This is a genomic window from Bdellovibrio sp. KM01 (assembly GCF_013752535.1).
Taxonomy (GTDB): Bacteria; Bdellovibrionota; Bdellovibrionia; order Bdellovibrionales; family Bdellovibrionaceae; genus Bdellovibrio.
In genome coordinates, this window is record NZ_CP058348.1 from 2,988,600 (window position 1) to 3,449,972 (window position 461,373).

Below are 461,373 nucleotides of genomic sequence, written 5' to 3' on the forward strand. Positions count from 1 at the left end.
GAAAGGACCTGGAAGAACCACATCGGCATCAACACCGCGGTGCTGAGTCGATTTACCAGATGGAACAAAGAACATACCGACTGTTACTTTGATTGCGCCCAAGTTGTTCGGGATCGGCAATACAGATTGAACAGAACCTTTACCGTAAGTGTGGTCACCACCAACGATCACGGCACGTTTATAATCCTGCAAAGTACCAGAAACGATCTCAGAAGCGGATGCAGAGATACGGCTTGTCAGAACAACCAATGGTCCCGCCCAGTCAACTGTCGCATCTGTATCACGAAGAGCGGCTTCGGCACGGCCTTCATTTTTAGAAGATTGTTTCACCACGTTACCTGTTTGGAAGAACAAACCGGCAATTTTAACGGCGTCTTCAAGCGAACCACCACCGTTATTAGAAAGATCCAGCACCAAGCCGTCAGCTTTCTTTTCAACTGCTTCTTTGATCAATTTCTTCATGTCAGCTGCAGAAGATCTGCCACCGCGACGAGAATCCGCATAGAAGCTTGGGAAATTCAGGATACCGATTTTTTTCTTTTTACCTTCAACTTCTTTTTCGATGAAAGTCAAAGAAGCTGCTTCGTCTTCAAGATTTACTTTTTCACGAGTCAAAGTAACATCGAAACGTTTTTTGCCTTCACCTGCTTTACGCAAGATCGTCAAACGAACTTTAGTGCCTTTGTCACCGCGGATTTTCTTAACAACATCTTTCAAATCTTGATCGATGACGTTTTCCATTTGGCCTTTTTCCTGACCAACAGCGATAATTTTATCCTGCGGTTCGATCAAGCCAGATTTTGCAGCAGCACCACCTGGAACCAGGGCTTCAACTACAGTGAAACCGTCTTGGGAAGAAAGAGTCGCCCCGATACCTTCCAAAGAAAGACGCATTTGGATTTCGAAATCCTCAAGAACGTCTTTAGAGAAAAAGCTAGAGTGTGGGTCCAAACCTCTTGCGAAAGAATCCAAGTAACCTGACAACAGGTCATCTTGAGAAGTTTCTTGCGTACGTTTCACCGCGCGCTCGTAGTTTTTCTCGACATTCTTTTTCGCTTCTTCCAACTTCATATCCGTTGCAAGATAGTTGCCGATTTGGAATTGGATGTATTTTTTCAAATACTCATTGGCTTCATCAGAATTTTTAGGCCATGGTTTTTTATCCGGATCGAAAGCGAACTCTGTCTTTTCGTCGAATTTAAAATCTTTACCCAAATATTTCTTGGCAAAGTTCGCGCGGTCTTGAACTCTTTCAAGAACCAACTTTTGGGCTTTGTCCAAAAATGTACAATCTCTGTTTTTGGTTTTTTCAAAAACATTCGCCATGTCTTTTTTGATGCTATCAACATCGGCTTGAGTCAGATAAATTTTGGAAGGATCCAAACGTTTCAAATATTGTTCAGTCACGCGGGTTGCAAGATCTGCATTGCGATCAGAATATTTCACGTGATTTGCCAGGAACCCCTGCTCGATGACGGAGATATAACGACACTCCAAACCGTCTTTTAATTGTGCAGTGGCAACTGACGTGATAGCGAGAGACCCCGCAACAACTAAACCCTTTAATCCCTTTGAGATTGAACTCATGATGGTCCTTCCTTGGCTCTCGGGCGAGAGCGTCCTAATCACTTAAGATTAGCAGGATTTTTTTCCAGAGCATTCAATTTGTGTGAGAGTTCAAAAATTTAGGACTGTAAGATTGTTTAAGACTTACGTCGGTCTTCTTCAAAAAAGGACAGTTGGGAGAGATCCTCCACTTTTTGACCTTGGAGTCCGCCCACTTTGACTTCATGTTTGATGAAACTGCCATGCTGAGTTTCGATCATAAAGAACGACATCTCCGGGAACCTCGCCTTAAGTCGAGTCATCTCCTCGACGATGAGTTCGATGTTCTTAGGATCATCATCAGACATCCCAAATCGGTGATGAGCGTTATACCCATAAATCTCGATGGCTTTTTCAACACTGGCTCTGATAGCACGCTGTTTTAGCTCAGCCGTGCCCTCAGTGAAGTTAATGTCACCCAGCAAAGTACGAGTCGGTTTATGACTGACCGGATACAAGCTTAAGTAATTCGGCTCCAGAGGCAAAACTTTGTTTTTGACGAAAACCTTAATCCCCTCTTTTAGAGTATCAGGGTGATGGCCGCGAGCCGTTATCACAGATAGAGGCCGCTGATTGAACGTCGCGTGATAAAAACATTCCCAGGAAGGACCCTTCCATTGAAAGTCAGGGAAACCCAAAGCCGCGGCAACGTCTTGAACAAAGACCTGGCTTTTACCGGCAAGTTTTTCCACGTCAGAAATACTATGATCACGGAAATTGCGGAAGGTACCTGTCACATCACAGAAGTCGATTTCAAATTCACCATACACACCGCTTCTGCCAATGGTCGCATTGTGCTGGGCAAAATCTCCACTGGAGATATGCTGTTCAGCGCGGGTTTCCTTATGGAATAAAATCAATGGCGTGGTTAAGAAAGCGATGTTGTCATCAAAGTCGAAGAAGTAAAAACTGCGGCCGCCCAGATGAAAGTTTCTATCTTTCTCTGGAGTACGATTTATTCCTAAATCGAGTTGGCCTTTTCGTTTTTGATCTTCACTCATGGAACACATTCCTCTTACGGGCTTCAAAATTTACCAAATAAATCGAAGCGACGAAAGAGCCCTGCACAATTTTCTTTTTTACCAGGACTGTGACTACTTGTTAGACAGAGCAAAGGGCCCTGTCCAGTCAGAGTTTGGTTAGGAGGCCAAGCTTACATCTCCTCAAAAGCCCCATCGGCTTTTTTAGAGTCCTTTGGGGAAGGATCTTGGACACTTGCAGGTTCTTTGGTCGTAGCGGCGGCTGGCTTAACGGGCTCCTTAGGAGTTACATCTTTGCCGGTCGTTCCCCACTCGCCACGGCACTTTTTCAACGCATCGTCCATCGACGACAAAGAGGTCTGCTTGGCAGTGACTGCGCAGTTCACCACTTCAGGATAATCCCCAGAGCAGAGCTTTTCAGCATCCGCCGAGGAAATCGAAAGGGAGCGGGCCCGGATCGTCGTCACGCACTGCTGCTGAGACTGCACTTGAGCCCAAGAAAATTCGGCTGCCGTCAATAAAAGGACCATAACCAGTATTTTCATATTTCCCTCTACAGATGACTTTAACATGGGCTTTATTTAGGTTCCACTGTCGTTAGCGCAATGATCTTGTCGATTTCTTCTTTGGGCTGAGCTCCGTGCAAAGCAACCCCATTTACCAGAATAACCGGCGTTCCAGTAAAACCCATCTTCTCAAATTCAGACATATCATTTTTGACGATCATTTGAACTTCTGTGGAAGTGATGTCTTTCGCCACTTTCGCCATATCAGCACCGGCTTTTTTAGCCATCTGACGGATAAAATCTACGTTCTTAAGACTTTTTTGGTTTTCAAAAAGCAGGTCATAGAACTTCAAAGCTTTCGCACGGTCTTGTTTAAAGATCGCTTCAAAGTAATAAGCTGCTGGTTCTGCCATGGGATGGAAACTTAAAGGCATGTGTTTATAGTACAACTGAACATTGCCTGCATTTTCTTTCATCACTTCTTTGATAACGGGATGAGACATCGCACAAGCAGGACATTGAAAGTCAGCGTATTCGACAATCGTGATTTTCGCTTTGGCCGTTCCGGCCAGGCGACGTGAATCTGACAACGCAGGCTTCAACGGATTTAGAATCTGTTGCTCCTGTTGCTTTTTCATTTCAGACATTTGTTTTTGCTGTTGATTTTGTTGGGCTTTGCGAGCCGCTTTATTCACAACTTCAATGAACTGCTCTGGGTTGTCTTCAATCACATCAAAAACCGCTTTGGGATTTTTCTTTAAATAGTCAGCAATCTGCTTATCGCTCGTAGCACAGGCTCCCAATACTGACATCATCCCCAAAAGTATCATTTTTTTCATACCGCAACTCCCCTACTTTTTTATTCGCACTTATTTGATTCAGGTTGAACTTGTAATAACTTTTCAATAACCAACTCGTGTTGGATTTGCATGCACACCATTTCCGAGGGATCCAAAGGCTTTTGAATCTGCAGAGAGGCCCAGGATTGATTCACTCCCAAAAGCCACAAAAGCAACATCGAAAAGCTTAACGCCCATTTTCTTTTCGCTGGAGGGACGCTGACAGTTTCTCCAATATTTTTCAAGCGCGCCTGCATTTGCAAAAACTCTGCAGAGGCACCCGAAACAAATCCGGGCAAGACAAATGACGGTTCCCGCATCAACACCAACAAACACTCCGCATAGGCCTTGGGATTTAATTGATATCTTTCAATCGCAAGTTCATCCGTCGCCATTTCCGTATACAACTGGTACTGACGATGAAAGACCTGCATTAAAGGATTAAACCAACACAAACGCAGGCAGATGGTCTCTAGCAAGTTCCAAAATCCATCGCGGCCCTGCACATGAGTGAATTCATGGGCAAGGACGTGCTTTAAATGCTCTGGGTTCTGGGCGACATACACCGGAACAGAAACCCGGCCCCTGGTAAGGCCATAACTTAACGGCGCCATCTGATTGGACGTTAGAATGAAACCACCACGATCCTCTAAAATTTCATTTTTTAAAACACTTATAAACTGACGGTGACGATATAGATCATGTCCAAACCATACGCCAAAACCCGCGCCCCACAGCAGTCCTAAAATTCGGGTGACACCCATCGAACCCTGGGATTTTACAAACTGGCTAAAACAGCCCAACTCCAACCCCTGATCGAAAGACATTAAGATCACCGCAAATGAAACCATCGACAGCAAAAACGCCGCTATCGTGATTCGCGACCACTGTCTTAAAAACTTTCCGCGCAATCCCTTAAAGGCAATAGTGCCCAAGGAAAAGGAACCGAAAAAGAAGATCGAACTTAAGCTTAAAACCACCAAAAGTTTCCACAGAAAATCCAACGTGCTCATGATCTACTGCCTTTGTTGGATTTATCAAAATCTGCGACGATCGCACGCAGCTTATCGATTTCCTCGGCACTAAGTTTTTTCTGACCGGCAAAGTAGTTAATCAAAGGAGAAACAGATCCACCCAGGGTACGCTCGACGAACTCTGTCACTTTCCCCTTCATGACTGTTTGCGCTTCGATTTTCTCTGAATATTTAAAAATCCCATCGACTTTAGTGCGAGTCAGAAAGCCCTTCGTACGCAGACGCTCCATCACTGTCAGGATGGTCGTTCGCGCCAGACCCTTTTGCTTTTCAAAATGATCGGCCACCTCACGTACCGAAAGATCTCCGTGTGTGGAAATGTAACGAAGAATTTCAATTTCTTGCTCACCTAAGCTGGGCAGTTTCTTCATGGAGACCTCGCTGACTACAATCGTAGTCTAGCGAAACTACAGCTGTAGTCAACTAGCTTAAAAGTCCAGTTTCATCTTGATACAAAAGACATAAAAAAAGCCGCTGTTTTGGCAGCGGCTTTAAATCAATTACTTTTTAGCTTTTCGAGTGACGACCTTTTTAACTCCCAGAGCTTGGGCCTTGTCTTTCGCGGACTCAGCACTCTTCAAGGATTTCTTAGGTGCGGCTGGCGCTTCCTTGGCGGCTTTCGTCGCAGCCTTAGGAGCCTTCGCTGCTTTCGGAGCAGACTTGGCCTTACCTTTACCTTTAGAGCCCTTCGCAGGACCCTTCTCGTTGATCAAGCCCACTGCTTGTTCCAATGTGACTGTTTCAACAGTCGTACCCTCTGGCAACGAAGCGTTGACCTTACCACTCTTAATGTAAGGACCATAAGGACCATTGAAAACTTGAATCGCATCACCCGTCTCTGGATGAGCACCTAAATCACGAAGTGCCGCCGCTTTACCGCGACCTTTCTTAGGCTGAGCCAACATTTCCATCGCGCGTTCGAAGGTAATAGTCAAAACGCTTTCACCCTTAGGGATAGAACGATAATCGCCATCATGAACAATGAATGGACCAAAACGACCCAAGCCTGCCTTGATGTCTTTTCCTGTGCCCGGGTGATCACCCAGGCTGCGCGGCAAGGACAACAGATCCAAGGCCGTTTGCAAATCAACCTGCTCCGGCTGCATATTCGGTGGAAGTGACGCACGTTTTGGTTTGTCGTTTTCAGGTGATACATCACCCAATTGAACATACGGACCATAACGACCGCTCAAAACATAAATCGGCTCGCCTGTTTTAGGATCTTTACCCAAAGCATCGGCACCATTGATTTTTTGATCGATCAATTTTTCTGCGATTTCAGGCGTGATATCCGCTGGTGATTCATTATCTGGAACCGATGCGCTGACGTCTTCGCCATCACGTTGGGTTGTCAGGTACGCACCATAACGGCCGACGTGGAATTTATATTTATCCATGCCTTCCAAGGACATTGTACGTGCTTCATCGGGATTGATTTTTTCTTCTTGGCTATCAACCATGGCACGCAAACCTTTAGGGCCTTTGTAAACGGAGGCAAGATAGCTTTCCCAATCCAATTCACCGTCTGCAATATTATCCAGGCTTTGTTCCATTTCAGAAGTAAAGCCCAAGTCCACATACTGAGTCAGATAGCTGCTCAACAGTTTCGATACGATCATCGCCGTGAATGTCGGAATCAATGCCGTGCCACCCTTACGAACATATCCGCGATCGATGATAGTACCGATAACAGATGCATACGTTGACGGACGACCGATGCCTTCTTTCTCCATCGTTTGTACAAGGCTTGCCTCGGTATAACGAGCTGGAGGTTTTGTTTCATGAGAAGTTGGGTCAAGTTTAGTGCACTTCACAGAGTCTTTGACTTTAAGTGCCGGCAAACGCACTTCGCGTTCTGCCAAATCTGCTTCTGGATCGTCAGAGCCTTCAACATACGCACGCAAGAAACCTGGGAATTCGATCGTCATACCAGAAGCACCAAAGATCGCATCACCTACAGTGATTTTTGCGCTGACTTGTTTTTGACGAGCATCAACCATTTGCGATGCAATCGTACGTTTCCAAATCAAATCGTAAAGTTTGAACTGATGACCTGTCAGACCCGTTTCGTCTGGATCTTGGAACTGTGTGCCCGCGGGACGAATCGCTTCATGGGCCTCTTGGGCACCTTTTACTTTTTTAGCAGCGTAAGTGCGCGGCTGAGGCGTTAAGTACTCTTTGCCATATTTTGAAGTGATACAATCGCGGGACGCACTGATCGCCTCATTAGACAAGAACGTCGAGTCCGTACGCATATAGGTGATGAAACCTTGCTCGTACAGCTTTTGCGCAACCTGCATCGTTTCACGAGCAGACAAGCCCAACTTACGATTCGATTCCTGTTGCAAACTTGAAGTGATGAACGGCGCTGCCGGTTTTCTAAACGTTGGTTTTTCCTCAACATCAGAAACTGTCCATGGACCTGATTTCAAATCAGCTGAAAGTTTTGAAGCTTCTTTCTCGCCCAGAACCAAAACATCTTTACCAGCCGTCAGCTGACCCGTCAGACCATCAAAGTCTTTACCCGTCGCCACACGTTGCTGTTTGAATTGCTGCAAACGAGATTCGAAGTTCACGCCATCTTTCGACAGCTCCGCCAACACACCCCAGTAAGCAGACTTTTTAAAGCGGATGCGTTCTTGCTCACGTTCAACGATCAAACGCACCGCCACAGACTGCACGCGACCCGCTGACAAACCGTAAGCCACTTTCTTCCAAAGAAGTGGAGAGATCGTGTAACCCACCAGTCGGTCGAGCACACGGCGCGCCTCTTGGGCACGGACCAGGTTGAAGTCAATCTCACGCGTGTCTTTCAACGCTTTTTGAATCGCATCTTTAGTGATCTCGTGGAACACCATTCGTTTTGTCGGAACTTTTGGTTTTAGAACTTCAAGCAAATGCCAGCTGATAGACTCCCCCTCGCGGTCTTCATCGGTCGCGAGATAGAGCTCTGAGGCTTCGTCGAGTTTGTCTTTAAGGTTTTTAACGACTTTCGTTTTGTCCTTAGGGATGCAATAAAGAGGTTCAAAGTTTTTATCAACGTTGACCCCAAGCTGCGCCCACTTTTCTTTTTTTACTTTTTCAGGAATGTCTTTTGCGGATTGAGGCAAATCGCGGATGTGTCCCATGCATGACTCAACAACGTAGTCTCTTCCCAGAAACTTACGAATAGTTTTTGCCTTTGTCGGTGACTCCACGATGACGAGTTTGATTCCGTCGGATGCCGCGTCAGTTTTTTTGGCCATGTACCCAGCCCTTCATCCGGCTTGTAACCGGGATATAATATATAGACAAAACATGAATGCTGAACCCTCATTAGGCAAGTCTGAATTTTGACAACCAGTACCAAAAGCAGATACCTTGTGAGGATGAAACCAATTTCAGCATTCACCTCATCCCTCAAATATTTGCTCACGGATATCGACGACACTCTGACAGATGAGGGTCTTTTAGGAGCAGAAGCCTATGAAGCGATGTGGGCATTGCACGATGCTGGAATAAAAGTCATCCCTGTCACAGGTCGCCCTGCCGGCTGGTGTGAAATGATCGCCCGCGTGTGGCCTGTCAGTGGCATCATCGGTGAAAACGGCGGTTTTTATTTCCGTTATCATGGCAAAAAAATGCACCGCCATTTTTTCTTTGACGAGGAAACACAGAAAAGCAACCGCGCAAAACTGAATTTGCTTGAAAAAGAAATCCTTCAAAAAGTACCAGGCAGCGATTTGGCCAGCGATCAATTCTGTCGCATGATGGATCTGGCCATTGATTTTTGTGAAGACGTTCCGGCACTGCCAAAAAGCGAAGTGCAAAAAATCGTGGATATTTTTAAGGCCCACGGCGCACAAGCCAAAGTCAGTTCCATCCACGTCAACGGGTGGTTTGGTTCTTACGACAAGCTTTCCATGTCTCTTAAATTTCTGCAGCAAGAGTTCGGTGTCTCGGCCGAAGATTCCAAAAAATTCTGCGGCTTTAGCGGCGACTCCCCTAATGACGAACCCATGTTTCAATATTTTCCAAATAGTTTTGCCGTGGCAAACATTCAAAACTTTGTTGATCAAATCAAATTTCATCCCACATATGTGGCTCAGAAACGTGGTGGTTTGGGTTTCACAGAAATTGCCAGTGCCATTCTGAAATACAAATGATTATTGCGCCTAACTAACCCTCCTTCGCCAAAGCTTCGGCGGGCCGGACGGTGATTGAAATCTGAACATCCATCGAGTCCTAGCCTTTGGTCTAAAGCTCCGGAATTCTTGAACCGATAGGACTTCTATTGGAGAAAGGAGTTTTCCATGGTCAGCGCACAGGCACGTCAGTACATCGCTAACAAATTGGAAGAACAAGCCAAACAAAACTGGCTTTTTAATCATCTCAAATTCGAAGGGGAAGTTTCGAAGCAGGGACCCAACCGTGTGTACGGTTTCGCCGATGTCCATATCACACTGAACTCTAAGGGTGAGTTGTGGGTGGAAAGTCCGAAGTATCGCAACTTCATTTCAGCGGACAGCTACAACACCGCCAAGGAGGCTGTGGATCTACTGTACAATCAGCTGCGATACATTGATGACAATTACGATCGCCTGCAAAGCAATCCCGAGATCTGGGTCAAGAAAGGCCTCTTCTCCCGCATCAAGAATCGCTTTGCCTCGTAAACGGTTGCTGGCGCTAGCCGCCAGCAAAGCTCATGGATTTAATCAATACATCTGGAGCGATCAAACTGCGACCTGGGCGATCATAAGCATCGCCCAGCTCTACGATATCACGCAGAACATCAAGCACATTTCCAGAAACCACGAATTGATCGATGGGCCCCATGCACTTGCCGTTCTCATACAAGAACCCTTCCGCTGGCATCGACAGATCCCCAGTTGAATCCTTAAAGCCCGCGTGCAAGCCACCGGTGAATTTCGTGATGTGAACAGTCTGACCCGGATTCAATGAAAGCAACTGCTCTTGAGTCTTAGTGCCTTTCGCAACCACCAGATTCGTAGGCCCAATATCCATGGGTGAACTCGGTCCACGAGATGCATTCGCCGTGTGAGGCAAATTCATGCGTTTTGAGTATTCCAGATTGGTCAGATAGTTTTTTAATACACCGTTTTCAAAAAGAACTGTTTTCTGCGAAGGAGCCCCTTCGGAGTCAAAAGGTCTTACCGCAGTTCCATTCATTTCAAACGGATCATCCACCAGATTGAATTTTTCGCCAGCCACTTTTTGACCAATACGGCCTTTCAATAAGGATTTGTTCTCATGAACTTCTTTCGCCGAGAGATATGACAGCAACATCGCCAGCACGGTTGGGAAAACCTTGCGATCCAAGACGACCGGATAATTTCCTGTTTTAAGCTTGGTAGCACCTAAATACTTAACCGCATTGTTCACACTCGTGCGTGCCACTTCATCCGTGTTGATTTTATCAAATGAACGAACAAAGAATCCATCACCACCCATTTTAGACGTCTCGCCCTCTTTCGCCAAGGGTGCGGTTCTGCCAACGTAATAGTTCTGTTTGAATTCTTGATCCACGCCTTCGCTATTCAGAATACGCATAAAGCTTAAACCTTGAGAAAATCCTGAATAGGGAACGGCCTGCACACGAGAATCCAAAGTCAGACACTTTTCTTCCAGAGCTTTCGCCACTTCCATTTTCTTTTCCATCTCAATTTCTTCGGGATTGAAAAGATTCAGGGCGTGATAAGCCGCAGGCTTCATCATAGGAATTTCAAACTGATCATCGCTTTGCACGGTCTTGGCATTGTTCAACGCTTCTTTATAAGTGCGCATCAGGGCGTCTGCCGATAGATTTTCCGTGTAGGCATACCCTTGGCTGGCACCCAGCAAAACACGAAGACCCGCCGTCTGAGTTTGTGTGGATTCAAAAGTGTTCAATTTCTTTTTTTGAAAACCCAAATCAAGACTTTCGCCACCGGAAATCAGCATTTCAACTTTGACGCCGTCTTGTTTTGCTTGCGCCGCAATTGTTTGGAAGCTTTGTTTAATAGTGTCCATTAGCCTGCTCTCCCACCAACCATAAGACTTGAAACCAAGATCTGCGGTTGACCCACAGCTGCCGGGATCGAGCCACTCACAGAGCCGCACATACCCGTCGCCAATTTCAATTCATTAGAAACTTTTGTGATTTTACCCAAAGTATCGATACCACGCCCGATCAGGCAGGCCCCTTTTACCATTTCTTCGATGCGACCTTTTCTGATGATATAGGCTTCACGAACTTGGAAATTGTAATCGCCCGTTCCTGGATTGACCGAGCCTCCGCCCATGTTTTTCGCGTAAAGACCATAATCCACGTCGCGGATCATTTCTTCAAAAGAATCCTTACCCGCATCAATAAATGTGTTTCTCATACGAGAAGCCGGCGCGTACTTGTAAGACTGGCGACGACCACTGCCTGTCACGTCATAACCTGTTTGGCGTGAACCCATCTCATCGACGATGTAAGATTTCAAAACACCGTTTTCAATCAAAGTTGTGCGTTTCGTTTTGTTGCCTTCGTCATCGATATTCAGTGAACCCCAACCATTTTTGATCGTTCCATCATCGATAGCGGTGACACACTCATTGGCAATCTTCTGGCCCATCTTACCGCAAAACACAGAGGATTCTTTAGCAACAGCCGTGGTTTCAAGACCGTGCCCACAAGCTTCGTGGAAGAGGACTCCCCCGAATGAGTTATCAATCAAAACCGGCATCTCGCCCGCTGGTGCAAATTTAGCTGTCGTAAGTCCCATGGCGCGATCTACGTTTTCATGGGCAAAGTTTTGCATATTTAAACCATCATACAATTCAGAAGTTCCCATGTGCCCATAACGTTCACTGGAACTTTCCTTGACACCCATGTGCTCAACGAAAACTTCCATATTCAAACGGCTATAGGCGCGTTCATCATAAGCCATCAAACCGCGAGAATTTGCGATTTGGACTTTTTGAAACTTTTCATTCAAAGCGGCTTCCACCTGAGTGACAGCGGAATTACGATTGCGCGCGTGCTGATCAACGGAATTCAACCATTTGAATTTACGTTCGCGGTTCATCTCCCAAGGCTTTTCACCATAGGTATGAACCGTATCAAATGGCACCTGCATCAACGGCATTGATTTCTTACCTTCGCCAGTGCCACGGCTTTTCGCTGCATTCAGTGCCGCTTTAACCAAGCCCTGCTCAGTCAGATCATTCGTGGTCACATACACAATTTCATGACCAAAGAACAAACGAATCCCAGCACCGTAAAGCTGGCCCACAATGGCTTGGTCTGCTTTGGAACTCAAAATAGAAAGGTTGGAAGAGTAAGTGTCTTCGACAAAGATATCCGCGAAATCCGCTCCTGTGGAAAGTGCGGCATCCAGAGCTTTGGTCAGAATCTGAGGTTGAACGATCATGAAATCCCCCTATGAGAAAAAAGCATATCCCAGAGAGAAAACAGTCCCAACTGAAAAACCTGCGGCACTCTGCAATAGGTCCGAAGGTACTGCATCACGGTGCTTGTCTCTTTTTGAGACACTGGAAGTGACCTGACCAGATTATCAACAGCTCGTTGCGTGGAATGTCACGAAAGCTACGCCCACCCCTGTAATCCAATTAAACGGCACCTTGACTCATTTTTAATGGCCCACCCCTTGCTCATATAGAACTTAGAGATGGGTTCTAACTTCTGAAACCCGTGGTGGAGACTATTGTGAGCAACTTTAAAGTCTTTAAATATATGAGAAACGCGATCCCAGGGTTAACAATCCTGGCAGCGCTTTCTTTTGCTGCTCCAACGTTTGCCGCTCAGTCTCCTGCGACTTCTAACACAATCAAGGTGAAGCGCCCCGTGACGACTCCAGAAGAAAAATCCTGGTCCGTAGACTTAGGCTTAGAAACATATAGTAATCTAATGAAAGAAGACGCTTACGAACGCGATTCTGCAACTTCCTTGGAAGTTTCCGCTGGATACCGTTTCAATAAGATCACTTCTATGCGCCTTACTGGAACTCTGGTTAAAGAGAACTCTGGTGCTCAAAACACATATTTTGATAATACAATCGCTTCGTTAAGCTTTAAAACTCCGCTAACTACAGATACGGCATGGATTAATACACTTGCTGGTGTTCTTCCAACAAACCGTCAATTGCAAGATGAAACATCTTATCAGGGTGCTGTTCGTATCGGAACTAAGCTAGCTTTCAACAACCTATTTTGGAGCAGCTCTGCAACAACAGCTTTGCAGGCAACTCGCAATTTCCATGAATACAATGTGACGGCAGATGGTGGTTTCAATATCCGCAACAACCTTCAAGGCGTGCTGACTTACAACCTTCCATTGTTCTCCAAACTGTCTTTGCAAACTCTTTTCGTTTACACGACAGGCTGGACTTACCTTGAAGACACCCGCCAAAAATTCAGCGTCGGCGCTGACCTGGCTTGGCAATTTACTCCAGCGTTTTCTGGTTATATCGGGACTTCAAACGAAGGAAATGCCCTTAAAGCAAACGGAATTGATTCAAACATCGAATTCTTTAACGACACGAGTTCGATCGTTAAAGCGGGTTTGAGCTATAGCATTTAATTTTAAGTTTTTGTTTTTTGAGATTTTTGAAGAGGAGAGAGTATGAACAGCAACATTAAACGCAAAATTCCCCTAACAGGTGCTTTGCTGCTGGCCATTTCAACAGTCATGATTTCTTGTACGAAAGAAGTTCCGTACAAGGAGGTCTTTAAAGAAAACGTTGAAACGAAATCAACTCTGTCACCAGATGACGAATACCTTTTCGTGGCGTCTTCGGACTTATCAAACAACGACGACGCGGGGGTCTCTTCTGCTCTGCCTTTCTGGCAAGGAACTGAGAAAATCGTAAAATTCCGCTTTACTGAAAACACTTTGCAAGTTGTTGAAGCTGGCGACGACGCCCGCATCACTAAAGACAACACATTGAACAACCGCGTTTTGTTGGAAATCCCAATCAAACATGTTCAATACCGTTGTGCCGAAGACCGCTACGGCAAATGTACAAACAAAGAAGAAGAAAACAGCGAAATCAACTGGACTAAAAAGGCCAATTTCATCCCAGACTTTAACGGCATGAAAACGACAGGCATGTCGGTGTTACCAGTGGAAATGCAACAACTTTACGGCTTCTCTTGTTTTAACGAGACATCCTCTCGCTTTTTGAACTATGAACTCAAAGATGGCTCTTTGAACATTCAAATTGAAAAAGTATTCCGTGGGACGCCGGCTTGCCTGGGTACACAAATGTACTCCATCAGCAGCGTTGATGAATTGCAAAGCCAAATCATCTATCACTACTCGTTCAATAAATTGAGCAAAGTAACGTCCCCGAACTATAAAAAAATCGACTACCCAAAAGCTGATAAAGATACTTTCGGTTTCTTCACCAGCGAAAACCGCAAGTACGACGTTGATTTGAGCCGCACTCAAGCGAATCAAAAAGAGTGGATGAATCGTTGGAATCCAGACAGAAAAGAAATCGTTTATTACATGTCTGACAATTTCAATAAACCTCAATATCAGTCTATTAAAGAGGCAACTCGCACAGCTTTTGACCGTGTAAACGCCGGTCTTAAAGCGGCGGGCCTTGAAATGCGCTTGGTTCTTAAAGATCCAGACCACAAACAACCAGGTGACACACGCAATAGTATGATCGTGATGGTTGAGGACCCTGTTTCCGGTGGTCCATTGGGATACGGTCCAACTGTGGCAAATCCTCGCACGGGGGAAATCATCAGCGGTCGCGTGGCGATGTACTATGGTAACTTCGTTCAAGGTGTTCGTTACACTTACGATGAAGTTGTTAAAGAACTTCAAAACTCTGGCGACATCGAATTGACAAAATCTTATGCGAAAGCAAAACCTGGTGCCGCTACCGAAGCAGCCCAAGCAGCCATTTCTGAGGCGATGAAAGCCAAATTGACGGCCGATACTTACGCTAAATACGTACACGCAGATACAGTTGGTTACAAAGTTGGCAATTCCTATACTGCTTTAAAAAAAGGTTCCACGGACACAATTCAAACAGGTTCTTTGGTGTCTAAAGCCAACATGAAGCAAAACTCTGCGGCTCTTCGCCAGCAGGTTCACGCTCAGCTTAAAAACATGACGAAAGTTTCTGCACGCTACAATGCACGCACAAGCCTGAAAGCTGCTGCTGATGCTGACGAAGGCATCCAGCAAAACGCCGCAGCACAGACGATCGACACGTTGTCAGCACAATCTAAATACTGCAACTACCCGTCTGAACTTTTCCCATTCAGCGAATACATCAAGAAAGCTTTGATCGGTAAACTTGGTAAGAACATGAAGTTGTGGAATGACTTAAGCGACTCTGAAAAAGAACAAGTGATCGCGATCATCATGCCTGAAGTTTGGGTTCCAACTTTGGTTCATGAATTGGGTCATAACTTGGGTCTACGTCATAACTTCCAAGGTTCTGAAGACAGAATGAATTTTTACACAGAGGGCGAGCTTGCTAAAATGGGCGTGAAACACGAAATCCCATACAGCTCTGTGATGGACTATGGTTACAGCGAATTGAACCTGCTTCCAACTTTGGGAAAATACGACATCGCAGCTTTGCGCTTCGGTTACAGCCGTAAGGTCATGACTGAAACAGGTGCAACAGTTGATGTTCCAGAAACATTGACGAAACTCCAAGCAGAAAAGAAAGACTTGGTTCTTCGTGACTTTAAGTATTGCTCTGATGAAAGTGTTGAACTGTCTGCGAATTGCAAACGTTTCGACAAAGGGACGACATTTGTTGAAATCGTCAATCACCTGATTGAAAGCTATCAGCAACGTTACTTGGTAAGAAATTTCCGTAACGGCCGCGAAAGCTTCTCGAAAGTTCAAGAAGGCGGTTACTACAGCGGTCGTTTGGATAACTTCCAATACATCCGTAACTTTATGGAGATCTACTCTTCCATCAAGAACCAATTCGCCCTTGACGATGACTCTTTGGATTGGACTTTTGATCCAGACATGAAAGATCTAAAACAAGCGGCTTTGATTTCCGGCCGCTTCTTCCTGGATGTGATGAAAACACCAGAGGTTCTGTGTGCAGTTGCTAAGAAAGACAACCTGAAATTGGTTACAGACATCGGTGCCCTTAAGTCAATCGATCCAAGCGCCAACAGCTGCTGGGAACTTGAATTGGCTGATCCGAATCTAGTGATCGTAGCTCAAGGTGGTAAAAACTTTAACGACGTTCGCTTCCGTTCGAACCCTTCGTCTTATGCTGATCAGATCGATATCCGTGGTATCGGTCCGGATAAGTTGGCAGCGGCTGAAGCTTTGTTCGTACGTATGACAAGCGAAGTACGCCAGCACGAAGATAACTACATGGATATCAAAGATTTGGCTCCAGAGATCTCAGCTACCGTGGCTTCCTTGTTGTTTGACCAAGTCAATACAAACGTAGAATTCCGCGACCAAGCTGGAAATCTCTACCTGAATACAAAATGGAAGTTCGATGTGTTCTCAGCCCCAGGCAGCGTGAACAAAGGAAAAGACACTCACTGGTTTGATGTTCCGATGGTTGAATCGGCTCAACGCCGCATGGGTCTGCCTAACCACAAAGTCAGCTTCCAGGAAAAGCTATTGAATGTGATTTCAAAACGCATGGGCAGCTCTCAATCGCACTATGCAGAAGACAAAGCTTTCTTGGATCAGTTCCGAGTGAACCGCATCGCAAAAACATCCGTGATGAACTCGGAAAATGCCGTCAGCTCCCGCGATGTGGGCTCTTTCAAAGCGGTGGCATTGGCTAACAACGCGATCGCCTTGGATGCAATGTCTTCGATCACTAAAATGGATCTATTGACGAGCATGAAAGATAAAGAACTGGAAGACCTGCGTATCGCAAGAACAGCCGTACGCCGCGCTTCAACACCAGTTCCAGCGACGGATGCGAAATACAAAGATGTCACTGTAAACGACATCAATATGTTCAAAGCCGGCGCTTTGCCAGCAAAAGACAAACTTGAGTATCTTTTAACAATCCTGCCTGGTGCAGAAGAAGCTAAGTAATTTTCCGAAGAGAGAGGAAACGATTATGAAAAAACTAATTCTAGCGAGCGCTCTTCTGATGATCACTGCGGGCTGTACTCAAGGTACTAAGTCCCGCAATTCCTCGCAAGCAACGGGAGCTCAGGAACAAACACAAACAGGTCCTACGCAAGACATGAGTGCAGCGGACGCGGCTAAGCAGGCGCAGGCCACTGCTGATGATGGCATCATCGACTCGACTTCCCGTCAAGACGCTTTAAAAAACCTAACTTTGAAACTTTACGAATCCACGTTCCGTCTGCAAATGGATGTAATGTCTGAAAAGTTACAAGACGACAATTCAAAATTGTTACGTGAGTTCATCACGAAAAAATTCTCTCCTAAAGGGGAATCTCTTTTGCAAGCGTTAAGCTCTGGCGACATCAAATCCACGATCACTTTGAAAGACCTGCAAATCGCAGCGTCTGATAAAGACATGCAGTTCCAAGCGTTGCTCATGGGCTTTAAAAAGATCGCAGCCGATGGTGGGTTCACTAAGGAACAACAAACTGGCATTGAGAAAGCATTAATCGAACGTCAAAGCCTGATCACACCATCTCCACAAGAGCAAAACAGAATTATCGCGGTTTCTGAGCACATCTCAAAGAAGGCGAAAACCTTGATCCAAGTTATGCATAGTGGTGCTCAAGACGAGACAGTTTGCCAAGGTTACGGTTATTTCTTGGCGAACTTCAATGCTCTTCTAACAGACAGCAAAACGTTCCGCTTGCCTCAGACGATCGCAGATCTTTCTGAACCATTGCAGCCTCTTTTACCAACGTTGGATGCCTGCCCTGCGGATATTCCAGGCACTCGCAAGCTTCTGGGTAAAGAATTGCTGGGTTTAATCGCAAGAATGGATAAAATGCAGGCGCAAATCGCAACTTTCTTGAATCCATCGATCAAAGACACGGATCCTTTGTTCTTGGATATCGCAGACAGATGGGCACTTGTGGAAACCAAAGAGATTTTGGAAAACTACAAATTGCCAACAATGGGTGATGTAGATGCGGACGCAGTGGTTTGTAATGTTGACGGCACTGATTACGATGCTGTTGTTACGTCACAAACTAATACTGAAACAGCAGCTCAAATTAAATACGAAAGAGATGGCGAAAAACCATTCACAATTCGTAAAGTGACTGGTCAACGTGGCGTAACGATCGCTTACATTTCTTCCAAGCATTCGATCGCATCCAGCGAAAACTCCAACTCCGTTAATGCGGGTGACGGTTTCGTAGGTGCGGTGTTCAGCATCGTTCCTGGCGATTCCGAGGCCATGAAACTGAAAATCCGTAAAGACGAAGGCAAAGACGAGACCATCACTGTCACTTGCCATGCTAAATAAGAGATTCGCTGTTATTAGACACGATCATCTTCTGTAAATTGCTTCCTCCTTGGTCAGGCTTAATCATTAAAGCTCATTCAAGGAGGAAGAATCATGAGTAAAGAGCTAGAAGGCAAGAACGTTGCTATCCTCGCTGCTGACGGTTTCGAACAATCCGAACTACTACTACCTAAAAAGGCCCTGGAAGACGCCGGCGCCAAAGTCGAAATCGTTTCTATCAATTCTGGTGAAATCAAAGGATGGGAAAAAGGAAACTGGGCCAAATCCTTGAAAGTGGACACGGCCATCAATGTCGCAGGGGCTGACGACTATGACGCTTTGATGCTTCCGGGCGGAGTGATCAACCCCGATAAACTTCGCGAAGAAGAAGGCGTTGTTCAATTTGTTCAAGGCTTTGTCGACACCGGGAAACCCATCGCAGCCATCTGTCACGGTCCACAAACACTGATTGAAACAGGAATATTAAGAGGCAAAAAAGTGACAAGCTACCCTTCGATCCGCACGGATATTATCAATGCCGGCGGAGAGTGGGAAGACAATGAAGTTGTCGTCGATAATGGCCTGGTTACGAGCCGCAAACCCGCTGACATCCCGGCTTTCTGTCGCAAGATGATCGAAGAATTTGCGAAAGGCCCACAAGATATGTCCGTTTTAGGATTAGGCGAACAACGCCGCGAGCATCCAAAACACGCTCACTAAACGGTACGGCCTTACTTGGAAATGCACTTACTTACCTAAACATAAAAAAGGCAGGAGATGATCCTGCCTTTTTTATTTTTACTAAATCCATTCCTTAATCTTTTTTAGGAACGTCTTTAATAGAAATGGTGTTGTCCAATTTTTTGGCCAAGGCTTCGATAAATCCATTACGCAAGGAGCCCCAAAATGCATCCCACGTCTTAACATCCGGCCCCTTGGCAGCGCCTTCAAAATCCACTCGCGTTGCGACGGTTTTGGTCTGTGAATTCCTAAGGATCAAGTTACTCATGGCGATACCCACCTCAAAAAAGAAGCGCTTAGGAGAATCGAACTTTTCTTTGGAGCTGATCACGTCCAGATTCTCAAAGAACGGTTTCACGTACCCCTTGATGCGCCCGTCCCGCGTGCTCACTTCTCCGTAAAGACTAAAGCTCCCCGACGTAAATGTGAAAGGCCCATAGCCTTTAAAAAAGTCATTCAACTTCGTCACATCAAGCTTATCAATCGCCATCTTAGATTCGAATGCAGGAACCTTTGAAAGTAAATTAACTTTAGCCCCCGCCGTCACGTGCCCACTTTTTTGCAATCGCGCTGAAGCCTCCATCGTGCTTGGCAGCAGTTCTTTTGATTTGTCGGTGTTCTTGATATTGGTGGCCGAAATCATAATACGATCCACCACCACATCGACCGGTACTTTGAAATCATTGTTGTACAAATGGACTTCGCTGTTACTCAGACGGAAGGATTCCAGCTCTATGGGAATCAATTTCCCCACAACCGTTTTCCAATCCTGATCGGCCCCCATCTGCTTTTTCTTTTTATCGGCACTATCGACCAAGTCCAATTTCATACCGTCGACTTTAAGATCTCCCAATAATTTTCCAGCGAAAATCCCTCGCCACGCCAAAGACAGATCAATTTCGTGGATGCTCACTAAGGGATCTTTGGGACTTTTCACCTTTTCCCAGATTTTCAAATCCTGAATCTGGTAGGCGCCACGATACAAAGCCAAATCAAAGTCTTCAATGTGGCCCTTATAGTTTTCCATTTTATTACCCATGTACCAATTGATCCCGTACTTGATACCAACAGGCAAAAATATGCGCACGACCACCAAAAATACGGCAACGGCGATCAGGGTTATTTGAACTTTACTGAGGGACCTGAACAGTTTCTTCATACTTTTCCTCCTTATTAATTTCATTGGCAACTTCCGCACTGAGAAAAATCACGGCGGAGGAATAATAGACCCATAACAACAAAACAATAAACGATCCGGCAGCTCCATACAGGGAGGCCACAGCACTTTGCCCCATGTACAAACCAATCAAGCCCTTACCGATCGAAAACATAAAGGCGGTGATAAAGCCCGATGTAAAGGCGACTTTGGGCCGCACCTGCACTTGGGGCAGAAAATAGTAAATCGCACTGAACAACAGACCGAAAATTAAAAGAGAAATAGCAAAATTAATGAATTGCCCCAGGAGCGCTTCTGCACCTTTTAAATACATCGACAAAATCGATGACACCACCAACGAAACGATCGAAATAAATACAAAAGTTAAAACCATTCCCATATTGAAAAGTTTAGTTTTCATGAAAGTCCAAATAGATTGAATGAATGTTTCCGATTCCAATTTTTTATAATCTATCTTTACTTCAAATATTTTATTCAAAGACATACGCATTTCGCCAAATATCGCACCGGCGGAAAAAATCAATGTGATCAAACCCAAAATCCCTGCCGTATCCCGCACCTCGGGCTGCTTTTCCACGTTCTTTACGATCTCTCGTAAAATGTCAGACGACTGTGTTCCAAATAGGTATTGAATCTGCCTTAGTATTTCTTCGCGAAAGCTATCGTTGATTAAAGCAACGAAGGTCAGCATCAACACCAATAATGGCGCCAGTGACAGCGCTGTGTAAAAGGACAAGGAGGCTGACATCTCGAAAATATCGTCCCGTCCCATCTTGTTGAAGAAGTTTTTCCCCGTGATTTTTTTTAACGCCTTTATCAACTTCATCGCAAAAAGATAACATGCATGCCGCTATCGCCCTCGCCTCACCCTATGGTCTTTGACAAGAAACATATCGAAAAGACTCCACCCTTCCAAATGGGTCGATGCACGTTAGGTCCACGCCCAAGGCTTAAACATCGCCCTGCTGAAAATGTCACATACGCAATAATAGGGGCTTAAAACGAATTAAAGAGGGTTTTACGTCCGAAATCCGGGCCACGGATTTGCACATCCAGAGGGGATGCTAAAGATCGGTATTTTGTTGACCTTACTATCAACACTGGTGGGACACCTAGCTCTTGCTGGCTCCTCTGATATTCAATATCAGAGTGCTTTCCTATCTCCTGCGATGGCCCTCTCCAGCCCCTATAAAAAGATCGATTTAACTAAGCTCATCAACAAGGCCTCCTCACTGCCCGCTGATCCCGAACTGCGCATTCAAACAGTTTTGGTCGCACAGGCACGCTTTCAAGTTCCACGCAGCATTGCTGAGCTTAAAGCAAGCGCACTTAATAACATCCGCACACTGCCAAATATTTCTAGCTCCCTGAAGCTTTGGGCCTGTATAGAAAATACCTGCCAAGGCGAAATGGATATGGCCTTGGCCTCGGTACAGTTTGTTATGAGTTACGCCATGCTGGATCTACAACAATCACAAAACGCCACGTGGGCAACTGCAAAACTTCCCGCGGAGTTGTTGCAGGGAACTCAGCTGATCACAGTTCAAGAAGTCAGTGACTGGTCTCACCTATTTACGGATTCATTCAGTATTAATATTTTCCAGGCCGTTGATTCGGGTAGCACTGTGATCACCAATTTCCAGATTCACCTGGTAAAAGCCTCGGCATATCAAAAAGCCAAATACATTCCCTTTTTTAATTTGGAAAAAAATCTGAACTCCCATATTCAAAAACAGCTGCAGGAAATTCAGCAGGCGTTGAGCACGGGTAAGCGCTCCCCCTCTTCAGCAAACAACGAACCAAATCTTTATCAACAAAGCAGCTATAAACTGATCGATCCCGAGGGCGACAGAGCCTTGATCGAACGTGCGAACAGCGTTCCGAAACACATTCTTGAAAGCCTGATCAACAAAGAAGGCCCGCAAGATAAAAACTGGCTTCCAGATCCGCGCGAGTGGGAAGATCCCTTGGCTGATCTCATACCTCAGCCAGAACCCACGCAAGGCATCTCCATTCAGGGCCGAGAAAATCCGCTTTACCTCGAGAGTTTCAAAAAAACTCTGACACAGGTTATTCAAGAAGAATCCCGCAGAGGTCTTCCACCCCTGTTCGGAATCGCTCACGAATGGAGTGCCGCTTACAAAAACAAACACGTGATGTCTCAGGGATCGAAATTGCTGGTCGCCCTGGCTTTAGGTTTCACGGATCGTTTCATGATCACTGGCAAAGAAGAAAACCTTCGCCAATGGATCTTAACGGAAAACTATGAATCCATCACTTTGCCGGAATTGTTTCGCGCCAGTTATCGCATCAATCACGGTGATGTCTATCTGACGTTACTGACTATTGAAAATGTTCTGGCGAACAATTGGCGCTTTGTGGGTCGCGAATCCCTTCCCATTACAAAACGTCTCAGACCTATTTCAAGCGGCCACAACTACAAGGGCGATCGCTATGGTACCTGGTACCATTTCTTTGGAATGATTTTGTATGGCTATGTTCACGGTGGCACACAAGCCAAAGCCATCGGCAAGATTGAAGCCCTGGGCAGCAATATGCTCTCTCCGAACTTGAATCAAACTCAAAAACAGTGGTTCAATATTTTGGGTGGTTACGTGGGAGCTCACTTAAAGAACGTCATCCGCGAAAAAAGCTACAAAACTTTCGTGGGCAGTAAAACGTTTTTGCAGGAAAGCTATTATCTGAATCGCCGCGAAGATTTCCGTGATCGTCTGCCGCAAGAACTTTCAGCCGATATTCAAGCGGGTCTATTCAGACCCCGTGATAACAGCGGTCTATTAACTTCAATTCAGATTGTAAATCACTCCCCGCGTTCGTGTCAGGTCGATTTGATTTTTGATAAGGGCAAGGGCTTTGACAGCCGTTACAAAGCTGTTCAAATGGAAGTCGACTTTTCAAGTCTGCGTCCCACATTTATCAGAGCTTCAGCGCCGTTCGCGCGCGCGGTTCGTGGCTTCATCCACAATTGCGAGAACACCGCAAAAGAGTGGATTTTCGAAGCGTCTCTTTAAAACAGACACTCCAGAAAATAAAAAACCCCGAGAATTCCCGGGGTTTTCGTTTCAGAACTTGATCCGATTACTTACGGATTTTTGCTCTGTACATACGCTTTTTAGTCAAAATGCGTTTTTTTCTGTGACGGATACCTTTTTTAGATTTGCCTTTTGCTGCCATGTTAATCCCCTTTGTTATTTTTTATTCGGAGTGTTCATCAATGCCGCAAACGGATTGTTGAACGGATTGCCCGGTTTTGCCGGAGTGCTGTTCATTGGACGAGAAGCACCCTGACCTACTTGCGATTTACCAGAACCTTTCGTCGCCGAAGCGCCACGTTGTTGTGGAGGTCTTTCACCACGAGGAGCGGAAGAAGCTTCAACAGCATCGTCCATTTTCATCGTCAATGAAATCTGGTTTTTCACAGTATCGACTTTCAGAACTTTCACAGACACATGGTCACCCGGATTTACCACTTTACGAGGATCATCCACGAACTTGTGTGACAAAGCCGAAATATGAACCAAACCGTCTTGGTGAACACCGATATCCACGAATGCACCGAAATTCGTTACGTTCGTTACGATACCTGGGCAGATCATACCTTCTTTAAGGTCTTTCACTTCCATGATGTCATCGCGGTATTGGAAAACTTTGAACGGATCACGAGGGTCACGTCCTGGTTTTTCCAGCTCTTTTACGATGTCGTCGAAAGTGAACTCACCCACAAGCTGAGCCCATTTAGTTCTTTGCGCCAAAAGTTTTTTAGCGCCTTCACCGATAACTTCAGTCAAGGAAACGCCCATGTCTTTCGCCATATCAGTCACAGCTTGGTAACGCTCTGGATGGATCCCTGTAGAATCCAAAACCTGTTTACCACCTGGAATACGCAAGAAACCAGCCGCTTGCTCGTAAACTTTTGCTGAGAACTTAGGAACTTTCAATAGCTCAGTACGATCCGAGAACAAAGTTTTCTTACGAGCTTCAACGATACCCTTCGCAAGTGCCGGACCGATCCCCGCCACGTGAGAAAGTAACGCTGCAGAGGCTGTATTAACGTCAACACCCACGTTATTCACGCAAGACTCAACCACAGCTTCCAATGATTTTTTCAATTGAGATTGATTTACGTCATGTTGGTACTGACCAACACCGATAGATTTTGGATCGACCTTCACAAGCTCCGCCAAAGGATCTTGCAAACGACGTGCGATAGAGATCGCACCTTTTACAGTTAAATCCAGATCCGGGAACTCTTCACGAGCGATGTCAGAAGCCGAGTACACAGAGGCACCAGATTCAGAAACCATGACCACTGGAATGTTCTTACCAAGATCTTTCAAAACTTTGCGCAAGAAAGACTCGGTCTCACGACCAGCAGTACCATTACCGACAGCAATCGCTTCGATTTGAACTTGCTTCATCACTTCGCCGAACAAAGTTTTAGCTTTGCGTTCAGCATCGTCGCCCAAAGTGTAAAGAACCGTGTGAGAGATGAAAGCGCCTGATTTATCAATCAAAGCCACTTTACAACCTGTACGCAAACCAGGGTCGACACCCAATACGCATTTTGAACCGTATGGAGAAGCCAACAAAAGTTTACGAACGTTTTCAGCAAATACTGTGATTGCGTCTTGATCCGCTTTTTCTTTCAACAGACGGTGAACTTCGTTCACGACGGAAGGAAGAACGTAAACGTTCAATGCCAAACGAGCCGACTGCTTCAAGTACTCACCGATCGCATTGTCAGGAGTCGATGTCGCGAAGTTCTCGTAAGATTTTAAGATCGCTTCGTCATCACCTTTAACGTCAAGAGTAAGCTCTTCTTCCTGCCAACCACGTCTCATCGCCAAGTAGCGGTGATTGTTTTTAGCATCCATCAAAGGTTTAACTGGCTCTTCAAACTCTTTGTACATTTCGTATTTAGAGTTCGCTTTATAGCCTTTGGCCGCTTTAGAAACGATGCGACCATTTTCGTTATAGTTTTTAGCAACCATCGCACGAAGTTCAGCATCATTGGCGATTTTATCGACGATGATGTCTTGAGCACCTTTAAGAGCTTCTTCGTAAGTCACGATTTTGGCAGTTGGGTTCAAGAAAGCTTTCGCTTTCATTTCCATAGTCTCGGAGTCTTTAAGCTTCCCGTGACCCATGTCCCAAATCCAATTCGCCAAAGGTTCCAAGCCAGCTTCGCGAGCGATCGTAGCTTTGGTTTTCTTTTTCTTTTTGAATGGTTTGTAGATTTCTTCCAACTCGCCCAAGTCCCAAGAAAGCTCGATACGCTTTTGGACTTCGGCCGTGAGATTGTTCTGCTCCCCGATCTCTTTGATCAAGAACGCTTTACGTTTCACGATTTCGTTGTAAGTTTCGTGACCTTCGATAACACCGCGAATTTGAACTTCGTCCAAATTGCCGGTTTTCTCTTTACGGTAACGCGCGATAAATGGGACTGTAGCCCCTTCCGCAGCAAGTTCAATCACAGCTTGTGCTGATTTTGCTGGGACAGTTGGGACAATACGAGCCAAATAACTCTGAAGAGCCTGATCCATAGAACCTCTAGATTTATTGGAATGAGTTTGAGCTTAAATCTATATTATTTATGACGGAATTGGATCAGACCGTGGCTAGGATCGTATGGAGATACGCCTACGCTCACGCGGTCACCAACAACCACACGAATATTAAAGCGTCTCATCTTTCCGCAAAGCTTTGCGTTGATGATAACTTTATTTTCAAGTTCGATCTTGTAAAGACCACCCGCAAGGGCGTCGATCACTTTTCCGTCAATTTGTACTAAATCGTCTTTTGCCATGTAGGTAAATTTCTAGGTCAGAATGCGGGGCCTTGCAATAGATTTCTGCCCAATTATATCAATATGCAACACGCAAAAGGCCCCATTTAGGGGCCTTTTTAGGGTTTCGTTAAGATAACTTTCTGTTGCTGATTAGCATTCGCTTTCCATCTTCAAAAAGAACCTCAAGACGGTCATATTCATTGGACATGATATAACCCCATCCGAAAATCTTGTGCTCAATAGGAGTTTTAGCCTCGTATTGGTTGCCGATATTGTAGGACTGAGCTTTTGTGCCTTTGTACTTCTCGTGAAGTTCGTGCCACTTGACCTGATCTTCGCTCATACCGGTTTTGTCGATTTTGATTTTCTTTTCTTTCTTTGGAGCCTCAACGACTTCCGCCTCCGGAGCTACAGCTGCCTTAACCGGCTTTTTCTCAGGTTTGGCAACCGGAGGAGCCTTTGCTGCTTTTGCCGGGGCTGGAGCCGGCGCCGGAGCAGCCTTGACTGCCTTTACCGGAGCGGCTTTAGCAGCTGCTGGCTTGGCAGCTTTCGCTGGTGCCGGTTTCGCTGCTGGTTTAGCCGCAGGCTTTGCGGCCTTCGGAGCTGGCTTTGCCGCTTTAGCGGCAGGCTTTGCTGCAGGCTTCACAGGCTTTTTTGCCTTTGCTGCAGGAGCTTCCTTTTTAACTGCCTTTTTGGCCATCTCAATTCCTCTCTAAATTTTAAAGGTGAGAAATGATCGAAACGTGTTTATATGAGACTTATACTATCACCCAGTGACTTGACATCAAAAATATATTGGGAAAATGTTAGCGCGAGGCATCACTATATGATTACAGCAGACGTTATTAATACTCTTCAGTCTCCGGATGTAATTTACGTATCCGGCCCCAAAGACTCCATCGCTAAAAAAGTCCTTCCTCCTGATCAGGCTGACTCCGAAAGTTTAATTTTCGCATCCAAGCCAGATTTCCTCGAGAAAGCTTTGAAGGCACAGTCTCCCATTATCGTAGCGCACAAGTCCCTGACTTTGCCGACCGATACCAAGACGACTTTTTTTACGACTCCTAATATTCAACTGGCCATGGCGGCCATTCTTCCGTTGTTTGACGGAAAAATGAACCGCTTCAACCAGGAAACGAAAATCCATCCCAGCGCATGGATTCACCCCCAGGCTCACCTGGGTCAGAATGTTTCCGTAGGGCCCTTTGCGGTCATTGGTGAACATGTCCGCATCGGTGACGGCGCCACGATCGGTGCCCATGTGGTGATCGAATCCTATGCCCAAATCGGTGCTCTTACGATCCTGCATCCCCAAGTTTTTATCGGAGCTTACAGCGAAATCGGGGCTCACTGCGAATTCCATCCGCACACCACGATCGGAGCTGATGGCTTTTCTTTTGCGATGGCTAAAGACGGCACCCACAAAAAAATCCCGCAAATCGGCAAAGTGGTCATCGAAGACCATGTTGAGCTGGGAGCCAACTGCGCCATAGACCGCGCCGCCTTAACGGAAACTCGTATCGGTCGCGGAACCAAAATGGATAACTTCTGCCACGTAGCTCACAATGTGATCATTGGTGAAAACAACGTGATGGCTGCCGGATTTAAAATCGCTGGTTCGTCTCGTATTGGCAGCAATTGCATGTTCGGTGGAGACGCCGCGGTTTCAGATCACATTACCATTTGTGACAAAGTGATTATCGCAGGTAAATCCGGAGTGACGAGCGACGTGCAACAAAGTGGTGCATATGGTGGATATCCTCTTGAACCTTTGCGCGAATCGTTGAAAACTCTGGCCAATCTGTCGCACATTACTCGCATCAGAAAAGAACTTGCCCGCGTAGTAAAACACCTGGGCCTTAAAGAGGAATAGAAATGACTTACGAATTTTATAAAATCTTGCACATGTTGGGCTTAATCACATTGTTCTTTGGCTTCGGTGGTCTGTTGGTGACTTCCTATGCTGGTATCGCCCTGAATGCAAAAGCCCGCATGATGAGTTTTGCAACTCACGGTATGGGACTTTTATTTTTGCTTATCGGTGGCTTCGGTATGCTGGCTAAAATGGGAATCATGAAACAGCTTCCAGGTTGGGCTTTGGCCAAACTGGGCATCTGGGTCATCATGGGAGCAGCCATCTCCATCGTAAAACGTAAAGGCCACATCGGCTGGCCCATCGCCATCCTTCTATTCGGCCTGGGCACCACAGCCGCATTGCTAGCGATCACAAAACCGTTCTAATAAACTTTAATACGGGGAGGGAGTATTTAGACTCCCCCATCCGTTTCCGTTCTTCCACTGACTTCGACTTCGAGTACACCGATAATTGTATTTAACAAGCCAGCCTGTTCCAAGATTGAGGAAGATGCTTCCGCGACGGCATCAATGTTTTTCTGATTTGTTAAAGATGTCGTTTCAAATTCCCCCATGGCTTTTGAAATTTGAGTTAAGCCCTGCGCCTGTTCTTCGGTTGCCTGAGCAATTTCATTATTAAGCACAGAAACATTCTTTATCGATTCCACGATACCTTTAAGAATCTGGGAGGCTTCATCCGCACGTGCCTGACTGGAAACAACCAATTCGACATTCGCACCGAGTTGCGTGTTAATTTCCTTGGCCGCGTTCGCACTTTTTTGTGCCAGCGCGCGCACGGCATCTGCAACCACAGCGAACCCCCGCCCCTGCTCTCCGGCACGTGCCGCTTCCACGGAGGCATTTAAGGCCAACAAATTTGTCTGAAAAGCAATATCATCAATAACTGAAATTGCCTCCACCATTTTCTGTGTACCACTCGCGATATCACGCATCGAATTCAATACCAACATAATCTGTCGCTCACCAACACCAGCTGAATCATTGGCCTGGCTCGCGAGTTGAGAGGCTTGTTTTGAATTATCCGCACTCATCTTTAACATGCTGTTCATTTCCTCGAGCGACGCTGCCGTTTCTTCAACCGAAGCAGTTTGCACCGTTATTCCTTGATGAACTTCGGTGGTAACTTTATTTAGGTGACCACTTATGTCTGAAGCAACCGCGGCACTCTCTTTTAAATGGAAGACGGATTTTAAGATAGACTTGATACTGTGGTGAATGCTTACGCCAATGACAATTGATAGTATGATGGCCAAACAAAGCGCCAGACTAGAATACATTAAATCTTGGGTGCGCTCATGAACCAGGGCAGCAATACGCTTATCTATTAAAGAATCGAGCTCTTGATTCAAAATGTTCCAAGTAAGAAAACTTTCATCGTATGCTTTTTTGGCGTCAGCAGTGAATTCTTCCCCGGCCACAGCATTCCCTTCAGCGATTTTCTGAAGATTGGCAATGACCTTAAGCGTGGAGGTCTTTAACCGCACGGCAACGTCTGGCAAATTCTTTTGCAGTGATTCCGATTCTCCATAGAAGTTTTTATCCTCATTCAACACCGTTTGAATATCGTTCAATATACGATCGACATCCGATTCTTTTAAAATGGCGGCATAAAGGGCCGCTTTTATCCTGATTGATTCGCGATCGGCGGGCCCTTGAGACAGAGTTCTGAAATTCTCCAGGATCTGCTTCAATCGATCTTGCATCTGTGGGAGCGCCAATAAAGTTATATCCATCAAATAATAGCTATCAAGATCAGGATCAAGAATCAGATTGGACGTGTCTCCTAAGTGAGTCACCGAACTTTTAATTGACCTAATGGCTTCGGCCCAATTTTTTTTGTTCACCTGTTCTTCAAGGTAAGAAAAAGCCGCTGTCTCGCGTGTTCTTTGTGCTAATTGATATTGATCGAATTGAAGAAGCTTCTGAGATTCACTATAAACTGCCTGCAGCGCCTTCATTTCTGCAGAAAGATCAGAATAGTCTGCGATCGAAATCTTTTTCAACAACTCCTGATACTTTTGCTGAAGTCGAAGTCCAACTTTTTCCTTCTCGGCAAAATGAATATCTGCTGAATGAGAATTGAACATCAGGTAACTCAGCACAATGATCGGGATAGCGAAGATAACGATATTTAATAAAAGTTTAAACTGCAGTGGAATTTTTCTCATTCTTTGGGCCTCTTAAACGTACTACAAATGAACTTGTTAAAGTTCGGTTAAAATTACTGACTTTTTAAGGAAATCTTCTAAAATTGATTAATATCAATTTTGAGTTTGGACTTAGGTCGGGTGAGGAACAGTTGAAACCAAAGTCGTTCGCGAGACGTGTGATTATCGAATCCGATTTCTACTCATTTAATCCTCTATACTCTTCATTTATTCAAAGCGGGGTGGCGAGTGACGAGTATGAGACCTTGTGTATTAAAAAAGGCGAGGTGCTTTACTTTGAACGGTTTAATAGACACGGCTTCTATTTTATAATTGAGGGTCTCGCCAAAATGGAACTCTCTCACCCTGCCCCCCAAGTGATTCGTCTTTGCAGACGCGGCGATATGGTAGGTTATGGAAGTTGGTTAGTTCCTAAAACAGAAAGCTACAGACTGATCGCTCTTCAGGATACAACGGTTCAGTTTTGGACGAAGGAGGCCAGCGACTCCCTCCAAAGAAAATCAACTCTGGTCAATAAACTTCTTATAGAACACCTCACTCAAGTCATACTTCTTAAAGACGAACGGATTGCATCTCTGCAAGGTGAGACGGTGGAAAACAGGGTGGCACACTTGCTGTTATGGTTGGCAAAAAATTTTGGCCGACAGACGGTACAAGGTCTATTGATAGACATCTCGTTAGATCGAGAATGCATGGCCCAATTGGCGGGAACCATACCTGTAACTTTGGCGCGAGTTTTAACCTATTTCGAACAAGAAAAAATTATTCTCCGAGAAAAACGAAAGGTGCTCGTTCTCCATATCCAGGAGTTGGAAAAGAAAACTTTTTAAATCCACCGAAAATTTAGAACTTCGCTGAGCGCATCCTTCCTCATTTACAGGCCGTACCGACGACCTAATAGCGATAGTCGGTGTTCAAAATTTCATTCAAGGCCTCCTTGCGAAGAGGCTTTTGCAGATAGCCGTCAAAACCCGCTTCCAGGCATTTTTCTCGGTCGCCTTTCATGGCATGAGCTGTAAGGGCGATGACGGGACATTCATATCCCTGGTCTCTTAATTTTTTCAAAGCCTGAAAACCATCCATGTGGGGCATCTGAATGTCCATCAAGATCATCCGATAGTTCTTGGAGCTCGCTTTACGAACGGCCTCTTCCCCATTGGCTGCGATTTCGATCTGCGTATCGTCCAAACCCGCTTTTTTTAAGTAGTGGCGCAACAACTCGCGATTGTCAGCGGCATCGTCCACCACCAAAATGACTCCCGCCTGAAGGTAGGTTCCTGCAGCATTAACCACGTGTTCTTTTTTCGGAGGCTCGTCCTGAGCTTTGACGGCCGGAGCATGGGCAACAACCGAGATTAAAAAACGACTTCCTTTGCCGACGACACTGGTAAAAGTGATATCCCCACCCAGAAGGCGTGCAAGCTTACGAGACAGAAACAAGCCAAGCCCTGTGCCGCCAAATCGCCTTGTCGTAGAACTATCAGCTTGAGAGAAGGGTTGAAACAGGTGCGCCCGTTGCTCTTGAGAAATTCCGATACCGGTATCGCTGACGATGAATTGCAGAATATAACGATCCGGAATTCTAGTCGGTATTGCTTCGGCCCGCAATTCCACATACCCCCGTTCAGTGAATTTAATGGCGTTCCCTACCATATTAATCAGAATCTGACGAATACGGCCGGGATCAGAAATAAGGTTGTCTCGCACCGTCCCCATTCTTAAACGCAGCTCAATACCTTTTTCCTCTGCCTTCACTCGTAAAAGATAAATCACATCCTCCAAAAGCTCACGCACACCGAATACGATATTTTCAACCTGGATTTTCTCCGATTCAATTTTTGAAATATCCAGGATTTCATTTACGATTCTTAAAAGCTGCTGCCCGTTTCGCAACACAGTCTCCACGGCGTGCATCTGCTCCCGAGTCAAAGTTTTATCGTCACTTAAAATTTCCGCAAACCCCAACATCGCTCCCAACGGAGTGCGGATTTCATGACTTACATTTGCCAAGAAGTCTGATTTGGCACGACTGGCTTCCTGGGCCCTGTCGTACAAACGAGTGTTTTCAATCAACACCGCCAAACGAGAACAGACTTCTTCTGCAAGAGATTGATCACGTTCGTTAAACATTCTCTTTGATTTAGTTGAAACCAGACTGACCAAACCTAGAGGAGCTTTATCACGCGCCATTAAAGGTATGATCATCAGTGACTCGGAAAACAATTTTGCGTCTTGTTTCGGTTCCTTAACTTGAATTTCTATATCGTAGTGTTCCCGAACATGGGGACCGATCTGCTCCAGACCTCTTAACAAAATCGTCTTACCGGAACGTATGATTGTCGGCCCACCAAACTCTGGGTCCCATTTGGGAGGATTCTCCGCTCGCCATCTTCGGACAAACTCCTCCTCTTCGGAACTCGTGGCATAAATTTCGGTGGCGATATAGTCCATCCCCTCTTCATCAATAATTTCGATGATGCAAATATCCGCAAGAGCCGGCACAACCTTCACGCAAAAAGTACGCAACATGTGACTGAGCTCCACCGAACTGGAAAGTTCAAACGTCAGCGCAGACACGAAGCGTTCTTGCCTTGCTCGAGCCTCTGCAGCCTCTTTTTCTGCTTGAGCACGAACTAATTCTTCGCGCTGGTGTGCGGCTTCAATTCGATCCGTAATGTCTTCGATTACGCCCAATAAAAAACGCGGGCGGCCATCTTTGTCACGAACTGGAATTTTAATTGTACGTATCTGACGAATTCCGCTACGAGTGGAAAGTTCATCTTCTGTAATGGCGTGCGGAATTTCTCCATTAAGAACTTGGCGGTCGATACGGCGAAACTGCTCTGCCAACTCCTTTGAAAAAAAATCGTAATCCGTTTTACCGATAAACTCCTCGCGAGAAATTCCTAACAGTTTCTCACCAGCGCTATTCAATCGAACGAACGTCAGATTCTCGGCGTCCTTAACAAACACCATCGAAGGCATGGTTTCGATAATCCCTGACAAAAAAGCTTCGGATTCCGCCAACTGCCGCGTTCGCATTTCCACACGGCTTTCTAACAACTCGTTAGCGTCAGCGAGCTCCTTTTCAATTTTCTTTTGTTGGGAAATATCCTGAACCAAGGTGACATTGGTACCATCTTCAAAGCTCGTAACCCCCAGCCGCACAGGCACCCGGTGGCCATCTTTGTGATAGTATTCTTTTTCCATAGAAAGAGAACTACCAGGCTTGATTAGCAACTGCTCTTGAATATCCAGACTCTTTTGAAGATAGTCTGGAGGAGTCAAAACCTTCCAGTTCAATTTTCCGGCGTTCAAGTCCTCCCGCGTGTATCCCAAGAGATCGATAAAATAGTCATTTGCATCTAATATTTCACCACGCGAGTTCGAGGAGATTATGCCGATAATCCTTGATTTAAATATCGTCAGATAACGCCGTTGCAGTTCACGATTATCGTCCATAAAATGATGCTATCGACTCGAGATTTCAGGGTCTTTCTCACAGTACATTCCCTGTGAACAATCAAACCGCGTCCAATGACGACAGAGCACTCCTGACAGTTCTTGGGGAACATCATTTCGAAAATTAAATTATACTCAACAGTATTTGATCGAACCCACCCCAAAGACGAGCTGGGCCGTGATTACGACAATGATCTAAGAAATAAAAAAAGGCGCCTTCACAGCGCCTTTTTTATTATTTGGAAATCACACAGGATGCGGCAAAGTCACCGTTTTGGGTCGAAGTCTTCGCAATGGACTTCACAACTTTTTCAACGGAAGTTTCCTCATCGTCAACTTTTAAGTTCTGAAGCAAAATCACTGAACCATCAGACTTTCTTGTCTCTTCAATCAGAATTTGCAGTTGAACTTGAGATCCATCTAACTCAAAACGCTCCTGGAAAAACTGTCCGATATGCTCATCGATGGCGATGGTCATAAAGTGACCTTTTACAAAGTGAGCAGCTCCCATACCGCCAGTAATCTGACAGTCATAAGTTTGAAATTCTCTAACATCTTGAACTGCTGCGGATGCAACAAATGGAAGAAACAATGCCAAAATCAATACAAAAAGTTTCATCAGAGCCCCCTTCAAAAACAAATGGCGGTATATTCAATACCGCCATTTTTCGTAAATAAGCATCTAAAAAAACTAGAACATGCTGTATTTCAGGAAACGACACTCAATGTTACCGTTAAATACAAAGTGCTTGCGCGTCGATTTTAATTTTAGGTCCGCGATCAAGTCTTTGTTCCCTGAAAGGATCCAAGCATCCCAACCTTTGAAACGATGTTTTAAAGTGAAGCTAAGATCACGATACACGTCACGAAGATTGTCTTCATCACCGATACGTGCACCATACGGTGGATTCACGATGATCAAACCTTTTTCAACCGGTGGTTCAACTGTCGCAACTGATTCTTTTTTGAATTCAATCACGTCATCAACGCCAGCGGCTTTCGCATTTTCTTTAGCAGATTTCAAAACTTTGTTATCGATATCGTAAGCATAGAACTTAGTTTCAATTTCTTCTTTTTCAGCAGCGATAGCTTCATCTACGACTTTATCCCAGACTTCGCTTTCAAAGTTCAAAAGATTCATGAAACCAAAGCGTTTACGGTTGATACCCGGCGCGATATTTTTCGCCATCATCGCAGCTTCAATCATAAATGTTCCGGATCCACACATGAAGTCCACAAGAGGTGTTTTACCATCCCAATCAGAAAGCTTGATCAGACCCGCTGCCAAGTTTTCTTTCAATGGAGCTTCACCCACGTCTTTGCGATAACCACGTTTGAAGAGTGAATCACCTGATGTGTCTATAGAAACATTAAATTGATTCTTAACGGAACGAACAACCACGCGCAAAGCCGGATTGTAATTATCAACGTCTGGACGAATACCAAATTTATCGCGGAACTGATCCACTATAGCGTCTTTGATTTTCATCGCGATGAAACGTTGATCGCGCATCATGGAATCACCAACGGAAACGTCGATGCTCAATGTTTGGTTAGGTTTGATGTATTTCGTGTAGTCGTGGCGCATGATTTGCGCGTACAACTCTTCAGGTTGGTAAGCAAAAAAATCTTGAGTTGGCTTCAAAATACGGCTTGCCATACGGGAGTGAAGGTTCGCTTTGTAACAACCTTCCCAGTTGCTCTCAAAGTAAACGCCACCAGCAGTTTTGCCGGTGATTTTAAGATCTAAATCTTTAAGTTCTTGTTCTAGAGGATCTACGAGACCCTTTGCTGTTGACGCGAAAAATTCTGCCATGGGGATGGTCCTTTCAGTTGGTTAAAGAAGCCAGATCCCTCGTCTGACTTCTTATACCGCCCAGGTCCCACCCCTATTTGCTGGTTAGACCTCGCGATATTGTGGTCCGCCGCCACCTTCTGGCACCGTCCACTCAATGTTTTCGAATGGGCACTTAATATCACAAGTCTTACAGTGAATACAGTTTGTATAATTGATTTGTAGGTCTTTCTTGCCTGCTTCTTTTGTAGACGGAACCATCTCGTATACAGAGGCTGGGCAGAAATGATTACATGGTGATTTGTACTGAGGCTCACATACAGAGCGACAGATATCCCCGTCCTTCAAAATAAGGTGGTTTGGAGAGTCCTCATCATGCATCGTACCCGTCAAATAGACGCTGGAAAGCTTATCAAAGAACAGCTGACCATCTGGTTTCGGTAGCTCGCCCAATTGCTCCTCAAAGCCATTAGGACCCCATACCTCAACCACTTTATTCGTCGTCGTGGCATCCACGTGATCTAAAGGCATTGGATCCTGAAGCCCACGGCCCCCTGTGATCTCTTGCAATGCGATCAAAGGCATACCCTCAAGCATCCCCTTAGAAAGCGCCTGGTGGAAGTTTCTGACGGCATAAAGGTCTTTTTTAACGAAACTGTTTTCGATGCGGCCTTCGTAAGCCTTCGTCACAGATTCATTGAACTCAGCACCTGCAACCAAACCATCAATGATCGTTTCAGCAGCTGACATACCCGCTTTCATTGCCAAGTGAAGACCTTTAAGTTTCTTCACATCAACCATACTTGCAGAGTCCCCGATAACCATCCAACCGTCACCGTAAAGTTTCGGCATTGAATACCAGCCACCTGCCGGAAGCGTTTTACCCCCGTAAGCGATAACTTTACCACCCTTAAGCATGTTCTGCATAAACGGGTGAGTTTTCAATTTTTGAAGTTCACGGTGTGGATCAAGCAATGGATCGTTTGTATCCAGGTACGCCACCAAGCCCACAATGATTTTATCTTCAGGCAAAGTGTAAATGAATGTACCACCGATAGATTTGCTCAAAGGGAAACCCATAGTGTGGATCACTTGACCCGCCTCCACGGTTCCTTTTGGCATTTGGATGATTTCTTTTACGCCTTCTTCAAAGACTTCCGGATGTTTGCCTTCGCGAAGATTTAATTTTTCAGTTACTTTTTTGAACAAAGAACCACGTGTGCCTTCAGCAAACACAGTCACTTTGGATTTCAAGATCAAGCCCGGTTCAAAGTTCCCTTTCGGGTTGCCGTTCTTATCACGTCCTTTGTCGCCCGTGCGCACACCAACGATTTTGTTACCTTCGTACAAAGCTTCAACCGCGGCGAAACCTGGGAAGATGTTGATACCTTTTTCTTCACACTTCGTTGCCAACCAACGATTCAATTTGCTGGCAGAAACGATGTAGTTGCCTTCGTTATGGAATGGCGGAGGCGTGATCGGCATTTTGAAAGAATAGTCAGTACCCAAATAGTAAACGGCGTCTTTTTTGACTTCCGAATCAAAAGGGCAACCTTCATCTTTAAAGTTTGGAACAAGTTGACGAAGAGCAATAGGGTTAAGAACTGCACCCGAGAAACTGTGGGCACCGATCTCAGAAGCTTTTTCGATCACCACGATCATTTGATCTGGAATCGGCTGCCCCTGTTTTGCACCAGAGGCCACATCTTCATTATGTTTGTTGATTGAGTTTTGTAAATGAAGTGCGCAAGACAAACCTGCTGAACCACCACCCACGATCAGAACATCACAGTCCATCGTTTCGCGAGTTACGCCTTCTGGCAAATGATCGTAAACCATTAATACTCCCCGTAGCATGCCGCCACGAGGACGGCTTTATTCTTCGGCAGGCTCTTCGTTTTGAATTTCCGCTTGAGGAGCCAGTTTGCGTGGAGGATTTGTTACTTGAGCTTGAACCTTCAAGTCACCTTCATCGCGGCCGCCTGGGTAGAGGCGTTTTTTAGCTTTTTGCGCGAGTTCAGCTTCTTTGCTTTCATCACGTACAGCACCGGCTAAAACTTCCTGAGCAAAGACGGAGTGTCCCAACAAGGAAGTCATCAAAACAGAAACCAAGAAAAGACGGATCATAACTACCCCGTTTCCTGCGCTTGTGTTCACCGCGCATTTAAAAACTAATTGAGAAAGATGTCACCAGAAATGATGCAGAATTTTATCGCTTTAGGCAACTGGAAGCCGTCGATGAAACTTCATTGGGATTTGACGACGAACTCCGTCAATTCTTTCTTTGGAAAGAGTCACCACCGAAAAGCCGATCGCGCGCTTTTCCACCTGCCCAATTACCGCTCCCCAAGGGTCGATCATCAAACTGTGGCCGTAAGTTTCACGAACTCCGCCATTAACACCCATGTGAGTTCCCCCCTGAGCGCTGGCCATTAAATAAGACTGACTCTCAATCGCACGAGCTCTTAGCAAAATCTCCCAGTGCGCTTCTCCGGTTTTCACCAAAAAGGCCGCAGGGACCATGATCAAATCCACTTCCTTGCGCGCGTATTGAGAAAATAATTCGGCAAAGCGGATGTCATAACAAATCGTCTCGCCAATTCTCCAACCATCGACTTCGATGATGCTCGGGCGTTGTCCATGACGGAAAACGTCTGATTCCTTGATGGGCTTTTGACCTTCCAAGTGAATGTCGAACAAGTGAAGTTTTTGATAAGTTGGTTTCACTTCCCCTTTTGGAGAAATCAAAACGGAAGAATTGTAGAGGTGACCATCGAGCTGCAAGGGAACAGATCCTAGATGCAGATAGGTATCATATTTTTTTGCAAGTTCTGCGACTCGTTGAAAAGCGGGATCCGATACGGCAAAGCCCACGATCTTTTCGCCTTCTTTGGTTCGCATATACAGACAGTTTTCAGGGAATCCCACCAAGCGAGGTTTGTGGGATTTAAAGATATCTTCCAAGAGAGCTTCGATTTGCATCAGGTTCGCATCAACATCATCGATAGAGGTCATTTGCGCGACCGCAACTATCAATTCCGAACTCATACCTTCTCCTTAAGCTCTCTGAAAATTCAAAAAGAGCTGACTATTCTACTGAAATAACCGTCGAGGAACGCGCTTCTTTTACGTCGCGACAATTCCATTTGGCTTCTTCCAAAGTTTTTCTGACGCCTGCGATAATCTCTGAGCAGGAATTTTCATCGCCAGATGAACCAATAGTCTGATCGACTCCTTGTTTCGTGTAAATAGCTTTACACTTTTGATCGGAGCCCATCTCAACACGAAGAGTACGAACTGTTTTGTTGTGCTTGCAGAGAACCATAGCATCGCCGATATCAGCGTAAGCTAGGGACGAAAAAAAAAGCACTGGCATCGCCATCGCGACCAGTGCTTTCTTGTATTTTTCCACTGTTTTTTGGTCTCGTTTAATCAAGCTGCTCTCCTGTCTTACAAGTTGGGATCCAGTAACTGGTGTTTCCTGAATCCAACTTAATTTTACGCAGCTATATAGGAGACTAAAACGAAGAGATCACCTTTGAGACCAAAATTAGGCTTTATCCCGGGAAGGATTTGCCTATGTGGACTTTTGTTTAGCTGATTTCTTAGCTGGCTTTTTAGCCGCAGCTGCTTCAACCAATTTAACGTTAGAGTAATCGATGAAGCCTTCTTTTTTCAAAAGACCATCTTTTTTATCGTAGTGTGTTTGTACTTTCACACCTTGAACGCTGATTTTCATTGCATTAGCGTCTACAGCCAAAACTGTGCCCTTCTTACCTTTGTCAGAGCCAGAGATAACTTGTACAGTCGCGCCTTTTTTGATTTTCAATTTCATTTGTCAGCCTCAATTATTTCTTAGAAGAGATTTTCTTTTTGATTCTCATCTTAACAGCCATCGCTCTTTTAGAAAGAGTCGCGTCGTTTGTGCCCAAGATGTATGCGTCAAAACCGCCAACGTGTTCCATGTCACGAAGTGCAGAAGTCGCGATGTTCAAACGAACCATTGCGTTCAAAGAACGGCTAAAGATGCGTTTTTTCTGAACATTTGGTTGCGCAGTTGTTTTAGTTTTGATGTTGGAGTGAGATACCAAGTTTTTTACAACTGGGCCTTTTCCAGTGATTTCACATTTGCTCATTACGTGCTCCTACTAGCTACAAGTCGAGGTCAGCGCCGCCCGACCCCAGGATTCTTTCCTGAAATTCAATAGGGACGCCGCAAACAAGAAACAAGGATATAAAGTAAAAAGACACTTGATGGCAACTCTTTTTTCTTGTACACCCATTAACTCGCAAACCAAAAGGAACTCAAAAAGAGGGTACTCATGAAAAAGACAACTCGTAGCAAATATAGACAAGAATTCTCTGGCGACCACGTATTCGATTACAAAGATCCAGCATCTTTGACTCGTTTTATCGGCGATGGTGGCAAAATCACTCCTTCTCGCATCTCTAAATTGTCCGTAGCTCAACAAAAACGTGTAGCTGCAGCAGTTAAAAAAGCTCGTAACTTGGCTCTTTTGCCTTCAGGCACTGACGCTTACGACACTTTCCACAGAGCTGAAGCAATCTCTCCAGTTCCTTTCGAGATCTAATTAGATCTTAAAATTGAATAGAGCTTCCTTTTGGAATTAAAAAAGCCGGCCCCAAGCCGGTTTTTTTATTTGGAATTGATGAAAAAGTGCCGTTATGCAGCTTTTTTATTCAGTTTGAACCAGCGAATGGCGGTGATCACGACCATTACGATGTAAGATTTACTCGACCAGCTGTGTAATAACGGGCCCGGGATTCCCCAGAAGGCCAATTGATCAAAGGGCACTCCCCAGTTCATGAGGCGAATCCCCAAAATAGGCAGCGCAAAGATCACCCAAAACTGCAAAACGCCGGCGAACCAGGTTTTTTCTGTGAACTGAGCACGTTGATACTCCCACGCCATCAGCCCCAAAGGCATCGCGACGAACAATATTCCCGCCAATGTCGCTGCGATTTGCTTATCCGAAAAAATCGCAAAGATCGCGATCACGGCTACAATCACCAACACCTGAATCACTATATATTCTAAAAATCTGTTTCGTCTCATATCCAAGAAGTTAGTCCACCCGCCAAGACAACTCAAGACTTTGCACCGGCGAGCTGTGTTTTAATTTGATTTGGAGTACGACCAAGCTGGCGCCCCGGTTGCAATAGTGCCTCTTCGTTAAATTAATCATTCATTTAAGCGAAGGAAATGAACCATGACTCACCAACAAAACACTCTTTTGAAACTGCAAACAGATCTTAGCAAATTCGGCTTAAACCCGACGGAATGGACCCTTGAAAAAGTCCAAAACGTCACCTTCTTGATTCGAAATAAAATCGACAAGAGCTTTGCCCTTTACGGAAAGCTTGAGTTGAAAAAGAACGCTCCCACCTGGAAGAGCATTGACCTAGTGGCTCTTTAAAAAACTTCGCAGCGAACGGAAAACAAGCTGCGATTCCAGATATCCACCTCAGTTAGGACCGCGGAAGCTTTACGAGGCGTGACAGTTGCGATTGTCCCCTCGGGAGTCTGCGGGACCTCCTCCCCCGGAAGCTTGGCAGAAACGGCATTACGTAATTCTGTCCAGGCTTCTTCTCCGTTAGCTCTGATGAAAGTACTTTTCAGACGGCAGAACGTCGCAATCTCGGCATCGGTCAGCCAGCCGAATCTTTCCATACTGCCCGGCTCTGGAGGCTTCACTCCCCACGCCAAACGCGCCATCAGTTCGATTCCATTGTTAAGGGCGACAGTCACTTCCTTCACGTCGTAAAGCTGCTTGGCGCACTTACTGGAACTCTTTGACACGGCATCGGCAATGGCTTTTAAAGTCGAAAAGTATTCATAGCAGGAACCCGCACTGTTTCCGAGCTGACATGCCTCTTTTTCGCGCAGAATCGAAGGTGGCGTGGTGATTTTCTTAACTTGGGTTGCGAACAGCTTCCCTTTAAGAACGTCGTGCAAAGCCTCTTCCTCGGTATCACAAACGGTATGGGGAGGTTGAAACCCAATAACGACGGCGATGCCAATAATGAGGGCACCCAGGACCAGGACAGGCTTTGGTAACGAGTTCAGAAACTTTTCCATGGAAAAAATGATACTTATATTACGCGTTAGAATCTAGCAGTTTGACAAGTGGGACTGTTTTTAGTTAGTTTCCTGTCTCTGTCGGGGAGTAGCGCAGTCTGGTAGCGCATCTGGTTTGGGACCAGAGGGTCGTAGGTTCGAATCCTATCTCCCCGACCATTTTTCTTACTTTAAGCGAACCTAGGACCTTCAAGTCCCTAGAGCTCCCTAAAGATCCTTTTTCACAGAATCCAGACGCAAGCTCAATGACATTTACATTTTTTAAATCAGCCCAGCTGGAATCCCCTGATTTCTTTTTTCATCTATCCCATCGTCTTTTTTTGGGGACCAACCTATTCGAGTCGTCGGAAATAACCTGCAATGCTTGGGTTAACCTACCTCTCGACTGAGTTTGCCAAGCCTGTGAAATTCTCTTTTCTGGATCGTAGAGTTCATCTCGGGCTCGCTTCTCATTTATCCTCGAGAACCCAACCCAAGAAACTTCTGAAAAAGAGTCATAGCAAATTTGAGCCTCCTCTTCTTTGACTTTTAAAATACCCGGATCATCAGGATTGTGATCTAAGCCTAGGATCGCCTTTCCTCCATTTACAAAGACTCGCATCGCCCTCGCATGGCAATTCAAAGCGACACGCTTTGAAGTTTGCTCTCGTTCAAACTGGCCAAGGTTGATCATGTTGAAGATCATCATCTTTCAAGCTGGGTTGTATCGACAAATATTCTAAAATAAAGAATATAACGAGAGGGTATGTTTCTCATCAGTCTTCTGAAAGCAGGTGATCACTATGAAATGGATTATTTTTCTAAGTCTTCTAAAGTTTGGCCCGACTGCTCAGGCTCATATACCTGTTTTGGTCCGGGAAAGTGCTAACTTTCCAGTGAACTCTACGTTTTTAGGGAAAGGTGATATTTCCCGAGCTGTTTTTACGGAACTCACTAAAATCGGTGACATAGGGATTTTTACTTTTTCATTTACCAAGGCTCAAACCGCGACCTTGGAAGTTCTCACTCCATACTGTACAAACATTCCTTCCTATGAAAGCTATCAACCCCTTGCAATTCTTATTAGAGGGGAAATGCCCATTCCTATTAACCCTGTTGACCAAAACTTTTTGAATCGCCTTAAATCAAAGGCATTGTTGGTTTCAAAATCGAATTACTCGTCGGGTCAGCGTCCAACGGGTTCTGAAGCCGGTTTGAAGTGGTGGCGTGGAAAGGAAGTAAAAAGAATTTTGAATCCTGGTCTGTACACGGTGATCGTATGGAGCCCTGACGGTCAGGTCGGAAATTATATCTTGGGACTGCAGCAGAATGAGTATTTCCCCCCATCTGTTCAAGACTATTTGAAAAAGATTTTGCCACAAATAATTAAAGGGTATTGTGATCCTGAAGGATACAGCGGAAATCTGAAGCCAATTCAGAGTCAGTGATCTCCCTGCTATCTTTTGACCGTTACCTTGGGAATTGAACTCGGTCATTGTAAATCCCGTGGAGCCAAACTACTTACCGCGTTCCAAAATGCGTAAACATCGAAAAGTCATTTTCGCGTCCTCCTTAACACGTAAACTATTCGGTTAATGTATAAAATATTGGAATTGCGACGACCAAATTAAGCTGTCAAACTTAAGCTCTCAATTTTTAGGGGTTACAAAATTCACAATCCGAGGCGGGAACTGTTCGAAGTCCGTCTGGTCTTTCTTTTTGTTCTGTATAGCTACATTTCACACAGCTCCAGATCACTTCTTTTGTTATACGAGTGGGCTCGCCGCATTTTTCACAAGGAAGCCCCCGAATACCTTTGCTGATCGCAAATCCAGGTATGTGGCAATCAGGACAAAGGGAAATAATTGCCTCAACTAATTTTGCACCCGCTTTTTCAATAATCTTCATTCTTGTTGGATTATAGCTAGCGCGCATATCAGTGCTCAAAATTACTTTTTCTTTTGAAGAAGCATGAAAAGAATCATTAATCGCATTCCTTACCGCATCAGTGGTTTGGAGATTTTTAAAAACAACGGAAGCATTTCCTTTAGGCTTGACTATGAGGCCATGCTCAGGAAATCCAACCTGCTTAAGAAAAGCGTGGAGGTTATCGCCGGGGCCAAACTCAATCTCGGCATGATTTGTTTCGGTGCTGACCTCTTCAACATAGATTTCGATCTCTAATTTCTTATCGACAAACAAAAGTGCTTCGTGATCACTCTGAGCAAGCCCAATTAGGGGATGCGGCCCAAAGCTTCCTTCGCTCGCAAGAAAAAAACGTCCTTCTGGATTTATTTCAACCGCGGCAGAGGTTTTCAGGCGAAGTGTTTCTCGAACGGTCCCAACTCGATCGACCTCACCACTGAATGTTCCAAACTGATCGGTATCCACATCAGCCCGAACACACACCAAACCTATCCTTGAAAGAAGGGGCTTGAGGACAGTCTCTTTTGAATGTTTAGTGGCGAAAAAAACCTTTTCGCCACTAAAAGGATGATTACTGTCCTTGCCCAAGCGAATAGCCTTTTTGTCCGTCGAAGAGATACAAATTTTCAGTTTTAATAACGTCGATATTTGTTTGACTGAGCTCCCTCATCAGCATCCACAAAACACCGTGGTTACTGACACCCCCCTCTTTGCTGACCAGTCGGCACCGCCAATGATCGGTTTTGAAGGTCTCTTTCATTCCTTGGGGATATACTTTCACGCCGCGGTTCGTGATCATCTGAAGGCTCAGCGGCAGGTTCTGAATGGCTGACTTTAGTCGCTCTGCTAGGTGTTCGGGGTCGCGATTGTCTTCTTGAACAAATACATCGACACCGATCAGTTCTTTCTTAGCTAAAGGCAAATCTCTTTTTTCGTATTTCAAATGCAGTGGAGATTCGTCAGAGTAGCAGGCTCTCTGAAGTTTTTCAGGTTCGTCTCCCAGTCGGCTGGCTACCGCCAAAGCAAATTCTTTTGTGCCGACTTTTTGCTTACTCACACCAGCTCGGTACAAATCGTAAGTGTGAATCCCGTCTTCCATAGTTTTTAACCAAGCATTATGGATCTTTTGTGCAACCTTTCCTTGGCCCATGTGAACCAACATTTGAACAGAGGCCAACATCAGGCCACTTGGATTTGCCATATTTTGGCCGGCTCTTCTTGGGGCTGAGCCGTGAATCGCTTCGAACATAGCGCAGTTTTCTCCAATATTTGAAGAGCCTGCAAGCCCAACAGAGCCTGCAATTTGCGCGGAAACATCACTTAGTATGTCTCCATACAAATTGGGCATGACGATCACGTCGAAGACCTCTGGCGTATCAGCCATTTTTGCGGCGCCAATATCGACAATCCAATGCTCTTTCTCAAGCGTTGGATATTCAGCACCAATCTCGTCAAAAACTTTATGGAAAAGGCCATCCGTCATTTTCATAATATTGTCTTTGGTAAAACAGGTGACTTTCTTACGGCCAGCGCGTTTTGCATACTCAAAGGCGTAACGGACGATCTTCTCGCAACCCGGTCTGGTGATGAGCTTAAGACATTGGTAAACCTCATCGGTTTGTCGATGCTCGATCCCGGCATAAAGATCTTCCTCATTTTCTCTAATAATTACCAGATCCATATTCGGATGCTTGGTTTTCACAAAAGGAGCATAAGAGCGACAAGGACGAACATTGGCGTAAAGACCCAAGGATTTCCGAACGGTTACATTTAAACTTTTAAATCCACCACCTTGAGGAGTGGTTATCGGTGCTTTTAGAAAAATCTTATTCTCGGCCAACTTGTCCCAGGAAGAGTCTTCGATACCTGCGTTTAAACCTCGGCGATAGATCTTTTCACCTATGTCTATTGTATCGATAGCAAAGCTTGCTCCGGCAGCCTCCAATACGTTTAAAGTTGCCGCCATTATTTCCGGTCCGATTCCGTCGCCGTGGGCCACTGTAATTCTTGGTGTCTTCATTTTGAATCCTCCTGTTTAGCCCATCTTCGAGTTTTTTAAATAAAAAATGAAACATATAAAATATTTGAATTTAATCTATTAATTAGATAAGTATAGACATATGAATTGGCTCAACTATCACCATCTTTATTATTTTTGGACGGTGGCAAAAAAACAAAGCTTCACCAAAGCCGCTGAAGAACTTCGAGTTGCTCAGTCTGCCGTGAGCCTTCAGTTGGCGCAGCTGGAAGATTTTCTAGGTAAAAAACTAATCATTCGCTCTACATCAAAAAAGCTCGTGCTGACAGAGGAAGGGCAAATTGTCTTTCGGCAAGCTGAAGAAATTTTTCGCCAAGGAAAAGAATTAGTCGATGGCTTAAAAGAAGGAGGGCTGAACTCTTCTATAAGATTCGGAGCTCTTGGCAGCCTTTCCAAGAATCTCCAAATCCGCCTCCTTCGACCAGTCCTCGAAAGCAATGATTTTCAACTTAGCGTTGATGTCGGTGATGCCAGCACACTTTTAACGAGACTAAAGGGATTTCATTTGGACGCAATACTTTGTGATGTGCCATACCCGCATTCTGAAGACGAGCCTTTGATTCAGCGACAAATTGCTAAAGAACATTTTTGTTTTATAGCCCGGGAAAAAAGAGCTGCGCATTCCCTATCTGAAAGCCTTGAAACAAAAGGAATTTATCTCCCTGCGAAAAGCAATCCTGCCACATCAGAAATTGAAGGCTTTCTAAATAGTTTGAAATCTAAGGTTAAGATCAAGGGCTATATTGATGATATTGCCTTATTGCGATTGCTCGCACTCGAAACGGAGGCCCTCGTCGCGATTCCAAAAATTGGAGCTGAGCGAGAGCTTAAAGAAAAAAGACTCATCGTAGTGCATGAGTTCCGCTCCCTTTTTCAGAAGTTCTACTTGGTTTTGAGACAAAATGGACAACGCTCAGAAAAGATTTTAAAATTGCTAAAGCAAATCTAGCTGTCCTCACGGACAAAATCGATATGCCAATTCTCACACTAAGATGACTCCGAGGAGGCGGTGTTAAGTTTAATCCTTTGAATATGTTTACGAGTTAAGAGTGTTAGGCTAAAAGACTCCATACTAGATATTAATTCGAGAGAGACAGTTGAAAATCCTAGCGGTCATTATTTTTTTATTCTCAGGGGTTGTTATGGCGATTGAAGAACCAGAATACAAAATCGAATCAAAAGGTACTCGGTATGAAATTAGAAAATATGGTCCGATTGTCGTAGCCGAAACAAAGATTGAATCTGACTTTGAAAGCGCAGGCAACCAGGCATTTCGCATTCTTGCCGCCTATATCTTTGGTGCCAACAAATCTAAAACTAAAATCGCAATGACAGCTCCGGTGACTCAATCCAAAGACACAGCCGATTACTTGGTGCAGTTCACAATGCCGAAAAAGCATTTCCTAGAGACCTTGCCGACACCCGATGACTCCAGAGTCCAGCTGAGGCAGCTACCTGCTCGCAAAGTGGCAGTCTACAACTACTCCGGATCGTGGTCAGAGTCTCGCTACAAAGAGAAACTCGCGGGTTTTAGAGAGGACTTGAAAAAAGATGGTCTGGAGACGATTGGAGAGCCTGTCCTTGCTCGATATAATTCTCCGTTTCAACTTTGGTTTTTACGCCGAAATGAAATTTGGATCGAAGTTAAGTAATAGCGGCATTAGTTTCGGAAACCAGAAGATTTTTTGCACCAGATGCTAATTATTTTGGGCTTTCCGCCCGACCGGCGGGTCGTTAATCTGCAGGAGCTTGTGATTAATAAAAAATGTCAGAAAAGTCTCCGCGGGAAAGCCCTCCATCTTCGCTTCTGGAGTTGACCTGAACAGATTTTTTCGTCGCCCGAAAACTGAGTCTAAGTTTGCACCTGCCCGTTATCGATAACAGCAGTGGAAGCACACCCACCCAAAATCGGTGCCACTTCAAAAAAAGAACTTCGTATTTTCGACTTAAAATCCACTCAGCCCGAAGTCCACTTATTTCTGCGCCATCAAATGCAACTCTCTATTTCAGATCAAGAAACATAGAACTCAAATACCTTCTCTGTATTTACAGAATTCAAAATCATGCAGCTCTCTGAAGCGCGCGCCAGAATTCTTTTGGCATTTTCAATTTGCTGACACCCTTCAAGATGAACTTTAAAAGTACAACGTGCCATCCACGGGCGTCCGCCCTCATCTCTGTCTACTGCAAGTTTTGATTCGACTCTAAGGCTTCCATAAGTAAGCTTTGATTTTTCAGCGAAGACTTTAAAGGTCGCCACAAAACAACTTTGCAAGGCCATGACATAGAGATCCTCAGGACTGAATCCATCACCTGGTCCATCAAATTCAACAGGAATAGACATGCGAATCCCTTGAGCTTGAGATAGCGCCTTGGTTTCCCACGAGGTCTGAATCCCCACTGGGCTTTCTGAGCTCGCCTTGAAAAACATAGGATATTTATTCATGTGAAAATCTCCTGATTTCCATATTGATTTCCATTTTTTGTTCATGGTAGTGTGAACTAAATGAAAAATCAAACTCCGAAAAAAGCAGACAAAAAAAAGACTCTCCAAACAACGACAACTGAGATCAATAAACTCCGGGCCCTTTCAGAGTCTGTCGGTGATTTTATCCGTTACTGGGGATTCCGAAGAATTCACGGGCAAATTTGGACGCAAGTATTTTTATCAAAAACCAGTCTTAGCGGTGCCGAGCTCACTGAACGGCTTGGCGTATCTAAGGCTCTTATTAGCCCTGCCCTTTCCGAGCTGGAATCATATGGTCTTATTTTAATGAGTGAGGATGGAAAAAAAACAAAGCGGTACTCCGCCGCCCCTAATGTCATCCCCGTGATTAAAGAAATTCTTAAAGAGCGAGAGGCAAAGATCATCGCCAATGCAAAAGAGCAATTCAATGCACTTAGTAAGGTTCACCAAAAAAGAGGCGATCAAGATTCAATTCTTGAAAAAGATCGCCTCGAAGAGCTGGGACAAATGATCTCCCTCGCTCAATTTGCTCTCAACTTCATCATTGGCCAAAGCGATGAAGAATCTATCGCTTGCTGGACCGAGGAAGCATTGAAAGGGCTTGTCGAATAGTAAGGAGTGCACCGTGCTTGCCCTTTACGAAGAAATATTTGAGCAAGACGATATAGTCATCCTCTTCAAATTGCTAAATCACCATTTCAGATCCCTCATATCCAGATCCTTTAATAAGAATTTTTAAATCCGACACAACCCTTGAAAGCTCTTCTGCATTTTTTGATAGATCCTGAGAGGCTTGAGCTGCCTCCTCGGCTGCGGATGCATTATTCTGAGTTGTCTGATCAAACTGGTTCATTGCTATGCTGATCTGCTTAAGACCTAAACTCTGCTCGTCACTTGCTTTCGCGATTTCACCAACGATAACATTCAACTCTTTAATGGCCTGGGTGATTTCACCAAATGATTTTGCATTGCTTTCAGCAATTCTATTTCCATCAGATATTTTTTTAACAATTTCACTAATGATTTTACTTATATTCCCAGCAGACTCAGCACTTTTATGAGCCAAACTGCGGACGGCATCAGCTACGACCGCAAAGCCTTTACCATGCTCTCCAGCTCGAGCTGCTTCCACAGAAGCATTTAACGACAAAAGATTGGTTTGAAATGCGATGTCATCAATCACGCTAATAATTTCTGACATTTTTTTAGATGACTGCTCAATTTCAACCATGGCGGCCATCAGCCCACCTATCTGCCCACTTCCTTTTGATGTCAACGCACTAGCCTCCGCTGTCAATTTATTAGCACTTTGGGCGCTTTGAGCGTTCCGACTAACCATGCTGACTAACTCTTCCAAAGATGCCACGGACTCTTCGATAGAAGCTGCTGCTTGGATAGCGCCCTCTGATAAATGTGTCCCCGTAGAAGTCATCTGACCAGCAGTCGTCGTCACCGTAACCCCAACTCTTTCCGCATCTGCGGCGACAGCGCTCAAAGTACGCTCCAATTTCCTAGCAAACACTACTGAAATCAACAAAAGTGCGAGTATCACAAACGCCAAGGAGCCGGAGGCAGTCAAAGTGCTTGAAATGACTTTCGCAGTTACATCCGGCTCATAAATAGCAGAAACAAGTATATATCCGTCAGTTTCCTCAGACTTCCTATAATTCCAGCTTTCTAAGTTTAATTCCGAAATATTGTTGTTCTGAAGCCAGCCCAAATAAATCTCGCTATTCAATTCCTTATCATCTCTCTTTGAAATCATCCGAATGGCACCATCTTCATTTTTATACAAAACAAAAAAGCCTTTTTGCAAAATTTGTGAGTGCTCCACAAAGTCGACAGTAGCAACCAACGACTTCAAAATGTAACCCGAATACCAGGCTCCAATAACCTCTTTATCCTGTGAAAAAATAGGCTTATAACCAGTAAAATAGGGCTTGTTGAGAATTTGACTCTGCCCAAAGTACGACTGACCTTTAATCAATGCACTGTAAGCTGGCCCTTGGATAGAAAGCTTAGTGCCCACGGCCCGACTGCCGTCCTCCTGAACTACGTTAGTAGAAATTCTAATAAAGTCAGCCCCTCTCCTGACAAAGATGGTCGCGGTACTACCAAATTCCTCTTTGACCTTGTCTGTCGCCACAAAGTTCTTACTAAGCTCATTCCCGTTGACCTCAAGACTAGGTACTTTCTCACCGTTGATGATTTCAATATTTTTTACCGTATTGATACTGATGGGACCTTTGGATACAACAAGTGTTTGCAGCCGCTCAAGAGCTCCCTGCACGACCGCTGCATAGACTGGGGCAGAGTCGCGCATTTGTGCCAGTTGACCCCGAACACCCTTTGAGATGAGCTCACGCTGATAACCGAGCTCTGCGCGAACAGATCTATTTATAGAGAAGCCCGTGTATGCAAGTGACATAAGCACAATGACCAGCATCACCAAAGAACCCAGCAATATTTTTTTATTTAAAGACCAATTTTTCACGTTTTTCTCTCCAGAAAATTTGCCTTTCAAGCAACTGATTTGCAATTAGGCGCCTCGAAGAATTAAAGATTTTGGATTGGACTGCCTTTTTGGCGAATTGCCAGCCACGACTCTATTTAGGACCAACACATTTCCCATCAAAGATTCTGATTGCGACGAAAGTTGATTAGCTGAAGCCGCAGCCTCTTCCGACGCTGCAACATTTTGTTGAGTAATTTGATCTAATTGATTCATCGCCTTACCAATTTGTGCGATGCCATTGGCCTGCTCCTCACTGGCTGTAGCAATCTCAACATTGATATCCGCGACTTTTTTTACGGCACTTACGATTTCAGCCAAGACCTCGCCACCTTGGTTGGCCTGCTTGCTTCCAATCTCTATCTTTTGCACGCTATCATCAATTAAAGACGCGATATTTTTTGCCGACTCTGCACTTCGATGTGCCAAGTTGCGCACAGCTTCTGCAACAACTGCAAATCCTTTTCCTTGTTCGCCAGCACGAGCAGCTTCGACCGCGGCATTCAGGGCCAAAAGATTCGTTTGAAATGCAATGTCATCAATGACAGAAGTGATTTCCGCGATCTTTTTAGAATCAGATGAGATGCTCTGGATAGATTGAATTAAAGTTAGAATTTCTTTTTCGCCCTTAATCGCAGTCTCTCTAGTTGAAGAAGCCAAAGAAGCTGCTTGCTTCGCATTGTCAGTATTCACGCGAACCATAGCCGTCAACTGCTCCATTGTAGCGACTGTCTCTTCAAGAGACGAAGTCTGCAGCAAAGCGGACTGAGATAGAGACTGGGATGATTGAGCAATCTGCTCTGCGACGTCTGTCACGTGATTTGTGCCATCCGCGAGATCTGAAGAAACCGCGGCGATAGATTTTGATAGATAAAATGCAAAAAGAGTACTGGTGGTAAGTCCCGCCAATACTCCAATAGCTATAATAACTACCATCGCCACATCAGTGCGCCCTGTGGTAGCTTGTGCCTCTTTAACATACTGAAGGCCACTGCTTCTTTGAAACGCCACCAAGTTAGTCATTGCTTCATCGTAGACTTTCGCCAACTCGGGGCAGTCATGAAGAAAGATCTGAACCATTTTAGAATGATCGTCGGGCGAACCTGAACGATAATATTGAATAGCTTTTCTTCCGAGAGATTTGAAAGACCCCCATGCGGCATCGACCTTCTCGTAAAGTTGCTTTTCACCGGGTTTGAAATTTCCGTTGAGGTACTCTTGCTTATGCTTTTCGTAATCGGCAATATTTATCTCGACGTCCTTAATGAATTCATCAGCTTGCTCTTTGCTTAATCCCGATAACCCGAGACTGCGCAAATTGATTCGGACACCTCGAAAATTCAAGTACATCTGATCTGCTGATTCGATATTTGGAAGGACACCATCTGTAACTTTCTCATAGCTATTGGCGACCTCCTTCATTCCATAAAATGTAAAACCACCAACGACGACTGGAATAACAGACATAAACGCGCCCAGAAACAAAAGTCTTGCTTTTAAACTAAAATTTGATTCCATTGAACGCTCCTTAAAGAGTAGAAATTCGTAACTTAATTAAGATTTTACATTTAGGTTTTAAACTGTTGTATCAGCAGGTCCATCTGAGAAACCGCCGAATGAAGACTTCCATCTACAAAGAAAATATTTTTTGAATGAGGAAGTTCCTGTGATCTCAATTGCGCAAGACACGGCCCCCCCACTGCAACGGCCTTGATCTTTTCAAGATCAGTCCAATTTTTTTGAATATTCGTAGAATCAATAGCGGATAAACAGACAATATCTGGTTCAATGTTGACATAAGCATGAAGCAAATCTTCTATAGGCAAATTCACGCCAAGATAGTAGACACTCCATCCCTTCAACATCAGATAGGCAGCAAGAACAATCAAACCTCCCTCATGCAACTCTCCAGATGGTGTTGCCAACAAAACTTTTGGTTGCCCTGTACCACTTCGGTTAGTTTTAAAGTAGTTCAGCAGACGAGTCCTAAGAAAATTCCAACTAAAATGCTCCTGAGCAATATTGATCCGCGAATTTTCCCAATCATCACCGACTTGCATAAGAAGTTTTGGGTAAACCATTTCCAGCAAGTCTGTCTCACTCAGGCGCATACCAAGACGAGAGAGCTGTTGTTCTGCAAAATCCATATCGTATCTATAAAGAGCCTTTAAAACTTGAGCCAGTCCCTCATTCAAAGTTTCCAACAAAACAGAAGATGTGGGAAATGATGCTGGCTCTGAGTTGCCACGAACTGTTGCTATGCCATTGAGAACTTGTTCAATGGCATCCACTATTTTAATTCCATTTTTATAGAGGCTCGCCACTTCACGTATTCTTTTTACCTCACCAACATCATAAAGCCGATGCCCCCCCTGAGAACGTTGAGGTCTGGGAAAGCCATAACGTCTTTCCCAATTGCGAAGAGTCGCCTGAGAAAGCCCCGTGAGTTGATTGACTTGATCGATATCTAAAAGCGCATCGGGAGTTACCATACTAATCACCTTATCGGATGGTTTGATTAACTCATGATACCTTTGACGATTTTTTTTTTAATCAAACATTGTGATTATTAGTCGTTTCTAGATGAACTAGTATCAAAACTAGACGAAAGGCCGACTCACATTTTATCTGGTTTTAGAAAGGCCTCAAAATCACGAATCATTTTTGCCGCTTGCGCGCCATCAAAGAAGCGGTGATCGAAGGTAACTCCAAGGTGCATAATTTCCCGAATTTCGATTTTATCTTTCACCACGATGGGTTCTTTGCAGACTTGTCCGATTGAAATCAACAGACCTGCCCGAGTCAAAGGAACCAAAGGAACTAAAGCTTTCTTAATTCCCAAAGAACCCACATTAGTTACGATCACTGAACCAAAAGGATCTTTCGGCAACCGAGCAAAAGATAAATCCAAATTAAGGTCATGAACTAAAAAGCCGAAGACACGCAAAAAGCTTTTCGTGAAAAAATGAGGCAACTTATGAATCAGTCTTAACGCAAAACCCAAATGAGGATCTTCTCTGCGACGAATTTGCCCAGCATTCTTCGATAATTGTTCTTCGATCTCGGTTACACTCATCCGATCAACATCCCGAAGAGTCGCGAAAGAAAGATCGTGTCTTCCTTCCTCAGGAATATTCACCATAACAGAAATATTTATGCTCTTGCGATGATATAACCTTCCGAATCGCATCACAAAATTAAGTTCTTTGTGGTTTTTCATAACCTCACTCAAACCCTTAATCACCAATGAGGTGGGAGAGGATAAGAGTTTGAGATGCGTGACATCTACCTCCAGAAATCCATACACAGAGGGATCTCCGCCACCTCCCCAAAGAGAAAGTGCTACTTTCCTGAAAATCGAGATGTCGTTGACCTTAATAAATTTCACCAAGACCTCCCCGTTTACTTCCAGCCCTTGGTGACTCCATCAATGGATTGTCGTGAACACTTAAAACGAGTAACTTTGAAGCCTCTTGTTTTTTCGTTCTTAAGATGTCCCTGTTGATATACTCTTCGTCGCCAACGATTAAAAACATCTTTCGCCAAGGCTGACCTCATGAATTGAACAAATTCATTTGGAGAAAGACCGAACTGAGCTTCAATCACATCAAAAGTTGTTCGATCTTCCCAACCCATTCTTACAAGTCTGGAGCGATCGTCTTCAGAGAAACCAGAAAATTTTTCTTTGAGTGCTTTTGATATTCCCATATCTCAAGCCTTTATCTTTTTTGATCAAACTGCACTTCACAGTAAGGACTGTCGGAACATTCTTTACGTGGAAGCAAAGGACGAACTTTTGCAAACAAGAAATACCCCGCCTCTAGGGTCTTTTTGACGGGTCCAAAGGAAGCTAAAGGAACAATTTTTTTCAAAATATTTAACTGAGACCAAATCATTATAAATGCGTCAACGCCGATATGGATCTGCCCGTTGGTATCTCTAACATGAAGACTTTGGTGGATCTTATGGGGATCTAAGCCTTCCGCCGTGGCATCAAATCCTGGGGAGGTGATGTCGACAAACGAGATATTGCTAGCCCCGTCCATCTTTTTATAGTGCTCAATTTCCCGTGAACACAATTGACAGAGACCATCGTAATAGACCGTGATTCCAGAATGAGACATATCTTTTGTCTTTTGCATCTTGATCTCCCATTTGGTTCATAGTAGTATGAACCAAATTGAATGTCAATGCTTACTAGCCTCAACCTGACGGGAGCTTACAATGGGATCCATCTTTAGCAGCCGTATTAAACGGACGCTTGAGCTTACCAAAATGGCAACGAAGATTGGCTTTAAAGAACTCACGTCAGGTGACATTCAATCCAGAATAGAACAGGCCAAGATTCTTACCGAAAGCCTTGGGAATCTACGTGGAGCCGCGATGAAGGCGGGGCAGCTTTTAAGCCTCGACCTTGATGACTATTTTCCACCGGAAGCGATCCAAATTCTGTCGCAACTGCAACATCAAGTGTGGGAAAGCCCCGAACTCGACTTAGCGCAAACACTCAAAGCAGAACTCACAGAAGCGCAACTTTTGGAGCTGCGTGAAATTCAGTACAAACCCTTTGCAGCAGCCAGCATGGGGCAGGTTTATAAAGCGAAAGTTGCAAACAATCCGATCGTTATCAAAGCTCAATATCCTTATTTAGAACAATCCATCGAAAACGACATCAGAACTTTAAAAAAAATAATTTCTGCTCTTTGCTTAATGACAGGCAGAAATATGAATCTCGATTATTTGTTTGCTGAAATCGAAGAGGTGCTGCTTCAAGAAGTAAACTACCTCAATGAAGCCCGAGCACTTGCCAATTTCAATAAACTCTTCGCATCTCATGATTGGAAGTACGCCGAAGTAAATGCCCCGACACCACTGACTCATCTCAGTACTAAAAAAATTCTATGTCTTAGTTACGAGTCAGGCCTCACGCTAAAAGAATGGATTGATACGGCTCCCCCCAAGGAAAAACGTGAGCTTATCGCCAAATCGATGCTCGAACTTTATATCATGGAATTCTTTGTATGGGGTTTTGTGCAAACCGATCCTAATCCAGGAAACTTTCTAATCCGCGAAAATCCAAAACTTGAAATTGTTGCACTGGATTTCGGAGCCTCTAAGGAATATCCACCTGAATTTAGAAAAAGCTATATTGAACTTCTGAAGTCGATTCAAAATTCGTCGGCAGAGACGATCGTTCAAAAGGCCATTGATTTTGAATTATTGGATCCTCGAGAAACACAAGATGCAAAACTTGTGTTTGTTGAACTGATGAAGCTTGGCATGAGTCCCTTTTTTCACAACCAAAAAGGTGGCAAATTTAGTTTTAAAGATGATGACTTCTTAAAAAACAACTCTCGGCTTTCGCGACAACTGATGCAAAGTCTCAAATTTTCCCCACCTCCTCATAAATTAATATTCTTGCACAGAAAGCTAGGGGGAATATTTGCTGCTTTAAGAAAGCTCGAAGTCGAGCTGGATCTGCATGAATACTGGGAACAAATCATAATGAGGCGCGTATGAATGTCATTTTATGGTGGCACCTTGATGACTGATCGAGTTCGATATAGACTACCATTTGGGTATTTTGGTTGGTTGATCGCTAACTACTTTGTTAAAAAAGAAATTACGCAGATTTTCGAATACCGCCGGGAATACGTCTCTAAGTTTAATGTTTGAAAATAGCTTCTAAAAAGTTTTTTCTCAAAAACTGAAAGGTGTTAGATGAAAGTATCATCGGTCATTTTTTCGAGTGTTTTGATTTTTTGTTTTAATGCAAAGGCAAGCTCATCTTCCACCGACAAGGAACTATCGAAAACTGCAAAAGCCCTTTTTGGCATCATTCCTGCCAAAAAAGCAGCACCAGATAAGATTTCGGGCGAGCAAATTGAGCTCGGCAGAAAAATCTTTTTTGACTATCGCCTGTCTAAAGATGGCAGCACGTCTTGTGTGCGCTGTCACCAGCCGCAGTACTACAGCACAGACCGACTTGCTCAATCTGCCGGCTTTAATAACAACAAAGGAGCACGCAACGCTCAGTCTATATTAAATCTCAAGTATCAGGAAATTGTTCATTGGCGCAATGATCGCACGAGCATAGAAGATCAAGCTTTGCGTTCTTTCACCACTCCCTTGAGCTTCGGCAATTCCTCTACCGCTGAGGCTTTAAAAAGATTTGAACTGGCTGGCTACTTACCTCTTTTTAAAAAAGCGTTTCCTAATTCAGAAAATCCCCTGACCCTCGAAAATGCAGCTGTGGCGCTAGGAAGTTATCAAAGGTCACTGACCACAAGAGCCCCCTTTGATCAATTTTTGGAAGGCGATATTAAGGCCATCTCGACACAAGCTCGAAAAGGTTTGAAAGAATTTATCACTGTGGGTTGCGCCTCTTGCCACAATGGCACAGCTGTTGGAGGCCGAAGTATGCAAAAGTTTGGTGTTTACCAAGACTATTGGAACCTCACCAAGTCTAAGGATCCCGACAAGGGACGCCAAGATGTGAGCAAGAAAGATGAAGATCTTTATGTTTTCAAAGTACCTTCGCTTCGCAATATCACTGAATCAGCGCCCTACTTCCACGATGCTTCTGCAAAAGACCTAGAGACCGCGATTCGCTGGATGGGAAAGTTGCAACTGAACAAAGATCTTACTGATGATCAGGTAAGCTCGATAAAAGCATTCTTGGAAAGTCTTAAGGGAGAACTTCCAAAAAACTTCCGCGAAGCTCCGACTTTGTCTTCAGAGCCCCATGCGGGACAGGAGGTCCCCTAGAGGGAGAACTTAATTAAAAAGCGGGAGACCAACGGATTTGATCCATTGCAGATTTTCTTCGGTGATGGGAACAAAGTAGGTTGCTCCCACTCCGCAAACGAAGCCTGAAATTGAATTTTCGACCCCGATGAATTTTAAAATACCATCTTCATCGCGCATATAAGCACTGCCGCCGGAATCACCGTGACAAGCGCCCGGCCCGCGATTTTTGAACTCGCCCACTTCCATTCCGTTGTAAGGATTGAAACCTCGCATCGGCAAAGAGAAGAATGACTTGGTTCCTTTGGGTCCATTGTTTTCAATCATGCCATAGCCGACGTGAATTAGATCTCGACCAATCATGGATGATTTCACCACGGCTAAAGGTGCGGGAGTGATTTGAAACTTTTGAAGATCCACGTCTTCGTTTAACACCAGCATCACAATGTCACTGTATATAGAATCACTGGGCGGATAGAAAATGGCAGATGCCACGCGGAACTGAGCTTTTAGGAATGGGATCTCTGAAGTTGCGGGAGAATCTCCCACATAAATCCAGGTTTTATAAATAAACTGCTCAGGCGCAATATTGAAACCTTTAGCACCTAAAGAGATACAGTGCGCAGCCGTTATCACCACACGCGGACCAATCAATGTTCCACTGCAATAACTTTTAGAAACGGAATCGCTGTCCTGCGCCTTGTATGCCAAAGCAACCGTTTGACGATAAGAACCGTCATTAATCACTGTGCCACCGATAATGGCCAAAGCCATCGCGGGAATTTGAAATATAAGCACCAATAAAAGCTTCATGCAGTTCTTCTAGCAGCAGACGATTCCAGATACAAAGAAGAACAGACAGGACAGCAGAACTTTCAATTCGGCAAGGCTACGGAAACCCCGACCACGAACCTCCTGAAATCCCCCAACAAACGTCCCAAAGTCCAGTTCCCGAACGTTTAGTAGTCCTCAAAAAATGACGAAAAGACTGCTATGCAGATCCTTATTGTAGATGACGAAGTTCATCTTCGAAATTCATTAGCGGCGGTCCTTTCAGGGACTTATCAGGTGCAAACTTGCGAAAGCGGTACTGCAGCGTTGGAGCTATTGAAGAAAAGCAGTTTTGATCTGGTCATCACCGACCATCAAATGCCCGGTATGACCGGACTTGAATTCATCAAAAAAGGCAAAGATGTTTCCCCCGAAACTTCGTTCATGATGATGACGGCTTTCGGTGATGTGAACCAAGCGGTGCAAGCTATTCAATTGGGTGCCGAAGACTATTTCCTAAAACCCATTGAGATCCCTGAGTTTGAACATCGTGTGCAACGTGTTTTAGATATGCGCAAATGGCGCGCGCGTTTATCCGTTGAAAAAGACAATCAGAAAAATCACACGCGTCTTTTGGGAAATTCCCAAAGCGTGCACAATGCGAAAGCCTTCATTGATAAGGTTGCTGATGCTCCAGCTCCAGTGCTGTTGTTAGGACCAAGTGGTACGGGTAAGGAAGTGATGGCGAAATCCATTCACGAATTGAGTTCGCGTGCAGATATGCCATTTGTGGGTATCAACTGTGCAAGCTTAAATGAAAACCTGATCGAATCAGAACTCTTTGGTCATGAAAAGGGAGCCTTCACGGGCGCCGTTTCGTCAAAATCTGGGAAATTCGAATTAGCCCGTGGTGGTACTTTGTTCTTAGACGAAATTGGCGAGTTGCCTTTGTCATTGCAGGCAAAACTGTTACGTGTGCTTCAGGAAAAAGAGTTCACCCGCCTGGGTGGTGTGAAGACTATTAAATCTGAAGTTCGCGTGATCGCCGCTACTCACCGTGATTTAAAAGCGATGACTCACGATGGTCGCTTCCGCGAAGATTTGTTTTTCCGTTTGAATGTTTTGAATTTTAATCTGTCGACATTGGCAGAGCGCAAAGAAGATCTTCCAGAGATGATTGAGTTCTTCTGGCAAAAGGCCCGCATGAACTCGAATTCGAAGGCTCAGCTGCCTGACGATTTAGTGGCCGTTCTTTGTGCTTATTCATTCCCGGGGAACATCCGTGAACTGCAAAACATCCTGGAGCGCCTGGCAGTCCTTGGACCTCGTCAAGGATTCGTACCCACCTCTTTGTTGCCGCCAGAAATTTCCGGCTCCATGCCAGCTAACGTGATTACTTTACCCGCTGTTACTGACGACTCTCGTGGTCTTGATGAAAGCTTGGAACATTTGGAAAGAAAGCTTATCGAAAACGCGATGGCGAAGGCCCATGGCAATCAAACTCAAGCAGCCGCGATTTTGAAAATCTCCCGCGGTACTCTGCAATACAAGCTTAAAAAATTTGCGGCTTAAGACTTACCATTCGTAAATGGCCATCAGAGTGTTCACATCATTCGGAATCGAGTCAGCGGCTCTGGGGCCCGTTTGAATTGTGAAACCAAATTGAATACCTTTGAAAACTAACGGAATCGTATGCACAAAGAATATGGGTTCGGCTGCATGCATGGTCTGAGGATCTGGGCTCCCCATGACTCCCTCTTTCCAGGTGATGTATTGATATCCCACACCTGCCTCGAACCATACGGGTGATTTAGCCGCATTTGATTTTCTGAAAAATTGATAGCCCAGTCGTACTTGCAAAATGTAGCCGTTGTCGGGGACATAGAATCCACTCTTTGGCCAAGGCAGGGCGACTCGGCCTCCGATTAAGAAATGATTTTTGAAAATGCGATCATAGAAAAATCCTGTTCCCACCCCGAGCCCAATGGCCGAAATCGGTGAACCCGAAAAATCAAAACCGAACCTTTGCAATCCTTGAGAAGGAATATCGTAGCTAACCTCCGCCAGATAGACCCGCTCCACTTTACTTAAGGGATCGATCACCGTCAGGGCGTGGTCATCAGAAAACCAGGGGCTTTTCTCGTCGCTGACAGTGGAGATTACCCGATCCTTGCCGTCTGCGTCGATAACTTCGTCATCCACTTTTAATATAGCTTGTTCTGGAAAGACCGTGGCGGTGAATTTATTGTCTTTGCTTTTCAGTTTCTTTAACGACGGCAAATTCATTTCGATCAGGATTTTTTTCTGTGAACTTCTAATTTCCAAGTGGTCTTCGGTGGTTTTATAAAAAATTGAAAGATGTGCATCGCGCTTTTCAGAAATCACTTCCTGGCCATTGATGTAAATCAAAATGTCTTCTTGATCGGAAGTCAGAACCTTTTGGCCGTTTACTGCCAATGTCAGAGGCTTCAAGGTTCCAGAAATCAAAACAGGACCTGGATAAAGGTTTTTAACCCCTGCCCAAGCTTGCGTCGCAATGACCGTCGCAAAAATAGCACTAAGCCAGTGGCAAACGAATTTCAAATTCCGCACCCTCTCCGAGATTCGAATTAACAGAAATCTGTCCGTGGTGTTGTTGAATAATACCGTGAACCATTGAAAGGCCCAAGCCCGTGCCTTTGCCCGTCGCTTTGGTTGAAAAGAAGGGCTCGAATATTTTCCCAAGGTTTTCTGGTGAAATTCCAGGGCCGGTGTCAGCGACTTTTATCACCAACTCGCTGCCCTCTTGTGTAAGACTGACTGTGATATTTTTTCTATCAGCAGGTTGCTCTTCCATAGCTTGGGAGGCATTCATGACCAAATTACTCATGACCTGACGGATCTGATCGGCATCCACCGCAGCATTGATTGTACTTTGCGCATCATAGTTACGATGCAGCTTCACACCTGCAGTTTCCAGTTGGGGAGAAAGCAACGCCAAAGTATTTTCCGTCAAAGCGATTACATTTTGAGAAGTTAAAGTCGGAGCCTTTTGACGAGCAAAAGTCAAAAGCTCTGTCACGATGCGATTCGCGCGCAAAGTTTCTTCGACAATATACTTTGCAAACTGACCAGGAGAGTTCGGGTTTTCCTTTTCCACACCAAGTTTTCTCTCGATCAATTGGGCGTATGTTAAAATTGAAGTTAAAGGATTTTTGATTTCATGGGCGACACCGGCACTGAATTGACCGAGGGATGCAAGCTTCTCAGAGCGTAGCAGATTGTTATGGGCTTTTCTGAGGTCCTCTTCACGAACTTTCAGTTCTTTACCCATTTTTCTAAAAGCTTTTCCCAGTTGGCCCACTTCGTCCCGTGAACGATAGCTAAATTGCACATCCCAATTACCCCCAGAAATAAGCGACGTCGCCTTGGTCAGAGCCTCCAGGGAACGAGTTAAACGCAACGAAAACAGCAAAGCCAAAACTCCCACCACAATCAAAATCCCCACCACAAATGGCAAAGAGTTTCGGGTGATTTGCGAAGCCAGATGGGCTGATTCTGCATCTGGCACAGCAACCATAACACCCACTTGGTTAAGTCCTTCCAAAGGGCTCATTGCGACCAGTACGCGGGGGCCTTGTTGCAAACTTAGAATTTGCGCCCAGACCTGTTGATTTCTGTGCGTCGTAAAAAATTCCGCGGCAAAAGATTTAATGGCTGAATCTGCCCAAACCGGAGTTTCCTTGTTTTCGACTAAAACTTCTCCGTCACTGTTCATCAAAGATGCATTCAAGGCGCTCGCCAGATTGAACCCCGAAAGCAAACTGCCATTAGCAAAGGTTGCCGCATAAATATGATCGTCAATTTGACTAACGAACAGGAAGGACTTGTCGGAAGGTGTTTTGAAAAGGGATTTTTGCTTTACCTTAAATACTTCGACGTCTTTTTCGATCCAACTTACGTCATCGGTTTTACTTGCGCGGCCCGCACTTAATAGCAAGGAACCTCTCAGATCATAGATGCGGATTTGTTCAAGTCCTTGTATTTGATCCAAACGCTCCGTAATAGCGCGGTCACCACGAGGAAGAAGGTCATTTAAATGCTCAAACTCTTTGCGGTAGTTTTGTAAAATCTGACTTAAAAGCTTTGCCGCATGAGCGGAAGCAACGGAGTTTACGTCCGTGATATAGTTTCTTTTATCTTCCAGGAAATTCATGGTCGTAAAAAAGACTGTTCCCGCCACTGAAAGCAAAACCGCAAAAAGAACCAAAGCGATAATTTTACTACGTAGATGAAGCAACATTATCTTGCTGTCCTTGTTAGCATCCATTTTTGGAAAATGGATTTTCCATTTGGAGTTGTCATCTGAACGATGAAGAAGTTAAAGCCTATTGATAGAGGAACTTCACAAGTAAATCGCAAGTCTTCACCCACAGGGCATGTGTGACCATTAAAAATCACTGTCGATCCCGCCGGACTGACTGTACCCGTTAATTTCACGATCTCATCCGTCACGCGGGATTTATTTGCAGGAGATTCGATATTAAGCGCTGGCTCACCTTCAGCCACCGGTGTCGGTGTGGGAGTAACGGTTGCTGCCACTGTCGGAGCTGGAGTCGGAGTTTCTTTTGCAATTGGTGCGATTGATGGCGAAGGAGTTGCTTTAATAGCTTCTTTGATGACCTTCACTGTTTCCAGCCAGTCTGTTGACTCTGCCTTATAGCCAAAATCATCAGATGCTGTTTGCTTGATTGGAATAGAAACATTTTTATTGGCTTGCAGTTCCACGGCGCGCGCGGCGACGGGGGTTTTACTGTCATGGCCTTTATCAGCTTGGGCCACCAAGATCTCCCCAGTACCGGATTTCAACTCCACGTCCAAAGACTTCTTCTCTTGAATTTGAATTTTGACTTTTGCTTTTTGTGTCTTCTTGGCCGCACGAACTTTAATCAAAGCCGACGACGTCAAAATCCACATTTCTCCGGAAGTTTCACCTTCGACTTTACCCGCACGCATGACGGCACGGTCTATGCTGGGACTGTCTTGAGATGCTTCATCGATGATCAGATAAGTATTTTCTTTCATTGCCACTTCACTGCCCGACACGTAACGAATCAAGGCCTGAGAATCACCCAAGGTGTGAACTGCGTCCTGGCGATAAAACGGCAATTCCTTTTGAATGTCATTCCAACCGAGCTCTTGAGCACGGCGATAGCTGACCTGATTTTTGTAGGTCACAAGATTGGCCAAAGCTGGCAGAGGTTCTGGTGTGACAGATGCCGTTGCACTGGGAGTTGCTGAGGACAAAGGAATCGCGGCTGTCATAGGAGCGACGTCGGCAGTTGTTGGGGATTTCTTTTCACAAGAGGATAAAAAGCTGGCTAAAAAAATGGCCGAAAAAATCTCCAGACCTACAAAGAGGAAGGAAACGAGTTTGCGCATAAATTATGTACTCCGATGTTTTTCATTATGCTAGATTTTAACAATGAGCACAATCTCCGGAAATGTAACAGGCGAAAGTCGAGAGTTGATTTTGATCGTGGATGATGAACTTCGCATCCGCGACAGTTTAAGTTTGGCGCTACATAGTTTTGGTTACAGGACTATTGTGGCTTCGAATGTTGCACAAGCCATCGACGCTGTTCGCAGATCCAATGTCGATTTAATTCTGACGGATCTAAATATGCCTGGCGATACCGGTCTTGATCTTCTTCATCAGGTAAAAAAAGAAGATCCTACTGTTTCGGTGGTGATGATGACCGCCTTTGGTAGTATTGAAACGGCAGTAAGTGCCATGAAAGAAGGTGCCGAAGATTACCTGTTGAAACCAGTTGAATTAGGCACCCTGGAAATCCTGGTTAATAAGATTTTAGAAAAGCGTCACCTGCGCAAAGAAAACCAAAGACTGTCTGCCGAAAACCGAGCTTTAAAAGAAAACCTCGACGTTCGCTATCATTTAGCGAGTATGTTGGGTACAAGTCCTCAGGTTCAGGAACTACAAAAAAGTATTAAACTTTATTTAAAAGTTCGCACTCCGGTTCTCATATTAGGTGAACCGGGAAGCCAATTAAGTGAGATTGCTCAGATTCTCCATTATAACAGTCCATGGAGTTCGAACAGTTTAATCCAATTCAATTGCTCGATGGTTCCCGGTGAGTTTCATGAGCCGCAACTTTTTGGCATTGAAGAACGGGTCCAAGATGGTGTACGCCTTCGCGGGGCACCCGGCCTGGTCGAGAAAGCTCATTTCGGAAGCATGATTTTATCGGATATCGATCATATCGAAAAACGTTGCCAGGGAATGCTCTCCCGTGTTTTCAATCAAAAAAAAACCCAACGCTCCGGCGGCACTCATTTTTACGAAGCTGACGTGCGTATCATTGGTACGGCTCACGAAAAAGAAATCGAGATGCGCGTTCGTAAGAATAAATTCCGCTGGGATCTGTGGGAGTTTATGAGTGACAACGTGATTGTCGTTCCTCCCCTACGCACTCGCAAAGAAGACTTGCCGATCCTGGTGCTGGCGGAAGCCAAACGCCTGGGTCATTTCTATGGCAAGCAAATACAAAGTGTTCATCCACAAGTGATTGAAGAGCTTTCCAAACGATCCTTTCCAGGGAATTATCGTGAGCTTGAGGCTTTGATTGAGACTGCTGTTTTAAGCAGCCAACAATCGGTTCTTGCATGGAGTGATTTTAAATCCGTTACCGAAAACTAAAAGAGGGAGTCTTCTGACTCCCTCTTTTTCTCTCCTGCTTATTAGAAAGTAGGAGTGTCTGTAATTTCTGCCATCGGCCAAGGGCTTCCTGCAGCCACGAAGGATACTGGAGCATCATTCGCAGAGTATGGAGTAATACCGTTGAAGTTATCGATCGCATCGTTTTGACAAACAGCTCCCGACACATCTTCCGTACCATCAGCGTACAGACACATTGGATCTTGTGTCGGCACAACGGTACTGTTATTCGCTCCTTGCACACCTTGCAGATAGACGTTACCTGTGATCGAGTTCGCATGAAGGATCGCTGCGTACCCTGTCGTGCGGGAATTTGGTCCCAAGGAACAGATCGAGTCACCAATCGCATTCGCGTCACACACATTCTTACCAGAGATCGCAATCTTCATCTGACCAGTTAGTGGCGAGTACACAGAATCCACTTGAATACCTGAATCAACATTCGAGTTTTCAATGTGCGTGTCATACATCGTCGAGCGTAGATGATAGAATACTCCCGTACCATCCCATTCGATTTTTGAGTGACCCACCGTCGAGCAACCACTACAAGAGATCACAGTCAGGTTCGCTTTACCAGCTGTACCAAGTACAGGCGTATAGTGACCAAGCAAAAATCTCTCGAAACCATTACCCGTATTCGACCACACGATAATGTCATAACTGAAGGCATTCACTGAACCGAACAAAGTAGAATCGCCCTGATGAGTACTGTTTCGGATCAAAATCTTCAATTCCTGACAATCCTGAGCGGCTTGAAAACAACCTGCCATTGGTGACGCTTCCGTCAGGAAGATATGATGCTCACCTGGGCCTGTGATTTTCAAGGCATTGAAGACCGACAAAAATTTCTCAACGATCATCACTGCACCCGGATCCGGCTGCCCTTGCGGGTTCAAGCTCGAATAGTCACGGTCAAACTTTGCCAATACTGCGCGAACCACGCCGCGATAGTTTTCTACGGACGGAGCTGCTGAGTAAGCGGCGTTACTAATTACTGATGCGATACCAAGAACTGCTAGTTTTTTAATTAAGTCTTTCATGACTATTGTACTCCTGCTGGTGTTACAAATTTAAGGCTGTTCGGAAACACTTGATCTGTTGTTGTGCTTCCATCATCTTCTGCTACCGGTGCGCATGCTGCGCAGGCCATGGCAATCGTGATTGCCAATATGCTAAGTACCTTCTTCATAAATCCTCCTTGGATAATTGATGAGCGATTCAAACTCGCTTCATGCTTAAGGAGTATTGCGAACAGAAGGCCAAGATTTTTCATTCGTAAGTATGCGATGGGAGGTAAAGAATGCGCTGAATTTCCAGCAACTGCTGAATTCTAAGCGGTTGAAAACTTAGCACCGTCTCAAGTTGATACGACATTTGTGGAGTCCAGGCTGTTGGGATACAAGCGGCCGCGTTTCACTTTGTTAGCAACGGTGTCGACCTAAAAAAGACTTCTAAATGTCATGTGCCTCAAGTAGAACTGAATCGTGGCATTTGAAAAACAGGTCAATCCATTCGGGAAGCTCGCTTCGACCAGTCAAATGGTTCAGGCCACTTTGAATTTCAATTGGTCACAAACTGAATTAGGCCCCATCGAAAACTGGGATTTCGGTTTAATCAACTCTTTAAGAATCGTTTTTAATTGTCCCGTTGGCATGTATTGCACCTGGGGCCCCGAACGCCGCGTATTTTACAACGATGCTTACACTCCCATTTTAAAACATCGTCATCCCTGGGCCCTGGGCTCACCTCTCCGTAGCGTATGGCCTGAAGTTTGGGATCAAGTTGATGCCATCGCCAGCAAAGTTGAAGCTGGCGGAGTTGTCCTCGAATCCGATGTCCAGTTCGACATCGTGGTCGATGGTCGCCCCCAAGAGAACTATTATACCTATGGAAATTCTCCGCTGTTTAATGCCGATGGGAAAATTTCGGGCATGTTATGCACAATTCTGGATACCACAACTTCGGTATTAAGAACTCACGCCGCTCTTCGTTCGGCGAAAGAGGCCGCCGAGCATGCCAGCCGTGCAAAGTCAGCATTCTTGGCAAACATGTCCCATGAAATTCGCACTCCCCTGGGCGTGATTCTTGGTTTTTCAGAAATTCTGGGAAGTCAGGATGATATGGAACCAGCAGAACGAGAAAAGTACCTGGATGTCATTCTTCGTAATGGTTCAACACTCACCCGTATTATCGATGACATCCTGGATCTTTCAAAAATCGAGGCTGGTAAATTCGCGACTGAAATGTCGTCGGTGAATTTGAAAAATCTGGCCCAAGAAGTTCGAGCCATGTTTACTGATCAAGCCTCGTCAAAAAGTATCGATTTGAATTTTGATTTAGCTGGGATCGACGATTTGATCGTATTGACCGACGCCATTCGTGTTCGTCAGGTTCTGGTCAACCTTATCGGAAACGCAGTTAAATTTACGACAGAGGGATTTGTCAAAGTTTCTGCTCGGGCCGAGCAAGAAAACGGAACAGAGCAAAAAATCACATTCACTATAGAAGACACTGGCATCGGCATGACTCCGGAGCAGGCCGAGCGTTTGTTTCAACCTTTCACACAGGCGGATGTCACTTCGACCCGTCGCTTCGGTGGAACAGGACTGGGTTTAGCTCTTTCCAAAAATCTTGCCTCCGCCTTAGGAGGCGATGTCAGAATTGCAAACTGCGAAGAGAATAAAGGCAGCACCTTTGAATTTACATTCCGGGCCGATATTGCGAGTCAAACTTCTCAAGTAGCTACAGCAGAAACAGACTGTTTAAATGTTCCCGTCGATCTAAAAGGTTTCCGGGTACTCGCAGTCGATGATTCTCCTGACAATCGCGAACTTATCAGCACTGTTTTACATGGAGCCAATCTTGAAGTGAACGTGGTTCCAAGTGGCGAGGAAGCTCTAAATGAGACCGCAAACCATCATTACGATCTGATCTTGATGGACATTCAAATGCCAGGACTTGATGGCTTCAGCACACTGACAGAACTCCGCAAACATGGCTTCCAAGGTCCCGTGGTGGCACTCACTGCGCATGCAATGAAAGAAGACCGTGATCGCACACTGGCTGCGGGGTTTGCGGAGCATCTGACAAAACCAATTAATTCAAAAATGCTTCTGAAGACTCTGCAGTCGTTTCTAAATCACGGTCGTTAAATGTGCGATCCGATGACTAGTGAACAAGTTTAAGTCCACTACTGCTGCCTGTTTTGCAACAACACGACTGGCACAGACCTTCGTGCCTATTTTTGATTAAGAATAAAACTAAGTACATCTCAGGCAAATCAACTGCTAACCAGCAACCTGTTTGTTTGCAATCACTACGCCCGACAATAACCAGCCGAAAAATTCTGCATTAACCTTACATTCATTCAAGACATTACTAAATACTGGGGGCCTCATGAATTGGTTATTCACTCAGCTCAAAGTGCATCCTGAGTTGGCATTCTTCCTAACATTAGGTTTGGGTTATCTCTTTGGGAAACTTAAAATTGGATATTTTCAATTGGGTTCAGTTACCGGGACTTTGATTGCGGGTGTGATCATTGGTCAATTGGGAATTCAAATCGGGCCAGATACCAAAGCGATCTTTTTCATGTTGTTCCTTTTCGCTGTGGGATACAAAGTCGGCCCTCAATTTGTACAAGGCCTTAAAACGGATGGACTGCCCCAGGCCATCTTTGCATCTATTGTTTGCGTGGGCGGTTTATTGATTGCCTTCGGTGTGGCAAAATTTATGGGCTTCGATCTGGGATATTCAGCCGGGCTTCTGGCCGGAGCTTTAACCCAGTCAGCTGTCATCGGTGTCGCTCAAGACACCATCAATGGTCTCCCCAATCTTGCCGCCGAGGCGAAAGCTCAATACAACAACTCGATTCCTATTGCGTACGCAGTCAGCTATATCTTCGGTACCATCGGTTTTGCGTGGGTTTATTCAAGTCTTGGTCCGAAACTGTTGAAAGTGGACTTAGTAAAAGTATGCAAAGACTATGAACAAAAGATGGGGCAGAAAGTCGACGAGCCCGGTGTTTTGTCAGCGCGCCTTAACAATGTCGTGCGCACTTATAAAGTTACTGGAAAGGCCTTCGCAAACAAAAAGGTCTCCGAACTCGAAGCATCATTCGGAGGTCAGAAAACTCCGGTCTTTGTCACGCGCATTCGTCATGAAGGAACCATCCTGGATCCCAACGGCAATGTCATTATCGTTCCTGGAGACGTCGTCGCCGTTTCGGGAAATCGCAAACATCTGGTTGAGCATGAGAATGAAATCGGTGAAGAAATCGATGACCAGGAACTTTTGGATTTCAAACTTGAGATGCTGGATGTCGTTATAACGAACAAGGCCTATTTTGGTAAAACCGCGGCCGACATCATTCGCGATAAAGGCCAAGACTTTAGAAAGAATGTTTTCGTCAGAAAAATTACTCGTATCGAGCACGAATTACCTCTGCACGAGAGTCTGGCGCTGAATGCCGGTGACGTCGTGACTTTGGTTGGAAAACTGGAAGATGTCGAAAGGGTCGCAAAAGAAATCGGCACTCCACAGCGCCCAACAGTGATGTCAGATATGGTTTTCATCGGGTTGGGTGTTTTGCTTGGGGGATTGATCGGTCTGCTTTCCTTTAACGTAGGAAAAATTCCTATCAGCCTTAGCACCAGTGGAGGTGCTTTGATTGCTGGTCTTTTGATGTCATACTGGCGCGCCACTCGCCCTACCTTTGGACAAATTCCTGCGGCGGGGCTTTGGGTTTTTGACTCTGTTGGTTTGGGAGCATTCGTGGCGATCGTAGGATTGGTCTCTGGACCAGGCTTCATCGCAGGTATCAAAGCCGTGGGTATTAGTCTGTTCCTTGCTGGTATCGCCGTCACAATACTTACCGCCCTATTCTCAGTTTACGTCGGTAAATATATTTTCAAATTCGATCCAGCGATTCTTTTTGGTGCCTGCGCTGGAAGTATGACAACCACTGCCGCGATTGGTGCAATTCAAGAAGCCGGAAAAAGCAAAGTTCCAATTCTTGGTTACACGGTCACATATGCCGTCGCGAACACTCTGAAAACCATCTGGGGTGCAGTCATTGTTTTCATGTTGCTTTAATTAAATTAACTGAAGGAGAGTCCACATGTCCGTAAAGTCCGTTAAAATGAAGGTATCTAGAGCAATGCAAAAAAAGCTACAACAACTCAGTCCCTTTGAGTTGAAAGATGCTTTGATCGAACTTGCATCAGAAAATTCAAAAACCAGCACGATGGCGATGCTAAACGCAGGTCGTGGTAATCCAAATTGGATTGCGACCGATCCCCGCGAGGCCTTTTTCTTGTTAGGTCAATTTGCTTTAACTGAAAGCAAACGTGTCTGGAATGAACAAGGCTTGGGTGGTATGCCCCACAAAGTTGGAATCGCAAAACGACTGGAAACGTTTCTCGCTCGCAACAACAAAGCGTTGGGAGCGGATTTTCTAAGTAAAGCCGTCGACTTTGTCGTCGACAATTACAAATTCAATGCTGATGCCTTTGTGCACGAACTTGTCGATGGCATCATTGGAGACAACTATCCGGTTCCTGACCGTATTCTTAAGCACAATGAAAGAATCGTTCAAGCCTATTTAGACCAGGAAATGTGTGGCAATCATCCTCCCCGGGGAAGCTTTGACATCTTCGCCGTCGAGGGTGGTACTGCGGCGATGTGCTATATCTTTGATTCACTGGTCACCAACGGGCTCTTAAAAAAAGGTGATCATATTGCCTTGGGCACCCCAACCTTCACTCCCTATATCGAAATGCCGACTTTGGATCGATATAAATTTAAAGTCACGCGTATCGAGGCCGATGAAATGGATAAGGTATCGGGATTGCATACATGGCAGTACAGCGAAAATCAGATTAAAAAATTATTAGATCCCAAAATCAAAGCGTTTTTTTTAGTGAATCCAAGCAATCCTCCCTCCACCGCGGTTTCATCTAAAATCATGAAGATGATCGTCAAGATCGTTAAAACCAAACGACCTGATCTCATCATCATCACTGATGACGTTTACGGAACCTTCGTTCCTGGATTCCGCTCTATCATGGCAGATCTTCCACAGAACACGATCGGGGTATATTCCTATTCGAAATACTTTGGTTGCACGGGATGGCGTCTGGGCGTGATTGCGATTCATGAAAACAATATTTTCGACACGATGATCGGTAAACTGCCAGCCACACAAAGAAAAAACCTGAACCATCGCTATGGTACGATCACGTTGAAACCTGATAATTTGAAATTCATTGACCGTATGGTGGCAGACAGCAGACAGGTGGCTTTAAATCATACCGCCGGTTTGTCATTACCCCAGCAAATCCAAATGACGTTATTTTCACTATCCTCTCTGATGGATACGGAAAATAAATATAAGACTCTGACCCAAGACATTGTCCAACGCCGCATCCATTCGCTGTTTGAAGGTTTGGGAATTCCACTTCCAGAAAATCCAATGCGCTCTGGATATTACTGTGAATTGGATCTGATGGTCTGGGCCGATCTGAAATATGGAAAAGAATTTACCAAGTTCTTGGTCGAAAACTATGAACCCGTGGATATTCTATTCAGATTGGCACAACAGACTTCCATTGTTCTTATGCCTGGTGGCGGATTCGGGGGCCCCGAGTGGTCGTTGCGTGTGTCACTTGCGAATCTGGATGATTCTGCTTACGGCCGTATCGGCAAACAACTTGCCGAAGTGGCAGAGGCTTACGTGGACGAATGGCAACATACGAAACACCTTCGTCCCACGAGAAAAAAGAAAAGTACTTAGAAATGTTATAAAGGGGTAGTTATGCGCTTAAAAGTAATGACAGGATGTTTATTGCTTTCAATAGCAGCGTGTTCCAAAAAAGAGACACCAAAAGCTCAGCAGCTGGTGCCTGAAGTAACGGCTGTTAAAACCTCAGTAAGAGATATTCCTATTACCAAAGAGTTCGTAGGACAGATTTCTGGTATCAGAGACATTCAAGTGCGAGCCCGAGTGGGTGGAATTTTGCTGAAACGATATTATACAGAGGGTGATAAAGTAAAAGCCGGGAGCCTGCTCTTTAAGATAGATCCTGCCCCCTACACGGCGGCACTGAATCAGGCCAAGGGTGAAGTTGCCATTCAAAAGGCCCGCTTGACCAATGCCCGTCAAAGCATGAATCGAATTATTCCTTTGTATAAAGAAAATGCCGTCAGTCAAAAAGATCGTGATGACGCCGTCGCAGTTTACAATGCCGCGAAATCCGCCTTGGATGCTGCCACAGCCAACATGGAACAAGCCCAGATCAATCTGGGCTATACCACCGTCACGGCACCCATCGACGGATACACCAGTAAAGAAACCGTGGCCGAGGGAAGTCTGATCGTCGCCAACTCTGAAAACTCCTTGCTAACGACTATTTCCCAAACCGATCCAGCTTATGTGAATTTCAGTTACACTGATAACGAGCTTTTGGAACTGCGCCGACTTGCGGCTAAAGGCAAACTTATCAGACCGGACAGTCTGGATAAAATCGAAGTCCAAGTGCGCATGGGCGACGGGGAACTTTATCCCCAAATTGGCTTTATGAATTTCAACGATCAAATCGTGGACACCTCAACCGGCACCGTTAAAGCCCGCGCCAGCATAGCCAACAAAGACGCCGTTCTTCGGCCCGGACAATTTGTCAGCGTTTACGTCAAAGGCTTTATGCTTCGTAAGGTGATCACCGTTCCCTTGAAATCAATAGTCCAAACTCAAAATGGGCCGATCATTTTTTCCATCACAGAAAACAGTGTGGCACGCCAAATTTCCGTGGAACTTGGCGAAGAAATCATCAATGACGTGGTCGTGAACCGGGGACTGCGCGGTGGCGAACTGATTGTTGTCGAGGGCGCATCCAAAATTCGCAACGGTCAAACTGTAAAGGTCGTCAGCGGCACTTCTATCGCCAAAAAATAAAAGGATGAAATCATGTTTTCGAAGTTTTTCATCAATAGACCCGTTTTCTCCTGTGTTATTTCTTTGATCATTATGATTGCGGGGTATGCGTCTATTAAGGCGCTCCCCATCTCGCAGTATCCAGATATAGTTCCACCACAAGTATCAGTGACGACCAAATATCCAGGCGCCTCTGCCGAAACAATTTCCTCGACAGTCGCGGCTCCCATTGAACAACAAGTCAATGGGGTCGAAAACATGCTTTACATGCAGTCAACAAACTCATCGAACGGCGACATGATTTTGACCGTAACTTTTGCGATTGGAACAGATCCCGATCAAAATACCATCAATGTTAACAACAAGGTACAAACTGCACTACCGACCCTGCCCGAAGAAGTTCGTCGTCAAGGTGTCACAGTTAAAAAGAAATCTTCGGCAATTTTACAGATGATTGGTCTACGCGCGCCCGATCAACGCTATGATTCCGTTTATATCAGCAACTATGCACTGATCAATGTTCTGGACGAAATCAAACGTATCCCTGGCGTGGGAGATGCCAGTATTTTCGGTGCCCAAGATTATTCTATACGCCTCTGGCTACAACCCGATCGCATGGCGCAAATGAAAGTCACTGCTACCGACGTGATCAATGCGGTAAAAGAACAGAATGCACAGTTCGCTGCTGGTAAAGTCGGAGCTGAGCCTTTAAATAATCAAGTGGACTTCACTTTTACCGTCACTACTCAAGGGCGTATGGAAAATCCCAAACAATTTGAGGACATTATTGTTCGCTCCAACCCCGACGGTTCCAAACTTCGCGTCCGCGACATTGCCCGGGTGGAATTAGGCGCGCTTAGTTATGACGTACAAACAAAGTGGAATGGCAAAACCGCCATTGGTATCGGCGTTTATCTGGCACCAGGCGCTAATCAGGTGCAAACCGCTGACATGGTTAAAGAGACCATGCACAATCTGTCGCAAAAGTTTCCTCCGGGTCTGGCGTACGACATCCCCTTCGACACGACAAAATTTATCGAAGTTTCCATCGAAGAAGTTATTCACACCTTGATGGAAGCGATGATCCTGGTTTTCATCGTGGTTTATTTATTCTTACAAAGCTGGCGCGCAACTCTTATTCCCTGCCTGGCAGTTCCAGTTTCCATCATTGGTACCTTTGCCGGAATGTATGCCCTGGGATTTTCGATTAATACGTTAACACTTTTTGGTCTGGTGTTGGCAATCGGTCTGGTTGTCGACGATGCGATCGTCGTTCTGGAAAACGTCGAAAGGATTATGCGAACCGAAAAACTCCCCGTAAAAGAAGCAACCATCAAAGCAATGGAAGAAGTTACCAGTCCCGTTATTGCCATCGTTCTGGTTCTGTCAGCAGTATTTATCCCAGTTGCCTTTGTCGGCGGTCTTGCCGGTCAAATGTATAAACAGTTCGCCATCACAATCGCCGTTTCAGTCGCCATATCGGGTTTAGTCGCGCTAACCCTGACACCGGCTCTTTGTGCGATGCTTTTAAAGGAAGAACATCACGAACCGAATCGTTTCTTCCGCGGTTTTAACAATATTTTTGACAAACTTACGAATGGCTACGTCGCTGGCGTAAAGTTTTTCAATAAGCGCCTCTTCATCAGTGCCGCCTTGTTTCTTATGTGTGGCGCCGGCATCATTGGCATGTTTAAACTGGTACCCGGAGGCCTCGTGCCTGATGAAGACCAAGGCTATGTTTTTGGTATTCCAAATCTCCAAGACGGTGCTTCACTTTCCCGAACCGTCGCAGTATCCGATCAAATGGACAACTACATCACCAATAATCCCAATGTAAAAGACGTGGTTTCACTGTCGGGATTTGATTTGATTTCAGGTTCAAATCGAACCAACACGGGCACCAGCTTTATCACTCTTAAAGACTGGAAAGAGCGTAAAAAAGAGGATCAATCTGCCACGGCGGTTGTCAGAAATATTATAGGACTAAATCAAGTCATCCGCGACGGCGCCATAATGGCTTTAAGCCCACCCGCTATCGTAGGTATGAGTACCACTGGTGGTCTTGAATTCTATCTTCAGAATCGAGGCGGCTCCGATAGCAAAACTCTGGCGACAAAGACCAAGCAGTTTATGGATTCACTACGAAACAATCCTGCCATCGGAAGCATTGGTTCCAATTTCAGCGCGAACATTCCGCAGATTTATCTGAATCTGGATCGTGAAAAAGCCAAAGCCTATCAGGTCCCAATCAATACCGTCTTTGATGCTATGTCGGCTACTTTCGGCAGTTATTATATCAATGACTTCAACAAGTTTGGACGTACGTTTAAGGTGCAGCTGCAGTCAGAGGGTGATTATCGCGCTCGGCCCGACGATATCCGTAACATCTATGTTCGATCTGATAATGGCAGCATGATTCCCATCACTGCTTTGGTAAATGTTAAAAAGGTGACCGGGCCAGAAATGGTGGAGCGCCTGAATATCTTTCCTGCAGCTCGTATCCTCGCCAACCCAGCTCCGGGATACAGCTCAGGTCAGGTTATCAAAGTGGTTGAAGATACACTTGCGACCTCAAGTCTGGCTGGCGATTACAGTATTGCGTGGACGGGGACAGCCTATCAGGAAAAGCTTACGGGCGGTGCTTCCGCCCAGGTATTTATCTATGCTTTAATCTTCGTGTTTTTAATCTTGGCAGCTCAGTACGAAAAGTGGGGGTTGCCATTTTCGGTTTTGTTATCAGTACCCTATTCGATCCTGGGCGCCTTAGCGGCCAATTACCTGCGTGGTCTGGCAAACGACGTCTACTTCCAGATCGCCCTGGTAACTTTGATTGGCCTCTCGGCAAAGAATGCCATTTTGATTGTCGAGTTTGCCGTCGAGAAAATGCACGAAGGACTTAGCATCGCTGATGCCGCCTATGAAGCTGCAAAACTGCGTTTCCGTCCTATCGTGATGACGTCCCTTGCCTTTATCTTGGGTGCGGTGCCTTTGGCAATTTCCAGCGGTGCGGGCTCTGCCAGTCGTCACTCGATAGGTACAGGCATCATCGGGGGAATGCTCGTGAGTACTTTCGTGGCGACATTCTTTATCCCGATGTTCTTTGTCGTGATCACTGGAATAAAAATGAAGAAATCCGCTAAGAAAGAAAAACCAACTCCGCAAACTCCACCACCAATGCCAGCAGGAGAACCTTTATGAAGAAACGATGGCTCATTGCAGGTCTGAGCACTTACGGCTTTTTATGCGCTTGCGCGGTGGGACCGGACTACAAGCGACCGACATCAAATCTGCCGTCGGCTCTGTTCGCAAACTCCAATGAACAAAATCTTGAACTGGGTTGGTGGAAACAGTTTGGCGACGGAACTTTAGACAAGCTGATTCAATTGGCTTTTGAACACAATCTGGATCTGGAATTAGCGTTGGCCAGAGTCGATGAAGCCCGCGCTCGATTGGGAATTTCAAAATCCCAATACTTTCCCAGTTTGGATTTAAGTGGCTCTGCTATCAGGGAAAAAGTGACTGAAACAGGTATGACGCCGATTCCGCAGGGAACCGACAGCGTAGGCAACAGCTTCTTGTTGGGATTAAGTCTAAGTTATGAAATTGATTTGTGGGGTAAAATCCGTCGTAGCAACGAATCCGCCAAGGCTCAGTTGCTGAGCGCAGACTACAACCGCGCCAATGTGCAGTTGACGCTTCTTAGCCAAGTGGTCAGCGGATACTTTGCTTTACGCTCTCTAGATCTGCAGCACGCGATTGCCCAGGATACTTTAAAGTCGCGGATTTCGTCTTATGAGCTGATGTTTAGACGTTTCAAGGGCGGTATCGGATCAGAACTCGATGCCCGTCAATCCGAATCGGAAATGCGTGCTGCCGAAGCGACAGTTTCAAAACTTGACGATCAAATTTCCCGAGCAGAAAGTTTCTTGTCAGTCCTGATCGGAAAAAGTCCCAAGGAGATTATCGAAACTCCCTTGGTCCGAGGTCGTAAGCTTGACGAGATCATAATGCCTCCCCAACTGCCATCATCCCTTCCATCATCGCTTCTGGAACGACGACCTGACATTCTAGCCGCTGAACAAAATTTGGTCTCTTCAAATGCTTTAATTGGGGTCGCCAAAGCTTACTATTTTCCCAGTATTTCATTGGGTGGAATCTTCGGTTACGAAAGTTCCGATTTAAAAAACCTTTTTAATAATGGATCACAAAATTGGGGCTACGGAGCAAGCATCTCGATGCCAATCTTCAATGGGGGAAGAACCGGCTACTTGGTTGAAGCCGCTACGGCTCAACAAAAAGCTGCTGAAATCCAATATCGCCAAGCTATTCAAAATGCCTTTGTCGAAGTCAGAAATGCTTTGAAAACCTATCAGTCCTATGGGGATGTGGTTGAGGCACAGCGAAAACAGGTGGTCGCTATCGAACGAAATCTTTATCTGGCACAACTACGCTATAAGAATGGCCAGTCACCGTATTTGGAAGTGCTTGATGCCGAAAGGCAATTGTTCTCTGTGCAATTGGATTTGGTAAAATCTCAACAATCTCGCCTGGTGTCCGTCGTAGATTTGTACAAATCTTTAGGTGGAGGCTGGAAAGCTGATATGAAGACGTCCTCTCAATAAGGACGTCTCTTTTAAATTTCTCTCTCAATACTTCTCGAACATTTCTTGGACTTTCTTAGGATCGCTTGTTTTCGTCAGAGCCAACTGAGCTAATACACGAGACTTAGCTGGATTGAACTCTCCTGAAGCCACAAAACCTGCTTTGTCATCGTCGACTTCATTGTTGCGAAGAACTAAGCCTGTCGGCAATCGAGTGCTTCGAACAACCAGCAAACCATTTTTCTTTTGCAGTCTTTCCAAAATCGTCAATGATGCTTGATTCATGTTGCCATCACCTACGCCGGCAATCACGATACCTTTTGCACCTGATTTCACTGCAGATTCAATCAGGTCCGGCGACATATTAGAATGAGCATAGATAATATCCACTCTTGGCAGACTCTTAGGTGAAACACCTGCGAATTCAGAGCCCGCTGTATGCTTTTTGTTGGAGGATTCAAACCAGGCAATTTTACCGGTGTTAATGTAGCCCTCTGGCCCACGCTCAGGGCTGTGGAATGTTTCCACATTCGTCGTATTCATTTTTTCCACGGCACGTGCTTGATGAATTTCATCATTCATCACAACCAGAACACCACGTTTTTTAGCTCCAGGGCTTGCCGCCACGGCGACCGCATTATACAGATTGCCGGGGCCGTCTGCGCTGATCGCTGTTGCGGGTCTCATAGAACCAACCAGCACCACGGGTTTATCGCTTTTAACCACAAGATTTAGAAAGAAAGCGGTTTCTTCCATCGTGTCTGTCCCGTGAGTAATGACCACACCGTCAGCATCGGATTTCAATACTTCATTCACACGTTTCGCAAGCTTTAGCCAAACTTCGTCACTCATGTCCTGGCTTCCGATATTAGCCACTTGCTCTCCCGTTAGAGTCGCAAGATCGCCCATATTCGGAACCGCTGCGATAAGGTCTTCGACCTTAAAAGTTCCCGACTTATACCCGTACTCGCCGGCTTTCATTTGCGCCCCAGCAATTGTACCGCCCGTCGCCAGAATGTGGACCTTCATTTTCTTATCAGCAGCAAAACTGCTGCTGGTGAAAATAACGATCGACATAAAAACATATCCTATCGTTTGTTTCATATCCTCTCCTTGGATTTATCATTTCCTATTTAAAATCTAAGCTGGAAAAGCTGTATTTCATGGTAATTTGAATACGCTGATCATGTGTTGTCGTATCATCTTTGCTCATGCGACTGCCCCACAAGAATTCCCCACCGTACATGAAGTTTTTAACGGGTGTTGAAACCAGATTGATGGAAGCGTATTGCCCACGTTTGAAAGCATCGTCATTTTGCAAATCTGTGTTCTTTACTTCACTTTGCGCAAATCCGATCGTCGACATCAACTTTTCATTCCAATTGTGATCGTAGTAAAGAAGGAAAGCTGTCAATGGAACGACCTTTACGGAAAGATTCCCCAACGATCCTTCAGGTCCCATATCCGTACCACCGTCATTCATATAACTTGCGATACCTTCACCCGTAACAACTCCGGCCATAATTTTTCCAGAACCGGTCTTAACACTTCCGGTAACATCCACGCCCCAACCTGTTTTACTGTCACTTGGTTCGTGATTACCAGTTTTAGTCTCAAAACCAACTTGTCTGACGATACCGGCAATTTGAAAATGTCCCCAATCACCCGCAGACTTCCACTGCGCAGTGAGGTCTGGATACTTCTCATCTTTTTGAGCGTTGGTGACAACATCCGGGTCAATAGTTCTAACTTGTCCTGGATCAATATCATCGCCGGGTCTTTCAATCGCGATCGCCAATGATTGATTGCCACGCATCGGTGTCCAACGAATTTGTGGGTTACGATAAAAGGCCATACCGATCGGCCCCCAGTAATCGAGCATGTTTGGAAAGATGTCTCCGTCCATGAACAGCGAGTTCGTTTGACCGGCAAGCCAACTACCCCATTGACCATAGGCATGACGCAAACGAGGTGTCGTCTGACCTTCATCAGATCCCACTCCGAAAAAATCGAATTCTAATTTCGTGAAAAGATCCTCGCCGCTTAATGGAAGCCAGGTCTGAATACCCAAGCGGCTTTGTTTGGCACTGAGCGAAGCTTGTCCGTCACTTCCGTAGGCACCATCCGTCGAAGCGATTTTGGAAGGGCGTAAAGTGTCCTGCCAATTTGGATCAACGCGGTTGAAATCTTGAATATAATCAAGCTGCGTAAAACCATAGATTTCAAGTTTCGCCTCGGCCTGCGCATAGGACGCAAATCCCATCGCAATCAGACCTATTCCTAATGCCCTTCTCTTGAACGCATTCATGCTCAGCTCCTAAAAGGTGAGGTTGTTATAATTCTGAATTTTGCCGTAAAATATTTTTAGCACTTAAACTTTCCACCAGCATGGCAATCCGTCGTACCTGTATAAAAACATCTAGAACTGTTTGCCCAACATGAAATAACAACTCCACGTTTTATTATCCCCATAGGCTGCCGCCAGATACATCGGCCCCAGAATACTGTCGTACGCTAGGTATCCCGTTCCCGACATATGCCACTCATCCGCAATTTTTTTGTCAAAGTAGTTAAAGACACGCCCGGTTTCCAGCGCCGCCCCCCAATAACTTCCCGACAAAAAAGGCATGCGCCGATAGTACTGAACGGATCCATAGGCAAATTGATCCCCTATCAACTCTTGATAACGATAACTGGAAAGATTCAAAAAACCTCCCAGCCAACTGACATCTGCGAGCACACCATTATCGCCAGTGGAAGTTTGTCCTTTCAGTGTGAATTGAAAAACCCCTTTGCCCGCGGTCATAGCGCCGCGGAAGTTCAAGCCATACAATCCATAATTGTCGATGTCCTCAGAGGCGCCGATTGAATAGTATCCATAAAGATCCAAATAAGCCCCGGTTGAAGGAAAGAAATAATTATCAAGCTGATCATAAAAAAAGTTGAAGCGAAGGCCATAGTCATTGGTACGTGAATTGGGAAGAATAGACGAACCAATATTTCTTGAAGCACTGTACTCATTGAAAGCTGGACCAAATCGGAACTCTCCAATTTCAGATCCGACACCCACGTCAGCCCCGAATGAGATTTTAGAATACTTGTACTTTGCAACTTCGTCGCCTTCTTGCCACAAAGCCAAAGGAATTCGGTAATATCGGAAATAGGGAGCGACAAAGCCATTCCCACCCGCCGTTGTGGGTTGATAGAACTCGGTATAGAACATCGAGGAATTACCCATTTGCAGAATGCTCTTCCATTCGGCTCCTAGGCTATTCACCCACGTTCTGCGGTACATAGCTGATAAATTCCATGGATAAGAACTTTCGAAATCAGTTCCCAGACTTAAACCGAAGTTCAAATAATTAGGTCCCCAGTTTTTTTGCACCGGTAAAACCAACAAATCCTGGCCCGCGCCGCTGTCAAACAGTTCGTAATCAAGCTGACTGAAATCCCCGGTCGCATAAAGCTGAGTCAACTGATCATGAAATTTGTCAATGTTGAGATTTACACCCGTGGGAACTTTAAGCTCGTCCTTCAGAGTAGCAGCATTGACCCAACCACTGTCGGCAACAGTGACTTTTTGAATAGGCTTGGGTTTTAACTTTTTGCTGATGCGATTTGTGGCCCAAGCAGAGTATTCTTTCTCTGATACCGAGTATCGACGCAAAGAGGGCAACGCTTTCATTGCAGCCACTCTTCCAACTTCGATTAATTTATCACTGTGTTCAAAGTCCATGGAACCCAAGGAGTCGAACTGAGGAGCGATAAAAACATCTTTGTCTTTTAATCCCGCCACCTGAGGTCGCACATTTTGAATCATCATCAAACGCGTGTATTGATCCATCACCGAGAAAATTCCCGTGATTTCCCCTTGCGATAAGGGGGCAGCCCCAACATCAATTGCGATGACAACATCGGCGCACATGTTCCTTACGACATCCACAGGAAGATTTCGAACCAGTCCCCCATCGGCCAAAATATGTCCTTTAGAAGGCACAGACGGAAATATTCCTGGTACGGCCATACTGGCGCGAAGGGCGGTGACCAAATCTCCATCCTTCATGATCACCATTTCCCCTGTCGCCAGATCCGTTGCGATGGCGCGATAGGGAATGGGTAGACTATCAAAGTTCGCGACAGTTCCACCGTAAGTAAGATTGCGAAGGAAGTATTCGATCTCTTGTGTACTGATGGCCGCAAGAGGAAGTTTTAATTGGCCACCATCAGCAAGTCCGACTTCAACACCCAACATTGAAAGTTTATCGTCTTGTTTACGACGGAATGGATAGGCCTGCCTTGGTGCTTTTGCCAAAAACATATTTCCCCAATTGGCTTCGCTGATTTGTTTGCGCATTTCCTCGGGAGTTGCGCCCACAGCATAGGAAGCACCAACAAGGGAACCAATGCTGGTCCCTGCGATGCAATCTACAGGAATTCTGTTTTCCTCCAGAACTTTGATGATACCGACGTGTGCAATACCACGAGCCCCGCCACCACCAAGAACCAAGCCAATCTTAGGTCTTCGACTTTCGGCAGACCATGAGTTAACGGCAAAGATCAAAGTCATCAGGCCTAGCACATAGAATTTTCTCATGTTACAAAGGTTGACACCAGAAAACGGTTTTCTCTGCAGAATTCTAATTCGTCTGCGAACATACAGACGCCATTGAATTGAGAGGTCTCATGTTTCTTCGTCTTAAATTTTGCCTCGGCGTGCTCTTAATTTTTATTCTTTCACAAAAAGTTTTCGCAGCTCCCTCTACTGACAAAGCCAATGAGAAAACAACCTTTTCAATGGTGATATCCGGCATAGACCAGGTGCTGCAAGATTTGGGTAACGACAAAGTCTTTAATCCACAAACTTGTCCCACGTATATTAACAAAATAACGGACTGGCTTTTCTATCTTCCCGCAGATCAGCTTGTACCCCACAATCCACAAGAAATTGCATTTTTGAAAACTAACGGCGACTCCGTCATCCGAAAGATATTTCTTTTGCGTCTGAAGTTGCATGAACGACTTAAAGATTTTGACAAAGCTAACAACCTTACCGAAGCATGCGTATTAAAAATTCGCGAGGGTCTGCAATACGCCCGCTTCACCAATGAATACATTACCGAGTGGATTGTGCATAACAAGGTCGTTGCCTTTGAAGAAGCCCCGATCCTTGCTGGATCATTTCCTTTTGTTCTGAAAGATCCCTCGCTGGACAAAATCAATCTGATACCCGGAGATGTGCTTTTAATTCGCGGCAAAAGTTTTGTTTCTGCGATGATCGCACGAATCGGCGACGAAGAAGGTAATTTCTCTCATCTGGCAATTGTCGGTCAGGATGATAAGGGCGGGCTTCAAGTCGTCGAATCCCTGATTCAAGAGGGCGTTGTTGTAACACCCCTAGAAAAATGGCGAAACGCGCAGGATGCCCGCGTGGCCCTTTTCAGATTGCCGGATCAGAATCTGGCCGAAAAAGCGGCCCGTCTGGTTTATGAATGGGGTCTAACTCATGCTGAATATGATTTCGCAATGGATGACAGCCGCTATGATCGAGCCTTTTGCTCGGAAGTTGTTCGCTATGCTTTTGACAAAGCTTCGGATGGAAAACTGATCGTTCCCAAATATCGCAGCCATGTCAGCAAATTCAAAGACGGACCTTATCCAAAATCCCTGGGAGTCACTCAAGCAACGTTGTTTGCACCCTATGACATCGAAGTCGATCCTCGCTTTCAGTATTTGGCTGAGGGAACTTTTTACCCGCTGCTGCGACAAGTACGAATTCAAGATTCAATTTTGCAAAGCATCTATGAATGGATGATCAAAAAGGACTACACGTTCTATGAGCCGTGGTGGCTAGGTACGGAAGCGACTTTAGGAAAAGGGCTTCGCTTCCTGGGTTTTATGAAAGACCAGATGCCAACCTATATGCCTAAGGATACCATAAAAACAATTCTCCTCTTTGAAGGCGTTTCTGATTCTTTGGAAAAAAATCTTTTTGATAAAGAGAAGGCGTTTTACGAAAAACGAGGCTACCCGCCGTCCTTTCAAGACATGATGCTCGCGAATGAACAAAAAAGAAAAGAGGACTGCGCCCTTTATGAAAAGGGCAAAAAGTCGGAATTTCATTCTTTTTTTAGAGGCAAGGGCTGCAATTAATGCCAGCAGAGTTTACGCCCCATGCTAAATGGATTCATTTTAATCCAAGACCATTTGACCCTAGGCCCCCTATTTGAAAGAACTCTGCCTACAAGGAGCACCCATGAAATTCATCGCTTTTCTAACTGCATTCTTTTCTTTAATGACAGTATCCCACGCCGCAATCGTAACTATTGAAGGTTTCAGAAATACTAAAGGCTTTGCCGCTGTCAGCGTTTTTCACGAAAGGGAACAACGTGCATTCCCTGGTGATGCCGAAAAAGCAATCAAAACACTTTATGTTCCTGTTCCGAAAAATTCAAAATTGGAATTCACTCTGGACAACATGCCCGCTGGAAAGTACGCCGTGGCAATTCTTCATGACGAAGATGGCAATAAGAAATTGAACACCGTTTTGGGTTACCCACGCGAAGGTTTTGGATTCTCTAACAACCCAACAATCTTGGTCGGTGCACCGGCATTTTCAAAATGTGCGGTCGAGCTTACTGAAGATGCCGCTATTAAAATCAAAATGAAGTATTTCTACTAATTCTTATTGCGTTCTCTGGGGATCAAATTTGCCATGCGATCCCCAGCGACTTAGTCCTGCACACGTAAATTTCCATTGTCCAATCTCAAGAATAAAGTTTCAATCTACGGATGTCGTATGAAACTAAGATCATCAAATTAAAAGGCCAGCGCACACTTCTGGCCTGCTATTCCCTTGCTTCCCGCACCTCCCATAAATGGGTGGTATTTTTACCAGAGTCGGGATCTGAATTTCGTCACGGCGATCGTCAAGAGCTTGTCAGTCTTATTGGCGCTCACATGTCCAAAAAGTATAATTTCTTGGTGATCAACAAACCCGGTGTTGAAGCTGATCATGTCGATAAGAAAGTTTTTGAAAAATCCTTTCGTCAGGAAAAACGCATTCAAGACGCTCTTCAAACCCTCAGGGAAGTTATTCCACCTAAAGATAAGATTCATTTAATTGGATACTCCGAAGGGGCCTACAACACTCCCGTCGTTGCCAGTAAAGACAAACGAATCGTTTCCATCGCAATGATCGGTGGAGGCACCCGAGGCTGGCTTAAGGAGGAACTTAGCAATGCGAGTCCTAAAGAAAAACCTGCCTATGAGCGCGCCATTAAAACAATCTATAAAAAACCAAAATCCAAAAACAAATGGAATGGATTTTCTTATGCCACTTGGTATTCATATCGGAGTGACAACACCTTAAGAGCACTTAAAGGTTTAAGTATTCCCGCCGTCGCCATTCTGGGAGCCCGTGATAAAGTCATCGATTTAAAATCTGCCATCGTGGACCTGGTTTTGGTCAGTGAGCGAAAACCTATTCAGGTGCATATCTTTGGAGATTGCGGACATCACTTCACCAAACATTGGAAACCTGTGAGTCGCGTCCTGAGTCGATTCCTGTCTGAAATAGAGAAAAAATAAAAAAACCCACAATCTTTCGGATCGTGGGTTTCCAACTTATCTTCTATCGAAACCGATTATTTTTTCGGTTCAACACCGACATTTCTAAGATGTTGAGGATGTTCGTAATACATCATGAAATCTTCCGCATCACGTGGAGCTGTGAATGCAAGCTCCGTCACCAGATGGCTTCCCGCCTCTGGAGCCGAACCATCAAATACATCCAGGAACAAACCAATACGGTTCGTCATCTCTGCATCACTCGCCGTTGGAGCTCTTCCATTTGCGGGAACCAAGATGTAAATTTTCGGAACAGGTTCAACGACAACGTAATCGCCTTCGATGTTTCCAGATTTAGGATTAGTAAAGTATTTGGCTTTCGTCGTATTCGTCTTAATGAACTTAGCTTTCTTTTGACCTTTTTGAGTCGAAAGCTCCAGCACGCCATCTTTAAAGCGGCCGTACTCTGATAAATAGGAACCTTCAAGATCATTCCAGTTTCCGCGCCAGCTGGAAGCCAAGTGCCCTTTTTTATAAACCAACGTTGCGAGTTCCAACTGACTGAAACTTAAAGCGTCGTTAATGCTTGAAAAAACGCCGCCTTTTCCGGTATCCACAACATCAGGAAATACGATTTGCCCATCAGGATCTCCAGCGATCGTGGCACCCGCCAAAGGATTGCTGATGCCATTTTTCAGATTTAGCATCAATGCCACTTTCGGATCAACCACCAGGTTTCCATCGCGCGCTTCCACGTTGTGCATTTCATAAGTTCCAGCGTTCACGCCAGGAACGAATTTATAGACAGAAATTCTGGTCGCGATCTTATCCAGATAACCCACCACTTTATTCAAGATCGGAGCTTTTTGGCTGGCCATATAAGGTAGGCCCATGTTCATCAACTGATCGTATTCCAAAAGAACGCCATAATAAGTGTCGCCTTCAGTCTGAGAGCGCTCCATATAAAGGCGCATCGCCGGACGTCTGATTCCCGTCGTACGTTTGGAAAATAGTCCTTCACCAAGATAAGTTCCCGTCAGATCCGCAGCCGAAGGCGTACGGGCTGCCGTCACTTCCGATTGAGGCTCCCGTGGCGTGCTTGCACACGACGCCATAACAACTGTCAAAGCGAGTAGTAAAATCCTTTTCAATCGAAACTCCTCTCCGTAGAGCAAAATATATAAACGTTTTAAAATCTTATCTATGTTTCAGCTGATGTCTGAAAAAGATCCCCTCATCCCCGAAAGATGAAGAGATAAACTCAGAAGTAGTCACGATATCCGCGACCAATTCAGAATCCTGCAGCAGGACTTTCACATTTTCGGCCGAATAGTCTGCATACTTAAAGTCTTTATACTTTTCCGACACCGCACGAATCTGATAGATCACCGTGTTCACCGGGATCGTTACAAAATCTTTTCTGACGTCATGAGGGTCAGAAGAAAACGCTAATTTTTCTGAAGGAACAAAGAAAACCTGGCGAGGCGAAGTCGCTACAGCAACACTACGCCCCTTCTGGTCCAGTTCAGCGAATTCACGGATCGCCAACTCCTCTGGATAAGGAGAGGCATCAAGAAAGATTTTATGAACCAGTTTTTGGCCAATGGAAGTTCCGATAGGTACAATATTGGACATCGAATACTTAAAGAAGTTAAAGTCCTGGCCCTGGCCATCTAAAGAAACCAATGCTGATACATTTGTACTGAAAGTTCCATCACGTAATAGCTTAAGAGCCAGCCCCGGAGCCACCGGTCTTCCCGATTTCACCGCCGAAGTGAGCGAAAGTCTCAGCAGACCACAATCCGCTCCTTGAAAAAGTCCTGAATACTTATTTTGATGAGGAACGATCTTAACTTTTGTGATGCTCGCGCGGGCATGAAGAAATTTTGTCCAGCCTTTTGGAGCAAAATCATCAAAGCGCGATCCCTTAATTGTAACTTCCTGTCGTCCCATTCCTATAATTTGAGTCAGCCCGAGAGCTTTATATTCCGGAAGTTGCTTATAAGCGCTCTCCTGAATCAATTTCCACAAAACGTCCTGCTTTTCACAGGCACTGAGAGCTTTGTAGTTCGCTGGCGTCGAGGCTGGGAATCGCGGAGACGATTTAGAATCTGAATCGTAGATGAAGTAGGCGAATGAAGCGACAACCGCAAGCGCACAGACCGCTCCATAAATAACTTTTTTCTTCATCACGCCTCCAGCTGATACTGTAGCAGACATCAATTTCTGTTTGCACAGACTATCTGAAAATCACGGACCCTTTTTTTGAGCACTAATAGTAACCGCTGATCCTATGTCTGGACCTCGCAGAATCTTGTGCAGCACTAATATTTTCGCTTATCCTTAAACGGTCTGCGTTTTAAACAAGTTAAAAGTTAATGAAGGAGTTTGCGTGAATCAAAAAGGTATTCTGTCCGTTCTGATAAGTTCAAGTATGGTTTTATCGTCTTGCACCCACGGTCCCGTTAATCCCGGTGCAAAATATATTCACGACACTTCTGTTCCCGCAATGACCGATGAAGAACGTCGCGCACCAAGCTCATCTCTCGCCGACACTCCTTGGACAACGTGGTCCGAGAAAAATGAAATCTCTGGCTTGCTGGTTCTAAAGAAAGTCCGTGACAGCCTCTTGGCTGGCAATCTTCATGACCCGCATGTAGGTTACTTTGGTTACGCTCCAATAGATTGTTCTAAAACGAACACGAACTTCAGATCTGCTGATGGCTCATGTACGGATCTTAAAGACGGTCACATTGGTGCCGCAGGTGTCGCCTTCGGTCGCAACGTTTCTCCAGACTTTATCGACAAAGATGCTCCCAATAAAATCATGGTTCCAAATCCGGCCTTGGTTTCTAAGGAGTTCTTCACACGTGACGAATTCAAACCCGTTCCTTTCTTGAATATGATCGCTGGTGTTTGGATCCAGTTCATGAATCACGACTGGCTGACACATGGTCCGAACAAGGTAGAAAATCCATATCGCGTGAAAGGTCCAGATGGCGTTGAGCACATTGTCGACAGAACGAAAGACAATTCAAGCACTCACGCTCAATACAAAGATGGCTTTGATAAAGTTTCCGCGAATGACGTCTCTCACTGGTGGGATGCCTCTCAAATTTACGGCAGCAACAAAGAAGATCAACTTAAACTGCGCACAGGTTATTTCGGTAAAATGAAAACAGAAACGGTTAACGGCCGCGAACTTTTGCCAAGAGATAACTCTTTGAATCCTGCAAACAATCGCCAGAACAATGGTTACGAAGCGACAGGGTTCCGTGACAACTGGTGGGTGGGTTTGAGCATGCTCCACACTCTTTTCGTCAAAGAGCACAATGCTATCGCCAACAGATTGATGGCCAAACATGTGACTTACGATGCAAAAACAAAAATGTACACTTGGAAAAACGGTTCAGATGTTCGCCAAATGAATCAACAGCAAATGGACGAGCAGGTTTTCCAAACGGCACGTTTGATCAACTCCGCAGTTCTTGCAAAAATTCATACAGTAGAGTGGACTCCAGCTATCCTGCCAAATCCGGTTTTGCGCAGAGCTATGTATTCGAATTGGTACGGCCTTGCAAATCCGGAAACTTGGTCACGCGTTGTTAAACTTATTCCGGGTATGAATAAAGCAGACATCTTTAAAGGTGTTAAAGAAAGCTATGTTGTTGGCGGCATCGTTGGTGGTAAAGCGAATAACTACGGCGTTCCATTCAGCATCACGGAAGAGTTCACTTCAGTTTATCGTCTGCACTCTTTGTTGCCAGAAAACTTGGAATTCAGAACTTTAGCGCAACCTAAAAAAGTTGAAGCTGTGCCATTCCCAAATACTCGTAACCATAACAGCTATGGCATCATGGCTTCCCATGACTTGAAAGATTTGTATTACTCATTCGGCGTACAGCACCCAGGTCAATTGGTTCTAAACAACTTCCCGAAATTCATGCAAGAACTGGAAATTCCAGGCCACCAAAAAATGGACTTGGCTCTTGTCGATGTGATGCGTGACCGCGAGCGTGGCGTTCCACGTTACAACCAGTTCCGAAGAGGCATTGGTTTGAAACCAATCAAAAAGTACACAGACTTCTTCCCTGCTGGCAAACCATTGGATGCAAGACAACTGGCGATTCGCGACAAGTTCTATAGCGTCTACGGTCGCGATGCGAATGGTAACGACAACGTTGAGTTGATTGACCTTCTTGTCGGAACTTGCGCTGAGGAAGTTCGTCCAGCCCAATTTGGCTTCGGTGAGACGATGTTCCAAATCTTTATCTTGATGGCTTCACGTCGTTTGATGGCCGATAGATTCTTTACGGATGATTACAATGCTGCTCACTATACGACGACTGGTATGGAATGGATTGATGACGAAGGCACGCTTGCAAAAGTCATTGGTCGCCACATGCCAGAGCTAAAAGGTAAAATGAAAGGTTTGACATCAGCTTTCGAACCTTGGCACAACTAAAAACCTGACGCCTTAAAAACCAAAAAGGAGAAGATGAAAGTCTTCTCCTTTTTTTATGCTCATTTGAATCCAATGTTAGAGCTGAGCGCTGCTAAATAGAGGCATTTCCAGAACTTCGCCTTTAAATTCAACATGCTTCAATTTATCGCGGAAAATTTCCACCGATACATTCTGAGTCAACGGCGGATAAAAATCATCCCAGTGATGAGGAATGACGACCTTCGGGCGAATAATTGACGTCTGCTTGGCAGCGATTTCCTGAATGCGGCTGTGGCCTTGCAATGGCGCCAGCAAGTAATCAATTTCCAATCCCCGGTACATTTCCAGCTCACGCTTATCCGCACCCGCAGAGCTCATGAACAAGAACTTCTTGCCACCACTTTCAAAATAATAGGTCTGTACCAAACCTTTAGGATACCCTAAGCCCAGACCACAAATATGCATGCAATCTTTTACACTGCACTGTTTGATGGTCGATAACACCAGCGGAATATCAAATTTCACATGCGCACTTTTAAAAGCTCTCATGTTGAAGGATTTAAATAGTGTTTCTTTGTTGTCAGCACTGGTCAGACGGCCACTTGGAACTCCACGCATTTTCAAAATCTGCCCTGTCAATCCCGGTGCATAAACTTGGGCGTCAGAGTTCTTAACTATTTCAGGAATATCAAAAGTGTGATCAAAGTGACCGTGACCCACAAAAATAGCCTGCGTATTGGCAAAGGACTTAGCTGCCGTGAAGGGAGCAGGCTCTCCTTTTCCACGGGAAAGGAAGGGATCGAAAGCAATTTCACCCTGTTTGTCTTTCACAATAAAACCTGCCGTACCCAGCCAAGTAAATTCCATAAAGCGACCTTAACAAACTAACCCTCGAAGCACAAGAACGACCGAGTTCGAGGCGCAACGTAAACAAAAAGATCCCCGCTTGTGGCAGGGATCTTCTTAAGAGTAAAAGCTCAATCAATTTAGTTCGCAGTTACGCGATTTGGTTCTTTAAGGAAATTATCCAAAGCTTCGATCGTGGCTTTGGGACTTTCTTCCATCAACCAGTGACCCACATTTTTCAAAGTCACGCCTTGGGCATGAGGAGCAACGATTTTCATTGTTGCAGCCAGTGGCATTCCCATTGCTTTTTCACCACCGATCGAAAGAACTGGCATAGTCAGTTGAGTTTTAGAAAGTTCTTTATTGTCTTTCGCATCTTGCGGAAACGCTTTAAACCACTCCATCGCTGCTCTCATGTGACCTGGAGCTGCATATTGTTTTGCGAAATAGTTCTTTTTAGCATCCGGGAAAGTTTTAGGGTCTGCAGAGAACGTTGTCCAAAGATGATCCAGGTATGCTTTCTCACGTCCTTTGACCAAGGCTTCAGCATCTTTACCATAAAAACGGAAGTGCCAGATGTCGGGACTGTTATAAATGTCGTCGCCGGGTCCCACACCGGGCAAGAACGCATCCATCACCACCAATTTAGTCGTCATTTGCGGGTACTTTGCAGCGAAGGCATAAGCCACCATCAATCCAATATCATGACCTACGATATCTGCCTTCGCGATACCATAGTGATCCAATAGAACCTTCACATCATCCGCCATCGCGGCTTTGGTGTAGCCAGATTCTGGTGCTTCACTTAAACCGCCCCCGCGCAGATCCGGAACAATGAAAGTGTATTTCGAAGAAAGAGATTTCATCACCGGCTCCCACATCAATGCGGACTCACCCATACCGTGGAGCAAAACCACTGGAGAACCTGCCCCGCCTTTATAAACATTCATTTTAAAACCGTTGATTTCAATTTTCTCCTGTTTGAATCCTTTCGGGATATCGATTGCATGGGCTGCCAAACCGGAAAGAAGAAGAGCTGTGATCAATAATAACTTTTTCATTCGAGATTCCTTTTTTGTATCTGAAACCGTTTGTACGCTTCAGAAGTTAATTGCTTCGTTGAATATCAATCTACCAACTATTTTCCATTTGAGTATCCCACAAGATTGGTACAGACTGTCCGCTATGACGGACAATAAGGATATCATTGACCTGACAAATGAAGGGCTTGTTTTTTATCACGTAGCCCTCCTACATGGCTTCCGAGCAGCAGCAACACACCTGGGGCTTTCCAAATCGGTGGTCAGCAGTAAGGTGTCTTCGTTGGAAAAGCGCGTGGGGCGTAAACTTCTGTTCCGCTCCACCCGTGACGTCAGCCTGACTCCCGAGGGAGAAGTCTATTTTGAATCCTGCCAGGCTCTTTTTGCGGCTTCACAAAAGCTTCAGCTTAAAGAGACCTCCCTTAAAGACGCCTTGACCGGATCCTTTACTATTTCTGCGCCGTCGGATTTTATGCAAATCTGTCTGATTCCCGCACTTCAACGCCTGCAAGCATTGCATCCCAAACTGCGTTTAAACCTGATTTCTTCTGATCAATTGATGAACCTGGAAAAAGAACGCATCAATCTGGCAATCCGCGTGGGCGCAGACGGTGCCGGCCATTTATATCGCAGTCCCTTTTTCAATGCGGAATTCGGTTTCTACTGCAAAAGCAGCTTAGCTCCCCCCAAAAAATCCGAAAAAGAAATTATAGAGTGGCTTCAACAAGAGGGTGTCTTTGTCTTCAGACCTTCCCGGGAAAAATCGTTTCAGCTGAACAAGCAAAGCTTCGAAGTCCGCGTTCAAAACAAATTCCAGGTTCACGACGTGCTCTCCCTGAAAAGCCTGGTTGCATCCGGCGTGGGAGTGGGAATCCTTCCCCATTTTGCCGTCAAAGCCGAACTCGCCACTGGCGAATTGGCGCAACTACTGCCTGCGGCACAATTTAAGGCGGTCAGTTTTACATTTCTATCCGGAGCCAAACGACAGGAAGACAATCGCCTCAACACGATTATTGAATTCCTCCAACAGGAAGCACGTCAGTTTTAAAATTATAGAATTTCTTGTGGAAGGCGCGTCGGCAGTGGCAACGCGGGTTCCTCAATTTGGCGGCAATCCAGCTCACGTTGAAGCATTTTAGGCAGTGAAGCAAAGTCATTGTCCGTCTGGTTCGCTGCTGCACTCATAATAATTTCCGCCATGGGCATTACTTTCGGAACAGGCTTCCCACCCCATTTTTGACATTCAATGACCGGCGACACGACAGAATGTTTGCGACAGACCGAAGGACGATTTTCATAATTTCGACAGGCATTATCGGGCCCCAAGAAAACACAGCGATTGCTTACGACCCATCCCTGCGCCCAAGCGGAATCCAAACGTTCGCGCAAAGAAAGTTCACGTAGGCGAGCGACATCCAGCTCCAATCCATCCTTTAAAGAATTCGCCAAAATAATAGCGTCATCACGAGTGATCTCCACTTCCAGATGGCAGCAAGCTCCGCAACCTTTTTGGCACGTCGTTTTGATATGCGAACTTTGCTGTTCTTGTTCATTAATCAGAGCATGCACTTTGCGACCGCGCTCTTCACCCGGGGCAAGATCCGACAGCATCTCCCCATAATGCACCAGCAGACGCTCCACTTCCTCTTCGAAACTGGCGAATTCATCGGCAGCCAAAAGGTCTTTATAATTGGAAAGGAGCGAGCGGAGTTGGGCCGTTTTGATCATGATCTAAGGGTATCACGCCCCCTCAGAAGCGAAATTCACATTTGGTAATTAGGACTAAAGTGAGGATACCTGCACTCAACTGGGCAAAACGCACCGCGGCATTCCGATGAATTCCAACTGAAGACTCATAAATTTCGGTCCCATTCGCATACCGTTAAGTAATTACGCGGCTGACGATCTTGCTTACAGATTGTCAGCTTATCTGTTATACCTGGACGGCGGCGCCGGGGACCTCCCCGCACCGAAGGACAGCGAGTCGTTGACTCGCCCCGATATTGTTTTACCAGATAACGTATTGATGTACCCGGGAAGAAAGAAAAATGAACAATAACAATGTCATTGAAGTTAAAAACCTTGCTGTCGAATTCAAAACTGACGACGGTATCGTTCAAGCTGTAAAAACCATCTCCTTCAATATTCCAAAAGGCAAAACTGTGGGCCTGGTTGGGGAATCTGGTTCTGGTAAAAGTATCACGTCTTTGGCGATCATGCGTTTGATCGGCCACCCTGGTAAAGTCACTAACGGCGAAATTTTCTATAACGGCGAAGACCTTCTGAAGCTTTCTGAAGAAAAAATGCGCGAGATCCGTGGCGCAAAAATCTCCATGATTTTCCAAGAACCGATGACTTCTTTGAATCCGGTTCTAACAGTTGCAGACCAAATCACTGAAACTTTGATGCTTCACCAAGGATTGACGAAAGAACAAGCTTTGGTACGTGGTTTGGAATTGTTGAAACTTGTGGGTATCCCTTCTCCTGAAGAGCGCCTGCACTTCTACCCTCACAAATTCTCTGGCGGTCAACGTCAACGTATCATGATCGCAATGGCGATCGCTTGTAACCCAGATGTTTTGATCTGTGACGAGCCAACAACGGCTTTGGACGTAACTATTCAAAAACAAATCTTGGATCTATTGGCAGACATCCAACAACGCACTCACATGAGCATGCTTTTCATTACGCATGACTTGGGCGTGGTAGCTGATATCGCTGACGAAGTGATCGTTATGAACAAGGGTGAAGTTGTTGAAACTAACAACTCTAAAAAAATCTTCACGCACCCTCAGCATCCTTACACGAAAGGTTTGCTGGCTTGCCGCCCTTCTTTGTCCAGTCACTTGGCGCGTTTGCCAGTTCTGAGCGATTTCATGGGACCAAACGGCGAAGAGCTTCCAGGACCAAATCTTGAAACTTTGCCTCAAGTGAAAGAAACTCTGGCTGACACAAACTCCCCGATCATCCTGCAAGTAAACGACTTGCAAACGCACTTTGCACACACGGGTGGCCTCTTGGGTCGCGTGCAAGGTTATACAAAAGCGGTTGATGGTGTGAGCTTTGCCGTTAAAAAAGGTCGCACACTGGGCCTTGTGGGTGAATCAGGGTGCGGTAAAACAACTTTGGGTCGTACGTTGATGCGTCTGGTGGATTCCACTGCAGGACAAATCTTGTTCGAAGGACAAGACATCACGAAATTGACTGCAAGACAGATGCTTCCGATTCGCAAAAGAATGCAGATCGTATTCCAAGATCCGTTTGCCTCCTTGAATCCTCGTATGACGATTGGCGCGATCTTGATGGAACCAATGCAAATCCATCAGTTGGGTGATAACGACAACCAACGCAAAGAGATGGCTGCTGTCATGATGAAAAAAGTAGGCTTGACCCCAGGAGTGATGAACCGCTACCCGCATGAGTTCTCTGGCGGTCAAAGACAACGTATCAGCATCGCCCGTGCGTTGATGGTTAAACCTGAATTCATCGTATGCGACGAATCCGTTTCTGCTTTGGACGTATCTATTCAAGCTCAAATCTTGAACTTGCTATTGGATCTTCAAGACGAAATGAATTTAACGTACATCTTTATCTCCCATGACCTGTCAGTTGTGAAATTCATCTCTGACGACGTGGCAGTAATGTACGGTGGTAAGATCGTGGAGATGAACACGGCTGAAAACATCTACTCGAATCCACAACACGCCTACACTCAAAAACTTTTGAGTGCGATTCCCAAAGGCGTTCCTAAAGAGCTTATGTAATCAAATAAAAAAAGGGGACCTCAAGTCCCCTTTTTTATGCCTTTTTATCTCTGACTCACGGGCTTATCCGGCGTCATCTTCTGAAATTCAAATGCCTTCATCGGCTTAAAATATCCCGAGATATCTCCTACTAAATCATAGTTCTTAACCAGTGTGATTTTTTGTACCGGCGAATTTTTTTTAAACTCCAGGCGATCCATTTGAACCCAAACCAGGTTCGGACTTAGTGTGTTTTCGTAAAAATAAACTCCTCGGGTCATATCTGCGACCGTTCTCCACCGAGTTGTCGAAATATACGGGCGGGCCGGATCTGGCGTTCCAAAGGGCTGCGAGACGTTTCTTAAGACGCTGAGTACTCCCGCCACGGATTCACGGTATTCAGTGGGCTGAGGCAGCTGTTGAGCGTAATAGGCAGCCCTGACAAAGCGATCCGCAGCGGCTGTAGTTCCCGGCAGGTCCTGGCGGCCACCGAAACCTTTATACTGCTTCAGCGCCGTTAGTTGCTCCTCATAAGGTGGAGAATTGGTCATGACCTTAAAATTTTTGTCGTGATAAATTTTAGGCTTCCCATTGATGTATTCAATAATCGCAGAATCCCCGGTTTTGTCAGAGATCGCGAGATGCACGGATCCTGATTTTTCCCCGGACGATGTCTTTATTGAAAAGGACTGCACTTGATAGGGATCCGTCTTGAACGCGGCCATAGCGTCCGCAACCGTTTCGAAATTATCCAGATAATACTGCGCCCACAAAGTGACTGACAGACCCGGAAGCTTTTCATCACGCTCACCAAAATCACTTTCAGTTAAATACAATAGATTTGCGGTCAGACCTTTTTCATTTAAACCATCGGCCGTCCCGATATCATAGGCAGTCACAATGACGCTGCCGTATTTGGATGTCCACCTTAGCGAATTTTCGTCAATGCCGCCGTCACGGACGATACCACGAGGTAAAAGCCACATATTGGAGCCAATATCCTCGAACCAATCCATGTTTCTACCTACAATGACATCTTGCTTTTTAGTGTCCCACAGAAAGCGCGTGCAGGGATAAGCTGTTTGCCAAAACATAAGGCAACTTAACAAGCACAGCATTGAACGCCTATTCATCAATCACCCCCATTTTTCTTTCCTGATCAGTTTAAAAAGCCGAACTCCCAGATGCAACACGACCCGGTGAATTCACATAGGTCTTTCCCAAAACATGGCGCTTTAGATAAATTTGGACTAGATTATGGGTACAGATGAAACACGTTTTTCCTTTATTCTTTTTGATCTTTGCCAGTGTTGCAGTCAAGGCGGCATCCACTGACAAGAATGAAATTCGCACTGCGATTCCTGCGGGCCTGGCGCCGCCACTTTTAATCGAGAAAAAGGGGAAAATTGAAGGCCTGGTCGTGGACTACGTCAGGGCCTTGGCTGAGGTGATGAAACGAAGAACCACCTTCAGCGTGGTTACACGATATCGTCTGGATAGCTACCTTTTAAAAGGCCAAACAGATGTCCTTTGCTATACCAGCACTCTGTGGGCCAGCAATCAGTCAAACCTCGACTTTTCAAAAACTCTTTTCTTAAAACGTGAAATCGTGGTTGGGCCCAGCCCCATGCCTAAAACGGTTGAGGGACTGAAGGGAAAAACCATCGGCACTATGCTTCAGTACGTCTACCCGCGATTGGACCCATATTTCGCTTCCAAGAAAATCATCAGGGATGACAATACCAGCGAAGAAGCCAATTTAAAAAAACTGCTGCATAATCGTATCAGCTATGTCGTGACTGATCAGCTGTTTTTAGACTATTTTCGAATGGAAAATCCTGACATCGTTAAAAACCGTCAGGCGATGTTTTTAAAAGACTATCCCATCTCCTGCTCAATCAGTCGCCAGGGCAAGGTCAGTAAAAAAGATCTGGATCATGCAATCGACGAAGTAAAACGGTCCGGAAAAATGGAGCAGTTGTTTGAGAAATACGGCAGTACGTATTTTGACTAAGCTGAAATAAAAAAAGGACTCGTTCTGAGTCCTTTTTAAGTTCTGGATATTATCTGAACTACTGAACGTTCACGTTGTCACAGTCAGGAACTGTATAAGACTTTGTGAAAAGGTGAGTCTCGCGACCCTTGTTCAATTTGCGACCCACTTTGATTTCCACAGTCATTGGGTATGTTCCTGTGTATTCAACAGGGTAGCAAAGAGTTCTGGATTCAGTACTATCGCAGAAATCTTCTTTTTGAACAAAGTTGATCGGTGTGGAAAGAACTTCTGAACGAACAGTTTCAAAAGTTGCTTTGCGGTTACCATCCATATGAGTAACTACGATATCAACGGGTGCTTTAGTGCGCAGAGTATCACCGTCGCGGCATACGAAGGTATAAGCAATAGCACGGCCCATATAAACTGCTGGTGCGTGAACTACGTAGGGTGCTTTCGCAGCCAGGATCTCTTCCCAAGAAGAGTTTTGAGTGATGGCTGCTGAAGCTGTTTGGCCTACCAAAAGGGCCACGATAGACAATACGATTTTTTTCATTAGAATCTCCATTTGATTGATCTGAATGCGGGCAAAATGCCCAACTTCAGGGAAATTCTCAATGCAATGTTTTATAAATCAGATTTGTAATATTCCGATTGAAAAAGATACCGAAGGGGGCTGAATTTTCGACAGCACAAAAGTTAAAAAAGCCTGATTCACATCAGGCTTTTTTATGATTCTATTTGTAAACTACCACAGGATTGGATTCGCGGCGGCTCCGATAAAGACCAGTCCGGTCGCCTTCACCAGGGTGGTTTTTCCTGTATTTACATCCACTCGGACCAGATTCCCCTGCTCACTGAATCCATACAGAGCCTTTGAGGCAAAGCCCAAGCCAAAGATGTTTTTCTTGTCCATACAAGCTACTTCTTTAGTCGCTTTGGAAACCGGGTCAATTCTTAGAATACCTTGGTTGCCACCCGCTCCTGCATTCTTACACAACGTGGATGTGGCATTTGTGATTGTCCAATACAAGTATCCGTCTGGAAGGAGTTTTACGTCACCACCATACATTGTATAACCGGCGCTCGCTGGAATCACCGTCGTCTTAACACCATCAGCGGCAATAGCGATCAGACTGTTGGTTTGCGACGACGTACCTGGATTGTGCTCTTCCGATGTAATTAGTTTTCCATCAGCTAAAAGAGTCAAACCTACCGCGCGATCGCCACGGGTCACCAGGTTTCGTTGATACAATGTCGCGACACCAGTCGTAGCATCTACTTTATAAGCATTGCTACCCACAGATTCCTCATTGTCTTTGGCATACAACTCACCCGAGCTGCTGATAACCATGTCGGTACACTCAAGCTTAGCTCCGTTGTAAGTCATCTTAACTGTTTTTAAAACAGTGCCGGTTTGTGGATCTAAACTATATAGATTTCCATCCGTGTTACAGCCATAGAAAGGAGCGGTCGCAATGGAGCTATCAACAACCTTGATAGTGATCTTAGCGCTGGCCACATTATTCTGACCGTCGACAATCGTATAAGACATGGTTGCCGTGCCCGTCACACTTGAAACGTAGTCATAGCTGGTCGCTTTCGCTGTCAACGTACCTAGGCTTGGTGTGCCCACACTTTGTACTTTTAAAGAGCTGCCTGAATTGGCCGCCAGAATGCTCGCTGTGGAAATATTCAGTGTCACCCCCACATTGGTTGCTAATGTGATGTCGTTGGCCTTTAAGCCATCGTACGTCGCACTGTCAGGGGTATTTGAACCGTCAGAGGTCGATGAAGCCGCATTCACAGGAGCCTGAGAGAAGTTTGCCTGTGAACAGTTCTGAAATGAGACAACTGAAACCGCAGATACAATGATGATTCCGAATAATTGATATTTAGGCATTTTCACCCCATCCCCCTTACTTAACAGCAACACATGGGCCAACTACTCCTCGGTTTATTTTGAAGTCACCGTAGAGAAAACTGACTCTGTACAAAAGTTATTTGACGTTTCCCATTCCAGAAAGTTCCCTAAGCAACTCGACTTTCCAAGTATGAGACGTAACCTCTATGTGCTCCCACACAGTGGTCTGCATCTGCATCTATGGAACAATTCTCCCCACTCGCGAGGCAATACTCCACGGTAGTATTTCGAATGAGGTTTTATCTTTAAAATAACCGCTACTCGTTCTTGGATTCAAATTTGCTCTACCTAAAAGTCTGAGTATTTCTGGAATTTCAACAAAGGAGCCACGACATGAAAACACTCATCGCAATTCTTGCTACTCTGACTTTCTGCACACTGGCAAATGCTCAAAGCAAACAAGATCTGAAAGAAGGATCCAATACTATCCGCCTTCTGGGAGGATCTGCACAAGCAGCTGCTTCATTTGGTTTAGACTATGAACGTCGCACCGGCACATTCGGCCTCGGCGCCAAAATCTTGCACTCTACAAAAAATGAAGATGCCGGCAAATCCGAAAGCACAACTTTCGATATCCATGCGGTATCGCATCTTTTTGATCACAACGACATGGATATCTACGTTGCAGGTGGTATTGGTGTGTCGAATATGGATGATGTTGCCAACCCTGCAGATCCCACAGCTAATACCAGTGATGAAACTCTGATTGGTCCGACCCTTGGAATCGGTTTGGCTTACACTTTGAGCCCACAATGGTCCGTAGGTTTTGAATACTATACGTTGTACAACTGGTCCAGTGATAAAGTTGCAGATAACTACAACTACGCGAACGTAGCGGTCGGCTTTAACTTTTAATTGAAAATCGAGTACGGCAGGAAAAGGATGAAATGGATTTTACCTTTCTCCTGCCGACAACTTCTCCCCCGCCTTAGGGAGCCGCTTCGTGAGGCCGTTCGCGATTTTCTTCCGGCGCCGTGAAGGTGTACCCTTGTTTAAATATCGATCTTAAATTCGCGCCTGGCGGCCCCAACTTTTTACGCAAAGAAGAGATATGGGTATCCACCGTATGCCTTGAAACATAAAGGCTATCACTCCAAAACAAATCCAAAAGCTTTTGCCGAGAAAAAATTTTTCCTTCATTCTTCATGAAATGACTCAATAATTTAAATTCAATGGGTGTTAAAGACAGTGGTGTTTCCGTGCCATCGGGATTCATCACAAAGATTTTTTGCAAAGACAAATCCACTCTGAATCCTGCCATGACAAAAGATGCTCCCGAACTTTTGTTACGGCGAAGTTTGCCACTCACCCGAGCCTTGAGTTCTTCTGGCTCAAAGGGTTTTGTGACATAGTCGTCGCCCCCCACCTCGAAGCCTTGAACTTTACTGGTTAGCTCAGTCTTACCCGTTAGGAAAATCACCGGCAAGTCAGCGAATCTTCGTTCCGCTCGCAAGTTCTTGCAGAATTCAAAACCATCCTCATCAGGCAAATGCACATCCAAAAGCAAAAGAGAGTAAATTCCTTTCTCAAGCTCGCGACGGCCGTCCTCTGCTGATGCTACACTCTGCAGATTGCAAATATCCGCGACAGCATGACGAACGATCGCTTGCATTTCACGAGAGTCTTCTATCAATAAAACGCGTTTTTTTTGTGTTTCCATACAATGATTTTCCAAAGCGATCAGCTTCATGGCCAGAAAAATTAGTGTGTATTTTGTTTATTCGTGGGTACACGGACTTGGATACAGTCACTATTTACAGTTTAATCTTATTATGAATACGACATCCATGCGAAATCATCATATTAAACTTCCCAAGATTCTCGCTTTCAGCGGGCTTATTACTTTAGCCGCATTGGCTCTGATTATATTCTATAGCACGCAAAATCTTTTGGACTCCTCAGCGTGGCGTCGACACACATACGTAGTAATATCTGAGATTCGTGGATTGAAAACTGCGATGGAGGAAGCGAAAGTCTCATTGACGTCTGTCTATATAAATCCCTACATGTCATTTGATGCGTTTACGAAGGCCGAACAAAATCTGCAAAGAAATCTTGTTACTGTGTCAGAACTCGTTGCGGATAATAAGTATCAAAGCCGACGTATTCAAAAAATCACGACTCTATTAAATGCCAAATTGGCAACCTGGAAGAATTTCGCAACAAATCTGCACAACCACAGTAAGACTATATCTACAGAAGAGTTCCGCTCAATGTTAGCTTCAACAAATACAGATGAGGTCAATCGTACTTTCGCGGAAATGGAATCCGAAGAACAAAATCTCCTGATCCGTAGAGACGCACGCTTTGAGAAGGACTTTCAAAAAACTTCTGCCGTCGTCGTCTTTGGAGTCGCACTGGCATTTCTATTATTCTTTTTTTCGACCAGCCTTTTACAACGGCAGATTGTTCTTCGCAAAAAAATAGAACTGGCACTTGAAGAAGCTCGCACCAAAGCACAGGAAGCTTCAACACTGAAAACCAGCTTCCTGGCGAACATGAGCCACGAAATTCGCACTCCTTTAAACGGTATTATTGGCATGACCAAATTACTGGAGCAAACGCCAATGAATGCCCGACAAATTGATTATCTGGACACGATTAAAATATCCTCTACCTCTCTTCTGGCACTAATTAATGACATTCTGGACCTCTCCAAAATTGAATCTGGCAAATTTCAACTGGAAGAAACTAACTTTGAACTTTCATCTTTGATTAAAAGCGCTGTTTCCATCGTCAATTACTCGGCCAAACTAAAGAATTTAGAAATTAAGACGGAAATCGATTCCACCGTGCCCGAATTCCTGACGGGAGATCCACTGCGCTTGCGCCAGGTACTTTTAAATCTGATTAACAACGCGATCAAATTCTCCGAACACGGACTAATAAAGGTGCGCGTAACTCACAAGGGTCCCGATATCCACGGCTCCCCTCATCTACTTTTCGAGATTATCGATCAAGGCGTGGGCTTTGACACCGAGACCCGCTCAAAATTATTCCAGAACTTTTCCCAAGGTGATAGTTCCATGACACGCAAATATGGTGGGACGGGACTGGGGTTAGCTATTTCCAAGCAAATTGTAGAGATGATGAAGGGATCGATAGACGTTGATAGCGTTAAAGGCATTGGATCACGTTTTTATTTCGACGTGAATTTGGGACTTCCTCAAACGGATGCAGCCATTCAGAAGATTTCAAATTTGAAACCGGTCGCTCCCCTTCAAGGGCATATTCTGATTGCTGAAGATAACTTGGTAAACCAAAAAGTCGTCTCTGAAATGCTTTCAACCATGGGCTGCACCAGTCGGGTGGTGGAAAATGGAAATGCAGCGATCGCAGCGTTACTCAGCGAAAAATTCGATATGGTTTTGATGGACGCGCAAATGCCGATCATGGATGGGTACGAAGCCACTCGTCAGATCCGCAAGGGGCAAGCTGGTGAAGATAACAAAAATATTCCCATTCTCGCGACAACGGCCAATGCTATTAAAGGCGACATAGAACTTTGCCTGGAAGCTGGCATGAACGATTATATCAGCAAGCCCATCTCCTATAACGACCTGGCGTTCAAGATCAGCAAATGGATAGGACGGGGGTTCAACGTCATTGATCCCGCCAGCATGGATTCACTAAGACAAGACGAAACTAAAAATGGACATTCTTTGCTGAAAGAAGTTGTCGACATTTTTAACGAGGACAGTCCAACATTGGTGGCAAAAATGCGCGAAGCTATTCGCGATAAACACTATGAAAAAGCACCCGCCCTTGCCCACAATCTGAAATCCTCAGCGGCGGTACTCGGGGCCATACGATTAAAAGACTTGGCTGAAAGAATAGAGACTCTGGATTTAAAATCCACCAACGAACAACAACTCACGCTGTTGGTGGACTCTTTAGAAAAGGAACTCCGACTGGTTCAGGAATATCTGGGCAAAAACATTCGCCACGAATATCCCCCACCACCTCTTTAGAGCAACGGCCCTACGCCATTTTTAAGGCAAAAGACGAAAGCTTCGGATAAGACAAAGCAGAGACTTCACCAAAGTACTTTTCTGGTTCCGCAAAACACTTTTCAAATATCTTTTGCAAAGCCGCCGCATGCGTTCCATCCATAAAGCGATGATCAAAGGTTACACCGATACGAGCCACTGGACGGGCTTCTACCGATCCCGTTTCGGTAACCCAAGCACGTTGCTTGATTTGACCGACAGTCAAAAGAATTGGAACTTTGGAGTAAGAAACCAGTGGTGCCCACGCCGTGTCAGCGCCCATACCACCGATGTTTGTGATCATGATGGAACCAAATGCATCCCTTGGCATTCCTGCCCACGTCAGATTGATCCCCAAATCATAGTTCAAAAATGATGTCAGATTCAAAAGTGTGCGCATGAATCCCCACGGAACCCATTTCATAGCATCAAGTGATTTCGTCAACTCACTTTGCTCGCCACCTTTAATGGCTTTAGACTTAGCAGCAAGTTCCTGTGCGATCTGTGAAACAGAGAGCTTTTCTGCTTCTCGCACCACCACTCCTGTCAGAGTGGCTTTTCCCACTGGATCTTCAGGATTACCCGGAATATTCACTTGATAAAAAATGTCGACGGTTTCGCGCAGATAGATGCGATTATTGCGAATCATCCCATTAATTTCAGGACGCTCTTTCATCGCCGTGGCTGCGGCTTTGCCTACCAAATGAGAAATGGAAAGTTTCAAACCAGTCGCCGCTTCCTGAGCTTTCATATACTCAAGAGCTTTGGTCATATCAATTTCCAACAGTCCGTAAACTGTCGGGTCCCCAGCTTTATGCCAGGAGCCCATAGCGATTTTACGGAACGCGGATCCACCTTTAGAGAGTGTCATTTTTGTTTTCATATCTTCATGCTATGTTTGCGGGACAACACAAGTAAAATATGAAAGGGATTAGTAATTGCTAATTGCGACCATTGAACAGTCGAGGTCTAGCGTTTTCCCAGGTAGCAAGTCTCCTTAATCAAAGTATTGAATCCGAGATAGCCTTCTTCTTCGACTAAAAGTTGGACTGCCTTAAGCTGACCTTTCTCTCTATATAGTTTCAGCGTGGCCTTCTGATCCCTTTCCTCTTCGTTTACATGAGGATGAAGGCTCTGAAAGTTCAAGATGCCCGCTGACGTGCTTTCGCCAATAAAGTCATATCCATCGCCTAATTGGAAACGAGCCGTGCGCATCGGATCAGGCTGTCCTATCCCATAGTAAACGGTCACAGCAGCACTAAAGCGTTTTTTGGCAGAGAAAACATCCAAGGAACAATCCTTCCTGTCGAATGTCGTTCCACGGAAACTGACTTCATCTCGCCCGACTGGCAGCAGGTTTTTAAGGTTTACAGGAATCTCCGCCGCCACAGCTGCAGACGTTACACTGATCAAAGAAACTAATACGATCCAAGATTTCATACCGAACTCCAATTCGTCGGAGATAATACGCCTTTGCCAGATCGTTTTCCATGCACAAATTAATCAGAGTAAAGACTCGGGATGCATTCCAATTAACCGCTACCAAATTTGTCACAGGTGCGTGAATTCTTCAGGGAGTATGGCCAAGATGACAAATAACAACTATGCCGCCCCTAACACTAGTGGAAATATAAAAGGGACACTCAGGAAAGCTAAAGCCTCAGCTCCCGAAAACCCATTGAATTTTCGGGAGCCAAAATCTAAAACTTAAACGCGGCGGTTGGAGCTTTTTTTGTCATTCAGGTGTTCGATTTTATCGCCCAGATCATGAATGGCTTTTCCAGTTTTTGGAGCTTTTTCAGAAACCTTTGCACCAACATCTTCGATTTTGTCTCCCATTTTGCGGGAGAAGCTTTCTTTAGAATTATTAACTGAAGCCATAATTGCCTCCTTGTTGACGACAGTATAACGCGGGAAGGTGGCGACGGAGCATGTATGAACACAAGAATTGGGATCTCGGGATGGGTTTATCCTCCATGGCGCGGCGTTTTTTACCCCAAGGGCCTGCCGATTGAAAAAGAACTCGCTTATGCCAGTCGACAAGTTTCGACGATTGAAATCAATGGTTCCTTTTATGCCAATCAAAGGCCCGAGACCTACCTTCGCTGGTATAAGGAAACTCCGCGAACTTTTGCTTTTCAGTGAAAGGTTCACGCTTCATCACGCACATACTGCGCTTAAAGAACTGCGAAAAGGCTTTGGTTAACTTCTTTGGCTCTGGGGTTCTTAATCTTGATGACAAACTCGGTGCGTTCCTGTGGCAGCTTCCACCCAATTTTGTATTTGATCCCGAGCGCCTCGAAGCCTTCTTTAAATTGCTTCCAAGTACTTTTGCGGAAGGAGCGGCCCTAGCCGATCTATCAGAAAGATTCCCTTCCCACTATTTAGACTCCGTTCGAAAAAGCAACCGCCGCCTGCAACACAGTTTGGAAGTTCGCCATCACAGTTTTGAAAATCCAGAATTCATCGAGCTGCTTCGGAAATACAAAATCGCCCTGGTCTTTGCCGACACGGCTGGAAAATGGCCTTACATGGAAGATGTGACTGCTGACTTCGTCTATGTGCGACTGCATGGTGACGAAGAATTCTATGTCAGTGGCTACTCACCAGGCGCCCTTCGGTGGTGGAGTGAACGAATCAAACGATGGCAAAGTGGCCGGGAACCCAAAGATGCTTTGACGATTACCGACGATCCCATGCCCGTGAAGGAGCGTGATGTTTACATCTATTTTGATAACGACTTAAAAGTAAAAGCACCCCACGATGCGCGAAGCCTTACTAAAATCCTTCAGCCCCGCAGCAATCGTTTATTGGATACAGAACTATGAATCACTAGTGAGCGACCGGCGCATAATTGTGAGATGCCATTGCGTCAATCTTTGCGGCGCAAATGAAATCGTTTTCCGAAACACCGCCGACGGAATGGGTATTGAACATCACCACGCAGCGATTGAATGAGACCAAAAGATCTGGATGATGGTTCTCAGCATTCACAACAAAAGCCAACGCATTCACAAACGCCAAAGTCTCGTGATAGTTTTTGAAAGAGTAGGCTTTTACAATGTGGTTGTCCTCATAGGACCACCCCTTCATCGCAGCCAAGTATTCATCGATCTCAGTTCCCGAAAGGCCTTTTTTTACGTTACGAGATTTCTTTTTTAGAAGCTCTGCTGAATCAATCATCACTACCCCCTACAACTCATAATAGATTAAGAAAGAGTAATAAATAAAGAATTCCCTCAGCACTTTGTCTTGACACATACTTTTTGCGTACTAAATTTTTAGATCTACATTTTTCGAGGAAGAAGCAATGTCAACGAACGTACAAATTATCTTTCCAATGTGTGCCATGTTTTTATTGGTCTTGTTAGTTTTGGGAAAAATGTTTTTGGGAAGAGTGACGGCAGTTCGCTCTGGCTCAGTAAAACTAAGTTTTTACCGCACACTTCAGGGACAGGAACCAGAGCAATCTATTCAGGCCGTGCGCCATTTTGCGAATCTTTTCGAAGCCCCGGTGCTTTTCTATGTTGCTTGCATTCTCGGCTTAATTTTACCGGTGCAAAGTATCATCTTTGTGATTTTAGCGTGGCTGTATGTCATGGCACGCGCGGTTCATGCATTTATTCACTTAGGAAAAAACGACGTTATCAAACGCATGCGTGCTTATGGCTTCGGATGGTTGGCTCTAATAGGGATGTGGCTCATGATCACAGCAAAGGCGATCCATATTGCCACTTTGACTTAGCCGATAAGTTTCAAGGCCAATTGAGATGACTGATTGGCCTGACTTAAAACAGAAGTCCCCGCCTGAAGTAAAATACTATTTCGAGTCATTTCACTCGAAGCTGCAGCAATATCAGTATCACGGATACGACTGTTCGCCGCAGACAGATTCTCTTGCATCACGCCTAAGTTATCCGCAGCCGACGTCAGTCTATTTTGTAACGCACCCATATAGGCACGAGTTCCGTTCACCGCCAACTGAGCATCGTCCAGGCGGCTGAGCGCATTTTGTGCGCCCTCTTTGGTGTCATAGGAAAGGCCGTCTAATCCCAAGGCATCTAAAGTCGCAGCACCACGACCCGCTTCAAAAGTGATGCGATCGTTTTTAGGATCATTATTAATACCTACTTGAAAATCAAAGGCTGGCGCAGATCCATCTAAAAGTTTCGTCGTACCCCAATTCGTCGTTTTAGCAATACGCTGGATCTCATCTCGAAGCTGCACGACTTCCTTATTCAACATCCCGCGCTCCTTTTCACCAATGGTGTCGGAGCCAGCTTGGATACCAAGTTCACGCAAACGGATAATGATATTGCTAATTTCATTCAAACCACCTTCAGCGGTCTGAATCATGGATATACCATCATTCGCATTTCTTTGAGCCATCGCTGCGGAGCGAATTTGACCTTTCATCGTTTCGGAAATCGCCAAACCTGCGGCATCATCCGCGGCTTTGTTAATACGACTTCCCGAAGCAAGTTTTGCCATCGAATCGTTCATGATTCTTTGTGAACCAACCAGATTCCGCTGTGCATTGATTGCTGCAATGTTTGTTTGAATTCTCATACCCATATCATGTCTCCGCTGGCAAATTTATCGGGAAACATTGATGAGACTTCACGAGACCATCGTTATAGTTTTTTTGTTCTACGAAGTTCTAATCAGAAGGCCTGTAACAGCATGAAACGACCACCTATCTTTCCTGTGTCACTCCGAGATAAGCGGCTTTAACCTGAGGATTTTTTAGTAATTCCTTCGCATTCCCTTCGACACGAACCACACCTTGTTCAAGAACGTACCCGCGATCCGCAACTTGCAACGCACGAAAAGCCAATTGCTCAACCAAAAGAATACTGGTTGTTCCTGTCGCTTTAATTTTGTTAATCACTGAAAACATTTCGTCGATGATTACCGGAGCAAGTCCCATAGAAGGCTCATCCAACATAAGGATTTTGGGTTTCAACATCAGCGCCCTGCCGATAGCAAGCATTTGCTGCTCTCCCCCCGAAAGTGTGCCCGCCAGCTGAGCATTGCGCTCTTTCAAACGGGGAAAAATACCATATACTTCATCAATGGTTTTCTCAATCTCCGCTTTCTTTTCATTCTTTGTTCTTAGAAACGCACCCAAAAGCAAATTATCATGGACACTTTGCTGCGCAAAAATGCGGCGTGCTTCAGGACAATGAGCCAGACCAAAGGCGACACGCTTGTGAGCGGGAATTTTATTAGCGAGTTTACCGTCAATATAGACCTCCCCTGCAGCAGGTTGCACCAGTCCCGAGATGGTACGAAGCAAGGACGTTTTCCCCGCACCATTCGCTCCAATCATCGCAACCAGCTCTCCTTGTTGAACTTGGATACTGACGCCCTTCAAAGCTTGGATGCCTCCATAGTGAACGGATAGATTCTTCACCTCAAGCATGCTGTGCCCCTTCCGCGCCCAAATAGGCTTCAATCACTTGAGGATTGCTTTGCACTTCTTTAGGAGAACCCTCGGCAATTTTTTTACCGAAATCCAAAACAGTGATTTCATCTGATATCTGCATCATCATTTCCATATGATGTTCGATCAAAAGAATCGCAAGGCCCGCTTCTTTGACTTTACGAATGATTTTGTTGAATTCCTGAATCTCTCCGGAAGTCAGTCCAGCAGCTGGTTCATCCAGCAATAAAATCTTAGGCTGCAAAGCCAGAGCCCGTGCAATTTCCAATCGTCTTGCCTGTCCATAGGCTAAGTTCTTGGCTTTTTCCAATGCCAAATGTTCAAGTCCTACAAACTCCAACCACCTATAAGCTTCCACCACAAACTTATCCTCTTCCCGTCTTACTTGGGGCATTCCCACCAGCACAGCGGGCAAAGACGAACGATAATGTTTGTGTAAACCCACCAAAACATTTTCCAGCACCGTAAGATCAGAAAAGAGCTGCAGATTCTGAAAAGTGCGTGCCACTCCCAGATACGCCCGACGATGCGGCTTTACACTGTTTGAAGGTTTATCAAAGATGTATACTTGCCCCGCAGTGGGCTGATAAAGCCCTGTGATCAAATTCACAGTTGTAGATTTTCCCGAACCGTTAGGGCCCATTAATCCGCGAATCGTGCCCGGTGCAATTTTCATTTCTAATCGATTTACCGCGATCAATCCGCCGAAGCGCATTTCCAATCCTTCAAGACGTAAAGGAATCGGACCGCCATCGGAAACTGTGTGAAACTGAAGATTTTGAGCAGCGGCCTTCTCTTTGATCTTGTCCAGATCATAATCGTTTCGCAAAGCCGGAAACCATTTTTCAAAGTACCCACGTATCCAACCCGCCAACCCATTTGGCAGATAAAATAAAGCCAGCAAAAGCAGAATACCAAACACCATCAATCGCCAGTCTTTGAACCACGTAAAGACGTCCGGCAGGATCACCACCAGTGCCATCCCGATAAAGTTTCCCAAAACAGATCGAACACCACCAAAGATCAAAGCCATCAGCGCCAGAATTGAAAAATCCAACGTAAAGGTATTCGGCGCCACGTAATTATCCAGATGAGTAAATAGAGCTCCCGCCAAGCCCGCAATAGCTGCGGACAAAACGAAAGCAGAAATTTTAAAGCGCGAGCGAGAAATCCCACAACTTTCAGCGGCGATACTGGAATACTTAATCGCTTCAAAAGCCCGGCCCCAGAAGCTTTTCGCCAAATTTCTTTTCAGAAACATCACCAGAAGTAAACAGGGATAAATCAGATAAATAAAATTATTTCCAGCCAGTGAAAAGCCCGCAAGCTTTAACGGCACCATCTGAATTCCTTTAGTACCGTTAGTAAGAGCTTCTTGTTCATTTATAATAGTATAGATGATACTTCCGTAGGCAATCGTGGTAACAGCCAAATAAGGACCCGATGCTTTTAAAGATGGAAAGCCTAAGGCAAACCCAAAGGCCGCCGTCACCACAATGGCTGTCACCAAGGACAACCAATAAGGCCATTCATAAAAAACCTGAATCGTACTTCCCTGATTTGCGGCGGCTGTAGAGTTCAGAATGGCCATGGTATAAGCACCCACAGCAAAAAGCCCCGCATGCCCAATTGAGATATCACCGATATAACCTGTGACTAGATCCAAAGCGGCCACCAGAATAGTATAAACAATAATGCGTCCTAAAATTCCGTGAACGTAGTATTCGTTTTCCACTAACGAGGGTAATAACAAGGGAAGCAAACACAAAATGTATGTGGCCCATTTCCACGATTGCTTCTTCACCGCGCCCCCTTAAACCTTCTTGATCGATTTTTTCCCAAACAGACCGCTGGGCTTTATCAGGATGACTAAAATCAAAATTATAAAACCAGGAAGTTCCTTATATCCCGAGGAAATATATCGAGCCGTGAAGAACTCTGAGATTCCTAAGATCAATCCTCCCCAGATTAAACCGAAACCTGATTCCAATCCTGCGATAATGGCCACGACATAGGCTTTTGTACCAAGCGATGATCCCATCGTGGCAGATACAAATGTCCAGGGTGCCACCATCAGGCCCCCGATCGTGGCGATACAAGCACTCATCATAAAGGAAACCTTCACGACTTGTTCTTGAGGAATCCCCATCAGGCTGGCGGTATCTTTATCTTCACTGACAGCTTGAATGGCTTTTCCATAAATAGTTTTTCTGCGGAAAAGTTCGATAGAAAAAACAATCACAGTGGCAACAATAACTGCCATGATCTCCTGTGGGTAAACACCCGCTCCTAAAATACGGATGGGATCATCCCCCAAGGGAGAAGGAAAACGATAGTCGCCCGTGGACCAGATTTGTTCGACTGCATTTTTAAAGATAATACCCATCGCCAATGTTGCCAGCACCCAGGTATATTCAGATTTCATTTTTAAGGCTGGCGCTACGGCAAAGCGATGCACCATCCACCCGGCAATAACGCCCGTGACTAAAACTCCGACGATGGGAAATAGATAGGGATAACCCAACAGTTGTCCTGTGGCTCTATCGACATAAAGGGAAAAACCCACCACTCCCCCGAGCATAATGACATTGCCAAGGGAGAAGTTGATGGTTTTCGAAGTTGAGAACGTCAGATTATAACCATAGGCAATCAGCGCATAAATCACGCCCTGAATAATACCCGAAATCAGAATCTGCATGATCTCTGACACTGGGACCTACTTTTTCTGAGTTGTTGAATCCACCACGATGCCGTCTTTTACCATGCCAAGCATAACATTCGCTTCTTTCACAGCTTCATGATCAGTGCTAGAAAAAGGCTTGGTATAAGATCCGGTAATTCCTTCATAAGGAACAGCCAGGTCTTCTAAAGCGGTGCGGATTTTTGATCCTTCAAGTGACTGTGCCTGTTCAATTGCAAGTTTCAGCAAGTACATAGAATCATACCCTTGCGCTGCAGATACAGCAGAGGCAATTGGAGACTCTTTGAATTTGATGTTGTAATCCGAGATAAATTTCTTTTGCTTGTCAGATTTTGCTGAAGCTTCGATAAATGTTTGCGGCATCTTTGTGCCGTTTCCGTTTTTACCCGCGTTGGTAATGTAGTTCGACATTGAAAGGGTCCAACTGCCGATCATGTCCACTTTCCATCCCAGACGAGCCATCGAATTTGAAACGGCAGCTAACTCCGGACCAATACCATAAACTAAAAGGACGTCGGCTTTCGCAGCCCGCGCCTCTTGCAGTTGCGCACTCATATCGCTGTCTTTAATTTTGAACTTCCCAATGTAAACTGGTTTCACGCCTTTCTCTTTTAGGACCGCTTCCATCTTTTCGCGACCATTCTGGCCATAGTTGGTATCATCACACAAAAGTGCCGGTTTTTTAAATCCAAGTTTCAAAGCCTCGTTCACGATGACCCGCGATTGGATGTCATCATTTGCGGCAATTCTAAATACAAAATTTTCAGGATTGGCTTTAAAGAGCTCATTCACTTTTGCGCCGGCGCTAACATTAATAATCAACGGAACTTTCTTCGTATTTGCATACTGTGTACTGGCATCAGCAACGCCAGTGTTAATGGGCCCCAATACCGCCACGACCTTTTCTTTGTCCAACAGTTCCAACATGATTTGTCCACCACGTTCATTCTTGGCTTCGTCGTCACGATCCACCATTGATATCTTTTTGCCTAGAACGCCGCCAGCCGCATTGATTTCATCAATGGCCACCTGAACCCCGTTACGCATGGAAACACCCATCGGAGCACTCCCACCAGTGAAAGGACCATAGACACCGACCTTGATTGTGTCCTCCGACTTTTTTGTACAGCTGGCTAATACAACTGCCAGAATCATCAACGCAAGCTTTGGAAATCTCATAAGTATCCTCCCACAATTACAAAAAATTCTTTGATCACCATACTTTAAAGTCAAGACACCCTCGAATTTGCGAAAGATTGTTTGTGTCTTTACATCTCAATTCACAACTGTGATTCGGATACCGAGGAATCCCGGTGAAAGTCGAGTCCGTCGATGAAGGTATGATGCTCGGTAATATTCATTGCGATTCAACAAAGTTTAGACAAAAATTTGTAAGGTCTAAAAACACATTAAGGAGTTCAACAATGATGAAGACATTTGTAACGGCAATGATTTTGGTTTTTGCGGTATCTGGCGCTCAAGCGAAATCTAAAGGTAAAGCAGCGAAGGCAGACGCAACTAAAACAGAAGCTTACAAAATCGATACTAAAGAGAGCACAGTTGCATGGAAAGGCACTAAAAAAGCTGGTTCTTCTCACAACGGTCATATCTCTGTAAAAGATGGTGAAGTTCAAGTTGATAGCAAAGGCCAAATCACAACTGGTCAAGTGAACATCGACATGACGACAATCACAAATGAAGATTTGAAAGATGCTGAATACAACAAGAAACTTGTTGGTCACTTGGCAAGCAACGACTTCTTTGACACAGCAAAATTCCCAGTAACGACATTCAAAGTTCTTAGCGTAACACCTGTCTCCAAAGACCAAGTGACTGTCAAAGGTGAACTGACGATGATTGGTAAAACAAATCCGATCGAATTCCCCGCAAAAGTAACTGTTGATAAAGGTGTTGTAACTGGCGAAGCGACTGTAAAAGTTGACCGCACTAAATGGGGTCTTAAATATGGCTCTGGCAACTTCTTCAAAGAGTTGACTGCAGACAAAATCATCAGTGACGAATTCGAAATGAATTTGAAACTTGTCGCTAAAAAATAGTTCAATTCTTACAAACTATAAATCAAAGGCTCGGGAAACCGGGCCTTTATTATATCCAACTCTTAATACTTCTAAGATCGCACTCTCCAAAATACTTTGCTAGGTTCGTGCGATGAAAAAGATCAGTCTATTTACCCTTTTTGCCGTTGTTGCGATAAATCTACCCGCTTTTGCTAAAAAGACGGTATCAGACTCTTTGGTAAAGGATCTTTCTTGTAGCAAAATCACCGCGAATGAAATCTACCGTCGCATGTCTCAACAACAGTTCTCCAGCGAGTTCCACATACCAATTACGAACTGGGGTGTCGAAGCACGCGGTGGACTTTATGAGTTAGGTGTTTGCTGGTCCTTGTCTCGAGCACAACGACTTTTCTTTTACCTCAATCGCTGGAACTCTCCATCCACTGTTCAAGGTCCTCAAACTCTTCAAGTTCTCAACATGCTTCGCGGCGATTCTATATATCCTATATTGCTAAACCAAGAATCTTACTTGCGCACTGATCTTGGCTTGCTGGGAAACCTGATGGATGGAGTTAGCATCCGTAAGGGTGACAACAACACTCATCGGAACTTTAGATCTGAAATCGAAAAGTATGAATTAGAGCGCTTTCATAAACTGGGAAAAAATCTCAAGTATCTTATTGGCAGTGGCAGCCGCAGCAAAAAGAACAACCGCGAATCCAAGGATCAGCTGATCGGCAATCTTCAGATCAACAAACTAACTATGCTCATCGTTCGCGCCAATCGCATGGCGCAACATGTGGTCTTAGTAAAACGTTTTGAGCGATTGAACAATGGCGATATCAATTTTATCGTCTATGATTCGAATCATCCTTCCCAAGACAACATTCTGACATTCCGACAGAGTGACTCCAAGTTTTACTCTCCCGGAATTGTTTATGGTGTTGTACCTGCCAAAGACATCAACGATCCCCTTGGAGTCTATGTTGTGGATGAAAAAGAACGTGATCCGATCGAGGCAACTTTGGTTCGTTACTACAGTACTTTGTGCAGTTCTCTAAAGGAGCGGTAATGAGACGTCCAGAGTCCTGTGTATGGGGGCAAATCAAAAATTGATTCATCACAAAGTTCATATAATTTACCATGCAAGAATTTGACGATCTTCTTTGGAAGTTCATACTGGAACTGCCATAAAAAAGGAGACTTCGTCATGAAAAAAATTATCATTGCAGCTATTCTGTTAGCAGGAGCCTGGGCCCAAGCTCAGGATCAATCAGCAACTTCAAGTACTCTTCAATTCGGAAAAGAAGCAACTGAAGCGCCACCACGCGGACTCTTACCATTTATCGGTCTTGGTGGTGGTTATACAGGTTATGATCAAGGTGCCCTTCAAGACGTTGAAGGTACACCAACAACTATCAAACTGTTGGGTTCTTGGTATCTAGAAAGCCCATGGGTAATGGACCTAGGGTACGGTTACAACAACCAACAATTCACTCACTCAACAGCCCTAGACACAGCTAGTACTGATGGAGCTGCAGAGTTCGCGTTCCGTTATCGCACTGACAACCGTTGGCAAATGGGTGTGGTCGGAAATCAATTTTTCAGCCAAGGTCCTAACTATGCTTCTTCCCAAGGGGATGCGATCTTTGCCGGTCTGCAGGTTCTAAAAGAGTTCAACATGTCGCAAGCATGGCTTGCCCGTTTGGGTGCCCGTGCAATGAGCTTAACAAGTAATCAAGGTGATCTTGTTATGATGTACTTAGTGGACTTCCAATTTGGTTGGAATCCGAATGCCTACAAAACATCCGTAAGATCTACTGCGGCCGATGAAACCATGGTTCAAGAGGAAGAATTCGTTGCTGAAACAGAAGAACCAGCACGTCCAGTGGCCGCTGCGCAACCTGAACCAATTTTGAATGACGTCGCAATGTCGAGCCTTATTGCCGGCAACTCAACGATCAAATTCAATACCTCTCAGGTAGCGATGTCCAATGCTGATCAAAGAAAAGTGGAACGCCTGGCAAAAGCTTTGGATGAACATTCAGACTTGTACGAACGCGTGGAAGTTCGTGGTTTCACAGACTCCACAGGTTCTGCACAAATCAACGAAAAGATCTCTCAACGCCGTGCTGAAACGGTAGCAAGTGCTCTTGAAAAATACGGCTTGGACTCCTCTAAAGTATCTGCTGTAGGCAGAGGCTCAGAAGAATCTTTGGGCAGCCGTTCAGCAGACCGCAGAGCTGAACTGGTATTCATCGGTGTTAAAGATGAAGCCGCTCTTCGTGAAGCACTTTCGACGGTAAAATAAGATTGAAGATATAGCGAAATTCAAAATGCAGCTTTCTCACTGGGAAAGCTGCATTTTTTTATTCAAAAAGAGGACGCCAGCTCAAAACAAAGCTCGAGCTGCTGGTACCGTTTAATGGTTTTCCATCGGTCAAGAACTCAACCTTGGAATTGAATTCACGAGTCAGAGCCTGGGCTTCGACTTCATTTGCCGGAACTCTGGCGCCCATGGCCTTGATCTCCGAAATAGGAATATCCATTTCACGTGTCGTCACACAACCGGCGACTTCATCACCAAATGGATTCCTGAAATAACAATTTTTATTCGCGACAAAATTAAACATTCTAAAAGTTACTGTCGCCGTGTTGGATTTTTCTTCAAACTTCCAGGACTGACCCACGTGCTGATAGACATTAGAAATCTTTTTGAAACCAAACTTCCAAGGCATTTCGGTACGTTTATAGTGATCAACAAATTCCGGGCTGTGGGCCATCACAAAGCTGCGCAGAACCAAGGCGGCTGTCTGATATCCATACGCCGCCGAGAAAGCACAATGGCTGCCATAGTTGACATTAACTACTCCCGCGTTAGGGGCTGACTCATAATAGTCGTCATGCTCAAAGACCTGAGCATTTAATTTATTACTCACGACATTATCATCTTTAGAAGCCCACACCATCAGCGGAGTTTGAACTTTACCAGGAAGATTCCAAAAATTATTACTCTTAAAAAAATCTGGGGACGTACTGGCAACGCCACGTCTTTGTAAAGACGTAGACGCCATATCACCCAAGTATCCTGGCATTTGTTTCCTTGGTGGCAACTGATCTGCCGCAACCATCTCTGGAATGTCCGTCAAATAGCTCCGTGCTTTCGCAAATTGGCTGCGAGTCATGATATTAAATACAGGACCGATCACATCGTCGCTATAAAGATGTTCTAAGGTAGGACGAAGTGAGATCACCGGGCAGATCGCTACCGCCGAGCTATAAACTTTCTGACCATTGGGCATAGGATACATGTCATTGAAAGCTGCTCCGAACACCGCTGCATTTCCGCCCAGGCTCATACCCATCAAGTGCATGCTCGAAATGCGATCACGATATTCCCATTTTTCACGCAGCCATTTACCGACCATCAAAGATTCAAATCCCTCACTCCAACCACCCAATGAAAAATGAGAGTTCGCGATCAGATAATCCAAACCTGTCTGATTAGCCAGTAGCACCACATTATAAGGAGTCAAATCGAACAGTTGAATCAGGAAGGTCTTCATGAAAGCATTTTGATCGGCTCCACAGAAAACTCCGCATTTCATCACCACCAGAGGACGGGGACGACTGTCTTGCTTTAACCCCACAATCGCCGGCACCAGCACTCCATTAGATAATGGAATCACAATGCTTTTAACTTGGGGATGCTTAAAGAACTTGTAGTCATCAAGTGCCATCTTCGCAAGGCTCAAGATCCCTCGTGGAGAGTTGTACGCCAGTTCAGATTGGCAATTCGCCATAAACTGTTTGACGACTTTAAAGTATTCTTCTGTGGTTCTTTTTTTAGAGAACAATTGATCTTCGAAAAACTTAGGATCACATTCAGGTGCGACGTCCTTATTATTTTCCGCTCTCGGAATCTGGTTAAAAATTCCAAGGACCGAGGTCGCGGTGGGATCCACAGCCTTAGTCAGCTCCAACAAGAAATCAGATTCATTCTGTTCCTGGTTGATTATCGAGACTTGCGCCAGGGCATCAGTGCCCAACACGACGAAAGATAATGCGATAATTGCGGTTCTAAAGAAAACCATTTGTTACACCTCACGTGCTTCAAATGGCTTATCGGACCTAAGTTTCTGGTATTAACGACAGTTCCCCGTTTGTCAAAATGGTTGACGAAAACGGGAAACCTGTGGAGTTAAAACTCAATTTGATACCCGACGATCGTCGGGTTAAGCGATCTTTTTGATCTGCGCGAGTTTGTCCTTTAAGACGGTGTTTTCATGTTTGAGTGCATTCACTTCCGATGAAAGCTGATTAACTTTTCTTCTAAGAAAATCGGCTTCCTGACTTGCGGGAGTTGACGGAGCCGCATCGGAGTCACCTACGATATTGGGCTTCACATCTTTTTTCGCCACGTTCGCATCAGTTAATGGTGCGTGGTTCACATTGAAAGCTGTCGTGTTCAGAATCTCTTCAATGTTTTCAGGAATATGTAATTCCGGATCCACTTTTTCCAGGCGAATGATGCCTTGACCAACGAATCCGCGCACTTCAGTGAGCATTTTAGAAATACTAGTTCCTTTTTCCGCTGGAGTCGGACTGGCTTCCGCCATAAGGTCCGTGATTTTCCTTTTGGAAATCGGCGGCAGACAACTCAACAAAGTATCAATCTGCTCTTGCGGATTGCCATGAAGAGCGTAAGCCAAAGTCATTGGCTGCACACGCGAAAATATCTCGACCAAATACTGGCCTTCCCAACTATACACACGTGTGATTGTCAGAATTCTTTTGCGAAGCGCTTCCTCCCAAACTGGATTTTCGCCTGCAATAAGTGTTAGAAATTGCTCTCTCTTAGTTGTTGGTGATGTTTCCAACAATTGAAGCAATTGAAAAAAGCCGCCCTTTTTTTTGTATCTATCTAGCATTCCCATGTTTGTTATATCGGAAGCCAATTTCAAGACTAAAGGATTAAGACCAGGTAATTCCGTCTCATCCTGAGAATTTGCCCACAGAAAGCTTCCTCACCTTCCTTGACCGATCTATTGTCCAAAACATCTCCGATAATTTAAAGATTAATCATAGAAAGTCTCATCTCTATCCACCCCTCGCCCCATTCCGACCCACTATTGTCAAAACTTCTGAACAATATTTCCAACATTTATCACATCACATCTCTCAATCCTTATCTTCTTTGCTTTCATCTTTCCACTCACCTCTCCTCTTCGTTCTCGAACTTTGCATTCCGCATGGATTAAAAGTAAAAAAGGCGAAGCTATTAACTTCGCCTTCGTTCAATTTTAATTTCAATCCCTGTAGTTTTAGAAGAGATGCAATCGCTGCAAGATGTACTTAATCACTCGTACAAAAACTCCCGACTTGCGAGAGTTTCGTCCATTGTATTCAATGCTTTCAGAGAAGGTACTCACTAAAGACCGCACTTATATGACAAGTTCACAGTCGTCCCTGGAGAAAGCGTCTGAGAGAATGTCAGAACATTTCCTGAAACAGAGTGAGCGATATTTGTACCCGATACAGAAACTTGCAAATCACTCGGAGATGAACAGTTCAACAAGATGTCTTTGATCTTAGCTTGGATCGAAGTTTGGATCGTGCCCAATTGGCCTGTATAATCCGAAGAACAGATATCCGCAGACACACCCCATGCTGGGCTGACGTTTGTGAATGACAAGTACACTGAACCAATCGAACCAGTTACTAAACCTTTAGTGTCTTGATTTGGATTGTCTCCAAGCACCTGGCTGTTTTGTTGCGCCAGACAGCTTGTGTCGCGCACAACAATCGCATGGATAGATAAAGAAGCATATTTTGCTTCTCCCAAAGAAGACTTCACAGATCTAGGCAAAGAAGCCGGTTGATCCAAAGCCGCCAATGTATAGTTACCCGAAGAATACAAACCACTTCTCTCATCTTCATCTGACAAGAAGATAATCGACAAGTGAGCATCCGCACGGATGAAGCTTCCTGGATTGTTTTGAACAACCAAGTTAGCAGAGTAAACACCGCGCTCATCGCCAGAAGGACAATTCGAAGCATAACCACTTTGATAGCCCGAAGAATTGATCGAGCTCGCACCATTCGCTCTTAAATAGTTAGCGATAAAGTTTTCACAAGTTGTCGTTTCAGGACGTTGAATAGCCGCATTGAAAAGTGCCAATCTATTGGCTTGCGACGGAGTGATATATTTTGAACCATCGCCCATTGTGATCAGTTGACCACCTTGAGGAAATTTACCACCACTAATATCCGTCGTCGTGATGGCGATACGATAGTCTACTTTGGCAGCATCAAGATTTTGAATAAAATTAGCAAAGCGAGGCGCCAGACGTTTTTGTTCAAACGACATGGATGCTGAGTTGTCATTCACAATAAGAATGTCGACCTTACCTGAGCCGGCAGTCACAGAGTATGAGTAGCTCTTTTTATTGTTCTGAACCACACAGTTTGTGCTGGCATTACAGTCCTTGCTGCTGACGCCAAAGTTCACAGGGGAACAACCCACGTAAAACCCGACGGCAAAAGCCAATGCTGTTAATCTAGTAAGTGTATTCATAGACACCTCTCTCACCCGGATATATCCAATCTCAGTGCCAGAATCCTACAGAACAGCTAAATACCGGTAATTACGTACGGTTTTCAGTTTCATCAGATTCCATCACCACCACCCGCAACGTCGAAATCTTAGACAATGGCTCCTAAAAGGCGTCCTTTCCTGTGCAATTTCAGTATTTTAGCCACCCAAATGGTCCTAGCCCGAAGGAGCGATTTTGGGCTCACCACCGAAAGCCTTTGAGGAGCCCCCAAATTTTCCCAATAATAAGGACGTCAGGTTGTATCAGCAGGCTTTCGACAAGAGGACACCAGGATGGTTTACAAGATTATTGGTTCATTAGTAATTCTAACAGCGGGTGTCCTTGCATTCTTGATCGTACAAGATGGTCCAGCAGGTAACTTTATCCGCAATAGATCAGAATCCTGCGTGCAACTAACTCCAGCCCAACAACTCATTAAAATGATAAACGACGATATCGATGAGCTTCATCATCAAGGCAGTCTCCCAAAGGAATGGAATGGTATCGCCACGATTGAATACAAAGTTAGATCCGAATTAGCTCGAACTCTTTTAGGCAGCGAAAAACTCGCACTTCAAAGAGTCAAAGAAGGTAACTACTATTTAGAAGTGGAAGTACTGGATATGCCGGATGAACAAGATCCCGGAATCATCCTTCAAATGAGCCTGAAAGAAATCAAAAGCAAAAACAAAATCTTCGAAATCGGCCGTACCTATTTGATGAGCATGCTCAACAAACAAACTCCACCATCCCAACAAAAATCCGCTGCCGCTGCCACTCCCACAGCCCAACAACCATCAAGTTCACCGACACTAAAACAAGTTCCTGTACAAACCGCTCAACCGGCCGCTCAGCAAGCTACACCAGTTCAGAAATCCTCAACTAAGTAGGCAATACTTTGTTGCGAATATAGTAGACTGAGGGGAAGCAACTCCTCTGCCAACATCAAGTGATTCATATAAACTAATTATTGTTTTTAATTTGACATAAAAAAACCCGATCTGTTTCCAGACCGGGTTCGAGTAAAAAAGAGCTGGCGTCGTGCTACTCTCCCACATGGTCGCCCATGCAATACCATCGCCGCAAGAGGACTTAACTTCTGAGTTCGGAATGGGATCAGGTGTGGCCCCTCTGCTATAAACACCAGCAAAGCGTTTATTAAAACAAAGATGAAGTACGTTTATACTTCGTCGTTCTTCTTTGCAACTTACTTCCAATACAAATGGAGAAGTTACTTTCTATTTCAGACAACTGAATGATTGATTTAATTGATTTTTAGCGAGTCGTTGTTAGTTCCAAGTTTTAACTCTCTTACTTATTCAGAGAGCTAGTCTCTCGTTCTCATTTAAGAGAAGTCACTGAGACGAAATCTTCGTAACTTAAGTTAGAAGAATATTTTTTAAAAAAGCCTCACGACCTATTAGTACGGATCAGCTGAATACATTACTGTACTTACACCTTCCGCCTATCAACCTCGTAGTCTCCGAGGAGTCTTTAGGGGGCCGAAGCCCCAGTGAAATCTAATCTTGTAGTCTGCTTCCCGCTTAGATGCTTTCAGCGGTTATCAGTTCCGAACATAGCTACCCTGCATTGCTCTTGGCAGAACAACAGGAACACCAGAGGTTCGTCCATCCCGGTCCTCTCGTACTAAGGACAGGTCTACTCAAATTTCATGCGCCCACAGAAGATAAGGACCAAACTGTCTCACGACGTTCTGAACCCAGCTCGCGTACCACTTTAATTAGCGAACAGCTAAACCCTTGGGACCTGCTCCAGCCCCAGGATGTGATGAGCCGACATCGAGGTGCCAAACTCCATCGTCGATATGGACTCTTGGATGGAATAAGCCTGTTATCCCCGGAGTACCTTTTATCCGTTGAGCGATGGCCCTTCCACGCGGGACCACCGGATCACTTTGGCCTGCTTTCGCACCTGCTCGACTTGTAGGTCTCGCAGTCAAGCCCCCTTATGCCAATGCACTCGACGCCTGGTTTCCAATCAGGCTGAGGGGACCATCGCGCGCCTCCGTTACTTTTTGGGAGGCGACCGCCCCAGTCAAACTGCCCACCAGACAGTGTCCCTCTGCTCGTAAAGAGCAGCAGGTTAGATTTCAAAGGTGCCAAGGGTGGTATTTCAAGGTTGACTCCACAAGGGCTAGCGCCCCTGCTTCAAAGTCTCCCACCTATCCTACACATGCCAACTCTAAAATCACTGCCAAGCTACAGTAAAGGTTCACGGGGTCTTTCCGTCTTTCTGCGGGTACTCGGCATTTTCACCGAGAATTCAATTTCGCGAGGCATTTGGTCGAGACACCGGAGAAGTCGTTACGCCATTCGTGCAGGTCGGAACTTACCCGACAAGGAATTTCGCTACCTTAGGACCGTTATAGTTACGGCCGCCGTTTACTGGGGCTTCGATTCTCAGCTTCGCTTACGCTAACTAATCCTCTTAACCTTCCAGCACCGGGCAGGCGTCAGTATGTATACTTCGTCTTGAGACTTTGCACATACCTGTGTTTTTGATAAACAGTCGCTACTCCCATTTCTCTGCGACCCGAAAAAGCTTGGGGAGTAAATCCTTACACTCTCGCGGGCACACCTTTTCCCGAAGTTACGGTGTTAAGTTGCCGAGTTCCTTGACCAAAATTCACCCCATCGCCTTAGGATATTCACCCCACTCACCTGAGTCGGTTTACGGTACGAGCTAACAAATCTAAATTTACGAAACTTTTCTTGGATACATGGCTTTTCTCACTTCCGGATCAAAGATCCTCGCATTCACGCCTCAGTGTTATGTGCCGCGGATTTGCCTACGACACCACCTACACGCTTACACCTCAATCCAATAAGAGGCTGAGATAGCCTATACCGTCATTCCTTAAACACAATTTGCTAGGTAACGGAATATTAACCGTTTTGCCATCGATTACGCCACTTGGCCTCATCTTAGGACTCGACTAACCCTGGGAAGATTATCTTTACCCAGGAATCCTTGAGTTTTCGGCGCCCGGGTTTTTCACCCGAGTTCAACGCTACTTATGTCAGCATGATCACTTCTAGTTCGTCCAGCTGTCCTACCGGTCAACCTTCATCCTACGCTAGAACGCTCCCCTACCACTAAAATATAAAATATCTTAATCCAAAGCTTCGGTAACACGCTTAGCCCCGTTGTATCTTCCGCGCAGAGTCACTAGACTAGTGAGCTATTACGCTTTCTTTAAAGGATTGCTGCTTCTAAGCCAACCTCCTAGTTGTCAAAGTAACTCCACAACGTTCTCCACTGAGCGTGCATTTAGGGACCTTAGCTGTTGGTCTGGGCTCTTTCCCTCTCGACGCATGACCTTATCACCCTGCGTCTGCCTGCTGAGGAACATATCTGTGGCATTCGGAGTTTATTTGGGTTTGGTAATCCGGTAAAGACCCCTAGCCCATTCAGTGCTCTACCTCCACGATACTTTTTACTCAACGCTATACCTAAATATATTTCGGGGAGAACCAGCTATCACCCAGTTTGATTGGCCTTTCACCCCTAATCACAGATCATCAAAAGAGTTTTCAACCTCAACTTGTTCGGTCCTCCACGAGGTGTTACCCTCGCTTCAACCTGTCCATGATTAGATCACCGGGTTTCGGGTCTATGCCTGCAAACTAAACGCCCTATTCAGACTCGCTTTCGCTACGACTACACCTTCAACGGCTTAATCTCGCTTGCAAACATAACTCGCTGACTCATTATGCAAAAGGTACGCTATCACCCACGTAAGGGGCTCTAACTGCTTGTAAGCTTACGGTTTCAGTTTCTATTTCACTCCCCTCTCGGGGTTCTTTTCACCTTTCCCTCACGGTACTTGTTCACTATCGGTCACTAAGGAATATTTAGCCTTATGAGGTGGTCCTCACAGATTCCCACAAAATTTCACGTGTTTTGTGGTACTCGGGATGCCGCTAGAGCCTTTGAGCATTTCGAACACGGGGCTATCACCCTATCTTGCCAGACTTTCCAGACTGTTGTTCTATACTCTCCGGTCCCATATCGCGGTCCCACGACCCCTCAATCAAATAAATGATTAAGGTTTAGGCTGTTACCCGTTCGCTCGCCACTACTAGGGTAATCTCGGAATTGATTTCTTTTCCTGAGGGTACTGAGATGTTTCACTTCCCCTCGTTCGCTTCAGACACCTATGTATTCAGTGAATGATATCATAAAATGATGAGTTTCCTCATTCGGAGATCTCCGGGTCAAAGTGTGTGTGCCACTACCCGAAGCTTATCGCAGCTTACCACGTCCTTCATCGCTTCTTAGTGCCAAGGCATCCACCGTAAGCCCTTTGTAGCTTTAAAAAATGGAACTAACCTCGCTAAAAATCAACTAAATCAATCTATTCAATTGTCAAAGAACGAAAACCTTCAAGCGCAAAAAATCTCTTATTCACCTCTAACAGACCAACTCAATTTGTTGAAAGTTGGTGGGCCAGGGAAGACTCGAACTTCCGACCCCACGCTTATCAAGCGTGTGCTCTAACCAACTGAGCTACTGGCCCATGTTAGATGCGTATAAGAGTTTTCACTCTTTCAAAACTAAACAGCTAGAATAGATTTTTGGGACTCACCCACTCGGGAAGAGTGAGTTGACCTAAGATTGTGATTGCTTTTTTCAAGTTAAACTTGAAACGCCGATCACCATAATCCTTAGAAAGGAGGTGATCCAGCCGCAGGTTCCCCTACGGCTACCTTGTTACGACTTCACCCCAATCATCGACCATACCTTGGGCGCCTGCCTCCTTGCGGTTAGCGCAGCGACTTCTGGTACAACCAACTTTCATGGTGTGACGGGCGGTGTGTACAAGGCCCGGGAACGTATTCACCGCGGCATTCTGATCCGCGATTACTAGCGATTCCAACTTCATGGTCTCGAGTTGCAGAGACCAATCTGAACTTAGATAGCTTTTCTCCGATTAGCTCCATCTCGCGACTTCGCTTCAGTTTGTGACTACCATTGTAGCACGTGTGTAGCCCTAGGCATAAGGGCCATGAGGACTTGACGTCATCCCCACCTTCCTCCGGTTTAACACCGGCAGTCCATCTAGAGTGCCCAACTGAATGCTGGCAACTAAATGTAGGGGTTGCGCTCGTTGCGGGACTTAACCCAACATCTCACGACACGAGCTGACGACAGCCATGCAGCACCTGTGTACCGACTCTTGCGAGCTACGGCGTTTCCGCCAATATTCCAGTACATGTCAAGCCTAGGTAAGGTTCTTCGCGTTGCATCGAATTAAACCACATGCTCCACCGCTTGTGCGGGCCCCCGTCAATTTCTTTGAGTTTTAATCTTGCGACCGTACTCCCCAGGCGGGATACTTAACGCGTTAGCTTCGTCACTGAAGGGGTCAATACCTCCAACAACAAGTATCCATCGTTTATGGCGTGGACTACCAGGGTATCTAATCCTGTTTGATCCCCACGCTTTCGGGTCTGAGTGTCAGTGTCTAGCCAGATAGCCGCCTTCGCCACCGGTATTCCTCTTGATATCTACGTATTTCACCACTACACCAAGAATTCTACTATCCTCTCTAGCACTCAAGCTACGCAGTATCAGATGCACTTCTGGGGTTGAGCCCCAGGCTTTCACACCTGACTTACATAGCCACCTACACCCGCTTTACGCCCAATAATTCCGAACAACGCTAGGATCCCTCGTCTTACCGCGGCTGCTGGCACGAAGTTAGCCGATCCTTTCTTACAGGGTACATTCATTGTGTTATTCCCCTGCGACAGAGCTTTACGACCCGAAGGCCTTCATCACTCACGCGGCGTCGCTGCATCAGAGTTTCCTCCATTGTGCAATATTCCCTACTGCTGCCTCCCGTAGGAGTCTGGACCGTGTCTCAGTTCCAGTGTGACTGATCATCCTCTCAGACCAGTTAAAGATCGTTGCCTTGGTGAGCCATTACCTCACCAACTAGCTAATCTTACGCGGACTCATCTTAGAGCGAAAAACCTTTGACCCCTTGAACCGCAGTTCTTGTGGTCTTATGCGGTATTAGCGAATCTTTCGATTCGTTATCCCCCACTCTAAGGCAGATTATCCACGCGTTACTCACCCGTGCGCCACTAGTACTCACCCGAAAGCTTTCCCCGTTCGACTTGCATGTATTAGGCACGCCGCCAGCGTTTGTTCTGAGCCAGAATCAAACTCTCCAGTTTAAATTCTGTATCAATCAAACTACTAGCTTTTACGCTGTTGTTTGTTCGAATATATTTAATTTTGAAATTGTGAATACTGATTACTCAGTATTCAAAGAGCCCAAAAATCTATTTCTTCTAGCTATTCAGTTTTCAAAGAGCGAAACAAAAATTCGCTGCCTTTCAGCAGCGCGAGGAACAGATATTACTCTGTATTTTGTCCTCGTCAATCACTTTTTTAATTTTTCATCGTTTTGACGAAAGTCCTAAAAAAGGAAATTTGGTGGAGGTAACAGGGATCGAACCTGCGACCTTCTGAATGCAAATCAGACGCTCTCCCAGCTGAGCTATACCCCCGCAAAGTGGGACTGGTTTTCGCTCAGACCCCGAAAAAGGTCAATAGCTTTTTTTCGAAAACTTAATGCAGGCTGAAATCTGCCTAATAAATAAACGAGGTTTGCACCTCGTTTATTTCGAAAAAACTATTTAAATATATGTAATTACTGAAATTTAGGCAGAAGCCTTGAATTTAGACGCAAGAAGTCGGTTTAACCACTTACGTTCTGCAGCTAGATCGAAACCAACCTTTTCGCCGCCACTAATAATTGCAAGGTAGACCTTTTTTAAGATCTCAACCTCAGTATCGTTGCCGTTATCAGCACCCAAGGACTCTTCAATCGCTTCATAAACACTCACTAGATCCGGAGTGGTTACTACTTTCGGAATGCGGGTCATATCTAAACCAAGAGTTTCAATGGGTTTAAAACCAATCAAAGTCTCAGTTAAAAGAATCTTTGCGCCATTCTTAAAGTTCACTTGAAGAAACGCCTTACCCTCAGAGTCAGCTCTGTGAAGAACTTCGTTTACGTCTTGAGAACTGAAAGTAAAAAGTTTTCCATCGAGATCCTGGCGTAATTGCACTCTGCCGGTCTCGTTCATTTTCGCACGAAGCCCTTTTGAGGAATCGACAAAATTCAGGATGTGATCAAGTTCAGCGTGTGTCGACTTTGATTTAGAATTGCTCAAAATACCCTCCCCGTAACCGGGCCTTTCCTTAACAATAAAGGTATCGACATCCCAGTGAGGGACTTAACGCCATTTTTTACTTTATGAAAGATCAGGTCTCTTATCCTGTAGCAATTTGATTTTTAGCTAGGGAAGGTGTTTCAAGGCGAGTCAATCGCGCCGTGACTTGTAACTCATGTTCCGATTTGAGATAAAGAAAGAACCGGGAATCAAGCAACCTTGATAACTTTCTGACCGGCACGAGATGCGGAATGCGCTCTCTAAGCCCCAAGGTTGAATTGATTTCTGGCCCGACGAAAGAGGTTTATTTTATGATTATCACTCGCTGGCAAGCACCGTTGGTGCCTAGCAAACAACAGGTTCATATGATTCTCGAGGCTGAAGGATTGGAACCCTATGATGAGACTTATGCTCCTCAAACAAAGATCCCCGATCATCGCCATCCATTTGCTGAAGTTCGCATCGTTGTTGCGGGTGAAATGTTATTTAATATCTCTGGGAACCAGTTTGTTTTGCGTCCTGGCGATCGCGTTGAAATTCCGGCCAACACCAAACACACTCACACGTCGCAAGGATCTACGGAGTGTATTTGTGTTTGCGCACAAAGGGCCATTTAATAGAATTTCCACCGCGAATTTTGAAATAAAAAAGGACCTTATGGGTCCTTTTTTTTATTCTAGCTGTCTTTATTTTCTGAGCGTTTTTGCTTCATCCACGCTAAATAATCCCGGATATTCTTTTCGAAACCGTGAGTCGTTGGCTCATAGATTTTTTCATCCTGAAGCTCTGAAGGCAGATACGACTGCTCGGTCCAGCCCGTCGGATAATCGTGGGGATATTTGTAGTCACGGCCATATCCCATGTCTTTTGCTAAGGCTGTTTTTGCCGAGCGCAAATGCAAAGGCACTGGCAACGTTTTCGTCTGCTCCACCAGAGCTCGGGCTTTGTGAAGGGCCATATACGAGGCATTGGATTTTGGACAAGATGCCAGATATGTCGTCACTTGAGACAGAGTGATAGCACCCTCTGGAAGACCAATTGCCTCCACCGCTTGAAGCCCCGCAATCGCTACTGAAATCGCACGGGGATCTGCATTGCTGATGTCTTCGGACGCTAAAATAATCAGGCGCCGAGCGATGAATATGGGGTCTTCTCCGCCATCCAGCATTCGAGCTAGATAGTACATCGCTGCATCAGGATCGCTCCCCCGCACGCTTTTAATGAATGCGGAAATCAAATCGTAATGCATTTCGGAGTTCTTGTCGTAGCCGATGGGGTTCTGCTGAAGAAGTTCGCGCATATCATTAGTTGATAGCGGGGATTCTTCGCCGTCTTTCATGAAGCTATACAGAATTTCGAGACTGTTAATTAAACGACGGGCATCGCCATCCGAGAATTGTAGAAGATTTTCTATCGCCTCGGGCTGCAGGACTTCAGTGAGAGGTTTTTTGTATTGTGCCTCGGCACGGGCGACAATCTGGCGCAGGTTTGCTTCACTTAACCGTTCAAAAACGACAACTCGACAGCGGCTGAGTAAGGCGCGATTGAGCTCGTAGCTTGGGTTTTCGGTTGTAGCTCCCACAAGAACCAGGTCACCTTTTTCGACAAATGGCAAAAGAACGTCTTGTTGTCCTTTGTTGAAACGATGAATTTCGTCCACGAAAAGAATGGTTTTTTGCTGGTATTGCAGGCGACGGTCATGGCCGGCCTCGCCGATTTCACGCAAAACTTTTGTTCCCGCCTCGGTCGCATTGATGTTTTCAAAATGGGCTTTGAAATGTTGAGAAAGGGCCAATGCAAACGTTGTTTTCCCCGTTCCTGGAGGGCCCCAGATAATGAGACTTGGCAGGTAGCCTTTGCGAAGCATCTGCCCCAGTTTAGACTGGGATCCAATGGTCTTTTCTTGACCGATAATTTCGTCCAGATTCTTTGGACGAAGGATCTCGGAAAGAGGAGATGTGGCTAACGCTGCGGCTGATGAGGAAAACAAATCCATGGTGGATCTATAGTTCATCTGGGCAGTGAAATCCATCGTTTATTAAAAACCAAAGGAGTACGTATGAAAAAACAAACTGTGTTGGTTGTTATTGGCGGGGCTTTGATTGTGGCGGGGGCGGCTTATGCTTCGGAAGCGGCGCGAGTAAAGCCGCTGGGCGGCCCGATTGATACTTTTACTTTTGCTGATGGAGCCGTGGTTCAGTCTGCATTTATTAGCAGTGCCAATTCCGGCTCCATGAATGTCGTGCAAATTAAAAATAGTAATGGGCAAACTTGTTATGCTGTGACTGGTTCTAGCGGGCAGTATGCGGCTATTAGCTGTCTTCCGCAGTAGAATCGTTAGATCGAAACAAAAAAGGCCACCTTAAGGCGGCCTTTCGTTTCGTCCGAACCATATTTTCTAGTACTGGCTTCCATAGTTGAAGAACGTTGTTGCTGTGAATCCCTGAGTGTCATCATCGTTGTCAGGATCTTGAGTATATCCGTAAACTTTGATTGTTCCAGAAGCCGTAAAGTTTTTGGCGTCAACGCTGATTCCACCACATTGGATCGAGCAGTCTGTTACTTTGTCGGCATCAGCTGCACCTGCCGGAATAAGAGCGTACTTATTAGCGCTACTCCACCAAGTTGCTTTAAGGGCCGCCAATTGATCTCCACCAAAGGCGCAAGTCTGCTCAGTTCCACCAGGTGGGGTATAATAGATTTTGATGGCTGATATATACGTATCCCTAGCAGGGTCTGAAACTTTGAAGGTGACTTTTGGAATAACGAAATAGGCCTCATCCACATCCGGTGTCGCAACCGTGCCCCCTGCCAATGCAGATTTAGTGGCATAGCAGGAAGTGCCTTTGGCCGGGATTGCCAATCTCATGGAACTTGTCACAGAAATTTCAACGACCCCCGTCTCAGCGCTGGTACACGAAGTGAGGCCTGCAACAGAAATGAGTGATAAGGCTACGATCAATTTTTTCACATTGCCTCCTTATTGCATCTGCCCCTGAGAATCATGGTTGTTCTTAGCAGCGGAACCTTGTTGACCTGTCACACGCGGAGTCAGGAATACCAAAAGCTCAGATTTATCCTTTGTCACCGTGCTGACTTTAAACAGGTTTCCAAGGAATGGGATTTCTCTTAACCAAGGAACACCGCTTTCGTTTTCAGTCGCATCGCTCGTGTAGATACCACCGATAACTGCTGTCTGACCGTTTTTAACCAGTACGCGCGTATCTGCTTCACGGCTATTCGTAGAGAATGAACCGTCGGTTTCTTTCGCACCAGCGATTTGACGAGCAACCTTCACCTTCATCATAACAGATCCGTCGGCAGTTACCTGAGGAGTAACATCTAAACGCAGGGCCAATGGCTTAAATTGATACGTCTCTTGGCTAGAATTCCCCGTAATTGTAACCTGCTTAACTGGAACTTCTGTCGTCTGACTAATGTATGCCGGCTCATTAGACATCGTCATGATTCTAGGAGAGGAAAGAGTCTTAACCTTTGCCTCAGTCTCGGACAACGAAAGTGCCGCGGAAATACTTCCGAAAACATCCAGAGTTCCGACGTCTACGTTAAAGTTAAAGTTGCCTGATTGAGCCATCGTTGGATTGATGTTGAAACGAGGACTCATGTTAACAGGTCCACGATTGGTATTACCCAAGCTGATTGCCTGACCAGATACGTTCCAGTTCACACCCACGCTGCGCAAGAAACGCTCGGAAGCTTCGACAATTTTTCCTTCGATCAAAACTTGCGGTGGTTGCGTATCTAAAGAGGCGATCAGTTTAGCCGCACGATCCAGGTTTTCCGCGATATCAGTTACCACCACAGAATTCGTACGCAAATCACCTACAACTCTTCCACGCTCGCCCAAGAAATCTTTCAATTTTTTCTCGAGCTCATCAACCTTGGCATAGCTAATATTGAACATGCGAACTTTCAATGGCTCGGTGTTTTTACGAGCCAAAGCCAGTTTCGCTGCATCGTCTTCCTCTGTGCGTAAGTCACCCAATGGAGCAATTCTTAGAACGTTGCCTTGACGAGTGTAACCCAGCTTACGTGCTCTCATCAGAACGACCAATGCTTGGTCCCATGGCACCTGGCGCAGTTTCAGACTGACGTTGCCTTTAACTTCGTCGGAAATAACCATGTTCACGCCGCTCTCTTCAGTAATGAAGTTAAGGGCGTCACGGATATCCATATTGCTTGTCTCGATGGAAATCTTTTTACCGTAGAATTGTGTGTTGCCAGTCAAGAATTCAGTCAAATTTTGGTTAGGCAGGATTTTTCCATCTCCACCCACAGCATGCTCATCCAACGATGCGCCGGAAGCGGCGTCACCTGCTGCAACCTGTGATGATGCGGCCGTCCCCGCAGCAACGATCAAAAGGGAATTACCTTCGTTTTGAACCGCAGGCTCTGCGACACCGTCACGTAATTGAATCACGAAGCGAGCCGTTGTCGAACCAGGGTTTTGATACGCATCGATTGCACCCACGGCACCGCGGATGTCTTTCGTATTCAAAGAGCGCTTCAAGCGATCTGGAAGAATTGCATTTTCAACTTCAACGATATATTGGTGCAAATCCGAATTCGTACGGGTCGTGTACGTTAAAGGACGATTTCCAGAAACTACAACAGTTCCACCATTTTCATTCGATTTGAACTGCAAATCTGTGATCGTTGCAGGACGCCCCTGGTTTGTAGCCACCGGAGCTGGCTCCGGTGCTTGCGGAATTTCCGGAGCAGGAGCTTCTTCCATGGCCGGTTGTTCTGGAATATCAGCAACCTGCGGAGCCGCTGGAGGCTCTGTATCCACGATAGGTGGCATTTCTACGGGTCCGGCATCAACTGGTGCTGGTGCATCCTGTTGCGCTTGCTGAGGAGCTGCGCCATCAGCCTGATTAAATTCATCTTCGAGGTTTCCACCTTGGGGCTCGCTTTGACCAGCCTGATGCGCCTGGTCTTCTGGAGAATTGTCGAAGTCTGCGAACTCGTCTTTTCCACCCGCATCGGCTGGAGCTGCCGCCGTATCGTCAACAGGAGCGGAATCAGCTTCCGCCACTACGTCGGAGCTGCCTGTGTCGTCAAGACTGAGCTCAGCTCCTGCAGAGGAATCCAAACCATCATCTAAAGATAGATCGTCCTGCGCTGGACGGCTGGCACAGGAAGTGAGAGATGCAATCATTGCTGCTACGATCATTAGTCTAATGAATCCGTTCATTAGTACCTCCCCTTAAGAGATTATTTTTTAAATTCCATGATGCGAGATTCTCTAATAGGTTTGTCTTCATCGTATCTTGTCTCGATGACAACAATCTCACCCTCACGAATTGCCGAAATATATCCATCATTTCGGCCCATTTTTGAACTTTTAACTACTGTGTAAACACCACCATCCGGATCTCTGATCATCGCACGAGGTGTTTTTACATCCCAAAGGATACCAACAATTTGCAAACGTTCCAAATCCCATCGCTGCAAAGGCTCTAGCTGATCAGCAGGAGTTTCCTTTTTCGTAGCCTTGATGATTCGAAACGGCTTAAACGGGTCACGTTTGCCATTGGGATCGTAAGCGTAATTGTCTTTAGACAGCATATCAGAAATCGACGGCGCATTCGGAGCAGTAACCGCATCCCCCATTGCCGGCGGCTCCATAGGAGCACCTTGGGGTGGAGCAGGAATTGCTGGCGGCGCCGTTTGCGCATTCGCATCTGGTGGAGGGTTCGCTGGCGGCGGTGGAGCTCCGGAAGGTTGCGCCTGATTTACTTCATTCATAAATTCAGGGGGCAGATCTCCGTTGTTAGGACCACCAGACGCCGGCGCTGGAGGTGCCACTGGTGGTTGCTCTTGAGAATGCGCAGGTGCCATGAACTTCGCGCTGACGGCAAACGCCAGCCAAAGCCCTAATGCGGCAACTATAATGTAAGACATCATCCATCTTACGGACTTCACTGCGGTGTCTCCACTTTTTCTTTTTCTTTTTCTGGTGCAAGTTTGTAACCTACAACCAAACCTTCGAACTTTAATTTTTTTGTCGGATCAGAACTATCTTGATCTGAAATAGTAATATTTCTGACTCGCGCCATTCTTTCAGAAGAGGATACCAAAGCTACGAACTGAGCAAGTTGAGCATAACTCCCTTCCAGGGTCACCTCGACAGGCACTTCTTCCACGACTTCGCGTTTGATATTCTCCCCTGGCTTTTTGATCTTTACACTGACACCAGCTCCGCGGGCAAATCCATCGATCGCTTTATTGATATCGATAGAAAATAAAACCGTCGGAAGTCGACGAGAAATTTCCTGGTACTGTTGGCTCAGTCTTCCGAGTTTTTCACGCATCTCGTTGACCTGCTTCAAAGTTGCATCCGTGTCTTTCTTTTTGGCTTCCTGCTCTTGCACTTGTTGCTGAACGGCCGCAATTTGGGCCTCGACCTGAGAGCCATCATCATAAAGAGTGAAATAAAATATCGCACCCAAGACAATTCCTAGGCCGAAAGTCTTTCCATAAGTGAAGCCAGCAAGAGTATCGAAGAACTTATTCATGGCGTTCTCTCCAATACTGCGCTGATTTCAAACTTTTTGAGGATCATTCCGTCCAAAGTAACTTCCGTTGAACTTACAAGGTTTACGTCCATTAAGAATACACTCTTAGTGAGAGCTTCCAGGAACTGAGAAACCTCAAAGTCACTTAAGCCCAAGCCTTGAACATTCATTCGATCGGGATTCAATGTGATCTTAGTTAACCAAGCTTTTTCCGGAATCACTTGTTGCATAAGATCGATGACGCGAATTTCGCGGGAACGATCTCGGGAAATCTTATCAAGTGCTGAAATACGCGCTTCGATAATAGCTTCGTCTTCTTTAAACTTTTTAATTTCAGCCACAGATGCAGCTTGCTTGGAGTTGTAATTTTCAAGCTCACTTAAAGTGGTCTGCAAAGAACCGAGACGTGCCTGTAATTCAGGGACGTGTTGCTCTTGGTAACCATAAAGACCCAGCGCCGGTATCAACAAGATCACCAAGCGCTTCAGGGCCTCCTTACGGGCCTCATCACTTCCACCGCCATCCTCAAGGATGACGTCGCCAAACTGGGCGCCAAGGGCTGCATTTGTACCAACTTGATTGGAGGCGAGATTAATTTTAATCATGCGCCATCCCCTTCCTGGCGAAGTGCCAGGCCGGTTACTACTCCTGCGAAGTTTTTAATTTGAGCAAGGTATTCTGGCGAGAATTTCTTTGGATTCGCTTTGATTTTCGCAAACGGATTAAACGGCTCCATCGGAATGCCCGTCACGCGGGAGATTGTTTCAATCAAACCCGATGTTTGTGAGCTGCCACCAGTGAAGAAACAACGATTCAAAGTCAGTCCGTTCGTGGTCGCACTCAAGAAATCAAGGCTGCTGCGAATTTCTTCAGTCACAGCCTCGTTAGTCGCACTGATAACACTGTGAACTTCGTCAGGTACATCACGACGAGAGACTGCACTTAATTTCAAAGCTTCAGCTTCACCAACGGTGACACCCATAGCTTTGTGAATTTCATTTGTATAATTCGCGCCACCCACTGGAATATCACGGCAGAAGATGACCTCACCATACTGAAGAACCACGAAATTAGTAATCGAAGCGCCGAAGTTTAGAATTCCGACAACTTCACCTGGGAATTTGCCGTAATTAACTTCGAAAGAATTCGCCAAAGCAAAGCCACTCACATCAAGAACGGAACACTTCAGACCGCTGAACTCAATGACTTGTGTATATTGCGTTACCAGTTCATTTTGTGCCGCAATCAATAAGATATCCATGGTGTCCGGGCTGGCACTTGTCGAAAGAATGTGATGCGCAAGACTGATATTGTTAATATCAAAAGGAATATATTGTTCAGCCTCGAAGCGGATCTGATCACGAACAAGTTTTTTGTCCATCTTTGGAATCGTGATTTTCTTAACGATAACCGCGGTTCCCCACATGGCCGTTGCTAGATTTTTACGCTTGGATTTTACCTCGGCGATAAGATTCTGAATGGAAATACCGACAGCTGCGATATCCACGATCTCACCACCAGAAACGGAATTGGGAGGCGTTGGCGCAAAACCAAAGGAGAGTAACTGGGCTCCTTTACCACTAATATCCATTTCGGCTAATTTAATTGAACTCGTACCGATGTCGAGTCCGATTACTTTTTTAGATTTAAAAAACATCCCTAGCTGCTTCCCCAGTTGAACCACTTCAATGTCTTTTTAAAGACTTACGTCTTTAGACCCAGGTCTAACATAGTAAATTATTTCTGGTCGTAAGGTGAATGTCAAACCAGGGGTCCAGTAGACTTTAGCTTAATCCAGGCAGAAAAAGGTCTAGGTACCACTCCGCAATCGTCTGCCCACCAAACAAGTAAAGAACAGCGCCGAGCGCAAGGTAAGGACCGAAAGGAATTACGGTCTTTAGTCCTGCTTTTTGTTTTCTTGCGGCAGCAAGTCCGATGATACTTCCGATGATGGCCGATGACATAATCACGAAAGGAATCGCTTTCCATCCAAGCAAAGCACCAATCCAGGCGAGGAGTTTAATGTCTCCCCCACCCATGCCTTCTTGTTTGGTAAATATCCAATAAAGGTAAGCCATTCCCCAAAGGAACCCGCCCCCCATCAATACACCCAACAAGGAATCCAGAAATTCACGATGGGGGTTGAGCCAAGCGCCAACCAAACCAATCACAATCCCCGACAGAGTGAACTCATCTGGCAAGATCATGTGGTCCAAATCGATGAAGGTGCAAATTACTAGACCGAAAACAAACAGAAGGTATTCGATCAAGTCCCAGGAAAGGCCAGCGTAGTGATAGCAAAGAGCGAACATGACGCCCATGATGATTTCCACCATTGGGTAGCGAAACGAGAACTTAGCACCACAATTGCGACATTTTCCACGAAGAATAAACCAGCTAAAGATCGGAATATTGTCATACCAGGCGATTTGTTTTTTACAGCCGTAGCAATAACTGCGCGGCTTAACGATGCTTTCTTCGCGAGGCAAACGGTAGATAACCACGTTGCCGAAGCTGCCAAATAGAGCTCCAAATATAAAGAAAACGACGTAATAAAATAAATCGGCGTTAGACAATGTCTTTTCTCCTGAAGCTGAAATTCGTTAGCAGGACATAAATAATAAACCAACCGGTCATGTGTGCAACCATCCACACCACGTCCTTACCCGGCAAGCCTTCTTGAAGGAAATACGCTGATTTCCAGTTAAGACGATATAAGTTAGGAACGATCCAATGAAGTCCTTTGACGATGGTAACGAACATCGGCTCTTGGCTCTTAGAGGCGAAAAATGCCAAATCACCAAGCCAATGCCCCAAAAGAAATAAAACAATACCCGCACTTAAAGCCAAAACAGGTCTGACCACCAGACTGGCCCACATTGCAAATGCCAGAATGACCGAACTTTCGAACCACAGGCTCAGGCAAATCTCGGTAAAAGCAAGCCACTGCTTAGGTTCATTCCACACACCCAATAAAAATGAGAGGATGATTCCCAATAAAACCATCAAAAGAGTATTGAGCGCCAACACTCCAAATACCTTACCTAAAATAAACTGATCACGGGTGACCGGTCGGGATAAAATTAACAGGCAAGTCTGCTTTTCAACTTCTTTAGCAATCAAGTAAGAGCCCGAGAACAGAGAAATCCCGAGCAATGCGATTTGCACCGCCAAAAAACCGAAATCTGCCAAAATCTTTTTTTGTTCTGCAAAGGACAATGCACCCAATAAAAAGCTCATACTAATCATGATCGCAGCAATAACGATCACCACGAAAAAAATCTTTTCACGCAGCATTTCACGCAAAGTGGTTTTTGCTAAAGTCCATACCTTAGACATTTTTTGCCTCGCGATTTTTTAGAACTTGGAATGCTTTTTCCAGACTTTGGAATTCGGACATAAACTGCGGCAAAGCTCCTTCATAGAGAATTTTACCTTTATTTACGACAACTAAGCGCGAACACAACTCTTCCATATCCTGCAAAAGATGGCTGCTAAAGAAAAGGGTCACTCCCCTTTTTTGCTCTTCACGCAAAATATCTTTCACCATCGCACGTCCATCGGGATCTAGGCCCGACATTGGCTCGTCCAAAATAATTAAATCAGGACGAGTAAGAATCGCTTGAGCGATCCCCGCCCGTTGCAACATACCCTTTGAATAGGTGCGAAGCCTGCGGTCTTTAGCATCAAACAGGTCCACTTTTTTTAGCGCCTCATGAGCTCGCTCAATAAAATCTTTCTGAGTGAGACCGAAACAAAGATTCCAATGCAGTTTTAAAAATTCCATTCCCGTCAGAAATTCATACAAATAAGGACGTTCGGGAAGGTAACCGATACGGGTTTTAGATTTGCTGTTTAAAGGTTCTCCAAAGAAATGGATCTTGCCATTGTCGGGTCGAATGAAGTCGAAAATGCACTTAATTGTCGTGGTTTTTCCGGCACCATTGCTTCCGACGAACCCTGTTGTTTCCCCTTGAGGAAGATGAAAGGAAATATCCTGAAGAACATGGCGATCTTTTTCAAAGAGACCACCTTTGAACGTCTTATTTAACTTTTCAACCTGAAGTACTTCCATTGATGCATTATGGTTTTAGCTCAATATTCAAAGCTTTCACCATCTCCCTAACAGGATCATACTGTTTGGAAGTGGCTGGCATCAAGTCACGAGATCCTAAAATTTCAGAATAAGTGTTTTTATCCGCCGATTGTTCCAAAATATCGATCAAAGCAAACATCATATCGTGGGTTACCTTGGGATATTCATCATAGAAATCCTGACGAACACAGAAGGGATCATTAGGGATAGGAGAGCTCATCCAAAGAATTCGTACCTTGGTTTTGGGGTCACCGAACTTAATCCACGCCCCTTGCTTTCCTTTTTCGTCGTCACTGAATACTGCGGCCGCATCAACTTCTTTGGACTCAAGTGCCTTGATAGAGGCTTGATGATTACCCGTGAACTGGACCTTGATGTCCTTGTCTTCGATTTTTTTATTACGCAAAGCCATCTTTGGATACAAATACCCTGAGGAAGACTGCTCGTCGACGAAAGCTATTTTCTTACCCTTCAAATCTTCCAATTTTTTGATCTTAGAAGATGCTGGGACAATAATCGCTGAGTAATAGTAGGGCTCATGCCATACTTTTTTAAGAAGGACCTTGGCTTGAGCCTGTTTTTCCGCAAACACATAAGTGGAAGAGGAGAAAAACGCGAAGTCGACCTTTTTGTTCTTCATCGCCTCAACCAAACCTGCATAATTTTTGGAAATATACATGTTCACTGGAATTCCCAAACGAGTTTGCAAAGCTTGAGCTAAAGTGACTCCTTGCTCAGACTCTTTCTTGGGATCTCCACCGGGAATCATCCCGATTGTCATGTGGGACGGAGTTTTATCAGCCGCCATTGTAACGGACGCACTCAAAGCGACGATCGCAAGAACGCCGCTGATGACTTTTATGAACGTACGCGAAAATGAAATCAAAAGACCTCCATCGAAGGCAGTGCCTCGACAGATGATGACTCATTTCTGTTGTTTTTCAAAGCAAGAACAAAGGCCTCGGCAGCATCACTTTCCGTCAAGCATGGGATATTATAGTCTGTACATGCCCGACGAATGTCGAAACTTGCCTCAATCGCACGACGACCCGACGTTGTATTGATAACAAAGGCCACCTCTCCCGAGCGAATTTTATCCACACAGTGCGGACGTCCCTCATCGACTTTTTTCAAAGACAAACAGTTAACGCCCTTATCATTAAAGAAGGCCGCGGTTCCCGTCGTTGCAGAAACACCGTAACCCATACGCTGAAGCTCTTTAACTAAAGGCAACATGGCTTCTTTATCTTTATCACGGAGTGAAAAGAAAACTTGGCCGGTTTTTGGAAGTCTTATGTTACTTGAAAGGAAGGCCTTACAAAGAGCTTCAGAATAGTCTTTTCCGCGCCCCATGCTTTCCCCGGTCGATTTCATTTCAGGGCCCAGGATCGAGTCTGATTCTGGGAACTTTTTGAACGGGAATACAACACCTTTAACAGACACGGTATTGGTTTTTCTCCATTTCAAATTGTCCAGATCAAGGTCTTTGGCTTTCTTGCCGAGCATTGCGGCCACACCCAAATCAATCAAGGGAATACCCGTCGCTTTTGCAACGAATGGAACCGAGCGAGAACTGCGCGGATTTGCTTCAAGCATGTAAACGATATCGTTTTTCACAGCCAGCTGCAAATTCAAATGCCCAATCACTCCGATACGATTTGCGAGCTGAATACTTAATTGTTCAATGCGCTCACAAGTTTCATCTTTCAGACGATGTGGCGGAAGCACCCCCATGGAGTCTCCCGAATGCACACCCGCAGCTTCGATATGTTCAACCACGCCACCGACAAGTGTCCAATCAACCCCGCGAACCAAATCGACATCCACTTCCAAGGCACCCGCCAAGAATTGATCCATCATGCAAGGTTTATCCGTCGAGATATAATCGCCGTGACGTTGGAAGTAAGAAATCAATTCATCGCGATTTTCGATTACTTCCATACGACGACCGCCCAAAACATAGCTTGGTCGGCAGATCATCGGATAACCTACTTGTTTCTCGCTGGCTAAGGCTGCCTCCAGAGATCCCGCCATCGCCGAGTTTGGAATTTCAAAATTCAACTCCCGGCAGATTTTTGTGAACAAACCACGGTCTTCTGCCAAATCAATTGTTTGCAATGAAGAACCTAGTAACTCATATCCCGCGGCTACCAATTCGGGAGCAACGTTAATTGGAGTTTGACCTCCTAATTGTGCCACAAAACCACGAGGCCTCATAAAGCGCATGATTTCGATCAAGCTTTCCGAAGTTAAAGGCTCAAAGAACAGCACGTCGGAAGTGTCGTAGTCAGTCGAAACCGTTTCTGGGTTCGAATTCACCATGATAACTTTGGTGCCACTTTTTCTAAATGCCTTTACGCCACGGACACAGCTGTAATCGAACTCGATCCCCTGCCCAATGCGATTAGGACCACTGCCGATGATAACCACGGCATTTTTAGCATTCACTTCCGCAGATTCTTGCGCCCAATATGTCGAGTAGAAGTATGGTGTAGATGATTCGAATTCACCTGCACAAGTGTCCACTTGGGAATACTTAGGGAAAAGCTGATGTTTTTCACGCAAAGTCTGAACGTATTTTGCGTTTTGACCTAGCAAGGCCCCCAAACGAGCATCTGTGAAGCCCTTGCGTTTCGCTGCAGTCAAAAGCTCGACATTGCCTTCGTTAAATTCACGTTTAAATTTACCTTCAAATTTAATCAGGCCTTCAATTTGCTCCAGGAAGTAAGGGATAATGCCTGTCAGCTCTTGGATTTCAGCAACTGTTTTACCATCACGGAAGGCTTGAAATAGTTGATAAATGCGAAGGCTGTTTGGATAGGAAATTTTACCAATTTCAAGTTCGACTTCTGGAATTGCCTGTGGGCTTGCCTCTAGACTTGCCAAAGCTTTCATCATTGATTCCTGCAAAGTGCGACCAATCCCCATGACTTCGCCCACGCTTTTCATTTGTGTCGTCAGGGAGTCTTTAGATCCTTGGAACTTTTCAAATGCAAAACGAGGAATTTTGGTAACGACATAATCCAGTGCCGGCTCATAGCAAGAAGGAGTTACCTGTGTGATGTCGTTTTTAATTTCTTCCAGGCTGTAGCCAATTGAAAGGAGTGCCGCAATTTTAGCAATCGGGAATCCGGTAGCCTTACTTGCCAATGCCGAAGAGCGACTTACGCGTGGATTCATTTCGATCACCACACGCTCGTGAGTTGTCGGGTGAACTGCAAATTGAATATTCGCTCCGCCCGTTTGAATTCCCACTTCATTGATGATCTTGCAGGCTTCGTCGCGCATAGCCTGGTATTGACGATCGCTCAATGTTTGTTGAGGAGCAATCGTGATACTGTCACCGGTATGCACGCCACACGGATCCAGGTTTTCAATGCTACAAACCACAACGAAAGAACCTTTATAGTCGCGCATGACTTCAAGTTCGTATTCTTTCCACCCCAGAATACTTTCTTCCACCAATACTTCGGAGGTCGGACTTTCATGAAGAGCGCCTACCAACATTTTTTTATATTCTTCTGGAGAGTACGCAATACCTCCACCACCCCCACCCAATGTGTAGTTCGGGCGAAGAATCATAGGATAACCAAGATCATCTGCGATCTGCATGCCGTGCTCGAAGGTACGAACTAAGTGGCTTTTCGGATAGCGCGCGCCGATTTTATCAAGAAGTCCTCTGAAGATCTCGCGATCCTCGCCAGCTTTAATAACCTGTGGAGTGGCACCAAGAAGCTGCACTTTATATTTTTGCAAAATACCTTTGCCATGGAGATCCAGGGCAAGGTTCAAAGCGGTCTGCCCACCCAGTGTCGGGATCACAGCATCGGGACGCTCTTTGTCGATGATTTTCTCAAGATATTCGACTTTCAAAGGCTCCACATAAACGCGGGTTGCGATTTCCGGGTCCGTCATGATCGTCGCGGGATTAGAATTCACCAAAATAACTTCAAGGCCTTCCGCCATTAAAGCCTTACATGCCTGAGTCCCGGAGTAATCAAACTCGCAGGCCTGTCCAATTACGATCGGTCCCGAACCAATGATCAAAACCTTTTTTATATCGGACTTACGTGGCACTCTTCCCCCTTAGCAAAAAACATTAAAACTTCGAACTGCGCTCAAAAAAAACTCCGGATGTACCGGAGTTTAAAAAACAAAAAATTAAATACCGAGTTTTCCCTCGTTGGAATAGATCATCTCGGGCTTCACGTGCTTGTACTGCTCAAACTTGTATCTCATTTTGATCAAACGAAGCATCATAAGATCAGGATCCAAATCCGGATCTTTGCGATGACGTTTTACTTCGCTCAAGATAAACTTTTTCGCACTTTCCGGATGGAAGCAGAAGCCGCGAGTAAAAATGTAAGATTCCCCATGAGGAATCAAACGCACTTCAAACAACTCGTCTGGATCAAATCCGAAAACATACGGAGACTGCTTAACGACCAACTTTTTGTTCGCCATCAAGTCTTTGATATAAACGTCGCCGTTTTTAATTTTATTAAATTCAAATATAGAATGACGGTGCTTTTTCAAAACCTCGATCAACTGCACTTCTTCTGGAGTAAAGCGAAGTTCACGAACCAGGTGGCAAGCATCCAATGGAGTTTGACCAAAACCTTTTAGTTCGCGAGTGAAGAAATACCAGTCATAAAACTGCGCCATACGGGATTCAAAATGCTCGGAGTTTTCATCAAGAGTCCCGGCATTTTCAAAGAATTCCTTTTTGGCCATCGCCAACTCGTCCTTGAAGGCTTCGCTAACAAAATGATTTAAAATCTTTTCGATTAACTTTTCGTATTCGTTCATATCATCCGCTCTACAAAATAACTAAACAGGCCACTCGCTTCATGCGGGCCTGGGCAACTTTCAGGATGATATTGTATTCCCAAACACTTTCTTTTTTCACTATAAAAACCTGCCACAGTGCCATCATTTAGATTGGTGTGCGTCACTTTGACATCCTCAGGCAATGTCGCCTGATCGACGGCATAACCGTGATTCTGACTGGTCATATAGATTTGATTTAAAATAGTATCCTGGATTGGGTGATTGCTGCCACGGTGCCCGAATTTTAGCTTATAGGTTTTACCCCCCAAAGCGAGTCCCAGGATCTGATGCCCCATGCAAATACCAAAGATCGGTTTTACACCCAGAAGCTCTTTGACCGTGCCGATCGCCACCTTCACGTCCGCTGGATCCCCGGGACCGTTAGTCAGCATAATGCCGTCGGGATTGTAATTCATGATTTCCTGCACGGAACTGCGGCTGTTGAAAATTTTGATTTCAGAACAACGATTTTGCAATTCACGAAGAATGTTTTCTTTGCTTCCAAAATCCAAGACTGCCACGCGTGGGCCGACCATATTGTCGCCACGGCGGACTTCCGGCTGCTGTCTGGATGCCAGATAAACCCAGTCTTTATCCAAAGTCTTCTTTTTATCAATCAAAGCTTGAGCTAAAGATTTTGCCTGGGTTTCATCATTAGCCTGAACCAAAGCGCCCCAAGGAGTTCCGCCTTTGCGCAGACGCATCACCAAGTGACGAGTGTCGAGCTCCGTTAGCATAGGAATTTTATTATCGGTCAGACGTTTTTTCCAGGCTTGGTCGCGTTCCGTGTCCTGGATTTCAAGACAAATAAAACCTTCGATCCAAAGCTGGCGAGATTCCCAAGCTTCGTCTTCAACTCCGTAGTTGCCCTGCATGGGCGCTGTCATCACCACGATTTGAGAAAAGTAAGAAGGATCTGTAGCAATTTCTTCGTAACCAGAATGAGAAGTGTTGAAGACCACCTCACCAGCACGGTTTTCACCGCCCTGCCAAGCGCCTTGATAAACTTCGCCCGTTTCTAAAACAAGCCAACCCTTCATAATCCCCCCAAAACTTCGAGCAAAATCGCCTGACGAACCAAAACACCATTACCGACTTGATCTAAAACGCGACATCGAGAATCTTTCTGCAAAACCTCGGCATCCATTTCCGTTCCTTGATTAATAGGACCGGGATGCATGATAAGAGCGTTTGCCGAAAGAGCTTTTAAATTCTCAACCGTAAAACCAAAGTCTTTACGGTAATCTTCCAATGAATACTTCACTTGATGACGTTCCAATTGCACACGCAAGGCCATTGCAACCGTCGCCCACTTCAAACCCTCTGACAGAGAATTGAATATTTTAATTCCTGCAGATTCAGGCAAGAAACTCACTGGCCCGCAAAAAGCGACTTCATAGTTCAGCTTTTTTGCAAGCTCAAGATGAGAGGCTGCAACACGGCTGTGACGGGCGTCACCGACGATCAAAACTTTCTGACCCTCGATTTTCCCCAGATGCTTGCGAATAGTGTAAGCATCCAGAAGGGCCTGAGTCGGATGGCCTTTTTTACCCCACCCTGCATTGATGATTGGCACTTCCAATTTTACAGCGAGAGCTTTGAAATCCAACTCATCGCCGGAACGAATCACCACAAAAGCTGGTTTCATCGCCGCGACGTTTAGGACCGTGTCCTCAAGAGTTTCACCCTTTTCCAAACTGCTGCCGGATTTTCCGTCCAGCAACATGGGATGAACTCCCAATTGGGCACATGCCGTTTCGAAACTCATTCTGGTACGAGTACTGGCTTCAAAAAACAAAAGGGCTCCGGTTTTGCCGAAGCCCTTCGATGGTAAAAATGGATTCAATGCCAACTGATCTGCCGTTGAAAATAGACGACCGATTTTTTCTTTTTCAAGACTAACTAAATCAAGAATGGAGTGCTGAGTTCTAGATGACATCTAGAAGAACAGCCTAGAAGGCAGAGGGTTTTATGTCAATGAACGGTGGAAAAAACTCTGTTCCAACGCACTGTAGGATAGCGATCACCACCCCATTTTTCCTGCCAATCCAAAGAGAGCCAGATCAAAACGACTTTGCCCACAATCTGTGAGGTCGGAACGGAACCCCAATAGCGCGAGTCGTCACTCGCATCACGATTGTCTCCCAGAATAAAGGCTTCATCCGGAGGCACTATGATAGGTCCAAAATCCTTACCTTCCATCTGCTTTTGAAAGATCACTCTCCAAGATGAATCCTGATATTTCTCTTCGAAGACTTCAAACAACCCCGGGTTCGGGTTGTCGACTGTGTTATCTACGGCCTTCACATATTCAAGGGGCTGATCATTTAAAATCACTCGGCCATCTTTGATTTCAATCTTATCGCCAGGCAAACCGATCACGCGCTTCACATAGGAAATGCCCGGCTGATTGCTGTATGTAAAGACGATCAAATCACCTCTCTCGGGAGGGGTGATGTCCCAAATTTTATCGGTGAATGGAAGGCGAATTCCGTAGGAAACGCGGGAAGAAAAAATAAAATCACCGGGTTTCAACGTCGGCTGCATGGAGCCCGTTGGCACTTTATAAGCCGTGACCAGATAGCTGCGCACAAATAGCGCAAAAAAAACCGCGATCACTAGAGTTGTTAAGTATTCTCGCCAACGAGTCATAAAAAAATCTTAACTAACTTTTGCGATCGCGGATAGCTTTTTTGGAAATGCGAAAAAACTAGTAATCGTATCCTTCGTTGATTGGAGAAGGATTTGATTCTTTATTCTCCATATAGATCACGGCGCGAGTATTATTCAAAGATGGGTGAGTGATATGTACCAAGCATCCGCTGTTTTCGTTACCTGGAGTCCAGATAACTTTAGTCTCGTAAGCTTGAGTGAATGTTTTTGAAGAAGCGTCGAATGAACTTTCCAACAACAAAGTTTTGATCACTTTACATTGAAAGCCACCGGTTTGATCAGCAACGATTGCTGTAGGAACAACTGATTGACCAACACTTTGTACAACTACGCGCAAAGAAATAACGCCGTCTTGGTTCGAAGCAGAAACCGCTTCGATGTAGTTAGCTTTGTCATCAAGGTTTGTGTAGTTTGAGCTAGCTGCCAAGGCGCTTACAGAAGTCAAAAGAGCTGCAATAAAAGAAACCAATTTCATGATATCTCCAGGATTGATTTTGTTAATAGATTGCGGGTAGATACCACAAATCGCCCCGGGAAACACTGCGGCGCGTAACCAATGAAATTTACACCCACTGTTTTATCAAATGTTAACAACCCTAAATGGCTTTAATTACTTAAGAACTTGAAACAGACGCGACCAGCGCATCTGAGCTGGATCACACATGAAAGTCATGGTCGGCAAAGTACTTTCGCAGGAAAGCCAAATGGCCCAGGCGCGACCCACGATGTAGTCTTTTTTAACAAACCCCCACACTCGAGAATCGCTGGATTGATCGCGGTTATCCCCCATGAAGAAATAATTGCCTTCAGGAACTTTGAAAACTTGCGGAGTCGCATCGTCGTCAAATTTGAAATCCATGAAACGAATGATATGCTTGGCAGGCTCCATGGTTTCAGTAAAGTAGGTAAAACCACTTTCATTTTGAGCAGATTCGAATTTTTCCAAAGGAAGCTCTTGTCCGTTGATAGCGATCTTACCCGCTCTAACAACGACTTCATCCCCCGGCAACCCTACCAGGCGCTTGATGTAATACACGTCTGGATTTTCAGGATATTTAAAGACGATGATCTGACCTCGTTGAGGTTGCGACCACTGAACCATCCATTTATCACTAAAGGGCAAATGCAGACCGTAAGCGAATTTTTTCACCAGGATATGATCATGCACTAACAAGTTGGGGATCATACTTCCCGACGGAATTACGAAGGGCTCAAACAAGGCCCAACGAACACCCATCACCAGCACAATAGGAAAAAGGAACGTTAGAATCGCCTGATTCCACGTTCCTTTTAAATTTTTCTCTGCTGGGTTTTCTTGATTCATTTATTAATTAACTGGGTGGAAGAAGCGTGTCCAACGGATCGTCAATGGATTACAGATCATTGGCAAAGCTGGAATAGTTTCCTCACAAGAAAGCCAAACAAACATCGCGCGGCCCAGGATGTTTTGCTTCGGCAAGAAGCTCCATACACGGCTATCCATCGAGTTCATACGGTTATCACCCATGACAAATAAGTGATCAGCCGGAACTACAACAGGGCCGAATGTTTCGTAGAAATCACCTTTACGAAGAAGGATCGAATGGTCTTTTCCTTCGCCGCCCTCTTTACCCGGAGGCAAAGCTTCGGTGAATTCAACGTAATTAGACTTTGCGTCGTTCACATTGCCGTCACGAGTAAAGTCAGCATCACGCAACCAATTGAAATCGTCCTGATTCGCAGGAACTTTCTTTTCAACAGGTTTGTCGTTTACGTACAAAGTTCCATTTTCATAATAGATCTTGTCGCCCGGCTCGCCCACGATACGTTTAATGAAGAACGTGCTCATATCACGAGGATATTTAAAGACGATCACTTCACCACGCTTTGGTTCGTTGAATTTAACCATCCAGTTTTCACTGAAGGGAACTCGCAAACCGTAAGTCAGTTTGTTCACAAAAATATGGTCGTGAATCAACAAAGACGGAAGCATGGAACCCGACGGAATAACGTAGGCTTCAACAAAACCCCAACGAATGAACAGGGCAATAAAAACAGCCAGGAATAGGGAACCCCAACCTTCTGTCCAAAAATGCTTCGTTCTCCAGTCCCATGGAGGTGGTTTTGTCTGCTGTTGATCTTTTGCCATGATGCTAGTCCTCTACTTTCAAGATCGCTAAGAAGGCTTCTTGAGGCACGTCGACAGAACCGACTGCCTTCATACGCTTCTTACCCTCTTTTTGTTTCTCTAGGAGCTTACGTTTACGAGAGATGTCACCACCATAACATTTGGCAGTAACGTCTTTTCTGATCGCCCCTTGAGTTTCACGAGCAATAATTTTCGAACCAATAGCCGCTTGGATATTGATTTGGAACTGCTGACGAGGGATCAATTCTTTCATCTTTTCTGTCAGCTTACGACCACGAGTCACTGCTTTTGATCTGTGAACGATCAATGACAACGCATCGATCGGTTCAGAGTTGATCAAAATATCCAACTTAACCAGGTCCGATTCTTCAAAACCAATGAATTCATATTCCAAAGATGCATAACCTTTGGAGATAGATTTCAAACGGTCATAGAAATCCATAACCATTTCATTCATTGGAAGTTTGTACTCGATGATCACTTTCTTTTCGTTCACATATTCCATTTTAAGCTGAGCGCCGCGCTTGTCTTCGCAAAGCTTCAAAATACCACCGATATATTCGGTTGGAGTATGCAACGTCACCTTTACGTAAGGTTCTTCAAACTTAGCAATCTTGGATTCATCAGGCATGCCCGATGGATTTTCCAACATCATTACGGAACCATCAGTTTGCGTGATTTGGTAAACAACCGTAGGAGCTGTCGTGATCAAATCAAGATTGAACTCACGCTCCAAACGTTCTTGTACGATCTCCATATGTAGAAGACCCAAGAAACCGCAACGGTAACCGAAACCAAGGGCCGCCGACTTCTCAACTTCGTATGACAAAGAGGAGTCATTTAAGCACAGCTTGTCCAAGGCATCTTTCAAACTTTCATATTCAGAGGCAACAACCGGGAAGATACCTGCGAAAACCATCGGCTTGATTCTTTGGAAACCTGCCAACGGCTCTGCTGCCGGATGTTTTGCACCCGTCACCGTATCACCGACTTTTACGTCACGGATATCTTTGATACCACAGATGATAAAGCCCACTTCACCGGCCTCGAGAGTGTCTTGAGGAGCTGGGAATGGTTTGTATTTACCCATGCGCAAAACTTCATAGTCACGATCCGTGGCCATGAATTTGATTTTGTCGCCTTTCTTAATGACTCCATCAACCATACGAACCAAGACAACTACGCCTTGGTAAGCATCAAACCAAGAGTCAAAGATCAACCCACGCGGAGTGAGTGAACGATCTGCTTTTGGTGGCGGAACTTTTTCAACGATTGCTTCAAGAATATCAGTGATACCGATTTTCTCTTTTGCCGAGGCGTGAATAATTCCTGTTGTATCCAAGCCCACTGTATCTTCGATCTGTCTCGCGACACCTTCTGGGTCAGCAGATGGCAAATCGATTTTGTTCAATACGGGAATGATCTCAAGATTATTTTCCATCGCAAGATAAACATTCGCGAGAGTTTGAGCTTCCACACCTTGTGCAGCATCAACAACCAAGATCGCGCCTTCACAGGCAGCCAAAGAACGGGATACTTCGTAAGAGAAGTCCACGTGCCCCGGTGTATCGATCAAATTGATCTGATAGTCGTTACCGTCTTTGGATTTGAAATCCAGGCAAACTGTTTGAGCTTTGATTGTGATCCCACGCTCACGCTCAAGTTCCATGTTGTCCAAAAACTGTTCTTTCTTTTCACGATCAGAAAGAGAGCCAGTTACGGAAAGAAGACCATCTGCCAAAGTTGATTTGCCGTGGTCGATATGAGCGATAATTGCGAAGTTACGTATAAACTTAGGATCCATTGGCGCCATTATTATAAAAGAAGCGCCGAGTTGCTAGAGACAACTCGGCGCAATGATTAATAAATTTCAAATCTTAGAAGGACTAAGCCAGGCCTTTTACGGCTGCTTTGAGTTCTTCCACTTTGTTAAGTTTTTCCCACGTGAAGCCTTCTTCGTTACGACCGAAGTGGCCATACGCTGCTGTATTCGAATAGATTGGTCTCAAAAGGTCCAAATCCTTCGTAATACGTGCTGGGCGCAAGTCAAAGACCTGGCGAACCGCTTTTTCAAGCACTTCAGAGCCCACTTTGCTTGTACCGAAATCATTCACAGTGATGGAAACTGGTTCAGCAACACCGATCGCATACGCCACTTGAAGCAAGCAACGATCTGCCAAGCCTGCACCCACGATGTTCTTCGCGATGTGACGAGCTGCGTAAGCCGCAGAACGATCCACCTTAGAAGGATCTTTACCAGAGAATGCACCACCGCCGTGTGCACCGTGACCACCGTAAGTGTCCACGATGATTTTACGACCCGTCAAACCAGCATCACCCATTGGACCACCTGTTACAAAACGGCCCGTTGGATTTATGAAGAATTTTGTTTTCGCGTCGATCCACTGAGCGGGGATTGATTTTTTGATCAACTCTTCAGTGATGAATTCTTTGATAGTTGCATTGGAAACAGAGTCCGCATGTTGAGTAGAGATCACAACCGCGTCGATACGTTTCGCGATACCATTTTCATATTGAACAGTTACTTGGGATTTAGCATCCGGGCGCAACCAGTCCACTTTGTTAGCTTTACGGATCGTGGCCAAGTCTTTCACAAGTTTGTGAGACATAGCGATTGAAAGAGGCATCAATTCCGGAGTTTCATTCACTGCATAACCGAACATCAAACCTTGATCGCCGGCACCTTGATCGTCAGACAAAGTCTCTTTAACACCTACTGCGATGTCAGGAGATTGTTGGCCAACTGCAACCGTCACTGCGCAAGTTTTGTAGTCAAAACCCTTATCAGAGTGGTCGTAACCAATACGTTTAACAACATCACGAGCGATTTCTGAAAAGTTAACTTTTGCAGAAGTCGTGATTTCACCAGCAACAACGATCAAACCTGTTGTTAGCAAAGTCTCACAGGCAACGCGACCCTTAGGGTCTTGAGCCAAGATAGCGTCCAGAACGCCATCTGAGATTTGATCGGCCATTTTATCCGGATGACCTTCAGAAACAGATTCACTCGTAAAAAGATAGTTTTTCACTTCTTATTTTCCTTATCGAGAGGATTGCCACACCCTAACCGGGGCAGAGTGCAACTAGGTTTGTTTGACAACATTTTAAGTCAGATTCGCAACCTATCAAACTCGTATTTGGGGGTCAACTGATTGCCGGAGCCTTCTTAAGGAAAAGGCTAATACGCGTCCCTTTGTTCTTAGGATCGATATGACTGCAGACGCTGTGAACTTGAAGACGCCCGTGTGCCTTATCGAGATAGTGCTTCATGAGTAAAAGTCCAAATCCTGTGCCCTTTTCACCCCATGTACCTAATGTGGACGCCAAGCCCCCAACACTCTCCCATTGCAGAATCCGTTCAGGCGGAATTCCCACCCCGTGATCACGAATGATAAGTTCAAACTCACTGCCATGGGAAACACCGCTGACTTCGATCTTGGCGCCTGGCGGACTAAACTTGATCGCGTTAGAAATGGCGTTATTCACGACCTGTGTTCTTAAACTGATTTCATCACCCAACACATGAACATTGCGAATCTCAGGATCCACTTCAAGGATCAGATTTTTTTCCCGCAAACGCTCGTCGAACAAGGCCCCCACCGAATCTAAAAGATTTCCAACTGAAACCGGAAGAATATTTAAAACCACACGGCCCGAATCCGCCGCATCAAAATAGCGCGCATTTTCCACGGTCTGACGAATATTCGCGATCACTTTTCTTGAGTGATTCAACTCGGCTTCCAAATCCGGATACCGCTTGATCACGCGACTTTGGGTAAAGTCGACGGAAGCCAAAGGATTCAAAATATCGTGAGTGATCGCGCGAAACAACTGACGAATCTGCATGTTTTTAGCCGAGATTTTATTGTGATAAAAATAACCGAGTTCAATGAAGAACAAAGTAAAACCACCAACCAAACCGATCAACCCCAGGCCCACCATGAACTGAGCGACAACTCGGCCGTCGGCCGTTAGCTGACTTGCTGGAACCAGACGACTCGTCTGCAAAAAGAACATCATCATGAAATCCACGACACAAATAAAGATCCACGCCAGAGCATGGGTTTTATTGGTCAAAATGCCCACGATCATTGGCAACACCGCAAACCAAATCAAGGTCGGCGAATAAAATCCACCCGTGTAAAAAGAGAAAGCAAATTGGAAGACCATTCCCGCCGTGACCATGGTGTAAACAGAAAAAACCATCGAACGTGTGGTCTTATAAAGGACAGGACACAATGCATGTATGGCGGAGCAGACAAAGCCGATGATAGCGAGGTCTTTGCTTGTAACCAGGAAGATAGCTAAGAAGCTATACATCCACATTAGCATTCCCGTAAGAACCGTGATGATAACCAAAAGACGATACTTGTAAGATCTCGTCAGAGCATCATCCTCAACCACCGAGGAAAACAACCAGTTACCAATTAAAGGACTCACCTCAGGCATTTTCATGAGGTCATTAAACAACAAAAGGTGGTTTCAAACCACCTTTTGTTGAAGTTATTCATGTAAAGAAAATGACTTAAGCGGCTTTACGCACGCGCAGCATCTGATTCAGACGGCCTTCCTTGGAAAGCTCAGGTTTTTTATGGTCCTTGAACATCTTAGCGGTTTTCAGGAATTGCTTTTCAAGCTTTTCCACGCACGAGTCCACGGCGGCATATACGTCCACACTAAATGACGACGCTTTAAAATATTTTTCTCGGGTGTTTACCGAGATCTCCACACAGAATTCGTTCTTGGTTTTACTAAAATAAACGGCCCCGTACCCATCCCTAAGCAGAAACTGTCCGATTTCTTCCATACGCTGTTCCGTATACTCAACAAGTGAATCGGAGTGATCAAGATGCTTAAAGGTTGTGTTCAATTTCATTATTCTCTCCTCCAGCCCCTTTCAAGGCCTTAGTTTCTGTGGGTCCCCAGCACTCGTGCTGCATTAAGCTTATCGGGTCGGCTGGACCAAAGATGAGCTCTATAATGAGAACCGGAGAGAATAATTTGCGGTTAATTTAAATTCTCATTTTGAGAAAACAAATTTTCACGGATTAAGCTGGAGCATTGTCGTCAGAAGCGACCATTCTCTTATAAAAAAGCAATAATTTCTTCGCACCCGGGAGGAGATTGGCGGCCCAATCATTGTGCGCATTATGATCCGCCCCATCGGTGACGTATTTAAGCGAGATCAATTGCACGCCCATTTTGCGACAGACTTTAGCGATCGCATATCCTTCCATGTCCACAAGATCACAAGGAAGCTTGGGCGTGCCTGTTTCAAAGTTATCGCCCGTGCTGCAAACCCCATGAGGGAGCTCACTGAAATAAGGAATCAAATCAATAGAGCCCGGAATCGGATCAAAGGGAGTCTCCCCCACTTTGAAGCCCAACGGCGTGATATCCATATCTCTTTGAACGAACGAGGACACTTCAATCAGTTCGTGAGTTTTAAATTTAGAACTCCCCGCCGTGCCCAGATTGATGATCACTTTACATTTGGTTTTGTGAATCACATCCATGGCCGTCAGAGCGGCATTTACTTTACCTATACCGGTATAGTGAACGGAAATATTTTCGCTTTCGAAAACATTCTGAGATTCATGGGGAAGAGCCATCAATACTGCAACGTCTTTAATATTGAACAAGGGAGTAGACCTCTTTACCGTTAAATTTCATTTGATTCAGGAAGGTTAAATTCACCAAAACCGCCACGGCCTGCACTGTATATCCAGCCAGTGAGCTTAAATCAATAGCCGCCTGCAATGTCCCGCCCGTCGCCAAAACATCGTCCACAATCATGATATTTCCACCACCAACCGGTAGCTCGATTTCCGCCGTACCATATTCAAGTGCATACGAAATTCTTTTCGTAGGAGGAGGCAGTTTGCCAGCTTTACGAATCGGCAAAAAGCCTTTTCCGTGAACAGCCGCCATATGCGACGCCAAAATAAACCCACGCGACTCAATCCCAGCAAAATATTGAACCTTAGAAAGATCCACACCAGAAACCAAATTCTTAGAAACAAAGCTCAAAGCATCCGGATTCTGCAAAAGCGGAGACATATCCCGAAAAAGAATACCTTCTTTAGGAAAATCAGGAACATCTCGAATCAGCTTTTTTAAATCCATCACTTCTCCCTCTAAACCGGAGCCAAATTAAACAACCCAGGTCTAAATCTCAACGAAAAATTCTTCCTTCAAACAAAGAAAATACACTGCCCACCAGGCACAGCCGTATAATACAGCACCAAAACCGAGTTCCACAGTAAATTCTGAAAAGCTTAACCAAGGCAAATAAACATCGACCCACCCCAAAAACACGAAGTCCCCGCACAATAAAGAGCGAGGACCTGTCTAAGAGTTTTGGTGCTGTATTATACGGCTGTGCCGGGTCGCTAGAAGTACTTCTTCCTTTGCGAAGACGGAAGAATTTTGAGTACGTCGCGATATTTTGCGACCGTTCTTCGTGCGATTTGGATTCCGTCGACCTTTAACATATCCACGATCTTTTGGTCGGACAGCGGGTTCTTAGGATCTTCTTTGGAAACCAAGTCTTTGATTTTCACTTTGACTGATTCACTTGCCAAAGAGTCACCGTCGCTTGAACTGATCCCTGAATTGAAGAAGTATTTCAACTCATAGATACCTTGCGGAGTGTGAACGTACTTGGACGTCGTCACACGGCTGACCGTGGATTCATGCATGCCGATGTCATTTGCGATATCGCGCAAAACCATCGGTTTCAAATGCTCAGAACCTTTTTCAAAGAAGTCTCGTTGATGCTTTACGATCGACTCCGCCACTTTATAGATTGTTCTTTGTCTTTGGTGAATAGACTTGATCAACCAAACAGCAGAGCGCAATTTTTCCTGGATATAATCCTGAGTTTTGTCGCCTGTTGTTTTGCCCGTTTTCAGCATGTTTTTATAAAAGTTTGAAATCTTCAAACGTGGCAAACCGTCTTCATTCAAAGACACCACGTAATCATCGCCGACTTTGTAAACGTAAACGTCTGGAGTGACGTAATGAGTGTCACTGGCAACGAAAGCGCGACCTGGTTTAGGATCCATCGCATAGATGATCTTACACATGTCGACAACATCTTCGATATCACGACCCAAAGCTTTCGCAATGGCCTCGTAATTTTTCTTTTCCAGATCTTTTAAGTGATTATTGATCAGGTTGACCAAATCGTGAGTGTCTTCTTCCAAGTGTTTGGCTTGGATCAACAGGCACTCTTTCAAATCACGCGCACCCACACCTGGGGGATCGAATTCGTGAATCAAAGTCAGAGTGTCTTCCAAAAGATCCTTATCGATCTTTTCTTCTTCTGCGATTTGCTCAATAGGAACTTTGAAATAACCATCATCATCGATCGCGCCGATAATCGCATCTGCTGCGCGCTCTTCCTCTTCAGAAAAGCCGTTCATCTTAACTTGCCAGTAGAGATGATCGTGCAACGTCTGAGACGCGGTGATGACGTTTTCATAGTTCATGATCTCTTCAGAACCAGACATGCCGGACTGAGGAGGTTTTTGGTTTTGCTCTATATAAGATTCCCACTCAAACTCATCTTGTTTTTGTGGGTCTTGAGAAATTTGATCGTTGGTGGACTCCACAGAGCCTTCACCGGCAACTTCGTCCGCGGCTTCTTTAGTGCGCTGTAGATCTTCCTCTTTAAGCTGTTCTGCTTCTTCTAGAATCGGGTTTTCTTCCAGCTCTGAACGAACCGCCGACTCCAGTTCCATACGCGACATCTGCAACAGTTTAATAGCTTGTTGCAGTTGTGGAGTAATGACCAGAGATTGACTCAGGTTCATGGTCTGTCGAAGAGCCATTGTTTACCTTTCTAAAAACGCACTAGCGTTACAACCTAAAATTTTCACCGAGATAGAATTTACGAGCCAATTCAGAATTCGTGATTTCGTCAGCACTTCCGCTAACCTGAATCGCCCCGTCCTTCAGTATATAAGCATAATCGCAAATGCCCAAAGTCTCACGAACGTTATGATCCGTAATGAGAACTCCTATACCTTTGGCCTTAAGTTCGCGGATGATATTCTGGATGTCACCGACCGCAATCGGGTCAATCCCTGCAAAGGGTTCGTCCAGCAGAAGAAACTTGGGTTCACCCGCTAGTGCACGGGCAATTTCCACACGGCGGCGCTCACCACCTGATAAAGCGTAACCATAACTGTCGCGGATATGACCCACGCGAAGTTCAGAAATCAACAATTCCAGGCGCTCAGCTCTTTGGGCGCCGCTGAAGCCGTGCGCCTCCAAGGCCACGGTGATGTTCTCGGCCACTGTGAGTTTACGAAATATACTGGGTTCCTGAGCCAAATAGCTTAGTCCCACGCGAGCACGCTTATACATCGGCTCTTTAGTGATATCATCTTCATCCAAATGGATGGTGCCTTTATCAGGCTGAACGATTCCCACCACCATATAGAATGATGTCGTTTTACCCGCACCATTGGGTCCTAATAGTCCCACGACTTGGCCGGATTCGACGGAGAATGAAGCACCATCAACGACTTTACGCTTTTTGAAACTCTTGGAAATTTCTTTGATGGTCAGGATGCTCATTTTTCTTTGTTCTCCATCTTGGCACGTACTCTTTCAACCTTAACCTTTTTTCCGCCTTCAAGAAAGATGATTTCCTCACCACTCAGCTCGTCATTGTTTTGAATGACCTTCGGTTTCCCTTTGAAAACATACTTATTGGCAAGAAGGTCCAGGTTGACCACATCTGCCGTCGCAAATTTATCTGCGTCACTGACTTTCACACCACCCAGAACACTGATGGAACTTAACAGGTTGGCGCCTTTATCATATAGGAAACTTGCCTCGGGACCCTCGAGGCGCATGCCATCATAATTCATACGTACAGAGCCCAAAAATCTTGCCAAATTACTCTTACCGCTAAATTCAGCACCATCAGCAACCACTTCAAAACGCTTGCCGTCATTCATTGGTTTGGTCGCCGTCACTTTTTCTTTAATCAACATTTTAGACTGATCCACGAGAACTTGCATCGAACGTCCCTTAAGGACCATTCCCGCCCCCGTTTTATCGCGGGGACCTTCCATGTAGACATCTTCAGGGCTTTCAATCAGTCGTTTCACTGCGGAATAGGAAATGCCGGGTGTCTTGAAGACATAACCGTTTTCAGAGCGGGTCACGACATTACCTTTGATATTGAGGTCTTTCGAATTTGAATCGATCGTGCCCTCGTCACCTGTCGCTGTGAACTCAACTTTTTCTTTGTTATAGAAAAATACGCGGACTTTCTTAAGTTTCCAGTTGCCGCTGCCCTGACTGCCTTCAGCAGACTCAGAGAATAATTCCCAGTCACGTTGCCCCTTTTGGCTTTCCACCAAATGAACACCGCCCATCTTTTGCTCAGCAGTGGACTGTTTCTCTTTAGGGTCTTTACCCTGTTCTTCGAGCTCTTTTTTTCTTTTTTCTTGGAGTTCTATGCGAGCTTGAACTTTAGCGTCATCGTCATGTTCAAGTTTTTTGGGAAAGACAATAAGAACCTCAACGAACAATAAAACTAGAAGTACTGCAAAGATGAGGTTCTTGAACTTAGACATGGACCGATTCTACCCAAACTATTGGGTAGAAGTCGACTGGTTAGAGTTTTTGGTCACCGCGAAATTGATTTCGCCGGCACCTGCTTCCGTCACAGTGAACATAACCTTCTTCACGGTAAGGAAATCGATACCTTTATCGGCCTGAATCGTTACTTTGCTCCACGCATTAGCATCATCAGTTGTTTGACCTTTTGTTTGATCAACAGCATTTTTGATTCTGTTTTGCAGTTTTGCTTCGTAATCCGATTTGCTTTTTGCCAAAGCCAAAGTCAGCTGCTCTTTCAGTTTTGGAATATTCCAATCATCCGGACCGGCCGCCTGGATTTCCTCAAAAGTAGCCACAGTATCTTTATCAAGAACGATTTCTTTATTGGAAATCGTCACAACGTGGGCTGGCTTCAGCTCTTTAACACTGGATGCCTTTGGAAGAGTTACTTCTTTTGGCATATACAGGATGTCCCCTGTTGTATTGTAGTTTTGAAGAAGGAAGATAACCAGAACCGTAAACATGTCGACCATCGCTGTCAAAGACAGAACTGCCGTCACGCCACGTTTCCCTTTTTTCTTACTCAAAATATTATGATAGCGATGTCTCTCGCCCGGTCTAAAGATTGCCATTATTGAGGCGCTCCTGTTGCGACTGAAATCGCGCTAAATCCTGAGATCAGGCAATTATCCATCGCCTTGATCAATTGGTCGTATGGCAATTCATCAGCCATCGTCAGGATTGCATCCACTTTTTCGGGATAGATTTGTTTAACTCTTTGAAGTTGTGCAATGAGGCCCGCATCGTCAAATTGTCCGCCTTGCATTGGAAGACTGATGACTTGTTTCCCAACAGTTAAAACATAACCAACAGGCTTCACATCCACCTTCAACACCACATCCGCATTCGGAGGAGGAGTCGGACTTGGCTGAGTGTCGGATTTCTTACCGTACAAGGAACTTCCAATTTGAATCATAGAGATCTGAGTCCAAACGGCACTGATCAGGAGGAACGTAATAAGTACGCTCATCAAGTCGATGACAGGAACGAGATTCAACTCGATATTCTTCGCCCTGCCGCCTTTGCCACTCTCTTCTATGTGAGCCATGCTAAACCTCTAACTTTACCGTAAGTAATTAATCTCTGATCTTTTCTCTGTTAGCTACAACCAGATTCAAAAGACTCATGCTTGTCTCAACAACTTCGTTCTCTGTTTTTTGGATACGATGTTGGAACAAACCGTAAGCCACGATACAAACGATAGAAACCAAAAGACCGAACGCCGTACAATTCAAGGCATGCGAGATACCTTTTGAAAGTTCGATAGATTTAGTCGCTGGATCCGCCACCGCAACTGCACGGAAGGAACCGATCATACCGATGATCGTACCAAGTAGACCCGCAAGTACCGCGATGTTACCGAAAACTGCAAGGAAGGAAACCCAACCTTCAACTTTTGGCATCTCTCTCATAACTGCCGCATCCATCGCCACTTGAATTTCTTCATCCGGGCGTTTGTTCATTGCTTGCACAAGACCGGCTTTAACTGTGTTCGTCAAAGCTGCTGGGCGAGCATCGCAATAAGAAATAGCTTGGCGAAGATCACCAGCTACAACCATGCGGAAGATTTGATCTGTGAATTCCTTTTTGTCCACATTCAAATTTTTAAGTTTCATGATTCTGTCTACGATCACGATAATCGACATGATTGCGATCGCCGCGATGATGTACATCACGATACCGCCCTCAGAGAATGCGCGTTGTAGGAAATTCATGTTATCTGTCGTTGCAACTTGCACTGCTGCTTGAGTTGCTGCCTGGGTTGCTGCTGCTGCTGCGTCTGTTGGGTTCACGGAAACTCCTCCTGTAGAGTAACTTTATTAATTTTTTTAAACTTTAAAATCTATTGTTGGTTCAGAACGAATGGATAAGCTTCGATCACTGCCACGAGACCTGCTGGAGGTTCCGGGAATGTCCAACTTGCCAAACGATCTCTGATACAGTTTTCAACACCTTTATCTCCAAGTGTCGAACTCTTCACTTTCACATTGCGAGCCTGACCTTGCGCCACGATTTCCCACCCGAGGATAACTTTACCCTCTAGACGAGTGCCTTTGGCTTTCGTGTTCAAAGCTCTTTCGTAACAGCTCTTAACCTCATGAAGTTTCGCACGGATCACACGACGAATAGCTTCTTTGTCGATAGTCCCGTCGAAAGATTCTTCCATACCACCACCTTCGATTGCGACCTGAGATTTCGAACCGAAACCTTCAGAAGCACCGTAAGCGGATTGGCCTGACCCACGACCTTTGGTTCCGATACCCGCGATACCTTGTGTCGCTGTACCTTTACCGCCCGCACCTGAGTCTTTGAATTTTGAACCTAAATCATCACCGGCTCTGTTTTCATTGAAACCAGAAGTTCCCGTCGCTTTGTCGGCCATACCCAAAACTTCGCCCTGACCAGAATATGCCTGGTCAAGATTCTTTCTATTACCGCCACCACCGAAAGCACCAAACAATCCGACTTTAGAAAGGTCTTTGTTTTTTGACTGCGCGTTCGCACTGGCAGTCTCACCCATCTTAACTGCGCCACCTTGACGAGTTGATGTGAAAGTCTTTCTCTTGTCTTTGGTTTCCTTAGGAGCCACTTCACTTGCTTTAGCGGCAGTGGAAGCTTTTTGAGAAAGCTGAGGTTTGTTCTCAGGTTTTTTCTCTTGAGCTGCTTTGTCCTTATCGTTCACGACAACTTTCTTAGGAGTTGGTGTCGGAGTAGGCTGCTGTACCGGAGTGGGAGATGGCTCTGGTGGTTTCGGCGTTGGAGCTGGCGGAGGTGTTGGTTTCTTATCAAAGATAACCTGCGCAATACGCTGAACCTCTTCCTGCTTGTTTTCCTGCCAGTCTGGAGTTGTTGCAGAGATGTACAATGCAAGCAAACCCACGATCACCAAAGACATCACCAAGCCCGTCAATTCAGAACCTGAAAGCATCACAGAAGTAATTGGTACAACTGGAGCTTGCGGAACGAAACGAACGTACAAATGAATGTTGCCACCAGGTAAAGCCAGGCAAAGCATTTCATTTTGATCAACACGTACAGAATAACCGCCACCCGCTCTTTGCGCGCGACCGTTTTTCTCAAGATCTTCGATAGACACCAAACCTGTGGCGCCGACCATTTCAATCTTCATGTCAGCAGCAGTGTTTACTTTCAAGCCGCCAGCCATATCCAGAATTTGGAAGCCTCTTGGCATGATTCCTTCTGGAAGAGCGATGCTGTTTGGCTTGTCTTCACCCAGGTTCACATGAACGGATTGATTGCCTTTGAAATTGTACGTGTTCAGGATGCGTTCTTTCCACGCAACGATCACTTGAACAGTCGGACCTTTTCCAGGCTTCAGATATGTTTTCAAATCTTGAATTTCACTTGCAGGAGCGAAAGTCTTAACTTTCTTTTCCTTTTTAAATGAAACTTTGCCAGCACGAATCTCTGGACGAGTCGGCGCTGCCGCAGGTGTCGTCGCAGCAGGTGTCGCTGCCACTGGAGCCGCTACGACAGGAGTCACAACCGCAGCAACCGGAGGAGCTTTTTCATCGATCTTAGGGACTTCCGTTGGAATCGATACTTTTACTTCCTCTTTCTTGTCTGCTGCTGGCGGTGGCGGAGCAACCGGCTCTGCTTTTTGCACAACAGGTTCCGCAGGAGGAGGCGTTGGCGCCGCTGCTGCTGGAATCGAAGTCAAAGTTACGTCCTGAACTGGCGGCGGTGGCGCAACTGGTGCTGCTGCTGGAGGAGCTACCGGAGGCACAGCAACTGCTGCATCTTCCAATTTCTCTTCACCCGGAGGAGGACCTTTAGGTTTCGGCACGCCCAAGAAAAACACGATTTTAAATGGACCTACAGTCACTTCATCACCAGAAGCGATGCTTTCATCCAGAACAGCCTGGCCGTTTTTGAATGTGCCTGTTGAAGAACCCAAGTCACAGATGTAATAGCCAGCGTCCCGTCTTTCTAAAAGACAGTGAATTGGCGATACTCCATCACCATCAAGGTCGACGTGAACTTCTTCAGAGTGACCAATTACGATCTGATCTTGATCGAACTGTTTCACTCCAACAAGTTGGTTATCTTTAAAGATTCTGAATATTAACGGCGATCTCAATTACTACCTCGAACTCGCTGGATGTCTTCTGCTGATTTTCTCATCTCAGGGATGAAATTCTCTCTAAGTTTGATCAATCGTTTATAATTGAAATTCTTCTTTTGGAAGAGATACGACAACTCAGGCTTCTGAGTGCCCCCTTCAACCAATTCATCTTCGAAGTTAAGCGTTGCTTTACGCTCTTTTTTGGCAGCTTCTTGCGCATTTGCAAAACTACAAGCCAAGGAAATAAGTCCGAGCAATGATATGTATTTTAAAACTTGCAACATGATGCTACTCCCTCGAGGATTCACTTATTTTAAACCTGCTTTGGCCTTGTTCTCCAAAGCATTTATTCGATTACTCGACCCTGTTGGCCCACCTACAAACTTTAGTCTGCTTATAACTTCGAGCCCGTCTTTATATTTTTCCATTTTATCAACCAGAAGAATAGCATAGTTCAGCATTGCCTCGCGGTTGTTGCTGTCGTCTTTGACGACTTTCTTGTATAGGTCGGCGGCTTTGTCGTAACTTCCCGTAGCAGTTAAGGCGACTGCATAATTGTTCAACACGCGCGGATCACGCACGCCTTTGCTATAAGCAACCTCAAGCGCCAACAAACCTTTTTTATAGTCTTTTTCCTGAACATAAATCGAGCCAACGTTTGCGGATGCAACTGGATCAAGACCATTGACTGACAATGCCTTCTTGAATGATTTGATCGCTTCACGTCTCTCATTTTGGGCCAATTGAACGACTCCAAGATTTGAATAGAGTTCGGACATGTTCGCATTTGCTCCAATTGCCTTGCTTAAAAGGTAACGGGACAAATCAAAACGGCCTTTTTTGAAGTGGTACATCGCCAGCGCATTCAAGGCCCTTGCATCACTTCCATTTTGCGCCAGGATATCCGTCGCCGCACGATAGATACCTTCGTCATTTTGTGTCTTAATGGCATTATTCAGGTTCGAATATTGAGACGATGCCACTGGAGCCGGTTTAACTTCCGGCTCGTCATGTTTCGCGGCCTTTGGTGCTTCATCTTCGTGAGCCGGAGTTGGAGCATCAGAAACGCCCTCCATCCCCATAGAATCTTCAGAGCTTTGATTCGCTGTCGGAGCAGAAGAACAAGCAGCAATAAAAAGGACTGTTAACAATAGATACTTTTTCATTATTGACCCATCCAATTCACCAGACGAAGTTCAGAGCCAACTTCACCACCGTTATAGTAGTTCACTGGATCTACTTTGCTCATATAATCCAAAGCCGCGCGGTAGGCGTCGTTGTAGGCTTCAAGTTCCCACGCACGATCCACGCAGGCTTTATAACTGTCTTTGGCTTTGCCGTTAAACGGAGCCGCAAACTGTTCAACACCCGCTTTGTACTGTTTTGTCTCTTCTGCATTCAGACCTGCTGGAAGTGGAGCATTGATGATCGTTTGAGCCATATTCGAATTCGCATCGCCCAACAACGCCAGAGAACTTACTACTTCTTCAGCACTGTCGTACTTGATCACGTCAACCAATTCACCAGAAAGCTTTGTCAACAAGCCGATCTTTTTATCAGCCGCCGCTTTTTGTCTTGCCGGATTGTTCGGGAACGTAACTGCGCGCATTTCTTTGAAAGTCATCAAAGCATCCGCAAATTTTAGCTTAGCAGCGTAAGAAGCACCTGGGCCCTTTTTGTTTGGCGCAAATCTTCTTTGAATCGCCAATGTTTTGCCAGCCCATTCTTTGGAGCGTGTGATCGCGCCCACTTCTTTGGACAATTCATAAACCCAGTAAGCACTTTCCACGACTTTTTCCTGATCACGACCACCCGTTTCTACATATTCCATGTAGTTACGGATTGCCGCACCCTTTTGATCTGCCTTACGGTGGATCGTCGCGATGCTATACAGAACTTCCACGTTCTCGCTGCGTTTCTTGTTCATTTTTGTAAATTCAGTGTAAGCACGAATCGCTTCATCCCCACGTCCTAAAGCTTCATAAAGAACTGCGGCATTAAACATCAAGTTCGGAGAAAGAGGATCTTTGGGAGCTTCCTGTGCAAGTTGCTTGTACAGTCTTGCTGCTTCCTCAAACTGCGCGGAATCTTGATACTGTTTTGCCAAGAAGCGACGAACCTTAGGTCTCAACTTTTCAGCTTCTGGATCTTTCGATGCCAATACACCTTTATAAGCCGCGATGGCCAAACCATTTTGTCCGGCGCGCTCATAGTTGATACCCGCGTTGTACATCGCTGTCGTCGCCAAGTTGGAAGTCGGATTTGCCTTCGCGAAAGCCTCGTAAGCTTGAGCGGATTCGGCAAAACGCTTTTGACCTTCCAGATCCTGACCTTTTTTGAACGAAGCCTTTTCCATGATACCGCGGATGTCCTTACCCACCGGAGAAGCTGCGATTGAAGGTACGGATAACATTTCTGCTCCGACTTTCTCCAGACCCGCATAGTCTTTCTTCAAGTTGTAAATATCCAGGATCAAGTTCGCTGAGTACTCAGAGTACTTGGATTTAGGATTGTTCTTAACGATATCGCGGAACACTTTAACTGCTTCATCGAAATGATTCGATTGGTAATACAAGCGACCGATACGGAATTTAATTTCCGGAGTCTTTTCAGATTGCGGGAATTTGCTGACGTACCAAGTGCCTGCTTTGATAAAGCGATCCACTTTTGGATCCAATGGGATCGGATCCAAAGAGTTTCCGACACGTTTTTGCATCTCTGCGTCTGTCGGAATCGTTTTCTCAACTGCCAAGATCAAGTTCTGTGCTGCTTTTGGATAAAACTTGCTTGTCGGAGCTTTCTCAGCAACCCATTGGTATTGCACGAACGCTTCATCGTAGCGTTGCATATCGTATAGCAACTCCCCGTAGTAGAAGTGCATATCGCCAATAACCGGAGAATCACCGAACTCAGCCAAATAAAGTTTATAACCTTCGTTGGCTTGGGTTTGAGAGAACTGCGCACGAGAGTTTTGAGCCGTCTGATGCTGTTGCAAGATATAGTTACGCAAAGTTGTTTCGCGCAATTTATATGAACTGTCCATCAGCTCTTTGTTTTTATTATTAGCCGCAAACCAGTCGCTGCCTTTACCGTAGTCTTTCACCCAGCCATAAAGTTCGTCTTTAAAGCGAGATGTGTTCTTCGCATAAAAGAAGTTCTGTACGATTTGGTACTGGAACTCGAACGATTTAGGCGATGTCGGGTTACGTGCGATCAGGAGTTTAAAGATCTCACGAGATGCATCCTTATTACCACGAGCTTGATACTGATAAGCCAGCTTTTCAAGATACTGATCGCTGCCTTGGCCAATCAAACCATCGAAATAGTTTGCAGCGTTAGCAGGGTCACCACCCTCAGCATAAAACACAACCAAGTCACGCATTGCTTCGCCTTCTAGACGAGTGCGGTTAACCGCTTTACCGGCAACTTGTTCGGCTTCTTCCTGACGGCTGCTTTTAATGATGTATTCAAGATAGGCAAGGCCTTGTTGGACTTTGCCCAAACGGAACAAACACCAACCGCCTTTGTACATGGCGAATGTATGCAAACGGTGTTTCTTTTGCTTAATTAAGAATGTGTATTCTCTGTAAGCATCAGCCCATTTTTCATTTTCAAAGTAATATTCGCCCAAAGCGAAATGCGCTTCACCCACATACGTGGAATTTGGATAGCGTTTCGTTAGGTCTTCATAGAACTGGGCACCTTTTTTAACGTCGCCCAACTCAAAATAGTTATACCCTAGGAAGAACAATGCCTGAGGCATTTTTTGATCTTTAGGGAAGTCACGTTGGAACCATTCATATAATTGTACGGCTTTACGATTGTAATCGCGGGCTTCTTCCAACTCCAAAACCGGCTTACGGTTGGTTTTCTTTTCCTGGAAGGCGCGAAGTTTCGCATCGTACTCATCCTGTTTGCGGGAGTCTACGATGCTGGATTTTTCAACGTACAGCTCTGCCAAACGCAGCCACAATTCACCGCGGTTAGGGCTGGTTTTGAATCGTTGAGTCAGTTTGTAAAGCTCTTGAATCTGTTGGTCCAAAAGTTTTTCATACTGAGCTTTTTGATCACCACTTTTCGCGCGAGACTGCATGATTTCGGACGAACGTGGCGGCTTTACAGCCGAAAGATTAACTTGATTGCCCTGGGTTGCGAATCCCATGTTGGCAGTCGGAAGTGCCGTGGAATCTTTTTTAACCTTGGCATTTTCACGGTCAGCTTGAGCTAACAACTCACCGACAGTTCTTGCACGAGAAGGCGCAGCCGCCGGAGCCGCCGCAGGTTTCGCTTTTCCCTTTTTAGGAGGAGCTGCATACACTGGCGCGACAGAACCTGTAACCAGTGTCGTGACTAAACTTGTAACAAGAAGCTTGTGCCTATTAAATTTCATAGTTCCTACTCGCAACTTTGTTTGCCCAGATAGTGATAGTTACCGATTTCATCCAACCAGAACTCACCTTGGAACGGATAGTATTGGAAGCCATTTTCGATATAGAACTTACGGTTCACGTTATCGTCAATTTGCTCGCCAAGATCTTTACCAGCGATTTTCTTTTTAACAGTTTCTTTTCTTCCGTTGATCATTTCGTAACGGATGAAACCCGCTTGTTCGTATAGATCATGAAGCTCTGTGCGCATGTTCAACAAATGCACTTTCATCATGTCGCCGATTGCCAGCTTGGTATTTTTCGAACGATTTGCCAGGATCTTTAAAGAGTACTGACCCAAAGCAGATGCACGGAATGTCGGACTGCCTTCCACGCGAGATTTTTCCTGGTTCAAACGAGCCAGATAGTTCATCGCACGTTTCACGTCACCCTGATCCATGATATTACGAAGAACAATGTACGGAAGGTGAAGATTCGCAGACTTATCAGTCGTCTTGATGATTTTAGCTTTCTCAAGCTCCTGATAGTAGTACGTGTTGTCGTTCGTGCTCTTGATGAAGTTACCAATTTTCGCACGCACCGGACCATAAGTCGTCTCGAACAAGTTCAAGACCTTTTCCATCTCGTCGTACTTACAGATATAGAGGTATACGATCGAGCGCAAAAGTAAACTCTCCGGCATATAAAAGTCTTCATAATATGCCGAGTGGAGAGTTTGGAAGTTACTCATAGCTGAACGGAAACGAGCCGCACGAAGCATTGCCCATGACTGTTCAAAGATTGCATCATGCCATGCCAAAGTATCACGAGGGACCTGAGAATATGCTTCGATAGCTGCATCCCAGTCTTTCTTTTGATAGTAAGCACGGGCCAAAGCCAATTGCGCTTGAACTTTATTCGTATCAGTCACCGGAGCTGCCGCACGCGCATCAATCATGTTTTGGAAAACAGTGATGGCCGCCGGCACTTCATTGGATTCAAGTTCTGACAAACCACGATTGTACAACGCCTGGAAGTAGTAAGAGCTGTTCGCACCCACACGACTGAACATATCGATCGCTTTTGGATACTCTCTATTACGACGTTGGATTTCACCTAGGCGGTAGTAAACCATGTCTTTCTGACTTGCCGGGATAGAATTCAAGTCCACGCGAGAGATCGCGTAGTTCATAATCGTATCATCGCCCAATCCATCGGCCACGATCGCCAGTTTTTCGATTGCTGGTTTAGAGTAGCGTGGATTACCGGAACGAATGACATCCACGAATTGGAAAGCTGCAGTTTGATAAAGTTTCAACTGCATCAACATTGTACCCAGGATGTATTTAATCTGCGGACGTTCCGCTGCCAACTCCGGCTTTCTTGCCAAAGTGAACAGATTGTTGGCTGCTGCTGCATACTGACCGTTTTGAGCCATTTGCAAAGCTTTAGACAATTGCTGTTTAGCATTCGGTGGCGCCACCGCTCTACGCTGTTGCGTTGGAGCTTGAGCCGCACGTTTTGCAGGAGCAGCTTTTTTCGTCTGCGCCTCTGATACGGCTGGCGTAACCATACTTGTTGCGATCAAGAGTAATAGTAGTTTTCTCATCGGTATGTTGCCTCCGGAAAGAACCAGCTCACGCCTACAGTTAAGAACAAGTTGTTAAAGCTGTTATTAGACTTGTGGGATCCAATAACATTGCCACTTCCATCTTTTTCTTTGATGGTTACGTTGGCATTATAGAAATTCCAGCTGAAGTCCCAACGGAATGCCACGGACTTCGTCAAAGAAAAGATTTGTCCAGCAGCCACGTGGATCGTTCCAGAACTTTCACCTGTGGATGTTTCAGTCATCCCGTAACCACCCGAGAAATACAGGTCGAAAGGAATGATACGATTATTGAACCAAGTCATTTTACCGTAAATAGGCGACCACATAAGATCGGCACCGATATAAGATTTCGGATATGCCAAGCTTTCAGTCGAAACACCATTGTTGGATTCTAGTTCACGAGTCGATTCACGTTGTGCTGTCGTCAAACCAAAATAGTTCAACTCGACACCCCAAGATTCAGTCAGGAAGTAGCCAGCCTTAAGAACTCCACCCATTGTATTAAAGAATGGGTCATTCGTTACGATGGTACCGCCACCAAACAATTCGAAACGGCCTGTTTTAGGCATGAATCTTTTTTGAATGATCGAGATCTCTTGAAATGGCGCAAGATTCGCAAGGCCTTTAAAGTCAGTGACATTCTTTTCATCATCACCAGCATAGTTTTTTGCTGCTGCTGAATTTTCGATTGTCTGCCTTTTGGGAGCCGAGCGGTTTACTTCTGTTTCAATGCTGTCAACATCATCACCGCTACCCATATCCTGAGCTTTTGACAAACCCGGAGTCAGCATTGCGGAGATCAGTAAGAATGCGAAAAGTTTTTTGTTCAACATCTTTCAACCTCGCTTAAAACAAGTAAGACAAACCAACATCGAGGTTTGTAGTGTAAGTGAGTCTGTCTTCAAATGAATCTTTTGAAGGTTTTGTAGGAACGCTTGGCTTCAAAGCCGGATTGAATGGAATCGGCGCTTGATTCATATAAAGTCTCAAATCGAATCTCAATGCCCACTGAGAAGTGAAATAGAATTTTTGTCCCAGGCCAAGTGCCAACGCCGGATAAGCTTTGTTTTCAAACTTAACCATTCCCAACGCCGCCGTTCCGAACAATTGGGTATTGATCACAGTGGCTTTGGTTAAACTCATCTTTCCATAGAATACTTTTAGATTGTAATCCGCCATCAAAGTCATTTCCGGCTTTGGTGCGTAGTTATAGTCCAAACCGTATTCCGTGTATAACTGCTTGGCATATGTGGATAAGCCCGATGAGTTTTTCGCGAACAAGAAACCTATGGCGTGGTCTTCATTCCAGTTGTAATACGCGGACAATCCGAATTTACTGACGTCGTAAATCGGTTCTGTCAGCGCCATACCATAGAACAAGTTCGCATCGATGCGACCCGCGGTAACAACACGACGGTTTTTAACGCTCACCGATTTATCAAAGATCGGGAGTACAGATTCTTTTGCCAGTTCTTCTACTGGCAACTCGACCAACTCAGCTGCGAAAGCTGTTTTATGCAGAAGCAAAGCTGCACCAATGATGATCAAGGCTTTCAAACCATTCTTTAGCATGAATTACCTACCTGAGGAAAAGGCCCCATATTTATAAATGTAATCACAAACTTCACGTACTGCTCCGCAACCACCGGGCCGCTTCGTCACGTAATCTGCAATCTCAATCACTTCATCAACTGCTTCAGGAACTGTGGCTCCGAAGGACACTGCTTGCAAAAGTGGGATATCGAAAATGTCGTCCCCCACATACGCCATCTCATTTGGTGAGATGCCGGATTCTTTTTGCAGCTGTAAGAAAGAAGGCTCTTTGTCGAGAGCACCTTCGTAGAAATAATGAATACCCAGGGACTTTGCGCGAGCTCGCACATCCTCTGCCTTTGTGCCAGTGATGACGGCGATCTTATAACCCGCTTCTGTCAAACGTTTGATGCCAACGCCATCGCGGATGGAATAAAAACGGCGCCACTCGCCGTTTTCAAACCAGATCCTTGTGTCGGTCATGACACCGTCGACATCGAGCACCAACATCTTGATATTTTTAAGTTTTGATATTTCTACTGCCACGAAATCATTGTGGGAAATTATTACAAGAGGAGCAAGTGTCGCACCCCGATACAAGACCTTTGTCCCACTGGATGAAGGTCTGGAATGATCTCTTTACCGACAGAATTTTGTTAAAGGTAACAACAAACCTGCGCTAAAGTATGTTCCCTTTGCGCGAACTGGACCAATGCAAATGTGAATGTTAATGGACAGTGATGAGCAGATTTACTGCAAAGAATATTCGATGGGAATTTCAAGTTTTGCTGAAGTCTGAGCAAATTCACTCGGCAATGGTTTGTACTTTCCAATGCCAGCAATCAAACTTTTCGCAGCCTCATTCAAACGATCGAAAGCCGTGCCCTGCTTGATTTCTACAGCAGTGATAGTGCCATCATTTTGAACCGTAAACTCAACCAATACTCGGCCGCTTTCACGCAGGCGTTTCGAAGTAACCGGATAAACTTTGCGCCCTTCAATAAGAACTCGCAGTTCATACAAATAGCGCTCTTTAACCGAAGCCAGACGATTTCCATTGGCTTCACCCAGTGGGCCTGAAGTCAGATTTCCATCTGCATGACCCAAAGTTTTCGCTCCGCCAGTTTCAGCAGCTTGTTGCGGTTGCACTTCGACCTTTTTCTTCTTTTGAGTGACAGCGATATCGCCAGCATCGTGCAAAACCGGAGCGGCTATTCTTGGAACTGACTGAACAGGCGAAGAAAAAGAATCGAACTCCACAACAACGGCGCCACCCTTTTTATAAGATCCAAATGGCGCTAAAATTTGAGGCTTCATTGCAACGATAGACATCCCCGCAAACACCGCTAGGTGCAGGAAAAGAGAGATAGCAAATGGGGGTAATTCTCTAATTTTTAAGTTCAAGAAAAGCCTCTTAAGATAACTATAGCAGAGGTGTATTGGACGCCTCTTAAAAAGTCACCTCACATGGACCTAAATGAAAACCAAAGGAAAAATGGGAGCGGGGCTTCGGCCTGAAACCCCGTTTAATTAGCGTACACGCGCTTTCAACAAATCCTGTACGTGGATGATACCGACCGGCTTCAATGGCTGAGGGGATTCTTTATCCATTACAAACAACATATTGATCTGGAATTGCTCCATCACAAACAAGGCTTTTTCAGCGAGTTCATTCTTATCAATCGTACGAGGATTCGTGGTCATCAAATCTTTTGCCTGCCCCGTGAAAGGATCATTCGATTTATCCAGACGACGACGAATCTGCCCATCCGTAATAACTCCGACCAAATCACCTTTATCATCGACAATGCCAGCGGCACCGCGCACGTCTTTGTGAGTCATGATAGCAAAGACTTCTTTCAGCGGAGCATTCAGTCCCACTGTCGGCAAAGCCTCCCCAGCATGCATTACATCTTTCACCCGAGTCAAAAGACGATACCCCAGGCTGCCGCCCGGATGGAATTCGGCAAAGTCAGCAGAGCTGAATCCTTTTTCCGCCATCACACACATCGCAACCGCATCACCCATCGCTAATGTCGCCGTACTGCTGGCTGTTGGAGCCAACCCCAATGGGCAGGCTTCTTCAGAAACCGCAACATCCAAAGTGAACTTGGCAGCTTTAGACAATGAAGAGGACGGTTTACCCGTCAAGGCGATCAAAGGAATACCTTTGCGGGCAACGAAACTCAATACACCTGAAAACTCTGGGGACTCGCCACCGTAGGACAACGCCATAATCACGTCGTCATTTGTGACCATGCCCAGATCTCCGTGATTACCTTCAGCAGGATGTAAAAACACAGCCGGCGTTCCCGTTGAGGAAAACGTACTCGCCAATTTGCGGGCGATTTGACCGGATTTACCCATACCCGTCACGACCAGTTTGCCTTTACAGCCCACAATCAATTTTACGACTTGTTCGAAATCAGCACCGATACGCGGTTTAAGAGCCAATACGGCTTGCGCCTCGACTTCTAAAACCTTCAATGCTTGCTCAGTCAATTTTGACATATTTGGTCCTATTTATTCTTCAAACTAGCTTTAACAAAATGAACAAACAACGGATGCGGTGCCAGTGGCTTGGATTTGAATTCAGGATGGTACTGAACCGCCACAAACCAAGGATGATCCGGAAGTTCAACAATTTCAACCAGATCGCGCTCTTTACAAATACCCGAAGCGACCATGCCGTTCTTTTCAAATAAAGCTTTAAACTTATTATTAAACTCAAAGCGATGACGGTGACGTTCCGTGATGTGCGTAGCTTTGTACACTTGGGATGCCTTGGTATTAGGTGTGATAGCACATGGGTAAGCACCCAAGCGCATAGTACCGCCTTTATTAACCAAACCACGTTGTTCAACCATAGAATCGATCACGAAGTTGCCGTTGCGTTTATTTTCCGCATGGAACTCGCGGCTGGTAGCATCTTTGATACCGCACACATTACGAGCAAATTCGATCGCCGCGAGCTGCATTCCAAAGCAAATACCAAAGAATGGTTTTTGTTTTTCACGCGCATATTTAATCGCTGTGATTTTTCCTTCCACTCCGCGAGTACCAAATCCGCCTGGCACCAGGATGCCGTCGACTTTACCCAAAAGAGAATGAACGGTCTTATCTGTCACTTTTTCAGAATCGACATAGATAATTTCCACGCGAGCCTTGTTAGCAACCCCGCCATGCACCAAAGACTCATGCAGGGATTTATAAGCTTCTTTAAGCTCAACGTACTTACCAACGACGCCAATTTTAACAGTTACATCTGGATTCGCCAAAACGTTGACCAGATTCTGCCAGCCTTTAAGATTCAAACGCTGCGGTTTTAATCCCAAGCGCTCAACAATCAATTCATCCAGTTGCTCTTTGTGCAAAGCCAACGGAACTTCGTAAATGAACTTGCTGTCTTGAGCGGCCACGACATGATTTGGTTGCACGGAACAGAACAAGGCAATCTTGCCTTTAAGGTTATCGTCGATATGTTTTTCACTGCGACAAACCAGGAAATCCGGCTGCAAACCGATCATGCGCAACTCTTTCACCGAGTGCTGAGTCGGTTTTGATTTCAATTCGCCGGCGGCCGCGATGTACGGAACGTAAGTCACGTGAACCAAAACAGAATTTTCCATTCCGACATCGATACGCATCTGACGGATGGCTTCCAGGAACGGTTGAGATTCAATGTCCCCGACAGTTCCGCCGATTTCAACCAGGATTAATTCACTGCCTTGAGCCGCTTCATAAATACGTGCTTTGATTTCTTCCGTGATATGCGGAATCACTTGCACAGTGCCACCCAGATAATCACCGCGACGTTCGCGTGCGATCACCGTGTCGTAAATCTGCCCTGTGGAAACTGAGTTTGAGCGATTCATCACAGCAGATGTAAATCGCTCATAGTGCCCCAAATCCAAATCTGTTTCCGCACCATCTTCAGTTACAAATACTTCCCCATGTTGAAACGGAGACATTGTACCCGGGTCGACATTCAGGTACGGGTCGAATTTCATGATTGTGACTTTGTGCCCGCGAGCTTCTAACAGAGCTCCCAGACTTGCCGCCGTCAGACCTTTACCGATGGATGAAACCACCCCGCCCGTTACAAAAATAAATTTTTGCTTCAGGGATTTTTTCGTGGATTTTGCTGTCGAAACTTTTGTGGTCGCAACAGTCTTCTTAGTTGCTTTCACAGATGTAGATTTTGCTTTTTTTGCCATTATTTCCTCTGACTTAAAACTTTATCCAATTTTTCAAGATCTTCGGGAGTATCCACCCCGATACTTGCTTCTTTCACACGCACGACTTTGATCTTTGCTCCAAGATACAAAGCGCGCAATTGCTCCAGACTTTCTGCTTTTTCAATCAGCGCCTGAGGAGCTTCGCAGAACTGCTGCAAAAACTTTTTCGAATATGCATACATGCCGATGTGTTTTAGGCAGCCAGAATAATCTTCAAGCTCGCTGGCCTTGATACGAGAATACGGCATGGGGAAGCGGCTAAAATACAAAGCCTCATCCTTGATATTCATCACGACTTTTACAGAATTAGGATTTTGCAGCTCTTCTTCAGAAATAGGATGAGCGAGAGTCGCCATATCCATTTTAGAATCATCAACGAAAACTTGAGCCAGACGGTCAATCAACTCACCCGTCACCAACGGTTCATCACCCTGGATATTCACCACCACATCACAATCAATATTTTTGATCGCGGCGTGAATACGGTCACTGCCTGAGGGCAGACTGCTGTCGGTCATCACGACCTTCGCACCCACAGCTTCTGCTGCAGCTTTGATAAGATCATCATCTGTCGCGACAATCAGGTCTGTTAAAAGTTTTGATTTCTTGGCGCCTTCAATGGTCCATTGGATCATCGGACGGCCTTGAAGAAGTGCGAGCGGCTTTCCAGGAAAGCGCGTGGAAGCGAATCGAGCTGGGATTACACCAACTATCTTCATGCTTTAATCCAATTGGCGTAAATATAGTCTTCCACTTCTTCTTGACCGGTTTTCTTGATAGCCGACGTTGCAAAGACGGCGCTCAAACCTGTTTCTTTTTTAATTTTATTAACTGCTTGAAGCATTTGTGAGCGAGACATTTTATCTGCCTTCGTCAACACCACCGCCAAGGGGAAGCCCTGAGTTTCAGAGAAACGACGAAGAAGTTCTTCATCCTCGCTCCAGGAACGACGGATATCCATGACCAGAATCAAACCCGCCAGGGATTCGCGTGAGTTCAAATAGACTTCGATCATTTTATGCCAGTCGCGAATCTCATCTCCCGAACGAGCCGCAAATCCATAACCCGGCATATCGACAAGAACGAAAGAATCCATATCAAAGAAATTCAACAGGCGAGTTTTACCTGGCGTCGAACTGACCTTGGCGATTTTATTTGTCGCTAAACCATTAATAAATGAACTTTTGCCAGCATTGGATCTACCTGCGATCGCCACTTCAGCTTTTTTGTGGACGGGGTAGTCTTTCTCTAGAACGGCGCTTTTAATGAATCTGATCTGTTTTGGCATAACGTAGGCTACCAATAAATAAGCCGATGCTCAATTCTCAATTCTTGGAAAGCTATCTTAGGCCCAATACATCATGGCCCCAAAACAGCCCCGGCGATCACTTATATTCGAATTGAGCCCTGGCGAGGCCCTTGCTCTAGAAATCCTCGCGAAGGAGAAAATCATGAACCAAGCTTTACTAAAACACATGGGTGAAAACCCGAAAACCTATCAAGTCAGTGACTTTCTGACAGTCGGCAAAGACGCCCAATGTCAGATTCAAATCTTCGGAGAAGAACTCGCCGAGCGCCACTTTAGAATCGAGCGCCGCGAGCAAACCTACTACATCCGAGACCTTAGAAGCCCCCAGGGAACCTATCTAAATAATGCCCGTATTATGGAAGCGATCCTACAAGAAGGCGATATTATCCGCGCCGGCAGTCAGGAACTTTTATTTACCTATAAAACCGGCGAGGAATCTTCGGAATTTCCTTTAAAAAGTAAAAACGAAGTTTGGAATGAAGAATTGCAAAGTCTTCGTCACGTCGCCGTCACTGAATTCCCTGTCCTTATTCTTGGTCCTTCCGGGACCGGCAAAGATGTTATTGCTCAAGCCCTGCACAACGAAAGCTTGCGCAAGAACGCAAACTTTATGAGTGTGAATTGCAGCGCTTTAAGTGAAACGTTGATCGAGTCCGAACTCTTTGGTCACGTGAAAGGCAGCTTTACTGGTGCTATTTCTGATCGTAAGGGGGCTTTTGAAGCCGCCCGTGGCGGAACTTTGTTCCTGGATGAAATCGGTGATCTTTCCTATGCTCTGCAAGCGAAACTCTTGCGAGCACTGGAAAATGGCGAAATTCGTCCGGTGGGAGCAGACCGCAACATCAAAACTGATGTGCGAATCATCGCTGCCACTCATCAAAGCTTGCCTGAAAAAATTCGTGAAGGTGCTTTCCGTGCCGACTTGTATTTCCGTTTGAATGTCGTGACAGTGACCCCGCCCGCACTGGTTCACCGCATGGAAGACTTTGAAGACCTGCTTTACATGTTTGCTAAAAAAATGCGCGTGCGTTTTTCATTTGGCGCCATTGCCCGTCTGAAAAAGCATCCATGGCCAGGTAATATCCGTGAATTGAAAAATCTGGTCACACGCACGGCGGCCCTTTATCCTCGGGAGCATATCGAAGAGAAACATATCGAAAAGCTTCTGGATAAAACGTTGCTGACTCCGACTGAAGCCGAGTCCACCAACGATATTCCTGTAATTAAAGAGATTGAAAAACAAATGATCATCAAACGTTTGACGGCCAATCGTGGCAATCAACGTCGCACAGCTGCTGATTTAGGAATGCCCAAATCCACTCTGCACGATCGCTTGAAATACTATAATATCAAGGTGGAAAACTTTAAGGTTTAATGACGGCGGTTTTATAAAAGATCCTGCGCACTTTACCCTTGGTCAGGATCTTATTGATTTCTTTGCGAAGGCGTTCGCACAACATCTGCTTGCCTTCGGCCGAAGACAATTGATCGTAATTCATATCCTCAACGACTCTTAAAAACAAATCTTTCACTTCAGGCTCGCGGTCTTTAATTTCAACGACCACGTCGGCGTCCGTGCCCTCGACATAAAACTCCAGGGCGGCCATCGGGTTCGGGCCTGACTGTGAAGACTTACGAATGTTCGCAAAAATTCTTTGGGTACTAAAAATATTCTGAGCCACGCGAGTGGAGTCATAAAAAGGCTCCACTTGAGTTGCTTCGAAGAATTCCTTTTTATCGGCCCAATCTTCCAACGTTGGCAAAAACAATTCTTCTTGGTGAGGGATCAGTTTGTTGTTGGCGATTTTATATAGAACGACTCCGCCGATACCTGTTGCGATCAACAAAACCACCACTCCCAGCTTTTGCATCAGAGAGAATGTTTTGAAAGTCGCACCCAGCTCGCCAAGCCAGCTTTTAATGCTTCCTAAAACTTCAATGAGCCCATGTTTTAAGTTAGGCCCCAGATTCTTTAAGAAATGAATCGTTTGTTCTTTGGTTTTACGCCACGTCAGACGCAAAGCCATGTGTTGCAGGCGAACGTAGTACGAAATACGCGGCAAGAACGGCAGAAATTTTACTAATTTCTTGCGCCAGCCTTCTTGGCGATTCCAGTACTTTACTTCATCTTCAATTTTATATTCGAGATCTGATTCTTCAATAACGATGGGATTTGAAGGATCATCCGGACCGATATTTTTAAGAGATTTGGCGAACTCGGGATCCTCTTTTTCCAAAATAGAATCCAAAGATTCCAGCGACAAAAGATCTTCCGAACTTTCCTCTTCTGGTGAATCCTCAGGTTTTTGCGACTCTACTTTGGTCGGGTTTTCGTTTTCAGCCAATGATTGCTCCCAAGACGATTGTAAGAAAAGAACCAAATACCCCGCAAGAACAATTTATAAACAAGCCCTCATCCAGTAGAATAAAACCTTAGGAGTTCATTCATGAGAGTATTGTTTGTCGTATCTGTTTTGGGCTTATCATTGTCTGCTTGTACAGGTTTTCAAAGATCCGCGAATAGCGGCTACGGATCCTCATCCGATTATACTTCTCGAGACTCCCGCGATATCATCCGCGACCGCTCGGTTCGTCAAACCGCCTATGAGTTGGGTAAAGACCCCGGCAATCTTAGTGCCAGCGACATTCAAGAAATCCAAGATCGCAATACTGTCCGCCAAATGGAGCGAACTCTGCGTTCAAACAAGGAAAAAGAGCAGTATTCACGCATCTTGCCTTGGTTGCAGTCCGATGCCGAAAAGGTAGAGTTCCTATCGATTCCGTCGATTGAGGGACGTCAGGTTTGGATCAATAAAAATAAAATTTGGAGCCGCTCCACAGCTCCAAGCCAAATGAAAGATCTGGTAGAAAACCAGGATATCGCCGTTGGCATGCCACAGGAATACGTGAAAAAATCCTGGGGTGAGCCGACATCAGTCGATGTCTCAGGAAATCCAATCTATAAAAACGAACGCTGGCGCTATGAACGCCAAAGCTCGACCTCTTCGGGCTACCGCAAAGAAACCCGCTTCGTCTACTTCGAAGGCGGCCGCGTCGTCGGCTGGGAAACTCAATAATTAGTGCGCTTCGTCCCAGTTGTCACCGATTGCATAGTTCACTTTAAGAGGAACGCGTAGCTGAGCGATGTTTTCCATTATGCTCACAAGTTGTGGTGTCATTTTTTCCAGATTTTCGGTGAAATCCTCAAAGATCAATTCGTCGTGCACTTGCAATAGCATGCGCACGGGAACCGTTTTATTCACTTCGATCATGGCCTTTTTCACCAAGTCGCTGGCTGTTCCTTGTATCGGAGAATTGATAGCTGCGCGCTCGCCGAATTTCTTAAGCATGGCATTACCCGATTGAAGTTCGTCGATGTAGCGGCGGCGGCCGAACAGTGTTTCGACGTAACCTTTTTCATGGGCGAGCTTGATCGTGTTATCGATGTACTCACGGACGTTTTTAAAGCGCGTGAAATAGCGATCGATAATATCTTTACCCTCGGTGCGGGAAATACCCAAAGTTTCTGCCAATCCGAACGCACCCTGGCCGTAAGCGATACCAAAGTTCACAGCTTTGGCTGTGCGACGATGTTCTGCATTCACGTCCTTCAATGGAATATTGAAAATTTCTGCCGCAGTCGCCGCATGGATGTCCAAGTCATCCGCGAAGGCTTTGCAAAGATTTGGATCTTCGGAAATATGGGCCAGAATTCTTAACTCAATTTGCGAGTAGTCCACTGACAATAGTTTCATACGAGGATTTGCAATGAACGCTTTACGCACCAACTGCCCCCGAGGCGTGCGGATCGGAATGTTCTGCAAGTTAGGTGAGGTACTGGAAAGACGACCCGTCGTCGTCAATGCCTGATTAAAGCTGGTATGAACACGGCCGTCTTTGGCATGTACCATCGCTGGTAAGGCATCGACGTATGTTGATTTAAGCTTGGAAAGCTCACGCCACTGCAGAACCAACTTCGCAATGGGGTGCTCAAGGGCTTCTAGAACATCTTCACCTGTGGAATAACCCGTTTTCGTTTTCTTACCAGCAGGCAGTCCCAGTTTTTCAAACAGGATCACGCCCAGCTGTTTTGGACTGCCGACATTAAAGGTTTCACCAGCTTGCTCATGAATCTGCTTTTCCAAAACTTCGATTTCTTTTTCAAGTTCTTTACTTAAGTTGTGCAAAAGATCCGTGTCGATGCGAACGCCCAGGTTTTCCATGCTCAAAAGAACTTTGACCAAAGGAAGTTCCAGATCACGGAAAACTTTTTCACCATGGATCTCGTGAAGCTTTTTATCCAATGTTTTAGCAAGGTGCAGGTGTGCATTGTATGTCTGACTTGGAGAAGCCATTTCTGGCAAAGCCTCCCCCATGTGTTTTTCATAGACCTTGCCAAAGTCCGAAGTGTCAGAGGCTTTCAAAACATAAGCTGCAAGCATGGAATCCCAATCAGCCACGGGATTCTTGGAGCCGATTTTATGCCATAGATCTTTTAAATCGAAGCCCTTCCAATTAACTTTGAAAGTGTCCGTTAACTTACCCAGGAACTCAGCGTCGGAGACATTGATGATATCAGAATCAGTTCCAATGAAAACGCCTCTGGCATCAGTGAAGCCCCACAAAGGTTGATTCGCGGCAAACATTCCTGCGAGGTCCTTTGTGGAAAGAGTTTTTTCATTAAATTCTTTCGTCTGATGTTCGGCCAACATTGGTGTCGCCATCGCATCAGGAGCGGCCGCCGGCGTTGCAGCTTCAGCATAATAAGCCTTACCGGCTTCAGCAGGCGTCATCGGTGCAGATCCGGCCTCACCGAAAAGATTTTTTTCGAATGTTTTAAAATTGAATTCACGCAAGTAAGCGCGAAGCTCGTCGTCTTTGCGCGGACGCAGGCGATAGCTTTCGATATTGTGGTCTACAGGAATTTCTGTCGCAATGGTCACCAATTTTTTAGAAAGGAAGGCCATTTCTTTGGCATCGATCAATTTCTGCTTAATGCTTTTGCCTTCGACCTTGTCGATGTTTTCGTAAATGTCTTCAAGATGCTTAAACTGCTCTAAAAGTTTAATCGCACCTTTTTCACCGATACCTTTGACCCCCGGAATGTTGTCCGAGGTATCACCGACGATCGCAAGGTAATCAATAAACTGGTCAGGACGCACGCCCCACTTTTCAAAGACTCCCGCAGAATCATAACGATGATCTTTCATGGTGTCGTAAAGGATCACACCGTCTTCGATCAACTGGCCAAAGTCTTTATCGCCACTGACAATCACGACTTCAACGCCGTTCTTTTTACCAACTTTCGCTAACGTCCCAATAATGTCATCGGCTTCATAACTTGGAATTTCCAAGGCAGGAATTCCCAGAATATCGGCAAGTTGTTTGATGTAAGGAATTTGTACCGCAAGATCTTCGGGCATTTCTGAACGATGGGCTTTATATTCCACGTACATATCATGACGGAAGGAAGGCTCTTTACGGTCATAACAGAAAACCATGTACTCTGGTTTTTCTTCCTTCATGAGTTTGGTAACCATGGAGATAAAACCGTAGATGGCATTAACGGGCATGCCCTTAGGAGATGTCAGCTGTCTAATCGCAAAGAATGCGCGAAAGAACATCGAGCTGACATCAATAAGATAGATTTTTTTCATAAGACTCTCCCGTAATTTGCAGTTCAAAAAACTACAACGGGAGAGTGCGAATGTCGATTATTCTAAGTCTGCTTTGACGCGTGAAAAATCAACTTGATCAAGTGCTTGCTTATCACACTCGTTTTCACAAGCTGGAGTAAAGCGAACTTGGTCAGAGCACTCATCTGCTTGACGATGAATCAGAGCTAATTCGCCCTTGATGTGTGAGTTGAACAGCAATTCGCCTTGACCTTCTTCCCACGATTCGATTTCTGTTAACTCACACTTTAATCTGCGAGCCATATCAGAACGGCTCCAGCCAAGACGAAGGCGAAGCGCGCGAAGAGTGTCTTTATTCCATTCATTTGAGTTTTCGAACATAACCGTAAACCCCCGGTATCACTTCAAAATAGATTTGAAATAGAGTTGAGATACTATTGCTAGTATACCCGAGAGACATCAAATAACGATTCGCGTTAGGCTATTGTTCAGGGAAAACGAAAACTAAATCGTGTTCGCCAGCCAGGTCTAATTTATCGCGAGCCTGGCGTTCGATAAACGCTGGATCTTTGGCCTGCTTGAGCTGGACTTCGAGGTCAAGTGTGGCTTTTTTGCTATCATTGATCTCAGTTGAGATTCTGTCGAAATCTCTATGCAGTCCCCATAGGCGCCACAAGTTACCGTTTAGAACGATAGATACCCCGAAGATGAGCATGCAAATGAATGCGACTCTTCCTGGGTGATTTAATAGTCTTCTTAGGCCCACGGCAAAACGAGAATACGACATACAAAAAGTCTAATTTCGCTCTTTGCTGCTGGGTAGTCCAGATCGTTCTTCTTCGAACGTTCTGATCTTTGCCTGACGGCCTTGGGGGTATGTGCTTCTTGGGCACACCGTCCGTGGTTCATCGCCGCCCGCTTCGCGGGTTCGCGCATCGTGCGCCGGCGAAGGCCCGGCGAATCACATACCCCCAAGTCCGCCAGTCAAAGCTCAGAGTGCTCGGAGAAATTCGATGGACCACCCCTGAGTTCATCGCTCGTTTTTGCGGAGAAAAGAAAATAAAAAAGCCACCCGTCGAGGGTGGCTTTTTTAGAGAGCGAGCGCGGAACGCGCCAGCCAGAATTTTTACCGTGAAACAAGCACGCTTCAAAAGTGGTCGAATCCAAGGCGGACCGACCGAATGAGCGCGCAGGCGTACTGCAGGTACGTCGGAGCGATCAGGCGATCGGTCCAACGCAGGAGGCGGCCGCTTTTCAAGCGTGCCTTATCTAAAGGCGGCTTTGTCCCAGTAGATGCCCATCCCACCCAAGTCTTCTTCGATACGAAGAAGTTGGTTGTACTTGGCGATACGTTCAGAACGGCACAAGCTGCCGGTTTTGATTTGGTGACAGTTCAAAGCAACCGCTAGGTCGGCGATGAATGTGTCTTCTGTTTCGCCTGAGCGGTGAGACATGACTGTTTTATATTTGTTTCTTTGAGCCAAATTTACGGCTTCGAATGTTTCTGTCAAAGTTCCGATTTGATTTACTTTAACTAGCAAGGCATTCGCGGCTTTTTTCTCTAGGCCCATGCGCAGGCGTTTTGGGTTTGTTACGAACAAGTCGTCGCCAACCAGTTGCATCGTATTGCCCATTTCGGATGTGCATTTTACCCATGAATCCCAGTCGTCTTCAGAGAAGCCGTCTTCGATAGTGATCAATGGATATTTTTCTGCCCATTTTTTGTAAACGCCCAATAGATCAGTTGGAGAGATCAACTCGCCGTCGAATTGGTATTTGCCGTCTTTGTACATTTCAGTTGCAGCAACGTCCAAGCCCAAGAATACGTTTTGACCTGGATCATAGCCCGCATCAACGATTGCGTTCATGATCAAATCCAAAGCTTCTTGGTTGCCAGACAATTTAGGAGCGAAGCCACCTTCGTCACCCACTGCTGTCGTCAAACCTTTTTTGCCCAAGATTTTTTTAAGCGCGTGGAAGATCTCTGCACCAGCGCGAAGAGATTCGGCGTATGAGTTGTTCACAGTTGGAACGATCATGAATTCCTGAATATCAAGACCGTTGTTCGCGTGCGCACCACCGTTCAATACGTTCATCAATGGAACTGGCAAGCGGCAAGCTTGAGAACCACCGATGTAACGGTATAAAGGAAGATTTACGTCAGCTGCTGCGGCTTTCGCTGCTGCCAAAGAAACACCCAGGATCGCATTTGCGCCCAAGTTTGTTTTGTTTTCAGTTCCGTCGATTTCGCGAAGAACTTTGTCCAAGTAAACTTGTTCAGTTACTTGCAGACCCAAGATTTCAGGAGCGATTTTTTCGCGGATGTTATCAACCGCTTTGAACACGCCTTTACCACCGTAACGATTTTTATCACCATCACGAAGCTCACAAGCTTCATGGGCACCTGTAGAGGCACCTGATGGAACTGCTGCGCGACCGATGTTACCTTCAGCTGTTGTTACTTCAACTTCAACTGTTGGGTTACCACGGCTATCAAGAATTTCACGAGCTACGACACTGATGATTTCAGACATGATGAGTACCTTCCTTCTCGGATTGCTTAGAGTTTATTTTTTTAACCAGTTCCATGCTGTTGAAAACGGTGCGCGGGTATTCCGTTTTTACGAACTCCCAGTCAACACGTCTCATGGCTTCTTTCACTGCAGGATTTGTTTTACCCTGGGAAGCCAGCATAGTGATCAATTGCTGAGCGCGCACCATGTAGTCATGCATACGTGCCAGATTTTGATTTAAAGAATACGCAGGAGATTCCACATCGAAACTCAAATGCGACAAAGAACCCTCGTGAGGAATCAATGAAGCTTTGCCTTCGATAGTATCTGCCGCTTCGATTTGGGCGGCCTGCTGCTGTCTTTGTTTTTCAAACGTACGAATTTTGTCTTCAAGATCGCCCACGTATTTTTGCAAGTCTTCGCGCTCACGCTGAGTGCGTTGCAAATCGTTGAGCAAGCTTTGGAACAAATCAGGGCTGACCTGATGACCGACGTTTTCATTTTCACTGAAGATCGTTTGCTGTTGTGTTGCCCAGCTCAATTTCAGAGTAATGCCGGACCATTCACAACGCGCCAAGGGTTGGCCGACGTAAACCGGCAAAGACTCGAATGCTGCCATCAGGTATGTCGTCACCAATGGATATTGTTCTGCAGGAAGTGGCAAATCGAAAGAGATGCTGACTTCGTCTTTGCGAAGATTATCGATCGGTGGTTTGGGAGAAATGAAATACGACAAGAACTGTTCAGGCTGATTAAAAATTTCCTGCGGACGAGGCATCATGCGCAACACACTGTCGAGCACTCCCCACGCACGCAATTCAGGTCCGTTATGTCCCGCACGAGTCAAAACATCGCCATCTTTTTTGAGCGGAAGTCGCAAACACATTTCCAGGAATTGCTCCATGTCAGGAGCGCTGATCCAGTAAGAAGAATCTCGCAACAACTCAACCGATAGATGAGTTTGTTCATAGAGGGGCGTAAGGTCTTCACCTTGCTCCTCAAGAACCGTCAAAACTGAGTTGGAGATCTTACAACTAAAGTGCACGCAAAAGTGATAGCCCAAATGCGAAGCCATTGAAATAACTATATTATGCTTAAACCAGTTGACGCGGATGGGTCAGAAAATCAACCAATCCTCTGCATTTTAGGGCCTCGCCATTATTTCGAAGAGCAAAGCACGATTCAGTGAGTCACGACATCGCGGGGAACACACCTTATGCGCGACGCGTCCGTAAACAGGACCTGGCACCTTTTAGGCGGCTTTATTGAATTTGGCTTTGGGGAAGGGAAGTTTGTTATCGATGATTTCTTCCATGAAGGTTGGAACATTTCCAGTCGCTTCCAACTTACCTTCAAGGGTTCCGTCGGGGCGACGTACTAAACGTCCCAGTTCAAATATTGGAACCACATCATAAGAACCATCGGGCAAGAAGCCACGAACTTCACTGATCGCACCGATGCGACGTGAACCGTCTCCGTAACGAGAGATTTGTACGATCAAATCAATTGCGGATGCCACTTGTTGACGAAGAGCACGCTCGCTGATTTTGCCGTCTCCACCTTGAGCCAAAGCTTCCAGACGCACGATCGCATCTTCAGGCGAGTTCGCATGCACAGTGCCCATGCAACCCTTGTGACCTGTATTCATCGCATTCAAAAGTTCAAGAGCTTCGCCAGAACGAACCTCCCCCACGATGATACGATCAGGACGCAAACGGAGAGCACTTTTCACCAGATCTTTGATCGTCACTTCACCTTTGCCTTGCGCATCGGCCATGCGAGTTTCAAACATCACCAAGTGTTCATAATCGACCTGCAACTCTGACGAGTCCTCGATGATCAACACTCGCTGACCTTTGGGAATACGCGAACACAACAGCGACAACAAAGTCGTCTTACCGGAACCGGTACCACCGCTCACGATAATGTTTTTTCCCAAAAACATCGCGATATCCAAAAAGCGCGCGCCGTCTTCGGAGATTGTGCCCATTTTGATGTAGTCATTGAAAGTAATTTTAGTGCTCGTAAATTTACGAATCGACAGAGTCGTACCCTTACGGGACATCGGTGGAATCACCGCCGCGATACGCGAACCATCCGGCAAACGCGCATCCAGACGAGGATTCTCGTCATTGATACGACGACCGACGGATTGTGCGATGGAGTTCACTGCGGCACGCAAGTCGTCTTCGGAAGGGAACTTTTCAGAAACCTTTTCGAGCTTACCTTTGCGTTCGACGAAAATTTCACTGGGACCATTCACCAGAATCTCGGACACACCCGGGTCATCAAGATACTTCACAACAGGACCGAGGTTCTGTTGAATAGTCTGCTTGAAAACGTTCGACTGGTCCGACATGGTTACACCCAATGTACTTGGTTTGCGTTTTTAGTTAGAAGCGGGTTTTCTGCCACCTGGGACAGAATTCGCATCCGAATAAATAATGAATTTACCTTGCACTGCTGTTTCAGGGCATTGGTAAGAGAAAATACCATCTGTTTTCGGCATCACATTGAAAGTCTTCTCTTCTCCAAACACAGTGTTATGGTGTTCAGAAAAGGCATCCAACACAAAGCTGACGTTTTTCTCTTTACCGTTCACGTTCACAACATGAATACGATAGTTGTTACCCTTTTTCAGGCGCACAGTCTCTGGTACAAAACCTTTTTCTGTGTTCATGATCACGATATCTTGAGTCGGCTCGACCGAGTCGAACACGTTGCTCAATATACTTACGGATTGATCTTCTTTGATGCTGGCAGGCAATCGATCTTCGTTCGTCACCTTGTTGAAATCAACCTGACGACGAGAAAAATCAACTTCCCAGGCATTTGCCACGCTGGTGATAAGCAGAGCTGTTACAAGACTAGTGCAAATCTTTACGGTCTTGGAATTCACAAAACTCACGAGCGACCTCCATAGCGATATAACTTACGGATCTTTGATCCATCATGTGTAGCTTCTGGATAAGTAGATCTTTGTCTCCACGGCAACCGTTGATGCTTTGGAAAGCTTCACTTAAAAGTGCTGGATTTGCCATCATCTCTTTTGTGACTTCCTGCCAATCCAATTTAAGCACAGGATCAATTGCGCCCACGCTGTAAAGTGCATCGAACATTACTTGTAAATCGCCTTGAAGAAACATTGAATCCTCCATCTGCTGCACTCTGATTTTTTAAATCAAAGTGGAGAGCGTCCTGCTCCCCGTTACCTATTGTTTCTATCGGTAGGAGTTCATTAGAACTTGAGTCAATTTGAGGCGATTTTCAGAGAGTTGAGGAGGTCTTTGTTTTGACGCTGGTCTCTGGTCAGAAAGTACCAGAGACCAGTCGGGTCGAGGGAAAATTTTGCCGGATTTAGAGTGGATCCGGCGAACTTATTTACTTCTTTTTCTTCTTTTCGTCTTTAGATGCAGCTGGCTTCTCTACCGGATTCTGCTCAAGCACACGCTTCGCCAAATCCGATGGTGAATCCCCTACTTTCATGCCACGAAGGCTACGCTCATTTTTTGCCTCTCGGGTCATTTCAATTTTTGCGTCGCGGATTTTTTCTAAAAGTTTGCGCTCAAAACCATTGGATTTTGCGTAAGGTTTAGATTCAGCAACGAAGTTTTCCAAAAAGACAGCGTACGTGTTTTGAATGACAGGTTTGACACCTTTAGGATGCTTAAGTGCATCAACGGCTTCATCAACCAGGATCGTCAACGCGTTCTCCCATTGATCCAATTCATCCAACTTCGTGCGCAATGGACCGACAACTTTATCAATCATGTCATCGGTGCCGTCAGGGCGCGAGAAAACCGCCTGAAGAGCTTCCTTCAACGGGACGTATTTCTCGTCATGAAGCTGTTCTGATTCCTGGATCTTTTCATTCACGAGCTCGTTCATCTGATCGAGATCTTTTGTCGCCAGGGTTGCGTAGTTTGCGATAAGACCGGCTTGTGCGTGAAGGCAAAAAGCGGTCACGAGTGTTGCTAAAATAAAATTTGGTTTTTTCATAGTTTCCAGTCTAAACACACAGAAACTTCACGCAAGTCCAATCACTTCATGCAGCACGGCAAGAATAGGGTACAGGACTTAGGTTCGGGTTTTTTTCCTTCCCTCGTGGAAAATACATGGCACAATGGGAGGGCTTTTGAGTTTTAACAAATTAAATTCCTTTATGGAGGCGACATTGAAAGCATTTAAATTAGCAGCAGTTTCAGCGTTGGCACTTTCCCTTGTGAACTGTGCTCCATCCGCAAAACAACTTAAAGAAGTGGTAGAAAAAGATCCAAGCATCGTTTTCGCAGCTATCGAAAAAGACCCTGAGCAATTCATCGAAGTGGTGAATAAAGCGGCTCAAGGTGCACAAAAGAAAGCTCAAGAAAAAGCTATGGCTGAAGAAGGCAAAAAGCGTGACGAAGAGTTCGCAAATCCTTTGAAACCAGCTATCGACGACAGCCGTGTATTCTTCGGTCCTAAAGACGCGAAAATCACAATTGTTGAATACTCTGATTTCGAATGCCCATACTGCTCTAAAGGTCACGCGACTGTTGATGAAGTTATGAAAGCGTACCCTAAAGACGTTCGCGTAATTTACAAGCACTTGCCTTTGGATTTCCATCCTATGGCGATGCCTGCAGCACGCTACTTCGAAGCAATCGCGATGCAAGACCATGCGAAAGCTGAAAAGTTCTATAACATCGTTTTCGAAAACCAAGGCGAACTTCGCACTAAAAAAGAAGCATTCTTGAAAGATGCTGCGAAAAAAGCTGGCGCGGACATCAAACGTGTTGAAAAAGATCTTAAAGACGAAAAAATCACTAAAATCATCGAAGCTGACATGGAAGAAGCTAAAAAATTCAACTTCTCCGGGACTCCAGGCTTCTTGATCAACGGCGTTTCCCTTCGTGGTGCGTATCCGTTCTCTGAGTTCAAAGACATTATCGACCGTCATTTGAAAACTGCGGCTAAATAGTCTCTTTGCACAAGGTGCACTGAAGAACCCACGGCTCACAAGGCTGTGGGTTTTTTTATTTGCAAAAGCGCAATGATCTTTCATGATTAATTTGCGTTTGCTCAATGACGAGCCCGCAGAGGAATCTGCAATGTCTTTAAAAGTAAAATTTCTGCTGATTGTTTCGGTTCTTTTAATCGCTTCTTCCGCGACTATCTTTTTCTTAAATCGCGAGACTTTTCTCTCTGACAAGCGCTCTTATGTCTATGCCAATGCCCTCGAGAGAATCGATGGAATCAGTCAAAACTTTAATCAGGATTTCAATACCAGTTTCGAAAGAATTCGCTCCGCACTTCAGCTTTTCGATGCCTCCACTCAACAGTTCCCTCCCCAGGTCAAAGCCCTCGCCAACAACCAAAAATGGGGTGATATTTCGATTTTTATCGCTCAAGACGGTTTCCCACTGCGTCTTATGGACGTTCTCGGAACACAAATTTCCACCTCGGAAGCGATCACCAACCGACTGACTTCCATGAAGGAAAATGAGCTCATCGTCGAAAACGACATTCAATTTCCTGACAAGCTCACGGTCCTGTTTCGTCAGGGTCCTTACCGAGTTTACGCAAACTTGCAATTCCCCTTTTTTAAGAATATTCAAAGCCGCAATGAAGTCGCCCTTTACCTGGCTAAAACCAATCAATGGTGGTTTCCCGCTTCTTCCAATGATGGTTTCAACTCCATCACTCCCCGCCTGAAAGAATTTTTTCAACAAAGCTCCAGTGGCGTGAAGGACATCGACTTAAATAATCGACGTTATCTGATGTCTTTCAAAAAACTGTCACAGCTGGATGTTTATGTTTTTGAAGTCTTCGATAAGAAAAGTATTTTCTCAGTTGTCGATTCCATCATGAACAAAACCTTGGCTGCGAGCTTGATCATACTGGTGATCGGCTTGGTTGCCGTCTTCCTTTCCATCGATAGTCTCACACAAAACTTGCTTCGCCTGGCAAATGCCATGAGTGAATTTTCAAAACATGGGACTGCGAAGCCTTTGAAAATTGCCAATAAAGATGAAATTGGGCAAATGGCGGGAGTTTTTAATTCCATGCAGAGCAAGATCGAAGGACTGCTGCAACAGACTCAGGAGAAAGTGCGAATGCAGGCGGAACTTGAGACAGCCAAAGAGGTTCAGACGACTCTGCTTCCGAAAATGAAGGTGGAAACAGAGGCCTATTCCCTGAAAGGATATTATCACCCCGCTTCGGAATGTGGTGGCGATTTGTGGTTTCATAACTGCGCCGAAGATAAAATTTTTGTATTTATCGGCGATGCAACCGGACACGGAGTTCCGGCTGCTTTGATCACGGCAGCGACTCGTTCCATCTTGTCCTTGACGGTAGATGAAAAAATCTGGAGCCCGGGAAGAACTTTGGGTCGAATCAATCAAGTTCTGTGTGACGTCGCCAAGGGAGAGAAAATGATGACCGCTTTTGCCGCCACAATCGATTTGAAAGCGGAGAAAATCACTTACGCCAATGCCAGCCATGAACAACCGCTTTTACTTCCTTTAAGTGAAGAAGGACGCAAGTTCAAAAAATCAGATATCACCTTGCTGGGCGAAGTAAACGGCAAGCGACTGGGACACGAGAAAGACACCGTGTACGAGGAGATTTCAACTGACTTCAAATTAGGCCAAACTCTTTTTGCCTATACCGATGGTTTGACTGATGCCGAGAACACCAAGAAAGAACAATTCGGCGAGCGCACCGTATTTAAGTTGGCAGCGGATGCTTGCACAAAAGGATCTCAGCGAAGCCTTCACGATCAAATAGCCAAACGGATTGTTGAGTTCACGCAGGAAATCGAACAACCCGATGACATCACTTTCCTTAGCCTTCATTTGCGCGAATCTTAGTCACTTTGATGGCTCCATCAATCAGATCAGTCATGGTGATGGAGCGATACTCCAAGATCGTTTCAATTTGCAGGCAAATTTTTCTGCGGGTCTCGGCCGTGATTTTTTGTGAAGGAATCATGGCCATATCACTTAGCTCTCTCTCTAAAATCATCGCTTTTTTCTCTGGCAATGCCGACAAAGCGGCGTTGATAACAGGGCGTTGGCAACGGAAAAATGCTCCGTAAAGCATTTCCACTTCAAACAGCCCCAATACCTCAGACAGAATGTCTCCTGGTACCAATGCAACGTCTTCAAAAATCAAAATCGAACGACGAACACGCTCCAACTCCGCAGGATTTTCCACCGCAAACAGTGTCAGAATATTCATTTCTTCCTCTGGTGACATACCACGGATGACCTTTGACAAGACTGTGGCGCCATCCACCCTCGGCTCTGGCTTCAGACGGATTTCGCTGACACGTTGTTTGAATGCTTGAATCACAGACTGCAAAACGTCATGAGGAATCTTTTCAATGCGAGAGAGCTCACCCATCACGCGGATTTTCTTATCTCCTTCCAGAGTTGCCAATATACCCGCTGTGACTTCTGACGGCGCATGCAAACACAGTATTGCAATATTTTTGGCACTTTCTTTCTCCAGGATTTGGGTTCGTTGATCATCACGCAATTTTAAAACGAAATTAAACGGACCGGCTTCGTCTTCAGCCATTTCGTGTTCGATGTAAGAAGCAAGCAAGGCACGATAAGTTTCTCGCACGCCTTTTTCAATTTGCGCTGGCAACGGATCACCAGAGCGCTCTTTAACCGAACGCCCCATCCGAGCCCAAGCCATGGCTGGAATTTCTGTAAAAAGATGCTTCGCTGTATCCCAACCGATAAAGTCCATCAGGTAAGTTGTATTTTCTTCGGCTCCTTGCAAGCAATACTCGGCAATGGCCCGAGATGCCATTTGAGGATATTGAGTTCCAATTTGAATGACGTGCTGGCGCACACTTTCCAAATCCATATCCCAAACCATTTCTTCTGATTTGGCAGCGACCACTGGATCTGCGGGTGCACTTACCACAGGCGGAACAACTTCCGGTTTTGAATCTGGTTTGTCATCAGGTTCATGGATGTATTCATGGTTTTCTTTGATGTCTTTCTTCGCATCTGCATTTTTACTGCGTCTCCAAACTGCAAACATCAATCCGGCAACCGCTAACAGAGACAGAATTACCACCAGCACCCACGTTTTCCACGTCAACTCTGGCAACTGTTTCGGTGGCTCTTGAACTTTGGGATCCATGGGCAATTCGATGCGACGGATATTTACGGCGTCACCGGCTGTGGAATCCAAATGGAGTTTAGAGACCAATAGATCACGGATCACCTTTTCCACTTCCGGAGAAACATTGCGCGACAAAACCACGCTGATGTCGGTCTTGGCTTTCATTTCGTGAAGCTTATTTGCAGCCATAGGAGCCACCGGCACATCACCCATCATCGGCATACCTGGAAGATATTGAAGCTCTGCTTCCTCATGAAACTCTTTCAGCTTCTTTTCATCTCGATCCAATTCCACTGAAACAACCAGAGTATACTCCGTGGGACGAAGAATTGTATTCAACACCGAGCGGGCTCTGACCTCGTACAGACTTTCCAAGGAGCCAATTTCTTCGATATACTGGGCTTTCACAACCAGGGACGAAAGCACAAGTGCCAGAACTAAAAAAACGTGCTTCATTTAGCGCCTCCTGAAATGGTCAATAAAGAAAGGGCCATGCTTTTGGTCTCGGGATAACGCGACTGATTGGCAATGCGCTGGACATCGGAGCGATACTTATCGACAACGTTCAACTCGCGAACCCCCACTAAGAAAGCATCTTCCGCATTTTCACTATCGTACGAATTTTTTGCCAAGGATTCCAAATGGCTGCTCAGATCTTCCTTAATCAGTTGATGACGAATTACCAACTGTTTAAAAATCATCGCGCGATATTGTTGCGGATAAGATTTAAAGTTCTTAGCCACTTCATTCCATAACTCGGCCGCTGCTTTTGCATCCCGCATTTGAGCAATCAGCACAACGCCCTGATAGGGATCTTGTTTGGACGTGATTTTGTCGCGAACGATCTTTCGACCTTTTTCAGGCAAGGGATTCAGACGCAACAACGTTTCCCCCACGATGTCTCTTTGATTTCTTTGACCTTCGGCTGTCGCTACGCCATAGAAATGTGACAGCGCATTTATCGTCTCCTCGGGTAAGGAACTAAACTTCAATAAAACTTTAGACGCATAACTAAGAGCCTGAGCCTCCGGGCCCAATACCGGCTTTTCACGCTTGCCCATCATGTATTCTGCAATGGCAACTTGTAGCCCCTGTAAAGACTGTTTGTCCTCGGGTTTCCACTCAGGTTTGGTCACATCAAGAATATAAATACTCGCCTGAAAAAATGAGATATTGTCCTGGACATTCTTATTCAGCCCAAACATCGAACGCAGTTGTACAAAGTCTTTTGCTTTCCAGGCTTTTCCAACAGGAGAATCCAAATGGGTTTTTAAAGCCATTCCCGCGTTGAGCTGTGCCGCTTTTAGGACCTCAATGCCACCTTCATGAGTTACTCCTGTCGTTTTCACAACCGCCCGATCCTTACGAAGCAAATATCCAGCGGCAACGGCAAGTCCAATCAAAACAATTCCCGATACTAAAACATTTGTCTTTTTCATAATCACTCAAAGCCCACAAAGCGCAGGCCAGCAAAAAGAGTCATAAATTGATAACTGACACTGTCTTCTTCACTCGAGGCGGTCAAACTGCTTCCCAAAGCCACCTGTCCCACCAATAGCATGTTGGACATTACCGGGATCTCGACCCCGCCCCGCACACTCAAATCCAGTAACGACGCATTTAATTTATCCACGGCCAAATTACTTAAACCTAAATTCATCGCGATAAATGGAGTCGAACGCCACACCTTCGCCTGTGTGCGACTGTCCAACACCGTACGCATTCCGTTCACACCCATTAAATAGTAACGAGCACCAACTGCAATTCGCGTAAAGGGCAATTGCAATCCCCCGGCGTCAGTGATTTCCATAAATGACAATGTCATGGCCGTATTAATGGAGGGATTATTGATGCTGTAATTTACTTCCACCGTCGTAGAAGATTCCAATGACTTAGAAGCCTCTAAGCGAGAAAAGTCGTACTGCAGGCTCGTGATCCCCAGACTGGCATCCCAATCTGATGTCATATACGCCCACGCTGGACTTGAAACAAAAAGTACAACAAGAATCCCCCAGAGTTTATACATCATCGGACCTGTGTATCTCGGCGACGCTTTTCTATCTCAACATTAGAAGCAGGATATCTCATCTCTGCACCTGTTTGCGGAAGCGGTGCCATTCCTAAACGTTTATAAACATCAGACAAATATTGATACGCTACTTTATTATAGGGATCGATCTTCAGGCAGCGCTCCCAAGCGATCTTGGCACCTTCAAAGTCCTTCTGCAGATATTTGATGGAACCTTTCAACAGCCACGCATTGTTGGAGTACTCATCCATCGTGAGGGCTTTGTCTACTTCTGCCAGGGCCTGTTTATAATCACCCTTCATGATAGATTTCTGACCTTGAAAAATAAGTCCAACCACCCGTTCACTGCGATCACGATCTTGAGTGGGCATGCCGCCGGATAAACGCGGCGAGAACAATGCATCTTTATAAAATGACGATGTATTTTCCAACAAGGCCACACGTAATTTCAGCTCGGCGAGGTCTGCTAACAAATCTTCCATCTTTTTGTCTTCAGGTTTTTTCTTGTCATCCGGTTTTGGCGGCTGTTGATCCTGTTTTTTATCGTCGTTTTTAGCTAGCTCTTCGGCCTTCTTTTCCTCATCAGACAAGGGATCCAGACGGGCTTGCACGGCAATACTTTCACCTTCATTGACCTTCACCATGACTTCTTTGGTACGATAGTTTTGCTTTTCAAAGATCAGGAAGAAGACATCACCCAGTTTTGATTCCTCCTGAATATTCAGCGGAGAAATTCCCAGTAGTTTTTTTTCATTCGTCTGCATATCCTTAACGTAAACCTTTGAACCTTGAGGATAAGATTTAATGGAATACTTTCCCGCGCAGGCCGAAACCAACACTGACGAAAGAACAAGGAACAACATTTTCAGTTGTTGTCTTAGAAACATTTCCATATCCTCCATGACATGTGAAACTGATTGAAGCGGCTCGCTGATTTCATTCTCCTAACCAGAGAGGAAAAAAACATATTCTATGAAACCATTCTTCACTTTGGTCCTAATCTTACTGTTCGGTGATGTTTCGGGTGCTAGTATTCAGGCGCCGATGCTGAAAGCAAAGCTCTCCATGTACAATACAACCGTATCTGCCGGAGAGTTGGTGCATGATGAAACTTTGGGCAGCATGATGACAATTCAACCAACGCTGTTGTGGGATATACCCTCCATGAATTCGCGTGTGGGCGTTCACTATATTCTTGATATCAATAGTAAATACGGAGCCACTCCGATCTCAGGAATCGGACTCAGTGGCTACTACTATTTTAAAGGATTGTCTTCGGCTTATGAAATCAGCCCAGACGAAGTATTACTGCAGAAATCTCGTCCAGGAATATTTACCTTCGCAAGCTTTACTCCGGTGAACTTCAATCTGAATAAACTGGATAAAAGTGATCCAAATCAATCGTTTTCTTTCAGTGCCCTGGTGTATGAATTTATTCTGGGCGCCGGTTTTGAATACCCTTTAAAACCAAACTCCTTGCTTTCATTCGAGCTTTCAATGAGAGAAGGCTCCTCAGCCTCGAATGACCTTTCGGTCAAGTATTCGGGATTTGGAGCCTCCTTGGTATTCTCGACTTCGTATTACTGAGCTTTTTGCTCGTAACTCTTAGTTTTTGTTTCGAGAGCCTCGATTTGCTTCTCGAGCTTTTGTAACTGTTGTTCTTTACGCTTCTGCTCAGCCTGTTCACGGTATTTGCGCTGAGCTTCTTCGAACCGAACCTTGGCGAGTTTCATCTTATCCTGAAGCTCGTTTTCTTTCTTCTGGCGTTCCACTTCTTCTTTAGTCAGCTGCTTCTTAAACTGTTGCTGCTGCAGGCGATAAGCCTCTTCCGGATCCATCAATTTCACTTGAACGACCACCCGACGATTGGCAGCCTTGTTGATTTCAAGCGGATTTCCCTGAGCATCTTTTTCAGGAGCCACAGGATGAGACGAACCAAAACCAACAGCCGCCAAGACATTCGAACTCAGACCACTTTCTTCAAAGTATCTGACCACAGAGCTAGCTCGCATGGATGAAAGCTCCCAGTTTGATTTAATCACGGAGCTTTGCATAGGATCGCCATCGGTATGACCTTCGACGCTGATTTTCTCAACACTTGGAACCGTTCGCAACGCCGCCACAACTTGGCGCAAAGCTGGTTTAGCAGCGTCTTTCAACTCGGTCGCACCCGATTCAAAAAGAACATTGCCTTCGAATTTGAGTTGCAGAGTATTGTCAGAGCCTTTCGAGATCTCGACACCTTTCATTTCTCCTGAACCCAGCAAAGCCGTTTTTAGCTTTTGCTCTGCCTCGAGAACCGTGCTGATTTCCTTGATGTTACCGCCAAAGTATTTAGCGACTTCTTTACGAACCAAATCGAAGCGCGTGTTATCAAAACGAGAGAGCGAATACATCAAAACGAAGAAACCAAACAACAAAGTCATCATATCGGCGTAACTGACCAGCCAGTTGGATTCGTCGTGAGCACTGCTGTGCTCCTGACCATGTTCATCATCATGGTGACGACGATAATTGCGTTTATGCGCGCCCATCTAAGCCACCTTTTTCAACGAACCAACATCACCGCCGTCTTGTCTTTGTTGCGGAGGCAAGAAAGACTTCAAATATTCTCGGATAAACATCGGGTGCTTCTTTTCATGAATCAGCAAGACACCTTCTTTAATAATCTCACGCAACGTCAAGTCCGCTTGAGAAACGCTGGAAAGTTTTTCCGCAATCGGAAGCAACACTAAGTTGGCTGTTAACAGACCATAGAAAGTTGCAACCAGAGCTGTGGCCATAGCTGGACCGATGCGATCCTGAGCTCCGGGCTCACCCAGTGTTTGCAAAAGAGAGATCATCCCCAACGTCGCACCCAACAAACCGAATGCTGGCGGGAATCTGGAGATCGTCTGCCATACTTTGATTTCATCAGCATCACGTTTCTTTTTACCACGAACGGCATTATGCAAGATTTCATCTAGCTCTTCATGATTGAAACCGTAATCTAACAAAAGATGGACACCGTCTTTGAGGAAAGGATGGTCCGTAGGCTTCATCATAGTTTGAAGAGACTTAGGATCCTTGCGATATGACTCTGATAGCGTCACGATTCTTTCAATCGACTCATTATAGTTGATGGCACGTTCGCGACCGAAGTACTTGCGAGCGATAATTTTCAGCGCGCTCCAAAGACTTTTAAAGTTGAAACTCATCAAAGCCACTGTAATCGTACCACCGATGACCAGGGCGATCCCGTGTGGATCCGCAAAAACTTTTGGGTTTTTTGCACTGTCCATGATCGCAAAAGCTGAAATACCTACCGCAGCAATTAATCCCAGTAATCCTGCAAAGTTCATAGCGCCTCCAAATAGAGCTCGAAATATTTACATACTAAATCGTAAGAAGATTTGATTCGCTGAACTGTACCTAGGCTTAGATTTCCAAATTACCTCACGATTGCTTTTTCGAAAACGTACTTCGCATTTATACTAAGAGCATTAGCAAGGATGAAATTCATGACCGTAGCTATCACAATCGTTTTTATCGCTGTTTGCCTCGTAGAAATCGTTCTTATAACCAAAGAAGTTCACCGAACATCAACGAACACTTTGTCGAAAACTGAGTCTCCAAAGCTTGTCAGTGAGACTCAAGTCCTCGCTGAAAAACTGGCAGTTACCACTCAGAAATTGGAAGAGGCGCAAAGAGAAATTCAAGGTATCAATGTGCTTTGGAATAGAAGCTTACAGGTAGAACAGCGCCTACGGGCTGATCTCGAAATTGCAAAAGTACAACTGACATATCTGGCTCAAACGCTTTTAAAAGTTAAAGCCGGTAAAACACAAACGGCTTACTGGACTGAAAATGAAAAAGCATCCGAGCTCGTCCAAAAGGATTTCATGTAAATCAATCATTTGCATTCGATGACCGAATATCCCGCTCCGTCTTTGGTGTTCGCTGCTAACAGATGACGCTGTCCCGGTAATACCACCCACATCTGCTGATGCGCCAAAGAGTTTCTTAAAAATGGATCGTCAATCTCGTAACTCTGCTTGGTACCTTCTGCCGTCACGTGTGTTAGGAGAAATTTATCAAAGAAATAGTAGCTCTTATAGCGCTCCGCCACCCAATAGCCATTTACTTTTTTTGATTCCTCTAACGAATAATCACCACGAAAGGCTAAAGGCTCCGCTGTCATGATGAAGGGAGCATCCGCCCGATTGTTAGCCAAATCAGAGAGCTTATAGAGCTTCCATTGTTCGGTGCGATCCAACCAGCCACTGACTTTAACGCCGAATACGTTTTCTTTGCTTACTACGAAATCAGCAAGACCGTCTTTTAGTGGCGATAATGGCAAGGGATCCAATTTGAATTTATCGACCGCCACACTATAGAGACTCAGCGTGCCTGAAATTCCAGAAGAAAAGCCCATCAGGCCGTCGTCCACGCGTAAACGTGCATGGCGATTTTCCGCAAGTTGATTACACTGCCCCACACTCAAACTGCTATCCGGGTCCACTACCATCAAAGTGTCAGGAGAACGACCCACTCCTTTGGGAACATAGTCCGACAGACGTCGTAAATCATAAAAACCAATTTGGCCCTTGGCGTTTGCAAAGACGACATTATCGCGATTCACTCGTTGAATGCGAACATCCTCTGACCAGTTGCCCGTGCAAAGCCCCAAATTGGATTTTTCCAAAGCTTTGCTCTTATTTAAGTTTACGGCAACGATTTGTCCAAGGTTGCTGCGAATAAAGGCCCAGTCTTTGTTTGTTCCCGCCAACTGAAACTCTCCCGCACCTGAATTCTTTAACGAACTGGCATGACGGGCATTAAGATCCCAATAAGGCTGTGCATCTTCGGCAAACCCCATTTTTCCAATAAGCCATCCGTCTTTATTTTCAGTCAGACCCGCAATCATATACTGACCATCCGGATTGATATACAGATGGGTCAATAAACCCATTTTTTGATCTCCCACCTTGATTGGCCCGGAGTATTTAACCTGGCACTGTAGAGGCACACCTGCACTCTTAGGCAAGTTCTCAAACAAGGTCACAAACAGCAGGACCAACGACAAAAATATCGCTGAGAACACCGGAACTTTAATCGACAAAGGAATCTTTTTTACTTTATTCATAGCAGTCACTTCTTAACCTTCGAGCACTGAAGCTTCACAACTTCCTTGTTTGAGCCCATAATGATGTCTTTAAAAATACATTTATCATCGACACGAATTTCATAAACGCCCTTACCCAGAACCAGCGGGAAGTTCGTCACGTGATTTCCCATCATGATGCCCCGGTTACCGAAGACATAGATTCCCTTAACCTGAGGATCCTCGACATAAGCGACACCGGCTTCCTCGATGGTATATTCGTATTCCGCATTCGGCACCACGAGGTAGTTATTCACGACTTTTTCATAAAAAGGATCTCGGTAAAATCGGAAGTTCCATTTTCCTGGTGGCAATGACACAACGGCGTCACTATTAAAGCGTTTGACCACCTTACGGTTTTTATTCAGAAGTTCCACCTTCATCAAGCCGTCAATAAAGTTCGCTTTAAACTTGGCTTCGCCCTTCACTTTCAAGGTCACCTTTTTATTTGGTGGAACTATAAATTCCTTAAAGCGATATTTCGGTTTCAGATTCACGACCGCATAATACCTGCCCGGAGGAACCTGAATCCCATAAGACGCCTGGAATCGACGGTAGATCTCATTGGGAGTTTCAGCACGGAACAACATCACGGTTGCTTGCGGCTCCGGGCTGTCGACAAATAGATTCTTATTGGGATTCAAATCTTTATCTAGGTCTTCAAACATTTTATCCAATTGTTCCTCATCATCAGCCTGATGAAGATCGCCGATACATTTTAGCTTTTGCAAAGTTTCTTGTTGCCCTTGCAGCCCAAATGCCACGACAAAGAACTTCAAATCCACATTCTTATTTTTGAACTCTTCAGAAAGCTTGCAGGGATCTTTGCCACAGGTTTCCTCTCCGTCCGTAAAGATTACCACACGCTTAGGACCATCGTACTTTTCCAAATCCTTATAAGCCTCTTTCATTGAATCATAAAGAGGTGTCATGCCCACCGGATCCATTGACTTCACCATGCCCTCGATAAGACCCAACTTGGCATTACCAGGAGGGATTGCCAGATAGTTGTCCTTACAATCTTTTTTGCGACGTGAGCCAATGACTCGCATGCCACTGGAAGTTTTTTCCGTCCACTGAGAAACCAAATAACGGGATAAGAGCTTCTTCATGACAAAGATTTTGGTTTTCTTGCCTGTGAGAATTTGTCCCATCGATCCGGAACTGTCGATAATGTATTCCACCAAAGGTGTCGGTACACCCTGCAGCTCGCCCAGATCCGCAGTTCCCTGTTCACTGACGGGAATCTTCGATGGATCATAGTCAAACTTGTCCAAGTCTTCGGCACCAAATGCCGAAGTGACAGAAAATCCCAATAAAAGAGTCAAACAAAGGGCTTTAATCATCATCTTGTCTTCATAAGTTTGCTGACGAAATCATCTAAACGGAGACCTAACATCACTTTGAAATACGACTGACTTTCGCTGTAGGATTGCCCCGCGGGAATGACATAAGCTCCATCGGGTGCGCTCTTGGTATCTCCAGAGAAACTCATTTCTGCCTGGGATAAACCATAACTGACGTCCAGCGAATAACGTTTCAACCATGGAATAAATGGAACATAGAACAAGGCCGTTGCACCCACCTTGATTTCCATCATGGTGCCCGACGAGGCGCCGCCGCGACTTACGGAACCATCGGTTACGTTATAACTCAGGAAATAGTTCATATCGCAATAGACACGGTTTAACTTCCAACCCAGCCCTTTTTCCGTCTTATATAAATTGTCCGAGAAGAGATAATGAAAGTTCACTCCCAATCCCAACCCGGAAGACTGCGAGGATAAAACATACTCATCCTCGTTCGTCGTAATAAATTTATTCCCGAGGGAGATCAGCTTTAATGTGGGACGTAGTTCTTTCCAAATCGGCAGCATGCGATAGTGCAACGACATGCGTGTTTCTTCTGACGTCGTGGGACGATCTTCGCGATAGTAGGATTTCACCGGAATCCCCGCACTAGAAGATTGATACTCGATACCGTATCTCCACAGCATGTCGATATACCAAAGAAAATGCATCTCAGTGAATTTGAAGTCATAGACTTTGTATTGATTCGCCTGATTGGGAGACTGACTTTCAAAATGCCCCTGATAAGTTCCCATTTCAAAAATCATATACCCTGGCTCATAGGGATCTGCTTGCTCAATAATAGGAACATCCGGTGGCTGAGGGAAAAGAGGATCATCTGGCGGAGGTTTCAGTTTCGACAAACTGACAACCCAGTCCCGAGCTTTAGGAATTTTAGAAATAGAAGGGCCTTCCATAACAACCAATAGCTCATTGTTCTGAACGGTTTCAGCGGCTCCACGGGCAATCACCTCGACGTCATCGCCCTGAACACGCAGGACGACCACCAAGTCACCCACGGCAACGCGATTGCTGCGAGCCAAAAAGACCACGTCGTCCATCACGCGACGAACGGGAACTGCATTCTTTTTGATGAAGTCGATGTTGATCCAGCTACTGGCCAAGGCCAGTTCGCTAAGGCAAAAAGACATCCATGTTGCCATCATTAAGATGATAAAAATCCTTTTCATCTATTTTGCTCTGAAAACCTTTCCTTTGCTTCGGCTGATCAATAAGATCTGCCCGGAATCGTAACTCGCAATACTTGAGATCGGCGCCGGTGCGGCACTCACGTAAACGTGATTGTCGTTAAGATCAATTGTGAAAACTTGGTTGGCGCCTTCCATCGTTCCGATCAACAGACGATCTGCCGCCCTTAAAACCAAACGTCGACCGGCACCAGGGACGTCAAATGCCGAAGCGTTCAATTCGTTTACCCCGATATACTGCATACTACCCGTGGTCGGTGTTGAGGAACTGCCATCAGGGAATGTCACGACTCCACCTGTACCGCTTAACAGTGCATAGACGCGGTTGGTGACGGAATCATATACAACATCCGTCGGCTTACAGTCTTCATGTCCTGTCACGCCATCAAATACCGGCAACGTGGCGACCAATGAAGGAGTTCCTCCACTGCGGGCTGCCGTCACACTGAAAACATAAATTTTGTGAGAAACAGACGGAGTCGTCTGTTGCGTGGTCACATACAAGCGATCAATGGCCCGATTCAACGTCATACCTGTGATCTTTGAAGTTCCAAAACTGTACACCATCTTAGGGTTGTCTGGCGTCAGATAGTCGTAATACAAAACGTTCTGTGAATCAGAGGCATAGAACGTATAGGCCGAGTCCATCGAAGCCGTGATACGCGAATCTGAATAAAAAGGACTGGTATAAAGCTGAGTTGGACAGTCACCGGAACATTTATTGCTGCCGCTAAGTGTGAGTGCGGTTAGATCTCCGTTGAGGATATGCAAAGCTTCGGTCGTCAGTCCGAAAGGACCACCGCGCGCGACCTGCGACGTCATCAACATATCATAACCAGTTCCCACAGGGTTGATCGCCACGCGACGAGTGGAGGCACCTGTCAACCATGGCAATGACTCCGTAAAGTTCCATGGTGGGATTGTCACGGTACCATTCGGTTTAGCGACCACTCCATTCACGCTCAACAAATCCCACAGGAAGTGCTTGGTAAATGAACCCGACAAATAACTTCCGTAAATGATCAAATGATCCTGATAGCTTGTCCCTTGAGAGATACCATAAGGAATTTCGCCACTCCAAGTGACATTCAAAGGAGTCGTGGCCGGCAAACTTTCCGTTCGAGCCGCCGTTAAATCAAAGATCGATTCTCCCAGGAGATAAGTATTTTTAACTTTCACATTCCAAGTTCGTGAAACGGTATAGTTACCATCCGTCACGTCCACTCGAACCGAGAATTCCCCGGCAGTTTTAGGCCCACTGCCGTCCACGTCAACTGAACCATCCGTATCCAATGGTTTGAAAATGTAAGAAGGCCCTTCGTCATATTTCAATACGTCATTCACATACCAGCGATAGAACAAAGTATCATTAGTATTTGGATCCGTCGCATTTACCAAAAAGTTCAATGAAGCTTTTTCGGAAATCAAAACTGAATCTGAGGATGGAATGACTGAACTAATCACTGGCGGCTCTTCCAGAGGAGAAATCGCACTTTGAACTTTCAGATAAAAGTGAGCGGCATCCGTTTCTCCCGTGACGGCGTCACGAACCTGAACACGGACCAGGCTGCCAGCGCCATTGGTCGACGTCAAATCGGTCGTATAGTTTGGAACCCAAGAAATCACTCCCGTTGTGGGATCAATACACATGCCATTTATTTCGCCACAGGCGCGAGGAGAATTTAAAAGCGAATACTCCAGTGGATTCTTCTGCGAGTTGTTCACCAGCACTTCATATCTGAATGGATAGGAACCCATACTCGCTGCGGTTTGGGGCATAAAATGAATTGGAATATTACTGATATCCACACGAGGACTGACCAAGAATACCGGCGCGACAACTGTGATTTGCAATGGGGCCGAACTGATGGCACGACTTGAAGTAATTCCGTCACGGTCCACATCCCCATTATCACTCACATCCAATTCGGCAGAGTAAACACCGATGTGACCACGTTGCGGACACCATTCCATTTGATACTTCTGACGAAGGACACCCGATACCAGCTCCGGTGAACCCACTGGACTGAATTTAGGCACCGCAAGATCGGTATTCAGAACACCACTGCTGTAGCATGGACTCACCGTACGATTTTTATCGTAGGAGCTATCAAATGCCACTAATTCAGAAGCAAATGTTGTCGTCGTCGCATGACAAATATAGGGATCAGAAGAACCCGAATCCAAAACAGCATTTTGCAAAGGATTCCCATTGCTATCACGGCAAATGGATAGCAACGTCGAAAACGTGCCTCCCTGAGGAATATAAGCATCATTATCGTAAAGATAGAATTCCTTTTTTACATACGTATCGGCAAAGACTCGAACCTGATTGTCCGTCGCCATTTGCCCAATAGAAGGAATCTGATTTTTATTGATCACACGAATTTTGTAATAACCATAAATCGTTTGCGTTAAATCCGGTGAGGACTTGGCATCATAGATCTTCATCTTGACAACAAATCCCGCCGCACCAGAAAACTTTTTAGATTCCTGATCCGTTGGTGTCCAAGAAATTCGCGCCGTCGTTTTACTTCCTGCCGTTGCTGTGAGGTCTTCGACCTTATCCACGCTCACACTCAGACCCGCAGGTCGCGTAACCCAGGTATTGGTTTTCAAATCATAAACTTGAGGATCCAATTCAAAATTAGTCGTCTTAAGTTCAATCCCTTTGTTGGTATCTTTAGTATACAGATTGTAATATCCGGCGACGCCTTCTTCGTAGTCTCCCAGGTAAACTGGATTCGAAGTCGATGCACCCAGGCCAGCACTAAAGGTCGTAAAAGAACTGTCTGTCAAAATAGACGGATGATTGATCTCATTGACCACCAAAGTAATATTCGTCGTCCACGATGCCGCCGACGTCCATGTATCAGGATTTCCTTTATTCATGATCTCATTGACCGTTAATTTGAATGAGAATGTTCCTGACAAATCCGCTGTCACCGGGTGATAGCGTAAATAGCATTTATTGGTGTTAAAATACTTACGCCCCGAAGATGGATGCGTCGACAATAAATTCGATCCGGAAACTGGCACACACTTGTTCGTACAAGTCGTTCCGGCATTTCCAGGATCTCGGCAAAGATCCCACGTCCCCGTCGGAGCCGTTCCTGATGCGGCAATACTATAGGAATAGGTATCGCGGCGATCATATGGATACCAATAGTTCGTAATTCCATAAAGAGGATTCGGCACTTCAGAGTAGTTATCTGATACCTCAATCGCTCCGTTGGTCAGCTCTACACCCTCGTAAGCTTGAATCACAGGATCGGTGACCAATTTTGAAGCCACATTCAAGTGAGTGTAATTATAGGTCACGGTCTTATAAGCTGGATAACCGATATTATTGGTTCGGCGAACCCAAACACCTGTAACAGAAGCTGTGCCCGCATTCATCGTCACTGCACTCATTGTTTCATAAAGAGTGCGATTGGCTGTCATAATTTTTGTACCAACGGGCAAAGTAAAAGACGTCGTGGTACTTGTCCGAGTAAAGTTCACCAGGCCTTCCATATCAAAGGACGTCGGATTCGTGACCTTTAATGTCGCCGCTGCAGCAGGCAAGGTATCATAGAAAACATTAATCGTATTAACCGCAGGCTTTTCACCATCCAAAGCACGAACTGTAAATTTACGTGCCGTCGGCGTAACAAAGTTCGGTTCCACAAACAAGGACGTCATGTCATAGTTTGCCAGTTTCGAGACTGTTTTTGCCGTAAAGGTAAATCCCGTCGGCTGACTTGGCGCCGGAGAAGCATAAGCTATTGTCAGAGGCGTATTTGCAGGGATTTCTGTATAAAGACGCCACACCGGCACCGTAACAGACAGGGTGCCAATCGGCATCACGACCGCGGCCGGCACTTCGAACCTGGCGCTATTCACAAACGGAGATCCCGAAGATTCGGCTGTCTTCACAACCGTACCCGCAGGAATTGTTAAGGCCACCGTCGCCGTAGCGCGAGTGAAAGTGACGGTTCCTTTTAAATCGATTGCGGCAGAGTTCGTAACACTCAGACCCGCGATTGCACTTTCGAATACCGTGATTTTGCCGGCAGGAACATCCGTCGTATCTGGAACCACCGGCACATAAAGCAGCCAGTCCTGCGGTTGCACCACAACGTCATAATAAGTTTTAAACTTTTGAATATATCCTGCAGCAGTCGAAGTCAGAACTGTGCCTTTTTTTATCGTTGTCGCGGCAGTCGGTCTGCCCGTCAGTGTGTTGGAGCGCTCAAAGGTCACGTACCCAGCTCCACCCCACCATTCCGTGTCCCAACGTCCACGCACACACAGTGTTCCGGAGTTCTTACGATAGGTCGGCTCAGTTTGAGTGACATTTTGTTTTAACAACAGAGGTTGCGAGGTTCCGCAATCGGTAAGAAGTTTCAAAAAGTCATAACTTGAATTAGCCGCAAAGCCAAAAGCCTCAACCCATAAAGATCCACCGTCTTTATCTGAGCTTGTGAAATTCGTGTTCGTGCCGGCAGAAACATAAGTCAACGCAGCCGAGACATCCGATCCGCCCAAGCACGGTTTGGTATTTCGATCCTGGGACGTAAAGTTCAGTGTGATTGCGGAAGCAGTTCCGCCGTGATTGTCTTTTGCTACGACAATGAACGTACCGGTTTTCACTGCATGAGTCGGTTTCCAATCATAGGTATAGCGGATGCCACCCGCAATCGCTGTTTCTGAAACTTTTGTCATATAAGAAGTCAACGTCCCAGATGTCGCGATTGAAACGACATCCGCTGGTGTAGGGGGCGGCGTCACTAAATTATCTGGATCGACAATATCGAAATAAAAACGATAAGGCGGAACTCCATCGGGAACCTCCAGCGCACAGTAATCATATTCATAGGGATCATTGTAGACGACTTTAGCACCTGCTGTTCCATCCACCAGATAAGGTGCCCGGTTGCTGTCGCCAACATTCAAATTCAAAGTCGCAATCGTAATCCCGGATGATTCATCGGTGAAAGCCAAGGCTACTGTGGCTGATTTTTTCAATGCGTCACTATTAGTTGGCGTCCAACGCAATTCAACTTCGTTCAAACCATCGATTTGAGCTGGCGCCGCGACACCGTTGATGGTGATCGGTCCGGAATCAACGATCGGCTCCAAGGAAACAGATACTTTTTCTTTATCTGGATCCTTATAGGTAATTTTACAGATCCATTCCTTATCTTCCAAGGCATCCAAGGAACAAGTATGAGAATATTCAGGACGACGATTTACATTCGTCACAAACACATTCCAATTAATGCGCGTAACCTTACCCCCATCGGAGAAAATCACCGACATTTGGTAAGGATCAACACGGCCTTGTTCAAAATCAGGAATCCACTTCACAACGCCATCTTCGCTGGCGAGGGGTTTGTTTTCAAAAGCCCAGGCATAGAAAACTTCATCGCCATCTGGATCGCGAGCCGCAGCTCTCATGAGTAGCGTCGCCATTTCATTGACACTTTGGTCTACCTGTTTTGTCGTCGCTTTATCGTCGACTATTGGAGGACGGTTATCGAAGTTAAAAGGATATGGTTCCGCCGCAATATCCCCGTTGCTGTCAAAGTCGAACTTGATGTTGAAAGTTTTAAGAAACGTTAAAAACTGCGGATCGCTCGACAAACCATTGCGCACGAATCGGTATAGCAGGTCCGGGCTGAAATCGCTGGCAATTCCAAATAGCGCCATACGCTCTTTGCGGAATGCAATCACGGCTTCAGTAATTTGTTGAACTTCTGCATACGTATAGGAACTTAATGCGCGATCTGGGTATGAGGACAACAGCGAGAATACCAAAGTCGAATCCATATCGACCTTATTCACGACATCGGGGAAGACAATCGCATACCAAGGCGTAGAACGATACTCCATGACCACTTTGGCGACCGCTGAAGACGTTAAGATCAAATTTTTCGGTAAGATCTGACGGATCAAATCAGGTTTTACATCCGTCGTCATGTCCATCAGATTGCGGGTTTTTTTATCTGCAGGCAGATACTCGGCTAAATACAAAGAATAGTGATTTTCACCGACGATATTCACCGTACTCATATCCAATTGAATCAATCCACCCGGCGGAATGACAATAGCCGAAGACGAGCTTGTCTCTTCAAGACAGCCCCCCAATGAAAGCACGGCAAGGAATATCAGCAAGTAACGTCCTATCACAAAACCCTTCCCCATAAATACTCTTTAGAACAACAAGAAATACGTACCGATCCGAACACCCTGAACACTGCCCGCACCGTTATAAAACTCGGTCGGTACCATCAAATCCATCGTGCCATCTCCATTCACATCCCCCGTTGATGTATTTGAATAGAAATAGCGTGGAGATTGCGTGCTTGTATCTGCACGTTGAACGATATAAGGCTTCAAGTGCCCCGAACTATCGGCAACAACAGAAGTATCTGGATAATCCGCAGTGTGCAGACCCGTAGCCGAACCAAAGAAAACCACTCCGCGACCGAAGTTTGAGATTGAGTTCACTTGGTCATCCCAGAACGGCGCACCCAATACAACGTCGTCATAACCATCGCCATTGAAGTCGCCTTTTTTCTTTCTGCCAGACATAATCTCATAACCACTAAGGTCGCCCGAGTTCGAATCCAAAATATAGAATGGCATTGGCGCAGGCTTCATATTTCCCGATGCCTGAGCACACTCGGCCATCGGACTCACACCGCTGGCCACAATCAAACTATCGGTAAATTTATATTGAGTATTTAAATTTGATCCCAATGTAGTCCACATATCAGTCGCATTGTCGTTACCACAAAGGGGACCATAGAATATATACCCCATGCCTGCGGAATCCAGACCACTCTTTGGCGATTCCGCCGATGAAACGATCAAATCCTCATAACCATCATTATTGACGTCCCCCGCAGAGGAGACCATCCAACCAAATCTACGATTGGTACGATTCGAACCTAAATCACCATTCATTATTGGCGGCATCAACGAGCGAACTTTGCCAGCGCCATTCAAGTTCAGGCTGGTCACATTCAGACTTTGGAAAAGATCATCACTTTGACAGGCGCCACTGGTCGCCGTGCTGTCGTAATACGATCGTTGATCGGCTGCCAAGATACCGCTCGCACTGCCGCGAAATAAGAAAATGCGACCTATTGTACTGCGCGGATTAGAATCATAATAACAGGAAGCTTCTTCCCAATCCGGAGCCGACACCACAAGATCGTCTATTCCGTCATGGTCAAAGTCCATCACTGCAACACTTTTACCAAAGTGATGTAGCAATCGATCATATCCATGCGGCACGTTATCGATGAACGGATCATACATAAACTGCATTTTGCAGTTTTTCGTGGTCGTACCCGTGCAGGCTTTATTAGTGCCGGACTCCGAACCATAAGCATCCACCATGTACGAAGTATTGGCCGACGCAAGATTATTTCCAACAGCAGGTTCCAGATCAGAAGCAGAATAGCCTTTCACTTTTGGTGTTTGCACACCGCTTGTCGATCCATAATAGATCCACATGCGACCACTTTCATATGTCGGAGCTCCCCCCGTACATCCCGAGTCTGTCGCATCTGAACACTGCCAACCAGTTCCTGAAGACCAGCCACCACTGGCATTTCCGTCGGGCGGTTGAACACCAATATTATATCCGCCCGATTTATTCTGAATAAAGAAACCGCTCGCGTAAGGACTGCTGATCACCAAATCCGACAATCCGTCTCCGTTGAAGTCACCGTGGTAAATCAACTCACGACGGCTGACAGCCCCGTTCGTTCCGCTCGCCGTGTTGGTTGGACTTTCTTGGTAAGCCCAGCGCTTCGTTACAATCTGAGGATCGCCGTATGCGGGCACCCACTGAGGATTGTTAACCGCTTGCAAACCAGAACGCGATCCAAAATATACAACAACCTGACCGCCGCTTTGGATTGTCGCATCCACGAAAACAACGTCAGCGAATCCGTCACCATTTACATCGCCCGCATCAAAGGCACGATGAGCCCAAGTGCTACTTAAATTCGTAGGCTGAGAAATCAGCTGTGGTAAAGCGATATCCTCGAGGGTGATCCCTTGTGCCGGCGTTGTCGCCGGATAACAAGAATCATCATTCGCACTTGAATCTTTGAAAACCTTGGCTTTATTAGCCAAACAATAGTCAGTGGTCACCAAGCCAATCTTGGATCCAAAGAAAACGACAGCTTCAGTCGTATAAGCTGCGGTGTTTTTTGAAGGACGAGTGATTTTCGCGACTGCATCAGCATAACCATCACGATTGATGTCACCGACAATACGAATACTGTCGTAACCAAACAATTGGGGACTCCCGAGGGTATCGTAAATGGCAAACGAAGGTACAGAGTTCACGGATGGCAACGCTTGACCATTACTATTGAACCCGTAAATTCCTCCGCCGCCATTCTTGGACGTTTTATCCAAATATGTTCCCGCAGCGACGTCATTCAAAGGACGAACACCTGTGAAATCGCCGTCGAAATTGCCAACGGCCACCGAGCGGCCCATGTAGTCATAAGCTTGGGCTCCGGAATTATAGAACTTCAAGAAGTTGGTCGTAAGGCCGGCACCGGCCAAACTGGTGAAAGCATAAACGGCACCAGAGTTCGTACCTTTCGTGCTATCACCCACTGCACCCACGACAATGTCTTTCAGACCATCACCTGTCACATCTCCGACCGCAATCCCTTCAGGATGCAGCGCCAGATTATAATATGCTCCGATGGAGTTACTGCGAATCAACGTCGGAGCACATTGCTCACGAACCACAGCATTGTCCGTCGTAAATGCCGCACACTGAGCCAGGCCATCATTCCAGTCCAAATCCTTATTGGTTGGAGTGACCGGATCGATTTGATAGAAGTCATTGTACTCGTAGCGTCTGTATGGATTTCCATAAAAAACCCACAAGGCGCCGGTACTCGTATTTGCGTAGTTCGAAAAATATCCTGTGCCCACTACGGCTTCGGCGTACCCATCACCATTCGTATCTGACGGGCTAGTGATCGCCGCATTATTACTGTCGTAGTGCGACGGATCTCCAACCAAGGCGACTGAAGTTCCGAAACCTAAGTTCTTTAATTTATTCGTGCCACTCGTTTTATAACCACTTCGTGGGAACAAAACTCTGACACTCGCTGAATTTACCAGACAAGAATAGTGCTCGCCCGGGTTGCTCATTTTTCTGCCACTGCACCCCCAGAATGCATTACGCGAGGGACTTTCTTGCACACCGGAAGCCGGAGGAGTATCAGCACCACGACCGAAATACAAAAAGGCAGCTCCTACGCCATCGCCGACGTTAACGGAGGTTGCAGCATTCGTCGGCAATCCATAGTAATGAGCGGATCCATCCGAATTGCTGGTAAATCCACCCCAGCCACCATTTGTGAAACCGAAAGAAGCACATTCACCACTGCCGGGGTTACAAGCTCCTAGCAATTTCAATTTAGAAAGGCTGGTGATTTGCGGATAGCGATCTCCCGGTGCCCCAACAATCATATCTGAACCACCCACAAGCTTATCTTGGGTGTTACGGATTTTATATTTACCATCGACGTCTGCACCGCCGGCGACAGAATAGCCAAATAACTGACCTTCATGCGGAGTTGGAGAGAAAATCTTTAAAAAACGGAACTTTACAGAAGAATCGGAAGTTGGAGTCTCATACCCCAAACCACTCTTAGATCCAAAGAACATCGCTACGTAACCGGTTTTGATAACCATCTTTGCCGTACCAGAAGCATTCGAATCAGCGACACCATCCCAAGGAGCGGTCGGTGCACCCACGGCGATGTCGTCATATCCATCGGCATTGAAGTCCCCGACAAAGGAAACTGCGAAACCAAACTGAGGATCATCAGCATTCATCATGGAACTCGGATTCACATAGGCACTTGGCAAGATTGCCATATTCGGCCATAGCATCACGGCGGAACAAGTCGCATTCTCGACCAACCCATTACATGTCTCGACGTTTTGCTGCATGTCTTTAATACGCGAAGGAGCCGTCAAACCTTTGGAACTTCCAAAAAATACAAAGGCAGCGCCATCGTAAGTTTTATCCGCGGAAGACGTGTTGGGAGTGTTGTAACCAGGAGCTCCCACTAACAAGTCTTGGCAGGCATTCCCCAGCAAAGTATCGCCATTCAGGTTTCCATTTCCAGAAAGAGATTTACCAAAGCGTGAATAATCCGTCAGATCTTCGAATGTCAAAAGTTGAGGATCTGAACCAGGATTCGCGGGGTTGCGACTCGGAGTCCCCGCTGTATTTAATTTATATACCCCTGTCGCAGGATTCTTAACCGAATAGTAAACATAAACGGCGCCCGCTCTTGGTGTCGTCACACCTGCCGAAGTCACAGACACGCTTGGCAATCCGATTGCTAAATCTGGATAGCCGTCACAGTTGAAGTCGCCGGTCGACATGGCTTCACCCATAAACGCCACGCCTGAATCAACTGATTTAATCGGAGGGATCGCATTCAACCCCAAAATACCTTTGATATAAGTGCTTAGCTTATCAAAAATCAGCGTCTCTGTTTTACCAGCGGCGGTATAGCTGACTTGCAAAGAAAGGTTTTCAACTTTTCCGTTCGTCACACCCGTACCCGGGGAAAACACAATCGTTCCCGCCCCGGTCATGGGGTCTGAAATCGGCGATGATCCCAAATACATTCGGGAAACATAGTTTTCATTCTTATAAGTCGAATTCACAACGGGTGTCACTTTTACGAAGGGAAGTGAGCCAATCGAAATCGGACTTAAATCATACGTAGGTGTCGGGAATGAGGAGTTCGTACTGATATTCACAGCTTTTGTGGGATGTTCATAAGTCTCATCCAAGTACTTCACCTGTACTACAAAGTGATAGCGTGTAGACCCTTCCAAACCACGGAAAGTATATTTGGTATCGTAAGCGGTGTAATCAACCGAAGTCCAATTGCTGGTATTGCTTGCGGTTGGGTCTTCATATTTTTTCATATAGATCTGATAGGAAGAAACCTTAGGAGAATAAGTCCAAGACAAAAGCAAATTTCCATCAGAGTCTTTGATAACTTTATCAACACCACTAAATGGCTTGAGAGTCGTTACGGCGATTTCTTTATTTCCACCAATACTTAAAGTTCCGTCCGTCGCGACAACTTTGAAAGTATAGGCAGTGTTTGGATTCAAATTACGAATGATTGCTTCAGAACGAGGAGTTTCCGCAACCGCCGTACTGGAAGTGTTGTTATAGACTTGGTAGTTCTGGTAACGATCATGCAAATTCCAGTACACGCGCACTGCTGTCGGAGACAACGGCTCAACACCAGCAATACCGAAGAAATCTTTTAACACGCTGCCCGTTTCAACTTTTTCCGTGCAGGATAGTGTCGTGAATAAAACGGATCCCAACAGGGCCCATTTGATCAACTTAGTAAAGGACATACACGACTCCCGTTGCAAAGGCTTTTCCAGAAGGATGACTGCGCCCCGGAGCTCCCAACAAAACATCAGGAATTCCATCGCCGTTGATATCACCTGCTGGTGAACTCGAAATATAAGTAAATTCAGACGCTTCACGGTTTGGCAGATATAACAGCGTCGGCTCGCAGACTGGTGTCGTACCACCGTAACAACGAGGTGTTGTCGTTGGAGCTGAATCAATTTTCAGACCATATTCGCCGCCATAGAAAATGACGAAGGCTCCCGTGTTCGCTAAGACAGTATCCAAGTCATAGTTTCGTCCGGGAACATTGACGATGATGTCAGCATAACCATCGGCATTTATATCGCCGACAGCCGCAATCCCGGCTCCAAAGTGATCTGTTGTAGAACCTTGGAATAACGTCGGAGAAGAGCGTTGCGGTTTTAAATCCATATTTCCCGCATTGACCGTATTGATCGCCAAAGCCCCCGCACCGAAATACGTTGTTGAGTTGATATCGGTCGCCCCCTTAAAGGCCATGACCGTGCCGACAGCGCCACCAAAGAATGTATAAACTGTGGCATTCACCGACACCGAAGGTGTACGGGGAGCAGAAACCACTAAATCACTCACGCCATCTTTGTTAATGTCACCCGGAGCGATAACACTGTAGCCAAAGCCCTCACCGGTCGTGGAACCTTGAAGCTTTTGAACAGGAGTGTAGGCAAGTCCACGATTTGTGCCCTTGTATAAATACGCGCGACCTGTGTATGTCGAATAACCTGGATCACTAACAACCAGCTCGTCATAAATTTCACCTGACTGCGTTTCCAAAGATTTAATGGTTGCCGCACTCCAACCAAAGCGAACTCCACCGGCAGCTTCGTTTGATAGCAACATCTGAACCTTGCAAACGGCCGGGACCGTCACTGTACAAGGATTCTCGACCACGATGTCAGCCGCATATCCGTTAGAATCACTCAACAGAGTTTTACCGTTCGTTCGATTTGTTTGAGGACCATCTTTTGACCCATAGAAAACAAAGACGCGACCATAATTCGCAGTCGTATAAAGCAAGGACCCCACACGAACATCTGTGGATGGCAGATCGGCAGAATCTGTGGCAACGGTAAAATCACCGAAGCCATCGCCGTTGAAATCACCGTAAGTGACCGCCCGATTTTTAGGGGTGAAATCCGAGAAGCCCAACTCGCTTGGAACTATGTTTGCTGCCGTGCGCTTTGTAGCGCCAGAGTAATGGAAGTAAACGGAGTTGGTATCTGCCAGGGCAAAACTCATTGGATTTTGGCCTACTGGCGAAACCGATGGTGTGGAATTTGCGACCAATCCGCTCGAAGAACCATAGTAAATATAAGAAGCCTTGTTTCCAATCACCATCAAGTCATCGTATGCGTCACCATTTACGCTGCCGATACGATAGAACTCACCACCTAAACCAGGATCTAAATCCACCACCAATTTCAATGGCGCTAAGTCTGTTGCTGGATTTCTGGATGGGTCAGGTGTTAAAACCAATCCCGAAGCACTGCCGTAATAAATAACAACTTCAACCGTATTTCCGACCGAGATTTGGGTCACGACGTCCATATAGCCGTCGCCATTAAAGTCTCCGGCAACTTTCGCGCGTTCATAATGATAGTTCAGCTCTTTACTGAAGTTCACATCGATCGTTTGATCTGCTTTTGTCACTGAAGATGCAAAGTTACCTGTGGAGTTGAATATGAAGGCGCCGCCATTATAATAGACCGGCGAAGAAAGATATGGAGCCCCCACAATCAGGTCACCTGAACCATCACCGTTAAAGTCAGCCCCCGCAGCTCCGCCCAAACCGAAATTTGAGTTGGCGGTAAGATCACGCGGATAAATAACAGAAGCTCCAAATGGATTCACTCCCCCGCTGTACCATGTACAGTTGCTGGCGCAAGCCGTATTGTCATTATCCGACAAGCGAGGAGTATCGATACGTGTGGCACCTTCATAGCCCAGTGTGGAAACGTCAGGTTTGTACAAATAGATGACGCCACTTGCTGCAATCGTCGTATTTCCCGTCGACGATGTCGTGGAACGATAAGGCGCCGAGATCGCCAATGATGGCATCGCGCGAGAAATGGTTTCGATATCGGCCACCGTTCCCATTGAATAACCAAATTGAACGTAAGATTCAGGTGGGTTCGTATGGATCACCTGATTTTCACAATGCTTTAAAGAACCTGTCGTCACGTTTGTATTGCGTGAATCACAGGCGACACGATTGATCGCGGTGATGCTTTGCAAGGGGTCCAAGATCCCCATGATACCACCTGTGGCATAATCGTTTGAACGTGGAGTCACATAGTAACCAAACACCACACCAGCATTGGTCATTCCACTCACCGTGGAAGTCGGAGCACCGACAAAGACAGCACCATTCAAATTAGGAACATTGTTGGTGGTCCCGATAATGTTCGTCAGGGGATAACCATTCTGATTCGGGACACCTAAAATGCTCGAGCCATAGCCTTGGACGGTAATATAATTAGCTTCCGAGTTTGAACTAAGATCAGGATATGACTCCTGGCATGTCCACGAAGAGATCTTCTGTAAATCGGCCGCACCACTTGCGATCGTTGGCATCACACCTTTACAAGCCAAAATGGATCCTCTGCCAGAAGAGCGCCCTGGCACACCGATCACCAAGTCATCACACTTGGTGAAATCATAACCTTTATTCTTAGGAGCTGGAGACGTCTCGCCGGCATAATTCGTTTGTCTGAATGTATAAGTGGCATTGTTTTCACAGACGCGAGAGTTGTATGCGGTTCCCAAGGCTTTGGCGAAGTCTTCAGTATAACTTTTACCAGCGAAAGTTCCATCCGCTGCGATTAAAGAAGACAAACCGATACTTTCAGCATCGATAACCGGGAATGATTTGGTCGAAGTAACGGGAAAAAGTCCCATGCGATCGCCGCGAAGAACCGCCACCTGACGTTTATAATTTGGAGCCACATAAGTCGTTACCCCAATCGCCAAATCATCAAATCCGTCGTTATTAAAATCACCAAATGATATAGATGTCGTCGCCACGGTTGTGTCGTCATAAATTTTGACCGGCCGACATTTAAAAGATGTTGGATCACAAGTCGTTTCATTCACACCATATGAAATACCGCCAGAACCTGTAACTAAACCTCGAGTTGGATCACCAAAGGCGACAAACACTTGGCCTTGGCTGGTCATCATCGCCAAGTCATCACAGCGATAGATCTTTTTTACTTTGGAGATATCCGAAATACCTGAAGCCGGAGTAAATAAGTTGTCGCAAAGTCCGACTTTGTTGGCCTTCGAATCACTTAAATCAGTATAGCGACTGAAACAGTCACCATTGATATTCCCCACTGCCAGGGCTTGCCCTAAGCGAGTTCCCGTTGGCAACCCAGGATAAAAGACAAGTTGTGGATCAGGATACGCGGCATCAGCACTGGGAGTCGGTGATGTTTTTAACGTCGGACCAGGATCTATCAGATTTCCCTGAGCATCATAGTAAGGAGGAGCATCATATCCATAATATACAACAACGGCACCAGTGGAATCCTCGTGCTTGTCACCAACATAGGCCGTGGCTTTGGGAGCACTCACCGCTACGTCCATCAAGCCATCGCAGTTGAAATCCCCCACCGCCACTTGAGAGCCCAACTCCTGCATGCCCAAACCGCCATTCACCAGACGCGGATATAACGGCACCGGGGCAGATACACCCTCGAGTGAACGAATCAATGGCTTTTTAATCTTTCCAGAACCTTCAATTAAGACACTAACGATCGTACTGGCACCCGTTGCAGAAGTCACTTTCGCATACATGTCTTTTTGCCCAGGAGAGATCGGAACGATCGAACGGAAATAATCATTCCCATTAACGATGGCCCAACGAATATCCGTCGCGCGCTCAAAAATTTCGGTCGTATACGTGGAGTCGCCCCCCTCAGTCCAAAACCAGGGGAAATTTCCGACAGTTGCCATTTGCATTTTCACTGTGGGCAGATTAGCCAATTGCGACTGCACCAGAACACAAGGCGCCTTTGAATTGATGTAGGCTTCGGACATATTGGCTGGCTCAAATGTGCCGTCTTGATAGTAAGCCATCACCCAGAAACAATATTTGTTTCCACTTGGCAAATTTGTCACGGAACCAACACTTTTATTGATGATCGTCGCCGCTGGATTCGTCAGATCCCAGGTTTCACTCTCTTTTTTGGTATAGATTTTATAAGTAACTCCGTCGCCGTTTTTTACCCAGCTGACTTCCACAGAACCATTGGTTTGCGCCGTCAAACCCGACGCGGGAACGCCGCCGAACGTACTCATGGTTTTCACGGATAGCGATTTATCGTAACCGATCTCAGCTCCGTCAGTGGCACTTACACCCGTCACAGAGAAATCATAAAACGTATCAACAGCCAAAGGAGAAATTGTCGTTGTCGCAAATGTTTCAACTTTATCCGGAGCACTGAAGCCTTTGCGATAGACACGATATTCCTTGAAACGCGCTTGGAGAGACCATGACAGCTTCACTGCTGTTGGTGAAATCGCGACAGCTTCCTGCACGCCTTCAAACTTTGAAGGTATGGATGTTCCTTGCAATCCTGCGTTGTTACAAGATGCCAAGATGAAGCCAAATATGATTAGCGACGAACAAGAAAGGAAATGTCTCATAACATTAAGCTTATAATTGCGAGAAAATTATTGGAAATCTTGAGACTTGAGAGCCCTCTATTGGTACAGGTGCCTTGATTCGAACATAAATTCTGCAAAAAATGGTGCGAGCTTGAACGTATTGAATATCAGCCCTCACTTCGCTCATTGAGCGGGCAAAAATTAATGCATTCGCTGAACTCCACCGAACAACCCCGAACACTTTCAAATGTTGCCTCACCTCGAGGAGGTCATAACGTTGTCGCAATGAAGTGAAATCAACGCAACAAAATGAAATTATAGATGCATGAAGAAAAACATGCTCTTGGCTATTGCATCACTTGTGGTATTGGGAATCGCTGGAGTCTTTCTGACTCAATCAACTGACACCGCCGAAGAAAATTTGGGCCGCCCTTTGGGAGTTTTGCGCGAATTAAAAAAAGAAATTCGCTATAAGTACACTCGTACTTTCTTTTGGAAAGACGCCCAGGAGGGACGCAAAGTTTACGATGGATCACAAATCTTTGTCGGCCCCAAATCCTCAGCCCTTTTGGTTTTCGCCGAAAATCGTAAAATCCGCTTGAACGAGGAAACTCTGCTGCGCCTTTCTCAGGTCGAACAAAATCCCGCACTGATTGCTTTGCAAATCAATGATGGAGGATTCAACTTGAAAAGCGGCAAAGGTCCGATGGACCCCTTGGTTCTAAATTTGGATGATGGCCAATTCAAAATCATTTCTAAAGATGCCTACGATATCTATGTAAAGAAATCAGACAAAAAGTTGTCTCTTTCAGTCGCTCTGGGAAATCTGACTTTACAAAATGTCAGCGGAAAAACCGAGGTCGCAACTGGCACATCTATCACTCTTGAAACAGGGACTGTCACTGAAAACGGTACTTCCAGCAAACAGATCGTCGCTAAAGAAGTTTCACCGATCTCGTTCAATTTATTAGCACCCTATGATGGCGAAATCGTCCGCGAACAGGTGCAACCCGTTTTCTTTAAATGGGAAGCAGAGGGAGCAAGCGCTCTTCATCTTCAATATTGCTCACAGCCCGATTTCGCAGAAAACATAGTCGATCTCGATGTGACCTCTCAACAATTCTTTCCCATCCCCTTAAATACTCTCAAGGGAGATGTTTTCTGGCGCTTGGTTGCTCATAAAGATGGCGTGCCGATCTATTCTCGATCCTCGTTCTTTAAAGTCGGCCAAGTCGAAGCGATTCACCTGCAGGTTTCAGCACCCAATTATGTTCGCAAAGGTGTTTGGAAGGTTCAGGCCACAATAGCTGATGACAACAAATCAAATTTCGATTTCCAGGTTAGTAAGACGGAAAACTATGCGACTTTGCAGGATGCTTATCTAGGTAAGGCACCCTTTACTTCCCTGTTGGATTCTCCAGGTGAATATTTTATTCGCGCGCGCAAAAATTTTGGCAATGGACTCTTTTCTCCCTGGTCTGCCTCTCAAAAAGTAACTATTCGCGAATCTTTGAAGTCTCCCGTAATTGAATTTTCAGACAGAACCGAGGACCGGGTCGGAAATGTGATTTCTGAAATCAAATGGTCAGAAGTTCCTGCGGCGAAACAGTATATCGTCCAGGCTTCAAATGCAGCCTCTTTCAACCCCGTCATTTCACAAAAGACAGTGACCACTGTTGAATCCGCTGTTCAACACAGCAGCCCTCGCAAAGTATATTACCGTGTGATCGCGGTTTCCGAAGAAGGCGAAAATTCCGCTCCGTCCAATCTGCTGGTTTCCGAAGGTTCCTCTCGCCTGCAGGAAGAAGAACAAAAACGCCTGGCTTTGGAGCAATCTGAAAGTGACAAAAGCAAACAAGCCGCGAAGCCAGTCACAAAATCACCTGATGAATTCAATTCGATGCTTTTACTGCCATTGGATGGTTCGGTCTTTTATACGAACGACAGCATCCGCTTTGAATGGGAACCCTTCTTTAAAAAGCCCACCGTCGAAATATCTTATGTTTCAGATTTTTCTCAAGACGTGATCAGAATTGTCGCCGAAAAAGAAAACTCCACCAAAATCAAACCGATGGAGCGTGTCGGAAAGTACTATTGGCGCCTCTCCTTCGAACAGGCCTTGGGGCAAATTGAGTACAGCAAAACTCAATCCTTCACCGTCAGTGCCGCCCTTTCCACGCAGATCGAAAAGCTCACGCTGAAATTCGTGGAAAGAAACAAATGGAATCTAAGCCTGCAAATCAAAGATGCAAAACCAGAAGAACAATTCATCATGCAAGCAAGCCTTGATTCGACGTTCGCCAAAGTTGAACACGAACAATCCGGCCGTACAAAAGACGTTATCGCCCTATCAAAGCCAGGAAGGTATTATGTGCGAGCCCGTCGCGCCAAAGGAGCTTCTGAAATCCAAGGTTGGTCGAACATCATGACACAAGTTTTGCGCCCACCATTGACCGCTCCCATGCTTAAAGATCCCCAAGAAGCCTTGGCCGGTCCCGATCTTGCCAAAGTTCATTTGGGTTGGAGTGATGTTAAGTACGCCGCTCAATATATTGTGGAGTTGAACAACACCAACACGTTCGGCTCTGTTTTAAGAAGCTACCGCGTGCCTGAAAATACTTATGACCTTCTTCATTCCCAGCGAGATGCCTCCTACATTCGCATCTTGGCACAATCTGCGGAAGGCGAGCTTTCTCCGCCGTCAAATATCGTCAAAGTGAAAGGCCTCCTCCCGGGTCCTAACATCGACAAGTACGAAATCGTCTATGCAAATTTGGATTCCAAAGACAGCATCGATCAGTTGCATATTTTGTGGGCTCACCGAAAGAATGCCCTGAAATATATAATCGAAGTCTCCCGATCAGAAAAGTTTGAGCAAGTTCAAAGATTCGAAACGAAAAACATCGAATTCTTCACGCCGGTCAAAGATATCGGTTGGTATTACTTCAAGGTGACTCCTATTTCTGCCATGACGGATTACTTTTTTGCTCCGACAACGGTCTTTGCTGTCGAATACAAAAAAGTTGAAAGCCTGCAATTGGCAACCGTGGAAGAGCCCGCAAATGGAGCAAAGTTCCCTTACAATAACGGAAAATACTCTGTGATCTTTAAGTGGGGACAAACTCTGGGAGCAGGTTGGTACGACTTTGAGATCTCACAGAATTCTGATTTCAAAGAAAGTAAACTATTTAAGGTCGAAGCCCGACAATATAGATTGCCTCCACAGCTAAAAGATGGCACTTGGTATTATAGGCTTCGTGGAAGAAACCCTAATCAAGCATCTCCATGGAGTCCGATAAAGACTTTTACTTTGCTAAAATAATAAGCAGAGAATGGAGCCAGCATGAGCGTATCAACAGCGAAGTCTATGATTCTAAAAGCACAGGACAACATCGATATCGCACAAAAAAACATGGGTGACGAAAGCCAACACGACATTGTCGGCTACAACTTGGCGCAAGCTTGCGAATTGTACTTAAAAGCCATGATGTCTTTGCGTGAACTTGATTTCCCAGAAGGCGATGACAGCCACGACCTGGATTTCTTGATGACGACTTTAGAAGAAGAAGGTTTCGCTGAGATTTCATCTCACGCTGACGTAATTGAATTAACTCAATACAACGACCCAAGCGCCCACGTCCGTAAAGACGAACGCTTGGATCTAGATGAATATTTGGGCTACGTTAATGACCTGAAGAAACTTGTGGGCGAGCAGTTGAAGCTTTATTAGCAAACGGATTGCCAATTGGTTTTACAACGGGCTTTTCAATAACCGTGCTGGTGTAAGGCAAACGCTCCAATGTCCCCAGGAAAGGCATCTTAGGATCGATGCCTACACGTTCGATTTTTTCTTTTACCTTCCAGTGAACGGCGGCAACGTCAAAAGCCTCATTTGATCTTCTGAAGAAAACTCTCGCGATATATTTCCGTTTTAGATTTTTAAAGTCAAAAATACTGCAAATTCCATATAAGCCGCCGCTTTCATAGGCGGACGCCGCATCCCCAGTTACCTCACTACATGTTCTAAGTTGAATTGTTTTTTCCCTTTTGAGATCTGCTAAGAACTCCAAAGCCGGAAGGCAACTTTCCTCGGACTCCCCACCCTGCATGAAACACTCTTTATCAGCGAACGCAAAGAAGCTCTCTCTGAAAAAAGAATCACGTAGCGAACCATTTGTAAGCACTGACTTAAGCAAGTCAGCATGCATTGCCTCGGTGGATGTGGTCGCCGTCTCGCCAGGTCTATTAACGACATTGGCGGAAACTTGGTTGTCCAATCCTCGCTCTGAAAATTCCAGATCTGAAGCTTGAGTTATCTTTCTATAGACATCGGAATAAGTGTCGCAATCCAAACCATAATCAAGCTTGTTGTCATCCACTGAAAGACTGAATTGAACTAATTTGCGAACTTTATTGTTAATTTTTTTATAGGCTTCCGAACTCATCACGCGAACCACTTCACTTTCTGAATATGTCCCCTGCTTGATACGATACAGGACGACCGGTAGTTCAGCAGACAAATCAGTGTGTCTAGCAACCGAGAAAGACGCGACCACTCCCGTAGCCGATGCACGCATATGTTTTTCGATCTTGATCAGCTCTGCCTGCCATCGCGGAAAACCATTTGGAAAAATTCCCGTTTTAAGTGCATCATCGATTTCCGCATTCAAAGCAGCGATGGCTCCAAGCACTTCCTCTTTTGAAGCCCCGACCAGTCCCACGGCTTTTAAAAGCCGCTCTTCAATTTCATAGTTCATCTGTAAAGCCAGCTCCGCAGAGGATTTGAGTTCGTCCTTACCTCGGGCAACTTCATCTGCCATCGGGTTTAAAATCGCCAACTTCACAGTTCTATTCTTGGTGGGAATATTCAAAGCAATAATTTCACGAGAAAGATTTTCCAGCCCACGGTGAGTGGCATCCGTTCTTCCTGTAATAGAGTTTTGATTAAAATCCATAGGAACGGGATCCAGGTTGTCCACAATAAACTGATCCGTAATTAAGCCCAAAATATCCGTCGGTCCCGGCGTAAAAGATGTCGTGACACTTTGGAACGGAGGCAATGAATAGTTAGAGGATTTCAAAGAAGGAATAACAATTCGCTGAATTCCCTTATCATCTTTATATTGATAAAGTTTTATAAACGAACCACGTTCACCAGCAGAACCACTGCAAGACTTATAACCCTTCGGCGAATCTGGCAGCGCATAGGCCAACTGGGGATCTTTCGACGGAACCCAGCCTGGAAACAAAGGTGGCATACCCTCAACTGAAAGCAATTGGCCCACTTTATAACGAGCATAATCTGAATTGGTAAAGCCAGCTTCACGGGCTCTTTTAAAAAAATATTCGTGAGCTAACAAGGCCGCTTTATTGAATTGATCAAGTTTCAGCCAAAGAGTTTTATCCACATACAAAGTTCCATCTTCGACCACGCCCGCTGATTCGTCCCAATAGGCGATTTGCACGATACTGCAACCCTTTGGCAACGCCAGTGGCGAATTGGCATCTTTACTTGGATAGAGTGACGCTTGATCCGGCACAAATGAAATTTTTTGGGAAAAATCTGTCCAATATTTGGCGTAACCAATATCCGTGTCACGTAAAGCGGGCCCATAGTATCGCTTCAATGCTGCAAGGATAAAGTTTACTGTCGCCTCATCTACTTTTTCAGTACCTGCAGGACCAAGCCCTTGAGTTACCATCGTACGACGGTAATTGTATTGTGCTTCATACACATCACGAACCATCAATTTGCCACGAAGAGTAGTATCTTTCATCTCATCACTGCAAAGGACACCCTGTCCACCACCACCGTCACCGGTACCACCGCCGCCCCAACCGTCTGGATCGGAGGTACGAGTGTTGCCGCTGGCTTGAGAAGTCGCCGGAGGATTATTTTGAATAGTTTTGTTTTCAGTACATGCCAGTGAACTAAACAGCATTAAAGAAAATAAAAGATGAACAACACATTTATGCTTTATTTCCATAAAATCATCTCTCTATTTCTGTGAAGCGGGTTTTGCCGCATCCTTAGCCACAATACTTTGGTAAACCTGATCATAAGAAAAGCAGTTCAAATAGAAATTGGTCCGCTTCTCATCAATTTCCACGCTGACTTCTCCGTCATCTCGTTTATTTAATTTAACAAAGCCATCAACACCTAAAACAGCATCGACGTCATCATAGGTGTATTGTCCAAATCTAAAATGATAAATACCGGTTGGAATCAGTTGATAAGCGTACTTACGCTCCCACTCAGTCAACTTAACTCCGGCTTTCTCGAACTTTTGAACTTCTGCAGTCCACTTAGGAAACCCTCTTGGATAAATTCCTTGTTTAATTCCCTCATCAATTTCGTTATTCAAAATTGAAAGAGCCTGAAGAACTTGAGTTTTGTCCGTGACTTTTGCTTTATCCGGATTATCGGTAAATACTTCGATAGCGCCGGCATAAACTAGATTAAGCAGTTTTTCACGAGGAAGAATTTCACGCTTTTCATATGATGTGTAGCCAAACAGCGGATTATTAATTGAGATATAGCCTTCACTGGAAAAAGTTTGAAACGAAGGACCCGGAATTTTATCTCCGAAATCAAGCGCGTCCTGTCCAGCGGCCGTCAAACCACTCCCGCTAATAGCCAATGGCACACCCAATTTATCCGCGTCAGCGGCTTTCACACCCTTCATTTTATCGTAAAATCTATCCGAGACTCCCGCTAATACATCGTACATTCCGTCATCTTTTTTGAACGTCTGATAGGCCGCTTCAAAAGGACGCATTTGTTTGTTTCCAGCGCGGATACCCGTCCACAGAATCGTTTGTCTGTCGAATTTGTCCTGATATTGGTAGTACACCAATTGGCCTCGCAAACTTTGATCAACTCCCTGACAAATTTTAAAACCTTTTGATGACTCAGGCAGAAGACCGTTCAATTTTGGATCACTTGCAGGCGCCCAATCAAGAAACAGGGCTGGCAAACCTTCCGTAGAAAAAAGTTGTCCCAGTTTTTTGCGAATATAGTCTGAATCTTTGGTACCAGCCATGCGCGCAATTTTAAAATAGTGTTCGTGAGCCAACAGCGCCACTTTATTGAATTGATCGAGTTTCTTCCAGCTCACGGGATCGACAAACAAAACACCCTGATCATTACTTCCAGCGGACTCCGACCAATAGGCGATCTGCACCAACTGACAACCCTTAGGTAGATCCAACGGCGAATTTGCATCCTGACTTGGGCGCAACTTAACTCCACTCGGAACAAAAGAAATCGCGCCCACAAAATCCTGCCAATACTTCAGCTTTGCAACTTTCTCATAGAACATCGCCGGACCGTAAAAACGGGACAGCGTTTTTAAAAGATAACTGTAAGACTCCTGAGCAACTTCAGAAGTTCCCGCGGGCCCTAAATTTTCGCCCGTCATCTTCAATTGATAGTTGAATTCCGCTTCATATACGTCGCGCACAATAAGTCTGTCTTTAAGACGGGCCTCAGAAACCTCAGGAGAGCAATATACTCCCTGTCCACCACCACCGTCGCCGGTACCGCCACCTCCCCAACCATCTGGGTCTGAAGTGCGTGTATTGCCACTAGCTTGAGACGAAGGAGGTGGGGCTTGGTTGATCGTAGTGCTTTCTGTGCAGGCCGCCTGAATCAAAAGCATTGCTGCGATGAAAAGGCGCAAAATGTCGCCCAAGTGTTTAGGGATTAACACTAAATAAGAATTAATACGACTTGGGAAACTTTTTGTATCCATACCCAGAGGTATTACAAAGTCCGTTCCAGCAAAAACGAAAAAAAGGCCGTCTCACTATGAGACAGCCTTTAAATGTAATCAGATATTTAATTAGTTTGTTGCAGATGCGTAGATGATAGAGCCACCTTTAATTGTGTCGATCACCTTAGTTCTGATGCTCATTGAGACCGCTGGGCAACCCCAGCTACGGCCTTGGGTTACGTTGGCTTCAGACACATAGTCCGCGCCATGCACCACCACGGCTCTTGACCGGGCATTGCTGTTTGTTGAAGACAAACCATCCAAGCGCAAAGAGTATCCGTGAGAGCCCGAGTAAGTTTCAGCTGTTTTATAGATTCCGACCGAACTGGCGTTAGATCCAGAAACATTGCTGAAGGAATTCGCGTAACCGTCATGATCAGGGTCAGAACCTTTACCATGAGCCACTCGCACACTCCATACCTCACCTGTTTTCATATTGATAATATGGAAACGTTGTTTTCCAGAGTATTTGCTGAAATCCAATACAGACAAAACGTCGGTATTTTTAATTTTAGCCAAATTTTTATGGTAATAAAGGATCGCATTTTTCAACATCGTTTGATTGATCGTTTTACCCGTATCAACATATGAGTACTTTGCGATGATTTGTGCGTCTGTCAACGTGCCGCTAGAAGTGCCGCCCGATGATGAATCCGTGCCTGAGCCTGTGCTTGGTGTTTCCACCTCTGCTGGCGGAACGGCTTGAGCTGTGTCGCCGGCTGATTGTTCTGTGTCTGGATCGTCAGGTAAAACTGTAGAAGAGCTTTCGAAACCGCCTTTTGCACAGGCTGCCATTAAGAAAGTGACGGATAGTAATGCCAGAACATTCTTTGTTTTTTTGAATGTCATATAAACCTCCGTGTTGGTTACACAGAGGTCTTCGGTGCGCTCATATTAGGACTTTAAAGATTTTTTTTGTGTCGCTATTTTCTACACGAGACTTTAGGGAAGTGTCAGAGTGATTTTCATTTAATCACAAACTGCAGTACTACCGGAAGGCGTGCATCCGAGTGCTTTTTGCATCTCGGGCTGCGCGAATAAAATCTTGTCAACACGACGAGAAATCTTAGGGTGTGGAACTTTCGTGGGGTCTGCATAGCCATCGGGATGCAACAGTTGTTCTTTATAATCTGCGAACTGAGGGCAATCATTTTTTAACGCTGCTTCAATGCGGTTGATGGCTGCTAATTTCACGCTTTCACATTCAGAAGCTGCCGATGTGAGCTGTGCTTCAAACGCATAGGTCTTGGCTGCCGCAGGATCTTTAATTTCAGAAACTTTCTGAGCTAAAACTTTGGCAGAGACCCAGTCTGCAAATCCCTCTTGCATATCTGCGTTTCGGGAGAAATTTCTGCAGTAGCGATATCTATCGAAATTCTGATCAACGATTTCTCGACGTTTCTCATATTCTGCTTTCACCTCTGCCGACAAAGGGCCCAGGGATTTAGCATAATCTTTTTCTTCTGCGGTAATTGCATCTTTAATTTGTTTCTTAGAAAAATCCTTAGCTCCCATTGAGTTGGGTTTACTTAAACAGCTTACAACCTCACGAAAGGGATTTTTGCCGACAGCAACAGATTCGCCTGCGATTTGCGAGTACACATTGCAGGGATCCACCGCATGTCCAATTTCGTGCGACAGTGCCGACAATATAGAGGCGTCGGGCATTCCCAGCATCTGCGGGCACACGACCACGATATTGCTATTCGAATCATAGCTTGCACCTGGATAGGCGCAGTCTCTTTCCAGTTCTCGCTTATCCGTAAACACAGGACTTGCCATCTTGATCCCTTGAATGCGTTTGATCTCTTGATCAATTTCTTTAGAGTTACCGGCGTTCTTTCTTGATTCCAAAAGCTTCACGACTCGTGCCTGCGCATCCTCAAAAACCTTTTGAGCGCGTACGAGTTCCGATTTATATCGGGGATCCGATTTTTTAAGCTTAAGGGGATTTGCAAAAATATCCTGCGTGTCCACTTCGGGTAACGGTTGATCCAGACAAGCCCGCACCTGATCCACCAGACGGATAAAAAATGAGTTTGGAACTGTTTTGCCATCGCTATTTTTATAAAGATAAAAATTCTGACTTTGATTGCGAAGACTTTGGCAGTAGTCACTGTACTTGCAACTTTTCACTTGCGAGGCCTCGCAGGCCACCGCCGACTTTTCACTTTGTTTTAAATCTTGTTGCAACTTTTGCAGATTTTTAAAAAGCGCCTGATAGTCCGGTTCTGACTGAGCAAACAAAGCTAAGGGTGTGAAAAACGTGACTACAATAAGAGCGATAGACTTCATATTAAAAGCTTACCGTCATCTGGTTATGGGGTCTCGGGTAATCCCAAAATAAAGGTCTTAGGTCGAATCCAACTTCCGATTTTTTAGAATAATTCTCCTCAGATTTCCCAGAATCCGGAATCCGGCCACCCACGGACGCCCGTAACTGTCTGTTTTTACTTATTTTTGAGTTTTCCCCTATCTGGTACGGAGATTGGAATATCCCACCAGCATTAGGAGAAATCATGAACAATCTAAAACTTATTACTATTACTTCAGCCTTTTTATTTTCAGTAAATAGCCTTGCCTTTACGATCCAACTTCCAACTCTTCCAAGCATTCCAGGCGTTTCGGGACCGTGCTTTCCCCCTGGAAAACCTATTCCATTTCCAAAGTTTGAATTTCCGAAACTGAAACAAGATCAGTGCATCGGACTTTTATGCTCGCCCTTATTGGAACAAATTGTTGCTCCAAACAGAGACCAATCCATCGAAGAGGTCACAACTCAAATCCAATTGATCGAAAAAAACATCGTCGCGATCGAGATGCTGGAACAGGCCATGTCATACAGTGCGATGTTCGACTCTATTCAGGATTTACGCCTGCAAATTTCACATCCGCCAGAAGATCAAGCCATGCAGGTGGCTATACCACGGTTCAAACAAACTTATGCTGGAGACTACGAGAAAGCCTTCACAGATCTAAACCTGGAGATCAAAGAAATCAGCTCGGATTTTGGAATCTCGCGCGATGTTCTTTTCCGCAAGTTCATCCGAATGCTGACTCAAGAAGGAGTTTCCGCAAGGAAAACGGTCAATGAATACAAACACGAAAACGTACAACTACTCATCACATATCAAGAAATTCTAAACACACTTTCAAAATAAAAAAGGAAACCTTTTATGAAAAAAAATATTATGACTCTTTCAATTGCCACACTTCTTTCAACTCAAGCCTTTGCATTTGACATTAGTATTGGACCTATCCGTATCAAAGGTGATGATCCCCAAATCATCAAAGACGTCACTGAAGGAGCGAAGCATCTTGGCGGTCAAATTTCCAATGGCGTTCGCGATACGATTGCAGCAGTGGGTAATGCGACAGGCATCACGAATATTATTGATAGCAATCGCGATACATTCGCTACTATCGGCTCGGGCTATGCGTGCATCGCCACTTTATGCTACAGCGAAAAACTAAAGAAAGAACAATTAGAAGAAGCTGAAAGAGAAGCCAAAGCGAACTGTGACGCCAAAGTTGCCGAATCCAGAAAAAACTATGCAAAGTTAGATAGCGAAGCACGCATTCAGGAACTTAAGGAAGAAATGGAGATGTATAAAAAACAAATCTCTATTCTCAATCAACAAAAGTCCCTGGTCTCTAATAGATTGGTTGTATTGAACGCAACGACGTCGGCAATCGCAACTCAGATGAAATGGCGTCAATCAATGGCGGAACACGGTGTTAGCACACCACCGCCATTGCAAGACCAGCAGATGAGAAATCCTACTGATAAGTTTGAGATCGCTTTTGCGCAAAACCAACAACAGGCTCTGGAACAGATCAATGCGGATATCGATGCGATTTCTAACGCTTCAAAGCGCGCCCGTGCCGACTTGATGGCTGACTTTCTTTACATGTTAAGAACGGAAACATTGGTAAAATTGACGGAGATCATCGCGACCGAAAAAGCCAACACCAACCAGGAGCTTGCAACTCTTGATCTTAAACACACTGAAGCACAAATGGGCCTTGCAAGTGCAAGCGCATACTACGCACAGGAAACTCAAAACAAATGAAAAAACTAATATTTTCACTGACACTTTTGATCTCGTCTCGTTCTTTGGCCATGAGTGATATCGATCGGGCCATCCTATTCGGTGCCAATGCGGCATCGATGGGAACGTTCATCGCGCAAATGGAAGGCGAAATCGCCATGATCAAACTCAATTACGAAAAAAAGTTTGCACAATTCCAATTGGACATGGAAACAAATCGCCGGGATCTTTTAAAACAAACTTGGCAGAGAGAAATCGACCTGTGCCGCAAGCAACAAGTAACGTACGCAGAGCTTCTACAGACAGCGCAGCTACGATCAAAATCTTACGATGAAGTCGTAAAAATTGTTGAAGACCTTTACAAAGGCCTTCTTAAAAAAGAATTGATTGTCTCTGAAATTGCCAAGCTTAACGAGGAGTTCCCGGTCGCCGGAAAAGACCTGGAAGAAATTTTGAACTCATATCAAGGCACAGATATCGCAAGCCTGAGCTCTGGGCAATATGAACAAGTGCTGCTTTTGGCTTTGAATATTCGTGCTCGGTCCTCTGGGGCCGAACAAGATCTTCAGAATGAGATCGAATCACTTAATACAAAAATTAAAACTTTGGAAAATGGATTAGCGGAACTAAAATGAAAACTCTTTTAACCTTCCTTATTTCCTGCATTTACTCAGTGAATACTTTTGCGGCCTATTGGAATCCAGCTGTGACTTTGCCGGTGACGATCGTCGACATTAGCGCGAATCAATACCAATTCTATTTGGACGCTCCAAAAACGACACAGTTCCAAGTAGGCCAGATGTATTACTTCTTCGACGCTGCTCAAGGAAAATGGATCAGCGCCGTCTACACTGGAACTATCGATGGTGTCACTCGGTGGTCCAATCTAAGTGATATTTCCAGTGATGCGCCCCCGGTAGGGACTTCAGCCTCTCCATTGCCACCTCCAGGCTATTTCGATAGCGAAACCCATGAACACGCCATGGGTGCCGCAGTAACCACTGGGATGGCTCATGCTATTTACCGTGAATTGCTTTGGAATGATGCCGTCACAGATCAAATGAATGGGTACAATAAAAGAATCGAAGAGGGCAACAAAGCCATACAAGAAAATTACAAGAAGATTACGGATGGAATTGAAAACAATGCCAATGCCGCCGTTCGCGCTTTAGCAACAGCCACAAGTTCCTTAAAAATGGCGATCGCACAAGGCGGCAGCAATGAAGGAACAGAGTTCATCAGCAAAGATGAAGACTTTGTTCGCGACCTTCAGGAGATTGACACGATTTTGCGCACTCAGCGCTCGACGATTCCAAAACGTGACGATGCCAGACGCTGGGGCCACAGAATGGTTCAAGCCGCCGATACGATGCATGCCGCTGGTGATATTCAATCTGCAAATGGTTTTAAAAAGTACGCGGAAGCATTTGCCGACATTGCCGTGGGGTTAGATCCGGTCACGGGGCCTATTCGCGATACCTATGAAGCCTTCACGGGGAAAAATCTGGTGACTGGCGAACAGCTCACCGACTGGGAGCGAGGCTTTGCGATACTAGGTGCAGTGACATTTGGATTTGGTTCAAAAATCGCTCGCGGCATCAGCGCCATAAGAAAAATCGAAAAAATTGGTCACATTGAGCTCGCTATCAAGCGCGCCGTTAGCATCGATTCGCACATCGCTTCTAAAGTGGGCCATGAGCTGTCACCCAAAAACCGCGCTCTTTACGAAAAGTATCTAGCAGATCTTCGCAAGACGATGGAAAAGCCCCAAAATATTATCGATCCTAACGTACGTAAAAATATCAACGAATACTGGAGAGCGGAATCCGAATATGGCAACGGAAGTACCGCCGCTGCATTTCGCTGGGAAAGACTGACAGGAGAACCTGTAAAAGGAACATTCCATGAAATAAAAATGCGACAACGCCTGAATAATTTTATGGATATTTTAAAAAATCGCAAAGACCTACCGTCCAGTGATAGAATTGCACTTGAACATATCGTGAAAGATATTCTTGAAGCATTAAAAGGAAACTAACATGAATCAGAACTTAAAAACCACCCAAGATCTGTTGCAAGAACTGGCACAGGGCCAGTTCTGTTTAAAAAACGAGATTTCCAAAATCCTTGATAAAGGCGCCTCTTTTTCAATCGACGGGATGGCTATTTTCTATTTTGGTATGGAACTGGCAGAGCATATCGAACAAATCGACTGGGCTCTTTTCTTTCAAACGATCGAAAAAGTCCTCTCCGACAATAGCTACCAACAATTTCGCGATGAAATCCGCACGAATATTTTAGAAAGCTTATCCAACCTGGCTTCAAACGGGAGTATGTCCCCGGCTTTACTGGTTGCGCACGTAGGTCCGATTGCCCGTGAATACCTACGGGCGTACGAGCTTCAGCAATCTGGAAAAACGATCTTCTAGTGGAGCGGTCCGGATTCTAGGAATCCGGATCGATTTCGAACGCGAACTCAAATATATCGCATCTGACATCCGTTTCCGTTGGCTCAGGGACTGCAATCCTCCCAGACATAAACAATAGAAACGGAGATAAGAAATGAACTTCCTAAAAGCACTTCCCCTTGTATTCCTTTTGGCAGCCTGCCAAGAACCTTCAAAAAAAATAAATCTAGATATTACCCCCTCGCCTCCCCAAGAACGCAAGTCACAAACTATTGAGGGCGCTTCTGGTTCAGTATGGATCGAGATGATCACTTCCCAAGAAGAAGCTCAATTGCCATCCCAAATCAATGTCACTTTCGAGAAACCGAATGCAACGAACAGCAACCTCACTGTTCGAAATCTGTCTCCCCTTTATGTCGATCTTATTTATTCTAAAAACAAGGACGTAGTCTCTTATGGTTGTCCAGATAGTGAAATCAAAGAGCTTCCTGCAAATATCGATGCTGGAAAAGTAATTCTTTGCGGCGATCTGCAAATCCCCGATGGACAATTCTCTTTGCGTGCGAGCGAAATTGAAATGTATGAGGTTTCGCTTCACACTGGCGGCGACTACAATGGTGAGACCGAAATTTCCGGCGTAACACTTTATGCAGGTCGCTTAACTCTTCATGGTCAAAACTTGATCGAGCTTTCTGGCAAGTCCAACGACCACCGCAGATTCTATGCTCCACCGTTGTTCTTTTATCTGAATCACACTTCCGGTGAGGGCACCCTTGATATTTTATCCAGAAAACAGTTCGAAGTAATGAGTCTGTAATATGAAACGCCTCAGTCTGATTTTACTTGTCGCTATCTTCAGTTTTACCTCCCTGGGCCGAGCTGAAGAACCTAAATCCAGCCTAGAAATCATTATCGAGGAAATGGCAAAGCAATATGCCCTCACCGCAGCCCAAGACTATGCAACCAAAAAAACTTTCGAGTTGGTGGCGCAGAAGTTCGGAGAAAAAATCGCCGAGCAAGCATCGAAATACTTGTCCAACACGCTGGCCGTCATTGGGTTGATTGAAAATGTGCGTTCTTACGATTCGGCCACTTCTGAAAGCCAGCGATATTCGGCCGCCTCGCATGCGGCCGCGAATGTTGTTTCGATGGCGTTTCCACCAGCAGGACTGGTTGCTCAGTTCGGAGTCTTGGCTCAAGACCTCAGTGCGGCGTTCGTGTCCCAAACTTATCAACTGAAAATGGCGGCAACACTTGCGGAAATCGTAGAGATCAATAAAAAGTCATCGGATCTGCAGTTAGCAGAATTCAATGCCGAGTCGAAAGAGCTACAGGCCTTGGCTATGCGAGCAGAGGCTATCAATGACCTGCTTAAGGATAACTCAGAAAGATATGAACGGGACTGCGCACGCGAGAATGACGACGTCAAAAATCCGCAGGCTTGTCTGCCAAAGCTCCTGGTCTTCACTCAGCTTTTGGTAAAACAAGCACAGACAGTCAAAAGTTTGATCGAATACCAAGGGCGTTTTTTGAACTTAAGCAATGTCATGAAACCGGAGGAGATCAACAAACTTAAAGATTTGTTCGTGGAGGCCAATAAAAAATTAAGAAAGATGATGCTCTTTACAGAAGAAGTCTTGGCTCAATATGCATTTGATCAGGTGTCTGCGATTCGCAGTCAGGCGGAGTTAGATAAGATCACCGTTCAATGCAAAACATCGATTGTGATTGAATTGAAAGATATCCTAAATTTAAAAAAAGATATTTTAACTGCGCAAAGAAAAGAGTGGTGGAAGGACTCTATGCTTGAAGAGAGAAAAACAGACCTCAAAAATCTGACTCAAGGCCTTTGCCAAAACTATTATGCCTCTTCAGTACCCGATGACCTGAAAATAATCATTACCCGAGCCCTAAAATAAGGCTCAAAAAGCTCTGGCACCGCAAATGCAGTTAGTTTGCGTGACCAATACTAATAGCGGTCACTTTCTATGAATTGGGGTTGGAAAATGGCATTAAAAAAACGAGTGGAACCTTTGAGATACAAGGTTTCTTTGAAAACGAAAGACCGATTTGCGATTCCCGAAAAGCTGATTCCAGCAGATTTCGCGAGTGCCCTGAAAAGCTTTTTTAGTGATGAATTAGTCGTTCGTAAAGCCGCCTACGTATTAGTCGAACGAAATCATGAATTTAGTTATCTGATTGCTATTGATTTTAAAGTCTATCCAGACGAAGCCGAAGAACAGTTGCAAAATCTTAAAAAACGCTTGGGACAATTTGTAAAAATTCAATATCAAGGCAAATGGCCCTTGGATTTTGGAGTCTGGTCTGACGGAGTCTTTGATTTTGCCGTCAGCCAGAAACCAGAACTGCTTTTGTACTCTAAAAAATAACAATTCACGGCCCGTTTCTGGAATTTAGTTCAAGAAGAGCCGCCGCAGTCCTTAGAGGACAACCTCAAGTTTGTTTTCGGATAAAACTGCTTCTGTCGGTGTCAGATCAATAATGTGCGGGGAAATTTTAAGACCTTTTGTTGAAGCCTCACGCAATAAGCGGCCATACTCGGGATCAATATCATCAGCCGGCGAGAAAGTTGCACAGTCATGGCGTTGCACTGTGAATACCAACTCGGCTGTGTGTCCTTGTTCCATCAAGGCCATCAACTCACGCAAGTGTTTTTGCCCACGTTCAGTCACGGCATCTGGAAACTTCGCAACACCGTCTTCACCCAACGTCACGTTTTTCACTTCAATAAAATGCATTTTGTCGGTGTCTTTTTTCTTAAGCGCGAAATCCAAACGTGTTTCGGCAGAAATTTTGTATTCTGGTTTCGCTTCATCAAAGGCAGCCCAGTGAGCAAACCCTGGCACTTCGTGATGAGGCCTACCGATGGTGTTGAGGACGGCCTCTTTAACCACTGTATTTGGAGTCGCTGTATTAACCCCTACCCATGAACCTGTCGGAGACTTAATCATCTCCAGAGTGAATTTCAATTTACGTTCTGGGTTGTCGGATTCTGAAAAGAGGCACAATTGACCGGGGTTATTGACGCTTTTCATGCTCCCCGTGTTGGGAACGTGCGCCACAATGGTCTGACCCTCAAACTCGATATCGGCAAAGAAGCGTTTATAGCGTTTTAGGAAGGTGCCTTCCTTGAGTTTACGAGAATATTTCATGGGACCCCCAAAATGATTTGTAAAATAACAACGCCAGAGCCCGAAATTCAACCCTCAAACCGCTATGTTGCAGAGGGAAAAACAATTTATTTATGCACAGCATTAATCGGTGCAAATGAGCCCCCATCGCAATAGAAGGGAGTGTTTGATTTTAAAGGCTAATATTGAAAGGAACTCCCTGTATGGCAACTGATGTAAAACTGCCTGAACTTGGCGAAGGCGTCACTGAAGGTGAATTGGTTAAATGGTTGGTTCAACCTGGTGATTCTGTAAAAGCAGATCAACCTATCGCTGAAGTATTGACTGACAAAGCAACTGTAGAGGTTCCATCTCCAGTCGCTGGCACTGTAAAAGATTTGAAATTCAAACCGGGCCAAGTTGTTAAAGTTGGTTCGACGATGATCGCTCTTGATGCTGGTGGCGCAGCTAAAGCGGCAGCTCCGGCTCCTGCGGCAGCGGCTCCTGCTCCAAAAGCAGCAGCTCCTCAAGCATCCGCTCCAGCTCCTGCAGCTGGTGGTAAAGCACAAGACGTAAAACTTCCTGAACTTGGTGAAGGTGTTACTGAAGGCGAACTAGTAAAATGGTTGGTTAAATCTGGTGACTCTGTAAAAGCGGATCAAGCGATCGCTGAAGTTCTAACTGACAAAGCCACTGTTGAAGTTCCGACTCCAGTTGCAGGCGTTGTTGGCGAATTGAAATTCAAAGCCGGCGACGTTGTTAAAGTTGGTTCAGTAATGATCACTTTGACTGGGGCAGGTGGCGCGGTAGCGGCTCCGGCGGCTCCAGCTCCTCAAGCTTCTGCTCCGGCAGCGGCAAAAGCGGCAGCTCCAGTTGCTACTTCTTCTGCTTCTGCAGCTAACGGCATCTTCCCGCCGGTTGCTGATTCTAAAGTTCTTGCGACTCCGGCGACTCGCCGTCTTGCTCGCGAAACGGGTGTTGATATCAATGGTCTTTCTGGTTCTGGTCTTGCTGGCCGTGTCACTCGTGAAGACGTTTTGGCAGCAGGTGGTTCCGCGGCAGCGGGCAGTGCCGCAGCGACGGCAGGCGCGAAGGCTGGAGCAACTATGACTATTCCAAGACCAGCTTACCAAGGCCAAGCTGGTGCAGCTGAAGAGCGCGTAGCTCTTATCGGTATCCGCAAACGCATCGCTGAAAACATGCAGCGTTCAAAACAAATCATCCCTCACTTCACTATCATGGATGAAGCTAAGGTTGATTCATTGGTTGCGCTTCGTGAGTCTTTGAAAGACTTCGCTGAGAAAAACGGAACTAAGATCACTTATCTTCCAATCGTGATGAAAGCGATGGTAGCAACGATCCGTGAATTCCCAATGTTCAACGCTTCTATCGATGATGCTGCTGGTGAAATCGTTTACAAAAAATACTTCAACATCGGTTTCGCAGCTGACACTCCGACAGGCTTGGTAGTTCCAGTTATCAAAAACGCGGATCAAAAAACGATTCTGGAGATCTCTAAAGAAATCATCGACCTTTCTAAACGTGCTCGTGATGGCAAGTTGAAACCAGATGAAATGAAGGGCGCTTGCATCACTGTGACGAACATCGGTTCAATCGGTGGTACTTACGCCACTCCAGTGATCAACCACCCTGAAGTGGCGATCCTTGGTATGTACAAAATCGACGAAAAACCGGTTATCAAAGATGGCCAGTTGAAAGCGATCAAAACAATGAACTACACAATGACTGCCGATCACCGTTTGATCGATGGCGCATTGGCTGCAAGATTCTTGGCTGCCTTCATCGGCCGTATCGAGAACCCAGGTAAACTTTTGGTGGAGATGCTATAAGGTGAAAAACCTTGTTCTTGTCCTTGTATCCCTGCTGCTAACGTCTTGTGCTGCTCTTGAGCAGAACTACAAAAACACATGTGCTTCCTATGACTGGGAAGCCATGGGTTCACGAGACGCTCTTGCCGGCGAAAGCATGCAATCCAGCGTCCTTTCCCAATGCATGCAGCATGGAATTCCTGCGACAAGAACGGCCTACGATCAAGGTTACGCTCGTGGCCTTATGCAGTTCTGCACTTATGAGTACGGAATCTATTGGGGCCGCGAAGGTAAGGATTACGAGAACACTTGCACTCCTTCCGTTGCGAATAACTTCCTAGCAGGATATTCCAAAGGAAAAATGGAGTATCAGCGTCTTCAAGTCGCAAAAGCTCAAGTTGTTGCGATTCAAAGAGCCAGCGGACAATCCTGCACTTTCGATAGTGATTGTGAAATCAAAATCGAATGCAAAATGTCCAGCAGTGCTCCTTATAGCAGACAGTGTGCAGGTAACGGGAAAACCTGCAACTTCGACTCTGATTGCACACTTCCCGGCAGTTGTTCTTTTAACACCTGCACGAATAGATAAATTTAAAAGGAATTCATATGCAAAATTTTGACGTAGTAGTAATTGGTGCGGGTCCCGGTGGTTATGTTGCCGCTATCCGCTCTGCGCAACTTGGTTTTAAAACAGCAGTTATCGAACGTGAGTTCTTGGGTGGCGTGTGCTTGAACGTGGGTTGTATCCCATCTAAAGCCATGATCACGGCGACTCACCTTTTGCACAAAGCTCAGCATAACTTCAAAGATATGGGCTTGATGATCAAAGGCGATATCAATGTTGATATGAAACAACTTGTGAAGTGGAAACAATCCGTTTCAGACAAAATGTCGAGCGGTGTTGGTCAACTTCTTAAAGGTTACGGCGTAACTCACATTAAAGGCGACGCTGAATTCAAATCTTCTAAAGAAATCTCTGTTAAGTCATCTGCAGGCACTGAAGCTATCCAAGCTAAGTACTTCATCGTGGCTACAGGTTCTCGTCCAATTGAAATCCCTGGTTTCAAATTCGACGAAAAAGACATCTGTTCTTCAACGGGCGCTTTGGCATTCGACGAAATTCCAAAACGCGTGGCAGTTATCGGTGGTGGCTACATCGGTCTTGAGATCTCTTCATACCTACGCAAACTAGGAACTGAAGTGACTGTGATCGAAGCAATGCCATCATTGCTTGCTGGTGTTGTTGATCCAGACTGTGCGAACATCGTTGTACGTAAGCTTGATAAAGCGGGCGTAAAAATCATGTACGGTGCAAAAGCTAAATCTCAGAAAAAAGCTAAAGACGGTTACGAAGTGACTGTTGAAATCAACGGTAAAGAAGAAGTTGTTAAATGCGATAAGATCCTAGTCACTGTTGGACGTCGTCCGAACGGTGACCAAGCGAACTTGAAAGCTGCGGGTATCGCAGTTGACGAGCGTGGCTTTGTTAAAGTGGATGCTCAACGCAGAACAAACGTTCAAAACATCTTTGCTATCGGTGATATCTGTGGTCAGCCAATGCTGGCTCACAAAGCTTCACACGAAGGTGTGTTGGTTGCTGAAGTGATCTCTGGCGCGAACCGCGTTTACGACGCGAAAACAGTTCCAGCAGTTGTCTTTACAGATCCAGAAATCGCATCTGCAGGTATGACTGAAGCTGAAGCAAAAGCCAAAGGTCACACGGAGCTTAAAATCGGCAAATTCCCATTTGGTGCCAACGGCCGCGCTGTCAGCATGATGGAAACCGAAGGCTTCGTAAAAATGATCGCTGATGCAAAAACGCATGTACTTCTAGGTGTTCACATCGTGGGCCCTGAAGCTTCGAACTTGATCTCTGAAGCAGTTCTTGCGATCGAGATGGGCGCACGCATTGAAGACTTGGCTCTTTCAATCCACCCTCACCCAACATTGGGCGAGACGATCATGGAATGTGCTGAGGCAACATTGGGTCACGCAATCCACATCATCCAAAAGCCTCTGAAGAAATAGGTACGGACACACTTTTGGTAGCAATAGCGCATCAAAAACTAAAAAGGGAGTTCACATGAACTCCCTTTTTTTATTTTTAGACCATCTACATATCTAGTGGATTGTCGGATTTTGGCTTCGCGGTTTTTTCTTTACCGAACAGGATGTCTAGACTCAGATTGACCGTTGTTGTTGGTGCAAATCCGTCGTCATACTTCCAGGCGCAAAGTGGAGAGATCTCCACAAAGATCCAATTCAATTTTCTGAATCCCGTACGATAAGTAAAGCCTGCTGTATAAGCGTCCGTGTACATCTCAAGTTTGATTGAACGCATGTTGAATCTTAAATCAAAAGAGAACAGGCTTTTATCCTGAAAGCTGTAAATCCAAGAAGGCCCTTGAGTCGTACCAAACACCGATGGCTCACTCATGTACCAATTCGCTTCATTCACGAAACGTAAAAGGAAATAACGGCTGTAAGCATAGTCCGATGCCAAAGAGACTTTACTTGCCCAGTAAGTTTGTGAATCCCAACCAATCTCGTCGAGTAAGTGATGGACCACGTTTCCAGTCAGATAATTTCGACTGGCGCGAAGCTTTCCATAATACCCCACAGGCCAGCTCCAACGAATCCCCGTCTCTGTAGCGAAATCCCAGGGATTTTGCTCTTTAAATTCTTCGGGAGTGATGAAGTCCTCGTCAAACATGGGAGCTGGTGCCTCGCCAGGCTTACGATTCCAATAGTCATTGAACGCGCGCTCTTTCGCTTTTAAGTTTGGCAAACTTAAGATGAGAGATGTCGACACCGTGTTTTCGTGTTCGCCCGTGGTCGCATTATATAAAACTCCCGTCGAGAGTTTTAAGCTGCTGGAGTAATACTCATCCAAGGCACGCGAATTTCCGAACAAACCGTCGACTTTATTTGCCAGCAAGATCACACGATCTGAAACCACTTTACGTGAATCAGTCATGAATCCACGACTTTGATTATCGGATTTTCGTTTTTTTCGAGTTTTCTTAGGGGGAACAGAGGCAGCTGGCGCCAATTGGTTTTGTGCAACCTGCGTACTCGGAACATCAGAGACCGCTTTAGAATCAGGGGCTATCGTCGCCATTTGCGAATACGCTGGAGAAGATAGCAATAATAAAGCAACGACAAACCTAAGCGACAAATAAACCTCTGACACTGATCATATAAGATCAGTGTCAGTTGTCACTCATTCATGTTTATCTTTCAACGATTGCTGTTACACCCATACCGCCAGCAGTACAGATCGAAATCAATCCACGACCACTGCCTTTTTGGGAAAGCATTTTCGCAAGCGAAATCAGGATACGGCCACCCGTCGCAGCGAATGGATGTCCAAGCGCCAAGGATCCACCATTCACGTTCAGTTTACTGCGATCAATGGAGCCCAGTGCTTTGGTCAGACCCAATTTCGTGCGGCAATACTCTTCGGATTCCCACGCTTTCAACGTACAAAGAACCTGACCTGCGAAAGCCTCGTGAATTTCATAAAAATCAAAATCCTGCAAAGTCAGACCGTTACGCTCAAGCATACGAGCCACAGCATAAGTAGGAGCCATTAACAGACCTTCACCGCCTACGTAATCAACGGCCGCAACTTCAGCGTCAGTCAGATACGCGAGCACTGGCAAATAATGTTTCTGAGCGAAGTCTTCACTGCCCAACAAAACTGCGGAAGCGCCATCTGTCAAAGCGGTACTGTTCCCTGCCGTCAAAGTACCTGTTCCCGTTTTATCAAAAGCAGGTTTCAGTTTTGCCAGTTTTTCCAATGTCGTATCACCGCGAACCAAAGTATCTTTTTTCAAACCTTTGAAATCAAATACCAGGTCTTTAAAAAATCCAGCATCCCAAGCTTTTGCGGCATTCTGATGGCTGGCCAAAGCAAGCTTATCCTGCTCCTCTTGAGAGATGTGCCATTCTTTCACCATAAGCTCTGTATGTTGCCCCATGGAAAGACCCGTGCGCGGCTCAACCACCACAGGAAATTTTGGCTTAATGTCATTGATCGAAAGTTTGGCGAATTTGCCCAAGCGACCCATTAATGTTTTTTCTTTTTGCGCATCCATCAACTTCCAAGTGAATTCGTGCGGCAGTACGCCTTGAATATCACTATTTGTATCCGTCCCGCCGGCAATACCAGATTCAATTTGGCCGGCAGCGATTTTCAAACCGATGTGCCAAGCTGTTTCCAATCCTGTACCGCAAGCTCTTTGCACATCGTATCCTGGCGTATGAGGATCAAGACCAGAGCTCAAAACGCTTTCACGAGTCATGTTCCAGTCTGCAGCATTTTTCATAACTGCCCCAGTGGAAACATCACCCACACGAACGCCTCTAATGTTGGTTTTATTAACAAGGTCTTGCAGCACAGCCGTCATCAACTCTTGGTTGGATGTACGTACATAGTTTGTCTGAGACTTTGTAAATGGAGTTCTGGAACCTGCTAGAATCGCAATCGGACGCATCTGTTTCGTTTTCATACAATGTCCTTTATGTAGGCTTGATTATCTACCTATCGGTAGGTAGAATATACCCAAAGCCCCTCACGCGCAACCCCTATCCGGAGGCATAAAATGGAGACCAAGACCCAAGCCATTGAAATAGCTAAAAACTACCTCCAATTGCGCGGCTATAATGGTTTTAGCTTTCAGGACATCGCCGACAAGCTGGGGATTCGCAAAGCGAGCCTGCATTACTATTTCGCCTCCAAGGAAGACCTGGGCCTGGCCCTGCTCGAAGACTATACCCAGTCTTTTCAACAATGGGTCGAAAAGCACGAACAACGTGGTCCTTTGGAGAAAATCAAAAAATTCATCGACATGTACCACTCTTTCTCCCAAGACAGCTTAAAAGTCTGCCCCGGCGGAGTGCTATGCATCGACTACAATACGCTTCCAACAAAATTACAGAAAGCCGTGGTTCATTTCCAAGAACAAAACCAAGCTTGGCTTGAAACCCAAATCAAAAAAGCTCAAAAGCTTTCTGAAATCAAAAAAGACCTAAACCCCAAAGATACAGCCATACTATTAATAAGCACCTGCCAAGGCAGCCTTCAATTAGCCAGAATGCAAAACAACCCCAAGCTAATGAAGGCAACTGGACTTAATCTAATTTCCCTCATCGAGAAGTAACTTTTCGAACTCCCGCCGTTAGCGGTGCGAAAAGAAACTAGACGAATCAAAAGTCCTGAACATATGTGAAGCAACGTGAGTGTGGTTCCAAAGTGGTGCTACCCTAGAGTCCTGGGTATTTTTCATGGAGGAAAAATTTGAACCACTTATCGCGCGTTCTTATCGTGTGTGCACTCTTGCTTGCATCAACTTTCGCTTCCGCAGCTCAACAAGTAAAAGAATGGAACATGTTGGTATTTCTGAACGGAAACAACAATCTTGATTCGTTCGGTCCAATGAATATCAATCAAATGGAACAAGTTGGCTCCAATGAAAACTTGAACATCCTGGTTCAGTGGGCCTCAGCTAAAAAAAGCAGCGTTTCCCGTCTTTTAATTCAAAAAGACAATGACACAAACAAAGTCACTTCCCCTGTTGTTCAAAACATGGGTGCGGTTGATATGGGTGACTGGAAAGAATTGGTTAAATTTGTAGAATGGGCTAACCAAAACTACCCTGCAAAAAAATACTTCGTGGTTGTATGGGATCACGGCGGTGGCTGGCACTTGGCTTCTATACCTGGTATGAAACCAATGGATATTTCTTGGGATGATAATACTGGCAACAACATCACGACTGAACAATTGGGTCAGGCGATGGCTGAATCTGCAAAAATCCTGGGTCACAAAGTAGACATTTACTCCTCTGATGCGTGCTTGATGGGTATGGTTGAAGTGGCATCTGAAATGTCTGAATCCGTTCAGTACTACTTGGGTTCTCAAGATGTCGAGCCAGGTGCTGGCTGGCCATATGCGACTTTCTTGACGAAATGGGCGCAAGACCCAATGATGAGCGCCGCCGACCTTGTTAAAGTTCACGCTGCAGACTATTTGGCTGCATACAATGGCGGAGTTTACGGCAATCGCAAAGTGACGATGTCGGCTTACGATCTATCTCACATCGATTCTTACGAACAATCTTTGAAGCAACTTAGCACAGAGCTAGCAGGATTGGACAACGCTGCTTTAGCGAAGGTGGCTCGCTCTGCCAAAAACGCCAAGCTTTTCACATACTGGGACTACCGTGACGTGATTGATTTCATCGATCTTGCGACAAGAAACGGAATCACAACTCCAGCGATGCAATCCGTCCGCGACGCTCAAAACCAGTTCGTGATCGCCAACAGCCAAAACCAAGATTCAAAAACTTGGGGAGTTTCTATCTGGCTTCCGTCCAACAGCTCGGACTATTCCGGATATATCGAACGCTATCATGGCTTAAAATTCAACCAGAGAACAAACTGGGCTGATTTAGTCACTAAGATCCAAGGTAAATAAAAAAAGGGGCCAACAGGGCCCCTTTTCTCTTTTCATGCATAAAAGTTCCCATGAAAAACAAAGGCCACAGGGAATCTCTGTGGCCTCCCCTCTTACGGACACTTTCTGTGCCCTTTATCAAAGGCTCCTTGGTACATCCCTTGTACTCTTCTAAATCAACTCCCTAGCCCTTACAAAACGGGGCCTTAAGAGGAATATAGAAGGAGATGGCCTGTGCTACTGTCGAAATCCTTTACAGCTGATAAACGCTTTGCGATCCCGTGTGGATTGATCATCGCCTTTGTCTTAAGCTTGGGGTCGATAGCCAACGCCGCAGAATCCTGCACTTCCATATTTTCTGAAGGAAACGCTTGGCCACCGGCCAATTGGAAACAGCACCTTCAAGAGGTCAAAGTTCACGCAAAATCTCAACCCATGGGAAATGTTCAGCGAAAATATGTTGAGACCCCCGCTGATGATCCCCGTCTTTATTATAACAAGTATGGTGAACACCATGTCGACTCGACGAAAACAAACTGGGAGTTCAGTTCTTTTTTAGAAGCTGATATTCAGGCGGAAGTCCAATCCGTCAGTCAGAAGTATCAATACGTCGAATCGCACAATTCAACGGGCGGCCCGTATCTTTTTAAAAACACCCAATCTCAGCGCGAATTCATCGTTTATGATATCCCTCGCCTGAGCGAATTTCCTTCATCTAAAAAATATTCCGCGGCCCTAGAAAAATACCTGGGCCGTATTGAAAAAATCGTTGAAGAAGGAATTTGGAATAAGGACCTCGATAATTTCTTCCACGGAACAAATCCCCTTCAAAATGGAAAAATGCGAGAAAAGATTGCTCAAGGTAAAACCCTCAAAGCAGCTCGCTCGACATTTCTGTCTGCCCCAACACACGTCACGGCGTTTCCTGTCGAATTAATTCCAGGAACCAAGATGGGACGAATTGCTTTTCGCGAAGAGTGGGACCAAGGCGACATGGTTACAACCGTTATCCGCACCCAGATCGTAGGATCTACAAAAGCTACCGAAGCCTTGATGCTAAAGGGGAAAGAAGAACAAAAGAAATGGGTGATCGATTTAATTTCAGAAATTTATCCAGATTACGTCGACCGTCGTCACTGGACAGAGTCTTTTATTAAAGCAGACTTTAACGAGGTCTTAGAGACATTGAACTCAACAACGTATGTCATGGTCCGAGCAAAAGGCGCCTCTGGCAAACCTGGTGAACTGTTGGCCGCTTTAGGAATCAACAGAGCCCCCTATGGAAAAGCACAAATGCGTGACCCACAAAGTGGACGATGGATGGAGTTCACAGGATCGTTTGGTTCAACGGTTTACGATTTAAATCCGACAGCACAATCCACAATTCCCGCTGATATGGGCCTTATCCGCGAAGGCAAGGTGCCTTTGCTAAAGATGGAAGCGTATCTTGGTGAAGGATTCAGAATGCCACGTCCCTCCGTAATTGAAGCCGTCAAGTTCGATAACAACTCTCCTCGCTTTGTTAATGGCGAGTTCGTCGGCAAGCAACCGGTCTATATGAGCTCCGGAGAAATTTTTGAACCTGTTAAATTCTATTTATCAAGAACGAATCAAATGCGTGGCGAGGCTTTGACGAGTGTGTTCTCTCACATCGCTGATCTTTTAATTCAGCCGGATCGTGATCACCGCCCCGCAGAGCTTGGCCAAGCGATGTACACGTTTAATCCAAAAACAGAGGGCTCCCGTCTGTATACAAAACGCGGAATGAACTTGATGAAAGAATATGGCAGCGCTGAAAAAGACGGAACAGAATGGCATATCTTCGGTTCCAGCATCGAAAGCTATTTGAACAACTTCCACCATCCCGATTTAACAGAACGAGAGAATAAAGAAGCCGCGCAGTCTTTGTACCGCCTGCGACGTTACTTCAAAGTATATACTGAAGAGAACACAATCACAACTATGACTGAAGAGCAATTTCAAGCCTGGCAAAAAGAGCAAGACGAATAAAAAGGGACCACCAAGGCCCTTTGTACTCCTGACGTTAAAGAAAAGCCCAGCTTAAACTGGGCTTTTCAATTTTTTGAGATCAAAGTTCTCTGATAATTATTTTACGCAAGAATAGTAAACTTGGTATTGGCCTTGTGGAAGATCTGCGCTGAATACCATGTTCACACCTGACACTGTGTAAGCACCAGCGTATGGCTGACCGTCTTTAAGAACAGAGATCGATCTTACTGAGTCAACCACTGGAGCACATGACAGAGTGAAAGTTTTCAATGTTTTGCGAACACCGTCAGCGATACCAGACACTTGAGCTGCGTAATCAGAGGCACACACGTCACCGATCACACCACCCGTTAATTTAGAGATCTGTTCGTAACGGTAACCGTAAGCATAACCATTCGTAGACTTACAAGCTGTATCACCAGGGCGAGTGATGATGGAGTGGAAGCTGAACGCTTTTTGACCACCATAAGTTTGACCGATGAAGTTCAACAAGGATTGTGGATCATTTTTAGTACCGTTTTTAGATTCATCTTCGTCAGAGATCGTAAGGACTGCCAATTGAGCGTCAGGGCGTACGAAGTTCACGTTACCACCGCTTTGAGACAATGATCTTTCGATCGCACGGTAAGTTACATAGATCGCTTGCTCGTCACCGCTACCAACCTCAGATCTTTGCAAAGTTGCACCCAACAATGTTTGCGCTTCAGCGTCAGCCATTGCAGAAGTCAGGATGTACTGACCTTTTTTACCAGTCAATTGCACCAAGCGACCGTCACCCAAAGTGATATCACGAGGATCTGTTGTCGTAACCGCAATCTGCCAGTCCAAACCTTTCATAACACTGAGAAGGTTTTTCACACGGCTCGCCATATTTTTTTGTTCGTATTCCATAGAACCGGAGTTGTCGATCACGATCAACAAGTCCACTTTTTTGTTCGGAGTAACTTGGACATTTTGAACAAGTGATTTGTATTTTGAAGACACATCAAAAGTAATGGATTTTGCAGATGAATGAGCCAATTTATCTGTTGCTGTAACTGCAAGGGTGTATGTACCAGAAACCATACTGGGAACCTTGATCGTATTTGTACCTGCTGCACAAGTTTTGGAAACTCCTGCGAACGAGCAAGTCACTTTATCAACACCAGAACCCGCATCGGATACTGTGAATACGATTTCTACGTCAGAACCTTCTTCAACAGTTGAAGTTGGGTATTTGGCGAAAACGATTTCAGGACCCGCTTCGTCAATCAGGATGCTGGCATTCAAACACTCAGAAGTACGACCGTCGTAGTCTTTATACATAACGCTCAAAGTAACATTCTGATTAGTCGATGCACTTTGATACATTTTAGAATCAACGAATGGCTCGTAAGAACCATTAGAACAATCAGCACCAGTGGAAAGCTTTAAGTAAGCTGCACTGAAAACAGAGATGAAGTTAAGCTCAAGCTTTGCTGAATCTGTTAGTTTTGCGCCGTTATTGATTTGGAATACCGCTGCTTCACCAGATGGTGGAGCTGGCGTTGCCGAAGGGCTTGGTTCAACTGTAGGAGTTGGAGAAGGTTCAGTCACTACACTGAAATCACTGTTTGTATTGCTGCCGGAGCCAGCACTACCGAATTCGACGCTACCTTGGTTTTCTAAACATGCCGTCAGGTTGAAAGTCATTGCTAGTAGTAAGGCCCATCCTAGATTCTTCATCTTCCGCTCCTCATGTGCGAGTACACATACATTGTTGCGATATCTTCAGATGATTTTCAAAGCAATCTCACTCTGGGAATGTTTCGTAAACTCCTTAGACAAAGGCGCGAATTTGGCCGTCAAAAAGTTCGCCACTCCCGATAAAACTCAGTCAGAGCGCGGGTTTGCGGGCACACCAATGTTAGAATGTCTTATTATTGGAATGACGGCGCGGAAGCCCGGAACTTGCGAACCAGGGGCATAATCAGAGTTTTGTGATTGATGCCGCTATCCAGGCACACATCGAAAAAATCCAGCAAATCTTTTGTGGTATTCGCTTCGATATCGCCATCAAGGAAGGCCATCGACCAATCACCGAACAGACGTTTATCACTGCGCTCTTCGATCAAAATTTTCAACGTGTGATTGCGATTGTCACGACGGATGATGTTCAACAAAGCTTGAATCTTAGCTTCGTCACCCTCAAGAACCTGCAGGAAATAACCTTCGCGCAAAATAAGAACGCCCGAGATATCATCTCGAGCGTTGTTTTTACGTGAAGAATTAAGAATATTACGGATATCCGTATAACTGAGACTCTCGGCCGCGTAACTGACGTAAACGAGATGAAATACTGAGCTCATTACTTAGGAATCGCGAAATCTTTTGCCATCATGATAACAGCTTCACCTTTAACAACCATGTCGCCGTTTTCTTTAGTCACATTCGTTTCAACTGTCGCGATGCCTTTTTCTTTGCGCATAGCTGTAATTCTGATTGTGATTTTGATGGTGTCATCGATGAAAACCGGATTAACAAATTTCATCGATTGACCAAGATAGATACCGCCCTCACCGATGCACTCTACAAGAGCTCTGGAAATCAGAGCTCCGCAGATCATTCCGTGAGCGATACGACGGCCAAAACGAGTTTGAGCCGCGTAAGCATCGTCCAAATGAATAGGATTATGATCTCCAGACAATTCAGCAAATTGACGAACCATTTTATCCGTCACTTTAACTGTCGCTGAGTTCGTGAAACCTACATCAATATTTGGAACCTGCATCTCTTACTCCTACAAAATATTCGCTGCCAATTCTGCAAGTGGCGAACGTTCACCTTTAGTCAGTGTTACGTGTGCCGCAATTGCATGGCCTTTAAATCTTTCAACCGCATACGTTAGACCGCTGTTCGCTGAATCCACGTAAGGGTTATCAATCTGATAAACGTCACCAGTTAGGACTACTTTTGTCCCCTGACCGGCACGCGTAACAATTGTCTTGATCTCGTGCGGAGTCAAGTTTTGAGCTTCATCCACGATCAGGTATTGTTTTGGAATGCTGCGACCGCGAATATAAGTCAGCGGCTCAATGTTTAGCATCCCCTGATTGATTAATTCCTGAGCACGACCAGCTGCTTTTTTGTCCGCACCCATCAGAAACTCTACGTTATCGAAAATTGGTTGCATCCAAGGATTCAGTTTCTGCTCGATGTCACCAGGAAGGTAACCGATGTCGCGACCCATGGGGAAGATCGGACGAGATACCAGAAGTCTTTGGAATTGCCCTTGATCCAGAGTTTTATGAAGACCTGCGGCGATCGCCATCAAAGTTTTACCCGTACCGGCTTTACCCACCAAAGATACGAACATGATTTCATCGTTCAACAGGCAATCCAAAGCGAAAGCCTGCTCCACATTGCGAGCATGAATACCCCAGATAGAGTCAGCCGCTTGCATCAAGGGAACAACTGCTTTTTCAGCCAGGCTGTAACGACCTATCGCTGAATGATTTGGATTCGATGAATCCTTCATGATCACGTATTGATTCGCCAAAAGCTTTACGTCTGTTTCGAAACGTTTTTCTTTATAGAAAGCATCGATTTGCGCCGGAGTGATAGCGATCTCTTGATAACCTTCGTACAAGTCATCACGGTTGATATCGTTTGCGTCGTAGTCAGTTGCGATCACACCATAAACGTCAGCTTTGATACGAAGATTGATATCTTTCGTAATCAATTCAACTTTATAGCGAGGATGTTGTTTTTGAAGTGCCAGAGCCGTATTCAAGATACGGTTGTCAGCTTTTTGAGCATCCATCTCTGCCGGCATACCTGCAAGCATGTAGTCCGTGTTGATGTAAACCATGGTTTCAGAGTTATCGATCTGAACACCACTTGCCAAAGAGCCCTTACCACGAAGTACGTCGATAAAGCGGCTGAATTGACGGGCATTTCGACCGTTCTCACCTTGGTCTCTTTTAAATCTGTCTACTTCTTCGATAACGGAGATAGGAATGTGAACGTCTGCTTCTCCAAAGCGCATGATGGCCTGGGCGTCGAACAGGATTACATTGGTATCGACAACAACTTTTCTGCGTTTAGCTTTGCTCAAACAACCCTCCGTAGTTAGAGCCCCGCGTGGGACTCTTAAAAAGACAAATGGGACTTGCGGCATCCTAGCCGGTGGTGAATCCCACATAAGCGCTCAGCAAGAGCGCTTACAATCCCACAGCTAAATTGCAACAAATCCCACGACCAAAGTCTACGGAAAAGGTTTCCTAATCGAAATTAATAGAACTAAGAAATATTTGAAACTTGAACGTCACCAGAGTCTGTTTTCAAAGACGCGCTGACGTTTTCGATGAACTTCACAAAATGATGAAGCGCAACATCATTCAAAGTGCCTTTCACGAAGTTAGCACCATGACGAACAGTGCCTTCATCTTCGATCACGCGCACATTTGAAACGTTGATAGTGAACGGGAAATATGTGGAGTGGTTAAGATAAACACGCATCGCCACTTCTTCATCCATTTGGAATGAACCTTCTTGAAGATCCATATCGAAGGCCAAACCATTTTCAGAGATGTCGTACAAAGCCACTTTCATCAGGCCTTGTTCAGGGAGCACTACGAACGCACCCACGAACTCAGTCAAAATGGTGCGCTTCACATCACGACGCTCACGACTTAGCATTTCTTGGCGAGCTTCGGTCATATCTAGGACCTCACCCTTGCTGCCTTTGTGGCCAATTTCCAAAGAATTCTGAGTTCTTAGGCGTTCTGTAATGTCTAAAACTTTCCCCATTTATCCCCCTGTATCGATAAAGACTTATCGGCAGAAAACGTTTCAACTTTAGCCACCTTGCACTTTAGTCCAGTTCCGGCTTAAAATGAGACAATGAAGAGGATCCACGCCTTTATATTCGTAACCATGGCGATCAGCTTACTGCTGCATCTGGGACTGATCACGGGAGTGATTGTCTGGGGCCCTCTATTCTCGCCTCCGAAACCAGAGACGATCGAGATCTCTTTGGATACGCCTCCTCCAACGGCTCCTTCAAAACAATCGAAAAACAATCAGCAGATTGTGCGTAAATCATTGGTACCCGATCAACTAAAGGCTCCGGATGACGACACTTTAGCGAGATTTCTTTCCGAGCAACGCCAACGCGTGAAGAAAGAAATGCAGGCCTCTGATAACGGTATGACAGAGAACCGCACCAACACCTCGACGCTTCCGAAAAAGTCAGTGACTCCACCGAAGCAGGCGCAAAAAGCCCAAGAGAAAACTCAGGTCGATAAAAACGACACCGACAAAAATGGTTATCGCACAGTGGACATCACCAAAGAACTGGCCGAGATGAATGCTCTTAATCAAGGGCAATCCACTGTGGGAGAGTCTTTGCCGACGGATGTGAAAATTGGTTCTTTCACGGCTTTGAATACGGATCGCTATTTATTTTATTCTTTTTATGCGCGCATCGAAGAGCTGGTTCGCTATCGCTGGGAAACCCGCGTGATGACGACGATCAACGGCATGGATCCCGCTTTGGCGATGAATTTAAGTCGTCGCAACTGGAATACTCAGGTTGAGTTCTTGTTAGACAAACGAGGCTTTTTGCAAAAAGCAATGGTCATGAAAGAGTCTGGAGTTAAAGGATTCGATGCTGCTGCCGTGAATGCCTTTAAGGAAGCCCGTGTCTTCCCAAATCCTCCCCAAGAAATGATCGAAGAGGATGGCTACATTCACTTGCGCTATACATTCACAGTCAACTACGCACCACCCACATTGGTGAACAGCCGCTAGCCGTGTTTTCTTGGAACAAATTTTAAAGCTGCAGAGTTAATGCAGTAACGAATTCCCAATGGTGGCGGACCGTCATCAAAGACATGTCCCAAATGCCCGTTGGAATCTTTCGCACGCACCTCAGTTCGAATCATGCCGTGAGAAAAATCGGGTTTTTCCACCACCACGTCAGGTGAAATAGGTTTGGTAAAACTGGGCCAGCCACACTCTGAATCAAATTTATCATCGCTGGAAAAAAGCGGCACACCGGAAACCGCATCCACGTATACACCGGGTTCTGTGTGATTCCAAAATTCATTTCCAAAAGGTGCTTCGGTGCCGTTCTCGACCATGATCCGATATTGTTCAGGGGTCAGGAGTTTTTTCAATTCAGCTTCGTCTTCGGGCAATCCGCACTTCAATACTTTTTCATTCATAGGACCATAGTAGGACTTCTGCTTCCTTTAGTCCAGAGAGTGGCAGATTTCATGTCACTCACCACTAAGCCTTGGTAATATCAAAGGAATATGAATAGATTTTTATTCGCTTCACTATGTGCTTTGTTATCTGTGACTGCTTTTTCTTTTTCCGCTCACGCCATCGCTATCGAGTTGGGTGCGCAGTACGGCCACAAGACACAAACTTATGACACGAACAACTACAATGAAATGGAATCTATGACGGGCTCCATGTCGTTCTATTTGTGGGAACGTATTGCTCTGGAGCTTAGTTACACCGATGCGCAATCTGTCGTTGTGTCGAAAGCCTATGCCTCTGATCCAAAGCGTACGACGATTCAAAGATCGCAAATTTTGGGTTCTGATTTGATCCTGATTTTGGCAGACAAAAAAGCCTTGTTCCAACCCTACATCAAGGGTGGCTTGGCACAGATCAATCGTAAGCAAACGATCAAAATCGAAAACCAAGATACTTACGAAAATGAACCTGACAGTGCCGTGGCTCCATCTTATGGTGTGGGTTTAAAAATTTCGCTCACGGAAACTTTCGGTATCAAACTGAGTTACGACGCTTGGGAAACTCCGATCGGCGGGGGCTCTAAAACCAACGACTCTGCAATCCGCGCCGGCGTCACATGGATGCTGTAAAATATCTGCTTGTGCTATTACCCTTGCTTGCAGGCTGCCAGATTAATTACCTGGCAAGCTCGGGCTACAATCAGATGAAACTCCTTAATGCCCGCGTCCCTATCGACGCAGCCCTGAAAGATCCAAAAATCAGCGATCAAGAAAAACGCAAACTGGAACTCGCCCAAAAAGCACGCGCCTTCGCAGAAAATGATTTACACCTAAAGCCCACAAAAAATTATACCAGCTACGTAAAACTTGATCGCCCTTACGTCACCTATGTTGTGAGTGCTGCGTATAAATGGGAATTAAAGCATTATCAGTGGTCTTATCCCTTCGTAGGCAAAATGCCTTACAAAGGTTACTTCAACGAAGAAGACGCAAAAATCCAAGAACAAGAACTGCAAATCGAAGGCCTCGACACTTACATGCGCGGAGTTTCGGCCTATAGCACTCTGGGGTGGTTCAACGATCCGCTGCTAAGCTCTATGTTAAGATATAAAGATTATGATCTGGTAAACACCATCATTCACGAAACCGTGCACGCCACGTTGTACATTAAGGGCAACGCCGACTTCAACGAAAGCTTAGCCATGTTCCTGGGCAACAAGGGTGCAGAACAATATTATCTAAAAACCGAGGGCGACAACTCCCCCACACTCGCTCAAATCAAAAAAGACAACGAAGACGACAAGATCTTTTCCAAGTTCATCAGCGAAGAACTAAAAGACCTGGCGACTTGGTATAAAGATCTGCCACCCGCAGAACACATCGAAGAAAAAAGAATGGCCAGAATCCAAGCCATCCAAGAAAAATTCAAAAAAGAAGTGCTACCAACCATGCACACTAAAAACTACGAAAAGTTCACCACAGCAAAACTAAATAATGCCCGCTTATTAGTCTACAAAACCTATATGCAAGACCTGGCCGACTTCGAAACCCTGTACCAACAAAGCGGCAAAAGCATGCAAGTATTCATAGAAAAATGCAAAGCTCTCGAAGGCGAAAAAGACCCCGCAAAAAAACTAAAAGAATTAATTGGCACAAAATCTGAATCCGAGCTCAACGCCAATATTCCATCAGCAGAAATCCAACAGGACCAAAAGAAAAAAGAATCCAAAATCCCCACGCACTAGCGTGCGCGAAAATCGAACAATCGAAAATCGAAAATAGAGTTGAACATCGACTCCACTGGAGAAAGTAAGTCCGTACCTTTTGGGCTCCACCCGAGAAGGACAATTCGACACCGAATATTTAGTCTAGCTTTCCAAAACCGCACCACGCGCCCCGATGCGGAATCTTTATGGCGACATATATATGATGCAATTCTGTCTGCAGGAATCTGGATGAGCAGTATAATCGATCTAATGATGAACGAGGCTTCCCGTGTTGACTGAGGAGCGCCTCCGTCGAGTTCCGCAGTCCTTTGTAGTCAACACGAAGCCATCCATATAATCGAGCGAGGACTGTCCGAGTAAGGAGGCGCTCCTCAGTCAATACGGGAAGCCGCCGCGCACCCATAAGATTTCCTTATATGCCCCATAACAAATTCCGAAAAACATAAATTAAATCATATATTTAGAGTCATTTTGGCTCTGCGGAAGTGGCACCGAGATTGCTATAAAGAAAGGCGTAGGCACGTTGGTTTGGGGGAACGAATTTACGATGTGCCGGGGGGAGTTACAAAGCTCTTCTGGGAAAAAAATTCAGGAAGTTAACCGAATTTATACAGAAGCGAGTCTTATATGCAGAAAGATCTAATAGGGTTATCGGATCTTGAACTGGTTGAAAAAGTGAAGTCTGGAGACAGAAGATCTTTTTCCGAACTCGTGAAACGACATCAGAGAAGTGTACTGCGACTGAGTTTGAGATTCATGAAGGATACGGATGCCGCTGAGGACGTGACTCAGGAAGCTTTCATCAAAGCTTACGAAAAACTAAATTCCTTTGAGGGTCGTGCTTCTTTCAAGAGCTGGTTATTTCAGATCGCGGTAAATACTGCACGCAACAAATTGCGCGAATTCAAAAGAGACACTGTTGATTTTGAAGATGCTAATTTGGCAGTAGATGCGGAGGCTGAAAACACTCTCGTTCACACGGCGGTTGCTGACATCCTTCAGAAAGAAGTAGAAAAGCTGCCGATGAAACAGAAAACAGCTTTGGTTCTGCGCGTGTATGAGGATCTTAGCTTTAATGAAATTGCTGATATTATGGAATGTCCATATGACACAGCTAAGGCGAACTACCGCCATGCCTTACTAAAACTACGTCAGACTTTTGAGGAACAAAATGACCTTAAAAGCTGGAGTGAAGAAGTTGGTGGCTTCTTCCAAACATACGCAGAAGCGGAAGGATAAAAAGCGAATGGATCAAAGAGAGACCATGAATCGTTTAGATAAAGTCCGCAAAGGTCTTAAGGCAAATGACGACCTTGAGATGACTATGAGTGATGATTTTTTTGATCGGCTCCATGATAAAATTATGATGGAAGTCGAACAAAAGGTGATCGAGCCAACACCGATGTTGATGCGACCGCGAAATATGTTGCGCGCACATTGGCGTGGTTGGCTTTATCCTACCGGGGGACTTATGTCTGTCGTTTTAGCAGCGACACTCTTGGTTCCTCATATGGCAAAAGTAAATCAGGGTATGCAGCGTGCCGGCTTACTAAGCGATGGCCGCGAAAGAATTGTCACGGAAGCGATTTTATCACCTGAAGACTTGTCCCAGACTTTAATCTCCAGTCAGACGGAATCTGACTTTTTTGTGGACGTAGCCAGCGAATCATCTCAAACTTTAACGATAGCTAAACTCAATAAAATTGTGGGTGGTCGAGCAACACGCTGACCCTCCCAAGGGTGAAGATCGTGCGCTGGATTTATTCTGCTTTCATTTTAACAACATTCTTGATGCAGCCTCTGGCTGTTTTCGCCCAAAGCGCACCGTCAGGGGCCAAGCGAAACCAGCTTGAGGAGCTCATGATTTGGAAAATGAGTGACGAGCTGAAACTTTCAGCGAACGAAGAAAAAAAATTCTCTGAGATCATCAAGGATCTCAACAAACGAAAATCAGAACTAAGTAAAACTCTTCAGTCATCCTTAGCATCACTAGGAAACATCAAAGATGCCAAGAAACTTGAAGCAGAGTTCTCCTCTTACAAAAAAAGCTTACAGGCATTTAACAAAATCAGCGAAGAAGAGCTGGATAAACTAAAACCACTCCTGGGGACTGAACGCACTGTTCAGTATCTGCAAATTAAGCAAGATATCGCGACCAGAATCAAAGCGACCTTGACCAACCCAGATGCTCCATTGAAAGATGAGAAGAAGCCACTGCCGGCTCCTAAATTAATCATCGAGTAGAATCCCTATGTCCCTGCAATTGTCATTTTCTATCGCCGACAAAACGACGACGATTTCGCTCAAAGGACCTTTGAACGAATACTCATCCGCATTGGATGGTGTGGAAGTGAATCCGCAGTTTGATTTGAATTTAGATTTAAAAGATCTCACTTCGATCAATTCATTAGGAATCAGAAATTTTCATTCGTGGATTTACAGCATTGAATGCCAGCGTTTGCGACTGCTTCACTGTCCGCGTGTTTTCGTTCATCAACTCAATCTTGTGAACGGCTTCTTACCGCCGAAAGCAGAAATTGAAAGCTTCTTTGTTCCCTATTTTTCAGAAGCTTCTGGAGAAGAAACCTCGGTGCTATTCACCAAGTTCTTGGAATACAAATCGGTGGATGGAAAAACCAAAATCAGCTTCCCAAAGGTAACAGATTCGCAAGGAAACCCCATGGAATTAGACGTTCTTGAGGAAGTTTACTTTCGTTTCCTGGATTTCTACAGCTAACTAAACAACTCCTGGAGCACTAGAGCCGCGCGGAATTCACGGCTCAGCGCAATAATTAATGCAAAATTCTGATTTGTGTGGCGACATGTTCCCTATTCAAGGCGGTAACATGTCCATGACATTTAAAATCCTTATTTCGACTCTTCTTTTGAGCTTTTCATTTTCTGCGTTCGCAGGTGATGAGCTGCAAAATGGTGGCGACATTATCGCTTGCCCTGGTCTTGAAATTCCAGCTTACAGATCTTTGGACCTTTACGAAGGCAAGATGGTTTACAATCTGGAACCTGCATTGATCGACCAAAACGATTACCGCGTGATTGTCAGCAAACTGATTGATCGTATTGAAAAATTTGATATCAACCGCGCTAAGCTTTACCGCGTGTTCTTAAAAAACTTTGCATCTGAAGTGCAAATGATTCCTGGCAGTGAATTCGGCAACGTTAAAGACGAAGGATTTATCACCCTTCCTCAAGGTTGCGAGCTTCAACAAGCTGCCGCACAATTTCGCAGACCAACACCAGAAGGCATCAAATATATTTTCAACAGCAACATTTGGTCTAACATGAGCACAATGACTCGTGCTGCTTTGGTATTGCACGAGATTGTGTACCGTGAAGCCTTGATGCCTAAAACAGGTCCTGCGACTTCTGCAAAAGTTCGCTATTTCACAGCCTATATTCATTCGTCGAAAATGGTGAATGGATCGAGTGCAGATTATGCCAAAGCTAAGGCCTTTGCTGGGTTCAAGTAATCAGTAGCCCCGGAAAAACCAAGGGGTGCTGCTGCATTTAACCAATGTCGAGCCGGCAGACCCAGCGTTTTTTCCAGTACCCCCTGCGACACTTAGTGTTCCGCTGTAGCTGCCCGTACAATAAATCGCAATACGTCCGCCGCCGCCACCGCCCCCACGCACCAAACCATTTCCGCCTTTAGAAATAATTCCGTTTGAAACAGAGTTGATGTTTTTTGCCGTGATCCAAATACTTCCGCCAGAACCACCACCACAATAATAATCGTTGATTTGATCTCCGCCAGACGCCGAAAGAACTGCTCCAGCGTTGATCGTAAGATTATTGGTAATCACAAACTTAATCGCACCGCCACCCGTACCACCTAAGCCATCAGCGACCGTTCCGCAACCACCACCGCCCGAGCCTAAATCCACAGGAGCTGTCGAGGATCCATATGCCGCGCCCCCGGCGCCACCTTGCCCCGCACCACCGGCTCCGCCATAACCACCACCACCGCCACCGTTCGCATTCGCAATACCTTTTCCGGTACCGGTATTAGCAGCATTACCTTCATTCGCGGCAACAATGGCGTTACTTGCAAGTGTAATGTTGTTATAGGTGTAAGTTCCATTTTGAATCGAGCTGGTCGTTGGCAACAGCAAATCGTTTGTCGTAGTATTTATAACCACGGCCGAACCTGGCGTGGCACCGTCTGGCCAACCAGCACTTCCAATTGCCGCAGTAATCGTCAAGGATGTGCTATAAGAAGTTGTGTAGTAAATTGCAATGCGACCCCCACCACCGACTCCGCCGTAGGCATACGATGCATCCCACGCACCATCGCCGCCATTCGCAGCAATTGTTCCAGAACCAGCAACAGAATCAGCGACAATCCAGATACTTCCACCCGATCCGCCACCTGGATAATAGTCGTCGTACCACCACGGATCAGTACCGTTTGAAGTCAAATTCCCATCGACGGTTAATGTGCCCGTAAGAACCAACTTGATAGCTCCCCCACCTCGGCCCCCTAGTCCATTGCTACTTCCGGTGTTTGCTCCACCCGATCCCTGATCGGTCGGCTCCAACATGTTGCCATAGGTTGCACCACCTAAAACACCAACATAGGCTCCACGACCGCCATAACCTGCTCCACTCCCATAATAAGTTCCATTTGTGGTGCCCTTGCCGGTACCAACGCCCGCCTTCGAGCCATGGGCATTATTCCAAAGAGTCACACCACTTGAAATGGTCATGTTACGGAAGTTATAGGTTCCATTTGAAATCGAGGAGCTTCTGTAAATGAAAAGATCATTGTTCACGTAGTCTATCCAAAAAACTGATCCTTCACTCGCTGTCCAAAATGCCGAACTCGTGCCTGGATTGGCCGTCGCATTTCCCGAAAACGTAGTGGTCGCATAATTGATGGAGACTCGGCCGCCACCGCCAGCGCCCTTGGCGTTTGCACTATTTGAACCGTTCGCTCGAACCGTCCCCGCCCCAGCAAACACAGCCGCTTTGATCCAAATACTACCACCGGCACCTCCGCCACCTTTGACACCGGCTGCGACGGAATCAGTTCCGTTCATCGTGATTGTACCAGCGACCGTCATTGTTCCCGACACATCGAACTTAATAGCTCCTCCGCCGGGCCCCGAGCTTGATTGCATACCACCAGGAGACCCTAAAGTTATTGGGGAAACCGGATCACCATATGTCGTACAAAAATCGTAAGTATTATCCAACCCGCCAAAGCCGCCATGACATCCACCAGAAGATGCAGTGCCACTGATGGTTCCAGCCCCCGGGCCAGACGTACCGGAGTATCCTTTTCCATCACCAGTAACAGTTCCATTGATAGTCACCGTGTTAGCAATAATGGTGACGCCTGTGCCAGCCGTCGTATCAGAGAGAACCGTTAAAGTTCGCGAACTGTTCACAATCAGAGTTGAGAATGTATAAGTACCGGGATTTAAAGTCACCGCGCCTGTGATCGTCACAATGCCCGAGGAGGTATAGTCGCCGGGTGATTGAGTCACACCTGTCCAGCTGACATCGGCACGTGCGTTTACAACGGCAAAGAGCATGGATACGAAAAGCCATGCCTTGAAAGAATATGTATTTGAATAAAACTGCTTTATACTTTCCATACACATTACGTCCCAATAAGTTCAAACAATGATTTCGATTTCAATTAGTTCGCGTAACCGCTGCTCCAATTCACATAAACTTTTGTGCCCACACGCATGAACGAGTAAACCGCATTCGCGCCAGAAGCCGTGGCATTAGCTGGTAAGAAATAAAAGTTTCCAGAACCCGCTGTACCTGACAAAGTATCTGGCGACGTTTGACCAAAGGTACATGATGCCGAGAATGTCGTCGAAGCCGTGATCGCCAATGTATATACACCACCATCACGCATATTCGAGAACGTCAGTTGCGAACCACAGTTTGTCGTCACGCTTTGAGTATTACCACGGCTCCAGTCGATTGTTGTCGTTGTGCCGTTATCGTAAGAAGCACCACGAATCGAACCATTGACTTCAAGCTTGTCATTGGCTGCGGCACCCGTACCGATACTTACGTTACCATTTGCTGACGCCACTTGAATGCGGTCACTATTACCCGCTCTGATTTTAAAATCGAAAGCATCATTTGTACCGACACTTGCAGCAGAACCGAACGAGTTACCACCGTTCACCAGAATGCCTGCACCCGTTAGCGTTGTCGCACCTGTACCACCTTTAGCAACTGGAACCACAGATCCAAAGTTCGCAGGGTCCACACTGATTGTACCCGAGCTTACCGCAAGTCCCGTTCCGACAGTCACCACACCAGCCGTTGAAGTTGTTGCTGCATTTACAGAAACCGTTGGAGTTGTTGTTCCAGTGATAACGATCGGCAAAGTTCCAGAAACACTGGTCACTCCACCAGTTGCCGCCGCCCATTTCACACCGCCTGCTGCTGAGGTATCGACAGTCAGTACCTGACCGTTCGTAGAACTTGCAGGAAGGCGAACGTTGTTAGTGCCGTCAAACACGATCAAATCACCTTTAGCTGACATTGGAGAAAGTGCATCGAATGCGCCCAGTTTCGTCGAAGCTCCCGTACCGCCGCTTGCGATTGGCAAGACACCCGACAAGGAAGAAGCCACGATATTAGTCAGTAATGAACCATCGATCGCTGGAAGTTTATTACTTGCTCCCACCGCCACGATTTTGCCTGTTGTTGTTCCCGTATCGACAACCAATGACCCAGAGCTCAATGTTAAACCCGCACCATATGATAGACCCAAATCAGAGCCCGTTACATTCAGTGGAGCCGCGGTTCCCAGAGCAGCATATGTCCCCGCACCTGTTCTTTGTACGATACCGGTTCCGGTGATCGTGGTGATATCTGTCGCTGTTGGAGAAGCCCACTTGATACCATTTGCCGCTGCCGCATCCACGACCAATACTTGGCCATCGGATGAACCCACCGCCAAAGACACACTGTTCGTACCGTTATGTGTAACGATCGAACCTTTTGCCGCCAATGGAGAAAGCGCATCAAAGCCGGCAGTCTTAGTAGACTGACCCGTACCACCCTTAGTGATCGGTACGACGGCAGTGAAATTTGTAGGATTCACAGCTAAGTTCGCGGCATCGACACTTACTAAACCAGCGGTCACAGACAAGCCGGAACCCACTTGCATAATACCTTTTGCAGATGTGGATGCATCACCAGGAGCCGTGCCGGTAGCGTCATCCGCCATCACCCAGCTTCCAGATTGGTATTTCAAAATTTTTCCATCAGCGATACCGGTCGTATCGACTGCAGCACCTTTGATTTTATCAACCGACGTAGCACCCTGTGTGCCGCTGACGTCACCGGCCAACGAACCAGAGAAGTTCGTTACCGAAGTGGGAGAATTAATCCACTGCAAACCACCGGCTGTCGAAGAAAGAATTTGTCCCGCTGTACCCCGTGCAATGCGCACATTGTTTGTACCATCGGAAGTCACCAGATCTCCCGCGGTCGTCAGTGGTGAAAGGGCATCGAAAGCGGCGGTTTTAGAAGACTGACCCGTACCACCCTTTGAAATTGGAACCACTGCAGAAAAGTTTGCGGGATTCACCGCCAGATTGGCAGCATCAACGCTCACCAAACCAGCAGTCACGGATAAGCCGGATCCAACCTGCATGATACCTTTCGCAGACGTGGAAGCATCACCAGGAGCAGAACCCGTCGCATCGTCAGCCATTGTCCACTTGGTACCATCGTATTTAAGAATTTTTCCTGTTGCGATACCAGTTGTATCAACAGTTGCGCCTTTGATTCTATCAACAGAGGTCGCACCTTGTGTGCCGCTTACGTCACCCACCAAAGATCCGCTGAAATTTGTCGCCGTCGCAGCGCTTGCAGCAACCACACCCGTCAACTGAGAACCATCAACAGCAGGCAATTTTGCAGAGCTATCCAATTGCACGATTTGGTTTGCAGCGGTACCCATATTCACTTTGGCCACACCAGACGTGATCGAAATACCTGAAAGTGCCGCACTCGTATCGAATTGCACGATACCTTTGACTGAGTAAGAAGAATCCACAGGCGAGCCGCCTGTCGCGTCGTCAGCCATCACCCAGTTACCCGATTGATATTTCAAAATTTTACCGTCAGCAATACCCGTAGTTACGACTGGAGAGCCTTTGATTTTATCTACTGAAGTCGCCCCCTGAGTGCCGCTGACGTCACCAACCAAGGAACCCGTAAAGTTCGTAGCTGAACCTGCAGTTGTTGCAGAAGAAGCGACAACGCCAGTCAGTTGTGAACCATCCACAGCCGGAAGTTTGTTTCCCGTATCCATCGCCACGATTTTACCCGTCGTCACACCCGTGTCGACAACCAAAGAACCCGCACTTGTCGTTAAGCCCGTACCATATGCCAAACCAATACTTGAACCCGTCACATTAATTGGAGCCGTTGTCCCAAGAGTTGCATAGGTCCCCGCACCCGTTCTTTGCACGATACCTGTACCAGTGACAGTGGTAAGATCCGTTGCAGTGGGCGCAGCCCATTTGATTCCATTAGCAGCTGCAGAATCCACCATCAACACATGACCGTCCGTGGAGCCTACTGCCAACGCCACGTTGTTAGAGCCGTCATGAGTGATAATGCTGCCTTTCGCCGCCAACGGAGAAAGAGCATCAAAGCCTGCTTGTTTCGTCGACTGACCGGTACCGCCCTTATTAATTGGTAAGATACCTGAAAGTGATGCAGCCACGATATTTGTCAGAGCCGAACCATCCACCGCTGGCAATTTAGCAGTGCCGTCCAATTGAACGATTTGATTTGCTGCTGTACCCGTATTTACTTTCGCCACACCCGCGGCAACCGTCATACCCGAAACAGCGGCGCTCGTATCGAACTGCACGACACCTTTTGCTGAATAAGATGAATCAGATGGCGAGCCGCCTGTGGCGTCGTCAGCCATAGTCCATTTCGTACCATCGTATTTAAGAATTTTTCCAGTCGCGATGCCTGTTGTATCCACAGCTGCGCCCTTGATTTTATCAACGGACGTCGCTCCCTGCGTACCACTGACGTCACCAACCAACGAACCAGAAAAGTTCGTCGCCGAACCCGCTGTTGTTGCAGACGAAGCAACAACTCCAGTTAATTGCGAACCGTCCACTGCTGGGAGTTTCCCTGTGCCATCCAATTTAACAATTTGATTTGCACCTGTACCAGTATTGACTGTCGCAACACCTGCCACGACCGTCATTCCCGATGTCGCCGCATTCGTATTGAATTGCACAATACCTTTTGCAGAATAAGAGGAGTCCACAACAGTGGAGCCCGTATCGTCATCAGCAAACACCAAAGTACCTGAAGAGTATTTCAAAACTTTTCCGTTCGCGGCTCCGGTAGTAACAACAGACATACCTTTAACTTTATCAACCGACGTTGCAGATTGAGTTCCGGACACATCACCAGTCAAAGAACCCGTGAAGTTTGTAGCCGAGCCCGCCGTCGTAGCCGAAGTCGCTGTCGTCGCGGAAGAGGCCACGATACCCGTTAATTGCGAACCATCGATCGCTGGAAGTTTTCCCGTGCCATCCAATTTCACAATTTGATTCGCGCCCGTACCCGTATTTACTTGCGCCACACCGTTTGTAACGACGATACCTGATGTCGCTGCATTCGTCAGGAACTGCACCAAGCCTTTGATAGTATAAGAAGCATCCAACGAAGAACCACCACCTGCTGGTGTATCACAAGCAAAGGCAGCACCATTGTAAGTCAGAAACTGTCCTGTCGAGCATGTCGATAGATCTGTTTTTCTAACGTAATCAGTTGCTACCAAGCCCCCCAGCTTTTCCGCTGAGACTGCGTTAGTTGCATAAGGCACAGAACGAATTTCAGAAGCGGGAACAATGTGGTTCCAACCTGCGGTGCCGTTCGGATTGAATTGCACGTCCAGAAATCTTTTGTCCGAAGCAGATAACAAAAATGTTCCACCCTCAGCACAAGACACTGTGCCGGAGTTATTCATAAACTCATAAACCTTAGACGATGAATTGGGAAAGTTGGCAGTTCCATTTCCGATAGCGACGTCAAACAACCCGTCCGATGAAATAGGAATCAAATCCGCTTGTTCACGCCACAGTGTACAGTTCGGATTATTGCCATGAGATTTATCAACCATGATAGAGAAACTAAAAGAAGCCATCGTGAAGCCTGGACCGCCGCCCGTAGCATTTGTAATACGGCCTTGATAGGAAAAGGTCGTTGGAGCCGCATGAGCGACTCCAAACGTAAACAGAGACGTGAACAGAATCACGATTCGTATTTTACAGAATCTTGAATTTGTGTAATCTCCCATAAACGTCCTCCACGAACATACCGGAATCGACGATGACTCCGAACTCTTCGGTGAGATTGGTAATTTACTAGAGATTACTCGCAGATAAGTGTTCACAAGAAGAAAAGGAAACACCTTATGAACCACTCAATATGACCTAGGTCTTGTAGCAGAATGGACCGCCCGGGCTGTTCCATTGTGAAGTTTTAACTAATACAAAGTGAACAAAGAATCTTATTAAACCAAAAAAAGTGGGAGAATTCTGAATAAAAACATGAGGATTCACGTTCTGATACCGCGTCCCCTATGGAGTCATTCCTAAATAATTTTTAGTGGATATTTACTCAAAAATCCTAATTATTTAAACCCGAGGTGGATTTAATTTTGAGACGAATTTGCTTCAAGAATTGCGGGCACGGTATAGACCTAAACAAAGATTTGCGGTCTGCTGTTTCCATTGGCCGGTTTTACTGTCAGGGTGACAGAAAATATTCATGCACGACTCTAAAAGATATTCTCCGTTGGGATCCATTTTTAAGGCCGATGGCTCGCAGGCCTTCATCGCATCCGCCAAAAGTGTTTTGGAATTTCCCATGGGATCAACGGAAGGCAACTTAGGTTTTTGCGCAGCCGTATCTTGTGGTGCCGGAGTGGAAGCTTCTTCAGCAGCATCTGCAGATGATTGAGTGGAAGCGATCTCTGTAGAACCACTGGAAACAAAGCCTGAACTTCCTCCAATTAAATTGTCAGTCCCAAGCTTTGCACAATTCTGATATCCCAGAAGTAACACAGGTGTTCCAATCAATAACGCCAACTTGCTGATAGAAAGCTTCATTCCCCCTCCAAGCAATTTGGGTAAATGCAATTTCAAGGCTCAACCGTTTTTAACGGCCATTAAGGTGTAGATTGATTTGCAGCTGTTGATATTTTTAAATTCGCCCAGATCCTAGACATGCCTACTCCCCTGTTTCCAGGCTGTATGGATGGGATAACAGGGCTTCTGAGGCAAGCCAGCGCGTTTTAAAAGGCAAACGAGCACACGCAGGCAAACACGTTTGTTTAAGTTGTGGACGAATCAATTTGAGATGCATTCAACGAAGTCGACTCGAAGTCACGCTCGTTCACATCAGTCAGAGGATAAAGATACATGGATAAATTATAAACTTCTGTCTTAGGGCCATCTTCTAAAAGCAAACACATCTTACGTCTAAACTGCGTCAGCATTTGTTTTGCTTCTTCGATCTTTGCGACATTGATCGGCATTGTGATGGTTCCGAAATGACGTTTCTCCATCGGCACCGTACGCAAAGCCTCTTCAGACTTTCGCAAATTGGCCATGTGACCTTCCACGATGGCGGAACTTGGAATTTCTGATGTCGTCGTCAGCTGCGAAGGAATGCGCAACCAGCGGCCGTTCTTCATTTTGATCACGCCTTGCACTTCCAAAAGATTCAGACATTCTTCGGTTTTTTCCACTGACAGCGCCAGGCGTTTAGCAATCCATTCTGTGGAGCTTTCAAAATCATCAGTCTTCATCAGATTCAAAATCGCATAAGGTTCCCAGCTGGTGATCAAACGCAATTCCTGATTTTCCAAAACTTTTTGGAAGTTCATACGTTTTGCACGAACTGTGACGAAACTTGAAAGAGTGACTTGCTCTTCCTGAGTTAAACTTAAACCGTAGGAAATTCTGTTGGAGTAGTGATCACTGAGTGGACGGCGTTCGTGAAAGATTTCATTCAAACGACCAGGAGAGATTCCCGCTTTTTGCGCCAGCGCACGCATCGAGAAACGCGGATTTTTTTTCTGCATCTCTTCTAGTTTAGCGCTTAAAAAACGGTTCAACGTCATGGGTGTCTCCTGGGGAGACACCATAACTTAGTGTCTTAAACTTTATCAAGCTCAACGCATGGCGACTCCGGCAGATTCGCTCCAGCAGCGGTCTTAGAGAGATGCTCCGGCACTGATAGAGGGAACATTTGGATATTCAGAGAGTAGACTTCACTTTGTGTACCCTGCTGCAATAAACGAAGGATACGCCCACGGAAGCGCTCAATCATGCGCTCAGCCACTGGGATCTGCTGCGGATTCACCGTCAACGTGACACCTGTGTAACTCGAGTTCATCTCAAGCTCCATCGCCTGGCTGGCCTTTTCCAAGTGCTTCTTATAATAGTTACGACTTTCTTGATTTGCACATTCGTAAGAAGTGATCAAACGGCGGTGAACGATTTCGATGCCGCGTTCTTCATTGCGAATCAATTCCATACGCTCCAGATTTTCCAAACCTTTTTCCACTTGCTCAGGGGTCAAAGCCAAACGTTCTGCAATCCAGTTTACGTCGTCATTGCCATTGGCAATTCTTAGTAAATTCAAAATCGCATACTCTTCCCAACCACCCATCAGATTGCCACTCTTCACACCCAACACGCGATCTGAATTGAAGCGACGTGATGTTACAGAGATATAAGATCTCAATTGTTGACGCTCATCTTGATTAAGTCCCAAGCCCGTGGAGATCTTTTCAAAATAAAATTCGCTGAGGGGGCGTTTGCCACGGATCAATTCGCTTAAACGACCTGGCGTGATGCCGATTTTGTAAGCAACCATACGTAGTGAAATACGACGATTAGATTTACGAAGCTCTTCGAATTTGTTCATCATGAATTCTGTAATAGTCTGGTTTTGCATGAACACAGTATTTAACCAAGAAGTCATATTAAGCTATAAATCTCGCGGGGTTACGGTCAGTAACTGTTCCCTCAATTAAGACACGGGAACGGCTATTCCAATTATGGAACACTTTCTAAAACCACCGAAGTTATGAGAATGACATAAAAAACCGAAAAGTTCTCAGACATGAAGACACCAAAAAGAATCGGACAGTTTCAGATAATCAAGCGCATCGCCGCAGGCGGGATGGCAGAAGTTTATTTGGGTAAATCTGATTCAAGATTCGGTATCAGCAAACTTGTCGCGATCAAAACAACTCTGCCGGAAGATCAAAATTCTGAAATTTTTAAAGACATGTTTTTTAAAGAAATTCGTGTCAGCGCAAATCTGAATCATCAAAACATTGTGAAGATTTATGATTTCGGAGAGCACAACAATCGCGCCTTCATGGTGATGGAATACATTCACGGCGTGACCTTGCGTGACCTGATGTCATATCACCGCGACAAAGAAGATCCTCTGCCGACACCGTTCATTCTTTATATCGTACACCAGGTGGCCTTGGCCCTGGCCTATGCTTATCAGTCAGTGGATCCGCAAACAGGATCCTCCTTGAAACTGATTCATCGGGATATCAGTCCTCACAACATTCTGATCTCATTCGAAGGTGAAGTAAAAATCATCGATTTCGGGATTGCCAAAGCGACCATGGATGTCGAGCAGACTCAACATGGGCAGGTTAAAGGCAAAGTCGCCTACATGAGTCCCGAGCAAATCAATCGTGAAACTTTGGACCATCGCACCGACATTTTCTCATTGGGAATCGTGTTCTGGGAGCTGCTCGCGAACACGCGTTTCTTTGCCGGAAACACGGTCGGTGAAGTCAAAGAATCCATTCGCCTTTACGATGTTGCAAATCTCCCAACTGCTGTGATCAAAGACCGCTCGGAGGAGCTTTTGAATGTTTTGCCGCGCATGCTTCATCACATTGCTCAGTTCCGCGCCGAGGATGCGAACGACCTTGCAAGGCATATAGGAACATTGCTGTCGACAAAGCATCCGGATTTTTCGGCACTGTCATTGGCCGACTATCTAAAAGAAGTCTTCGCCATGACCTATAAAGATACCATGGAACAGATCCGTCAGTTCGTTGTCGAAGACGATAAAACCATGACGATCAGTACAACCGCGACTGCTGAAGAAGTGATGTCGATGCTAACCAATAAATCCATCACAGCACCGATTCTGAAAAACATCAAAGTACCGGCGCCACCCGTTTACGTGCCACCCGAAATGATTCCGCCACGTCCTAAGTGGACCAATCCCTCTCCGAATATTTTAAATATTCCAAATAGGCCCCTGGGCCAAAATGGAAAATTCAGCAACCTACTAAAAGGCGCAGTGGCCATAGCGTTGCTATTAACAGTGGGCCTGCTGTTGGGAAAAGAAAATCTAGAAACAAAAAAACCAGCCCCACAGGTCTACTCGTCAGTCCCAACACTGACCCCTATCCAACCCAGAAGAGCGGCCCCACAACCCGCACTCCCAGTACCACCAAGCCCTTTTAAAAAGCCACCAACATACACGCACAAAAAAGTGCTGAAAAAAAACCGCCTCCCCGCTTCTCCAAAGCCCGCGAAGCGCACATCGCCATACCAAAAAAACATAAAAAACTAATCTCTCAGAAGTTAAAGAGCGACGAAAAACAAAACTCGTTCAGCCGGGATTGAATGAGACGTCGTGACTCGACAAGGCCACCAGACTTGGGCACAGCGGCCAGCCGCCTGCCGTGCAGCGACCTCCGTGGGCGCCTGGATGGCGCGCACCCGCCGCAGGCGGGCCACGGCTGAGCCACGACGGCGTGTCGCGGAATCGGCAGGCGCAGGCCGATGGGACCAAGGCTGGTGGCCTTGTCGAGTGACCGAGAATAAAAAAACCCGGCTGTTAACCGGGTTTGTGTTTTAAGGAGCGACAGTGACTTTGTTTCTGCCACCTTGTTTTGATTGGTAAAGCGCTTTGTCCGCTCTTTCATAAAGCTGTGTCCACTCTGTTTCTGCCGCGTATTTTGTAGCGACACCCACGGAGATTGTGACTGGAATCTTTTTACCTTCGAAGACGAACTCGCTGGTTTCAATTGTGTGACGAATACGCTCGCCGACTTCTGCAGCCACTTTTGGATTTGAACCGGAAAGCAGCAAAACGAATTCCTCACCACCGTATCGGGCAAAGAAGTCATTCGCACGGATCAATTTCATGATCACGATACGGCAAAGTTCTTTAAGCACATAGTCACCACCTGGGTGACCATAGCCATCGTTGATTTTTTTGAAATGGTCGATATCGAACGTCACCAAACTAAGGGGCTCGTTCAAAACTTCAGAGCGCTTCATCGCCTCCGGGCCTTTTTCGATCAAAGCACCTTTGGAGTGAGCACCTGTCAGAGCATCTTTTTGCGCCCGCTCATACAATGCTGAAGTACTCATGGCTTCAAGGCTTCCTTTTTCAAGGAATTTGAAAATCACGTTACCGGTTTTGATTTGGTCATTGTTCTTAAGCAAGCAAGAGGCCAATGGCGGAATCGTTTGACCATTCACCACTGTCTTATTTGTCGAACCCAAATCGATCACGGAAACTTCGCTGCCATTCACTGCGAATTTCGCATGCGAACGACTTAAACTTTTATCATCAATATAGACTTGGCTTTCAACAGAGCGGCCGATCGTAATGTCATTCGCTGTAATGGGATATTGCTTACCCACGTATCCTGGAGGCCCAATCAAAACCAAAACTGCAGGAGGCACATCATCTGCCTCACGCAATTTACCTTTAAAAGTATCACTCGCAACTATACTGGTTTTTTCTAAATTATCAGAATCGTCATTGTTAGCCATAACGACAATTATAGGGAAGGGAGTGAAGGGTGACAATCAACCATAAGAACCCCCGACTTTAGATCGGGGGTTTTTTAGACTAGAACCAAACTTCGTACTGGTAGCCCACGTTGAAACCGCTAGATTTGTCCGCAAATGTCGGAGCGCTGTTCCCGATGTAGCTCGCACCTTGGTTCGCTGTATTCCAGAATGAATAAGAAGCATAAGCACGCATAACTGGACGTCCCCAGATGCTTTTCTTAAATGAAAGTTGTGGAGCAATGGCCACACGACCCATATCACGTGGACCTACGTAGCCACCACCGGCGTCTTTTTCATTTTGATCTTCGTAACGAGTGTAGCCAACTTCTGTTGCCAATTGGAATCGGTCCGTGAAGTAGTATACCGGACGAACACCGACACCTTGCCACTGGACCACATTGTCTTGATCCAAACCGTTGCTGCCATAGCTTGCAGCGAAGCCAGCCATAAATGCCCAGCGATCCACAACATCCATGGACCAGTCTTCAACCAAGCGAACATTCCAAGCTTTGTTTTGGGCGCGTTGAGAAGCTTGAGAAGAATCAACAGCACTGTTGCCGTAAACGTTGAAGTCTTTCATCGCGCCTTGACCAAATTCAAGCACGGCTTTGTTGTAACCACCCAAGCCTTTGCCTTCAAGTTTTGTCGCTAGCACATAACCATTTGTTGCCTCGAAAGTTTTCGTGCCTTGAGTGCTTTCTTTCGCCCAGGCATAAACTCCCCAGAAGCTGATGTTTTGTTCTGCGAACACTGGAATCGTTGAGTATCTGAAGTCCCAGATATTCAAAACCGGACGACCGATAGATGTCGTCGCAAAATCTTCATTGGCTTGAATCAAGTTCGCGATTGCCAATTTACCTGGGCCTACTGGAATGGCTTCAACACCGGCACCCACACCTGCCATCTCGCCGTAGTAGTACCAGTCGAAGATGAACAAATCGACGTCACGATAGAATCTTTTACCAATCCAATACTCAATCGGATTGCCTTCAAAACCACCGGCTTTTACGTAAGCTTCGATTTCAGATTTAGGAATAGTCGTGGTTACAGTCGCGTTTGCGCCTGAAGTATCGATAGTTTGGGTCGATTTGCTTGATTCCCATTGACGTAAACCGTCAGAACTATACGCGTAGCGTAGTTGCGTTCTGAAAAATGAGGGATCGGCCTCATCTGCCTTTTTGTGATGGAATACGAATCCTAATTCAGTATAGAAGTCGCATTCATTTCCTAAACGTAGGAAATTACCCGGCAAATTCTTATTGCGGAAGCATTCCATTTTGCCGCCTTCTTGGCTGATCCCTGTGCCACCACGAAGATACGTAGTGAAGTCAGCCTCGAGAGCGTGTGCGTTATTAACGGCAAACAATATCGTAAGAACCCAAAAGATTTTTTTCATACCCTATTCCTTGAAAAACACGAGGCTTACCCATAAAGTCCCGCCCTGACCAGACCTGATGCATGGAATTAGCAAAAAAAGTAAGGGGATTGCTTTGCTAGATCGACGCTTGAATCTATTGCTGACATTCATTTTCACAGCACTTTCATTTCTATTATTAGATAATGCGTCCGCAGCGTCGCCTGCACGCGCGCAATGGTTGAGCTCGCAAAAGATGTTGGTCAAACTTCCTCAAGGTCTTCGTGTTGCCGACAACATGAGTTTTCAACTGGCCAACAGCGATATCAATTTCAGAGATGTTCCGCGCACTTATCCTCTTCCAGTCCTGCAACGTCAGGACAACTATGCGGTGGTCAGCACGGCGGGTTTAAACCGCCAGATGATCGAGGATTTGATCCATCGTCCTCTTAAAGTTTTTGTCACCAATGATCAAAACCAGCTTCTTGATTCGACGGCGATTCAGTACGCGGGTCTGCTGGATGAACTTTATGCTTATCGCGGTAATGATCTGGGTGTAACGAATCAAGGTTCGCAATTTCAATTGAAACTGTGGGCTCCGACGGCTTTCTCTGTGCGAGTGGCATTGTTTGCTTCGCCGACAGCGATGCAATCAGATGCTGTACTAATTCCGACTTATCAAAATGGCGTTTGGACGACATCAGTTCCCCGTCAGTACCAAAATTATTACTACCTCTATGAAGTGACGGTTTATCAACCGCTCACGGACCGTATGGAAACGTCTTTGGTTACCGATCCCTACAGCATCAGTCTTGCGATGAATGGAGCAAAATCTCAACTGGTAGATTTGGATAGCGGCGAGTCTAAACCATATGGATGGGATAACCTGACAAAACCCTATCTGAACTCTTTCAAAGACATAACAATCTATGAACTTCACATCCGCGACTTCAGCGCCAACGACGAAAGCATCCCTTTCGTGTATCGCGGAACTTACGATGCTTTTGCTCAAGGATCCGGCCGTGGAGTGCAGTACCTGAAATCCCTGGCTGATGCAGGTTTAACCCACGTTCATCTTTTGCCATTCAATGATTTTGGATCTGTGAATGAAGACCGCGCGACTTGGGAAACGATCAATGCGAACTCCTCGAACCTTCAGGATGCTCAAGGCGCGCTTTCGCAAATTCGCGCCCGTGATGCTTTCAATTGGGGTTACGATCCGGTTCACTTCTTTGTTTCCGATGGTTCCTATGCGATGGATCCGCAAGGGTTGTCTCGCGTGCGCGAAACTCGCACCATGGTTCAGTCCTTAAACACGCTGGGCTTGCGCGTGGTTCAAGACGTGGTGTTCAACCACACATATGAAAATGGACTAACGGCTTTCTCGGTTTTCGATAAAATCGTACCTCTGTATTACTACCGCCTGAACGACGAGGGTTACACTTACAACTCTTCTTGTTGTGCCGATACGGCCAGCGAACACTTCATGATGGAAAAACTCATCGTGGACTCAGTGGTTCATTGGGCAAAGAACTATAAAATTGACGGATTCCGTTTTGATTTGATGTCTTTTCACTCGCGCTCGACTTTGATGAAAGTGAAAGAGGCTTTGCGCTCTTTGACTTTGCAACGTGACGGCGTGGATGGTTCTCGCATCTATATATATGGAGAGGCTTGGCCGTTTGGTTCTTTCTATAATCAGAATCCCCAGGAATCCATGAGCCAGTTGAATGCTTATGGAACCGGTATCGGTTTCTTTAATGATCGTCTGCGCGATGCGGTTCGCGGTGGCACAACAAGTTCGTCTGAAAAATCAGATCAGGGTTTTGCCACAGGATTGTATTTTGATTTCAATCAGGAACCAGCAAATCAAAACACGCCGACGGATATCAATCAGCAAATGGATAAAATTCGCCATTTGGGTGATGTGATCAAAGTGGGTTTGGCTGGAAATCTTCGTGATTTCTCATTCCGCGAACACTATGGAAATGTGATCTTGGGTGGAAACCTGCTTTACCGCAACAGCCCTGTCGCAACTTCTGCAGAACCGATTGAAACCATCAACTATGTTTCTGCTCACGATGGTTATACGTTGTGGGATGCGATTCAGGCGAAAGCGCCTTTCTATACTCGTGGCCGCATTCCCGAAACAGCCACAGCTTCAGAACGTCAACGCATGCACCAATTGGCAATGGCGATTCCTATGCTGAGCCAGGGCATTCCATTTATGGAATCTGGCGTGGAGCTTTTGCGTTCCAAAAATGGGGACCAGGACTCTTATGATTCGGGAGATTATTTCAACCGTATCAACTGGACAGGCAACGACAACTATTGGGGTCAGGGTCTGCCACCCGCTTGGAAGAACTATAATGACTGGGCTTTCTGGCAACCCCGCCTGCAAAATCAAGATTTGAAAGTAACACCGCAGTTGATCGCGCAAACTGCGAATTACTACAAGGGCCTTCTGCGTCTGCGTAAAGGCAGTTCACTGTTTAAAATGAACTCTTTGGAAGAGATCATGAACGGATTGGTCTTCCTGGATAATGAAGGCACGATTGAACCGGGCTTGATCGCCATGGTTCTGCACAATCCGAAAGAAGCCCTTTTGATTATGTTCAACAGCTCGAGAAACCCTCGAGTCTTTTCTCACAAAGTATTGAGCTACAACTGGGGTTACGACCCTGCGTTTGGACCGAATGTGGATCCTTTGCTTGCGCAAGTGATTCTCAATCGTGCTCAGTCTCAGATTCAAATTCCAGGTATGACAACAGTGGTGTTGCGACTGGCAAAGGGATCTTATTTTACGGGTGTTAAGTAATGCGCTATTATTTGTTTTTATTGATCACGTTTTGTTCGATGGCTGCTCAAGCGGAGAAACTTCGTATTCACGTATGGCACCAAATGATCTATGGCCACCGTCAAGTCTTGGCCGAAGTTCTTAAAGAATTTGAAAAGCAAAATCCCGATATCACGGTTCAGGCAACTTATCGTGAAACTGAAGAACTGCGCAGCGGATATCAATCTGCTGCTATGGGTGGATCAGGTCCGGAGCTGGTTTACGGTCCTTCGGATCAAATCGGTCCCTTTGCCACCATGGGCATCATCCGTCCTTTGGATGATGTTCTGGGCGCAGACTATTTCAAACAATTCGATCCGTTGGCGGCTCCGACTTACAACGGTAAGCACTTTGCTATCGGCGATGCTGTCGGCAATCACTTGATGCTGATTTATAACAAAAAACTTCTTTCAACTCCCCCGAAAAACTCGGACGAGTTGATCGAGATGGGTAAAAAAGCAACCATTGATAAAAATGGCGACGGCCGTGTGGATCAATGGGGCTTGGTGTTCAACTACACAGAGCCATTCTTTTTCGCGCCCTTTATTCCTGCGTTCGGTGAAGACTTTATTAAAAACGACGTTCAGCCGAATTTGAATACACCAGCCCTGGCAAATACTTTCCAGTTCATTCTAGATTTGCGCGATAAATATAAAATCATCCCCAAAGAATGCGATTACGAAACGGCCAATGCTTTGTTCAAAGACGGCAAAGCCGCGATGTTGATTAACGGTGACTGGTCCTGGGGCGATTACAAAGAGGCGAAAGTTGATTTCGGTATTGCCCGTATCCCGATGATTTCTGGAACTGGCAAATGGCCGGCTTCTTTGGTCGGCACCAAAGGTTATTCCCTGAACGTAAACATGAAATCACCAAAGCATCAGGAAGCGGCTGTAAAGCTGTTGATGTATTTGACTTCCACACCGGTTCAGCTTCAATTCGCTGAAAAAGTGGGTATCTTGCCATCCAATCTGGATGCGCGTGATTCTGACATTGTTAAAAATAATCCGCTTTTGAAAATCTCTGCAGACATCATGGAAGTCGGCCATCCTTTGCCGATCGTGCCTGAAGTGCGTGCGATTTGGGACAGCTTGCGTATTCAATACCAAAAAGTATTGGCTGGCAGTCTGACTCCACAAGCAGGTGCTCAAGGCGCTCAAGTTCTGGCTGAAAAACAAATCGCCGAAATGAATGAAGTTCTTAAGCCTGATGCCGGTGCTTATGTGCTGAAAGCGATTTTCGCTTTGGTGATTCTGGGTGGTTTGTGGATGTCGCGCAAATCTTTGGTGGCCTTCATCAAAGGTTTCCAAGGTCCTAACCGCTTTGCTTACTATATGATGCTGCCGGCATTCATCGGTATCTTTGCGGTGATCGTATATCCATTCTTCTATAATATCGCGATCTCGTTTTCGAACTTTAGCTTACGCACGTTCCAAGATTGGTCGCTGGTAGGCTTTACTCATTACGTGAATGCGTTTTCGGATCCGAAATTCTATTCGTTGTTCTTGAAAACCGTGATTTGGACTGTCGTAAACGTTTTCTTCCACGTGACGTTGGGTGTGTTCTTGGCTGTTATCATTAATCAAGTGATGCCATTCCAAGGATTCTGGAGAGCTCTGTTGATCATCCCTTGGGCTGTTCCTCAGTACATCACAGCTTTAACCTGGAGAGCGATGTTCAATCAGGAATACGGACCGATTAATATCGTTCTGCAAAAGTTTTTGCACTTGTCTCCCATTCAATGGCTCAGCCAACCGACGACGGCCTTTGCGGCCTGTATTATCACCAACGTATGGTTGGGTTTCCCATTCATGATGATTGTAGCCTTGGGCGGATTGCAGTCCATTTCTCATTCGTTGTATGAAGCTGCCCGTCTGGATGGCGCGACTTCATGGCAGCGCTTCCGCCACATCACGTGGCCGTTGTTGATGCCTGTGATGGTTCCAGCAGCGCTTTTGGGTTCTATCTGGACATTTAATAACTTGAATGTGATCTGGCTGGTTTCAAATTCCGGCGAACCGGGAGATCAAACGCACATCCTGGTATCTTATGTTTATAAAGCGGCCTTCAACCTATATCGCTACGGTTATGCAGCGGCTGTTTCTGTGATCATCTTCCTGATCCTGGTCATCTGGGGCTTGGGAATGCTTAAGTCACAATACCAAAAGGAGACCAAGTAATGGTAAAACGTCTTCTCGCTTGGGTTTCGATCCTTTTGTTTGCAGTGTTTTCTCTGTACCCGATCGTTTATGTGATTTCAGTTTCTCTTCGTGGCGACAATGCTTTCCAAACGCAGTCTTTGGAAATCGTGGGTCCTAACTCCACACTTAAAAACTTTGTTTCTTTATTCACAGAAACAGACTTTTTGTTGTGGTTGAAAAACTCATTGATCATCAGCGGAGTCACAACATTTGCAGGCGTGGCGCTGGCTTCTTGCAGTGCTTATGCTTTGTCTCGTTACCGTTTCCGTGGTCGTAACATGATGTTGTTCTCACTTCTTACGACACAGATGTTCCCAGCTACAATGTTGATGCTTCCGTTCTTTATTATCTTGTCACAACTGCATCTGATCGACAGCTTCTGGGGGTTGTTCATTATCTATTCCTCGACAGCGCTGCCGTTCTGCATCTGGCAGATGAAGGCGTACTATGACACAATTCCGCGCGAGCTTGAGGAAGCAGCGCTATTGGATGGTTGTTCGCGCTGGATGATCTTTACAAAAATTATTCTGCCGGTGTCTTCACCAGCACTTGTGATCACGGCTTTGTTCAGCTTTATGTCAAGCTGGTCTGAATACGTGATTGCCGCCGTGGTTCTGCAAGATCCACAGCTTTATACTTTGCCATTGGGACTTCGTTCCTTCCAGGCAAGTCTTGCGACTCAATGGGGCCTGTATGCAGCGGGTGCCTTGATCGTAAGTATTCCAGTTTTGATTTTGTTCATCAGTATTTCCCGTTATTTGGTTTCTGGTCTGACAATGGGAAGCGTGAAGGGTTAATTTATGGCGAATATTGAATTTTCTAATCTGGCAAAAAGTTTCGGCTCCGCCAAAATTCTTAAAGACATCAATTTGGAAATCGCTTCGGGCGAGTTCCTGGTGTTGGTAGGTCCTTCTGGTTGCGGGAAATCCACTTTGCTTCGCACACTTGCGGGTCTTGAAACTTTGGATTCAGGAACGATCAAAGTTGGCGGCAAGGTTATCAACAATGTTGAGCCTCAGGATCGTGACCTGGCGATGGTTTTCCAAAGCTATGCTCTTTACCCGCACATGACTGTCGAAGAAAACATGGGCTTTGGATTGAAGTTGCAAAAAGTTTCTGCACCGGAAATCGCAAAGCGCGTGAAAGAGATCGCGGATCTTTTGCAGATCTCTCACCTGCTTGAACGTCGTCCGAAAGAACTTTCGGGTGGGCAACGTCAGCGCGTGGCTTTGGGCCGTGCCTTGGCTCGTAAAACTCCGGTGATTTTGTTCGACGAACCCCTTTCGAATTTGGATGCGCATCTGCGTACGCAAATGCGAGTGGAAATCAAACGTCTTCATGAAAATTCCAAATCCACGATGATCTATGTGACCCATGATCAAATGGAAGCGACAACGATGGGTGACCGTATCGCTGTTCTTAAAGATGGCGTGATCGAACAAGTTGGGACTCCAACGGATATTTACCACCGCCCCAAAAACATGTTCATCGCAAGTTTCATCGGTTCCCCAGAGATGAATTTCATTGAAGGCAACACCGTTCGCCGCCTGCCATGGCCGGAAGCTCAAAAAGCCGACCAAGTTTTGGGGATTCGCCCAGAAAGCTTTAAATTCAATACAGGCGATCTGAGCTCCCATGACATTGCTCTGGGCGATTACACAGTGGAACTGTCAGAAAACCTTGGGGGCCAACAAATGCTCCATGGATTATTAGATGGCCAAAGTGTGAGAATTATTACGGATTCCATGGATAAATTTTCCAAGGGGCAAAAGGTTCCAGTAAAAATAGATCTGACAAAGGCTCACCTGTTTGATAAGAAAACAGGACAGAATCAGCGTCTATAGGAGACCACATGTTCTCAAAACTGCAACGATCCATTTTACTCCTGACTTTTTTGTTGGGTACTAGTTCGGCCCTTGCAGCTCCAAGAACAGTTTTCGTTCAATTGTTTGAGTGGCCCTGGAGAGAAGTTGCACGTGAGTGCGAGTTGTACCTGGGCCCATCTGGTTTTTCCGCTGTTCAAGTTTCGCCTCCCCATGAACACGTTGCTTACAACGGTGCCTGGTGGGAGCGCTATCAAGTTGTCTCATACAAATTAGAATCCCGTGGTGGCAGTGAAGCGGAATTCGTCGACATGGTTCGACGCTGTAACGCTGCTGGTGTCGACGTTTATGCCGATGCTGTCTTGAACCACATGGCTGGTTTCCCACAAGGTGTAGGTTTTGCCGGCTCCACGTTCACTCAAAGAAATTATCCAGGTATTTACAGCCCGAATGACTTCCACAGCTGTGGTCGTAACGGCAACGACAACATCGTTAATTACCGTGACCTATACGAGCTACAAAACTGCCAATTGGTGGGCTTGGCCGACCTCGCGACAGAGTCTCCGTACGTACAACAAAAAATGGCCGATTACCTAAACCACCTTTTGGATTTGGGAGTCGCGGGTTTCCGCTTTGATGCTGCGAAACACATCGCCTCTAAGGATTTGATTCAATTAAGCCGTCGTTTGAAACGTTCTGCTTACATCTTCCAGGAAATCATTCACGACAACTACGGCCCGGTTACTTATAACGAATACTTCCCGGCTGGTGATGTGACGGCTTATGAATACCCCTTCATCCTGGGTGCAAGTATCAAGAATGGCCAGTTGGGCAACTTGATTAATGTCGCTCGTGGTATGCCTGACAGCAGCCACTCCGTTGTGTTCGTAACCAATCATGACTTAGAAAGAACTGGCGATGCCAGCATTCTTCGTTACACGGGCGATGATCACTACATCTATCGTTTGGCGCAAATCTTTATGCTCGCGTTCCCGTACGGCTATCCACAGGTTTACTCTGGATACAATTTTAACTCTTACGATCAAGGTCCTCCATTGGGCACGGATCTGCGCACGTTGGGGATCCTGACGCAAAATAACGCCTGCGTTTCACCTTGGACTTGCGAGCACCGCTTGCCTGAAGTGGCTGCGATGGTGAACTTCCGAAACCAAACGGACAAGGCTTTCTATGTATCCAACTGGAACACAGACAATTCTACGTTTGTTTCTTTCAGCCGCGGTGGTTTGGGTTTCGTAGCCCTTAATTTCTCAAGCAATCCGATCACACGTGAATTGCAAACGGGCTTACCTGCGGGCAGCTATTGCAATCTTACTGGCCCGTCTTACAGACGCCAAACTCGCAAATGTACAGACATGAAATACGACGTCAATTCGAACGGCGCAATCACTGTTACCTTGCCTCCTTACTCATCTCTGGTACTTTTGAATCGCGATCAAACAAAACGTACAAAGTAAGGGCCTACTCCAGCGGAGCTGGAGTACATCGGGTGTAGTGGGATATGAAAAAGAAAACTTATACAATCGGTTTTGATTTAGGTGGAACTAAACTTGCGGCAGCTCTTCTGGATAACTCTGGAAATATGCTGGATTTCGTAAAAGTACCGGTCGATATGAAGCGCGAGGGCTCGGCCCAAAAAACTCAACAGCGCGTGATTCATCTGATTTCTGATATCGCTCAAGATTTCAAAAAACGTTTTCCCAAAGAAACAGCACCCTCTGTGTTTAAAGGTATTGGTCTTGCCAGTGCGGGTCCTTTGAATGCTGAAGAAGGAAAACTTTTGCACCCGGTGAATTACCCAGGTTGGAAAGTTGTTCCTATTCGTGATTTAGTAGAAAAAGAAATTAACAAAAACGGTTTTAAAACCAAAGTGTACTTCCAACATGACGCCACAGCTGCGGCCCTTGCAGAGGGATGGGTTGGTGGAGCACAAGGCATGAAGTCCTTTGCTGTTGTGACAACAGGAACGGGCGTGGGTACAGGTATTATCTTTAATGGAATGCCTTGCCAAAGCGGTGGCATGGGCTCTGAATGCGGGCACTTCGTAATCGATATGCCCGGTCTTAAAGCGAATCCTGATAAAATTCATCACTATACTGTGGAAGGTCTCTCCTCGGGCACGGGACTTTTACGTCGCGCCAAAGAAATGGGTTTCACTGGAAACTCCGTCGAACAACTGGTTGAGACAAAAGATCCAAAGTACGATGTCTTGTTTGCAGATATGGCTTTTGCGTTGGCAAGTCTGTGCCACAATCTTTCCATCGCCTTTAACTTGGAAAAAATCTTTATCAGCGGCGGTTTGATTAAAATCAAAGATCTGTTCTTCAAAGATTTGAAAGCGAACTATTCAAGAACCATTCGTCAGATCAATACGGATCTTGAATGCAAAATTGAAATCGCAAAAACCAAAAATAATGCGGGCGTTTTGGGTGCGGGTTATCTTCCCCACCTTTATGGTAAACCGGCTCGCAAAACGAAATAGACTTTTTCGAATAACAATCCCAAAAATCCACACCCAGGGGCAATCTTCCTCTGGGTTTTTTATTTTGCCAGCCTCAGCTGTCATTAATTCAATTCTGACCGAATTTCAGTCTAGGTCTGCTCTTTGCAATTCAGTTTTGCAAGGAGGCTGTATGGTAACTCACAAGACAAACCCATCTCATCCAGAAGACATTGTCCAGCTGATCAAGAAAGATCATAAGCCTTTGAAGGTGTTGCTGGGAATTCTAAAGAACGAAAATGTCGCCATCACTGAAAAACGCGCCGCTTTTACAGAGTTCGCTCCCCTGTTGGAGGCCCACGCCAAACCTGAAGAAGACACCTGGTATACGTCTTTAAAGCGCGAACACCCGATGGAAGTTCAGGGCATGGAAGGCGACCTGGAACACCGACTTTCAGATCAAATTTGTAAGGACATGAAAAAAACCGTCGACGACAAATCCTTTATGGCAAAAGCCAAAGTATTGGCTGAACTCGTCGAGCACCACATCAAGGAAGAAGAAATGGAAATGCTGCCGGAATACGAAAAGTATGCAACCTTGGATGAGCGAATTGAACTCGGTCATCGATATCTTGAATTACAACAAGAAATTGAAAACCGACAATACAAGGAAAGCCATAAGTTTCCATCGTCAGTATTGGATAACATTCAGGGTAAAGTCGGCGTGCCGATTTTGCTATATATCCTCGGAGTTCCAGGATTTGTTGTTATCCTGCTCTGGTTTTTCTTCTTCCGCGGGGAATAAAAAAAAGGGAGCCCCAGTGCGTGGGGCTCCCTTTTTTCCTCTATTTACGATTTTCGATTTTCGCGTATCTAAGTCAGACTACTTTTTAAGCTTAGCCTTAGCCAAGATTTTACCCGCTTCAACACCTGGTTGATTGAAAGCATCAATTTTCAAGTACTCGCCCAAGCCTGCAACAACCAATTGCCAGAACATGAACAAGTAACCCAAAGTTTCTTCATCCAATGCTTTGGCTTTTAAAGTCATAGTAGAAACACCGTTTGCAACCAGGGCTTCTTGAGTTGCCAAAGCCTCTGCTCTTAGCAATTCACCCATCGTGCGACCTTGCAGATCCATAGTTTCTTTGAACTGGGCATTTTTAATACGCATAGAGCCGCCTTCAGCTTCGTCTACACGTTGGAAAATGACGAATTTATCTTTCGTGCCTTCCATTACCTGTTGCAAGATCGAGTGCTGATCAGAAGCTCCAATCGCTGCAATCGGAGTACTTACGCGAGGCGCGGGAGTCCCTGCGCGAGTCACAGGTTTCCCCAAAGACTCTGCCCACAACTGAGCATACCAGCCGCCGAAATCTTTCATGCGAGAGTTATAAGACCATAACAATGTGATCCACTCTTCACGGCCATAGGATTGAACCACTTGAGCCATTGTTTGGGTCACCGTCGCTGTGTCTAATAAAGCGCGCTTTGCACCAACACGGAATTTTTCCAAATCCAAGCCCAAGAATGCAGCCGGGAACATACCTACCGGAGAAAGAACAGAAAAACGGCCGCCCACGTCTACGGGGATTTCACATTCAGGTACTTTGTGCTTGCGTGCCCAGTCAGTCAGGGAGCTTGATTTCGTTTCAGAGATCACGATTGAGTTAGAAGCAAGGTGAAGACCCTCATCTTTGTAAACTTGATCCAAAAGTTCCAAAGCACACAAAGACTCAATTGTCGTTCCGCTCTTGGAGATAAACGCCCAGGCAACGTCTTTCAAGTCACCCAACTCATCGATCAAAGTTTCGAAAACCAGGGCATCCACATTATCAACAAAGAACATGTTGTTGGCGTTGAAGACTTCTGCGATCACGCGAGTTCCCAAAGAACTTCCACCCAAGCCGACGATAACCAATTTTTTAAATTTAGAAGACATCTCCGAGCCGGCTTTGTGGGATTGTTGCCACAAGTTGATGCGCTCTACGAGTTGCGGGAAACCAATTTCTTTTCTTTGCAAAAACAATTTCAAAGAAGATTGGCATTCCTGAATAAGATTTTCGGGATTTGTATGATTCGCCTGCGTGATTTCCAACATCGTGATTTCTCTTTCCAACAGAGTTTGTCGGAAAAATTACGAAATCGCGACGTCTTCCTCGATACGATGATATCCGTTCCACTCTTTCAGACGTCCACGGGGGCGTCCGCCGTCTTCAGGATATTCAATCAAGCAATAGGTCAGTTTCGTGATTTTTCCAAGAGACACGATATCTAAAGAAGTGATCTCAGTCCACGTTCCTGTATTAAAATATTCTTTGTGTTCCGACCATTGCCTGTATTGGTACACATGGGTGTGCCCAAAGACCACAGTATGCACTCTGTCATCGTGAAGGATTTTACGCGCCGACTCACTCAAATCCGGAAAGATCGCGCTTTCCAGGATAACCTGGATAATCCTCTTCAGAGGCCAATGACGGCGGCTGTCCTTAACAAACACGCTCCTTAAAAAGTAGCGGTTTGCCATGAAAAAGCCACGCACCAAGCTCATGGTTTCATTTACCAGCGCCCAGCGCAGCATTTTACCAAACGGACGAATCTTATCCACATGGGGATACGTCTGTTTGATTTTCAATACGACTTCCAAAAAGAAGTGAGAACCAAATGGCAGATTCAAGATCGGCTCCACCAAGTTCTTTTTTAGAAAGAATTTTTTGGGGTCCATACGATTCGCAGCTTCATGCATGTGCCCGTGCTCAATGTGAACACCATCAAAGAAATAAACGATGTTTTTAAAGCGCACCGGCGCACCAATCACTTGATTCACGTAGGCACGGCAAGCAGGCCACAACATTCCCTGATCGTGATTGCCGACGATATAGGTGATGGACTTTCCTGGTTTGGCAGCGAATTCGGCCATGGCTTTAAAGACGTTTTCGTGGCCTTTCACGATGTCTTTTAGAATATCCAGGGTCACAGCTTCGGTAATGACTGAAAGGAAGTGCCCTTTGTAATCACATTGAAGAAAGTTAAAAAAGTCACCGTTGATGATTAGTTCAACTTCGTAATCGCGGTAAACTCCGGTAGAGTAGTAATGAATGAATTCAACCAGTTTATCGCCGTAATAGAATTCCTCGAGCGAATTGATCCCACCCTCAGCCAATAAGCGTCCTTTGCCCAGATGCAAATCGCTGATAACCACCTTGATTTTTTTTACTGGTGCGGGTTTTGCGACGACTGCCAAGCCGTCGCTGACTTCCGCTGGTGATGTGGTGGACTCCATGAATTCCTACTCAGCCTTCTTGAGTGGAACAGGTCCGCCTTCCTCTTTGACTTCCAAATTAGAAAGGGCCAAACGTAGAGCACGCTCTGTACGTTTGAATTGGTCCTGATTCCCCTCGATCGTCTTGTTCAACTCAAGACATTTATTTCTATAATTATCGAGTTCCTGGGAAAGCTGATCAATCTTTCTTTTCTGGTCAAGGATATACTCATCTTTGGACCGAACTAACGCGGCCTTCTCTGCACGCAAAAGCTCTAGACGATTTTCCAGTTCGCGTTCACGAACACGGATCTTTTTGAAATCTGATTTTAGTCTGGTTTCCAGCTCTTCGACTTTAACGCGAGCTTTGGCCACTTCGTTTTCCTTGTACTGAAGGTTGCCCTTCAGGATCAAGATCTCGCTTTGGAAAGATTCACGGTCTTCCGCTTTCTCTTTTTCCACCGCCACGATGCGCACACCCAGTTCGTCTGTACGAGCGCGAATGATCTCCCCGGCGGAAGCCAGTTCTTCATTTTCACTGCGCAGACTTTCAACTTCTTTTTCCAGTTCCAAGATGCGCTGTTGAGCTAGCTTCAGATTTTCTGCCTGAGCCAAGCTTGCATCCACGGAAGTCATCACGTTTGCAGAACCTGCACGGTTGCTGCCACGGAAGTTACCAACGCTGACTTTCACGTCCACGTCGTTGTTTTTACGACCGCCCACACGGGCATTCGCAAAACCCGACACAGCCAGAGTACGATCCGCATCTGTACCAGCACCGGAAGTCATTTTCGAATTTGTTAAATTCAAATCTTGAATCGAAACCGTTTTATCTTCTTTTTGACTGTCCCCTAGCGAGGCCGCCAAATTGTCCACCGGACTTGTAAAGTCATCCTGGTAGTTCGAAGATGAAGCCGGCACATAGTGCTCCTCTGATGGAGTTGGCATTTCTACCACGACATCATCGGGCTCATCATCAATGCTATCGGCAGATTGATAACCGCCATCCGCGGAAGGACCTTGATAAGGTTCTTCGACAGGCATTTCGTATGTTGGATATTTTGGGCGAGGAGGTAAGTCAAAGCCCACCGGCTTTTCGCCATCTAACAACTCATCACCGGAAGCAAATTCTTCCACACCGTGAGCGGCATAGTCATCGTCAGCCTGATGGCTGGTGTATTCTTCTGCTCCACCTGGGAATTCAGAAGCATCGATTTCGGCACCGACATCTTTTTCCAGGCCAGCCCACATATCTTCACTCCCGTCTGCATCTGCAGATGGGGTCTGATGGAAATTCGTTGGCTCTTCGCCGGAAACTTTCCCATCTTTATGAAACGACGCATCCTCTTGAATACCGCGGACATCGTCCATCAGTGATTCAATCAGGTTTTCCGCCGCTGAAGATTTCTTTTTTCGTTTCGACATACTAGTGGAATTATCGGAAATTCCTCAACTTCTCTTAAGGAACTCCCACGGGATTCCATCTAACTAGAACAAGGTCCAGCCCCCAAAGGTACGGACACACTTTCTCCAACCTCCGCCACATCCAAACCTCATAAAACCGTCTCAATAAGATACAGGTGGTCATTGAAGAATGATGCCGATTCGCGCGGTGGAGAAAGTGTGTCCGTACCTTGTGGCGCAGGACCCCGATTGTATTAAATATAGATTGTACACAATTTAATTGCACACAATATAAATGGGAGTAAGATTGGGTGTATGAACAAGAAACTTCTCTTGCAAAATCAGCTCTGTTTTCCGATCTACGCGGCTTCGCGATTGATCACTCAGCTTTATGGTGAGCACTTTAAAGCTTTTGATCTGACTTATCCGCAGTACTTGGTATTTTTGGTTTTGTGGGAAAAGGCTCCACGCAAAGTGACGGAGATCGCAGATCTTTTGATGCTCGACACCGGAACTGTCACTCCGTTGATCAAGCGGATGGAGAAACGGGGATGGATCGCGCGCAAACGTTCTGCCAAGGACGAACGCACAGTGGAGGTTCATCTGACTGCTGAAGGTCGCAAGCTCGAAAAACACTTCTCCACTTTGCCCGACAAATTGCTTTGCAATGTCGATTGCAGAAAAGGTGAGCTTGAGACGCTTCACAAAACTTTGAATAAACTTAATGAGCAAATGAAAATAACCTTAGAAGGAGGTCATCATGAGTAAGCTCTATACAGCAGTTGCGACCGCAACTGGCGGACGCAACGGAAAAGTAGAAAGCTCTGACGGAGTCCTAAATCTTGAAGTACGTATTCCCAAAGAAATGGGCGGATCTGGTGGGGCCTTCACCAATCCAGAGCAGCTTTTCGCTGCCGGATACGCGGCTTGCTTTGATAGCGCGCTGAACTTCGTAGCCATGCAACAGAAAACGAAAATCACGTCTTCTGTAACGGCTGATGTGGGCATCGGCCCTAACAACGCTGGTGGCTTCGCCCTTGCAGTTAAGCTGCGTGCGAAAATCGAAGGTGTCGAGCGTGCAATCGCTCAGCAACTTCTGGAAACTGCTCACAAGGTGTGCCCATATTCCAACGCAACTCGCGGCAATGTTCCTGTCGAGATCGAACTAGTCTAACCCCTCCCGTAAAAGGCAAAGACTACCTATTCAAATAATAAAAAAGGCAGGGACTCCCCTGCCTTTTGCTTTTCCAAAAAAGTGCCTGCCGGTTTTTTGCAGAAGCACCGCGCTTGCGCACCGCACCCCCAAAAGGTACGGCGTACCTTTTAGACTGTGATGACTTTTTTGTATTCTGCTAGGCGCTTTTCCAAGTCTGGCAAAGTCACTTTCGAAAGTGCTTTTACAGAGAAATCCTGGATCGTGTGAGACGCCATCATGGAACCCATGATGCATGCTTGTTTCAAAGTGTTCACTGTTGGAACTTCTTTTTGTGCAGCGATGTAACCGAAGAAACCACCGGCGAATGTATCACCCGCACCTGTTGGATCGATCACTGTTGGGATCGGCATGGCCGGCAAGATGAAGTAACCGGATTCTTTTGTGTACATAGCGAAACCATACTCGCCACGTTTGATAACAACGGCAGAAGGACCCATTGCCGTGATCATTGGAGCTGCAGAGATCGCGTTCGAAGCGCCCGTCAGCATTTTTGCTTCGCCCTCATTGATCAATACCAAGTTCACTTTTTTAACAACTTCAAGCAAAGCGTCTTTCTTGATGTTAATCCAAAGGTTCATTGTATCAAGACCCACAAACTTAGGTTGTTTTACTTGAGACAAAACTTGCAACTGAAGCTCAGGAGCGATGTTTGCCAAGAATACGAATGAAGAATCTTTGTAGTGCTCTGGCAATTGTGGATTGAAGTGTTCAAAAACGTTCAACTCTGTGTTCAAAGTTTTCGCTTCGTTCATGTCGCCTTCGTAGGAACCCGCCCAGTGGAATGTTTTACCAGGAACTTTAGAAAGACCCGCCAAATCAACGCCACGGTTGTTCAAAAGATCGTAGTCTTTTTGATCGTAGTCTTCACCCACAACGCCGACAACACGCACTTTGGAAAACAAAGATGCTGCCAAAGAGAAGTAATTCGCAGAGCCACCCAAAGCACGATCTGCTCTGCCTGATGGAGTTTGAATTGAATCGTATGCAAGGCTTCCTACTACTAAAATTTCAGACATTTTAAATTCTCCGGGATAATTCTACTCCGGCGGAGCCGGAGTGTAAGTCAGTACTTAGCGCTTCGGCTTTTCGAAGCGCTATGAAGACTATTGAAGTTCTGTTTCGTTTTCAAAGCTCATCGCAGCAAATGCCGCATTTTTCGCTGCATGCTCTGCTTTATGCTCTGCCATCAACTCACGTTTTGCCTTCGGCATACCTGCCAATTTGGAATTGGAGATATCCATCGTTGCGTTTTCTTCTTTGTGCGTGCTGTTCAACTGACCGCAAGCTGCAAAGATATCGCGCCCCATGGAACGACGAAGAAGAACGTGGCACCCCAGACGGTTCAATTCCGTGTGGAAAGCTTCGATTGTCGCGTCAGAAGGACGCTCGTACGGCGCGCCTGGATGTTCATTGAATGGAATGATATTGATTTTGCATGGTACGCCACGAGTCAGCTTCGCGACCTGACGAGCGTTTTCGATAGAATCCGTCACACCTTTCAGCATCACATACTCGAACGTCACCTTGTCGCCGGTTTTGTCAGTGTACTGCTTGCACGCGTCCAGCAACATTGTCGTGTTCCATTTTTTATTGATCGGCATCACTTGGGTGCGGATTTCATCTGTTGGAGCATTCAAGCTCACAGCCAAACGAACTTTGGCATCAGCGATACGCCACATTTCTGGAACGATACCAGAAGTCGATACCGTGATTTTCTTACGGGACAAATTAATACCCCATGGAGAGTGGATCACGTCGATAGTTTTGAAAACAGCTTCTGGATTGTCCAGTGGCTCGCCCATACCCATGAATACGATGTTCGTGATGCGTTGGCCTTCAGACAAAGAATCATGAACTTGCATGAACTGACCAACGATATCTTCAGTACGAAGTCTGCGTTTCAATTTTTGCTTACCCGTGAAACAGAATTTGCAACCGATGTTGCAGCCCACTTCAGAAGAAATACAAAGAGTCAGACGACCTTCAGATGGAATCACCACGGATTCAACACTTTGGTTGTCGCCCATATCGAACAAGAACTTTTGCGTTCCATCAACGGATTTCAAGTGAGTCAAAATTTTTGGAAGCTCGAAAGAAAGAAGCTTCGGAAGTTCTGCGCGGAAGTCCTTGGACAAATTCGTCATTTGCTCTGGATCTGTCACACGTTGTTCGTAAACCCATTTAAAGATTTGTTGAGCACGGAATTGCTCTTTGCCTTTACCTTTTAGGTAAGCTTTCAAATCTTCCAAGGTCATGGAATAGAAATTTGCGGCTTTATTTTCTAGGGGTTTTGCAACGTCGTCGTCAGCGTAGTTGATAGGTGCAAGAGCAGGACTCATGCCTTCGTTCAATTCCATCTCGGGGCTCCTCGGCTTATTACAGCCATGCTTGTTACAGCTGGGATCTTTATTTGATCCCTTTGGTTAGGATTAGCTGGTTTACACTCCGACTTTGTCGGAGTACGTGCAGCGGCCGATTATGTAGCATAGGAGCCCCTGAACGCCTAGCAAATCCTCTGATTTCAGCGGTTTAGCCAATAAAAAAGGCCCTTAAAAAGAGCCTTTCTTGCAAAAATTGCTTATTTGACCAGAGCTTGGTGGTTATTCTGCGACCTTCAACAGGTCAGCCTCATAGTAACAGGCCTTTCTGAGTACCCCGGAGCGAAGTGTTTCATCATCTAAGGCCACCATCACACCGCGATCAGTACGAAGTAAACGAATGCGCACACCCTGCTTGTTTCCAACAGACCACGTGCCACGAACGTTTGCGGCCCAACCTTCTCCACCCGAAGTGACGGCAAAGGATCCCGCCGTGTCGCGATCATTGCGTGTCTCGTAATTCATCACAGAATGTCGGTTTGATTTATAGGCATTAACAAAATCAACTCGGTGAGATTCAAACTTAGCGTCGCCAACTTTCACACTGACACTTTTAAGGCTGCCAAAGCAGTATTGAATACAATAATTGTTATTGAACTCTTTTACACGAGGTTCCCCCTCGATGACATAATTTCCGATAAATTGATCGAACGGATCTGAAGTTTCAGCGAAGGCTTGAACCGAGAAAAGTAAAATCAACGATGCGATGAACTTCATGTTGGATCTCCTGATAGATTTCTAAAATCTCATCAGGATCGCAACTCTTGAGCAATCAAAAAGGGAATGCCTAATAGCTTTTTCGTATCGCCATAATCCCAAGCTGTTGAAATCATTGCGGCAGCAAAGGTCCACGCCTTCATTCTTTGCAAATCGAAGTTGATCTGCTCATTGAGAATCGCCATACGACGTTCCAATGTTTTTCTTAAAGGTCGATTGACAGGATAAGCATCAAGAGGATTGTACATCATCACTGCCATTTCAAATGTCGGATCACCGACATAGCCGTGAGGATCAATGACTTTCCAGGAATACTTATGTTGCAGAATGTTGTCGTGATGAAGATCTCCGTGAAGCAAGCGATCCTGGCTGCGATCCAACGTCAGCTCCGCGATAATACGACGGGCTTTATCGATCATACGATCGTCGACGGCGCCCTTTAAAACATCCAGATCTTTCGCAAGGTCCGCGATATGCTTGAAGGCTCCACTGGTGACGGTGCGCGAATTCAGCTCTCGAATGACGTTGGCAATAATGATCGTCTGTTCGTCGTCACTCAAATGTTTGGAGTGTTTTAAAGTCGTACCGGGCACCAGGAGTTCCATCAGTGTGGCACCCAAAACTTTGTCTGATTCGATCACTTGGGCCGCGACGCCGTTAAAATGGCGCAGCCACTGGCGCTCGCGATCCAAGGATTCAATATCGCAGCCGGTTTTTACGACCACTTCCAAACCGTCGGATTTACGTTTTGAAGCTCCCACGAAATGAAACGACAAATTGTCGATGGGCTTGATCGGCTCCAAATTCCAAAGCTCTTGAATTTTAAGAATGTGAGAGTCAAATTGGGAAAGCCAGGCCTCGCCCGGGGCCTTCCAGGTGGTCACAATATTTTTATAAAGATTTGAATCGCAAGAGATCAAAAAAGCCTCCCATCCATCAAAGGCTTAGTCTTTAAAAACGTCGTAGTTCAAATCCAATTGCGGACCCAACCACATAGCCGCTTGCGTATGATCATAATGATCATCACCCGTCAGCTCATGCACCAGCACCGATAAATCACCGCGCTCGTGCATTAACCATAATACCACGTCTGTGAATTTCTCTTTGGGAAAATTAATTTCAAACATTGGAGTCGGATGAGGACCAATTGGTTCAGGAATCAGCTGCCCCGTGAAAACCACTTGATCTTTGAATGAGACAATCGCTTTGTTACGAAGCTCTTCGGCGAACGCGAGTTTGTCTTTTTCAAAGTAAATGTGCGCATCAAACTGCCTCGGGAATCCCTCCGGCAGCAGCTTCGAATTTACCTTGTATGACTTTTCCATAAGGGTTCTTAATGTACTTCGTTGATATATTCGATTAATTCAGGAATCTCACATGGTACGCAGCCTACTTTGCCGACCACAACACCAGCGGCGTTGTTGGCGAGCATGCAGCTGTGAACCAAGGAAAGTCCAGAAACCAAGCCCAGCGCCAATGCGGCGATAACAGTGTCACCCGCGCCTGTAACGTCGAATACTTTTTGTGCGTAAGTTGGAACTTCAGTTATTTGATCACCGGAGAAGATAGTCATGCCATCTTTTCCACGCGTCAAAACCACTTCTTTGGCGCCTGTGATTTTTTGCAAAGCACGGCCAACTTCGACAACCTTATTCGGGTTGCCTTTCAAATCGTCGAAATCCATGCCCGTCAAAACAACCGCTTCGTCGTAGTTTGGTTTGATTAAATCAACGCCTTGATAGAACGAGCCCTGATTGTTGCGATGTGGATCGACCATCAATTTCTTTCCCGCTTTTTTGCAGATCGCAGAAACCTTTTCAACCACATTTCGAGAAACCACGCCCTTGGCATAATCTTCGATGATCACGCAGTCCGCTTGGCCAACATGTTTTTCAACCATCGCCAATATGCGGTTTTCAGTTTCTTCGGAAAGATATTTTCTAAGTTCATAGTCCACACGAACAATTTGCTGCTGCTTAGCCATCATGCGCGTTTTACGAGTCGTAGGACGCGCCTTATCCACGATCATGTATTCCCAGCTCACACCATTTTTCGCAGCAAGTTCTTTCAGAAGATTCGCACCCGTATCCTCTCCCACCACAGAAACCATCAGCGGAGTGCCACCAAGACTGGCCACGTTTTGTGCGACATTGGCAGCTAGGCCTAAACGCATGTCTTCTTCTTCCACTTCCAGAACTGGAACCGGAGCTTCGGGACTGATACGACGAACCTGACCCATGACATACTCATCCAAGCCAACGTCCCCGATAATGAGGATTTTTTTACCCTTCAAAGCAGGGATCTGCTTGATCAGAAGGTCTTTTTCTTGTGGGCCTAATGTAGCTTGTATAGGTGCTGTCATTTTTTCACTCCAAAAGCCATTTTTAACGGATTGCTCCCCCGCTGTCATCCCTTTCTAATGGCGGCTCTTGGCAGCAAAACAGGCTTTGTGCTAAAAAGGCGCTCTATGTTCAAACCCAAAGGCAAATCTCAGGGTGCTCGTGGCCCAGCTTTCAAAAACAATTCCCGTGGTGGCAAGCCTGGCTCTCGCAATGGCGACGAGCGCAAAACCGCGTCGAATCTAATTTACGAGCAAAATTACATCAGCCCGCGGGAAAAAGAAGAAATCCTGAAATACCTAAGCACGCTGTATCCCATCTGGGAGATGCGTTACTCCAAGAACAATCCTCCCCCTGAAAACCAAAAGCAAAGACCCCTGTTGCGCCCGGTTTACTGGTTGGGGAACTGGCAATTTGCGTGCTTGAATTACTATCATCCACCTAAAGGTATCTATAACCGATGTGTCTCGGCAGAGCGCTATCCACCGGTTTTGGAATACCTGGTGAATAAAATAGAAAGCTTAGTAAAAGAGAAATTCGATCCTCGCGATATTCCCCGCGGCTGGACTTTAAACACCTGCTTAATCAATTACTATGGAAATCAAGTTCAAGAAGACGGCAAAAAAGTCGACTGCGCCCGCGTGGGAGAGCACAAGGACTTCGAACCAGGGCCGGTGGCTTCAATTTCTTTTGGCGAGCGCGCACTATTTCAATTCGTGTCCAGCAAAGGCACTGAATCCAAATCAGACGTCGTCTTGCAACAGTGGCTTGATGACTGTTCATTGCAAATATTTGGTGGCGAGAAATTTAAGAAGCAACTTTTCCACCGCGTCCAACGCGTGGAAGATAAAGCCGATAAAATCTTTCCCTTGAACGACATCACCAATTTCGAAACTCGCAGAATCAATTTCACTTTCCGCTATGTTCCTGACGAACATATCGTCCCATTCAGAAAACTCTCTGAAGAGGCTCAAGACGACGTTCGCCAGTACATGGAAAAACTCGCGGAAAAATCGCCTTTCTTTAAGTCCCAGTTATAATCGGCCCTTTAATCCGTCTGGCCACTTTCGGTTTGCGGGACAAAGTAAGTCCGTACCTTTTAGGCACAATACTTGATTAGTTAGATTCTTGTGGATGGAGAGTGCCATGAGATTCAACCTATTGAAGCAACTGACTAGTATTTTGACAGTGAACCCGCCAAGGGCGTCACTCTCCGTTTTAATGGCTCTGCTGGGCTTTTCAAGCCTTCAAGCCTGGGCAATTACAGGGGGCAGTTCTGTTGCGCCCAACAGCTCCGTGGCCTTACGCACCGTTGGCATTTTCAATGTGAAAACAGCTAACGCTTGCTCGGGAACTTTGATTACGAAAGACGTGGTTTTGACTGCGGGCCACTGCGTGATCTCTAAAAAAGAAAATCTGATTGTTATTTTCGATACTCATTTCCCGAATAAAGTCGGCGAAACAGATAAGATCGACCCTCGAAATATTCGCACGATCAAAGCTATGGCTTTCCACGATGACTTCAAAAATCTGGACGAAGCTGGTAGCGATTATGGCGATATCGGCATTATCAAACTAGCTTCCGCTGCTCCTGAAAATTACCTCATCACGCCCCTTCTGAAAGACGTATCGAAAATCCGTCCTTCCGACACGGTGACTTTGGCAGGATTTGGTTATTCTTCAGAAAAGACCATTGTGACAGATCGCAATTATCCGGGGATCGACACAGCCGTCAGCGAGGGCCGGGGCTATTGCAACAACTATAAAACAAAGTGCTATGTCACCGAAGTTGAAGGTGATGGCCAGCTTCGCGAAGTACAAGTTACAATCGAATCTTTGCGCGACAAAGATATGGTCCTTAACGAAAGCAACCAAAAGGCCACTTGCAGTGGTGACTCTGGTGGTCCGGCATTTATCGATATTAACGGCAAAACTCTGCTTGCAGGTGTAACAAGCCGTACGTTGACTGATAATGACTGCGGGTCTGCTCAAGGTGTGAAGACTTTGGTTCCACACTATTTCAATTGGATCAAACAGATGATCCGGTCTATGTAATCTGCATTCTTTCAATCGCTCGCTCGGACAAGGCTGATATCGTTAATAACGGATTCACCCCGAGCGCTGTCGGCACAATCGATCCATCCAAAACAAAAAGTCCTGCATGCAAACTGCCATCTGCTTGGTAAACTTGGCCCAAATGATTAACCACTCCATTTTTCACCGAGTCCGCCATCACACATCCACCCAAAGGATGAACCGTCACCAGATTTTTCCCATTGATAATTAAAGTCCTTGGATTCATCACGAAATTTCCACCGAGTGCGCGGGATTGCACCTTCATCGCGCGATCAATTGTGGGATAAATGGGATCATGCTTGACCTCGGGCCAATGCACACGAATGCGACCTTTGCGATCTAATTGTAGTTTTCCGTCGGCGCGATCATGCCCCATACCCAGGTAAACCATCGAATAATTTAAAGCACCCTTTTCAATATCTTTGGACAGAGTAATATCGCGTCCCACGCGCAGGTATCGCGATGCTGAAATACGAAACTTCGCCACTCCCATCGCCAGTCTTAGCGGAATTGTGAAGGCACCAGGAAAAGTTCCCTCTTCGATAATAAAGCGATCGAACAGATTTTTTTTGTTACGATAGTCTGCTATCGAATAAATAACCGCACCCGGTTTCATATCCACGCGAATCCGACTGGCCGAGGAAAATCCAATCGCGTTCGTGCGAAAGGCGGTGTTGAAGGAAAGACCCAAAACATCACCGTTACCGGAAAATCTTTGCCCCAACTTCTCTGAAAGACTTAATCCGTGTTCTTGAGAATTTAATAATAGCTTGGTGCTCCCCATGGTTCCTGCCGACACAATCACCTGTTTTGCTAAAACAGATTTGCGAATCCTTTCACCGTTCTGGGAAACGTACAGACAATGAATGCGATAGCCCGCAGTTAGCTTTTCAATCCATAAAACTTCGATTTGCGTGAAAATTTCAGCGCCTTGATTTTTCGCAAGCGGCAGATAGTTCATATTCAAAGTGTTTTTTGCGCCGGTATTGCAGCCCGAGCAACAATTTCCACACTCAATGCATTTAGGCTGAGTCACTCCAGGTTGTTGCGCTTGTTCACCATACAGGTTCACTGCAACCGGTGGAAACTTCACCTCCACACCGAGTTCGTGAGACGCATATTCATGGGCTCGCACTTTTGCGCTGCTCATACGCCGAGGATCAAAAGCCTGTCCTTGCAGCATACTTTTCACCCGAGAATAGTACTTTTCAAACTGCCCTGAATGAACTTCTTCCACCAAAGCTTGTGGCCATTCGGGCGAGCGGACTGTTTCGCGATCAGGACGAACTAAGGCTCCGGCATTGATCAACGAAGTTCCGCCCAAACCATTCCCATTTAAAACATCCATTTCGTGATTGGCGTGAACCTCAAACAAACCAAATGGATTTTTCTTACAGCGAATATCGTTGCGAACGTCTTCAAACTTTTCAGAAAAACTTCCCGGTGGTCGCTCCGGACCACGTTCTAAAACCGCCACACGACAACGCCCCGCCAATCGAGCCGCAGAGACAGAACCGCCATAACCAGAACCAATGACGACAACATCATACCGTTCCCGCAAATCCGAAATAGGATTCGCAAGCGGAGTATATCTAATTTTCAAAGGAACAATTTTAACCTGTGGTTCCGCCAAGCCCGTGCGCGCAAAAGCACCCATCAAACCAGCAATAAAGCCAGATTTAAGAAACGAACGACGAGAAGTCCCCATCCACCAAGGAAACCGCAGATTCAGGGAGAAAGAAATCTCCCCCAAAAAACATTGCAGAAAGACATGCCCCAACTTACTGGGCAACAGCCCAAGATACCTGCAAGTTCGGTTTTCCGGCAATGTCTACAACAGCGACGCTCAAGTTTTGATTGATCCAGCGGACGATCATTTCTTTTTCAGAATTCGTCAGTTCTGGGTTGTGAAAACGGAAATCAAATTCTGATAGTGGCAAACTAAAGCTCATGGATTTCTCTTTGCCTTTGGAATTTTTCAATTCGATTTCCAAATTCACGAAGTTTTTCTTTTTGCCAGGCTCTTCCACTTTGTATCTTGTGGTGGTTGTGCCGACAAAAAAGTCTTTCCACTCTTCATCACTTAATTCCATATTCAATTTGTTCGCGCGCATTTTGAAATGCGGCGAGTGAGACAGAACATAGGATTGGAACATGGAGCTTGAAAGCTTCCAGTCGTACGCCACTGGCAACGTGCAGTGGTATCCCTCTGGAAATTCCACAACACGTATATTGCGACTGTCAATTTTCATCACTTTATTTGAAATCTTTTGTGCATTGATCGCATACGGAACCATGAAATCGTGATCTGTGGCCCAAATCATCACAGGTTCAGAAACGTCTTTATAGTAGGGCCAAAAGTTGTTCAATCCCCAGAAGTCTTCACTGTCTTTCATTCCTGGCGGCAATTTCACAGAATTGATGTACGAAAGACCACCATGATAGGTTCTGACCACTTCGGAAACTGCTTTGTGAATGAATTTAAAGCTGTCGTATTGAACCACTCCCGGCAATTTTTCTTCGATACCGCGCAGACGACGACGTCCCCACAAATCGATAAAGGCCGAGCGAGTTCCACTGTTCGTTAAACTTTCCATCGTCTCTTTCAAATTAATCACCGGGCACAATGCCAAGAAACTTTGAATCAACGGAGAACCAGCTGGAGAGTTGTACTTGTTCAATAATGAAGAGAACAAAACTCCAGGCCCACCCAAGCTCATCCCCATGATATGAACGCTATCCACCACGCGAGACAAAGGTTCTGTGGGATTTCGAAGCATCTGGGCGATCAAGATATTTTGAATTCCTTCATCATATCCGCCGAATGAAAACTGATTGTTGTTCGCAATGAAATCTGCACTGGTAAGGTTTTCGAGTAACAAAACATTGAATGGTGATTGTTCAAATAACATCATCATCCAGGCACGTTCAGGTCTGAAGTCCTCGATACTCGAAAAAATTCCCGAACGGAAAATCACTAACGGACGACGTTTGGAATCCCCCTTTAAAGCTAGCAATCCTTTCAGCTTCACGTTCCCCGGAAGATTAATAACCACGCGGCGAAGAAACGGATGCTCGTAGGCGTTGTAACGCATCGTCAGATAACGACGTACATTCACCATCTCGCCCAAGTCTTCTGTCTGCAATTGCGAGCCACACTCTTGTAGGTACTTCTGCATCAATCCACCTTGAAGTTGCGCAGAAACTGCAACGCGAGGATCTTGTAAACGGGAGGCCCACACTGAGATGTTGCAATTGTCAGTGACGGACTGTCCCTCCCCTGTTGGCGTCCAGCCTAGGATACCTTCGAATAGAAAGTTCAAAACTGCTGGATAACGCCCCGGGGCGTCGGCAAGAATAGGGTTATCTATTGCTGGAAACCAGATTCGAGGGCTTTGAAACTGCTCGATAAACGCCTGCTGAGGTGATGCAGGTTTCTGTGCAAAAGTGAAAAATGGAAATGCGCTGATGATGAGAACCATTAGAGAACGAGACATAGGTCTAATTGTGTGGAAAAAGAACCACCGAGTCATCAGCTTTTTTCCCGAGTGACACTGAGTATTTACTTCATTAAACTGCCAGCGTGTATTTTTAAGGAGACACATTAACATGGACCACAAGATTGAGCCCCTGTACGACGGGCCGTTGTTCAGAAACGCTATCCAAACTCTAGATGAATCCGCAAAAATTATTAACTGTGACCCGAACGTTCTTGAGCGTCTAAAACGCCCTCGTCGTTGCATCACGGTTTCCGTTCCAGTTCGTATGGACGACTACTCTGTGAAAGTATTCACAGGCTACCGTGTTCAGTACTCTCCTACATTGGGACCCTACAAGGGCGGTATTCGTTATCACCAAAACGTAGATCTTCAAGAAGTTGTGGGTCTTGCGGCTTTGATGACTTTCAAAAACTCTGTTCTTGGTCTTCCATTGGGTGGCGCAAAAGGTGGTATCACTGTTGATCCAACTAAATTGTCACGCACTGAAAAACAAAATCTAACTCGTCGTTATGCTTCTGAGATTGGCCCATTCGTTGGACCAACTAAAGACATCCCAGCTCCAGACGTGGGCACGGATCCACAAACTATGGCTTGGTTCATGGACACTTACTCTCAAGAGCAAGGCGGCTTTGCACAACCGGGTGTTGTAACTGGTAAACCAGTTGAAATCGGTGGATCTTTGGGTCGTAACCACGCAACTGGTTTGGGTGTGGTTTACGTAGCTGAAAAAGCTTTCGAAGTTTGCAAAATGAACATGAAAGATTCCACTATCGCGATCCAAGGATTCGGTAACGTGGGTTCCTTCGCGGCTAAATTTGCTTACGATCGTGGCGCACGCATCGTTGCAGTTTCTGACGTTTCCGGTGGTATCTTCAACGGTGACGGTCTTGATATCCCTGAAGTACTTGAGTACATCAAAGCTCACAAGTTCTTGAAGGGTTATCCAAAAGCAACACCAATCAGCAATGAAGATTTGCTTGAAGTTAAATGTGATGCTTTGTTCCCTTGCGCTCTTGAGAACCAAATCGACACTCACAACGCTGAAAAAATCCAAGCGAAAATCATCGTTGAAGGTGCGAACGGTCCTATCACGAATGCAGCTACAAAAATTCTTTCTAAACGTGGTGTGTTCATCGCTCCAGACGTTATCGCCAATGGTGGCGGCGTAATCGTATCTTACTTTGAATGGGTTCAAGACACGATGGCGTTGTTCTGGGATGAAGACGAAGTAAATGCTAAGTTGAAAACTCTTATCACTAAAGCTTTCGACAAAGGTTACGCAATGTCGAAAGAAAAGAACGTGGATATGAGATCTGCTGCGATGGCGGTTTCTGTTCAACGTCTCGAGAAAGCGATGCTTTTGAGAGGTCTTTACCCTCGCTAGTTTCAAAAAGGTGGGTTTCAAAACCCACCTTTTTTTTTGCCTTTTTCTGTATTTATTTTTGGAGTGTTTTTCTCATGCGTCCTTGGCTTCTGCTTCCTCCTAAACTCGCCCATGATATTAACGGTTACGCGCTTCCTTTACTTTCTTATCTTCACGGCAAAAAAACTCCCCATTGGAACTCCTTCACCTGGAGAAACATGACATTTCCAAATCCTTTGGGCATTGCGGGTGGCGTGGATAAAGATGCGGAACACTTGAGTGACTGGTGGAGATTGGGATGTGGTTTCGTAGAAGTCGGGACCGTCACTCCTCAGCCGCAAGCTCCAAATCCGGGTAAAATCATGGATCGCGACATGAAGCTGACGGCAATGTGGAATAAAATGGGCTTCCCCAGCCACGGTGCTGATGAAGTATTTTATAATCTTGCTTCTTACGCTCCGAACTTTAGGACTCCGGTCTTTGTAAATATCGGGAAAAATCGCCAGACGCCAAATCACCACGCAGTGAATGATTATCTTGAGCTGGTCGATAAGCTTCGCCCTTGGGCTGATGCTTTCGTGGTGAATATCTCGAGCCCAAACACGGCGGGTCTTCGCGAGCTGCAAAAAAAAGAAAACTTGGGTGCTTTGCTGAAGCCTATCTTGGATCGAGTCTCCCACTATGAGCCAACTCCTGTCTTGGTCAAATTGAGCCCCGATATGGGCGAAGAAGGACTTGCCGAAGCCGTCGCAAACTGCCAGGAAATTGGAGTGGATGGCTTCGTGTTAACAAACACGACCTTGATGAGACCAAATGGATGTCGTTTTCCTAATGAAGGCGGCCTGTCAGGTGCGCCATTAAAGAACCTATCTCAACGCGCACTTCAAATTGCTGTTGAAACTTTAGGCAAAAAGCGTCAAGGAATGCTATTAGTAAGCGCCGGAGGGGTCTTAACTCCGGAAGATGTCTTTGAAAGATTGCAAATGGGCGCAGATCTTGTTCAAATTTACTCTGCACTTGTATTTCATGGACCAAGCTTTTTCCATGATGTGGCAGCTGGAAGGAAAAATGTCGGAAGATAGTGTTGAGTTAAAACCAAGAAAACCAAAAATCCGCAAGGGTCATTGGATTCCCGTCGTTGCAGGCTTTCTGCGCAAAGACGGAAAGATCTTGGTCGGCCAACGCCCCGAAAATAATTCCTTAGCTGGGCAATGGGAATTTCCCGGTGGAAAAATCGAAAGTGGTGAGACACCTGAACAAGCTTTGGCTCGTGAACTCGACGAGGAGCTTGGTATTGAAGCTGAAGTCGGCGACCTAAAACTAGCGTGCACTCATTCTTATGGAGATGTAGGGATTCTCATATTATTTTATGAAATCCTATATTGGAAAGGCGAACCTCGCGCCAAACATCACATGATGCTTGAGTGGATACATCCGGAAGAACTAAAACACCGTAATATCCCCGAAGCCAATCGTAAGATTCTGAACAGAATCTACAAAGCCCTGGGACTTGAATGGCCAAAATAATCCTCGTTAGTACCAAAGTTCAAAGCACGACATGGCAGCTGGCTCAAGCATTGCGCTCCCAACAACATGAAGTAACAGTACTAACCAGTTATGGCGACGTCCCTCCAGAAACAACTAACGGCATTGAATTCATGGCCTATTTTAAAAAGTGGTCTGTACTGGAAGGTTTAAAAATCATTCCGGGTCTTTTCGGAATGCAGCCTCATATTTTACACCTGATTTTAGACGATGATCGCATGAACGCAGCCCAGGTGATTTTGTCGACTTTCGCAAAATCCCATCCCAGCTGTGTGCTGACGACATCTTTATTGCACATCAAACGCGGTCTGAAAAAATCCAATCCCGTTCGTTATCTGGTCGAGGAAAGTGACATCATCACTTTTCCGACAGTCGAATCATTGGCACAATTGCGTGGCCTCAACGTCCGCTCGACAAAACAAGGTCGCGGTATTTTGCCACCGGCTTTAGATTTTAAAAATCAACAGCAGCAATTGGGTGCTTTGGATGAAGACGAAGTTTCCTTGCTATCAAATATCCAAGATAAAGAATTTTTCGTCCTGCCCTTTCGTGAAGGCCGCTTTAATCCCGAGTCCGATCGTTTTGCCCGTTTAAAAATGCTGGCTCGTCGTCATAAAGTCGTCTTGTGGGGCAGCTATTCCCACTGGTCCCTGCGCGAAAGAAAACACTTCGCCAACTGGATGGAAAAAAACGGTTGCGGTGACCGCTGGGTGGTGACCGGAGAAATCTCCCCTCATCTATCCAGAATTCTATTAGAGAAATCTGTCGCTTTCGTGATGGCGGGGCAGTCTTTTACGCCTGTGGAAATGACTGAGTATTATATGCGCGCGATCCAGGCGAAATCGACTTTGATCTTGGATTCCAAACAGACCAGCGTGCACGCGGATCTTTGGAAAAACACTGTGAATTGCTGGGTACTGAATGCCGACAGTTTACACAAGGATCTGGTTAAACTTTTAGAGCGTACAAATTTATCGTTACCCGAAGCCCTCTCTGAAGACTGGGCACAAAGCAGTCATATTGTTGATTCATCCATGAATGAATTAAACCGACTGTACAATCGGGCCTTGGCTTCTGCCAGATAGTCTTTTAATCTTTATTCATGTTCGCGAAAAAATCCGCACTGCCGGAATCTCTTAACATTTGCCTGACCTCGCATCGTTTTCCGATTCTTAGTCGGGCAACTGATCATGGTTTTTTGTGGCCTATCGCTCGCGGCCTGGCTCGCGAGGGACATAAGGTCACGGTTATTTCCGCGAACTCCCCTTTAAAAAAACCTGAAGTGACCCGCGATGGTGTTCGCGTGTTTTATCTGAACGAGGGTGAAAAAAATCTTGCTCACTTGCGCTTTCAAATGGCGGTTCGTCAAAAGTTCATGCAGCTTCACCGCGAAACACCGTTTCACATTGTGCATTCGATTGATAAATCGGGTTATCGCATCGGCAATCGTAAAAAAGATCTGAAAGTGGCAGTCGCTTACGACGTGGAAGCCACGCAAATGTCACAATTGTTTGCGATCCTGGCGATGAAGCAGGAAACCTTGCCAAGTATTCTGACGACGGGCCTTGCGACAGCTTATAAGTTTCTGACGACTTATTATGGTGGCGATCGCCAACTTCTTTCCACAGCGGATGGCATCTTTGTGACCAATCCCCAGCAGAAAATCATCCTGGAAAGATATTATCTGTATCCGGATTTTCATACCTATACAGTGCCGTATGGAATTGACCTGGGGGATTTGACTCCCAAAGAACAATCCCTGGAGTTGCGAAATAAATTAAACCTGCCGGAAAATTCCCACATCGCCGTCACGATCAATGACATGACCGATGCGCAGGAAATGCTTCCTTTATTGCAAGCCTTTGAAAAGGTCGCGATAAAAAAGCCGAATAGCTATTTGATCGTTGTTGGTAACGGGCCTAAGTTTAAAGACGTGGAATACCAGGTTTTGAATTTGGCTTTGGGTAATCGTGTAATCCTCGCAGGTGCGGTACCGGCTTCTGAATTGGAAGACTATATCGTTTTGGGCGACGTTTTCATCAACATGGGTTCCAGAAGTACGGGTTTTGAGCCGTCAACTTTGGAAGCCATGGCTCAGAAAAAAGTCGTCATGGGATCTGAAGTTTCCCCGATCGCAAATATCATCGAAGATGGCCGCGACGGGTTCTTATTGCGCCCAGCTGACGTAGATTCGATCTCAAACCTTTTGGTGGAGATCTTTTCAGGAACAATGCCCGCAGATGAGATCGGCGAAAGAGCGCGTCAGCGCGTCATGGACCTGTTCGATACGGGCAAAATGGTCCAGGCCGTCATTGATGCCTACCGTAAAATCCTGCTCAGCACCGGAAGTTATAAGAAGCAATGAGTTAAATCATTGAAAAGTGGTAGTCAGCCCCCACACACTCTGTATAATCGGGAGTGTTATCAATACTTTATGTTCTAGAGGATCTGGACGATGACTAAAGCGGATTTGATTAATTTGATCTCTGAAAAAGCTGGTATCACTCGAGTGAAAGCAGAGACCGTTGTGAATACAATCTTCGATTCTATGGTTGAAGCGTTGATGCGTGATGACCGTATCGAAATCCGTGGTTTTGGTTCTTTCGTGAATCGTCAATACGGTGCTTATAAAGGCCGCAACCCTCGCACGGGTGAAATCATCAACGTCGAAGAAAAGAAACTTCCATTCTTCAAAGTCGGTAAAGAACTTAAAGAAGACATCAACGGCGGCAAAGAGTAACTCACTCTTTCTACTGAATGAAAAAGGGACCCCACGGTCCCTTTTTTTTATGCCTACTTTGGAAAAACGGAAATATCTGAGATTTTTCTGATTCCGTGCAGGGCCATGAACAGGCGTTCAACTCCCAAAGCAATCCCCCCACTTGGCGGCAAACCTGCATCCAGGCATTGGAAAAATTCTGGATCCAAAGAGATCATTTCCTTATGCGAATCCTGTTTTTTTTGCAGATCTTCTTCAGAACGCTGTCTTTGAATTTGCGGATCGTTCAGTTCGTGGAACGCGTTGCAAAGCTCAAGACCGTGCCAATACGCCTCGAACCTGTCTCCCCAACCATCTGGCGTCAGTCGAGCAAGGGCCGCTTGGTAAGGAGGATATTTTTCAACAAAAATTAAATCTTCGCCGTGCAATTGAGATTCGATTTTCTCCATGAAGATCAGAAAAAAATAATCGTCGATGCTTTCTGCACTGTGGACATCCACGTTTAATTTTTGGGCGAGTGCTTTTAATTCAGCTTTTGTAGTTTCCGGAGTGAGATCAAATCCACAATGGATTTTAAAAAGTTCCGCCACGGAATAGCTCTTGATCTGACGAGGAGCTGGGAATTTTAAAACCTTCACCAGGTGCTGAACCAAATCAATCACGTCTTGCTTGATAGCTCCTAGAGTATCGTAAGCACGATACCACTCCAACATATTGAATTCCGGTTGGTGACGTTCCGTCACTTCGCCATTACGGAAACAAGGTGCGATTTCGAAAATTTTCTCAGCACCTAAGGCCAAGGCCTTTTTCAAATGCAGTTCAGGGCTGGTTGGCAAATAAAGTTTTTCTTTGCGGGAACCAATTTTAAGTTCTGTCGAGAACACGTCCAACGACGGCTCCGTTCCAGGACATACCACCAAAGAAGGCGTTTTCACTTCCAAGAAATTTTTGCGACGGAAAAAGTGACGAACCTCTTCCACGTAACGATTCCATTTTTCCAAAATATCTTTGTTAAATGTGCGATTTGGCAGAGCTGATTTATTGGGAGCCAGCAGAATCAATTCCGTCGCAGAAACCGCAGCGACGATGTCGCCTTCAATCAAAAATTCCGATTGCGGTGGGGCTTTTTCAAAGGAAATGATTTGCTCTTGCCCGTCACGAATCAAAGTGACTTCCAATTCACCCGCTTCGCGTTCAATCTGATAAATTCGTCCCGCCGCCTTCGCATCAGCGGGCATCGCGGGATATGTCTTCCAATGTTGATTTAAAAAAGTATTTCTATCCAAAGTCCCCGCAGATTAATGGTACGGACTTACTTTTGGTAGCAAGCACGCGTCAGATTTACTGGCAAAGACCTTGAGTACGAAGGGCACCAAGTTCAGCAGAGATGGCTTCAAGATCATCAGCTCCATAGACCACCTGGTCTCCCACTGTGATCCGATGTTTAACCCACAAACCATCATAAATTCCTTCGCTGCTTAGTGAACATTCTGACTTTGCAGTCAAAGTCGAAGCGGGTGCCCAGCTAGCGATAAAAGAAAGCAATAATGTAGTTCCAAGTGCTAAAAGAATTCTCATGGTTTTCCCCTTCCCCCCCTCGAGTCTCATGACTCCGGGATTCTCTCTGCCTTTCTTCTAAAGCAATCTCCTTGCCAATTGATTTCTGGTCACTTTGACACCGAAAACTCCGGTTCGCCTGGAGAGGAAGTTCAGTGTCAAAGTGAAGAGAAAAATTCGGCCTTCCTTCTCAAAAATTCGGGGTCAAGATGCACCAGAAACAAAAAATGTCTCCAGTAAGAAAAAATGAAAAAGTAAGAATTTTTTCGTGGATGGGCACCGCCATCTGCCAGCCAAAACGGTCGCAGAACAGCCGAAATCCTAACATCGAGCTCGGGAACCAAATAAAGACTCCGAAACAAAACGAGCGAGGACTGACTGAGCTAAGCGGCGCGGCTCTCCCACAGGAGACACGCAAACGCCAGCGCGCATAGGGAAAGAAGTTCCGGGAATATTGAACAAAAACAAGTATTAAGGGTTGTTTTTCCCTCCCCTGGTTGTTATTGAAACCTAGAATTTTAAAGGGAGTAGAAAATGCTAGATTTGCATAAGACGCTAAATAGCCTGAAGGGGTCCGTTGAGTGGGCTCAGTTAAGACTGGTTTCAGAGAAGACTACTTGGCGTGTGATTCGTAATGAGCAATTCGAAACAAGTGACATTAGCTTTGATAATGGATTGATGGTTGAGGTTCTTGTTAATGGTCATTTTGGTTATGCGGGAACTAGTGACTTAACTGCGGAGGGCGTGAAACGTGCTTTTGACAAAGCGACGTTGATGGCTCGTCAGGCTTCTTCTTTTAAGGTCCATGACTTTTCTGTTTTGCAAAGACCGGTTGCGCAGGGAAAATATTCTTCTCCGGTTGTTCGTCCGATGGATTCTTATTCTGCTAAAGAAATCACAGATCTTTTTATTGATGCGACTCGTGCGATGAAAGTTTCTGATAAAATCATCAACCGTATTGCGATGGCGATGATTGTTGAGTCGGTATTCTCTGTCGTCAGCACTCACGGTTCTGACGTTCATCAAAAGTTTTCTATCGTTAGTACAGACTTCAACGCGACAGCGGCTGATGCTGGTGAAGTCCAACAGCGCTCTCAAAGTGGTGGATTGGCTCGATGCAATCAGATTGGTGCGGAAGTTTTTGATCGTACAGCGATCTTGGACAGCGCAAAAATCATCGCAACAGAAGCTTTGGAATTGTTGACCGCTGAAAACTGTCCTTCAGAAACTTTGGATTTGCTGATCGCTCCGGACCAAATGACATTGCAAGTGCACGAGTCCATCGGTCACCCGCTTGAATACGACCGTATCCTGGGTGACGAAAGAAATTATGCCGGCTGGAGTTTTGTGAAGCCTGAAGATTTCGGGAAACTTCAATACGGATCGAAACTCATGAACGTGACTTTCGATCCCACAGTTCCAGATGCGATGGCTTCCTATGCCTTTGACGATGCTGGCGTTAAGGCGACGAAAGAATACTTGATCAAAGATGGCGTTCTTCTCCGTGGTTTAGGCAGTCTTGAATCTCAAGCGCGCTTAAGCCTGCCAGGTGTTGCGAACTCCCGCTCATCCAGCTGGAATCGCGCTCCAATTGACCGTATGGCAAATATCAACTTAGAGCCAGGCACGTCCAAGCTTTCAGATATGATCGCTTCCGTTGAGCGTGGAGTTTTCATGCACGCCAATAAATCCTGGTCGATCGATGACTACCGCAACAAATTCCAATTCGGTTGCGAATACGCGCAAATGATTGAAAACGGCAAAATCACTAAAACTTTGAAAAATCCAAACTATCGCGGAACGACTGTGAAGTTCTGGAACTCTTTGAAAGCCGTCAGCGAGAATCGTGAAACATACGGCTCCCCTTTCTGCGGCAAAGGTGAACCTAACCAAGTGATCCGCGTGGGTCACACAACTCCTTACTGCCTGTTCGGTGGTATGGAAGTGTTTGGAGCGTAATATGAACTTTATCGAAACAACGCAAAAAACATTTAATGCGATTGCTGATCAGATCTTTGCAAAACTTCAATCTGGCGAAGAGGCGAATATCAATTTGAACGCCGAAGACTCGGTCTTTGTTCGTATCAATAATAACAAAGTTCGTCAGAACACGCATGTTGAGCAACGCACGATCAGCATGCAGTTTCAAAAAAATCAGCGCACAGCTCGCATCACTTTTGAAATTACAGGTGTTGCAGACCTCGACAAGGCACGCGCTTTAGAAATTCTTGAGATGGCTCGCAAAGAGTGTGAATTGTTACCGGAAGATCCTAAGCAAGTTCCGATGCGCAACAACGGCACCAGCAGCAACTATATCAAAGGCAGTCTGCTTTCTCACGAAGAGATGTTTGAAAAACTGATTGCACCGGCGGAAGGCTCTGACCTGGCCGGTATTTACTGCGCAGGGCCTCGCGTTTCTGCGAGCCGCAACTCTGCAGGACAAAATCATTTCTTTGCGACGGATTCATTCTTTATCGATTACTCTTTGTACATGGGCGAAAAGGCTGTGAAAGGTACTTACGCTGGGACGCAGTGGAATCAAAATGAATATGCCGCAAATCTGGCACAAAACAAAAACCAGCTAAAGCTGATGGACCGTCCTAAAAAAGTTTTACCTCAAGGGCCTTACAAAGTTTATCTGGCACCAGCAGCGGTTGCTGAAATGGCTTCGATGTTTTCCTGGAGTGCGATGAGCTACAGTGCTTACAAGCAAGGTAGCAGCCCTCTGCAAAAACTGGCGGATAAAGAAAAATCATTCTCCCCGCTTTTCTCGATGCGCGAAAATTTCTCGACAGGTCTGACTCCCCCATTCAATTCCCTGGGTGAAGTTTCCCCAGAGAAAGTGGAATTGATCAATCAAGGTCAGCTTAAGACTTTCTTGATTTCGTCAGGCACCGCGAAAGAGTACGGCGTTGAAGGAAACCTGGCTGGTCCAAACGAAGGACCACGCGCCTTGGAAATCTTGCCGGGAACATTGGCAAAGGAAAATATTTTGAAGGAGCTTGGAACCGGTGTTTACCTTTCCAACCTTCACTACTTGAATTGGTCGGACCGTCCCACAGCACGAATCACGGGGATGACTCGATATGCTTGCTTCTGGGTTGAGAACGGCGAAATCGTCGCTCCTATCGCAGATATGCGTTGGGATGAGAGTTTGTTTGATTGCCTGGGTGAGAACCTTTTGGCAGTGACGAACTTCCAGGACATTGATCCTTCGGTCGACACTTACAACTCTCGTGCCTGGGGTGGGAAAAAACTGCCAGGACTTTTGATCAAAGATTTTAAATTTACTCTTTAGGAGAATTCACAAATGGTTACCTATATCGTGCAAACTACAGTTCAATACGAAGTCTACAATGAGTACGTAGAGTGGTTGAAAACTGACTACATTCCTCAAGCCTTGAAAATCCCTGGATTTATCAGTGCAGATCTTTGCCTTCGCAAAGGCGGCGCAATGGAATCTTCGGCAAAAGAACTTCGTGTCGTATTTAAAGTCGAGAGTGAAGACTCTATTAAATCCTATATTTCGGAGCACGCAATGCCGCTTCGTGAAAAGGCGACTGAAAAATTCCCAGGCAGATTCTCTAACAATCGCGAAATTTGGCTAGACACCATTACTTTTGTGTCAAAATAACAGTTCGAGTCTTTTAAATCGGGAACCACGGGTGTAAAGTGGTTTCCGAGCTCTTGAAAGGAGAAGATCATGTCATCTGCATCATTTCAGAAACTTTTGAATAACCTCTCAAAGAACAAGAACGTACAAAGCCTTCTTGAGAACTTCCAAACTTTGAGCGACGAAATCAAAAAACGCGAAGGCGACCTTAAAGGCAAATTCGATAAATCCAAAGAACAGAAGATCGAGCAAGCTTGGCAGAAATACCAAGAGATCGTAAAAGTTTTGAGCGCCTCTGAAGAGAAGCTTGAAAAAGAAGTGACGACGACAATTGCAAAAATCAAAAAATCTGCGGACGCTCTAGAAAAGAACATCCAAGTCGCTAAGAAAAAAGCGATCGTTCAAAAAACGAAATTGGAAAAAGCCTTGTTCAAAAAAACAATGACGGCCAAAAAAGGCGCTGCAAAAACAGCTAAAAAAGCTGCCGCGAAACGCCCTGTTAAAACCGCTAAAAAGGCAGTTCGCAAGGCTACAAAAAAGGCTACTCGCAAGTAAAACTGTCTCAATAAGGCATAGACATAGGTCTGTTTTTGATACTTATGCTATGCCTTCCTCGCTTTTTCAAAAAGCGAATCTTCGTATTATTCCTTTACCAAATCTTATTAGTTGAATTTGGCATTACCCGAAGGTGTTCCGCAATAAAGTGATCTTTTTTTCAATTTCAATTTGGCAACAATACTTAACTATTTGATTTGTCTTACCGAAGAGTCCTAAGGAACGTTTTTTAACGAATTCTTAACAGGGACGTCTCATGCGAATCGGTAAAAAAATCATAACTGTGGTTGCGCTGATACTGCTCGGGTTTATAGCATCTGTGGCAACAGCGTCTCCACAAAAACTCACATATCAAGGTCGAATCGTTGATTCAACTGGCAATGCACTAAACTACAACGACGTCTCTTTCAGATTCCAAATTACGTCCACCGATGGATTGTGTGTTCTTTATTATGAAGAGCGCCAACACATCAACATGCAAAACTCTGATGGTATCTTTGATATCGCTATCGGCGACGGCAATGTGATTTATGCTGCCGGTGGTGCGAATAAACTTTCTGATTCATTCACAAACGGAATTACTCACAACTGTTATGGTGGTGGTACTTGGGCTTCATCTGCCACTTCTGAACGTCTTTTGAAAGTAAGCTTTCATGACGGCACTGGTTGGCAGGCAATCGATCCAGCCAACACGATTCGTTCGGTTCCGTTCGCCATGTCTTCTTTCTCGGCACAAACATTGGCTGATAAAACTATTAATGATCTAGTATTGAAAGCAAGCTTAACTTCGTGTGCTGCTGGTCAGGCATTAAGCTGGAATGGGACGACGTTCTCTTGCGTCGCTACCTCGACAGGTACACTGACAGGTGTCACAGCAGGTACAGGTCTTACTGGTGGTGGTACATCTGGTACCGTGACTGTTTCTCTTGCGAACTCTGGCGTGACTGCTGGCACTTATGGTTCTGCAACTCAAGTTCCAGTGGTTGCCGTCGATGCCACAGGTCGCATCACTTCAGTTACTCCGACCACTATTACAGGTATCGCCCCTGGCGGCTCCGCAAGTGGTGATTTAAGTGGTTCATACCCATCTCCAACTATTGCGAACAACGCAATTACTTCAGGCAAAATCGCTGATGGCACCGTTGTCGCAGCTGATATGGATTTCACAGGAACTAATATTGCAACTTCAAGCATTGTGATCAAAGACTCCACTGGAAAATTTGCTGAGTTTGCATGTTCCACTGTTGGTCACGTTGCCACTTGGACTGCCGTGGGTTGGGGTTGCCAAGCTCCTTCAACGACGGATGCGACGAAGTTACCTTTGGCTGGCGGCACAATGGCCGGCACGATCGACATGAACAGCAACAACATCACAAACATTGGTTTCATGACAATGTCTGCGAACAAGAGCCTTCATGTTTCAAACAATGCTGCAGACCCAAGTTTGGTTGCTGCTGACAAAGGTAAAATCTGGTTTAACTCGACAACGAATGAATTGAAATACTGGAATGGTACTGCGGCAGTTGCTGTAGGTTCCACTGGGGCTGCTATCACAGACTTAACAGGTGAAGTAACTGCAACAGGCCCAGGCTCTGCTGCAGCAACTATCACAAATGGTGCTGTGACCAATGCGAAGTTGGCCAACATGGCCTCTTACACATTGAAAGGCAACAACACAGGCTCTTCTGCAGCTCCAACGGATGTTACAATTTCCTCTCTTCAAGGAACAACTGCGAATACATTCGCTGCTGGTAATGACTCGCGCATTACAGGCGCTCTTCAATCGGGTGCCTCTGCTGGTGGCGACCTGACTGGTACATATCCAAATCCTACAATCGCAACAGGTGCCGTAACTTCTGCGAAAATCGCAGATGGTACAATCACTGCAACGGACATGGATTTCACAGGTACTAATTCAGCGACGGCTGGTGCTGTGATCAAAGATGCGTCTGGTAAATTCGTGACTTATACATGTTCGACTGTTGGCCATGTTGCGACTTGGACAGCTTCAGGTTGGGCTTGTGCTCCAGTTGCGGTTCCTTCTCTTGCAAATACAAATTTCTGGGTTGGTGACGCTTCGAATGTTGCTCAGTCAGTTGCCATGAGTGGTGACGCGACTTTGGCAAATACAGGTGCCTTGACTCTTGCGAGCGTGGTTTCTGCAGGTACGTATACTAAAGTAACTGTCGACGTAAAAGGTCGTGTGACGACAGGTGCAAACTTAGGTGCTTCTGATATCACGACGGCTCTAACGTACACTCCGGTAAATAAAGCTGGCGATGTGATGACGGGTTCATTAGGTCTTGGTAACTTCACGAACGCGACAGAGACCACTCTGATCACAGGTTGGACTGCTGCTGACAAAGGTAAAACTTGGTTTAACACTTCCACGAATCAGGTGAAATACTGGGACGGCTCTGCAGCTCAGGCTTTGGGAGTTTCTGGTGCTGGCTTAACTTCCCTAAATGGTGAATCTGGTTCGGCGCAAACTTTTGCAACGCCAGGTACTTCTGGAACAGCTCCTGCTTGGTCTTCAGCTTCCAATGCTCATACATTGAATATCCCAATGGCTTCGGCTGCGGGTGTGACTGCAGGGCTTATCAGTAAAACTGAATACGATTCTTTCGTTGCCAAGCAAGATGCTGGTAACTATGTCACCGCATTAACTGGTGACGTAACAGCTTCAGGCCCAGGCTCTGCCGCTGCGACTATCGCTGCCAATGCAGTGACAAGTTCTAAGATCGCTGATGGAACTATCGTCGGTGCGGATATGGATTTCACTGGCGTAAATGCTGGTACTGCGAATCTTGTTATTAAAGATTCTTCCGGTAAATTCGCAAACTTTGGTTGTTCAACTGCAGGTCACGTTGCTACTTGGTCTGTGACAGGTTGGTCTTGTGCCGCTCCTACTCCACTTATGCCATCACTAGCTAACGGAAAAATCTGGGTTGGTGATGGTTCGAATGCCGCAACGGCGGTGAGCGTAAGTGGTGATGCGACACTTGCTAATACAGGTGCTTTGACTCTGAAAAACACGGGTACTGCAGGTACATATTATAGTGTGACAACGGATGCTCAAGGCCGTGTAACAGCGGGTGCTGCTTCGTTGGTCGCTGCTGACATTCCAAATCTTGATTGGGCAAAAATCACTTCCGGCAAACCAACATCCCTTTCAGGTTATGGAATCACAGACGGTGTTCAAAATGCTGGTGGCACTCCAAGTGTTGCTACAGGTTTGGATGCAAGTAAACCAGCTGCCGGTACTGCCGGTCGCATTTACGTAGCGACAGATACGCAAAAAATCTATTCTGACTCTGGCGCTGTATGGACAGTTGTTGGTGCTTACACTTCACTGACTGGTGCAACTGGCGCCTTCGTTAACGGCGGTAACTCTTTCGGTACGGCCGCTTCCCTTGGAACAAACGACAGCAATCAATTAACTCTTAAAACAAACAACACAGATCGTATCACGATCGACACAGCTGGTAACGTAGGTATCGGTGGTGCTCCCGCTTATAAAGCTCATATCAGAAATGGTGTTCTAGCAGTTAAAGGTGACGCTGGTTCCTCGAATGCTCCATCCACTGAATCCGTAGCTTCTTTCGATAGAGAAGCTGTTGGTGGTGTGGGTATGAACATGTACACAATGAACTCCCAGCCTGCGACGATCTATTTTGGTAATACATCGAGTGCCCAGCAAGGTTCTATTAAATACCAAGTAGATGCTGCGACCCCAGCTAATCAATATATGGCTTTCCGCGTGAACTCTGCTGAAAGAGCACGAATCACTTCGACCGGAAATTTCGGTATTGGGACAACCACGCCGACATCTCCTTTACACGTAGCTGGCACGATGACTAATACCACTGGTGCACCAGCATTGAACTACTTCTATGGAACTGCAGATCCGACGGCGGCTTCCACGGCCGTGTTCTATGGCAGCAATGGCTCTGTTGCTAAATTTGACAATGCCAACATGTCGGGCGCCCAAACTGTCGGTGCTGCCGGTATCGTTGAACAAGGTGGAACAGGCACTTTGGGTACTGCCGTTGGAGTAGAAGGTTATCTTACGAAGTACGGCACAGGAAATGTTACTAACTCCTACGGCGTATTCTCGCACATGAAAAGCAGCACCACAGGAACTATTGGTTCATTCTCTGGTTTACGAGTGGCTACAGACGTTACGGCTGGCACTCTAACCAATGCCTACGGTGTATATATCGAAACTCTTCAAGGGACCAATCGTTACGGCATCTATCAGCAAGGCGCTTCCGATCAAAACTACTTTGCTGGTGCAGTGGGCGTCGGAGTCTCCTCTCCGGCCTATAAACTTGATGTCGCTGGTGACATTAACATCACTGGTAATTTCAAAATCAATGGCACTAATATCGCAACTGGTGGCGGTACCATCACTGCTTTGACTGGCGATGTAACGGCGAGTGGTACTGGCTCTGTGGCGGCAACAATCGCTAACAGTGCCGTGACGAATGCCAAAATGGCAAACATGGCTGCAAATACTCTTAAAGGTAATGCCACAGGTTCGGCGGCTGCGCCAACAGACATTACAATCGCGAGCTTACAGGGTACGACTTCCACTACCTTTGCAGCTGGAGATGACTCTCGTATTACAGGAGCATTGCAAAGCGGTGCAACTGCGGGTGGAGACCTTACAGGTACTTATCCAAACCCTACGATCACCACAGGCGCGGTGACGACATCTAAAATCGCAAGTGCTACGATCCTTGGTACTAACATGAACTTCACGGGTGTAAATTCCGGAACTTCCAACATGGTCATCAAGGATTCTACAGGTAAGTTCTATGATTTCGGTTGTTCGACTGCAGGTTACGTTGCAACTTGGACTGTTTCGGGTTGGGCTTGTCAGGCAGTAAGCGTCTCCGGTTCGAGCTTTGGCTCCCAAACTCAAAAAACTTTCTTGGCGGCTCCAACAGGTGCTGATGGCAATCCAACATTTAGAACTATTGCTTCCACGGACTTGCCAACTTCTGTTTATGTAAACGGTGGTAACTCTTTCGGTGCAGCTGCAACAATTGGCACAGCTGATTCGAACAATTTTACAATCAACACGGCAGGTTCGCCTCGCATGACATTCCTTTCCACAGGTAAGGTTGGTATTGGTCCAACCTCACCAGCTTATCCACTTGAAGTATCCGGCGGTACAACAGGTGACTATTCGAAATCAACTATCTCAACGGACAGCAGTATTGCCTTAGGAGGCTTTGATTACGCCTCTGTGACTGGTAAAGGACTTTTACTTGCCAAAGTATACGATGGTACAGGCACTCACAAAGGTTATGTGTACTTCTCAACTCCGTCAGGAAATGGTGCCGCGGTAACTTTACGCACGGCCGACCAGACAAAATCTGGAAGCATGCAGATGATGAACTCCGATGGTCACATCAGCTTCCAAACAAGCAATACAGAAAGATTGGCAATTGGCTACTCAAACACGATCACGGCTTCCACAGCCATGGTTGGAACACCATCAACTGTAGCTGCCGCTGCGGTTGACCTTTCAACAAGCAATACTCACACATTGGCTTCCGTGGGTGGTTCAACAATCACGCTATCGAATATGGCGAATGGTGGTCACTATACTCTGGTGATTACTGATACAACTTCTCGTACTTACACTTTCTCCGGTTGTAATTCGTCGAAGTTCTCTCCGTCCAACCAAGCAACAGTTGCGGGCACACCTTCGATTTATTCCATCATCACGATTTACAATGGATCGACTTACGATTGTTACATCACTTGGTCGACAGGGTATAACTAATCATGAATAAAACTATCGGCTCAATCATGATGATTTTGCTTTCTGTGTCAGTCTCCCGGGCACAGATTCCCGGCACGCAAACAGGCTTGCCGTCGGCGCATAATTCCCAAGAATGCAAAAGCCCCGATCGTGCGGCCTTTATGCCGAAAGCAAATAATATCAAAGCACTTTGGCACTTTGATGGGACCGTAGGCGCTATCTCAAATGGTGCTACGATCGCAAAAGGCTTCTCAACTGGAGCCAATGCGACGGCATCAATGACGGCGGCGACTCTTTCATACGCCAACTCGTCGATTGCAAATTTTCGACAAGCCATCACCGCAACCGGTGCAACTTCAACAGACATTATTTCTCTTACAGACTCTTCCACAGACTTGACTGCTGGCACCTGGAGCTTCTGGGTGAAAATGGCTTTACCCGCTTCCGGCCAGCAGCGCCTTTTTTATAAAAGTAATAACAACAGCGACTCGGGTTATTTAGCCGCTATCTATTCCGACGGCACGCTGGAATTCGTAAAAGTCAAATCCAGCAATAACTTGAAACTGCAAACTTGTAGATTGAATTCAACGTACTTCGCAAATACCTGGCATCACATCGTCATCACTTGGGATGGAACGACTACGTATACGGCGGACAACGTGAACAATCTTACCGGTGTTAAAATGTATATTGATGGGGCCGAGCTTACGAACCCAGGTGCCGCAGATACCACCCGTTTCACAGGTACTTGTTCTAACACGGGTAACCACGGTGGCTATGCCTACTCCCAACCAGGTTCTGGTACTGCTGGAGCCGATACTGGACTTCCGTTGTTCCTGATGGGAATTCATGCGTCCTATACCTCCCCCGCCGCCAACGCTTTCACGGGCAGTATGGATGAGTTCATGATTTGGAATACAGCTTTATCCGCTGCAGAAGTAGCCACCGTTTACAAACATCAAAAGTGCAATTAGACCTTCGTTGGTCCTGACGCTCGATTCATTGAAATCCGTTCTCCAACTTGCGATGATTAAACCTGAATGAAGGTTTTTAAAGTCATCGCGAAGCATCTTCTGCTTTTCGCATTTATCAGCATCACAACTCTTTTTCTTGCGATAGGTGGAGTCACCTATTACGTGCTGAACCATATCCACGACGACAGCGGAAACAACCACAACCTTCACGAAGTGATGAAGATTGGCGAAAGCTATGTGGCGGAACTGGATTCTTTCGCGGGCCTGGAGAAAGTGCTGCAAAATAAGACAATGCCTCCATTTTGCAAAACCCTTTGCAATCCGAGTTCGATCAGTCAGGAAATGCTTTTAAACCAGCGCACCCCCTATCTGACGGAGTTTTATAACGCTGCCGGCTCCAAGGCCTTTCAGGACCCCATGTTCCGCTTTAAAATATGGCAGATGAACTCGGTTTCCCGAGCGGTCCCCCTATCTGTTCGCGAAATTCTGAAGGATGTCCTGAATAAGGAATCCCTGACCACGAAAAACAAGGTTTTGCTGGCTCTGCGAATCGAAACCGTTCTGTTAACAAATCTTCCCTCGCTCCAAAGCCGAATGGCTGCATTTATGGCCGATTCCGAGCGCCAAAACCAAGCCCGTACTTGGATTAAAGCCTGCCAAATGGGCGGGAATTCCAAAAAAATCATGGCCGAGTGCGAAGCCGAATTCAGACCTGTGATAAAGTAGTCATACTGCCTTGCATTAGCTGAGTCGCTTCCTCCACAAAGCTTTAATCGTTTTCTCCGTTATGCTAGGCTCCTTGTGCGCATTGAGGTGCTTATGAAAATCGAAAATTTATCTGCTAGAAATGAATTTATTCCCCGCCACATTGGTCCAAGCGACTCTGACATCCAAGCGATGTTGAAAGAGTTGGGTTTCGCCAATTTGGACGAGCTGGCCAACAAAATTATTCCTTCTCAGATCCGCACGGATCATAAATTCGACGGCGTAGGCCCCGGTATTTCCGAATTCGGTTTGTTGAATCATTTGAAATCAATGGTTTCCAAAAACAAAGTGATGAAATCCTATATCGGTTTGGGTTTCCACGATTCCATCACTCCAACGATCATTCAAAGAAATATCTTTGAAAATCCAGTGTGGTACACAGCATACACTCCTTACCAAGCAGAGATCGCACAAGGTCGCTTGGAAGCACTTTTGAACTTCCAAACAATGGTTGCTGATTTAACGGGTATGGAAATTTCCAACTCCTCACTTCTTGATGAAGGAACAGCTGCTGCTGAAGCGATGTTCATGGCTCACGCACTTTGCAAAACTAAAGCAAATGCGTTTGTGGTTTCAGATAAAATGCATCCTCACGTAATCGAAGTCCTGGGTACTCGTGCAGAACCATTGGGCTTAGAGATGATTGTGACGAATCCAGCGACTTACGATTTCGCAAAACCAGCGTTCGGTGTGTTCTTCCAATACCCTGACACTGAAGGTGCTGTAGAAAACTATTCTGATCTTGCAAAAAAATATAAAGACCAAGGCGCACACGTTGTAGCTTCAGTTGATTTGTTGGCAATGACTCTTCTGACTCCTCCGGGAGAGTGGGGTGCTGATATCGTTGTGGGTAACTCTCAACGTTTCGGCGTGCCATTGGGTTACGGCGGTCCTCACGCTGCCTTCCTTGCAACGAAAGATGCTTACAAGCGCATGATGCCAGGTCGTTTGGTTGGCGTGTCTGTGGACTCTCAAGGCAAACAAGCATTACGTCTGGCTTTGCAAACTCGCGAGCAACATATCCGTCGTGAAAAAGCGACTTCGAATATCTGTACTGCTCAAGTGCTATTGGCAAACATGGCTTCGATGTACGCAGTTTACCACGGACCACAAGGTCTTAAGAAAATCGCTCAACGCGTGAATCGCCTGACAGCGATCATGGCTGATGGTCTTTCGAAACTTGGTTACAATGTTTCCAAAGGTGCGTTCTTTGATACGATTACTGTTATCTCTGACAACGCTGCAGGAATTTTGGCTGAGGCAGAAAAACTGGGCATGAACTTCCGCAAAATCAACGACAAGACTTTGGGCATCTCTTTGGATGAGACAGTGACTTTGACTGACGTTGAAACAGTTTGGATGGCCTTCAACGGTGGCAACAAAGCGGCCTTCGATTGTCACTCTATCGACGATACTTTGAAATTGGAAATCCCAGCGGCTTTGGCTCGTAAATCGGCATTCATGACAAACCCGGTGTTCAACTCGCATCACAGCGAGACAGAACTTCTTCGTTACATCCACCACTTGCAAAACAAAGACATCACTTTGACTCACTCGATGATTCCATTGGGTTCTTGCACAATGAAATTGAATGCGACGACTGAATTGGTTCCGGTTTCATGGCCAGAGATCAGCAAACTTCACCCGTTTGCTCCGGTTTCTCAAACTTCTGGTTTGATTGAAATGATCAAAGACCTTGAAGCGAAACTTTGCGACATCACGGGTTTTGCAGCTGTGAGCTTGCAACCCAATGCGGGTTCCCAAGGTGAATACGCGGGTCTTTTGGTGATTCGTAAGTACCACCAATCCCGTGGTCAAGGTCACAGAAACATCTGCTTGATCCCTTCTTCTGCGCACGGAACAAACCCTGCCTCTGCAGCTTTGGCTGGCATGCAAGTGGTTGTTGTGAACTGCGATGACTTGGGTAACGTTGAAATTTCTGATCTAAAAGCAAAAGCTGAACAACACAAAGACAATTTGTCTGCGTTGATGATCACTTATCCATCCACTCACGGTGTTTACGAAGAAGGTATCAAAGAAATCTGCGATATCGTTCACGCAAACGGCGGTCAAGTGTACATGGACGGAGCGAACATGAACGCCTTGGTCGGCATGTGCCGTCCAGGTACTTTTGGTGCTGACGTTTCTCACATGAACCTTCACAAAACATTCGCGATCCCTCACGGTGGTGGCGGTCCTGGTGTGGGTCCAATCGGTGTGGGCGCTCACTTGAAAGAATTCTTGCCTAAGCACTCTTTGGTTCCAGAAGCTGGTCCTGCAAACGGTATCACGTCAACGACATCGGCTCCATGGGGTTCGGCTTCGATCCTTCCGATCTCTTGGGCGTACATCACTATGATGGGTGCCGAGGGTCTTCGTAAGGCGACTTTGGTTTCGATTTTGTCAGCGAACTACATCGCTAAGAAATTAGAAAAAGCTTATCCAGTTCTTTACAAAGGTAAGTCTGGATATGTGGCGCATGAATGTATCATCGACGTTCGCGATATCAAGAAAACATCTGGTATCGACGTGACGGACGTTGCAAAACGTCTAATCGATTACGGCTTCCATGCCCCGACGATGTCATTCCCTGTTGCAGGAACATTGATGATCGAGCCAACTGAATCCGAGCCAAAACAAGAAGTGGATCGCTTCATCGATGCGATGCTTGCGATCCGTGGCGAAATCGCCGCGGTTGAGTCTGGCAAAATGGACAAAGAAAACAACGCACTTAAAAACTCTCCGCACACAGCGCAGATGATGATGAAACCTGAATGGAATCATCCTTACTCACGCGAAGAGGCGGTTTACCCGGTTGAGTGGTTGCGCACGAACAAGTTCTGGCCCGTAGTAGGACGCGTAGACAACGCCTACGGCGACCGCAACTTGATCTGCTCATGTCCATCCATCGAAGAATACCGCTAAAAGGTACGCCGTACCTTTTGGGGGTGCGGCGCATACAGAAACAGGACCTGGCACCGAATGAAACGAGTTTTGCTTATACGACTGGATAAGATTGGAGATTTGATTTCCACGATGTGCGTGGATCAGGCTTCGTTTTTATCTAGTTGTGAAGTGAAATGGGTGATCGCTAAAGGGTTGGGTTTTGTTCCTGACAATGCAGAGCCTAAGCGTTCTTACATCGAACTTTCAAAGGACGACTGGAAAAATTCCCTTAAAGCTTTGCGCGCATTTATTCGCGAATACAAACCCGACGTAGCGGTTAGTTTTCAAGCGCCATGGTGGGTGGCATTCGCTTTGTGGGCAGAAGGCGTTAAAGTTCGCGCGGGAGTTCAATCCCAGTGGCACAGCTTTTTGTTTTTAAATAAAGGCCTTCGCCAGCGTCGCAGCAAAGCTGTTCAGCACGAAGCCGATTACAACATGGATCTGTTGCGCTTTGCTTTGGATGAAAAATCCAAAGCGCCCACTCCAGTTTTGAAATTGCTGGCGGCAAAAAATCCAGAGCTACTGGACAAGCATTCACTCACCGAGAAAAATTATGTTGTGGTTCACCCTGGAATGGCGGGATCCGCTCTGAACTGGCCCACAGCTCGCTATATTTCTTTAATTGAACAGATCACTCCGTTTGCGAAAGTGGCCCTGACAGGTACCCCCGCAGATGAGCCATTCTTAACTGAAATCAAAGCTCGTTTTAAAAACGACTCTCAAGTGATCAACCTGCAAAATCAGCTAAAGCCGGCTGAACTATTTACGATCCTTAAAAATGCAATGGCCGTCGTGGTTCCAAGCACCGGAGTTGCCCATATGGCAGCATCCCTGGGAGCACCTGTTTTAGGACTTTACTCCCCGATCCGCGTGCAACATCCCCGTCGCTGGGCTGCCCGTGGTGAAAATGTAAAAATTTTCGTGTCTAAGAACGAAAATCCCCCTTACGACCACGCTATGGAAGAAATCCAGGTCGAAGATTTGCTAAAAGCCCTGAATACTCTGTAGAATCCCGGGCATCCATGCAAAGACATTTCACTGTTCCCGCAAATTTTGAAGAGGCCATTGCGAAAGCATTGGCCGATTACAAGCTCTCCTTGAACGATTCCAAGGAACTGGCGAAATGCGTTTTAGCGTTGTCTGACTTCTTTATCACTCAACCCGATGGCCAAACTCCGTGGCATGAAACCTGGGCGCAGGTGGCGTATCTTTGCTATTACTTGCCTTTGAATGCCGCTCGCTTGCGTGCAGTGATTGGCGAGGGCGAAAAGCGTGGCTTCTTTCAAGGCTTGGAAGATGTTTATGACTTTGGAGCGGGACTTGCGACAGCTTCATTGAGTTTGTCTGAATCTCAGAATCTAAAATACACATTGATTGAGCGTGCGACAGAACCACAGCGTTTGATTGAAAAGTATTTTTCATTCTTTAAATCTCAAGAATGGATTCGTGCGATTGGCTCATCGCAAATTAAAAATCCAAAGAAATCTTTGGCGCTATTCTCATACTCTTTGACGGAGCTAAGCGATCTGCCATCTTGGGCCTATGAATGCGAAGCTTTGATGATAGCAGAGCCCTCTACTCAACAAGATGGCCGCAAATTGATGGAACTGCGTGCGAAGCTTTTAGAAAAGGGCTTTCACGTCTGGGCACCGTGCACGCACGAAGGACCTTGTCCTTTGCTGACTCAATCTAAAACTGATTGGTGCCACGACCGCATTCATTTCGATGCGCCTAAATGGTTCTTAAGCATGGAAGAGCAACTTCCTATGAAGAACCGCACATTAACGACAAGTTATTTGCTAATGAGAAAATCCAAACCTGAAGCCATCGCCGCGGCACGTGTGGTGGGTGATACATTAAAAGAAAAAGGCAAAGACCGCCAGATGATCTGCCGCGGTTCTGATCGTGAATTCCTGGCTTGGATGCACAAGTTTAAAATTCAACAGGAAATTCCTCGCGGCACTTTGATCGAAATCCCCGAAGGTCTGCAAAAAGTCTCAAACGAGCTCCGCGTACAGCAAGAAATCAATATTCTTTAATTAAAAAAATCCTTCGAAACATAGAAGCTTCGAAGGATTCATAACAACTGCTTTTTTTTACAAGACGACTATTCGGCGCTATAGATATCGATTTTAACTTCCTTTATGAAAGTCGCCTCGATTGTCGTTTTGCCTTTTGAATCGTCCCAGCCATCTTCAGTTTTCGGGAATGAGTTTGTTAATTCAACTCGAACCAAGAACTTAACCGAGTCGAATGAGGCTGCTTTATGAACGCCCATTTGAGATGCGATCGTCACGAAGAAGATTCCATATTTACCATTACTGCAGAATCCCTCGTCACAGTAAACGCCAAATTGATCTTCGCCGTCGATCAAAGTGATTCGGATGTCTTTTGGGGAAAGAGGAAGATTGATAGTGCCGTTGGCATTGCGACCATCGACATAGTCATTTTTAACGATCAATTTACCGATAGGAGAGCTGTAGTCCTTAGAGTCTTTCAAAACTTTTTGGATTGCAGCAGGACCTAGAACTTTCGTCAATTCATCGCGAAGTCCCGGTCCGTTAAGCTCACCAGCCTGCGCTACAGATCCAACGAACAAATAAATGACTAAAAGACTTTTAAATACGCTTTTCATAATAACTCCTAAAAAGAAAGTGCGCTTAATCACATTCCTTTTAGGGAAAAACCACAGTACTGTATATCAAAACGATTAGACGGCTATCTTCTAAAATATAGATACGTCGTCAGCACATCCCCAATGCCATATGACTTACTTGCCTCGGAGCGACCTCAGGTTTAAGGTAATTCTATGAGCGAAAAAGAGACTTCTCCGAAACCCCAGCCTTCTTTAAGCCCGGTTCATGCCTGGCACTACGATATGTTGATTGATCATGAAAGAAATCATTTTTATGAAACGATCATCAAGAATAACTGCAAAGACAAAGTAGTTTTAGAAATCGGCGCCGGCAGCGGCTTGATGTCAGTGCTGGCAATTCGCCACGGAGCCAAAAAAGTCTTCTGCTGTGAGGCCAATCCGCTGTTAGCCAAGGCCGCCGAACTTCTTATAAACCGCATGGGCATGCGAGACAGAATCACACTCATCCAAGGATTCTCAACCGACATTCCTACGGACGCGATTCCAAAAGTAGACATGGTCCTTCACGAACTATTCGCCTCAGACCCCTTCGCCGAAGACGTGATCCACTCACTTAGAGACGCAAAACGCTTCATGAAACCAGATGCCATCTACGTCCCAGAAGGCATCCAACTGACTTACCAAACTGTCCAAGGGCACGCTTTAAGACAAGAACTAAAATTCGCCGGAATAGAACTAACAGAAATGACTCAGTTGTTAGGACAAGTGCACCCCGCCCTAAGAAACAACAACAACCCAGGCTTCCCCAACAAAACCTATTTCCTGCCAAAAACCTCAATGGAGAGCTTGGTCAACAACTCCTTCGACCACCAAGAAACAAACCCCGATCTCATCGGAATAGACGCCATCGAAGTAACCTACAAAATCTACGACGGCCAAACCGAAATGCAAGCAGCCCCTTTTGGTCTGCTCTCCGAAAACCGCCACTGGTCCACCCAATTTTTCTACAAAACAAACCTACAAACAGATCACCTACACTTCTGCCTAAACGACGACGAGATGAAGCTGATCGTGATCTAGGCAGCAGAAACCGAAGGTAAATTAGGAAGCTTTTTTGGAAACGTATTCGATTAGGATATTTCTAATGAGCTTTTGATAGTCAATGTCATCATCTTTGGCAATTTTCTTTACTGCCTTAAGTAAATCGTCGCTAACTCTCAAAGTGATAGTTTTGTTTTTCTTTTGAAGCTGGAAAAGCTCATTCAAACGAACCCACTTCCCCTTTTCTTTTAAAAGGAAAGACATATCTCTATCAAGCGGGTCAGAGTCTGACTTCTTCTTTTTAGATTTTGCCATTGAACCTCTCCCATTCTTTCTTATGAGCATAGCGAGCTGATATAATTCTGAATTTTAAAACTCCATCGATTGCTCGAATTGTGAAAACGACAAATAAGATTCTGTTGCCGAACCGATCGAATGCAAAAAAACGAGTTTCACTGGTTGAGTTCTCTACATCGGAATAAAGACGTGGATTTCTTTCAAGGAAGAACTCTATTTCCTTGATGGTTAATCCATGCTTCTGAACTTTACCGATATTCCCGTGATCCCAGTCAAAACCATGAATTTTGGTCATCTACATCCTACCTTGTAAATACAAAAATGTAAATACATGTAAGTTATACATTTTCGGTACCGTAAGGAGGACTCATATATATTACATGCCACTGAGCACCTTTAAGTCCTAGACAAATGAGAAAGGTGTCTTTTCGACGTAAATGGTGCAGTATTTTGCAATCAACAACGACGGGATATAAAACTTTGCCATTAAAAAGATGTGTTAACTCAATGCGAGTCTTTTGAATCTTCGTTACTTGATACATATCCATAACGGAGCACTCAAAGAGAGCAGCATTTTTATCAAGCACCGAGGGTGCCATCCCTTCGAAATGTTCATCAATTGCCGCAGTAAGTTTTTTGATTCGTATCACAGGAACCTCCCAGCAAAGCACACTGCAGGGAATAGTCCAAGAACGAAAAAGTAGTCAGCAATAGACCGACGAAATTAACTGGCGAAATTCGGAAAGAAAAAGAAAGCGATCCCGCCAAAGGCGGAAGCCAAGAAGCGAGTTGCCAAAGGCAACAAGCCAGTCGAGCTCTGACAAGAGCGAGGTCCCAAAAGAACGAAGACGGTAAAGCCCCAAGAGGTTGTGCCCGCGCTAAAACAGTCCGGGGGACTGTTTTAGTGTGGAGCATGGAGGAAGAAGGACCGCAAAGGCGGTCCGCCGACCGACAGTCCCGAGCAGGCGGTACCAAATCAACCGCACAAATAAAAAAAGCCGACCAGTTAAGTCAGCTTTGATTATTCTTCGATCAGAGAAGAAAGATTTGGTGCCCCACCCATCAAATCCGACACAATTTAAACTCCAGTGAATTCAAATAGTTAAGGATGAGGCATTTGAGCTCAGTTGCTCTTACGATAGACCTTATCTGTCGCCAAGAAAGTTAGCAAGCATTATCCGGCACGAGATTTTCATTACGTCCGATCAACGGAGGTTTTATGAAAGTCGTACAATTTAATTCCGAAGCAGATCCATATGCCGCATATATCAAAGATCCTGTAGATCTATTTTGCAGTTTGTTTGAAGGAAATCCCCATAAGGTAATTTGCTTCCTTGATCTATCGAATCTATGCACAAAGTATTGGACACAAAATCATTGGATCGAAGAAGTCTGCGATCAAGTAGTACTCGTTACGGAAGATATAATTGAGAGCTTCGCGGTTACCAAAGTTCCAATGTTTCAATTCTACCTTTATGAAACAGAAGTTCATGAAATCTGTGGAACTGCGACTGAAAACACAGTTCGGTTAGCAATTAAGCAAGTTGCGGAGCGCGTATGATTAACGTGAATAACGGTGAGCTACAAGCTTCAGATTTCACATTAAAATCCAGCTATAGCCGGGAAATCTCAACGCACTTTGCCAGCTTAAACGATGACGAGCGGACTGCAGCCTTATCTAGCCTCATCGAAGTTGGTTGGGTTTCCATTAAAGTTGGTCAAAATCGCGGAGACTTTGACTACTGGGAGAGGCTTACGAAAGAGTGGATCGAAGGCCTCTCAAGCAACTTAATTGACTCCAATGAGGAGCTACTCAAAAACTTCAAAGAAGAGATTACGTTCAACATTTTAGAATTTAAAAACAAAGTACAGCTAAATGAAGTGGCCAAAGATACAGCTGAAGCTTTAGCTGACAGAACCACTTTGAAAGGACTAACTTTCGAGGATGAAGTCCACGCAATTCTGGCGGACCTTGCAAGTTTAAGAAATGGCGAAGTTGAAGCGGTGGGATTGTATCCTGGCCTTTCCAGCAGCAAGAAAGGTGACTTTACTTATAAAGACGAGCTGACATCTTGCCTAATCTCAATTGAAGCGAAGGACCTTAATAGCAAGATTTCAGCTGGGAAAATTGATGAAATACTTATGGAGTCCATTCAGAACCGTGGCGCTTCAGTCGGTATATTCGTGGTTCGTAACTCATCTTGTCTTCCCGAATACTTCAAAGAATTTCACGTGGGCAAGAAGTACATCACTTGTACGGTTAACCACCTTCGAATTGCAGTTTCCGTCGCTAGCTTACTAGCTCCAGATTTGTCAAAGCGTAGCTCAGATTTCGCTGATATTAGTGCGTTCATAGAACACATCAAGTCCGAATTGGCGATGATTGATGAGATCGTCAAATCTGCTAACGCGGGAAAGAAATCTATTGTTAAGGCAATATCGCTATCTCAATCACTCAAGGAAAATTTAGAGATGAGAGTCGAGTGTTTCACGAAAGGAGCAAACAATGAATGATTCAGAAAACTACTGGGAAAATATCCATATGGACACGCCAGAAGACGTTCCTGAAAGCGCAATTGCGAACGAATACAACAAGGGCTTATACAAAGTATTCTTATCTGCTCAGAACCTATTCCATTTACCCACGATCGACTCTATGGATGTTCACCATTACATCGGTTTGGAGCATTTGAGAATTGTCATCAGAGCAGCGCTAGCCCAAATCTCAAAAGATCAAAATTTCAAGTATCTAGCAGTATTCGAAGATAATCGCCAACTTCCTTACACCCGAGGAACAGACTTCCTTATGCGTGACGACTTCTTTGCTAGTGAGGACCTGGACGTTGTAAATCTGTTGATTAAGAAAACAATCTATCTTTGTCAGAAAAGTCTTAAAACAATCGATGAGCTTCTTGAACCATATGATTCGAAAATGCGACTCAGAATCGATCCAGAAGCCTTGCTACAGTCAAAGATACAGTGGGACATTTACATCCTTCATCTGAATTATTGCGGCCTGGGCTTTCCCAGAACTAAAGTTAAAAGAAACCACCGCAATGACAGTCTGAGTATCGAACGTGTAGGCCTCTTCCTCGGCAGCCTCTATTCAACAGATGTTTTGGACAAAGAACTTACGTGCTCCTCCTATTTGTTTGCGAACAGGATTATATTGACCCACCTTAACCAAGTTTCAAGTTGGGAGGAAGTGACCTTAGTTCTTTCTGACTATTCCAGACGCACATTTAATAAGCCCCCAACTACCGGAAGGAAAGGTTCAGATGAAATCAGTCCGGAACATTCTATTGACGATCTAGTTTTGGATGAAAGAGTTCGCAAAGATATTATTAATTTGTGCGACTTCCATTCAAGGGCTTACAAAAAGCGTCCGCTGACTTTCCTTTTTAAGGGTCCATCGGGAGTTGGAAAAACAACACTCGCACACGGAATTGCAAGACATTTGGGAAAAAAGCTCCTGCGCATATCAGTAAATGCATCATGGGGTGAAATTGCCCCAACATATTTACGCTTTTATTGCGAGCAAGCTAAGTCGCAAAACTACATCCTTTTCTTTGATGAAGCGGAACAACTATTTAGATACAGCATGGATGAGGAACAGTCGTCTGGCTGGGCCAGAATTCTATTTGAAGAATTTGAAGGCATAGCTATCTTTACAAGCAATTTCTCTTTGCCATACGGAATAGACAGACGCATGTCTTATGTGGTTGAATTCAATGACCTGAGTGCAGACAAGAAAGCTTCAGTTCTATCAAAGATGGCCAGAGAAAATGGTTTCTATCTTTCCGCCAATGAAATCAAGGAGCTTAGTAAATTTGACCTTTCTCCAGGTTACTACGACAGTATCTTCTTGGTTGCGTCAGCACAACCGGGAATCAAGTCGTATGAGAACCTAAAAGAAAGCTTTATCCAAAGAGCTTCCTTTTTTCTTTCCGAGGATGAAGTTGAGAAACTAAGAGGAAAGAAGATCTCTTCAACAAAGCTATCCTTTGAGCAAAGCTTTCAAGACCAACTAAAGCCCGTTAACTATGGACTTTTAAAGTTTCAAGAAAATCCAAAGCTTTTCCCTAAGGGAATCAAGATGCTTTTCACAGGTGCTCCAGGGTTAGGAAAGACAGCACTGGCAACCTCGATGGCAGAAGATCTCAAGATGGATTTGAAGGTAATCACACCTTCCGACATATTAAGCATGTATGTTGGAGGTAGTGAACGAAATGTTAAGAGGCACTTTGAGTATAGCGAAGCAAACCCCCAGGTCTTGTTCCTAGATGAAGTAGAAAGTCTTTTCATCACTCGAGACTTCGCGAAAAGAACTCACGAACTAAGTTTAGCCAATGAGCTACTTTCTAGATTTGACGCCTATCCCGGAGTCGTAATTGCCGCTACAAACAGGCACGATTTGTTAGACCCAGCGTTCAAAAGACGATTCCTGTTTCACCTTGAGTTCACTCTTCCATCACAGCCTGTACGAGAACAAATCTGGCGAGAATATGCCCAGACTCTCCCAGAAGAAAGTATTCTTCAGCTTTCTCAATATGCACTGACTGGAGCTGACATTGCTGACATTTGTTTCAAAATTTTAAACTTTTACGGTACCGATCAGGAGAGATTAATCCGCGAGTGCAAGGAGATAATTGCCTCTAGGCATCCCCCAACGAAGACAATTTCGATCGTCTAATACGACTTTCCGTATCTCTACGACATGTCGGAATAAGCTTAAACTGACTCAAGTTGAGTCTCATAATGGCGAACTATGAAAAAGACAATCCAGCAAACCCGGCGCAAGGAAGTGCCTTTTGGTAAAATACTGTCCGGTATCATGAAGGAACGGCAGCTGACTTTAAAGATGGTAGCTCAAATGGCGGGGGTCAGCGTTTCCGTCGCCTCCGATTGGACTGCCGGAAATACTCCTCGTGATCTTCATGCAGTATTCCGTCTGGCACAGGGATTGGGAATAGACTTTTCGCGACTATTACTTGGAGAGGTGCAAACTACCAAGGAGGTCGGTTCAATTTCGGAACTTTTTGAAGAAACTGACATGTTTGAAGGGCTCGTACGCATAAGCATAAAGAAGGTCCATCTAAGAAATTCAACGAAGTGATATGATTCGTTCCGGGATTCCGGAATCTCCTAAACATTGTTTACTAGACTGTCGAAAAATACAGAGAACATTACCCAACTCACGTCGTTTCGGGAATGGAGCAAACAATGAGTATGAAAAGCATGACTGTATCTATGGTTCTCGCAGGCTCACATCTGCTGACCGGATGTCTCTCAAGTTCTGGTGGAGGTGGTTTCTCATCGCCAAGCGGGGCTATTGCACCAAAATATGTGGGCACGTACACTTACACCACGCCTGCACTAAACGTTGGCGACGGCACTCTTGATGTACCACCAAATGGCATTACCAGCTGTATCGAAGTGTCTACCAACGTACCCGTGGATACATCAAAATGCCCTGGCCTTGCTTCTGCGACAAAGAAGACCTACAAATCACCTGCTGGAAGTATTGATATTGCCATTACAGGTGCAGTTAATGGTAAAGCCGTAGTTTCCGTCGCTGAAGGTGAGCACTTCGATCAGAGCTCACAAAGTGGAATTGCTAAAATCACTGCCGCTCTTACTTGCGATTCGACTTATGAGAAAAACGGTGCAACATGTGAGGTTGCCTATTTAAAAGCTAAAGAAGTTTTTTCCAGTGGAAATGGTAGTTGCGTATTAACAGTAGATAGCAAAGTGAAGTGCTTTGGATCTGGTTACTTTGGACAGGGCACGACTCAAAATTTAACCTCTCCAACCGAAATAACAGAGCTCGCCGGAGCAACTAGCATTTCATATAGCGGACACATATGCGCAATTATGTCTGATGGAAAAGTAAAATGTGCCGGTCGGAATCTCTATGGCGAATTGGGACTGAGCGACACAACCCAAAGACTCTCCCCCGTTGAAGTTCCACAATTCAACGGGGCGAAAGCTATCTTTACAGGTTCTTTCAGAACATGCGCAACATTTGAAGATGGGACTGTCAAATGTGCGGGCGCAAATAACACGGGCTCTTTGGGTCTTGGGGATTTAGCGGATCGTAACACCCCAACGATAATTCCTAGCTTCTTCGGAGCTAAATCCGTCACATTTGGCACGGGAAACATCTGCGCATTGTTTGCAGATAAAAAGGTCAAATGCACGGGTTACTTAGGATACGGAGATCTAGGCTCAAGCACCAGTTATAGAACGACACCAATTGAAATTTCAGATCTTCAAGGTGCTATAAGTATCTCGGGATCTGCCACACACACTTGTGCGCTGCTGGATTCCGGTTCGGTAAAATGCATCGGAATGAATACTTACTACCAACTGGGGGACGGCACAAACACATACCGAGGCACAGCTGTTGTGATTTCGGGATTTGCAACACCTAGTTCAATCACTACCGGAGATTTCGGAACTTGTGCGATTTACTCCGATAAAACTTCCAAATGTGCTGGCTGGAACTACTCAGGAGAGCTCGGAATCGGAAATAACACGAACCAGCCATCACCAGTTACTGCCTTCGGTGGTGAAAAAGTATTGATGATCGCAAGAGGATCTTCTCACTCATGTGCAATTATGGATGACAATCGAGTAAAATGCAGTGGCGCAAATGACTATACCCAACTTGGCAACGGAACCTCTTCTTCAGAAACAACAGCAATCCTGGTAGTAAAGGGTAACTAACATGATAAGTCTTATTGAATGTTCTGTTTGTAAAAAACAAATCGCATACTCAGCAGCAAATTGTCCGGACTGCGGAGCAGAAAACAAGTGGGTACATCCTAAATTCATTGCCTTTAAAGAAGCTCTCAAACAAATGGACCTCCCAGAGTTCACCTACAGAACGACGCGCACAACTCTGGATGCTACTTTAAAAAAACCTAGATCAATAGATTCTGGAACGGCATTTATTCGTTTCGTCGGAGTTCTAATTGGGCTAATCATCTGGGAGGTTTCATTAGGTTGGCTAAAAACCACGCAAGGAGGAATACTGATTCTCTCTGCTGGAGAGATAGTTCTTCTAGTTGGCATGGGATACTATTTTGTGATGGCATTAATTAAGCTCTTGAAAGAAATCTTCACTCCTATTGAAGACTCCATCAATGAATGGAAGAATTACGACAAGATTTATATAGATTACTCCGAAAACCTGGAGACACCTAAGGTCACATGCAACAATGATGAAGTTTGGAAACCCGTCAGGGACTTTTTCACAAACGGCAAATAAATTACCGATGCGACACAAAATGAAGGCTTCTATTCTTCAGCTAATCTTTCAGAAACTTTTGTAAAAGCGCTACCAAGTTTTGTAATTAGCTCGTCATCAATAGCTAGATTCGTGGCTCCAATTTTTATCAAATCAGTCATATACTTCTTGTATTGATGGAGCACCAGTTCATTTAGTAGCACAAACCGCTTATGATCTTTCACACTCAAGGTGAAGTTAATAACCTGGTAAAAGCACCGGATAAATGCTTCAACTGACGAGCTTTGATTCTTTAGCTTTTGGATATTAGCAATACTTTGATGGGCTTTGTAGTTTTCGCAAAGTATTTCAAGTGCGACAATTCCCTTATGTTCGATTCCGTTGTCAAGACAGTAGAAGTCGTTCGAACGCTGCACCAGCGTACCATAAAGCAGATTGAAAAATTGAGTTTCGGTAGTATCCCTTAATGAATCATTTTGCTGAGAAATTTGGTACTGCTGGAGCATTAGTCCATAAGCCACCAACCCCAAGGCCACCGCACCCGCTATGCCACCCACGAACTGTCCAAAGTTCGACATGTCGCTCAAACACCAACTGTACGCAAATCCACAAATTATACAAAAGGCAACCAAGGCTACGATCGAAATACCAACTGCTTTATTGAAACTATTCATTGTTTAGATTCTAAAGTGCACGAATAGGTAAGCAAGATGATCGAAGGCTAGTCCAAAAAAAAAAGTTGGTTGGAAGAAAAAAAAGAGAGTTGAAGTTGGTAAAGGGCTTTTAAAGGAGGACTACAACATGAAAAAGTCCAAAACAGAAATGACCCTAAAACTATCGAACTTCAGATCTCCAGCACCTGCGATCAGCCACGGCGACGCACACAACATTCAAGATGACATGAGTTCTGATATCCCAGCCTTGCCAAAGATGTCTCACAATGAGATTTCATTGCAAGATCAACAACTTGCAGATTCCAATATCAACAAATTTCAAGAATTTCGTCGCCCATTACCTCTCCAATATATTGATAATGCTGCAGAGTGTTGTTATAATAAAGAGGAAGTATTAAAACAGGTTCAACCTATTGAAATTAATGGCAAAGGCAAAGGACGATTCAAAATGAAACAGACGAATCGCTTCAAAGGACAATGGTTCCAAGAACTATATGTCTCCATTCAAGACAGAAAAGTGGGGCACACGTCACTTTTAAGCGAGCATGAGCTGAAAAAATCGATCGCTTTGCATCCACTTCCGGAGGGTTACACTGTCACAGAAGTGCTGGATGCAATTAGATACAGACAACGTGAGTATCGCAAATCGATCATGCCATTAGCACATACTAACGAGGAACTTTCTTCTTTGACGATTGAATCGTTTAGACCAGCACTAACTCAGCTGTTGTCTGCCCAGTCTTTAAATCAAACCATGCATGCACTAAAATGCATTTATCTTCCGTTCTTAAAAGAAACCTACTCATCCGATGTTAAAAACGGACTACGAAAGCTTAAGGAGGAGTGGAACATCAAAGTGATGTTCCTCAAAAATGAAAACTTACAAGATTTCAATGCCTGGCTAAAATCGAAGGAACCACATATCTATCACGCATCTGATATTTCAAAAATCCGTGGTCTCGCCAGTCTTATCTTCGAACGCAGCTCGAATCCAATTAGAACAAGAAGCACCAAACATTCGACTTTCAATCCCGAAATCGAAGACATCTTAAAAAAGTTTACGCTGGCAGGATTTGAAGGCCGCAAGGGAATCGTAATCATCTCCCAAGCACGCAAGGCCATCAAATTGGCTCAGATTACGACAGCGGATGAATTAAAGTCGACCGTGGGCCTGGAGAAGATCGTAAAATTGAACGCTGAAGGCAAAATTTCAGACGCTGACGTATCCCGCTTTAAACCCTTCTTTAACTGGCTGGGTGAAGAATACGATTTTTCAGTTCCAGGTTTCTTTGAAAAACACCAGCGAGCTGCGATTCACGAACTTACCCCGGAAGAAAAGGAATGGTTCCAACGTCACATTGAAAATGTACTACGTCTACACGATCCCGAATTAAAGGGAGTTAAAAGACAACTAGATTTGTATCGCCTTCTCCTTGGACAACTTCACCGCCGTGGCGTCACATCATTCACAGACATCCGTCCTTCTGATTTTATTGCTGCAGCCGCACTAGGAGCAAAAGAAGAAAGAAACCTAGGGCAGTTAAGAGGACTCAAAGGTCTTGCTTCTGCTTTGGTTGAATTCGCATCTCAAAAGAATAAATGGAAAGTTTTTTCCGATGAGTCCTACGCAGAGTTTGAAACTGCCTGCTTGGATGCCATTGACTATTGCGGCAACAAACATCTCGAAAACTTAGATCTGCTTCGCTACAAACCGGTCTTTACGTCCCTCGAATGTTCATGGAAATCATTCTTCGAAATAGTATCACAAGATTTTAACAAAATTGCTCTTCTGGATACAAAAGCGCGGGAAGGAACCAGATCAGCATCCAAAAGCAAAGCTCATGCGGACCTCTATGCACAGATTTATGAAAATCTTATGGAAATTGCACATGGCCCAAAATGCGGCAATCGCAGATTAGGTGCAGTTAAAGACTCCTTCGGCAACTTCAGAGAAGGGGGCATTTTAGATAAAGACTACTTAAGCTTTAGCCCTGACGATAAGAGAACGCTTGATAAATACACTGCCTATGCACTTCAAGCATTCGGTTGCCTACGCTTTCGTTCAGAAAGTGACAACCTGGTTTTCTTTGAGAAGAAGCCAATTTCAATGGATGGTATTGCCGGGTGTATTTACCCGACAACCTATATTGACAAATTTTTAGGTGAGACTACAGCGCTCGTTCTCCAACAAGCAGGAGATAGCAGAAAGTATGACGTTTCATACCTTGTGCCTCTGAGTACCCTAGGGGATGAGTTCATCTACAAATATCTTGCAGTATTTAATATCAAAAACGGTGAAAAGCTTTTCAAACGTCATGTTTCCACCTATGCAGCTGAAATTAAATGCATTAGCTGTGAGTGGTTTGGCTCAAATGTGAATTTTGAAGATTTAAAAAACGGAAAGACATCAAACAAAGCTCTCACAACTCACCGCTACAGAAACGTCCTAATTCGCGCAATTGAGAAGTTTTATAATGGTCATGATACTGCGCAAATCCAAGCCATCGTTGCGGGTCACACATTGGACAGAAAAGACGGATCAAGTACCACACAAATTTATTCCGACTATATTGCTGCTTGCGAGAAGCACTATCCAACACTCAGACGCATTAAAGATCTAAACTATAAAACGGAAGCAGAGTTGTTAAACCAACAACTACAAGAAAAACTGGCAAAATTGGAACAACAAGCGGATGCTCATCAGGAACAGAACTTGGCATTCCAAAAGGAAAACACCCAAAAGGTAATGACGGGACTTGCCGTAGTTAATTCCAATGTTTTGTCACTTAAAGAAGAATTATCCATCGCTCATGAGGAAAATTCTAAGGGCGCACAAGCAATTCTACCGCTAAAAGGAAATAAAACATAAACTAAAATAAGAAAAGGCACTAGGGTTCTACGGGACCTTGAGTGCCTCATTAAATTTCTCAAAATACTGATAAACTAGAGGTGCAACTTCTGACATTGGCGGTGGAGCGACACCGTCCAAGTAGGAGATGGCGAGGGCCGACTGAATAAATTGGCAAGTTCCCAATTGAACAACAACATCATTTGGGAGTGAGACATCCCTATTAGAACCTAAAGCTGTTAGATATTTCAATAAAGCCTCGCGCACTCTCCAAATCCTCTTCGCAGAAAAATCCTTCCAGTGTCTTCCTTCCTCGTAAAATTTTTGAACTGCAGGATCTCTAAATGCAACATTCGCAGAATGCGATAGGACATGACGATGTTTGCGTAGCTCCTCCACATCTTCTTCAGGAAAAGGCAATGCCAGAAGTCCCGTCCTTTTCCTTTGTTTTAGGATATCTTGAAGGTGCTCTGATATCGAGACAGTTCCTGCCGTAATCATCGCCTCATTGTTCCGATACAAGATATTGTTTGCCACATTGGTTTTAAAAGTCCTAGCACGCTCTTCCTCTGGCAAACCGTAAAATTGCCAGTTAAGAAAACCTTTTGAGGCGATAGCCGTCAGGACGTCTCTCGAATGTAACCATAGTATTGTATCCAACATCTCCAAACGTTGAAGTTCGTTCATTTGACATCCACCATCAAAGTTAACTTTTTATTAGTTCTTGATTTACATATAATTTACACAGTGGGAAAAAGCAACTATATACCGATCAATCAGGTGACCAATGACACGACGAAAACAATCCCTGTTACCTAAACCCCAATTGTCTATTTGGGAAAAGTCCGGAAATAACTGGAAGGCGATTTCAAAGGAGGCGCTTTTAAAGGCAATCGAAGAATCACCAAATGATGAAACAACGATTCAGAATATCGCTGGACGCGGATTCCATCACTTTGAAAGTGCTCTTCAAGGAAGAGAAATATCAATTTGGGCAGTTCAGTTAATCGAATACTCACTGCTGCCGCCACAGTCTCTAACTCTAACAACAACGCCAACCTTCACAAATTGAGTGGGCACAACTCCTGCAGCCAAACTCAGTCGGAGGCAAATGTGAAAAGCTACGACTTGATACAAAAAGATCTTACCGAAATCCGGACACTGCGGTTAATTGCAATTGAGCTTGAGCTCTGGGAGGACTATTTAATTTTAACTGAGATGGATTCCGAGTTAACAGAACAGCTGAAGGCTTATCAATAAACACGGTTGTGTTAATACGTTAGTCTTGAATATAAAAAACGTTTGGATTGTTACGGACGATTTGAAATTCTACAAGGTGTGTCCTTAGATTTCAGAGGTGCTATGTATAGCTTTCAAGAACTTCACGACAAAGAATTTGAATTTCTCAGCTTAGATCTCCTTTCCAAAAAATTTGGCAGGCATATTACAAGATTTAAGAAGGGCAAAGACAAAGGAGTAGATGGAAGATTCTTTACGTCAGATGGTATGGAAGTTGTTTTCCAATGTAAACACTGGAACAACTCAACCTTCAATCAGCTCTTGAAGGAACTTGAAGAAGTAGAACTACCCAAAGTAAAAAAGCTATCTCCCAAACAATACTACGTAGTGACCAGCCAAAAACTCACCAGAACACAAAAGAACGCCATTTTTTCAGTATTCAAAAGTTACATGAAGAACGCGGACAACGTACTTGGTCTTTATGAGCTTAATCAACTGCTCCAAGATTATCCGGATATAGCCAGGCAACATTACAAACTATGGTTAGCGGCCACAGATGTACTTTCACATGTGCTTTACAAAGATATCCACGAGCGTTCTTCAGAAAAATTAATCTCGATCAAAGACCAACTAAGGTACTACCACCCGACCGAGCATCATAAAAAGGCACTCAGCCAACTAGAGAAAAATAAAGTACTAATCATCTCTGGAGAACCAGGCAGCGGCAAGACTACTCTGGCGGAACAACTTTGCCTTGAGTATGTCGCAAATAAATTTCAATTTTGTCTAATTCAATATGATCTAAGAGAAGCAGATAAACTCTTTGCTGCAGATCGAGAACAGATATTCTACTTCGACGATTTCCTAGGAAGTAACTACTTCGATGCACTTGAGGGGAGACACGACTCAGCCATTATCGAATTTATTAAGCGAATTGAACGTAGCACAGCGGCCAAGCGATTTATTCTTACATCGCGAGTAAATATTCTCAACGCCGGTTACCGACTAAGTGATAAATTGAGAACGTTAGATCAGGAAAAGTACCACTATTTAATGAAGAACCACTCAACGGTGGATAGAGCAAATATTTTATACAATATTCTGTGGCATAGTTCTCTTACTGATTTGTATAAGCAAGAGATACTAAAAGACAAAAAATATAAAAATATAGTCAATCATAAGAACTATAGTCCTCGCATTATGAACCACGTAGTGAACTATGTTGATAAAAGCCTCACCAGCGAAGAATCCTATTTTCCTTGGGTTGAGCAAACTTTGAACAACCCCGAAGAAGTGTGGGCAAATCTATTCGACACCCAACTCAATGACCACGAGAGATTACTTGTGATTTTGGTGATAGCAAACGGTCATAAGATGCACTCGCTGAATTTAAAACAGGCGTACGAGACTTTCATTAGCAACTACCCTTTACCTACGAGAGGAAATATTAACACCGCGTTTGAGGTGCAATTGAAGGTGCTCATCAACTCGATGTTGAAGACCGATCAATATACAAAAGCTACTTTTCATTCTGCGATAAATCCTTCCGTTGCAGATTTTATTCTGAAAAGAATGGCGATTCTCCCGTATATAGAACGCTACTATCTCTCGATTGCTAACGCCCACTCATTCACTTCATTGTTAGGTCTACGAGAAAGAAATCTAATCTCTAGCGATAAAGTAGAACAGGTAGTGAACACTATATGGGCAGCGATCCTTAAAGATGATGGCCACTTCGATGCTGAATTTATAATTGCCTGGGCAGATGAAAAGCTGAAACGCAAAGTCAATCAAAGTGACCTAAAAAACTATGTCGAGAAATTAATTGATAATTCAGATGATATACTTCAAGTCGACCCTGGCTACGTTTTGCCACACTTTAAAAGACTATACTCAGATTTAAACGTATTTGCCTTAAAAGAATTGATAGAGGAATACCTCACACGACACGCTGAACTTCTTGAATGGGATCTGCACCAAACTGCCATTGAGTTAGCTACTGTGATCGATATAAAAATATTACGCCAAGTAAAAGAGGAGATCAAATCCGTTATTATTTTTTACTGGAAACAAGATTTCAGGACTCAACTAATAGAAACTGACTCGCTTTCTCCAAGCGACCGTCATGACGACACGGAGTTGCTAATCAAAATTCGCGAGACTATAGAAGACTGGCTACAACATTATGATTACGTATCATTCAACGCCTCAGACACGGCAGAAATAGTTGATACCATTGACCTGGCTGAACTTAAAGATCTTCTCAGAATGAAAGAACTAATGACTCCTTCCAACCGAAGCTTTCAATTGGAAAAACGAAGCGGACACGGGAACATAAAGACAGATGAACAATCTATAGAAGAACTATTTGAAGACTTGAAATTTACTTAAAGTATTCTTTGTATCTAAAAATCACACTTTTTTACGAGAGAACACATGAAAAATACTTCCTATAAAACCAATTGGCCTGTCCCTGACAGCTTTTTAATCGAAATTGGTCGTCTCAGTGCCCTTTGGGAATCACTCGAAACAGCATTGAATTTTTCAATTGGAAAACTCGCTGGTTTCGAGGATCTAACGGACCCAATTCCGTTTATTTTAACAGCGCACTCAAGTTTCCCACAAAGGCTAGATATTTTGGGAACGCTCTGCGAACGGCACTCGCAACATTACCATCATCTCAAAAGCTTCAAGGATGTGATTTCCAAGATAAAGTCTGCACAATCGTTGAGGAATAAATTTGTACACAATGGAATAGCATATGACCCTGAGACAGGGAGCTATAAACTTGCGATTGCATCCGCACGACAAACTTTAAAGACATCAATTAGTGAAATTACTCCGGAAACAATCCATAATGCGTGCAAAGAAGTTCATCTCGCCTCCTTGGCGCTCCATGAGCTGATTACTAAAGTAAAATATCCACCAATCTGGGAAAGAAGCTCAGATATATCTAATGAGGACGTTTAATCATGCACCGATACGAACTGCTATTTTTCTTAGGTGTTTTCGCGCTTTCATTTCCCAAGGTATATAAAGAGAATGGCGGTTTTGGGTGGACGCTGTTCATGTCTTCCCTTATTGCGGGATTGCTAGCAGTCATCTACTTCTTTCTTGTATTTTTATGCGCATACTTCGGATTCTTGATCGAATGAAGCGTGCAGGTGAAAGAACCCTAAGGAGCGTTAGAGATGACGTGTTCGTAGATATGAATGGCAGGATTGTCCAACACGACTTCGATTGCACATCTACTGCCATCTACTAACAAAATATTGTTTTTAATTGAAAGACCAAATATTCATCCTAGATGTCGATGCCGCATTAAAAGCTCCAAACACTGGCAATTTCTAATATCCGGCAAAAATATTCTTTAACCAGAAAATACATTCTATGACTTCAATAAAACCTCAACGCGTTGGTCAGGGTAAATTACAACTCTTTCAAGCAAAGCATATACAATCGATTTCTTATTTTCAAAACTCATATCTTCGCAAACAAAAGTCTTAACTTTATCTAAGGGGTTAATTCTTTCATGAGCTGCGACAACTTTCTTTTGTTGAATTCTAATACACTCTTGCACTTGCTTGACTGCTTTATCCAACTTTTTCTTTTCGACCTCGAGGCGATTCTTCTGTGTCATCCAATCTTCCTCGGATAGGACACCTCTACCCAATAAGGAAACAAAGTTATTTCTTTCAATATCTAATTTTTTGTAGTCCACATGCAAAAACTGCAGGTCCGCTTTAAGCTGATTTATTTCAGATTGGAGCAGTTCGGTGGACTTTTTCTTTTGATGAATACGATCAATAACGTCTGTCTTGAGATACATCTCAATTCTTTCCCAGACTAACTTATCAACAGCATCGCTACCGTGATGCTTTCGGTGATCACAAGCAACCCGACCAGCGGTTTGCTTTGACTGACATACGTAGTATTTTGCAACGTTTTTTTCGATGGACTTAGTTGAGCTTTTGTAAAAATCATTGTGCCTCGCTCGAACTCCCATCTTTGCGCCACAAGAACCACAATAAGCATGTCCCTGTAGAAGATACTCCTGCACCGCATGACGAGGAGTTACACAGGCTCTTCCCAGTCTTGCCTGCTTTGCGAGAGCCCATTCTTCAGAAGACACTATAGGAGGAATTTCAATAGCGATAGCCTCCCTTTCTTGTTTTGAGCTTCCTTTTTTGCCTACTTCAGTGACCTGTTTAAGATGATAGACGTGGCGTCCGGTGTAGCGATCGTCACGGTAAATATTTGTCAGCCAATTGCGCGGAAGGCGACCTTGAGGATTCTTCAGTGCTGCTATCCTAAAATTATTCCTTTTGAAGTATTCTAGTAGATTAACCCCAGCAAGCTCCAAAGCTGAAATAACGTCCTTATCCGACACCCCAAATGTATTCTTCTCTACCACCAATTTCATCGACGTAGGCATATCAGCGGTCACCTGGCCTGACGCCATCGCCACCGCCCATCTAATCGCCTGAGCCTCGCTTGGAACAATACTCCAGGCGTTTTGACTTTTATCAAAGTCGTAACCCCAAAAAGCTCTGCCATTAGGAGGGCGACCATTGTTTTGAACTTTAAACTTCTTACCAATATGCAACTTTCTTAGGGTCTGCTTTTTATCCTCTGCACCAATTGCAGACATGAACTGCAGAACAAGTCCGCTATTTACAGGGCCAGTCGGAGTAAGGATTTGTACTTCGTGCTCCTCAATCAAATCCATGATCTGACCACGCACACTGTGAGATCGGGCTCTAAAGATACGATCGATATTGTCTACATAGATGGCATTCACGCTGCCATCTTTGCAAAGTTGCAACAGGTGAAAGAATGCCGTTCCTTCGCGGATTTCTTCAAGGTTGTATGCTTCGTCAATAAAGTACTGATCTGCAAGGGATGATCCCGAGGATCTCGAATACAGGACACCTTTGCCACCATCAAAAACACCTAGCCTTTTAAGTTCGATACCTGCCTGTTCAATTTGGCGGTGGATGTTTCCACCAGTTCTTTGTTCATCAGACGACACTCTGCAATATACTGCTAAAGAAAGTTTTGCTGTCATTAGCAACCTCCTCCTGGGCATTTACCAAGATCGTGTGAAGAATTTTTTCGACCCGGGCAATTTCCAGCTCCGAAATCGGTACTTTTGATTTTAATACGATGATTCTGTACGGCTTGGCCTTGGGTCCACGCTTCTTCGATGTCACAGAAAGCTCCTTCTGGATAAGATTCCAAAAGTTCTTTACCAAGATTGGCTATCAAGAGAAGGCATTGAAATGCAGAAATACCCCTGTTTGCGTTAGCAAAAAGCGGTAAAAATTGTCGTATGTGTTTAAAAGTTATCCAGGGAACCGACATCCGGGAGAGACCTCTCCGGAGTTTAAATTGTGTCGATTAGTTTTAGATTTGGTGCCCCGCGAGGGACTTGAACCCCCACGCTTGCGCACTAGATCCTAAGTCTAGCGTGTCTGCCAATTTCACCAGCGGGGCAACACCGTTTTAGCGGAAACAAAGATTTAGCGAACTGTTGTCGCTAAATCAATAAAAATTATTTCTCAGCGATCAATTTTTTGTAATCAGGGGCGCGCATCAAGTTTGCGAGCTCCTTTTCAGTATCCATTTCGATACGAACCAACCAGCCTTCGTTCACTGGATCGTCGTTCAAAACAGATGGATCGTCGCCCAAAGACGCGTTTACTTCGATTACAGTGCCAGAAACTGGCGCGTAAAGGTCAGAAACGGCTTTTACGGACTCAACAACGCCGAAAGTTTGGCCTTGAGTGATTTTTTGACCTTCTTCTGGAAGTTCAACGTAAACGATCTCGCCCAATGAATCTTGCGCGAACTCAGTGATACCAACAGTTACGATGTTCTCGTCTACTTGAGCCCATTCGTGTTCTTTAGTGTAGTAATAGTCTTCAGGAATATGAAATGGCATCTGAGTGCTCCTTATTTCGAAATAAATGGCGTTTTAACAACAACCGCTTTCACTTTACGACCACGGATATCTAGAAGGAACTCAGTCCCCTCTTTGGCATAAGCTACATCGATAAATGCGATGCCAATTGGTTCATCCAGGCTTGGTGAGTGAGTACCACTAGTTACCTTTCCGATCTCTTTATTGTCAAAAGAAAACAGGGAGTAACCTTGGCGAGGGATGCCCTTCTCGAGCATCTTAAATCCCACTAGATTTTGCTTCAATCCGGCCTCTTTGACCCCAACGATTTGCGCCTTATTCATAAAGTCTTTTTTGGCCGGTTTAATAACCCAACCAAGACCTGCTTCGTAAGGATTCGTCGTGTCATCGATCTCGTGACCGTACAAAGAATACTTCATTTCAGTACGAAGAGTGTCGCGCGCGCCCAAACCAATGGGAGCCACTCCCAAATCTTTCCCCTGAGCCAAAAGCTCATTCCAAAGAACTGGAGTTCCGGCTGCGTCTACGAACACTTCACAACCTTTTTCCCCAGTATAACCTGTCGTTGCCACCATAATGTTATGGTTTTGGAACTTACCGGATTTAACTGTGAAAGGTTTCATTTCGCTGACTTTGAATCCAAAAACACGATCACAAAGTTCCAAAGCTTTTGGCCCTTGAATCGCGATTTGACCCCATTTATCAGACTCGTCCGTCATGTCGGAGCCCTTGTTATGCTTGGTCATCCAAGCAAAGTCTTTGTCTTTGTTAGAAGCGTTCACGCACACCAGGTAATCAGAATTTTTAGTCAGGCAATACACGATGATATCGTCAACCAAACCACCTTGGTCATTTGGCAGAAGAGAGTATTGAGCTTCGCCGTCGTTCAGGCGAGCCACATCATTCGTCGTTAACCACTCCAAAGTTTCTAAAGCCTTAGGCCCTTTCACACGGATTTCTCCCATGTGAGAAACGTCGAACAGGCCAACGTTTTTACGAACATTATCGTGCTCTTCACGAAGACCAACATATTGAACAGGCATGTACCAACCGGCAAAATCCACCATGCGGGCACCCAAAGAAACGTGTGTATCAGCTAACGGAGTTTTTTTCATGCGCGCAGTCTCCAATGCCCTCGTATAACAGTCAAGAAACCCTCGCAATGTAACGCCGTCCAAAGAAGCGTGGGCTCAAGCAAAGTACGCCATAGCCTTGGCGCAGGCCGTATGCTAGGTATCTGCGCATGTTCAAACTTTCCGATCGCATACAAGCGGCCTATGACCATTTGATTCCTGACGAGCCTGTCTGGGACTTTTGCTGCGATCACGGTTATCTGGGACTCAGCGCGTATCGCAGTGGACGCTTTCCCGAAGTTCATTTCGTCGATCAGGTCCCTCATATTATTGAAAAATTGAAAGAGCGCTTCGAACAAAAGCATCGAAAGTACGAACAGCATCAACGCGCGTTCTTTTGGTCGCAAAGTGGAGAGAGTTTGACGCACCAAGTTTCAGGAACTGTTGTGATCATCGGCGTGGGGACACACACGATCACTGACATCATGCGCGGAATTCACGAGAAAAATTCGGGGTTTATCAGCCGCTACATCATCAGCACACACAACTATGAAGACAAATTGGACGCCTTTTTGGATGAGTTTTTACCTTTCAAAACTGCATATAAATTCACCAAATTCTGTAATGTTCCGGAAAACGGACGAGTTCGTAAGCTATTGATATTCGATAAAATTTGCAAAATTTGACGCAATCACTTTGGCTCTATTAAATTGCTGTAAGACTGTGAACAAAGAATTGATTATTCGGTCCCCTGCAAATACTAACTGTCGCCATGCAAGAACAAATTAAAAACTCAGATTTTCGCCAATTCCTTGAGGACGAGTTAGCTCGTCGCAGTCAAAACTATCCACGTTATTCTTTGCGTGCTTTCGCAAGACACTTGGAAGTGGATTCATCATTCTTGTCAAAAATTCTTAACGGCAAACGCACGGTAACGATGAGAACGATCCGTATGTTTGGTGAGCGTTTGAATTTGCCCGGCGAGCAGCTTCAGCAATTCGCAGAAGTAAGCCGCGAGAAAAAGATGAAACGCAAACTCGAGCGTCTTTTAGAAAAGATGCCAAGTGAAGATCGCGAACAATCAACTATCACAATCACAGTTGATGAAGCTCGCCTTGAAGAAGCGAAAGAAAAAATCAAATCATTCCGCAAAGACCTTGCGCAATGGTTGGATGCTGGCGCTAGCCAACAGGGCAAAACTTATCAGATCTCTGTTTCTATGTTTCCGGTTTCTGGCTTCGGTCTAAACGACTAATCTTGCATATTGATTTTTAAAATCAGAAAAACCGAATGCCTTAAAAGCATTCGGTTTTTTTATTTCCTAATCGGGTCTTTCAATCGCGGGCCATTCGATTGATTGAAGTCCATACTTCTGCGCGATCTTCTCGATGACTTTCTCTTCGATCATTTTCTTAATTTGCGCATTGATCGTTGCAAATTGAGCGTCGGTCATCGATTTACGCGAGAAAATGATGTAATAATCCACTTGTTTCTTTAGCTCTGGCACTTCTTGAATCTTACTGCGATAGCGTTTGATCCAATATTTTCCATAATCCTCGTTCAAATAAGCCAAGTGATAAGTTCCAAGCTCCGCCATTTTTGCCGTTACCAAAGGATCCTTCTGCGGAAGAATATTAATTTTCTTTTTTAGTCCCTCGTTGATCTCGGAAAGACTGTCATAAGGGATTGAGTTTTTTGTCACTCCCACTTTCTTTCCCATCAGATCTTTATAGCTTTTAATATTCTTAACATTTTTTTCCAATCCAAAGAATGCCAAGCTGGAGTGAAATATTGGCGTGGAAAAGTAATACAGCTTCTCGCGCTCGGGAGTCTTAGCGACAGGACCACCCATCTCCATTTTTCCATCACCAATATTTTTCAAAGCTTCTGCGAACGGCAGAATTGTAAAGCGGCAGGAAAGTTTTTCTCTTTCACAAAGTTCTTGGATGATTTCGTGAACAGCACCAGAAATACCCGTGGCATCGGGTCGCATGTAGAAGGGTGGCATGTTGTAACCGACAAAGGTCAAACGACTATCATCGCGATTCGCAGAGGCTCCCATTAGCAGTAATGAAAATAAAGCGACCAACAAATTCATGTTGCCATCATAGCGATGTTTAGATTTCCCGGGAACATCACCATCAAAATACAGAAGTTGTTATTTGACGGCCTGGCGTTCGGCTTTGCAAACAGGCATGCCGAAGTTAGTGCTTAAGCGATAGTTCGGAGGACACTCTCCGTCGATAGGTTCGGCTGTGGCCACTGTGCCTTTTTTAATCTTGTCCATGCTGTTGTATGGTTCGCAGGTACTGAATTCAGTGGCTGACGGGTCTATGGTTCGCATGATCATCACACAAGCCATATAGGTTTTACGTTCATCAGAAGAACTCGCGAAATCTTGATGAAAAGTGGTACCACTATCCATCACTAAAGAACCGAAATTAAACAATGAGTACATCGAGAACGCAATCGCACCCCAGAATATTGAATTCAGGAGATAGGCACGAAAAACCTTCAACTGAGCGAGTTCTCGCTCAAGGTTAAACTTGTACTGCGACGGATCTTTACTCATGACATTTGCTTATCGGCTAAAAAAAAGCGGCCCTCAACGGACCGCTTTGAGACTGTCTCTAAGTGATACAGCTAGGCGGCTTTATTGACTCGAACCTTTGCCATGCCTTTGCACTCGTTCAGCATCTGTTCGTAATAGCTCAAAGTTTGCTTAAGGTTTTGGATCACCGTTGTCTGGTGATGCGGCGGCAGGCTTGCGATCTTTGTCAAAGCCTCATCTGTGTGGCCTACGTCTTCTTCAGCATGCACTCGCACAAAGTGTGCTGCTTTGGGACCCCACGCTTTTTCCACGCGTGCATTAATATGATCACCGAAATAGGCCGCCAGGGCTTCAAGACCCAGGATATATCCAAAGAATGCCATTGGAGATTCATGCTCGATATAATAGTACTGCGTTTGATAAAGTGCGCAGGTGCCTGGCATCTCGGGCCACTCTTCCATCTTGCTGCCCAAAGTTTTTAGATCGTTCACCAATAATTTATCATGACCTTTCTCTTCACCACTATGTGCCAGGAAGCGATTATGGAACTCTGGCGCAGAAAATTCAGTGCGTGCCCCCGCCAGCGCCAACAAGCGCGTCGTGTGACGAGCAAAATAATAAGTCTGAGAAACCCAAGCTGAATACGCTTGTTTGTCTTCCCACGGAAAGCTTTCGATTTGTTGTTTGGAGTATTTCAAAAGCTCTTTTAGTTCTTCGTTTACGTTCTTGTTTTGCATCTTGTTCCCTTTTCTTAATATGGACTTTGATAAAAATGTAAAATTAAGCGACTTTTCTAAGTGGGATAACGCGGTTTTCATCCAACAGATTCGTGTGGTTCATTTTTTCCGCCCACAACCTATCCACCAGCGATGCCAACTTAGGCTCTGCCAAAGGCTGAACCTCTCCGTTCTTGGTCATTAAAATCTCACACTCGTAATTCATCTTGATGACACTACCGAAGTAGTTAGTTCCACTTTTCGCAGCTTTGCGGCGCACATTCAGATCGCGGCGAGCCGTCCCCACCAAGCAATCCCATGGACCTGCCTCCATCACACGGCTTCCCAGTGCGATGATAATTTCGGCCCAATTTACTTCGGAACTGCGCGAGCGATATTCCGGAGACACCGTCAAATATTCCATGCTCATCATATTGTTGATGCCCAGAGCTTTGAACTTTCCGATGATGATATCGTCAAAGGCCTTCATATAGTGATGATCCAAAAGCGCGTTCGAGCGCAAATCAAACGAACTATACAAGTGAAACCCAAATACCTTGCCGTCATCCGTCAGCGCGACGATCACATCGCAGCGATGAAAATCATCTGGATTCAATGGCTCGCCGACTTTACCAAGCACGTCTGTATAAACTGTCTTCCATAATTCATAGACGTCGTTGCTTAATTTGATGGTATCAGCGGAAAGTGATCTTGGATTAAATAAATGATACTGAATACGCCCCATAAAGTCCTCCGCGAGAATTTTTCGGATGTTGTAGAGGCGAACTTGAAGACAGATTTTTTGGTACAATTTTCAAACGTGCTATTTCAAGATTAACAGAGTATTCACTCCAACTTTCTGAGTTCGATACGACCAGGAAAAATTGACAACATTCCAGAGCGAGACAAATTGAGTTAAAAAAAAACGGGCCGAACGCCCGCTTTCATTAACTTCGCGACATAAACAAGACTTAGTTATTGATTTAGACCGATTCTTTCTGAAGACGAAGAAAAAGTTATCGACTCAAAGTCTCCAGGCCTCCAGGTTCCATCAAATGCTGGAGCCGTTGGTCCGTAAATTCTAAAATAGGCAAACCAACCTTTACCTGGAGTCGTTTGAATCCAATACTTTTCTTTGCCTGCCGGCGCTTTAGGACCGAAATACAGAGTCACTTCTTTTGTTCCCTCAGGGATATCACTTAATTCAATCAAGGAACGCAAAGCAGCTTTGTTTTGTGGAGTTTGAACCTGACTGCGTGTTTTTGCATCGTACGCTGTCACCGACCAAAAAAGTCTGTTCGGTACAGGGTATGGAACTGTCAGCTTATATGACTTTCCACCGTCCAAAAAGGCACCTTTCGAATCGCGCAGTCCCATCCAATAAAGTGAACCCGCCCCTGGTACTCGCGCAAACATCGCTGGTGAAGTCACGATGGCTTGTGCAAACCAACGATCTCTTGCCTGCATATCGATCCCGTCCGCAGTGGCAAAATTGCCGTTATTAGAAATATACCCCACCCACTCCCATTTTCTATCTTTCCAGGCAATGCGTTCGGGGCGAGGATCGGCAAATGCCGCCACGATCATTTGCGCCTTACCGTCACGGGCGGCACGTTCCAAAATGCCTTTCATGCGGCTGTCAGGATTAAAGGTCTTACCGCGCTCCATGCCCAAACTCTCTAACAGTCCGTACATGCCGGAGTACTCAGGACTGGTGGGCTCTTCAGAAATAACTTTATGCAACGTCTGCCAATACTGGATGTTGTCTTCCACACGTAAAGGAGTCGAATCCATTCTTTGGGCCGTTACGTTCACCATCTTCATCAGCTGCTCGGGATTGTTCAGAGGATGAATTTTAATTTTTGATAAAGCCTGGATCGCCTTATTCATATCGCCATCAGTTGGCAATGCACGAATTGCCACTAAGTTTTTGTAGGTTGCTGAATGGCCAATCTGATAACCCTTGGGAATTTCGCCACGATAATTCGGCGGCAGGATCAGATGCTTACCACCTTTATCCGCATGGGGCCCCGGCAAACCAAAATCCAAAATCCATTTTTGATTGTGATCGTTCACCAGGCCAATGTACATCCCCGGGGGAACATCAATCACCATCGGGCCATTTTTCAAATCCAGCACTCCACCGCCATAAGGTGTATCGGAATTTAAAGTGAAGCCGATGTGATAAGGCTGTGCCGCAACCACCGAAATACTTTGATCGGCGACGCCAATTTCGCGATTGCCGTTAAAAATGCTTTCCGCAGAAACCGTGGGGTACCAAAAGCGATAGGCCGTGAGTGCGCGCTGATAATCCTGATCGTCCTGCGCTGACATGACAAACTTATCGCTGGGAAACCCGGTACTTAAAATTTCTGATTTTTCCAATTTTGCAAAACACGTAAGAGAGCAGAAGATAAGGCAACCGCAAAACAGCAGGTTCTTGTTCATAACGACTCCATTTGCATTTGTTTGTATATTTTAGAGTGAAAAAGACTAATCACGAGCAAATTGCGAATCGCCTGCACAAATGCAGTGGGAGCGCGTTTGAAGGAATCTTCAAATGAAATTCACACACGTTAGTGGAACACGGATTTTCGACTAGACTTGTTACCTTTTTCTAATGTTCAGGGTTGTTAAACCAGTCTTCAGTTGTTATTCAATTTGTATGAGTACAAATACAAACAACACTGAAGTCTTATTGGAAGAGAACGAAAAACAGGAAATGTCGCCAGTTCAAAACAAATCGACATTCGAAAAAAAGGCATTGTTAGTCCTGTCAGCGGTTTTTGTTGCGGTCTTGGTTGGAGCATGGGGATATGCCATGCGAGTTCGCCAGGGCGTGGCCTCAAACAGCATCACGACACATGCTGACCCATCAGCTTTGATTGAGGTCGAACGTTTACGCAATCTCGCGTCATCACAATTGGATAATGGCCGGGCCTATTTCCTTTTGGGATCCCAATCAATTTACGAAAAACAAAAGAAAGAAAAAGAATCACTATTGGATTCTTTGGCGGCTTTTGAAAAAGAGCACAATCTGCCTGGTGTTCCCGAAATCGTAAAACGCATTAAGGATATTGAAACAAAAGGTCAGGAGTTTTTCGACCAAGCCGTTGAGCACCGTGATAAGAAAACGGAATCAAAAATCGTCGGTCAATTTTATCAGGCTCGTACGAATCCTTTGCGCTCGCAATTGAATGACGCTTTTGATGATATCGTGCATTTGCATCAAATAGAAATCGACAAAGCTCAAGCAGAAATCAAAGAAGCGGCAACTCAGGCTGAAACTCAAATTCCTTTCGGCATGACTTGGTTGACGGGATCTTTGGCAGCTATTTTCCTGAGTATGGCGTATCTAGTGATTCGTCTTTCCAGAAAACAGGCGTTCCAATTGGCACAGCAAAAACGCCTCTACGAACAAGCTAAAAAAGCCGTTCAAGACCGTGACGAGACTTTATTCGCGATTTCTCATGACCTTCAGGATTCCTTGAACATGATTGCTTCCACGGCGGATCGCATGGCGACCACTCCTCAAGGATTAAATATCGTCGAAAGTGGCGAGCTGGTAAAAAGCACGGTGACGACGATTGAAGGCTTGATCAAAGATATTCGCGATCAAAAAAATATGGAAATGGATGGTCTGACACTTAGGATGGATCAGCTTTCTATAGATAACGTCCTGGACAACGCCCGCATGCTGATGCAGCCAATGGCGAAGCAACATGACGTTCGCTTACAGATCGACAGTGTCAACCCTCCCGTTTTAGCTTTCTATGATAACGAACGCGTCCTGCGTGTACTTTCTAACCTGATTGGAAATGCTGTTAAGTTTAGCCCTAAAGGTGAGAAAGTGGTTGTGAAAGTTCGCAGCGACCAAAAGTTTGTAAATGTCTCTGTGATCGACAATGGCCCGGGAATTCCTTCGAGCCAATTGCCGACTATTTTTGAAAACTTTTGGCAGGCAAAGAAGACCGCTGAAAAAGGTGCTGGCATTGGACTAGCGATTGTGAAAACTATCGTTGAAGCTCACGGTGGCACCGTTCAAATCCAAAGCCAGCCTGGCCGCGGAACAACTGTGACATTCTCTTTGCCTCGTCGTCGCCCTGTGGGCGCTTCGATGAAAAAGACTAACGTTGTGATCAAGGGCAATCACGCCCCTGAGTGGCAATAATTTAGCAAACTGGCCCCTCACTGTGTGGCGGGCCAGTTTATAAATTAGTGACCGCGAGAAATCTCGACGAACTCATTAAGAATGGATGTTGGCTTTTGGTCAGCACCAACCCAAGCAGCATATTCCATATACGTTTCACCCATTGGAACACCGTTCGCCGTGGCTGTGATAAATAGTTTGCACTCGTAAATGCCGTCATAGGAAATCTTAATGCAAGTATTTTCGATTACCGTCGATGGATACTTTTCTCGTTGGCTAGCAGGAATTAAAATATCAGCTAAAAGCTCGCCCTCGTGAACATCCCCCGTCGCTTGAATGTGATGGGATTCTTTGATCAAAAGATCCAGACAAAGCTGATCGATCTCTGTGGAAGAGATTTTCGCAAACGATGCTGAAGTCATTAAAGTCACCAAGGTTAACGCTAGAAATTTCATATTCTACTCCCGTAAAACCCACCTTTAACACAGGACCCAGACTAACTCCATTTGCCAACTCAAACCTGTATGTATTACTCGATTGTTAAATAATTAAACAGTTCTGCGGTGAGACCAGAAACGGTTATAATATGTCGTGTCAGTTATCTCTTTGTAAGAGGAACATGCAAACATTTGTTTAGTAAACTATGTTTGATTTTCATCGGAGGAGTTATGACAGAAACTGTGCGCGGTAGCAGTAGCACCAGCGGTACAAATGACTTAAACAGCTACGTTAAAAGAGTTGATCGTTTAGTCAGCGTCGTCCAATTACTGTCTGCAGCTCGTGATCTTGAAAATATCATGGCTCTTGTTAGATCCGCTGCGCGAGAAATCGCGCAATCTGACGGCGCAACTTTCGTGTTAAAAGATAATACCTTCTGCTTTTATGCGGACGAAGATGCCATCAGCCCTTTGTGGAAAGGCCAACGATTCCCTATGCACTCCTGCATCAGTGGCTGGGCAATGTTGAACAAAAAAGCTGTCATCATCGAGGACATTTACCAAGATGCCCGTATTCCTTTGGAAGCTTACAAACCAACCTTTGTTAAAAGTCTCGCCATGATTCCTATACGTCGCGAGGATCCCATTGGCGCAATTGGCATTTACTGGGCCGAACAACACAAATGCACCGAACAGGAACTGGAACTTATCCAAGCTCTTGCCGACACGGTTTCAGTTGCGATGGAAAATGTGAACCTATTTAATTCCCTTTCAGCCAAAGTGACCGAGCTCCAAAAAGTAAACGAGGCTAAAGATCTTTTCCTAATGACTGTGTCCCACGAATTAAGAACTCCCCTGAATTCAATCTTGGGATGGACTGAGATTATGAAAGATGCGGCAGCAACGCCTGAAGACATGCAGCGTGGACTGGAAGTCATCGATCGCAACGCTAAAACGCAAGCCCATATTGTCGAAGATCTTTTGGATTCTTCAAGAATTATGGCGGGCCGTTTAAGTATGGATAACTCTGAGGTGAATCTGGTCGACGTCGCAAGACAAACTCTGGCTTCAGTCGCAACTGAAGCTCACAAGAAAAACATTGAGATTCAATTTGCAGCAAAGGTTCCAGAAGCTTTGGTGATTGGCGACTCTCTTCGTTTGCAACAAGTCCTTACAAATCTTTTAATAAACGCCATTAAATTCTCTAAAGATGGCGGAGAAATTTTAGTTTCCGTGGAAAAACGTGGCCCCGGCGCCGTTATTACGGTTAAAGATACCGGTGTGGGCCTTTCGAAAGAAAGCCAATTACATCTGTTCACCAGATTTTTTCAAGCAGATAGCACAACGACACGCAAACATGGAGGATTAGGTTTGGGACTATCCATCAGTAAATATCTGGTTGAAAAACATAATGGACAAATCAACCTTAGCAGCGAAGGCGAAGGAAAAGGCGCGACTGCCGAAGTGGTTATTCCTTTAATCGAAGAAAAAAATGTGAACTCCGATGATGCCCTTCACGAACACGCAAAGGCTAATCCTCTAAAACCACTTCAAGGGATTCATGTCCTCGCTGTGGATGATGATCCGGACTGTCTCCAGCTGGTCGAGGCGGTTTTACGCAAATCAGGCGCGGAAGTTGAAACAGCAAGTTCCGTGGATGAAGCCATTCGCATTTCCCGTCTTTTTCATTTTGATGCTTTGGTGAGTGATTTAAGCATGCCGCTCGAGGATGGTTTTTCTTTGGTTCAAAAAGTTCGTGCCGGAGAAACTCCCCTGGAAAAAGAAATCCCGGCGATCGCGGTCACCGCCTTCAATGACAAAGATAACCACGATAAAGCACTTTCCGCAGGATTCGATGAATTCTTTGGAAAACCTTTTTCATCCGTGCGTTTAATCAACACTCTCGAAGCGGGATCCCACCGCTTAGCCCACTAGTCATTTTGACATCGGCTTTCGTTTTGATTACTTTCGATAAATCGAAAAGGTAGTCAACATGAAAGCCGTTGTTCAAAGAGTTCTTTCCGCCTCCGTTACTGTCGAGGGTAATAAAATTTCTTCTATCGGCCCCGGGTTTCTGACCTTGCTTGGAGTTGCCAAGGGCGATACCGAAGTTCAGCTGCAAAAGTTAATTACCAAAATTGCCGCACTTCGCGTGTTTCCTGATGCCGACGGCAAAATGAATCTATCCTTGAAAGATATCGGTGGCGAACACCTGCTGGTTTCGCAATTCACGTTATTGGGTGATGCATCCAAAGGAAATCGTCCCAGTTTTATCGGCGCTGAAGCACCCGCACTTGCGGAGCCTCTTTATAACAGAGCCCTGGAACTCAGCCGCACGGCGGGTCTTCCGACTCAAGGCGGAGCTTTCGGGGCCGACATGAAGATCGACCTGATCAACGATGGCCCCGTCACTTTGATTTTAGAAGTTTGATCTATTCGTGATGGCAGACCGCTTCGATATTGTGGCCGTCTGGATCTAACACGAAAGCGCCATAATAATTTGCGTGATAATGTGGACGTGGCCCTGGTTTGCCATTGTCTTTCCCACCGGCCGCTAATGCGGCAGCATAAAACTCGTCAACTTGTTTTTTAGTTTGCGCGCGAAACGCGACATGCACGTGGGGTTTTTGTGGAGTGCCGCTATTGATCCAAAAGTCAGCTTTGGGTGGCTCGCCAAATCCCGCAACATCTGCACTTTGGGTAATGGCTGCAGAAAGTTCCATCAGCATTTTATAGCCCAATGGAGCCAAAGCCTTGCTGTAAAACTCTTTGCTCTTAGCGAAGTCACTTACGGCGACACCTGTATGATCGATCATGAAACCTCCGGATTATTTACATTCTGTTCCGGTTTCGCCACTTTGGCAAGACAGCGCCTTTTTGATTTCAGGTTTCGCAAAGTAAATGCGATTTACTCTCTCGGCCATTTCTGGATGCGGAAGTCCGAACTCACCCATTTCGCCTTTTTCAGCGACAGAAAATTTTTGGAGGGATGCGCACTTCGGAGCCATGGCTTTTGCTTTGGCATATGACTGCGCAACTAAAGCGGGACAAGTCGCACTATAGAAAACTCCGGGTGCTGCGAAAGCATATTCTGATTTTTTTGCAGCTGGAAGTGATTCCAGCTTTTCACCTAACGCCTGTGATGCCACCCAATCGGCAAAAGCTTCTTCGATGAAAACACTACCCGATATGTCCGGACAGCCTCTGAACTGATCATAGTACTTATCGATATTGTCTAAGCTATCTTCCAAGCCCGCGCGAGTGGCGTCTCGGGCTCCAATACCTGCACGAACCGTTTCATTTCCTTCTCCGTCTTCTTGGTCTTGGCCAGAATCCACAAAGCTATCAAGTTGAGACAGTTGGGAATTGATCACTTTCTTAAGTTCTTTCTTATCGGGAATTTTAATATGAATAGAGGAAGGAGATTCCAGGCATGAAATGACTGAGCCGAATGGATTTTCTCCAGCTGCCATTCCTTTGAAGGCAACAGGTCCGGTACTCGACGCGACAATTTTATTCATCCAATTTGGAAACTTTGCACCTGTTTTGGTAAAGTCCATCGCTACAGCGCATGGATCGAATGAATGTCCCAATTCATGTCCAAACACTGTGAACAAACTTGATTCCGGCATGTTCATGACCTGTGGGCAAATCATCAACTCATGCAATTGCATGTTGTATGCAGCATTCGGTGTCTCACAACCTTGGGCTGCCATCTTTTCCGCGGGACCCGGTGTCCCGATTTTCACGCGAACACTTTTCACACGTTCAATCATGTTTTCGATTTGTGCTTTGTTCGACTCGGTCTTTCTTTTATTAAGAATGCTGATGATATGGGCTTTCGTATCTTCATAAATACTTTTCATGCGATCCGTGGCTTTCGCCAACTTTTGCTGATTCTTTTGAAGATTTTCTTTCCCACCCGCTTTTTCAACATCAACAAACTGTTCGGGATAAAAAAACGGATCATCTATAAGTGGTGGATGAACATTTCGCGCACAGATCTCAGCTTCTTCAGCAAAAAATAAGTATGAATAATTAGGAATTTGATACCCTTCAGAATCCTGATAAAGATAAGCCTCAGATCCACGTTCGGCTAATTTCCCACAATAGCTTTCAAAGCTGCAGGATTCTGGAGAAGGCGGCGTACAAGCTTGAGTTTGTTGCGCCGATACCTTGATGGCTTCTCGAACACGATCGACTTTTCCTAAAAGAGCAGTCAATTCGTTGTTTGATAAGGTCTCAGCGACAGAAGTACTTCCCAAAACAATAACACTCACTGCTGACAGAAAAATATTTCTGATCATTACTTTACTCCCAACGCATAACTACGCAGGACTTCGATTTGGCCGATCATATTTCCATATTCGGCGCCCTCTGTGCAGCCGCGAATGATTGAAGTTTTCTTGCCATCCTTTTTGGTAAATGAAAATGTTCCTGACCAGCAGTTGGATGCGGGCTTACGAGCGGGAGGATATTTGATCGCGTTCCATGAGGTTTTCACTTTGAGGGGAAGCTTTGTACCCAAGTCTTTGCCATCAAAGATGTAATGCCCTCGTGACTCCTCGATTGTAGTGACTTTTCGGAGGCCCATTTTATTGGTGCGATCCAAAGTGTATTGAGAGGCATATGTCAGGGATGAAAAGAAGGTAACTATCAGAAATAGCTTCATTTCTTCATTCTAAGGTAAGCCGGGAAGGCCTCCAAGCAGACCTTAAGAACCCAGCCCTTTGTCTTTTGATGACTCCACTATTTATTCAGGGCGCCGTAATAATTGCGTTAACACAATCCTCACTTTCAATTTTGCCGCCATTGGTTTACAAGTCTGGCATCAAATTTAAAGGAGATCCCCTATGAAACTTATCGCTGTTATCGCGCTTATCGTTACTGGTTCTTTGAATGCATTTGCTGATGTGAATCCTAAAAACATCGTTTGTGCGGGCACTTTGGATTCTGGTACCTATGTTGAGTTTGAAGCGACTCCGACTGCAATCCCTACTTTCATGAAAGGTGAATTGGCATTCGACTACCGTGAGTGGACTGCAGAGATGAACTGCACACTTTCTAACAACTTGACTCAAATGAGCTGCGTTGAAAACATTCCTGGTGGCGAAAAATTGAAAGTTCTAGTGACAGCTGGTAAAGCTATCGTTGCGAAAGAAACTTCAAACGCACAAGTAGACCGCGGTCTTGGCGTTTTGAACTGCAAATAGTTTTAAATAAGGAATCACGATGGAATTGGATCCAACGACAGAACCTCGCTCAAAACAACTCTACGTTCTTCTTGGATCCATCGCCGCCATCCTTTTGGGTGTCGGCGCCCTCGTGATGCTTATGTACGTGTATCTGGTGATGCCTTAAAAGCGAAAGCAACACCCATCTCGACCTTAGCCGAGTGGTTGCACCTAATACTAGTCTCCTCACTTCTGCTTCCATTCTTTACAGCTCCCGCCTGAAAATGCCGATAAATATTAAGTATTTTGCATTGATCGAGGAGTTAGCCACATGACTAAAAAATCAGGATTAGTTCTTTCCGGCGGCGGCGCACGCGGTGCCTATCAAGCAGGTGTTCTGGTCGCTGCTTATGAGATCGCGCAGTCATCTGGTGTTCCTCTGAAATTCGATTTTCTTTCTGGTGTGAGTGCCGGCGCGATCAATGCAAGTTCCCTGGCCAGTAATGCCAACGATTATAAATACGCGACGGAATCCCTGGCTCGCCTGTGGAGTGAAGTGCATTTTGATCAGGTGTTCTCAACGGACTCGATGACGATGGGTAAAATCGGCATTCAGTGGTTGAAAGAACTTTCCCTGGGTGGCATCGCTGGAACAACTCCGGGTCGTGGTCTTTTGGATACGACTCCCCTGCGTGGTTTGATCAGTCGTAATATGGATTATGAGCGCGTGCAGGTGAATATTGAGCAAGGTCATATCGATGCTCTTTGCATCACTTCTATCGATTACGCAAAATCAGCAACAACATCATTCGTGCAAAGCAAAGGCGACCTTGGTTCATGGGACAAGGGCCGCAAGCGCAGCGAATACAGTGCGATCACGACAGAACACATTATGGCTTCTGCCGCGATTCCACTGATCTTTCCTCCGATCAAAGTGAATGAAAGATTCTTTGGTGATGGTGCTGTTCGTAATCACGCCCCCTGCAGTCCGGTGATTTATCTGGGCGCAGAAAAGTTAATGGTCATCGGTGTGCGCCTGCAAGGCTCCACTGCTTATGACTTGCATGCAGGCAGCACAGACACGGCTCCAAGCTTGGCTCGCGTGATTAATACAATCTTAAATGGTGTATTGCTGGATGCAGTTGAACAGGATATCGAAAAACTTCGCCGACTGAATGAATACGCATCTGCGATCACGCCGGAACAACAAAAGAAAGTGGCACTTCGTCCCTTGGACTTTTTGTTCATCTCCCCGTCTGAAGACATCGGTGAAATGGCCGTGCAAAAAGCCGCAAAGCTTCCACGCATCATTCGCTATTTGATGAAGGGACTTGGCAGCATGCAGGACGCCAGTGAAATCATCAGCTATTTGATGTTTGATCCAACATTCTGCTCGGATCTTATAGAAATCGGTCGCAAAGATGGCTATGCTCACAAGGAAGAATTAATTAAATTCCTTTTGAAATAGGTCCCATGAGCCCGCGACAAGAACTTAAAAAACGTCATCCCCTGGAATCACTCGGAGTGAAAATGGCTCGTCGTGGGGATATTCGTGTCGAGCGCCTGCAAGAGCGTTTAAACCCCAAAGTTCCATTTCCACACAAGCATGACTTTTATCAAATCGTGATCGTGCATTCCTCTGAAGGCCATCATGAAATTGATTTCACCACATATCCGGTGAAGGGCTCTCAGGTCTTTTTGATCAAGCCCGGGCAAATGCATGGTTGGAAACTTTCAGCACGCAGCAAAGGCTTTGTGATCGAATACACCGAGGAGTCTTTCGACAAAGATTTCATGGGTAAGTCCAAGCTTGCGCAACACAGTCGTCAGGTGCCGGATCATTTCAAAATTCCCAAGGGCAATCATATTTTCTCAGAAACCTTTCTGGAAATGATGGAAGTGGAATTTCAACATCAAGGCGATAACTTTGAGATGTGTCTGCAAAGCTATCTTAGCCTGATTCTGCTGGAAGCGCTTCGCATCAGCAAAGCAGCGGACCGTCAGTTGGCGGAAAACGACGACGTGATTTCGCAATTCACGGATCTGGTGGAAGAAAATTTCCATGAACAGCATCAGGTCGAATTCTATGCGGGAAAATTGGGACTGACCGCGAAAGCCCTATCAGCAAAGATCCAACGGGTATTAGGACCCTCGGCCAAAGAGTATATTCTGAATCGCTGCATGCTCGAAGCAAAACGATTGTTATCCTATTCAGAATTGAGTATTTCAGAGATTGGGTACAGTCTGGGTTTCGATGATCCGAACTATTTCAGCCGTTTTTTGAAAAAGAATATGAAGATCAGTGCAGGGAAGTTTCGTAAAACTCCCCCTAAAAAGAAGAACTAAAACTTATCCATCATGTGCTCGGGCGCTTCTTTGCCTTCGCCATGACTTTGTTCTGCACTCAGAGCCACTTTACCAGTGATTCCCACCCATTCCGGGAAAAAGAACGCCAGCACCGCATAGACCATAAAGCTAATGATCGAGATCACGACTGCGCCACCGATTACAAACATTGTGCCGTTGTCCATACAAGACTCCTTCAGCTATTAATCCTACCCTATCCGACTCTTTTTAGCCATGGAGGAATTCCCCATGGACTAGCACAAATTTCCTTCCTTCGCCCGCAATCCCCCACGATCCGCCTCGAGCGCCCCAGCACTTTTCCTTCCACAACCACTACCTTCCCCCCCCTCCCTAACCTCCGGGGTATCGGTCATCAGTCATTTGAGGCCCATGACCGATACCCCCGCTCCCCTAGCGACCCCCAAAAAAAGCCCCCGCAATCTCCAGTCCCCCAATCGCGATCCCCACCAAGAATGGACTGTCCGAAGTACGCCGATGAGAGTGCTTCGCAGAGAAATGGTTCAGCATCAGGGTCGATCCATCGTTTGCAGCTCCAACTCGTCTATCAAGGGTATCGGTCAATGCAGAAAGGAACCACCGCTATGAAGCAGCAAACATTCTTACCTCTTCAAACTCATTGGAAGTATCGCCATTGCCATGGTGGGACACTTCGCAAATCTTCCAAAGGCCGTGGTGCGCGACCCCTTTCGACCAAGGATCCCATTCATCTTGTTTTCAAACTCAACAAATCTTCTGTGCGAGGCGGGCTTCGTCATCCTCGCAGTTTTTGGCTGATGACTCGTTTAATAAAAAAGTATGCTGCCAAATTCTTTGTGAAAGTTGAGCAGTTTTCTGTGCAGACCGATCATGTTCATCTGTTGATTCGGGGTGGGCGTCGGTCGCAAGTGCAAAGTTTTATGCGGGTGGTGGCGGGGCAGTTTGTTCAGAGGTTGACCGATACCTTCGATTCAAAGAACGAGGGGCCGAAGGTTTGGAGGCATCGACCTTTTAGCCGCGTGGTTAAAGGTTACAAGGCTTATGGGATCGTCAGGGACTATATCCAGCTAAACGAGTGTGAAGCCAATGGTCGGGCTTATTCGAAAACTCGTCTGCGGGGATTAAGTCAGGAGGAGCTGAGGAACCTTTGGGTCTAGGTATCGGCCCCGGGCAAATCCATTTGAATCACCCCCCGGATCGGTTTACAATTTTGCTTTAACAAGGAAGTTAATTAATGAAACTTGGTATTGAAGTTTTGCTTTCCGATGCAAAAATGTTGAAGTCCCTGAAAGGAAAGCGTGTTGGTTTGGTTTGCCACCCTGCCAGCGTAAATGAAAATCTTGAGCACAGCCTGGATCTTCTGGCAAAAAAAATTAAACTGTCTTGTGCATTCGGCCCCCAACATGGTGTGCGTGGAGACAAGCAAGACAATATGATCGAAAGCCCCGACTTTATCGATCCTGTTCATAAAATTCCTATCTTTAGCTTGTACGGCGAGGTGCGCAGACCCACCGCGGAAATGATGAAGCACTTTGATGTTTTACTTTTCGATCTTCAGGATTTGGGTTGCCGTATTTATACCTTCATCACGACTTTGCTGTATGTGATGGAAGAATGCGCGAAGCTTGATAAGACGGTCATCATTTTGGATCGTCCGAATCCGGCAGGTCGCCCGGTTGAGGGTTTCCGCATGCTACCAGGTTGGGAATCTTTCGTAGGGGCCGCTCCCATTCCAATGCGCCACGGTCTGACTGTGGGCGAGCTAGCGCTATATTTCGCTGAATACTATGAAATGGATCTAGAACTTCAGGTTGTTAAAATGAAGGGCTATGCACCTAACAAAGCTCCCGGTTTTGGTTGGGACATAAAACGAGCTTGGGTGAATCCATCACCGAACGCAGCTTCACTGAACATGGCACGTGCCTATCCCGGAACAGTTTTGATCGAAGGCACGACATTATCTGAAGGGCGTGGAACGACACGCGCATTGGAAGTGATCGGGGCTTCGGATATCGATTTCTCTGAAGTTTTGACCAGAATGAAAAAGAAAGCTCCACAATGGCACAAAGGTGTCACTTTGCGTGAGTGCTATTTTGAACCGACATTCCACAAACATGTTGGTAAACTTTGTCACGGCTTCCAATTCCATACAGATACGACGACCTATAAGCACGAAGCGTTTAAGCCATTCCGCCTGACCGCTTTGATGTTAAAAGTAATTCGTGAAATGCATCCGAACTATCCAATCTATCGTGATTTTGCTTACGAGTACGTTAAAGACCGCTTGGCATTTGATGTGATCAACGGTGGACCCGCATTGAAAAATTGGATCGAGGATAAAAAATCCACTCCTCAGGATTTGGACAAAGCAATGTCTAAGGACGAAAAAAGTTGGGAAAAAGAGAGAAAGAAATATCTTCTCTACAAATAAGAAGAGCAAAAAAGCCCGGTTCGAAAGAATCCGGGCTTTTGTTTTTAGTCGTGAATCAGTTCATCCGACAATCACCCCTGGAGCCGAAGCGATTCCCTTTTCCGAATCCGCTATCGAATACTCGATAATCTGCAGACTTCGCAAAAGCTTACGACGCAAGATACGGTCTGCAACAGACGCCTCCGAAACTAAAGAAAACAACTGACTCCCTACTACGACTGTTAACATTAAGAACCTCATCTTGGCCCCCTTCCTGTCTATAAGACGCAGGTACCTCTGGCTTCGGTTAAAACTGTTAAAATGGCCTTCTAGGCTGTTGAAATGACAAACTTTTGGACGGTTCTGGATTTAGTTCCGCCCCAGAAGGAAGCCTCTCAAACAAAAAACCAGATATGGTATAAGGCTCACTATTCAATTAAACGGGAGCCTTATGAAAAACGTTATCTTGCCATTGGTTGCACTGACTTTGACTATGTCCGCTTGTAGCTATAAATCGCCAACAGAAGACCTTGATAAAGCGATCGCCAAGAGCCAACGCGATCTTGATGCTATTTTGTATGGTGGTGGTCAACCTGGCAAAATCAACGTAAGTGGCGTCGCAGTCAAAGATGAGTCTGGATACATGCTCCTTGATAAGAGAATTAACATCAGCCAAACGGGTGGAATGGGCGCTCGCGGCGTGGGCGTTGCTGTCGTTGGAGAAAAAAATAAACCGGTCTTTTCACCAAACGTGAAAGAAAAATCCGCTCAACTGGCGTCGGCGCATGCCGGTTTGACTAGCGAAGGTTATATTAATCTTGGTTGCGAAAATCTGACAGCGGAAGACGTCCAAGGGCTTGAAGAAAAAATTGTAGATATGTCTACTTCGACTTATGGTTTCTTTGCTGCTAAAAAAGTTTTTATTTGTGGCGAGCAGAATAAGTCTGGCCTTAGCCTGAGTATCATTGCTGAGCAACTCGTATTGAAAGATATCCGAATGACGTTGGTAGGATTAGCTGGAAGTATTTCCATAGAAACTCAAAAACTTGAACTGGTGGGCAGTAATCTAATTGGAACGACGGCCCTTTCCAGCGAAGGCTTCGGTATGGATGCACCCGATATTGATCTTGCCGTAGAAAAAGAACTTTCCGGCTCAGGAAATTTATCGCTCATTTCCATTGGTGGAGCAGTTGTTGAAAAGAAATAGTTTTTAACTATTCACATTCAAAATAAAAAAGGGAACCCGAAAGGTTCCCTTTTCTTTATTTACGTTCCCAAATGTAGGAAATGATCTCGTCCCCCATTTCAATATCAAGGAAAAGGCGTCCATTCTTGAACCAGATATGCGAGCGTGTTTTTCTTCCCAACTGCATGTCGGAATCTTGGGTGCACCAATCGGCATTTGATGGATTTATCCAAACAACTTCTTGCATTAGAGTTTCTTCTGAAGATTGATAAAGAGCACGTCTTTCGCAGAACCCCGGCTCGCCATCACGATGATAACGTAGAGAATTTGTACCATCGCTCGAAAATTCATACTCAATCTGTAAGGCAGGATTAGGTCGGGGAACTTCCTGACCTTGATAAATCAAACTCGAAAAAATCCAGAGGCCCAACAAGGATTCAGTAAACATCTCAAAAACCTCTTTTTTGAATAACCGTCTGACCCTCTTTCAGATCTCCGACATTCACAAGCTCAGATTCAAGAACAGCATGCAAATTAACACCGAAGTCCTTAAATTCACTGTTGGGAACCAATCGCGCCAGGGTCAAGGCCGCTATGCGAATACCTTTTTCCAAACCGAAGTGTTCCTTCAGATCCCACAAAACACCACTGATAATACCGGAGTCGTGATATAACCCACCGTTCTTATCCGCGACGGACAAGGTATTCACAACCGAACGGCGAAAAGGCCCTTTTAAGTACGAAGCCTCTCCCATATTTGGATTATTTAACTGCGCAGCAGTAAAAAAGTCGGCAAAACCTTCATTCAAAGAACCACCCTCTCCCTCAAAGGGAAGTCCCGCAATGGAGTCTACAAGGGCGTGCACACTTTCATGGACGACAACTGATGGATCTTGGGCAAGGCGAGAATATACTTCGTCATCTCCCGCCCCCAAGCGTATTTTGCCCTGATAATAAAATGCAGAATTTGTTTTCTCTGGGAATCCCACCTGAACTTCAGCTTGCAGTAAAAATGGAATTTTAAATCCCAACATTCTTTCAAACCAGGCAAGCGAATCATACAGAAAATAGAATGCCTGAACCTGATCAAAACGGGGATCTTTGCTATTGAACTTTAGCGGCTCCATAACAGAGGTAATTTTTGACGAGTTTTGCGAGCTCACCATCAGCCGCGTGTTTGCCAGAGTCGGACTAGCATACAGACCAGTTAATACAACCTCCTGAAGCTCCCTTTTTTTGGAGCCTTTCGGAAATACCCAAGCCAACGTATCCTGAAAATAGGAACCAACTCTTTGAATCTTTTGAATTTGCAGATAATTATAAAATCGCGCTTCCCACGTCACGCCTTTGTCATCAACGTAAACCACTTTCCACAAAGGTTGATAAAAGCCTTTGTGGTGGGCTATTACCAAAGACACGGACTGGGGCGAATTTTTCTTAAACATGGGCAAAGAATTTTTTAGTCTTCTTTCGATATTACTTTTGTTACCCAGAAATTCTTCTATCGGAATATCTTTTAACTTAGGTTCCGCAGTTACAATGTGCCCACGAACGGCAACTAATTTTGATCCGTTAGAAATTTCTTTGACGTAAGTGCCCTCAACAGGAACGCCACGAATAAGTTGCTGGCGTAATAAAATATTCTGGGAATAGAGAGATGCCTCGGAAAGAAAAACAGTATCAACTTGTTTTAGAATGACCAGGTTTTCTTTGGAAGAGCCCGATTTCCATTCGATTGTCTGGAAATCGGACTTAGGCGAACAAGAGGTTAGCGCGATGAAAAGTATAATTAACTTATTTTTCATGCAGGACTTCCTCCGGCTGGCTCAACTTTTCTTATTCGATAACAACAGATTTTTCCAAGTAAGTACCGTCGCCATTTTCAAATCTAAGGTTGTGTTTACCTGGAATGAATTTCCCTAGACGGATTTCTTTTTGAAATGGGATCAGAACCATAATGCACATACCTTCTGATACAGAGGCAATTGATTTCACAGTGTGGTTGAAATCGTCCTTGTTATCCACTTCGGCACGTTTCCATTTATAGCAACCATTTTGGAAAATACCATTTACGACGACATACACGTCTGAATTGGAATCGAAACCACCGGGTACAAAAACACCGCTAATACCAATCTGCACGTCACGCTCTTTTGGCGCAGCTTGATTTGCGAAAGAAACTGAACCTAAAAGCATCATCAAAGCAAAAACTCTTGCGATCATTTTCATCTTATCCTCCTTGGACAGACATTTTTGTCTTGCCTAAGGAATACGCCTGCTCTTTTTTCGGGGAGATGACGGCAATCATGTTTATGCAACACCCCAATAGAAATCAATCCACGGTGGAGATTGAGGACACTCCGGACAGGAATTGAATCCCAGCTTCAAAAAATAAAAAAGGGAACCCGAAAGGTTCCCTTTTTATTTTAAGAGCTAAGTCCTAAAACTAATTACTTAGTTTCAGTTTTAACTTCTTCTTTTTTCTCTACTTTTTCTTTTTTGCCGTGTTTTTTGTGTTTTACTTCTTTTTTAACTTCAGCTTTTTGCTCAACTTGAGCAGCTGGTTGTTGCTCAGCAACTGGAGCCGCAGCAGGTTCGTTAGCTTGAGCCATAAGACCAGAGAAAAGAATAGCTGTAGTGATAAGTGCGAATTTCATAAAACCTCCATTTGGTTTTGTATTTGATTGCTCGCCACAAACACAAGTTACCAAAGAGTTCTTAAACCCCGATTAAAACCACATTAATTCTTTTTTATCTGGAACATTAGGCAGCCTCAGGACTTTCGCATCAGCTGCGATATAAGCTCAAAGGAACGCAGACGATCTGTATGTTCGTATTGGTCTGAGACAATCATCAATTCATCGGGTTCAAGGATATTCACGAATTCTTGAAGTTTTCGCTGGACCGTTTCAGGCCCACCGATCACAGCCGTGGCTAATCGCGATTTTACCAATTGCTCTTCTTGCACAGTCCAATATGCCGCCATCGAATCAACGGGCGGTTCTAAGTTCACACGCTGATTGCGAATGATACCAAGGAATCTGCGCATCACTGTGGTTGAAAGCTTCTGTGCTCTCTCGTCTGTGTCGGCCGCGACAATTTGAATGCCCAACATAACATAGGGTTCTTTCAAATACTCTGACGCTTGGAAACCGGCGCGGTACAAGCGAACAGCGTCGTACATCTCATCGGGAGCAAAGTGCCCTGCAAAGGCATAAGGAAGCCCCATCACCGCTGCCAGTTGCGCACTGTAAAGACTGGAGCCTAAAATCCAGAACGGAACTTTCACCCCGGCACCAGGAATCGCACGCACACGGTCCGCTGTCGCAGATTCTTTAAAGTAACCTTGCAGTTCTAAAACTTGTTCCCCAAAATCGGGTTCACGATTTACGTTGCGACGAAGTGCTCGCATCGTTAAACCATCGGTGCCTGGCGCACGTCCCAAGCCCAAATCGATTCTTCCGGGATACAGCGTGCCCAATGTTCCGAACTGTTCTGCAATGACCAGCGGAGCATGATTAGGCAGCATGATGCCACCCGATCCGACACGAATGGTTTTTGTGCCGCCTGCGATGTAGCCGATTAAAACAGAAGTCGCACTGCTCGCAATGCCTTCCAGATTGTGATGTTCTGCCAACCAATATCGATTGAAACCCCACTCTTCCGCATGGCGAGCGAGATCTAAAGAGTTTCGAAAAGAGTCCGCAACAGTTTTACCCTGCGCAATAGAAGCGAGATCGAGGATGGAGTATTTTACTTCAGAGAGAGTTTTCATATTTGTAATTCCTATATCAGCTCTTAGCGCTTTTTTCTTCTGCTAATTAAGTGTAGACCGACATCTTCTTAAAGAGAGAGGTCTTATGAAAAACTTAATCACAGCAGTACTAATCACTTTCGGTTTCTTGGGCGCAGCACACGCTTCTAATCAGTGGACCGAAGTTCTAACGACAACCGTTATGACACAATCTCCGGACTACAAAGATTATCTAATCCACAACAGCGACAAGTATTCGCAAATCATGGTTCAAGTCCGTTCGAAAACTCGCATCGAGCGCATCGACACGATTTCTCACATCCTTTGGGGCCGACCAGTAAGTGGTATCGAAGGCGTCTATGAAGCAGACGAAACTAAAACAGCTTACTTCGGTCCTGCGAAAGTTCGCTTCTTGCGCATTTACGCAACATCAATTCCAGCTGGAATGCCCATGCCGATTCGTGTGTGGATGAGATAGTTGGCCCGAGAATTCTTGTTCAGAGGTGGACAGTTCGTCCTCCTCTGAAACGATGTACTCATACACGATTGCTTTTTTAAATTCAGATCGACGATACAGGTAGTAGGCTAAGCCAAAAGTCACTCCCAAGATAAATCCCACTAAATGCGCACCATAACTGACCTGAGGATCAAATGCCGAGGTTGGCATAAACACACCTAAGGCCACTCCCCCAGCACGCAGTGCTCGCTGCACGTAAGATCTTTTCTGATCCAACATAAAGTAGAGTGCAAGCCACGCTCCACCCATCCAATAAACAACGCCGGAGGCTCCAATCAATCGCACTTCAGGAGCATAATTCAACAGAACAAAATAGTTGGTGATGCCACCAAAGAAAACCGCGGCAACGGGAAAAACCCACGAGCCAAAATAGCCGACCAACAAATAGCCCAGCACAAAAAATAAAATAAGATTGTTAAGTAAGTGACCTGTGTCACCGTGTGCAACCAAGGTCGTCCAAAGACGCCAAACTTGCTTTTGCTGAAAGACGGCCTCGCCCGAGGCGGCCATCCATTGATCTGCGTGTAAAATGCCCTGCCAGAAACAAACAGCACCTATCACCAGGATTAATACCGTCACTGCCGATATAAATCCTGCTAAAGGCGATGGCTTGCGACTGAGCCACGTTTCCCGAACGCGCTTCCAAACAACCTGCTCCACCGGTCCTCCTGCGTTGACATTAAGTCTGAGTGCATTCCAGGGGATGTCAAGGCGACCAAAAACAAAAGGGCCACCATTTGGCAGCCCTTAGTATATTTTCGATTTGAGATCAAAACTAGTGATTGTAGATCTGGTGAGCGCCGTCTTTAGCAGCAAACAACTGTTGAATCAGAGCCGCGCCGGTCGCGTTGTCATTGCTTTGAAATGCTGTTTGCATTTGAACCGCAATGCTCATCGCGTAGTTGATGTGCTCTGTGTAGTTTTGCCATACAGCAGGTTGTTGATCTTGAGGCCACTGGCGAATGATATCTGGAACTTTTTGAAGATTTGCTTGCAGAAGCAAAGCAATTTGATTCGCATTCACAGCGTTTTGTTGATTCTGGGAAGCATCACCTGCAGTCGCTTTAATTTGTTTCGCATATTTTTCGATCATCATCATGTCTTGCTTGATGCTTGTCACTTCAGCGTAAGCCGCAACACCCAAAACAGTCAGTACCACAAGAATAGAAGCTAAAATTTTGCGCATGATTAAGTTCCTTTAAATTAAAGTTTTTTGTGAGCGTGATTAACTTTGTCGTTCATTTCTTGGTTCTTAGTCACGATCGCAGCCAAGTCACGTTGTGATTCTGGAGTGCTCAAGGTTTTAACCAACAAATCACGGTATTCGATCAAGAATGTTTTAAAGTCGTCCATGAAGTACAAGTAGTACTCTTTCAACTCAGCTTTGGCTTTTTCATCCATTAAATTGCCTTTGGATGGAAGAACCGCATCCGCGGGATTCACCAAAACTGCATCTGCACATGCAATTGCGATGTTCAAATTTTCAATCGCAACTTGAAAGTCCTTATCTGCCAACTTCTCCCAAGGATCGCCGATTTTTCTGGCAACTGTTTCCGCATCCACGGTGTATTTACCGAAGTTACGCATCACACGGTTGATAGTGAGTTCAGTTTCGCCGTTGCGCAAAGGACAAGTCACTTGCGCCAAAGATGTGGCTGGCGCTAAAAGTACGATCGCAAGCAAGATACGAGAAATCATAGGCTCTCCCCTTCATTGAACAATGGGAAACCTAGTATCTGAGCTGTGATTTCTTGTCATGTTGAGGGACTAAGCAGGGTCTAATTGAAAACCAATTGGCTAAAAGCATGGAAAAATTGCCCGTTTTCCAGTCTTAACGGGTATTTAACGGTTTTTGGCGGATTCTCAATTGGCGGGACTGCTCTCAATTAGCTTTACGAATTTCTAGCAAACTGGTGCCGCGAATGTCCCCCAGGATTTCCAAACTCATGGTCGACGACAGGTGTTGGCCTGCTAAGTGAAATGCACTCCACCCATGCTGACGCTGTTCGCGCAAAAGCACGTAAGCCCGGCCCCCAGATCTCAGGGAATTTTCAATACCTCTCATCAAATTTGCAAAATCTGAATCTAGGAAAAAGCGGCAACGATTTTTAAAATCAGATGGCGACAGAGTTCCCTGGTCTTTATGGAAATAAGGCGGATTGCACAGAATCAAATCATATTGATTTTTATAGGGCTCGGACTGAAGTACATCGTAGTTTTCGGGAACAAATTTAATCGCTGTCTTGGGGTCGGTCACGTGAGCGACATTTCTTTCGAAATGCGGCTGATAAATAGCTGACTGCACTTCAAGGAAATCAAAAGATCTGGGAACTACACCACGCTCTTTCTGATTGTGGAAAAGAAAATCCAGACCAATGATCCCGCAGCCCGAACACAAATCCAAACAAGCGGCCGGAGTCAGACCTTCATCACGATAAATTTCATAAACCTGACGGGCAAGAAAAACTGAATCGTGAGAGAAGTGATAGTCTTCCGGCTGAGAATATTCAAATGTGTAGTGCTCATTGATCGATGACATTTAACAAGCGTATCGAAGTGGATACGCTAATGCAACGATCTGCAGAGCTTTAATGGCAAAGATTCTTCGGGATTTAAAATTCCGCTGGGCCCATAGTGATGGCTTAAATATTTAAGCACGGACTTATCCCCATTTGATCCCACCGGATAAATCTTTGTCCCACTTCGCACTGTCGGAGTATAAGCCACGCCCGTTATAACGGCCTTGCCCTGAGCAGGTTTCGTGAACCCCACGTACATCACCGCCGAGGCTTTCCTTTCGACATCTTTTTGAGCCGCAACGAAATTCCCCAGTGAATAAACGATGAAAGTTTCACGACCATCCTTCGTCACATATTTATCCCACGGCTGCAAAACGTGAGGATGGGAACCCACTACCACCGTGGCACCCGCATCAAGCCAGGTGCGAGCGGCAGAAACCTGTCGTGAGTTAGGAGTCTGCTTATATTCATCTCCCCAATGTGGATAGATGACCACCGCATCCACGTCGGAGCGAGCAGAGAGCTCTTTGATTGACGCGACCATAGCCGAATTAAAGCAGTTCAAAACTTGTGACTTATTATCGGGACGACCATTTGTCATTTCCGTGCAACCGACAAAAGCAATATTGATTCCTTGCACAGTGACGATCCGAGAATATGAAGCGTTTCGCTCTTGCGAATGCCGAATACCGACTGTGTGAATGCCCACTGATCGTGCCGCATTAACTGATTTATCGATTCCGAGCGAACCCCGATCCAGAATATGATTATTGGCCATCGTTAAAAGATCCACGCCGCTTTTTTTAAGATCACTTAAAATACGTGGATGATAGTTGAACCTCATATTTGTTCCCGAATAGATGCGATCGTCATAGATAAATCCGACATCACCCCAGTCACGACCTTCGGTATCGACTCCCATAGCCGCCGGCCCCTCAAGATTTGCGATGGAAAAGTTTGCCTTTGAAAAAAGCGGGTTAATACCACGCCAAATCTGCGAAAAATCTTTCGACTCCTGCACCACATTTACATACAGCAACTTATGAATCAGTACATCGCCCACAAACGACAACGAAGCAAAATGCTGAGAAGAACCGCAACGCCCACTGAACTCAAGATCGGTGCCCATTGCCAAGCTTACAGATGGAAAAATCCCCAGCATCACTGCCAGGGATTTTTTAATTAGCTTTTTCATTTGAGGCTACTCTTCAGCGGCATTGCGACGATCGCGTGCCACTTGCCCTTTGCGCGAACGCGCACTGGAATATCCCGCCACCCGTTTGCCCACCATTTGCGGGGCATTTTCAAAGTGCGAGTCGGCCTGAACAGTGCGCTTGTTGTACATTTTCTGTTTTGTTCTGCGAAGAAAACTTTCACGAGGTTCATCTGCTCTTTTCAAATGCATTTTGGGCTGTTCAGTCAAACTTTTCTTGCCACGCGCTGCCTTAGCCTTGCGATTTTCAAGCCGTTGCTTGTTTAAAACACGATCAAAACGTTCCAACACTTTTTCCATACTGCGCAGACGGAAATTCACTTCGCGCGATGCCACTTTGTCGTCCATTTTCGCTCGGGCATTTTTTCGATGTCTTTTCACCAACTCGACCGTACGGGCCCGCGCCTTGCGAATTCTTTCGCGCGGAATGTTCTTAAGGTCCGAGGAGCTTTGGGTGTATAGTTTAAACTCCGCCTTAGTTAATCTTTTTTGCGCAGCTTTTTGCGATGCCGATTGTGTTGTTGCCATAGGATCTCCTTGTGATTCGTTTTTAATGATAAGAGGAACGCTCTGGGAGTCTCTATTGACAAGTGCTCCCTTTGTTGGAAAGCATGGAGAAATGAGCGAAAGGATCCCGTTATGAAAATCAAAAGAATCTGTGTCTATTGCGGTGCTAATCCGGGCAACCATCCTGAGTACGCCAAAGTGGCGCGAGAGCTTGGGCATCTTTTGGCAGATCACAAGATTGAATTGGTTTATGGCGGTGGCAAAGTCGGTTTGATGGGCACAATCGCAGATGCTGTGCTTGAAAAAGGCGGTCAGGTGATCGGCATTATTCCGCAAAAATTAGTCGAACAGGAACATGCTCACCAGGGTCTTACTGATTTGCGCATCGTAAATGACATGCACGAACGCAAAGCCACGATGGCTGTACTTTCTGATGCCTTTATCGCTTTGCCAGGAGGCTTCGGCACACTTGAGGAATTGTTCGAAGTTTTGACTTGGTCGCAAATTGGCTATCATCAAAAGCCCATTGCTCTGGTAAATGTCATGGATTTCTATGGACATCTGCAAAGCTTCGTAAAGCATGCAACAACTACAGGGCTTTTACGTTCCGAGTATGCTCGCTTTTTCCAAGTGACATCATCTGCGCGGGAAGCACTCGACACGGTTCTTCGTTAGAAAAAATGGTCTCGTTCGCTACGAAACCTGAATCCAAAAAATGGTTTTGAGGAGTGTTCCCTCAACCATTTCAAAATTGCAATTGGACAACTTAAGAGCTTGTTTAGTAGTTAAAAAGGCGTAATGGAATTCCTATTAAGACCAGAAGCCTACATCGCTAGCTACCAAAGAGACTTGGAAGAACTTTCCCAGCTATTGGCGACTCTTGGTCATTCCGTTGTTCCGTACAAGGATCCGGCCCTGCCGTTGTTTCACAATCTTCTTCCGGAAGTGCGCCAACAAGTCGCGACAGCCTTACATGCTTATGTGGGAGCCCTGCGAGCGGAACTTGCTACTGAGCACTCAAGCCCTGAGCGCTTCGTTTTGCAGTTCCTTTTCCGGATCGGACAGGCTCCAAGCTCCGAACTTTCAAACATTTTACGCAACGAGCGCTACATTCAAATCTACAACCGCGACAACCTGCAAATTTTCCGCAGCCTAGCTTGCTATGAACGTTGCTCATTCACTCTGGAGCAATTGACCAGCCGTACGTGGTTTGAGTTATGGGAGCGAGATAACTTGTTCTATATGGCTTTCGTGGGAATGGCTCACAAAATGCGGGATGTCGTTCGCTTTAGCAGCTTTAATTTCGACTTCCCTTTTCATAAGGTGACTGAAATCGACTCCTCCGAAGGGTATTCTTTCCACTATAAGCTTAAAACTGTGTGCGGTTTGACCCGCCAGAATCAAATACAATCAGCCCTGCTGGTTGAGGACTGGAAATTCTAGAAATCCCTGTATATTTGCTAGGATAAGCCTTTTGACCTTGCGGTTTGGACAAGGACCCTGTAGCTATTTGTCCCTATGACTTCTCAAACATTCTCTGCTCTTCCCCTGATCGAACCTATCCAACGTGCTGTCGCTGAATCTGGCTACACGGTGCCGACTCCGATTCAACAACAAGCCATTCCTCATTTGCTGGAAGGTCGCGACCTTTTGGGTTGCGCTCAAACAGGTACGGGCAAAACTGCCGCTTTCGCTCTTCCCATTTTAAATCATCTGGCAAGCCAATGGCATCGCGCCGAACCTAAGCAGGCCCGCGTTCTAGTTTTGGCTCCCACTCGTGAGCTTGCAATTCAAATTCATGAGAGTTTTCAAACTTACGGTAAGCATCTGAAAATTCGCACAGCTGTGATCTTTGGTGGCGTGGGACAAACTCCCCAAGTAGCGGCATTGAAAGCCGGCGTGGATGTTTTGATTGCGACTCCGGGGCGCTTGCTTGATTTGATTCAACAAAAACATTTGCAACTGGGTCGTTTAGAAATCTTCGTTCTGGATGAAGCAGACCGCATGTTGGACATGGGCTTCTTGCCTGATATCCGTAAGGTTCTAAACTATTTGCCGGCAAAACGTCAGAACTTGTTCTTCTCTGCGACAATGCCCAAAGAAATCCAAAAGCTTGCGGATTCTTTGTTGGTAAACCCCGCGAAAGTTGAAGTGGCTCCGGTTTCTTCAACCGCAGAGATGATTGAACAGTCCGTGATGTTCGTGGATAAGAGCAAAAAGAAAGACCTTCTTCGCCACCTGCTACAAGATAAAACTTTTGATAAAGTGATTGTCTTTACCCGTACTAAACACGGTGCAAACCGCGTGGCCGAGGGTTTGACGAAAAATCATATCGCCTCTGAAGCTATCCACGGGAATAAATCTCAAAATGCCCGCCAAAGAGCTTTGGAAAACTTGCGAGAAGGCAAGATCCGCGTTTTAGTTGCAACAGACATCGCTGCACGCGGTATTGATATCGACGAAATTTCTCACGTTATTAACTATGAACTTCCGAATGAATCTGAAAGCTACGTGCACAGAATTGGTCGTACGGCTCGTGCTGGCAGCCAAGGTGTTGCCATTGCTTTCTGTGATGCGGAAGAAAGAGCTTACCTTAAAGACATCGAACGTCTGATTGGTAAATCCATCCCTGTCATCACCGAGCAGCCTTATCATTCTGAAGAAGTTGCCGGCAGCAAAATCCTTTCCAAAGGAAAAGCTAAGGCGATGATCGAGGCGATGGAAAATTTGAAACCGACACGCAATGGTTTTAAAAAACGTCGTCGTTTGAATCCACGCAAAAAGCCACCCACGTTTGAATCTAAAGGCGGCAGCGGTCAAAAGCACAGCGGGCCAAAACCTGCTGGCGGTCACAAACCTCATGCGCACAAAGGTGGCTCTCATCCCGCTAAAGGTGGAGGACATCACGGCGGAGGACATAAAAAATGAGCCTTCACGAAACTGAACAAGCCATTCCTAAGGCTGTTCTTGTCGGTCTTCAGATCGGCCGAATGAATGAACAGGAAGTGCAAAACTCCCTGACCGAACTTTCTCGCCTGGTGAATACACTGGGTTTTGAAGTTATCGGGAAAATGCACCAACGTCGTACTTCAACGAAAAGTGCCAACGTCTTGGGTGATGGCAAATTGATGGAGCTTGCGAAATGGACTGGCGGCACTGGTAAAGTGGCGCCCACGTTCATTAAGAAGAAACACAAAGCTGCTTTGAAGTTCGAAAAAGAAGACGACGCAGAGGATCTCTTTGATCTTCCAGAAGAAACTTTCGAAGAACAAGGACCGGAAGACTTCGTCGAAGAAGAAAATCCCCAGGATCAAGCTCAATGGGTGATCTTTGACTGTGATCTTTCCCCTCTTCAATTGCGCAATCTTGAAAGTGCCACAGGTGCAAAGGTCATGGACCGTACCGGTGTGATCATCGAGATCTTTAGCCGTCATGCGCGCACACGTGCGGCGCGTTTGCAGGTGGAAATTGCCCGCCTGACTTATGTGGCTCCACGGGTTCGCGGCGTTTCTGCTGGCGATGACGATCGCATGGGTGGTGGCGGTAAAGGTGTCGGGGAATCCGCGATCGAACTAGATCGTCGTAAGATTCGCGACCGTATCAAAGAGTTAAAGCAAGAATTAAGCTCTATTGGTCAAGAACATCTGACTCGTCGTTCACAACGTTCACAAGAAGCTTGCGTGGCCCTGGTAGGTTATACGAATGCAGGTAAGTCTTCATTAATGCGTGCGATGACAGGCAGCGAGGTTTACGTCGCTGATAAATTATTTGCGACTTTGGATACGACAGTTCGTGCGATTCAACCTGAAACTCGTCCTAAAATTTTACTTTCCGATACAGTTGGATTTATCAAAAAGCTTCCGCATGATCTGGTGGCTTCATTTAAATCGACTTTGGACGAAGCATTGAATGCGTCGTTGCTCCTATATATGGTGGATGCTTCAGATCCTTCTTTCCGTTCACAATTAGAAGTGACGCGCACAACCTTAGCTGAGGTCGGTGCGGGAGAAATCCCAAGCTTACTCATTCTTAATAAGCGCGATTGTTTGACAGAAGAACAGACGTCTAGTTTGGCAGCCGAATTTCCTGATGCGATTTTCTTGTCTACTCGCAATGCTGAGGACGTTGAAAACCTGCGTCTGCGTTTGGTTAAATTTTATGAAAATAGCATGCGCGAAGAAGAGATCTTTATTCCATATAAAGTTCAAGGGGTTATTGGCGATATTAGAGCACGTCTAAAGGTTCTTGGAGAATCTTATGATGAAAAAGGTGTTCGTCTAAAAGTCCGTGCCAATGCAGAAGACTTTGAAAAAATCGCGAAGAAGATTCGCGACGCACTAATCGACATCGATTAAGCTTTAGTTTCATTAGAAATTTTTAACTCCTATCCTGCCCTTAAAAACCTTAAAGTAGCATCGATGAAAACACTATCGGTGCCACTTTCAGTTTTACTCTCTTCTCTTAGCCTGTTCCAGACTTCTCCAGGACATGCGCAAGAGATTGTTCCTTTCACTCCAAAAGATGAACGAAAACTTTTAGGACCTCGTTATGAGGGCCGCCTGGTACCTCTGGCGCCGATGAATCAGATTTCTGAAGCGGGTTTAGAGGCTGAACCTTTGGTCTTCATCCATGGCCGTCAGGGTTCCATTAAAAACTTCACGCAATTACTTTTGAATACGCCTAAATTCACGGATTATCAGCTGTACTATTTTGCTTACGATGACTTGCATCGCTCATTAAAAAGATCTGCCGGGGATTTGGCTTTAAGTCTTTTGAAATTGAAAGTCTCACGCATCACCATCATTGCTCATAGCATGGGGGGCCTGATTGCACGGGAAACTTTGAATACTCTTTCTCGCGCAGGTCACACCGAGCTCTTGCCTGAGATTCGCGTGATCAGTGTGGATTCACCTTGGCAAGGTGGGTCTTCTATCAACTGCAAGCACAAAGGCGCAAATTTGGACGAGATGGTGGAATATTTTATGCCTGCCGCTTTGACGGACATGCGTTCTTGTTCTGACTTCTTTCAAAATCTTTATAGCGTTTCTTGGCCGGAACAGTTCAGCATGGAGCTTTATTTTGCCCAACATGGAACTCAGGCTCTGGATCACAGCGAGGCGCCAATTAATCGCTTGCCGGCTAAGATCGCCAGTCTATTTACTGACAACACGCCGATGAAAGGTTCTTTGTACGAGATGAATTTCTGGAATGCAATTTCCACGTCATCACAGTATCCGGGTTTCGTGAATGAGCTTTCGGCTTTGCACGAACATCAAAAAATTACCGCCGCTGATGTGTCTCGTCTTTTGGAAAAACACTATCCCCGTTTTCCCGGGGATCATGCCTCAGTTTTGAAAGCCCATCCCCAAGCGGAGCTGGATTTACCTAAATACCTTCAAACCATTCTTTAGTGCACCATCGGACTTGGTGGAACTGAGCCCGATGTATTCGTGACCTTGTGAAAACGCGGATACAATCCAAATAATATCCACGACACCAAGCTAAACATCGCCGCCAGGAAATATGCCGATCCTGGAAAGTGGACTGCCGCTTGATCCCCAGAAAAACGTGCGAAGACATCTGTATAAATCAAGGGTCCGATGATCGAGGTCAGACTGGCAATGGAGATCAAAGTGCCTTGAAGCTCTCCCTGCTCTTGCGGTGGAGTGTCTTTCGAGATCAAAGACATTGAAGCCGGGCCCGTGATGCCGTTCAAGCAGGTTAATGCGAGGACCGCATACAACATCCAGCCTTGGGTTGAAAAGGCATAACCTGCATAAGCCAGAATGCCGAAAATGATTCCGATATTGAGAGCTTTCATTTCTCCCCACTTCGGAACGATTAAACGCGTAAGGTACCCTTGAACAAAGGCGACGGTGATACCCACGAAAGAAAGGGAAAGACCGACCTCGAAGGTCGACCAATTGAATTTGTATTGCGTGTACAAGGTCCAAATACTTGGATGCGATTGCCCCGCAAGATACAGCAAGAAATAGATCCACACTAGAATTCTCATGCCCGGTTTAAAGAGAACACGGGCCAAAGATTGAAAGGGATTCAATCGACTTAATGTCATTTTTCGGCGATGAGCTTGATCCAAAGATTCAGGCAGAATGAAATATCCAAAGGCAAAATTTAAAAGATTGAAAACTGCTGCCGCGATGAATGGAGCCTGATGGCCATAGTGTCCCAAAATCCCACCCAGACCAGGACCCACGATAAACCCTAAACCAAAAGCGGCACCAATCATTCCAAAATTTGCCGAACGATTTGAGTCGTCAGAAATATCGGCCATATAAGAACTTGCAACCGTCATACTCGCGCCCGTTAGTCCCGAGATGATCCGGCCCGCAAACAAAATGCCAAGGGTCGGCGCAAATGCCATTAAAAGATAATCGAGCCCTGCGCCCAGGAGCGAGACCAAAAGGACGGGTCTACGACCAAACCGGTCAGAAAGTGAGCCCAATATAGGAGACGCCAAGAACTGCATAAGTGCATACACAGAGATGAAGTAACCATAGTAATGATTTACAAAAGAGGGATCGTGTCCAAATCTGCGAATCACATCTGGAAAAACTGGAATTAAAACTCCAATCCCCAACGCATCCAGAAAGATGGTAGCAAAAATAAAACGTACACTGGCTGATGATGTCTTTTTCATAAAGTTCTCAATCTAGTATTTGAGTAATTATTCTTTTATTACTTGGCTTTCACAAGTGCGAAATGCATGGTGCCTGTGATAGAATGTTTTAATCGGAGGTTCCTATTTATCACGGAGAACGCTTTAACAGTATCAGCCACTTGATTGGCGCCGTGATGGCTGTCGCAGGAACCTCTGTTCTCGTAACTCTTGCGAGTGTTCAAGGTGATCTTTTGAAAATCGTCAGCACCAGTGTTTATGGTGGCATGTTGGTTTTGCTATATACGATCTCCACTCTTTATCATTCCTTCCAGGGCCGGGCGAAAAAGATTTTGCAAAAGCTCGATCACATGGCGATCTATTTATTGATTGCAGGAACTTACACGCCGTTCACGTTGATCACTCTGCATGGTCCTTGGGGTTGGTGGTTGTTTGGGATCAATTGGTCGTTAGCGGTTATCGGCATAATTTTGGAGCTGACACTGGCCCACCGCACGCGCATTCCGTCGATGATTATTTATGTTGTGATGGGATGGTTGATAGTTGTTGCGATGAAACCACTTACCCAGAATTTAGATCCTCGCGGAATGGTTTTATTAACCACCGGTGGCATTTTGTATACCGGTGGGATCGCATTCTTTTTATACGATGAAAAAGTGAAGCACTTCCATGGCATCTGGCATCTGTTCGTTATGGCGGGCAGCATTAGTCAGTATTTCTGCATTCTTTACTATCTGGTTTAGGGTCTTTTTGACTCTGAAAATTCTGGCATCACATTTGAAATAGCTTCTCTTCGGGGCCGAAATGCATCGGCAAACAAAACCACTTCCGGAGGGGAAAAATGAAATCACTATTGGGATTCTTCTTTGTTACTTTGATGGCGGCAACATCTCTTGCAGGTCACTTTGACGATATGTTTGGATCGGGTCGCGATCGTGGTGGCCGCGGCGGCTGGGGTGGACCAAACGTTACCTGCAGTGCCACTGATAAAGGTTGGGAAGAACATTGGGGTGGTCACTCGGACTGTCACTCCTGCCTAAAAAAACATGGCAGCTGTACTGAAACTTGCTCTGCAAACTATTATGCAACTAAAGCCGAAGGTGTCGACTATCGCGGTTATAAAATGACAATTGAATCCCGTGGGGACACTCGTTATGAAGCTGAACGCGAAGCTTTAAGAGCCTGCAACCGTCGCTATAGTGAATGCAAGATTGTTTCTAGCACCTCTCAAAGCGAAACTGTTTCTCGCCGTTCCTGCCGTTAACCAGAACGAAGACCAGTCGTAATTACAAAATCCTTGTGTTATCCTAATCAGGACACAAGGATTTTGTTTTGCATAAAGAACTCTCACAACTCTTCATCAATACCAATCCCCTGGATTTATCGCAAAGTTTGAAAAACTATGCGTGTGTTTCGCTTATCCTGCGCGGGTCCCCTGATGATCTACAAATTGGTTATATTCAGCGAGCGATTCATCCTTTGGATCGTTGGTCAGGACAAATTGCCTTCCCTGGAGGCAAAAGAGAGGAATGGGACACTTCGGCTTTGGCAACGGCTCTTCGTGAGACACAAGAAGAAGTGGGAATTATTTTAACTCCTGAAGAAATGATTGGTCGCCTGGATGATATTCAAGCCCGTAAAGCCGGCGCCCTCCTGGAATTCTTTATTCGTCCCTTTGTGTTTTATACTGAGAGGGATTTTGAAGTGCGCCTGGATCATAACGAGGTGGCTGATTTCTTCTGGGTACCTTTAAAAGATCTGGTAAATCCAGAGCGCAGCATTTCGTATGAGCTGATGCGCGAACAGCTGCGGATGGAATTGCCGGCGATTTCTTTGAACCGTGAAATTCCACTGTGGGGATTGTCTTATATGATCACACAGGATTTGCTGAATAGACTAAAAGCTCGCATCTCATTTTGAGAATCGTCGGAAAATTTAAAAAATCTGCAAAATTGCCCTCAACTCTCCAAAGGTCCAGCCGATAGGTATGATATCAGCCCACTACGAGTGGGGAGCGAAAGGAGCCTTGAATGGCTAGAACGCATGTAGTACGTCACGAACACATCTTAACAACGGAGATTCGTGAATTGACTGCACACCAGGAGACTGGGCCACCCTAGCTAGCATCCTCCCAGCCTAGTAAAAATTGGGAAGATAAATTAAAAAAACCAGAACGCGTTCGTTCTGGTTTTTTGTTTTTTGACGCAGGATTTTTTTTAAAGCCCTTTTTATTGGGACCCGGGATTATAGAATCGAGAACGTCGTCGCGAAATTCAAAGTCGTATTATCGTCAGAGATATCCTTCGGGAAGAAGCTGACGTAAGGTGCGAAATACACGTCACGAGTCACTGCATAGCCAAAACCCAAACGAGATGTCAGAGTTCTGTTCCACAAAGTTGCATAGTCTTCAGTTCCACGTGGGTTATTGAAGTTCAACGCCACGGAACTGTTCATACTGAATTTATCAGTGAAATTGTATTTAACCTGAGGGTACAAACCCAAAGAATAACGACCCGTTTTAAGTTCTTTTTTGTTCGAGAAATCGGGACCGCGGTCAAACAAATAATAATTCACAGAACCGTCGATACCAGCAGCAAACCCAGTTGCGCCAAAGTTGTAAATCACAGAAGCATCGTAACCGATTCCCGCGTACTCACCGATATCACGGTAAGCTTGGTTTGTTACGTAAGTCGCGCTAACGCCATTACGCATTTGAACATCGCCAACACGTGCTGTGCGATCGTAACCGATATATGGATTTTTAGTTTCATAGCGACGAGTATCGCTGTGGAATGGAGTCAGCATGTTCACGCCGGTTCCAAGAGACAAAGCACTCTTAGAATCGAAACGATAACGTGTACCTATAGAACCACCAAAAGAAGTATCGCAAGCACAGATACCCCCGTCTGGATTTGGTTGGTAACGGCTGCCCGGCTCACCCACTGGAGGACCAGAGAAGCTTAAGCTGAATTTCAAAGAGTATTTCGATAATGAACCAGAGTCTGCTTTCATGCGCGCATCTGTGATGTCTTTATCTTCTTCAAATTTTTTGTTGATAACATTTCCTTGTTTCAAAACTGATGTTTGAGCCGTTGGCGCCGTATCAGTTGATGAAGTCGGAAGAGACAGTTTGGAAGTTTGTCCAAAGGCATTGATCGACAGTCCTAAAAGGGCCGAGGCCAAAAGTGCTTTGCGCATGAAATCTCCTGTGATTTTGAAGCTTTTAACGGTTCCAGGCACAAAAAGATAGTTGGGTTTTTGTTAGGAGAAAATTTATGGAAAAAGTACCTGCTTTTTAGCGGAAGCCATTGCCCTGAATCGGGCATTCCTGATCTCCTATTAGGACAAACAAAAGAGGCATCAATGAAAACCTCGCGACGAGGTTTCCTACAATTATCGGCCAGCTCGATTATAGGCTATTCTGCGCTCAATTCTCCTCTTTTAGGGGGTGTCGCAGAGGCAGCTACCGGATTTTCCGGACAAATCCCTATCTGTCAGCACATGACGAACGCCCATTCGACGCAAATCTCCGTGTTGACCGAATACGGCAACCCTTACGGATACAAAGTATTCGATTCCCAAGGGCGCAATGTGAACTTTCAGATACAAGCTAGGGAAATGAGAGCAGGTTATCATCAAGGCATTGATCGAATTTCCATCACCGGACTGGAACCTCATCTCACCTACTATCTGCAAGTGGTGGATCAAGATCGTGGCACCGTCTTGGACGAAAGGATTTTTAAAAGTCTCAAGCTATCAGCAAAAAACAAAGCACGTTTCGCATTGGTCAGCTGTGCTTGTGACTTTTATAAAACTCATGCACGTGTCATGTGGGACCATTTGTTCGCACAAAGACCTGACATGATTTTCTTAATTGGCGACGCCGTATATGCAGACTTTGGCTGTCCGACCACCGAGGCGGATATCTGGAGAAGATACTGCGAAACACGCTTTCGCCTGCGTCACTTCCGCCAACCCAACTTAATTCCTACTCTTGCTGTGTGGGATGATCATGATTACGGTCGCGACAATGTCTGCAAATCTTTCGGTTTAAAAACAGCCACCAAAAAGATGTTCCATCTTTTTTTCGGCAGTCGCGATACCGATGGATTTAAAAACACCATGGGTGTCGGTTCGCAGCTGAATGCCTTTGGACAGCGGTTCTATTTCATGGATGACCGGTATTTCCGCGATGAAGCTCAATGTGGCGGAATGATGTGGGGTAAAGAACAACAGGAACAATTGGTCGATAATATCTGCCAAAATTCCAAACCAGCCTGGATCTTCAATGGCAGTCAGTTTTTCGGAAACTACTTTAAACAGGAGTCATTTCTGAAAGATTTCGGGAAAAACTTTACCGACGTTCTAACCAAACTTCGTAACTGCAAGGCGCCGATCGTTTTTGGCTCCGGGGATGTGCACTTTAGCGAAATCATGAGTGTGGATCCGAAATACCTGGGTTATCGCACCTATGAATACACCTCGAGTGGCATTCACAGCATGAATTTCCCAGTGAAATGGCTCTATAAAAATCCGCGCCGAGAGGTTTTCACCTGGCACCACAATTTTCTGATCATCGAAAGCAGCCCGGTTAAAAACGGAATGCAGATCAAAGCCAAGTCCATCAACGCGCGAAACAAAATTGAATTTTCACACCAAGCTACAGTGAAGCGTTTTTAAGTTTGCGCAACTGAAACAGAACATCAGGAATAAGATCGATCACATCTGATGCCATCATGGAAAGAGGATCCTTACGTCGAGCCACCCATAGATTCGCTGTGGCACCGTGAATATAAGCAGCCAAGAGGGCTGCTTCGGGTGCATTCAGATTTTGGGCTCGCAGTGCCGTCATAATTCCTGCCAGAACATCCCCCGTTCCGGACTTTGCCAAAGCGGAATTGCCCGTGCCAATCGTCGCGATTTCATTCGCCGTTGCTACCAAAGTTCGATGACCTTTGAGTAAAACCACACAGCCTAATTTCGCTTGAGCTGCTTTGACGGCGCTCAGGCGTTCTTTATTAATTTCTTGGGACGATTTCCCGATCAATCGCGAAAGCTCCCCCGTGTGAGGAGTTACGATCCAGGAGGGAGGTAAAGGGAATATTTTTTCCTCGGCACAAACGGTCAGGGCATCAGCATCCAGAATGACATGGGTTTCTTGTGCCTTGATCATTTCACGGATAACTTTTGCAGTGAAGGAGTTCACGCCAAATCCGGGCCCCACCAGAATGGCCTGATGTTCGATGTCTTGCCACGATTCACGAGATAGATCTTTTAATAAAAAATCAGGATGATCCCAGGCGGAAACGGCAAGATCGGGCTGCGCTAAAATAACGTAACCACTTCCCATTCTTAAAGCTGCCTTGGACGCCAAAACACCTGCTCCAGGATATTCGCGACTTCCCGCTAAGATCAGGCTTTTCCCCCGACTGCTTTTATTATCCTTTTCCGATACCGACGGTAAAAGATTCGCAGCTCCGGGTTTTCGCAAAATTCTGACAGAACTTGTGGAGATTTTCATTAAAACCAGTGTATAACCTCTCTACCATGATCGTAAAGACTGAAGCAGAATTAGAAGGACTTAAAAAAATTGGCAAGGTCGTTGCCAATTGTCTTCAATATATGTCCAGACAAGTTGAACCCGGTATGACCACGAAAGAGTTGGACGAATTGGGTGGGGCTTATCTGGCAAAATATGGTGCTCGGTCGGGTCCTATTCTGGTTTACGATTTCCCAGGCCATACTTGCATCAGCCTGAATCATGAAGCCGCTCACGGCGTGCCCTCCGACAAAAAAATCATCAGAGCTGGTGATTTGATTAACATTGATGTTTCCGCTGAACTGAATGGTTTTTTCGCGGATAACGGTGGTTCCTTTACTGTGCCCCCGGGCCGTCCAGAAGATGTGCGTCTGTTGGAAGCCACAAAGAAAGCTTTGGAAAATGCCATCGCTGGCGTTAAAGCGGGAATCAAATTAAATACCATCGGCCAACGTGTCGAACAGATCGCAGATGAATATGGTTATACCATCATTGAAAACCTGGGCAGCCATGGCGTGGGAAAATCCCTTCATGAAGCTCCAGAATTTATCCCCGGTTATTTCGACAGCAAAGATGATCGTCGCCTGAAAGAAGGCCATGTGATCACGATCGAGCCATTCCTCTCCACGGGTGCTCACTATGTCGACGAGGTAAAGGGTGATAAATGGACTTTGGTGACTTCCTCCCCTGAACATCGTACGGCTCAATTCGAACACACGATGGTGGTTTTAAAGGATCGTGCGCTGATCCTGACAATTCCCGACCCTGTTTAATCACAAGCTTTAACCCATTGTCTTGCGGACATTGTCTTTACACCTTTAGCCTGAGTTTTTGACCAGGAGGGGAAAATGAAACGCGGGGTTTGGTTTGCAGTACTGATCACCTTTCAAGTTTTATGGATTTGGACGTTGTCGATGATGGATGCCGCGGGCCCGATGCGGGTCATGCTGCCCAATGCGGTTCTGATCTCTTCTCTGCTGCTCTTTGCCTGGGTGGGCTACCAAGCCTACAGTTGGACTCGAGGTGCGATTCAGGAAAAATCGGATAGCACACCGCCGAAACGCTATAAACTTTAAACAAAAGGTGAAAGCCTATCTGGCGAATTAATAGCCACAGGAGGCTTCATGAAATTATTTATCGCACTACTTGCAACATTGGTGGCGTTCTCTGCAAAAGCAGCAGATCGCAAATTGGGTAACGTGATCTTGGTTGAACGCGAAATCCCATCTCCTTACGATCTTTGTGTTAAAAACATGATCGACAAAACAGACAAGCAACAACCTATGTTCTATTGCGTGATCAAGTACACTAAAGCGGCAGTTGAAATGCCTCTTGGTAAAAACGCACCTATCAACTACAAAGACGACACATGCATAGTTCGCGCTGAAGTAGGCAATGGCAACATGATGATCGGTTTCGGTACAAACAAAGAAGCTATCGATTTCGAAACAGCACGTGCTTGCTTGAACAAAGGTCTTACAGCTCACGGTCGTTTGACTGTAAACGTAATGACTGTTGAATAGTTTTTGATTTTTTAAAGCAGAAAATAAAAAAGGGAAGCTTTCGCTTCCCTTTTTTATTAGTTACCAATCGTTTCATCGAGCAAGAAGTTATCCGTCGACATTGGTTTCCAGCCATCATCCAGGGCACTTTGATATTTAGACCCTGTATAATCGCCACTCGTATTATCAATCGATCCATAGAAATTCGAATCAACTGATCCACACGGTGCCGAAACCGCTGGAGCAGCGCTCGATACCTTACGGTACATCAAAGTCACCGCAATGTGATAACGAGGCCCTTGGAAGTATTCAAGCTTCGCAGGCATTCTGGATTTAGAATCCATATAAATCGCTGACGTCGAACACTTCATCGTCGCACTGTGAGCGTTGTCATTATCAATCACAGTCGCATAAGTTCCACCAGCTGCTGGAGCCACATACAATTTAGAACCGTCATCCGAAATCAATGCGAATTGATAATAACCCGCTGAATCCGAAGCTCCCAGCTTCAAAATAGTGCCCAGGCGTAAAGCGAACCATTCCACCAGATTCGCACCACCGTCGGCAGCTTTCTTTTTAACGAGCTCTCCATCAGTTGTTGGGAAGCCGTTAGAGAATGTGCGAACGGGAACAAAGATTTTAGACATATAAAGGATTACACCAGCATCAACACCTTCGCTAAAGTATTTAGCCAATGAAGTCCAACCCGAAGTCGTCCCTGGGAAATAGAAGATATTACCTTTCCAACCCTGACGACAAGAGATGCCACTTGCAGAGAACGGATCACACACGATTTTCTTAGCTGTAAAATTCACAACTTTCGAAGCCGAGTTACCTGCTTTGTCTTTCGCAGTGACTGTCATCACGTGATCACCTGTAACCAGGTTACTGAACGTGATCTTAGTCAAAGACTGACAGCTTGCCACGGATTCAGAAGTCGCACCGAAAGTACGAACGCAGCTGGCAGCATCAATTCCCGAAATGGAGTCCACAATCGAGAACGGAGAGAACACAGCTGTTTTTTGATCTTCAGACATTGCCGGAGCACTGATAGTAATAACTGGCGCTGAAACATCGACCAGGAATTTATATAGCGGAGCCACCTTGATCGCGCCTGCAGCTGTATAAGCAGCCACCCGAGCGTAATAAGTGACACCGTCTTTTAGTGTACAAGAGCTAAGTGCCACGGAAGTCGCCGATACTTGCACCTCGGGACATACCACCATAGATGCTACGGCATCGGCTACAATAGATACACGGTAATAAGAAGCACCCGCTGAAGCCGTCCAGTGAACTGTCGGCTGCAAGATGCTACCTAAATAAGTATCTTTGATCGTGTCGTTACCACCCGTGATACCGATGATCGAGAAATCATTGGTCGAACTTCCCTGGCTTTTCCACGTGTAGCTAAGTGGAACTGATACGTTACCCACTTTATCAACGGCTTGCACCGAAAACGCGTGAGTCCCTTCAAGCAGATTTGAATAAACCGCTGGTGAAGTACAAGTCACAAAGCTGCCACCATCAATTGCACACTGAGTTTGCGCAAGACCTGCACCGCTATCAGAAGCTGTAAAGTTAAAGACAGCCTGGCTGGAAGCCGAGACCGCATCTGGTTTATTAGTAATGGCCACCACTGGAGGAGTTGTATCTAACAACCAGCCATACTCCACTGTCGCAGAGCGATTGCCAGCACGATCGATCGCGCGGACTTGAAAGCGATTTTGGCCTTCAGTCGTTTTGCTATAATTTTTGATATCACTGCAGCTTGAGAAATCTTTCTCACCCACCAGCAAACATTCGAATCTGTCGAGACCGCTTAAGTCATCATTGATGCGCATACCAAACGTCACTGCAGTCGTGTTCACCATGGAAGCAGGATTTTGAGTCAATACAACAGCAGGAGCAATGTCGTCATGAACGATAGAAGCGGACACGCAATCAGAATAGAAGTCCGTCAGCTTGGTCGCTTTTTTAAATTTCGCATAGACATGGTTTAAAGCATTCTGACTTTGCAGAGCCCAGATTTTTGATGTCTTCATCGGTTCCCAAGAACCGCCTGAAGTACAAGACGAATCATTTGTTAGATAAACATCTGTAGCGTTCTCTGAGGCGATATTCACCGTCACAGCACTGTCGGTTGTGAACTGAGCACCACCATTTAATAAAATGGAATTTGCTCCCATGCCGGCGCCTTGGCTGGCCATCTCTTCTTGAGACAATCCGAAATTAACATTTTCAGCACAATTCTGGTAGCCCACGCTAAGAACGGCAAATAGAGCCGTGGTCGACAAGAGTCGTTTAGTTCGGTTGTTCATCAATCCCCCCGGATAGTGTTTCCTTTATTCGGATTCTCACCGGGGTTTCTTGATTTTATTGGCGAATTAGTGACCCCGAAAAGTTCCATGTGGTTACATGAGATCACTATTGAGACACATCTTTTGTTAACTTACGCAGGATCGATTAGTGAGCGTCCACAACTTTGACGGTCTTGTTTTTGAACTTCAATAGATATAAAGGGATAAATGCAAGCACCACCACCGTCATCATGATGAACATGATCTCCTGGAAGGTCAGCATGAACACTTGAGATTGCACGCGTCCATACAAAGAACGAATGGCAAGTTCCGCTTGGGTGGCCATACCCATCGAATGACTCATGTGTGTGCCGGACTTGGCAGCGTTATAGGCCGACCAAGTATTATAGTCTAATAACGACACATGCGGAGCCATATCAGCGTAATGCTGTTTTCCAACCTTGGTCATCATCGTACCGATGAAAGCGATACCCATACTGCCCCCGATTTGACGGAAGAGATTTAAGATACCAGACACTTCTCCCATGGTGATCCCATTAAACTGAGACAAGATCGAAGAGTTGATCGGAACAAAAAGGAACGCCATCGCAAGTCCACGAACATAGAGCCCCATCAATACGTCGCTTTTCGAGGAAAGCGGCGAAAGTTTGGTGAACATAAAGATCGAAGTCATGACACCCAAGAAACCGACGGCGATCAGATATTTCGGATTGATTCCTTTACCCAGCATTTTACCAATAAAGGGCATCATCAAGGCCGTCAGGATTGAACCCGGAATAAAAAGCATCCCCGTCTGAGTGGCATCATAGTGGAAAGTCTGTCCCACGAACACTGGCAGGATAAAAACCAATCCATAAAGGAAGAAACCTAAGATCCCCTGCAAGGCTGCGCCATTTGCCACGATTCCGTTCAAGAACAAACGCACATTCATGATTGGCGATTTCACGCGAGTTTCCCACCATACGAACAGTGGCAAAGACACCGCCGTCATAATGCCGCAGAAAATAATAAGCTTGGAATCAAACCAGTCGTTGGATTCTCCGCGCTCAAGCATGTACTGCAGACTGCCAATTCCCAGAACCAACAGCACCAACCCCCAGACGTCGAAAGGCTTTTTGCCTTCGTTGCCTGTAGCAAACGGTGGATTTTCAATCGCCATCAAACCAATTGCGATCGCAATCAGACCCAGTGGCAAATTCACGTTAAAGATCGATCTCCAACCAAAAGTATCTGTCAGCCATCCACCCAATGTCGGTCCTAAAGTAGGACCAATCATCACGGACATACCAAAGATCGCGCCAGCAGTTCCGGCTTTCTCTTTCGGGAATTGTTCGTAAATCAAAGTTTGCGAAGTTGGTAGCAATGCCCCACCTGCCAAGCCTTGTAAGATACGGAAGAAAATCAAAGTATATAAATTTGGAGCAAATCCACAGGCTACGGAGGTAGCCGTGAACAGTCCAATACAGCTTAAGAAATACTTACGACGACCCACGCGATTCCCCAGCCAGGCGGACACAGGAAGGATGATCGCATTCGCGATCGCGTAACCTGTGATAACCATACTGATGTCTTCTAACGTTGCACCCAGATTCCCCATCATCGTGGGTAAGGCCACATTGACAATGGAGCTATCGATAATTTCAAGCAGCGAGGCCATCACAGCGACGAGGATGACCAGTCTTGATTTGGTATTCATACAAACCTCTTAGGTCTGCTTCAATCGCATCGAAGCAGGCCCCTTTCGGTATTAACGAACCTTTACGGATACGTTGGCAGATAATCCTGCTTGCAGCTTTTCAATGTCTTTCGGTGTCAGATCATTCAATTTGATCTTAACCGGGACACGTTGAACCACTTTCGTGAAATTCCCCGTGGCATTATCTGGTGGAAGCAAAGAGAACACCGCACCGGTGCTGGGGCTTAGGCTTTCCACTTCGCCATGAAATTCCTGACCTGGTAACGCATCGACTTCGACTTTAACGTATTTGCCTTTTTCGATGTGCGTGATTTCAGTTTCCTTAAAATTTGCGATCACCCAACGTGACCTGCTTTCCACGAAACCAAACAAAGGCTGTCCTGGAGGAATCACCATGCCCGGCTCAACAGATTTGCGCGCGATGCGACCATCCGTCGGAGCTTTGATTTCAGTATAGCTTGCATTCAATTGAGCGGTGGAAACTTGCGCCTGAATGGCTTGAACTTTTTTGCTCAACTCGCGGAACACGGCTTCCGCATTATCATACTGTGCACGAGACACCACATTTTGACGAAGAAGATCTGCCATACGTTTATAGTTGGCTTCGGCATCGTGAAGTTTTGCCTTCACACCGTCAAGGTCGGCTTCGGCCTGCTTCACATTGTTTTTATAGTCTTGTGAATCGATACGAGCCAGAACCTGGCCTTCTTTCACCGGATCATTTTCTTGAACCAACACTTCCACGACGATTCCAGGAACTTTCGAAGAGAGCATCAAGGTGTGAGCCTGAATCTGAGCATTGTCAGTAGAAACGTGGGACCACTCATAGTATCCAAATACCGCTCCCGCAACTACAAGAGCAGCTCCGACACCGATCATAATTTGTTTCTTTTTATTCTTAATGTTCGTCATAAAATTACAGTTCCTTCCCGAGGGACAATTCTAAACTAATCATTGCTTCTGCTGCACTTACCTGTGCATTTACGAGTCCTGCGCGCGCTCTGAACAAATCCAGTTCCGCATCCAAAACTTCAGAACTCGTGCGAGTTCCCGCTTTGAAGGACTCTGTCGCCAAGCGAACGCTTTCTTGCGCCTTTTGTACGTCGACGGTTTTGGCTTTATACAAGGCAGCTGAGTACAAATAACGACGCTTCCAGAAATCAAAATCATATGTATCTTTCAGTTTGGCCTGACGAACACTTTCGCGGGCTTGTACTTGGCGAGCATCTGCTTGAGCCGCTTGCGCTGACGAAGCGAAACCGTCGAATACATTCCAAGTCATGTTCACACCGACAGAATAAGCATTGTTGAAATCCTGGTCGGTTAAACCTTTACTGATATTGTTATAATAGTCGGCTTGACCGAAGACCGAGAATTTTGGCACCCAGTGTTTGTAAGCGGCAAGCCACGCTTTGTGCGCAGAGATTTCACGATCCGTCATTGCTTGATAATCCAGACGTTCAATTTTCGCAGGCTTATTCAAGCTGGCAACTTTTTGCGCATCAGGAACTGGCAACACACCTGTCAGTGATTGGCCCGTATCATCCACTCCCAAACTCATCAAAAGATTTTGGCGAGCCAGGATTGTGTTATCTTCAGAATTTAATTTTTCAGATTGAGCCTCATTCAACTGAACTTCGACACGCAGAACGTCAAAGTTTGTACCTGCTCCACTTTTACGGAAAGCTTTGGCACGGTCCAAGTGGTCTTCCAAAGTTTTTACGTTTTGGTTCGCCACCTTTTCAAGTTCGACTGCGGCAAGAGCCTTATAAAATTTCGCTTTGGTTTCTTCGTTGATTTGAAATTTTGCCCAATCGGCTTCTTTTTCTGCGGCCGTTGCTCCGTAACTCATGGAGCTGTAGCGATCATAGTTCGCAAGTCCGTCAAACACCAACCACTCGGCACGTGCTGACCAGATTGTATAAGGTTGAATCAATTCAATGGAAGTCGGTCCACCACCGAAATCCATTTGCTCAACCATGAACTTGTTGTCGAGCAAATGGGTTCCACCGACAGTCACACGAGGAAGAAATTGAGAGTATGCTTCAACTTTTTTCCAACTTGCCTCATCTTTGGCCGCTTCCGCGCGTTTTACCTGCGGAGAGTTGCCAGATGCGAGATTAAGAGAATCCGCGAGTGAAAGAGATTCAGCGAGCGCTGCCGTGGGAGCGCATAAGAGAGCTGTTAGAGCGGCTGCCATTTTAATCTTTGTCATGTATCACCATTTTTGTTGATTTTTATTAGGCACCTAATTATATTAGTTAGGTAACTAACAATTGTCAATGGGCACCCAAAGGATGTCTCATTGAATATGAAAATCGCTCGATTGGAGGCCTGCATGGCTAAGCTTTTCATCCAAACCATTCCGTCACAAGAAGAACTGCAACAGAATGCCAAAGAGTTGTGCCCAACCGCTGATATCGCTTCACTTTACTCTCACCTGCTCTTTAGAAAAGTCGCGACGGATCTTGAATCTAAATATGATAACTTCTTTGCACGTTGGAACTTATCCCCGGGCAGATACACACTATTAGTTATTCTTCGTAAAGCGCCTGCAGGTCTGATGCCTTCTGAGATTGCTCAGAAAGTCGGCGTAACTCAAGCAACGATTTCGGGTCTAATTAACAGTCTTGAGAAAGCACAGTTAGTGCAGCGAACGACTCATGAAAAAGATGGTCGCTCTTTCGTGATTAAACTGACTGATAAAGGTGAAGGCGTTCTGAAAGAAATCGCACCAGAGTGGTATGGCGGCATCGGAGCTTTCTTTGGTCAGTTCAATGATGAAGAAAAGAAAGTTCTCAACAGCCTTCTCACCCGAATGACCCAAAACCTAGGCCTGCTCAATATGAAATAAAAAAAGCCCGATGCAAATCGGGCTTTTTAATTTCCACTCTACTCGTTGGTAAGTCGAACCAATTAGTATTCGCCATTCAGAGTACAGCTCATCAACTCATTTAAGTTAGAACCTGTCGAGTTTTGCAACGGACCGAAGTGATTGTATGATTTGCCGGCAGCAAAGTGCGGGCTTACACAACGGTCGGTTGGAAGTTTCAAGCTGCCATTGGACTGCAAATTCGATGGATGAGTACTACTTGATTTAGAAGTATTTACTTGTACCGCAAACATCCCCGTCAATTTCGCAGCTCCACAGAAAGCATTAAAGCTTTGCATCGCACTCCCCAACACTCGGATCATTTCCGCTTGAGAAGCTGAAGTGCTGATCGTGTTCTTAGGATAAAGTTTGTTCCACTCGCGGATACAGGCTTGCACGTTACCGCTTGCTGTTGGAGTGAATTGAAAAAGACCGATGTTGAGCCTTGAAGCCGCGTCTTGAGCTGGGTCTTCATAGAAAAGAACGCCCGCTGGACGACGGTAGCCTGATGGCGCATACTTTGTCGCAACTTTCCCAGACGTTGATGTATCTGCCGTCGTCAAAGATTCAGTATACGACATACACATCATAAGCTTCGTCCAAAGCTTCGTAGCTTTCACGAAAGACGTACGGTCGCCATTCAAAGCACCTCTGCGGTACTCATTCATCTTATTGGTAAAAGTATTCACCTTGTTGATAACTGTTGAAGACGGTACTTTTCCGCTGTTCAAAGTCTTCGTCAAAGTAGATGAAGAAACTGTACAAAGAGGATGAGAGATCAAACTCGTTTCAAGGTAAGAACTTTCCGTGCTGCTCATACCATATGAAGAACCCACATACCCCAAGCCCGCTTTGGACGGACTCATTTTAAGTTCGATTGCATAAGCGATGCGATCTGCAAAACGATAACGAGTATCCAGATTCATATCCGCATTGTCTGTTTTATATGCCATGGATTGATCGCGCTCTGGAATCAACTCGCGGTAGGTTTGATAGATACTATCCACCAATTTACCCACAGGACCCGCGACTTCGGTATAGACATCGAAATCCTTCGGCACAATTGAACCCGTCGTTGCCGGAGGTTCCGGTGTCGTCGGAGTAGAAGGCGTTGGGCTAGGTGACGTGGAAGGAGAGTCCTCCGAACCGGAGTCTACCGGCTTTTTCGCCATCGCAAACGCTGTGTTGCTAATAGTTAGTGTGATCAAAGCTGCCAACAAGATTTTAGTCGTATTTGTGTTTGTCATGCCTCCTAGATCGGATCTAGGTCTTAGGACTTAAGGTCTCCCCGACGAGACTGGACCTTACCTAGACCTCTACTGGACCAAGGGTTAGCCAGGACTCAAGCTCGTCTTTCAAAATCCGATAATAGATAAGTAACCAAAAAAGGGAGTATCAGAATGAGTCAATACGATGTACCCGGTCTTTATAATTTCCTAGCTCACACACCAGAGGCGGGACTCAGAAAAATGTTCGTGGATGGCAAAGCCTTCACCGAAACTCACTTCAATCTTATGATGAAAATCGTTCGTGCTGGCGACGAAGCTAAATTCGTTGAGCACTTTGAAAAGCAGGATTTCCCTAAAATCAAAATGGGCCCTGCAGATGTGAAAATTAAAGAAAAATTCTGGTCCGAAGCGATGACAGTTTGGAACAGTCGTGGACTTCTTACTCCAGCTGTGGCAACTAAGGCGGCATGATCGCTTATCTTGCTCCGACAAAATTTTTGCCCGAACTGCAGGCCGAACTTAAAAACATCACCGCAGTTCACGGCAACCTGGTTCTAACTGATGGGCCCATCCAGACCTCTGTGTGGGCCCAAAACATTTGGACCAATGCAGAAATTATTCCGTTTGAATCCATATCCCAGGCAGTTAAGGCTTTGAAAAGCCGTGGCTTGTTGTGGGCTCTTTATTCCTTTGATAATCACAGACGCGCCCAACTGATTCAGGATCAGCTGCCTAAACTTCGTCCGCGCGTGCTGAATTTCTTGGATCCTTTACCGAAAGATCCCTTGGGTGCCTGGACCCTGATTGATAAAAACACTCTGCTGGTTTCAAGCCAAACGAACTCCCTTTTCCCATTGGGAGAAGTGGCTTTTAATGAAGACAAAGAGACCCCACCATCACGGGCTTACTTGAAATTGTGGGAGCTTTTTACGGTTTATGGAATTCGACCTTCCAAGGGCCAACGAGTCGTGGACTTTGGCAGCTGCCCGGGTGGTTGGACATGGGTTCTTCAACAAATGGGCTGCGATGTTATCAGCATTGACCGTGCACCATTGGATGAAAAAATCGCACGTTTGCCACGAATTGAATTTAAAAAAACCAATGCCTTCACGGTGAAGCCATCTGATATCGGGGCCATTGATTGGTTCTTTTCAGACATCATCTGCTACCCAGCTAAATTGTTAGAACTAGTTTTAGATTGGCAGCGTTCAGGACTTTGCCAAAACTTCGTTTGCACTATAAAATTTCAGGGTGGGACCGACTTTGAAACTCTTAAAAAGTTTCAAGAGTTGGAAAATGCACATATCGTGCATCTTCATCACAATAAGCACGAGGTTACCGTTTGGATCAGGAAATCTTCAAAAAACTAAGTCGCGAAGATGAGCTGGTAAAGCTCCTTATCGATTTGGCCACCGCTCAGGGTGAAGTTCTTTGTAAAGGCAAAACGGAAAATCTGATTAAAGTAAAAGCCGTGCATTGGCATTCCCAATCCAAACATCTGGAATGTCTTCTTGAGTCCCCGGAAAATTTGAAAACTGGCGAAGAGTTTTTGGGCTACTTTTTTTTAGGTGGCGAAAAATACTATTTCGAAGGTACAGCCACCGTTTACGGAAATCGCTGCCAGCTCCCTTTGCCAAAAGAAATATTTCACCTGCAGCGCCGGCAAAACTATCGCGTACGAATTCCGGCGGGCTTCCAGGCTTTTTTTGATATCACTCAGATCAATAACTCGGCCGTCAAAATTCATGCGAAATTGGGCGACCTGAGTGCTCAAGGCTGCCGACTGATCGAAAAAGAAACCGTCGCGACATTTAAAATGGGTGACATCCTTAAGGGTAAACTTCTGATCGCTAAGAATTCAGCAATTCAGCTCACTGCAGAAGTTCGTCACGTGAAAACCGAGGGTGGGAATCAAATGGTAGGGGTAGAGTTTCAGGGACTTACCCCTATTCAGGAAAACAACCTCTTTGCGCTCACGATGGAAATTCACAAAGAGGTCTTTAAACGCCAGTAGGACTATTCTTCAGTTCCTAATGGCGTGGCGGGCTTGGCTTTAATCGTCTCGTATTCTTTTTCGAGATCCCTATCAAAGTTCTTCTTTTTTTCTTTGGCTTGTTTCTTTAACTCTTCCTGGGCTTTTTTATTGTCCTGGTAGCGCTGGGTATAATCGCGGTGCAGTTGATTGAACTCATCATTCTTGGAGCGAATGTAATCATCGAAATCTTTTCTTTTCGTTCTAACATCTTCCTCGAAAGCATCACGCTTTTCTTTTTGCGCGGAATAGAAGTCTTTTCTTTCGCCCTCAAGATTTGAATAAAATTCGGTGCGCTCGGCTGACGACACTTTGGATTTGCTGAATTTCTCGCGACGCTCTTGCTGTGATTTGGTGAAGGCTTCGCGCTCCGTGGTCTGAGTTTTTGTAAAAGTCTCGCGGGTTTTGTTCATATCCTTGCTAAAAGCATCGCGCTTTTTACTTAAAATAGACGTGAACTTGCCGCGAACTTCTGACGGAGTTTTCGAAAAGTCCGTCATCATTTGTGCCATGAAGGCCTTTTCATCATTTTCAGCGCGTTTTTCAGCTGGGATGTTTTCACGGAGTTTTTCCATTGCAGCACGATCGGCCTTTAAGGAATATTTGTCATCAACCAAGGGAGCTGATTTTTCTTCCGCGAAAGCAGGACCTGCGAAGTGCAGCACCACTCCTAACAAGACCAACGTCCTTATAAAACCGGACAGCCCAAGCTTCTGCATGCATGTTAATCTCATAAAAGTCCCCCTCAGTGCGTTTTGTCTTTTTTTGAGAATAATTGGACTCGAAAGAAAACTCAACCCACCGATAAGGTGACTATGCTATACGGTAGAAGAGTTATTGAACCTCAGCGAGTGCCCCACGGGAGCGGACGTAAAAGGTTCATTCTAAATAAAGCTTTCCAATACAAGTACTCGTGGTACATGATCACGGCTTTTGCTGGTGGCGCGCTTCTATTTTTTATCCCTGCTTACTATTTTATTGCCCAAAATTATGAATTATTTAAAACCTTGGCTTATGATACTCAACCCCGTCTAGTCGAGCATCTTGAACGCGAAATGGTTTGGTTGCGCGTGTTTTTGGGCGCAAGTATTGTTGCCATCACGGCCGTGACTTTATTTTTAAGTATTCGCATGACGAAAAACCTACTGGCTCCATTGATTCGCATGGAAAAGCATATGCACCAATTGATGTTGGGTCAGTGGCATATCGACGACTATGTTATTCCGGAAGAAGATGACTTCCGTGATCTTTCAATGACTTACGATTATTTTTATCGTGCTTTGAAGGCAAATACCGAAACTGAATTGAAGCTTTTAGAGAAACTTTCTATCGATCCGCAAAATCGTGAAGCCTATGCCGCGTGGAAACACTTGCTTGCAGAAAAACGCGCACGTCTTGGCTTCAAAGAAGAATTCATTTCGAACGAAGTTCCAACATCACTTGTTGAACTGAATTCGCGCCGCAAAGTCTCTTAATATAAATAAAAAGATCCATTCAGATTTTTCAAAGTCGGTACGTTGCCGGCTTTTTTCCATTTTTGAGACAGTTTTTTTGACTCCACCCTACCAATGTCTAATTTCATGAAAAACATGTAATGAATCGCATTTATAACTCCAATTTCCTTCATGGTTTCTCGTGGGTCACCGACGAGTACTTTAACAGTACTTTTACAATGGATGAAATTGGGACGTACCGGAATGAAAAGCATCGAACGTTTGTTATTCACGATGATCTTCTTGATGAGCAGTGTTACCACAGCTCAAGAGGGAACTAGTTATCGTCAGTACATCGTTCAACCTGGGGACACCCTGTCTAACATCGCTGATAGAGTTCGTGGCGGCCATACTTATGGCAAGGACGAAAACCTTGCTCGCCTGTTGTCGCTAAATCCTTCATTGAAAGACCATCATTCAATTTTTGTCGGCCAAACGATCTTGGTTCCAATTCGTGATTTGCGAAGTGTTGCAAGTGAAGAAAGCTTGGCAGCTTCAGTTGCGGTAGCGACGGTCACGGTGGCCTCTTCGCCAACGGCCGCAGTTGTTGCCCAAACACCTGCGCCTAATCCGGTGAACTCGCCCGCAAGCACACCTGCAAAATCATTGGCACCAGTACCGCCTGCGGTAAACAGCATGAATGATGATGAAGAAGAAGTGAGTCATCGCTTTGAAGTGAAAGCGGGATATCAGATTTCAACACTTTCTGCTGAAGACAATGTGACTCATTCGAAAGCGGATCTTAATACGGATCATGATTTGACTGCTTCCATTGGCTGGTCTCAACAATGGATGGACAGGTTTAAAACCTTGCTCTCTTTCTCTTTACGTAATCTTGAGTTCCAACCTTCGACGAATGCTTCAAAAACAATCATCAACGATTCTAAAACTTTGTATGGCTTGAATTTTGGTGGCGATTTTCTGCTCACGGACAAAATAGCTGTGGGCTTGACTGCCGGATATGGCCAGGAGCTTTATCTGCACGGTCTCACGACTACTTCCGTATCTATCGATACCGCGAATGTTTCTTCAATAGGCGCCTCTTTGGATTATCAAATATTTAAAAAGAAATCCACGTCCGTGGGGTTTTTCGTTTCAGGCAGCTATTTAGGCGGGACTTCCACAGATACTTACACAATCGATAGCGGCAGTTTTTACAAAGGTCTTTTGTACATCCGCAGAGATAAAAATGGACGCCTTCTTTCTTTTGAAGTCGGTGCTCAACAAAGAAATCAAAATACATCTGTATCGGATCTTTCTGAAACCAACGTTTTTGGCAATGTGATTTACGGTTTTGATCTCTTCAACGAGGAGAAGAAGTAATGATGAAGCTTCTTCTTAGCCTTATCGCTGTTTTCACTTTCACCGCTTGTAGCAAAAAAGGCTCAAGCATTGAAAGTGGATTTCTTGCGGGAGTTTCCATATCCGCAGGCGCAAGTACGATCACGCTTTCGTCTTCTTCGATTCTTTCTGGTAATTCAACGACAGTGACTCTGACAACCAGAGATTCTGAGGGGAATATCTTCCACATTCCAGGAGGCAATCCCAATGTTCAATTCAGTACTTCTGGTGGCACAAGCACCGGCATATTCAGTCCCGTTACGAATAACAATGACGGAACTTACGTTTCAACATTCAGTGGATCTCTGTCGGGTACTGAAACAATCATCACAGCCTCTGTTGATGGCGTGGAACTTGAAACAAAAACTGCAAAAGTGACAGTACTTCCAGCAAACTACTCGCTTGCGAACTCTTATGTTACTTTGTCTGCGACGACTGTGGCTTCACGTTCAACGATCACAGCGACATTCCATGCGATGGATGCTTCCAATAATCCCATCACCAATGGTGGAATGAATGTTGTTTTCGGAATTGATAGCGGTACCAGTACCGGTACTTTTGCGACAACCACAGATAATGGTGATGGGACATATACTTCGATTTTCACAGGTAAACTTGTCGGTACGGCCGCTGCAATTAAAGCATCCGTGGCAGGTCTTGCAATAACCAGCACGCTTCCGACTGTCACCGTAACTCCGGGCACGGCCACGGCGATTGCCGTAAATGCCGGAAATTCCCAATCTGCAGCCGTCAATAACGCCTTGGGTTCTTCCTTAAAGGTTAAAGTCACTGATGCGGAGGGAAATGCGGTTCCCTCGGTGCAAGTTGATTGGACCACGACAGGTAACTCTGCTTTGGGTGCAGCATCTGACAATACCGACTCAAGTGGTATCAGTACGAACACTCTGACACTGGGAACTGTCACTGGTGTCTATACTGTGACTGCGAAAATTCACGGTACGACGACGACCACAACCTTCAGTGCGACAGCGACACCGGGTGCAATTAATAATTTCTTGTTATCAGGCGTCCCTGCTAATGCAACAGCCGGAACTGCTTTTAATACAACGGTGACTGCACGTGACTCTTATAACAATGTCAAAACTGATTACACGGGGACTGTTCAATTCACTTCATCTGACTCGAACTCCCCCACGCTGCCAGGGAACTACACTTTCGTAAGTGGCGACGCCGGAGTTAAACAATTCTCTTTCAATTTAAAAACGACAGGGAATCAAACGATCACTGTCACACAAAGCGGTGGCTCACCGACAATAACCTCGTCTGCGATTTCCGTTTCCGCTGCAAGTATTTATCAGCTGATCTATATCGCAAATCCAACGAATACAGTTGCTGGCAATACTATTTCCACTGTGACTATTCGGGCGGTGGACATTTATGCAAATACGATTTCATCCTTTAATGGAAATGTGACTGTCGCCATTGGGACGAACGCGGGCTCTGGCACATTGAGCGGAACCAAGGTTGTTGCCGCAAGTTCAGGGACAGCTACATTCTCGGATCTTTCCATCGAAAAATCCGGAACTGGTTATACGTTTTCCGCAACAGCAGCGGGAGTTTCCGCGGCGGTTTCAAGTACTTTCAATATCACACCTGACTCCCCCGCAAGCATTGCGGTTTCCAGTGGGAATAATCAATCAGCAACTATCAGCACCGCACTAGGTGCAAACTTAGTTGCGATTGTAAAAGACGCCTATGGCAATAACGTTCCCAGTGTCACTGTTGACTGGAGCACAACGGCAGGAACGTTGGGTTCTGCAAGCAGCAACACGAATTCATCAGGCCTTGCTTCAAACTCTTTGACACTTTCTTCGACGACGGGCGCACACACAGTGACCGCTTCGATTCCAAGTTCGGCTTTTTCGACAACATTCACTGCCACAGCGACGAACGGTCCTGCAAGTCAGCTGAGCTTTTCCACGCAACCTGTCGGCGGCGTTACTCCAGGAACGGCGCTAGCAACTCAACCTGTCATCAGAATTCTTGATGCCAGTGGAAATTTGGTCACCACAGGAGCAGATGCGACAGCTACGGTGTCTTTGGCATTGACGACAGGAACTGGTTCATTAGGTGGTACGACCTCTTTGAGTGCGGTGGGTGGTGTCGCGACATTTACCAATGTAAATGTTAGCACGTACGGGACTGGCAAGATTGTAACGGCAACAAAATCCGGAACGATTATGTCTGGCGGTACGGGCTCTATCTCTTTGGCTTCAAACAGCTTCGATATCACTCAAAGTGCTCCCACGGCATTTACAATTTCTAGTGTTGCCGTGGTGGAGGCTGACAAACTGCGTGTGACCTGGGGCTCTTCTACGAATGCGAACAGTTACACAGTAAAATACGGAACATCTGCGGGAAATTATACAACCACGGCTTCCACTTCTGGGACTTCGCCATTCGATATCACGGGTCTTACAGGTGGCACGACTTACTATATCATGGTGACGGCGGTTAACACTGCTACATCAGTTGATGCTACGTCAGAGGCGATGGGTATCCCGATCAGTGCATTCACTTTGACTTCGTTAACTCCAGGCGTGGGCAGCTCTTCTTTAGCTTTCGCCAGTGCAGCCGGCGCCACGACTTATGATGTTCTTTATGATACCTCTTCACATACAGCGAGTCAGACATATGCATCCACAAATGCAAGCGTCACCTCGCCAGCAACAACTTCCAGCTTATCAACTGGAACGACATACTATTATCGAGTACGCGCGAACAACTCATTTGGCTCTTTGGTATCTACTAATGAATTGTCAGGTGCAGTTTATCAAAATTTTACTTTGAATATTCCATTTACAGCAGGTTCAGAGGCAAACTACAGCATCAGCAATTCAACAACGTCGTCATTAACTGGGGGATCCGCAGTCCTGAAACAAACCCCACTGACAGACAGTTCTTCATCTGAATTTACCGCTTCTACACTGACTGATTTACAATGGGATTCCACACTGGGCGCTGTTCGCTTGAATGCGACAGGTAACAACGTGGCTGCTCTTGATAGCACTTGGACTCCACAATGGAATAGCCTTGTCGCTTATTGGAAATTAGATAACAACTTTAATGATTCTGTTGGTTCGTATACTGCGACTAATAATGGCTCCGTTCCATTCTCAACTCCAGGCCGTATTGGCTCACACTCTGCCACATTTAGTACGACCAGCACCTATGGTAGCGTCGCCGCGGGACCGGATTTGAGTGGCTCCTTTACTATTTCCGCTTGGGTCTATCCGACGGGTGCAGGCAGTTCCTTTAGAACGATTGCTTCCTATGGAAATAGTTCCGGCAATAATACCGGATGGTACTTACAATATACAAATGCGGGCTATGTCCGCTTCCAGTTTAGCAATACCAGTGATGCATTAAGTCCTTACGCTTATCTTAGTGCTGACAGAAATAAATGGGTTCACATCGTTGCCACCTACGACGGTACTTCTAAGCTAAGAACAATCTATCGTAACGGTCTTCGCATGAATGGCTCTACTGCGACAGGGAATATCACCACGGTAAATGGGGCCTTTAAAATCGGCGTTGACTATGACACCACCGGCCCATGGCTTGGCAACATGGATGATATAGCTGTTTGGAATACCGCTCTGACAACTGCGGAAGTCTCGGCGCTTTATAATCACCAAGCAGGTACTTATGCGGGTAAAATTACTTCTCGGGTCATGGATGCCCAGGCCTACAATTCTACAGACACTTCCTGGCTGACACTTTCGGCAAGAACGACTGTGCCGTTCTATAAAGAAATTCCAAGTTCCTCAGAGGCCGCAAACTACTCAGCTGGTGTAGGCACATTGCATACTGGCTTAAAAGCAATCTGGCACTTTAATGAATCTTCGTGGCCTCATTCGGCGAATGACGTGGTTGATTCCTCTGGAAATGGCAATCACGGAACCAGTTATGGTAACGCGCGTATTTATACAACGGGCTTGGGAAAATTCGGAAACACAGGTTCCTGGAATGCCTCGGGCGACTATGTCGTAGCCACAGCCAGCAGCAATTTTATTGCCACAGATAACCAACCTTTCTCAATCAGTGCATGGATTTATCCAAATGCCATTGGGAACACGGGCGCGACGACTATTGACAATCGCATTGTGACGATTCATCGCGGCAGCACGGCGGGAGCATCGATCGCATTAGGTTTAGGTTTAAGTAATAAGCTAATGCTTTACAGCTATAATAATGGTGGAACAGAGTTAAATCTCGCTTCTACGGCATCCCTCAGTGTATGGCAGTGGAGTTTAGTTACCGCCACATTCGATGGAACTTGTGTGCAACTTTATATCAATGGCGTGGCAACCGGATCCTGCACGAATACTTTCGTGAATGCCGGTGGATCATATGGTTTACGAATCGGCAACCATGATACGACGACTTTGTTTTTCCGTGGTTACATGGATGAAGTTGGCGTTTGGTCTAAAGCTTTATCTGCGAATGAAATTAAAGAAATGTATCGCCGCTTCAACAACCGCATTCGCTATCAAGTTCGCAGCTGTACTACAAATGATTGTTCGGATCAGGCAGCCGCGACAAATGCTGGTTGGAAAGGCCCTGACAACACTGGCAGCACTTTCTTCTCGGAACTTTTCAATACAAGTACCAACACCGTAGGCGGAGCAATTTTAGGAACGGCACCAACCATGACGTTCTCTAACTTTGCGGGCCTGTCGGTTGCTTCGAACCGTTACTTCCAGTATCGGGCGTTCTTTGACAACGAAGACACTGCAAACAACTGTACTTACAACTCAGCTGCGGCTCCATGTTCTCCAGAATTGAAAAGTATTACGGTCGGAGCAACTCGTTATGATTCCACAGCTCCGACTTATACGGCGACCGGTGCATCCGTTACTTCTGCTTACCAAGTTTTAGATGGCAGTGGATTCACTGAGACTTTAGGTGCGAATGGTTGTTCTGCCGGAGCTAAGTATGCTTTGAGTGCGGATGGATCAACGTTCTATTATTATGATGGCTCTGCATGGTCTGCTTCGTCTGACTATTCAACCGCAAGTTCGGCTGCCCAAATCAATGCTGGTTTAAGTACTTTCGCTGCAACAGCAGGTACGGGAACCTTGCGCGTGAAAGCGTTCTTGAAATCATCGAACACGTCTCAATGTGAGATTGATAATCTCTCCATCACCGGCAAAAAATACTAGGCCTTCGTCTGACTTCTATTAGAAGAAGGCCTTCCGCTATTACAATCACACCATGATTGCTGCCAAATCTATTTAACAGGCCCATCTACTTTAGAGACATCCGAAATGAACCGAATATTTATTCAGTTTAACCGAATTTTTACAGCATGTTTTAGATCGGATTATCATGAAGAGTTTCGGGCGGTTATTACTCAGCGCCAGTTTCTTTGTAACTAGCAGTGTGACTGCTGGGGAAATCCGTTCATCTCTATATATAGTCAAAACCGGTGATACCCTTTCAAACATTGCCGATCGAGTCCGAGGTGGTCACACCTACGGCAAAGGCGAAAACCTAGAAAAAATCCTGATTTTAAACCCGCATCTTAAATTGGGTCGCGCGATTGGTCCGGGTGAGCAGATTTTAATCCCTGTGAACGATTTACGAAATGTCGCCGCCGAGGAAACACCGAAGCCTGCTCCGGTCGCATCGCCAGCACCAGTTGCCGTCGCGGTTGCTGTTCAAGTTCCGCAGCCCCAACAAACTCCAGTGGCTACAGAAGAAGACGACGTTAATCATCACTTTGCTGTTAAAGCCGGATATCAATTCACAACTTTGGAAGCAAACGATAATGTCACCCATACCAAAGCTGAATTGAATTCTGATCACGACATCACAGCGGCAGCAACGTGGTCACAAAAATGGTCGGATGGATTCAAATCGTTGTTCTCGTTCTCTGCAAGAAACATTGAATTCCAGCCTTCGACCAACTCAGCTAAAAAAATCAGTAACGCCAGTAAAAGTCTTTTAGGTGTTGGCTTCGGTGGACGCTTTGATTTGGATGAAAAGGCCGGAATCTTTTTCTCGGTAAGTTATGGTCAGGAGCTTTTTCTTCACGGGATTTCGACAACCAATGTTTCCATAGACTCTGCCAATGTATCAAACGTGGGTTTGGGGTTTGATTTCCAGTTGTATCGCAAAGGTTCAACGGCATTAGGTTTTGCCATTTCAGGAAGCTACCTGGGTGGTGCCTCAACTGACTATTACTCTATTGATAATGGCAGTTCATATAAAGCCTTGCTCTTTATCCGCCGCGATAAAGGTGGCAAGTTCCTTTCATTCGAGGTCGGCGCACAACAAAGAACTCAGAATACGTCTGTATCTGACTTAAATGAGACCAACGTTTTTGGAAATTTCATTTACGGCTTTGACCTGTTCAACAGGGAGAAACCGTAATGAAGTGGTTGCTGATAATAATCACCATCTTTGTATTCTCAGCTTGCACCAAGAAGGGTTCAAGCATTCAGGATGGATTCTTGGCAGGAGTTTCGGTTTCCGCCGGCGCAAGCACAATCACCGTCTCGTCAGCCAGCATCTTGGCGGGAAATTCCACCACGGTCACACTGACGACCCGGGATTCCGAAGGAAATATCTATCACGTACCGGGCAGCAATCCGGTTATCACTTTTAAAACTTCCGGCGGTACAAGCACTGGGATCTTTGGCCCGGTTACCAACAACAATGATGGCACATACACTGCTCTTTTCAGTGGTTCCACTGCAGGCACAGCCACAGCAATCATGGCAAACGTTGACAGCGTTGAACTGACAACTCAAGCGGCAACGATCACCGTTTTACCCGCGAACTTTTCAGCCACGAACTCATATGTGACACTTTCAGCTTCAACTATCGCCTCCGGATCTAATATCACTGCGACTTTTTACGCATATGACGTGAACAACTCCCCGATCACTCATGGGGGCTTGAATGTGACCTTCGTTATTCAAAGCGGAACCAGCACTGGAACTTTTGGCACTGTTACTGATAATAATGACGGAACGTATTCCGCGACATTCACGGGTAAAATTGTCGGTACAGCTGCCTCAATTAAAGCGACGGTTGCTGGAATCTCTATAACGAGTGCGATGCCGACGGTGACGGTGACGCCGGGAGCAGCGGCGGGGATTGCAGTTTCTGCGGGTAATTCTCAATCTGGTGTCGTGAATTCTGCACTGACGACAGTACTTAAAGTCCTGGTCTCTGATGCAGAGGGAAATGCTGTTCCATCCGTTCAAGTGGATTGGTCGACCACGGGTAACTCCAGCTTGGGATCGGCAACAAGCAATACGAATTCAACGGGTCTGGCTTCAAATACTCTGACTTTAGGTACTGTGACAGGGACATATACAGTCACCGCAAAAATTCACGGCACGACCACAACGGCCACCATCACGGCAACCGCTCATCCGGGTGCGATCAATAACTTCTTACTTTCCGGGGTACTCGCAACTGCAACAGCCGGTAATAGCTTCACAACGACCGTGACGGCCCGTGATTCCTATAACAACATTAAGACTGACTATACAGGCGCAGTTCAATTCACTTCGTCTGATTCGAATACTCCAAGTTTGCCAGCGAGCTATACTTTTGATGCCAGTGATGCGGGAACGAAACAATTCACTTTCACCTTAAAAACCAGTGGCGATCAAACGATCACAGCGACTCAAGTTTCCGGTGGCACACCCACGGTAACCAGCTCTGCCATCAGCGTAAGTGCAGCTACCGCCACTCAATTGGCCATGATTTCTGGACCGACCAATACTGTTGCTGGAAGTTCGATCTCAACTTTGTTGGTTCGTGCCTTGGATGCGTATGCCAATACAGCGACATCATTTAATGGTTCCGTTACGATTAGCATTGGTACCAATCCTGGTTCTGCAAATTTGAATGGTACCGTTACTGGAACTGCCAGTTCGGGTTCTGTATCACTTGCGGGATTAAGCATAAATACAGCAGGCACCGGTTATACTCTGGTAGCCACTTCCAGCGGATTAACTTCTGCAACTTCGGGTAGCTTTAATATTACTACGGCGGCTCCCGCGAGCATCACCGTGCAAAGTGGAAACAATCAGTCTGCGACAGTTGGGACGGCATTAGCATCAAACTTGGTTGCTGTCGTTAAAGATACTTACAATAACGTTATCTCCGGCACGACCGTCAATTGGACAACTGATGCCGGGACGTTGGGATCAGCAAGCAGTTCGACGAATACTTCAGGTTTGGCTGCGAATTCTTTGACGATGGCGACTACCACTGGATCTCATAACGTAACAGCCACGATCGCAAGCACGGCGCTTTCAACTTCATTCGTAGCGACTGCAACGAATGCAATCGCATCACAATTAGTTTATTCTACTGAACCAGTGGGTGGTGTCACACCAGGGACTTTGCTGGCAACTCAACCCGTAGTTCAAATCCAAGATAGTTACGGAAATCTTGTCACTACGGGAGCTGACGCGACGGCCGATGTGACTTTAAGCTTAACGTCCGGAACTGGCTCGTTAGGTGGTACGGTGACAGCGACGGCCTCGGGCGGTGTTGCAACCTTCTCGTCAATTACTGTCAGCGCTTACGGTTCAGGAAAAGTAATCACTGCGACAAAAGCAAACACTGTGTCTTCAGGCGGCACTTCCTCTGTCACTCGCCAATCGAATTCGTTTACAATCATTCCTCCAGCACCAGCGGCATTTACGATCTCTGATGCTGTGGCTGGATCTTCTCAAGTTGTGTTGAGCTGGGGCAGTTCAGCAGATGCCACTTCATATACTGTGAAGTACGGAACGTCTTCGGGCAGTTACACGACGACAGTCAGCACAAATGCTACTTCTCCGCTGACAATCAACTCCCTCACACCAGGAACGACTTATTACTTCCAAGTTGATGCCGTCAATTCGACGGCGACAACATCAGCCACTGCGGAAGCCAGTGCCACTCCCCTTTCCGCGTTCGCAATTTCCAGTGTGTCTGTGAACTCGGGAAATAAATTGCGTGTTCAGTGGGGAAATTCCACAGGTGCGACCAATTATACGGTGAAATTCGGAACCAGCACTGGAACTTACTCCACAACGGATTCCACATCAGCAACTTCGCCTTATGACATTGCCAGTCTGACTGGTGGCACAACTTACTATGTGATGGTGACCGCCACAAATAGTTCGGGATCGGTCAACGCTTCTGCTGAAGCTATCGGTGTTCCAATCAGCGCCTTCTCGTTAAGTTCGATTACGCCAAGTGTGGGAAGCTCCGCTATCGCCTTTGCTTCGGCGAATGGAACTTCGACTTATGATCTTCTTTATGACACAAGCTCACACACGGCAGATCAAACTTATGCTTCCAGTAAAACCAATGTGACGTCACCAGCTTCCAACACAGGTTTAAGTGCTGGGACGACTTACTATTACCGCGTTCGCGCTAACAACTCGTATGGTTCCGTGGTTTCCACGAATGAACTCTCTGGAGCGGTTTATCAAACATTCAGCTTAAGCATTCCGTTCACGGCTGGGACTGAGGCTAGTTATACGATGAGTAATTCCACTTCCTTTGAACTTGCTTCCGGGGTTGCCCGTTTGGCAGCAGCATCATTGACCGACAGCACGTCGACAAATTTCGCAGCTGGTACGACGGCTGGCACTCAATGGGATTCAACACTCAATGTCTTACGCTTAAACTCCACAGAAAACAAAACTGCTTTCGACAGTTCTTGGACTCCGAAATGGAGCAACCTGATTGCTTATTGGAAAATGGATAACAATCTGAATGACTCCGTGGGCAGTTACAACTTAACTGCGACAGGAACTCCCACATTTACCGCTCCAGGAAAAGTCGGTTCCCATTATGGAACCTTCAGTTCTGGAAACTATGGCTCCATGGCGGCGGGACCCGCACTTGCAAATAGTTCCTTTTCGATTTCAGCTTGGGTGTACGTCACGAACTCTTCTGGAACTAATAAGCATATCTTAGGTTATGGTACTACCACCACTGACAATGGTTTGCACTTTGGATACACCAGCACCGGAACCCTTCGCCTGGGTTTTTACAGTGACGATTTGTCATCGACGACGAACTATAACATTTTGGATGTAAACAGATGGGTCCATCTGGCTGCGACTTACGATTCCACGACAAAAACACGGGTGATCTATCGTGATGGTATTGCGGTTGCGACAGGAACTGCTGCTGCAGATTTTGCAGGATCAGGTTCGTTTTATATTGGGCAGGGCTTAGGAACAAATTTCTTTCCAGGAAATATTGACGAGTTCGGATTATGGAATGCAACGCTAACGGCAGCTCAGGTATCCGCGATATTCAATAATCAATCCGCAAAATACAGCGGTCGCTTCAGCTCAAGAATCATCGATGCTGGAGGCACCGGTTCAACGAATTATACTTGGTCGAATTTGGCACTGAAAACAACTTTGCCATTTTATAAAGAAGTTCCTCTTTCCAGTGAAGCCTCTGGAAACTATTCTTCGATTGTCGGCAATATGAACACGAACCTGATTGCATTCTGGAGATTCAACGAAGCTTCCTGGAACGGCACAGCCGGCGAAGTCCTGGATATCACTGGCAACAACAATGGAGTGCGCAGCGGAACAGCGACGACATTTGCCGGTGGACGTTTTGGTAACGCCGGACTTTTCTCTGCCGCCAACGATGCCGTAGTTACCTCGGCTGGTAGTACATTTATCGCTTCAGCTGATCACGCACTTACAATCAGCGCTTGGATTTATCCATACTCCATAGGCACAACTGGATCTGGTGCCATCGATAACCGAATCATTTCGATTCATAAAGGTGCCACAGCTGGAAGTACCTTGGCATTCGGCTTAGGCAATACCAATAAGTTAATGCATTATACAAATTCCACGGGAGTCTTCACAAGTTCCACCATAAATGTTTCCACTTCCACATGGACACATGTCGCACTGACATACGATGGCACTTGCTTTCAAATGTATATTAACGGTGTCAGCGGCGGCACTTGTTATACCGCCGGACTCGTTGCGGGTGGTTCATTCGGAACGCGTATTGGTAGCTATTCCAGCTCTGGAAATTCATTTAACGGATTAATTGATGAAATGGGAATCTGGGCTCGCAGCATGTCCCAAGCAGAAATCCAACAGCTCTATCGTCGTGGCGTGAACCGTGTGAAATACCAAGTTCGTACTTGTACTACAAACGATTGTTCCGATCAGGCAGCAGCCACGAATCTTGGCTGGAAAGGTCCTGATAATTCTGCGAGTACTTATTTCTCTGAACTTTATAATACGACCAATAACATATTGGGTGGAACTTTAGCAGCTGGCACACCGACAATGACCTTCAGTAATTTCGGAAGCCTTTCGTTGGGCACAACCAACCGTTACTTCCAATATCGCGCTTTCCTTGAAAGTGACGACAACAACTCCCTTTGTACATATGCTTCGGCTTCAGCGAATTGTTCTCCAGAACTGCAATATGCTGGTACGGGTCCAACTCGTTATGACAGCTCGAGCCCTTCAATCACAGCAACGGGTGCTGCGGTCACATCAGCATTTGAAGTTTTAGATTCTGCCGCATTCACGGAAGTCTTGGGTGGCAACAGTTGTTCTTCCGGGGTGAAATATTCGCTGAGCGCTGATGGTTCAAATTTCTATTATTGGAACCCATCAAATTCTGCATGGGAAGCTTCAACCGGTGTCAGCACAGCCAGTGATGCCACAACGATCGCTGCCCATATTAGTACTTTCTCGAGTGTCGCTGGCACAGGAACATTGCGAGTAAAAACCTACTTACAATCCTCCGGCTCGTCACAATGTGAAATCGACAGCCTGACTATCACAGGCAAAAAATATTAACGATCGCGGCGTACGGATTGGCGAAGTTGGCTTTCAACGTCGCGTTTTTTGATGGACTCACGCTTGTCGTGGGTCTTTTTACCTTTAACCAGAGCGATCTCTAGTTTTGCCCGGCCGTTTTTGAAATAGATTTTCAATGGCACGCAGGAATAACCTTTTTCCGCCAAAGCTCCTGCGATTTCATCAAGCTCTTTACGATTCATCAAAAGCTTACGCAGGCGTTCTGGAACGTGGTTATTGTAGCTGGAGGCTTTGTATTCAGCGATATGCGCATTCTGCAGGAAAGCTTCGTTGCCACGGAAAGTGATATAGGAATCCTTAAGCTGCACGTCTTTCGCGCGCAGGGATTTCACTTCACTTCCCATCAGCATAAGACCCGCTTCGAACGTCTCTACGATCGTGTAATCGAAGCGTGCTTTTTTGTTTTCCTGAATAATCAGAATTTTTTCGCTCATTCTTACTCAAATCCAAACTTGTGATAAAGCTTTACGAACTGCGCGGGACTTAACTCCTCGGCGCGCGCTGTTTCAGGGAATCCCAGTTCCTTGATCCACTCTATCAGTTGTTCTTGAGTTACATTTCTTTGACCCAAAATACCAGCCAAATTTTTCTTCAAAAGCTTGCGTCGCTGGGCAAAGGCCATCTTAACGAAGGTCAGGAAGGATTTGTGGTTTTTAACGTCACTTGTAATGCGGGTGAAACCCAGAACGCGGCTAGCCACCTTTGGAGGTGGAGCAAAGTCCCCAGGGCCGGCTTCGGAAACAATATGTATGTTCCAGAAGGTCTGTGCAATCACACTTAAAAGACCATAATGATCATCACGAGCTGGAGCTTTGATTCTTTGGGCGACTTCTTTTTGGAACATCAACACCATGTGCGCGACACCGTGATTTTCCATCGAACGCTCGATCACGATACTTGATGAAATCTGATACGGCAGGTTGCTGACGAAAACCAGCTTTTTGTCGCTATAGAATTGTTCCCAATCCATACGCAAAGCATCTTGTTCATGAACTGTCAGACCTTTACCGCGCCAATAACCCGCGATCTCGCGATCTAGTTCAATCACTTGCATCGGAACATTCATTTCCAAAAGCAAATCCGTCAAGGCGCCGGGACCAGGTCCCACCTCAACCATTTGCTCCGGTTGAAAGGCTTTCACCTGATCGATGATGCGATTGATGACCGTATCACTGACCAGAAAATTTTGACCAAGAGATTTTTTGGCTTCGATGCCCAGTTGTTCCTGGGCTTTTTTTAAACGTTCGCGGGCGTAACTCATTTGAAATCCGATTGAAGAGCTTGAGGAGAAGGACCCAAATCAATTTGTGAAGATTCACCGCGAGCCATGCGAAGCGCACCGACATAACCGATCATCGCGGCATTATCTGTGCAATATCTCAACGGCGGAACCACCAAGCGCAAACCTTTTTTCGCAGCCCATTCTTCTGCACGGGCACGAAGACGTGAGTTCGCACTCACTCCACCCGTCAGAATCACACGTTTCGCTTTGTAAACTTTGGCGGCGCGATCCAATTTAGCAATAAGCACATCAACAATCGCTTCCTGGAAAGAAGCGCACAGATCCGGCAATTGTGCCTTCACTTGTTCAGGTCCTAATTGCTGAATCATTCTTTGGCCGGAAGATTTCAGACCCGAAAAACTCATATCGAAAGTGTCGTCGTGAATCATGCTGCGAGGAAATTCAAATGCGTGCGGATTACCCTGCTTCGCCATTTGATCGACCTTCACTCCACCTGGGAATCCAAGGCCTGCCATTTTCGCAAACTTATCAAAGCACTCGCCAGCGGCATCGTCCTTGGTTGCACCCAGCACGCGGTATTCACCTAAAGCTGTGATGTGATAAAGACTGGTGTGACCACCACTGATAGCAAGTCCCACATACGGATAATCAAAATCTTCAGGCGGAGCGTACTGCGCATCTTTCAAAAAAGGTGCAAGCAAATGTCCTTCAAGGTGATTTACACCCAGGAACGGAAGATGTTTAGCTTGAGCCAAAGATTTAGCGGTCACCAAACCCACGATCAAAGCACCCACCAATCCCGGGCGATTCGTTACCGAAATACCTTGGATATCCGACCAGTTCATGTTGGCTTTTTTAAAGGCTTCCTCGATCAGAGGAATCAGGGCGATAGAGTGATTGCGAGCTGCGATTTCAGGAACCACGCCGCCGTATGCCTCGTGTTCCAGGTCTTGAGAAGCGGAAACCACAGAATGCACCCAGCCGCTACGATCTACGATCGCAACTGAGGTGTCATCACAACTGGTTTCTATCGCTAATACTCTTTCAATCACTTGGCTCTTATTTTAAACCCTTCAAACGAATCTTAGCACGACGAGCTTCATCTGACTTAGGAAATTTGCTTAAAACCTCATCAAAAAAGGTTTTGGCTTCCTCTTTCATGCCTAATTCCTGAAAGGACACGCCGATTTTGTAGGTTGCATCGGCAAAGTGAGAACCCTTCGGAGATTCATCACGGTATTTTTGGAAACTTAAGATCGCCTGTTTCCAATCTTTTTTATTGAATTGTTCCTGACCGATTTCATAACCGCTCTTTTTTGATCTTTCTGCTTTTTCGGCAGCTTTTTCAGCAGCGGCTTTCTCGGCAGCAGCCGTTGCCGCAGCTTCAGCAGCCTGGCGGCTCGCGTTCATCGCATTTACTTGAGCGTTCAATGCGTAAACTTGCTTTTCCAGATTCGTGAAACCCTCTTGCAACAAATCGATCTTTTTATTCAAAGCTTCGTTTTGCTGTTGAGTGTTTTTAAGTTGTTTTTCAAGGTTGTTGTTTTGCAGGTTGTTTTCAACCACATCAATGCGGCCGTTCATCGCGCGCATCTGCTCTTCCATATCAGAAAAGCGGTTGCCAGCATCGGCTGTCTGACGTTGCATCGTAGATACTTGCTGTTGATAGACTTGGCGTTGTTCATTGTCGCGAACATCATTACGAGTTTGCAGACAGCCGGTCATGACTACAGAAATAGCGGCCAAGGTAACAAGTAACTTCATAGAATATCTCCGGTCTTCTGACGAATCAAACGAGCCGAGTTCTCTGCTTTTTCAGCAGCGAATTTCGCTCTTACAAATTGTTCTTTAGCGCGGGCATAGTCACGGTCATCGTAAAAAATGCGACCTTTGCGGTAGGCTTCTTCAGCCTGATGCCAATATCCTGGCGAGTGGCGGGCAGCTTGAACAGCTCGGGCCGCATCAATAGCGGCCCGGGCAAGTGAATAATCCTCGATAGGGGCAGGGACAGTCTGACAACCAACCATCACCGAAAAAATTAAAACTCCGATGAATAATCTGGCCAAAGTCACTGCAACCCTTTCTTAATTACTGAGCAGGTACGAAGTTAGCGCGGCGGTTTTTGCCCCAAGCTTCTTCAGAGTCACCGTTAGCAACTGGTTTTTCTTTACCGTAAGAGATAGTGCTCAAACGATCCGCTGGGATACCCAAAGAAACCATGTAAGCTTTAACTGCGTTAGCACGACGCTCACCCAAAGCTACGTTGTATTCGATAGTACCACGAGAGTCACAGTGACCTTCGATTTGTACTTTCACGTTACCGTTCTTTTTCATCCAGTCTACGTTTGTAGCGATGTCTTTTTTAGAAGCCGCATCCAAGCTAGATTTGTCGTAACCGAAATGAACAGTTACTAGACCCGCGATTTTGCCAGAGTCAGAACCTGCTGGATCAAAGCTCATTGGCGTTGATTCAATTGCAGTGTTTCCAGTTGGTGAAGTTTGAATGTTTGCATCTGATTGAGCTTGTTTATTTTTACAACCAACTACCATTGCACATGCAACAAGACCTAGAGCCAATTTACGAACCATGATGTCCTCCTATGAAGTTCGAATAGGTACAATTAACACAGTAAAAACTTTAATTTATAGCGGCTTATTGTCAAACCTTTGCTTTCTTAAAGTGTGTTGCGTTGCTGTAAGCGGCAAATATTGAGACGGAAATATGCAGGTTTTTTTATTTCGAGCGATTACTCTGCTAAGTTTACTGACTTCTGTGACTGTGAATGCACAATGGGAAGTACAACCGCATATCAAATGGAAGACTCTCTCGACTCCCCACTTTGAAGTTATCTATAATGCCGAGCAGCAGGACCTTGGTCTTCTCTATGCCGAAAAGTTAGAACGCGCCTATTACCAATTGCAAATTTACTTTAGTGAAGCCCCACCGAAAACAACCGTCGTTATTAACGACAAAACTGACATCACAAATGGTTACGCCACCCGCCTGCCTTATCCCCATATTATGGCATACCCCGTTTTGCCGGGACCCGAAGAAAGCTTAGCCGATACTGGCGACTGGGCTTTCGAGCTTTTAGCTCACGAATACACCCATATTTTAAACTTTGAACCTGCCGGCGGAATTATGGTTCCCCTGCGCGCGGTCTTCGGTTCGGTCGTCGCGCCCAACTTGGTTTTACCAAATTGGTGGAAAGAAGGCTTGGCCGTCGAAATGGAAACCCGCCTGGGCAACAAGGGTCGCCTGCGATCTTCGTATCAAGATTCCTTAGTCCGAGCGATGGTTGAAGATCAAACGCTGTTCAAATATACGATCGCCGAGATCAATGAAAGCATTCCGACATGGCCTGAAGGTTCTCGTCCCTATATTTTTGGTTCCCTGATGTGGAGTCAGATCCTGGCCGACCAGGGAAAAAAAGTGGTCGATGCCCTGAACCAACGCCACGGTCGCCGCATTCCTTACTTCCTCGAAACACCAGCTGAGGAAAATCTGGGCATGGAGTACTCTGCGCAATACGCAAAAGCTTTGAATGAAACTCAAGTGCGCGCGCAAACTCAGCTAAAAACTTTGCGTGAAGTTCTGCCGACTCCATTTGTTCCGTTGAGAAACTCTTACCTGTTTTTGACGGCACCAGCGATTTCTCCTGATGGCAAACGCATGGCTGTCGTCACCGAGGACGATTCGAACAACCGTGCGGTTAAAATCATTGTTCGTGAAGACACAAATACCAGCTTCATGGATGCCAAAGAAACCGACACGATCGAAAAATTTGATCAGAACTTTACTCCGACTTTGACCATGGATGAACCTCCTTCCGGAAGTATCCAAAGAGTCAGCTGGTATCCGGATTCTCAAAAAATAGTTTATGACAAAATCGACGTCACAAATAAGGTCGATCGTTTTTCTGACCTTTTTCAGTTTGATATCCTGAAGAAAAAAACTCAGCGCCTGACTCGAGGCTTGCGCGCCCGCGAACCGTCGGTCTCGCCTGATGGAAATAAAATCGTATTCGTTAAACTCGAGGGCGGAAAAACCCATCTCGCAACATTGGGCTCCCTCGAAAACAGCAAGGAAGTTAAAATTCTGTTCTCGGCCCCGATGATGGACCGTATTTCTTATCCCGTTTTCTGGAATGATGACACGATTGTGTTTTCGCTTCGTCATGATGGCAGCGAATATCTATATACATATAAATTCTCCAGCAAAGCGGTGGAAAAAATCCTGGGCGATTTCCCCGACGCACGCTTCCCGCGTAAAACTGTCGCGGGCCTCATATTCACTTCCAGCAAAAATGGCACGCAGAATATTTATGTGGCAGATGAAAGACTATTTTCAGCAAAACCGCTGACTCACACTTTAACTTCGGTTTTCTCGGCGGACATTGATCCTTCGCTACAGGAACTTTTCGCAACTTCAATGACTTCACAGGGTTTAAAAGTTGTTGCCTACAAACCTCAAGACTGGAAAGCGACTCCCGAGGAACTGCCACAAATCACACCGATGCTAGCTGACCGCTATACTCCCCCAACAGAACAGGAACTGGCCGTGGACCAAGCCCGCGCCGAAACAGCCGTTCGCCAGGGAGAGATCCAAGATTACTCTGCGGGTGGATACCTGTGGCCCCGCTTTTGGGTTCCGTTCATTGCGGGATCTTCGAGTGATACCGGCTTGATTTTAGAAGCGATCACGATGGGTTTTGACCCCTTGAAAAAGCATTCCTACACGATCATAGCGACCTGGGACACAGCCATCAACAGAGGCGGGATCGATGCTTCCTATACTAATCAACAAACGAATTTGCCGTTTTTATTAAGTGGCTACACGCGAAGCAGCTACATCGGAACCGTGGAAAACAAACTCACAGACACTTCCTATGCTGGTGCCGTTTTGCCAGACATGTTTTGGTTGTCGCGCTATACGAGTCTGCAGCTAGGTTGGCAGTATCTGCAACGTGAAGTGGTTCTTTCGACAAATCCGATGACTCAAAGAACCGGCCCTTACGCCTATTTTTCTTACACCAACTACAGCAAATCAGGAGCACAGATTTCTCCTGAATCCGGTGGCAGTTTTTATCTGGGTGCTTACAACTATGTTCAGCACGAAGACTATCTACATCACTCACAGTTCATCGCCGGAATCACCGCCTACAATTCGCGCTTTCTTCCAAAGCATCACTCGTTGATGTTGCGCTTGAATGGAATGTACACGCCGGAGGTGATCTCCTCGCTGTATGGCGCATCCTCTCAAAATATCGTGCAGTCTCAAGACAGTCCCTTGCCACAATACATTTTGCGTGGGTATGCGCGCGGGCAAGTCTACGGTCGCAATATGGCAAGCTTTACCGGCGAGTATCGCTTTCCAGTTTCTAATATTTATAGTGGCTCAGGCACTCTGCCAGTTTTCTTCCGTCGTGTGACAGGAGCATTGACCGTTGACGGGGCTGCCGCCGATGGGGTTTTGGTGAATGATTCCACCAATCAAATCGTCTATAATGCCATCAACATGAAACGCAGTTTCTGGAGTGCCGGCGCTGAAGCCCATCTCGAAACAACACTGGGTTTTATCGCTCCGGTGAACTTCATTGTGGGTGTTTATCAGGCCTTTAATGCCCCTAAAGGTTCAGAAACCGCCCTCCAAACCTCGATTCAAATCACCGGTTTTTAAGGCTTCGCCCTGGCCCATAATTTGTAACTACCAAGAGTAAGATGAAGATAAAATCTTGCTCTCAATTCAGACGCTTTCTGCCAGGTTTCGCAGTGCCCACTTTCGGTCACAGCCACTGCAGTTCGACAGTGCGTCTCATTTTGAGACAGCTGATTTTTGCAGCAGTTTTACTTTCAAGTTTCACCTTCCAAGCCCAAGCCGCAGAAATTTGCTCCGCCGTCTTCACCCCAGAAAAGGCCCCGTACATCTCTGAAAGAGTCGCAAAAAATAAATTCGTAACCAACCGCCACTTTGAAGAATACGCACGTGACCTGCACCCCGATTTTAAAAACAGCATCGTAAACCTAAGTGCAAATCAACATTGGATCGACCTAGGCGCCGGCAAAGCCACGGCCCAAATTGATTTCCTAAAATCTTTCAGCAACAAAAACCAAGCCCCCCAAGCCACAGCCGTTGCCTTCAAACTGGATCGCTGGTTCAAACCCTCCTCTTTCGACGGAAAACTAAAAATCCAAGAAGGCGCCTACGAGACAATGCCAACCGCAACCTGGAAAAAAGCCGACATCATCACGGATGTCTATGGCGTCCTTTCCTACACAGCCAACCTCTCCCAAGCCCTACAAAAAACCATCGATCTATTAAATCTGGAAGGCGAATTGTACCTATTGATCAGCCCCTTCGCGACACAGATCAAAATCAACAACGAACACATCACCCTAACCCAATACCTAAAATCCATCGAAGGCCTCAAAGTCGAAGAAGGCACAACCACGTCTCAACTAAAAATCACAAAAACAAAAAACAACATCCAAATCCCCCCAATAGAACTACAAAGATACACCGACCAAGCCCCACCCCTAAGAACCTACACCCCAAAAAACTAAAACCCGCTCCCCCATTCTAAAGCCCCCAGCCATTAACGAATCTCCTTCGATCGAATCCCACTTCTAAAAACACAAAACCGAGCGGCGCAAGGTTTCAAAGGAGAGGGGAGTGGCACGCAGCGGGACCGGGGACGGCTTTGGCTTTTTGCGACCTCCGCCGGCGCACGATGCGCGAACCCGCCAAAGGCGGGCGGCGGCTGAGGGCCGGAAGCCCGAGTCGCAAAAAGACAAAGCCGACCACGGGCGCGCGGAGGGACACTCCCCTCTCCTTTGAAGCCTTGCGTCGCGGCGAGCCAAACCGCTCTGCCTTGACAAAGATTGATCCCCCCGAAATTATTAAAGATAATGACAACTAGCGCCCAGGATTGGTGCTTATTGTATTTGGGGGGACAGTCGATGGAAAAAATCAGCTGGATTAAAGAACTTGTGAAAGCTGAACAACAAATGGAAGAGTCCGGACTTATTGATATGAGTTTTGGCTTTGACGCTGACAAAATACTTGTTGGCGAAACTATCCAGTTCCTGTTGGCTCTAAAAACCGAATTTGTAGATTCATCTTCAGCATTTAACGAACTAAAGCCTTCAGCTTTGGGTCGTATCAAAATCTACGGTATCGCAAAAACTCATGCTGACTTTATGTTGTTCCGTAACGGCTTTAAAATGATCTTCTCATTGAAGGGCCCAGGACAAATCAGTGTTCGCTTTAACTTTATCGGCACAAACTACATCCCAACTCCAGGTGCTGCGGAAGCGCAAGCAACGAACGTGATGGATGAGCATGTTGTTGAAGCAAAATGGGGTGCGTTTGGTGAGTTGATCTGGACTTACCAAAACCAACCGGTGAAGTTGGAATACATGGTTCGCCATTACCTGACTTTGTTCATTAAAGAGAGTTCTAAATAGTTTTAAGAAAAAGGGAGCCACAAGCTCCCTTTTTTTATTTCCGCCGACGGCTTTGTCCGCCTGACGAGATCACGATACCGTTTCTTTCACTGGAAATTACTGTTCCATATTTGCAAACCTCACCTGCGGAGGTTTGATCAATGAATAATATCATCAAAAACAAAAATGGCCAGGGCCTTATCGAATATCTTATTATCGTGGCCATCGTTGCGGTTGGTAGCATCGCCGTTATCAAAGTCGTGGGTGCCAACATCGACGTGCAGTTCGCAAATGTTGCCAAAGCTTTGGGTGGAGATTCCGGCAAAGTAGCAGCCAAAGAAGTCACCGAAGGCGTGTACAAAAAACGCGACTTTGGAAATTTCTTTGAAGACTCCGTCAATGACAAGTCTAACAAATCCAAAGGCAAGTAAAGGACAAGGACTGATAGAGGCTGTCTTAATCCTTCCGGTTTTGATGGCCCTTATTATGCTCCTGTTTCTTGCCGCCTACCGCGCCCTCGTCTATTTTTATGCAGACGCAGCTCTGCACGAAGCCATGATTTGCACAGATTCTGAATCTATCTCCAGCTGCGAACGTGAATTTAAAACTCACATTCAAAAAGTTCTGCTGAATGGTGAAGTTCCAGAGCTTCGCCTAAATCAGCGAGGCTCTGGCAAAAGATACACTCTTCAAGGCGAAGTCAAAATCCAGAATCAAATCATGATTCGCAAAGAAATGAAATTCCCACTTAAAGGTACGTTATGACATTGTCTGATCAAAAAGGCTTTGCTTTAGCCCTGATGGTGGCACTCCTTCCCGTGGTCTTGGCTGTAGGGTTGGCAAGTTATGCCGTCATGACATTTCTGCAAATCGAACAACGCTTTCTGTACACCTGTCGTGCTGGAGGAATCGAGGGGCAAGAAATAGCGGGAAAACAAATCGAAGCGCTTTTAAAGCTAAACCCCAAAGCCAGCAAGTTAATCCAAAAAGAAAAACAAGCCCTGGAAAAGATCGCGGCCACTACAGGCACACCAGCTCAAGCGGCTGCCATCATCGAACATGAAGCGATTCTCGCCCAGCAAGGAATTTTAAAACTCCGCCAGCAGCAGGTAATCATCCAGGGAAATTTTGCTTTACAGATGGCGCAACAAAATACCGTGCGAAAATTGGGACTGCTGAATGCTGATATCACCGGATACAAAAGTCTTTTTGAATCCATTGCGCGCATCGAACCTAAAGCGGCTCCCCGACTGGCCGTCTCACCGGAGGGCGCGGACATTGCTCCGATTTACCGAACTGATTCCGACATCGAACAACGTCAAGCTTTGGTGCATGAATGGCAATATCAGCTTCGCGTGCAGCGATACCTGCAAAGTTTTATCTCTGGAGAATATAAATTTAAAAAGTTCTGCGCAGTCACGGTGACAGAAAAGGGATCCTCATGGACGCCAAAAATTATCAGGGTCAAATTTTAATCGAAGCCTGCCTTTTTATGTTCTTTATTCTGCTGGTGTTCTGCATTGGCTTCAGCAAATTCAATGAAAACAAAAACGCGGTGAACTCGAAGGGCTATCAAGGATATAAAAGTTATGAAAATATTAAACAAAGAAATCAGCGCTTCCAATTTTCAAGCGACAAACCTCGTAAATAAAATCAAAGAACTAAAATTTGAACACAAGCTTTTACTCGGCGGCTTTATCATTTTGGGTGCCATTACCTTTTTGAATAGCAAACCCACACTCCCCCCTGCCACAGCGGAAACCGCACCGGAATCCCTGGATACTTTTATTCCCCAAGGCTTAACACTGATTCCTCTGGAAATTGCCAATTCAGAAGCTTTAAGTTCCATCGTCGGTAATATGGGTGGAGTTGTAGATCTGTATCTTACACCGACCGACGCACGCAAAGGAGGGGTTCGCGTGGCTTCGCGCGTGAAGCTGGTTCGTGCTCCCAGAAATCCGGATCAGTTCGCCATTTTGGTTAAAGAAACTGAAGGACAAAGAATCCTGCAACAAAATGGACCCTTTATAGCCGTTGTACAAAACCCTGAAGTGCGTGGTGGAAAGCTAACCACCACCGAAAAACAAAACGCCGTCAGAATCGAATACTCAAACTAGGAAATTTTATGAAACGATTCATTCTTGCCTTCATAATCGCGTTCTTCACGGAAAAAGTCTTCGCCAGCGGCGTACTGATTCAGGCCGCTGGCAGCAGCCCGGCCGAATTTGATTCTTTCCTTAAAGAGCATCCGGAAATGGCTTCTTTTAGTCAGCACCTGGTTCAGCGCCTTCAAACGAACGGTCGTCAGGAAGAGGAACTCTACAGAATCGGTGAAAATCTTGAAGCGAGCCCAAAGAATATTTCAGACTCTCTTCGCCTTGTACAAAAAAGCGGTCCGTTGAGCTTGAACTCGGTTAATTTTCTTTACGATCTTTCATCAAAGCTTATGGAAAGATCTGATTTGAAAAATAATCTAGATATAAAAACTGTGAATTGCAAAGTACGGGGACTTTTGGGAATGCCCTTGGAAAAGTGCCCTAAAGTACGAGTGGATTTTATAACCATCAACAGACAGTGGCCTACAGCACAGACTCTGGTAATCGAATCCAACCCCTACACTATCTCAACGGCAAACTCCCTGGAAGTTTCAATCGAGGCCGTATATGAATTTCAACTGCTGTCTGATACTCACCAGGCAGTCAATTTTCACGGAACGTACAATCAGCTGATGCAGCAACACTTTGTCTTCGTACCGATGGTTGCTGGCACTTGCAGTGGTTACACAACCAGCATTGATGACTTCAACATTCAAAGTTCCGGGACTCTATTTTTCTCAAGGGATTGCCTTAAGCCTGCAAACGCTCCGCTTTCGGGAAATCGCTTTAGCGAATGGCTCAACGAAAACAAATCCTGGGTCTATCCATTGGGAATAATTTTAGTGGGTAGTGCGGCAGCCTACGGTTTGAAAGATAAGAAAATCGTCGTGGAAAAACCTTAAGTCAAATCCAAGGCTTTTCCGTCAAAAACGACTTCTTGGATGCGATCATCATCGATCACAGTCCATGAATCAGTCCACGTAGCATCAGGATGGGCATGATACACGCTCAAGTCCCCAGTGAAACGTTTGATTCTTTCTTTCGGACTTTCTTCAAGAGCTTGTTTGTTTGCAAAAAAAGACGTCGGTTCAATCGGACTGTCGCAACCAAAAGAAATCGGAATCTGTGCATTCTTCAATGCTTCCCACGGGAATGCATAGGAATACAAACCGCGAAGTTTTTGTTGCAACCATTTACGATCACTTAACCAGTGACAAGGTTGCATATGACAGCGCACATGAAGTGGCTTCATCATCTGAATGGTTTCAGATCTTAAAACTTGTGCGTGTTCTAAATTCAAACGTCCCACGAAACCTTGTGCTGACACTTTACGTGCAAGCTTTACGATTTGATGAGCAGCTTCGTCTCCAATGGTATGAACTGAAACTTCCAGCCCCGCGGCCCACGTCAGCTTTAAAACTTCCTCGGCGTCTTCTAATGACCACAAAGTCTTGCCGAAGTTATTCCCCTCCCCATTATAAGGGCGAGACAACAATGCGGTTTCTGAACCTAACGAGCCGTCATAGAAAAATTTGATGCCTTTAGCTCTTAACAAACGAGTTGATTGCTTGCGTGCCAGCAAAATGGAAGCAATCGCTTGATCCAATTGATTCAGTTCATGAATGGTGTAATTTTCCTCGATCGCCAAGGTCAGCTCTCGCGCATCTTCCATCTCGACCAAAAGATTCCACAAAGAATCAGTGCAAGACATATCGCGGATGTGAGTGAACCCCGCACGATTAAACATTCTGCAGGCGGCGAGAATTTGCAGACGCTGTTGGGCTTTTTCGTACGGAGGGATTTTATCGAAGCTTTGCAGATGATCTTTCTCGCTCAGCAGCCCCGACTCGGACTGCAAACCCAGTCCTTTCAAAGCCTGAGAATTCACCCACGCCGTGTGACCATCGGCACGGGCAAGATAAACAGGATAGTTCGGGAAAATTTCATCGAGCTGCTGTTTCGTCGGAAGTTTTTTATCCGCCCATTTATTTTCATCCCAGCCAAAGCCCACCAGCCAACCGCCACGAAAAGCGGTCTTGCCCTGCAAAGACACATGGCGAATGGCTTCCGCGCTGGGCAGATCAAATAGCATCAACCCTGTCGCAAATTCGCCAGTAGCTAAAAAATGAGTATGACTGTCATAAAGACGCGGGATCTTTAAATGCATAAGGCCCTCTGTTTTATCAGAGGGCCTTATACTTTTTAAGTTTTAATTTTTAAATTAGCGACCTGTGCCGACGCCAGTCGAAGTTCCATTGTTATTAAGAATTGGAACTTGGCCCGGAACCGTCACACCCGTACCAACCGGAGTTGTCGCTGTGCCGCTGCCACCCATGATCACGCCACCTGGGTAAGTAACTGTACCCGTGTTGTAGTAACCAGAAGAACCAGAACCACCAATATAGCTTGTACCACCGGAATACGCGCCGGATTGGATGTAATAAAGTTTTTGCTGCAAGTTCATGATTTCAGAAACAACGCTCGCTGAAGCTTGTTGACGCTGCATTTGAGCTTGGAAGTAAGCTTGCTGTTGTTGCATCTGCATTTGCATCATTTGCTGTTGCATTTGCATCATACCCATATCACCCGCGTAACCGCTGGTCATAGCACCCGTGTATGTGCCATAGCCACCCATGCCGCCTGGATATGCGCCGTAACCCATACCACCTGGATAAGATCCATACCCCATTCCACCTGGGAATGCGGAACCAATACCACCACCACCGATGAATGAGTTCATGGCCATACCGCCTGGATATGCCCCGTAGCCCATTCCACCCGGGTAAGAACCGTAACCCATTCCACCTGGGAATGCAGAACCAATACCACCACCACCGATAAATGAGTTCATGCCCATACCACCTGGATATGCGCCGTAGCCCATACCACCCGGATAAGAACCGTAACCCATTCCACCTGGGAATGCGCCACCGATTGCTCCACCACTAATAATTGAACCCATGCCCATGCCACCTGGATATGCGCCATAACCCATACCACCTGGGTAAGCCATACCTGGGTAACCACCCATCATGCCACCCATCGGACCAGACATTCCCCAAGGACCCATGCCACCAGCGTAAATACCGCCGCCCATTTGGCCGCCACCGTTCAAATAGGGGTTACCCCACATTCCAGTTCCGTTTGCGCCACCCATAGGACCATACATACCCATTGCGCCACCATTTTGGCCCGCACAACCGAAACCGCCAGCACCGATGCCTGTCGACATCGCCCCGTACACACCCGAACCGCCACCCAACGCTTGCGTCAAACCTGTCGCAAGATATGGAAAGCCCATCAAGAAAGATGGAGCAGGATTCATTGGGTAACCAAGATTCGCAGCATTTTCGATAGCGTATTTATTTTGTTGGTAACCAAGATAAGTACCAAACAGACCCATACCCACATTCGCGATGACACTCGTCCAGTCAGTTTGAGGTTTAGTATATGTATAACCATTTCCTGAAGCCGCACAGTTTGGACAGATGCCTGCTTCAGTTTGCTCACGTTGAGCATCCTGACGAGCTTGAAGAGCGTCTTTACGAGCGTCTCTTAGACGATCTTGTGCATATTCAATAGAGCGATCAATATTTTCAATATCGCTACGTAGCTTATTCGCTTTTGATGTAGAAGCGCTGTAAGTTTTCAAAGCCGCTTTACATCTGTCAGTGCTACCGATTTTGCGATCTTGAACTTGGAACGGAGCAAAGCAGGCTGCCGGATTGATCGTGCCTCTTTGACTTCGGTTACAAACATAATTCGTTTTTGTATCTAGACCATTCCACTGAGCTGGAGAGAAATCACCCGCTTTGCTTTTGGGTGCAGATTTTTGCTGACCTTCTTCGCCGACAACAACGCCGTCTGCTGTAAAGTCTTCAGCGTAACCTTCATACTCGTCACAAGATTTCGTGCCGTCCATGTGTTCAAAAAGAGTCTGAGCATAGTTGTCAGCAACGACGTCTTCGATATCACGTCTTGCATACTTCATGTCTCTCTCTGCTTTTTTCAAATCAGATTTTTTTTCTGCTTTGTCTTTTTTCAATTCAGCGATTTGCTGTTGAAGATCAGCAACATCATCGTCTTCGCTTACTGCTGCTTGACCACCGCCGTAATTATAGGGGCATTGTTGCATGCCTCCATATACACCCGTACCCGCCATGCCATAGTTGGCAGCGTATTGGGCTTTGGCATTCAGTGCGAAACTCAACACGATCATCAGTGGAGTTGCAACGCGAATCCATAATTTCATATTCGATCTCCTGAAAAGAAAAAAACGTATATTCGTTATACTAATCGTCAGGATAGAGGAGAGACTTGACTCAAAATTGATCAATCCCGACCAATATTGAGTATTCTGGACCATGCTCGCCGTCTTCCATGACAACATAAGTACTTCTTGAAAATACTTTGCACTCGTACTCTTCAAATCCTACACTACCTTCATATGAGCAAGCACACAATTCTTTGTGTTGACGATGAAATAGATAACGTAGAGGCCTTAGAGAGGTTGTTTCGAAAGAAATATACTGTACTTAAGGCTACGTCCGGAAAGCAGGCTTTAGAGGTTCTCGACCAACATCGAGGCGCGTTGGCATTGATCATTACCGACCAACGTATGCCTGAAATGACGGGAGTGGAGTTTTTAGAAAAAACTCTGGAATCTCATCCTGAGACAGTCCGTATTCTTCTGACTGGTTATACAGATCTAGAATCCGTCATCTCAGCCGTGAATAAAGGTCAAATTTTTCGCTACATCACGAAACCTTGGGATCCCGTGGATCTTGCGAACACCGTGGATCACGCAGTTGATCGCTTTGCCTTAGGCCAAGAACTGAAAACGAAAAATTCAGAATTAGCAAAAGCGTTGGAGGAATTGAAAAGTCTGGATGTCGCGAAATCCAACTTTATGATTCTGATCAATCATGAATTGAAAACTCCCCTGACATCCATCTTAAGTTTTTCAGCCCTCCTCAGTGAATCGGCATTGGCAGATGAAGACAAACTGATGGTAAACCGCATTTCTCGCAGCGCCGATCGTTTGAAAAATCTGGTGGACGATGTCTTGTTGATTGTTCGTGCCGAAACAAATCAGCTTAAGATCGACGTGCAAAACGTTTCGTTTTCTGAGTTTAGCGATCTTCCTAAAGAAGTCGTAAATCTTTTGAATCAAAAAAATATCACGATTGGAAATCACATCTCACCTAACGGAGTGCTGGCAGACGTGCGTTTGGTGAAACAGATTATGCAAAGATTGATTCACAATGCAGCGAAGTTTTGTCAGGACGGAACTGAAATCGAAGTGAAAGTTGCTCCAGAAGCAAATGTGGCTAGATTCTCTGTCACAAACCGCGGCCCTCATCTTTCCAGTAAAGTTGTGGAAAAAATCATGAAGCCTTTTTACATTGATGAAGATGTCATGCACCACTCATCAGGAACTGGCCTGGGGCTGACAATTTGTCAGGCGATTTTGAAAGCACACGGTTCACACTTGCAATTTAAGAATACCGATCAAGGTGTGATGGTTTCTTTCGAACTTCCTCTCGCCAATCCGTAAATGTCCGAACCTCGCAGGCTCATACCATATGAACTTGCGAGGCCCTGCGCTTAAAGGTTGCTCTGGCACCCTCCCATGAAGACCTTTCTATTTTTACTTTGTCTGATTTATTCCCATATTACCTTCGGTTCCACTACTGAAATCGTTCTTTCCTTAGGCGAATCCAGCAGTTTAAACATTCACGCCCACTCATCTGTGTGGATTCAGGATCGCGCGATTCTAAAGGCCGACGCCTTGGGGGCACGCCTAAACATCAAGGGTGTTGGCGAGGGGATGACCAACGCGCGAGTCGACGGAAAACTTTATCGCATTCAAGTCGTCCACCCCGCAAAACGGGCCGCTCTATCTGACTTGAAAAAGCAGTTGGCAAAATTTATCGGACTGAATGCCGAAGTTGGTGAAGGTGACTTATTGGTCACGGGACGCCTGTATCGCCTTCAGGATTGGATCCGCCTGGCTGATTCGTTGAAAGATTCAGGCATCACTTATCAAATGCGCGCAGTAATGTCTCCGACTCTGCAAAATGAAAGTCAGCAACACCTCAGTGACCTTTTGAACAAAGCAAAAATTCCTCCGCAAACTATTATCTTTGTGCCAGCACCAGAAGTTCGAGTCGCTGGAAATGATCTGGTATTACGTAAGTACCAAAAGCTATTACTACCCTATGGTATTTCCATCGTGAAGGATCAAACCAGTCTGGACATTGCGCCGACAGTGAAAGTTCAAATCACTGTAGCTGAAGTCATTCACTCCAATGCCGTGAAATACGGTATCAAATGGCCCCAAGAGTATTCTGCGACTGTATTACCTAAGGACGGAAACGTGTGGGGCGAAGCCGTCTTTACCGCGCAAGCATTTGAGGAAAAAGGCTTTGGAAGAATCCTAGCAAGTCCCAATATCATCTGTCGCAGCGGCAGCGAGGCTGAATTCCTTGCTGGTGGAGAGTTTCCAATCAAGATCATGAATTATGAAGTTCAAGATATCGTGTGGAAAAGATATGGGATCTTGCTGCGAGTGAAGCCCCGCGCAGATGCCGCGGGCAGAATCAGTCTGTCCATTGAGACGGAGGTATCGACGCTGGATCAAGCCCGTGCCGTGGATGGTGTACCCGGAGTTTTAACCAATCGGGTCTCCAGTCACTTTGATTTAACCCGGCCACAGACCATTGCTCTTTCAGGTTTGTTAAAAAATGATGAGGGAAACAGCTCAAGCGGTCTGCCAATACTTTCCAGAATTCCTATCCTGGGCCCGCTGTTTTCGAGCAAAGACTTTCGAGAAAACAAGTCTGAACTTGTGATCTTTGTTCGCCCCTCCATCATGAATGAAAATGAAAACAACGGCGAAGGCCGTCCCCGCCACCTGGGCGAAATTCAAAATAGCATATGATCACACTTCTTAAACAGCACTATCTGGATCTTCAGGTTGCAATTCAACGCCTGCCCTTAAACGAGTTACTGCTTTCGCCAGACGAGGAAACGCAGTTGCGTTCGCAAAAAATCGACCAATTAATTCTGCAAGAAACCTCCCGAATGAATTCTGAAATGGGGCAAAGACTTCGGGCAGAGTTTTATTCCTGGGGACCTTTGTGCAGCTTGATGGAAGACGAAACCGTTACAGAAATTCTGGTGAATGGGCCCGACAAAATCTGGTTCGAAAGAAATGGTAAACTGATGGAACATCAGGACGGATTCTTATCTGAAATCAGCTTCCGCAATTGCATTGAACGGATGTCCCAAGCGGCGAAGTGCTTTATCACTGTTGAACATCCTTCCGCGGACAGCAGCTTTGGTGACTTTCGTTTAAGCCTCGTCGGCGCTGACTTAACTCAGTCCCATGCGCATCTATCCCTCCGTCGCCATCCGAAAAATCCTTGGACATTTGATAAATTAAAGTCCCATCAGTGGTGTGGTGATCGCGAAGTGGATTTTTTTAAACAGCTGATTCAGGAACGAAAGAATTTTCTGGTTATTGGCTCCACAGGATCCGGAAAAACGTCGGTATTGAATTCACTATTGGATTTGCTACCCGCAAACGAGCGCGTGGTGGTCATCGAAGATACTTCGGAAATCGCACTTTCAAATAGTGCCAGCATGAAGCTTCTTACCCGGGAAGATCCTCAAGGCATTTTGCCGAACATAGACCAAACTCAACTGGTAAAGCGTTCGTTGCGATTAAGACCGGATCGATTGGTGATGGGTGAAGTACGTGGAGCTGAAGCGAAAGATTTTTTAATGGCATTAGCAACGGGGCATGCGGGAAGCTTTGGAACGCTTCATGCGCAAGATCCGCAACAGGCTTTGATTCGCCTGGAAATGCTGATCCAAATGGGTGCACCCCAATGGAATCTGATAGCAATTCGTCGCCTGATTCAGCTCTCGCTCGACTACATTCTGGTTGCCGGTCGAGAGCCATCAGGTTTAAGAATTTTTAAAGGGGCTTATCGCCTGTGTTCTCTTGAGGACCACGGCTTCCTGGTTGAGCCATTGGACCTGACTTCGTCGGGAAGAACTCTTGAGCGTCTTTGACGTTATTCAAAGCTTCCTCTGAACGAGTTGTTTCCGCGTTTTCACGAGCGATAGACTTCGGATTTGTAAAGAAGGCTTTATTCAAGTCTTCGATAACTTTCTTTTTGCTCATCTCAGGAGTTTTATAACTGATGGGAGCTTCGGGCTCCGGCATCGCTCCTGATTGGCGCATTTCTTCCAACTGTTTGCTCAATTGAACTCGGTCACCCAAGGAATTTTTTCCTTCGGGACGACCAAATGCGGGAGCACCTGGGCGCGCCGGTTGGGATGCTGACACATCCGTCGCTCGGGTTCTTGCGCTAGAAGGAAGGATTCCGCTGATCTTATCCATACCACACCTCCGTGTGTGTTAAAGAAAACCATCCATGGTTTCCCTTATACTTCGTATCGGATTAAGACGTCTCAGCTTGAGACCTGCAGCGGATTTCTGGACCTAGGTCAGAGTTTAACTAAGACAGAGGATAGAAATTCCAAGGACTTGCGGGATGCCCCAGCAGTCTTTCGCAGATTTTCTTCACCAAGGGATCTTCACTGCCCGACCAAAATGTTCGACCAATCAGGAAGCTTTGGGAAAACTCCATCCAGTCATGAAACTTGCCCTCGGCGATGGGCGCCATTTTTAAAATTTCAGCCCACGCTTCGTTGTCATTTAAATATCCTGCAACAAAACTCAAGCGCGCCAGGTGGACAAAACGAGCTGCATCCCAAGCAAGGATGCCGTGTTGTCCTAAAAACTTATGTGTTCTTTGAAACCATTGTGCGAGTTTACGAATGTCCTCGTCGGAAATCTGCGCTGGTTTGTCTTCGCTGAAATCAAAAGTGAAAACCTGTTTGAATTTTTCCAGCGTGTGGTGATCCGGGTTTCCCTCAGCAGGAACGATACCACGCAAAACATTGAACTTTACGCGATGACCCTGTTGGCGAATGTCTTCCAGATTCTTAAGAGCATCTTCGCGACTTTTAACTCCCCAATAATCCTGCAGAATTTCGATACAATCCGCTTTAATTTCATCGCCCCAGTTCATGTCCAGGCGAAAAAAGTACTCGCCCACTTCTTCCAAAACCTGATCTTTGACGTCCCCGGCCAATTCCTGACCTTCCACCAAATCGGAACCAATGATTTCGTACAAATCGTCCAGAAGAAAGTTTTCTTCAATAAATACAGCTCCCATGCACATCATGTTTTTTTCTAAGGTTGTTTCGGGCAAAACTCTTTGCATGAGGTAACTCCTGTGGAAGATCTGTCTCTTATTCAATTACGTTTCTTTGTCATTTTCAATGTGATAAATATGAGACCATGTTGAAGAAGCTGATCATGGGTGCGATTGCCCTCTTTTTTATTTTTGTCGGCTCGATGATTATTCTCATCGGATACACGATCTATAATCCAAATTCGATCTTTACGGCTTTCAATAAAGTCACCAGACACTTTGCTGCCGGCGAAGATCATAAGGAACAAGAAGAATACTTTCTGCAAGGAATTCAAACTATCCAGGTGCGCAGCAACCGTATGCCAATTCATGTGCGAACATACAATGGTTCAACATTAAAAGTTTTGGTCGAGGGCAAAGCTCCCCGTTTTGAAAAAGGTCCTTTTGTCAGCCAGATCACAGAGTCAGGAAAGTTGACTCTGGAACTGCACGATCCGATGTCCACACATTGGATTCATTTGAATATCAATGGCGAAGAGTACACCGAAGAATCAGACTCCAAACTTGAGGCTTCGGTTTATCTTCCGGAAAAATACGCCGGCCAACTGCAACTGCAATCACAAAGCGGAGATATTGAATTTGTCGTGGATAAAAATCAGATTTTCGAATTTGAATTAAAATCAGAGATCGGCAAGATCGATAATCACGCTCAGATGAATCCTGCCGCGGCCACATCTTTAGATCAAGTGGCTAAGATTCACATCCTAACCACTTCCGGCAATATCACAGTCACTAACTAGAGCAAGGCTATTAAGCCTCGCTCTCTTTCGCAGTCACACCCTTGACTTTATCCGCCAAAGTTTTCTCTGCCAAAGCACTCAAACGAATGCCCACTTCCGCAAGCTGATCGTTTTTCACTTCACTTGGACAATCCGCCATCAGGTCCGTCGCTTTCGCCGTTTTCGGGAATGCGATCACTTCACGGATAGCGTCTGTTTCACAAAGTAGCATCACCAAACGGTCCAAGCCCCAAGCAATACCACCATGTGGAGGAGTTCCGTATTTCAGAGCTTCCAAGAAGAATCCAAATTTGTGTTCAGTTTCTTCTTTGCTCATGCCCAATAAACGGAACATCGCCTGCTGAATTTCATTACGATAGATACGGATAGATCCGCCACCCATTTCGTAACCGTTACAAACAAGGTCATAAGCTTTCGCCAGGATCTTGCCGTAAGCCGCTTCGTTCGTACCCAACAAGTCATCAAAAGACTCATCCTTAGGAGACGTGAACGGATGGTGACGAGCGACCCAGCGTTTTTCATCCGGGGAGTACTCAAGAAGTGGGAAGTCCACCACCCACAAGAATTTGTAGGTTTTTGTATCGATCAAATTCAATTCTTTACCCAAGTGCAGACGCAATGTCGAAAGTGCTGCGCAAGCGATATCGAATTCATCCCCTACGATCAAAGCACAGTCGCCTTTTTGGGCGCCGGTCGCCATAAAGATCTCTGAAAGTTTTTCTGGCGAGAAGAATTTGGAAACTGGAGAACTCAATGTGCCGTCAGCTTCAGATTTGATCCAAACCAAACCTTTAGCACCCGCACGTTTTGCCATATCCGTCAGTTTATCAAATTGACCGCGAGAGTATGTACCACCTTTAGGAACAGCGATACCACGCACGATACCATCACGAGACAAAACATCGTCGAATACTTTAAAGCCAGAACCGGTTACAATGGATTTCAGATCTTTGATTTCCATTCCAAAACGCGTGTCAGGCTTATCGATACCATAACAATCCATCGCGTCCTGATAAGTCATACGCGGGATTTCACCCACGTCGATACCTTTGATCTCTTTCCAGATCGTGCGAAGCATTCTTTCATTCATCGCCATAATGTCTTCTTGATCAATGAAAGACATTTCCATATCGATTTGGGAAAACTCAGGCTGGCGGTCCGCACGCAAATCTTCGTCACGGAAGCAACGAGCGATTTGGAAGTAACGGTCATAACCACCGATCATCAAAAGCTGTTTCAACGTTTGCGGAGACTGTGGCAACGCATAGAACGTCCCTTGGTTCACACGTGAAGGAACCAAATAGTCACGTGCACCTTCCGGAGTGGATTTGTAAAGAATCGGAGTTTCAACTTCCAGGAAGCCGTTATCTGACAAGAAACGACGAACCACTTGAGCCACCTTGTGACGAGTGATCAAGTGAGATTGCAAACGCTCTGTACGCAAATCTAAATAACGATATTTTAAACGCAGCATTTCGTTTACGTTGTTATCGCCCGCTTGGAACGGAGGAACTGCAGACTCATTCAGAATTTCACAACGAGTTGCTTCGATTTCCACTTCACCTGTTTTGATTTTAGTATTTTTCATACCGTCAGGACGCGCACGAACGATACCTTCAACCGCGACAACGAATTCGCCACGGAGATTTTTTGATGCAGAAGTTTCAGCTTTGTTTGGATCAAGAACGACTTGAACGATACCTTCGCGATCGCGCAAATCAATGAACACCAAGTTCCCGTGATCGCGTCGCACATCGACCCAACCCATCACAACAACTTTTTGCCCAACATTGGCTGCAGTCATTTTACCGCAATAATCAGTTCTCTTAAGATCCTTAACAAATTTCATGGATAACCCTTATCAAAGGTAGAACGCTCGGAACTATCCCAAGCATCCAAAAATACTCCCATTTTTATTAAAAAAGGTCAAAATCCAACGCACCCCTCCCCCACATTCTCCCCATCAGAATGCCGACCTGAGCCTCTGGGTCCTGAGGACTTATGTATTTTTGAATTAACACTCGACGAGGAGGGAAAGCTTTAAGGCGGGAGGGCTTATCGCAAGTTCCACAGCGAGCCCAAAGCCTAGGCAATATCACAAATACAAATCGAGCGAGGACTGTCCAAAGCGAGAAGCCCTCCCGCCTTAAAGCTTCCCCTCCGGCGCCACGAAGCGATATACTCAAAAAACAGAACGTTTGAAAGGACCGCAAGAATGCCTAAGTTCACGATTAATCACGATTCCAGCCAGCCCGCGCCAGAAGCTTATAAGAAAATTAAAGAATTTTTGGCAAATGACCTTGATCTTCGTAAATTCGATCCCAAATTGAAGTGCGATTTCAGTGATGGAACGATGAGTTGCAAACTTAATGGCTCCCAATTCAAAGCTGACATGAATGTTGCTGCTGCGGGCAATGGCAGTAAGGTATCAGTTGTGGTGGATCTGCCATTGATGCTTACTCCGTTCAAGGGTAAGGTGCAGGAAACTTTGGAGCGTAAGCTCGCTAAGTATCTGGCTTAAATCCTGGACTAATTTATCCCGCTAATTGTTCGATTTCGAAAAAGGGACTATGGCAAAAACCAAGGCTAAAACTTCTCCCGAGAAGGACAAAAAGGTAACGGTGGCTTCCAAAGAAGCCACCCCGGCAAAACCTACGCCTAAAAAAGCCCCTGCAAAAAAAACTTCCAAAGAAAAAGTCGAACCCAAAAAAGTTGTCGCGGAAATAGTTGAGGACGAATCATCGGATTCTATGGAGCATGCAGAGGCTGATAAAGCTTACGCGGTTCCTTCTTCTCATGACGAGGACGCTGACGAGTTCGCAGAGACTGAAGAGTCCCCCAAGCTTCCAAGTATTGATAGCTCCAAGGCACTGACATCCAGCGACCCTTTGGTGATGTATTTGAACGAAATCCGCAAATACAAAGTTCTCACCAAAGAAGAAGAGATCGCTCTTGCTAAAAAATATTTCGAAACCAAAGATCCCGAGGCAGCTCAAGCCTTGGTGAAGTCAAATTTGCGCTTCGTCGTCAAAGTCGCAGCGGAGTATTCTAAGTTTGGTGCGAAGATGATCGACTTGATTCAAGAAGGTAACGTAGGACTGATGCATGCCGTGCGCGAGTTCAATCCCTATAAAGGTGCCCGACTGATCACTTATGCCGTTTGGTGGATCAAAGGTTACATTCAAGAATATCTGATGCGCCAATATTCCATGGTGCGCATTGGTACAACTCAGAATCAAAGAAAACTCTTTTATCAGCTACAGAAAGAAAAAAACGCCTTGGACGCAATGGGTGTTGAACCCACAACGGCTTTAATCAGTTCTCGACTGGGAATTCCTGAAGACGAGGTTCGTGATATGGCCATGCGCATGTCAGGCCGTGATGTAAGTTTGGATAAACCGGTGGATGATGACTCTGGTACCAGCCTGGGTGATCTGCAGAAAGGTTTCAGCGATCAACCATTGGATGAGCAAATGGCGCGCGAAGAACAACTGGATATCTTAAAACGGAAAATCGAAGAAATTCGCCCTGAACTTTCTGACCGCGAAAAGATCATTCTGGATGAGCGTATTCTGAATGACGAACCCCTGACTTTACAGGAGATCGGTGAAAAATACGGCATCACGCGTGAGGCTGTTCGCCAGATGGAAGCGCGCTTGATGAAAAAGATCAAAGTCAAAATGGAAGACGAAGAGTAACAACTAAAACTTCCATTCCAAGCTGGTCATCGCTTTCATTTTATTGGCTGCCTGACCCGTAAAATCATCGACCGCCACATGGCTGATCAATTTACATTTCATTTTTTTGATTGGTTCTGCCCAACCCACCTGCATCTCGTGATCCTTTAAATTGCCGCTAAGCTTTTCAAAGCCGTCGCCTTTTAATTCGACTGCTGCTTGCGCCGCTGTGGCTTGGAAGATTAAAAAGAAACCCATTAAGACCGTCATGATTTGTATTGCTGTTCTCATGGATTTAATATTACTAGAACGTGCCTGAAATCACTCACTCACATTCAAGCTGTTTCAAGACAAACTCCAAGTTTCTTGCATAAGAAAAATCTGTTAGCCCTTTGCTCTCACAAATTTATTCGAATTGTGCAGGAATCTCTGAACCTTGAACCTCTCCGTCTGGACGATCAGGCTGAACTCTTAAAGCTCCGTCAGTCGAAGGATTGCAATCCCGACTGTGGTTTTCCAGTCTCGCCAGATCGTTCATTTTCGTCATGCGTGATTGATCGGGACAAGGCAGAATACCGGGTTGTTTAAACAAGCTGGAAGGTCTGCGTGACGTCGTTTGGGATTGTTGGGCCGTTCCATCATCGCTCATTAAAGTTTCTGAACGTAATGTCGCTGGAGCTGCAAAAGCGAAAGAGGATGCAGATAAGATCAAAGTTGCCAGAAGTACCTTTAGAATTCTCATAATGGCCTCCCTGTTCATATACGAATGATAGCACATCTCCAAAAGCAATTCCGGGACCTGTCGTTTGTCAGTCCAGATATAAAAAACGCCATGGGGTTAGCCATGGCGTTTTTCTGATTTAATTATGAAAATAAACTCAGCAAGCTAAGCGACTTCTAACTCGCCCGCACCGATCGTCGCAGCCAATTTCGCACGAAGGCGAGTGACTGCTTGAGCGTGCAATTGAGAAACGCGGGATTCAGTCACGCGCAATACTTGACCGATCTCTTTCAAATTCAAATCTTCATAGTAATACAAAGACAGAACCAGACGTTGTCTTTCCGGAAGTTCCTCAATCGCCGTCGCCACAACTTCTTTAATGTTTTTAACATTCAATTGGTTGAAGGGGCTGTTCGTACGAGAACCTTCCAAAATATCCATGATGGATTTTTTGTCTGTGTTACTGAAAGTTGTGGCTTGGTCGATTGGTAACAAGCTGACAGGGCGAACTTGATTTACCAGATCATGGAACTCATCGATATTGATGTTCAGGGCCTTAGCCACTTCTTCATCAGTTGCATTGCGACCAAGATCCGCTTCCAATTGCACCATCGTACGATCTAGCAATTTTGCCTTATCACGAATAGAGCGTGGAACCCAGTCCTGCGCGCGAAGTTCATCCAGGATGGCACCACGGATACGGAACTCAGCGTAAGTCTTAAATTTATTATCACGTGTAGAATCGTATTTCTCGATGGCGTCCATCAAGCCGATAACACCCGCAGAAATCAGGTCATCCAATTCGATGTTAGAGGGAAGTCTAACGGCGATTTTCTGAGCGATAAATTTAATGAGTGGAGCGTATTCTTTAATTAGATCGTCTTTTTTTGTCGGCGCGAGCTGACGTGGCTCATCCTTGTACTTCTTCAACAATGCCGCATTTTTCCCCATATTTATCCCTCTTGAAGTCTATGTTAGCAAACAGCCCTATGCGCTGAAAGTCCAATTCTGTGGCGGACTAGGATTTGCCTTAAGCGAAACCCACCACTTGATCCCAGAACATCTGCATTCCGCCATTAGCTTCAATTAGCTTGGAGGATTTTTCGATCTGCGCAGAAATTTGACGAATTGCCTTGGAAGATTCCGCACCCACATCGTGTCTCACAATGAGACGTTGCATTTGTGTTGCTTTTCTCAGCACCGCATCGTTTGGAACTGAGCCCCAGTAATCAAGACCAATGTATAGGAAGCGGTTCACGACATCGTTGAAGCGCTTGTATAGATTCATCCCTTCTTCTTCATCGCGCACCTGATTGCACACGATTGAGAAGTGATTTACTTTGTACTGTTTGTTCAAAACTTTAATAAGTGCATAAGCATCTGCAAAGCTGGACGGGTCTGGTGTGATCACCACACTTACCGACTGAGCTGCAGAATTAAGGAACAAAACGTTCTCTGCGATACCAGGAGCGGTATCAATTAACAGATAGTCAAAGCCCATCGGCAACGAACTGATGGCTTCCACCATCGCACGTCTTTCAAAATGATTCAGGTTATTAAACTCTACGATTCCGCTGCCACCAGGAATCAAAAAGACATCCTTAGAAACTTCCAAAAGAATGTCTTTCATCTCTTTGCGACCGGCGATGATATCGTGAATGCTGCCCTGACATTTGGCGCCGAACATGATATCCACGTTCGCCATCCCCAGGTCCCCATCCAGAATCAAAACCTTCTTACCTTTTTGAGCGAGGCTCAAAGCAAGATTGGCCACCAAAGTCGTCTTGCCAACACCACCCTTACCAGAAGTGATGCTGATCGTTCTTGTGCGGTATAAATCAAAAGTATTTAATCGGCTCATACAGCTTCAGAATCCTGTTGTTTGAATTTAGTGATATTGAAAATAAGATCCAACAAACGCTCTTTCGTCGCGAATTCAAAGTCTTCTGGAACGCGCGAGCCAATACCGAAAGAGTGAAGTGGGATATCAAAACGCTTCATGAAATTGTAAATCGTACCGTGCTGAGTGGATTCATCCAAAGATGTGAATACCACGTCTTTATAACCCAACACCGAATAGCGACGGCCCAATTCAATCGCATCGGCGTCTTTCGTATTCGACGACATCGTCAGATGAATGTTCGCGTTCAATGCTTGCGGTGGCAAAATGCTGCGCAAAAGATTGATCTCTTCATTGTTTTTAAGGCTTAGCCCCGCAAAGTCCACCAACACGCAATCAACATTCGCCAAATAGCGCATTAGATTGTGCCAGTCGTTTTGATTGCGAATCACAGAGAACGGAACATTCAGGATTTGCGCATAGATCTTCATTTGATCAGCCGCACCCACTTTGAATGTATCTGTTGTGAAGATCGCAACTTTCTTGCGCTCACGAACCACCATATGGCTCGCCATTTTAATCAATGCTGAAGTTTTACCGCTGCCTGCCGGACCCACGAAGCAGTGAATTTTTCCCGCTGTTGGGTTTTGCGCGATCTTAATAGCGTCCAAAACACGACGAGCAACAAACGCTTCTACCAAAGCTTTGTTTTTTATTTTCAAAGGTGGCAATGTTTCTTGAGTCTGAGTCAAGATATCAGCCGCGATCTCTGGTGCCATTCCTGAGCGAGTCAGTTTTTCAAAAATAGAACTTAAATCGTAAGAAATACCAAAATCTGCTCCCGGATGAGCCCCCACGAAGGATTGTGGCATTTGTTGGAACTGAGTGATCACTTGACGCAAGTTTGCGATCTCGCTTTTCAAAGCGATAACTTCTGGTGACTCACCTGCTGGTTTAGCTGGGGCCGGAGCCGCAGCCGGTTTTAGGGGTACAGCCGCTTTTTTAGGTGCAAAGTTTTGTTCTTGTTCCTGGAAAGCATGCAAAGCGCGTTGAGCCGCATTCTTAACTCTTTCCTCAGACATTTTCTGCTGACGAGCGTATTCATTTTCATCTTCGATATCGATGTAACGACGTTGCGTTATTTGCGCAGGTGGCTGGCTTTTTTGCACATGCTTTTCCACCATTTTGGTGATCAGCTCTTTTTGCTGACGTGCGGTGCTAGCCTGAAATCTTTGGCGATCTTGCTCACGCAATTTAGATTCTGCAAATTTCTTTTTTTGCAAAGTTTCTTCGGAGACGGCGGCTGTGATTTCCACGCTTCCTTCACCGACCAAGCCGAAGCTTTTGTTGTTGTCGCGGGCAGAGAGGATGATGGCATCAGGACCCAGCTGGGTCTTAACCATCTCCAGAGCTTCCTTCATCGTACGTGCTTCAAATTTCTTAACCTGCATGGCTCATCTCCACAAGGGCAACCGATTGAACATCCGCATCTGACGTCAATTCATTGTGCGAAAGCACAACCAACTGAGGAATAAAACGCGAAGTCAGTTTATAAATATGACGACGGGAAGTCGGGCTGGTCAGCAGAATCGGCTGACTTGCCACTTCCGGATGGTTTTCCACCGCACGCGCGATCTCATTGATCAAGCGATGTGCTGTATTTGGATCCATCACCAACTGCACACCCTGCTCTGTTTGCAACAAAGAGTTCGCTATCAATTCCTCGATCACCGGGTGCAAGGTCATCACAGGGATGTTGCCTTGATCAGTTGTATATTTTGCGGTGATACCGCGAGCCAGGGACCTACGAACACTTTCTGTAAGGACTTCAATATCTTTTGTACGCGGAGCTTCATCTGCTAAAGTCTCAAAGATCGTAAGCAAATTACGAATCGAAACTTGTTCTTTAAGAAGCCCTTGCATAACGCGAACAACAGAACCCAATGACATAAGATCCGGGATAAGCTCTTCGACGACTTTAGGATGAGATTTCTTAAAGTTCTCAACCAAGGAAGCTGCTTCCTGACGACCCAACAATTCATGAGCATGAGAGCGGATGATTTCCGTCAAGTGAGTGGCCATAACGGTTGGCAAGTCCACCACTGTGTAACCAGCGATTTCAGCGTCTTCTTTTCGGTTTGGAGAAATCCAAAGAGCATCAAGACCGAATGCAGGCTCTTTTGTTTTAATACCATCGATAGGATCAGAAACATTTCCTGGATCCATGGCAAGCATCGCTTCTGGACGAAGTGTACCACCACCGACTCTGTTCCCTTTGATCATCACGCGGTACTCACCCGGCGCCAGCTGTAAGTTGTCGCGGATATGAATACTTGGCACCACGATCCCCAGATCCAAAGCAAACTGCTTACGGATACTGACGATACGCTCAAGCAAGTCCCCGGATTGGTCAGACTCCACGATACTGATCAAGCCATAACCAACTTCCAATTCCACCATGTCGACCGGAAGCATGCTTTCGATGTTTTCCTTTTTCGGTGCAATTGCTTGAGTTTCCAAAGCTTTCTTTTCTGCTGCGACAGTCTCGGCTTTGTATTTTTTAATAACCCAGGAAGTTCCACACATCAATCCACCCATCATCAAGAATGGAATTGTTGGAAGACCCGGGATGATACCCATAAGGATTAACACACCACCCGAAATCATAACGGCACGAGGGTTGACCAAAAGTTGGCTCGTAACCTCAGCACCCATGTCTTTATCCGAATTCGAAGTACGAGTAACAATCGTACCGGCAGCGGTGGAAATGATAAGTGCCGGAATCTGCGAAAGCAAACCGTCACCGATCGTCAACATCGTGTAGTACTTGGCAGCTGTGCTCACATCCAAACCTTTTTGGATCACACCAATTGCCAAACCACCCAGGATATTGATCAACGTAATAATGATACCAGCGATAGCGTCACCACGTACGAACTTAGAGGCACCGTCCATCGCACCATAAAAGTCAGCTTCTTGTTCGATCTGACGACGGCGTTTACGAGCTTCAGCTTCAGTGATGTGACCCGCATTTAATTCCGCGTCGATCGACATCTGCTTACCCGGCATCGCATCCAAGGTGAAACGTGCAGCGACTTCGGCTACGCGCCCAGAACCCTTCGTGATTACCATGAAGTTGATGACGATCAGGATCGCGAACATGATAAAACCGATGACGTAGTTACCACCGACAACGAAATTTGCGAACGAGGCGATAACATCACCGGCCGCTTTTTCACCTTCGTGTCCGTGAGTCAAAATCAAACGAGTTGTCGCTACGTTCAGGGACAGACGGAATAACGTCGTCATCAACAGCAGCGATGGGAAAGATGTGAAATCAAGTGCTCGTTGAGTATAGATACTTACAAGCAGGATCAGGATACTGATCGCCAGGGAGAATGTAAGAGAGATATCCAGCATCATTGGAGGCAATGGAATGATCATGACCGCCAGGATTGCCAGGATACCAAACGCAATAAAAAGATCCGTATTCTTAGTATACTTTTCGAATCTCTTTAAAAATTGAAAAACATCTTCCATTATCTTTTCTTCCTACGCAATCGGTAAACATATGAAAGGACTTCGGCCACCGCAACAAACAGATCCCTTGGGATCACTTGTCCGATCTTCATGGTTTTAAAGATCGTGCGGGCCAATGGTTTATTCTCAACGATCGGAATATTATGCTCTCTTGCAAGCGCCTTAATATTCTCTGCCACGACATCCGCACCCATCGCCACCACTTGAGGAGCTGGCAAGTTGTCTGAGTATTTCAAAACAACTGCGATATGCGTCGGGTTCGTGATCACAACGTCGGCCTTAGGGATGTCAGCCATCATACGCTTAGAGGCCATCTCCCTTTGGATACGACGAATGCGCGATTTGATCATAGGATCACCCTCGCGCTGTTTGTGCTCTTCTTTCACTTCTTGTTTGGTCATCATCATTTTCTTTTCAAGATCCCAACGTTGATAGAAATAGTCAGCTCCAGCCAGAACCAACATCACTCCACCCACGCCGCCCAAAAGCTTTGCGACAATGCCACCAATGTAAGTGCAGATTTGTTCAATCGAGAAACTCATCAAATACGGGATTTGATGAACTTCGCCACGTAACAAGAAATACAAAACCATACCGATTGCGCCCATTTTCAGAATACCTTTTACGGCTTCCATGACGGCGCGAAGACTCATCACTCGTTTCATGCCCTCTACGGGATTCAGCTTATTGGGATCCGGAGTCAGTGCATCTTCAACTTGCAAGAAACCGATTTGCGCCACAGTCGCCGCAACACCCAACAAACCTGCAATACCCATTACAGGTGCAATAAGAATCAAAGTTTTCTCTCCGTTAATACGAAGAGCTTCAGTGAAGTTCCCGGAACGAATAGTTGAAACCATGTCGGGACCGAAGGAATACTGGAAAAGGTCATAGAAATTCTTGAAAAAGAAACGACCAAGCGCATAGACGCCACCGGAAGCCGCCAACAACAAAACTGCTGTAGCTAGCTCCTTGGACTGCGCAACATTTCCTTGCTTGCGAAATTCTTCCCGTCTGGCATCCGTGGCCGATTCGGTTTTTTCGCTGTCGTTTTCCCCTGACACTTAGTTCCTTCCTAGAACTTCATCTCTCTCTAAAATTCTACAATGCTTTCATCACTTTGAACAGTTGACTGGCCGTGATTTCGACCAGTCCGTTCATCTCGGAAACCATCAATGGTAAACAGATAAACACAACCGTCATACCGATCATAATAGAGACCGGCATACTCGTAACCAGGACGTTAATCTGGGGAACTGCTCTACCGAGGATACCCATCGATAAATTCACCAGCAAAATCGTCACCAACACAGGGGCACACATCTTAATTGTAAGAATAAAAGTCGTTTGACCAAACATCGCCATTTCTGCGAATGGCCCCACATTCAAACTCAAAGAGCTGACCGGAACCAAGGTGTAACTCTCGACAATGGCGCGAATCAGAATATGGTGCCCGTTGATCGCGAGAAAAACCAACGTCCCCAGAGTGGAGTAAAAAGACTCCATCGCATTTCCAGATGTTCCTAGCAATGGATTGTACATCTGACCGGCAGACAAACCCACGCTCATCGCGATAAGATCCCCCACCATAGAGACAACGAAAAAGAAGATGCGGGTTAAAAAACCCAACACTAGACCGACCATCAGTTCGCGGATGGCTAAGGATATGATTTCATTAGAGATCGTAAGGTAATCCACGTTGCCAATTTTAACGATCGGAAACAAAAGGACGCTCAAGATCAGGGACAATAAAATCTTCACGGGAGCTGGAATATTACCTGCACCAAAGAAAGCGGAAGCAATCACAAAAGCCACCATACGCAGAAAGATCAGCGCGAAAAGGAGGATTTGTGCTTCTGTAAGTGCCGTCCAGTTTAACATTCAGCTATTCCCTGACCATGGCCGGAATATTTTCAATTAATGTCGAAGTGTATGTCGTCAAAACGTCCATCATCCACGGCCCAGCTAAAACGACCACCACTGCAACCACGATCATCTTCGGAATGAACGTCAAAGTTGCTTCATTGATCTGAGTCAATGCTTGGAAAATGGAAACGGCCAAACCTACGACCAGAGTGCTGATCAATAGAGGTGCTGACAACATCGCCGTTGTTCTTAGAGCATCTTGACCAAGCTTAATCACTAATTCTTCAGTCATTTATTACCTCAACCGAAACTTTTTACCATCGAACCGATCAGCAAACCCCAACCGTCGACGAGTACGAAAAGCATAATCTTAAATGGAAGCGAAATCACAATCGGGGGAAGCATCATCATACCCATCGCCATCAAAACGCTGGATGCGACGATGTCGATAACCAGGAATGGCAGAAAGATAATGAATCCGATCTGGAATGCTGTTTTAAGTTCAGAAACCACAAACGCTGGAACCAAAACCATCGTTGGAACTTCCGCACGTGTCTTCGGTTTTTCAACTTTAGAAAGTTTTACGAACAAAGCCAGATCCGCATCACGCGTTTGGTTGAACATAAATTTACGAAGAGGAGCCAGGGAGTTCTCGATCGCAGCCTCTTGAGAAATCGTGCCCTTCAAATAAGGCTGAACACCCTTTGTGTTAATTTCATTGAATGCTGGTTGCATCACAAAGAAAGTCAGGAACAAAGACAAACCCACCAACAATTGATTCGGTGGCATTTGTTGAACACCCATCGCTTGTCTTAAAAAAGACAATACGATGATAATACGTGTAAAGCCTGTCATCATGATCAAGATACCCGGTGCCAAAGTCAGCACGGTCATGATCAAAACCAGTTTAATCGCGTTTACAACTTCATTTGGGTTGTCAGAAGTTTTGAACCCCAGATTCACTGTTGGCAAAGTCACTTGCGCAAAAGCATGTGAACTTGTCAGCAAAATCAGAGGCAGCAGAATCAAACTCCAAAGAGTCAGTTTCTTAAAGTTCACTGAAAATTCCTCATACCTTTCAAACGTTTTGAAACGATATCTTTGATTCCGCTGATGGCGAACTCGTCGTCCGCGTCTGTGCTTGCGCTATCTTTTGCACGGCTTTTGAATGAAACACGTTCTTTAGGCTCCGTGCCGAATTGTTGCTGGTCTTCGTCTTCATCAAAAGTTGCCATTGTTTTACCAAAGCTTTTGGGAGCTTCTTCCGGAACTTCGTCATCCAACAAAGAAAGGGATTTAATCATCGAGATATTATGATCCGTCACACCGATCAGGATGGACTCACCCGCTACGCGAACGATGGCCAAGCTTTTCTTAGGACCCAGGTAATGCTGTTGCAAAACCTTGATCTGCGTTTGATGCTTTCTTTCCTTAGGAACCGAGTACTTGCGCAAAAAGATAAATGCACCACAAGCCACTGCACCCAAAATCGAAAGTGTCATCAAAATGCGGAACCAGCTTGAACCTTCAGTTCCGGCATTTTTTTGTTTTTCCAAATTCAGTGGAATTTCAGATTCTTTACGATTATCGATTTTCGGCAAATCTTTCGTCGCCACTGCATCAGCTGTTGTTGCCGCCGCCGCTGCGTCGGTTTTCGCTTCTGCCGTGACAGCTGCTGGAGCTGCCTCAGAGGTAGGGGCCTCTTTGTCTGCTGCATGAGCAGATACGGAAATCACAAAAAGAAGAGAAAGAATCCACTTCATTAAAAACCTCTTACTTCAGCTGTTCTACGCGTTCAGCCGGAGAAATGATATCAGTCAAACGTACACCGAACTTCTCATTCACCACCACGGCTTCACCGCGTGCGATCAATTTGTCGTTCACATAAACTTCCATTGGCTCACCCGCCAATTTGTTCAATTCAATAACGCTACCTTGAGTCAGATTCAAAAGCTCACTCACTGGCATTTTCGTACGACCCAATTCCACCGTTACTTTCAATGGAATATCCAGGATCAGATTTAGATTTCTATCTTTCACGATAGAATTACTGTTATTTTCTTTTTTCGGAGCTGCATTTTCAGCGGCCATTCCCGAAGCTTCTGCCATTAACTGATCTGCCAAGTCGTCCAATTTATCGTCTGTCATTTATCCCCCTACTTGATTACCGGACGAGTCACTTGGACAGCCACGGTTCCATGATGTATTCCGTAATAACCTAAAAACTTTTTGATACCTTCAATTTCAACTTCAAATTCGCCGGTGGCATCTTGATCCAAAGGAATGACATCCCCTACTTTCAAGCCCATCATGTCACGAAGTTTGATCTCGGTTTCACCCAAGTTCACTTTGATTTCCAAATCTGTTTCCAAAAGCTGCTCTTGAATTGTAGAAGTCCACAATTTCTTGTCCGTTTGGTCACTTTCTACTTGGAAACCTGTAGATAATTTTTGCTTGATCGGCTCGATCGTTGCGTAAGGGATCACGATCGAAACCGTGCCCGATGCATTCTCAAGCTCAACGTCGAAAGTGGAGGCAATAACCACGTCAGTTGGAGGTACGATACCTACGAACTGTGGATTCACTTCCGTACGAACAAATGAACAACCGATTTTTTCAACTGAAGCCCAGGCCGTTTCAAGATCGTTGATCGCAAGACCCACAACTTTTTGAACGATCTGGAGTTCGATCGGAGTAAAGTCTTTACCGTCAATTTTAGTGTATGGACGATCGGCTCCACCAAAGAAACTGTCCACCAAAGCGTAAGCCAACTTACTTTCGATTACGAAAAGAGCTGAACCACGCAAGTTACCAAAGCGCAGAACGCACATACAAGTGGGCATCGGCAACGTATTGATAAACTCACCGAATTTCAGGAACTCCGTACCAGTCAAAGTGATCGACGCGATTTTGCGAAGAGCCGAAGACAAAGAAACACGGAAAGCTCTCATGAACTTTTCGTAAATAACTTCCAGCTGAGGCAAACGACCGCGGATAATACGATCCTGGCTGGTTAAGTCGTAAGATATAATTTTGCGCTCTTCAACTTTACCGTTGCTGCCGCCACCGCCGCCACCTTGGCCATCATCTGACTTTGGTGAATCCGAAGAGGCAACATCCCCGTCGGAAACCGCGGCTAAAAGCGCATCAACTTCACTCTGTGAAAGAACCTGATTCATAGCCCTGCCTTAGTTGTATAAGAACTCAGTAAAGAGCACGTTTGAAATCTTCCCTTGAACCAGGAAGGAGTTAATCGTGTCTTTGATTTCATTTTTCAAACTGTCACGACCCTCACGAGTCGACACTTCTTCGTATGTTTTAGAAGAAAGAATAATGATAATGATGTCGCGGATTTGCGCTTTACGCTTGTCGATTTCTTCCGCAGCCTTTTCGCCTTTCAGCTCAAGCTCGATATTGACCTTGGCAACACGACGACCTTTGGAACCTGCAAGATTGACGATGAATGTTTCAAGTGGAACGACTTTACCGACCAACTCTTTTTCTTCAGCTTCTTCTTTATGTTGAGCTTCAGCTTCACCTTTAATTACATGTTCAATTTTAGGCTCGGCTGCTTCTTTCTGCTTGTTTTTATAAAGCATGAAGCCCACGCCTGCGACGATGAGCATATTGATCACTGCTAGAGCGATAAGAAGTATGGGCTTTTGTCCTGAACCGCCAGACGGAGCTGCTTCAGCTGCCGCCGCTTTTTCTTCTGCCATTCATCCTCCATGATGAACGACCACAGATGGGAGTGGTCTCATGGAAATTGTAAGCAACTGGAATGCCAACACGCCTTCGGTCCAGGCACCTGTCCTGCGGTCTAACATATTTGATTACAGGCAATTTTTGCCCCTGGGGAAAATGTTTCCCTACAAAATTTTTATGACGGTAGTCAAAAGTTTGGCGAGGCAAAGTTGACTGTGTCTCTTGTCAGGCCCAGACCTAGGTCTATAGTGAGAACCCCCTGACAGGTTCATAATAAAAGAGGGTCCACGCATAAAAAAGGAGATCTTTATGGATAATCAAAATCAAACCGTGGGAGGCCTTCAAAGCAAATTCGGAGAAATGTCCTCCGCACTAAAAGCTCAATTCGCAAACTTGAATCTTTCAGATGCTCAAATCAGAGACGCCTTAAAAAGTCCTGATGATTTAATTAATATGATCTGCGAAAAAACCGGCATGTCCAAAGAAGCCGCCACAGAAAAAGTTCATTCCTTGATGGCCAAATACAACATCACCGATGAGCAGGCAAAAGGCTTTATGGCCCGCTGGGGTGAAAAAGTCGAACACGGCATTGAAACAATCAAATCAAAATTCACCCATTAGTTCAGTCAGGCTTTCTTAATGGATTTATCCTAACCATCTGGTTAGGATAAATCCATGACATCACTGAAACAACGCCTTCTCGATTACTACGAAAAAAATGAAACCAAAGTGGACATCGCCTTTTTCCTGGGCGGATTTATATTCGATGTTCTGACTCTTTCAGATATCGATGATCCCTTAAGTATCGTGCAACAGGTGGTGTACCTTGGAGTCATCGGTTTGATCTTATTCTATGACTTCTTAAACACCCACAACTTAGTCACAATCTCCCCGCGTGTTTCAAAATATTGGGAATATCGAAATCTGGCCGTGCATTTCCTTTTGGGAAGCTTGCTTAGTGTCTATTCGTTGTTCTTTCTAAAAAGTGCTTCGATCTTTTCATCGATCGTGTTTGTTGTATTGATGATGGGTATCATGGTGGCTAACGAACTTAAAAGCGTTCAGAAGGCCGCTGTCGATCTAAAAGTCGCCTTGTACGTTATCTGCCTGTTTGCATTTTTCTCAATGACTATTCCGGTGCTCTTAGGTTTTGTGGGAGTGACAACGTTCCTGCTGTCTATTGCCCTGACGGCTGCGGTAATTTATGGCGCGTTTGCTTTACTAACCAAAAAAGTTCAAAACAAAAAACTCCTGCTAAGAACTTTGGCCGTTCCCGGCTTCGGCGTTCTAGGATTGTTTCTGGTTTTGTACTTCATCGGCTGGATTCCACCTGTGCCTCTATCGGTGCAGAACATGGGCATTTATCACAACATTGAAAAGTCTGACGGGAATTACCTGCTATCCCATGAAAACCCTTCCTGGAGATTCTGGAAAACAGGAGATCAGGAATTTTTGGCAGAGCCCGGAGATAAAATTTACTTCTTTGCGCAGATCTACTCCCCTGCACGCTTTAGTGATTCCGTTATTGTTCATTGGTATTACAAAGATCCGCGCCAGGGTTGGATCAGCACCGACAAAGTTCCGATGAAAATTTCTGGCGGCAGAAAAAATGGCTTCAGAGGATTCGCCGTAAAACAGAATTACGCCGCGGGCGAGGGACGCGTCAGTATTGAAACCACTGACGGTCGCGAAATTGGTCGTATTTACTTTAATGTGATGAAGAATGAAATGTCCTCGGAAAATCGCACCTTCACCACCGACGTTATGTAAAAAAACTAATTCGTTTCTTTGCTGATGTGTGGAGCAAATGCAGTTTGCAGTTGCTTCACAATTGCGGCAGGCCCCGCGATAATTGAATTCTTATACGGATTATATTTTTCTCCGCGATAGGTTTCAACAATCCCACCCGCCTCTTCAACCAACAGAATTCCCGCAGCGGCATCCCACGGTTGAATATTGCGCTCCCAATATCCGTCAAACACTCCGCGTGCGACTTGCGCTAGATCATAAGCTGCAGCACCTGGGCGGCGCACCCCGCGTGCTTTGCGAACAACGTCCGTGAAAATTTTAAGTTGTTCAGAAATCACGTGCTCGTGTTCTGCCACGAATCCTGTGGCCAACAGGGCATCTTCCAATTTTTCATTTTTAGTGATGGAAAGTCTGCGACCATTCACGAAAGCACCCTCACCGCGAATCGCTGTGTAGGTTTCATTCAGCATCGGAACATCAATCACTGCGAGCTGAATCTGTCCGTTGATTTCCAAACCCAAGCTGATACAAAAAATTGGAAAGCGATGAATGTAGTTCGTTGTTCCATCCAATGGATCCAAAATCCAACGCCCGCGCGCCCCTGCGGTTTCCCACTGGACTTTCGCCCCAGCGGCATAAGATTCCTCTCCAAGAAACTCTATGTCAGGAAAATTTTTCTTAAGGTAGTCCGAGATGACTCGTTCTGATTCTTTGTCGGCCTCAGACACAAGTCCAGCCTGGAATTTGTGCTCAATGTGCTCTAAGTTACCGAAATAATTGAGAAGGACTTCTCTGCCAAGGCTCACCGCCTTGATGGCCGTACCTAAGACCTGCTTCCAATCTGTTGATTTTACGCTGCTTTCCACGATGTACCTCACAAGTCAGGACCGTCAGGTTATTGACCGGTTCCAGGACTTAAAGCTACCATGGATATAAGGCCAAAGGAAGGGCCCTAAACTTAAGCATTTACGCGGGTTTTAACACTATGAGGATTCAAAAAATGGCAGCGAAATCAGATACGGTTGTAAAACTAGTGATAGTTTTGTTCATCTCTCTTCTTTCTTTTTCGGTGGGCTTATTCGCCGGTAAAAACTTTAGTGACAACCAACACACGATTTCACAACTTGAGCCATCTAAAACAGCAACGCGTGAAGTGGCTTCTGAGCACGGTGCAACTGCAACTGAATCTAAATCCGGTGCGATGACTGACGAAGAGATCGCGAAACTTGCTGAAGAGTTCGTTGCTGACGAAAAACCAGTGGCTGCAGGTCACGGTGAAACAGCAGCTGGTCACGGCGAAGCGGCTCCCGCTGCTGGTCACGGTGAGACAGCTCCAGCACACGGTGCTCCCGCTAAAACTGAAACTGCAAAACACGGTGAAGCTCCAGCCGCTCATGGCGCTCCAGTAGCAGCCGCGGATCACGGTGCAAAAGCAGAACCTTCTTCTGTAGCAAAAGATCTGGCAGCTGGTAAAGCTCCACAAACTCGCACCGCTCCTGCTGCAAAATCAGCAACTGCTGAATCACGCATTCCTTCTTCATTGCCACAAAACGTAGCGCAATACACGGTTGGTAAATTCACAGTGCAAGTAGCTTCTTATGCTGATGAAGCGGAAGCACAAAAATTTGCTTCTGATCTGAAAACTAAAGGTTATAGCGCTTTCTACGTACCAGCGAACATCAAAGGTAAAACTTGGTTCCGTGTCAGCGTAGGTCAATTCGCAACTTCTAAAGAAGCTGCTTCTTACAGAACTGAATTGATCAGCAAAGCAAAAGTTTCTTCTGCAATCGTTCAAAAAATTACCGAGTAATCTTCCTTACTCGGTCAACTCCGACTACACCGGAGTGCACACATTCAAAACTCGCAAAAAAAACCCCATCTTTGATCAGATGGGGTTTTTTGTTTTAAAGGTGTTCTTTGAACTTATTTAGAGGACGTCGCCGTCGAAAAACGCATGGCCATCTCCTTCAAGTTAAGCTCTTCCAGAATCCAATTCAAACGATCGGCCGCACGCTGGCGAGGGCCTTCTTTCTTAGTGGCAATGATCAGTTCGTTTTTCATGGAATGTTCGAACCCGACAAGCTCCGTCACAGTGACTTGATAACCATGGGCTTCCAATCTAAGACTGCGCAAAACATTCGTCAAATGACTCCCGAATTCACGGGTGTGAATAGGGTGACGCCAAACTTCTGTAAGTGGGCTTGCAAGTTGTTTGGCTTTATTTTGACGAAGGACTTTGGCCATTTCGGCCTGACAACACGGAACTAGTACGATGTGCTTCGCTTGCTTCTTCAATGCAAAATCAATGGCGTCATCGGTCGCCGTATCGCAAGCATGCAGGGCTGTAACCAAACCGATTTTTTCCGGCAAGAGTTTAGATTCAGTGGCTTCCGCCACCAACAAAGGCAGGAAAGACATGTTCGGAAAGTCTAACTTTCCCTGTAGCTCGACGGATTTCTTAACAAGCTCGTCACGCGTTTCAATACCGTACACATGACCTTTGCTTGCTAGATTTTTAAAGAACAAATCATAGATGATAAAACCCAGGTAAGACTTGCCAGCGCCATGATCCACCAATGTCACGTCGTCGCCAGATGCTTGAAGATCTTTCAGCAACGGCTCGATGAAATTATACAGGTGATACACCTGCTTCAATTTTCGACGACTGTCTTGATTAATTTTTCCGTCACGGGTCAGAATGTGAAGTTCTTTAAGTAACTCGATCGATTGACCGTCGCGCATTTCTTCTAAGGGCTTTTTCATGCATCGCTTCTATCTGTTATTGTTCGAAAAGTACACTACCAAGCGTAATAAATTCCGGTACGAATAACGCCACCGAAAGTGGGATTCGGATCCAGCTCCTGCCCGATCAAACCGCGGCCTTCAGCGGCGGCGATGACTCCGAAATATTTTGTAAAGTCATAAGAAATATCCGCACCCGCGGCAAGACCACTTAAAAACTTCCCACCGGTGGAGTCCTTCTGACTGGTGCCAGACAAAGTCGTCGTTACGTCTTCTTTGTACGTTCCAAGACTGCCACCACCGTATACGGAAACGCGCATGGATTTTTTCTGCAGACGCCACAAATGCCAGCGTCCCCACAGCAACATTTCCTCGTGATCGCGCTTGATATTCAAAGTGGGATTGCCACTTTCTTCGGTGAACTTGGAATATTCAAACAAAACAGACCAGGCATTCGTGCGATAGGCAAAGCTTAAATTCTGAGGTTTTTGCTCGATGTAGTTATCAGCCGAGTCTTTTTCATAGCGAATGTCCATCGCCAATGGATAAAGCTGCAACTGATTCAGCTTTGGAATCAGTACAGGACGTTTCATGCGGGTCTCTTGCGGTGCCGACGCAGCCGCTGGCGTCGCTGCGGTTTGCGCAAACGCATTCATCCCAATCAAAAAAGACATCATGGCTAAAACTAATTTCATTTCTTAGCCTCTGTCAGATCATAGCGTTTTGCAGACGCCACACACGTCTTGGCTGTGTTCTCTTCAGTCGAGTTCACAACCTCTGCCAGGAATTCACATTCCTTTTGATTCAAATCCGGAATCACGCTGGCAAGTACAGACAGAAAACGTGTCGGAGGATAGTAACCTTGAGAATCTGTGTCGATAAAATCCTGACGATAGACCGGCAACGCTGCCACGATCCATTTAGCAACTTCCTTACGCATCTCTTGGTGATCCACGTTGCGTGCATCCGCCGCTGTTTCTGTGAAAAGTTTTAACAAGCGAGAATACTGCGTGCCCAGACGGTAAGATTTATCGCGCATATCATCTTCATATTGCGAGCGGTCTCTGTAGTTTACATAAGCTGCTGAAAAATCACGGAAGCGTTCCGCCTTCACCAGACTTACCACTTCATAGTCCGCGACATTCAACGTGCGAAGCCCCTTAAACGCTGGCAAAGAAGACGCAATAAAATCAGGGTCACCGGTATAAACCCAACCCCACACGTCCGCCAAACCTTCATTCAAAGCACGGTGGAAATAACGATTGTAATAACGCTTCACCAGTTTTTCGGAGATAACCACAGCGCGACCGTGACCTTTTTTAAGACCTCCATCGTCAACTCGAGGATTTACCGCCGCATCTGAAGCTTCCTCCACGATACCAGCCGCTTTCATAAAGCCATTGCGATCATGGATAGAGCCCGTGTCTGTTTGATTGTTATCACTTGGATCGTCAAAGCCCTTCATCACAAGTTTGAAAAACAACGAGTGAAAGTGCTCATGCGCCAAGATCCCGCCGTTCACAGCGATAGGAAGATTTTCTTTTGTGTACGGTACGATCAAAATAGAATCCGTCGTTCCGTCGTAAAGAGCATTATTTGTAAGACCACTGGATTCACGAACCGCCACGCCGATATCACGCGGCCAGTGATTCACTCCGCCCGCACCCACTGCTTCATCCAGTTTTGCTAGATTTTGCATATGAGAATAAATCGCCACCAACTGCTGACTTTGCTCATTGGCAGGAACGTATTTGCCTTCGGAATTTTTAATGAAGCGACCTTGAGGAGAAGGACCGTTTAAGCGATTGTCCAAAATACGCGGGCTGATAAAAAAACGAACGAAACGTCCGGAAACCTCACGCAAGTTATCCAAGCCTGAAAGCTCGATGAATTTCAGCGTGTACCCACTTTTGCTATCATTCACAGGAGAAAGAACTTCGACCGAGCCCGAAACTTGGGACGTTTCCTCTTGGCCAGAGCATGCTGTGACAGCCATAGCCAACAAAACGACGGCAGTGATTTTAGGAAGAACGCGCTTCACAAAGTCCTCTCCAGGCACTATAAAAAAGGTGCCCCGGCTGGTCTTCGACCAAATGCGTTATAGTTTTAGCGGAAGTTCACAAAAAACTCAATGATAACTTAGGGATAGACAAACTTTGTCAGTCCCACTAAAACTTCGACAGTCACCTACGCCAAGGCTACGGCGCCCAGGGCCGCCAGGTTTCTTTTAGAAATTCGCTGGAATGAGGAGCATCTTGTGGATGTATTGGAATTTGTTACGAAAAATTTGAATCCGGCACAGAAGGAAGCAGTTGAGACCCTGGAAGGGCCGATTCTGATTCTGGCGGGAGCAGGTTCCGGCAAAACCCGCGTTCTTACTCATCGCATGGCCAATATGATCGGAAACGGCGCCGCAAGCCCCGAAGAAATCCTTATGGTGACCTTTACAAATAAGGCCGCCAAAGAGATGGAACATCGTATTTACAAGCTTCTGACGGACCTTCAAGTTCCGGTTCACAGCCAGCTTTGGATTTCCACTTTCCATAGTTTCTGCGTGCGCGTTTTACGCCAACACGTGACCCTTTTGGATTATAAACCGTTCTTTGGAATCTATGACTCTTCTGATTCGCTGGCGCAAATCAAAAAAGTTATGACCGCTTTGAACATCAACGACAAAATTTATCCTGCTAAAAATTTTCAAGGCCGTATCAGCAGCGCCAAAATGTTGGGTCTGACTCCTGACCAATTTGAAAAGGGCAACAAACGCCTGATGGACCAAAAAACGGTCGAGGTGTACAAAGCCTACGAAAACGAAATGAAAAAAGCGAACAGCATGGATTTCGACGATCTTCTGATGAAGACTTACGAACTCTTCCGCATGTATCCAGACATCCTCGCTCAGTACCAGCAAAAATTCCGCTTCATCATGGTGGATGAATATCAAGATACGAATCACATCCAATATCTTTTGGTGCAAATGCTGGCGAAAGCTCACCGTAACTTGTGCGTCGTCGGTGACGAAGATCAATCGATCTATTCGTGGCGTGGAGCAGACATCAAAAACATTCTGGATTTCGAAAAAGACTTCCCAGAAGCGAAAGTTGTAAAGCTCGAAGAAAACTATCGTTCTTCAGCGAACATCGTGAACGCGGCGACAGCCGTGATCAAAAACAACTCGCAACGTAAAGACAAAACTCTTTTCACTTCCAACACGGAAGGCGACCTGATCAACGTGCGCGAAGAGCGTAACGAATACGACGAAGCGAAATTCGTCGCAAAAACAATTCAGACGATGATCAACGAGGGCGAAGGGTCTTACAATGACTACGCCGTGTTTTACCGCACCAATGCGCAGTCTCGCGTGCTTGAAGAACAACTGCGCACCTTTGGCATTCCTTACCGCTTGATCGGCGGCGTGCGTTTCTATGAACGCATGGAAATCAAAGACATCATTTGCTACCTGAAACTTTCCATCAACCCGGCGGACGATATTGCCTTCAAACGTATTATCAATGTGCCGGCGCGTGGTATCGGCAAAACGACTGTCGAGAAAATCGAAGAGCTGGCTTTCCAAAAAAATATGACTTTGATGGAAGCCGCAGAAAAAGCTGTGAATGAACGCCTGTTCAACGCCGGCACTTCTGGAAAAGTTCGCAGATTCCTGGATTTGATGACAGAACTTACAGCGAATGCAAATGCGTTTAAGCTGACTGATTTCTATCACATCGTATTGGACCGCTCTGAATACTTGATGGCCTTGAAAAAAGACGAGTCTCCAGAAGCACAAGCCCGTATCGAAAACTTAGAAGAACTCGACAATGCTATCGCTCAATTCGCGAAAGAACGTGGCGAGGAATCCACTTTGACCAGCTTCCTGGAAGAAATGGCTTTGGTAAATGACGTTGATTCCCTGGATCAGGAACAAAACTCTGTGACCATGATGACACTTCATATCTCCAAAGGTTTGGAGTTCCCTTATGTGTTCGTGGTGGGCTTAGAGGAAAACCTTTTCCCCAGCTCGCGCAGTGCTGAATCAGAATCCGAAGAGGATGTTGAAGAAGAGCGCCGCCTGGCCTATGTCGGTATGACTCGCGCCCGTCAAAAATTGTGGCTGACTTATGCAAAGATGCGCCGTGTATGGGGGCAGGAGCAATTCAATCCGCCATCACGCTTCATCAAAGAAATTCCGACGCAGTTTGTGAATTTCAAATCCGCGGCGGCCGATGCCCCTCGTTTTGTATCCAGATATGGCACAAGTGGTAGTAATTCTGACGAATACTTCCCAAGTGCGTGGTCTTCCTCGGGTTCAAGTGATCGCAACAAACCTCGCTCTGGTGGCGATGACTTTGATACCCAAGACTTCCCGGATTACGATGACATGGGTTCATCCAGCAAGAGTTCTTACTCTAAAGGTATGCGCGTCCGCCATCCAACATTTGGAGTCGGCACGGTGTACTCCACAGAAGGTGCTGGGGATAATTTGAAGGTCAGCGTTATGTTCACAGACAATACCGTGAAAAAGTTTGTCGTTAAATACGCGCGTCTTGAAAGAGTTTAATAGAAATCCGGTTGACTCCTTTTTGATAAACAACAATCATTTTGTTGAACATTTAAAGGAGTCTCATCATGAAAAAACTTTTTGTAGCAGCAGCATTGATCGCTTCCGCATTTTGCTCTGTAGCATCTGCGAAAGATTACTCATCAACTTCATTTACTTCTTACAGCTCTCAACCGTTGAACGAAGTTACAACTAATCTTACAACAGGTTACTTCTTCTCTGGCGAAAGATGTAAAGATTGCGACAGCGGCAGCGACCTGACTGTTAACGTCTCTTACCTTCGTTATTTGACTGACGGCTGGCAAGTGGGCGGCGAAGGTGGTCTTCAACTTCTTTCTAAACAATTCTCTGGAACTGGCAGCAGCGAAACATTGATCACTCTAGTTGGTATCGGTGCATACAACTTCCAATCTGATATCAAAACTTCTATGTACGCTAAAGCAGGTGTGGGCTTGTACCCTGTTCTTGATGGAACTAGCTACAAATCACAACTTGGTTTCTTTATCGGTGGTGGTAAACGCTTCCAAATCTTTAACAGCATCACGTACACTCCAGAAGTTCGCCTTGAAAAACACGGTGACTTGGATATGGGAATCAGCATCGCATTCCTAAACTTCTCTCTTTTCTGGAACTAATTATTTCTAAAAGATTGAATACGAAAGGCTCTGGGCAACCAGGGCCTTTTTTATTTTACGGGTCTGGTTTTCTTTAACTCCTAGCCTGGAGTCCTACCCGGGGTCAGGAAGCTTTTGATTTTGTCTTTCAAGTTGCTACGCTTTTAGTATGACAACATTCAAGTATTTCATCGTGGCTCTAAGTCTTCTTGTATCTTCTTTCTCTTTTGCAGCCGCTCGCCCCGGTTTTAAACTTATCGGTCCCAAAGCAGTCACCGAAGACAACGTAAAATTCCGCTGGATGAGTAACGATGGTGAAATCATTTTGAACTGCTCGCACGTCTATGATCGCCCCGATGCTTGGGATTGGGATGTTTGGTGTGGCAAGGGAACTAAAATGCTTCGCGAATTCCGCGTGCATTTCTTGGTTCAAGAATACAATCACCCAAAACTAGAAAAAAAAGCATTTCAAGTTTTGTACTGGGTGACAGATCGCAATTCAGAACCGCGCAAGTTTGATTCCATGTCGCAATGGCTGCAATTCAACGGCAAACCTGATGTCGAGTATTTCAGCTTCTCAGTCGGCGTAGAAAACGACTACGGTATTCTGGAACTGGATTACCGCCCGTAAGAATACTTTCATCCAAACGTTGTGCGTTGCGGAACCGCAGCGGTTCCGCATGATGTCACCAAAATAACATTTTAATAATTTTTAGATTTTGCCGACTTTAGCTGATTCCACTCTTGTTCGTAGTGATGCAGCTCGGGCTTTTTGATTTTATCTGGTGCAGGGCTGATATACTGAGCTTGCACTCCATCCCACCCTGTATAGGTGCGAACATTGCCCTCGCGAGATGTTTCAAAATTGGGAACCAAATAAGTTTTTCCACCGCCATCTGGAATATCCACAGACAGATTCGGCATCGCAAGGCCTGACAAGTGCCCCCACAACTCTTTTTGAATTTCCAAAGAATCTTCAATCGAAGTGCGCAAGTGATCCGTTCCTTGCGAAGGGTCGCACTGAAACATGTAGTACGGTTTTACTCGCAAGAACAACAAACGACGATTCAAAGCTTGCACCAAGGCTGGATGATTGTTTACGCCGTTAAGCAACACCATCTGATTCATCACCGGTACCCCGTTATCCACCAGCTTTTCCAGACCAGCAGCTGCTTCCGCGGTTAATTCATTGGGATGATTAAAGTGCGACATCAAAAACACTGGCTTGTGCTTTTTCAAAATTTTTACCAGATCGTCAGTGATACGCATCGGGCAGACCACTGGCATACGGGATCCGATACGGATGATTTCAACATGCTCAATCGCACGCAAGTCACCCAACACTCGATCCAGCTGGCCATCACTCACCGTCAACGGATCGCCGCCCGATAAGATGACTTCGCGAATACCTGGATGAGTTTTTATATAGCTGATCGCTTTTTCGTATTCTTCGTTACGAATAAAAGCCTGTTCCTGACCGGTAAAATGCTTACGCGTGCAGAAGCGACAATAAACGCTACAAATATCCGTGATCAAAAACAGCACGCGATCTGAATAGCGATGAATCACGCGCGGAGCCGGATTGTTTTTCCGCTCCCCCAAAGGATCCAGCATCTGCTGCAAACCTTCTTCGATTTCAAACTTTTGTGGCATCAAAATCTGGCGAATAGATTCGCCTTCGCCACCGGCCAAGCTCGCATAATATGGCGTTGTACGGATATTAAAGAGCTCGCTGCCTTCACTGAAAGCGGCACGCTCGTTTTCAGACAGATCAAAGGCCTTTTCAAAATCAGCTTTAGTCTTAAGTGAATGACGAAGCTGCCACGTCCAATTGTTCCAATCAGAGTCGGCGATATCAGCAGGTTTACGGGAATAAGGGAAATGCAGCTTCATTGAGAGGGTGTTATCGATGAATTTACGTCTATGCGCAAGCGGAAGCGCCACAAAGTGGCATTTTGGCGGCATTTCCTTACCAGGCCCCTCTGTGGAGGTAACCTATTGATTTTTAGGGACTATTTCCAATTCTCATAGTGGCACTCCAGAAGTTCGACATGTGAGTTTTTATAGGACACCGATCTCAACATGAGAATAAGCAAGATATTCGCGGGGTTATCCGTGCCAGTTCAGGGACCCTAAGTTGGCGCGCACTTCGCTTTACCTTCTAGTAGGAAAAAGGGTCTGGAAGACCCGTTAACTAGGAGGACTTTATGAAATTCAACGATACACAAAAGAAATGGGCCATGACCGGTGTTCTATTAGCCGTGCTTGGATTTAATATCTCACCACCAAAATCTGTGAGAGGTTTTTCATTAACAGAGATGGCATCCACTGAAGACGTGAAGATCGACGAGATCACTCGCGAAGACGGTGTTTATGAAGCTAAATACTCTAAATTCAATGATAACCAAACACTCGTTGAATATCGTAAAATCCTGACCGAATCAGGCGCCGAAGTAAATTGCGATATTTGTATGGAAAAAATGGTTCTTGATAAGCCATTCGCAACTCGCGTTGATGTCCTTAATATGAATCTGATGAAAGCGCTTTCAGCAGTAGAACCAAAAGTAGCAGCGGCAACCGCATCACGCGGCGAAGCTCGCAGACGTTCTGCTAGAGGCGTTAAAGAAGAACAAGCTGTAAAAGAAACGAAGAGAGCACCTAAGGAAGAAGAAGAGGAAATGGATACTGAAGAAGAATCTTCAGCATTCTCTTCATCACTAGCTTCTCTTGCGGAAACTTGTAAAGCTAAGAAAAAAGGCATGAAGCAACTAGAGTGCCTATCTAACGGTCTTTCTAGACTCATGGAAAAGACTGACTCTGAAGAAATCGAAGATGCAGCAGTTAAATCGTTCATCCAACGTAAAGTTCTTCCACTTCAGGCAGACTTGGTTTTGAAAAACAGAAAAGCTCAGTACGAATACGCTCTTAACGGCGGAGAAGAACCACCTGAGACGACTTTGTCGATCCTTAAACCAATGGAAGACATCATCGCAAGCATCCCGGAAGACCATGCAGCACTTCAATCCGCATTGGTTAAATCCACAGCTGCGGTAAAGGCATCTGAATTGAAGTTTATCTCCAACTTGAACGCTCGCGCACAAAACAGTGAAGGTATCGAGAAAACAGAGTTGTTGAATGAATCCAACTGGAGAATGAACTCTTCAAGAACTATCGATAACGATTTGCAAAGAATGATTTCTCAAGCGCTTTATGTGTCTGACGGAATGTCTCAAGCAAATAAATTGTCTTCAGCTCTTCAAGGGCAGTTGAACCAAGTTTGGGTAGACTACAGCAACGGCCGCTTGGGCACCTCTGAAACTTTCCAAATTGGTGATGGAGTATACACTCGCGTAGGTACAGTAAATAATCGCGGTGGTATAACTCCAACACAAATCAACACAACAGGTGTGATTGTACCGAATACGCAGTTCACTCAAACGAATTTGATGCCGATCCAAGTTCCAACGAACAATGGAGTAGCAGCGGTTCCGTCGCAACAACAAATGTTCGCTCAGCCGCAACAACAAGTTCAGTTTGTGAACCAACAACCACAACAACAGTTTGTAGGTCAGCCACAGCAGTTCGTTCCACAACAACAGTTCACTGCTCCGCAAACTCAAGCAGGTGTTGTGAATATGGGAACTTTCAGAACAGGTGGCGTACCAGCAACAGTGGGTAACGGTATCCAGGTAGTTCCTCGCGGCCAATAGTCGGAACGAAACTACAATAGCAGAATCCTCCAACGGGTCCATGACGGGCCCGTTTCCTACTAAGAGAAGAAAGGAGATCACATGAAAAAATACATCATTGCTACAACGGTAATGCTTTCTTTTTTGATAGGATGCTCCTTTTCAAAAGATAACAATAAAGGGAAAACCCAACAAATTACCGAACAGTCACCAGAAGATATTTTCAGCATTGTAAAACACGGAAGTGTTGAGGACTTGATTGAAGAACTGAAGAAATATAATCCATATCAGCTAACATATGCATCCAAAGATGGACGCTCATTACTGCAAGTATCAGTCGATCGTGGAAGTACGGAGGTCGCTAGCATTTTGCTAAATGCTGGTGCTTCTCCATATTACCCTGACTCCAATGGAAAAAGCTTTTATAGTTCCTTCGAAGATTCAAATGTAATCAGCACTTCCATTGAAGCACACATTGCCAAAGGTTCGACATCTTACCTCGCAAAAGAATTTTCCTATTCGCGTCCTGACAAAATTCAATACTTTATCAGACAAGTTAATCAGCATCTTCTGCCTTGTGATCAAACGTTAGCACAACTTTTGAACAGCAATGATGGCCCCGCTAACGTATCTCTATTCTTAAGTGAAGTGAAGAACTGTGAACAAACGATAATTAGGAAAAACGTAAAATACATCTTTGAATCAGCCACAAAGAATTTCTTAGTTAAAAACAACATCTCCGGGCCAGATTATCTAAAAATTCTGAACACCATACCTGAATCGTTCAAATATGATTTAATCTATGTCAAAACCATCTCCAAATCCCCTTCCTGGGAAATTGGTGTCCATCCAGAAGTTGTATTGAATACGTTGAGAAAATACTATCCCGACAAAATTGCGCTCATTTTATCGGAACTACAAAAGAAAAGACTACATAACGAACCTGCATTTGCTCTGGTTTCAAGCAAGGAAAAGTATACTCCCATGGGAAACTTAAATGAATACTTTCATTCACCAAGGCAATATTCTTTGATCGAGGAACCTATAATTCAGATAATTAATCCCACTTTATTAGAAGATGACGGGGATAACCTATGAAATATTTCCTCTTTTTTATATTGGTCATCGCCGGTTGTTCATTCAAAAAGAATGCAAATTCAGATGGAAAAACTGCCTCCGAAATGAATCGAGTATTGAGCATAGAAGCCATCCGTAAAATACAAGAAGATCCGGCTGAAGCTGCCATTAAGTATCTGGAATCGATTCCATCGGAATCAATTTTAAATACTTCGCTCGAAAGTGAGATTGTTAGCAGCGCACTAATTCGTGGTGAACCTAAACTTATCTCATATGTCACAAAAAGATTCTCTATATATATCGACGCAGGAAAGCATCGTAACTACCTGCTCGATCCAGCATTTGCCTCAAATACTTTCGACATGGTAACCACAATTAATGCACAACTGCTTGATGATTTGCAAAAAGTAGAACAGAAAAATATCAGTGCATTCCTTAAGAAGAATAGAATTCCGTGTATTGCATTATTTGACCTTACTCAAGAGGTTCGCCTCAGAATGGCGGCAATAAACATAAATCCAAACTTCGATAATCTTAACTACTACTTCCAGAATTCTGAAGAATGTAATCTTGCAAACTCAAAGTATAAATCGGAATGGATGGATAAAGGTGTAGCAGCCCAGTTTTCATCTAACATTTACCCGAAAAAAAGTTTTCTTTTTCTAGCGAGCTTGTTTAATAACCATGAATACAAATCTGATCTTGGAAAATTCATTCCAAAATCTGCCTTTAGTGAAATTGATTTAATTGGCTACATCAATCGAAAATATGGTTCTGAACTACCGGAAGCTGACCACTGCCTAGAAGAAATAACAAGAATCTCCGACAATTACTATAGCCAAGTAAATCACGATCTATCAAATATTGAAGACGACAAGCAAAAAGAGCAGTTCATGAGTAACATTGACTCTCAATTAATGACTTACAGACAGCTTTCTCGAACAGCTATTCAAAGAATAGACTTAGCTTTGACAACTCCAAGTCGATTTTTTCCTTGATTAACGAAGATAAATTTGAATTTGTGCAGGCATATTGCGATCAAGATTGATCACGTTCATGCGGATGTCGCGTACGGAATCTGCCAGGAAGTTTGCGCTGGCGTCGCGAGGGCCGCGGTAATCACCTTGAATTGTGAATGCGGAAACTTGACCTTTGTTTTTAAGCCAGATCATGGGATTTTGAATTCGTACGCTGCCACGATTTACTCGAACCAGGATTTGCGAATAAACTTCCTTGGAATTCACTGGATAGATTTTCATTTGCGGTGCATTCGGAAAAATATTTTCAGTCGCTACCAGCTTCCAGGAACCAGCAAAAGCAGAAGCTGACATAATCAATGTCACAAACATCGCGAAGAACTTTTTCATACGAACTCCTTACAAGACTTGAAATGCAAACGAGTGAACTCGAACTTCGGCATCTTCAGAATAAAGCCCCAAAGCTCCCGCCTGATCATACAACGCATCAGGCATCTGGCTACCGTGGTAGTCCATAATCTGAATTCCGTCACGAAAAACACGGAAACGTTGGCCCTGCTTGGCAAAATAGTAAGTCACTCGCGCCCCGACGTCCTGCTTTGATTGCTCGGATGTCATTAAAAACTTCTGACCCTTGTCTTCAAAGAATCGCCCCAGCTCTACTCCTGAATTAGGCTTTTGAATAAAGTAGTTTGCAGTTTTAATCAGATGCGGATCTTTACGGTAGTTGCTGACGAACCAAAAGACTTCCCAATCGTTGGGAGTGGACGAGCGCAGTTGGCGAATGGTTGTGACTTCCATTTTCACAACATAGTTATTCACTGGTGACGTCAGAGTGTTCTTTAGCAGCAAAAGGCTTGCAAAAGTTTGCAGTGAGGTCTTTGCCGTTTGCGGATAAAAAACCAAATCACCCGTTCCTTCGACATTGAATTTTACTTCTCCGCCACCATCAAACGCCACCGTCCAATATTTTGCAGTCAAAGGCACATTGATCAGACGATTGTACTTAGGAAGATCCATAGGCCGTGGAGCTTTCTGCGCACAGGCACTCAGAATTAACAAGAAAAAGAGGCAGAGGACGGCTTTCATCGCACCATCATAGGACGTTCCCGCAGGATTTTTAATAAATAAAATCCCAGGAAGGGATTTTTTCGCGGCAGCCCCGCCAGGGGCCGAGGGCAGGAGCCCGAGGCAAAAAAAATCCCCGGGGGTTTCCCCCCGGGGCCTGCTCACCACCAAACAAGATGTAAAATTATGTCATCAAGCTGTCGTACAAGTTGCAATCAAGTTGTTATCAAAAGCTGATGGCGGCTTTAGAAACGAATCCAAATGTAAAGTCATTACCCTTATTCCCACCGGCGCCTGTACCGTTCTTCCAAGCTTCTCCAGGGAAAAGTAGACCAAGCTGATTCACCCATTGAACACGTTCAATTGGTTTGTAAACTAGCTCGATATCCCATTCTAGGCCTAAATCTTTTTTAGCATCAACAGAATTTTGAAGCGTGTTCATCAATTGTGCATAAACCACGGTGTTGCGAAGATTGAAACGCTCGTTGATTGTGTAATTCACTGAAGGAGCCAAGTAGAAAGCGTTTCCAACACTTTCATCGTCCGCTGAGTTACCAACACCCAAAGTTGCACCAGAACTTGCAGAAGCAACTGGTTTCACCACGTTCGTGTTAAAGAAATCAGCACCACCCAAACGGTGATTGAACATCAACATCGCAACGTCATAGTTTTTATTAAATGCAAATCCAGAGAAATTAGTTGCCGCTGTATCGCCCGTCGCCATACCCGTTTTGAAAGACCAGTCCCATTTAGATTCTTTTGCCGGGAAATAGAATTCCGCAGCCAATCCGTAACCATCCAATGCTACGTTTTCAGAACCGTTTTTGATCCCTGTTTCACCAGATTGGAAAGCACCTTCGATTTTGTAACCGAAAGAATCCCAAGCGCGACCCAAGATGAAGCTAGTTGTGTTGATGCTCATGTCACCACCCACAGTACCCGTACCACCACCTGTGTACGCAGCTAACTGGTCAGCCGTGTAGTTCAAAGTCGTGCGTGCACCTTTTTTCTGTTCAACGTAAACGCCGATCACAGATTTTGCCTCAATGTTTTCGTATTGAAGTTGAGCACCCCAGAAAGTTTGGTTGTTACCTTGACCGAAGTCATTGGCAACAATACGACCCAACATCGGCATCAAGAACCAGTCGCCCACGATGATTTTGTAAGCGGCCATGTCGCGAGTGTTATACCAGTGATCAAACTGACCTTTACCCGCAGAGTACATCATGCCCATACCGAAATCGAATGGCACACGACCCACCATCAAGGAACCGAACTCTTGGTTCACGTTCAAGTACAACTGACTTGCAGTCACCGATGCAGGACCTTGATTGCCTGAAGTCGTTTGATTGTCAGAAGTGTTCATTCCCCAGATAGTTCCCAATTGAGAACCTGGATAGATACTGCTGTTGAAGATATCCACGCGAGAAATGATGTTTACACCATCGGCCGCGATGATTTTTGGAGTTAGATACAGGTAATTCAAACCGTAAGCTTTGCGCTCTGTTGGAGTTGTCAAAGACGGCTTATCCACCTCTGTCCATTCCGCACGGTATCCACCTGACCAGTCCAAAGACATTGCGTGAGCCGCTGTTGACGACAAAGCAATGGAAAGACCCAATACTTTTAGAAAATGTGCTTTCAACATTTGTATTCCTTTACTTTTCTACCACGCCCATCACTTCAGTTTCGCGAAGGATGACGAGGTCTTCATTTTTTAATTTAATTTTTGAACCGGAGTATTGCGAGAACACAACTTTGTCCCCGACTTTCAGTTCCATTGGCGTCAAGTGACCTTTTTTATTCACATGACCACGCCCCACAGAAACCACTGTTCCATGCAGATTGCCGGAAACATCAGCTACCGTGTCTGGAATATAAAGCAAACCGCTCGCCGACATACGATCAGAACCAGAAGTTTGCACAATCAAACGATCATCCAGTGGAGTGACAAAATCACTGAGGTCCACCAACTTTTTCGCTGCTGGCTTTACCAAATGAGCCATCGCTGGCGCTTTAGTTTTTACGGCTGGAGATTTCTTTGCCGGTGCTTTAGCTACTTTTTTAGGTGCAGCTTTCTTAGGTGCTGCCTTTTTCGCAGCCGTTTTTTTAACAGCCTTCGGAGCTGCTTTCGCTGCGGCTTTTTTTACTGGAGCTTTTTTTGCGACTTTACCCGCAGACTTTTTTGCTGGCGATTTTTTAGAAACTTGTTTTGCGACTTTTTTAACGACCTTTTTTGCGGTCTTTTTTACGGCTTTCTTAGCAGAAGATTTCTTCTTAGCCACAACTTATCCCTTTCACGAAAAAACACTTCAACTGTGTCTATATTTCGTACTACTCTTATGTGCATGTTGCGACCAAGATTAAAGACCATTTTAATTCGTTTTACAATCCTCGTGACGCTTGCAATCATCGTGGGCCTTGGGATTGGTGTCTATTCCTATTTCTCTCTCGAAAAAGAGATGTCACAGAAGCTCGAGTCCAAGCGCTTCATTGTACCTACGGAGTACTATGCGGGGCCGCGAGTTTTCAATGTGCGCAACAGCGCCGACGCCAACACCGTAGAAGGCCTCTTTAAGAATCAAAATTTCCGTCGTCGCGACTATGATCAGCGTTTGTTGCAGGGCGATTACTTTCTGGCCGACAAAGAGCAGTGCAGCGCTCGACTCCAACTACCGTTGGATGAGAATCAAGTCGCTTGCTTTGCCTGGGTGAACAAAGATGTCGCAACCGACAAAGTTGATTCCAGCATGCAGGTTTTGGTTTTCCAAAATGATGGCACTATCTCGAAAATATTACTGGGAGCGCCTTTCCAGGAATCACAAACGGCTTACGGCGAAGCGCCACTTTTGGCACAGTACATCGGTAACGAACCTTTAATGCAAAAAACCGTGACATTGGGTGAAGTACCTCCAACCTGTTCAAACGCGATCATGGCAATCGAAGATGCACAGTTTCTGGAACACGGCGGAGTCAGCATCAAAGGCATCATGCGGGCCGTGGTCAAGAATATTACGACCGGTCGTAAAGAAGGTGGTAGCACCATCACGCAACAGC

409 protein-coding genes, 4 tRNA genes, 3 rRNA genes and 2 pseudogenes (2 of these 418 running past the window's edge) are annotated in these 461,373 nt (G+C 45.6%); 172 read left to right on the forward strand and 246 right to left on the reverse strand.

Features of this window, described 5'->3' with window-relative positions; translation table 11 throughout:
* From HW988_RS14480 to topA, 7 genes are all read right to left on the reverse strand, one after another.
* Nucleotides 1-1,587, reverse strand: the 5' portion of a protein-coding gene (locus HW988_RS14480; protein WP_181604925.1) for a S41 family peptidase. The gene continues 432 nt to the left of window position 1, outside the view; 1,587 of the gene's 2,019 nt are visible here — the first part of the coding sequence; the start codon lies at nucleotides 1,585-1,587; the stop codon falls past the left edge of the window.
* Nucleotides 1,588-1,703: 116 nt separating this feature from the next.
* Entirely contained in the window at nucleotides 1,704-2,606 is a 903-nt protein-coding gene (locus HW988_RS14485) for a hypothetical protein (RefSeq protein WP_181604926.1), read from the reverse strand.
* Nucleotides 2,607-2,758: 152 nt separating this feature from the next.
* Complete coding sequence (locus tag HW988_RS14490; RefSeq protein ID WP_181604927.1) at nucleotides 2,759-3,130, reverse strand: hypothetical protein; 372 nt, start codon at nucleotides 3,128-3,130, stop codon at nucleotides 2,759-2,761.
* A 32-nt stretch (nucleotides 3,131-3,162) separates the two neighbouring features.
* Nucleotides 3,163-3,930 (reverse strand): thioredoxin domain-containing protein, encoded by a 768-nt coding sequence (locus HW988_RS14495; protein ID WP_181604928.1) that lies wholly within the window; start codon nucleotides 3,928-3,930, stop codon nucleotides 3,163-3,165.
* A 20-nt stretch (nucleotides 3,931-3,950) separates the two neighbouring features.
* Nucleotides 3,951-4,943, reverse strand: a complete 993-nt coding sequence (locus HW988_RS14500) for a M56 family metallopeptidase (RefSeq protein WP_181604929.1) — start codon at nucleotides 4,941-4,943, stop codon at nucleotides 3,951-3,953.
* Nucleotides 4,940-5,335, reverse strand: a complete 396-nt coding sequence (locus tag HW988_RS14505) for a BlaI/MecI/CopY family transcriptional regulator (RefSeq protein WP_181604930.1) — start codon at nucleotides 5,333-5,335, stop codon at nucleotides 4,940-4,942. The genes HW988_RS14500 and HW988_RS14505 overlap by 4 nt, the downstream gene beginning before the upstream one ends.
* A 129-nt stretch (nucleotides 5,336-5,464) precedes the next feature.
* Nucleotides 5,465-8,209 (reverse strand): type I DNA topoisomerase, encoded by a 2,745-nt coding sequence (gene topA, locus HW988_RS14510; RefSeq protein ID WP_181604931.1) that lies wholly within the window; start codon nucleotides 8,207-8,209, stop codon nucleotides 5,465-5,467.
* A 123-nt stretch (nucleotides 8,210-8,332) separates the two neighbouring features.
* Between topA and HW988_RS14515 the strand changes: the two genes are divergently transcribed.
* Both HW988_RS14515 and HW988_RS14520 read left to right on the forward strand, forming a co-directional pair.
* Nucleotides 8,333-9,109, forward strand: a complete 777-nt coding sequence (locus tag HW988_RS14515; protein WP_181604932.1) for an HAD family hydrolase — start codon at nucleotides 8,333-8,335, stop codon at nucleotides 9,107-9,109.
* 147 nt (nucleotides 9,110-9,256) lie between these two features.
* On the forward strand, nucleotides 9,257-9,616 hold the full coding sequence (locus tag HW988_RS14520) for a hypothetical protein (RefSeq protein WP_181604933.1): 360 nt from the start codon (nucleotides 9,257-9,259) through the stop codon (nucleotides 9,614-9,616).
* A 13-nt stretch (nucleotides 9,617-9,629) separates the two neighbouring features.
* Here HW988_RS14520 and HW988_RS14525 read toward each other — a convergent pair whose 3' ends face one another.
* Together HW988_RS14525 and HW988_RS14530 are read right to left on the reverse strand one after the other, a co-directional pair.
* Nucleotides 9,630-10,973, reverse strand: a complete 1,344-nt coding sequence (locus HW988_RS14525; protein WP_181604934.1) for a TldD/PmbA family protein — start codon at nucleotides 10,971-10,973, stop codon at nucleotides 9,630-9,632.
* Nucleotides 10,973-12,361 carry a TldD/PmbA family protein gene (locus HW988_RS14530; RefSeq protein ID WP_181604935.1) on the reverse strand — a complete coding sequence of 463 codons (1,389 nt, stop codon included), beginning with the start codon at nucleotides 12,359-12,361 and terminating at the stop codon, nucleotides 10,973-10,975. The genes HW988_RS14525 and HW988_RS14530 overlap by 1 nt, the downstream gene beginning before the upstream one ends.
* Before the next feature lie 296 nt (nucleotides 12,362-12,657).
* On the opposite strand from HW988_RS14530, the gene HW988_RS14535 reads away from it, so the two are divergent.
* The 4 genes from HW988_RS14535 (at nucleotide 12,658) to HW988_RS14550 (ending at nucleotide 19,069) form a co-directional block, all read left to right on the forward strand.
* Entirely contained in the window at nucleotides 12,658-13,530 is an 873-nt protein-coding gene (locus HW988_RS14535; RefSeq protein ID WP_181604936.1) for a hypothetical protein, read from the forward strand.
* A gap of 42 nt (nucleotides 13,531-13,572) precedes the next feature.
* On the forward strand, nucleotides 13,573-17,004 hold the full coding sequence (locus HW988_RS14540) for a zinc-dependent metalloprotease (RefSeq protein ID WP_181604937.1): 3,432 nt from the start codon (nucleotides 13,573-13,575) through the stop codon (nucleotides 17,002-17,004).
* A 25-nt stretch (nucleotides 17,005-17,029) separates the two neighbouring features.
* Nucleotides 17,030-18,370, forward strand: coding sequence for a hypothetical protein (locus HW988_RS14545; RefSeq protein ID WP_181604938.1), 1,341 nt, complete (start codon nucleotides 17,030-17,032; stop codon nucleotides 18,368-18,370).
* A gap of 93 nt (nucleotides 18,371-18,463) precedes the next feature.
* Nucleotides 18,464-19,069, forward strand: coding sequence for a type 1 glutamine amidotransferase domain-containing protein (locus tag HW988_RS14550; protein ID WP_181604939.1), 606 nt, complete (start codon nucleotides 18,464-18,466; stop codon nucleotides 19,067-19,069).
* Between the two features lie 94 nt (nucleotides 19,070-19,163).
* On the opposite strand, the gene HW988_RS14555 is transcribed toward HW988_RS14550, so the two are convergent.
* Together HW988_RS14555 and HW988_RS14560 are read right to left on the reverse strand one after the other, a co-directional pair.
* Nucleotides 19,164-20,249 carry a DUF748 domain-containing protein gene (locus HW988_RS14555; protein ID WP_181604940.1) on the reverse strand — a complete coding sequence of 362 codons (1,086 nt, stop codon included), beginning with the start codon at nucleotides 20,247-20,249 and terminating at the stop codon, nucleotides 19,164-19,166.
* Nucleotides 20,221-21,093: a YihY/virulence factor BrkB family protein gene (locus HW988_RS14560; RefSeq protein ID WP_181604941.1), complete on the reverse strand. Its 873-nt coding sequence runs from the start codon at nucleotides 21,091-21,093 to the stop codon at nucleotides 20,221-20,223. The genes HW988_RS14555 and HW988_RS14560 overlap by 29 nt, the downstream gene beginning before the upstream one ends.
* 235 nt (nucleotides 21,094-21,328) lie before the next feature.
* On the opposite strand from HW988_RS14560, the gene HW988_RS14565 reads away from it, so the two are divergent.
* Nucleotides 21,329-23,299, forward strand: coding sequence for a hypothetical protein (locus HW988_RS14565; RefSeq protein WP_181604942.1), 1,971 nt, complete (start codon nucleotides 21,329-21,331; stop codon nucleotides 23,297-23,299).
* 177 nt (nucleotides 23,300-23,476) lie between these two features.
* Here HW988_RS14565 and HW988_RS14570 read toward each other — a convergent pair whose 3' ends face one another.
* From HW988_RS14570 to HW988_RS14580, 3 genes are all read right to left on the reverse strand, one after another.
* Nucleotides 23,477-25,831, reverse strand: coding sequence for a Tex-like N-terminal domain-containing protein (locus HW988_RS14570; RefSeq protein WP_181604943.1), 2,355 nt, complete (start codon nucleotides 25,829-25,831; stop codon nucleotides 23,477-23,479).
* A gap of 44 nt (nucleotides 25,832-25,875) precedes the next feature.
* Nucleotides 25,876-26,094: a translation initiation factor IF-1 gene (gene infA, locus HW988_RS14575; protein WP_142701229.1), complete on the reverse strand. Its 219-nt coding sequence runs from the start codon at nucleotides 26,092-26,094 to the stop codon at nucleotides 25,876-25,878.
* 109 nt (nucleotides 26,095-26,203) lie between these two features.
* Nucleotides 26,204-26,776 carry a hypothetical protein gene (locus HW988_RS14580; protein ID WP_181604944.1) on the reverse strand — a complete coding sequence of 191 codons (573 nt, stop codon included), beginning with the start codon at nucleotides 26,774-26,776 and terminating at the stop codon, nucleotides 26,204-26,206.
* A 126-nt stretch (nucleotides 26,777-26,902) separates the two neighbouring features.
* Between HW988_RS14580 and lpxD the strand changes: the two genes are divergently transcribed.
* On the forward strand, nucleotides 26,903-27,949 hold the full coding sequence (gene lpxD / locus HW988_RS14585; protein ID WP_181604945.1) for a UDP-3-O-(3-hydroxymyristoyl)glucosamine N-acyltransferase: 1,047 nt from the start codon (nucleotides 26,903-26,905) through the stop codon (nucleotides 27,947-27,949).
* Between the two features lie 2 nt (nucleotides 27,950-27,951).
* Nucleotides 27,952-28,317: a hypothetical protein gene (locus tag HW988_RS14590; protein WP_181604946.1), complete on the forward strand. Its 366-nt coding sequence runs from the start codon at nucleotides 27,952-27,954 to the stop codon at nucleotides 28,315-28,317.
* A gap of 26 nt (nucleotides 28,318-28,343) precedes the next feature.
* On the opposite strand, the gene HW988_RS14595 is transcribed toward HW988_RS14590, so the two are convergent.
* The gene (locus HW988_RS14595) at nucleotides 28,344-30,119 is read right to left on the reverse strand and encodes a methyl-accepting chemotaxis protein (RefSeq protein ID WP_181604947.1); all 1,776 of its coding nucleotides are present in this window, start codon (nucleotides 30,117-30,119) and stop codon (nucleotides 28,344-28,346) included.
* An 83-nt stretch (nucleotides 30,120-30,202) separates the two neighbouring features.
* Here HW988_RS14595 and HW988_RS14600 point away from each other — a divergent pair, with 83 nt between their 5' ends.
* A complete protein-coding gene (locus tag HW988_RS14600; RefSeq protein ID WP_181604948.1) occupies nucleotides 30,203-30,949 on the forward strand; it encodes a Crp/Fnr family transcriptional regulator in 747 nt (248 codons plus the stop codon).
* A gap of 64 nt (nucleotides 30,950-31,013) precedes the next feature.
* Here the strand turns inward: HW988_RS14600 and HW988_RS14605 are convergent, their stop codons facing one another.
* The 9 genes from HW988_RS14605 to rpmB form a co-directional block, all read right to left on the reverse strand.
* Entirely contained in the window at nucleotides 31,014-33,581 is a 2,568-nt protein-coding gene (locus tag HW988_RS14605) for a PAS domain S-box protein (RefSeq protein ID WP_181604949.1), read from the reverse strand.
* A 235-nt stretch (nucleotides 33,582-33,816) separates the two neighbouring features.
* Nucleotides 33,817-34,200: a hypothetical protein gene (locus HW988_RS14610; protein WP_181604950.1), complete on the reverse strand. Its 384-nt coding sequence runs from the start codon at nucleotides 34,198-34,200 to the stop codon at nucleotides 33,817-33,819.
* 72 nt (nucleotides 34,201-34,272) lie between these two features.
* Complete coding sequence (locus HW988_RS14615) at nucleotides 34,273-35,397, reverse strand: class I SAM-dependent RNA methyltransferase (protein ID WP_181604951.1); 1,125 nt, start codon at nucleotides 35,395-35,397, stop codon at nucleotides 34,273-34,275.
* Between the two features lie 84 nt (nucleotides 35,398-35,481).
* A complete protein-coding gene (locus tag HW988_RS14620; protein WP_255490037.1) occupies nucleotides 35,482-37,215 on the reverse strand; it encodes an electron transfer flavoprotein-ubiquinone oxidoreductase in 1,734 nt (577 codons plus the stop codon).
* A 36-nt stretch (nucleotides 37,216-37,251) separates the two neighbouring features.
* Nucleotides 37,252-37,503, reverse strand: a complete 252-nt coding sequence (locus HW988_RS14625) for a hypothetical protein (RefSeq protein WP_181604953.1) — start codon at nucleotides 37,501-37,503, stop codon at nucleotides 37,252-37,254.
* Between the two features lie 90 nt (nucleotides 37,504-37,593).
* Complete coding sequence (locus HW988_RS14630; protein WP_142701239.1) at nucleotides 37,594-38,424, reverse strand: carbon-nitrogen hydrolase family protein; 831 nt, start codon at nucleotides 38,422-38,424, stop codon at nucleotides 37,594-37,596.
* Nucleotides 38,425-38,464: 40 nt separating this feature from the next.
* Complete coding sequence (locus HW988_RS14635; RefSeq protein ID WP_246845681.1) at nucleotides 38,465-38,812, reverse strand: hypothetical protein; 348 nt, start codon at nucleotides 38,810-38,812, stop codon at nucleotides 38,465-38,467.
* A 141-nt stretch (nucleotides 38,813-38,953) separates the two neighbouring features.
* Nucleotides 38,954-39,211 (reverse strand): KOW motif domain-containing protein, encoded by a 258-nt coding sequence (locus tag HW988_RS14640; RefSeq protein ID WP_142701240.1) that lies wholly within the window; start codon nucleotides 39,209-39,211, stop codon nucleotides 38,954-38,956.
* Nucleotides 39,212-39,224: 13 nt separating this feature from the next.
* Nucleotides 39,225-39,512: a 50S ribosomal protein L28 gene (gene rpmB, locus HW988_RS14645; RefSeq protein WP_142701241.1), complete on the reverse strand. Its 288-nt coding sequence runs from the start codon at nucleotides 39,510-39,512 to the stop codon at nucleotides 39,225-39,227.
* A gap of 186 nt (nucleotides 39,513-39,698) precedes the next feature.
* On the opposite strand from rpmB, the gene rpsR reads away from it, so the two are divergent.
* Nucleotides 39,699-39,968, forward strand: coding sequence for a 30S ribosomal protein S18 (rpsR, locus tag HW988_RS14650; protein WP_142701242.1), 270 nt, complete (start codon nucleotides 39,699-39,701; stop codon nucleotides 39,966-39,968).
* A 92-nt stretch (nucleotides 39,969-40,060) separates the two neighbouring features.
* On the opposite strand, the gene HW988_RS14655 is transcribed toward rpsR, so the two are convergent.
* Nucleotides 40,061-40,423 (reverse strand): putative sulfate exporter family transporter, encoded by a 363-nt coding sequence (locus HW988_RS14655; RefSeq protein WP_255490038.1) that lies wholly within the window; start codon nucleotides 40,421-40,423, stop codon nucleotides 40,061-40,063.
* Nucleotides 40,424-40,607: 184 nt separating this feature from the next.
* Here HW988_RS14655 and HW988_RS14660 point away from each other — a divergent pair, with 184 nt between their 5' ends.
* Nucleotides 40,608-40,814, forward strand: a complete 207-nt coding sequence (locus tag HW988_RS14660; RefSeq protein ID WP_181604955.1) for a hypothetical protein — start codon at nucleotides 40,608-40,610, stop codon at nucleotides 40,812-40,814.
* Here HW988_RS14660 and HW988_RS14665 read toward each other — a convergent pair.
* Entirely contained in the window at nucleotides 40,811-41,476 is a 666-nt protein-coding gene (locus HW988_RS14665) for a hypothetical protein (protein WP_142701245.1), read from the reverse strand. The genes HW988_RS14660 and HW988_RS14665 overlap by 4 nt on opposite strands.
* 82 nt (nucleotides 41,477-41,558) lie before the next feature.
* Here HW988_RS14665 and HW988_RS14670 point away from each other — a divergent pair.
* Both HW988_RS14670 and HW988_RS14680 read left to right on the forward strand, forming a co-directional pair.
* Nucleotides 41,559-41,635: transfer RNA gene (locus HW988_RS14670), tRNA-Pro, on the forward strand.
* Between the two features lie 623 nt (nucleotides 41,636-42,258).
* Nucleotides 42,259-42,903: a hypothetical protein gene (locus tag HW988_RS14680; protein WP_181604957.1), complete on the forward strand. Its 645-nt coding sequence runs from the start codon at nucleotides 42,259-42,261 to the stop codon at nucleotides 42,901-42,903.
* A 208-nt stretch (nucleotides 42,904-43,111) separates the two neighbouring features.
* On the opposite strand, the gene HW988_RS14685 is transcribed toward HW988_RS14680, so the two are convergent.
* On the reverse strand, nucleotides 43,112-43,969 hold the full coding sequence (locus HW988_RS14685) for a DUF6671 family protein (protein WP_181604958.1): 858 nt from the start codon (nucleotides 43,967-43,969) through the stop codon (nucleotides 43,112-43,114).
* Complete coding sequence (locus HW988_RS14690) at nucleotides 43,953-45,401, reverse strand: NADP-dependent isocitrate dehydrogenase (RefSeq protein ID WP_181604959.1); 1,449 nt, start codon at nucleotides 45,399-45,401, stop codon at nucleotides 43,953-43,955. Before HW988_RS14690 ends, HW988_RS14685 begins: the two co-directional genes overlap by 17 nt.
* Before the next feature lie 100 nt (nucleotides 45,402-45,501).
* On the opposite strand from HW988_RS14690, the gene HW988_RS14695 reads away from it, so the two are divergent.
* Both HW988_RS14695 and HW988_RS14700 read left to right on the forward strand, forming a co-directional pair.
* Nucleotides 45,502-46,368 carry a LysR family transcriptional regulator gene (locus HW988_RS14695; protein ID WP_181604960.1) on the forward strand — a complete coding sequence of 289 codons (867 nt, stop codon included), beginning with the start codon at nucleotides 45,502-45,504 and terminating at the stop codon, nucleotides 46,366-46,368.
* A gap of 193 nt (nucleotides 46,369-46,561) precedes the next feature.
* Entirely contained in the window at nucleotides 46,562-47,071 is a 510-nt protein-coding gene (locus HW988_RS14700) for a heme-binding protein (protein ID WP_181604961.1), read from the forward strand.
* Nucleotides 47,072-47,430: 359 nt separating this feature from the next.
* Here the strand turns inward: HW988_RS14700 and HW988_RS14705 are convergent, their stop codons facing one another.
* Nucleotides 47,431-47,865 (reverse strand): OsmC family protein, encoded by a 435-nt coding sequence (locus HW988_RS14705; RefSeq protein ID WP_181604962.1) that lies wholly within the window; start codon nucleotides 47,863-47,865, stop codon nucleotides 47,431-47,433.
* Nucleotides 47,866-47,925: 60 nt separating this feature from the next.
* Here HW988_RS14705 and HW988_RS14710 point away from each other — a divergent pair, with 60 nt between their 5' ends.
* Nucleotides 47,926-48,498 (forward strand): GbsR/MarR family transcriptional regulator, encoded by a 573-nt coding sequence (locus HW988_RS14710; RefSeq protein ID WP_181604963.1) that lies wholly within the window; start codon nucleotides 47,926-47,928, stop codon nucleotides 48,496-48,498.
* Between the two features lie 73 nt (nucleotides 48,499-48,571).
* Here HW988_RS14710 and HW988_RS14715 read toward each other — a convergent pair whose 3' ends face one another.
* From HW988_RS14715 to HW988_RS14740, 6 genes are all read right to left on the reverse strand, one after another.
* A complete protein-coding gene (locus HW988_RS14715; RefSeq protein ID WP_220128753.1) occupies nucleotides 48,572-50,380 on the reverse strand; it encodes a methyl-accepting chemotaxis protein in 1,809 nt (602 codons plus the stop codon).
* A 45-nt stretch (nucleotides 50,381-50,425) separates the two neighbouring features.
* Entirely contained in the window at nucleotides 50,426-51,916 is a 1,491-nt protein-coding gene (locus HW988_RS14720) for a methyl-accepting chemotaxis protein (RefSeq protein WP_255490039.1), read from the reverse strand.
* Nucleotides 51,917-51,966: 50 nt separating this feature from the next.
* Nucleotides 51,967-52,890: a MerR family transcriptional regulator gene (locus tag HW988_RS14725; RefSeq protein ID WP_181604965.1), complete on the reverse strand. Its 924-nt coding sequence runs from the start codon at nucleotides 52,888-52,890 to the stop codon at nucleotides 51,967-51,969.
* Between the two features lie 125 nt (nucleotides 52,891-53,015).
* The gene (locus tag HW988_RS14730) at nucleotides 53,016-53,786 is read right to left on the reverse strand and encodes a 2-oxo acid dehydrogenase subunit E2 (protein ID WP_181604966.1); all 771 of its coding nucleotides are present in this window, start codon (nucleotides 53,784-53,786) and stop codon (nucleotides 53,016-53,018) included.
* A gap of 14 nt (nucleotides 53,787-53,800) precedes the next feature.
* Entirely contained in the window at nucleotides 53,801-54,106 is a 306-nt protein-coding gene (locus tag HW988_RS14735; RefSeq protein ID WP_181604967.1) for a TIGR03643 family protein, read from the reverse strand.
* 11 nt (nucleotides 54,107-54,117) lie between these two features.
* Nucleotides 54,118-54,540, reverse strand: a complete 423-nt coding sequence (locus HW988_RS14740) for a thiol-disulfide oxidoreductase DCC family protein (RefSeq protein WP_181604968.1) — start codon at nucleotides 54,538-54,540, stop codon at nucleotides 54,118-54,120.
* Nucleotides 54,541-54,622: 82 nt separating this feature from the next.
* Here HW988_RS14740 and HW988_RS14745 point away from each other — a divergent pair, with 82 nt between their 5' ends.
* Together HW988_RS14745 and HW988_RS14750 are read left to right on the forward strand one after the other, a co-directional pair.
* Nucleotides 54,623-55,918 carry an AarF/ABC1/UbiB kinase family protein gene (locus tag HW988_RS14745; protein WP_220128754.1) on the forward strand — a complete coding sequence of 432 codons (1,296 nt, stop codon included), beginning with the start codon at nucleotides 54,623-54,625 and terminating at the stop codon, nucleotides 55,916-55,918.
* Nucleotides 55,919-56,119: 201 nt separating this feature from the next.
* Complete coding sequence (locus HW988_RS14750; RefSeq protein ID WP_181604970.1) at nucleotides 56,120-57,166, forward strand: cytochrome-c peroxidase; 1,047 nt, start codon at nucleotides 56,120-56,122, stop codon at nucleotides 57,164-57,166.
* A gap of 9 nt (nucleotides 57,167-57,175) precedes the next feature.
* Here the strand turns inward: HW988_RS14750 and HW988_RS14755 are convergent, their stop codons facing one another.
* The gene (locus tag HW988_RS14755) at nucleotides 57,176-57,958 is read right to left on the reverse strand and encodes a trypsin-like serine protease (protein WP_181604971.1); all 783 of its coding nucleotides are present in this window, start codon (nucleotides 57,956-57,958) and stop codon (nucleotides 57,176-57,178) included.
* 180 nt (nucleotides 57,959-58,138) lie between these two features.
* Here HW988_RS14755 and HW988_RS14760 point away from each other — a divergent pair, with 180 nt between their 5' ends.
* Nucleotides 58,139-59,488 (forward strand): sigma-54 dependent transcriptional regulator, encoded by a 1,350-nt coding sequence (locus HW988_RS14760; protein WP_181604972.1) that lies wholly within the window; start codon nucleotides 58,139-58,141, stop codon nucleotides 59,486-59,488.
* A 3-nt stretch (nucleotides 59,489-59,491) separates the two neighbouring features.
* On the opposite strand, the gene HW988_RS14765 is transcribed toward HW988_RS14760, so the two are convergent.
* From HW988_RS14765 to HW988_RS14775, 3 genes are read right to left on the reverse strand one after another with little or no spacing between them, the layout of a single operon-like run.
* On the reverse strand, nucleotides 59,492-60,499 hold the full coding sequence (locus tag HW988_RS14765; protein WP_181604973.1) for a hypothetical protein: 1,008 nt from the start codon (nucleotides 60,497-60,499) through the stop codon (nucleotides 59,492-59,494).
* A complete protein-coding gene (locus HW988_RS14770; RefSeq protein ID WP_181604974.1) occupies nucleotides 60,474-62,198 on the reverse strand; it encodes a HAMP domain-containing sensor histidine kinase in 1,725 nt (574 codons plus the stop codon). The genes HW988_RS14765 and HW988_RS14770 overlap by 26 nt, the downstream gene beginning before the upstream one ends.
* Nucleotides 62,198-63,337, reverse strand: a complete 1,140-nt coding sequence (locus HW988_RS14775) for a hypothetical protein (protein WP_181604975.1) — start codon at nucleotides 63,335-63,337, stop codon at nucleotides 62,198-62,200. Before HW988_RS14775 ends, HW988_RS14770 begins: the two co-directional genes overlap by 1 nt.
* A gap of 43 nt (nucleotides 63,338-63,380) precedes the next feature.
* On the opposite strand from HW988_RS14775, the gene HW988_RS14780 reads away from it, so the two are divergent.
* Nucleotides 63,381-64,613: a sigma-54 dependent transcriptional regulator gene (locus tag HW988_RS14780; protein WP_181604976.1), complete on the forward strand. Its 1,233-nt coding sequence runs from the start codon at nucleotides 63,381-63,383 to the stop codon at nucleotides 64,611-64,613.
* 41 nt (nucleotides 64,614-64,654) lie between these two features.
* Here the strand turns inward: HW988_RS14780 and HW988_RS14785 are convergent, their stop codons facing one another.
* Nucleotides 64,655-65,671, reverse strand: coding sequence for a hypothetical protein (locus HW988_RS14785; RefSeq protein WP_181604977.1), 1,017 nt, complete (start codon nucleotides 65,669-65,671; stop codon nucleotides 64,655-64,657).
* 2 nt (nucleotides 65,672-65,673) lie between these two features.
* Nucleotides 65,674-65,820 carry a hypothetical protein gene (locus HW988_RS14790; protein WP_181604978.1) on the reverse strand — a complete coding sequence of 49 codons (147 nt, stop codon included), beginning with the start codon at nucleotides 65,818-65,820 and terminating at the stop codon, nucleotides 65,674-65,676.
* A gap of 295 nt (nucleotides 65,821-66,115) precedes the next feature.
* On the opposite strand from HW988_RS14790, the gene HW988_RS14795 reads away from it, so the two are divergent.
* The 6 genes from HW988_RS14795 (at nucleotide 66,116) to HW988_RS14820 (ending at nucleotide 77,183) form a co-directional block, all read left to right on the forward strand.
* The gene (locus HW988_RS14795) at nucleotides 66,116-67,783 is read left to right on the forward strand and encodes a response regulator (protein ID WP_255490040.1); all 1,668 of its coding nucleotides are present in this window, start codon (nucleotides 66,116-66,118) and stop codon (nucleotides 67,781-67,783) included.
* A gap of 244 nt (nucleotides 67,784-68,027) precedes the next feature.
* Nucleotides 68,028-69,725 carry an aspartate-alanine antiporter gene (gene aspT / locus HW988_RS14800; RefSeq protein WP_181604979.1) on the forward strand — a complete coding sequence of 566 codons (1,698 nt, stop codon included), beginning with the start codon at nucleotides 68,028-68,030 and terminating at the stop codon, nucleotides 69,723-69,725.
* Nucleotides 69,726-69,750: 25 nt separating this feature from the next.
* Entirely contained in the window at nucleotides 69,751-71,424 is a 1,674-nt protein-coding gene (locus HW988_RS14805) for a bifunctional aspartate transaminase/aspartate 4-decarboxylase (protein ID WP_181604980.1), read from the forward strand.
* A 21-nt stretch (nucleotides 71,425-71,445) separates the two neighbouring features.
* A complete protein-coding gene (locus HW988_RS14810; protein WP_181604981.1) occupies nucleotides 71,446-72,582 on the forward strand; it encodes an efflux RND transporter periplasmic adaptor subunit in 1,137 nt (378 codons plus the stop codon).
* 12 nt (nucleotides 72,583-72,594) lie between these two features.
* On the forward strand, nucleotides 72,595-75,759 hold the full coding sequence (locus tag HW988_RS14815; RefSeq protein ID WP_181604982.1) for an efflux RND transporter permease subunit: 3,165 nt from the start codon (nucleotides 72,595-72,597) through the stop codon (nucleotides 75,757-75,759).
* Nucleotides 75,756-77,183 (forward strand): efflux transporter outer membrane subunit, encoded by a 1,428-nt coding sequence (locus HW988_RS14820; protein WP_181604983.1) that lies wholly within the window; start codon nucleotides 75,756-75,758, stop codon nucleotides 77,181-77,183. Before HW988_RS14815 ends, HW988_RS14820 begins: the two co-directional genes overlap by 4 nt.
* A 24-nt stretch (nucleotides 77,184-77,207) precedes the next feature.
* Here HW988_RS14820 and HW988_RS14825 read toward each other — a convergent pair whose 3' ends face one another.
* The 3 genes from HW988_RS14825 to HW988_RS14835 form a co-directional block, all read right to left on the reverse strand.
* Nucleotides 77,208-78,266, reverse strand: coding sequence for a type II asparaginase (locus HW988_RS14825; RefSeq protein ID WP_181604984.1), 1,059 nt, complete (start codon nucleotides 78,264-78,266; stop codon nucleotides 77,208-77,210).
* Between the two features lie 25 nt (nucleotides 78,267-78,291).
* Nucleotides 78,292-79,470: a DcaP family trimeric outer membrane transporter gene (locus HW988_RS14830; RefSeq protein ID WP_220128755.1), complete on the reverse strand. Its 1,179-nt coding sequence runs from the start codon at nucleotides 79,468-79,470 to the stop codon at nucleotides 78,292-78,294.
* A gap of 111 nt (nucleotides 79,471-79,581) precedes the next feature.
* The gene (locus HW988_RS14835) at nucleotides 79,582-81,756 is read right to left on the reverse strand and encodes a patatin-like phospholipase family protein (RefSeq protein ID WP_181604985.1); all 2,175 of its coding nucleotides are present in this window, start codon (nucleotides 81,754-81,756) and stop codon (nucleotides 79,582-79,584) included.
* Nucleotides 81,757-81,845: 89 nt separating this feature from the next.
* Between HW988_RS14835 and HW988_RS14840 the strand changes: the two genes are divergently transcribed.
* From HW988_RS14840 to HW988_RS14850, 3 genes are all read left to right on the forward strand, one after another.
* Nucleotides 81,846-83,312 (forward strand): YiiX/YebB-like N1pC/P60 family cysteine hydrolase, encoded by a 1,467-nt coding sequence (locus tag HW988_RS14840; RefSeq protein ID WP_181604986.1) that lies wholly within the window; start codon nucleotides 81,846-81,848, stop codon nucleotides 83,310-83,312.
* Nucleotides 83,313-83,415: 103 nt separating this feature from the next.
* Nucleotides 83,416-83,841 carry a DUF2141 domain-containing protein gene (locus tag HW988_RS14845; protein WP_181604987.1) on the forward strand — a complete coding sequence of 142 codons (426 nt, stop codon included), beginning with the start codon at nucleotides 83,416-83,418 and terminating at the stop codon, nucleotides 83,839-83,841.
* 110 nt (nucleotides 83,842-83,951) lie between these two features.
* The gene (locus tag HW988_RS14850; RefSeq protein WP_181604988.1) at nucleotides 83,952-84,749 is read left to right on the forward strand and encodes a hypothetical protein; all 798 of its coding nucleotides are present in this window, start codon (nucleotides 83,952-83,954) and stop codon (nucleotides 84,747-84,749) included.
* 56 nt (nucleotides 84,750-84,805) lie between these two features.
* Here the strand turns inward: HW988_RS14850 and HW988_RS14855 are convergent, their stop codons facing one another.
* The gene (locus tag HW988_RS14855; RefSeq protein ID WP_181604989.1) at nucleotides 84,806-85,879 is read right to left on the reverse strand and encodes a hypothetical protein; all 1,074 of its coding nucleotides are present in this window, start codon (nucleotides 85,877-85,879) and stop codon (nucleotides 84,806-84,808) included.
* 46 nt (nucleotides 85,880-85,925) lie between these two features.
* Nucleotides 85,926-86,918, reverse strand: coding sequence for a hypothetical protein (locus HW988_RS14860; RefSeq protein ID WP_181604990.1), 993 nt, complete (start codon nucleotides 86,916-86,918; stop codon nucleotides 85,926-85,928).
* A 202-nt stretch (nucleotides 86,919-87,120) separates the two neighbouring features.
* Between HW988_RS14860 and HW988_RS14865 the strand changes: the two genes are divergently transcribed.
* Entirely contained in the window at nucleotides 87,121-89,193 is a 2,073-nt protein-coding gene (locus HW988_RS14865; protein ID WP_181604991.1) for a peroxidase family protein, read from the forward strand.
* 75 nt (nucleotides 89,194-89,268) lie between these two features.
* On the opposite strand, the gene HW988_RS14870 is transcribed toward HW988_RS14865, so the two are convergent.
* Together HW988_RS14870 and HW988_RS14875 are read right to left on the reverse strand one after the other, a co-directional pair.
* On the reverse strand, nucleotides 89,269-90,039 hold the full coding sequence (locus HW988_RS14870; protein WP_181604992.1) for an MBL fold metallo-hydrolase: 771 nt from the start codon (nucleotides 90,037-90,039) through the stop codon (nucleotides 89,269-89,271).
* 119 nt (nucleotides 90,040-90,158) lie between these two features.
* Nucleotides 90,159-91,079: an alpha/beta fold hydrolase gene (locus HW988_RS14875; protein WP_181604993.1), complete on the reverse strand. Its 921-nt coding sequence runs from the start codon at nucleotides 91,077-91,079 to the stop codon at nucleotides 90,159-90,161.
* Between the two features lie 124 nt (nucleotides 91,080-91,203).
* Here HW988_RS14875 and HW988_RS14880 point away from each other — a divergent pair, with 124 nt between their 5' ends.
* Nucleotides 91,204-92,106 (forward strand): LysR family transcriptional regulator, encoded by a 903-nt coding sequence (locus HW988_RS14880; RefSeq protein WP_181604994.1) that lies wholly within the window; start codon nucleotides 91,204-91,206, stop codon nucleotides 92,104-92,106.
* A 2-nt stretch (nucleotides 92,107-92,108) separates the two neighbouring features.
* On the opposite strand, the gene HW988_RS14885 is transcribed toward HW988_RS14880, so the two are convergent.
* The gene (locus HW988_RS14885; RefSeq protein WP_181604995.1) at nucleotides 92,109-92,786 is read right to left on the reverse strand and encodes a YkgJ family cysteine cluster protein; all 678 of its coding nucleotides are present in this window, start codon (nucleotides 92,784-92,786) and stop codon (nucleotides 92,109-92,111) included.
* A 320-nt stretch (nucleotides 92,787-93,106) separates the two neighbouring features.
* On the opposite strand from HW988_RS14885, the gene HW988_RS14890 reads away from it, so the two are divergent.
* Complete coding sequence (locus tag HW988_RS14890) at nucleotides 93,107-94,822, forward strand: ABC transporter ATP-binding protein (protein WP_181604996.1); 1,716 nt, start codon at nucleotides 93,107-93,109, stop codon at nucleotides 94,820-94,822.
* Nucleotides 94,823-94,866: 44 nt separating this feature from the next.
* Here HW988_RS14890 and HW988_RS14895 read toward each other — a convergent pair whose 3' ends face one another.
* Nucleotides 94,867-95,934 carry a linear amide C-N hydrolase gene (locus HW988_RS14895; protein ID WP_370468131.1) on the reverse strand — a complete coding sequence of 356 codons (1,068 nt, stop codon included), beginning with the start codon at nucleotides 95,932-95,934 and terminating at the stop codon, nucleotides 94,867-94,869.
* Between the two features lie 134 nt (nucleotides 95,935-96,068).
* Here HW988_RS14895 and HW988_RS14900 point away from each other — a divergent pair, with 134 nt between their 5' ends.
* A complete protein-coding gene (locus HW988_RS14900) occupies nucleotides 96,069-96,815 on the forward strand; it encodes an ABC transporter substrate-binding protein (RefSeq protein ID WP_181604997.1) in 747 nt (248 codons plus the stop codon).
* A 58-nt stretch (nucleotides 96,816-96,873) separates the two neighbouring features.
* Here HW988_RS14900 and HW988_RS14905 read toward each other — a convergent pair whose 3' ends face one another.
* Nucleotides 96,874-97,350, reverse strand: a complete 477-nt coding sequence (locus HW988_RS14905; RefSeq protein ID WP_181604998.1) for a hypothetical protein — start codon at nucleotides 97,348-97,350, stop codon at nucleotides 96,874-96,876.
* 192 nt (nucleotides 97,351-97,542) lie between these two features.
* The gene (locus HW988_RS14910; protein WP_181604999.1) at nucleotides 97,543-98,703 is read right to left on the reverse strand and encodes a hypothetical protein; all 1,161 of its coding nucleotides are present in this window, start codon (nucleotides 98,701-98,703) and stop codon (nucleotides 97,543-97,545) included.
* Nucleotides 98,704-99,051: 348 nt separating this feature from the next.
* On the opposite strand from HW988_RS14910, the gene HW988_RS14915 reads away from it, so the two are divergent.
* Nucleotides 99,052-99,573 (forward strand): outer membrane protein, encoded by a 522-nt coding sequence (locus tag HW988_RS14915; protein ID WP_181605000.1) that lies wholly within the window; start codon nucleotides 99,052-99,054, stop codon nucleotides 99,571-99,573.
* Nucleotides 99,574-99,646: 73 nt separating this feature from the next.
* Here the strand turns inward: HW988_RS14915 and HW988_RS14920 are convergent, their stop codons facing one another.
* Entirely contained in the window at nucleotides 99,647-100,378 is a 732-nt protein-coding gene (locus HW988_RS14920) for a response regulator transcription factor (RefSeq protein ID WP_181605001.1), read from the reverse strand.
* 127 nt (nucleotides 100,379-100,505) lie between these two features.
* Here HW988_RS14920 and HW988_RS14925 point away from each other — a divergent pair, with 127 nt between their 5' ends.
* Nucleotides 100,506-102,689 (forward strand): ATP-binding protein, encoded by a 2,184-nt coding sequence (locus HW988_RS14925; protein ID WP_220128756.1) that lies wholly within the window; start codon nucleotides 100,506-100,508, stop codon nucleotides 102,687-102,689.
* 10 nt (nucleotides 102,690-102,699) lie between these two features.
* On the opposite strand, the gene HW988_RS14930 is transcribed toward HW988_RS14925, so the two are convergent.
* From HW988_RS14930 to HW988_RS14940, 3 genes are all read right to left on the reverse strand, one after another.
* Nucleotides 102,700-103,590 carry a 2-oxo acid dehydrogenase subunit E2 gene (locus tag HW988_RS14930; RefSeq protein WP_181605003.1) on the reverse strand — a complete coding sequence of 297 codons (891 nt, stop codon included), beginning with the start codon at nucleotides 103,588-103,590 and terminating at the stop codon, nucleotides 102,700-102,702.
* Nucleotides 103,591-103,676: 86 nt separating this feature from the next.
* Nucleotides 103,677-104,147, reverse strand: a complete 471-nt coding sequence (locus tag HW988_RS14935; protein ID WP_181605004.1) for a hypothetical protein — start codon at nucleotides 104,145-104,147, stop codon at nucleotides 103,677-103,679.
* 267 nt (nucleotides 104,148-104,414) lie between these two features.
* Nucleotides 104,415-104,588, reverse strand: a complete 174-nt coding sequence (locus tag HW988_RS14940) for a hypothetical protein (protein ID WP_181605005.1) — start codon at nucleotides 104,586-104,588, stop codon at nucleotides 104,415-104,417.
* Nucleotides 104,589-104,642: 54 nt separating this feature from the next.
* On the opposite strand from HW988_RS14940, the pseudogene HW988_RS14945 reads away from it, so the two are divergent.
* Nucleotides 104,643-105,535, forward strand: a pseudogene (locus tag HW988_RS14945) (DUF72 domain-containing protein).
* A gap of 4 nt (nucleotides 105,536-105,539) precedes the next feature.
* Here the strand turns inward: HW988_RS14945 and HW988_RS14950 are convergent.
* The gene (locus HW988_RS14950) at nucleotides 105,540-105,890 is read right to left on the reverse strand and encodes a 4a-hydroxytetrahydrobiopterin dehydratase (protein ID WP_142701284.1); all 351 of its coding nucleotides are present in this window, start codon (nucleotides 105,888-105,890) and stop codon (nucleotides 105,540-105,542) included.
* Nucleotides 105,891-106,017: 127 nt separating this feature from the next.
* On the opposite strand from HW988_RS14950, the gene HW988_RS14955 reads away from it, so the two are divergent.
* Nucleotides 106,018-106,452, forward strand: a complete 435-nt coding sequence (locus HW988_RS14955) for an MAPEG family protein (protein WP_181605006.1) — start codon at nucleotides 106,018-106,020, stop codon at nucleotides 106,450-106,452.
* On the opposite strand, the gene HW988_RS14960 is transcribed toward HW988_RS14955, so the two are convergent.
* The 5 genes from HW988_RS14960 to HW988_RS14980 form a co-directional block, all read right to left on the reverse strand.
* Nucleotides 106,449-107,282 (reverse strand): flagellin, encoded by an 834-nt coding sequence (locus HW988_RS14960; RefSeq protein ID WP_181605007.1) that lies wholly within the window; start codon nucleotides 107,280-107,282, stop codon nucleotides 106,449-106,451. The two genes, HW988_RS14955 and HW988_RS14960, sit on opposite strands and share 4 nt — an antisense overlap.
* A 121-nt stretch (nucleotides 107,283-107,403) precedes the next feature.
* The gene (locus HW988_RS14965) at nucleotides 107,404-108,132 is read right to left on the reverse strand and encodes an ABC transporter ATP-binding protein (protein ID WP_181605008.1); all 729 of its coding nucleotides are present in this window, start codon (nucleotides 108,130-108,132) and stop codon (nucleotides 107,404-107,406) included.
* Nucleotides 108,125-109,957 (reverse strand): ATP-binding cassette domain-containing protein, encoded by a 1,833-nt coding sequence (locus HW988_RS14970; protein ID WP_181605009.1) that lies wholly within the window; start codon nucleotides 109,955-109,957, stop codon nucleotides 108,125-108,127. Before HW988_RS14970 ends, HW988_RS14965 begins: the two co-directional genes overlap by 8 nt.
* Before the next feature lie 9 nt (nucleotides 109,958-109,966).
* Entirely contained in the window at nucleotides 109,967-110,863 is an 897-nt protein-coding gene (locus HW988_RS14975) for a branched-chain amino acid ABC transporter permease (RefSeq protein ID WP_181605010.1), read from the reverse strand.
* Between the two features lie 6 nt (nucleotides 110,864-110,869).
* On the reverse strand, nucleotides 110,870-112,033 hold the full coding sequence (locus HW988_RS14980) for an ABC transporter substrate-binding protein (RefSeq protein WP_181605011.1): 1,164 nt from the start codon (nucleotides 112,031-112,033) through the stop codon (nucleotides 110,870-110,872).
* 245 nt (nucleotides 112,034-112,278) lie between these two features.
* Here HW988_RS14980 and HW988_RS14985 point away from each other — a divergent pair, with 245 nt between their 5' ends.
* The 3 genes from HW988_RS14985 to HW988_RS14995 all read left to right on the forward strand — a co-directional run bounded on the left by HW988_RS14985 (nucleotide 112,279) and on the right by HW988_RS14995 (nucleotide 115,183).
* Entirely contained in the window at nucleotides 112,279-112,911 is a 633-nt protein-coding gene (locus HW988_RS14985) for a YceI family protein (RefSeq protein WP_181605012.1), read from the forward strand.
* A 112-nt stretch (nucleotides 112,912-113,023) separates the two neighbouring features.
* Nucleotides 113,024-113,944 (forward strand): hypothetical protein, encoded by a 921-nt coding sequence (locus tag HW988_RS14990; RefSeq protein ID WP_181605013.1) that lies wholly within the window; start codon nucleotides 113,024-113,026, stop codon nucleotides 113,942-113,944.
* Nucleotides 113,945-114,082: 138 nt separating this feature from the next.
* A complete protein-coding gene (locus tag HW988_RS14995) occupies nucleotides 114,083-115,183 on the forward strand; it encodes an OmpA family protein (protein ID WP_181605014.1) in 1,101 nt (366 codons plus the stop codon).
* Nucleotides 115,184-115,241: 58 nt separating this feature from the next.
* On the opposite strand, the gene HW988_RS15000 is transcribed toward HW988_RS14995, so the two are convergent.
* From HW988_RS15000 to HW988_RS15010, 3 genes are all read right to left on the reverse strand, one after another.
* On the reverse strand, nucleotides 115,242-116,966 hold the full coding sequence (locus HW988_RS15000) for a S9 family peptidase (protein WP_181605015.1): 1,725 nt from the start codon (nucleotides 116,964-116,966) through the stop codon (nucleotides 115,242-115,244).
* A 141-nt stretch (nucleotides 116,967-117,107) separates the two neighbouring features.
* Nucleotides 117,108-117,809, reverse strand: coding sequence for a FliG C-terminal domain-containing protein (locus tag HW988_RS15005; protein ID WP_181605016.1), 702 nt, complete (start codon nucleotides 117,807-117,809; stop codon nucleotides 117,108-117,110).
* Nucleotides 117,810-118,303: 494 nt separating this feature from the next.
* Nucleotides 118,304-119,449 (reverse strand): hypothetical protein, encoded by a 1,146-nt coding sequence (locus tag HW988_RS15010; protein ID WP_255490042.1) that lies wholly within the window; start codon nucleotides 119,447-119,449, stop codon nucleotides 118,304-118,306.
* Between the two features lie 312 nt (nucleotides 119,450-119,761).
* Between HW988_RS15010 and HW988_RS15015 the strand changes: the two genes are divergently transcribed.
* The gene (locus HW988_RS15015; protein WP_181605018.1) at nucleotides 119,762-120,358 is read left to right on the forward strand and encodes a hypothetical protein; all 597 of its coding nucleotides are present in this window, start codon (nucleotides 119,762-119,764) and stop codon (nucleotides 120,356-120,358) included.
* 141 nt (nucleotides 120,359-120,499) lie between these two features.
* Here the strand turns inward: HW988_RS15015 and rrf are convergent.
* The 6 genes from rrf to HW988_RS15045 all read right to left on the reverse strand — a co-directional run bounded on the left by rrf (nucleotide 120,500) and on the right by HW988_RS15045 (nucleotide 126,679).
* Nucleotides 120,500-120,616: ribosomal RNA gene (gene rrf / locus HW988_RS15020) — 5S ribosomal RNA — on the reverse strand.
* A 251-nt stretch (nucleotides 120,617-120,867) separates the two neighbouring features.
* Nucleotides 120,868-123,808 (reverse strand): 23S ribosomal RNA (locus tag HW988_RS15025).
* 123 nt (nucleotides 123,809-123,931) lie between these two features.
* Nucleotides 123,932-124,008: transfer RNA gene (locus HW988_RS15030), tRNA-Ile, on the reverse strand.
* Between the two features lie 152 nt (nucleotides 124,009-124,160).
* Nucleotides 124,161-125,674: ribosomal RNA gene (locus tag HW988_RS15035) — 16S ribosomal RNA — on the reverse strand.
* Together the 16S, 23S and 5S rRNA genes with 2 tRNA genes alongside form the textbook arrangement of a ribosomal RNA operon.
* 260 nt (nucleotides 125,675-125,934) lie before the next feature.
* Nucleotides 125,935-126,010, reverse strand: a tRNA-Ala gene (locus tag HW988_RS15040).
* Nucleotides 126,011-126,163: 153 nt separating this feature from the next.
* Nucleotides 126,164-126,679 carry a hypothetical protein gene (locus HW988_RS15045; protein WP_181605019.1) on the reverse strand — a complete coding sequence of 172 codons (516 nt, stop codon included), beginning with the start codon at nucleotides 126,677-126,679 and terminating at the stop codon, nucleotides 126,164-126,166.
* A 251-nt stretch (nucleotides 126,680-126,930) separates the two neighbouring features.
* On the opposite strand from HW988_RS15045, the gene HW988_RS15050 reads away from it, so the two are divergent.
* Complete coding sequence (locus HW988_RS15050) at nucleotides 126,931-127,296, forward strand: cupin domain-containing protein (protein WP_255490043.1); 366 nt, start codon at nucleotides 126,931-126,933, stop codon at nucleotides 127,294-127,296.
* Nucleotides 127,297-127,355: 59 nt separating this feature from the next.
* Here the strand turns inward: HW988_RS15050 and HW988_RS15055 are convergent, their stop codons facing one another.
* Nucleotides 127,356-128,675, reverse strand: coding sequence for a replication-associated recombination protein A (locus HW988_RS15055; RefSeq protein WP_181605020.1), 1,320 nt, complete (start codon nucleotides 128,673-128,675; stop codon nucleotides 127,356-127,358).
* Between the two features lie 63 nt (nucleotides 128,676-128,738).
* Here HW988_RS15055 and HW988_RS15060 point away from each other — a divergent pair, with 63 nt between their 5' ends.
* Complete coding sequence (locus HW988_RS15060) at nucleotides 128,739-129,011, forward strand: hypothetical protein (protein ID WP_181605021.1); 273 nt, start codon at nucleotides 128,739-128,741, stop codon at nucleotides 129,009-129,011.
* Between the two features lie 66 nt (nucleotides 129,012-129,077).
* Here HW988_RS15060 and HW988_RS15065 read toward each other — a convergent pair whose 3' ends face one another.
* From HW988_RS15065 to yihA, 43 genes are all read right to left on the reverse strand, one after another.
* A complete protein-coding gene (locus tag HW988_RS15065) occupies nucleotides 129,078-129,650 on the reverse strand; it encodes a hypothetical protein (protein WP_181605022.1) in 573 nt (190 codons plus the stop codon).
* A 9-nt stretch (nucleotides 129,651-129,659) separates the two neighbouring features.
* On the reverse strand, nucleotides 129,660-131,897 hold the full coding sequence (locus HW988_RS15070) for a type IV pilus secretin PilQ (RefSeq protein WP_255490044.1): 2,238 nt from the start codon (nucleotides 131,895-131,897) through the stop codon (nucleotides 129,660-129,662).
* Between the two features lie 20 nt (nucleotides 131,898-131,917).
* Nucleotides 131,918-132,628 carry a pilus assembly protein PilP gene (locus HW988_RS15075; protein ID WP_181605023.1) on the reverse strand — a complete coding sequence of 237 codons (711 nt, stop codon included), beginning with the start codon at nucleotides 132,626-132,628 and terminating at the stop codon, nucleotides 131,918-131,920.
* Nucleotides 132,625-133,221 carry a type 4a pilus biogenesis protein PilO gene (gene pilO, locus HW988_RS15080; protein ID WP_181605024.1) on the reverse strand — a complete coding sequence of 199 codons (597 nt, stop codon included), beginning with the start codon at nucleotides 133,219-133,221 and terminating at the stop codon, nucleotides 132,625-132,627. Before pilO ends, HW988_RS15075 begins: the two co-directional genes overlap by 4 nt.
* Nucleotides 133,218-133,826 (reverse strand): PilN domain-containing protein, encoded by a 609-nt coding sequence (locus tag HW988_RS15085; protein ID WP_181605025.1) that lies wholly within the window; start codon nucleotides 133,824-133,826, stop codon nucleotides 133,218-133,220. Before HW988_RS15085 ends, pilO begins: the two co-directional genes overlap by 4 nt.
* Nucleotides 133,823-134,878: a type IV pilus assembly protein PilM gene (gene pilM, locus HW988_RS15090; RefSeq protein WP_181605026.1), complete on the reverse strand. Its 1,056-nt coding sequence runs from the start codon at nucleotides 134,876-134,878 to the stop codon at nucleotides 133,823-133,825. Before pilM ends, HW988_RS15085 begins: the two co-directional genes overlap by 4 nt.
* Nucleotides 134,879-135,005: 127 nt before the next feature.
* Nucleotides 135,006-135,797, reverse strand: coding sequence for an A24 family peptidase (locus HW988_RS15095; RefSeq protein WP_181605027.1), 792 nt, complete (start codon nucleotides 135,795-135,797; stop codon nucleotides 135,006-135,008).
* Nucleotides 135,790-136,560 carry an ABC transporter permease gene (locus tag HW988_RS15100; RefSeq protein ID WP_181605028.1) on the reverse strand — a complete coding sequence of 257 codons (771 nt, stop codon included), beginning with the start codon at nucleotides 136,558-136,560 and terminating at the stop codon, nucleotides 135,790-135,792. Before HW988_RS15100 ends, HW988_RS15095 begins: the two co-directional genes overlap by 8 nt.
* A complete protein-coding gene (locus HW988_RS15105; protein WP_181605029.1) occupies nucleotides 136,553-137,296 on the reverse strand; it encodes an ABC transporter ATP-binding protein in 744 nt (247 codons plus the stop codon). Before HW988_RS15105 ends, HW988_RS15100 begins: the two co-directional genes overlap by 8 nt.
* 7 nt (nucleotides 137,297-137,303) lie before the next feature.
* Nucleotides 137,304-138,203: a phosphate/phosphite/phosphonate ABC transporter substrate-binding protein gene (phnD, locus tag HW988_RS15110; RefSeq protein ID WP_255490045.1), complete on the reverse strand. Its 900-nt coding sequence runs from the start codon at nucleotides 138,201-138,203 to the stop codon at nucleotides 137,304-137,306.
* A complete protein-coding gene (gene carB, locus HW988_RS15115) occupies nucleotides 138,200-141,394 on the reverse strand; it encodes a carbamoyl-phosphate synthase large subunit (protein WP_181605030.1) in 3,195 nt (1,064 codons plus the stop codon). Before carB ends, phnD begins: the two co-directional genes overlap by 4 nt.
* Before the next feature lie 84 nt (nucleotides 141,395-141,478).
* Nucleotides 141,479-142,126: a hypothetical protein gene (locus HW988_RS15120; protein ID WP_142701310.1), complete on the reverse strand. Its 648-nt coding sequence runs from the start codon at nucleotides 142,124-142,126 to the stop codon at nucleotides 141,479-141,481.
* Nucleotides 142,123-143,187, reverse strand: a complete 1,065-nt coding sequence (carA, locus tag HW988_RS15125; RefSeq protein WP_181605031.1) for a glutamine-hydrolyzing carbamoyl-phosphate synthase small subunit — start codon at nucleotides 143,185-143,187, stop codon at nucleotides 142,123-142,125. The genes HW988_RS15120 and carA overlap by 4 nt, the downstream gene beginning before the upstream one ends.
* Entirely contained in the window at nucleotides 143,184-144,086 is a 903-nt protein-coding gene (locus tag HW988_RS15130) for an aspartate carbamoyltransferase catalytic subunit (protein ID WP_181605032.1), read from the reverse strand. Before HW988_RS15130 ends, carA begins: the two co-directional genes overlap by 4 nt.
* 35 nt (nucleotides 144,087-144,121) lie before the next feature.
* On the reverse strand, nucleotides 144,122-144,799 hold the full coding sequence (lepB, locus tag HW988_RS15135) for a signal peptidase I (RefSeq protein ID WP_181605033.1): 678 nt from the start codon (nucleotides 144,797-144,799) through the stop codon (nucleotides 144,122-144,124).
* A 58-nt stretch (nucleotides 144,800-144,857) separates the two neighbouring features.
* Nucleotides 144,858-145,295 (reverse strand): hypothetical protein, encoded by a 438-nt coding sequence (locus HW988_RS15140; protein WP_181605034.1) that lies wholly within the window; start codon nucleotides 145,293-145,295, stop codon nucleotides 144,858-144,860.
* Nucleotides 145,296-145,430: 135 nt separating this feature from the next.
* Nucleotides 145,431-146,144 carry a signal peptidase I gene (gene lepB, locus HW988_RS15145; RefSeq protein WP_181605035.1) on the reverse strand — a complete coding sequence of 238 codons (714 nt, stop codon included), beginning with the start codon at nucleotides 146,142-146,144 and terminating at the stop codon, nucleotides 145,431-145,433.
* Nucleotides 146,145-146,147: 3 nt separating this feature from the next.
* Complete coding sequence (gene lepB / locus HW988_RS15150; RefSeq protein ID WP_142701316.1) at nucleotides 146,148-146,948, reverse strand: signal peptidase I; 801 nt, start codon at nucleotides 146,946-146,948, stop codon at nucleotides 146,148-146,150.
* 4 nt (nucleotides 146,949-146,952) lie between these two features.
* Complete coding sequence (gene lepA, locus HW988_RS15155; protein ID WP_181605036.1) at nucleotides 146,953-148,752, reverse strand: translation elongation factor 4; 1,800 nt, start codon at nucleotides 148,750-148,752, stop codon at nucleotides 146,953-146,955.
* 82 nt (nucleotides 148,753-148,834) lie between these two features.
* Nucleotides 148,835-149,998 (reverse strand): methionine adenosyltransferase, encoded by a 1,164-nt coding sequence (metK, locus tag HW988_RS15160; protein WP_181605037.1) that lies wholly within the window; start codon nucleotides 149,996-149,998, stop codon nucleotides 148,835-148,837.
* A gap of 115 nt (nucleotides 149,999-150,113) precedes the next feature.
* Nucleotides 150,114-151,424 carry a sensor histidine kinase KdpD gene (locus HW988_RS15165; protein WP_181605038.1) on the reverse strand — a complete coding sequence of 437 codons (1,311 nt, stop codon included), beginning with the start codon at nucleotides 151,422-151,424 and terminating at the stop codon, nucleotides 150,114-150,116.
* 70 nt (nucleotides 151,425-151,494) lie between these two features.
* Complete coding sequence (hpf, locus tag HW988_RS15170; RefSeq protein ID WP_142701320.1) at nucleotides 151,495-151,845, reverse strand: ribosome hibernation-promoting factor, HPF/YfiA family; 351 nt, start codon at nucleotides 151,843-151,845, stop codon at nucleotides 151,495-151,497.
* Between the two features lie 172 nt (nucleotides 151,846-152,017).
* Nucleotides 152,018-152,581, reverse strand: coding sequence for a 5'-nucleosidase (locus HW988_RS15175; RefSeq protein WP_181607823.1), 564 nt, complete (start codon nucleotides 152,579-152,581; stop codon nucleotides 152,018-152,020).
* Nucleotides 152,582-152,597: 16 nt separating this feature from the next.
* Entirely contained in the window at nucleotides 152,598-153,095 is a 498-nt protein-coding gene (locus HW988_RS15180) for an adenine phosphoribosyltransferase (RefSeq protein ID WP_181605039.1), read from the reverse strand.
* 266 nt (nucleotides 153,096-153,361) lie between these two features.
* Entirely contained in the window at nucleotides 153,362-154,804 is a 1,443-nt protein-coding gene (rpoN, locus tag HW988_RS15185; protein WP_181605040.1) for an RNA polymerase factor sigma-54, read from the reverse strand.
* 28 nt (nucleotides 154,805-154,832) lie between these two features.
* On the reverse strand, nucleotides 154,833-155,555 hold the full coding sequence (gene lptB, locus HW988_RS15190; RefSeq protein ID WP_181605041.1) for an LPS export ABC transporter ATP-binding protein: 723 nt from the start codon (nucleotides 155,553-155,555) through the stop codon (nucleotides 154,833-154,835).
* Complete coding sequence (gene lptC, locus HW988_RS15195; RefSeq protein WP_181605042.1) at nucleotides 155,552-156,565, reverse strand: LPS export ABC transporter periplasmic protein LptC; 1,014 nt, start codon at nucleotides 156,563-156,565, stop codon at nucleotides 155,552-155,554. The genes lptB and lptC overlap by 4 nt, the downstream gene beginning before the upstream one ends.
* Before the next feature lie 18 nt (nucleotides 156,566-156,583).
* Nucleotides 156,584-157,183 carry a biopolymer transporter ExbD gene (locus HW988_RS15200; RefSeq protein ID WP_181605043.1) on the reverse strand — a complete coding sequence of 200 codons (600 nt, stop codon included), beginning with the start codon at nucleotides 157,181-157,183 and terminating at the stop codon, nucleotides 156,584-156,586.
* Nucleotides 157,183-157,659: a biopolymer transporter ExbD gene (locus HW988_RS15205; RefSeq protein WP_142701326.1), complete on the reverse strand. Its 477-nt coding sequence runs from the start codon at nucleotides 157,657-157,659 to the stop codon at nucleotides 157,183-157,185. Before HW988_RS15205 ends, HW988_RS15200 begins: the two co-directional genes overlap by 1 nt.
* 28 nt (nucleotides 157,660-157,687) lie before the next feature.
* The gene (locus HW988_RS15210) at nucleotides 157,688-158,404 is read right to left on the reverse strand and encodes a MotA/TolQ/ExbB proton channel family protein (RefSeq protein ID WP_255490047.1); all 717 of its coding nucleotides are present in this window, start codon (nucleotides 158,402-158,404) and stop codon (nucleotides 157,688-157,690) included.
* 50 nt (nucleotides 158,405-158,454) lie between these two features.
* On the reverse strand, nucleotides 158,455-160,713 hold the full coding sequence (locus tag HW988_RS15215; RefSeq protein WP_181605044.1) for an AgmX/PglI C-terminal domain-containing protein: 2,259 nt from the start codon (nucleotides 160,711-160,713) through the stop codon (nucleotides 158,455-158,457).
* On the reverse strand, nucleotides 160,710-160,982 hold the full coding sequence (locus tag HW988_RS15220; protein ID WP_142701328.1) for a hypothetical protein: 273 nt from the start codon (nucleotides 160,980-160,982) through the stop codon (nucleotides 160,710-160,712). Before HW988_RS15220 ends, HW988_RS15215 begins: the two co-directional genes overlap by 4 nt.
* A gap of 24 nt (nucleotides 160,983-161,006) precedes the next feature.
* The gene (locus HW988_RS15225; protein ID WP_181605045.1) at nucleotides 161,007-161,864 is read right to left on the reverse strand and encodes a tetratricopeptide repeat protein; all 858 of its coding nucleotides are present in this window, start codon (nucleotides 161,862-161,864) and stop codon (nucleotides 161,007-161,009) included.
* The gene (locus tag HW988_RS15230) at nucleotides 161,864-165,088 is read right to left on the reverse strand and encodes a tetratricopeptide repeat protein (protein WP_181605046.1); all 3,225 of its coding nucleotides are present in this window, start codon (nucleotides 165,086-165,088) and stop codon (nucleotides 161,864-161,866) included. Before HW988_RS15230 ends, HW988_RS15225 begins: the two co-directional genes overlap by 1 nt.
* Before the next feature lie 5 nt (nucleotides 165,089-165,093).
* Entirely contained in the window at nucleotides 165,094-166,674 is a 1,581-nt protein-coding gene (locus HW988_RS15235; RefSeq protein WP_181605047.1) for a lipopolysaccharide assembly protein LapB, read from the reverse strand.
* Nucleotides 166,671-167,510 (reverse strand): outer membrane beta-barrel domain-containing protein, encoded by an 840-nt coding sequence (locus tag HW988_RS15240; protein WP_181605048.1) that lies wholly within the window; start codon nucleotides 167,508-167,510, stop codon nucleotides 166,671-166,673. The genes HW988_RS15235 and HW988_RS15240 overlap by 4 nt, the downstream gene beginning before the upstream one ends.
* Before the next feature lie 13 nt (nucleotides 167,511-167,523).
* The gene (locus tag HW988_RS15245; RefSeq protein WP_142701333.1) at nucleotides 167,524-168,249 is read right to left on the reverse strand and encodes an outer membrane beta-barrel domain-containing protein; all 726 of its coding nucleotides are present in this window, start codon (nucleotides 168,247-168,249) and stop codon (nucleotides 167,524-167,526) included.
* Nucleotides 168,250-168,252: 3 nt separating this feature from the next.
* Complete coding sequence (locus tag HW988_RS15250) at nucleotides 168,253-168,756, reverse strand: HAD family hydrolase (RefSeq protein WP_181605049.1); 504 nt, start codon at nucleotides 168,754-168,756, stop codon at nucleotides 168,253-168,255.
* A 204-nt stretch (nucleotides 168,757-168,960) separates the two neighbouring features.
* Nucleotides 168,961-169,527, reverse strand: a complete 567-nt coding sequence (locus HW988_RS15255) for an energy transducer TonB (protein ID WP_181605050.1) — start codon at nucleotides 169,525-169,527, stop codon at nucleotides 168,961-168,963.
* A gap of 213 nt (nucleotides 169,528-169,740) precedes the next feature.
* Entirely contained in the window at nucleotides 169,741-170,721 is a 981-nt protein-coding gene (locus tag HW988_RS15260) for an SIS domain-containing protein (protein WP_181605051.1), read from the reverse strand.
* 8 nt (nucleotides 170,722-170,729) lie between these two features.
* Nucleotides 170,730-172,334, reverse strand: a complete 1,605-nt coding sequence (locus HW988_RS15265) for a CTP synthase (protein WP_181607825.1) — start codon at nucleotides 172,332-172,334, stop codon at nucleotides 170,730-170,732.
* Nucleotides 172,335-172,426: 92 nt separating this feature from the next.
* Entirely contained in the window at nucleotides 172,427-173,167 is a 741-nt protein-coding gene (kdsB, locus tag HW988_RS15270; protein WP_181605052.1) for a 3-deoxy-manno-octulosonate cytidylyltransferase, read from the reverse strand.
* Nucleotides 173,164-173,736 (reverse strand): ribosome biogenesis GTP-binding protein YihA/YsxC, encoded by a 573-nt coding sequence (yihA, locus tag HW988_RS15275; protein ID WP_142701338.1) that lies wholly within the window; start codon nucleotides 173,734-173,736, stop codon nucleotides 173,164-173,166. The genes kdsB and yihA overlap by 4 nt, the downstream gene beginning before the upstream one ends.
* Before the next feature lie 163 nt (nucleotides 173,737-173,899).
* On the opposite strand from yihA, the gene HW988_RS15280 reads away from it, so the two are divergent.
* Complete coding sequence (locus HW988_RS15280) at nucleotides 173,900-175,132, forward strand: sigma 54-interacting transcriptional regulator (RefSeq protein ID WP_255490048.1); 1,233 nt, start codon at nucleotides 173,900-173,902, stop codon at nucleotides 175,130-175,132.
* Here the strand turns inward: HW988_RS15280 and fliL (HW988_RS15285) are convergent.
* Nucleotides 175,122-176,102, reverse strand: coding sequence for a flagellar basal body-associated protein FliL (gene fliL / locus HW988_RS15285; protein ID WP_255490049.1), 981 nt, complete (start codon nucleotides 176,100-176,102; stop codon nucleotides 175,122-175,124). The genes HW988_RS15280 and fliL (HW988_RS15285) overlap by 11 nt on opposite strands.
* Before the next feature lie 102 nt (nucleotides 176,103-176,204).
* Here fliL (HW988_RS15285) and HW988_RS15290 point away from each other — a divergent pair, with 102 nt between their 5' ends.
* Nucleotides 176,205-176,834 carry a hypothetical protein gene (locus tag HW988_RS15290; RefSeq protein WP_181605053.1) on the forward strand — a complete coding sequence of 210 codons (630 nt, stop codon included), beginning with the start codon at nucleotides 176,205-176,207 and terminating at the stop codon, nucleotides 176,832-176,834.
* Here HW988_RS15290 and polA read toward each other — a convergent pair whose 3' ends face one another.
* From polA to HW988_RS15335, 9 genes are all read right to left on the reverse strand, one after another.
* A complete protein-coding gene (polA, locus tag HW988_RS15295; RefSeq protein ID WP_181605054.1) occupies nucleotides 176,835-179,414 on the reverse strand; it encodes a DNA polymerase I in 2,580 nt (859 codons plus the stop codon).
* Nucleotides 179,415-179,471: 57 nt separating this feature from the next.
* Complete coding sequence (locus HW988_RS15300; protein ID WP_181605055.1) at nucleotides 179,472-179,774, reverse strand: helix-turn-helix transcriptional regulator; 303 nt, start codon at nucleotides 179,772-179,774, stop codon at nucleotides 179,472-179,474.
* Between the two features lie 100 nt (nucleotides 179,775-179,874).
* A complete protein-coding gene (locus HW988_RS15305; RefSeq protein WP_255490050.1) occupies nucleotides 179,875-180,108 on the reverse strand; it encodes a septum formation initiator family protein in 234 nt (77 codons plus the stop codon).
* A 550-nt stretch (nucleotides 180,109-180,658) separates the two neighbouring features.
* Nucleotides 180,659-181,927: a phosphopyruvate hydratase gene (gene eno, locus HW988_RS15310; protein ID WP_181605057.1), complete on the reverse strand. Its 1,269-nt coding sequence runs from the start codon at nucleotides 181,925-181,927 to the stop codon at nucleotides 180,659-180,661.
* A complete protein-coding gene (locus HW988_RS15315; RefSeq protein WP_255490051.1) occupies nucleotides 181,920-182,981 on the reverse strand; it encodes a hypothetical protein in 1,062 nt (353 codons plus the stop codon). Before HW988_RS15315 ends, eno begins: the two co-directional genes overlap by 8 nt.
* 177 nt (nucleotides 182,982-183,158) lie before the next feature.
* Entirely contained in the window at nucleotides 183,159-184,265 is a 1,107-nt protein-coding gene (locus HW988_RS15320) for a CpaF family protein (protein ID WP_142701345.1), read from the reverse strand.
* Between the two features lie 30 nt (nucleotides 184,266-184,295).
* On the reverse strand, nucleotides 184,296-184,814 hold the full coding sequence (locus HW988_RS15325) for a cupredoxin domain-containing protein (protein ID WP_246845695.1): 519 nt from the start codon (nucleotides 184,812-184,814) through the stop codon (nucleotides 184,296-184,298).
* A complete protein-coding gene (locus tag HW988_RS15330) occupies nucleotides 184,774-185,052 on the reverse strand; it encodes a cytochrome (protein WP_142701346.1) in 279 nt (92 codons plus the stop codon). The genes HW988_RS15325 and HW988_RS15330 overlap by 41 nt, the downstream gene beginning before the upstream one ends.
* A gap of 235 nt (nucleotides 185,053-185,287) precedes the next feature.
* Nucleotides 185,288-185,905 carry a hypothetical protein gene (locus tag HW988_RS15335; RefSeq protein ID WP_181605058.1) on the reverse strand — a complete coding sequence of 206 codons (618 nt, stop codon included), beginning with the start codon at nucleotides 185,903-185,905 and terminating at the stop codon, nucleotides 185,288-185,290.
* A gap of 136 nt (nucleotides 185,906-186,041) precedes the next feature.
* Between HW988_RS15335 and HW988_RS15340 the strand changes: the two genes are divergently transcribed.
* Entirely contained in the window at nucleotides 186,042-186,866 is an 825-nt protein-coding gene (locus HW988_RS15340; RefSeq protein ID WP_255490052.1) for a thioredoxin domain-containing protein, read from the forward strand.
* A gap of 82 nt (nucleotides 186,867-186,948) precedes the next feature.
* A complete protein-coding gene (locus tag HW988_RS15345; protein WP_181605059.1) occupies nucleotides 186,949-188,760 on the forward strand; it encodes a SpoIIE family protein phosphatase in 1,812 nt (603 codons plus the stop codon).
* Here HW988_RS15345 and HW988_RS15350 read toward each other — a convergent pair.
* The 4 genes from HW988_RS15350 to HW988_RS15365 are packed head-to-tail and all read right to left on the reverse strand — an operon-like array spanning nucleotide 188,735 to nucleotide 192,949.
* Complete coding sequence (locus HW988_RS15350) at nucleotides 188,735-190,489, reverse strand: hypothetical protein (RefSeq protein WP_181605060.1); 1,755 nt, start codon at nucleotides 190,487-190,489, stop codon at nucleotides 188,735-188,737. The two genes, HW988_RS15345 and HW988_RS15350, sit on opposite strands and share 26 nt — an antisense overlap.
* Nucleotides 190,486-191,472: a hypothetical protein gene (locus HW988_RS15355; protein ID WP_181605061.1), complete on the reverse strand. Its 987-nt coding sequence runs from the start codon at nucleotides 191,470-191,472 to the stop codon at nucleotides 190,486-190,488. The genes HW988_RS15350 and HW988_RS15355 overlap by 4 nt, the downstream gene beginning before the upstream one ends.
* 2 nt (nucleotides 191,473-191,474) lie before the next feature.
* Nucleotides 191,475-191,999: a hypothetical protein gene (locus HW988_RS15360; RefSeq protein ID WP_255490053.1), complete on the reverse strand. Its 525-nt coding sequence runs from the start codon at nucleotides 191,997-191,999 to the stop codon at nucleotides 191,475-191,477.
* Nucleotides 192,000-192,058: 59 nt separating this feature from the next.
* The gene (locus tag HW988_RS15365) at nucleotides 192,059-192,949 is read right to left on the reverse strand and encodes a M48 family metallopeptidase (protein ID WP_255490054.1); all 891 of its coding nucleotides are present in this window, start codon (nucleotides 192,947-192,949) and stop codon (nucleotides 192,059-192,061) included.
* 85 nt (nucleotides 192,950-193,034) lie between these two features.
* On the opposite strand from HW988_RS15365, the gene HW988_RS15370 reads away from it, so the two are divergent.
* Nucleotides 193,035-193,649, forward strand: a complete 615-nt coding sequence (locus tag HW988_RS15370) for a hypothetical protein (RefSeq protein WP_255490055.1) — start codon at nucleotides 193,035-193,037, stop codon at nucleotides 193,647-193,649.
* Here the strand turns inward: HW988_RS15370 and HW988_RS15375 are convergent.
* Nucleotides 193,643-194,596: an OmpA family protein gene (locus tag HW988_RS15375; RefSeq protein ID WP_181605062.1), complete on the reverse strand. Its 954-nt coding sequence runs from the start codon at nucleotides 194,594-194,596 to the stop codon at nucleotides 193,643-193,645. The genes HW988_RS15370 and HW988_RS15375 overlap by 7 nt on opposite strands.
* Nucleotides 194,597-195,403 (reverse strand): motility protein A, encoded by an 807-nt coding sequence (locus HW988_RS15380; protein ID WP_255490056.1) that lies wholly within the window; start codon nucleotides 195,401-195,403, stop codon nucleotides 194,597-194,599.
* Between the two features lie 159 nt (nucleotides 195,404-195,562).
* Here HW988_RS15380 and HW988_RS15385 point away from each other — a divergent pair, with 159 nt between their 5' ends.
* A complete protein-coding gene (locus tag HW988_RS15385; RefSeq protein WP_181605063.1) occupies nucleotides 195,563-195,949 on the forward strand; it encodes a hypothetical protein in 387 nt (128 codons plus the stop codon).
* Nucleotides 195,950-195,954: 5 nt separating this feature from the next.
* On the opposite strand, the gene HW988_RS15390 is transcribed toward HW988_RS15385, so the two are convergent.
* From HW988_RS15390 to HW988_RS15415, 6 genes are read right to left on the reverse strand one after another with little or no spacing between them, the layout of a single operon-like run.
* Nucleotides 195,955-197,187: a hypothetical protein gene (locus HW988_RS15390; RefSeq protein ID WP_181605064.1), complete on the reverse strand. Its 1,233-nt coding sequence runs from the start codon at nucleotides 197,185-197,187 to the stop codon at nucleotides 195,955-195,957.
* Between the two features lie 5 nt (nucleotides 197,188-197,192).
* A complete protein-coding gene (locus tag HW988_RS15395) occupies nucleotides 197,193-198,554 on the reverse strand; it encodes a VWA domain-containing protein (protein WP_181605065.1) in 1,362 nt (453 codons plus the stop codon).
* Nucleotides 198,551-199,744 carry a hypothetical protein gene (locus HW988_RS15400; protein WP_255490057.1) on the reverse strand — a complete coding sequence of 398 codons (1,194 nt, stop codon included), beginning with the start codon at nucleotides 199,742-199,744 and terminating at the stop codon, nucleotides 198,551-198,553. Before HW988_RS15400 ends, HW988_RS15395 begins: the two co-directional genes overlap by 4 nt.
* Nucleotides 199,745-205,951 (reverse strand): hypothetical protein, encoded by a 6,207-nt coding sequence (locus tag HW988_RS15405; protein ID WP_255490058.1) that lies wholly within the window; start codon nucleotides 205,949-205,951, stop codon nucleotides 199,745-199,747.
* A 9-nt stretch (nucleotides 205,952-205,960) separates the two neighbouring features.
* Nucleotides 205,961-211,192: an FG-GAP repeat protein gene (locus HW988_RS15410; protein WP_181605066.1), complete on the reverse strand. Its 5,232-nt coding sequence runs from the start codon at nucleotides 211,190-211,192 to the stop codon at nucleotides 205,961-205,963.
* The gene (locus HW988_RS15415) at nucleotides 211,179-215,882 is read right to left on the reverse strand and encodes an FG-GAP-like repeat-containing protein (protein ID WP_181605067.1); all 4,704 of its coding nucleotides are present in this window, start codon (nucleotides 215,880-215,882) and stop codon (nucleotides 211,179-211,181) included. Before HW988_RS15415 ends, HW988_RS15410 begins: the two co-directional genes overlap by 14 nt.
* A 298-nt stretch (nucleotides 215,883-216,180) precedes the next feature.
* Between HW988_RS15415 and HW988_RS15420 the strand changes: the two genes are divergently transcribed.
* A complete protein-coding gene (locus HW988_RS15420; protein ID WP_220128758.1) occupies nucleotides 216,181-219,165 on the forward strand; it encodes a hypothetical protein in 2,985 nt (994 codons plus the stop codon).
* Nucleotides 219,166-219,186: 21 nt separating this feature from the next.
* Nucleotides 219,187-219,573 carry a HEPN domain-containing protein gene (locus HW988_RS15425; RefSeq protein WP_255490059.1) on the forward strand — a complete coding sequence of 129 codons (387 nt, stop codon included), beginning with the start codon at nucleotides 219,187-219,189 and terminating at the stop codon, nucleotides 219,571-219,573.
* Here HW988_RS15425 and HW988_RS15430 read toward each other — a convergent pair.
* The 4 genes from HW988_RS15430 to HW988_RS15445 all read right to left on the reverse strand — a co-directional run bounded on the left by HW988_RS15430 (nucleotide 219,527) and on the right by HW988_RS15445 (nucleotide 225,913).
* Nucleotides 219,527-221,830, reverse strand: a complete 2,304-nt coding sequence (locus tag HW988_RS15430) for a hypothetical protein (RefSeq protein ID WP_181605069.1) — start codon at nucleotides 221,828-221,830, stop codon at nucleotides 219,527-219,529. The two genes, HW988_RS15425 and HW988_RS15430, sit on opposite strands and share 47 nt — an antisense overlap.
* 12 nt (nucleotides 221,831-221,842) lie before the next feature.
* A complete protein-coding gene (locus tag HW988_RS15435) occupies nucleotides 221,843-223,525 on the reverse strand; it encodes a hypothetical protein (protein WP_220128759.1) in 1,683 nt (560 codons plus the stop codon).
* Between the two features lie 162 nt (nucleotides 223,526-223,687).
* Nucleotides 223,688-224,467: a murein L,D-transpeptidase catalytic domain family protein gene (locus HW988_RS15440; protein WP_181605071.1), complete on the reverse strand. Its 780-nt coding sequence runs from the start codon at nucleotides 224,465-224,467 to the stop codon at nucleotides 223,688-223,690.
* A 120-nt stretch (nucleotides 224,468-224,587) separates the two neighbouring features.
* Nucleotides 224,588-225,913 (reverse strand): hypothetical protein, encoded by a 1,326-nt coding sequence (locus HW988_RS15445; RefSeq protein WP_181605072.1) that lies wholly within the window; start codon nucleotides 225,911-225,913, stop codon nucleotides 224,588-224,590.
* Between the two features lie 224 nt (nucleotides 225,914-226,137).
* On the opposite strand from HW988_RS15445, the gene HW988_RS15450 reads away from it, so the two are divergent.
* From HW988_RS15450 to HW988_RS15485, 8 genes are all read left to right on the forward strand, one after another.
* Nucleotides 226,138-226,779, forward strand: coding sequence for a hypothetical protein (locus tag HW988_RS15450; RefSeq protein WP_181605073.1), 642 nt, complete (start codon nucleotides 226,138-226,140; stop codon nucleotides 226,777-226,779).
* Nucleotides 226,780-226,794: 15 nt separating this feature from the next.
* Nucleotides 226,795-227,691, forward strand: a complete 897-nt coding sequence (locus HW988_RS15455; RefSeq protein WP_181605074.1) for a hypothetical protein — start codon at nucleotides 226,795-226,797, stop codon at nucleotides 227,689-227,691.
* Nucleotides 227,688-228,305, forward strand: a complete 618-nt coding sequence (locus HW988_RS15460) for a hypothetical protein (protein WP_181605075.1) — start codon at nucleotides 227,688-227,690, stop codon at nucleotides 228,303-228,305. Before HW988_RS15455 ends, HW988_RS15460 begins: the two co-directional genes overlap by 4 nt.
* Nucleotides 228,302-229,708, forward strand: coding sequence for a pre-toxin TG domain-containing protein (locus HW988_RS15465; protein WP_181605076.1), 1,407 nt, complete (start codon nucleotides 228,302-228,304; stop codon nucleotides 229,706-229,708). The genes HW988_RS15460 and HW988_RS15465 overlap by 4 nt, the downstream gene beginning before the upstream one ends.
* Before the next feature lies 1 nt (nucleotide 229,709).
* The gene (locus HW988_RS15470) at nucleotides 229,710-230,099 is read left to right on the forward strand and encodes a hypothetical protein (RefSeq protein ID WP_181605077.1); all 390 of its coding nucleotides are present in this window, start codon (nucleotides 229,710-229,712) and stop codon (nucleotides 230,097-230,099) included.
* Nucleotides 230,100-230,232: 133 nt separating this feature from the next.
* Nucleotides 230,233-230,895 carry a hypothetical protein gene (locus HW988_RS15475; protein WP_181605078.1) on the forward strand — a complete coding sequence of 221 codons (663 nt, stop codon included), beginning with the start codon at nucleotides 230,233-230,235 and terminating at the stop codon, nucleotides 230,893-230,895.
* A 1-nt stretch (nucleotide 230,896) separates the two neighbouring features.
* Nucleotides 230,897-231,997 (forward strand): hypothetical protein, encoded by a 1,101-nt coding sequence (locus tag HW988_RS15480; protein ID WP_181605079.1) that lies wholly within the window; start codon nucleotides 230,897-230,899, stop codon nucleotides 231,995-231,997.
* 87 nt (nucleotides 231,998-232,084) lie between these two features.
* Nucleotides 232,085-232,468 carry an enhanced serine sensitivity protein SseB C-terminal domain-containing protein gene (locus HW988_RS15485; RefSeq protein ID WP_181605080.1) on the forward strand — a complete coding sequence of 128 codons (384 nt, stop codon included), beginning with the start codon at nucleotides 232,085-232,087 and terminating at the stop codon, nucleotides 232,466-232,468.
* A 51-nt stretch (nucleotides 232,469-232,519) separates the two neighbouring features.
* Here HW988_RS15485 and sfsA read toward each other — a convergent pair whose 3' ends face one another.
* Complete coding sequence (sfsA, locus tag HW988_RS15490) at nucleotides 232,520-233,251, reverse strand: DNA/RNA nuclease SfsA (protein ID WP_181605081.1); 732 nt, start codon at nucleotides 233,249-233,251, stop codon at nucleotides 232,520-232,522.
* Between the two features lie 182 nt (nucleotides 233,252-233,433).
* Between sfsA and HW988_RS15495 the strand changes: the two genes are divergently transcribed.
* The 3 genes from HW988_RS15495 to lpdA are packed head-to-tail and all read left to right on the forward strand — an operon-like array spanning nucleotide 233,434 to nucleotide 237,066.
* Nucleotides 233,434-235,059, forward strand: coding sequence for a 2-oxo acid dehydrogenase subunit E2 (locus HW988_RS15495; RefSeq protein ID WP_181605082.1), 1,626 nt, complete (start codon nucleotides 233,434-233,436; stop codon nucleotides 235,057-235,059).
* Nucleotide 235,060: 1 nt separating this feature from the next.
* Nucleotides 235,061-235,627, forward strand: a complete 567-nt coding sequence (locus HW988_RS15500) for a DUF2799 domain-containing protein (protein WP_181605083.1) — start codon at nucleotides 235,061-235,063, stop codon at nucleotides 235,625-235,627.
* Between the two features lie 17 nt (nucleotides 235,628-235,644).
* Nucleotides 235,645-237,066: a dihydrolipoyl dehydrogenase gene (lpdA, locus tag HW988_RS15505; protein ID WP_181605084.1), complete on the forward strand. Its 1,422-nt coding sequence runs from the start codon at nucleotides 235,645-235,647 to the stop codon at nucleotides 237,064-237,066.
* 85 nt (nucleotides 237,067-237,151) lie between these two features.
* On the opposite strand, the gene HW988_RS15510 is transcribed toward lpdA, so the two are convergent.
* Nucleotides 237,152-238,159 (reverse strand): hypothetical protein, encoded by a 1,008-nt coding sequence (locus HW988_RS15510; protein WP_181605085.1) that lies wholly within the window; start codon nucleotides 238,157-238,159, stop codon nucleotides 237,152-237,154.
* 112 nt (nucleotides 238,160-238,271) lie between these two features.
* Nucleotides 238,272-239,552, reverse strand: coding sequence for an acetyl-CoA C-acetyltransferase (locus tag HW988_RS15515; protein ID WP_181605086.1), 1,281 nt, complete (start codon nucleotides 239,550-239,552; stop codon nucleotides 238,272-238,274).
* Nucleotides 239,553-239,645: 93 nt separating this feature from the next.
* On the opposite strand from HW988_RS15515, the gene HW988_RS15520 reads away from it, so the two are divergent.
* The 3 genes from HW988_RS15520 (at nucleotide 239,646) to HW988_RS15530 (ending at nucleotide 243,508) form a co-directional block, all read left to right on the forward strand.
* Complete coding sequence (locus tag HW988_RS15520; RefSeq protein WP_181605087.1) at nucleotides 239,646-240,203, forward strand: TetR/AcrR family transcriptional regulator; 558 nt, start codon at nucleotides 239,646-239,648, stop codon at nucleotides 240,201-240,203.
* Nucleotides 240,204-240,340: 137 nt separating this feature from the next.
* Nucleotides 240,341-241,519 carry a clostripain-related cysteine peptidase gene (locus tag HW988_RS15525; RefSeq protein WP_181605088.1) on the forward strand — a complete coding sequence of 393 codons (1,179 nt, stop codon included), beginning with the start codon at nucleotides 240,341-240,343 and terminating at the stop codon, nucleotides 241,517-241,519.
* 213 nt (nucleotides 241,520-241,732) lie between these two features.
* Complete coding sequence (locus HW988_RS15530; RefSeq protein WP_181605089.1) at nucleotides 241,733-243,508, forward strand: hypothetical protein; 1,776 nt, start codon at nucleotides 241,733-241,735, stop codon at nucleotides 243,506-243,508.
* 96 nt (nucleotides 243,509-243,604) lie between these two features.
* Here HW988_RS15530 and HW988_RS15535 read toward each other — a convergent pair whose 3' ends face one another.
* The 5 genes from HW988_RS15535 to HW988_RS15555 all read right to left on the reverse strand — a co-directional run bounded on the left by HW988_RS15535 (nucleotide 243,605) and on the right by HW988_RS15555 (nucleotide 248,278).
* The gene (locus HW988_RS15535; RefSeq protein ID WP_181605090.1) at nucleotides 243,605-245,212 is read right to left on the reverse strand and encodes a hypothetical protein; all 1,608 of its coding nucleotides are present in this window, start codon (nucleotides 245,210-245,212) and stop codon (nucleotides 243,605-243,607) included.
* Nucleotides 245,213-245,406: 194 nt separating this feature from the next.
* Nucleotides 245,407-245,835, reverse strand: coding sequence for a BLUF domain-containing protein (locus tag HW988_RS15540; protein WP_181605091.1), 429 nt, complete (start codon nucleotides 245,833-245,835; stop codon nucleotides 245,407-245,409).
* Complete coding sequence (locus HW988_RS15545; RefSeq protein ID WP_181605092.1) at nucleotides 245,835-246,257, reverse strand: MaoC family dehydratase; 423 nt, start codon at nucleotides 246,255-246,257, stop codon at nucleotides 245,835-245,837. Before HW988_RS15545 ends, HW988_RS15540 begins: the two co-directional genes overlap by 1 nt.
* A 9-nt stretch (nucleotides 246,258-246,266) precedes the next feature.
* On the reverse strand, nucleotides 246,267-247,646 hold the full coding sequence (locus tag HW988_RS15550) for a PhoH family protein (RefSeq protein WP_181605093.1): 1,380 nt from the start codon (nucleotides 247,644-247,646) through the stop codon (nucleotides 246,267-246,269).
* A gap of 122 nt (nucleotides 247,647-247,768) precedes the next feature.
* Nucleotides 247,769-248,278, reverse strand: a complete 510-nt coding sequence (locus tag HW988_RS15555; protein ID WP_181605094.1) for a PilZ domain-containing protein — start codon at nucleotides 248,276-248,278, stop codon at nucleotides 247,769-247,771.
* A gap of 93 nt (nucleotides 248,279-248,371) precedes the next feature.
* Here HW988_RS15555 and HW988_RS15560 point away from each other — a divergent pair, with 93 nt between their 5' ends.
* A complete protein-coding gene (locus HW988_RS15560; RefSeq protein WP_255490060.1) occupies nucleotides 248,372-249,280 on the forward strand; it encodes an energy transducer TonB in 909 nt (302 codons plus the stop codon).
* On the opposite strand, the gene msrB is transcribed toward HW988_RS15560, so the two are convergent.
* The gene (msrB, locus tag HW988_RS15565) at nucleotides 249,277-249,696 is read right to left on the reverse strand and encodes a peptide-methionine (R)-S-oxide reductase MsrB (protein WP_181605095.1); all 420 of its coding nucleotides are present in this window, start codon (nucleotides 249,694-249,696) and stop codon (nucleotides 249,277-249,279) included. The genes HW988_RS15560 and msrB overlap by 4 nt on opposite strands.
* A gap of 90 nt (nucleotides 249,697-249,786) precedes the next feature.
* On the opposite strand from msrB, the gene HW988_RS15570 reads away from it, so the two are divergent.
* The 7 genes from HW988_RS15570 to HW988_RS15600 all read left to right on the forward strand — a co-directional run bounded on the left by HW988_RS15570 (nucleotide 249,787) and on the right by HW988_RS15600 (nucleotide 254,950).
* On the forward strand, nucleotides 249,787-250,365 hold the full coding sequence (locus HW988_RS15570) for an outer membrane beta-barrel protein (protein WP_181605096.1): 579 nt from the start codon (nucleotides 249,787-249,789) through the stop codon (nucleotides 250,363-250,365).
* Nucleotides 250,353-251,480 carry an aminopeptidase gene (locus HW988_RS15575; RefSeq protein WP_255490061.1) on the forward strand — a complete coding sequence of 376 codons (1,128 nt, stop codon included), beginning with the start codon at nucleotides 250,353-250,355 and terminating at the stop codon, nucleotides 251,478-251,480. The genes HW988_RS15570 and HW988_RS15575 overlap by 13 nt, the downstream gene beginning before the upstream one ends.
* Nucleotides 251,481-252,089: 609 nt before the next feature.
* On the forward strand, nucleotides 252,090-252,701 hold the full coding sequence (locus HW988_RS15580) for an RNA polymerase sigma factor (RefSeq protein WP_142701386.1): 612 nt from the start codon (nucleotides 252,090-252,092) through the stop codon (nucleotides 252,699-252,701).
* Between the two features lie 25 nt (nucleotides 252,702-252,726).
* Nucleotides 252,727-253,191 (forward strand): hypothetical protein, encoded by a 465-nt coding sequence (locus tag HW988_RS15585; RefSeq protein WP_255490062.1) that lies wholly within the window; start codon nucleotides 252,727-252,729, stop codon nucleotides 253,189-253,191.
* A gap of 131 nt (nucleotides 253,192-253,322) precedes the next feature.
* Nucleotides 253,323-253,706: a hypothetical protein gene (locus HW988_RS15590; RefSeq protein ID WP_255490063.1), complete on the forward strand. Its 384-nt coding sequence runs from the start codon at nucleotides 253,323-253,325 to the stop codon at nucleotides 253,704-253,706.
* A 7-nt stretch (nucleotides 253,707-253,713) separates the two neighbouring features.
* Entirely contained in the window at nucleotides 253,714-254,199 is a 486-nt protein-coding gene (locus HW988_RS15595) for a hypothetical protein (protein ID WP_181605098.1), read from the forward strand.
* A 109-nt stretch (nucleotides 254,200-254,308) separates the two neighbouring features.
* Nucleotides 254,309-254,950: a hypothetical protein gene (locus HW988_RS15600; protein WP_220128760.1), complete on the forward strand. Its 642-nt coding sequence runs from the start codon at nucleotides 254,309-254,311 to the stop codon at nucleotides 254,948-254,950.
* On the opposite strand, the gene HW988_RS15605 is transcribed toward HW988_RS15600, so the two are convergent.
* From HW988_RS15605 to HW988_RS15625, 5 genes are all read right to left on the reverse strand, one after another.
* Nucleotides 254,951-257,080, reverse strand: coding sequence for a hypothetical protein (locus HW988_RS15605; protein WP_181605100.1), 2,130 nt, complete (start codon nucleotides 257,078-257,080; stop codon nucleotides 254,951-254,953).
* Nucleotides 257,081-257,124: 44 nt separating this feature from the next.
* Complete coding sequence (locus tag HW988_RS15610; RefSeq protein ID WP_220128761.1) at nucleotides 257,125-261,795, reverse strand: hypothetical protein; 4,671 nt, start codon at nucleotides 261,793-261,795, stop codon at nucleotides 257,125-257,127.
* 379 nt (nucleotides 261,796-262,174) lie between these two features.
* Nucleotides 262,175-262,609, reverse strand: coding sequence for a hypothetical protein (locus HW988_RS15615; protein ID WP_181605102.1), 435 nt, complete (start codon nucleotides 262,607-262,609; stop codon nucleotides 262,175-262,177).
* Between the two features lie 224 nt (nucleotides 262,610-262,833).
* Nucleotides 262,834-263,625 (reverse strand): DUF4423 domain-containing protein, encoded by a 792-nt coding sequence (locus HW988_RS15620; RefSeq protein WP_181605103.1) that lies wholly within the window; start codon nucleotides 263,623-263,625, stop codon nucleotides 262,834-262,836.
* 35 nt (nucleotides 263,626-263,660) lie between these two features.
* Nucleotides 263,661-264,491, reverse strand: a complete 831-nt coding sequence (locus tag HW988_RS15625; RefSeq protein WP_220128762.1) for a TIGR02147 family protein — start codon at nucleotides 264,489-264,491, stop codon at nucleotides 263,661-263,663.
* 141 nt (nucleotides 264,492-264,632) lie between these two features.
* On the opposite strand from HW988_RS15625, the gene HW988_RS15630 reads away from it, so the two are divergent.
* The gene (locus HW988_RS15630; protein ID WP_181605105.1) at nucleotides 264,633-266,123 is read left to right on the forward strand and encodes a serine/threonine-protein kinase; all 1,491 of its coding nucleotides are present in this window, start codon (nucleotides 264,633-264,635) and stop codon (nucleotides 266,121-266,123) included.
* A 284-nt stretch (nucleotides 266,124-266,407) separates the two neighbouring features.
* Here the strand turns inward: HW988_RS15630 and HW988_RS15635 are convergent, their stop codons facing one another.
* Together HW988_RS15635 and HW988_RS15640 are read right to left on the reverse strand one after the other, a co-directional pair.
* Complete coding sequence (locus tag HW988_RS15635) at nucleotides 266,408-267,337, reverse strand: diguanylate cyclase (protein ID WP_142701398.1); 930 nt, start codon at nucleotides 267,335-267,337, stop codon at nucleotides 266,408-266,410.
* A 79-nt stretch (nucleotides 267,338-267,416) separates the two neighbouring features.
* Nucleotides 267,417-268,754, reverse strand: a complete 1,338-nt coding sequence (locus HW988_RS15640) for a carbohydrate porin (protein ID WP_255490064.1) — start codon at nucleotides 268,752-268,754, stop codon at nucleotides 267,417-267,419.
* 94 nt (nucleotides 268,755-268,848) lie between these two features.
* On the opposite strand from HW988_RS15640, the gene pulA reads away from it, so the two are divergent.
* From pulA to HW988_RS15675, 7 genes are all read left to right on the forward strand, one after another.
* The gene (gene pulA, locus HW988_RS15645) at nucleotides 268,849-271,530 is read left to right on the forward strand and encodes a pullulanase-type alpha-1,6-glucosidase (RefSeq protein ID WP_255490065.1); all 2,682 of its coding nucleotides are present in this window, start codon (nucleotides 268,849-268,851) and stop codon (nucleotides 271,528-271,530) included.
* Complete coding sequence (locus HW988_RS15650) at nucleotides 271,530-273,728, forward strand: extracellular solute-binding protein (RefSeq protein ID WP_181605107.1); 2,199 nt, start codon at nucleotides 271,530-271,532, stop codon at nucleotides 273,726-273,728. Before pulA ends, HW988_RS15650 begins: the two co-directional genes overlap by 1 nt.
* On the forward strand, nucleotides 273,728-274,546 hold the full coding sequence (locus tag HW988_RS15655) for a sugar ABC transporter permease (protein WP_142701400.1): 819 nt from the start codon (nucleotides 273,728-273,730) through the stop codon (nucleotides 274,544-274,546). The genes HW988_RS15650 and HW988_RS15655 overlap by 1 nt, the downstream gene beginning before the upstream one ends.
* Before the next feature lie 3 nt (nucleotides 274,547-274,549).
* Nucleotides 274,550-275,593 carry an ABC transporter ATP-binding protein gene (locus tag HW988_RS15660; protein WP_181605108.1) on the forward strand — a complete coding sequence of 348 codons (1,044 nt, stop codon included), beginning with the start codon at nucleotides 274,550-274,552 and terminating at the stop codon, nucleotides 275,591-275,593.
* A gap of 8 nt (nucleotides 275,594-275,601) precedes the next feature.
* Complete coding sequence (locus HW988_RS15665; protein ID WP_181605109.1) at nucleotides 275,602-277,047, forward strand: alpha-amylase family protein; 1,446 nt, start codon at nucleotides 275,602-275,604, stop codon at nucleotides 277,045-277,047.
* A 44-nt stretch (nucleotides 277,048-277,091) separates the two neighbouring features.
* The gene (locus tag HW988_RS15670; protein WP_181605110.1) at nucleotides 277,092-278,072 is read left to right on the forward strand and encodes an ROK family protein; all 981 of its coding nucleotides are present in this window, start codon (nucleotides 277,092-277,094) and stop codon (nucleotides 278,070-278,072) included.
* 151 nt (nucleotides 278,073-278,223) lie between these two features.
* Nucleotides 278,224-278,835: a hemerythrin domain-containing protein gene (locus HW988_RS15675; RefSeq protein ID WP_181605111.1), complete on the forward strand. Its 612-nt coding sequence runs from the start codon at nucleotides 278,224-278,226 to the stop codon at nucleotides 278,833-278,835.
* Nucleotides 278,836-278,913: 78 nt separating this feature from the next.
* Here the strand turns inward: HW988_RS15675 and HW988_RS15680 are convergent, their stop codons facing one another.
* From HW988_RS15680 to HW988_RS15690, 3 genes are read right to left on the reverse strand one after another with little or no spacing between them, the layout of a single operon-like run.
* Nucleotides 278,914-280,128: a glucose-6-phosphate isomerase gene (locus tag HW988_RS15680; protein ID WP_181605112.1), complete on the reverse strand. Its 1,215-nt coding sequence runs from the start codon at nucleotides 280,126-280,128 to the stop codon at nucleotides 278,914-278,916.
* Between the two features lie 36 nt (nucleotides 280,129-280,164).
* Nucleotides 280,165-281,310, reverse strand: a complete 1,146-nt coding sequence (locus HW988_RS15685; RefSeq protein WP_181605113.1) for a metallophosphoesterase — start codon at nucleotides 281,308-281,310, stop codon at nucleotides 280,165-280,167.
* A gap of 6 nt (nucleotides 281,311-281,316) precedes the next feature.
* Nucleotides 281,317-282,714: a hypothetical protein gene (locus HW988_RS15690; RefSeq protein ID WP_181605114.1), complete on the reverse strand. Its 1,398-nt coding sequence runs from the start codon at nucleotides 282,712-282,714 to the stop codon at nucleotides 281,317-281,319.
* A gap of 294 nt (nucleotides 282,715-283,008) precedes the next feature.
* Between HW988_RS15690 and HW988_RS15695 the strand changes: the two genes are divergently transcribed.
* Together HW988_RS15695 and HW988_RS15700 are read left to right on the forward strand one after the other, a co-directional pair.
* Nucleotides 283,009-283,461 (forward strand): MarR family winged helix-turn-helix transcriptional regulator, encoded by a 453-nt coding sequence (locus HW988_RS15695; protein ID WP_181605115.1) that lies wholly within the window; start codon nucleotides 283,009-283,011, stop codon nucleotides 283,459-283,461.
* Nucleotides 283,454-283,867 (forward strand): organic hydroperoxide resistance protein, encoded by a 414-nt coding sequence (locus HW988_RS15700; protein ID WP_181605116.1) that lies wholly within the window; start codon nucleotides 283,454-283,456, stop codon nucleotides 283,865-283,867. Before HW988_RS15695 ends, HW988_RS15700 begins: the two co-directional genes overlap by 8 nt.
* 149 nt (nucleotides 283,868-284,016) lie before the next feature.
* Here HW988_RS15700 and HW988_RS15705 read toward each other — a convergent pair whose 3' ends face one another.
* From HW988_RS15705 to rfaE1, 6 genes are all read right to left on the reverse strand, one after another.
* Nucleotides 284,017-284,925, reverse strand: a complete 909-nt coding sequence (locus tag HW988_RS15705) for a PfkB family carbohydrate kinase (protein ID WP_181605117.1) — start codon at nucleotides 284,923-284,925, stop codon at nucleotides 284,017-284,019.
* An 87-nt stretch (nucleotides 284,926-285,012) separates the two neighbouring features.
* The gene (gene rlmN / locus HW988_RS15710; RefSeq protein ID WP_181605118.1) at nucleotides 285,013-286,266 is read right to left on the reverse strand and encodes a 23S rRNA (adenine(2503)-C(2))-methyltransferase RlmN; all 1,254 of its coding nucleotides are present in this window, start codon (nucleotides 286,264-286,266) and stop codon (nucleotides 285,013-285,015) included.
* A gap of 243 nt (nucleotides 286,267-286,509) precedes the next feature.
* Nucleotides 286,510-287,004: a hypothetical protein gene (locus HW988_RS15715; protein ID WP_181605119.1), complete on the reverse strand. Its 495-nt coding sequence runs from the start codon at nucleotides 287,002-287,004 to the stop codon at nucleotides 286,510-286,512.
* 32 nt (nucleotides 287,005-287,036) lie between these two features.
* On the reverse strand, nucleotides 287,037-287,924 hold the full coding sequence (locus HW988_RS15720) for an aminoglycoside phosphotransferase family protein (RefSeq protein WP_181605120.1): 888 nt from the start codon (nucleotides 287,922-287,924) through the stop codon (nucleotides 287,037-287,039).
* Between the two features lie 24 nt (nucleotides 287,925-287,948).
* Complete coding sequence (locus HW988_RS15725) at nucleotides 287,949-288,329, reverse strand: DOPA 4,5-dioxygenase family protein (protein ID WP_181605121.1); 381 nt, start codon at nucleotides 288,327-288,329, stop codon at nucleotides 287,949-287,951.
* 8 nt (nucleotides 288,330-288,337) lie between these two features.
* Nucleotides 288,338-289,366 (reverse strand): D-glycero-beta-D-manno-heptose-7-phosphate kinase, encoded by a 1,029-nt coding sequence (gene rfaE1 / locus HW988_RS15730; protein WP_181605122.1) that lies wholly within the window; start codon nucleotides 289,364-289,366, stop codon nucleotides 288,338-288,340.
* Nucleotides 289,367-289,471: 105 nt separating this feature from the next.
* Between rfaE1 and HW988_RS15735 the strand changes: the two genes are divergently transcribed.
* Together HW988_RS15735 and HW988_RS15740 are read left to right on the forward strand one after the other, a co-directional pair.
* Entirely contained in the window at nucleotides 289,472-290,383 is a 912-nt protein-coding gene (locus HW988_RS15735) for an alpha-ketoglutarate-dependent dioxygenase AlkB (protein WP_181605123.1), read from the forward strand.
* Nucleotides 290,384-290,489: 106 nt separating this feature from the next.
* Nucleotides 290,490-291,398, forward strand: coding sequence for a trypsin-like serine protease (locus tag HW988_RS15740; RefSeq protein ID WP_181605124.1), 909 nt, complete (start codon nucleotides 290,490-290,492; stop codon nucleotides 291,396-291,398).
* Here HW988_RS15740 and HW988_RS15745 read toward each other — a convergent pair.
* Both HW988_RS15745 and HW988_RS15750 read right to left on the reverse strand, forming a co-directional pair.
* On the reverse strand, nucleotides 291,391-293,127 hold the full coding sequence (locus HW988_RS15745) for a GMC family oxidoreductase N-terminal domain-containing protein (RefSeq protein ID WP_255490066.1): 1,737 nt from the start codon (nucleotides 293,125-293,127) through the stop codon (nucleotides 291,391-291,393). The two genes, HW988_RS15740 and HW988_RS15745, sit on opposite strands and share 8 nt — an antisense overlap.
* A 73-nt stretch (nucleotides 293,128-293,200) precedes the next feature.
* Complete coding sequence (locus HW988_RS15750) at nucleotides 293,201-294,916, reverse strand: hypothetical protein (RefSeq protein WP_255490067.1); 1,716 nt, start codon at nucleotides 294,914-294,916, stop codon at nucleotides 293,201-293,203.
* 112 nt (nucleotides 294,917-295,028) lie between these two features.
* On the opposite strand from HW988_RS15750, the gene HW988_RS15755 reads away from it, so the two are divergent.
* The 6 genes from HW988_RS15755 to HW988_RS15780 all read left to right on the forward strand — a co-directional run bounded on the left by HW988_RS15755 (nucleotide 295,029) and on the right by HW988_RS15780 (nucleotide 300,567).
* Nucleotides 295,029-296,303, forward strand: coding sequence for a Glu/Leu/Phe/Val dehydrogenase (locus HW988_RS15755; RefSeq protein ID WP_181605125.1), 1,275 nt, complete (start codon nucleotides 295,029-295,031; stop codon nucleotides 296,301-296,303).
* A gap of 74 nt (nucleotides 296,304-296,377) precedes the next feature.
* Complete coding sequence (locus HW988_RS15760; protein ID WP_181605126.1) at nucleotides 296,378-297,364, forward strand: quinone-dependent dihydroorotate dehydrogenase; 987 nt, start codon at nucleotides 296,378-296,380, stop codon at nucleotides 297,362-297,364.
* Nucleotides 297,351-297,809: an 8-oxo-dGTP diphosphatase MutT gene (mutT, locus tag HW988_RS15765; protein WP_181605127.1), complete on the forward strand. Its 459-nt coding sequence runs from the start codon at nucleotides 297,351-297,353 to the stop codon at nucleotides 297,807-297,809. The genes HW988_RS15760 and mutT overlap by 14 nt, the downstream gene beginning before the upstream one ends.
* Nucleotides 297,797-298,912: a glycosyltransferase gene (locus HW988_RS15770; protein WP_181605128.1), complete on the forward strand. Its 1,116-nt coding sequence runs from the start codon at nucleotides 297,797-297,799 to the stop codon at nucleotides 298,910-298,912. Before mutT ends, HW988_RS15770 begins: the two co-directional genes overlap by 13 nt.
* A 113-nt stretch (nucleotides 298,913-299,025) precedes the next feature.
* Nucleotides 299,026-300,192: a glycosyltransferase family 4 protein gene (locus HW988_RS15775; RefSeq protein ID WP_255490068.1), complete on the forward strand. Its 1,167-nt coding sequence runs from the start codon at nucleotides 299,026-299,028 to the stop codon at nucleotides 300,190-300,192.
* Nucleotides 300,193-300,282: 90 nt separating this feature from the next.
* On the forward strand, nucleotides 300,283-300,567 hold the full coding sequence (locus HW988_RS15780; protein ID WP_088616367.1) for an HU family DNA-binding protein: 285 nt from the start codon (nucleotides 300,283-300,285) through the stop codon (nucleotides 300,565-300,567).
* A gap of 53 nt (nucleotides 300,568-300,620) precedes the next feature.
* On the opposite strand, the gene epmA is transcribed toward HW988_RS15780, so the two are convergent.
* Both epmA and HW988_RS15790 read right to left on the reverse strand, forming a co-directional pair.
* Nucleotides 300,621-301,832, reverse strand: a complete 1,212-nt coding sequence (epmA, locus tag HW988_RS15785) for an EF-P lysine aminoacylase EpmA (protein ID WP_255490069.1) — start codon at nucleotides 301,830-301,832, stop codon at nucleotides 300,621-300,623.
* A gap of 55 nt (nucleotides 301,833-301,887) precedes the next feature.
* Nucleotides 301,888-302,124, reverse strand: coding sequence for a hypothetical protein (locus HW988_RS15790; RefSeq protein ID WP_181605130.1), 237 nt, complete (start codon nucleotides 302,122-302,124; stop codon nucleotides 301,888-301,890).
* Nucleotides 302,125-302,637: 513 nt separating this feature from the next.
* Here HW988_RS15790 and HW988_RS15795 point away from each other — a divergent pair.
* The 10 genes from HW988_RS15795 to HW988_RS15840 all read left to right on the forward strand — a co-directional run bounded on the left by HW988_RS15795 (nucleotide 302,638) and on the right by HW988_RS15840 (nucleotide 318,771).
* Nucleotides 302,638-304,062 carry a TldD/PmbA family protein gene (locus HW988_RS15795; RefSeq protein ID WP_181605131.1) on the forward strand — a complete coding sequence of 475 codons (1,425 nt, stop codon included), beginning with the start codon at nucleotides 302,638-302,640 and terminating at the stop codon, nucleotides 304,060-304,062.
* Nucleotide 304,063: 1 nt separating this feature from the next.
* Nucleotides 304,064-305,401, forward strand: a complete 1,338-nt coding sequence (locus HW988_RS15800; protein WP_181605132.1) for a TldD/PmbA family protein — start codon at nucleotides 304,064-304,066, stop codon at nucleotides 305,399-305,401.
* A 12-nt stretch (nucleotides 305,402-305,413) separates the two neighbouring features.
* Nucleotides 305,414-305,737, forward strand: coding sequence for a DUF4286 family protein (locus HW988_RS15805; RefSeq protein WP_181605133.1), 324 nt, complete (start codon nucleotides 305,414-305,416; stop codon nucleotides 305,735-305,737).
* A 69-nt stretch (nucleotides 305,738-305,806) separates the two neighbouring features.
* Nucleotides 305,807-306,271, forward strand: coding sequence for an actin-binding protein (locus HW988_RS15810; protein ID WP_181605134.1), 465 nt, complete (start codon nucleotides 305,807-305,809; stop codon nucleotides 306,269-306,271).
* Nucleotides 306,272-306,527: 256 nt separating this feature from the next.
* On the forward strand, nucleotides 306,528-312,068 hold the full coding sequence (locus HW988_RS15815) for a hypothetical protein (protein WP_181605135.1): 5,541 nt from the start codon (nucleotides 306,528-306,530) through the stop codon (nucleotides 312,066-312,068).
* Nucleotides 312,069-312,070: 2 nt separating this feature from the next.
* Nucleotides 312,071-313,021: a LamG domain-containing protein gene (locus HW988_RS15820; protein WP_181605136.1), complete on the forward strand. Its 951-nt coding sequence runs from the start codon at nucleotides 312,071-312,073 to the stop codon at nucleotides 313,019-313,021.
* Nucleotides 313,022-313,087: 66 nt separating this feature from the next.
* The gene (locus tag HW988_RS15825; protein WP_181605137.1) at nucleotides 313,088-313,747 is read left to right on the forward strand and encodes a hypothetical protein; all 660 of its coding nucleotides are present in this window, start codon (nucleotides 313,088-313,090) and stop codon (nucleotides 313,745-313,747) included.
* Between the two features lie 93 nt (nucleotides 313,748-313,840).
* Entirely contained in the window at nucleotides 313,841-316,711 is a 2,871-nt protein-coding gene (gcvP, locus tag HW988_RS15830) for an aminomethyl-transferring glycine dehydrogenase (RefSeq protein WP_181605138.1), read from the forward strand.
* A 57-nt stretch (nucleotides 316,712-316,768) separates the two neighbouring features.
* Nucleotides 316,769-317,740 carry a glycosyltransferase family 9 protein gene (locus HW988_RS15835; protein ID WP_181605139.1) on the forward strand — a complete coding sequence of 324 codons (972 nt, stop codon included), beginning with the start codon at nucleotides 316,769-316,771 and terminating at the stop codon, nucleotides 317,738-317,740.
* Nucleotides 317,741-317,754: 14 nt separating this feature from the next.
* Entirely contained in the window at nucleotides 317,755-318,771 is a 1,017-nt protein-coding gene (locus tag HW988_RS15840) for a small ribosomal subunit Rsm22 family protein (RefSeq protein ID WP_181605140.1), read from the forward strand.
* Between the two features lie 68 nt (nucleotides 318,772-318,839).
* On the opposite strand, the gene HW988_RS15845 is transcribed toward HW988_RS15840, so the two are convergent.
* Nucleotides 318,840-319,367 (reverse strand): hypothetical protein, encoded by a 528-nt coding sequence (locus tag HW988_RS15845; protein WP_181605141.1) that lies wholly within the window; start codon nucleotides 319,365-319,367, stop codon nucleotides 318,840-318,842.
* A 174-nt stretch (nucleotides 319,368-319,541) separates the two neighbouring features.
* On the opposite strand from HW988_RS15845, the gene HW988_RS15850 reads away from it, so the two are divergent.
* Nucleotides 319,542-320,408, forward strand: coding sequence for a 50S ribosomal protein L11 methyltransferase (locus tag HW988_RS15850; protein WP_181605142.1), 867 nt, complete (start codon nucleotides 319,542-319,544; stop codon nucleotides 320,406-320,408).
* A 21-nt stretch (nucleotides 320,409-320,429) separates the two neighbouring features.
* On the opposite strand, the gene HW988_RS15855 is transcribed toward HW988_RS15850, so the two are convergent.
* From HW988_RS15855 to HW988_RS15865, 3 genes are read right to left on the reverse strand one after another with little or no spacing between them, the layout of a single operon-like run.
* A complete protein-coding gene (locus HW988_RS15855; RefSeq protein WP_181605143.1) occupies nucleotides 320,430-320,684 on the reverse strand; it encodes a CopG family antitoxin in 255 nt (84 codons plus the stop codon).
* The gene (locus HW988_RS15860) at nucleotides 320,671-320,961 is read right to left on the reverse strand and encodes a BrnT family toxin (protein WP_181605144.1); all 291 of its coding nucleotides are present in this window, start codon (nucleotides 320,959-320,961) and stop codon (nucleotides 320,671-320,673) included. The genes HW988_RS15855 and HW988_RS15860 overlap by 14 nt, the downstream gene beginning before the upstream one ends.
* 43 nt (nucleotides 320,962-321,004) lie before the next feature.
* Nucleotides 321,005-321,316, reverse strand: coding sequence for a hypothetical protein (locus tag HW988_RS15865; protein WP_181605145.1), 312 nt, complete (start codon nucleotides 321,314-321,316; stop codon nucleotides 321,005-321,007).
* Between the two features lie 569 nt (nucleotides 321,317-321,885).
* Here HW988_RS15865 and HW988_RS15870 point away from each other — a divergent pair.
* The 6 genes from HW988_RS15870 (at nucleotide 321,886) to HW988_RS15895 (ending at nucleotide 327,939) form a co-directional block, all read left to right on the forward strand.
* On the forward strand, nucleotides 321,886-322,227 hold the full coding sequence (locus tag HW988_RS15870; RefSeq protein ID WP_181605146.1) for a hypothetical protein: 342 nt from the start codon (nucleotides 321,886-321,888) through the stop codon (nucleotides 322,225-322,227).
* Nucleotides 322,224-323,180, forward strand: a complete 957-nt coding sequence (locus HW988_RS15875; protein ID WP_181605147.1) for a hypothetical protein — start codon at nucleotides 322,224-322,226, stop codon at nucleotides 323,178-323,180. Before HW988_RS15870 ends, HW988_RS15875 begins: the two co-directional genes overlap by 4 nt.
* On the forward strand, nucleotides 323,173-325,359 hold the full coding sequence (locus tag HW988_RS15880; protein WP_181605148.1) for an AAA family ATPase: 2,187 nt from the start codon (nucleotides 323,173-323,175) through the stop codon (nucleotides 325,357-325,359). The genes HW988_RS15875 and HW988_RS15880 overlap by 8 nt, the downstream gene beginning before the upstream one ends.
* A gap of 75 nt (nucleotides 325,360-325,434) precedes the next feature.
* On the forward strand, nucleotides 325,435-325,782 hold the full coding sequence (locus tag HW988_RS15885; protein WP_181605149.1) for a helix-turn-helix domain-containing protein: 348 nt from the start codon (nucleotides 325,435-325,437) through the stop codon (nucleotides 325,780-325,782).
* A 107-nt stretch (nucleotides 325,783-325,889) separates the two neighbouring features.
* Entirely contained in the window at nucleotides 325,890-327,395 is a 1,506-nt protein-coding gene (locus HW988_RS15890) for an RCC1 domain-containing protein (protein ID WP_181605150.1), read from the forward strand.
* Nucleotide 327,396: 1 nt separating this feature from the next.
* Nucleotides 327,397-327,939, forward strand: a complete 543-nt coding sequence (locus HW988_RS15895; protein ID WP_181605151.1) for a hypothetical protein — start codon at nucleotides 327,397-327,399, stop codon at nucleotides 327,937-327,939.
* 29 nt (nucleotides 327,940-327,968) lie between these two features.
* Here the strand turns inward: HW988_RS15895 and HW988_RS15900 are convergent, their stop codons facing one another.
* Complete coding sequence (locus tag HW988_RS15900; protein WP_181605152.1) at nucleotides 327,969-328,592, reverse strand: hypothetical protein; 624 nt, start codon at nucleotides 328,590-328,592, stop codon at nucleotides 327,969-327,971.
* A gap of 127 nt (nucleotides 328,593-328,719) precedes the next feature.
* Here HW988_RS15900 and HW988_RS15905 point away from each other — a divergent pair, with 127 nt between their 5' ends.
* A complete protein-coding gene (locus HW988_RS15905; RefSeq protein WP_181605153.1) occupies nucleotides 328,720-331,461 on the forward strand; it encodes a hypothetical protein in 2,742 nt (913 codons plus the stop codon).
* Nucleotides 331,462-331,488: 27 nt separating this feature from the next.
* Here the strand turns inward: HW988_RS15905 and HW988_RS15910 are convergent, their stop codons facing one another.
* The gene (locus tag HW988_RS15910; RefSeq protein ID WP_181605154.1) at nucleotides 331,489-332,127 is read right to left on the reverse strand and encodes a hypothetical protein; all 639 of its coding nucleotides are present in this window, start codon (nucleotides 332,125-332,127) and stop codon (nucleotides 331,489-331,491) included.
* Between the two features lie 100 nt (nucleotides 332,128-332,227).
* Between HW988_RS15910 and HW988_RS15915 the strand changes: the two genes are divergently transcribed.
* The 4 genes from HW988_RS15915 (at nucleotide 332,228) to HW988_RS15930 (ending at nucleotide 335,649) form a co-directional block, all read left to right on the forward strand.
* Nucleotides 332,228-332,512, forward strand: coding sequence for a hypothetical protein (locus tag HW988_RS15915; RefSeq protein ID WP_181605155.1), 285 nt, complete (start codon nucleotides 332,228-332,230; stop codon nucleotides 332,510-332,512).
* A 41-nt stretch (nucleotides 332,513-332,553) separates the two neighbouring features.
* Nucleotides 332,554-332,700: a hypothetical protein gene (locus HW988_RS15920; protein WP_181605156.1), complete on the forward strand. Its 147-nt coding sequence runs from the start codon at nucleotides 332,554-332,556 to the stop codon at nucleotides 332,698-332,700.
* 102 nt (nucleotides 332,701-332,802) lie between these two features.
* The gene (locus tag HW988_RS15925) at nucleotides 332,803-335,070 is read left to right on the forward strand and encodes a restriction endonuclease (protein WP_181605157.1); all 2,268 of its coding nucleotides are present in this window, start codon (nucleotides 332,803-332,805) and stop codon (nucleotides 335,068-335,070) included.
* Between the two features lie 45 nt (nucleotides 335,071-335,115).
* Nucleotides 335,116-335,649, forward strand: a complete 534-nt coding sequence (locus HW988_RS15930; protein WP_181605158.1) for a hypothetical protein — start codon at nucleotides 335,116-335,118, stop codon at nucleotides 335,647-335,649.
* A 418-nt stretch (nucleotides 335,650-336,067) separates the two neighbouring features.
* Here the strand turns inward: HW988_RS15930 and HW988_RS15935 are convergent, their stop codons facing one another.
* From HW988_RS15935 to gcvT, 5 genes are all read right to left on the reverse strand, one after another.
* The gene (locus HW988_RS15935; RefSeq protein WP_181605159.1) at nucleotides 336,068-337,747 is read right to left on the reverse strand and encodes a recombinase family protein; all 1,680 of its coding nucleotides are present in this window, start codon (nucleotides 337,745-337,747) and stop codon (nucleotides 336,068-336,070) included.
* Nucleotides 337,701-337,892, reverse strand: a complete 192-nt coding sequence (locus tag HW988_RS15940; RefSeq protein WP_181605160.1) for a hypothetical protein — start codon at nucleotides 337,890-337,892, stop codon at nucleotides 337,701-337,703. Before HW988_RS15940 ends, HW988_RS15935 begins: the two co-directional genes overlap by 47 nt.
* Before the next feature lie 200 nt (nucleotides 337,893-338,092).
* A tRNA-Leu gene (locus tag HW988_RS15945) sits at nucleotides 338,093-338,175 on the reverse strand.
* Nucleotides 338,176-338,233: 58 nt separating this feature from the next.
* Nucleotides 338,234-338,623, reverse strand: a complete 390-nt coding sequence (gcvH, locus tag HW988_RS15950; protein WP_142701441.1) for a glycine cleavage system protein GcvH — start codon at nucleotides 338,621-338,623, stop codon at nucleotides 338,234-338,236.
* An 11-nt stretch (nucleotides 338,624-338,634) separates the two neighbouring features.
* A complete protein-coding gene (gcvT, locus tag HW988_RS15955; RefSeq protein ID WP_181605161.1) occupies nucleotides 338,635-339,717 on the reverse strand; it encodes a glycine cleavage system aminomethyltransferase GcvT in 1,083 nt (360 codons plus the stop codon).
* Nucleotides 339,718-339,845: 128 nt separating this feature from the next.
* On the opposite strand from gcvT, the gene HW988_RS15960 reads away from it, so the two are divergent.
* Both HW988_RS15960 and HW988_RS15965 read left to right on the forward strand, forming a co-directional pair.
* Complete coding sequence (locus tag HW988_RS15960) at nucleotides 339,846-340,361, forward strand: SAM-dependent methyltransferase (RefSeq protein WP_181605162.1); 516 nt, start codon at nucleotides 339,846-339,848, stop codon at nucleotides 340,359-340,361.
* A gap of 86 nt (nucleotides 340,362-340,447) precedes the next feature.
* Nucleotides 340,448-340,930, forward strand: coding sequence for a DUF4423 domain-containing protein (locus HW988_RS15965; protein ID WP_142701443.1), 483 nt, complete (start codon nucleotides 340,448-340,450; stop codon nucleotides 340,928-340,930).
* A gap of 66 nt (nucleotides 340,931-340,996) precedes the next feature.
* On the opposite strand, the gene HW988_RS15970 is transcribed toward HW988_RS15965, so the two are convergent.
* The 5 genes from HW988_RS15970 to HW988_RS15990 form a co-directional block, all read right to left on the reverse strand.
* Nucleotides 340,997-341,773, reverse strand: coding sequence for an ABC transporter substrate-binding protein (locus tag HW988_RS15970; RefSeq protein WP_181605163.1), 777 nt, complete (start codon nucleotides 341,771-341,773; stop codon nucleotides 340,997-340,999).
* A gap of 60 nt (nucleotides 341,774-341,833) precedes the next feature.
* Entirely contained in the window at nucleotides 341,834-342,247 is a 414-nt protein-coding gene (locus HW988_RS15975; RefSeq protein ID WP_181605164.1) for a hypothetical protein, read from the reverse strand.
* A gap of 71 nt (nucleotides 342,248-342,318) precedes the next feature.
* Nucleotides 342,319-342,963 (reverse strand): iron-containing redox enzyme family protein, encoded by a 645-nt coding sequence (locus HW988_RS15980; protein WP_181605165.1) that lies wholly within the window; start codon nucleotides 342,961-342,963, stop codon nucleotides 342,319-342,321.
* Nucleotides 342,964-343,006: 43 nt separating this feature from the next.
* Nucleotides 343,007-343,687 carry a hypothetical protein gene (locus HW988_RS15985; RefSeq protein ID WP_255490071.1) on the reverse strand — a complete coding sequence of 227 codons (681 nt, stop codon included), beginning with the start codon at nucleotides 343,685-343,687 and terminating at the stop codon, nucleotides 343,007-343,009.
* 230 nt (nucleotides 343,688-343,917) lie between these two features.
* Complete coding sequence (locus tag HW988_RS15990) at nucleotides 343,918-345,390, reverse strand: DUF1254 domain-containing protein (RefSeq protein ID WP_181605166.1); 1,473 nt, start codon at nucleotides 345,388-345,390, stop codon at nucleotides 343,918-343,920.
* A 217-nt stretch (nucleotides 345,391-345,607) separates the two neighbouring features.
* Between HW988_RS15990 and HW988_RS15995 the strand changes: the two genes are divergently transcribed.
* Nucleotides 345,608-347,113 carry a sensor histidine kinase KdpD gene (locus HW988_RS15995; RefSeq protein WP_181605167.1) on the forward strand — a complete coding sequence of 502 codons (1,506 nt, stop codon included), beginning with the start codon at nucleotides 345,608-345,610 and terminating at the stop codon, nucleotides 347,111-347,113.
* A gap of 44 nt (nucleotides 347,114-347,157) precedes the next feature.
* Here the strand turns inward: HW988_RS15995 and HW988_RS16000 are convergent, their stop codons facing one another.
* Nucleotides 347,158-347,547, reverse strand: a complete 390-nt coding sequence (locus tag HW988_RS16000) for a hypothetical protein (protein ID WP_181605168.1) — start codon at nucleotides 347,545-347,547, stop codon at nucleotides 347,158-347,160.
* A 213-nt stretch (nucleotides 347,548-347,760) separates the two neighbouring features.
* On the opposite strand from HW988_RS16000, the gene HW988_RS16005 reads away from it, so the two are divergent.
* Both HW988_RS16005 and dtd read left to right on the forward strand, forming a co-directional pair.
* Entirely contained in the window at nucleotides 347,761-349,464 is a 1,704-nt protein-coding gene (locus HW988_RS16005; protein ID WP_181605169.1) for an ATP-binding protein, read from the forward strand.
* Nucleotides 349,465-349,522: 58 nt separating this feature from the next.
* Nucleotides 349,523-349,960 (forward strand): D-aminoacyl-tRNA deacylase, encoded by a 438-nt coding sequence (gene dtd / locus HW988_RS16010; RefSeq protein WP_181605170.1) that lies wholly within the window; start codon nucleotides 349,523-349,525, stop codon nucleotides 349,958-349,960.
* Nucleotide 349,961: 1 nt separating this feature from the next.
* Here dtd and HW988_RS16015 read toward each other — a convergent pair whose 3' ends face one another.
* From HW988_RS16015 to HW988_RS16025, 3 genes are read right to left on the reverse strand one after another with little or no spacing between them, the layout of a single operon-like run.
* Nucleotides 349,962-350,345, reverse strand: coding sequence for a VOC family protein (locus HW988_RS16015; RefSeq protein WP_181605171.1), 384 nt, complete (start codon nucleotides 350,343-350,345; stop codon nucleotides 349,962-349,964).
* Between the two features lie 12 nt (nucleotides 350,346-350,357).
* The gene (locus HW988_RS16020) at nucleotides 350,358-351,836 is read right to left on the reverse strand and encodes a hypothetical protein (protein ID WP_181605172.1); all 1,479 of its coding nucleotides are present in this window, start codon (nucleotides 351,834-351,836) and stop codon (nucleotides 350,358-350,360) included.
* Nucleotides 351,836-352,201, reverse strand: a complete 366-nt coding sequence (locus HW988_RS16025) for a hypothetical protein (RefSeq protein WP_181605173.1) — start codon at nucleotides 352,199-352,201, stop codon at nucleotides 351,836-351,838. Before HW988_RS16025 ends, HW988_RS16020 begins: the two co-directional genes overlap by 1 nt.
* Nucleotides 352,202-352,382: 181 nt before the next feature.
* Between HW988_RS16025 and HW988_RS16030 the strand changes: the two genes are divergently transcribed.
* The 4 genes from HW988_RS16030 (at nucleotide 352,383) to HW988_RS16040 (ending at nucleotide 355,049) form a co-directional block, all read left to right on the forward strand.
* Nucleotides 352,383-352,742 carry a hypothetical protein gene (locus HW988_RS16030; RefSeq protein WP_181605174.1) on the forward strand — a complete coding sequence of 120 codons (360 nt, stop codon included), beginning with the start codon at nucleotides 352,383-352,385 and terminating at the stop codon, nucleotides 352,740-352,742.
* A 19-nt stretch (nucleotides 352,743-352,761) separates the two neighbouring features.
* A complete protein-coding gene (locus HW988_RS19175; protein ID WP_255490073.1) occupies nucleotides 352,762-352,890 on the forward strand; it encodes a hypothetical protein in 129 nt (42 codons plus the stop codon).
* A gap of 144 nt (nucleotides 352,891-353,034) precedes the next feature.
* Nucleotides 353,035-354,171, forward strand: coding sequence for a patatin-like phospholipase family protein (locus HW988_RS16035; RefSeq protein ID WP_181605175.1), 1,137 nt, complete (start codon nucleotides 353,035-353,037; stop codon nucleotides 354,169-354,171).
* 5 nt (nucleotides 354,172-354,176) lie between these two features.
* Nucleotides 354,177-355,049, forward strand: coding sequence for an AraC family transcriptional regulator (locus HW988_RS16040; RefSeq protein ID WP_181605176.1), 873 nt, complete (start codon nucleotides 354,177-354,179; stop codon nucleotides 355,047-355,049).
* Here the strand turns inward: HW988_RS16040 and HW988_RS16045 are convergent.
* The gene (locus HW988_RS16045; RefSeq protein ID WP_142701462.1) at nucleotides 355,046-355,234 is read right to left on the reverse strand and encodes a hypothetical protein; all 189 of its coding nucleotides are present in this window, start codon (nucleotides 355,232-355,234) and stop codon (nucleotides 355,046-355,048) included. The two genes, HW988_RS16040 and HW988_RS16045, sit on opposite strands and share 4 nt — an antisense overlap.
* A 417-nt stretch (nucleotides 355,235-355,651) precedes the next feature.
* On the opposite strand from HW988_RS16045, the gene HW988_RS16050 reads away from it, so the two are divergent.
* Together HW988_RS16050 and HW988_RS16055 are read left to right on the forward strand one after the other, a co-directional pair.
* The gene (locus HW988_RS16050; RefSeq protein ID WP_181605177.1) at nucleotides 355,652-356,203 is read left to right on the forward strand and encodes a transposase; all 552 of its coding nucleotides are present in this window, start codon (nucleotides 355,652-355,654) and stop codon (nucleotides 356,201-356,203) included.
* A 77-nt stretch (nucleotides 356,204-356,280) separates the two neighbouring features.
* The gene (locus tag HW988_RS16055) at nucleotides 356,281-357,477 is read left to right on the forward strand and encodes an exo-beta-N-acetylmuramidase NamZ domain-containing protein (protein ID WP_181605178.1); all 1,197 of its coding nucleotides are present in this window, start codon (nucleotides 356,281-356,283) and stop codon (nucleotides 357,475-357,477) included.
* A gap of 60 nt (nucleotides 357,478-357,537) precedes the next feature.
* On the opposite strand, the gene HW988_RS16060 is transcribed toward HW988_RS16055, so the two are convergent.
* A complete protein-coding gene (locus HW988_RS16060; RefSeq protein ID WP_181605179.1) occupies nucleotides 357,538-357,705 on the reverse strand; it encodes a hypothetical protein in 168 nt (55 codons plus the stop codon).
* Between the two features lie 202 nt (nucleotides 357,706-357,907).
* Here HW988_RS16060 and HW988_RS16065 point away from each other — a divergent pair, with 202 nt between their 5' ends.
* Nucleotides 357,908-358,663 (forward strand): hypothetical protein, encoded by a 756-nt coding sequence (locus HW988_RS16065; RefSeq protein ID WP_181605180.1) that lies wholly within the window; start codon nucleotides 357,908-357,910, stop codon nucleotides 358,661-358,663.
* 55 nt (nucleotides 358,664-358,718) lie between these two features.
* Here HW988_RS16065 and HW988_RS16070 read toward each other — a convergent pair whose 3' ends face one another.
* The 5 genes from HW988_RS16070 to HW988_RS16090 form a co-directional block, all read right to left on the reverse strand.
* Nucleotides 358,719-359,090 (reverse strand): hypothetical protein, encoded by a 372-nt coding sequence (locus HW988_RS16070; protein ID WP_181605181.1) that lies wholly within the window; start codon nucleotides 359,088-359,090, stop codon nucleotides 358,719-358,721.
* A gap of 1 nt (nucleotide 359,091) precedes the next feature.
* On the reverse strand, nucleotides 359,092-360,447 hold the full coding sequence (locus tag HW988_RS16075; protein WP_181605182.1) for a hypothetical protein: 1,356 nt from the start codon (nucleotides 360,445-360,447) through the stop codon (nucleotides 359,092-359,094).
* Nucleotides 360,448-360,478: 31 nt separating this feature from the next.
* Complete coding sequence (locus tag HW988_RS16080; RefSeq protein WP_181605183.1) at nucleotides 360,479-360,871, reverse strand: hypothetical protein; 393 nt, start codon at nucleotides 360,869-360,871, stop codon at nucleotides 360,479-360,481.
* A 221-nt stretch (nucleotides 360,872-361,092) separates the two neighbouring features.
* On the reverse strand, nucleotides 361,093-361,299 hold the full coding sequence (locus HW988_RS16085; RefSeq protein ID WP_181605184.1) for a hypothetical protein: 207 nt from the start codon (nucleotides 361,297-361,299) through the stop codon (nucleotides 361,093-361,095).
* 116 nt (nucleotides 361,300-361,415) lie between these two features.
* Complete coding sequence (locus HW988_RS16090; RefSeq protein ID WP_181605185.1) at nucleotides 361,416-362,417, reverse strand: LLM class flavin-dependent oxidoreductase; 1,002 nt, start codon at nucleotides 362,415-362,417, stop codon at nucleotides 361,416-361,418.
* Nucleotides 362,418-362,502: 85 nt separating this feature from the next.
* Here HW988_RS16090 and HW988_RS16095 point away from each other — a divergent pair, with 85 nt between their 5' ends.
* Entirely contained in the window at nucleotides 362,503-362,874 is a 372-nt protein-coding gene (locus tag HW988_RS16095) for a hypothetical protein (RefSeq protein ID WP_142701470.1), read from the forward strand.
* Here the strand turns inward: HW988_RS16095 and HW988_RS16100 are convergent.
* The 6 genes from HW988_RS16100 to HW988_RS16125 form a co-directional block, all read right to left on the reverse strand.
* Nucleotides 362,827-363,573 carry a rhomboid family intramembrane serine protease gene (locus tag HW988_RS16100; protein WP_181605186.1) on the reverse strand — a complete coding sequence of 249 codons (747 nt, stop codon included), beginning with the start codon at nucleotides 363,571-363,573 and terminating at the stop codon, nucleotides 362,827-362,829. The two genes, HW988_RS16095 and HW988_RS16100, sit on opposite strands and share 48 nt — an antisense overlap.
* A gap of 115 nt (nucleotides 363,574-363,688) precedes the next feature.
* Nucleotides 363,689-364,099: a hypothetical protein gene (locus HW988_RS16105; RefSeq protein ID WP_181605187.1), complete on the reverse strand. Its 411-nt coding sequence runs from the start codon at nucleotides 364,097-364,099 to the stop codon at nucleotides 363,689-363,691.
* Between the two features lie 17 nt (nucleotides 364,100-364,116).
* A complete protein-coding gene (locus HW988_RS16110) occupies nucleotides 364,117-364,611 on the reverse strand; it encodes a hypothetical protein (RefSeq protein WP_181605188.1) in 495 nt (164 codons plus the stop codon).
* Nucleotides 364,612-364,795: 184 nt separating this feature from the next.
* Entirely contained in the window at nucleotides 364,796-365,452 is a 657-nt protein-coding gene (locus HW988_RS16115) for an RsmD family RNA methyltransferase (RefSeq protein ID WP_181605189.1), read from the reverse strand.
* A 26-nt stretch (nucleotides 365,453-365,478) separates the two neighbouring features.
* On the reverse strand, nucleotides 365,479-366,627 hold the full coding sequence (locus HW988_RS16120) for a CapA family protein (protein WP_181605190.1): 1,149 nt from the start codon (nucleotides 366,625-366,627) through the stop codon (nucleotides 365,479-365,481).
* 6 nt (nucleotides 366,628-366,633) lie between these two features.
* The gene (locus HW988_RS16125) at nucleotides 366,634-367,173 is read right to left on the reverse strand and encodes a hypothetical protein (RefSeq protein WP_181605191.1); all 540 of its coding nucleotides are present in this window, start codon (nucleotides 367,171-367,173) and stop codon (nucleotides 366,634-366,636) included.
* A 111-nt stretch (nucleotides 367,174-367,284) separates the two neighbouring features.
* Here HW988_RS16125 and HW988_RS16130 point away from each other — a divergent pair, with 111 nt between their 5' ends.
* The 5 genes from HW988_RS16130 to HW988_RS16150 all read left to right on the forward strand — a co-directional run bounded on the left by HW988_RS16130 (nucleotide 367,285) and on the right by HW988_RS16150 (nucleotide 372,563).
* Nucleotides 367,285-367,827 (forward strand): TIGR00730 family Rossman fold protein, encoded by a 543-nt coding sequence (locus HW988_RS16130; RefSeq protein WP_181605192.1) that lies wholly within the window; start codon nucleotides 367,285-367,287, stop codon nucleotides 367,825-367,827.
* A 123-nt stretch (nucleotides 367,828-367,950) separates the two neighbouring features.
* A complete protein-coding gene (locus HW988_RS16135) occupies nucleotides 367,951-368,595 on the forward strand; it encodes a hypothetical protein (RefSeq protein WP_181605193.1) in 645 nt (214 codons plus the stop codon).
* A 75-nt stretch (nucleotides 368,596-368,670) separates the two neighbouring features.
* On the forward strand, nucleotides 368,671-370,080 hold the full coding sequence (locus tag HW988_RS16140) for a DEAD/DEAH box helicase (protein WP_181605194.1): 1,410 nt from the start codon (nucleotides 368,671-368,673) through the stop codon (nucleotides 370,078-370,080).
* On the forward strand, nucleotides 370,077-371,507 hold the full coding sequence (gene hflX, locus HW988_RS16145; protein WP_181605195.1) for a GTPase HflX: 1,431 nt from the start codon (nucleotides 370,077-370,079) through the stop codon (nucleotides 371,505-371,507). Before HW988_RS16140 ends, hflX begins: the two co-directional genes overlap by 4 nt.
* Nucleotides 371,508-371,570: 63 nt before the next feature.
* Entirely contained in the window at nucleotides 371,571-372,563 is a 993-nt protein-coding gene (locus tag HW988_RS16150; RefSeq protein WP_181605196.1) for an alpha/beta fold hydrolase, read from the forward strand.
* Here the strand turns inward: HW988_RS16150 and HW988_RS16155 are convergent.
* A complete protein-coding gene (locus tag HW988_RS16155; RefSeq protein WP_181605197.1) occupies nucleotides 372,560-373,813 on the reverse strand; it encodes a TCR/Tet family MFS transporter in 1,254 nt (417 codons plus the stop codon). The two genes, HW988_RS16150 and HW988_RS16155, sit on opposite strands and share 4 nt — an antisense overlap.
* A 104-nt stretch (nucleotides 373,814-373,917) precedes the next feature.
* Between HW988_RS16155 and HW988_RS16160 the strand changes: the two genes are divergently transcribed.
* The 3 genes from HW988_RS16160 (at nucleotide 373,918) to HW988_RS16170 (ending at nucleotide 375,712) form a co-directional block, all read left to right on the forward strand.
* Complete coding sequence (locus tag HW988_RS16160) at nucleotides 373,918-374,535, forward strand: hemolysin III family protein (protein WP_181607852.1); 618 nt, start codon at nucleotides 373,918-373,920, stop codon at nucleotides 374,533-374,535.
* 98 nt (nucleotides 374,536-374,633) lie between these two features.
* Nucleotides 374,634-375,056 (forward strand): hypothetical protein, encoded by a 423-nt coding sequence (locus HW988_RS16165; protein ID WP_255490074.1) that lies wholly within the window; start codon nucleotides 374,634-374,636, stop codon nucleotides 375,054-375,056.
* A 68-nt stretch (nucleotides 375,057-375,124) separates the two neighbouring features.
* Nucleotides 375,125-375,712, forward strand: coding sequence for a CoA pyrophosphatase (locus HW988_RS16170; RefSeq protein ID WP_181605198.1), 588 nt, complete (start codon nucleotides 375,125-375,127; stop codon nucleotides 375,710-375,712).
* Between the two features lie 324 nt (nucleotides 375,713-376,036).
* Here the strand turns inward: HW988_RS16170 and HW988_RS16175 are convergent, their stop codons facing one another.
* Nucleotides 376,037-376,990, reverse strand: coding sequence for a hypothetical protein (locus tag HW988_RS16175; RefSeq protein ID WP_181605199.1), 954 nt, complete (start codon nucleotides 376,988-376,990; stop codon nucleotides 376,037-376,039).
* Nucleotides 376,991-377,410: 420 nt separating this feature from the next.
* Here HW988_RS16175 and HW988_RS16180 point away from each other — a divergent pair, with 420 nt between their 5' ends.
* Entirely contained in the window at nucleotides 377,411-378,472 is a 1,062-nt protein-coding gene (locus HW988_RS16180; protein WP_220128763.1) for a phosphodiesterase, read from the forward strand.
* Here HW988_RS16180 and HW988_RS16185 read toward each other — a convergent pair.
* Nucleotides 378,453-379,313, reverse strand: a complete 861-nt coding sequence (locus tag HW988_RS16185) for an NAD(P)H-hydrate dehydratase (protein ID WP_181605201.1) — start codon at nucleotides 379,311-379,313, stop codon at nucleotides 378,453-378,455. The genes HW988_RS16180 and HW988_RS16185 overlap by 20 nt on opposite strands.
* 26 nt (nucleotides 379,314-379,339) lie before the next feature.
* Between HW988_RS16185 and map the strand changes: the two genes are divergently transcribed.
* The 3 genes from map to HW988_RS16200 all read left to right on the forward strand — a co-directional run bounded on the left by map (nucleotide 379,340) and on the right by HW988_RS16200 (nucleotide 380,854).
* Nucleotides 379,340-380,104, forward strand: coding sequence for a type I methionyl aminopeptidase (gene map, locus HW988_RS16190; protein WP_181605202.1), 765 nt, complete (start codon nucleotides 379,340-379,342; stop codon nucleotides 380,102-380,104).
* A gap of 75 nt (nucleotides 380,105-380,179) precedes the next feature.
* The gene (locus tag HW988_RS16195; protein WP_181605203.1) at nucleotides 380,180-380,407 is read left to right on the forward strand and encodes a hypothetical protein; all 228 of its coding nucleotides are present in this window, start codon (nucleotides 380,180-380,182) and stop codon (nucleotides 380,405-380,407) included.
* Nucleotides 380,408-380,455: 48 nt separating this feature from the next.
* Nucleotides 380,456-380,854 carry a hypothetical protein gene (locus HW988_RS16200; protein ID WP_181605204.1) on the forward strand — a complete coding sequence of 133 codons (399 nt, stop codon included), beginning with the start codon at nucleotides 380,456-380,458 and terminating at the stop codon, nucleotides 380,852-380,854.
* A 56-nt stretch (nucleotides 380,855-380,910) separates the two neighbouring features.
* On the opposite strand, the gene HW988_RS16205 is transcribed toward HW988_RS16200, so the two are convergent.
* From HW988_RS16205 to HW988_RS16220, 4 genes are all read right to left on the reverse strand, one after another.
* On the reverse strand, nucleotides 380,911-383,151 hold the full coding sequence (locus HW988_RS16205; RefSeq protein ID WP_181605205.1) for a hypothetical protein: 2,241 nt from the start codon (nucleotides 383,149-383,151) through the stop codon (nucleotides 380,911-380,913).
* A 145-nt stretch (nucleotides 383,152-383,296) separates the two neighbouring features.
* The gene (locus HW988_RS16210) at nucleotides 383,297-384,847 is read right to left on the reverse strand and encodes a DHA2 family efflux MFS transporter permease subunit (RefSeq protein WP_181605206.1); all 1,551 of its coding nucleotides are present in this window, start codon (nucleotides 384,845-384,847) and stop codon (nucleotides 383,297-383,299) included.
* Nucleotides 384,848-384,898: 51 nt separating this feature from the next.
* Nucleotides 384,899-385,759: an HlyD family secretion protein gene (locus HW988_RS16215; RefSeq protein WP_181605207.1), complete on the reverse strand. Its 861-nt coding sequence runs from the start codon at nucleotides 385,757-385,759 to the stop codon at nucleotides 384,899-384,901.
* Between the two features lie 4 nt (nucleotides 385,760-385,763).
* Nucleotides 385,764-387,062, reverse strand: coding sequence for a TolC family protein (locus tag HW988_RS16220; protein WP_181605208.1), 1,299 nt, complete (start codon nucleotides 387,060-387,062; stop codon nucleotides 385,764-385,766).
* A gap of 123 nt (nucleotides 387,063-387,185) precedes the next feature.
* Between HW988_RS16220 and HW988_RS16225 the strand changes: the two genes are divergently transcribed.
* Nucleotides 387,186-387,701: a MarR family winged helix-turn-helix transcriptional regulator gene (locus HW988_RS16225; protein WP_181605209.1), complete on the forward strand. Its 516-nt coding sequence runs from the start codon at nucleotides 387,186-387,188 to the stop codon at nucleotides 387,699-387,701.
* Between the two features lie 62 nt (nucleotides 387,702-387,763).
* Here HW988_RS16225 and HW988_RS16230 read toward each other — a convergent pair whose 3' ends face one another.
* Nucleotides 387,764-388,966 carry a hypothetical protein gene (locus tag HW988_RS16230; RefSeq protein WP_181605210.1) on the reverse strand — a complete coding sequence of 401 codons (1,203 nt, stop codon included), beginning with the start codon at nucleotides 388,964-388,966 and terminating at the stop codon, nucleotides 387,764-387,766.
* A 153-nt stretch (nucleotides 388,967-389,119) separates the two neighbouring features.
* Here HW988_RS16230 and HW988_RS16235 point away from each other — a divergent pair, with 153 nt between their 5' ends.
* From HW988_RS16235 to HW988_RS16245, 3 genes are read left to right on the forward strand one after another with little or no spacing between them, the layout of a single operon-like run.
* A complete protein-coding gene (locus HW988_RS16235) occupies nucleotides 389,120-389,419 on the forward strand; it encodes a hypothetical protein (protein ID WP_142701497.1) in 300 nt (99 codons plus the stop codon).
* Nucleotides 389,416-390,318 (forward strand): SAM-dependent methyltransferase, encoded by a 903-nt coding sequence (locus HW988_RS16240; protein WP_181605211.1) that lies wholly within the window; start codon nucleotides 389,416-389,418, stop codon nucleotides 390,316-390,318. Before HW988_RS16235 ends, HW988_RS16240 begins: the two co-directional genes overlap by 4 nt.
* Nucleotides 390,291-390,962 carry a flagellar brake protein gene (locus tag HW988_RS16245; RefSeq protein WP_181605212.1) on the forward strand — a complete coding sequence of 224 codons (672 nt, stop codon included), beginning with the start codon at nucleotides 390,291-390,293 and terminating at the stop codon, nucleotides 390,960-390,962. Before HW988_RS16240 ends, HW988_RS16245 begins: the two co-directional genes overlap by 28 nt.
* A 2-nt stretch (nucleotides 390,963-390,964) precedes the next feature.
* Here the strand turns inward: HW988_RS16245 and HW988_RS16250 are convergent, their stop codons facing one another.
* Nucleotides 390,965-391,714, reverse strand: a complete 750-nt coding sequence (locus tag HW988_RS16250) for a hypothetical protein (protein ID WP_255490075.1) — start codon at nucleotides 391,712-391,714, stop codon at nucleotides 390,965-390,967.
* A gap of 81 nt (nucleotides 391,715-391,795) precedes the next feature.
* On the opposite strand from HW988_RS16250, the gene HW988_RS16255 reads away from it, so the two are divergent.
* The 5 genes from HW988_RS16255 to HW988_RS16275 all read left to right on the forward strand — a co-directional run bounded on the left by HW988_RS16255 (nucleotide 391,796) and on the right by HW988_RS16275 (nucleotide 405,654).
* Nucleotides 391,796-392,455 carry a hypothetical protein gene (locus HW988_RS16255; RefSeq protein ID WP_181605213.1) on the forward strand — a complete coding sequence of 220 codons (660 nt, stop codon included), beginning with the start codon at nucleotides 391,796-391,798 and terminating at the stop codon, nucleotides 392,453-392,455.
* Nucleotides 392,456-392,677: 222 nt separating this feature from the next.
* Nucleotides 392,678-393,796 (forward strand): LysM peptidoglycan-binding domain-containing protein, encoded by a 1,119-nt coding sequence (locus HW988_RS16260; protein ID WP_181605214.1) that lies wholly within the window; start codon nucleotides 392,678-392,680, stop codon nucleotides 393,794-393,796.
* Nucleotides 393,796-399,000: an S-layer family protein gene (locus HW988_RS16265; protein ID WP_181605215.1), complete on the forward strand. Its 5,205-nt coding sequence runs from the start codon at nucleotides 393,796-393,798 to the stop codon at nucleotides 398,998-399,000. Before HW988_RS16260 ends, HW988_RS16265 begins: the two co-directional genes overlap by 1 nt.
* A gap of 166 nt (nucleotides 399,001-399,166) precedes the next feature.
* On the forward strand, nucleotides 399,167-400,213 hold the full coding sequence (locus HW988_RS16270) for a LysM peptidoglycan-binding domain-containing protein (RefSeq protein WP_181605216.1): 1,047 nt from the start codon (nucleotides 399,167-399,169) through the stop codon (nucleotides 400,211-400,213).
* Nucleotides 400,213-405,654, forward strand: a complete 5,442-nt coding sequence (locus tag HW988_RS16275; RefSeq protein ID WP_181605217.1) for an S-layer family protein — start codon at nucleotides 400,213-400,215, stop codon at nucleotides 405,652-405,654. The genes HW988_RS16270 and HW988_RS16275 overlap by 1 nt, the downstream gene beginning before the upstream one ends.
* On the opposite strand, the gene smpB is transcribed toward HW988_RS16275, so the two are convergent.
* From smpB to pal, 6 genes are read right to left on the reverse strand one after another with little or no spacing between them, the layout of a single operon-like run.
* Nucleotides 405,651-406,109: an SsrA-binding protein SmpB gene (gene smpB, locus HW988_RS16280; RefSeq protein ID WP_181605218.1), complete on the reverse strand. Its 459-nt coding sequence runs from the start codon at nucleotides 406,107-406,109 to the stop codon at nucleotides 405,651-405,653. The genes HW988_RS16275 and smpB overlap by 4 nt on opposite strands.
* Before the next feature lie 2 nt (nucleotides 406,110-406,111).
* Nucleotides 406,112-406,936, reverse strand: coding sequence for a 16S rRNA (adenine(1518)-N(6)/adenine(1519)-N(6))-dimethyltransferase RsmA (rsmA, locus tag HW988_RS16285; RefSeq protein WP_181605219.1), 825 nt, complete (start codon nucleotides 406,934-406,936; stop codon nucleotides 406,112-406,114).
* Nucleotides 406,933-407,970 (reverse strand): tRNA (adenosine(37)-N6)-threonylcarbamoyltransferase complex transferase subunit TsaD, encoded by a 1,038-nt coding sequence (gene tsaD, locus HW988_RS16290; protein WP_181605220.1) that lies wholly within the window; start codon nucleotides 407,968-407,970, stop codon nucleotides 406,933-406,935. The genes rsmA and tsaD overlap by 4 nt, the downstream gene beginning before the upstream one ends.
* Nucleotides 407,971-407,977: 7 nt before the next feature.
* Complete coding sequence (locus HW988_RS16295; RefSeq protein ID WP_181605221.1) at nucleotides 407,978-408,682, reverse strand: tol-pal system YbgF family protein; 705 nt, start codon at nucleotides 408,680-408,682, stop codon at nucleotides 407,978-407,980.
* Entirely contained in the window at nucleotides 408,679-408,990 is a 312-nt protein-coding gene (locus HW988_RS16300) for a DUF4398 domain-containing protein (RefSeq protein WP_255490076.1), read from the reverse strand. The genes HW988_RS16295 and HW988_RS16300 overlap by 4 nt, the downstream gene beginning before the upstream one ends.
* Nucleotides 408,991-409,006: 16 nt before the next feature.
* A complete protein-coding gene (gene pal, locus HW988_RS16305) occupies nucleotides 409,007-409,507 on the reverse strand; it encodes a peptidoglycan-associated lipoprotein Pal (protein WP_142701508.1) in 501 nt (166 codons plus the stop codon).
* 133 nt (nucleotides 409,508-409,640) lie between these two features.
* On the opposite strand from pal, the gene HW988_RS16310 reads away from it, so the two are divergent.
* The 8 genes from HW988_RS16310 (at nucleotide 409,641) to HW988_RS16345 (ending at nucleotide 417,362) form a co-directional block, all read left to right on the forward strand.
* Complete coding sequence (locus tag HW988_RS16310; RefSeq protein ID WP_181605222.1) at nucleotides 409,641-412,598, forward strand: PD40 domain-containing protein; 2,958 nt, start codon at nucleotides 409,641-409,643, stop codon at nucleotides 412,596-412,598.
* A 41-nt stretch (nucleotides 412,599-412,639) separates the two neighbouring features.
* Entirely contained in the window at nucleotides 412,640-413,482 is an 843-nt protein-coding gene (locus HW988_RS16315; RefSeq protein WP_181605223.1) for a hypothetical protein, read from the forward strand.
* 396 nt (nucleotides 413,483-413,878) lie between these two features.
* The gene (locus HW988_RS16320) at nucleotides 413,879-414,385 is read left to right on the forward strand and encodes a hypothetical protein (RefSeq protein WP_181605224.1); all 507 of its coding nucleotides are present in this window, start codon (nucleotides 413,879-413,881) and stop codon (nucleotides 414,383-414,385) included.
* A gap of 140 nt (nucleotides 414,386-414,525) precedes the next feature.
* A complete protein-coding gene (locus HW988_RS16325; RefSeq protein WP_181605225.1) occupies nucleotides 414,526-414,795 on the forward strand; it encodes a Flp family type IVb pilin in 270 nt (89 codons plus the stop codon).
* Nucleotides 414,764-415,129 (forward strand): TadE family protein, encoded by a 366-nt coding sequence (locus HW988_RS16330; RefSeq protein ID WP_181605226.1) that lies wholly within the window; start codon nucleotides 414,764-414,766, stop codon nucleotides 415,127-415,129. Before HW988_RS16325 ends, HW988_RS16330 begins: the two co-directional genes overlap by 32 nt.
* The gene (locus HW988_RS16335; protein WP_181605227.1) at nucleotides 415,126-415,839 is read left to right on the forward strand and encodes a hypothetical protein; all 714 of its coding nucleotides are present in this window, start codon (nucleotides 415,126-415,128) and stop codon (nucleotides 415,837-415,839) included. The genes HW988_RS16330 and HW988_RS16335 overlap by 4 nt, the downstream gene beginning before the upstream one ends.
* Before the next feature lie 114 nt (nucleotides 415,840-415,953).
* Complete coding sequence (locus HW988_RS16340; RefSeq protein ID WP_255490077.1) at nucleotides 415,954-416,481, forward strand: hypothetical protein; 528 nt, start codon at nucleotides 415,954-415,956, stop codon at nucleotides 416,479-416,481.
* A gap of 8 nt (nucleotides 416,482-416,489) precedes the next feature.
* Nucleotides 416,490-417,362: a hypothetical protein gene (locus HW988_RS16345; RefSeq protein WP_181605228.1), complete on the forward strand. Its 873-nt coding sequence runs from the start codon at nucleotides 416,490-416,492 to the stop codon at nucleotides 417,360-417,362.
* Here HW988_RS16345 and HW988_RS16350 read toward each other — a convergent pair.
* Both HW988_RS16350 and HW988_RS16355 read right to left on the reverse strand, forming a co-directional pair.
* Nucleotides 417,359-418,627 carry an amidohydrolase gene (locus HW988_RS16350; RefSeq protein WP_181605229.1) on the reverse strand — a complete coding sequence of 423 codons (1,269 nt, stop codon included), beginning with the start codon at nucleotides 418,625-418,627 and terminating at the stop codon, nucleotides 417,359-417,361. The genes HW988_RS16345 and HW988_RS16350 overlap by 4 nt on opposite strands.
* Before the next feature lie 54 nt (nucleotides 418,628-418,681).
* Nucleotides 418,682-420,712, reverse strand: coding sequence for a hypothetical protein (locus HW988_RS16355; protein ID WP_181605230.1), 2,031 nt, complete (start codon nucleotides 420,710-420,712; stop codon nucleotides 418,682-418,684).
* A 195-nt stretch (nucleotides 420,713-420,907) separates the two neighbouring features.
* Between HW988_RS16355 and HW988_RS16360 the strand changes: the two genes are divergently transcribed.
* The 3 genes from HW988_RS16360 (at nucleotide 420,908) to HW988_RS16370 (ending at nucleotide 424,542) form a co-directional block, all read left to right on the forward strand.
* Complete coding sequence (locus HW988_RS16360) at nucleotides 420,908-422,017, forward strand: hybrid sensor histidine kinase/response regulator (RefSeq protein WP_181605231.1); 1,110 nt, start codon at nucleotides 420,908-420,910, stop codon at nucleotides 422,015-422,017.
* A 75-nt stretch (nucleotides 422,018-422,092) separates the two neighbouring features.
* A complete protein-coding gene (locus HW988_RS16365) occupies nucleotides 422,093-423,403 on the forward strand; it encodes a type II and III secretion system protein (protein ID WP_181605232.1) in 1,311 nt (436 codons plus the stop codon).
* A complete protein-coding gene (locus HW988_RS16370) occupies nucleotides 423,400-424,542 on the forward strand; it encodes a CpaF family protein (protein ID WP_181605233.1) in 1,143 nt (380 codons plus the stop codon). The genes HW988_RS16365 and HW988_RS16370 overlap by 4 nt, the downstream gene beginning before the upstream one ends.
* On the opposite strand, the gene HW988_RS16375 is transcribed toward HW988_RS16370, so the two are convergent.
* On the reverse strand, nucleotides 424,445-424,873 hold the full coding sequence (locus tag HW988_RS16375; protein ID WP_255490078.1) for a hypothetical protein: 429 nt from the start codon (nucleotides 424,871-424,873) through the stop codon (nucleotides 424,445-424,447). The two genes, HW988_RS16370 and HW988_RS16375, sit on opposite strands and share 98 nt — an antisense overlap.
* A 118-nt stretch (nucleotides 424,874-424,991) precedes the next feature.
* Nucleotides 424,992-425,762: a DUF1266 domain-containing protein gene (locus tag HW988_RS16380; protein WP_181605234.1), complete on the reverse strand. Its 771-nt coding sequence runs from the start codon at nucleotides 425,760-425,762 to the stop codon at nucleotides 424,992-424,994.
* Nucleotides 425,763-425,839: 77 nt separating this feature from the next.
* On the opposite strand from HW988_RS16380, the gene HW988_RS16385 reads away from it, so the two are divergent.
* Nucleotides 425,840-426,493: a DUF4097 family beta strand repeat-containing protein gene (locus tag HW988_RS16385; protein WP_181605235.1), complete on the forward strand. Its 654-nt coding sequence runs from the start codon at nucleotides 425,840-425,842 to the stop codon at nucleotides 426,491-426,493.
* Nucleotides 426,494-426,503: 10 nt separating this feature from the next.
* On the opposite strand, the gene aspS is transcribed toward HW988_RS16385, so the two are convergent.
* A complete protein-coding gene (gene aspS / locus HW988_RS16390; protein WP_181605236.1) occupies nucleotides 426,504-428,342 on the reverse strand; it encodes an aspartate--tRNA ligase in 1,839 nt (612 codons plus the stop codon).
* Between the two features lie 366 nt (nucleotides 428,343-428,708).
* Here aspS and HW988_RS16395 point away from each other — a divergent pair, with 366 nt between their 5' ends.
* Both HW988_RS16395 and HW988_RS16400 read left to right on the forward strand, forming a co-directional pair.
* Complete coding sequence (locus tag HW988_RS16395) at nucleotides 428,709-429,014, forward strand: polyhydroxyalkanoic acid system family protein (RefSeq protein WP_181605237.1); 306 nt, start codon at nucleotides 428,709-428,711, stop codon at nucleotides 429,012-429,014.
* 49 nt (nucleotides 429,015-429,063) lie between these two features.
* Nucleotides 429,064-430,191 (forward strand): RNA polymerase factor sigma-32, encoded by a 1,128-nt coding sequence (locus tag HW988_RS16400; RefSeq protein WP_181605238.1) that lies wholly within the window; start codon nucleotides 429,064-429,066, stop codon nucleotides 430,189-430,191.
* A gap of 3 nt (nucleotides 430,192-430,194) precedes the next feature.
* On the opposite strand, the gene HW988_RS16405 is transcribed toward HW988_RS16400, so the two are convergent.
* The 14 genes and pseudogenes from HW988_RS16405 to fliL (HW988_RS16470) form a co-directional block, all read right to left on the reverse strand.
* Nucleotides 430,195-430,461, reverse strand: coding sequence for a hypothetical protein (locus HW988_RS16405; protein ID WP_181605239.1), 267 nt, complete (start codon nucleotides 430,459-430,461; stop codon nucleotides 430,195-430,197).
* 115 nt (nucleotides 430,462-430,576) lie between these two features.
* A complete protein-coding gene (locus HW988_RS16410; protein ID WP_181605240.1) occupies nucleotides 430,577-430,912 on the reverse strand; it encodes a hypothetical protein in 336 nt (111 codons plus the stop codon).
* Between the two features lie 144 nt (nucleotides 430,913-431,056).
* The gene (locus HW988_RS16415; RefSeq protein WP_181605241.1) at nucleotides 431,057-431,842 is read right to left on the reverse strand and encodes a FliA/WhiG family RNA polymerase sigma factor; all 786 of its coding nucleotides are present in this window, start codon (nucleotides 431,840-431,842) and stop codon (nucleotides 431,057-431,059) included.
* Nucleotides 431,843-431,921: 79 nt separating this feature from the next.
* Complete coding sequence (locus tag HW988_RS16420; RefSeq protein WP_181605242.1) at nucleotides 431,922-432,752, reverse strand: MinD/ParA family protein; 831 nt, start codon at nucleotides 432,750-432,752, stop codon at nucleotides 431,922-431,924.
* Complete coding sequence (gene flhF / locus HW988_RS16425) at nucleotides 432,749-434,182, reverse strand: flagellar biosynthesis protein FlhF (RefSeq protein ID WP_181605243.1); 1,434 nt, start codon at nucleotides 434,180-434,182, stop codon at nucleotides 432,749-432,751. The genes HW988_RS16420 and flhF overlap by 4 nt, the downstream gene beginning before the upstream one ends.
* Nucleotides 434,172-436,271: a flagellar biosynthesis protein FlhA gene (flhA, locus tag HW988_RS16430; RefSeq protein ID WP_181605244.1), complete on the reverse strand. Its 2,100-nt coding sequence runs from the start codon at nucleotides 436,269-436,271 to the stop codon at nucleotides 434,172-434,174. Before flhA ends, flhF begins: the two co-directional genes overlap by 11 nt.
* Nucleotides 436,271-437,335 (reverse strand): flagellar biosynthesis protein FlhB, encoded by a 1,065-nt coding sequence (gene flhB / locus HW988_RS16435; protein WP_181605245.1) that lies wholly within the window; start codon nucleotides 437,333-437,335, stop codon nucleotides 436,271-436,273. Before flhB ends, flhA begins: the two co-directional genes overlap by 1 nt.
* A 37-nt stretch (nucleotides 437,336-437,372) precedes the next feature.
* Nucleotides 437,373-438,152 (reverse strand): flagellar biosynthetic protein FliR, encoded by a 780-nt coding sequence (gene fliR / locus HW988_RS16440; RefSeq protein WP_181605246.1) that lies wholly within the window; start codon nucleotides 438,150-438,152, stop codon nucleotides 437,373-437,375.
* Nucleotides 438,153-438,156: 4 nt separating this feature from the next.
* Entirely contained in the window at nucleotides 438,157-438,429 is a 273-nt protein-coding gene (gene fliQ / locus HW988_RS16445; RefSeq protein WP_142701534.1) for a flagellar biosynthesis protein FliQ, read from the reverse strand.
* An 8-nt stretch (nucleotides 438,430-438,437) separates the two neighbouring features.
* A complete protein-coding gene (fliP, locus tag HW988_RS16450) occupies nucleotides 438,438-439,196 on the reverse strand; it encodes a flagellar type III secretion system pore protein FliP (protein ID WP_142701535.1) in 759 nt (252 codons plus the stop codon).
* Nucleotides 439,193-439,900 (reverse strand): flagellar biosynthetic protein FliO, encoded by a 708-nt coding sequence (gene fliO / locus HW988_RS16455; RefSeq protein ID WP_181605247.1) that lies wholly within the window; start codon nucleotides 439,898-439,900, stop codon nucleotides 439,193-439,195. Before fliO ends, fliP begins: the two co-directional genes overlap by 4 nt.
* Before the next feature lie 10 nt (nucleotides 439,901-439,910).
* A pseudogene (gene fliN / locus HW988_RS16460) lies at nucleotides 439,911-440,168 on the reverse strand (flagellar motor switch protein FliN); the annotation flags it as partial.
* Nucleotides 440,169-440,293: 125 nt separating this feature from the next.
* The gene (fliM, locus tag HW988_RS16465; protein ID WP_142701538.1) at nucleotides 440,294-441,316 is read right to left on the reverse strand and encodes a flagellar motor switch protein FliM; all 1,023 of its coding nucleotides are present in this window, start codon (nucleotides 441,314-441,316) and stop codon (nucleotides 440,294-440,296) included.
* 9 nt (nucleotides 441,317-441,325) lie between these two features.
* Nucleotides 441,326-441,856 carry a flagellar basal body-associated protein FliL gene (fliL, locus tag HW988_RS16470; protein WP_142701539.1) on the reverse strand — a complete coding sequence of 177 codons (531 nt, stop codon included), beginning with the start codon at nucleotides 441,854-441,856 and terminating at the stop codon, nucleotides 441,326-441,328.
* 295 nt (nucleotides 441,857-442,151) lie between these two features.
* On the opposite strand from fliL (HW988_RS16470), the gene HW988_RS16475 reads away from it, so the two are divergent.
* Entirely contained in the window at nucleotides 442,152-442,463 is a 312-nt protein-coding gene (locus HW988_RS16475; protein WP_181605249.1) for a hypothetical protein, read from the forward strand.
* Nucleotides 442,464-442,517: 54 nt separating this feature from the next.
* A complete protein-coding gene (locus HW988_RS16480) occupies nucleotides 442,518-443,612 on the forward strand; it encodes a DUF2914 domain-containing protein (protein ID WP_181605250.1) in 1,095 nt (364 codons plus the stop codon).
* A gap of 5 nt (nucleotides 443,613-443,617) precedes the next feature.
* Here HW988_RS16480 and HW988_RS16485 read toward each other — a convergent pair whose 3' ends face one another.
* Nucleotides 443,618-444,457, reverse strand: a complete 840-nt coding sequence (locus HW988_RS16485) for an inositol monophosphatase family protein (protein ID WP_181605251.1) — start codon at nucleotides 444,455-444,457, stop codon at nucleotides 443,618-443,620.
* 134 nt (nucleotides 444,458-444,591) lie between these two features.
* Here HW988_RS16485 and HW988_RS16490 point away from each other — a divergent pair, with 134 nt between their 5' ends.
* Entirely contained in the window at nucleotides 444,592-445,401 is an 810-nt protein-coding gene (locus HW988_RS16490) for an SPOR domain-containing protein (RefSeq protein ID WP_255490079.1), read from the forward strand.
* Nucleotides 445,402-445,514: 113 nt separating this feature from the next.
* Here the strand turns inward: HW988_RS16490 and HW988_RS16495 are convergent, their stop codons facing one another.
* Genes HW988_RS16495 through HW988_RS16505 form a run of 3 tightly spaced genes read right to left on the reverse strand, consistent with a single transcriptional unit; the run spans nucleotide 445,515 to nucleotide 448,374 of the window.
* Entirely contained in the window at nucleotides 445,515-446,354 is an 840-nt protein-coding gene (locus tag HW988_RS16495) for an SAM-dependent methyltransferase (RefSeq protein ID WP_181605253.1), read from the reverse strand.
* A 35-nt stretch (nucleotides 446,355-446,389) separates the two neighbouring features.
* Nucleotides 446,390-447,028 carry a hypothetical protein gene (locus tag HW988_RS16500; protein ID WP_181605254.1) on the reverse strand — a complete coding sequence of 213 codons (639 nt, stop codon included), beginning with the start codon at nucleotides 447,026-447,028 and terminating at the stop codon, nucleotides 446,390-446,392.
* Nucleotides 447,025-448,374 (reverse strand): hypothetical protein, encoded by a 1,350-nt coding sequence (locus tag HW988_RS16505; RefSeq protein WP_181605255.1) that lies wholly within the window; start codon nucleotides 448,372-448,374, stop codon nucleotides 447,025-447,027. The genes HW988_RS16500 and HW988_RS16505 overlap by 4 nt, the downstream gene beginning before the upstream one ends.
* Before the next feature lie 216 nt (nucleotides 448,375-448,590).
* On the opposite strand from HW988_RS16505, the gene HW988_RS16510 reads away from it, so the two are divergent.
* The 3 genes from HW988_RS16510 to HW988_RS16520 all read left to right on the forward strand — a co-directional run bounded on the left by HW988_RS16510 (nucleotide 448,591) and on the right by HW988_RS16520 (nucleotide 452,136).
* Complete coding sequence (locus HW988_RS16510; protein ID WP_181605256.1) at nucleotides 448,591-450,891, forward strand: ATP-dependent helicase; 2,301 nt, start codon at nucleotides 448,591-448,593, stop codon at nucleotides 450,889-450,891.
* 68 nt (nucleotides 450,892-450,959) lie between these two features.
* Nucleotides 450,960-451,526 (forward strand): hypothetical protein, encoded by a 567-nt coding sequence (locus HW988_RS16515; RefSeq protein ID WP_181605257.1) that lies wholly within the window; start codon nucleotides 450,960-450,962, stop codon nucleotides 451,524-451,526.
* A 148-nt stretch (nucleotides 451,527-451,674) separates the two neighbouring features.
* Nucleotides 451,675-452,136, forward strand: coding sequence for a hypothetical protein (locus tag HW988_RS16520; protein WP_181605258.1), 462 nt, complete (start codon nucleotides 451,675-451,677; stop codon nucleotides 452,134-452,136).
* 71 nt (nucleotides 452,137-452,207) lie between these two features.
* Here the strand turns inward: HW988_RS16520 and HW988_RS16525 are convergent, their stop codons facing one another.
* On the reverse strand, nucleotides 452,208-453,398 hold the full coding sequence (locus tag HW988_RS16525) for a KamA family radical SAM protein (protein ID WP_181605259.1): 1,191 nt from the start codon (nucleotides 453,396-453,398) through the stop codon (nucleotides 452,208-452,210).
* Between the two features lie 314 nt (nucleotides 453,399-453,712).
* On the opposite strand from HW988_RS16525, the gene HW988_RS16530 reads away from it, so the two are divergent.
* The 3 genes from HW988_RS16530 (at nucleotide 453,713) to HW988_RS16540 (ending at nucleotide 457,269) form a co-directional block, all read left to right on the forward strand.
* A complete protein-coding gene (locus tag HW988_RS16530) occupies nucleotides 453,713-455,215 on the forward strand; it encodes a hypothetical protein (RefSeq protein WP_181605260.1) in 1,503 nt (500 codons plus the stop codon).
* 81 nt (nucleotides 455,216-455,296) lie between these two features.
* Nucleotides 455,297-456,292, forward strand: coding sequence for a hypothetical protein (locus HW988_RS16535; RefSeq protein WP_181605261.1), 996 nt, complete (start codon nucleotides 455,297-455,299; stop codon nucleotides 456,290-456,292).
* A complete protein-coding gene (locus HW988_RS16540; protein ID WP_181605262.1) occupies nucleotides 456,289-457,269 on the forward strand; it encodes a hypothetical protein in 981 nt (326 codons plus the stop codon). Before HW988_RS16535 ends, HW988_RS16540 begins: the two co-directional genes overlap by 4 nt.
* Here the strand turns inward: HW988_RS16540 and HW988_RS16545 are convergent, their stop codons facing one another.
* The 4 genes from HW988_RS16545 to HW988_RS16560 all read right to left on the reverse strand — a co-directional run bounded on the left by HW988_RS16545 (nucleotide 457,270) and on the right by HW988_RS16560 (nucleotide 460,601).
* Nucleotides 457,270-457,638, reverse strand: coding sequence for a hypothetical protein (locus HW988_RS16545; RefSeq protein ID WP_181605263.1), 369 nt, complete (start codon nucleotides 457,636-457,638; stop codon nucleotides 457,270-457,272). It lies immediately after the preceding gene.
* Between the two features lie 9 nt (nucleotides 457,639-457,647).
* Nucleotides 457,648-458,268, reverse strand: coding sequence for a hypothetical protein (locus tag HW988_RS16550; protein WP_220128764.1), 621 nt, complete (start codon nucleotides 458,266-458,268; stop codon nucleotides 457,648-457,650).
* A 274-nt stretch (nucleotides 458,269-458,542) separates the two neighbouring features.
* Complete coding sequence (locus HW988_RS16555) at nucleotides 458,543-459,964, reverse strand: hypothetical protein (RefSeq protein ID WP_181605265.1); 1,422 nt, start codon at nucleotides 459,962-459,964, stop codon at nucleotides 458,543-458,545.
* Between the two features lie 10 nt (nucleotides 459,965-459,974).
* Complete coding sequence (locus HW988_RS16560; RefSeq protein ID WP_181605266.1) at nucleotides 459,975-460,601, reverse strand: co-chaperone GroES; 627 nt, start codon at nucleotides 460,599-460,601, stop codon at nucleotides 459,975-459,977.
* A 111-nt stretch (nucleotides 460,602-460,712) separates the two neighbouring features.
* Here HW988_RS16560 and HW988_RS16565 point away from each other — a divergent pair, with 111 nt between their 5' ends.
* Nucleotides 460,713-461,373, forward strand: the 5' end (the start) of a protein-coding gene (locus tag HW988_RS16565) for a transglycosylase domain-containing protein (protein WP_255490080.1). 1,601 nt of this gene lie beyond the right edge of the window; only the first 661 of its 2,262 coding nucleotides appear in the window; the start codon lies at nucleotides 460,713-460,715; its stop codon lies beyond the right edge, outside the window.

Bases quoted from the DNA above. Each gene is read 5' to 3' on its own strand.
- HW988_RS14485 (WP_181604926.1), bottom strand. From the start codon at position 2,606: ATGAGTGAAGATCAAAAACGAAAAGGCCAACTCGATTTAGGAATAAAT.
- HW988_RS14490 (WP_181604927.1), bottom strand. From the start codon at position 3,130: ATGAAAATACTGGTTATGGTCCTTTTATTGACGGCAGCCGAATTTTCT.
- HW988_RS14495 (WP_181604928.1), bottom strand. From the start codon at position 3,930: ATGAAAAAAATGATACTTTTGGGGATGATGTCAGTATTGGGAGCCTGT.
- HW988_RS14500 (WP_181604929.1), bottom strand. From the start codon at position 4,943: ATGAGCACGTTGGATTTTCTGTGGAAACTTTTGGTGGTTTTAAGCTTA.
- HW988_RS14505 (WP_181604930.1), bottom strand. From the start codon at position 5,335: ATGAAGAAACTGCCCAGCTTAGGTGAGCAAGAAATTGAAATTCTTCGT.
- topA (WP_181604931.1), bottom strand. From the start codon at position 8,209: ATGGCCAAAAAAACTGACGCGGCATCCGACGGAATCAAACTCGTCATC.
- HW988_RS14515 (WP_181604932.1), top strand. From the start codon at position 8,333: ATGAAACCAATTTCAGCATTCACCTCATCCCTCAAATATTTGCTCACG.
- HW988_RS14520 (WP_181604933.1), top strand. From the start codon at position 9,257: ATGGTCAGCGCACAGGCACGTCAGTACATCGCTAACAAATTGGAAGAA.
- HW988_RS14525 (WP_181604934.1), bottom strand. From the start codon at position 10,973: ATGGACACTATTAAACAAAGCTTCCAAACAATTGCGGCGCAAGCAAAA.
- HW988_RS14530 (WP_181604935.1), bottom strand. From the start codon at position 12,361: ATGATCGTTCAACCTCAGATTCTGACCAAAGCTCTGGATGCCGCACTT.
- HW988_RS14540 (WP_181604937.1), top strand. From the start codon at position 13,573: ATGAACAGCAACATTAAACGCAAAATTCCCCTAACAGGTGCTTTGCTG.
- HW988_RS14545 (WP_181604938.1), top strand. From the start codon at position 17,030: ATGAAAAAACTAATTCTAGCGAGCGCTCTTCTGATGATCACTGCGGGC.
- HW988_RS14550 (WP_181604939.1), top strand. From the start codon at position 18,464: ATGAGTAAAGAGCTAGAAGGCAAGAACGTTGCTATCCTCGCTGCTGAC.
- HW988_RS14555 (WP_181604940.1), bottom strand. From the start codon at position 20,249: ATGAAGAAACTGTTCAGGTCCCTCAGTAAAGTTCAAATAACCCTGATC.
- HW988_RS14560 (WP_181604941.1), bottom strand. From the start codon at position 21,093: ATGAAGTTGATAAAGGCGTTAAAAAAAATCACGGGGAAAAACTTCTTC.
- HW988_RS14565 (WP_181604942.1), top strand. From the start codon at position 21,329: ATGCTAAAGATCGGTATTTTGTTGACCTTACTATCAACACTGGTGGGA.
- HW988_RS14570 (WP_181604943.1), bottom strand. From the start codon at position 25,831: ATGGATCAGGCTCTTCAGAGTTATTTGGCTCGTATTGTCCCAACTGTC.
- infA (WP_142701229.1), bottom strand. From the start codon at position 26,094: ATGGCAAAAGACGATTTAGTACAAATTGACGGAAAAGTGATCGACGCC.
- HW988_RS14580 (WP_181604944.1), bottom strand. From the start codon at position 26,776: ATGGCCAAAAAGGCAGTTAAAAAGGAAGCTCCTGCAGCAAAGGCAAAA.
- lpxD (WP_181604945.1), top strand. From the start codon at position 26,903: ATGATTACAGCAGACGTTATTAATACTCTTCAGTCTCCGGATGTAATT.
- HW988_RS14590 (WP_181604946.1), top strand. From the start codon at position 27,952: ATGACTTACGAATTTTATAAAATCTTGCACATGTTGGGCTTAATCACA.
- HW988_RS14595 (WP_181604947.1), bottom strand. From the start codon at position 30,119: ATGAGAAAAATTCCACTGCAGTTTAAACTTTTATTAAATATCGTTATC.
- HW988_RS14605 (WP_181604949.1), bottom strand. From the start codon at position 33,581: ATGGACGATAATCGTGAACTGCAACGGCGTTATCTGACGATATTTAAA.
- HW988_RS14610 (WP_181604950.1), bottom strand. From the start codon at position 34,200: ATGAAACTTTTTGTATTGATTTTGGCATTGTTTCTTCCATTTGTTGCA.
- HW988_RS14615 (WP_181604951.1), bottom strand. From the start codon at position 35,397: ATGGCAGAATTTTTCGCGTCAACAGCAAAGGGTCTCGTAGATCCTCTA.
- HW988_RS14620 (WP_255490037.1), bottom strand. From the start codon at position 37,215: ATGGTTTACGATCATTTGCCAGAAGGCGTAACTCGCGAAACGATGGAC.
- HW988_RS14625 (WP_181604953.1), bottom strand. From the start codon at position 37,503: ATGATCCGTCTTTTCTTGGTTTCTGTTTTGATGACTTCCTTGTTGGGA.
- HW988_RS14630 (WP_142701239.1), bottom strand. From the start codon at position 38,424: ATGAGTTCGGAATTGATAGTTGCGGTCGCGCAAATGACCTCTATCGAT.
- HW988_RS14640 (WP_142701240.1), bottom strand. From the start codon at position 39,211: ATGAAATTGAAAATCAAAAAAGGCGCGACTGTACAAGTTATCTCTGGC.
- rpmB (WP_142701241.1), bottom strand. From the start codon at position 39,512: ATGAGCAAATGTGAAATCACTGGAAAAGGCCCAGTTGTAAAAAACTTG.
- rpsR (WP_142701242.1), top strand. From the start codon at position 39,699: ATGAAAAAGACAACTCGTAGCAAATATAGACAAGAATTCTCTGGCGAC.
- HW988_RS14660 (WP_181604955.1), top strand. From the start codon at position 40,608: ATGACTCACCAACAAAACACTCTTTTGAAACTGCAAACAGATCTTAGC.
- HW988_RS14665 (WP_142701245.1), bottom strand. From the start codon at position 41,476: ATGGAAAAGTTTCTGAACTCGTTACCAAAGCCTGTCCTGGTCCTGGGT.
- HW988_RS14680 (WP_181604957.1), top strand. From the start codon at position 42,259: ATGAAATGGATTATTTTTCTAAGTCTTCTAAAGTTTGGCCCGACTGCT.
- HW988_RS14690 (WP_181604959.1), bottom strand. From the start codon at position 45,401: ATGAAGACACCAAGAATTACAGTGGCCCACGGCGACGGAATCGGACCG.
- HW988_RS14695 (WP_181604960.1), top strand. From the start codon at position 45,502: ATGAATTGGCTCAACTATCACCATCTTTATTATTTTTGGACGGTGGCA.
- HW988_RS14700 (WP_181604961.1), top strand. From the start codon at position 46,562: ATGGCGATTGAAGAACCAGAATACAAAATCGAATCAAAAGGTACTCGG.
- HW988_RS14705 (WP_181604962.1), bottom strand. From the start codon at position 47,865: ATGAATAAATATCCTATGTTTTTCAAGGCGAGCTCAGAAAGCCCAGTG.
- HW988_RS14710 (WP_181604963.1), top strand. From the start codon at position 47,926: ATGAAAAATCAAACTCCGAAAAAAGCAGACAAAAAAAAGACTCTCCAA.
- HW988_RS14720 (WP_255490039.1), bottom strand. From the start codon at position 51,916: ATGGAATCAAATTTTAGTTTAAAAGCAAGACTTTTGTTTCTGGGCGCG.
- HW988_RS14725 (WP_181604965.1), bottom strand. From the start codon at position 52,890: ATGGTAACTCCCGATGCGCTTTTAGATATCGATCAAGTCAATCAACTC.
- HW988_RS14735 (WP_181604967.1), bottom strand. From the start codon at position 54,106: ATGGGAATATCAAAAGCACTCAAAGAAAAATTTTCTGGTTTCTCTGAA.
- HW988_RS14740 (WP_181604968.1), bottom strand. From the start codon at position 54,540: ATGCAAAAGACAAAAGATATGTCTCATTCTGGAATCACGGTCTATTAC.
- HW988_RS14745 (WP_220128754.1), top strand. From the start codon at position 54,623: ATGGGATCCATCTTTAGCAGCCGTATTAAACGGACGCTTGAGCTTACC.
- HW988_RS14750 (WP_181604970.1), top strand. From the start codon at position 56,120: ATGAAAGTATCATCGGTCATTTTTTCGAGTGTTTTGATTTTTTGTTTT.
- HW988_RS14755 (WP_181604971.1), bottom strand. From the start codon at position 57,958: ATGAAGCTTTTATTGGTGCTTATATTTCAAATTCCCGCGATGGCTTTG.
- HW988_RS14760 (WP_181604972.1), top strand. From the start codon at position 58,139: ATGCAGATCCTTATTGTAGATGACGAAGTTCATCTTCGAAATTCATTA.
- HW988_RS14770 (WP_181604974.1), bottom strand. From the start codon at position 62,198: ATGTTGCTTCATCTACGTAGTAAAATTATCGCTTTGGTTCTTTTTGCG.
- HW988_RS14775 (WP_181604975.1), bottom strand. From the start codon at position 63,337: ATGCGCAAACTCGTTTCCTTCCTCTTTGTAGGTCTGGAGATTTTTTCG.
- HW988_RS14780 (WP_181604976.1), top strand. From the start codon at position 63,381: ATGAGCACAATCTCCGGAAATGTAACAGGCGAAAGTCGAGAGTTGATT.
- HW988_RS14785 (WP_181604977.1), bottom strand. From the start codon at position 65,671: ATGAAAGACTTAATTAAAAAACTAGCAGTTCTTGGTATCGCATCAGTA.
- HW988_RS14790 (WP_181604978.1), bottom strand. From the start codon at position 65,820: ATGAAGAAGGTACTTAGCATATTGGCAATCACGATTGCCATGGCCTGC.
- aspT (WP_181604979.1), top strand. From the start codon at position 68,028: ATGAATTGGTTATTCACTCAGCTCAAAGTGCATCCTGAGTTGGCATTC.
- HW988_RS14805 (WP_181604980.1), top strand. From the start codon at position 69,751: ATGTCCGTAAAGTCCGTTAAAATGAAGGTATCTAGAGCAATGCAAAAA.
- HW988_RS14810 (WP_181604981.1), top strand. From the start codon at position 71,446: ATGCGCTTAAAAGTAATGACAGGATGTTTATTGCTTTCAATAGCAGCG.
- HW988_RS14815 (WP_181604982.1), top strand. From the start codon at position 72,595: ATGTTTTCGAAGTTTTTCATCAATAGACCCGTTTTCTCCTGTGTTATT.
- HW988_RS14820 (WP_181604983.1), top strand. From the start codon at position 75,756: ATGAAGAAACGATGGCTCATTGCAGGTCTGAGCACTTACGGCTTTTTA.
- HW988_RS14825 (WP_181604984.1), bottom strand. From the start codon at position 78,266: ATGAAACAAACGATAGGATATGTTTTTATGTCGATCGTTATTTTCACC.
- HW988_RS14830 (WP_220128755.1), bottom strand. From the start codon at position 79,470: ATGAATGCGTTCAAGAGAAGGGCATTAGGAATAGGTCTGATTGCGATG.
- HW988_RS14835 (WP_181604985.1), bottom strand. From the start codon at position 81,756: ATGAGAAAATTCTATGTGCTAGGCCTGATGACTTTGATCTTTGCCGTT.
- HW988_RS14840 (WP_181604986.1), top strand. From the start codon at position 81,846: ATGTTTCTTCGTCTTAAATTTTGCCTCGGCGTGCTCTTAATTTTTATT.
- HW988_RS14845 (WP_181604987.1), top strand. From the start codon at position 83,416: ATGAAATTCATCGCTTTTCTAACTGCATTCTTTTCTTTAATGACAGTA.
- HW988_RS14850 (WP_181604988.1), top strand. From the start codon at position 83,952: ATGTCGTATGAAACTAAGATCATCAAATTAAAAGGCCAGCGCACACTT.
- HW988_RS14860 (WP_181604990.1), bottom strand. From the start codon at position 86,918: ATGAAGAAAAAAGTTATTTATGGAGCGGTCTGTGCGCTTGCGGTTGTC.
- HW988_RS14870 (WP_181604992.1), bottom strand. From the start codon at position 90,039: ATGGAATTTACTTGGCTGGGTACGGCAGGTTTTATTGTGAAAGACAAA.
- HW988_RS14875 (WP_181604993.1), bottom strand. From the start codon at position 91,079: ATGAAAAAGTTATTATTGATCACAGCTCTTCTTCTTTCCGGTTTGGCA.
- HW988_RS14880 (WP_181604994.1), top strand. From the start codon at position 91,204: ATGACGGACAATAAGGATATCATTGACCTGACAAATGAAGGGCTTGTT.
- HW988_RS14885 (WP_181604995.1), bottom strand. From the start codon at position 92,786: ATGATCAAAACGGCCCAACTCCGCTCGCTCCTTTCCAATTATAAAGAC.
- HW988_RS14890 (WP_181604996.1), top strand. From the start codon at position 93,107: ATGAACAATAACAATGTCATTGAAGTTAAAAACCTTGCTGTCGAATTC.
- HW988_RS14895 (WP_370468131.1), bottom strand. From the start codon at position 95,934: ATGAATAGGCGTTCAATGCTGTGCTTGTTAAGTTGCCTTATGTTTTGG.
- HW988_RS14900 (WP_181604997.1), top strand. From the start codon at position 96,069: ATGAAACACGTTTTTCCTTTATTCTTTTTGATCTTTGCCAGTGTTGCA.
- HW988_RS14905 (WP_181604998.1), bottom strand. From the start codon at position 97,350: ATGAAAAAAATCGTATTGTCTATCGTGGCCCTTTTGGTAGGCCAAACA.
- HW988_RS14915 (WP_181605000.1), top strand. From the start codon at position 99,052: ATGAAAACACTCATCGCAATTCTTGCTACTCTGACTTTCTGCACACTG.
- HW988_RS14920 (WP_181605001.1), bottom strand. From the start codon at position 100,378: ATGGAAACACAAAAAAAACGCGTTTTATTGATAGAAGACTCTCGTGAA.
- HW988_RS14925 (WP_220128756.1), top strand. From the start codon at position 100,506: ATGCGAAATCATCATATTAAACTTCCCAAGATTCTCGCTTTCAGCGGG.
- HW988_RS14930 (WP_181605003.1), bottom strand. From the start codon at position 103,590: ATGAAAACAAAAATGACACTCTCTAAAGGTGGATCCGCGTTCCGTAAA.
- HW988_RS14935 (WP_181605004.1), bottom strand. From the start codon at position 104,147: ATGAAATCTTGGATCGTATTAGTTTCTTTGATCAGTGTAACGTCTGCA.
- HW988_RS14940 (WP_181605005.1), bottom strand. From the start codon at position 104,588: ATGGCTTCAGTTAATAATTCTAAAGAAAGCTTCTCCCGCAAAATGGGA.
- HW988_RS14950 (WP_142701284.1), bottom strand. From the start codon at position 105,890: ATGATTGATTCAGCAGAGCTTCTAAAAAAGAAATCTCGTAACGTAAAA.
- HW988_RS14955 (WP_181605006.1), top strand. From the start codon at position 106,018: ATGTCAACGAACGTACAAATTATCTTTCCAATGTGTGCCATGTTTTTA.
- HW988_RS14960 (WP_181605007.1), bottom strand. From the start codon at position 107,282: ATGGGTATGAGAATTCAAACAAACATTGCAGCAATCAATGCACAGCGG.
- HW988_RS14965 (WP_181605008.1), bottom strand. From the start codon at position 108,132: ATGCTTGAGGTGAAGAATCTATCCGTTCACTATGGAGGCATCCAAGCT.
- HW988_RS14980 (WP_181605011.1), bottom strand. From the start codon at position 112,033: ATGAGATTTCCAAAGCTTGCGTTGATGATTCTGGCAGTTGTATTAGCC.
- HW988_RS14985 (WP_181605012.1), top strand. From the start codon at position 112,279: ATGATGAAGACATTTGTAACGGCAATGATTTTGGTTTTTGCGGTATCT.
- HW988_RS14990 (WP_181605013.1), top strand. From the start codon at position 113,024: ATGAAAAAGATCAGTCTATTTACCCTTTTTGCCGTTGTTGCGATAAAT.
- HW988_RS14995 (WP_181605014.1), top strand. From the start codon at position 114,083: ATGAAAAAAATTATCATTGCAGCTATTCTGTTAGCAGGAGCCTGGGCC.
- HW988_RS15000 (WP_181605015.1), bottom strand. From the start codon at position 116,966: ATGGTTTTCTTTAGAACCGCAATTATCGCATTATCTTTCGTCGTGTTG.
- HW988_RS15005 (WP_181605016.1), bottom strand. From the start codon at position 117,809: ATGGGAATGCTAGATAGATACAAAAAAAAGGGCGGCTTTTTTCAATTG.
- HW988_RS15010 (WP_255490042.1), bottom strand. From the start codon at position 119,449: ATGAATACACTTACTAGATTAACAGCATTGGCTTTTGCCGTCGGGTTT.
- HW988_RS15015 (WP_181605018.1), top strand. From the start codon at position 119,762: ATGGTTTACAAGATTATTGGTTCATTAGTAATTCTAACAGCGGGTGTC.
- HW988_RS15050 (WP_255490043.1), top strand. From the start codon at position 126,931: ATGCGCTCTCTAAGCCCCAAGGTTGAATTGATTTCTGGCCCGACGAAA.
- HW988_RS15055 (WP_181605020.1), bottom strand. From the start codon at position 128,675: ATGGATTTGTTTTCCTCATCAGCCGCAGCGTTAGCCACATCTCCTCTT.
- HW988_RS15060 (WP_181605021.1), top strand. From the start codon at position 128,739: ATGAAAAAACAAACTGTGTTGGTTGTTATTGGCGGGGCTTTGATTGTG.
- HW988_RS15070 (WP_255490044.1), bottom strand. From the start codon at position 131,897: ATGAACGGATTCATTAGACTAATGATCGTAGCAGCAATGATTGCATCT.
- pilO (WP_181605024.1), bottom strand. From the start codon at position 133,221: ATGAATAAGTTCTTCGATACTCTTGCTGGCTTCACTTATGGAAAGACT.
- HW988_RS15085 (WP_181605025.1), bottom strand. From the start codon at position 133,826: ATGATTAAAATTAATCTCGCCTCCAATCAAGTTGGTACAAATGCAGCC.
- pilM (WP_181605026.1), bottom strand. From the start codon at position 134,878: ATGTTTTTTAAATCTAAAAAAGTAATCGGACTCGACATCGGTACGAGT.
- HW988_RS15100 (WP_181605028.1), bottom strand. From the start codon at position 136,560: ATGTCTAAGGTATGGACTTTAGCAAAAACCACTTTGCGTGAAATGCTG.
- HW988_RS15105 (WP_181605029.1), bottom strand. From the start codon at position 137,296: ATGGAAGTACTTCAGGTTGAAAAGTTAAATAAGACGTTCAAAGGTGGT.
- HW988_RS15120 (WP_142701310.1), bottom strand. From the start codon at position 142,126: ATGAACGAATACGAAAAGTTAATCGAAAAGATTTTAAATCATTTTGTT.
- carA (WP_181605031.1), bottom strand. From the start codon at position 143,187: ATGAAGGGTTGGCTTGTTTTAGAAACGGGCGAAGTTTATCAAGGCGCT.
- HW988_RS15130 (WP_181605032.1), bottom strand. From the start codon at position 144,086: ATGTCATCTAGAACTCAGCACTCCATTCTTGATTTAGTTAGTCTTGAA.
- lepB (WP_181605033.1), bottom strand. From the start codon at position 144,799: ATGACTCGTTGGCGAGAATACTTAACAACTCTAGTGATCGCGGTTTTT.
- HW988_RS15140 (WP_181605034.1), bottom strand. From the start codon at position 145,295: ATGAAATTGGTTTCTTTTATTGCAGCTCTTTTGACTTCTGTAAGCGCC.
- lepB (WP_181605035.1), bottom strand. From the start codon at position 146,144: ATGAATCAAGAAAACCCAGCAGAGAAAAATTTAAAAGGAACGTGGAAT.
- lepB (WP_142701316.1), bottom strand. From the start codon at position 146,948: ATGGCAAAAGATCAACAGCAGACAAAACCACCTCCATGGGACTGGAGA.
- lepA (WP_181605036.1), bottom strand. From the start codon at position 148,752: ATGGATCCTAAGTTTATACGTAACTTCGCAATTATCGCTCATATCGAC.
- HW988_RS15165 (WP_181605038.1), bottom strand. From the start codon at position 151,424: ATGAAAATGCCTGAGGTGAGTCCTTTAATTGGTAACTGGTTGTTTTCC.
- hpf (WP_142701320.1), bottom strand. From the start codon at position 151,845: ATGAAATTGAACACAACCTTTAAGCATCTTGATCACTCCGATTCACTT.
- HW988_RS15175 (WP_181607823.1), bottom strand. From the start codon at position 152,581: ATGGCTCTTCCCCATGAATCTCAGAATGTTTTCGAAAGCGAAAATATT.
- HW988_RS15180 (WP_181605039.1), bottom strand. From the start codon at position 153,095: ATGGATTTAAAAAAGCTGATTCGAGATGTTCCTGATTTTCCTAAAGAA.
- rpoN (WP_181605040.1), bottom strand. From the start codon at position 154,804: ATGGCTCTTCGACAGACCATGAACCTGAGTCAATCTCTGGTCATTACT.
- lptB (WP_181605041.1), bottom strand. From the start codon at position 155,555: ATGAGCATCCTGACCATCAAAGAAATTTCCAAGAGTTTCAAAAAGCGT.
- lptC (WP_181605042.1), bottom strand. From the start codon at position 156,565: ATGTCTAAGTTCAAGAACCTCATCTTTGCAGTACTTCTAGTTTTATTG.
- HW988_RS15200 (WP_181605043.1), bottom strand. From the start codon at position 157,183: ATGGCAATCTTTAGACCGGGCGAGAGACATCGCTATCATAATATTTTG.
- HW988_RS15205 (WP_142701326.1), bottom strand. From the start codon at position 157,659: ATGGCTCACATAGAAGAGAGTGGCAAAGGCGGCAGGGCGAAGAATATC.
- HW988_RS15220 (WP_142701328.1), bottom strand. From the start codon at position 160,982: ATGTTGCAAGTTTTAAAATACATATCATTGCTCGGACTTATTTCCTTG.
- HW988_RS15225 (WP_181605045.1), bottom strand. From the start codon at position 161,864: ATGAAAAAGTATCTATTGTTAACAGTCCTTTTTATTGCTGCTTGTTCT.
- HW988_RS15230 (WP_181605046.1), bottom strand. From the start codon at position 165,088: ATGAAATTTAATAGGCACAAGCTTCTTGTTACAAGTTTAGTCACGACA.
- HW988_RS15235 (WP_181605047.1), bottom strand. From the start codon at position 166,674: ATGAGAAAACTACTATTACTCTTGATCGCAACAAGTATGGTTACGCCA.
- HW988_RS15240 (WP_181605048.1), bottom strand. From the start codon at position 167,510: ATGTTGAACAAAAAACTTTTCGCATTCTTACTGATCTCCGCAATGCTG.
- HW988_RS15245 (WP_142701333.1), bottom strand. From the start codon at position 168,249: ATGCTAAAGAATGGTTTGAAAGCCTTGATCATCATTGGTGCAGCTTTG.
- HW988_RS15255 (WP_181605050.1), bottom strand. From the start codon at position 169,527: ATGAAGCCTCAAATTTTAGCGCCATTTGGATCTTATAAAAAGGGTGGC.
- HW988_RS15260 (WP_181605051.1), bottom strand. From the start codon at position 170,721: ATGTCAAAATTGACTGAGCAAGCATTGAAGGTTTTAGAAGTCGAGGCG.
- kdsB (WP_181605052.1), bottom strand. From the start codon at position 173,167: ATGAAGATAGTTGGTGTAATCCCAGCTCGATTCGCTTCCACGCGCTTT.
- yihA (WP_142701338.1), bottom strand. From the start codon at position 173,736: ATGCCAAAACAGATCAGATTCATTAAAAGCGCCGTTCTAGAGAAAGAC.
- HW988_RS15280 (WP_255490048.1), top strand. From the start codon at position 173,900: ATGAACCAAGCTTTACTAAAACACATGGGTGAAAACCCGAAAACCTAT.
- HW988_RS15290 (WP_181605053.1), top strand. From the start codon at position 176,205: ATGAGAGTATTGTTTGTCGTATCTGTTTTGGGCTTATCATTGTCTGCT.
- polA (WP_181605054.1), bottom strand. From the start codon at position 179,414: ATGAAAAAAATCTATCTTATTGATGTCAGCTCGATGTTCTTTCGCGCA.
- HW988_RS15300 (WP_181605055.1), bottom strand. From the start codon at position 179,774: ATGTTCGAAAACTCAAATGAATGGAATAAAGACACTCTTCGCGCGCTT.
- HW988_RS15305 (WP_255490050.1), bottom strand. From the start codon at position 180,108: ATGCTCATCTTCGGGGTATCTATCGTTCTAAACGGTAACTTGTGGCGC.
- eno (WP_181605057.1), bottom strand. From the start codon at position 181,927: ATGTCTGAAATCATCAGTGTCGTAGCTCGTGAAATTCTTGATAGCCGT.
- HW988_RS15315 (WP_255490051.1), bottom strand. From the start codon at position 182,981: ATGGCTTCGCATTTGGGCTATCACTTTTGCGTGCACTTTAGTTGTAAG.
- HW988_RS15320 (WP_142701345.1), bottom strand. From the start codon at position 184,265: ATGTCGGACCAGTCGAACGTTTTCAAGCAGACTATTCAACAGAACCTC.
- HW988_RS15330 (WP_142701346.1), bottom strand. From the start codon at position 185,052: ATGTTTCTTCAAGGCGATTTACAAGTAATGTTCGATGCACTTTACAGC.
- HW988_RS15335 (WP_181605058.1), bottom strand. From the start codon at position 185,905: ATGAAAAAACCAAATTTTATTTTAGCAACACTCGTGACCGCTTTTTGC.
- HW988_RS15345 (WP_181605059.1), top strand. From the start codon at position 186,949: ATGATTAATTTGCGTTTGCTCAATGACGAGCCCGCAGAGGAATCTGCA.
- HW988_RS15350 (WP_181605060.1), bottom strand. From the start codon at position 190,489: ATGAAGCACGTTTTTTTAGTTCTGGCACTTGTGCTTTCGTCCCTGGTT.
- HW988_RS15355 (WP_181605061.1), bottom strand. From the start codon at position 191,472: ATGAAAAAGACAAATGTTTTAGTATCGGGAATTGTTTTGATTGGACTT.
- HW988_RS15360 (WP_255490053.1), bottom strand. From the start codon at position 191,999: ATGACATCAGATTGGGATGCCAGTCTGGGGATCACGAGCCTGCAGTAC.
- HW988_RS15365 (WP_255490054.1), bottom strand. From the start codon at position 192,949: ATGTTTCTAAGACAACAACTGAAAATGTTGTTCCTTGTTCTTTCGTCA.
- HW988_RS15370 (WP_255490055.1), top strand. From the start codon at position 193,035: ATGAAACCATTCTTCACTTTGGTCCTAATCTTACTGTTCGGTGATGTT.
- HW988_RS15375 (WP_181605062.1), bottom strand. From the start codon at position 194,596: ATGGGCGCGCATAAACGCAATTATCGTCGTCACCATGATGATGAACAT.
- HW988_RS15380 (WP_255490056.1), bottom strand. From the start codon at position 195,403: ATGAACTTTGCAGGATTACTGGGATTAATTGCTGCGGTAGGTATTTCA.
- HW988_RS15385 (WP_181605063.1), top strand. From the start codon at position 195,563: ATGACCGTAGCTATCACAATCGTTTTTATCGCTGTTTGCCTCGTAGAA.
- HW988_RS15390 (WP_181605064.1), bottom strand. From the start codon at position 197,187: ATGAATAAAGTAAAAAAGATTCCTTTGTCGATTAAAGTTCCGGTGTTC.
- HW988_RS15395 (WP_181605065.1), bottom strand. From the start codon at position 198,554: ATGATGATTAAAGCCCTTTGTTTGACTCTTTTATTGGGATTTTCTGTC.
- HW988_RS15400 (WP_255490057.1), bottom strand. From the start codon at position 199,744: ATGAAAAGGATTTTTATCATCTTAATGATGGCAACATGGATGTCTTTT.
- HW988_RS15405 (WP_255490058.1), bottom strand. From the start codon at position 205,951: ATGGGGAAGGGTTTTGTGATAGGACGTTACTTGCTGATATTCCTTGCC.
- HW988_RS15410 (WP_181605066.1), bottom strand. From the start codon at position 211,192: ATGTCCTTTACTAAGTTGATCAAATGGGCCCTGTTGGGATCCGTTTTA.
- HW988_RS15415 (WP_181605067.1), bottom strand. From the start codon at position 215,882: ATGAGACATTTCCTTTCTTGTTCGTCGCTAATCATATTTGGCTTCATC.
- HW988_RS15420 (WP_220128758.1), top strand. From the start codon at position 216,181: ATGCTCTTGGCTATTGCATCACTTGTGGTATTGGGAATCGCTGGAGTC.
- HW988_RS15425 (WP_255490059.1), top strand. From the start codon at position 219,187: ATGAGCGTATCAACAGCGAAGTCTATGATTCTAAAAGCACAGGACAAC.
- HW988_RS15430 (WP_181605069.1), bottom strand. From the start codon at position 221,830: ATGGAAATAAAGCATAAATGTGTTGTTCATCTTTTATTTTCTTTAATG.
- HW988_RS15440 (WP_181605071.1), bottom strand. From the start codon at position 224,467: ATGACATTCAAAAAAACAAAGAATGTTCTGGCATTACTATCCGTCACT.
- HW988_RS15445 (WP_181605072.1), bottom strand. From the start codon at position 225,913: ATGAAGTCTATCGCTCTTATTGTAGTCACGTTTTTCACACCCTTAGCT.
- HW988_RS15450 (WP_181605073.1), top strand. From the start codon at position 226,138: ATGAACAATCTAAAACTTATTACTATTACTTCAGCCTTTTTATTTTCA.
- HW988_RS15455 (WP_181605074.1), top strand. From the start codon at position 226,795: ATGAAAAAAAATATTATGACTCTTTCAATTGCCACACTTCTTTCAACT.
- HW988_RS15460 (WP_181605075.1), top strand. From the start codon at position 227,688: ATGAAAAAACTAATATTTTCACTGACACTTTTGATCTCGTCTCGTTCT.
- HW988_RS15465 (WP_181605076.1), top strand. From the start codon at position 228,302: ATGAAAACTCTTTTAACCTTCCTTATTTCCTGCATTTACTCAGTGAAT.
- HW988_RS15470 (WP_181605077.1), top strand. From the start codon at position 229,710: ATGAATCAGAACTTAAAAACCACCCAAGATCTGTTGCAAGAACTGGCA.
- HW988_RS15475 (WP_181605078.1), top strand. From the start codon at position 230,233: ATGAACTTCCTAAAAGCACTTCCCCTTGTATTCCTTTTGGCAGCCTGC.
- HW988_RS15480 (WP_181605079.1), top strand. From the start codon at position 230,897: ATGAAACGCCTCAGTCTGATTTTACTTGTCGCTATCTTCAGTTTTACC.
- HW988_RS15485 (WP_181605080.1), top strand. From the start codon at position 232,085: ATGGCATTAAAAAAACGAGTGGAACCTTTGAGATACAAGGTTTCTTTG.
- sfsA (WP_181605081.1), bottom strand. From the start codon at position 233,251: ATGAAATATTCTCGTAAACTCAAGGAAGGCACCTTCCTAAAACGCTAT.
- HW988_RS15495 (WP_181605082.1), top strand. From the start codon at position 233,434: ATGGCAACTGATGTAAAACTGCCTGAACTTGGCGAAGGCGTCACTGAA.
- lpdA (WP_181605084.1), top strand. From the start codon at position 235,645: ATGCAAAATTTTGACGTAGTAGTAATTGGTGCGGGTCCCGGTGGTTAT.
- HW988_RS15510 (WP_181605085.1), bottom strand. From the start codon at position 238,159: ATGGCGACGATAGCCCCTGATTCTAAAGCGGTCTCTGATGTTCCGAGT.
- HW988_RS15515 (WP_181605086.1), bottom strand. From the start codon at position 239,552: ATGAAAACGAAACAGATGCGTCCGATTGCGATTCTAGCAGGTTCCAGA.
- HW988_RS15520 (WP_181605087.1), top strand. From the start codon at position 239,646: ATGGAGACCAAGACCCAAGCCATTGAAATAGCTAAAAACTACCTCCAA.
- HW988_RS15535 (WP_181605090.1), bottom strand. From the start codon at position 245,212: ATGAAGAATCTAGGATGGGCCTTACTACTAGCAATGACTTTCAACCTG.
- HW988_RS15540 (WP_181605091.1), bottom strand. From the start codon at position 245,835: ATGAGCTCAGTATTTCATCTCGTTTACGTCAGTTACGCGGCCGAGAGT.
- HW988_RS15545 (WP_181605092.1), bottom strand. From the start codon at position 246,257: ATGCAGGTTCCAAATATTGATGTAGGTTTCACGAACTCAGCGACAGTT.
- HW988_RS15550 (WP_181605093.1), bottom strand. From the start codon at position 247,646: ATGCCGCAAGTCCCATTTGTCTTTTTAAGAGTCCCACGCGGGGCTCTA.
- HW988_RS15555 (WP_181605094.1), bottom strand. From the start codon at position 248,278: ATGGGGAAAGTTTTAGACATTACAGAACGCCTAAGAACTCAGAATTCT.
- HW988_RS15560 (WP_255490060.1), top strand. From the start codon at position 248,372: ATGAAGAGGATCCACGCCTTTATATTCGTAACCATGGCGATCAGCTTA.
- msrB (WP_181605095.1), bottom strand. From the start codon at position 249,696: ATGAATGAAAAAGTATTGAAGTGCGGATTGCCCGAAGACGAAGCTGAA.
- HW988_RS15570 (WP_181605096.1), top strand. From the start codon at position 249,787: ATGAATAGATTTTTATTCGCTTCACTATGTGCTTTGTTATCTGTGACT.
- HW988_RS15575 (WP_255490061.1), top strand. From the start codon at position 250,353: ATGGATGCTGTAAAATATCTGCTTGTGCTATTACCCTTGCTTGCAGGC.
- HW988_RS15580 (WP_142701386.1), top strand. From the start codon at position 252,090: ATGCAGAAAGATCTAATAGGGTTATCGGATCTTGAACTGGTTGAAAAA.
- HW988_RS15585 (WP_255490062.1), top strand. From the start codon at position 252,727: ATGAATCGTTTAGATAAAGTCCGCAAAGGTCTTAAGGCAAATGACGAC.
- HW988_RS15590 (WP_255490063.1), top strand. From the start codon at position 253,323: ATGATTTGGAAAATGAGTGACGAGCTGAAACTTTCAGCGAACGAAGAA.
- HW988_RS15595 (WP_181605098.1), top strand. From the start codon at position 253,714: ATGTCCCTGCAATTGTCATTTTCTATCGCCGACAAAACGACGACGATT.
- HW988_RS15600 (WP_220128760.1), top strand. From the start codon at position 254,309: ATGTCCATGACATTTAAAATCCTTATTTCGACTCTTCTTTTGAGCTTT.
- HW988_RS15605 (WP_181605100.1), bottom strand. From the start codon at position 257,080: ATGGAAAGTATAAAGCAGTTTTATTCAAATACATATTCTTTCAAGGCA.
- HW988_RS15610 (WP_220128761.1), bottom strand. From the start codon at position 261,795: ATGGGAGATTACACAAATTCAAGATTCTGTAAAATACGAATCGTGATT.
- HW988_RS15615 (WP_181605102.1), bottom strand. From the start codon at position 262,609: ATGAAGCTTTCTATCAGCAAGTTGGCGTTATTGATTGGAACACCTGTG.
- HW988_RS15620 (WP_181605103.1), bottom strand. From the start codon at position 263,625: ATGACGTTGAACCGTTTTTTAAGCGCTAAACTAGAAGAGATGCAGAAA.
- HW988_RS15625 (WP_220128762.1), bottom strand. From the start codon at position 264,491: ATGACTTCTTGGTTAAATACTGTGTTCATGCAAAACCAGACTATTACA.
- HW988_RS15630 (WP_181605105.1), top strand. From the start codon at position 264,633: ATGAAGACACCAAAAAGAATCGGACAGTTTCAGATAATCAAGCGCATC.
- HW988_RS15635 (WP_142701398.1), bottom strand. From the start codon at position 267,337: ATGGCTAACAATGACGATTCTGATAATTTAGAAAAAACCAGTATAGTT.
- HW988_RS15640 (WP_255490064.1), bottom strand. From the start codon at position 268,754: ATGAAAAAAATCTTTTGGGTTCTTACGATATTGTTTGCCGTTAATAAC.
- HW988_RS15650 (WP_181605107.1), top strand. From the start codon at position 271,530: ATGCGCTATTATTTGTTTTTATTGATCACGTTTTGTTCGATGGCTGCT.
- HW988_RS15655 (WP_142701400.1), top strand. From the start codon at position 273,728: ATGGTAAAACGTCTTCTCGCTTGGGTTTCGATCCTTTTGTTTGCAGTG.
- HW988_RS15660 (WP_181605108.1), top strand. From the start codon at position 274,550: ATGGCGAATATTGAATTTTCTAATCTGGCAAAAAGTTTCGGCTCCGCC.
- HW988_RS15665 (WP_181605109.1), top strand. From the start codon at position 275,602: ATGTTCTCAAAACTGCAACGATCCATTTTACTCCTGACTTTTTTGTTG.
- HW988_RS15670 (WP_181605110.1), top strand. From the start codon at position 277,092: ATGAAAAAGAAAACTTATACAATCGGTTTTGATTTAGGTGGAACTAAA.
- HW988_RS15675 (WP_181605111.1), top strand. From the start codon at position 278,224: ATGGTAACTCACAAGACAAACCCATCTCATCCAGAAGACATTGTCCAG.
- HW988_RS15680 (WP_181605112.1), bottom strand. From the start codon at position 280,128: ATGTTGGAAATCACGCAGGCGAATCATACAAATCCCGAAAATCTTATT.
- HW988_RS15685 (WP_181605113.1), bottom strand. From the start codon at position 281,310: ATGGAGTCCACCACATCACCAGCGGAAGTCAGCGACGGCTTGGCAGTC.
- HW988_RS15690 (WP_181605114.1), bottom strand. From the start codon at position 282,714: ATGTCGAAACGAAAAAAGAAATCTTCAGCGGCGGAAAACCTGATTGAA.
- HW988_RS15695 (WP_181605115.1), top strand. From the start codon at position 283,009: ATGAACAAGAAACTTCTCTTGCAAAATCAGCTCTGTTTTCCGATCTAC.
- HW988_RS15700 (WP_181605116.1), top strand. From the start codon at position 283,454: ATGAGTAAGCTCTATACAGCAGTTGCGACCGCAACTGGCGGACGCAAC.
- HW988_RS15705 (WP_181605117.1), bottom strand. From the start codon at position 284,925: ATGTCTGAAATTTTAGTAGTAGGAAGCCTTGCATACGATTCAATTCAA.
- rlmN (WP_181605118.1), bottom strand. From the start codon at position 286,266: ATGGAATTGAACGAAGGCATGAGTCCTGCTCTTGCACCTATCAACTAC.
- HW988_RS15715 (WP_181605119.1), bottom strand. From the start codon at position 287,004: ATGAAGTTCATCGCATCGTTGATTTTACTTTTCTCGGTTCAAGCCTTC.
- HW988_RS15725 (WP_181605121.1), bottom strand. From the start codon at position 288,329: ATGGAAAAGTCATACAAGGTAAATTCGAAGCTGCTGCCGGAGGGATTC.
- rfaE1 (WP_181605122.1), bottom strand. From the start codon at position 289,366: ATGACAGCACCTATACAAGCTACATTAGGCCCACAAGAAAAAGACCTT.
- HW988_RS15735 (WP_181605123.1), top strand. From the start codon at position 289,472: ATGTTCAAACCCAAAGGCAAATCTCAGGGTGCTCGTGGCCCAGCTTTC.
- HW988_RS15740 (WP_181605124.1), top strand. From the start codon at position 290,490: ATGAGATTCAACCTATTGAAGCAACTGACTAGTATTTTGACAGTGAAC.
- HW988_RS15745 (WP_255490066.1), bottom strand. From the start codon at position 293,127: ATGGGGACTTCTCGTCGTTCGTTTCTTAAATCTGGCTTTATTGCTGGT.
- HW988_RS15750 (WP_255490067.1), bottom strand. From the start codon at position 294,916: ATGTCTCGTTCTCTAATGGTTCTCATCATCAGCGCATTTCCATTTTTC.
- HW988_RS15755 (WP_181605125.1), top strand. From the start codon at position 295,029: ATGGACCACAAGATTGAGCCCCTGTACGACGGGCCGTTGTTCAGAAAC.
- HW988_RS15760 (WP_181605126.1), top strand. From the start codon at position 296,378: ATGCGTCCTTGGCTTCTGCTTCCTCCTAAACTCGCCCATGATATTAAC.
- mutT (WP_181605127.1), top strand. From the start codon at position 297,351: ATGTCGGAAGATAGTGTTGAGTTAAAACCAAGAAAACCAAAAATCCGC.
- HW988_RS15770 (WP_181605128.1), top strand. From the start codon at position 297,797: ATGGCCAAAATAATCCTCGTTAGTACCAAAGTTCAAAGCACGACATGG.
- HW988_RS15780 (WP_088616367.1), top strand. From the start codon at position 300,283: ATGACTAAAGCGGATTTGATTAATTTGATCTCTGAAAAAGCTGGTATC.
- HW988_RS15790 (WP_181605130.1), bottom strand. From the start codon at position 302,124: ATGAGAATTCTTTTAGCACTTGGAACTACATTATTGCTTTCTTTTATC.
- HW988_RS15795 (WP_181605131.1), top strand. From the start codon at position 302,638: ATGCTAGATTTGCATAAGACGCTAAATAGCCTGAAGGGGTCCGTTGAG.
- HW988_RS15800 (WP_181605132.1), top strand. From the start codon at position 304,064: ATGAACTTTATCGAAACAACGCAAAAAACATTTAATGCGATTGCTGAT.
- HW988_RS15805 (WP_181605133.1), top strand. From the start codon at position 305,414: ATGGTTACCTATATCGTGCAAACTACAGTTCAATACGAAGTCTACAAT.
- HW988_RS15810 (WP_181605134.1), top strand. From the start codon at position 305,807: ATGTCATCTGCATCATTTCAGAAACTTTTGAATAACCTCTCAAAGAAC.
- HW988_RS15815 (WP_181605135.1), top strand. From the start codon at position 306,528: ATGCGAATCGGTAAAAAAATCATAACTGTGGTTGCGCTGATACTGCTC.
- HW988_RS15820 (WP_181605136.1), top strand. From the start codon at position 312,071: ATGAATAAAACTATCGGCTCAATCATGATGATTTTGCTTTCTGTGTCA.
- HW988_RS15825 (WP_181605137.1), top strand. From the start codon at position 313,088: ATGAAGGTTTTTAAAGTCATCGCGAAGCATCTTCTGCTTTTCGCATTT.
- gcvP (WP_181605138.1), top strand. From the start codon at position 313,841: ATGAAAATCGAAAATTTATCTGCTAGAAATGAATTTATTCCCCGCCAC.
- HW988_RS15835 (WP_181605139.1), top strand. From the start codon at position 316,769: ATGAAACGAGTTTTGCTTATACGACTGGATAAGATTGGAGATTTGATT.
- HW988_RS15840 (WP_181605140.1), top strand. From the start codon at position 317,755: ATGCAAAGACATTTCACTGTTCCCGCAAATTTTGAAGAGGCCATTGCG.
- HW988_RS15845 (WP_181605141.1), bottom strand. From the start codon at position 319,367: ATGAAAAGCGTATTTAAAAGTCTTTTAGTCATTTATTTGTTCGTTGGA.
- HW988_RS15850 (WP_181605142.1), top strand. From the start codon at position 319,542: ATGAGCGAAAAAGAGACTTCTCCGAAACCCCAGCCTTCTTTAAGCCCG.
- HW988_RS15855 (WP_181605143.1), bottom strand. From the start codon at position 320,684: ATGGCAAAATCTAAAAAGAAGAAGTCAGACTCTGACCCGCTTGATAGA.
- HW988_RS15860 (WP_181605144.1), bottom strand. From the start codon at position 320,961: ATGACCAAAATTCATGGTTTTGACTGGGATCACGGGAATATCGGTAAA.
- HW988_RS15870 (WP_181605146.1), top strand. From the start codon at position 321,886: ATGAAAGTCGTACAATTTAATTCCGAAGCAGATCCATATGCCGCATAT.
- HW988_RS15875 (WP_181605147.1), top strand. From the start codon at position 322,224: ATGATTAACGTGAATAACGGTGAGCTACAAGCTTCAGATTTCACATTA.
- HW988_RS15880 (WP_181605148.1), top strand. From the start codon at position 323,173: ATGAATGATTCAGAAAACTACTGGGAAAATATCCATATGGACACGCCA.
- HW988_RS15885 (WP_181605149.1), top strand. From the start codon at position 325,435: ATGAAAAAGACAATCCAGCAAACCCGGCGCAAGGAAGTGCCTTTTGGT.
- HW988_RS15890 (WP_181605150.1), top strand. From the start codon at position 325,890: ATGAGTATGAAAAGCATGACTGTATCTATGGTTCTCGCAGGCTCACAT.
- HW988_RS15895 (WP_181605151.1), top strand. From the start codon at position 327,397: ATGATAAGTCTTATTGAATGTTCTGTTTGTAAAAAACAAATCGCATAC.
- HW988_RS15900 (WP_181605152.1), bottom strand. From the start codon at position 328,592: ATGAATAGTTTCAATAAAGCAGTTGGTATTTCGATCGTAGCCTTGGTT.
- HW988_RS15905 (WP_181605153.1), top strand. From the start codon at position 328,720: ATGAAAAAGTCCAAAACAGAAATGACCCTAAAACTATCGAACTTCAGA.
- HW988_RS15910 (WP_181605154.1), bottom strand. From the start codon at position 332,127: ATGAACGAACTTCAACGTTTGGAGATGTTGGATACAATACTATGGTTA.
- HW988_RS15915 (WP_181605155.1), top strand. From the start codon at position 332,228: ATGACACGACGAAAACAATCCCTGTTACCTAAACCCCAATTGTCTATT.
- HW988_RS15925 (WP_181605157.1), top strand. From the start codon at position 332,803: ATGTATAGCTTTCAAGAACTTCACGACAAAGAATTTGAATTTCTCAGC.
- HW988_RS15930 (WP_181605158.1), top strand. From the start codon at position 335,116: ATGAAAAATACTTCCTATAAAACCAATTGGCCTGTCCCTGACAGCTTT.
- HW988_RS15935 (WP_181605159.1), bottom strand. From the start codon at position 337,747: ATGACAGCAAAACTTTCTTTAGCAGTATATTGCAGAGTGTCGTCTGAT.
- gcvH (WP_142701441.1), bottom strand. From the start codon at position 338,623: ATGCCATTTCATATTCCTGAAGACTATTACTACACTAAAGAACACGAA.
- gcvT (WP_181605161.1), bottom strand. From the start codon at position 339,717: ATGAAAAAAACTCCGTTAGCTGATACACACGTTTCTTTGGGTGCCCGC.
- HW988_RS15960 (WP_181605162.1), top strand. From the start codon at position 339,846: ATGTTCAAACTTTCCGATCGCATACAAGCGGCCTATGACCATTTGATT.
- HW988_RS15965 (WP_142701443.1), top strand. From the start codon at position 340,448: ATGCAAGAACAAATTAAAAACTCAGATTTTCGCCAATTCCTTGAGGAC.
- HW988_RS15970 (WP_181605163.1), bottom strand. From the start codon at position 341,773: ATGAATTTGTTGGTCGCTTTATTTTCATTACTGCTAATGGGAGCCTCT.
- HW988_RS15975 (WP_181605164.1), bottom strand. From the start codon at position 342,247: ATGAGTAAAGATCCGTCGCAGTACAAGTTTAACCTTGAGCGAGAACTC.
- HW988_RS15980 (WP_181605165.1), bottom strand. From the start codon at position 342,963: ATGCAAAACAAGAACGTAAACGAAGAACTAAAAGAGCTTTTGAAATAC.
- HW988_RS15985 (WP_255490071.1), bottom strand. From the start codon at position 343,687: ATGGGGCGTATTCAGTATCATTTATTTAATCCAAGATCACTTTCCGCT.
- HW988_RS15990 (WP_181605166.1), bottom strand. From the start codon at position 345,390: ATGAACAAGAACCTGCTGTTTTGCGGTTGCCTTATCTTCTGCTCTCTT.
- HW988_RS15995 (WP_181605167.1), top strand. From the start codon at position 345,608: ATGAGTACAAATACAAACAACACTGAAGTCTTATTGGAAGAGAACGAA.
- HW988_RS16000 (WP_181605168.1), bottom strand. From the start codon at position 347,547: ATGAAATTTCTAGCGTTAACCTTGGTGACTTTAATGACTTCAGCATCG.
- HW988_RS16005 (WP_181605169.1), top strand. From the start codon at position 347,761: ATGACAGAAACTGTGCGCGGTAGCAGTAGCACCAGCGGTACAAATGAC.
- dtd (WP_181605170.1), top strand. From the start codon at position 349,523: ATGAAAGCCGTTGTTCAAAGAGTTCTTTCCGCCTCCGTTACTGTCGAG.
- HW988_RS16015 (WP_181605171.1), bottom strand. From the start codon at position 350,345: ATGATCGATCATACAGGTGTCGCCGTAAGTGACTTCGCTAAGAGCAAA.
- HW988_RS16020 (WP_181605172.1), bottom strand. From the start codon at position 351,836: ATGATCAGAAATATTTTTCTGTCAGCAGTGAGTGTTATTGTTTTGGGA.
- HW988_RS16025 (WP_181605173.1), bottom strand. From the start codon at position 352,201: ATGAAGCTATTTCTGATAGTTACCTTCTTTTCATCCCTGACATATGCC.
- HW988_RS16030 (WP_181605174.1), top strand. From the start codon at position 352,383: ATGAAACTTATCGCTGTTATCGCGCTTATCGTTACTGGTTCTTTGAAT.
- HW988_RS19175 (WP_255490073.1), top strand. From the start codon at position 352,762: ATGGAATTGGATCCAACGACAGAACCTCGCTCAAAACAACTCTACGTT.
- HW988_RS16035 (WP_181605175.1), top strand. From the start codon at position 353,035: ATGACTAAAAAATCAGGATTAGTTCTTTCCGGCGGCGGCGCACGCGGT.
- HW988_RS16040 (WP_181605176.1), top strand. From the start codon at position 354,177: ATGAGCCCGCGACAAGAACTTAAAAAACGTCATCCCCTGGAATCACTC.
- HW988_RS16045 (WP_142701462.1), bottom strand. From the start codon at position 355,234: ATGGACAACGGCACAATGTTTGTAATCGGTGGCGCAGTCGTGATCTCG.
- HW988_RS16050 (WP_181605177.1), top strand. From the start codon at position 355,652: ATGAAGCAGCAAACATTCTTACCTCTTCAAACTCATTGGAAGTATCGC.
- HW988_RS16055 (WP_181605178.1), top strand. From the start codon at position 356,281: ATGAAACTTGGTATTGAAGTTTTGCTTTCCGATGCAAAAATGTTGAAG.
- HW988_RS16060 (WP_181605179.1), bottom strand. From the start codon at position 357,705: ATGTTAACAGTCGTAGTAGGGAGTCAGTTGTTTTCTTTAGTTTCGGAG.
- HW988_RS16065 (WP_181605180.1), top strand. From the start codon at position 357,908: ATGAAAAACGTTATCTTGCCATTGGTTGCACTGACTTTGACTATGTCC.
- HW988_RS16070 (WP_181605181.1), bottom strand. From the start codon at position 359,090: ATGTTTACTGAATCCTTGTTGGGCCTCTGGATTTTTTCGAGTTTGATT.
- HW988_RS16075 (WP_181605182.1), bottom strand. From the start codon at position 360,447: ATGAAAAATAAGTTAATTATACTTTTCATCGCGCTAACCTCTTGTTCG.
- HW988_RS16080 (WP_181605183.1), bottom strand. From the start codon at position 360,871: ATGAAAATGATCGCAAGAGTTTTTGCTTTGATGATGCTTTTAGGTTCA.
- HW988_RS16085 (WP_181605184.1), bottom strand. From the start codon at position 361,299: ATGAAATTCGCACTTATCACTACAGCTATTCTTTTCTCTGGTCTTATG.
- HW988_RS16090 (WP_181605185.1), bottom strand. From the start codon at position 362,417: ATGAAAACTCTCTCTGAAGTAAAATACTCCATCCTCGATCTCGCTTCT.
- HW988_RS16095 (WP_142701470.1), top strand. From the start codon at position 362,503: ATGAAAAACTTAATCACAGCAGTACTAATCACTTTCGGTTTCTTGGGC.
- HW988_RS16105 (WP_181605187.1), bottom strand. From the start codon at position 364,099: ATGCGCAAAATTTTAGCTTCTATTCTTGTGGTACTGACTGTTTTGGGT.
- HW988_RS16110 (WP_181605188.1), bottom strand. From the start codon at position 364,611: ATGATTTCTCGTATCTTGCTTGCGATCGTACTTTTAGCGCCAGCCACA.
- HW988_RS16115 (WP_181605189.1), bottom strand. From the start codon at position 365,452: ATGTCATCGATCAATGAGCACTACACATTTGAATATTCTCAGCCGGAA.
- HW988_RS16120 (WP_181605190.1), bottom strand. From the start codon at position 366,627: ATGAAAAAGCTAATTAAAAAATCCCTGGCAGTGATGCTGGGGATTTTT.
- HW988_RS16125 (WP_181605191.1), bottom strand. From the start codon at position 367,173: ATGGCAACAACACAATCGGCATCGCAAAAAGCTGCGCAAAAAAGATTA.
- HW988_RS16130 (WP_181605192.1), top strand. From the start codon at position 367,285: ATGAAAATCAAAAGAATCTGTGTCTATTGCGGTGCTAATCCGGGCAAC.
- HW988_RS16135 (WP_181605193.1), top strand. From the start codon at position 367,951: ATGGAATTCCTATTAAGACCAGAAGCCTACATCGCTAGCTACCAAAGA.
- HW988_RS16140 (WP_181605194.1), top strand. From the start codon at position 368,671: ATGACTTCTCAAACATTCTCTGCTCTTCCCCTGATCGAACCTATCCAA.
- hflX (WP_181605195.1), top strand. From the start codon at position 370,077: ATGAGCCTTCACGAAACTGAACAAGCCATTCCTAAGGCTGTTCTTGTC.
- HW988_RS16150 (WP_181605196.1), top strand. From the start codon at position 371,571: ATGAAAACACTATCGGTGCCACTTTCAGTTTTACTCTCTTCTCTTAGC.
- HW988_RS16155 (WP_181605197.1), bottom strand. From the start codon at position 373,813: ATGAAAAAGACATCATCAGCCAGTGTACGTTTTATTTTTGCTACCATC.
- HW988_RS16165 (WP_255490074.1), top strand. From the start codon at position 374,634: ATGAAATCACTATTGGGATTCTTCTTTGTTACTTTGATGGCGGCAACA.
- HW988_RS16175 (WP_181605199.1), bottom strand. From the start codon at position 376,990: ATGCGCAAAGCACTTTTGGCCTCGGCCCTTTTAGGACTGTCGATCAAT.
- HW988_RS16180 (WP_220128763.1), top strand. From the start codon at position 377,411: ATGAGAGCAGGTTATCATCAAGGCATTGATCGAATTTCCATCACCGGA.
- HW988_RS16185 (WP_181605201.1), bottom strand. From the start codon at position 379,313: ATGAAAATCTCCACAAGTTCTGTCAGAATTTTGCGAAAACCCGGAGCT.
- map (WP_181605202.1), top strand. From the start codon at position 379,340: ATGATCGTAAAGACTGAAGCAGAATTAGAAGGACTTAAAAAAATTGGC.
- HW988_RS16195 (WP_181605203.1), top strand. From the start codon at position 380,180: ATGAAACGCGGGGTTTGGTTTGCAGTACTGATCACCTTTCAAGTTTTA.
- HW988_RS16200 (WP_181605204.1), top strand. From the start codon at position 380,456: ATGAAATTATTTATCGCACTACTTGCAACATTGGTGGCGTTCTCTGCA.
- HW988_RS16205 (WP_181605205.1), bottom strand. From the start codon at position 383,151: ATGAACAACCGAACTAAACGACTCTTGTCGACCACGGCTCTATTTGCC.
- HW988_RS16210 (WP_181605206.1), bottom strand. From the start codon at position 384,847: ATGAATACCAAATCAAGACTGGTCATCCTCGTCGCTGTGATGGCCTCG.
- HW988_RS16215 (WP_181605207.1), bottom strand. From the start codon at position 385,759: ATGACGAACATTAAGAATAAAAAGAAACAAATTATGATCGGTGTCGGA.
- HW988_RS16220 (WP_181605208.1), bottom strand. From the start codon at position 387,062: ATGACAAAGATTAAAATGGCAGCCGCTCTAACAGCTCTCTTATGCGCT.
- HW988_RS16225 (WP_181605209.1), top strand. From the start codon at position 387,186: ATGGCTAAGCTTTTCATCCAAACCATTCCGTCACAAGAAGAACTGCAA.
- HW988_RS16230 (WP_181605210.1), bottom strand. From the start codon at position 388,966: ATGACAAACACAAATACGACTAAAATCTTGTTGGCAGCTTTGATCACA.
- HW988_RS16235 (WP_142701497.1), top strand. From the start codon at position 389,120: ATGAGTCAATACGATGTACCCGGTCTTTATAATTTCCTAGCTCACACA.
- HW988_RS16240 (WP_181605211.1), top strand. From the start codon at position 389,416: ATGATCGCTTATCTTGCTCCGACAAAATTTTTGCCCGAACTGCAGGCC.
- HW988_RS16250 (WP_255490075.1), bottom strand. From the start codon at position 391,714: ATGAGATTAACATGCATGCAGAAGCTTGGGCTGTCCGGTTTTATAAGG.
- HW988_RS16255 (WP_181605213.1), top strand. From the start codon at position 391,796: ATGCTATACGGTAGAAGAGTTATTGAACCTCAGCGAGTGCCCCACGGG.
- HW988_RS16260 (WP_181605214.1), top strand. From the start codon at position 392,678: ATGAAAAGCATCGAACGTTTGTTATTCACGATGATCTTCTTGATGAGC.
- HW988_RS16265 (WP_181605215.1), top strand. From the start codon at position 393,796: ATGATGAAGCTTCTTCTTAGCCTTATCGCTGTTTTCACTTTCACCGCT.
- HW988_RS16270 (WP_181605216.1), top strand. From the start codon at position 399,167: ATGAAGAGTTTCGGGCGGTTATTACTCAGCGCCAGTTTCTTTGTAACT.
- HW988_RS16275 (WP_181605217.1), top strand. From the start codon at position 400,213: ATGAAGTGGTTGCTGATAATAATCACCATCTTTGTATTCTCAGCTTGC.
- smpB (WP_181605218.1), bottom strand. From the start codon at position 406,109: ATGAGCGAAAAAATTCTGATTATTCAGGAAAACAAAAAAGCACGCTTC.
- rsmA (WP_181605219.1), bottom strand. From the start codon at position 406,936: ATGAGTTACGCCCGCGAACGTTTAAAAAAAGCCCAGGAACAACTGGGC.
- HW988_RS16295 (WP_181605221.1), bottom strand. From the start codon at position 408,682: ATGAAGTTACTTGTTACCTTGGCCGCTATTTCTGTAGTCATGACCGGC.
- pal (WP_142701508.1), bottom strand. From the start codon at position 409,507: ATGGTTCGTAAATTGGCTCTAGGTCTTGTTGCATGTGCAATGGTAGTT.
- HW988_RS16310 (WP_181605222.1), top strand. From the start codon at position 409,641: ATGCAGGTTTTTTTATTTCGAGCGATTACTCTGCTAAGTTTACTGACT.
- HW988_RS16315 (WP_181605223.1), top strand. From the start codon at position 412,640: ATGAAGATAAAATCTTGCTCTCAATTCAGACGCTTTCTGCCAGGTTTC.
- HW988_RS16320 (WP_181605224.1), top strand. From the start codon at position 413,879: ATGGAAAAAATCAGCTGGATTAAAGAACTTGTGAAAGCTGAACAACAA.
- HW988_RS16325 (WP_181605225.1), top strand. From the start codon at position 414,526: ATGAATAATATCATCAAAAACAAAAATGGCCAGGGCCTTATCGAATAT.
- HW988_RS16330 (WP_181605226.1), top strand. From the start codon at position 414,764: ATGACAAGTCTAACAAATCCAAAGGCAAGTAAAGGACAAGGACTGATA.
- HW988_RS16335 (WP_181605227.1), top strand. From the start codon at position 415,126: ATGACATTGTCTGATCAAAAAGGCTTTGCTTTAGCCCTGATGGTGGCA.
- HW988_RS16340 (WP_255490077.1), top strand. From the start codon at position 415,954: ATGAAAATATTAAACAAAGAAATCAGCGCTTCCAATTTTCAAGCGACA.
- HW988_RS16345 (WP_181605228.1), top strand. From the start codon at position 416,490: ATGAAACGATTCATTCTTGCCTTCATAATCGCGTTCTTCACGGAAAAA.
- HW988_RS16350 (WP_181605229.1), bottom strand. From the start codon at position 418,627: ATGCATTTAAAGATCCCGCGTCTTTATGACAGTCATACTCATTTTTTA.
- HW988_RS16355 (WP_181605230.1), bottom strand. From the start codon at position 420,712: ATGAAATTATGGATTCGCGTTGCAACTCCACTGATGATCGTGTTGAGT.
- HW988_RS16360 (WP_181605231.1), top strand. From the start codon at position 420,908: ATGAGCAAGCACACAATTCTTTGTGTTGACGATGAAATAGATAACGTA.
- HW988_RS16365 (WP_181605232.1), top strand. From the start codon at position 422,093: ATGAAGACCTTTCTATTTTTACTTTGTCTGATTTATTCCCATATTACC.
- HW988_RS16370 (WP_181605233.1), top strand. From the start codon at position 423,400: ATGATCACACTTCTTAAACAGCACTATCTGGATCTTCAGGTTGCAATT.
- HW988_RS16375 (WP_255490078.1), bottom strand. From the start codon at position 424,873: ATGGATAAGATCAGCGGAATCCTTCCTTCTAGCGCAAGAACCCGAGCG.
- HW988_RS16380 (WP_181605234.1), bottom strand. From the start codon at position 425,762: ATGCAAAGAGTTTTGCCCGAAACAACCTTAGAAAAAAACATGATGTGC.
- HW988_RS16385 (WP_181605235.1), top strand. From the start codon at position 425,840: ATGTTGAAGAAGCTGATCATGGGTGCGATTGCCCTCTTTTTTATTTTT.
- aspS (WP_181605236.1), bottom strand. From the start codon at position 428,342: ATGAAATTTGTTAAGGATCTTAAGAGAACTGATTATTGCGGTAAAATG.
- HW988_RS16395 (WP_181605237.1), top strand. From the start codon at position 428,709: ATGCCTAAGTTCACGATTAATCACGATTCCAGCCAGCCCGCGCCAGAA.
- HW988_RS16400 (WP_181605238.1), top strand. From the start codon at position 429,064: ATGGCAAAAACCAAGGCTAAAACTTCTCCCGAGAAGGACAAAAAGGTA.
- HW988_RS16405 (WP_181605239.1), bottom strand. From the start codon at position 430,461: ATGAGAACAGCAATACAAATCATGACGGTCTTAATGGGTTTCTTTTTA.
- HW988_RS16410 (WP_181605240.1), bottom strand. From the start codon at position 430,912: ATGAGAATTCTAAAGGTACTTCTGGCAACTTTGATCTTATCTGCATCC.
- HW988_RS16415 (WP_181605241.1), bottom strand. From the start codon at position 431,842: ATGGGGAAAAATGCGGCATTGTTGAAGAAGTACAAGGATGAGCCACGT.
- HW988_RS16420 (WP_181605242.1), bottom strand. From the start codon at position 432,752: ATGAGCCGATTAAATACTTTTGATTTATACCGCACAAGAACGATCAGC.
- flhF (WP_181605243.1), bottom strand. From the start codon at position 434,182: ATGCAGGTTAAGAAATTTGAAGCACGTACGATGAAGGAAGCTCTGGAG.
- flhA (WP_181605244.1), bottom strand. From the start codon at position 436,271: ATGGAAGATGTTTTTCAATTTTTAAAGAGATTCGAAAAGTATACTAAG.
- fliR (WP_181605246.1), bottom strand. From the start codon at position 438,152: ATGTTAAACTGGACGGCACTTACAGAAGCACAAATCCTCCTTTTCGCG.
- fliQ (WP_142701534.1), bottom strand. From the start codon at position 438,429: ATGACTGAAGAATTAGTGATTAAGCTTGGTCAAGATGCTCTAAGAACA.
- fliO (WP_181605247.1), bottom strand. From the start codon at position 439,900: ATGAAGTGGATTCTTTCTCTTCTTTTTGTGATTTCCGTATCTGCTCAT.
- fliM (WP_142701538.1), bottom strand. From the start codon at position 441,316: ATGAATCAGGTTCTTTCACAGAGTGAAGTTGATGCGCTTTTAGCCGCG.
- fliL (WP_142701539.1), bottom strand. From the start codon at position 441,856: ATGGCAGAAGAAAAAGCGGCGGCAGCTGAAGCAGCTCCGTCTGGCGGT.
- HW988_RS16475 (WP_181605249.1), top strand. From the start codon at position 442,152: ATGGATAATCAAAATCAAACCGTGGGAGGCCTTCAAAGCAAATTCGGA.
- HW988_RS16480 (WP_181605250.1), top strand. From the start codon at position 442,518: ATGACATCACTGAAACAACGCCTTCTCGATTACTACGAAAAAAATGAA.
- HW988_RS16490 (WP_255490079.1), top strand. From the start codon at position 444,592: ATGGCAGCGAAATCAGATACGGTTGTAAAACTAGTGATAGTTTTGTTC.
- HW988_RS16495 (WP_181605253.1), bottom strand. From the start codon at position 446,354: ATGAAAAAGCCCTTAGAAGAAATGCGCGACGGTCAATCGATCGAGTTA.
- HW988_RS16500 (WP_181605254.1), bottom strand. From the start codon at position 447,028: ATGAAATTAGTTTTAGCCATGATGTCTTTTTTGATTGGGATGAATGCG.
- HW988_RS16515 (WP_181605257.1), top strand. From the start codon at position 450,960: ATGAAAAAACTTTTTGTAGCAGCAGCATTGATCGCTTCCGCATTTTGC.
- HW988_RS16520 (WP_181605258.1), top strand. From the start codon at position 451,675: ATGACAACATTCAAGTATTTCATCGTGGCTCTAAGTCTTCTTGTATCT.
- HW988_RS16525 (WP_181605259.1), bottom strand. From the start codon at position 453,398: ATGAAGCTGCATTTCCCTTATTCCCGTAAACCTGCTGATATCGCCGAC.
- HW988_RS16530 (WP_181605260.1), top strand. From the start codon at position 453,713: ATGAAATTCAACGATACACAAAAGAAATGGGCCATGACCGGTGTTCTA.
- HW988_RS16535 (WP_181605261.1), top strand. From the start codon at position 455,297: ATGAAAAAATACATCATTGCTACAACGGTAATGCTTTCTTTTTTGATA.
- HW988_RS16540 (WP_181605262.1), top strand. From the start codon at position 456,289: ATGAAATATTTCCTCTTTTTTATATTGGTCATCGCCGGTTGTTCATTC.
- HW988_RS16545 (WP_181605263.1), bottom strand. From the start codon at position 457,638: ATGAAAAAGTTCTTCGCGATGTTTGTGACATTGATTATGTCAGCTTCT.
- HW988_RS16550 (WP_220128764.1), bottom strand. From the start codon at position 458,268: ATGGATCTTCCTAAGTACAATCGTCTGATCAATGTGCCTTTGACTGCA.
- HW988_RS16555 (WP_181605265.1), bottom strand. From the start codon at position 459,964: ATGTTGAAAGCACATTTTCTAAAAGTATTGGGTCTTTCCATTGCTTTG.